Below are 444,065 nucleotides of genomic sequence, written 5' to 3'. Positions count from 1 at the left end.
ACCGCGACGCGCAGAAGATCAAGGGCGAGGGCGATGCCAGCGCGGCATCTGCCTACGCCGGCGCCTTCGGCCGCGATCCGCAGTTCGCACTGTTCTATCGCAGCCTGGACGCCTACAAGCAGAGCTTCAACAAGAAGAGCGACGTGATGGTGCTGGACCCTTCGTCGGACTTCTTCCGCGCGATGCAGGGGTCGGGCGCGGCCGCGGCTGCTCCTCGTCGATAACCGTGACTGCCCCCCGGCTTGCCACTTCGTGTGCTTCGCCACCCCCCGAGGGGGAGGCTCGGCCGCCTTGGGGCGGCCCGGCGGCGACCTAGGCGTGAGCGCAGAAACCTTCTGGAGCGCCCTCGCGCTCGTGCTGGTGATCGAAGGCCTCCTGCCCTTCTTTTCGCCGGGCAGCTGGCGGCGCGGCTTCAGCCAGCTCTTGCAGCTGCGCGACGGGCAGCTGCGCTTCTTCGGCCTGTGCAGCATCCTGCTGGGCCTCTTCCTGCTCTGGATTCTGGGGTGACCCGGGGCCGGTAGAATCCCGGTTTAACCACGCCCCCGATCCCCATGTCCGCCTGGGTCCTCCCGGATCACATTGCCGATGTGCTGCCTTCCGAGGCGCGCCACATCGAAGAACTTCGACGCCAGCTGCTCGATACCGCCCGTGGCTATGGCTACGAGCTGGTGATGCCGCCTCTGCTGGAGCACCTGGAATCCCTTCTTTCCGGCACCGGAGAGGCGCTCGACCTGCAGACCTTCAAGCTGGTCGACCAGCTGTCCGGGCGCAGCATGGGCCTGCGCGCCGACACCACGCCGCAGGTCGCGCGCATCGACGCGCACCTGCTCAACCGCCGCGGCGTGGCGCGGCTCTGCTACTGCGGCCCGGTGGTGCACACCCGGCCCGACCGCCCGCACGCGACGCGCGAGCCGCTCCAGTTCGGCGCCGAGATCTACGGCCATGCGGGGCTCGAAGCCGATACCGAGGTCCTGCGCCTCGGGCTCGATTGCCTGCACGCAGCCGGCGTGCAGGGCCCGGTCATCGTCGACCTGGCCGATGCGCGCATCGTGCGCGCGCTGTTCGCCGGCGTGCCGGTCGATGCGGCGGCCATCGCGCGCGTGCATGCGGCACTGGCGGCCAAGGACACGAGCACCCTGCGCGAACTCACGGAGGGCTTTCCGGCAGCGTCGCGCGAAGGTCTGCTCGCGCTCGTGCAGCTCTACGGCGATGCCGCGGTACTCGACGAGGCAGATCGCGTGCTCCCGGCCTCGGCCGGCGTGCGCACAGCGCTGTCGGACCTGAAGCAGCTGGCGAGCCGGCTCGACGGCGCCCGCGTCAGCTTCGACCTGGCCGACCTGCGCGGCTACGCCTACTACAGCGGCATGCGCTTCGGCATCTACACCGACGGCGCCAGCGACGCGCTGGTGCGCGGCGGCCGCTACGACGAGGTGGGCGCCGTGTTCGGCCGCAACCGCCCGGCGGTCGGCTTCAGCCTCGACGTTCGCGAGCTGGTCGGCGTGCTGCCGGCGCGGCCGCTGCGGGCCGCGATCCGCGCGCCCTGGAGCGATGCCGCGGGCCTCGGCAAGACCATCGCCGAACTGCGCAGCCAGGGCGAGACCGTGGTCTGCGTGCTGCCCGGCCACGAAAGCGAAATCGACGAATTCCACTGCGACCGCGAGCTCGTCGAGCGCGACGGGCAGTGGCGCGTGCAAGCCATCTGAATCTTCTTAAGCGGAACATCATGAGCGTTACCACCGGACGAAACGTGGTCGTCGTCGGCACCCAATGGGGCGACGAGGGCAAGGGCAAACTGGTCGACTGGCTGACCGAGAGCGCGCAGGGCGTCGTGCGCTTCCAGGGCGGCCACAACGCGGGCCACACGCTGGTCATCAACGGCGTCAAGACCGCGCTGCACCTGATCCCGAGCGGCATCATGCGCCCCGGCGTCAAGTGCTACATCGGCAACGGCGTGGTGCTCTCGGCGGCCAAGCTGTTCGAGGAGATCGAGGGGCTGGAAAAGGCCGGCGTCGAGGTGCGATCGCGCCTGCGCATCAGCGAAGCCTGCCCGCTGATCCTGCCTTTCCATGCGGCGCTCGACATCGCGCGCGAGACCTACCGCGAGAAGGGCGGCGTCGAGAAGATCGGCACCACCGGCCGCGGCATCGGCCCGGCCTACGAGGACAAGATCGCGCGCCGCGCGCTGCGCGTGCAGGACCTGAAGCATCCCGAGCGCTTCGCCGCCAAGCTGCGCGTGCTGCTCGACCTGCACAACCACGTGCTGACGCAAGTGCTGAGCGCGCCCGCGATCGAGTTCGATGCCGTCTACGACGAGGCGATGCGCCATGCCGAGCTGCTCAAGCCCATGATGGCCGACGTCTCGCGCGAGCTCAACGACGCGCACCGCGCCGGCGCCAACCTGCTGTTCGAAGGCGCGCAGGGCACCTTGCTCGACGTCGACCACGGCACCTATCCCTATGTGACCTCCAGCAACTGCGTGGCGGGCAATGCGGCCGCCGGCTCGGGCGTCGGTCCGGGCATGCTGCACTACGTGCTCGGGATCACCAAGGCCTACTGCACGCGCGTCGGCGGCGGGCCCTTCCCGACCGAGCTCGACTGGGCGACGCCGGGCACCGTCGGCTACCACCTGAGCACGGTCGGTGCCGAGAAGGGTGTGACCACCGGCCGAAGCCGCCGCTGCGGCTGGTTCGACGCGGCGCTGCTCAAGCGCTCGGCGCAGGTCAACGGCCTGAGCGGCCTGTGCATCACCAAGCTCGACGTGCTCGACGGCCTCGAGGAGTTGCAGCTGTGCACCGGCTACCAGCTCGACGGCGAGTACACCGACATCTTGCCGATGGGCGCCGACGAAATCGAGCGCTGCACGCCGGTCTACGAGAAGCTCGAGGGTTGGAGCGAGAGCACGGTGGGTATCACCCAGTACGACAAGCTGCCGGTCAACGCGAGGCTCTACCTGCAGCGCATCGAGCAGGTCACGGGCGTGCCGATCCACATGGTGTCGACCAGCCCGGACCGCGATCACACGATCATGATGCGCCACCCCTATCTCGCCGACTGAATGACGCACACCCCCAGGCTGCGCGCACGTCGTGTCGCTCCGCCAACCCCCTTGCAGGGGGCAACACCAGCGGGCCGGCAAAGCCGGTTCCGCGGTGTTTCCCGCGAAGACATCGAGACCCCTACCGAAGCAATGATGGAGAAGAGCGCATGTTGACCGAAGACGGCAAACACCTTTACGTGAGCTACGACGAGTACCACAACCTGATCGAGAAGCTCGCGATCAAGGTGCACCAGTCCGGCTGGGAGTTCGACACCATCCTGTGCCTGGCGCGCGGCGGCATGCGGCCGGGCGACGTGCTGTCGCGCATCTTCGACAAGCCGCTGGCGATCATGTCCACCAGCTCCTACCGCGCCGATGCCGGCACGATCCAGGGCCACCTGGACATCGCGCGCTACATCACCACGCCCAAGGGCGAGATCGCCGGCAAGGTGCTCTTGGTCGACGACCTCGCCGACTCGGGCTACACGCTGCATGCCGTGGTGGACATGCTCAGGACCAAGTACCCGCCGATCACCGAGCTGCGCAGCGCCGTGATCTGGACCAAGGCCTTGTCGACCTTCACGCCGGACTATTCGGTCGAGTTCCTGCAGACCAACCCATGGATCCATCAGCCTTTCGAAGGCTATGACTCGATGGGTGCGGAAAAGCTGCTGGAGAAGTGGTCCGTCTGACCGCTCAATCCGTTTTCAGCATCGCGGTGTAGCGCCGCTGCATCTCGTCGGTCGACACCTCCTCGATGCTGTGGCCGACGTTCCAGCGATGTCCGAAGGGATCGCGGAACGAGCCGGAGCGCTCGCCGTAGAACTGGTCCTGTATCGGGATCTCGAGCGTGGCGCCGGCCTTCAGCGCGCGCTCGATCACGGCGTCTGCATCGTCCACGTGCAGGTGGATGGTGACGGCGGTGGCGCCGATCGCCTTGGCGCCAAGGATGCCGTACTCCGGAAACTCGTCGCTGAGCATCAGCGTCGCGCCGTCGAAGTCGAGCTCGGCATGGCCGATGCGGCCGCTGGGCTCGGTCAGCCTGAACTTCTCGCGCGCGCCGAACACCTCGCCGTAGTAGGCGATCGCCGCCGCGGTGTCGTTCACGCAGAGGTAGGCAAACAGTTCGTGGGTGGCCATCGGAGTCTCCTGTGGGGTCTGGTCGCGATTCTGCGCATGCCGCACGCTACCCGTCTTGAAGGAAATTGACCTCAGGCCCGCACGTGATTCGGCGAAGCGGGCGCGGCTCGGGCATAGGCCTGCGGCGTCATGCCGGTGATCTCAAGGAAGTCGCGGTTGAAATGGGGCTGGTCACTGTAGCCGGCCTGCAGGGCGAGGTCGACCCAGGGCAGGGTGTGCGCGCCGGTCCATGCGGCCATCACGCGCTGAAAGCGCAGCACCCGTTCCAGGCGCTTGGGCGGGAGCCCGGCAGCGTCCCGGAACAGCGAGATGAAACGCCGGTGGCTGTAGCCGCTGGCTGCTACCAGTTCGCCGATGGGCGCGCCGCCGCCGAGCCGGGCCAGGGCCTGCGCGATGGCGGGGTGCATGGCTTGCGGGCGGGACCGCAGGCGCTCGGTCAGCAGGGCCTCGAAGACTTCCAGTTGCGCTTCGAGGGCGCCGGCCGCATGAATGCGTTCGAGGGCATGCGCGGCCGCTGTGCCCCAGAGCGCATCGAGCGGCGTGTGGCGTTCGGCCAGTTCATGAGCGGGCAGGCCGAACAGCGCGCGGGCCGCGCCGGGCCGCAGCTGCGCACCCACAGAATGCGTCGCGCCCGACACGTCGCGCGCGTAGAAGGCCGAACGCGCGCCGCCCACGATCGCATAGCCCACCGTGTAACCAGTGCGGTCCTCGGCATCGGCGAACAGCCGCAGCGGCGGGCCGGAGAGCCGGAACACCAGGTGCATGTCGCCGGTCGGCAGCACGTGTTCGCGCAGCGGCGTGTTCGACACCGTGGCGGCAGGCACCATCGCCCACATCGATCGGACGTAAGGCCGCAGCCAGGAGGCGGGAGCGCGCGTCAGCAGCATCGGGCCATTGTCCGGCACCCGGCTTTTCGCGTCGACTAGCATGGCGGCATGCGAAAGCCCATCACCGACCTGATCCACCATCCCTACACCCCGCCCGCGAAATTCGCCGCGCCCCAGCCCGGCGTGTTCAAGGCTTCCACCGTGTTCTTCGCCGACGTCGCGGCGATGCGCGCGCGCGACTGGAAGACCAAGGCCGGCTACACCTACGGCCTGCACGGCACGCCGACCACCTTCACGCTCGAGGAGCGGCTCGCCACGCTGGAAGGCGGCACCGAATGCCTGCTCGCGCCCAGCGGGCTGGCAGCCATCGCGCTGGTGGCCTTTGCCTTCCTGAAGACCGGCGACGAGGTGCTGATCCCCGACAACGCCTACGGCCCGAACAAGGCGCTGTGCAACGGCGAGCTGGCCAACTTCGGCATCACCCACAGGCTGTATGACGCGATGAATCCGGCCGACCTCGCGGCCAAGCTGTCGGATCGCACCAGGCTGGTCTGGGTCGAGGCCGCGGGTTCGGTCACGATGGAATTCCCGGACCTGCCGGCGCTCGTGGGCGCCTGCCGCGCGCGCGGCGTGATCACGGCGCTCGACAACACCTGGGGCGCCGGTCTCGCCTTTGCGCCCTTCGATTTCAACGGCAGCGGGCAGGGCGTCGACATCTCGGTCCAGGCGCTCACCAAGTACCCCAGCGGCGGCGGCGACGTGCTGATGGGCAGCGTCATCACCCGCGACGAGCGGCTGCACCGCGCGCTCAAGTTGAGCCACATGCGCATGGGCTTGGGCATCGGCGTCGGCGATGTCGAGACGCTGCTGCGTTCGCTGCCGAGCATCGGGCTGCGCTACCAGGCGCACGACCGCAGCGCGCGCGAACTCGCCATGTGGCTCGACGGCCGTGCAGAGATCGCGCAGGTGCTGCATCCGGCGCTCGAGGGCTCGCCGGGCCATGCGCACTGGCTGCGGCTGTGCGGCGCGAGCGACCTCGCGGCCGGCCTGTTCTCGGTGGTGTTCGATGCCCGCTACAGCGCCGAGCAGGTCGATCGTTTCTGTGACAGCCTGAAACTTTTTCGGCTTGGTTATTCCTGGGGCGGGCCGATCAGCCTGGTCGTGCCCTACGACATCGGCCTCATGCGCGATGCCAGCGTTGCGCGCTGGCCGCACAAGGGCACGCTGGTGCGCTTTTCAGTCGGGCTGGAGGACGTGGACGACCTGCGCGCCGACCTCGAACAGGCCCTCGCGGCCCTCTGAAGCGCGTCGGTTATCGCGTACAGTCGGACACGTGCAGTCATCGTGACTGCCTCGCCTCAAGGAGAAGCAGTGGCAACACCCAATTACGGCTACGAGAAGCGCCAGAAGGAGTTGGCCAAGAAAAAGAAGAAGGAAGACAAGCTGCGGGAAAAGGCCGCCCGCAAGCTCAGCCCGAGCAGCGAAGGCCTGGCCCAGGGCGATCCGGAAACCGACGTGGCCTCGCTGGAGCACGATCCGCCCACCATCCCGAATCTGCCGACCAAGAACGGCTGATCCGTTCGACCCGGATTCACGGTACCCACGAAAAAGCCGCCGCGGGCAGGGCCTGCGGCGGCTTTTTCCTTTTCAGGTCACATGCCGGCGAGCAGCTTGCGCAACGCCGGCCACACGTTGTCCAGCATGCGCGGCTGGGCCGCGGCCGTCGGATGGATGCGGTCGGCCTGGAACAGGCCCGCCGCGTCGGGGCCGTCCGCCACGCCCTTCAGCAGAAAAGGCACGAGCGCCGCCTTGGTGTTGCCCGCCACCTTGGTGAAGACCGCTTCGAAGCGCCGCGTGTAGTCACGGCCGTAGTTGGGAGGCACCTGGATGCCGACGATCAGCACCTGCGCGCCGGCGGCCTGCGCCGCCTTGGTCATCTGCGTCAGGTTGTCTTCGGTGCTGGTGAGCGGCAGGCCGCGCAGAGCGTCGTTGGCGCCCAATTCCAGCACCATGTGCGTCGGCTTGTGCTGCGCGAGCAGGCCCGCCAGCCGGGCGCGGCCGCCGGCCGTGGTGTCGCCGCTGATGCTGGCATTGATCACGGTCGCGGCGATCTTCTGTTCGGCCAGCCGCTTCTCCAGCAGCGGGACCCAGCCCTCGCCGCGCTTGAGGCCGTATTCGGCGGAAAGCGAGTCACCGACGACGAGAATCACGGGCTTCCTGCCGGCCGCGGGCTGGGCCTGGGCATGGAGCCATGACCCCGCACTGCCGGCGAGCGCACCGGTCAAGATAAAGTGACGTCGATTCACCACGCGAAACCTTTCAATGTCCAGTACCCGATCCGAAGCAATTGTTGCCGTCGAACATGTTTTCAAGTCTGTCACCGACTCCGCCGGCACGCTGGACATTCTGCAGGACATCGACTTCACGCTGGGCGCCCGGGAGACGGCCGCCATCGTCGGCGCTTCGGGCTCGGGCAAGAGCACGCTGCTGTCGATCGTCGCGGGCCTCGACACACCCACCCGCGGCACGGTGAGGCTCGCGGGCGAAGACCTGTTCGCGATCGACGAGGACGAGCGCGCCGCGCTGCGCGCCCGCAAGGTCGGCTTCGTGTTCCAGAGCTTCCAGCTGCTCGGCAACCTGAGCGCGCTCGAGAACGTGATGCTGCCGCTCGAACTGGCCGACCGCCGCGACGCACGAAAGGCCGCCACCGAGATGCTCGGCCGCGTCGGCCTCGGCCAGCGCCTGCGCCACTATCCCAAGGTACTTTCGGGCGGCGAGCAGCAGCGCGTGGCGCTGGCCCGCGCCTTCGTCGTGCAGCCGGCGCTGCTCCTGGCCGACGAGCCCACGGGCAGTCTCGACTTCGCGACCGGCGAGCAGGTGATGCGGCTGATGTTCGACCTCAACCGCGAGCTCGGCACCACGCTCGTGCTCGTCACCCACGACCGCGGCATCGCCGCGCAGTGCGAGCGCCGCATCACGATCGAGGCCGGACGCGTGGTCCCCGGGGACGAAAACGGGGTCTGAACCCGGCTCGATAATCCCCACATGTCTTCCCCCAAAGTGATCTTCGGCTTCCATGCCGTGGGCGTGCGCATCAAGACCGCGCCCAAATCGGTGATCGAGGTGCTGTTCGATGCCAGCCGGCGCGATGCGCGCATGCGGCAGTTCGTCGCCCGTGCTCAGGAGGCCGGCGTGCGGCTGGTCGAGGCCGACGGCCTGCGCCTGGCCAAGCTCAGCGGCAGCCATGGCCACCAGGGCGTCGCTGCGCGCGTGGAGCCGATCCCGCAGACCCACTCGCTCGACGAGCTGCTCGAAGGCCTCGAGACGGCCGGCACCGTGCCCTTGCTGCTCGTGCTCGACGGCGTCACCGACCCGCACAACCTGGGCGCCTGCCTGCGGGTGGCCGACGGCGCGGGCGCGCATGCGGTGATCGCCCCCAAGGACCATGCGGCCGGCATCAACGCCACCGTGGCCAAGGTGGCGAGCGGCGCGGCCGAGACGGTGCCGTACTTCATGGTGACCAACCTCGCGCGCACGCTGGGCGAACTCAAGGAACGCAACATCTGGTGCGTCGGCACCAGCGACGACGCGCCGGGCACGCTCTACCAGAGCGACCTGAAGCGCCCGCTCGCGCTGGTGCTGGGCGCCGAGGGCGAGGGCATGCGGCAGCTCACGCGCAAGACTTGCGACGAGCTGGTGAGCATTCCGATGGCCGGCGCGGTAGAGAGCCTCAATGTCTCGGTCGCGAGCGGGGTGTGCCTCTACGAAGCGATGCGGCAGCGCAGCCTCGCGGCTTAGGGCCTGTTCAGGCCCTAAAGGCTGACGAAGCCGGTGTTGCCGGTGTGGTCGCGGGAACTCCAGTCGTCGACCCAATCCCTGGCCTTGCGTTCCAAGGCGTCGCAGGCCTGCGCGTCGTCCTCAAAGCGGCCCGACAGCGCAACGCGGCACAGGTGGGCTCCTTCTCGCCACAGATCGGCATGTCCGGCCGTCTGACCATCGACCCCCAGGGCACTCAGGCAGACGCGAATCTCCCAGTCCGCATAGACGACGCGTTTGACTTCGCCGTCTTCATCCATGATTTCCTCGCTCAAGGTCTTTTTGTTCCGATGGCCGAATTGATCCATGCGGAAGCTTAAACCTTCCGCATGGGCCTACTTTGCACTGTGACCGCCGGGGGCGGTCCGAGCGCTCAGGCTACCTTGACGTCGATGCGCCGCGGCTGCGCCTGTTCCACCTTGGGGATGCGCAGCGTCAGTACGCCGTTGGCCAGCTCGGCCGAGACCTTCTCGGTGTCGAGCTCCTTGCTCAGCGTGAAGACGCGGTGGAAGCGCGCGAGGCCGACCTCGGCGTGGCTCGATTGCAGGCCTTCGGGGACGGCCAGGTCCGACTCGGCGTCGATGGTGAGCGTGTCGGACTCCACCTGGAGCCGCAGCTTGTCCTTGGAGACGCCGGGCAGATCGGCATAGAGCGTGATGCCGGTGCTGTCCTCCACCACGTCCACCGGCGGCGTGAGCGCCGCCTCGCCGTAGCCCGCCTTGTCCTTGCGGGCGAGGGTGTCAAGCTCGTTCATGGCAAGTGCTCCTTTCATTGGATGGCGATGCGACGGGGCTGCGCGGAAGCGCGCCGCTGGATCGTGATGTGCAAGATGCCGTCGCGGTACTTGGCGTCGACGGCGTCGGAGTCTGCGTCTTCCGGCAGCGTGAGAACGCGGCGGAAGCTGCCCGCAAAACGCTCGTGGATGTGCACGGTGGAAGGCGAGTCGTCTTCCGGCAGCAACGACTTGCGCTCGCCGGCAATGGTCAGCAAGCCACGGTCGAGCTGGACCTCGAGCGTGGCCGGATCAATGCCGGGGGCGAAGGCGTAGATTTCTACCGTTTGCGGCGTGCCGCCGACGTTCAGGGCCGGGAAACCGCCGCGGCCCAAACCTCGGATGCTTGGAGACAGATCGAAGGCCTGCTGCATTTCGCGTTGCAGGCGATCCATCTCGGCGAACAGATCGCGTGGGAACAGGGATCGATACATGGCGAAACCTCCATTTGGCTGAAGAGAAAAACGGAGCGCCGGAGACGCCTCCGGCGCTTCCGGTCAAGGAGGTAGGAGCGGCCCGCGCGGATTTCAAGAGCGGGGCAGCGCTAAAAAAAGCTCAGGAAGGATCCTTGCTGCGCGTGCGCCCCACGGCGGTGAAGATGCCGATGCCGAGCAGGATGAGCGCGCCGATGCCGATGTAGAGCGTCGGCACGCCGGCCACCGAGGCGCCCCAGGCCACACCGGCCAGGAAGATCAGAAAACCGATCAGGTAGAGCGCAAAGGACATGGTTCTCTCTCCGATGTTTGGATCGAACCAGTGTGTCCGGGGAATCGGCCAGGCACGGCGGCTGGTGCCGCCAATGCGTGTGGGAGGGTGCCTACCGCGCCGCGGTCTCGGCGCTCGCGGCGTCGAGCGCGGCGATGGTTTCGGCATCGAGCGCAAGGCTGGCCGCGGCCACCAACTCGTCGAGCTGCTTCTGCGAAGTGGCGCTCGCGATGGGTGCCGTGATGGAGGGGCGCGCGATCTGCCAGGCGATCGCGACCTGGCCCGGCGTCGCGCCATGCGCATTGGCCGCCGCATCGAGCGCGGCCAGGATGCGCAGGCCGCGCGGGTTGAGGTACTTCTTCGTGGTGTTCGCGCCGCGCGCGCTCTTGGCGGCGTCGGCCTCGCTGCGGTACTTGCCCGTGAGGAAACCGGCCGCGAGCGCGTAGAAGTTGATCACGCCGACGCCGCGTTCGAGGCACAGCGGTTCCAGCGCGTCCTCGAACACCGCGCGGTCGTAGAGGTTGTAGAGCGGCTGCAGGCTCTCGTAGCGCGGCAGGCCTTCGCGCTCGGCGACGTCGAGCGCGTCCGCCAGCCGCGGCGCGCTGTAGTTCGAGGCGCCGATGGCGCGCACCTTGCCGGCCTTGATCAGGTCGGCGAAGGCGCCGAGCGTGTCGGTCAGCGGTGTCTCGGCATCGTCGTCGTGCGACTGGTAGAGGTCGATGTGGTCGGTCTTGAGGCGCTTGAGCGACGCATCGACCGCCTCGTGGATGTAGGCCGGCGAAAGCCCTTTCTTGCCTTCGCCCATCGGCTTGCCGACCTTGGTCGCGAGCACCACGCGGTTGCGCTTGCCGGTCTGGCGCAGCCACTTGCCGATGATGGTTTCCGATTCGCCGCCGCTGTGGCCCGGCACCCAGCTCGAGTAGACGTCGGCGGTGTCGACGAAGTTGAAGCCGGCATCGAGCCAGGCATCGAGCAGCCGGAACGAGAGCGCCTCGTCGACAGTCCAGCCGAAGACGTTGCCGCCGAAGGCGAGCGGCGAGACCTGGAGGCCGGAGCGGCCGAGGGGGCGAAGTTGCATGGGATGCTTTCCTTGAAGACTCAGATGAAGCCCAGCGCGCCCAGCAGCGCCCCGGCACCGAGCAGCCAGAGCAGATGGATGCGGGTGCGCCAGACGATAAAGGCTGCCACGCCGGTCAGCAGCCAGAGGTGCCAGGCGGGCGCACCGCCGCCATGGTTACCGGCGGCGAGCACCCAGCCGGTCGCGATCAGCAGGCCCACCACCACCGGCGCCATGCCCTGCTTGAAGGCGCGCACCTCGCGCCGCGTGCGGTTGCGATGGCCCCAGCGCGTCGCGACGTAGGTCAGCGTGGTGCTCGGCAGCATGATGCCCACCATCGTGACCGCGAGTCCGAGCAGGCCGAGCCCCCAGGCCTGGGGCCCGGCGCCGATGCCGCCGCCGGCATTGAGGCCCACGTTCCACCCCATCAGCGCCACGAAGAGCACGTTGGGCCCCGGCGCGGCCTGCGCGATCGCGACCGAGGAGCTGAACTGCGCGTCGCTGAGCCAGCCGTGCTGGGCGACCAGGTAACGGTGCATGTCGGGCACGGTGGTGATGGCGCCGCTGATCGAGAGCAGCGAGAGCAGCAGGTACTGGCCGAAAAGGGCCAGCCAGTCGTGCCAGTGCATGGCAATGGTCATGCTTTGATCTTTTTCCAGGTCCACACGCAAGCCACGCCGCCCACCGCCAGCAGCACCCATCCGAGCGGAATGCGCGCGAACGCGATGGCAGCGAAGACCAGGGCCACGAAACCCAGGCAGGCGCCGAAGCCGAGCGGATGCCGGCGCAGCGCCGGGATCAGCTTGATGCCGGTGGCGGCGATCAGCCCGCCGGCCACCGCGCCCATGCCGCGCAAGGCGCCGGCGACCTGCGGGTTGCCGGCGTAGTGGGCGTAGAGCACGGCCAGCGCAAGGATCACGACCAGCGGCACGGTCAGCATGCCGGCCACCGCGGCCACGGCGCCGCGCAGGCCGAAGTAGCGGTCACCGATCATCAGCGCCAGGTTGATCACGTTCGGCCCCGGCAGCACCTGGGCGACTGCCCAGTCCTCGAGGAATTCGTCGGCCGTGAGCCAGCGCTTCTTCTCGACCATCTCGCGCTGCACGATCGCGAGCACGCCGCCGAAGCCCTGCAATGCGAGCCAGGTGAACGAAACGAAGAGGTCGCGGGTGGATCGGGGTTGCGGGCGGTCGGGTGCCGCCGCATCGGTAGGGGCCGGGTGCATCGCGCTCGATTATCGGGGCAGGTCGGGCGGGCCGTTTGCCGACACGCCGGCGCTGCGCATGCTGCGACACTCGCGCCATGCAGCCGCGCGAACTCTTCGATCTCTGCAAGCAGGCCCTCATGTCCTGGAAGGCCGACTACGCGCCGAGCATGGGCGCGGCACTGGCCTACTACACGGTGTTCTCGGTGGCGCCACTGCTGCTGATCGTGATCGCGGTGGCCGGCCTGGTGTTCGGCCAGGAAGCGGCGCGCGGCGAGATCATGACGCAGCTCTCGGGCCTCATGGGCGAGCAGGGCGCGCGGGCGGTGCAGGGCATGCTGGAGGCCGTCAACAAGCCGAAGGAAGGCATCGTCGCCACCGTGATCGGCATCGCCTTGCTGGTGATCGGCGCAACCACGGTGTTCGGCGAACTGCAGGATGCGCTCGACCGCATCTGGCGCGCCCCTGCGCGCGACGAGAGCGGCGGTCTCTTGAGCCTGCTGCGGGTGCGCCTGCTGTCCTTCGGCATGATCATGGGGATTGGCTTCCTGCTGATGGTGTCGCTGGTGGCCAGCGCGGCGCTGGCGGCGCTCAGCAAGTGGTGGGCACCGGTCTTCGGCGGCTGGGCGACGCTCGCGCAGGCGGTCAACTTCGTCTTCAGCTTCGCGATGGTGACGGTTGGCTTCGCGATGATCTACAAGATCATGCCGCGCGTGCGCGTGCAATGGCGCGACGTGTGGGTGGGCGCCGCGGTCACGGCGCTGCTGTTCACCGTGGGCAAGCACCTGATCGGCCTGTACATCGGCAAGAGCAGCGTGGCCTCGGGCTACGGCGCCGCGGGTTCGCTGGTGGTGGTGCTGGTGTGGGTCTACTACTCGGCGCAGATCTTCCTCTTGGGCGCCGAGTTCACCTGGGTCTACGCGCACAAGTACGGATCGCTGCGCGACGTCGCACGACCGGGCGCGCCTTCCTCGCCGACGCGCGCCTAGCCGGCGAAGCCGCCCTCGTCGAGGAACTTCTGCTCTTCGGGCGTGGTCTCGCGGCCCAGCGCCTTGTTGCGATGGGGAAAGTGGCCGAAGCGCGCAATGATGTCCCGGTGCAGCACCGCGTAGCGCTGCGTGTTGGCATCGAGCGCGGCATTCAGCTCGACCGAGCGTTCCTGGTCCTGGAGCGATTCGGAATGCATGAAGGGCAGGTAGAAGAAGGGCCGCAGCGCGGCTTCGACCTGCCGGTCCAGGCCGGCCTCGATCGCCGTACCCGCGATCGCGCGCGCCTTGCCGTCGGTGGCGAACATGTGGGCGCTGTTGCGCCACGCGTTGCGCGGGAACTGGTCGAGCAGCACCATGAGGGCGAGCGCGCCTTCGGCATCGGCTGCCCAGGCGTCGAGTGTGCCGGTGGCGGCGGCATGGTGGGCGGCTTCGAAGCGCGACTTGAATTCGGCGTCGAAGGCCTCGTCCTTGGCGAACCAGCGCTTCGGTCCTGCCTCGGTCCAGAAGGTCGCGACATCATGGGCTGTAGGCAGGGATTTCATGGGCCCGATGATGCCATCGGGTGCCCCGAAGTCGGGCTCGTGGCCGACACGCTGCGCGCCGGGCGCTGTCTATGCTGGGTGCTCTTGAAACTGACGGAGTTCGCAATGAACAGATATGGCACCCTCTTGCGCATGGCCCTCGTGGCTGGCGCCGCGACCGCGGTACTCGCGGGCTGCGGAATGATGTCGAAGTCCAACACGGCGAGCTTCAGCGGCAGCATGAATGCGGCCAGCCAGGTGCCCCCCAACATGACGCGCGGCAGCGGCCTGGCGGAGGCCTGGCTGAACAAGGACACCAATGTCCTCAAGTACAAGATCGTCTATACCGGCTTGAGCGGTCCGGCCACCGCGGCGCACTTCCACGGTCCGGCCGCCGCCGGCGACAATGCCGGCATCGTGCTGCCCTTCGCGAGTCCGGCCAGCCCGATCGAAGGCCAGGCCACGCTGACGCCGGCCCAGGCGGCCGACCTCATGGCCGGCAAGTGGTACGCCAACATCCACACGGCGGCCAATCCTGGCGGCGAAATCCGCGGGCAGATGCTGCCGAAGATGTAGCCCTGCGAGCCGCGGCGGCGGTGCGCATGGTGTCAAATTGATCCATGCCCGCCGCCAAAAAACCGAACTCGCATCCCTCCACCCCTCGCGTCGACATCACGACCGCCAAGAAAGCCCTGGTGCTCCAGGGCGGCGGCGCGCTGGGCGCCTACCAGGCCGGCGTGTACGCCGGCGTGTTCGAGAAGCACAAAGAGCTCGACTGGGTGGCCGGCGTGTCGATCGGCGCGGTCAATGCCGCGCTGATCGCCGGCAACGCGCCCGAGCTGCGCGTCGCCCGCCTGCGCGAGTTCTGGGATCTCGTCTCATCGGGCCCGGCCCAGCGCCTGCCGCCGGGCTGGGGTGACCGCGCGCTCTTCAACCAGTGGAGCGCCACCTCCGCCGCGGTATTCGGCGTGCCGGGCTTCTTCACGCCGCGCCGCAGCCCGGCGCTGCTGCTCGGCGGCGCGGCGCCGGTGCTGAGCTACTACGACACCGCGCCCTTGAAGTCCACGCTCGAGCGGCTGGTGGATTTCGACCGCCTCAACGACGACGAGATCCGCTTCAGCGTGGGCGCGGTCAACGTGCGCACCGGCAACTCGGTCTATTTCGACAACAAGAAGCAGCGCATCGGCCCCGAGCACATCATGGCCAGCGGCGCCTTGCCGCCCGGCTTCGCGCCGGTGCACATCGAGGGCGAGGACTACTGGGACGGCGGCATCGTTTCCAACACGCCCCTGCAGTACGTGCTCGACACGCATCCGCGCAGCGAGCCGTTGATGGTGCTGCAGGTCGATCTGTTCAGCGCCCGCGGCATCATGCCGCGCACGCTGGCCGAGACCCTGGAGCGGCAGAAGGACATCACCTATTCGAGCCGCACGCGCATGAACACCGACGCCATGGCCTCAAACATGAACCTGCAGCAGGCGGTGGCCGACCTGATCGCCAGGCTGCCCGCCGCGCTGCGCAAGGACGCCAGCGTCGCCGCCGTGTGCGCCCAGCTGACGCACCAGCCGATCGAGATCGTGCACCTGATCTACCGCGACAAGCCCTACGAGCTCGACTCCAAGGACTACGAGTTCTCGCGCGCCTCGGTCGACGAGCATTGGGAGTCCGGCCTGCGCGACATCTGCAACACGCTGGAGCATCCGGAATTGCTGCAGAGCGCTTCGCAGGTCAACGGCGTGACCACCTTCGACCTGGCCCAGCCCAGCGCGCCGCGCGTTCGCCATCCGATGCGGGTGCCGGCCATTCCGGCGGGTCGCTGAGGGCACTGGTCAGCTTCATTCAAGACTTCGGGCGCAGGCTGCGTCACAGGCACGCAGCTTGCACGCGCCATCCTCTCTTCACCGTTCATCCCAAGGAGATCCCATGCAACTCAAGGACAAGGTCGCTTTCATCACCGGTTCGGCCAGCGGCATCGGCAAGGAGATCGCCATCCTGTTCGCGCAGGAAGGCGCGAAGATCGTGATCGCCGACCTCAACAAGCAGGCGGCCGACGCCACCGCTGCCGAGCTCAAGGAGGCCGGCGCGCAGGCGATCGGCGTCGGCGTCGACGTCACCAGCGAAGAACAGGTCGATGCCGCCGTCGAGGAGGCCGCCAAGGCCTTCGGCGGCATCGACATCCTGATCAGCAATGCCGGCATCCAGATCGTGCATCCGGTCGAGGAGTTCAGCTTCGCCGACTGGAAGAAGATGCTGGCCATCCACCTCGACGGCGCCTTCCTCACCACCAAGGCCTGCCTCAAGCACATGTACGCGCAGGGCCGCGGCGGCAGCGTGATCTACATGGGCTCGGTGCATTCCAAGGAAGCCTCGCTGCTCAAGGCGCCCTACGTCACGGCCAAGCACGGCCTGATCGGGCTGGCCAAGACGGTCGCGAAGGAGGGGGCCAGGCACGGCGTGCGCGCCAACGTGATCTGCCCGGGCTTCGTGCGCACGCCGCTGGTCGAGAAGCAGATTCCCGAGCAGGCCAAGACGCTGGGCATCACCGAGGAGCAGGTGATCAAGAACGTGATGCTCAAGGAGACGGTGGATGGCGAGTTCACCACCATTGACGACGTGGCGCGCGTGGCGCTGATGTTCGCGGCCTTTCCGAGCAATGCGCTTACCGGGCAGTCGCTGGTCGTGAGCCACGGCTGGTTCATGCAGTGAGCTTGAGCTCCCAGGTCTCGCCGACCAGCTGCTGGCCGAAGCCTTCGTAGGGCTCGGACTTGACCAGCTTGAAGCCGCGCGCAGCGTAGATGCCGCGTGCGGCGCTCAGGCAGCTGTTGGTCCACAGCAGCATCTTCTTGTAGCCCCTGTGGCGGGCGAAGGCGATGCATTCGTCGGTGAGCCGGGCGCCCAGGCCCAGGCCGCGCGCCTGCGGCGTGAGGATCAGGAGCCGCAGCTGGGCGACGGTGGCCGATTTGCGCATCAGGAACACGGCGCCGACGCGCTCGCCGTCGAGCTCGGCGATCCAGCAGCGCTCCCATTCGGGCTGGAACTTGCGCAGGAACTGGCCTGCGATCTCGGCCACCAGCGCTTCGAATTCGCCGTTCCAGCCGTACTCGCGCGCATAGATCTCGCCATGCTGCTGCACCACCCAGCCGATGTCGCCGGGGCCCGGATCGCGCAGCACGGCGGTGCGGGGCTTGGCCGGCGCGTTGGCCGCGGGTTCGATCAGCGCCTGCACCGTGTGCATCGCATCGATCAACTGGCGTTGCTGCGGCGCCGACAGCGCCGAGAGCAGGGCGCGTGCCTCGTCGCGCGATTTCTGCTGCAGTGGCGCGAAGGCCGCATGGCCGGCCTCCGTGAGGCGCAGCAGGCTCTGGCGGGCATCCTTCGGATGCGTCTCGCGCGTGAGCCAGCCGGCGCTTTCGAAGCGGCGCAGGATGCGGCTCAGGTAGCCGCCGTCGAGCCCGAGGTCCTTGCCGATCTCGCTCGCCACCGCGCTCTCGCGGTGGGCAAGCTCGTAGAGCACGCGCACGTCGGTCAGCGACATCTCGCTGCCCAGGTAGGGGTCGAGGGCACCGATGCGGCGCGTATAGAAGCGGTTGAACTGGCGCACCGCCTTGACGGCGGCCACGTCGGAAAGAGAAGGTGTTTCGACGGACATGCTTGCTATTGTCAATTGAATAGTTGACTTGAGCAAGCATTGGCGGGGCTCGCCTTCGCGCCCCGCCAAGGCCTTTAGGGCGACAGACCCACCCCGAACCCGTAAAATCGCCGGTTGCCCGAAAACGGGCCACCGCGGCATGTCCAGCCGCCACCCCTTCCCCCGATGAACGCCCCTGTCGACGTCTCTTTCTTCCAGCGTGCTGCGAAGCCGCTGACCAGCTACCGCAAGTACTGGGCAGCCCGCTTCGGCACGGCGAAATTCCTGCCCACCTCGCGCGCGGAGATGGACGCGCTCGGCTGGGACAGCTGCGACATCGTCATCGTCACCGGAGACGCCTACGTCGACCATCCGAGCTTCGGCATGGCGGTGATCGGCCGGATGCTGGAGGCGCAGGGTTTCCGCGTCGGCATCATCGCCCAGCCCGACTGGCACAGCGCCGAGCCCTTCAAGGCGTTGGGCAAACCGAACCTGTTCTTCGGCGTGACCGCCGGCAACATGGATTCGATGATCAACCGCTACACGGCCGACCGCAAGATCCGCAGCGACGACGCCTACACGCCCGGCGACGTCGGCGGCGGCCGGCCCGACCGCGCGGCCATCGTCTATTCGCAGCGCTGCAAGGAAGCCTGGAACGAGGTGCCGATCGTGCTCGGCGGCATCGAAGGGTCGCTGCGCCGCATCGCCCATTACGACTACTGGCAGGACAAGGTGCGCCGATCCATCGTGGTGGACGCCAAGTGCGACCTGCTGCTCTACGGCAATGCCGAGCGCGCGATCGTCGAGATCGCGCACCGCCTGGCCGCGCGCGAGCCCGTGGCGCAGATCACGGACGTGCGCGGCACCGCCTTCGTGCGGCGTAATGGCGACGAGTCGGCCCGAGGCTGGTTCGAGATCGACTCGACCAGCGTCGATGAGCCTGGCCGCGTCGAAGCCCATGTGAACCCCTACCTGATGGTCTCGGAGCAGGCCAAGGCGAATGGCGCGACCTGTGCGAAGGAAGACGAGGCCGAGGCGGTGGCCGCTGCGGCGCAGGCGGCTGCCTCGGTCAACCCTGCCATCAAGCCGCTGAACTTCGTGCCCAACCCGGCCTTGCAGGGTCGCGGCAAGCTCAAGGTCCCGCCGCGCGACCGTTCGGTGATCCGCCTGCCTTCCTACGAGCAGGTGCGTGCCGACCCCGTGCTCTATGCCCACGCCAACCGCGTGTTGCACCTCGAGACCAACCCTGGCAATGCCCGGGCCCTGGTGCAGGCGCATGGCGAGGGCACGACCGCGCGCGACGTCTGGATCAACCCGCCGCCGATCCCGCTCACCACGGCAGAGATGGACCACGTGTTCGACCTGCCGTACGCGCGCAGCCCGCATCCGCGCTACGCCGACGAGCACGGCAGCCACGACGGCGCGACCAAGATCCCGGCCTGGGAAATGATCCGCTTCAGCGTGAACATCATGCGCGGCTGCTTCGGCGGCTGCACCTTCTGCTCGATCACCGAGCACGAGGGCCGCATCATCCAGAGCCGTTCGGAAGAATCGATCATCAAGGAGGTCGAGGCCATCCGCGACAGCGTGAAAGGCTTCACCGGCACCATCTCCGACCTCGGCGGGCCGACGGCCAACATGTACCGCATCGGCTGCAAGAGCCCCGAGATCGAATCGGCCTGCCGCAAGCCCAGCTGCGTGTACCCGGGCATCTGCCCGAACCTCAACACCAATCACGACCCGCTGATCAAGATCTATCGCCGCGCGCGTGCGCTGAAGGGCATCAAGAAGATCCTGATCGGTTCGGGGCTGCGCTACGACCTGGCCGTGCAGTCGCCCGAGTACGTGAAGGAACTGGTGCAGCACCATGTGGGTGGCTACCTGAAGATCGCGCCCGAGCACACCGAGCAGGGCCCGCTCACCAAGATGATGAAGCCCGGCATCGGCAGCTACGACAAGTTCAAGCAGATGTTCGAGAAGTTCAGCGCGGAGGCGGGCAAGAAGCAGTACCTGATTCCGTACTTCATCGCCGCGCATCCGGGCACCAGCGACGAGGACATGATGAACCTCGCGATCTGGCTCAAGAAGAACGGCTTTCGCGCCGACCAGGTGCAGACCTTCTATCCGTCGCCGATGGCCACCGCGACGACGATGTACCACACCAACAAGAATCCGCTGCGCAAGATCACCCGCGAGAGCGAGACGGTGGACATCGTGCGCGGCGACAAGCGCCGCCGCCTGCACAAGGCCTTTTTGCGCTACCACGATGCCAACAACTGGCCGCTGCTGCGCGAGGCGCTCAAGAAGATGGGCCGCGCCGACCTGATCGGCAACGGCAAGCACCACCTGATCCCGACCTATCAGCCGCTGACCGACGGCAGCTACCAGAGCGCGCGGCGCAAGAACTCGACCACGGTCGAGCTGAAGCCCGTGCAGCCCGTCAAGGGCCGCATCCTCACGCAGCACACCGGGCTGCCGCCGCGCGACAACGGCGCCGGGCGCGGCAAGCCGCTGCGCAAGAGCCGCTGAGCGCTGCGGCCTCTAAGCCTGTCTCTCGCGCACGCGGCGCAGGCGCGCCGGCAGCGGCTGAAAGCCGAGCCGTTGTATGGTGTCGGACATGAACAGCTTCTTGGCCGCTTCGTGTCGCTGCGTATCTCGCATGGTCCTGTGGCTCGCGCTGGGTGCCTGGGCGCTCGGCGCGCAGGCAATTACGCAAGAGGCCGGCTCGGCGCAGGCCCTGCGCGAGCTGCACCAGAAGCTGGCCGGCCAGCTCGCACGCAGCCCGCTGAAGCGGCCGATGCATCTGGAATCGGTGGAAACGGAGAACGGGCTCCAAGGCGATATCTATGCCGTCGTCGATCACCCGTTGGGCGAGGTGCGCGCCGCGCTCGGCAATGCGTCTCAGTGGTGCGAGATGCTGCTCCTGCACATCAACAACCGGCGTTGCCGCGTGGCCCGGCAGCCGGACGGCGACGTGCTCACGCTCAGCGTGGTGCGGCGCTACGACACGCCGGTGGAGCAGGCCTTCGAGCTCCCCTTCACCCATCGCACCGCCAGCACCACGCGCGACTACCTGGCGATCGATTTGTCCGCGGAAGCAGGGCCGCTCGGCACCAGCCGCTACCGCGTGATGCTCGAAGCCACGCCGCTCGGCGAGCGCCAGACCTTCCTGCACTTCGGCTACGCCTACGACCACAACATGATGGCGCGCTACGCCACCATGGCCTACCTCGCGACCTTCGGCAGCCACAAGGTGGGTTTCACCGTGGTCGGAAAGGCGCCGAACGGCCAGCCCGAATACATCCGCGGACTGCGCGGCCTGATGGAGCGCAACGCGATGCGCTACTTCCTCACCCTCGATGCCTACCTGGCCGGCCTCAAGGTGCCGGCAGCGAAGCGCTCGGAGAAGCGCTTGCATCGCTGGTTCGAAGCCATCGAGCAATATCCGGAGCAGCTGCACGAGATCGACCTCGCAACCTACCTCGCGCACAAGCACGAGGACCGGCAGCGCGACGCCGGCGCGGCGCGCTGACCAGACCCTGTTATCCGCTTAACGCAGCACCAGCACCGGCGTGTGCGAGTGCGTCAGCACGTGCAGCGTTTCGCTGCCCATCAGCAGGCGCTTGATGCCACGCCGTCCGTGCGATGCCATGACGATCAGATCGCAGCGGTAGTTGCGGGCGGCTTCGATGATGGCTTCCGAGACGAGCTCGGACTTCATGACGACCGCCTTGGTGCTCTCGACGCCCTTGGCCAGCGCCTTTTCCTTCACCTTATCGACCACGCGCTGCGCTTCGGCATCGGCTTGTTCCTGCAGGCGCGTGACTTCCATCTGGTTCAAGAGCAGCGAGCCCTCGAAATAGCCGGTGGGGTAGTGGTGCACCACCTTGACGGCAACCAGTTCGGCTTTCATCAGGATGGCCAGGTCGATCGCGCTGGTCACGGCTTGTTCCGAGAGCTCGGAACCGTCGGTGGCGACGAGTATGCGTTCATACATGGCGGTCTCCCGGGCGGGAGGGGCCCCGCCCCTGCTTGCAGGTTAATGCGCGGACCGGTGCCGAGCAAGGCATCCGGCGCGTTCTAGGCGGGCCAGCCTAGCGTTTCACCGCAGCGTCACAAAGCTTCGCCTTGATCCCCGGGGCTCGCGCACGGTGCGCGGGTCGAACCAGCAGGAACAAGAATGAACAAGCGATCGAGGATGGGGTGGCTGGCAGCGATGACTGCCGGCGTGGTGGCGACGGCATGCGGCGGCGGGGGAGGCGGGGGCGGGGGCGGTTTCGCGCCGTCGTCGGGCGGTGGAGATGCACCGCCTGCAGCCAAGAGCGTCACCGGCGTGTTCCTCGATTCCGCCGTCGAAGGCCTGGACTTCGTGGCGGGCTCGTCCGCCAAGGCAGTCACCTCCGCCAAGGGCGAATTCGTCTGCAAGGAAGGCGAGACGGTGCGCTTCAGCCTGGGTGCGCTCGTGCTCGGCAGCGCGCGACCTGCGGTGCCGCGATCACCCAGCTCACGCTGGCCAATCTGCAAGCCACCGCGGCCGGCGTGAAGGCCGACAAGGTGGTCAATCGCCTGTTCGCGCTGCAGAGCTTCGACGAGGACGGCGACCCCTCCAACGGCATCAAGATCACCGATGCGCTGAAGGCGGCGCTCACGGCCGGCTTGCTCGATTTCGACGCCGAGGCCAGCGCCTTCGACGCCAAGCTCGGCACGCTGCTCGCAGCTCTGCCCAGCCCGTACAGCACGCGCGTGATCGATGCCGGCCGCCGCCTGCTGGCGCGCGAACACTTCGAGAACACGCTGGCCGCCAACCTGGGCACGCCGGTGACCGAAGCTTCGACACAGACCAACGCGCTCGGCAGCATCGCGGTGAACGTCACGCGCCATCAGCTGCAGGCCGACAAGAAGTTCTACGTGCCCTACGAAGGCAGCAACGAGAAGACCCGCGCCGAGTTCGCGGACGGCTTCCTGCCGGCCTACGGTTCGGGCCTGGCCTTCAAGGGCACGGCGGCCGACGGCGCACTGGAGTTCTACGCCATCACCGACCGCGGCCCCAACGGCGACGGCCCGACGGCGCCCGTGCCCGGCGGCGGCGGCGCCACCAACATCAGCAAGGTGTTCCCGGCGCCGTCCTTTGCGCCGAGCTTCGGCGTGGTCACCGTCGGCAAGAACGGCGCGGTGCTGCAGTCGAGCACGCCGCTCAGGCTCGATGCCGCGCGCAAGCTCACCGGCCTGCCGCCGCAGTCGGGCGTGGGCTCCACCGGCGAGACGCCGCTGACCGAGAACTACGTGTTCGACGCCGCCAAGGCCGGCTTCGACGCCAACGGCCTCGACCCGGAGACGATGGTGCTCGACAAGGCCCGCAACGTGCTGTGGACCAGCGACGAGTACGGCCCCTTCATCGCGCGCATCAACATCGCCAGCGGCGTGGTCGAGAAGAAGTACGGCCCCGGTGCAGGCGCAGCGGATCTGCCCGCGGTGCTCTCGCAGCGGCGGCCCAACCGCGGCATGGAAGGCCTTGCGCTGGAGGCGGCCGGCGGCAAGCTGCACGGCTTCCTGCAAAGCCCCATCGATCCAAAGGACGGTGCCGGCAAGTCCATCAAGGCCAAGCCGCCGGGCGGCACCAACACCGACGTGCGCCACATCGCCAAGTTCGCGCGCTGGCTCGAGTTCGACCCGGCCACCGAGACCTCGAAGATGTACGCCTACCCGATCGACGGCAGCCAGTACGACAAGGATCGCACCGGCAACGCCAAGCTCGGCGACATGGTGAGCCTGGGCGGCGGCCGTTTCGTCGTGATCGAGCAGGGTGCGCGCAAGAGCGATGCCAAGGTGTTCAACAAGCTGATGCTGGTCGAGATTCCGGCCAACGCGGCCGACATCGCGGCGTTGGACCACAACCTCGAGATCAGCAGCATCACGCAGGCCGTGTCCGGCGCTGCCGACTGGTCCACCGTGGTCCCGATGAAGAAGACCGAGCTGCTCGACCTCAACGCGCTTGGCTGGCTGGCCGAGAAGGCCGAGGGCCTGACGCTGGTGGACGAGAACACGCTGGCGCTGGTGAACGACAACGACTTCGGCCTCGGCACCATGCTCCTGGACGCCAGCGGCCAGCGCGTGGCTGGCAGCATGGAAGACTGCACCGTGGACGCCGCCGGCGCGATCGTCAGCGGCTGCCCGGCGGGCGCGGTCGGTGCGCGCATCATGCGCGGCAGCGAGCTGGAGCGGCCGACGCGCATCTGGCTGCTGCGCTTCGAGCGCAAGCTCGGCGAGCTGCGGCCTCCGGCGCCCTGAAGCCCGGGCCTCGCGAAATTTAAGGTTTCGTGAGGGATTGCTTAAGCAATTCTTAGCGGCGCCGCGGGCCTCGGATTCCTAGACTTCTTTTCCAGCAGGCCGGTGCATGGTGCACCGGCCGCTCACCGAAAAGAAGGACACCCCATGAACATCGATCAGCGCGAGATGCGCAACGTCGCCCAGGCGGCCATGCCCCGCGTCGACCTCTACGCCGGCATCCACAAGGCGCTGCGCGCGCTGATGGCCGACACCCTGCTGGCCGTCGGGCGGATGGACAGCGACGATGCACTCGAACTGGCGCAGGTTGCGCAGCGCGTGATGCAGCTGCTCGACTTCTGCCGCTCGCACCTGCGGCACGAGAACGAGTTCGTGCATGCTGCCATGGAGGCTCGCGCACCCGGCGCCAGCGGCCAGATCGCCCACGAGCATGCCCAGCACGAGGAAGAGATCGCGGTGCTCGCGAACCAGACCGCCGCGCTGCTGCATGACAGCGCGGCGAACCGGGCGGCCGGCGCGCTCGCGCTGTACCGGGCGCTCTCGCTCTTCGTCGCCCACAACTTCGAGCACATGCACGTGGAGGAAACGGCGCACAACGCGGTGCTGTGGGCGCGCTACACCGATGCCGAGCTGATCGAGATCCACAACGCGCTGGTCGCATCGATCCCGCCCGATGAGATGATGTTCGTGCTGCGCTGGCTGGTGCCTTTCATGAACCCCGCCGAGCGTGCCACCATGCTGGCCGACATGCGCGCGCATGCGCCGGCGCCGGCCTTCGCGGCTGCACTCGACGTGGTGCGCCCGCACCTGAGCGAACGCGAATGGGCCAAGCTCGGCGCGAGCCTGGGCCTGCCTGCCGCCTAAGCAGGGATCTCTTCGAGCGCGACCGGCCGGTCCACGCGCAGGCGAAAGCGGCCGCGCCCGGTCTTCTCGATGCGGATGTGCGGGCAGTTCTCGACCAGGCGGCGCTGCAGCAGGACCAGGCGCGCCTCGAGGTTGTCCGAAAGGTCGGGCAGCCGGATGGCCGGGTCGAGCCGCAACTCGCGGTTGGTGAACTCCGAGCGGCCCTGCTGCGCGTGCTCGCGCAGCAGCTTGCCGAGGATGGCTCCGGCCACGCCCTTGATCAGGTAGCGCTCGCCGATGAAGACGCTGTTGTTGGCGAGGTAGTGCCGCACCGGGAAGGGCGGGCCGCTGGCCGAGGGCGCAGCCGCCGCCACGGGCTCCTCGGGCGCCGCGGGCTCGGCCACGGTGTGCAGCAGATCGAGCGCCGCGCCGAGGTGGCCCGCGATGGCGACCAGCGCATCCTCGTCCTCGAAGCCGAAGCGCATGTCGAGCGGGCTCTCGACGAACAGCACGCCGAGCAGCCGGCCGGTCGAGAGGATGGGCACGGCCAGCTGGCTGTGCGGCTCGGCCAGGCCCGGGAAGGGGATCTCGGTGTCGAGCGCGAGGCCAGGTTCGCTCTCGCGCATGCTGCTGCGCACGGCGTGGCTGTAGGCGGCCGCGTTCGTCATGTGGCCGATGCGCACCGGCGTGCGTTCGCGCGCGGCCACGCCGATGACGCCATGGCCCATCTCGATCTCGGAGCCGACGCCGGAGGTCGCGTAGCCGCAGCTCGCCACGGCATAGAGGCGCTGCGTCGCCGCGTCGAGCATCAGCACCATCGCGTGCCGGATGTCCAGGTGGTCGTTGAGCGCGGCCAGCGCGGCCTGCAGCAGCTCGTCGGTCGCGCTGCAGGCGGCCAGGCCTTCGGCCGCGCGCCGCACGCCGGCGAGCGGGCCCGGGCGCGGCGCTGCCGGCAGGCATTCGCCTTCCAGGCGCTCGACGGCCTCGACCTCGTAGATGTCGGAACCGAGCAGCCGGAACACGCCGGCCATGCCCGAGTGCGAGGCGATGCCCGCGAGCTGCGCCTTCATGCCCTCGAACAGCGGGCCCCCGGTTTCGGTGCGCAGGTAGCGCATCTGCAGTCGGTAGAAGCCGGCCGTGACCGGATCCATCACCAGCACGCTGCCGTGCGGATTGGCCAGGATGTTCCGGCGCGTCTTGTTGAAGAACTGGAAGGACAGCGCGACATGGCGCTCGTCCACGTAGTAGACCTGCGAGATGTAGGCCACGTTGGGGGTGCCGTCCTCGGCGCAGGTCGCCATCATGGCCGGGATCGCGCCCTCGAAGCAGGCGCGGATTGCGGGCAGCGAGGGCGCGATGCCTGCGGTCATGGCGCGGCGGACGAAGCGGGCAGGGCGCTGCCTGCGCGCGGGCCGGGCGTCTGGTCGAAGGCCTCGGTGGGGCAGAAACTCACGGCGACCACGTCGCCGAGTTCGCAGGCGAGCATCGCGCGCACGAAGACGGCGCCGTAGCCCACGCAGCCCACTTCGTGTTCCATCGAGGCCAGGTAGCGGCGCAGCACCGGCAGGTCGCTGTCGTCGGCAGCGCGAAGCCGCACCGCCTTGGCCTTGACTTGCACGGTGCGGTGACTCAGCGGCTCGCTGAACACCACGGCCACATGGCCGGTGGCAGCCAGGTCCTGCAGCAGCTGGCGCGATTGGGTGCGCGCGAGGTACACGGTGATCTCCGAGCCCTCGGCCGAGATGCCGGTGCCGACGGCGCGCATCAGGCTCGGGCGAAGCGCAGCGTCGCGCGAAGCCACGATGGCGGACACGCCCTTGCCGATCATCGCGATGCGATCGGGGCTCAGCAGCAGCGGTGGAGGGGCGGCGGTCATGAAAGGAGCTGGAGCGGGAAGAGGGGCATTGTGGTTCAAAGCGGCGCTTCGCCGCATGATTTGCGCGCGGGCATCGCTTTTGCTTGGAAGCGCCATGACCCTCACCACCTGCTCCACGCGCCGCGGCGCGCTTCAACTGCTGGCCGCCGGCGCCGCCTCGCTGGCGCTGCCGGCCTTTGCCCAGTGGCCCGACAAGCCGATCAAGATCATCGTGACCTTCCCGCCCGGCGGGTCGAGCGACATCCTGGCGCGCGTCATGGCCGAGCAGCTCGGCAAGAAGCTGGGCCAGCCCGTCGTGGTGGACAACAAGCCCGGCGCCGGCGGCACCATCGGCGGCGCGCTGGTGGCCGCGGCGCCGGCCGACGGCTACACCTTCATGCTCTCGAACACGACGCCGATCGCGCTCGGGCCCTTCACGCTGGAGAAGCAGCCCTACGATCCGCTGCAGGCCTTCACGCACGTCGCCTACCTGGGCTCGGCGCCGCTGGCGATCATGGCGAGCAAGCCCTCGGGCATCGCGAGCTATGCCGAGCTCGACGCGCGAGCGCGCAAGGATGGGCGGCTGGATTTCGGCTCGGGCGGTCCCGGATCGATCGGCCATATCCACGGCGAGCTGATCCGCAAGACGACAGGCGCCAACCTGGTGCACGTGCCCTACCGCGGCGGCGCGCCGATGACCACCGACCTGATCGCCAACGTGATCCCGGTCGGCATCGACGTCATCACCGCCTATGTGCCCTTCTTCAAGAGCGGCCAGCTGGTGCCGCTGGCAGTGACCGGCAGTGCGCGCTCGCCGCTCATGCCCGAGGTGCCGACGGTGGTGGAACTCGGCCAGCCCAAGCTGGTGCTCGAGAACTTCTTCGGGCTCAGCGGGCCGGCGAAGCTGCCCGCGGACATGGTCGCCAGGCTCAACACCGCCTGCAACGAGGTGCTGGTGATGCCCGAGGTGCAGAAGAAGCTCGTCGAGCTGGGCATCGGCGGCAAGCCCGAGAGCACGGCGCGCTTCGAGAGCTTCGTGAAGGAGCAGGTGGGCGTGCTCGGCCCGACGGTGAAAGGCGCGGGCATCAAGCTCTGAACAAGGGCCCTAGTCGGCCAGCGTGAGCAGCGGCACGTCGCGCTCGCCCGCCATCGCCTCCAGCTCGGCGCGCGTTCGCGTGCGCAGCCAGGCCGCGAGCGCTTCGCGGGTGCCTGGCGCCAGCATGTCGCGCGAGGCCACGCCGGCGGCTTCGCACAGGCGCGCGGCGAAATGCGGCTCCAGCGCAGCCACCGCCACGCGCCCATCGGCGCAGGGGTAGACGCGGTAGCCCGCATGCGCGCCGCCGACCGCGCCGGTGGGCCGGGTCAGGCCCCAGGTGCGCGGCAGCGCGAGCCAGTCGGCCGCGGCATTGAGCGCGACTTCGAGGTACGCGCCCGTCCCCGGCGCGGCGCGGGTATGGAGCAGGGCCTTCAGCACCGCCTCGCTCGCGAGCACGGCACCGCCCATGTCGGCATAGAGCGTGGGCGGCAGCTCGGTGCCGGTGACGAGGCCGCTTTCGGCCAGGTAGGTGAGGTCGTGGCCCGGCTCCTCGGCGCGCGCGCCGGGTGCGCCGACGATCGCCACCTGCGAGAGCGCCGGATGGCGCGCATGCAGCGCCGCCCAGCCCAGGCCCAGCTTGTCGAGGGCCGAAGGTCGAAACGAAGTCAGCAGCACATCGGTTTCTTCGAGCGTGCGATGCAGCTCTTCCTGGCCGGCCTCCGTCTTGAGGTCGGCAGTCCGGACGTCGACGCCCTCGTGCAGCGCGGCGTAGGCGGCCTTGTTGTAGTGGCCCATCGGGTCGCCCGTCGGCGGCTCGAACTTCACGCAGCTCGCGCCCATGGCACGGCAGCGCAGCAGCGCGGCGGGGCCCGGGAGGTTGAGCGCGAGGCTCAGCACGCGCACGCCGGCGAGCGGTGCGAAGGCGGGGGCAGGGGAAGTCGGCATGCTGGGTGTCCTCGGCGGGTGTCACCTTGGGAGCTTACCGGCTCGGGCCGGCCGCTCTACGATGCGGCTTGCACAGCCCTCAAACCCAAGACAAGGAGACCCACATGTACCAATCCGATCTCATGGCCGGCCGGCGCATTCTCGTGACCGGCGGCGGCACCGGCCTCGGCCGGGCGATGGCCGAGCGCTTCCTGGGCCTGGGCGCCGACGTTGCGATCTGCGGCCGGCGTCAGGCGGTGGTCGAGGAGACGGCGGCCGAATGGCGCACCCAGTTTCCGGGACGGCGCATCGATGCCTTCGGCGTCGACATTCGCAACGCGCAGAGCGTGGAAGAGATGGTCGAAGCCCTCTGGCAATCTGGCGGGCTGACCGGGCTCATCAACAACGCGGCCGGCAACTTCGTCGCGCCGACCGAGAGCCTGTCGCCGCGCGCCTTCGACGCGGTGGCCAACATCGTCTTCCATGGCAGCTTCTACGTCACGCAGGCGGTGGGCAAGCGCTGGATCGCCGAGGCCAAGGCAGGGCAGTGGAAGGCGGGCGACCCGTACCGCAGCGTCATGAGCATCATCGTGACCTGGGTCGACAACGGCAGCCCCTACGTCGTGCCTTCGGCGATGAGCAAGGCCGGCGTGGAGGTGATGACCAAGTCGCTCGCGATCGAATGGGCGCGCCACGGCATCCGGCTCAATGCCGTCGGACCGGGCGAGATCCCCACCGAGGGCATGAGCAAGCGCCTGAACCCGGGCGAGGAGCCCGGCGCGCGCAGCAAGGCCAACAACCCGATGGCGCGCACCGGCAAGATGAGCGAGCTGCAGAACCTCGCGGCCTTCCTGATGGCGCCGGGCCAGTGCGACTGGCTCACCGGCCAAAGCATCATGATGGACGGCGGCAACGCGCTGGCGACCGGCGGCAACTTCTACGAGCTGCGGCAGTGGAGCGATGCCGACTGGCAGGAGGCGCGCGAGCGCATCGAGGCGCAGAACCAGAAGGACAAGGCGCAAAGATAAGGCCCCCCGGCTTTTCACTCCGCTTCGCTGCGTGTAACTCCACCCCCCCGGGGGGGAGGCCCGGCCGCCTTGGGGCGGCCCGGCGGCGGCCGGATCAGTCCTTGGCGATGTCGGCCCCGCGTTCGGCCAGCAACTCGCGCAAGAATGAGCGGTGGCAATGCGCTTCGTCTTCGCAATAGCAGCCGATCGAGAACGCGCTCTGGTGCGACAGCGCGGCCAGCAGGTCGAGGCTGCGGCTGGCGTCGGCCTCGGCCATCTCGCTCTTGAACTTGCGGCCGAAGGCCGCCCACTGAGCCGGCGTTTCGGCGGCCTGAGCGATCTTCATGGTCTCGACCGAGGGCGCGAGATTCGGGTACCAGACGTCGTACCAGTTCTGCGAGGCGAACTCGGTCTTCGGCACGCCGCGCGGCGGGCGGCGCACGGTGCCGATGCGCAGGCCCTCGCCGGGTGCGCGTTCGGAGCCGAGGCGAACGATGCGGATGGCCATGGGCATTCCTCCTGGATGGACTGTACTGTTGGCTGCGCGACAGGCGCCATCATCGCCGGGCGCCGATACTTGCGTCGATCCAACCCGGAGACATCCAATGAACGACCGCATCGAATCGATCCGCCACGCCGATGGCGTGGTCGAACTCCAGCTCTCGCGCGCCGACAAGATGAACGCACTGGACCCCGCGATGTTCGATGCGCTGATCGATGCCGGCACGCGGCTTAGCGACGACACGCGCGTGCGCGCGGTGGTCCTTGCAGGCCGCGGCAAGGCCTTCTGCGCCGGGCTCGACATGCAGTCCTTCGAGCGCATGGGGCAGGGCGGCGCGAGCGGTGTCATCGGGTCAGGCGCCGCTGCGGACCTGCTCGCGCGCACGCACGGCATCGCCAACGCCGCGCAGCAGGTGGCGATGGTCTGGCGCGAAGTGCCGGTGCCGGTGATCGCCGCGGTGCACGGCGTGGCCTTCGGTGGCGGCCTTCAGGTCGCGCTGGGTGCCGATGTGCGGCTCGTCGCGCCCGACACCAAGCTGTCCGTGATGGAGATCAAGTGGGGCCTGGTGCCCGACATGGGTGGCATGGTGCTGATGCGCGAGCTGGCGCGGACCGACGTGGTGCGCGAGCTCACCTTCACCGGCCGCATCTTCTCGGGCGAGGAGGCGGTGGCGCTCGGCTTCGCGACGCGGGTGTCGGCCGATCCGCTGGCCGATGCCTTGCAGATGGCGCACGAGATCGCGCAGAAGAGTCCCGACGCGATCCGCGCCGGCAAGCGGCTCCTGAACGCGGCAATGGCGCACAGCGCCGCCGACCTGCTGCTGGCCGAATCGGTCGAGCAGAAGGCGCTGGTCGGCAGCGCCAACCAGACCGAGGCCGTGCGTGCCAACATCGAGCGGCGAGCGCCGCGCTTCGTGCCCGCGCCCTGAGCGGCTGCGTCAGAAGCCGTGGAAGCGCAGCCACTCGTCGGCGGGCGCCCGGTCGCTGACAAGCGCGTTCACCGGATGCTCGGGATCGCGGTGGCCGATGGACATGCCGCAGAACAGCATGCGTTCGGGCGGCAGTCGCAGCACGCTCGCGACCGTGTCCGGGTAGATGGCCCAGCACTCCTGGGGGCAGCTGTCGAGCCCTTCGCCGCGCAGCAGCAGCATGACGGTTTGCAGGTACATGCCGAGGTCCGACCATTGCGGCGGGCCCATCGAGCGATCGACCGAGCAGAACAGCGCGAGCGGCGCGCCGAAGAATCCGTAGTTGTTGGCAAACCAGCGCCGCCGCGCCGCCTTGTCCTCGCGCGGAATGCCGAGGCGCGCGTACATCGCCTCGCCGACCTGGAAGCGCCGCTCGCGCCAGGGCGAGCTCAGCTCTCTGGGATAGATGTCGTAAGCGGCGGGCTCCGTTTCGCCGGCAGCGAGCCGCGCCTGCATGCGCTGCCTGAGTTCGGCCAGCGCGTCCCCCGCGAGCACGTCGATGTGCCAGGGCTGCAGGTTGCCGCCGGAAGGCGCGCGAGCGGCGGCCGTCAGCACGCGGCGGATCGTCTCGCCGTCGACCGGCGTCGACAGAAAAGCCCGGATGGAATGGCGGCTCGCAACAGCTTCTTGAACGTGCATGGGATCGGCCCGCAGAAAAAATGGGCCAAGCCTATACGCTCCGCGTCGTCAGCGCTTGCCGGCGCCTACCGGCCTTTGCGGCGGGCCGGCAGTCAGGCATCGACGCGCGTTGCCTCCTGTATTCGCCTACAAGCCTGTCGCAGACCTGACGCCGCGAGCCGGCATACTCGCCGGGTGCCTATCATCCTGCTTCATCGTTTGGCAGAACACGATCTGCCGGTCGCCGTCAACCACGGTTCGGACGTCGATGCCGTGCGCGTGCTGAGCCTCGCGGGTCACGTCAAGGCGTCCATCCCCAAACCCGTGCGGACCTTGGACGGCTTCAACCAGCCGCCGGCCACTGTCATCGCCATCACCTCGCTGGGACTCAGCATGATCAAGCGCTTTCCGCGGCGCTAGCCGCCAAGTCGCCCTGATCCGCATGCTGACCGCGGCGTGATGGAGCACGGCGATCTCCGTCTCGCACGCCTGAGCGACCCCAGGGTTTGCCCGGATCACCGGTCCGGCGATTCGGACGGCATCTTCGCTCCGCATCCGGATCATCGGCAGAGCACCCGCCCCATCCTCAGCTCATCCCTCATGAAATCAACGGCTTAGCGTGCTTTGCGCGCCGCGCGCCGCGTGGCACATCGATTGCTCTGTACCAAGGCCGACCGCGTCGCCCGATGCGGATCCTGGCCATGACACAGGAGACAAACCGATGAGCACCATGGGTGACCTTGACCCCACGGAAACTGGCGAGTGGATCGACGCGCTTGGCGCGGTTCAACAACACCGCGGCAGCGAGCGCGCGAATTTTCTGTTGAATCGCCTCGTCGACGAGGGCCGCCGCGACGGCGTGTACGTGCCCCGTTCGCTGAACACGGCCTACAAGAACACGATCCCGCCCGAGAAGGAGGAAAAGTCTCCCGGCAACCGCGAGATCGAACACCGCCTGCGCTCCATCATCCGCTGGAACGCGATGGCGATCATCCTGCGCGCCAACAAGGACTCGTCCGAACTCGGCGGCCACATCGCGAGCTTCCAGTCGGCGGCCACGCTCTACGACATTGGCTTCGGCCATTTCTGGCATGCCGCCACCGACACGCATGGCGGCGACCTGCTCTTCATCCAGGGCCACAGCTCGCCCGGCATCTACGCGCGCGCTTTCCTCGAAGGCCGCCTGAGCGAGCAGCAGCTGCTCAACTACCGCCAGGAGGCCGATGGTGGCGGCATCCCGTCGTACCCGCACCCCTGGCTCATGCCCGACTTCTGGCAGTTCCCCACCGTCTCGATGGGCCTGGGCCCGCTGATGGCGATCTACCAGGCGCGCTTCCTCAAGTACCTGCACGGCCGCGGCCTCGCCGACACAGCGCCGCGCAAGGTCTGGGCCTTCATGGGCGACGGCGAGATGGACGAGCCCGAATCGCTCGGCGCCATCTCGCTCGCGGGCCGCGAGAGCCTGGACAACCTCGTGTTCGTCATCAACTGCAACCTGCAGCGCCTCGATGGCCCGGTGCGCGGCAACGGCAAGATCGTGCAGGAGCTCGAGAGCGTGTTCCGCGGCGCCGGCTGGAACGTCATCAAGGTGCTCTGGGGCAGCGGCTGGGACGCGCTGCTCGCCAAGGACAAGAGCGGCAAGCTGCTGCAGCGCATGGAAGAGTGCGTCGACGGCGAGTACCAGGACTTCAAGAGCAAGAGCGGCGCCTATGTGCGCGAGCATTTCTTCGGCAAGTACGACGAGACGAAGGCCCTGGTCGCCGACATGAGCGACGAGCAGATATGGGCGCTGACCCGCGGTGGCCACGACCCGGAGAAGGTGTTCGCCGCCTACGCCGCCGCAGTCAGGCACAAGGGCCAGCCCACGCTGATCCTGCCCAAGACGGTGAAGGGATACGGCATGGGCGAATCGGGCGAGGGCCAGATGATCGCGCACCAGGCCAAGAAGATGACGCAGGACGCGCTGCGCGGCTTCCGCGACCGCTTCCAGATCCCGGTGTCCGATGAAGAGCTGCCCAACGTGCCCTTCATCCAGCTCGCCGAAGACAGCCCCGAGATGAAGTACCTGCGCGAGCGCCGCGCCGCGCTCGGCGGCTACCTGCCGCAGCGCCGCCGCAAGTCGACCGCGCTCGAGATTCCGCCACTGGCCACCTTCGAGCGCCTGCTCAAGGACACCGGCGAGCGCGAGATCTCCACCACCATGGCCTTCGTGCAGATGCTCGGCACGCTGGTGCGGGACAAGGCCATCGGCAAGCACGTGGTGCCCATCGTGCCCGACGAGTCGCGCACCTTCGGCATGGAGGGCATGTTCCGCCAGCTCGGCATCTGGTCCTCGCTCGGCCAGCTCTACAAGCCGCAGGACGCCGACCAGCTCATGTACTACCGCGAGTCGAAGGACGGGCAGGTGCTGCAGGAAGGCATCAACGAGGGCGGCGCGATGTCCAGCTGGATCGTCGCGGCCACCTCGTACAGCACGAACAACGTGCCGATGATTCCGTTCTACATCTACTACTCGATGTTCGGCCTGCAGCGCGTGGGCGACCTGGCCTGGCTGGCCGGCGACATGCGTGCGCGCGGCTTCCTGCTCGGCGGCACCGCGGGGCGCACCACGCTCAACGGCGAGGGCCTGCAGCACGAGGACGGCCACAGCCACATCCTGGCCGGCACGATCCCGAACTGCGTCTCCTACGACCCGACCTTTGCCTACGAGGTGGTGGCCATCGTGCGCGACGGCATGCGGCGCATGTACGCCGAGCAGGAGGACGTGTACTACTACATCACCCTCATGAACGAGAACTACCCGCACCCCGGCATGCCCGAGGGCAGCGAGGCGGGCATTCTCAAGGGCCTCTACCAGTTGAGCGAGGGCGGCAAGACGCCGAAGAAAGGCCACCGCGTGCAGCTCATGGGCAGCGGCACCATCCTGCGCGAGGTGATGTTCGCGGCCGAGCTGCTCAAGAGCGACTTCGGCATCGCGGCCGACGTGTGGAGCGCCACCAGCTACAACGAGCTGCGCCGCGACGGCATGGCCGCCGAACGCTGGAGTCGCCTGCATCCCACCCAGCCCGCGCGCCGGAGCCATGTCGAGCAATGCCTCGACGGCCACGACGGCCCCGTCATCGCGGCCACCGACTACATGCGCAACTACGCCGACCAGGTGCGCGAGTACGTGCAGGCCGCGGGCCGGCGCTACACCGTGCTGGGCACCGACGGCTTCGGCCGCAGCGACTACCGCCGCAAGCTGCGCCGCTTCTTCGAGGTCGACCGCTGGCACGTGGTGGTGGCCGCGCTCAAGGCGCTGGCCGACGACGGCGTGATCAAGCACACCGTGGTGGCCGAGGCCATCGAGAAATACGGGCTCCAAGCCGAGCGCGCCGCCCCCTGGACCGTCTGAGGCAAGGCAGAACATGAGCAACGCAATCGACATCAAGGTTCCCGACATCGGTGACTTCAGCGACGTGCCCGTCATCGAGATCTTCGTGAAGCCCGGTGACACGGTGAAGGCCGAGGACCCGCTGGTTTCGCTCGAATCCGACAAGGCCACGATGGATGTGCCCGCCCCGCGCGGCGGCGTGGTCGAGTCCATTGCCGTGAAGCTGGGCGACAAGGTCAGCGAGGGCAGCGTCATCATGACGTTCAAGGCCGAGGGCGGCGCAGCTGCGCCCGCTCCCGCCGAAGCCGCCAAGCCCAGCGTGAGCGCCGCGCCGTCCGCCACCAGCGCGCCGGCCGGGGTGGCCGAGGTGCGCGTGCCCGACATCGGCGACTTCACGGACGTGCCCGTCATCGAGATCTTCGTGAAGGTCGGCGACACGGTGAAGGCCGAGGACCCGCTCGTCTCGCTCGAATCCGACAAGGCGACGATGGACGTGCCTGCGCCGCTGTCCGGCGTGGTGCAGGCCATCGGCATCAAGATCGGCGACAAGGTCAGCGAGGGCTCGGTGATCCTGACGCTGGCGACCGGCGAGGTGCCCGCAGCGTCCGCGGCAGCGGCACCGGCAGCGTCCGCCGCCGCGACGGCCGCACCTGCGGCTGCCGCTGCCGCGGCTGCCCAAGCGGTTGCGTCCACCGGCACCGCGATCGACGAGGCCACATTTGCGCTCGCCTATGCCGGTCCGGCCGTGCGCAAGCTCGCACGCGAACTCGGTGTGGACCTGGGCAAGCTCAAGGGCAGCGGCGAGCACGGCCGCATCGTGCGCGCGGACGTCGAGGCCTTCGCCAAGGGTGCTGCCGCAGCGCCAGCGCCCGGTAAGGCCGCAGCAGCCCCTGCAGGCGGTGGCGTCGGCGGCATCGACCTGCTGCCCTGGCCCAAGGTCGACTTTGCCAAGTTCGGCCCGACCGAGCGCAAGGAGCTGTCACGCATCAAGAAGATCAGCGCAGCGAACCTGCACCGCAACTGGGTCGTCATTCCGCACGTGACGACGCACGACGAGGCCGACATCACCGAGCTCGAACCCTTCCGCGTGCAGATGAACAAGGAGCTGGAAAAGTCGGGCGTGAAGATCAGCATGCTGCCCTTCATGATGAAGGCGGCAGTGGCCGCGCTGAAGAAGTTCCCGGAGTTCAACGCCAGCCTCGATGGCGATGCGCTGGTGCTCAAGAACTACTGGCACATCGGCTTCGCGGCCGACACGCCCAACGGCCTCATGGTGCCGGTGATCCGCGATGCCGATCGCAAGACCGTGCCCGAGATCGCGAAGGAGATGGGCGAGCTTGCCAAGCTCGCGCGCGACGGCAAGCTCAAGCCCGACCAGATGTCGGGCGGCACCTTCACCATCAGCTCGCTCGGCGGCATCGGCGGCATCTACTTCACGCCGATCATCAACGCGCCCGAAGTCGCCATCATGGGCGTGTGCAAGAGCTACTGGAAGCAGCACTCTTCCGACGGCAAGACCTACACCTCGCGCCTCACGCTGCCGCTTTCGCTGTCGTGGGACCACCGCGTGATCGACGGCGCCGCCGCTGCGCGCTTCAACGTCTATTTCGCCAACGTGCTCGCCGACCTGCGGCGCGTGCTGTTCTGAAGGAAGCTCCCAAATGGCACACATGGTGGAAGTCAAGGTCCCCGACATCGGCGAATTCAAGGATGTCGCGGTCATCGAGCTGCTGGTCAAGCCCGGTGAGGTCATCGCGGTCGATACCGGCCTGATCATGGTGGAGTCCGACAAGGCCTCGATGGAAATTCCGTCGAGCCATGCGGGTACGGTGAAGGAACTGAAGGTCGCGCTCGGCGACAAGGTGAGCGAAGGCTCGGTGATCCTGGTGGTGGAGGCATCGGCGGCCGCGCCTGCAGCGGCGCCGGCCGCCGCTGTCGCCGCGGCGGCTCCCGTTGCCGCCGCACCCGCGCCCACGGCCGGCAGCTACGCCGGCAAGGCCGACATCGAGTGCGAGGTGCTCGTGCTCGGCGCCGGCCCGGGTGGCTACTCGGCCGCCTTCCGCAGCGCGGACCTCGGCATGAAGACCGTGCTCGTGGAGCGCTACGCCACGCTCGGCGGCGTGTGCCTCAATGTTGGCTGCATTCCGTCGAAGGCACTGCTGCATACCGCAAGCGTGATGGACGAAGTCAAGTTGCTGGGCCACCACGGCATCAAGTACACCGCGCCCGAGGTCGACATCGACGCGCTGCGCGGCTTCAAGGACGGTGTCGTCAAGAAGCTCACCGGCGGCCTGGCCGGCATGGCGAAGGCGCGCAAGGTCGAGGTCGTCACCGGTGTCGGCAGCTTCCTCGATCCGCACCATGTCGAGGTGGTGGGCGAGGGCGGCGCGAAGAAGGTGGTGAAGTTCGCCAAGGCCATCATTGCCGCGGGCTCGCAGGCCGTGGAGCTGCCTTTCATGCCCGAGGACGAACGCGTCGTCGACTCCACCGGCGCGCTGCTGCTCAAGAGCATTCCGAAGCGCATGCTGGTGGTCGGCGGCGGCATCATCGGGCTGGAGATGGCCACGGTGTACTCGACGCTGGGCACGCGCGTCGACGTGGTCGAAATGCTCGACGGCCTGATGCAGGGCGCCGACCGCGACCTCGTCAAGGTGTGGGAGAAGTTCAACGCGCCGCGCTTCGACCGCGTCATGCTCAAGACGAAGACCGTCGGCGCCAAGGCCACCAAGGCTGGCATCGAGGTGAGCTTCGAAGGCGAGAAGGCGCCGAAGGAGGCCCAGGTCTACGACCTCGTGCTCGTGGCCGTGGGCCGTAGTCCCAACGGCAAGAAGATCGGCGCCGACAAGGCCGGCGTGGCCGTCACCGAGCGCGGCTTCGTCGACGTCGACAACCAGATGCGCACCAACGTGCCGCACATCTTCGCCATCGGCGACATCGTCGGCCAGCCCATGCTCGCGCACAAGGCCGTGCACGAGGCCCACGTGGCGGCCGAGGCGGCGCACGGCGAAGCGGCGTTCTTCGATGCGCGGCAGATCCCCTCGGTGGCCTTTACCGACCCCGAGGTGGCCTGGGCCGGCAAGACCGAGGAGCAGTGCAAGGCCGAGGGCCTGAAGGTCGGCAAGGCCGTGTTCCCCTGGGCGGCGTCGGGCCGCGCCATCGCCAACGGGCGCGACGAAGGCTTCACCAAGCTGCTGTTCGACGAGGCCACGCACCGCATCGTCGGCGGCGGCATCGTCGGCACGCATGCGGGCGACCTGATCAGCGAGCTGTGCCTGGCCATCGAGATGGGCTGCGAGCCCGGCGACATCGGCAAGACCATCCATCCGCATCCGACACTGGGCGAATCGATTGGCATGGCGGCCGAGCTGTTCGAGGGCGTCTGCACCGATCTGCCGCCGGTGAAGAAGAAGTAGGACGCGCTGCCATGCCAGTTCAACTTGCCTTCGAGGCACTCGGATCGGGGCCTCCCATGGTGATCCTGCACGGCCTGTTCGGCGCCGGCCGCAACTGGACGCAGATCGCCCAGTCGCTGGCCGCCGGCTACCGCGTCTACCTGCCCGATGCCCGCAACCACGGTGCTTCGCCGTGGGCCGAGACCATGTCGTACACCGACATGGCGCTCGACGTGCTGGCGCTCATCGAAAGAGAGCAGCTGGAGCGGCCGTTCGTCGTCGGCCACAGCATGGGCGGCAAGACCGCCATGGCCCTGGCGCTCGGCCACCCAAAAGCCATTGGCGGCGTCGCGGTGATCGACATCGCGCCCGAGTGCTATGCCGACCAGTTCGCCTCGCATGTGTCCGCCATGCGAGGCCTGGACACCGCTGCCGCGGCAAGCCGCCGGCGGATCAGCCAGGCGCTGCTGGACGGTCTGGGCGGCACCGCACCTGTGGACTTCATGATGCAGAACCTGCGGCGCCAGACCGAGCGTTTCGACTGGCGGCTCAATCTGATGGCGACGGCCTTGTGCATGCCGGACCTTTGCGGGTTCCCGGAACAGTTGCTGCGCGAACGCTACGACGGGCCGGCCCTGTTCTTCGCGGCGGCGGAGTCCGACTACGTGCGACCCGATTCGCTTCCACGCATCCAGGCGATGTTCCCCGGCGCGCAGCTGGAGCACATCCCCGAGGCCGGCCACTGGGTGCACGCGGATCAACCGGAAGCGCTGTTGTGCGGCCTGCACGGCTGGCTGGGCGACGCCTGCGCGCTCGCCTCGCGCTGATCAAGACACCCTCGGTACAGACAGACACACGGAGACAAAACCATGTCCGACAACCTGCGCGAAGCTGCCCTCGACTACCACCGCTTTCCCACGCCCGGCAAGATCTCGGTGAACCCGACCAAGCCGATGGCCACCCAGCGCGATCTTGCGCTCGCCTACTCGCCCGGCGTGGCCGACGCCTGCATGGAGATCGCGCGCGACCCGGCCGAGGCCATGAATCTCACCTCGCGCGCCAACCTGGTGGCGGTCATCACCAACGGCACGGCGGTGCTGGGACTCGGCAACATCGGCGCGCTGGCCGGCAAGCCGGTGATGGAAGGCAAGGCCTGCCTGTTCAAGAAGTTCGCCGGCATCGACGTCTTTGACATCGAGCTCGACGAGACCGACCCCGACGCGCTCATCGACACCATCGCGCGCATGGAGCCCACCTTCGGCGGCATCAACCTCGAAGACATCAAGGCGCCCGAGTGCTTCTACATCGAGCGGAAGCTGCGCGAGCGCATGAAGATCCCGGTTTTCCACGACGACCAGCACGGCACCGCCATCGTCGCGGCCGCCGCCATCCTCAACGCGCTCCGGCACGTGAACAAGGACATCCGCGAGGTGAAGCTGGTGGCCTCGGGCGCCGGTGCGGCGGCACTGGCCTGCCTCGACCTGATCGTGAGCCTCGGCCTGCCGCTGCACAACATCTACGTGTCCGACAGCGCGGGCGTGGTCTACACCGGCCGCAAGGAGCAGATGGACCCGAACAAGGCCCGCTATGCGCAGGACACCTCGGCGCGCAAGCTGGCCGACGTGATCGGCGGCGCCGACATCTTCCTCGGCCTGTCGGCCGGCGGCGTGCTCAAGCCGGAGATGGTGAAGGAGATGGCGCGCGATCCGATCATCCTCGCCATGGCCAACCCGACGCCGGAGATCCTGCCGGAAGACGCGCTGGCCGTGCGCCCCGACGCCATCCTCGGCACCGGCCGGTCGGACTATCCGAACCAGGTCAACAACGTGCTGTGTTTTCCGTTCATCTTCCGCGGTGCGCTCGACGTGGGCGCGACCACCATCAACGAGGAGATGAAGCTTGCCGCCGTGCGCGCCATCGCGGAGCTCGCGCATGCCGAGATTCCCGAAGTGGTGGCGCAGGCCTACGGCGCGCTCGGCCTGCGCTTCGGCCGCGACTACCTGATCCCCAAGCCCTTCGACCCGCGCCTGATCGAGGCGGTCGCGCCCGCGGTGGCGCAGGCCGCGGTCGACAGCGGCGTGGCGACACGGCCCATCGCCGACATGAAGGCCTACCGCCAGCGCCTGTCGCAGTTCGTCTACCAGTCGGGCAGCAGCATGCAGCCGCTGTTCGCAGCCGCCAAGCAGTCGCCCAAGCGCGTGGTCTACGCCGAGGGCGAGGACGAGCGCGTGCTGCGCGCCGCGCAGGTGGTGGTGGACGAAGGCCTGGCGCGGCCGCTGCTGCTGGGCCGCCCCGAGGTGATCGCCGAGCGCATCGCGCAGTACGGCCTGCGCCTTGCGCTGGGCACCGACTGCGAGGCCGTCGACCTGCTCGACCCCGCCGTGCACGGCGACGCCGCCGAGGCCTACTACCAGCTCAAGCGCCGCGACGGCGTCTCGCGCCTGGTGGCGCAGACCGAGATGCGCAGCCGCGGCACGCTGCTCGCGGCGATGCTGGTGCGCCAGGGCCGGGCCGACGCCATGCTGTGCGGCACGCTGGGCGGCTACGGCGATCACCTGCGCCATGTGCGCGACGTGATCGGCCTGCGCCCCGGCACCAAGACCATGGCCGCCATGCAGATGCTGATGCTGCCGGGACGCCAGCTCTTCATCTGCGACACGCACGTCAACCGCGACCCCGATGCGGCGCAGATCGCAGAGATCACATTGCTGGCGGCCGAAGAGGTGCGCCGCTTCGGCGTGACGCCGAGCGTGGCGCTGCTGTCGCACTCGAACTTCGGCGGCTCGGATGCGGCCTCGGCCGTGAAGATGCGCGAGGCGCTCGCGTTCATCAAGGCGAGCGATCCGCAGCTCGCGGTGGAAGGCGAGATGCGCGGCGACGCGGCGCTGTCCAAGTCGATCCTCGACCACGAGTTCCCGGACTCGGCGCTGGACACCGAAGCCAACGTGCTCATCATGCCCAACGTCGACGCGGCCAACATCTCCTACAACCTGCTGCGCATGGCGGCCGGCAGCGGCATCACGGTGGGAGGCATCCTGCTGGGCGCCGCGCGCTCGGTGCACATCCTCACGCCGTCGTCCACGGTGCGCCGCATCGTCAACATGACGGCGCTGGCGGTGGTCGATGCCAACTCGCACCGCGGCGCGTCCTGACGGCACGGCCATGAACGACATCGTGCTCCATGGCCCGCAGCGCGGCGCCGCCAAGACGCGCCGGATACCGATCCGCGTGGCCGAGGCAGGCCCGGCCCTGCCCAAGCCCGACTGGATCCGCGTGCGCGTCTCGCAGAGCGAGAGCTTCCGCGAGGTGAAGCGCACGCTGCGCGAGGCCAGCCTGCACACCGTGTGCGAAGAGGCCTCGTGCCCGAACATCGGCGAATGCTTCGGCAAGGGCACCGCCACCTTCATGGTGCTGGGCGACCTCTGCACGCGTCGCTGCCCTTTCTGCGACGTGGCCCACGGCCGTCCGCAGCCGCCCGATCCGCAGGAGGCGCAGCACCTGGCCGACACGGTCGCTCGGCTGCGCCTGAAGTACGTGGTGATCACCAGCGTCGACCGCGACGACCTGCGCGACGGCGGTGCGGCGCATTTCGCCGCCTGCATCCGCGCGGTGCGCAGGCAGTCGCCCGGCACGCAAATCGAGGTGCTCACGCCCGACTTCCGCGGCCGCGCCGAGGTTGCGCTCGACATCCTCGCGGCCGACCCGCCGGACGTGATGAACCACAACCTCGAGACCGTGCCGCGCCTGTACCGCCAGGCGCGACCCGGCGCCGACTACATGCACTCGCTTCGGCTGCTCCAGTCGTTCCGCGCGCGCTGCCCCGGCGTGCCCACCAAGTCGGGCCTGATGCTGGGCCTGGGCGAGACCGACGACGAAGTGCTGGAGGTGATGCGCGACCTGCGCCGCCATGGCGTCGACATGCTCACCGTCGGCCAGTACCTGCAGCCGCGCCCCGGCAACCTGCCGGTTGCGCGCTACGTCGCTCCGGCGCAATTCGAAACTCTTGCTCAGCAGGCGCACGCCATGGGCTTTGCCCATGCCGCCTGCGGACCGCTCGTGCGGTCGAGCTACCACGCCGACCGGCAGGCGCATGCCGCCGGCGTCTGAATTTTCTAGGAGACATTCGTGGACCACCAACCCGTATCCAAGCCCTTCTACAAGTCCCTGTACTTCCAGGTCATCACTGCGATCGTCATCGGCGTGCTGCTGGGCCATTTCTATCCACAGACCGGCGCGGCAATGAAGCCGCTGGGCGACGGCTTCATCAAGCTCATCAAGATGATCATCGCGCCGATCATCTTTTGCACGGTGGTGGTCGGCATCGCCGGCATGGAGGACATGAAGAAGGTCGGCAAGACCGGCGGCCTGGCGCTGCTGTACTTCGAGATCGTCAGCACCATTGCGCTGGTGGTGGGGCTGGTCATCATCAACGTCGTGCGGCCCGGCGCCGGCATGAACATCGACGTGAGCCAACTCGACACCAAGGCGATCGCCGCCTACACAGCGCCTGGACAGATGCAGGGCACGGTCGACTTCCTGCTGCATGTGATCCCGAGCACGGTGGTCGACGCGTTCGCCAAGGGCGAGATTCTCCAGGTGCTGCTGTTCGCCGTGATGTTCGGCTTCGCGCTGCACAAGTTCGGCGGTCGCGGTACGCTGGTGTTCGACTTCATCGAGAAGTTCTCCCACGTCCTGTTCGTCATCGTCGGCTACATCATGAAGGTGGCGCCGATCGGCGCTTTCGGCGCGATGGCATTCACGATCGGCAAGTACGGCGTCGGCTCGCTGCTGCAGCTCGGCCAGCTGATGGCGACCTTCTACGCCACGTGCCTGCTGTTCATCTTCGTCATTCTCGGCGGCATCGCGCGGGCGCACGGCTTCTCGATCTGGAAGTTCATCAAGTACATCAAGGAAGAGCTGCTGATCGTGCTGGGCACCTCCTCCAGCGAATCGGTGCTGCCGCGCATGATGGCCAAGCTCGAGAACCTGGGCGCCAAGAAGTCGGTGGTCGGCCTGGTCATCCCGACCGGCTACTCGTTCAACCTCGACGGCACCTCGATCTACCTGACGATGGCGGCCGTGTTCATCGCGCAGGCCACCAACACCGACATGACGGTGACGCAACAGATCACGCTGCTGCTGGTGCTGCTGCTGACGTCCAAGGGCGCGGCCGGCGTGACCGGCAGCGGCTTCATCGTGCTGGCCGCCACGCTGTCGGCAGTGGGGCACGTGCCGGTGGCGGGCCTGGCGCTGATCCTGGGCATCGACCGTTTCATGTCGGAAGCCCGCGCGCTGACCAACCTGATCGGCAACGGCGTCGCCACGGTGGTGGTCGCCAAGTGGACCAACGACCTGGACGCCGCCCGCATGAAGCGCATCCTGGACAACGAGACGCCGGCCGAGGCCGACGCGCCCGAGGCAGTGCTGGATCAGGTCGAAACCCACATGCCCGTGGCCCAGCCGCGCTGAAGCGACCACATGCCTGTACGGAGCAGCCAACCATGAACAGCCCCGTGCAGAGGCACCGAGTCGTCATCGTGGGCGGCGGCGCCGGCGGGCTGGAACTGGCCACGCGCCTCGGCGATACGCTGGGCAAGCGCGGCATGGCGGACATCACGCTGGTCGACAAGCACCGCACCCACGTGTGGAAGCCCAAGCTGCACGAGATCGCCGCGGGCAGCATGGACCTGAGCGCACACGAGGTCGACTACCTTGCGCAGGCGCACTGGCATCGTTTCCGCTTCCGGCTCGGCGAGCTCACCGGCATCGACCGCGAGCGGCGCGAGGTGCATGTGGCGCCCTACATGGACGACGAGGGCCGGCTGGTCACGCCGGCGCGCGCCTTCGGCTACGACACGCTGGTGGTCGCCATCGGCAGTCTCAGCAACGACTTCGGCACGCCCGGCGTGCGCGAGCATGCGCTGCGGCTCGAGTCGAAGGCGGACGCCCAGCGCTTTCACCAGCGCATGGTCAACGCCTGCATCCGCGCGCACGCGCAGACCGCGCCGCTCAGACCCGAGCAGCTGCACGTGGCGATCATCGGTGCCGGCGCCACCGGCGTGGAGCTGGCCGCCGAGCTGCATCGCACCACGCGCGAGGTCGTGGCTTACGGGCTCGATCGCGTGGATGCCGAGAAGGACATCCAGGTCAGCGTGATCGAGGCCGCCGACCGCGTCCTGCCCGCGCTGCCGCCGCGCATGTCGGCCGCCACCGAGGCGCTCCTGCGCAAGCTGGGCGTGGACGTGCACACCTCGGCCAAGGTGGCGGAGGTGCTGCCCGAGGGCGTGCGCCTGGCCGACGGCCGCACGCTGCCGGCCGAGCTGGTGGTGTGGGCCGCGGGCGTGAAGGCGGCCGATTTCATGAAGGACATCGCGGGACTCGAAACCAACCGCAGCAACCAGCTCGCGGTGCTGCCGACGCTGCAGACCACGCGCGATGCCGACATCTTCGCCATCGGCGACTGCGCGGCCTGCGACTGGCCCGAGGCCAACGACGGCAAGGGCGGCCTGGTGCCGCCGCGCGCGCAGGCGGCGCACCAGCAGGCCTCGCACGTCGCGGCGCAGATCCGCCGGCGCATGGGCGGAAAGGCGCTCAAGCCCTACCGCTACCGCGACTTCGGCTCGCTGGTGTCGCTCGGCGAATTCAGCACGGTCGGCAACATGATGGGCGGGCCCGTCGGCGGCAGCCTGATGATCGAAGGCCGCTTCGCGCGGCTCATGTACATGTCGCTCTACAAGATGCACGAGCTGGCGCTGCACGGCGTCATCAAGGTCTCGCTCGACACGCTCGCCCGCCTCATCACGCGGCGCACCGAACCCCACGTCAAGCTCCATTGAGCAGTCACGGCCATGACCCAACCCTCACCCGATCTCGATGCGACCTCGTGGTTGCAAGCCTGGCAGCAGGGCCTGTCGCAGGGGCACACGCAGTTCGGCACATTGATGCGCCATGCGCTGGAGGCGGCGCCGTTCGACGCACGCGGCAAGGCACAGATGGACTTCGCGCTGCGGCAGGTCGTCGATGCCATGAACCCGGCCAACAGCCTCGCCACCAACCCGGAGGCGATGCAGGCCGCGCTCGATTCCGGCGGCGCGAGCCTGCTCGAAGGCGCGCGCCTTTTCCTGGCGGACGTGGCGAAGGGCCGCATCTCGATGTCGGACGACGAGGCCTTCGAGGTCGGCCGCAACGTCGCGACCAGCCCCGGCAGCGTGGTGTTCGAGAACGAGTTGATGCAGCTCGTGCAGTACACGCCGTCCACGGCGAAGGTCCACAAGCGCCCGCTGGTCATCGTGCCGCCTTGCATCAACAAGTTCTACATCCTCGACCTGCAGCCGGGTAACTCGCTGGTTGCCTATGCGGTCGAACAGGGCCACACCGTCTTCCTGGTGTCGTGGCGCAATGTCTCGGCCGAGCAGGGCCATCTGGGCTGGGACGACTACGTCGAGCAAGGCGTGCTGCGGGCGCTCGATGTCGCGCGGAGCATCGCCCGTGCCGACAAGGTCAACACGCTGGGCTTCTGCATCGGCGGCACGCTGCTGGGCAGCGCGCTCGCCGTAGCCGCCGCGCGCGGTGAAACGCCGGCCGCCAGCGTCACGCTGCTGACCGCGATGCTCGATTTCTCGGACACCGGAGAACTGGGCCTGATGGTGGATGAGGCCATGGTGGCCGCGCGCGAAGCCACCATCGGCCGTGGCGGCCTGCTCAAGGGCCGCGAGCTCGCGACCGTGTTCGCCGCGCTGCGCGCCAACGACCTGATCTGGCCCTACGTGGTCAACGGCTACCTCAAGGGCCGCGCGCCGCCGGCTTTCGACCTGCTGTACTGGAACGGCGACGACACCAACCTGCCGGGGCCGATGTACTGCTGGTACCTGCGCAACACCTACCTGGAGAACAGGCTGCGCGTACCCGGCGGCACGGTGCAGTGCGGCGTGCCGGTGGATCTATCGCGCGTCGATGCGCCGGCCTTCGTCTACGCCTCGCGCGACGACCACATCGTGCCGTGGAAGACCGCCTATGCCGGCACGCAACTGCTCGGCGGCGACACGCGTTTCGTGCTCGGCGCCAGCGGCCACATCGCGGGCGTGATCAACCCGCCCGCGAAGAAGAAGCGCAACCACTGGGTCGGCGATCTCGCGTCGGACGCCGGTGCCTGGCTCGACGGCGCGCAAAGCATCGACGGCAGCTGGTGGCCCGCGTGGAGCGACTGGCTCGCCGCCCATGCTGGCGCGAAGGTCGCCGCCCGCCGCGCGTTGGGCAGCGCGGATTTTCCCGTGATCGAGCCCGCCCCCGGGCGCTATGTCAAAGCCAAGGCGGCCTGAAGCCGGGCCGTCGTCATTCCCTTCGCATCAACCCCCAAGGAGACTCTCATGTCAGACGATATCGTGATCGTGGCCGCGCAACGCACGGCGGTCGGCAAGTTCGGCGGCTCGCTCGCCGGCACGGCCGCGCCCGAGCTGGGCGCGCATGTGGTGAAGGGCCTGCTCGCCAAGGCCGGCGTGCCGGGCGATGCGGTGTCCGAGGTGATCATGGGCCAGGTGCTCGCGGCCGGCTCGGGCCAGAACCCCGCGCGCCAGACCGTGATCAAGGCCGGTTTGGCCGTCGGCGTGCCGGGCCTCACCATCAACAAGGTCTGCGGCTCGGGCCTGAAGGCCGTGATGCTGGCGGCGCAGGCCGTGAAGTGCGGCGACGCCGAGATCGTGGTGGCCGGCGGCCAGGAGAACATGAGCGCTGCGCCGCACGTGCTGCCCAATTCGCGCAACGGCCAGCGCATGGGCGACTGGAAGCTGGTCGACACCATGATCGTGGACGGCCTGTGGGACGTCTACAACCAGTACCACATGGGCACCACGGCCGAGAACGTGGCGAAGAAGTACGGCATTACGCGCGAGATGCAGGACGCGCTGGCGTTGGCCTCGCAGCAGAAGGCCGCGGCCGCGCAGGACGCGGGGCGCTTCGACGACGAGATCCTGCCCTTCAGCATTGCGCAGAAGAAGGGGGACCCCGTCGTCTTTGCGGCCGACGAGTTCGTGAACCGCAAGACCAACGCCGATGCGCTCGCCGGCCTGCGCCCGGCCTTCGACAAGACCGGCTCGGTGACGGCCGGCAATGCCTCGGGCCTGAACGATGGCGCGGCCGCGGTGCTGGTGATGTCGGCCTCGCGCGCCGCCGCACTGGGCCTGCAGCCGCTCGCGGTGATCCGCGCCTACGCGAGTGCAGGGCTGGACCCGTCGCTCATGGGCATGGGCCCGGTGCCCGCTTCGCAGCTGGCGCTGAAGAAGGCCGGCTGGAAGGCGCAGGACCTCGACCTGATGGAGATCAACGAAGCCTTCGCGGCGCAGGCCTGCGCGGTCAACCGCGAGATGGACTGGGACACCAGCCGCATCAACGTCAACGGCGGCGCCATCGCCATCGGCCACCCCATCGGCGCCTCGGGCTGCCGCGTGCTGGTGACGCTGCTGCACGAGATGCGCCGCCGCGGTGCCAACAAGGGCCTGGCCTCGCTGTGCATAGGCGGCGGCATGGGCGTGGCGCTGGCCGTCGAGCGCGCCTGACCGATTTTCTTAGTCACACAACGTACCAAGGAGAATGCAGATGAGCGAGAAGCAGCAACAAGTGGTCCTGGTCACCGGCGGCATGGGTGGCCTGGGCGAGACGATCTCCACCAAGATGGTCGATGCAGGCTACAAGCTCGCGGTGACCTATTCGCCGGGCAACAAGTCGCATGCCGAGTGGGTGGCGCAGATGGCGCAGCGCGGCTATGAGATTCTGGCCGTGCCCTGCGACGTGGCGGACTTCGACTCGTGCGCGCGCGCCGTGTCGGAGGTGCAGGAGCGGCTGGGCCCGGTCGACGTGCTGGTCAACAACGCCGGCATCACGCGCGACATGACCTTCAAGAAGATGGACCGCATCAACTGGGACGCGGTACTGCGCACCAACCTCGACAGCCTGTTCAACATGAGCAAGCAGGTGGCCGACGGCATGGTGGACCGCGGCTGGGGCCGCATCATCAACGTGTCCTCGGTGAATGGCTCGAAGGGCGCGTTCGGACAGACCAACTACTCGGCCGCCAAGGCCGGGGTGCATGGCTTCACCAAGGCGCTGGCGCTCGAGGTGGCGAAGAAGGGCGTCACCGTGAACACCATCTCGCCGGGCTACATCGGCACCAAGATGGTCACGGCCATTCCGAAGGAAGTACTCGACAGCAAGATCCTGCCGCACATCCCCGTGGGCCGTCTCGGCAAGCCCGAGGAGGTGGCGGGCCTGATCATCTACCTCGCCTCGGAAGAGGCGGCGTTCGTGACCGGCGCCAACATCGCCATCAATGGCGGCCAGCACATGCAATGAGCAAACGACCATGATCCTCAAAAACGGCATCGATCAGGTCGCACTGATCAAGAAGTTCTCCGAGGCCTCCGCCAAGCAGGGCGAGACCGTGCGCAAGGCGGTGCACGAGGCCACGCTCAAGGCGCTGCAGGGCCGCGAGCTCACGCTGGCGAACATCCGGCAGGTGTTGGGCACGGTCACCAGGACGGCCTCGGCCGGCGCGGCCGGCAGCAAGCTGCCCGCGCCCGATGTGGAAGGCCTGCTCGGCAAGGTCTTTGCCGGCATGGACGGCGCGCTGGAGCAGGCCGTGCTGGCCAACCAGCGCGCGCTGCAACAGCTGGTCGACCAGGGCGTGAGCCTGCGCGAGACGCAGCTCAAGAAGGCGCTCGCCGACATCGAGAAGATGGAGGAGACGCTGTTCGCCAGCGTGCGCAAGGCGGCGCCGGCCGACGGTCCGTGGAGCGGCGTCTTCCAGGCGATGCAGGGCAAGGGCACCGGCACCGGCGCGCGCGCCACGGCGGCGCTCGAGCAGCTCATGGAAGACACGCAGAAGAGCCTGCGCGACGGCCGCGCGATGGGCCTGCGCGCCTCGCAGGCGCTGATCGACAGCTACTCGGCGCTGGTGAGCGGCGTGCTCATCGGCATGTCGGAAGCCTTGAAGCAGGGCGGGGCGGCGAAGCGATGACCCAGGCCGGCGGCGGCCGCGCCGCCGCCGGCCCGAAAGGAACCTGATGGACGCCCTGATCCTCGCCCGCATGCAGTTCGCGGCCAACATCACCTTCCACATCCTGTTCCCCACGATCAGCATCGCACTGGGCTGGCTGCTGCTGTTCTTGCGCTGGCGCTGGCTGCGCACGCGCGGCGGCGGCAATGCACCGCTGGCGCAGGGCTGGCTCGACGCCTACCGCTTCTGGACCAAGGTGTTCGCGCTGACCTTCGCGCTCGGCGTGGTCAGCGGCATCACCATGAGCTTCCAGTTCGGCACCAACTGGCCGGGCTTCATGGAGCGCGTCGGCAACGTGGCGGGGCCGCTGCTGGGCTACGAGGTGCTCACCGCGTTCTTCCTGGAGGCGGGCTTTCTCGGCGTGATGCTGTTCGGCCATGGCAAGGTCGGCGAGCGCGTGCACCTGCTGTCAACCTTCATGGTGGCCTTCGGCACCACGCTATCGGCCTTCTGGATTCTTGCTCTCAACTCGTGGATGCAGACGCCCGCGGGCCACGAGGTCGTGAACGGCGAATTCCATGTCGCGAGCTGGCCGGCGGTGGTGTTCAACCCGTCGTTTCCGTACCGCTTCGTGCACATGCTGCTGGCCTCCGCGCTGACCTGCGCATTCCTGCTGATCGGCCTGTCGGCCTGGCAGGTGCTGCGCGGCGTGGGACAGCGCAGCGCGGCGCGCGTGATGCGGGTAGGGCTCACGCTGGCGGCGGTGCTGATTCCGGTGCAGATCGTCGTGGGCGACATGCACGGCCTCAACACGCTCAAGCACCAGCCCGCCAAGATTGCTGCCATGGAAGGCGTGTGGGAGACCGGGCGCGGCGTGCCGCTGCTGCTGTTCGCGATTCCCGACGCCGAGGCGCGCAGGAACCGCTTCGAGATCGCGGTGCCGAATGGCGCGAGCCTGATCCTCACGCACGAGGCCGACGGCGAGATCCGCGGCCTGAACGACTTTGCCGGCGCGCATCCGCCGCCGCTGCCGATGTTCTTCGCCTTCCGCATCATGGTCGGCATGGGCGTGCTGATGCTCGCGACCAGCTGGCTCGGCTGGTGGCTGTACCGCCGCGCACGCTGGCAACCGGCGCTGCTGCCGCGCGCGCTCCTGTGGCTGTTCGCGGGGATGACCTTCTCGGGCTGGATAGCCACGGTGGCGGGCTGGTACGTCACCGAGATCGGCCGCCAGCCCTACATCGTCTACGGGCTGGTGCGCACGGCCGACGTGGTGTCGAAGGTGCCGCCCGCGATGATCGGGCTCACGCTCGCGCTCTACATCGCGCTGTACCTCGCGCTCATCGTGGCGTACGTCGCGGTGCTCAAGTACATGGCCGAGAAGCCCGACGAGGTGCTGGCGACCGAGGCCGTCGAGCGGGCCGCGACGCCGCCGGGCGCGATCACCGCGATCACCGCGCCGATGGCCGAAGGAGGCCGCGCATGAGCTTCGACGCCGCGTTGCCGGTGATCTTCATGGTGCTGATGGGCGCGTCGATGCTGGTCTACGTGGTCAGCGACGGCTACGACCTTGGCGTGGGCATGCTCATGCACCGCGCGAGCGACGCCGAGAAGGACGTGATGGTCGCCTCCATCGGCCCGTTCTGGGATGCCAACGAGACCTGGCTGGTGCTGGGCGTGGGCATCCTGCTGGTTGCCTTCCCGAAGGCGCACGGCCTGGTGCTGGGCGAGCTCTACCTGCCGGTGGCGCTGATGCTCGTCGGCCTCACTTTGCGCGGCGTGGCCTTCGACTTCCGAGTGAAGGCGCGCGACAGCCACAAGCGCACCTGGGACCGGCTCTTCTTCGCGGGTTCCACCCTGGCCTCGGTGGCGCAGGGCTGGATGCTCGGGCGCTACATCAGCGGCTTCGGATCCGGCTGGAACTATCCCTTGTTCGCCGCCGCCATCGCCGTGGCGCTGCCGATGGCCTACGTGCTGATGGGCGCGGCCTGGCTCATCATGAAGACCGAGGGTGCGCTGCAGGAGCGCGCCGTGCAATGGGCACGCACCGCCTGGGCGCCGATGGTCGGCGGCATGCTGCTGATCTCGATGGCCACGCCCTGGATCAGCCCCGAGGTGCGCGAGCGCTGGTTCGCGCTGCCCGAGATCCTGGCGCTGGCCGCCATCCCGCTCATGACCGGCGCGGCGCTGCTCGCCGTGCGCGGCCTGCTGAACACGCGCATGGTGCGCGGGCCGGTGTGCTGGCTGCCCTTCGTGCTGCTGGTCATGGTGTTCGTACTCGGCTTCCTGGGGCTGGCCTACAGCATCTATCCCTACGTGGTGATCGGCCAGCTCACGATCTGGCAGGCGGCGAGCAGCGCACCGGCGCTCAAGGTAATCCTGGTGGGCGTGTGCATCTCGGTGCCGGCCATCGTGGGCTACACCGTATTCTCCTACCGGGTCTTCCGCGGCAAGACTGGCGAACTGCGCTATGCCTGAGCAGACTCTGGGCCTGAATGAAACCACCCGTGACACGCGCCACCGGGCAGCCACTGATGCGGCCCGCGCGGCCTTGTGCAATAACGGGTTCATGAATTCACGGGAGCCGGCCCGGCGCTTCGACTTGCCTTCCGACACTCAAAGACGCTGGCGCGGCCTGCCGCGCTGGTGCGGCGCGCTGGCGCTGGTGGCCCTGGCCGCCGTCGCCGGCCATAACCTCGCCATGCAGAACGGCCTGGCGCGGCTGCGCGAGGCGGCCGACCACCGGCTCGACATGCTCGCGACCGGGCTCGATGCCGACCTGGCCCGTTTCGAGTATCTGCCAGCGCTGCTGGAGATGACGCCCATCGTTCCGGCGCTGCTCGGCACGCCGTCGGACTCGAGGCTGCGCGACGCGGTCAACCGCTACCTCGACGGCGTCAACGCCACCGCGGGCGCGGAGATGCTCTATGTGCTCGACGCCGCCGGCACCTCGCTGGCGGCCTCCGACTGGGACCGGCCCGGCACCACCATCGGCCAGGACCTGTCGTTCCGGCCCTACGTGATCGATGCGCTGGGGCAGGGCAGGGGCCGCTTCTACGGCGTCGGCATCACCAGCCGCAAGCCCGGCTACTACCTCTCGTACGCCTTGCGCCACGACCAGCCCGCGCGCGGCGTGGTGGCCGTCAAGGTCAATCTCGAGGAGTCCGAGCGCGCCTGGCGCATGCTGCCAGGCAACGTGGCGCTGATCGACCAGCGCGGCGTGGTGATCCTCGCCACCCGCGAGGACCTGAAGTTCCGGCCGCTGTGGCCGCTCGACGCTTCGCAGCGCGCTGAGGTGCAGCGCTCGCGCCCCTACGGCGAGGCCGGCCTGCAGCCGCTGCAGTGGACGCAGAAAGAGGCGCTGGCGCGCAACGTGCAGGTCATCGCGCTCGACGGCGTGGATCAGCTCGCTTCGACGCGCGCGCTGCGCGGGGCGCCTTGGCAGCTGGTGGTGCTCGACGATCTGGCACCGGTGCGCGTCGGTGCACGTTACGCGGCCATCACAGCGAGCCTGGCGATGGCGGTGCTGCTGCTGATCGCCGTCACGCTGTGGCAGCGCCGCCGCGCCGTGCGGCAGAAGCTGGCCAACCAGGCCGCGCTGCAGGCGGCGCACGACTCCCTCGAGTCGACCGTGGTCGCGCGCACCGCCCAGCTGCGCGCGGCTCAGGGCGAGCTGGTGCATGCCGGCAAGATGGCGGCGCTGGGCCAGATGTCGGCCGGCGTGGTGCACGAGCTGAATCAGCCGCTCACGGCGATGCGCACCCTCTCGGAAAGCGCCGCCATCCTGCTCGACAAGAGCCGCTTCGATGACGTGCGCGGCAACCTGCAGCGCATCCGCGGCATGGTCGATCGCCTGGCGCGCCTGACCTCGCAGCTCAAGACCTTCGCGCACAAGAGCGAGCTGCCGCTCGCGCCGGTGCCGATGGCGCAGGTCGCGGCCGACGCGCAGGTCATCGTCGCCGAAGCCTCAAGGAAGAACGGCATCGTCATCGAGGTCGATGTGCAGCCCGCCACCCTGAGCGTCATGGCCGAAGAGGCCGCGTTGGGTAGCGTGCTCGTCAACCTGATGCGCAACGCCATCGACGCCATGCAGGCATCGCCGCGGCGCACACTGCGCCTGGAAGCGCGACCGCAGGACGGCCGCGTGATCCTGCGCGTGAGCGACACCGGGCCGGGCATTCCGCCCGACATCCTGCCGCGCCTGTTCGAGCCCTTCGTCACCAGCAAGCCGGCGGGCACCGGGCTGGGCCTGGGCCTCGTGATCTCGGCACAATTGGTGCGGGCCATGGACGGCACGCTGCGTGCCGCCAACCTGCCGGACGGCGGTGCCTGCTTCGTGGTCGACCTGCCGGCCGCCATCCGCACCATCCTTACCCCCACCCCACAGGAGTGATCAAAAAGTGAGCGAAGCCCCTGCCATCCGGGTGCTGCTGGTTGAGGACGACGAAGACGTCCGAATCAGCACGACCCAGGTGCTGACCCTGGCCGGTTTCGAGGTCGAATCCTTCGCGAGCGCCGAACGCGCGCGCGCGCAGATCGGTTTCGGCGTGCCCGCCATCGTGGTCTGCGACGTGCGCCTGCCGGGCCTGAGCGGCACCGAATGGCTGATCGAACTCCACAACGCCGACGCCGAGCTGCCCGTCATCCTGGTCACCGGCCACGGCCACATCGCGATGGCAGTGCAGGCCATGCGCGAGGGCGCCTACGACTTCATCGAGAAGCCTTTCAGCTCCGAGCGGCTGGTGGCCATCGTGCGCCACGCCATCGAGCGCCGGCAGCTCACGCTGCAGGTGCGCGCGCTGCGTGATGCGCTGGAGAACTGGCACGGCATCCAGGCAGTGCTGATCGGCCGCTCGGCGCAGATGCAGCAGGTGCGCCGCACCGTGATGACCTTGGCTGAGACCTCGGCCGACGTGCTGATCTACGGCGAAACCGGTACCGGCAAGGAGCTCGTCGCCCGCTGCCTGCACGAGCACAGCGAACGTCGGCGCCAGCATTTCGTGCCGCTCAACTGCGGCGGCCTGCCCGAGGCGCTGGCCGAGAGCGAGTTGTTCGGCCACGAGGCCGGCGCCTTCACCAGCGCCAACCGCGTGCGCGTGGGCAAGTTCGAATACGCCAACGGCGGCACGCTTTTTCTCGACGAGATCGAGAGCATGCCGATGGCGGTGCAGATCAAGCTGCTGCGTGCGTTGCAGGAGCGCTCCATCGAGCGCATCGGCTCCAACAAGGCCATTCCCTTCGATTGCCGCGTGGTGGCCGCGAGCAAGGACGACCTCAAGGATATGAGCGACCAGCAAAAGTTCAGGGCCGACCTGTACTACCGGCTCGGCGTTGCCTTCATCGAGCTGCCTCCGCTGCGCGAACGGCGCGAGGACATCCCTCTGCTGTTCGAGCATTTCACGCTGCTGGCGGCCGCGCGCTATGAGCGCGTCGCGCCGATCCTGAGCGGCGCGCAGGTGGCCGACCTGATGGCCTACGCCTGGCCCGGCAACGTGCGCGAGCTGCGTAACGTGGCCGACCGCTTCGTGCTTGGCCTGCTGGGCGAGCGCCTGACGCAGGCGCGCGGCAACGCCGAAGGCATGCCGGCCTTGCCGCGCGGACTGCCGCAGCAGGTCGAGTCCTTCGAGCGGGCGGTGATCGTCGAGGCGCTGCGCAAGCACCAGGGTGACCAGCCGGCCACCGCCAGCGCGCTGGCGATCGCGCGGCAGACGCTGCACGACAAGCTGCGCAAGCTCGGTATCACGGCGGAAGAATTCAAGTCTTAGTGCCTGGGCGTGCCTCGTTGCCCGGAACGGTCGAGAATGACGGCATGTTTTCCCTGTCCGTCGTCCAAAACGCAAGGCAGCGCGCCCTGGCAGACGGTGCACTGCAGCCGATCGAGACTCAGACCATCCTCCTCGACAGCGATGGCGTCCGGTTCGTCGTGCGCACGGTGTCGAGCCTCGCGCGCAAGGACAAGGCGCGCCATGTCGCGGCGGCCACGGATCCACTCGGCGACTACGACCGTTCTCTGTTCGTAGGTGACCTCGCGCCTTCGCACTACATTCTGCTGAACAAGTTCCAACTGCTTGCCGGCCATGTGCTGCTCGTCACGCGCCGCTTCGAACGCCAGGAGCGCCTCCTTACCGTTGAGGATTTCGCGGCGCTCATCGCCTGCCTGAGCGAGGTCGATGGACTCGGCTTCTACAACGGGGGCGTCGAAGCCGGGGCCAGCCAGCGGCATAAGCACCTGCAGCTTGTGCCGCTCCCGCTTACACGCGAAAGCCCGGACGAAGTGCCGATGGAGCGGGTGCTGGGCAGCGGTTCGCCGCTGCCGTTCAGGCATGCGTTCGCACGTCTGGCGCCGCAAGCGACGGCTCCCGAGTTGCATGCCCTCTATCGCGAGTTGCTTCATCGGTGCGGCATTTCCGCTGTCGCCGCCGAAGAGGGCGAAGTTCAGTCGGCACCTTACAACCTGCTGATTCGCCGAGGCTGGATGCTCGTCGTGCCGCGTTCGCGCGCGTGCTTCGAATCGATCTCCGTGAACGGGCTCGGCTTCGCTGGCTCATTGTTCTTGCGTTCGCAAGAGGAACTGGACCGCGTCCACGCAGTGGGACCAATGCAGGTGCTGCGCGCGGTGGCGATGCCGCAGGACGCGCCTCACGACGTATGACCCATCTGGACAACGTAAGCCCACCTTGCCAAACTGCCCCGCATGGCACTCCCCCACGCATCATCCGGTCAGGTCGTGAATCTCGGCGCGCTCGACGTGCAGGCGGCGGAGACCTGTGCACTCCTGAAGGCCGGCGACATCGAGATCATGTGGCTGGTGCTGCCGGCCGGCAAGCAGGTCCCGTCGCACGCCGTCTCGACGTCGATGACCTTGCAGTGCATGCGCGGAAGGGTCGAGGTGCAGTTCGACGGCAACGTGAAGCTGCTCGAGGCCGATCAGGTGATGTACCTCGCTGGCGGCGTGCCGCACGGCTTGCATGCGCTGGAAGACACCAGGCTGCTGATGACCATCGTGCTGCCGGCCAGCCGCACCGACTGAGTCGGAGCGTGGCGCCCCGTCCCGCGAGGCTCAGCTCACCTGAGCACGTAGCTCGCAAGCACGCTCTGCACCTCGTAGATGCTGAGCTTCTTGTTGAACTGCTTCTGGATCGGAGCGGCCGTCCCCGAGATCCATATCTTGAGCTCGGCATCGAGATCGAAGGTACCGGCGGTCTCGACGCTGAAGTGCGTGATGCTCTTGTAGGGAATGGAGTGGTATTCGACCTTGCTTCCCGTGATGCCTTGCTTGTCGACCAGGACGAAGCGCTTGTCGGTGAACACGAAGTAGTCGCGGATGAGCTGGTAGGCGTGCTCGACCACTTCCCCTTTCGCCAGGATCTGGCTGAACTCCTGCTGAATCTTTGCAGGGTCGATCTTGGCTGCGTTGCCAAGCATTCCATCAAGCAGTCCCAAGGTTGCTTCCTTCCAAACTTGTTGAATACACGCGACCGTCGCCGGTCTTTAAGAGCTGCGCGGTGCGGAGCCACCCTCTACGCAGACGGTCGAGTCTGATGCACGCTTCGCGATCCTATTCCAGAAGAACAACGAATCGTGGTCATCCCAAGAATCGGCCGTCGATTCGATCGCGCATTCCGTAATATCGCGTTGCCAAGGTCACGCCAGGCTGGCGAAACGCGGCGACGAAGGCGCTGTATAGGAATCCCACAGACAAGGGCGTTTGAATCGTCGCCCGAAGCCTCAGGCAGCAGAGCGCGCCATTCTCTGGAGTTCTTCGTAACGTCCTCGGGCGAGCTCGATGCCTTCTCGCCTTGACGACTCTCGCTGCTCATAGCGCCGTTGACCAGGCAGACGCCTCGTTCCTGCTTGCAACAGCACGGACAAGAGTTCGTCAAGCCGCTCCCTGAAGTGCGAAGGAAAAGCAATGCCCGTGATTCGCATCGAACTGTCCGCAGGCCGAACGCAGGAGCAAAAGCAGAAGGTTGCCGAGGAGATCACGCAATCGATGGTTGCTCACTGCGGCTGCAAACCGGAAACGGTCCACGTCGTGTTCGAGGACGTGAAGCCGTCGGATTGGGCGGTGGGCGGAAAGTTCTTGGGAGCGCCGGCGACCTGAGGTTCATCTGCGCGCTCTCGGATCAATCGTCCTGAAGCGCTCTTTGCGTGTGTTCGATGTGCTTCTCCAGCAGTTCGATGGCCAAGGGATTGTCACGAGCCACGCAAGCCTTGAGGATCTCGCGGTGTTCGGATGGGGGGACTTTCGTCCGGCCTTGTACGACTGCTGGGCGCGGAGGTGAATGCCGATCCCGCGCACGATCTCTTCGATCATTTTCAGAAGCCTGGGCCGCCCGCAGGCCCTGTACAAGCACAGATGAAACTCGAGGTTGAGCTCCGCCCACTCGAGAGGCGAGTCGCTTGCGTCGTACCTGGCCATGATCTCGCGCGCCGCCTTGTGGTCAGCTGTCTTCATCAGTGGGATCGCAAGCTTCAGAGCACGCGTTTCCAGGCCGATCCGGATGTCCAGGGTCTCAAGCAGTTCGGGGACGAACTGGGTCGCGACGATGGAGCCTTGGTGCGGGGTATGCTGAACAAGGCCTTCGGCCTGAAGCCGCTTCAAGGCCTCGCGAACGGGGATGCGACTGACACCGAAGCGCTTGGCCAGCGCCTCTTGTTTGAGCTGGACTCCTAAGCCGAGGGACCCGGTCAGAATCATGTCACGCGGTGCGCTCGTGACTGAATCTGCAGACAATAGAAGCACGCCATTCGCCGACTCGTCAGCCATCACAAGACCTCGTATCCAAACCTTCACGGGCCACTGTCTTACTTTCGAATCCAAAATTGGATCCGATCAACCTGGATGGTGCCCCTACCCATGCTGGACAAGGAAACCCTACTGCGCGCGATCGAGATGAAGCTCGATCTCTCCCTCCTGGAGAAGATGTTCGACCACCTTCCCAGCGTCCTGTTCTACGTCAAGGACCGGGAGGCACGGTACCTGGTGGTCAACAGTACCTTGCTGAACCACAGCGGCTGTAGGCGCAAGGAAGAGGTGGTCGGACTCACCTCGGACGACTTGTTCGGCTTCACCGGGCCGACCACACTCACGCAGGACCGAGAAGTGATCAGCACCGGCAAGCCCGTGGTCGACGTGCTGCGTCTTTTCTTCTCGGCGGATGGGCGCCGACAGTGGTGCCTCAGCTCGAAGTTTCCCTTGTCGGACAAGGCAGGGCAGGTCGTCGGGCTGGTCGGCGTGTCGCGCATACTTTCGCGTCCCGACGAAAAGCACGCAAGCTACAAGCGGCTACTCGACTTCCTGAAGATGCTGGAGGCCCCGGATCAACAGAACCTGCGGATCAGCGAGATTGCGGTGGCCGTGAACCTGTCAATGGATACGCTGGAGCGCTTGTGCAGGGAGGTGTTCGGCATGGCGCCCAAGCAGATCATGATGCGGATGCGGCTGGATCGCGCATGCCGCAAACTGGAGAACGGCCAGGACAGCATCACCGACATCGCGACAGAGTGTGGGTACACCGACCACAGCGCCTTTTCGAGGCAGTTCAAGGCTGCCACCATGTTCACCCCACAGCAGTACCGCGCTGCTGCGCGCGCGAAGTGACGGGGCATCGGGCGATCCTGAACAGCGGCTCTCCAAACCCCACCACGGCTCCATCCATCGCCAGCGGCTAGCCGACAAAGGAGGTCACGGTGACACCCTCGGCCTCCAACCGCATCCGGACGAGTCTCGTCATCTCGATGGCCCCGGCACTGTCGCCGTGGACGCAGATCGAGTCGGCGTTCAACGCAATAGGCTCGGCGCCCAGCACCGGCATCCTTCCGGTTTTCAGGTAGCCGATCAAGCGATCCGCGGCCTCCTTGGCGTCATGCAGCATGGCACCGGTCTGGCTGCGCGGCACCAGTTGGCCGTTGGGCAGGTACGCGCGATCGGCAAAGATCTCGGAGAACACCTGAACTTCTTGCTCACGCGCGGCGCGCTCGAGCTCCGTGCCGGATATGGCGAGTATCGCGAGCGTCGGGTCAACGGACTTCACCACGGAAACGATGGCCTTCGCCACCGTCATGTCAGCGGCCGCGAGATTGCCCAGCGCGCCATGCGGCTTGACGTAGCTCACTCGCGTGCCCGCCAATCGCGCCATTGCGGCGAGCGCGCCGACCTGCGCCACGACCATCCTGCCGATCTCGGCGGCTTGCATCGGAATCACGCGCCGGCCGAAACCTTCACGGTCCGCATAGCCGGGATGGGCCCCGACCTTGACGCCACGGTCTGCGGCCATGCGCAGCGTCCTGTACATGGTTTCCGCGTCGCCGGCATGACCGCCGCAGGCGATGTTGGCGCTGGTGACGCAGTCCAGGATGAGCGCGTCATCCCCCATGACCCAAGGCCCGTAGCCTTCCCCGAGATCGGAATTCAGATCGATCCGCATCCTTGCGTCCTTCACATCGAGTTGTTTCGTCAGCGCCGGAACCGCCGCTTTTCGTGTGTCAGCGAAAACACGTCGCCAGCCGTCACTTGCCGGGCAGATTCGTTGCACGCGTGAGGAGCGTGACGCCCGCGCCCGGCGCCGAGTCGTAGTAGGTGAAGCCCGTACGGTTGGCGCGGCGCCCGCGCATCAGCACCGGCAGGCCCGCGCCTTTGGCCTGCGCCTCGGCGGCATCGGCGTCCGCAACCTCGAAGCCGATGTGGAAGACACCTTCTCCCTTGCTGTCCAGGTGAAGGCGCTGGGGCGAGGGTTCATCGCCAGGCTCACACAGCTGGATCTGAACGTCGGGCAGGTTGCAGATCCTGTACTTGAGCGACAGGAAGCCGGCCTTGCTGGGAACCTCCAGCTCCTCATACTCGACCAGAGGCGGATATTCGACCCACGGGCCCACGCCGATGGACTCGTAGTAGGCTTGCGCCTTGTCGATGTCGTACACCACGATGCAGATGTGGTGAAACTTGTTGAACAAGGTCGACATGGGTTCAGTCCTTGACCGGTACGACATAGTTCAGCACGCGCCGGCCTCCGTCCACATACACGGTTTCCCCGGTCAGGTACGACGCATCGTCACTGGCGAGGAAGGCGACGACCGACGCGATTTCCGATGCCTGGCCGTAGCGGCCCAGCGGGGTTCGCGACAGGATCGCATGACGGCCCGCGCTGTTGACGAACGCCCCGGCCACCATGTCGGTCATGATCGTCCCGGGGCCGACGCCCACGACACGGATGCCATGGGGCGCAAACGCCACCGCCGCGGTGGAAGTTACCTGGTTCATGCCGCCCTTGGAGATGGCGTAGGGCGCCACGTTGGGGTTGGCCAGCCCGGAGTTGATCGACGACATGTTGATGATCACGCCGCCCTTGCCTTGGTTGATCATCTGGCGGCCTGCTGCCTGCGTCCCGTAGAAGGCGCCCTTGAGATTGACGTCCAGCACGCGATCCAGGAGTTCTTCGGTGACGTCCAGAAAATCAACCACCGGCGCAATGCCGGCGTTGTTCACCATGATGTCGACGGCGCCGAAGCGCTGGACGGCCGCCTCGACGAGCTGAACCACCTCGCTCTTCTTCGCAACGTCGGCGGGTAGCGCCAGAACGGCATCTGGCGTGCCGATCTCACCGGCCGTCTTGTGCAACTGGTCTACGTTGACGTCGGAGACGACCACTTTGGCCCCTTCGGCCAAGAGACGTTCGGCCGTCGCGCGCCCGATTCCGCGCGCAGCTCCTGTCACGACAGCAACTTTTCCTGCAAGCCTCATTTCGACTTCCTCTTAGTAGACGATGGATTCAAACAATGGTGTTGAACTGCGAATTCGGCCCCAGCCCAACGGGGTCATGTCGATGGACCGGAACTCTCCTGTTGTGACCAGTTCTGCAACACCTCGACCCACGGCTGGCGCATGCATGACCCCATGGCCGGAGAATCCGGTCGCCATGATGAGATTGCGGAGTTCATCGTGGGCGCCGACGACCCCGTTGTGGTCCAGCGTATTGACTTCATAGTGCCCCGCCCATGCACGGTGGAGCCGAAGTTCCTCCATGGCCGGAATACGGGTGGCAAGCAAGGGCCAGAAGAGTTCCTCGAAGAGCTCGTGATGCGGCTCGAAATCCCCATCGGCGTCCGCGTCCTTCTCGGCCGGTGGCTGGATGCCCCCGATGTAGCCGGCCCCTTCAGGACGAACCCAGATACCGCTTGAATCAAACAGCATCGGGAAGTTTTCCAGCCTGAACGGCGTCTTGAAGCAGAACACCGTGCGCTTCTTGGGCACAACAGGCAGCGCGATGCCCAGTGACGCGACCAACCGGCCGGATAGCGCGCCCGCCGCCAGAATGCAGAAATCGCAGGAGATCTTCCCTCCATTCGACAGCCCGATGCCGGCGACCCTGGCGTGATGCGTCTCCAACGTCTCGACCGCCGCCTGCACGTAGTGGACGCCGTGCTGGCGCGCCGATCGACGCACCGTGGACAGCAGGCTCCAGGCATCGAACCAGCCTTCGTGCTGCACGCCCAGCGTCCCGATGCCGACGCCGTCGAAACTGATTCCGGGAAAGCGCACGCCGAGTTCGTCGGGGTCCAGCGCGAGGATGCGTGCACCTTGGGCGCATTGCATCTCGGCAGCCGCCACCCGCTCGGCGATCTGATCGCTCTGCCCAAGGATCAGGTAGCCCTTTTCCTGGAATCCGATGTCCGCCTCATCTCCGAACACGGCCTTGATGTTGCGAAACATGTGAGCTCCGAACAGGCTCATCTGGATATTCGTGGGTGTCCCGAACTGTGTGCGTATCGAAGCGGCAGACAGGGCTGTCGAAGAGTACTGGTACGTCGGGTCTTTCTCCACGACAGTGATCGATCCCGCGAAGCCGGCCTGGCGCAGTGACCACGCACAGAAGCTGCCAATGATGCCGCCGCCGACAATAACGACGCGGCCTGAATTCGCTGATGGCATGACCGAGGGGAGCAAATGGATGAACAGCGAAATCAGGCCTGAGCCGGCCGCTGCCGTTGTGCGAAGTCTGACGCCGATTGCTCGAATGTCTGGCCGGCGCGCGGGTTCCACTGCACGCCAGACCGAGCGAGGACACCGGGCTTGAGTCGCTGCGACTTGTCGTAGTCGCTCCAAGGATGGAAGAAGAGCGGCTCGGTCCGGTCGATGCTGCGCAGGCGCTCGGCAAACGCGTCGAGGTAGGCCTGGCGTTCCGCTACCGACACGCGCGCAGGCATCCAGGCGGCAAAGGGTGGGAGCACGGTGAAGCCGGTGTAGCCCAGGATCCCGTTGTGGATGGGCCAGAGCACATGGTGAAGGTCGCCGTCGATGCCGTTGGCTTCGTAGAGGGTGGGCGCCGTCCCTGTTGTGATGCAAAGCATCGCCCGCTTGCCCTTGAGGTGCCCGGATTCGTACTTGCGCCCCGCGGAGTACGCGAAGCCTCGGCTGAAGACGCGGTCGATCCAGCCCTTGAGAATCGCGGGCATAGAGAACCACCAGACCGGGAAATGAAACAGCATGAAGTCGGCGGCTGCGACCTTGGCCTGCTCGGCCGCGACTTCTGCGCTGTATGCGTTGGTCGCGAATGCATGCTCCTGTTCCCTGGAGAGATCCAGGTAGTCGGGGTTTGCTCGCTCGCCTGCGAAGTCGGCAGGACCCAGGGCCGAATTCCAGCCCATGCGGTAGAGGTCACTGACGACGACCGTGTGGCCCTGGCGCTCCAACTCGCCAACAGCGAGGTCCTTGAGCGCTGCGTTGAAGGATGCCGGCTCGGGATGCGCAAATACGATCAGACAGTTCATGCCGGAAATTGTGCGGGCGGGGGATCGGTGCCGCTAGATGGTATGACGCAACCCGGCCGCGGTTTTCTGCATAGTCAAAACGTCGGCCGTTCTGCTGCCCAGGGCGGCATGCCGATGCCGATCCGTGATGGAGCAATCAGTAATAACTATTTCATGACTCCATCAATCAAATCTCAGAATGTCGACCGCAGGGGCACAGGCTCCTCCGTAAGTCAACCACTTCTGAAAGCCGTCATGAAACTTCTCGAGGCCATCACCGTCGTTGCCATCGTGGGGCTGCAGGCACTGGGCGCGGCGCATGCGCAGCCCAAGGACACCTTGCAGAAGATCAAGGAAACAGGCGTCATCAATCTCGGCGGACGAGAGGCATCGTTTCCGTTCTCGTACAAGCTGAGTTCGGACGACAACCCGGTCGGCTTCTCTGCCGACCTTTGCGTGAAGGTTGTCGACGCGGTGAAGGCCAAGCTGGGCATGCCGAACCTGAAGGTGCACTACACCATCGTCACGCCGACCAACCGGATCCCACTGGTGCAGAACGGCGCCGTGGACCTCGAGTGCAGCACGACGACGAACACCGTCGCCCGTGCGCAGCAGGTGGAGTTCGCCCCAACGCACTTCGTGGCCAGCGTGGCCGCCGCCGTCAAGAAGAGCTCGGGAATCAACAGCATGGCTCAACTCGAGGGAAAGACGGTGGCCACCGTCACCGGGAGCACCTCGATCCAGCTGCTTCGTGCTTACCGCAAGAACGAGAAGCTGGAGATCAACGAGATCTCAGGGAAGGACACGGCAGATGCGTTCCTGCTCCTTTCCTCCGACCGCGCGGCGGCCATGATCGTGGAAGACGTGCAGCTCGCGGGCTTGATCGCTCGAACGAACAATCCGGGTGAGTACAAAATTCTTGAAGAGCGTCTGCGAGAAGAGCCCTATGGGTTCATGTATCGCAAGGACGATCCGCAGTTCAAGGCGCTGGTTGATGCGACGCTCACTTCGCTCATGAAGAATGGAGAGATCAATGAGCTCTATGCGAAGTGGTTCACCCGTCCAGTGCCTCCGACTGGAGCGAACATCAACCTCCCGATGCCGAACGCCGTCAAGGAGGCCTACAGGAACCCGAACAACCGGGGCGTCTGAATCGGCAGCTCGGGCTATTCAGCGAGCTCAGGAGTCTTTAGCCCCGGCGGCCTTGCGAGAGGACGCCGAGACGGCGCCCAGTTTGGCGATGATGGTGTCGACGACCGGATTTGCACGCGCGCTGCTCCATGCGACGGCCGTGGTCACGACATTCAAGCGCTCCTTGAGGGGCCGGAAGACGACGTTCTCCGGCGCCAGGCGCTTGAAGGACGAATGCACCAGCGCGATGCCCTGGCCGCATCCGACGAAGGCGACCTGGGACGAGATCGAGCGGACCTCGTGGATCACGCGCGGCGAGAAGCCGTTCGCCAGGCAGGCAGCGACGAGGCTGTCGAAGTAGACCGGGCTGACCTGGCGGGAGAACATCACGAAGGCTTCCTGCGCGAGCGAGGCCAGGCGAATCCTCGGCAACTGCGCCAGCGCATGCGATTTGGGCAGGGCCACCGACAGCCGTTCCTGGGTGAGGGGCACCGACGCGATGTCCCCGCCCAAGTCCCCATCCAGCCGGGCGAAAGCCAGGTCGATGTCCCCGCTCTCCAGAAGGGGGATGGCATCCACGCTGTCGATCTCGCGCACGGACACCGTGAGCGAGGGGAGGTCGGCCTTCAATTGCTCGAGGAGTGCAGGCAGGACATCCACCATTGCCGAGCTGATGGCGCCGATGGTGAGCAGGCCTGTCTGCCCCGCGGCCGCCTCCTGCACGGCCAGTTCCAGCCGCTGCAGCTGCTCGGCGAACTTGCGCACCGCCGGCAGGATGGCCGCGCCCATCGGCGTGAGCTGGGCTCCTCGCCGTGAGCGCTCAAAGAGGCGCATCTTCAGCGACTGTTCGAGAACCTGGATCTGCTCGGTCAGAGGCGGTTGCGACATGCCCAGGCGCTTGGCGGCGCGGCTGAAGTTCTTCTCCTCGGCCACGATCAGGAACAGCCAGAGATGGCGGATGAGGCGGAAGTTGATCATGGCTGGGTCATAGGGTGATCGTATGGATGGGTTCCGAGATTCGGAATTTACAGATGAATTGCATCGGACGAAAGTGGAGCTCCGATTGCTTCACACCGCTATTTCATGACGCCTCCCTGCCTGCTTGTTCGCTTGGCCGCGCTGGACACGAACACTGTCTCCGACGCGCTCGATTTCCTTCAACTGCCCGGCGCCACCTATGGACTGCGTCCGCTGTGGGCCTGTCCCAAGATCGTGGGCCGCGCCAGCACCATCCAGCTCGGCCCGAAGACCGACGCCAAGCCCACCGTGCACTTGATCTCCCCCGTCATCGCGGAGGTCACGAGCAACGAACGGGTGCTGGTCATCGCCGGCGGCGTCGACGGGATCTCCTGCTGGGGTGACATCCTGGCGAACGCCGCCGTGGCGCGGAACATCCGCGGCTCGGTGATCGACGGCCTGAGCCGCGACATCGAAGGCAGCGAATCCATCGGCTATCCCGTCTATGGCCGTGGCGTGACCATGATCAGTGCGCGCAACCGGGTTGTGCAGGTCGATTCCGGCAAGCCGGTGCAGATGGCCGGCGTCACGGTGAATCAGGACGACTACGTGATCGCGGATCGCTGCGGCACCGTGTTCGTGCCGGCGGCGCGCATCAAGGAAGTCCTCGACCTGGGCGAGCGCATCTCGCGCCGCCAGGACGCCATGGTGCAGGCGGTACGCGCCGGCCGCTCGGTCGCCGAAGTTATGCACGACAAGGAATTCGAAGCCATCAACCAAGGAGCCGGCAAATGAACGCACAAGACAAGGAACTCGTCAGTCTCTTCGAGGGATTGGATACCCCAGGCGTCTCGGACGCGATGGACAAGCTGGGCTTGCCGGGCCAGTGCCTGGGCATTGCGCCGCTGGACAACTACAAGCAGGTCGTCATCGGACCCGCCTTCACCGTCAAGTACGTCCCGGCCGCCACGCCCGCCGGGACGGTCGGCGACTTCATCGACGACGTGGCCGAAGGCGACGTGATCGTGATCGACAACGACGGGCGCACCGATTGCACCGTGTGGGGCGACATCATGACCCAGTACGCCGGCATTCGAAAGATCGGCGCCACCGTGATCGACGGCGTGTGCCGCGACGTTTCCAAGGCGCTGGGCGACGGCTATCCGCTGTTCACCAGGGGGCGCTTCATGCGCACGGGCAAGGACCGGGTCGAGGTCGAGTCGGTCAATACGCCGGTATCGATCGGCACGGCCCGGGTCGTGGCGCGCGACATCGTCGTGGCCGATGCGAACGGCGTGGTGGTCGTGCCTCGCGGCCGCGCGCGCGAGGTGGCCGAGCTGGCACGCAAGATCGAAGGGGTGGAAGCCGAGATTCGCGCGCAGATCGCGCAGGGGAAGACCCTCGGCCAGGCGCGCCAGGCGCTGGGCTACCACACGCTGCAGAGGAAGGGCTGATGAGCGCCGCTGCATCCGGCTCGCGGCGCCTGAACACCCACCTCGAGAGCGCGCAGCCTTCCGCCACCTACCGCGTGATGGATCGCGTGGCGGCGCGCCGCGCGGCCGGTGCCAGTGTGATCTCGCTGTCCGCAGGCGAGCCGGATTTCGACACGCCCGAACACCTGCGCGAAGCGGGCATCGCCGCGATCCGCGCCGGCCACACGCGCTACACGCAGGTCGCAGGCCTGCGCTCCTTGCGCGAAGCCATTGCGACGAAGTTCCGGCGCGAGAACGGCCTGGACGTGGGGTGGCAGGACACGCTGGCGTGCAGCGGCGGCAAGCAGGTGATCTACAACGCCCTGGCCGCGACCCTCAACGTAGGCGACGAGGTCATCGTGCCTGCGCCTTACTGGGTGAGCTATCCGGAGATGGTCCAGCTCTGCGGCGCGAAGGCAGTCATTGTCCCTTGCGGCAGCGAGACGGGGTTCAAGCTCACGCCGCAGAAGCTCGCGGACGCGATCACGCCGCGGACGCGGTGGGTGATCCTGAATTCACCTTCCAACCCGACCGGTGCGGTCTACACCCGGTTGGAACTGCTGGCACTGGCCACCGTGCTGCTGGCCTGTCCTCATGTGCTGGTGCTGTCGGACGACATCTACGAGCACCTGATCTTCGACGGCGCCGCTTTCCACACCATCGCGCAAGTCGAGCCTCGGCTGCGCGAGCGCACCCTGACGATGAACGGGGTGTCCAAGGCCTATGCGATGACGGGCTGGCGCATCGGCTTCGGCGCGGGCCCGAGATGGCTGCTCGATGCCATGGAGAAGCTCCAGGGCCAGCAGACCTCGGGAGCGTGCAGCATCTCACAGCATGCGGCGGTGGCCGCCCTGACCGGGCCCCGGGACTTCATCGACAGCAGCCGCGCGGTGTTCCAGAAACGGCGCGACATGATGGTGAGGCTGCTGAACGACACGCCAGGCCTCGGCTGTGAAGTGCCCGCAGGCGCCTTCTACGCCTTCGCTTCATGCGAGGGCCTGATCGGCAAGACAACGCCTGCAGGCACGGTGCTGCACACGGACGAGGACGTTGCGATGGCCCTGCTGGATGGGGCCGGCGTGGCCGTCGTCCATGGCAGTGCGTTCGGCCTGGGGCCGTACATCCGCATTGCCTATGCCCTGGATGACGCGTCGCTGCGAAAGGCGTGCGAGGCCATACAAGGTTTTTGCCGATCGCTGCTGGAGAAGCGCTCCAGTGCCAATGTTGAGTGACCACCATGAGCCAGAAAACAAGTCAGCAACTTCTCGATACCTTGCGTCAACTCGGCGCAGCGACCGTTTACGAGGCCCAAGGGGCCAAAGGCGCCCTCGACAGCGGCATGAAGCCGATCGATCCGACTGTGCGCCTGGCCGGCCCGGCCTTCACCGTCGATTGCCGACCGGCAGACAACCTGATGCTGCACTACGCGGTGCAAAAGGCACAACCAGGCGACGTGCTCGTGGTCGACGCCAAGGGCTTCATGGAAGCGGGGCCCTGGGGCGATGTCCTGACCATCCAGGCGATGAAGGTCGGCATCGCCGGCCTGGTCATCAACGGCTGCGTGCGCGATGCCAATCTCATCATCGAGCTCGGCTTTCCCGTGTTCTGCCGCGGGCTGTCGATCAAGGGCACTGCCAAGAATCAGCCCGGCAGAGTCAACGTGCCCGTCAGCATCGGCGACGTGATGATCCACCCCGGAGACATCATCGTCGGCGACCGCGACGGCCTCGCGGTGGTGCCGCAGGGCGAGGTGGAGTCGACCACCGCGGCCAGTCTGGCGCGCGAAGAGAAGGAAGCGACGCAGCGCGAGGCCATCGCGCAAGGGCGCTTCACCTCGGACCTGCTCGGCCTCACGGACACACTGCGCCGACTCGGGCTGACTTGAGCGCGCTCGACGCGAGTACAGTGACCGGCGTGACGCTGGACTGACGTATGCTTCCCGATCCGAACGATGCCGTGCTCGATGCCGAAGCCTTACTTCGGCTGGCGAGCGAGCACGTGTCGAACAAGGGCTGCGCGCGTTGCGCTGCACTTCGCTGCCCTGGCTGGGAGGCTCTCTCGGCAACCGCGGATGAAAGCAGTCTGCGTCGGGTCGGTTCTCTTCGCCCGCCTGGCGACCAGGAGCCCACGCTGGACGAGTACCACCCGAACGGCACCAGCTACTGGTCGCCCCAGGCGCCGATCGCGCCCGCTTTTCATCCTTACAACCGCTGCGAGCTCTGGGCCTGCGTCGGGTGCGGCCGGCCCTTCCTGCGCTACACCGAGTACGGCGGCTACTACGTGGAGCCTCGCATCCGGGAGCTGCGGATGGAGCTCATCGCTTCTGTCTGATCGGACGACACCGGCCCGGCAGCTCATCAGCCACATGAGGACGCGCGGCGGGACTGGTCTGCAGAGCGACGAATCGACAGAGGCGTCGGGCGTCAGGCGCCGAGCCAGTGGCCCTCCAGCCATGTGCCGGAGTCGATCGCGCGCCGCGCTTCCCTGACCAGCAGGTCCACCGCACAGCGCACATGCCGTCCCGTCGCACGGTCGGCGGGAAGGGCGAGCACGATGGTGCGGGCGATCGGCGGATCGGCCAGGGGCGCACCCGACAGCTTGCCGCTGCGGAGGTCCTCGGCCACCGCGATCGGCGGAAGGATGGTCAGGCCGTGGCCGCCGAGGACCAGGCTGCGCTGCACGCTCAGTGCGTTGGTCTCTGCGCAGATGTCCAGCGTGACATTGGCGACCGCGCACGCATGCTCCACCAGTGCCCGGATTCCATGCGGCGCGCTGGGAAGCACCACCTTCATTCCAGCCAGCTTGGCCAGGGACACCGGTTTGTTCTTGCGCAGCTTGGCTTCCTTCGGGCCGATCACCCACAGGGACTCTTCGATCAGCGGCGTCGTTTGGACTTCGGCCGAGCGTGCGGCGCCGTACAGCAGGGCCGCATCCACCTCGCCGGATTCGAGCCAACGCAGGAGCGTGCCTGCGTAACCCATCGCGATGCGGACGCGGACGCCCGGGTATTCGGCTGCCATGGCCGCGACGAGCGGACTGGACAGCATGTCGATGGTGCTGGGCAAGAGGCCCAGGGTGACCAGGCCGCTCACGCCGTTGCCGCTGCCTCCGATCTCCGCGCGGGCACGCTCGAGTTCCAGCATCGCCCGGCGCGCATAGCCCACCAGCGACTGGCCGGCCGGCGTCAGCGCCATGCCGTGCCGGCCACGGTCGAAAAGGGGCGTTCCGATGTCTTCCTCGAGAAGCCGCAGTTGGCGCGAGACCGCGGGTTGCACGAGATGCAGGACGTCGGCGGCCCGCGTGACGTTGCCGGTCTCTGCCACGGTGAGAAAGGCGCGCAGCTGCTTGAAGTCCATGGATGAATCTCGAATTGCAAATCGTGATGATGGAATGCCGAAATTCTATTTCTCAGCAGGATAGATCAAAAACTATGATTCCTGCACCCCGGTACTACCCAAGGCTCCACACGGCTATGAATCACACACCCGCACCGGCCCCTGCGTGGCAGGAGGCCATCTTCAAGGTTCTCAAGGAGAGCGGCGTGCGCCAGATTGCGTACGTGCCCGACGCGGGTCACTCGCATGTGATCCGCAGCGCCATTGCCGATCCCGACATCGAGGATGTCGTGTTGACGACCGAGGAAGAGGGCGTGGCCGTGGTGAGCGGCGCCTGGCTGGGCGGCCAGCGCGCGGTGCTGCTCATGCAAAGCAGCGGCGTCGGCAACTGCGTGAACATGTTCTCGCTGCTGCAGGCGGCCGACTTCCCGTTCTTCACGCTCGTCACCATGCGCGGCGAGTACGCCGAGTTCAACCCGTGGCAAGGCCCCATGGGCAAGGCCACGCAGGCGGCGCTGGAGCTGATGGGCATCCATGTGCTGCGGGTGTCGGATCCGGAAGAAGCGGGAGAGATCGTCAGCGCGGGCTTCGACGCCGCCTTCGAGGCGGGCGAGAAGGTGGCCGTGCTGCTGGGCCAGAACCTCATCGGTCGCAAGAAGTGGGAGCGCAAGCAATGAACCAGATCGCATCGAGGCCGCGCGCCGATCGCCGCGAGTTCGTCGCCAAGCTGCTGTCGCAAGTGCCCGAGGCGCTGGTGGTGACGGGTCTGGGCTCCGCTGCTTACGACGTGTTCGCCGCCGGCGATCGTGACGAGAACTACTACCTGTGGGGTGCCATGGGCGGTTCGACCTCGCTCGCCCTGGGCCTGGCGCTGGCGCAGCCGCAGAGGTCGGTGGTGGTGATCACCGGCGACGGCGAGCAACTGATGGGCATCGGCAGCCTGGCGACCATCGCGACCAAGCAGCCCAGGAACCTCAGCATCGTCGTGCTGGACAACGGCCACTTCGGCGAGACCGGCATGCAGCGCAGCCACTCCAGCCTGGGCACGGATCTCGTTGCCGTGGCCAAGGGCTTCGGCATTGCCGATGCCTTCACGACCGACAGCCTGGAAGGTTGCGGCGAGGTCTCGCGGCGCATTCTGGCCCGTGACGGCGTGTCGTTCGCGCAGGTCTTCATCGAAGCCGATGAGCCGCCACGCGCACTGCCGCCGCGCGACGGACCGTTCATCAAGAACAGGTTCCGCGCCGCACTCGGGCTCAAGCCGTTCTGACAGCGGGCCCCAGCCCCTGCAACGAGAAGAGACGGTATGAAACGCTACCTGCTGCGCATCGGCGGCCAAGCCTGCGAACACCGCGGCGGCCAGTGGTTCGACACACAGAACCCTTACACCGGCGAAAGCTGGGCGCAGATTCCGCGCGGTGATGCGAGCGACGTGGATGCCGCCGTCCAGGCCGCCCACCAGGCGCTGACGCAAGGTCCCTGGGCCGAACTGACGGCAACCCAGCGCGGCGCCCTGATGCGCAAGCTCGCCGACCTGATCGCTCGCGATGCCGTCAAGCTCGCCACGACCGAGGTTCGCGACAACGGCAAGCTGCTGGCCGAGATGCAGGGGCAGCTCAACTACATCCCGCAGTGGTTCCATTACTACGGCGGTCTGGCCGACAAGGTGCAGGGCAGCACGCTGCCGCTCGACAAGAAAGGGTACTTCGCCTTCACCCGCCACGAGCCGGTCGGCGTGGTGGCGGCCATCACCCCCTGGAATTCGCCGCTGATGCTGCTGAGCTGGAAGATCGCTCCCGCCTTGGCCGCCGGCTGCACCGTGGTGGTCAAGCCCTCGGAGTTCACTTCGGCCTCCACGCTGGAGCTGGCGGAGCTGTTCGAGGAGGCGGGCTTTCCGGCGGGCGTGTTCAACGTGGTTACGGGTTTCGGTGCCGAGGTGGGCACGCCTCTTGTCGAGCACCCGCTGGTGAGCAAGATCAGTTTCACCGGCTCGGACAGCACGGGTCGCCTGATCAACGAGAAGGCGGGCCGCCACCTCAAGCACGCGGCGATGGAGTTGGGCGGAAAGTCGCCCAACGTGGTGTTCGAGGATGCGGACCTGGAACAGGCTGCCTTTGGCGCCATCTCGGGCATCTTTGCTGCGACGGGCCAGACCTGCATTGCGGGTTCCCGCCTGCTGGTGCAGGACAGCATCCACGACGCTTTCGTAGAGCGCCTGCTCGCGGTGGCACGCACGGCCCGCATGGGCGATCCGATGAGCCCGGACACCCAGGTGGGCCCGGTGACCACGCCGCCGCAGTACCGGAAGGTGCTGGAGTACATCGACATTGCCCGCAGCGAAGGCGCGACAGCCGTGCTGGGCGGCGAGAAGGGGAGCGCACCCGAGTGCGGCAAGGGCTGGTTCGTGCAGCCGACGATCTTCACCGGCGTGCGCAACGACATGCGCATTGCACAGGAGGAGGTGTTCGGCCCGGTGCTGTCGATCATTCGCTTCAAGGACGAAGCCGACGCGCTGCGCATCGCCAACGACGTGCGCTTCGGCCTGGCGGCAGCCGTCTGGACGAAGGACATCGGCCGCGCCATCCGCATGTCCGAGAAGCTGCAGGCTGGCACCGTGTGGGTCAACACCTACCGCGCCGTGAGCTTCATGGCGCCGTTCGGCGGCTACAAGGATTCCGGGCTGGGCCGCGAGAACGGCATCGATGCGATCCGCGAGTACCTGCAGACCAAATGCGTGTGGATCAACAGCGGCGCGGTCGCGGGCAACCCGTTCGTGATGCGCTGACACATTCGAATCAATAAGCGGAGACAAGAGCATGAGTCCATCGACGCTGTCACGGCGCGAGCTGATGAAGTGGGGTGTTGCCGCCACGCTGGGCACGCCCCTGCCGCACGCCTTCGCGCAGTCGGTTTTGCCGAAGGGACCGATCGCGCTGGTGGTTCCCTTTTCGGCCGGGGGTGCCACGGATGTCGTTTCCCGCCTGGTGGCGCAAAAGCTGTCGGAGCGCATCGCGCACAGCGTGGTCGTGGAGAACGTCGCCGGCGGTGGGGGCGCCATCGGCGCCGCCAAGGTGGCGAAGGCCGCCGCCGATGGCAGCATGCTGCTGATGGGCACGGTCGCGACACACGCGATCAATCCGCTTTCGACACCGCCGTCCCCCTACGATGCCCAGCGCGACTTCACGTCCATCTCGCTCGTCGCGACCGTCCCCAACGTCCTGCTGGTCAGCTCCTCCGTCAAGGCACAGAACGTGCGGGAGCTCATTGCCCTGATCAAGGCACAGCCGGGCAAGTTCAACTACGGCTCGTCGGGCGTGGGCACACCCCCGCACCTGTCAGGGGAGTTGTTCAAGTCCATGGCCGGCGTGGACATCGGTCACGTTCCCTACAAGGGCGGCGGGCCGGCCATGACCGACCTGGTCGGTGGCCACATTCCCATCTTGTTCGACGTCCTGACTGGGGCGGCATCGCACATCCGGGCCGGCTCGGCGCGTGCGCTGGCGGTGACCACCAGCAAGCGCTCGCCGTCCTTTCCGGACGTCCCGACCCTCGCCGAAGCGGGTCTTGCCGGCTATGAAACCTACACCTGGAACGCCGTCTTCGGGCCCGCAAAGCTGCCGCGCCCTCTGGTCGAACTGTTGAGCCGAGAACTGCAGGCGGTGGTGGCGATGCAAGACGTACAGGCGAAGCTGAAGGACCTGAGTGCAGTGCCGGTGGGATCGACGCCCGAAGTGCTGGATGCGCTGGTCAAGTCCGAGCTCGACAAATGGGGCGCGGTCATCAAGTCCATCGGCGGTCTCAAGAGGGAGTGAGCCATGTGTGCCATCACGCTGGAGAGAGCATGATGCTCAAGACCGCCGCTTTGCTCGAGCGATTCGCCGAGGTTGTCGGCCCGGCACGTGTGTTGACTGATCCGGGCGACACGCAACCGTATCAGCAGGACTGGCGCGGCCGATACCAGGGCGCGGCGCTCGCAGTCCTGATGCCCGGCAGTACGAGCGAGGTGGCGGAGCTCGTGAGAGCCTGCGCGAGCCTGGAGGTGGCGATCGTTCCGCAAGGCGGCAACACCGGCCTGACCGGCGGTGCCGTTGCGGGCGCCGACCGACCGGCCGTGATCCTCAACCTGTCGCGGATGAACCGGATCCGGGACATCGATGCAACCAACAACTCGCTGACGGCCGAGGCCGGCTGCATCCTGGCCCATGTGCGGGAGGCCGCCGATGAGCGCCAGCGCCAGTTCCCGCTGCTGCTGGGCAGCGTCGGCAGCTGCGAGATTGGTGGCCTGGTGTCGACCAATGCCGGAGGCACCGGCGTTCTGCGCTACGGCAACATGCGCGAGCTGGTGATGGGCCTCGAGGTGGTCCTGCCCGATGGCCGCGTATGGGACGGCCTGCGGGCGCTGCGCAAGGACAACGCCGGTTACGACCTGAAGCAGTTGTTCATCGGTGCCGAGGGCACGCTGGGCGTGGTGACGGCCGCGGTGCTGAAGCTTTTTCCCCGTCTCAATGTCTCCGCGACTGCCATGGTGGCGCTGACTGGCGTGCAGCAGGCGGTCGACCTTCTGCGCTTCATGCAGGAGCAAGTGGGCAACCGGATCGAGGCCTTCGAGATCATGTCGCGCCGGCAGATCGAGTTGGTCTTGCAGCACGGCCATGGCCTTCAGTCGCCGATGGAACTGGACAGCCCGTGGTTCGTCCTGATGGAGATCGCGGACAGCTCGCCGCAGTGGGACGCCGTCGCCGAGTTGGAGAAGACGCTCGAGACCGCCTTCGAGCGCGACCTGGTGACCAACGCGGTGGTTGCCACCGACGTGGGGAAGGCCAACCGCATCTGGGAGCTGCGGCATAACATTTCCGAAGCCAACAAGCGCGCGGGCTTCACCGTCTCGAACGACACCGCGGTGCCGGTCTCGAAGCTCCCGCGCTTCATCGATCTCGTGACCGAGCGCATCGAGGAGCAGGTGCCGGGCGCCACGGTGTGCCACGCCGGCCACATCGGCGACGGCAACATCCACGTCATCGCGGTGCTCTCACGTTCGGTTTACGGCACGCCTGAGCAATGCGAAGCGGCGGCTGCGAGCGTCAACCTGATCGTGCACGCGGCGAGTGTGGAACTCGGGGGCAGCATCAGCGCTGAACATGGCATCGGCAGGATGCACGTGGAGCGCCTGGAGCGATTCAAGCCGGCCATCGACCTGCAGATGATGCGGATGGTGAAGTCAGCATTCGACCCGTCGAACCTGATGAATCCGGGGAAGATCCTCCGGGCCAATACCTTCGAAGCGTAAACCGGCAGCGTGATCGATGTGATCCGACAGAGCGCGGGAGCACGCCGCTTGGAACGATAGGTTTGACATATGGAAAGGTTCCAGCAAACGGAATTTACAGAGCGAAAGTAGGGCACGACAGTGTCGCGACTCGTGCGGCGCGATCAAGCGCTTCAGCCCATCGCAACACCAAGGAAAGACATGTCGACACACGATGAAATCGCAAAGGAGACCGTGACATTGCACGTGCAGGGCGTCGAGCTCGAAGTAGCCACGGTGCACCGAGCAGGCGAACTGGCACCGATCGTGTTCCTGCATGGATTCGGCTCGACCAAAGAGGACTACGTCGACATCGTCCGTCACCCGGCGTTCGCGGGACGTCCGTTCATCGCGTACGACGCTCCAGGCTGTGGAGCCACACGCTGCGGCGATCTATCGAAGGTTTCGATCCCTTTCCTCGTGGCAACCGCGAGGGCGGTGCTCGAGCGCTTCGGGATCAGCAGTTTCCACCTCGTCGGGCATTCGATGGGAGGTCTGACAGCGCTCATGCTGGCTCATGAACAGTCGCATCGTCTGTTGAGCTTTGTGGACATCGAGGGCAATGTGGCCCCCGAGGACTGCTTTCTGAGCCGGCAGGTGGTCGACTATCCAGCGGACACTGCGGATGCCTTCTTCGAAGACTTCATCGAGCGGACTTGGCGCTCGCCCTTCTATTCGAGTGCGCTCTATGCGTCGAGTCTGCGTCACAAGGTGCGGGTGGAGGCGGTGCGCGGCATCTTCACGTCCATGGTCGAGTTGTCGGACCATGGTGACCTGATGACGAAATTTCTTGTCCATGCCGTTCCCACGGATGTTCATGTATGGTGAGCAGAACGCGTCCCTGTCGTACCTGCCGCATCTGCGCGCCAATGGCGTCAAGCTGGCAGAGATCTCCCGCAGCGGACATTTCCCGATGTACTCGAACCCTGTCGAGATGTGGGAGCGATTAGCCGGCTTTCTCACACCAGCATCGGCTGGATGAGGCCTTGCTCGGTGCTCGGCACCGACCCATGCGCCAGCGCGGCGCAGCAGCGTATCGACGCAGGACAAGCTGGCCGTAGTGCTGGTCCCATGTCGCCCCTCAAGGAGCGGCGCCACGTTCATTTGCATTCATAGCTGTTGGCCACCGCGAGCGAGCCGCTGCCCGAATAGCTCGCCTTCTGCGGATACAAACACAAGGGCATGCCCACGCTGCCATCGGAGGAGGCCAAGTTGATCCGCGTTGGCGCAACACCGTTCTCGACCCAGTTTCGAAGCGCGGCGAACAACTCGTCGCGTCCTCCCGCGGGCTGCGGCAGCGGCACCCGCCGGGCCGCTAGGTTGGCGCCGGTCGCGGAATCGATGGACGCGCTGCTCGCGAAAGTGCTGTCGTGCGCCAGGCCGGGGATGAGGAAGAGACGATTGAACTTCTGCACCTCGGCGTTGCCGCCCATCGCGGCGGAGACGCGGGTGAAGTAGTTGATCGAACCCTGCGGCATGATCTTGTCGTCGGCCAGGCCGTGGTAGGACAGGATCTTGGTGCCGGCGTCGCGCGCCCCGGCCAGGTTCGGATCGTCGGTGTTGATGGAGCTGAACTGCGGCTGCAAGACGATGCCCTGCGCATAAGCATTCGCGAGGCCTGCATAGTCCAGCGCCTTCCACTTGCTCGTGCCGTTGCCACTCGCGTTGGTGAAGCTGGGTCCGGCATAGCTCGGATCCTGGAGTTCCAGCGCCACCTGGTCGGTCGCGATCGGGAACGGGTTGCTGCCGGCGAGCGACACGGCCAGGTTGGTGCCGCGCGTCAGGCCCCACCACAGGTGATCCGCGCTGCCGAGGGCCGTGCCGCTGCCGTTGTCGCCGGCCGGGTCCGGCGTACTGCCGCTCGCCGTCTGGCCGTACCAGATCTGGTTGATCACGCGGGCTTCCGCCAGACTCACGCAGGACGCGCTGGTGCTCGCGCCGGTCACGCCGTTGCCGGCGACGCCCGCGCACAACACATCGGCATCCTTGGTCGGGTCGTAGCGGCACTGCAGCGGGTCGAGCAGGAAGCCCAGGCCCAGGGTGTCGCAGGCCTTGACGGCCGCGCCGCTCGCGAAGTTCAGCTTCGCCGCGGCCATCGGCGCGCCGAGCTCGCGCTGCATCGCCACCTGCGGGTACAGCTCTGCGGTGATGAACTTGCTCCAGTTGAAAGCCGGCGCGCCGGCCAGGATGCCGTTGAAGTCCGCCGGGTACTTCTGCGCGATCTTGTAGCCCTGGCGTCCGCCGGTGGAGAACCCGTCCCAGTAGGCATAGGCCTGCGCCTCGCCGTAGTAGGCCTTCACCAGCGCCTTGGTCTTGACCGCCATCTCGTGCATGCTGCGCTCGGCGAAGTCCTGCCACAGCACGGTGTTGATGGTGCCGTCGGGGTTCATGGCGAAGGAGCCGTTGTTCAGCAGTGCGTGGCCATGGTCGGAGGCGCTGATCGCGTAGCCGGCGTTGAGCGCCGGGATGAACTGGGCGCGCGAGCCGATCTGCGTGGTGTCGGCATGGACGCCGCCGGCCCAGCCGCCGCTGCCGAAGGCGCGGACGATCCTGTTCCAGGCGCTCGGCTTGGGCAGCCAGACCTCGATGCCGATGCCGGTGGAGGTCGAGGGTGCGCCGGCGGGACCGGGGTTGCCGGGGCCCACCAGCAGCTTGACCAAGCAGGTGTCGATGCCGGCCACGGGCGGTGGGGGCGTGGCGGGCGTGCTGGCGAGCTTCAGGGCGTCGCCCGCCTTGAAGGCTTGGACCAGCGTGACGGTGGTGTTCGCGTCCGGCTTGAAGGCGGTCTTCATGCTGTCGTCGCAGCTCAGCGTCGCGGCTTGCTGCGGCGGAGCAGGGGGCGTGAAGCGGATGCCGCCGCCACCTCCGCCGCAGCCGGCGAGTGCGGCGAGCAGGCCGAGTGCGGCCCACGGCGCGGGGCGCTTCTTCGTGCGCGCGTCGTTCTTCATCGTGTTGTCTCCTTGTCGTGGGTCTGTCGGTTCAGTCGGCGAGCAGCCAGCGCAGCTCGGGCTCGAGCCGGCGCCATTCGATGCCGGACGCCATGTGCCCGTAGGGGCTGTCCAGCTCGAGATGGCGGTGCACGCCGCGCGTGCGCTGCAAGAGCAAGCGCACCTGTGGATCGGGCGGGAAGATCGCGTCGGTGGTGCAGACGACGAACAGCAGCCGGGCGCGGATCTCCGCCATGCGCGCGCGCACGTCGAAGCGCTCGGCCGCGCCGGCCAGCACCACCATGCTGTGCGGATCGAAACGCGCAGCCCATTCGCGGGCCGGCCGCTCGAGCGCGGCCTGGCGCTCCTTCGGATCGGGCATGCGGTCCTCGTAGAGCCGCTCCAGGCCATAGGAGCGCAGCGTCTGCAGGCGCATCTGGAGCAGGTCCTGGTACATGCCGCCGTGCTCGTAGTAGCGGCCGCCATGCCACTGCGGGCTTTCGGTGAACCGGGCGCGCACGGAAGCGGCGCTCAGGCCCGGCGGATGCGTCAGACCCGACATCAGCACGCCGATGGCGTCGACCATGTCGGGGTGGTCGAGCGCCCACTGCAGCGCCTGCCAGCCGCCATAGGAGGGCCCGACCACCGCCTTCAGGCGCCTGACGCCGAGCTGCGCGAGCAGGCGATGCTGGACGCCGACGATGTCGCCCAGTGTGATCGCGGGGAAATCGCCGCCCCATGGGCGGCCGGTCGCCGGGTCGATGCTGGCCGGTCCGGTGGTGCCGAAGGCGGAGCCCAGCATGTTCGAGCAGACGGTGAAGAAGCGCTCGGTGTCCAGCGGGCGCCCCGGAGCGAGCAGCGGCGCCCAGGACCCTTCCGCGGTCAGGTGGCCCGGCGACAGCATGGAGGGACCGCTGGTGTAGCCATGTGTCACCAGCACGGCGTTGCGGCCGTCGGGCGCCAGTGTGCCGTGCGTGACGTAGCCGACGTCCACGGTGGGCAGCACCCGGCCTGACTCCAGTTCGAAGGAGCCGATCGATAGCGTGTGGTTCATGTCAGTCGGGTCGGATGCCTGCGGTCTTGATGACGGCGGCCCACTTGTCGGTCTCGCTGCGCACGAAGGCGGCGTACTGGGACGGCGCGGAGCCGACCACCTGTGCGCCGATCGCCTCCTGCCTGGCTCGGAAGGGACCTTGCAAGACCGTCAGCGCCGCGGCGTGCAGGCGCTGTACCACCGCCTCGGGCGTGCCGCGCGGCGCGGAGAGGCCGGCCCATGCGGTCGCCTCGAAGCCGGGGAAGCCGGACTCGGCCACCGTCGGCACTTCGGCCAGCTGCGCGTTGCGCGCGCTGCCGCTGATCGCCAGCGCGACCAGCCGGCCGCTGCGCACATAGGGCATCACGGCGTCCTGGTTGAGGAACATCAGGTCGACCTGGCCCCCTAGCAGGTCATTGAGCGCCGGCGCACCGCCGCGGTAGGGAATGTGGACCAGGGAAACGCCCGCGCGCTGTTTCAGCATCTCCATCGCGAGGTGGCCGGACGAGCCGTTGCCCGCGCTCGCGTAGCTCAGCTTGCCGGGCTGCGCCTTGGCGAGCGACAGCAGCGCCTTCAGGGACCCGGCAACACCGGGCCGCGCCACCAGGACATTGGCGCCGGAGACCACCTGGGTGACGTGCACGAAGTCGCGATTGATGTCGAGGGCCTGCCGGGGCAACAAGGTCTGGTTCGTCGCGTTGCCGATCCAGGACAGCATGAGGGTGTGGCCGTCCGGCGCCGCGCGCGCCACGGCATCGGCGGCGATGGTGCCGCCCGCGCCCGGCTTGTTGTCGACGATGACGGACTGGCCGAGCACCTTCGCCATGTCCTCCGCCAGCATCCGCGCGACCGCGTCCGAGGGACCACCCGCCGGGGCAGCGACCACGAGCTGGATGGGACGCGTGGGGAAATCCGCGGCCTGCGCGTGCATCGACAGGCCGGCGCCGGCCATCAGGACCGCGCCGGCGACGAGGATTCCGCGGCGCCGGATGCCGCAAGAGGTCGTGCAGCTCACTCTGTCTCCTTTGTTCTGCAGGCGCATCTTGCAGAGTCCGGGCGGCGGCGCCCAATTAATAGTGGGTGGGAGGTATTAGACTGGGCGATACCTTGGAACAGTCCGCCTCCGTCCTCGTCAACCGGCTGCTCGCACGCGGAAAGTTCCGCCATGTGCAGGTGCTGCTGAAGCTCGCGGAGCTGGGCAGCGTGCAGCGCACGGCCGATGCGATCGGCACCACGCAGTCCTCGGTGACGCAGATGCTGGGCTACCTCGAGCAGCTGCTGGACATCCGGCTCTTCGACCGGCATGCCCGCGGGGTCCGGCCCACGCCGGCCTGCGCCGATCTGCTGCCGGTGGCGCGGCAGGTGTTGCTGGGGGTGACGGAAAGCGCCGAGATCGTCACCGCCCGGCGCAGCGCCGGCCGCGGCAGCGTCCGGCTCATTGCCTCCGCGGCAGCCGTCAACGGGCTGCTGGTGGAAGCGATCCCGCAATTCAACGAGCGCTGGCCGGACATCCGGGTGCATCTGCGCGAGGCCGAGAACGATGACCAGCTCCTGGCGATCACCAGAGGTGAGGTCGACCTTGTCGCCTGCCGCCAGCGCATGGTCAATCCCGAAGGGTGGCAGTTCCATCCTCTGGTGCAGGATCGCTTCGCCGTGGTGTGCTCGGTGAATCATCGCCTGGCCCATGCCAAGCGCGTGAGTTGGAAGAGCCTCGGCGGGGAGACTTGGCTGTTGGCGCCGGCAGGATCCGCGGCAAGGGAGCAATTCGACGCACTCGCGGAGCGCTTCTCCGGCACGCCGAAGACCCATCCGCTGGTCACGCGTTCGGACAGCATGATGGCGTGGCTCTTGCGGCAAGGCGATCTGCTCGCGTTGCTGCCGCTGAGCTTTGTGCGGCCTCATCTGCTTGCACGCGAACTCGCCGAGATCCGGGTCAGCAGCGACATCCCGATGGAACCCCTCGGCTTGTTGAAGCCGTCGGTCGGCGCGAGCGAGGCCAGCGCAAGCCTGTGCGACTTCCTGGCCCGATTGTTCGAAGTCACTCCAGAGATGCGCGAGCAGGTTGGAGCCAGTGGCCAACATCTGCGTCAACCGAAGTCTTCACGAGACTAAGTCTTTTTTGAGCTGAGGGTGCAGCGGCTGGACTCACCCGAATAACACATATGCGCGGTGCATCGATCGCGCGGTCTCGAGTTCGATCACACTGATCTCAGCCGTTGTCGATCAAGCACGTCGTGCAGCTAGGCGGCCAGGAGACATGCATGCAAGCGTACAACCGTCGCACCGTACTGGCCGCCTTGGGCTCTTGCGGCCTGCTCGCAGTCACGCCCCGGCCGGCTGCACAGACGGCATGGCCGAGCAAGCCCATCACACTCATCGTCCCGTTCGCCGCCGGCGTTTCGCCTGACGTGGTCGCGCGCCTGCTGGCGGACAGAATGGGGCAGGCGCTGGGGCAGCCGATCATCGTCGACAACCGCGCTGGTGCTTCCGGGATCATCGGTGCGGAACTCGCAGCAAAGGCGCCCGCGGACGGATACGCGCTATTCCTTGCCGTCGAATCCATCCTGGGCGTTCTGCCTCACATCTACGCCAAGCTGAGGTACGACCCGTTCAGAGATTTCGTGCCTGTGACCCAGGTTGCGTACGGTCCTTTCTACCTGGTCACCGCGCCCGATCAGCCGTTCACGACGCTGGCGGCGATGCTGGAGCGGGCGAAGGCACAGCCTGACTTCCTGACCTACGGCTCCCTCGGTGTGGGTTCGGGCGCGCACATGCGCATGGTGATGCTCAGCAGCATGACGGGTGTGAGCCTGTTGCACGTGCCGTACAAGAGCAGCCCGCTTCCGGATGTGATGAGCAGGAACATCGCCATGGCTTTCGAGCCGGCGACGACGGCCATTCCCCTGGTCAGGAGCGGAAAGCTGCGCGCACTCGCCGTCACGAGCGCTACGCGTCAGGCGGCGCTGCCGGACGTGCCCGCCGTCGCCGAGATCGTGCCCAACTTCGACAACGATGGCTGGATGGCATTGGTTGCGCCTGCAGGCACGCCACCCGCCGTCATCGACCGGCTGAATGCCGAAGCCGTGAAGGCGCTGAAGGCCCCTGAGGTGCGATCCCGCATTGCCGACCTCGGTCTGCAGGCCGTCGGCAGCACTGCCGGGCAGTGCTCGGCGCTCATCAAGTCGGAGTTCGACAAGTGGGGCAAGATTGCCCGGCAATACCAAATTCGTGCGGACTGAGAATGCCATGAGCCCGATAGGTGACGTACTGCGCCTGGATCCCCGCCTGGACGCGCTGGTGGACAGCGATGCGCAGGTCGAGAAGATCCTCAAGGATCAGGCCGCGTTCTTCGAAGGGCCGGTGTGGGTGCGAACGCCGAGCGGAGGACACCTGATCTTCACGGACATCGCCAGCGATGCCATCCTCGCACTGGACTGCCGCACGGGCCTGCGCATCATTGCCGACTCATTCTTCGATTCTTCGCCGGTATCCTGCGTTCGCGAGATCGACCTTGGTTCCCGGCGCGTGCAGCTCAAGGGGCCGGACGGCTTGGCGCTGGACCGGCAGGGGCGCATCCTCTATTGCGGTTACGGACCGCGGCACGTGGGCCGACTGGAGCCGGACGGCCGGCGGACCGTGTTGGCAGAGTCCTTCGAGGGCCGCCGGCTCAATACCCCCAATGATCTGGTCGTCAGGAGCGACGGCACGGTGTACTTCACCGACTCTTCTGCGGAAATGCGGGAACCCAAGGACGGCCGCTATCGTGGCGTTGCCACTTCCGCCGTGTACCGCATCGCGCAGGGAGGTTTGCAGATGCTGCACGGGGACTTCGACGCGGCCAACGGACTGGTGTTCTCTCCAGACGAGCGGTACCTCTACGTCAACGACACCCGCCGGAAGCTGATCTGGCGCTTCGACGCCGGGCGCGATGGTCCGCTGGGGCGCCGCGACCTGTTCGCCGACATGAATTCCGACGCTTCCCCCGGCGTGCCGGATGGAATGAAGGTGGACATGCACGGCAATGTCTATTGCACCGGGCCACGCGGCCTTTGGGTGATCGCTCCTGACGGAACTCATCTGGGGGTCATCCAGACACGCGAGCGACTGACCAATCTTGCCTTCGGCGGTGCCGAGGGCGACACGCTGTACATGACGGGGCCTTCCTACTTGTGGTGCATCCAGCTGAAGGTCAGAGGGGCCTCGCTGCCAAGCCGGTAGGCGGGCCTCGGCGCACCCAGCCAGCACCTTCCAACCAGGAGCAAATCATCAAACACCACATCCTCATCATCGGATCCACCGGGCTTGTCGGGGCCGCGGCCGTGGAACACTTCAGCAGGATCCAGGACTGGCAGGTGACGGCGGTCGCCCGCCGCACCTTGCCGTTTCCCGACTCCGTTCGACAGCTGCAGATCGACCTCACTGACAAGTCCGCCTGCGTGGAAGGCCTGAGTGCCGTGCGCGGGGTCACCCACGTCCTCTACACCGCGCTCTATGAAAAGCCGAACCTCGTCGCGAGCTGGAGGGACGAGGAGCAGATGGCAACCAATCTTTCGATGCTGAGGAACGTGCTCGATGTGCTCGATCGCGCGGCCCCCGAGCTGCGGCACATCACGCTGCTGCAAGGCGCCAAGGCCTACGGGCTGCACCTCGGGCCTACGCCGGTCCCATGCAAGGAGAGGGCGCCGCGGCATCCTCACAAGAACTTCTACTGGCTGCAGGAAGACCTGCTGCGCGAGCGCAAGGCTCATCGGGGGTGGACTTTCTCCATCCTTCGTCCTCAGCTCGTGCTCGGGACGGTGGCCGGCACGCCGATGAACATCGTGCTGGCCATCGGCGCCTTTGCCGCGATCCAGCGCGAGCTCGGCAGGCCTCTGTGCTTCCCGGGCGGCGCGTACGGTGTGTACGGCGCGAGCGATTCGCGCCTCATTGCCAAGGCCGCCGAATTCGTGGGTACGCACGAGATCTGCGGCGGGGAAACCTACAACATCGTCAACGGCGACGTGTTCGCCTGGAAGGACATCTGGCCGGGCATCGCGCGCCATTTCGGCATTGAGGCGGGCGAGCCTCGACCGCTCTGCCTTGCGGACGCGATGCCCCGGCACGAGGAGGTCTGGGAGCGGATCGTCACGCGACACGCCCTGAAGCAGACCTCGCTGGCCAAGCTGCTGGACAGATCCTGGCAGTTCGCGGACCGGGCCTTCGGCTACGGGTTCGAGTACCCGCCCCATTCCGTGCTGGACGGTCTGAAGCTCAGAAGCCATGGATTCAACGAGTTCCTCGATACGGAGGACGCCATCGCCTACTGGCTGCGCCGGCTGCAGGAAGAACAGGTCCTGCCGCATTGAAGCCCGCCTGCGGGCAAGAAGGAGACGCTAACCATGAGACCTCATTTCCGCATGAACCGGCGCTCGGCCATGATCGCGATCGGCGCCGCCGTGGTCGGCGCTCCAAAGGCGATCCGGGCCCAGAGTCCATGGCCGAGTCGACCGCTTCGCATCGTCGTTCCCTTCGCCGCCGGCAATTCGGTCGACGTGGTCGCGCGGCTTCTTGGAGACCAGCTCTCCGTCGCGCTGAAGCAGCCGGTGGTGATCGACAACCGGGTCGGGGCAGCGGGGATCATCGGCACGGACAACGTGGCAAAGAGTCCGGCCGACGGCTACTCGTTGTTGCTCGGGGTCGATGCGCTGATGGCAGTCATGCCCCACATCAACAGCAAGACGCCTTACGACCCTTTCAAGGACTTCCTGCCCGTCACGCAGCTCACGAGCGTGCCCTTCTACCTGATCACGCCGCCCACGCGGCCCTACGACTCGCTGCAGCAGCTGATCGCTGCAGCGAAAGACAAGCCGGGCTCCATCACTTATGCGTCCTACGGCATCGGGTCCGCCACGCACATTCGCATGGAGTACCTGAACAACCTGGCCGGCACCACCATGCGGCACATCCCTTACAGGACCTCACCGCTGCCGGAGATGATGGGCGGCCTCGTCGAGATCGGCTTCGAGGCAGCAACCACGACCATTCCGCTTGTTCGCTCGAGGAAGATGAAGGCACTGGCGACCACCAGCGTCAAGCGTTCCGCGGTACTGCCGGAGGTACCCACGGTGAGCGAGACCCTCGCGGGCTATGAGGCGGACGGCTGGCATGCGCTCTTCGTGCCAGCCGGCACGCCGGGCGAGATCGTGGCGAGGCTGAACGCGGAGGCCGTGCGGATCATGCACAGCACCGAAATGAAGGCCCGGCTTTCTGACCTCGGCCTGGAATGCATCGGCAGTGCCATGCAGGACTTCCGCCGCTTTCATCAATCCGAGTACCTCAAGTGGGGAAAGATCGCCAAGGAGAACGACATCCGCTTCGAGTGAGCTGCCCAGCCGAGCACGCAATCCTTCACCTTCTCCAGCATTCCCATGAACATCGTTTTCCTCGACCGCGCCACGATTTCGCCCCAGACCGTGCTCAGAAAGCCCGACTTTGCCCATCACCTGCAGATCCACGATCGGACCTCGCAGGACCAGCTCGCCGAGCGCCTGGCCGAGGCCGATATCGTGATCGTCAACAAGGTGAAACTGGACGCCCGATCGATCGCGGCCGCGCCGCGCCTGCGGTTGATCGCAGTGGCCGCGACCGGCACCGACAACATCGATCTGGTCGCTTGTGCCAGGCGCGGGATCGCCGTCGGCAACATCCGCAACTACGCGGTTCACACCGTTCCCGAGCACACCTTCGCACTGATCTTCGCCCTGCGTCGCAGCATCTGCGCCTACCGGGATGCCGTCCGCGCCGGCCGCTGGCAGGAGGCAGGGCAGTTCTGCTTCTTCGATCATCCGATCCGGGATCTCGCCGGATCGACGCTGGGCATCGTCGGTGACGGTGTGCTGGGCCAGGCGGTCGCGGCCGTGGGGCGGGCCTTGGGGATGGACGTCCTGTTCGCTGCCTACAAGGGGCGCGCGGACATGGGCCCGCTGTACACGCCCTTTGAGCAGGTGCTCGAACGCTCCGACGTCCTCACGCTGCATTGCCCACTGATGCCGAGCACGCGCAACATGATTGGTGCCGACGAGTTCCGGCGCATGACTCGCCAGCCCTTGCTGATCAACACGGCGCGCGGCGGGCTCGTCGACGAAAGCGCCGTCGGCTCCGCACTGGACGCCGGGCAGATCAGCGGCGCTGCCTTCGACGTCGTCAGCGTCGAGCCGCCTCCGCCCGACCATCCGTTCACGGCGTTGCTGGACCGGCCGAACTTCCTGCTGACTCCGCACGTGGCCTGGGCGAGCGACGAGGCGGTGCAGGGCCTTGCCGATCAGCTCATCGACAACATCGAGGCTTTTGCCAAAGGCACGCCGGTGAACCTCGTGCAGGCCGAGCAAGGGTCATAGCGGTGGCGACGCCGGGCTGGCTCGGCCTTTCCCAACCGGGCCCGGCGTGTCTCATGGCGAGTGACGCGACAGGAGCGCTGTCATCCGGCCCGCAGACCGGCATACAGACAACGCTCATACCGGCCGACCAATGCAAGCACGCTTGGATCGAGGAAGGGCAGGCTCTGCGCGAACGCGACGGCTGCGAGACCTGCGTCGAAGTCAATCCAGAAGAAGGTGTTGGCGATGCCGGCCCACGAGATGCTGTTCGCCGACCGGCCGCCCGGTTGTGCCTCCGGATGGAGCAGGCCGAAATGGCTCCACTTCTTTGTGTCGGGCGACATGACAAGATCGCTGCTGCGCTCCGGCGCGCAGGTGGGAAGGTCGCGTACCTCGAGCAATCCGATCTGGTTGCGGCGGGCCTCGGCGACGGTCTGCGGCTGCAGCACCTCCTGCGTGCTGCCCTGCGCCGCACGCAGGATGGACTGAAGAAGCCGCAGCACGTCCCGAGGCGTGGCGTACAGTCCCGCTCCCCCGGCATCGAAGTCGCGATCCGGATTCGCTGCGTTCGGCGCGCTTGCGAGCGAGCCGCCCGCTTGACGGGCGTACAGGGCAGCCCGGATCGCATCGGCCCGGGGCGCGAATCCAGTCGAATGCATCTGGAGGGGCTCGAACACATGGGTCCGCAGGTACTCGCCGAGGCTGCAGCCGGCGATGCGCTCCACCAGCAGACCTGCCCAGTCCATCCCTATGCCGTAGTTCCACATGTCCCCGGGCTGGAAGAGCAGCGGCCGCTCCAGCGAGCGCCGCAGCCCGCTGCGCGCGGCGGGCAGGTTCTGCAGCAGCACATGTTCTGCGAGAGGCCGGCTCCATGTCTCGTACCCGAACCCCGCGGTGTGCGTCATGAGGTGCTGCACCGTGACGCGTGTCGTGGCGGGCACGAGCCCGACCTCCGTCAGGACCTCGAGATCGCGGAAGAAGGGCAGGTAGTCGGCGGCCTCGTCCTCGAACCGCAGCCGTTTGCGCTCGACGAGCTGCAACACCGCCACGGCAGTCGCGAGCTTGGTGATGGAGGCGATCCAGAAGGTGGTGTCCAGCGACATCCTTTCCGACGAGCCGAAGGCGATATGCCCCAGAGATGCGAGGTCGAGCAACGCATTCGGCCCGGCAGCTGCGCACACGATGCCCGGCAACCCGCTCTCAAGCAGTGCCGGCCGCAGTTGTTCCTCGAACCCGTTCACAGCTGCTCCTCTTGGCTTGTTGCGAGCGAACGGCAAACGCCCTCCATCACGGCCGCGGTCCACACCATCTGCTCGGGCGAGATGGGGTAGGGCCGTTCGAGCTCGATTGCCTGCGCGAACGCGTCCAGCTCCAGGCGGAGTGCATCGACCTTTGCCAATTGCCGGCGCTGCGGTGGCTGCCCGGCGCGGTACAACACCATCTCCTCGTCGTTGAGGATCTCCAGCGAAGCATCGCTGCCGAAGAGGTGCATGCGCCAGAAGCGGGGTGTCGTCTGCACCATGGACAGGGTGGCGGATACGCCGTTGGCGAAGGAGAGGAACACGTTGCACGCGTCCTCCGGCGGTGTTCTTGCTTCCATGCCGGAGACCCTGGCGGCGACGCTGTCCGGCCTCCCGAGCAGGGAGATCGCGAGGTCCAGGAGGTGAATACCGGTGCCTGTCATTCCCGCCGCGGGGGATTCCGCGGCCTCGGAGCGCCAGGCGGCGAAGCTCTTGCGGGCACTTTCATTGCTCGAGTTGGCCTCGAGATGGAGCACCTGGCCCAGCAGCCCTCGGCCGAGCGCGTCTTGCAGGTAGGCGATCGCAGGCATGAACCGGCGGTTGTGACCCACCGCGAGCGTCACGCCGGCCGCGGCGCACGCGTCCACGCATTGCCGGGCGCCGTCGCGCGTGAGGGAGAGCGGCTTCTCGCAGAAGACGGCCTTGCCGGCGCGTGCGGCGGCAACGACCTGCTCGACGTGCAGGGAGTGCGGCGTGGCCACCACGATCGCCTGGATCGAGGGATCGCAGAGGACTTCCGAATAGCTCGAGCTGAGCGCCACGCCGAGCTGCTCGGCGACGGCGGTGCGCTTGGCGAGGTCCGGAACGACTGCCTTCACGAAGCGAAGGCGCTCGCTCTTGCCCTGGACTGCCGAGACCAGCGCCTGGCCCCACCAGCCGAGCCCCAGGATAGCGGCATCAACCATGTTGGATCTCCTGGGTGCGTAGCTGCTCCACGATGCCTTCCAGCGCGCCGGCGCAGTGGATCATCTGCTCGGCTGTGACGGGATAGGGTGCAAGACCGCTGCAGCTGCGCGCGAAGGCCTCCAGCTCGCCGCGCAGCGTGTCGGTTTCATCGAACTGGGTGATGAGGGGCGCTGCGTCACGGCGGTACAGGCGAAGCTCCGTGTCGCCGCGGGCCTCGACCGAGCCTTCGAGACCGAACACGTGGATTCGCCAGAAGCGCGGGGTCGGCCGGATCGTGGTCAGCACCCCGGAGACGCCATCGCCGAACTCCAGCAGGACGCTGAGTGCATCACGCGCAGCCTGCCCTGCGGCCGAGTGTGCTCGGTACTGGACTCGAACCACGTCCGCCTTCCCGAACAGCGCCGTCATGATGTCCAGCGCGTGGATGCCCGTGCCGGTCATTCCCGCGCCGGGGCTTTCCAGCGGGGAAGCCCTCCACGCGCCGAAGTCGGAGCGGGTCGTGTTCTCGTTGCTCCAGTGCCCTTCGATGTGCAGAAGCTTGCCGAGCTCGCCGCTCCTGACGGTCTCGATCAAGCTCCTCACGTTGGGCGCGAATCGCCTGTTGTGGCCGACGGCCAGCGTGACGCCGTGCTTCGAGCAGGCAGCGATCGCGCGTTGCGCATCGGCGGCGGTGAGCGCCAGCGGCTTCTCGCAGAACACCTGCTTGCCTGCGGCCGCCGCGAGTTCCACCTGCTTGGGATGGAGCGAGTGCGGCGTGGCGATGACGACGCCGTCGATGCGGCTGTTGCGCACGAGGGTTTCGAAGGAGTCGGTGAGCTCGAGGCCCAGCTCCTTGGCGACATCGGCCCGCTTGGCGGGATCGGACACGGCGGCGGCGACAAAGCGCACCGCGTCGCTTTTCCCGTGCACGGACCGGACCAGGCGCTGGCCCCACCAGCCCAGGCCGGCAATGCCCAGCAGCATCGGCTTCAATGGATATGCCCCTGCTTGAGAACGCGGCGCATCAGGTCCGGCGAGAAGTCGGAGGCGTCGCAGAGCTCGAGCGTGCGCCGCTCCTTGGCGGCGATGCGTTCGACCGCCTCCGGCAGGCGCTTGACGCAGTCGCGCGGAACGACGACGGCGCCATGGTGGTCCGCGTGAACGATGTCGTCATGGCGCACATCCATGCCGAGCACCGAGACGGGCTCGCCGAAGCTGACCAGATGGACGTGCGCATGGCTCGGGCCGAGGCAGCCGCCCAGCATCTTGAAGCCGGGTGCCCAGGCTTCCGTGTCGCGGAAGGAGCCGTTGGTGACGCAGCCGCGAGCCCCCAGCCGGAGGTGAACCTTGGAGTGCACTTCGCCCCAGAAGGCGCCGGCGCCGGGCTGGTCGTCCAGGTCCTGCAGGACCACGATGGTCGGGAGTTCCTTGGCGTGCACGTAGTCGTACCAGTCGAAGCGGTCTGCCGCCGGCTGGGCAGGCCTGCTGCGCGCGCGAATCGTGCCGACGCGCGCCACGCCGATCATTGGCTGGAACGGGCCGTCCACGGGCACGCCCGGCCGCGTCGTGTAGGCGGTGAGCGGCACTTCCGGCATCAGCAGCTCCAAGGCGTTGCAGATGGTCGGCGTATCCCAGGACGCAAGCAGGTCGAGGTCGTCGAGGTTGAAGAGGGCGGTGCTATCGGCCATGTGAGCTCCTTGTTTCGCGATGGTGCGGTTCGTACGGTGCGGTTTGAGGTCGGTCGCTCAGGTGGCCAGCGCATTCTCTTCCGCCACCACCGTGGCGTGCCAGATCAGCGGACCTCCGGCGTCGTGGCCCGTGACGATCGTGAGCATGAGGGCCTCGGTGTCCGCGTCGTTGCGAAAGCCGCGCATCGCGCCGCCCTCGACCGACACGCAATCCCTCGGCTGCGCGGAGATGGCATGCTCCTGCGCGTCGGCGTCGATCCAGTAGATGGTCATGGCCCCTTCGACGGGAATGAACACCTCCTGTGTGGGATGCGAATGCATGCGCGATCCGCCGCCGGGCGGGATCCTGACCCAGTTCATGACGTACCGGTGGTCGCCGGAGATGGCCGGAGGAAGCGGGTTCTCCGACGAGCCGCGGCCGATCAGCTTCAGGTTCTCCTTCGCGCCACCTGGCAGCCGAGTGTCGAGAAAACCGGCCTTGTTGCCCTTGAGCTCTGCGAATCGTGCAACCTGAACCTTCGTCATGTTTCGCTCCTTGTTATAAGAATGCACGGGCATCGCCGCTGCCGTCTATTGGGGCGATGCTTCCTGGGCCAGCTTGCCGTCGGCGTCCAGGTACACGCCCGTCTTCGCCGCACGTTCGAGCACGGACGGATGCCAGCGCACGCTGCCGCCGCCCGAGGCGCCTCCGTCCACGATGGCGAGCATCAGGACGGCACGGTCGGAGTCGTTGCGAAAGCCGCGCATCAGCCCCTCGGGGATCGAGACGCAGTCGAACTGCTGCAGCAGGGTCTCCTGCTCGCCGGTCTCGCCCCAGTAGATGGTCAATGGACCGTCGACCGGGATGAACAGCTCGGCACCCGAGCCCGGGTGATCGTGCAGATTCGAACCCCCGCCGGGCGGAATCAGCACCCAGCTCATGTTGATGTTGTGCGCTGCGGCGATCGCCGGTCGCATGTCCGGGTTCTCGAAGATGCCTTTGCCTGCCGCGACCAGCTTGAAGTTCTGCTTCTGTCCGCCCGGCAGGCGTGAATCGACGAACGCTGTCGTGGTGCCGGAAAGCTCGCGGTAGCGCGCGATCCTCTGTTCCAACTGTTCCTTGCTGACGGAAGTTGCTTGCTGCATGGTGTGGCTCTGAACTGCGGTATCGAAATTGTGGGCGCTGCTTTTCAGCGCAGCGACAGTCCGGAGCATTTCACTTATTCGCGAATGATTCATGCGGCGCAGGCATAAGACTCATGCGCTTCGAACGGATTCGGTCACGCGGGACCGGCGCAGAATCGGGCCGACGGCAATGGTGCGCGAAGCATTGCCGGGCATCGGGTGATGCCCAGAACAATGGAGACACAGCGATGAAACACCTGATTCGCTTCATTCTTGCCCTGTGGATCGGGGTGGCATCGGCCGCTGCTGCCGAGGCAAACTACCCCGACAAGCCCATCACGATGGTCGTGTCATTCCCGGCCGGCGGCGGCGCCGACGCGGCGGGCCGCTTGCTGGCCCGGCACCTCGAGCGCAAGCTCGGCCAGCCGGTGGTGGTCGTGAACCGTCCCGGTGCCGGCGGCGAGATCGGCTTTGCCGCAATCGCTCGCGCCAAGCCGGACGGGTACACCATCGGGGTTGTGACGGCGCCCAATGTCGTCGTCCTGCCGATCCAGCGCGCCGCTCAGTACAAGCTCGCGGATCTCCAGCCGATCGCCAACCTCGTGGAGGATGTGGGGGTCTTCTTTGTCCGCAAGGATCACCGCTTCCAGACCATCAAGGACCTGGTCGCCGAAGCGAAGAGCAAGCCGGACAGCATCAATCTCGCCACGACGGGCAACGGGGGGCTGCCGCATTTCGCTTTGCTCTCACTCCAGAAGAACGCCGGAGTGAAGCTGATGCCAGTGCCGTACTCGGGAACGGTTCCGATCCGGCAAGCAGTGCTCGCAGGGGATGTCGATGTCGGTTTCATCACGATCGCAGATGCCGCTTCCGACCTCGACGGGGGCCTGGTGCGCTCCCTCGGCCAAGCCGCGGAGCATCGCTCACCGACCGCGGTGCAGATGCCGACGCTGCGCGAGCAGGGCGTGGACGTGGTCATCAGCGCGCTGCGGGGCGTCGCAGCGCCCGCGCGAACCCCGGCGCCGGTGGTGCGCGTTCTGGCCGAGGCAATGGAGGCCATCGTGCGCAGCCCGGAGTTCCAGAAGGAAGCCGCCGCCCAGAAGTTGCCGCTGCGGTACATGGGGCCGCAGGATTTCAGGAGTGAACTGGAGCGGCTGGACCGCGACTATCGGGCTCTCTGGCGTGTCTCGCCCTGGGAGAACTAGGAAATTGGGGCATAGCGCTATCATGCCGTGCCCGCACGAGGAGCTTGCACGGCGATGGCGAACGGTTCCGGTCAAAGCAGAACGAGGCAACAGAACGCGAGGAAGATCACGGAGCGAGCCCAGCTGATCGCCGGGATCGAGCTGATCCTCGCGATCGAGCGATCGGGGTCGATCAGTGAAGCAGCCGCGAGCCTGGGACTGTCGCAGCCCGCCGCCTCGAGGCAACTGTTCGCCTTGGAGGAGATGGTCGGCGTTCCATTGTTCAAGCGAACCACGCGATCCATCTCCACCAGCGATGCAGGCCATCTGCTCGTGGATACCGGCAAGGACATGCTGCGTGCGGCCGACCTGTTGCTGGATCAGCTGCGCCAGTCGAATTCCAGTCCCCGCGTGCTGAAGGTGACGACCGGCCCCATGTTCGGCAAGCAACATATCCTGCCGCACCTCCAGTCCTTCCGGGACGCGAACCCGGGCGTGGAGATCCGGCTTACGCTGACCGACGAGAAGGTCGATCTCGTGCGTGACGAGGTGGACCTGCTGCTTCACATCGGGCACCTGCCGGATCGACGCCTGGTGGCGGCGAAGATCGCAAAACAGCGCCGAATCCTCTGTGCTTCTCCGAGCTACGAATCCAAGCGCGGCAAGATCCAGAGTCCCGAGGACCTGGCCAGGCATCCGTGCCTCATTCATACCCGCCTGGCCCCGACGGGCATCTGGCACAGCTGGTCCGGCAGGAACATGCGCACCATCCGGGTCGCCGGGCCGCTGGCAGCGAACAGCTCGGACATCCTCGCGGAGGCTGCGGCGAGCGGCATGGGCGTGACGCTGCTGGCCAGTTGGGCCGTGCAGGCCGACCTGCGCAGCGGCAAGCTGGTCGAACTGCTGCCGCAATGGCGCATCGACAGTGACATGGAGCCGCGCGACATCAGCTTCGTCTGGATTCCCGAGCTGTCGAAGTCGAAGCAGTTGCGAAGTTTCGTCGCTTACTTCACGCAGAAGTTCGGTAGGCCGCCCTACTGGGACTCGTGAGGGGCCGCAGCCGGTACCAGGGCACACGCATAGGTGTTATGTCGGAAATGGCACTGCTTCGATCGCCGGCGTTCGCATACTGGCAGCGTATCCCGCCTGGAGTCGAAGGAGACAAAAATGCTGCGCAGCCTGCTCACCAGCCTGGCACTCGCCCTTGCGGCAGCGGCCTGGCCGGCCCACGCCACCTATCCGGATCGCCCCGTCACGCTCATCGTTCCGTTCGCGCCGGGAGGAGGCGCGGACGCGATGGGCCGCGCCATCGGCCTGTACCTGGAAAAGCGCCTGAAGCAGCCGGTGGTGGTTGCCAATCGCCCCGGTGCCGGCGGACAGATCGGGTTCACCGCCATCGCCAAGGCGAAGCCTGATGGTTACACGATCGGCATCATCACCGCGCCGAACGTGGTGGTGTTTCCGCTGCAGCGCCCCACACAGTACAAGCTGTCCGAATTCGCGCTCATCGCGAACCTGGTCGAGGACGACGGCATGTTCTTCGTGCGGAAGGAGAGCCCTTTCAAGTCGATGCCCGACGTCGTGGCTTATGCCAAGGCGAATCCCGGCAAGGTGACGGTGGGAACGACAGGTGAGGGCAGCTTGCCGCACCTGACGATGCTCGCACTCGAACAAAAGGCGGGCATTCAATTGACGGCGGTTCACTACGCCGGTGCAGCGCCGACTCGGATGGGCATCCTGGCCGGTGACCTCGATATGGCTTACGTCACGGCGGTGGACGGTGCAGGAGATCTGCGCGCTGGGATGGTCCGCGCCCTGGGCGTCACAGCCCGCAAGCGCCTGAACTCGATACCGACCGCGCCAACGCTTGTCGAACAAGGGTATGACGTGGTGACCAGTGCATCGCGCGGCCTGGCTGCGCCTGCCGGCACGCCGGAGGACGTTCTCAAGCTGCTGCGCAGCGCCGTTGCCGACGCCTCGAAGGATCCTGCATTCGTCGAAATCGCCCACAAGCAAGGCATGCCCCTTCACTACATGGACCACGAGACGTTCGCGAAAGACCTCTTGCGGCAGCAGCAGGAATACAGTGTTGTCTGGAAGGAGCGCGCGTCCAAGTAGCTGGCGTGTGCGGCCGGGTCCAGCGTTGCCTTGGTGCGCGTCCTTTCAGGCAGCGACCGGCTTGGTCGCTCGACAGGCCAAGGAAGGCTCTAGTCAGCGATCCTCAAGATCGGAAGACGCAACACAATCGCTGATGTTAGAAACATCAACTGGTTGCACGTCAGAGCCCGCCGCTGTTCTCCCTGATGTCCGTGCAGCCGCTGTGCCTGTCGTCGATGAGGAAGGAGCACCCGCCGAGGACTGAGGAATGGATTTGACAGGAGAGGAGCTTTCCCCATCTCCCCCACCTCCACATCCACTTGTGAAAATAGCGACACATAACATGACGGCCTGCAACCAGTTCTTTCGAAAGATCATCGTTTCGACCTCTTTCACAATGGGTGAACAGAACATCTGAATACCTCTCATCTATTCAATGTCGATTGCCAACCCTGTTCACTGCGCAGCAGTGCTGGTCGGCGACGAAGAAGGTGGCGCAGTCGAGCCAACACTCGCATCATCTTTAGGTCCATCCAGGGACCGAAGATATTCGACCAGTGCATCCGAATCTGCAGGCGACAAGCTCGATGCATTTCTATTTCCATGACCGGAGACGATCAGATCCTTTGTCGTTGCCTTCTGGCCATTGTGGAAACTGGACGCATTGCTCCAGATCCCATGCAAAGTTGGCGTGTCGAACCCTGCACCGGCGAGTTTCTTGCCACCACCTTTTCCCGAGCTGGGTTGAATAGTCCCTACATCGTGCCGTTGTCCATCACGCATAGCGAGATCGGAATGGCAAGTGATGCACTGCAGGTCGCCGAATAGTTTCTTACCTTGCAGGGCCGTCACGCTCAAAGCTCCATCGGCGTTGCGTACCGGACTGCGCATGTACTTGTCGAGCGAAGCAAGGTATGCAGCCAAATCGTCCAACTCGGGGCTCTTTCCGGCCTTCCGTGCTCCCAACGGGTCGGCCGTGACCTCGAAGTCCGCTTTAGTCATGAAGCCCGCCCCCCCGAATTCCCGACGAATGTCGTTCTCGAAGTCCTGGACTTCATCGAAGTTGGCACTCCAATGCAGATTGCCATGGCCCAGTCCGGCACGCCCTAGCAGAGAAATGGTGCGGCGCATGCCTTCACCGCGCTGAGTGAAGTCCCATACCATCCCGTCATCTCCGCCATCCACATGACAACTCGCGCATGAGATGTAGCTTTCGTTGGACATGCGGATGTCGCTGGCGTTGTAGAAGAGCTTCTTGCCGCGCAGCACGGATGCCTTCAACGGCTCGGTCGCGACTGTTGAAACGTAGTGAAGCAACGGAGCGTCAGCGTTCTTACCGGAGTAGATCGTGCTCACGTCATACGCAGATACCGAACGATCGAGGAAATTGTTGGTGAACAACAACTTGCGCTCAGCATCGATGTACAAGCCATGCGGCGTACTCCGCATCCGAGTGATCTGAGCCCCCCGACTACCGCTGTAGGCATCGGCGACCGTTACCGTATTTCCCTCCATCTGGGCAACGAAAACGAAGTCGCCCAATGGCGAGAAGACTGCCGCTCTCGACGGCGGCTGATTGTCGAAGTCGATCTGACTGGCGGGGAGGTCTTCACCCTTGGCAAGGTCCACCTGATTGAGCACGGAGCGCACCGTTTTATCGTGATCCAGCTTCCGGCCGTCTCGGCACTGGCCGCGCAGAATATTGTCTTTCTTAGAAGGCAAGACCGCGCGCAAGCCATCTGGCGAGATCACGACCTGATGCAGGTAGTTGGGAACACCGCGCGCACCTGCTTCGGTATCAACGGTGGTGGTATCGACCCGCAGCACAATCGTGCGTCGAGTATTCATCCCGGCCAGATCGACCTCGTACAGTTCACCCCCGGTCCGTTTTGACTTGAAGCGCGTGACATAGGCCGTTCTGGCGTCCCCCGTCACAGCGATGCCGCGGCCGCCGCCGGGTGGTAGATCGAGGGAGCTGCGCCTCTCACCTGTTGTCGGATCAAAGCTGATGAGCTTGGACTTGCTCTCCAATGTCAGCAACCCCATTACGCCGCCCGGCGCGAATACCACGCTATGCGGCCCGCTGCCGTAGTCCAACGCGACGGTAGTTGAAACTGCACCGGTCACCGCATCCAGTGCGACCAGCTTGTCTTCGCCCTGAACCGCCACCCAGACGCGTCCATCCGGCCCCACAGCCACAGTACGCGGCTCCTCCCCGACGCGGGTCTCCCACTTCTTGACGAGCTTCCGGGGATCTCGCGCATCCACCGCCGCCACTGTTCCGCTGTCGGAATTGACGCTGTAGATGTAGGCTCCACGGCCCGTGATGTTCGTGCTGTGCACGGGTGCATTGGCAGTCAAAGGAGCAGTCACAGCCAACACGAAACTGTACCGAACTTCCACCCCATCACTCTGTTTAACGGTCAAGATCACGCTGTAGTGTCCGGGCCGATTGAACAAGCGCGTGTACTTCGGATCGCTGGAGAACGGCGTACTTTTCCCATCGTCGAAGCGCCAGCTGTACTGCGCACCCTTGCCCCCCATCAACGGAGGATCGAACGCCACTTCATTGCCATAGAGCACGGGTTTCATCCCCAATTGTCCGATCACGACCTGCTCGTTCATCTTCTTGACCTCGTCGTCGGTCAGCACCCGGGCGTAGACACGCACATCAGCGAGCTCACCCTTGAACCAGTCCGGACTGTCTTGAAGTTGACCTAGAAACTTGAACTTGTTCTGCAGCCCCATCGCACCCTTGACGCCACTTCCGGTGAACTTGGTACCGTCGACAAACATGGTCATCGCGCCGGAGCTGGAATCGCGTGTCATGATCACGTGATGCCACTTGCCGTCATTGATCGGTGAACCCGACTTGACACCCGGATTGGTCTGCGAGTGGTTACCCACCGTCAGCCTCAGCTCGCCCTTGCTGTCGATCCAACCCCAGAAAGCATCATTGTCGGCAGCCGCCTGGTCGCGCCCGAAGATGCCCGGCGCCAGCCATTGGCTGTCGACTCCTTTCTGCGAGGTCTTCATGTAAAAGCTCACCGAGGCGGTTCCACCGAGGGTTGTGGCCGCAGAGTCGCTTTGCAGCGGGATGCCGCCGGCGCGCGAACTGAAATCCATACCATTGCGTCCATAGACATCCTCACCACTCGTGGGGATGCCGTTGTTCTTGCCAATGGTGTCGTCCAAACTCCCATTGAGCGGCCAGTGGTTGACCATCCCTGCATCGACCGCACTGCGAGTCGTAAAACTGAAGGTGTAGTCTTCCACCAAGGCGTTCCCGGCATAGTCCTTCAACCCGCCTTTCCTGAGTACCACCTCGTAGGTCGTTTCCAGCTTGAGCGGCTCCCTGGGCGAGAAGTTGATGATGCCGAGCTGGGCACTGTAGAAGCCTTCTATCGCCGGGCTATTCCCGACAGAGGGATTGGCTGGTTTGACACGGACAATGAAGTTTTGAGCGTTTACGGTCTCGGGCCGGATGTTGTCAGTCAGCGCGATGCCGATACGCGTAGTCAGCGCTGTGTTCTTCTCGTCGGCACGTGGCGAGATCTGACGTACCTTTGGCGCTGTCGTATCGGGGCCGGTCGCATGCGGCACGAAGCCGCTACCGTTGCCATGGTCGTTGCCGACATACACCAGGTTCCCCAGGAAAGTCACCTGGCCATGGTCTGAGTGGTCTCGCTCCGTCTTGTCCTCGAACAGGCTTCCAGAACCAACCTCCTTGTAGTTCTTGGGGTCGCGGACATCGATCTTGTGAATATAGTGTTGCGCTCCCTGCATCACGTAGTCGTCCTGCGTAGCGCAATACAACTGCTGATTGATGACCAGCGCGCTGTTCTCGAGAGCGATGTTGTTGCGATCACTGATATCAAGGGTGTGCATCTTGGCGCCGTCGTTGCGCATGGAGCCATGGACCTTGACGCCATCGAAGCAGGTTGCGTAGTAGAAGGGCAGCGCCCCTTTCGTAGCGAGCAGCCGGGGATTCAGCGGGTCGGAGATGTCCAGGCTGGATATGCCCTTGTCGGTCGCCTCCATGGAAGTGATCACCATGTGATTGCCCATGGTGAAGATCGGCCCCACATTGAAGCTTCCCAGTTCGCTCGTAGGTACAGGATTGGGACGGCCTTGGCCTCGATCGGCGTACTTGGGATTGGCCGGATCACTCGCATCGATGATGTGGATCCCATCGTCCGATGACGCGACATACACATAGGGTGCCTGCCACCAGAGTTGCCAGCTCACATCGAAGTAGTCCCCGGCATTCACGCCCTTGAGTTCGAGGCGCTTGGTCGGCTTGATATCTTCGATGTCCGTGAAATCCCAGAACTCGATGCCCTTGATGCTCGGGACGACGACGTACACCTTGCCCTTGATGGTCGAGGTGCCGATCGCGTGCGACTCCCGGAACTGGCTGGTCTTACCCTCGGGTTCATAGATCTTCTTCTTCAGCTTGATCTTCTGCGGGTCCGAGACGTCATACACCAGAAATCCCCCTGGCCCACCCCCGCTGTCAGGCGTGAACATGGTGACGAAGTAGCCATTGAGCATCAGGCCCACGTTGGTGCCAAAACGCTTTGCCGTCTTGTACTTGTTGGGCACATCTCCGCCTTCACCATCCCGGACCATGTAAAGCGGCTTGAACAGCTCCTCCTTCTTGAAGGAGGGGTTGCCAAGACCAGGCCCCTGGGGGATCTGGGGAGAGGCCCGGTCGAGCTGATTGGCGAGATCAGTGAAGGCTGTCAGTGCGCCAGACGCCATGTTGGCGACCGTCGTCACCGGATTCGTGCCGGTGATGCCGGCATGGGTCAGCAGGCTTACAAACACCAGCAGGATCACCAAGGTCAACTGTCGGATCTTCATTCTTGCCCCATTTCTTCTTGCGCCGTTGACACCCGTTCTTCAATCAACTTCGTCTCGATCAACTGCGCGCGGTCGAGAATGATCATTGCCTTCTCGAGCCGGCTTTTCGCCTCTGAGCAAAGCGGCCAGCGCTACCTTGCTTTCAGGTTCACTCTTGGGACACGCCGCCCGATTCGTAGATGTCCCAGGCCGCCTCGGCGCTCGCGCCGCGGTGGATCATGGCCATCAGCGCACTGACCACCGCTGACGGATTGGCGTGCTGGTACACGTTGCGTCCATAGACCATGCCGACGGCGCCCTGGTCCATCAGCACGCGCGAACGCGCGAACACCTGCCGCAGGTCTTCGCGCCCGCCGCCGCGCACGAGCACGGGGCAGCGCGCGGCCTGCACCACGCGGTGGAAATCCGGGGGGTCGCTGGTCGGGTCGGCCTTGACGATGTCGGCGCCCATCTCGCGCGCGAGGCGCACCAGCGTGACGATCTTCTCGGCGTCGCCGTCGACCATGTAGCCGCCCTGGTCGCTGTGCGGGCGCATCACCAGCGGCTCGATCATCAGCGGCATGCCGTAGCGGTCGCAGTCGGCGCGCACGCGCGCAATGTTCTGTACGCACTGGCGGAACAGTTCGGGCTCGTTCGGCAGCATGAACAGGTTGACGACCACGCAGGCCGCGTCGCGCTGGATGGCTGGCAGCACCGGGTCTTTCTCGTTCTGCAGCACGGCCCACATCACGCGGTGCGCGGTGGCGTTGTAGGGGTTGCCCATGTCCAGCCGCATCACGAGCGCGGGTTTGTTGCTTCCCGGGCGGTCCTGCAGCAGGTCGGCCTGGCCGTAGTTGAGCTGGATCGCATCGGGCGCGGCGGCCACGAGCTTGTCCATGACCTGGGGCATGTCCTGCAGGCCGTTGAGGAACGAGGGCTCGTTGCACACCCCGTGGTCGAGTGCGATGTCCAGGCAGCGGCCGTTGTTCAGCAGCCGGTTGAGCCGCGCGTCTTTGTCCTTCGACATGTGGAAAGAACTCCTTGTTGGCAGAAATGAAGTGAGGAGGGTGTCAGGCGAGCGCGACCAGGTGGCGCTTCGCCGCGGCGTCGATCAGGCGCAGGGCGTCGTCGCCCAGTTCGACCGAGCCGGCGCCGGCGTTTTCAATCGCCTGCTGGCGCACGCGCGCGCCGCACAGGGCCACCGAGACGGTGCCGCGCGCGATGGTCCAGGCGATCATCAGCTGGCCGAACGAGCAGCCGAGCCGCGCGCGCAGCGGGTCGAGCTGCTCGAAGAAGGCCTTGAGCTTGGAGCGGTTGGCCTCGTTGAAGCGCGGGTTGGTCGCGCGCTGGTCGTCGCCCTTGAACTCGCGTTCGGGATCGATGGGGCCGGCGAGCAAACCAAGCGCCAGCGACGAGTAGCCCAGCACCGCAACGTTGTGCTCGCTGCACAGCGGTGCCAGCGTGGTCTCGATCTCGCGGTCGATCAGGCTGTAGCGCTCCTGCGCCGCATCGATCGGGCCGTAGCGCAGGTACTCGGCTAGCGTTTCGGGGCTCACGTTGCTGACGCCGATGGCGCGGATCTTTCCCTGCTTCTTGAGCTCGAGCATCGCGTCCATGGTTTCGGCCACGGGCGTGGTGCTGTCCTGCCAGTGCGTGATGTAGAGGTCGATGTAGTCGGTCTGCAGCCGCTTCAGGCTTTCTTCGGCTTCATGGGAGATCGATTCGCGGCCGAGGTAGCGGTACACCGGGTGGCCGTCTTCCTCGAAGAAGTGCGTTCCCTTCTGGGTGTGCCAGACCAGGCCGCACTTGGTCGCGATCACGGCCCCGTGGCGGCGCCCCTTGAGCGCGGTGCCAACGACGCTTTCGGAGCGGCCGAGGCCGTAGGCCGGCGCGGCGTCGATCAGGTTCACGCCCGCGTCCAGCGAAGCCTGGATCGCATTGACGGCGGCCGCGTTGTCGCCGCCGCCCCACATCCATCCGCCCATGGCCCAGGTGCCCAGTCCGATGGCCGAGCATTCGATGCCGGAAGGACCCAGCGTTGTCTTCTTCATCGCGTTGTCTTTCTCGTGTTCAGGAGGTGGTCGATGGTCACGGCGGCGAGCAGGATCAGGCCCTTGATGACGTCCTGCCAGTAGGGCGACACGTCGAGTAGGATCAGCGAGCTGGTCACCACCGACAGCAGTGCGAGGCCGAGCACCGCGCCCAGCACCGTGCCGGAGCCGCCCTTGAGACTGGCGCCGCCGATCACCGCGGCGGCAATCACGTTGAGCTCCATGCCCATGCCGAAGGTCGGCGTGGCGGCGCCGAAGCGGGCCGTGTAGATCACGCCGGCCAGCCCTGCCGATGCCGAGCACAGCACCGTGACCCAGAACTTCACGCGTCCGACGCGGATGCCCGAGTACAGCGCGGCCTTCTCGTTGCTGCCCGTGTAGAACACCCGGCGCAGCAGCGTCGAGCGGCGCAGCACGAAGTCGCTCACCACCACGATCAAGAGGAAGATCAGGATTACCGCCGGAATGCCGAAGAGCGTGCCCTGCCCGATGAACTTGAACTCGCCCGGCAGCGAGAACAGCGATTGCGGCGTGCCCTGCGTGAGCGCGAGGCACAGCCCGCGCACGATCACCATGAAGGCCAGCGAGGCGATGAAGTGATTGAGCCCGATGCGCGTCACGCAGCCGCCGATCATGGCGCCGATCAGCCCGCTCGCGCCGATGGCCACCAGGCTCGCGACCCATGGGTCGACGCCCATCAGGAAGAGCTTGCCCGTCACCACCATCGCGAAGCAGACCACCGAGCCGACCGAGAGGTCGATCCCGCCGACGATCAGCAGGATCGTCATGCCGACCACCACGATGCCTTCGATGGAGAAGGACAGCAGCATCGCGCGCACGTTGTCCCAGGTGAGGAAGTAGGGCGATGCGAAGCTCATCGCCACGCACAGCACCGCGATGATCAGAAGAAGCCCTGCTTCGCGCATGCTCGTCAGTTTGTGCGGTAGCTTCACCGGGTCTCCTGTGCGACGGGGTTGGACGCCGGCCAATGCCGTGCCCCCCGCGCCGAGTCTCGATGGAAAGTTCATGCCATCTCCTGTTCGCAGAGTCCGGAGGCGAGCCGCAGCAGGGCTTCCTCCGTCATTTCGTTCGGTTCCAATTCGCCCGCCAGCTCGCCGTCGCGGATCACCAGGGCCCGGTCGCACAACCCGATGATCTCGGGCAGCTCCGAAGAGATCACGATGACGCCCACGCCCTGGTTCGCGAGCTCGCGCAGGATGTGGTGGATCTCGGACTTGGCGCCGACATCGACGCCGCGTGTCGGCTCGTCCATCAGCAGCACCACCGGCTTGGTGGCGAGCAGCTTTGCGATTGCCACCTTCTGCTGGTTGCCGCCCGAGAGGCTCGACACCTCGATGGCGACGCCGTCCGATTTGAGGTTCAGCTTCGCGCCGAGCTCGCGGGCCAGCCGGTGTTCGGCCGAGCGCAGCAGCAGCCCCCAGCCGGAGCTGACGCGCCGCAGCGCCATCGACGACACGTTCTGCGCGATCGGAAGGTCGAGGAACACGCCGGCTTCCTTGCGGTCTTCGCTCAGGTAGGCGATGCCTTCGCACAGCGCGTCGCTGTACTTGCGGATCGTGAGCGCCTTGCCGCACAGGCGCACCGTGCCGCGTTTCGCGAGGCGCAGGCCGCACACGGTTTCGGCCAGCTCGCTGCGTCCGGCGCCCATCAGCCCGGCGATGCCGAGGATCTCGCCGCGCTTCAGCGCGAAGGAGACGCCGTGCACACGCTCGCCGTCGGCGATGTCGGTCACTTCGAGCACGGGCTCGGAGGACCCGGTGGCGGTCTGCTTGGGCGGGTAGTAGTTGCCGAGGTCGCGCCCGACCATGCGGCGGACCAGTTCGTCTGGCGTCATGCCGGCCAGCGGGCCGCAGTGCACGTTGCGCCCGTCGCGCAGCACGGTGACGCGGTCGCCGTGCGTGAGGATCTCGGCCATGCGATGGCTGATGTAGATGATGCCGATGCCCTGCGCCTTGAGGTCGTGCAGCACGCGGAAGAGCGCAGCCGACTCGTTGTCGGTCAGCGCGGCCGTGGGCTCGTCGAGGATCAGCACCTTGCAGTCCAGCGTGAGCGCCTTGGCGATCTCCACCAGTTGCTGGCTCGAGATGCTCAGGTCGCGCACCAGTGCGCCGGGGTCGATGTCCTGCCCCAGCCGCCGCAGCGCCTTGACGGCCCGCTCGTTGAAGCTGGCGTAGTTCATCCACGCCTGCTTGCCGGCGTTGATCTCCGGCATGAAGATGTTCTCGGCCACGGTCGCGTCGGCGCACAGGGCGATCTCCTGGTGCACCAGGCCGATGCCCAGGCGCATCGCATGCGCCGGGCCGTCGATCACGACCTTCTCGCCGTTCAGGACGATGTCGCCTTCGTCGGGGCGGTGGATGCCGTCGATGATGTTCATCAACGTCGACTTGCCCGCGCCGTTCTCGCCGCACAGGGCGTGGATCTCGCCGGCCTGCAGCGAGAAGTCCACGCCCGAGAGCGCGCGCGAGGCGCCGAAGCGCTTGCTGATGCCGCGAAGTTCGAGCAGCGAAGAAGAGCCCGCAGCGCTCACTCGCCGATTCCCTTGGTGCCGCGGCGCGCGAGGTACTTGCCCCAGTAGAAGTCGTCCGCGTTCGCCTTGCTGACCACGGCGAGGCCGTTGTCCAGGAAGGGCACCGACATCGGGTTGGCGCCGTTGCGCTTGGCGTCATTCATCGGATCGATGAGCGACGGGTTCTTCGCCAGGAACAACATCATCATCCCCATGTAGCCCTGCATGCCCTGGTTCGGGTTGATGGAGCCGAACACGTCGCCCGACTTGATCATGTCGAGGATCTTGGCGTTGACGTCGCAGCACATCACCTTGATGTTCTTCTTGGTCTCGACCTTGGCCTGCGCCGCGCCGAGTGCCGAGTTGGCTTCGGGCATGAACAGCGCACCCAGGTTCGGATTGGCCTGCGCCAGGCTCAGCACCGCCTGGTAGGCCTTGTTCGGGTCCTGGTTGCTGGCGGCGCGGCCGACCAGCTTCATGCCCGGGTGCTTGGTCGTCATGCGGTTCACGAAGGCCGCGATGCGGCGGTCGTGGTTGTCCTGGCCCGGGTTCTCCAGCACTGCGTATTCGCCCTTGCCGTTGAGCGAGGTCGCGATGGCGTCGGCCGCCTGCGTGCCCTCGCGATCGTTGTCCGAGGTGACGAAGGACGTGCGCTTCGAGTTCGGCGAGTCGGCCGCGAAGGTGACGACTGGGATGCCCATCGCCGCGGCGCGGTTGATCGGCTCGATGAACGGATCGGGGTTCATCGGGTGCAGCAGGATGCCCGCGGGCTTGCGTGCCAGCTCCTGCTCGAACGATGCCAGCTGCTTGTTGACGTCGTACTCCGGCGTGCCGGTGTAGCGGGTGCGAACGCCCAGCGTGCGGCCGAGCTGTTTCATCATTTCGTAGACCGGAAACCAGTACTCGACGCCCGACACCATCACGTTCATCACGTAGACGTCGCTGGCATTGCCGCGCAGGCCGGCGCCCGCCGCGGGGGCTGCGGATTGCTGTTGCGCGAATGCGCTGGCGCCGGCCAGGCCGATACCGGCGGCAGCTGCGGACCTCAGGAAATTACGCCTCATTCTTTGTCTCCTTACGTTGGCTGGAAGAGCTTGCGACCTGCTGTTCAAGCAGATCTTTGGGATCTCGGTGTCACAATTGCTGTTATGACAGGCAAGAATGTACACTTGGCCCGTTTATCTCGATAACTAGGGGAAACGCTACTGGAGATGAGTTTTGTTCCGCAAAGCTGTTATGACATGAAGCCAAACATACTGATCATTGACATGGGCTCGCGCAGCGCTGAAAGCGCTGGCACCGGAGGCTGGCAGTGGCCGCACGCTGGCGACATCCGGCCTCGCAGTGCCGCGTTCGCGTTGGCCCCGCCGGCGAATGCGAGGTGGGTGCGCAAGCGATCCACGCCGCCCGGTCGGCCCTTTGCTCGCGCCGTGTGACCAGATCGCGCCGGACGCGGCCAACGCGGCGGCGCACACGGATTTTTGTCTTGCCCTCAACGAACTGGTCGACCGCATGTCGCCCACGTTCACCTACCTATCTGGCGAAATCCAATGAAGCATTCCGATCTGCCCTTCGAGCGCCCGGCGTCTCTGTCTGGCCGGCATTTCTCGACAGTGATAGTCGGCGCGGGCATCAACGGCGTGGGCGTGTTCCGCGACTTGTCTCTCCAGGGCGTAACCTGCCTGATCGTGGACAAAGGAGACTTCGGCGCCGGCGCAAGCGGTGCACCGTCCCGCATGATCCACGGCGGTTTGCGCTATCTGGAGAGCGGCGACTTGGCGCTGGTGGCGGAATCCACCCGCGAGCGCAACCTGTTGTTGCGCAACGCGCCTCATCTGGTTCAACCGCTTAAGACGGTCGTGCCCCTGGCGAGCCGGTTTGGCGGCTTGTTGAGCAGCGCGCTCAGATTTGCCGGCATGAAGCAGGCGCCGCGCACGCGAGGCCTGTTTGCTGTTGCGTTCAGTTTGCGTCTGTACGACTTGCTGGGGCGACGGCAGCGCGTCATGCCGGGACACCGGATCGACCATGTGCAGCCCCAGGATCGCACCTTGTTCCGCTCGACCGTGCGATGGCTTGCGACCTACTTCGATGCCTGGATTAGACATCCCGAGTGGCTCATTCTTGAATTGATCGCAGATAGCCACCGCGACCAACCTCAGTCCAGAGCTACGAACTACTGTCGGCTCGTGGGCTGCGAGGGAAAGTCCTTGACGCTGTGCGACGAGCTGACCGGCGAACGGGTACGGGTCAGCGCCGATACGGTGGTCAACGCCGCGGGAGCCTGGCACGACCATAGCGCGGCCGCGCTGGGTGGCGCGGGCTCGCGCGTGACGGGCACCAAAGGCTCTCACCTGGTACTCAAACATCCCGCGCTGCGCGATGCACTCGACGGCCGAATGGCCTATTTGGAGGCGGCGGATGGCAGGGTATGCATCGTCTATCCCTTTCTCGACCGGGTGCTTGTGGGGTCCATCGACATACCGGTGGATGACCCGGATCAGGTCGTCACCGAACCGGACATCGACCATCTGCTTGGCGTTCTGCGCGAACGTTTTCCGCGCTTGAGCTTCGATCACGATGATGTGGTGTACACCTTTGTCGGCGTGCGCCCCCTGGCTCGCTCCGGCGCCGACAAGCCCGGGCGGATCTCGCGCGAACACTCGGTGCTCGTCGATCCGTCAAGTGCGACGCGCGCGATCCCCATGGTTCGCCTCGTCGGCGGAAAGTGGACGACGTTCAGGTCACTTGCACAAGAGGCGACGGACGAGCTCCTGCGGCTGCTCGGGCGCCCCCGGATCGGGTCGACCGAGGAATTGCCCATCGGCGGCGGGGCCGAATGGCCTACCGATCCGCTGCAAGCAGATCGCTTTGTCGAATGGACGATGGCGGTTTCCGGTGTGAGCCGCCGGCGGGCTTCGGAGCTCACGACCCGCTATGGCTCAAAGGCGCTTGTGCTGGCTGAGCGCTTCGCCGCGAATGGCGATCTGCCGCTGCGACACGCGCCCCACTACTCGGCTTCTGAGATCCGCTACCTTTGCCTTGAAACGGGCGTGGTCCACCTGTCCGATCTGGTGATCCGCAGAACGCTGCTGGCCATACGCGGGGAAGTCACCGATGGCATGCTCGCCGAGATCGCCGATCTCGCCGCCCAAGCACTGGATTGGGACGCGATCCGTCGAAACGAAGAACTGCGGACCTGCGGGACCACCTTGCGAGATCGGCACGGCGTTCGGCTGGCCGCAGAACACTCTCCATCCCGAATCGACGGACGAAGCACCCTGGACCCGCGCACCAGCATTCGCCGAAATCTGCCATGAACAACCCGACTGGCTGTTTGCCGCACTCGATCGCAACTCCCCATCCCCGCTGCGGACCCAGTTCAGGGATGCCGTTCGCGTCCAGATTCTGGGCGGCGAATTGGAGATCGGTGCCAAACTCCCGTCCGAGGCCGAGCTCGGCGAGCAATATGGCATCTCGCGCATCGTCGCGAGAGAGGCGCTGGCTGCTCTGGTCCGAAGCGGCTCGATGTACAAGATCAAAGGCCGTGGGGTCCTTGTAAATCGGCCCGCGAGCGCGACGAGGATTCGTGTCGACCGTTCCGGTTTCGCCGACGAGATGTGGAGCGCAAGGGGCGCTCGGTGCGCACTCAGGTGTTAAGCCAAGAACTGCGTTTGCCGCACGAAGACGAAGCGCGTCACTGAGACTGACCGAAGGGATGCAGGGGTTGCATAGTGCCTGCGCAGTGTCGATGGCGAGCTGTGATTGCTTGTGGAAACGGTCGTGCCTGCGGGCCAGGCGCCCAGCCTGCACCGCATCCGGTTGGAAGCTCGATCCCTCTACGACGTGCTGCGACGGCAGTACGGGCTTCGCATTGTTCGGGCCGAACGGTGGATCGATGCCGCGGTGCCTGACGCATCAACCTGCGCCCTTTTGAATCTGCCCGAACCCGAGGCCCTGCTGCGCACTCGCACCATAGCCCTTTGCACATCGTCGCGGGAGAACGCTTCACTCACGCGCATCCGCCCGAACCCACCCGGCCGCCTTTTCTGCCATCATCAAAGTCGGGCTGTTGGTGTTGCCGCTGGTGATGGTCGGCATCGCGCCGGCGTCGACAACGCGCAATCCGGCGATCACGCCACCGCGTCCGTCGCGCACGCGCAGCCGCGAATCCAGCACCGCCATCGGATCGCTGTCAGCGCCCATCTTGGTGGTGCCGACGGGATGGAAGATCGTGGTCGCGATGTCGCCGGCCAGCCGCGCCAGCTCTTCATCGCTCTGGTACTGCGTGCCGGGCTTCCATTCCTCGGGCTGATACTTTGCGAGTGCAGGCTGGGCCGCAATCCGGCGCGTCACGCGAAGCGAGTCGGCCGCCACCTTGCGGTCTTCGTCGGTGCTCAGGTAGTTCGGGGCGATGGCCGGCGCATCCTGGTAGCGATTGCTCTTGATGCGCACCGTGCCTCGGCTGGTGGGGTTGAGGTTGCACACGCTCGCGGTGAAGGCCGGAAAACTGTGCAGCGGCTCGCCGAAGGCGTCGAGCGAGAGCGGCTGCACGTGGAACTCAAGGTTCGGGTGCTCATGCGCGGGCGAGCTGCGCGTGAACGCGCCCAGCTGCGACGGCGCCATGCTCATGGGGCCGCTGCGCTTCGTCAGGTACTCCAGGCCGATCCTTGCCTTGCCGAGCATCGACGAGGCCAGCACGTTGAGCGTCGGTGCGCCGTTGATTTTGAACACGGCGCGGATCTGCAAATGGTCCTGCAGGTTGGCGCCCACGCCCGGCAGGTCGGCCAGCACCGGGATGCCATGCTGCAGCAGCAGGTCGGCCGGGCCGATGCCCGAGAGTTGCAAGACTTGCGGCGAGCCGATGCTGCCGCCGCAAAGCACCACTTCCTGCGTGGCCTGCACAGTGACCATCTCGTGGCCGTCCCACACCTGCACGCCGGTGCAGCGCTGGCTGCCATCAATCTGTGTTTCGACGATGAGCTTCGTCATATGGGCATTGACCCACATCTCGAAGTTGGGCCGGCCGTAGCAGGTGGGCCGCAGGAAGGCCTTGGCCGTGTTCCAGCGCCAGCCGTCATTCTGGTTGACCTGGAAGTAGCCCACGCCTTCGTTGCTGCCGCGGTTGAAGTCGCTGGAGTGGGGGATGCCCGCTTCCTGCGCAGCAAGCGCGAAGGCGTCGAGGATGTCCCAGCGCAGCCGCTGCTTCTCGACCCGCCATTCGCCGCCCGCGCCGTGCAGTTCGTCGGCGCCGAGGTAGTAGTCCTCGTGCTGCTTGAAGGCCGGCAGCACGTTCTGCCAGCGCCATTCGTCGTCGCCTGTGAGCGCAGCCCATTGGTCGTAGTCGCGCGCCTGGCCACGCATGTAGATCATGCCGTTGATGCTGGAGCAGCCGCCCAGCGTCTTGCCACGCGGGTAACGCAGCGTGCGGCCGTTGAGACCGACATCGGGCTCGGTGGTGTAGAGCCAGTCGGTGCGCGGGTTGCCGATGCAGTACAGGTAGCCGACCGGAATGTGGATCCAGTGGTAGTCGTCCTTGCGGCCGGCCTCGATCAGGAGCACGCGGCATTGCTTGTCGGCTGAGAGGCGATTGGCCATCAGCGCGCCGGCGGTGCCGGCGCCGATGACGATGTATTCGAATGAGGAACTCTTGATCTCGTTGCTCACAATAGGCTGTCTCCGGCCAGACTTCGCGCGTGCGCAAAACCTTGCTGCGCATCACTGGCCTTAAATTTTCAGTCTCGCTAGACCGGTGAAGGAAGACTCACTCGACGCCCGACACCATGACGTTCATCACGTAGACGTCGCTGGCATTGCCGCGCAGGCCGGCGCCCGCCGCGGGGGCTGCGGATTGCTGTTGCGCGAATGCGCTGGCGCCGGCCAGGCCGATACCGGCGGCGGCTGCGGACCTCAGGAAACTACGCCTCATTCTTTGTCTCCTTACGTTGGCTGGAAGAGCTTGCGACCTGCTTTTCGAGCAGGTCCTTGGGACTTCGAAGTCACTGTCGATGTTATGACAGGATAGAATGTACGCTCGGCCCGTTTGTCTCGATAACTAGAGCAAACGCTACTGGCGACGCGCTTTTATTCCGCGAAGCTGTTATGACATGAAGCCAAACATACTGATCGGCATCGACATGGGCTCGAGCAGCCTGAAAGCGCTGGCCCTCGAAGCCGGAAGCGGCCGAACGGTCGCCTTGTCCCGAATGCCCTTGCCGCACGACCGGCTGCCCGGAGGCGGCTGCGAGGTGGGCGCCGCAGCGATTCGCGCCGCGCTGACCCACGTGCTGCGCGATGTTGCCCACCAGCTCGGCCCGCGCACGGCCGAGGTTCGCGCCATGGCATGCACCGGCCACGGCGCCGGCCTCTATGCGCTCGATGCCAGCAACGAACTCGTGGGTGGCCGAGCCGTCGCATCGACCGACCAGCGCGCCGATGCCCGTGCGCGCGCCCTGTCGGCGAGCCGCGGTGCGCGGCTGTTCGAGGACGTGGGCTGCGGCCCGTGGCCCGGGCAGCCGACGGTGATCGCCGCCGAGCTGCTGGGCGCCGGTGCCGTGCGGCGCGGCGACCTGCGCCGCCTGCTGTTCGCCAAGGACTACCTCGGCTTCCTGCTGACCGGCGAGATCGCCACCGATGCCAGCGATGCGAGCACCGCCGGCCTGGTGTCGCTGGCCACCGGCGGCTGGTCGCAGGCGGCCTTCGATGCCTCGGGCCTTGCGGACCTCGGGCCGCGCACCTTCGGCCCCATCGTGCCGAGCGGCACCGTGATCGGAAAGCTATTGCCCTGCGAGGCTGCGCTGTGCGGATTGCCTGCGGGCATTCCCGTCGCGATGGGCGCCATCGACCTGCTCGCCTCGATGACCGCGATCTGCGCGGAAGGCCGCGGCCGCGCGGTGTCGGTCTTCGGCACATGGTGCGTGAACGCGGTCATCGGGCCGGTGATCGAGCCCAAGCCCGCTGTCGCTGCCATCGTGAACTTCGGCCGCAAGAACGAGCGGCTCTACATGGAGAACAGCCCCTCATCGATGGCCAACATCGCCTGGCTGGCCGGCGTGCTCGCGCTGCCCGATGCGCGCGCGGTCGTCGACCTTGCCATGACGGTGCCGCTGGGCGCCAACGGTCTGCGCTTCCTGCCTTTCATCAATGGCGGCGGGGGCGTGACAGCGGGCTTCGTGGGCCTCAAGAGCCATCACACGCGCTCGGACATGGCACGCGCCGTGGTCGATGCCGTGACGGCGCAGCATGCGCGGCACACGGCGCGCCTCGCGGCGGGCGGCCTCGCCGTTTCGGCATCGACGGTGCTGGGCGGCGGGGCGAGCGATGCGCGCCTCGTGCGCCTGCTCGCCGCCTTTCTGGGGCGACCGCTCGAGCGCTGCGCCGACGACGAGACCGGCGCACGCGGCGCCGCGCTCTATGCCGCCATGTCGCAGGGCCTCGACGACGCAGCGCACGGCAGTGCCTTGCTCGCGCCCTGCGACGTCATCGAACCCGATGCAAGGGACGCACGCGCCCATGCGGATTTCAACGCCGATTTCAACGAACTGATCGACAGCATGTCACCTGTCTTCACCCACATCGCGGGCGGTGCGCAATGAGCGCATGGCAACTGCCCTTCGTGCGCCCGGCCTCTTTGTCGGGCCGCCATTTCTCGACGGTGATCGTCGGCGCCGGCATCAACGGCGTCGGCGTATTCCGAGACCTCTCGCTGCAGCGCGTAGACTGCCTGATCGTCGACAAGGGCGACTTCGGCGCCGGCGCCAGCAGCGCGCCCTCGCGCATGATCCATGGTGGCCTGCGCTACCTGGAGAACGGCAGCTTCTCGCTCGTGGCCGAAGCCACCCGCGAGCGCAACCTGCTGCTGCGCAATGCGCCGCACCTGGTGCGCCCGCTCAAGACCGTCGTGCCGCTCGCCAACTTCTTCGGCGGCCTGATGAGCAGCGCGCTCAAGTTCTTCGGTCGCACGCCGCCGCAGCGCACACGCGGCCTGCTGGCCGTGGCGCTGGGCCTGCGGCTCTATGACCTGCTGGGGCGCCGCCAGCGCGTGATGCCGGGGCACCGGATCAGCCGCGTGGCCTCGACGGACCGCAGCCTGTTCCGCGCGGCGATACGCTGGACCGCGACCTTCTTCGATGCGTGGATCAGCCACCCCGAATGGCTCATCCTCGAGTTGATCGCCGATGCCTGCCGCGACCAGCCGCGCTCCGCGGCCGCGAACTACTGCCGCGTGGTGGGCTGCGCGGGCAACATCCTCACGCTGCGCGACGAGATCACCGGCGCGCACGTGCGCGTCACCGCCGACACCGTCGTGAACGCCACGGGTGCCTGGCTCGACCGCAGTGCAGCGGTGCTCGGTGGTGCTGGCCCGCGCGTGATGGGCACGAAGGGCTCGCACCTCGTGCTCGACCATCCGGCGCTGCGCGATGCGCTCGACGGCCGCATGGCCTACTTCGAGGCGGTGGACGGGCGGGTGTGCGTCGTCTACCCGTTCTTCGATCGCGTGCTCGTGGGCTCCACCGACATCCCGATCGAAGACCCGGACCAGATCGTCACCGAGCCCGCCGAAGTCGACTATCTGATCGATGTGCTGCGCGATGTTTTTCCGAACATGGCCTTCGGGCGCGACGACGTGGTCTACACATTTGTCGGCGTGCGGCCGCTCGCGCGTTCGGATGCCGACAAGCCAGGGCAGGTCTCGCGCGACCATTCGGTGGTCGTCGACCTGCCGAACGCGACACGCGACATTCCCATCGTCGGTCTCGTGGGCGGCAAGTGGACCACTTTCCGTTCGCTGGCCGAAGAAGCGACCACCGAAGTGCTGCAGCAGTTGGGTCGCTCGCGCACGGCCTCGACCGAGCTGCTGCCCATCGGTGGTGGCGCGGATCTGCCCGCCGATGCGCCGGCAACCGAACGCTTCATCGAACGGATGATGGCCGCCTCCGGCATGGGCCGCACGCGCGCGCTGAATCTGCTGAGCCGCTATGGCTCGAAGGCGCTTCCGCTGGCACAGCGCCTTGCGGCGTCGGGTGACGTGCCGCTGCGACACGCGCCCGATTACTCGGCCGCTGAACTGTCCTACCTGTGTCTCGAAACCGGTGTGGTGCATCTCGACGACCTCGTGATTCGCCGCACGCTGCTGGCCATCCGAGGCCTTGTCACCGATGCCGCGCTCGCCGAGATCGCCGGCGTCGCGGCGGAAGCGCTGGGCTGGGATACAGTGCGCGCGCACAACGAACTGTGTGCCTGCGCGACCGCTCTGCGGGAGCGCCATGGCGTTCGACTCCAGGCGGTGGCTCCCGACGCGGAACCCTCCTTCGATGCATCATTGATGATCAGCTCAGCCTTCGGCCAATCTTAAAGTGAACAGTTCCAACGACATGTCGAGCGTGCTCGACCGCACATCCGAATCACCGCTGTGGGCGCAGTTCCGCGACGCGATCCGCCTGCAGATCCTGCAGGGCGTCCTGCCCATAGGCGCCAAGCTGCCTTCCGAGGCGGAGCTCGGCGACCAGTTCGGTATTTCGCGCATCGTGGTGCGCGAAGCCCTGGCCGACCTGGTGCGCAACAACCTGATCTACAAGATCAAGGGCCGCGGCGCCTTCGTGTCGGCGCGCGAACGGGACGAGGATTTCGTCTCGACCGTGCTGGGCTTCTCCGACGAAATGGAACGCAAGGGCCGCTCGGTGCGCACGCAGATCCTCACGCAGGAGCTGCGCGCGCCCACCGAGCAGGAGGCCACCGCTCTGGGCCTCACCGGAGACGACGCGCAGGTCGTTGCGCTCAAGCGCTTGCGCAGTGTCGATGGCGAGCTGCGCCTGCTGGTCGAGACGGTGGTGCCGGCGGACCTGGCACCGGGGCTGCACCGCACGCGGCTGGACGATCGCTCGCTCTACGACGTGTTGCGCCGGCAGTACGGCCTGCGCCTGGTGCGTGCCGAACGCTGGATCGATGCGGTGCTGCCCGATGCGGCGACCTGCGAACTGCTCGCCCTGTCGCAGCCCGAGCCGCTGCTGCGCATCGAGTCGATTGCCTACGGTGCGAACGGCCGGCCGCTGGAGCACTACCGCGCGCTGCACCGCTGCAAGACGAGCCGCCTGCACGTGCAGACGACGGCCTGACATGGCCACGGCATCGAGAAACTCGCGCTTGCGCGTCTTTCTCGTCGACAGGTTCAGGCACAGATGAAATCCTGAACTCGCCCGATGTCATCGAGCGGCTTGAGAAGCAGACCATCGCCCCGCTAGGCGGCACACCAGCCGACATGGGCAAGGTCTTTGAAGCGGAACTGCGTTTCTGGAAAGACGCCGCAAAGGCGGCGAAGGTTCCGCCGAGTCAGCAACCTCGAATTCAGGAAGGAGACATCATGAGGATCCGCGCTTCTGTCAAACGGCTCGTCGACTACAACGTTGGGATGTGCGTCAAGAGGGATGGCAGGCATGAAGGACTCCAAGGTGATCGTGGCAACCAACAAGGACGAAGAGGCGTCGATCGTCAGCGTGGCCGATTGCGGCCTGGTTGCCGACCTTTTCACGGCCGTGCAGGAACCGGTCAAGACGTTTTTGCGGCGCCCGAGGCGGCGCGCAACGACTTTGTCTGATAGTTTCAAGTCATAACTATTGGCGCGCGGCCGCTGCATTCGCCGCAGATCCTGGACATGGCGAGGGCTGTCATGAAGGCATGGACGGAAGATCTTGTTACGGGCATCAGTCGCGCGCATGGCGTGGACGACCTGTTCGCCCAAATCTGCAAAAGCGCCAGGAGTCTTGGCTTTGAGCGCTGCGCATACGGCTTGCGACGGCCCTCGCCTTTTACGCGGCCAAGAATATTCCTGCTGAACGACTATGACCCGCGTTGGCGTCGTCGCTACGAGGAGGCCGGCTACCTTGCGGTCGATCCCACGGTGCTTCACGCAACCAGGAGCCTGACGCCAATCGTGTGGTCCGATGCGCTCTTCTGCGAGACGCCGGCGCTATGGGCCGAAGCGAGATCCTTTGGCCTGTGCGTCGGCTGGGCGCAATCGTGCTTCGACGCGGACGGTTCGGTGGGGTTGCTGTCCTTGTCGAGATCACACGAACGGCTGACGGAGAAGGAGCTCCGCGCGAAGGACCTGCCTCTGCGTTGGCTGGTAAACGTCGCGCAGATAGCGCTTTCTTCCGCGCTCACGGCCATCGCGTCTGGCGAGCCTCCTCGCTTGACCCGGCGCGAGAGGGAGGTCATGCAGTGGACGGCAGACGGAAAGACTTCCCTCGAGGTCGGGGACATCCTTGGCATCTCGGTCGACACGGTCAACTTCCACGTCAATAACGTGCTCGTGAAGCTCGGGACCGCGAACAAGACCGCCGCTGTTGCACGCCTGGCCGTGCGCTTGTTTCACTGAATTCACCTATGCGTCCCTCTTGGTCGAACTGGCGTCCGACTGTTGAGAGTGCAACGCTCGCCTCCCGCTGCCCGGGATGTCGGTGTATATCCAGCAGGCAAAGACCTGCTGTTCGCCGACGAGCCGCGGCGCTGCCGCGCGGCTTGCACTGATGCGATATCGCCGCAGAAGACGTTCGATCCCGAGTGGAGAAACCGTGATGAGTCGGCCCACCCCGGCGCCGGCGGCCGCCGACATTGCGGCCCGCAGCAAAGCCACCGCCAATGGCGACGAGTATCGACCATCTGCGTGCGGATCGATCGAATCGAGATCCACCGCAGCGAATCTCGACAACTCCCAGATGTCCGGAGATCGCGGGACTTCCGCGTCCCCCATCAGCTCGGGAAAGACCTCGCCGAGCAGGTACGGCCGTTCGGTCGGCAGCAGCCGTGCCGTGCCAACCAGCGTGATAGCGTCGCGCAGCGCTACCAGATAAAGGGTGTCGGGCCGATCGAACTGGTCGTATTCCATTCCTTCGGGCGAAGGTAGCGGCCAGCCCAGGCGCTCGACAAAGACTTTGTGCCGGTAGCGCGCCATCCGGGCCATCAGTTCGGCGCCTAAGCTGATGGGCGTGCCCGCCAGAATTTCCACTTTCTGATCCCGTTGAATGTCATGAGGCCATTCCAGCGGAGCGCGCCGACGTTCGAAACTACGTGATCTGGTAGGTTGCCAACCGGCGGCGGGTTTGACCGGTACCGCACCCGATTTGCGCGGGATGCAAGGCTCCCGGGAGGGACGTACGGCGGCCCACCCTTGCGTCGCATGCAAGCGTTGAAAGCGCACTCAATGCGGGAAATGATCGGCGCACCCAATCAACCCAGGTAGCCTTCCTTGCGAGCGACTCTTTCTCTCCTCAGCATCTTGCGCAGCACGCTGGCTGCCTTTGTTCTTGTTGCGATGGCCACCGGCTCCGGCGCGCAAACTGCCGCCAAGCCGGAGCCTGTTCGCGACAAGTGGCCGACCAAGCCCTTGCGCATCATCGTGGGCTTCGGTGGCGGGTCTTCGCCGGACCTGGTCGCCCGAACGCTGGCCGAGCCGCTGTCCCGAGCGCTGGGGCAGCCCGTGATTGTGGAGAACCACCCTGGCGCGAGCGGGAACATTGCCGCCAACCTGGTGGCCAAGGCCACGGACCTGCACACGATCGGCATGCTGATCAACGGCAACATGACGATTGCCAAGCTGGTGACGCCTTCCACTCCCTACGATCCGCTCACGGACCTCGCCCCCATCAGCCTGATCTGCACCGCGCCGCTGCTGCTGACGGCGCCCGTCGATGCGCCGGGGCGGGACGCGCGCGACTTCTTCGCCGCTGCGCGCACTGCAGGCAACCGCTGGAGCTACGGCACGCCAGGCATCGGCACGGTGGGTCATCTGGCCATGGAACTGCTCAAGACCCGTTCGGGCATCGCGCCGATCCACGTGCCCTACCAGGGCAACCCGCAGGTCATCAACGGACTGATCGGACGCGACATCCAGCTCGCACTGCTTCCGCCTGGCCTGGGCGCGGCTCAGGTTCATGCCGGCAAGCTGCGCGCCATCGGCGTGACCTCGGCGACCCGCAGTGCGCTGGTGCCGGAATTCCCGAGCCTCGAAGAGGCGGGTATCCACGGTTTCCAGATCGAGATCTGGACCGCCGCGGCCGCGCCGGCCACGCTGCCCAAACCCATCATTGCCCGGCTGTCGGCGCTGCTCAGCGAGATCACGCGATCTCCCGAGGTAAGGCAGAAGCTGTTCCAGCAGGGCTACCAGGCCGTTGGCACGACAGCCGAAGGCTTGGCCAGCCGAATCAAATCGGACACGGACCTCTTGAGCGGCATCATCGTGGCGCAGGGTGTGAGGGCGGAATGAACGACTCGGCTCCACCCACGACTGCGTCCCAGTCCACCGGTGATCCCAACGAGGTCCTCGCATCGCTGCGCGCCGAACTCGATCGGATCGACAACATGCTGCTGGCCGCCATTCGCGACCGCCTCGCGTGTTGCCGCCAGATCGGACTCCACAAGAAGCACACCGGGATACCCATGATGCAGCCTGGACGTATCGGGGTCGTCCAGCAGCGCGCATCGTTGTTCGCCGAGCAGCACGGGCTCAACGGGGAGTTCCTGCGGCAGCTCTACGAGCTCACCATCGAGGAGGCATGTCGGCTCGAAGACGCCATCATTCAGTCCGACGGCAGCGATCCGGACCAAGGCATCGTTGTTGCCGTGAAGCAGAGCTGAGGTGGGTTGAGCGCCACCGTCTTGTCTCCGGACTCGTATTCGACCATTCGAGTGGCAGGTGTCGTGTGTCTTGGCCGGCGCCAGGTGAGGGCCACGCTGCAGTGGAGGCAGATGCCATGAGAAGAAAGTCCCCGGCGTCGCCGCTCCCGACGACGAGAAAAACAAGCGTACCAATTGCACTGCCACCCCAGCGCGGCATCCCCGCGTCCACCCGCAGCAAGTCTGCCGCGCGACTGGGCGAGCAGATCAGGGCGCTGCGCGTTGCCTCCGGTGCCTCGGGGGGAGAGCTCGCACGCAACTGCGGCATCTCCCGTTCGATGCTCTCTCGCGTTGAGCGTGGCCTGGTGTCTCCATCTGTCGAAACGCTGGATCGCATCGCCCACGGGCTGGACATTCCGCTCTCGCGCTTCTTCTGCGAGCCGGGGAGCCACCCGGACATGTCGTTCGTGCCGGCCGGCCAGGGCATCGTCATCGAGCGCCTCGGCGCCGGGACGGACTGCCGCCACGCGTTGCTGGGCCACGTGCTGTCAGGCAATCTGCTCGTGGAGCCTCATTTCGTCACGCTGCTGCCGGACGCGCAGCCGCACCCCGGTACTCAACACGCTGGCTTGAAGTTCCTGTACATGATGTCCGGGCGCGTGCGCTACCGGTACGGCACCAGGCTGCTCGAACTTGGCCAGGGCGACGCCTTGCTCTTCGAGGCGAGCGCGCTCCATGGCGTCGACGCAATCATCGAGGCACCGGCATGCTACCTGGCGATCGTCCTGACCCTTCGCAACTAGACTGCCGCAGCACCGCTTCAAATTCATGTCCACCTTCGTCACCCTGGGTCCGCCGAACAGCAACCATGATTTCGTGCTGCGGCGCTATCTGAGGGCGCACGGCCTGCTGGACCTTGAGCGCATTCGCATCGAGCTTGTCGATGACTTCCACCAAGGTGCCCGGATGTTGATCGATGGTCGCGCGGACTTCATGTTGCAGTGCGCCGCGCACCCGTCGACGGCTGAGATCACCGGGGCTTTCCGGCGGCAGGTGTTCGTGGTCGACGCGTTCATCTCGCGCAGCAGGCCCATGTCGCTACTAATGGCGCAGGATCACGACGCTGGGCAGTTGCCGCGCCGCGTAGGGCTACAGCCCGCCACGCGAGAATATGCCGACCTGTCCCGGTGGTCGGAGGCCGTGCTTGAACCTACGGTCACGGCCGTGGGCGAGGGCCTGCTGGCGAAGGAGTACGAGGCCGGCATTGCGTTCTCTTCGCTGCTCGAAGAGTACCCAGGGAGATTCCAGGTCCTGGAGGACGCCGGTGCCATCTGCGATGCGTGGGTGGTGTTCGGGACAGCGGCCGTGGATAGGGGCAAAGCTGTAGTGTGGACGGACAGCCCGCCGGCACTTCGATCGGATGCTACGAACAGGTCCCGCCATGACCGTCATGCCTTGACAAACCAGTCCTCATAGAAGCGGTCGTTCAACGTTTGAGTTCAGCGGCTGCCGTAGGCAGTCCGCTGGAACCTATCTGGTTCTCACCACCAAGTGCAACAAGGCGGTTGCTGACTAGCGAGCAAGCTCAGCAGGTTCACGCTGTGAGCCAGTGAGGGCCGAGGATGGGCGGCATCCAACCAGGAGATGCGCCATGCCGATGAACCGAGTGCAGTTCCAGAAGGGGCTGTCGTTGCCGGAGTTCATGGACCGCTACGGGACCGAGCAGCAATGCGAGCAGGCGCTGGTCGCTGCCCCGCTGGCCCGGCGGGTTCGTCTGCCCGGTTTGCGGCGTGATGCAGTCGCGCACCTCGTTGCGCCGCGAGGGCCGGCTGTACTGGCAGTGCGCCGGCTGCCAGTACCAGTGCAGCGTGACCAGCGGCACCGTCTTCGAGGCCACCAAGCTGCCCCTGACGCGCTGGTTCCTGGCGAAGCAACTGCTCACGCAGGCCAAGAACAACGTGTCGGCGCTGGAACTGACCAGGCAGCTCGGCGTGAGCTATCGCGCCGCGGACAGTGTCGGTGCCCATTGACAAGCCCGCAGGCCCTCGAACAAGATTCCGGGCGCCTGTCGTGGCGTCGAGGAGGAGTTGAAGATGCACGCGGCGAACCCTGCACGCGGCCCTCGGCCGTTCCTGCGCCTGCTGGCGCGGCTGGCATTGGGCATTGCGGCGCTCGGCGCTGCGCTGGTCGCGTCGGCTGCGCCGAAGGCCAAGACGTCTTACGACTACTACCTCACCGGCAATCCGGCCGATGCGGCCTCGTCGCAGCCGCCGCGCTCGCCGTCGACGCTGCTGATGGGTGGTGGCCCCGACGTCGACGCGGCGTTCCGCTGGATGATCGACAAGGCCGGCGGCGGCGACTTCGTCGTTATCCGCGCGACCGGCGCCGACGGCTACAACCAATACGTCTACGTAATGGGGGGCGTCGATTCGGTCGAGTCGCTCGTGATCCCTTCGGTCGAAGCGGCCAACGACCCCTTCGTGGTCGACCGGGTGCGCAAGGCCGAAGCCTTGTTCATCGCAGGCGGCGACCAGAGCGACTACATCGAGTTCTGGAAGGGCACCGCGCTCGACGACGCGATCCGGGACCTGGTCCGCCGCAACGTGCCGATCGGCGGCACCAGCGCCGGGCTGGCGGTGCTGGGGCAGTTCGACTTCGCCGCACTGAAAGGCACGGTCACCTCGGCCAACGCATTGGCCAACCCCTACAACCGCCGCATGACGCTCGACCGCGAGTTCCTGACCGCCGCCGCGATGACCGGCGTCATCACCGACTCGCATTTCGACGAGCGCGACCGCATGGGGCGGCTGCTCGCCTTCCTGGCGCGCCTCACCAACCCCAGCGACGGCTGGATCGGCGTCGATGCGGCGCGCGGCATCGGGGTCGATCCATCGACCGCGGTGGCGATCGACAAGGGCGTCGCGACCCGGTTGGCCGACCGCGACGCGCAAGGCGTCGACCTCGGCGGATCGGTGTACTTCCTGCGGCCGTCGATCGCGCCGACGGTGTGCGAGCCGCGGCAGCCGCTGACCTTTCGCAACGTGCTGGTCGAGCGGCTGTCGGGCGCGGGGTCGTTCCACGTCAAGAACTGGACCGGCGCAGGCGGCGCGACGACGCGCTACGACCTGTCAGCCGAAGCCGGCGTGCTGATCTCTTCGCAGCCGGGGGGCGGGATCTACTGATGGGCCGATGCCTTGGCAGCCGCCCCGGGCCGGTCGTTCAGAGCTGCCCAGCCGCTGCCATCTGGTCGCTGATCTGGATGAGTTCGTCCACGCTGGCCTGCGCGTTCTCCAACAGCTCCAGCATCGGCAGCAGCGCCTGGCCGTGGCTGGCCATCCAGCGCGTCACGGCAGCACGGTTGTTGCGGTGCGAAACCCTCAAGGCGGTCTTGTTTGCCTTACGATCCATCCGTGCGATTCGACCTCACCACGCTAAAGCTCTTCGTCAGCGCGATCGAGCACGGCAGCATCGCAAAAGCCGCAGAGCACGAGCACATCGTCGCTTCGGCGGCGAGCAAACGCATCGGTGACCTCGAGGCCGGGCTCGGAGTCGCGCTACTCGTACGCCAGCACGCGGGAGTCGTCCCGACCGCTGCGGGCGAAGCGCTCGCCCGCCAGGCGCGCGAGGTCATCAAGACGCTCGACCGAATACCCGATGCGCTCAGCACCCTTGCTGCAGACGATCAGCCCGATTTGCGGATGTTGGGGAATCAGACCGCGGTTGTCGTCGTGGCCGCGGATCTCGCGAGCTACATCGCGCAGCGGCCCGCGGTGAAGATTCGTCTTGAAGAAGGCCGGAGTCTGCAGATCATTGAGGAGGTCGCGCAAGGGAGTGCCGACGTCGGCATCATCGGCCACTTTCAGCCCATCGACCGGATGCGCGTCGTTCCTTATCGCAGCATTCCTCTCATGCTGGTCATGCCGGTTTCGCATCCGCTTGCCAGCCGCGGGGCGATCTCTTTCGCGGAAGCGCTCGAGTTCGATCTCATCACGCTGGTGCAAGGCACCGCACTCCGCGGCTGGGCGCTGGCAGCGGCAGCCCGCATGGCGCGCAAGCCGAAGTTCACCATGCAGGTCCAGAGTTACGAGGCGATGCGCGCGATGGTGCGGGCGGGTCTCGGTATCGCGGTGATGCCCGCGCCAAACATTCTGCCGTACGAGGATCTCCTGCAGGTGCGCGCGCTGCCGCTCACCGACGATTGGGCGTGCATGCAACTCTACCTGGTGTGCGCCCCGCGCCCGGCCGCCGCCCCTGCGATCGAGGAACTCCTCGCGCATCTCGCTGCGGGTTGAGCCATCGCGGCCCGCGACGGCCGGCGTTCCGAAAGGTCAGTTGCGAATGAAGCCGGGCGCGTCCAAGCTTGGACGTATAGCCATCAACCGGGAGTGCAGCAATGCTCCCCCTCATCATCGGTGTTTTGGCGGCCTTGGCAGTCGTCGCCTTCGCTGAGAGAGAAAGGAATCCCCAGTGAACAACATGGTATCCCGGCCGAAATCCGAGTACGACGCGAAGTTCCGGGCCGATCTGGACAAGTTCGTGCAGGTGACCGGCTGGACGCTGCAACAGAAGGTCGCGCTCGCGTGCCGCATCCTCGATCGCGATGGGCACGAGTCCGCGCTCGCGGGCCAGGTTTCGGCGCGCGGGGAGAAGCCCGGCACCTACTGGACGCTCCGCTTCGGGCTGGGCTTCGACGAGGCGCGCGAGAGCAACATCCTGCTGATCGACGACGACTTGAACGTCCTCGCTGGCGAGGGCATGGCCAACCCCGCGAATCGATTCCATCTTTGGATCTATCGCGCCCGTGCCGAGACCAACGCGATCGTGCACACCCATCCGCCGCACGCTTCGGCGCTGTCGATGATCGCGGAGGAACTCATCGTGTCGCACATGGACACCTGCGTGCTCTACGAGAACTGCGCTTATCTCCCCGAGTGGCCGGGCGTGCCGATCGGCGACGAGGAGGGCGAGATGATCTCGACCGCGCTGGGCGACAAGCAGGCGGTGCTGCTCGCGCACCACGGCCTGCTGACTGCGGCGACGACCATCGAGGACGCGGCGGTGCTTGCGTTCTACGTCGAGCGCGCGGCGAAGCTGCAACTTATGGCGCGAGCGGTGGGGCCTATCAAGCGGGTGAAGCCGGAACTCGCACGCGAGGCGCGTAGCTATCGGGGCAGTCCCAAGTACATCGCTGCGACGTTCAATTACCTCGCGCGGCGCGTGCTGCGCGAGACGCCGGACTGCCTGAGCTGACGCAACCAAGGGAGACGATATGACACACCCTTCAATGCACCGAATTTGCGCGGCACTGCTCGCGCTTGCAGCCGCGACGGCGTCGGCGCAGACCTACCCGAACAAGATGATTCGCATCATCGTGCCGTACCCGCCGGGCGGCGGCGCCGACATCACCGCGCGGCCAATCGCCCAGATGCTCAGCGAACGCTGGGGCCAGCCGGTCGTCATCGAGAACCACGGCGGGGCGAGCGGCATGATAGGCGCGGACATGGTCGCCAAGGCGCCGCCCGACGGCTATACCCTCTTGGTCAGCGCCTCGGCGGAAGTCGCGCTCAATGTTGCGCTCTTCCCGAAGATGCCGTACGACCCGGTCAGGGATTTCGCGCCGATCACGCTGGCGACGGTGACCCCCATGGCGCTCGTCGTGCATTCGTCGGTGCCCATCACATCGTTGAAGGAATACATCGCGATCGCAAGGGCGAAGCCCGGATCGATGACGTTCGGTTCGGTCGGCTCCGGTACCCCCCACCACTTCGCCGGCGAGTGGCTGAAGATGCAGACCATGATCGACATCGTGCACGTGCCGTACAAGGGCTCCGGCCCGTTGATCAACGATTTGCTCGGCGGGCATTCACCAAGCGGTTTTGCCACGCTGCTGCCGGCGATGCAGCATGTGAAGAGCGGCAAGTTGCGCGCCCTGGCGGTGACGACGCAAAAGCGGGTGCCGCTGTTGCCGGACGTGCCAGCGCTCGCCGAAACGCTGCCCGGATTCGACATCAGCCAGTGGAACGCCGTGTGGGCGCCGGCCGCGACGCCGAAGGACGTGCTCGACAAGCTGAGCGCGGAAATCACGCGCATCGTGCAGTCGCCCGACTACAAGGCGCGCATGTCGGAGCAGGGCAGCGAGGCCATCGGCAATTCGCCATCGGAGCTCGCGTCCTTTCAAAGGGCGGAAATCGACAAATATCGCATGATCGCGGAGCAGGCGAACATCAAGGTCGACAAGTAAAAGACAGGAAAGTCCAACTCCAAAGGAGAACGCAATGCGCACGACTCCTTGGCTGATGACTGCAATACTTGGACTGCTGCTGACGGGCTGTGCGGGCATCAGTACCGCCCCCACAGCGGAAGCGCGACAGGCTTTGGCTCCAACCGGCAAGCTTCGCGTTGGGCTCTTGCTTGACAGTCCCACACACGTGATCAAGGATCCCGCGTCGGGTGAGATGAAAGGGATCGGATTCGACCTCGGAAAGGAGTTGGCCCGGCGCATGGGGGTTCCGTTTGATCCGGTCCTGTACCCATCAATCCCCGCCCTCCTCGACAGCGGAAAGTCCGGCGCTTGGGACGTCACCTTCATTGGGTTTACCCTTGGGCGCGCGAAGGATTTCGATTTCGCCAAGACGCACCTGGAAGTCGAATTCGGCTACCTCGTCCCAGCCGGTTCTTCCATCTCAACGATGGCCGATGTGGATCGCCCCGGAATTCGAGTTGCCCTGCAGGAGAGGTCCGGCCCGGATGTCTTCTTCTCCCCCCTACTGAAAAATGTTGTGGTGGTCCGGGCATCAAGCAACCCTGCCACATTGGATCTGCTGAAAACCGGGAGAGCGGACGTCATGGGCAGCATCAAGCCAATCCTGTTCGAATTGTCGAATCAGTTGCCCGGTTCTCGGGTTCTCGACGGTCGGCCTGGTATCGATCCGCACGCTATGGCGATGCCGAAGGGACGGGACCTCGGTGTGGCTTACGCGCGCAAATTTGTCGAGAGCGCGAAGTCCGAGGGGCTGGTCAAGGCGGCGATCGAGAGGGTCGGAATGCGCGGCGCCCTTGTGACCACGACGCAGTAACGCTCTCTAGAGTGTAGTGCGCTCGAAGTCATGGAACGTATTTCTCTCGGCATACTCGAAGCGCCCAGGAGGCTGGAGCGATGCGAGTTGCCGGGAAGATCGATGCACGCAACCAGGCCTGCCGATGAAGGCCGGGCGCGCCGGCACCCGCACGCACGACTACAAGCGCCACGGCACGACCGCGCTGTTCGCGGCGCTGAACACGCTGGACGGCACCGTGATCTCGATGTGCGAGCCCAGGCATCGGCACGAAGAGTGGCTGAAGTTCCTGCGGCTCATCGACCGCAAGCCAGCCAAGCATCTGACGCTGCACCTGATCGTGGACAACTACGGCACGCATGCCCACCCGGCCGTGCAGGCGTGGCTGGCCAAGCACCCACGGTTCGTCATGCACTTCACGCCCACCGGCGTCGTGGCTGAAGGCCGGAACCAGCTCCCGACACACCCCTACAACAAGGGTGCCAGCCGTTCGGCATCTGCCCCTTTCCATCGCATCGCTCACCACCAGGATGGCGCAAGCGTCGGTGCCGCGTTGAGCTCATCGACAGTGGTGGCGCTGATGAACTCTACTTTGCGGGTCCACCTCCAGTTCTCGCGAGGCAGCGTTAAGGTAGACGGAGTGCGAAATGGGTTGACTGACGACCGACGACTTGCGTCGCGGCGTGCGGGAGGCGAACGACTGCTTTGGACGGAGATGGCACACCGCTCCGGGTCGAGGACAGCAGCTCGATCGTGACCGCGCGAACGACTCCAATCAGTCTCTAGCGGACCGCCAAGTCGGCGCCCCCGGGCGACTGCAAACAGTCTAGAGCGCTCGTTGAAGCTGGCTCTGACGGCCCCACAAGCCCAGATCGCCGAAGTTCGCCGAGGCCCACGGCCCTTGAGATAACCACCGACATCCGCGAAGCAACTGGCTGTCACATCGACGTGGCCACCATCACTCACGAGCACCAGGACCGTGTCAACGCGGCCGAAAGGCGGAGGCGGGCCACTCAGCGGGAACGACTGCCGCGTAGCGCCAGGAGGCCGCCGGCACTGATCAGCACGATGCCGATGCCCGACGCCGCATCGGGCGTCTCGTCCCACCCGAGGTAGCCCATCAGAAGCGCCCAGAGCAGGATGCTGTAGCGAAATGGCGCGACGACCGAGAGATCGACGTCGCGGCAGGCGGCGATCAGCGCGTAGTTACCCAGCGCCGCGCACAGGGCGGCCAGCGCGAGACCCAGCGTTTGCGCGGGCTGCAGCGGTTGCCAGGTCTCCCGCAGGCCGAGCGCGAAACCGCCAGCGCACGAGGCCACCGTCGCCGCGAGGGTGATGAGGACCGAAGGAACACCCGAGGGCATGGCGCGCGTGGCCAGGTCCCTTGCCGCCAGGCCGGCAGCGCAGGCGAGAGAGAACACGATGCCCCAGTTCGCCACGCTCGCCTGCGAGAAGGGTCTGGCGATCAGCAGCACGCCGGCCAAACCGGTCACTGTCGCGAAGATGCGACCGGCTTGCGGCGCCTCCCATCCGAGCGCCATCGCGCACACGGCAATCAGCAAGGGCGACACCATCATGATGGCCGTGACGATGGATAGCGGAGTCAGCGAGAGAGCGGCGACGGAGGCCATGGCGGTCGCCACCTCCAGCACCGATCGGACGGCGACCATCGGCTGCAGCAGTTGCCGCCATCGCGGCAGCATGCCGGCGCGACGGGCGAGCACCAGGACCATCGCCGTGGCAAACAGGCCGCGGACGGCCAGCACCTGCCCATGCGGGTGGTGCGCCAGCGTGAATTTCAGGCAGGCGTCGTTGAGCACGTAGCACGCCATCGCCCCGAGCATCAGGAAGACGCCGCGGCGATTGGCGGAAGGGTCAGCCATTGCTGTCGTGCGGCGTTGGATCCCCGGCACTGCGAGAAGCGCGCGTGCCCGGCGCGCCGGCCTCTTGCAGCACATCCTGCTGGGCCCGCGCCTTCAGGACGATCTCCTCGACTTCGGCGTCCGGATCGGACATTGCGATGATGGCGCCGCCGGAGCCGATCGAGACGCGGCCGTTCGCACTCACGATGGTGCGGATCACGATGTTGAGCTTCGCGCTGCCGTTCAGCGACAGAAAGCCGATGCTGCCGGAGTAGATGCCCCGTGGCGACCCTTCGATCTCGTCGAGGATCCTCATCGTCCGGATCTTGGGCGCCCCGGTCATGGAGCCGCCGGGGAAGGCGGCGTGGACGCAGTCGATCGCACTCACGTCGTACCGCAACTGGCCCCGGATGGTGCTGACCAGCTGGTGGACCGTCGCGAAGGTCTCGATCTGGAACAGGCGCGGCACGTGCACGCTGCCAACCTTGCAGACCCGGTTGAGATCATTGCGCAGGAGGTCGACGATCATGAGGTTCTCGGCGCGGCTTTTTTCGTCGCTGGCGAGGGTTGCCGCGATGGCGGCGTCCTCCTGCGGCGTCGCGCCGCGGCGCGCGGTGCCTTTGATCGGCCTGGACTCGACCGTGCCGTCCGGCTCGATGTTCAGGAACAGTTCGGGCGAGGCGCACAGGACCGCCAGGCCGGGCGTTTTCAGGAAGGCGGCGTAAGGCGCCGGATTGCGCTTGCGCAGCGTGCAATAGACGTCCAGGGCGTCGATCTGGCCGGCGCCCTCCAGCTGGTTGGTCAGGCAGACTTCGTAGGTCTCGCCATCGAGGATGTTCTCCTGGCATCTCGCGATGCGGCGTCGGTAGTCGGGCAGATCGATGCGCCATGCGAGCGCGTCCGCAATTCGGGAAGCGCCGTCAGGTGGTGCAGCGTCCGATGGCACCGGATTGGAGAGGGTCCTTTGCATTTCATTCATCCAGGCCTCGCTGGCCAGGGAATGCGGTTCACGATCGACGCAGACGATCCAGGTCTGTTGCTCGCCGTGATCGATAGCGACAAAGCGACGAACCCGCATCCACAGCGCGTCCGGCGTGGACGCGTCGTGGGCGTGGTTGCCGCCCAGTTCGCCCTTGAGCTCGTAGCCGAAATAGCCCACGTAGCCGCCGGCAAAGTCGAAGGGCAATGACGCTCCGCCAGGCGGCACAACGTTGGTTTCCTGCTTGAGGAAATCGAAGATGCTCTGGATGCGCGTTTCGATGTGCGCTTCGTGGTGGATATCGATCTGCCTGTCACGCGACCGGTAGGTGATCACCTGCGCGTCCGGTCCGCCCGCATCGCCCATGTACGAATAGCGCGCGTTCTGGCCGTCCGCGTCGCTGCTGTCCAGCCAGAAGGCGGCCGCGCTGCCGGCGAAGCGGTGGCGGAATAGCGCTTCGGCGTCTGGATAGCTTTCAAGGCATCGCGCGCGAATGATCAGCGTGTCGTCCTGCTGCAGCGGCATGCCGTGTCCAAGTTGAGGCCACCTGGGCGATGCCGAGGGGCCGTGGACGGCAACTGCGCGGGCTTGCCACTGCTCGGTGAGTTCCCTGAAGTTGCGCAGCAGGCGCGCCCCGTACTCGGTGCAGATCGATTCCGGATGGAACTGCACGCCCCACCAGGGTTTCGACGTATGCCGCAGGGCCATCAGGGTGCCGTCGAAGGTCCACGCCAGCGGCTCGAGCTGCTCGGGCAGCCCGGTCACTGCCAGCGAGTGGTATCGGACTGCATCGAACTGTTCCGGGATTCCCCGGAACAAGCCGCTTCCGGAGTGGCGGACGCGGTCGAGGCGTCCATGCATCGGCCGTATGGCGCGGGCCACGTTCGCACCGCAGAAGTGGGCCATGGCCTGGTGCCCGAGGCAGACACCCAGTACCGGTACCCTGGCGTGCCGGAGCACGTCGGCCGAGACCCCCAGGTCCGAAGGGCGTTGCGGTCTTCCGGGCCCCGGCGAGATGACGATGTTGTCGAACTCGAGTTCGGCGATCTGGGGCCACGACATTTCATCGTTCGTGATGACGCGCGGCGGCTGCGCGTTGGTCGCGGCGAGGTACTGGTAGAGGTTGTGGGTGAACGAATCGTAGTTGTCGATCAGCAGTGTGCGCATCGTGGATCCCTTTGCACTTTAGGCGTGCGGATCCATCGTTGACGACGCGCAGAGTTGTGCCAACTACCAGAACAGGTAGGCATGCTTGAAGGTTGAGCACCTGGTACCACTTGGGCGCGCAGATCGCTCCTGCTCACAGGATTCTTGTCCGGATGACTCTGTGAATGTCGGTGCGAAGGTCCGCTTCTATGTCCGGAGAGCTTCCAACCATGGGGCGTACTTGGCGCCGGTCAGTTCGAAGACGAGCCGCAGCGCACACGATGCACGCGATAGACCGTGCGCCCCTCCTCAGGCGCTGCGGGAGCTACGGCTCAGGAACCGACGGTTTGCCAGTCTCTGCGTATGTTGGGGTGGGGAACCGTGGCCCGGATCTAACTTTCGCGTATCTGAAATACGCAAAGGTCAGTTCTTCTTGAGAAGGAGTCAAGGCGGTGACCTGGCTCACTGCATCCGGGTGATGATCTCCAGCGCCTTGATGCGCCTTTCGGGCGTGAGCGCGTGAAAGGCAAGTAGCATGGCGGCCGTGTCGTCGTCAACCGCGTAGAAGTAGGCCACCGGCACGTCGAGCACTGCGGCCAGTCTTTCCACGGTCAACCAAAGCGCTGGCGGGGCCGCGGCCCGGTCTTGACCTCTTCAGCTGAGCCCCCGGCCCAGCGACTTCAGCCCACTACGGTGCCTTGCCTGTTCTCTTCCTGTGCTGATCTAGGTCCTTGAAAAATTCCGATGGCTGAATGCCGAGCGCAGTGATGATTTTCAGTATGTTGATCAGGGCGAGGTTGTGTTCGCCACGTTCGATACCGCCCATATAGCTGCGGTCGATCCCGCATGCGTCACCGAACGCCTCTTGCGAATAGCCAAGTTTCTTCCGGCGGCGACGAACAGCCTCCCCAAAAAGCAGCAGCTCGGGCACTTTCTGCTTGCCGGTTGAGGTGGGTTTGACCATTCATGGATGGTCAATTTAAATGGCATTAAGCTCCACGGTATAAGATTGGACGGGATATAGTTACCATTCGAGAACGACATTCGCGCCCTCCAGTCCGGGAAGGAATTCACATGAAGAGGGATTGTCGATGCCATGAGCGCGGAATGTGGATCAGCAGAGGTGCACGAGGGCAGGGATGAGGACGCTCCGCATCTCGGTCAGAAAGACATGCCATGAGAAAATTGCTCACTGCTTCGCCGTTCCCGACGGCAAGAAAGCCCAAGATACCCGTTGCGCTGTCGCACCCGCGCGGCCGTCCCGCAACGCCTGCCCGCAGCGAGTCCACCTCGCGCCTGGGCGAGCAGATCAAGGCCCTGCGCGTCGCCTGCGGCGCCTCTGGCGGTGAACTCGCCCGCCGCTGCGGCATCTCCAGCTCGCTGCTCTCGCGTGTCGAGCGCGGCCTGGTGTCCCCATCGGTGGAGACGCTCAACCGCATCGCCCAGGGGCTCGATGTTCCGCTTTCCCGCTTCTTCTCCGACCAGAGAAGCCGCACGGACCTGTCCTTCGTGCCGGCAGGCCACGGGATCATGGTCGAGCGCATCGGCGCCGTGGCGGACTACCGCTACGAGCTGTTGGGCCACCTGCTGTCGGGCAACTTGTTCGTGGAGCCCTATCTGGTCACGCTGCAGCCTCAGGCGCGGCCTTACACCAGCTTCCAGCATCCGGGCCTGAAGTTCCTGTACCTGATGTCCGGGAGCGTGAACTACCGCTACGGCGGCAAGCTGCTCAAGCTCGGCCGTGGCGACGCGCTGCTGTTTGACGCGAGCGCGCTGCACGGGGTCGAGGCGATCATCGAAGCGCCGGTGAGCTATCTGGCGATCGTCTTTTCGTTGCGCGACTAGACCGCAACGCAGTCCCAGCCATAACCCCAGTCTCAGCCCTCCAGCCCTCCAGCCCTCCAGCCCTCAGCCAGCGGCGGCGGCCATGGCGATGGGCAAGTGACGCTTGCAGAAGAACTATGAAACCGGCATTGCGGCGTTCGAGCAGCAGCGCCTAAACCACGATTGCGGGCCGGAACGGCGCGACCACGGACAGAGTGGCACGGGGGCCGCGGAACAGTCAACTCCCAGAACTGGTGGGTGAGCGAAGGCACGCGCTCGGATAGGCTCTTCGAGGGGCGATCAATATGTTGCGTTGGTACGCGACGGCAGGAGCAAGACGTCCAATGAATGATCAGTCGAGGCGAAAGTCAACATGAAAAGACCCACGGGGGAGACGCAGATGATCGACCTTCGCCATTTGCGCCATTTCACTTCCGTCGCCAAGGGGTTGAACTGGGTACGGCCTGGACTCTCCGAGGTATGACCTCGGGGTCCGAAAGCCGCATGAATGCTGCTTGAAGGGGTAGGACCATGCCGAGCATCGTGTCCATCAAGTTCAACGCTGAAGAGGCCGAGGTGCTGCAGCGTGCCCATGCGGCCTCGGGCATCGCCGGCCTGAGCTCGCACATCAAGCAGGTCTACTTCGACGCCCTCACGCTCAACGTCGGCGTGCTCCAGGAGATTCGATCCGAGCTCGAACGCATCGGCGCCGAGGTCGAGCGGCTGCGCGATAGCGATGGTGGAAAGACCGATCCGGACTTGCTGCTGGGCATCCTCTGCGGCCTGTACGTCATGGTTCGCAAGTCGGTCAGTGAAAGCATCCGTGCCCAGGCTGACCAGGTGCTGGACGTCACGGCGATCGAAGGCTTCCTGAAGGGCAGGTGATGTTCGTCAGCCATCGCAGCCCCGACAACGCCCTGCGATCCTTGCTCGCGCTCGGTGTGTTCGCCGCCATCCTGGCGGGCTGGGTCGCTGGCGTCGCGCTCTACTACCGGCTACCCGCATCGATGTTTGCACGGGGTCTCTGGTATGCGGCCAAGGAGACGCCCGGCATTCCAGCGCTCTGGATCGGGCCGATCGCGGGCCTGATTCTCGGCGTGCTGGTCTTCGCCGTCTGTGCGAATCGCTACGTCAATCACTTCGGCGGCGCGGCCTTCGTGACGAGACTGAGGGGGCCCAGGATGGTGAGCCAGACGCTGCTCGCCGCGCAGACCAGGAAGGGCAGGGGGCAACTGCGTTTTGCCGGGATTCCCATTCCTGCGGAAGTGGAGAACACCCAGTTCTTCGTGGGCGGTTCGACCGGCACGGGCAAGAGTGTGTGCATCAGCGACTACATCGAAAGCGCGGTGGCGCGTCAGGACCGCATCATCTGTGTCGATCCCGACGGCGCATCCATGCGCTACTTCTACGCCGCTGGCGACGCGATCCTGAATCCGTTCGACAAGCGCAGCCAGGGCTGGAGCATCTTCAACGAGATCCGGACCAGCTTCGACTGCGAGCAGTACGCGATCAGCCTGATCCCGCGCAGCCCGTCCACGGAGCAGGAGACGTGGAACAGCATGGGCCGCACGATCGTGAGCGAGACCCTGACGGTGTTGCTGCGGCAGGGAGCGGGCACCACGGAGCGCCTGGTCTACTGGCTCACGACGGCCAGCAATGACGACCTCAAGGCGCTGCTGGCGGGAACGCCGGCCGCCGGCTGCTTCCACGGAGCGCCGGACACCCTGGCCAGCATCCGGACCGTGCTGACCCAGTACATCACGCCGCACAAGTACCTGCCCTCGGGCGACTTCTCGTTCCGGGATTGGCTCGACGCGGGCCGGGGAGGCCTGTGGATCACCTGGCGTGAGGACATGCTGCAGGCGTTGAAGCCATTGATCTCTTGCTGGGTGGACGTGACCTGCGCCAGCGTGCTGTCGATGCCGGAGGATCCGGACCGGCGCATGCACCTGGTCTGCGACGAACTCGACTCACTGGAGAAGCTGAACTACATCATCGACGCCGCGACCAAGGGACGGAAGAAGGGCCTGCGCATCATGCCGGGGGTGCAGTCGCTGGCGCAACTCAACGACATCTACGGCAGGGACGACGCGCTGACGTTGCGCAACTGCTTTCGAAGCGCCTTCCTGTGCGGCATCGGCGAACTCGACACCTACACCGCCGAGGAGTTCTCTCGCGGGCTCGGCGAACATACCGTGCTGCGCCGGGCGCCCAGCGTGTCGGTCGGCAGTGCAGGCGGGAAGGGCACCCTTTCGCATCGCCAGGACACCGAGCGCCTGGTGTCGCCGGCCGAGTTCCACCTGCTCCCCAATCTCACGGGCTACCTGAAGCTGGCGGGCAACTATCCCATCGCACGCGTGACCATGAGGTACAAGCCACGCCTGGTGGTTGCGGCGCCGATGGTCATGGCGGACGGCTTTCATGATCGGCCACAGGAAGAAAACCTGCTGTTCTCAGCCGCGGCCGATGCTGCGCCCGCCACGCCCGCAGCAGTGGCCGCCGCGGCCAGTGCCTGACGCTGGAGCGCCGGCGGATGCTGTCCTTCAAGTTCGTGACCAGCGCCTCCGGCGCAGCCCACTACCTCGAAACCTCCGACGACTACTGCGGCAAGGAGGGCCATCGCGGCGACTGGATCGGTCAGGGGGTGATCGATCTCGGGCTGGACGGCATCCACGCCGTCGATCGCGAGACCTTCCAGAACCTGCTCGACGGCCAGTTGCCCAACGGGAAGCGCGTCCGACTCAGCCAGACCAAGGGCAGCAAGGACCGCAAGGGCATCGACTTCACCTTCAGTGCGCCCAAATCGGTCAGCATCCAGGCGCTCGTGAAGGGTGACCCGCGGATCATCGACGCGCACGACGCGGCCGTGAAAAAGAGTCTCGACCTGCTGCAGGAGTTCGCTGCCACCCGCAAAAAGCAAGCCGGCCTGTCGTATCGGGAGCGCACCGGCAAGCTCGTGACGGCGACGTTCCGCCATGAGCTGTCGCGCGCGCAGGATCCGCAACTGCACACGCATGCCATCGTCATGAACCTGACACGCCGTTCGGATGGCGAATGGCGGGCCCTCTCGAACGAGGACATGCTCAGGAACGTGAAGGTGGTGGGCGCCTTCTACCGAGCGACGCTGGCGGCCGAGCTGAGGGCGCTGGGTTTCGAGTTGCGCGAGACCCGAAAGGGCGGCTGGGAGCTGGCGCACATTTCCGATCCGGCTATCCGGCTTTTCAGTCAGCGTAGCCAGGAGATCGAGCGGCTGCTCGCGGCACGCGGTCAGGATCGGGAAAGCGCCACCACCGCCCAGAAACAGATCGTCACGCTGGCCACGCGCCGCAAGAAGACCGAGAGCGACCGTGCCTGGCTGCGCGCGCACTGGCTGCAGACCGCACGCGAGGCCGGCATCGAGCTGGATGTCCAGAGTGGGCTCGGGCAGACGATCCAGCGAAGAGTCGGCAAGCTGGGCGACGCCATCGTCGAGAAGCTGACCGGCAAGGGGGCCAGCGCGACAGCAGCCAATGACGCGATCGATTTCGCGATCGCGCACCTGGCGGAGCGGCAGGGCATCTTCACCCGGGGCGAACTGCTCGAGGTGGCCTATGGCCGCGCCGCAACGCGCACCAGCACCACTGCGGTCGAAGCGGCGCTGAACTCGGCGCAATCGGATGGGCGTCTGCTGCCCGAGCTGCCGCTGTACCAGACGGCGCGCTCGCTGAACATCAGCGCCTCGGAGCTGCTGAAGGATCCTCGCGCGGGCCGCTTCAAGGGACATGACGACTCGGAGAAGCTGACCCGCTCTTCATGGATCGCCCTGACGATGGCGGTGCGCGGCCAGGCCCAGCAGCAGGCGCAGGCCAGCGTCGACGCGGCCATCCGGCGTGGTGCGCTCGTCTCGGCCGAGCCGCGCTTCACGACGCCCGAAGCCCGCCGCAGCGAGATCCGCATCCTGGCCATCGAGAAAGCCGGGCGCGGCGCCGTGCCCGCCGTGGCATCTGCTGAGGCGGCGGCCGGCATGCTGGCATCGAGCGACCTGAATGCCGGCCAGCGTGATGCGGTGTCGATGGTGCTGACCGCGCGCGATCGCTTCGTCGGCATCCAGGGCCTGGCAGGGACCGGCAAGAGCCACATGCTGCGCAAGGCCGTCGAAGGGATCAAGGCCGAGACCGGCAAGCTGTCGGGCAAGCTCGGCTACCGGGTGATCGGGCTGGCGCCCTACGCGTCGCAGAACCAGGCGCTGGCTGCGCTGGGTATGGAGTCGCAGACGCTCGCCTCCTTCCTTGCCCGAACCAGTCAGCATCGAGCGCTCGATCGCCGTTCGATCGTGCTGCTGGACGAAGCTGGCGTCGTGCCGGCGCACCAGCTCGAAAAGCTCATGGCCATCGTCGAGAAGCACGATGCGCGGCTGATCCTGGCGGGCGATCGCAAGCAGACCCACGCGGTGGAGGCCGGCAAGCCTTTCGAGCAGCTGCAGGACGCCGGCATGACCAGGGCCTACCTGACCGAGATCAAGCGCCAGAAGAACGAGGCGATTCGTGCGGCGGTGGTCCACGCGGCGAACAGCGAGGTTCCCGCCGCCGTGTCGGTGCTCCAGCACACGGTAGTGGAGGTCAAGCAGGACGCCCGGCGCTATATGCGCATTGCGCAGGCCTATGTGCAGCTCCCGGCGTCCGAGCGACTCGAAACCCTGATCGTCGCCGGGACCAACGAGGCACGCCGGGCGATCAATGCGCTGGTGCGCGAGGGGCTGTCACTTCCGAACGGTGAAAAGGTGGGAGTCTTGAACAACGTCGACATGACGCGCGCCGAACTCAAGTCAGCGCAGAGCTACGAGGCCGGCCAGATCGTCGTGCCGCAGCGCAGCTACGGCAGCGATCTCGTCAAGGGCGAGCAGCTCAGCGTCGTGAGCCACGACATCCGGCGCAACCTGCTCACCGTGGAGCGGGAAGGGGGCCGGCGCTTCGCCTTCAACCCCGGTCGGCAGTCCATGCTGCGCTTGTACGAGAAGGAGAACGTGGATCTGGCGCCGGGCGACTGGGTGCGTGTGAGCGCGAATGACAAGGCCCTGGGCATCTGCAATGGCGAGCGCTACCAGGTGGCGGCCGTCGATGCGACGCATGTGACGCTCAAAGGCGGTCGCCTGGGCATCAGGATCGATCGCCGGCGGCCCATGCACCTGCAGCACGGCTATGCCAGCACGATCCACTCTGCGCAGGGTCTCACCAGGAACCGGGTGCTGGTCGACGCCAACACGAAAAGCCTGACCAGCAACCGGGCGGTGTTCTACGTGGCCATCTCGCGGCCGCGCAACGACATCACGCTGTTCACCGACGACGCGTCGACGCTCGCCGCGGCAATGAGCCGGGAGCCGAAGAAGTTCGCGGCACTGGAATTGCGCGATGCGCGCAACGAGCAGATGGTCCTGAAAACCAGGATAGACCGTGCCGCCAGGCTCAAGCTTGCCGCTCAGGTCAGGATGCGCCCGCCGCCTGCACGGCCGGCAGCGGCGGCGCTCGGGGTCGCTCACCAGAGGTGAGGTGGCCGTAGCTGGTCGCCACGCGGTGTCGGTCCCGGCGGGACCCTCGTGCACTGCCCGTTCGACCGCGCGACGGAAAAGCCCTATCGGGAAACCGGGGCTCGAGGGGATTCCAAGCCATCGCTCTCGAGCGCCGCAATGATGAACTCGATCTGCGCGGGCTTTTCGAACACCCTGAAGTTGTACTGGCTCGACGCCGCGGCGACCTCCGCCGTGTTGATGCTGCCGTCGCGCAGGCGCCCGCTGAGCAGGGCGATGGCGCCGTGAACAGCCTGCTCGCGGATCTTTGCCACGACCGGCAAGGCATTGCCGCCGCGCACTTTCCAGTCGAGGATGTAGCCGTCGAACGGCGAGCGCTGGATCTCTGCGATCAATGCATTCGCGGCGCTGAAACCCACCGGCTCGTAGCCTTTCTCACGCAGCGCGGCGCAGATCGTCTGCGTGACTTCCTTGTCGTCGTCCAGTACCGCGATGCGGGCAGGCGGGCCGATCGTCTGGTCGATTTCGAAGCGGGCAATCTGCCGGGTCCTGGACGATTTGGGTACCGAGTCTGCAGGAACGACCTTGTAGGCGCCGGCGCTTTCCACGGCCACAAAGGCGGCGTTGCCGAGCTCATCGCCATCGGCAAACCAGACGCGGCACGGGGCCCGGACCTCTCCCACCTGCAACGTCGCTCTCGTCGCTCCCTTGGCACGTCCGCCGCCGAGCATCTCCGGAAGCGACTCCCCGAACTTTTCCGCGAGGGTCTGCAACTCGTCGATGGTCCAGGCAGCCGTGCTGTGAACGCGACGGTGCGCAGCAGCGCGCGAGAGATTGAAGAACTCGCCGACGAATGTGGATTGCCTGTGCTTGGGGATGCCGTGGCGGTCGAGCAGGGCGCGAACGGCCTGAGCGGCTTGCGACGGTGGTTCGTCTTCGTCGGGGGGCGGACTGGATGTCATCTACTCTGGCCTTATCCAAATGTAAGTTTGCGTCACGCGCAACTACAAATCATCTTTTGTATCGTAAGACGATACATAATACGCCACGCCAGACAGCACTGACTAGTTTTCCATCCGTTGACGATCAAAAAATGCTCGCTACGACCATGCAAAGCCACTCCACCGCGACGTTGTGCGATGGTCTACGGCTTGCGCCCTTCCTTGCAAGCGGTACGCGTGGCAATGCAGGAGCGGCGCAATGGTAGCGATCGCTGCGTTGCTCGATCAATGTGCTCCGCAGGTCTCGCCGGTGCTGATGCAGGCGCTCGTGCGTGCCGAGTCGGCCTGGCAGCCCCTGGCGATCGGCATGGACAAGGCGCACGGTTCGGTGAAGCAGCCGGCGAACTTGGAGGAGGCCGTCGCAACGGCCAAGGCCCTGGATGCCGCTGGCCGCAAGTTCTCGGTCGGACTGGCGCAGATTCACGCGAGCAACGTGTCGCTGTACAGGCTGACCTGGCAGCAGGCCTTCGATCCGTGCCAGAACCTCGCTGTGGGCCAGAAGATCCTCTGGAACTCTTACCACCGTGCCGTGGCCTCCGGCTATTCCGGCATGGCAGCGATATGGGCGGCGCTGCGCGGCTACAACTCCGGCGGCGTGGACCGGGCGATCAGCGATGCGTACTGCAACCGGATCTTCGCGTACATGAGCAGTGCGCCGCCCTCGGTGCATTTCGGCGCCGGTGCCCTGGCCGCCCGGCCCGCAGTCTCGGCCCCGCGCGCGGCGGTGAACGTCGCTGCGCTGCCGGCGGACGAAACCAAGAGCAAGCCCACCCTTGCCGGCGAGTCGCTCGACATCTTCGAAAAGGCCGGCAGCCGCCCGGGCTTCTGACCCTCTACCTGCGCAGTCAAACACCGACCACTTCACCTCGGGAGGATTCCATGCTTGTCCAGTTCACCATGCCGCTCCACAGGATTGATCTCGCCAAGGCTCGCCGCGCGGCCGGTTGGGCGCGCATGGCATGCGTTGCGGGCGCGCTCGCAGCAGCTGGCGATCCCGTCATGGCCCAAAGCCTGAAGCAGGCCGGCGTCAACATCTTCAACGTCATCTACGGCGTTGTCGGAGTGATCGGCGCCATCGCCTGCCTGCTCACGCTGCTGAATTGGGTGACCGGCAACTGGCTCGGCCGCGACGATCCGAAGAAGATCTTCTTCCAGGCGCTGCTGGGAACGGCGCTGGCCTTCGGTATCGTGGCGATCATCCAGTTCGTCAAGGACATGGTGGGCGGATCGGCCTCGGGCATCTCGAACCTTTGAGCGCCATGATGGAGGCCGGTCAACGCCACGAGGAGCCGGCGCTCGAGCGCGCCGTGATCTACCGCGGGCCGCAGGCACCGGTGCTGCAGGCCTACGTGCCGCTGTCCGTGTTCGGCGCCGAATGCATGCTCCTGCTGCTGTGCACGCGCCTGTTCGGGTTCTGGACCCTCCTGCTGCTGCCGCTGCATCTGGTCCTGGTTCTCAAGACCAACGACAACCCGTTCTGGGTACGGGACCTGGTGGCGAGCTACCGGCACCGCTGGTTCGCCCTGAACAAGAACAGTCACGGCCGCGGCGTGGTCAGCTTCAGCCCGCACCTGAATCGGAGCGAGGTGCAGTGATGTCTGCCGTGCCCAGCACCAAGGCCGAGCGCAGTGTCGCCAGCTGCCTGCCGTACTCGCAGCAGATCGACGACCACACCGTCATCACCTACGAGGGCGACCTCACGCAGACGATTTCGGTGCAGGGCCTGTCGTTCGAGACCCTCGGCCACAGGGAGCTGGACAACCTCAATCAGCAATGGTTCTCCGCGATCAACAACATCGCGCGCAGCCCGAACGTGGCGCTGTGGACGCATCTGGAGCGCCGGCGCGTGCGCTACGACTTCTCTGACATCCGCTACGACAACAGCCTTTCCGCGGAGTTCGCCCGGCAGTACGCGCGCAAGTTCGAGGGCGAGCAGCACTTCACCAACCAGCTGTTCGTCTCGCCGGTGTATCGCCTTGCCGGCAACCGGGCGGACCGCACCAGCATCCGGTTGTCGAAGCGTTCGAGCGAGGCCATGACCGAGCTGCGATTGCGGGCGCGCGACGAGCTGTCCAAGCTGTCCGCGCAACTGATGGCGAGCCTGAAGCGCTACCACCCGCGGCAGCTCGGGACCTACGACCTCGACGGGCGGCTGTGCTCGCGCACCGCCGGGTTCTATGGCCGGCTGCTGAACAACACCGACCGGAACATCGGGCTCGGGGCGTACGCGTTGAGCCAGAGCCTGCAGGCCGCGGCGCTGAACTTCGGCGCCGAGACGGTGGAGATCGAGGGCGCGGCCGGCTCCCGGTTTGCCGCCATCCTCACGCTGGTGGCCCCGTACCGGGCCGAGCAGCTCGATGCCAAGGTCTTCGAAGGCCTGCTGTCCTCGTCCTTCGAGTTCGTTCTCAGTCAGTCGGTGACGGTGATGGCCTTCGACAAGGCCGATGCCCTGCTCAAGACCCAGTACAACAAGATCAAGTCCACCAGCGACAACGAGGAGCAGCTCAAGGAGGTCGCCGCGGCGCGCACCCAGCTGCAGGCCGGCAAGTTCTCGATGTTCGAGCACGAGCTGATCCTGGTGGTCTATGGCGACTCCATCAAGGAACTCAACCAGAACGTCAATGCCGCCGTGACCCTGCTCGACCAGAAGAGCATGAACACCTCGCGCGAGCGCGGTGGGGCGCTGATCTGCACCTACTTCAGCACGCTGCCGGGCAACTTCAATTACGGACGCATCCGGGCGATGCCGATCAGCAGCAAGAACTTCTCCAAGTTCTTCCCGATGCACAACCATCCCAGGGGCAACGCGCAGGGCAGCCAGTGGGGTGCGCCGATTGCGCTGCTGAAGACCGCAGCGGGTGGGCCTTACTTCTTCAACTACCACGTGAGCCGCAACCGGCTGATGGAGCAAGGCATCCGGCTCGACTACGACGACGAGCCGGTGGCGCGGCGCGGCTCGGAGGAAGACCAGGGCGGGGCGGCCAACGACGCCGCCGGTGACGCGCGAGCCCGGGTCCACCGCAAGGAGCTGGGAAACTACAAGATCATTGGGCGTTCGGGCGGCGGCAAGACGGTGTTGAAACTCGCGCTGCGCCTGCTCGCAAGGAAGCAAGAGATGGCGAGCGGCCGGCCGCTGAAGATCTTCAGCTTCGACAAGGACTACGGCGAGGAGATCTGCATCCGCGCCATGGGCGGGCGGTACTTCCGGATCACCGGCGGCGAGCCGACAGGCATGAACCCGTTCTCCATGCCCCCGACCCCGGAGAACATCTCCGTGATCCTGAGCATCATGAGCTGGAACGCGCAGTTCGATGGCAAGTATGTCATGACGCACAAGGACGAAGAGGATCTGCTGCGCAGCATCCGGCAGGTCTACGAACTCGAGCCCAAGCATCGCCGCTACGCCCGAGTGCGCGATTCCCTGCCTACCCATCGCGAGAGCAGCCTCTACAACGCGCTGGGTCGCTGGTGCGACGGCGGTGCCTTTTCGTGGGTCCTGGACAACGAGACCGACCGGTTCGATCTGAGCGGCGCCGACACCTTCGGCTTCGACATGACCAACTTCCTCGACATCGAGGAGGCGAGAACGCCGATCCTTCGATACCTCACGCACAAGATCGCGCAACAGGCGTCCGGCGCGCCGCACATCATCGACATCGCCGAGGCCTGGCGGGCGCTGAAGGATCCGCTGATGCAGAGCTTCATCGAGAACAAGGGCAAGACGATCCGCAAGGAAGACGGCGTGATCGGCCTGGACACCCAGGAGCCCAGCGACATCAGCCGCTCGCCGCTCGGCAGCACGCTGCTGTCGCAGTTCCCGACCCAGCTGCTCCTTCCCAACGGCGAGGCCGAGCAGGCCGACTACATCGACGGCCTGAAGCTTACGCCGCGCGAGTTCCACCTGATCAAGCACACCGAGGAGAACTCGGGCCAGTTCCTGCTCAAGAAGGGCGCCGAGTCGGTGCTGGTCAGGATGGACCTGAGCGGCATGGACGACATGCTGGCCGTGCTGTCCGCGAGCCTCGACAACGTCGAGGTCATGCACGCAGCGATCGCCGAGGGGGGTCCCGAGCCGGCCGCCTGGCTGCCCCTGTTTCTGAAAAGGAGAGTGTGATGAAGCGGTTCATGTGCGCTAGGCGCTTCTTTCTCGGACTCGTGGCGAGCGCTGGCCTGGCCAGCGGCGCCAACGCCCAGATCCCGGTGACGGTCACGAGCGACATCCCGGCGACGATGAACCAGATCGAGACGATCATGAAGTGGACCGAGCAGCTGCGCTCGATGAGCGACCAGCTCGACCAGATGAAGCAGGTCTACGGGACGCTGCAGGGAATGCGCAACCTGGGCAGCCTCATGAACAACGACCTGCTGACGCAGTACCTTCCACAGGACTACGTTGGCGCGGTGCGGTCGCTCAAGAACGGCAGCGGGTCGTTCGCCGGCATCTCGGGGTCGCTGAACGACATCATGCGAGCCAACCAGCTGCGATCGTGCGCGGAGCTCAACAGCGATCCCACCATGCGTTCTTCCTGCAACCAGCAGTGGCAGCAACTGGCACTACAGAAGCAGATCGGCGACATGGGTTACCGCAAGGCTGCCGAGAACATCCGCAACCTGCAGACCTTTGTCGGTTCGATCAACGCGTCGACGGACGTGAAGGCGATCAACGAAGTGCAGGCGCGCATCCAGGTGGAAACCGTGCGGATGCAGAACGAGCAGATCAAACTTTCGACCATCCAGGCGATGGAAGAGGCGGACCGCCGGCTCCAGCAGCAGTCGGCGATCGACAACTTCAATGCTGGCATGACCCGTGGGGCGGCTGGCGGCATCAGGTTCTAAGACCATGAAACACGGCTTTCTCGAAGTCGCGGCGATCGCCGTGGTAATTCTCATCACTGCTTGCACCAAGCAGGATGCGGTTGAGGTCCCGAAATTCGACCCGAAGCACGTCGCCGTAGAGGCGGACAAAGGAAATCTCGGGCCTCTCAAGGATCTGAACGCCGCTTGTAGCGCCGAGGTTGAGAAGAGCGGCAAGAGGGGTTCCGCATGTAACGCTCAAGACGAGGTCGGCGCACTGCGCAAGCCATTGAAGCTGCAGTTCTGATCATTGAAATGAAACCATGGCCGACAACATCATCGGCGACATCTACGCCAAATTCGACGGAGCGCTGAGCGGCTTTTACGAGGGTGCTGCAGCTGGCATCTCCGGATACGTGATCCCCATCGCCTGGGTGCTACTCGGCATCTGCATGTTGATCTGGTGCTACCTGATCATCGAGGGCAAGGTTGCGGTGCCGATCACTGATTGGTTGCTGAAATTTGTCGGCTTCATGGTGGTGCTGTACATCATGGGAAACGGGTATCTCAGCTGGGTAGCCAGACCCATCTTCGATCTTCCGTCCGCTCTAACGACCGCGCTGAGCAACAGCGCGACCAATGCGCCTGATTTGCTTGGGCAAGTCAACGAGAAGGTTGTCGATCTTGTCTCCGCCATGTTCGCAGCAGGCAGCAACCTCGTTAAAGAACTTGCCATCGGTCCTGCGATTGCGCTATTCCTGATGGGCGCCCTAGTCATCGTGGCGACATACCTTTTGCTCGCCGTCGCGTTGTTCGCGATCATCTTTTCGAAGCTGGGCCTGAGCATGGTCCTCGCTGTCGGGCCGTTCTTCGTGCTCGCGCTCATTCTTCCGCAAACGAGGAACTACTTCTACTCGTGGCTGAACACGTCGCTCTATTTTGTTTTCTATCACGTGTTCACGGCGCTGTTCATCTTCATGTTTATCGGGATCGTGAACAGCTACGTGGGGACGCTGAACAACACGCTTGGCGGTACAGGCGGAGGGGGCGGCGTGCTGAGTATGGTCGCCAATCTTCTTGGCGTGCGTGGCTCGGGCCTCAACGTAGCGGCCATCACTATCCCGATCCTACTTATCTCGTTAGCGATGTTCTTCATGTTCCTGCAGATTCCGACTATGTGCGCATCGCTCACAGCCGGAAGTGGTGGCTCGTTCAGTGCGGGACTCACGAACTTGATTCACGGACGGTCGCTGCTGAGCCGCTCGAGCTCCAGGTGAGGATGGTGATATGAAGCATCTGCCAAAGCTGTTCTTGTTCGCCGTGGTCGTCAGCCTCCTCGGTTGCGGCGCGCCCAAGCCGCCCGGCTGGCCGGTAGGTGAGGAGCGGCCCATCAACGCGCCGCAGAGCACGAAGGCAGCCAGGTGACCGACAAGCAGACCTACTTCTCGCAGGCGCTGGACTGGGATACCCAGCAGCGCCTCGATCTGGAGCGTCGCGCCTCACGCAACGCCAGGATCGCCTGGGCCTGCGGCATCCTGTGCGCCTTGAGTGTGCTCAGCATCAGCGTGCTGCTTCCACTCAAGCAATTCGTCCCCGCCATCATCCGCGTCGACAACGCCACCGGTGCCTACGACGTCCAGGCGCCCGGTGAGACAGTGACAGTGGGCCGCGACCGCGATCAGAAGATCGTTCAATCGGATGTCGCTCGCTATGTGCTTGCGCGGGAGGGCTTCACGCGCGGCGAGGCCGAGGCCAACTACAAGACGGCCTACCTGATGTCCTGCGGACCGGTGCGCACCGATTGGGAGAACTACTTCAATCCCGAGATCAACGCGCAGTCGCCGGTCAAGACGATGACGCCGACCGATTCCGAGCGCGCCGAGATCCAGAGCGTCACATTCCTGCCGACCGACCAGGACGATCTGCGCGTGGCGCAGGTGCGCTTCGACAAAACCGTGACGCGCGGCGTCGCGCCGTCTGTGCGCACGCGCTACATCTCGACTCTCACGGTGCGGTACGACAAGGCCAACATCCCGTCCCAAATCAAGGACCTGCACGTCAATGCCTTTGGCTTCTGCGCGGTGAACTACCGGCGTGACCAGGAGGGCGTGCCGCAGGTGCTCGGCGCACCGGCAGCGCCCGGGTCGATGGGGCCAGCTCCTGTCTCGCCGACATCTAATGCGATCACGCCGGCCAATGTCGGCATGCCGCAGGCCGCAACCAGATGAACCACTGTGCGTGTGCGCTCCTTGCGCTGCTGCTGTCGGCCGGATTCGTCCGCGCCGAGATCGGCACCGTGCCGTCGGCGGGCGATGCGCGGATCCAGACCGTGAAGTTCACCGGCGACAACATCATCCGCATCGCAGCTGCCGAAGGGGTGGTCACCACGATCGAGCTCAGCAAGAAGGAGGAGATCAAGGACTTCGCGATGGGCGACCGCGATGCCTGGCATGCGGCCGTCAACGGCAACCTGTTCGTGCTCAAGCCCAAGGACGTCAGGGCGGACACCAATCTGACCATCTTCACGAATCGGCGCTCGTACCTGTTCCAGCTCAAGACCACCAGCCGCACGTCGCGCAGCGTCGCGTACTGGGTGCGGCTGCAGTACCCCGAGCAGGACGCCAGCACACCTGAGGCTATCGCGCTGGCGAAACAGGAGGCCGAGCGCAGGCAGATGAATTCGGACTTCAAGGAGTCCTCGCGTGAAGGAACGCTCAACTACGACTACTGGATCGTGGGGCCGCAGGAGCTGCAGCCCCTGTCCATGCACGACAACGGCCGACAGACCTTCATGCTGTTTTCTGCTGCCAACCCGCTGCCCGCGGCGTTCGTCATCGAACCCGACGGGACCGAGAGCCTGGTCGACTACCACGTCGAGGAGGACACCATGGTGCTGCACCGCGTGGTGCAGCGCGTCATCCTGCGCCGCGGCGCGCTGGTGGCGGGCATCACCAACCGCTCGCCGAGCCTGCCGATCCAGTCATCGCCGACCGGCACCGCCAGCGGCAGGGTCCAGCGCGCAATCCGGGAACCGGGAGGCTAGCGATGTTCGAGCAGAAAAGGGAAACACCGGTTGCCGAGGAAGAGCGCGAGGGCCTGGTCGAGCGCAAGCGCGCCGTCGCGCCCGGGCAGAAGCTGATCCTGGTGGCGACGTCGACCGTGGCGGCGCTGCTGATCCTCTTCGGGATCGCCAGCAAGAACAACTACTTCGGCCTCTTCGGGGCGCAGGCAGCATCGAAGAATGACCCCAAGACCGATGCGCGGCCGCTTGCCGCGCCCGAGGTCAAGGTCCCGCTGGCGCTCGGTTCGGTGGCCGCTCCGCCGACGTACGTGGAATGCCCCGGCGGCCTGCGTCTTCCGGTCGGCCTGAACTGCCCCGAGCTCGAAAAGAAACCCGACACCGGCCAGCCCGCCGCCCAGGGCGGCAGGACGGAGGAGGATCGTGTCCGCGAGCGCCGCCGCAAGAGCGCGATCAACCTTGCCGCGACGCAGCCGGTGTCGGCTGCTGCGGCGCAGCTGGGTGCTGTAGTGACGACGGCGTCTGGCCTGCCCGGCGCCTCGACGCCGCAAGGCGGCACGAATGCCCTGGCGAGCGCACTGTCCGCCACGATCACGCCGGGCACCAGCGCGACCATCAACCGCAACCCGTCGATGACGCTGGCCAAGGGCACGCTGCCGGACTGCACCCTGCTGACGGCGATCCTGACCGACCAGCCGGGGTTCCTCAAATGCATCCTCAGCGCTACGGTGATGTCGATGGATGGGAAGGTGGTGCTGATGGAAGCGGGCACGACCATGGAAGGCGAGTACAGCCAGGGGCTGCAGGCCGGCCAGCAGACGATCTTCACCCTCTGGTCGCGTGCGGTGACGCCGAGCTTCGTGTCGGTGCAGCTCAATTCGCCCGGTACCGATGCGCTGGGCCGCGCAGGCACCTCCGGCTATGTCGACAACAAGTGGTTCGAGCGCTTTGCCGGGGCGGTGTTCTTTTCGCTGTTCGAGGATGCCAAGCAGAGCTACATCGCCCGGGACGACGCGAGCGCCTCGCGATTAGCGGGCGCTACCTACGGCGATACATACAACATCGGCACGCAGGGTTCGCTCTCGCAGCTGAACAACACGGGCAGCACGACCAAGTCGATCGTCGAGGAGATGCTCAAACAGGGCAGCCAGCTGCGGCCGAGCCTGTACAAGAACCAGGGCGAGGTCATCAAGATCTTCGTGGCGCGGGACGTCGACTTCTCGACGGTCTACGAGTTGCGCCCGGCCGCATCGGTGAACTGAGGAGCGCGGTCATGGGCGCATCCGACAAGTACGTTTCGATCCTGGCGCACCTGCGTGCATTCCAAGGCTGGCTGGCCGATCCGAGCGTCAACGAGGTGGCGGTAAACGCGCCGGGCACCGTGCAGCTGTGGAAGCGCGGCGTGTGGGAGCAGGTCGAGGCGCCCGCGATCAGCTTCGAGTACCTTCAGGCGCTGGGCAACTTCCTGGCGAACATCTCGCAGAAGCCCTTCGACGAGGGCGACCCGATCTTGTCTGCCTACCTGCCAGGTGGCGAGCGCATCGAGATGACGATGCCGCCGACCGCGGCGCGCGGGATGATCTACCTCAACCTGCGCAAGCACACGAGCCAGTCCTTCGAGCTGGGCCAGTTTGTCGAGCAGCGCTACTTCCAGCGCACGCGGCATGTGCACTCGGCATCGCTGTCGGATGACGAGCGTGCGCGACTGCTCGTTCATCTCGAGCCGGCACAGGTCGAGCTATGGGATCTGGCCAGGGCGGGTGACTGGTCGGCATTCTTCGCACGGGCGGTGAGAGAACATCAGAACCTGATCGTTTCCGGTGCCACCGGCAGCGGCAAGACCTCCTTTATCCGTGCCCTCATCGAGTTGATCCCGGCCTGGGAGCGACTCATCACCGTCGAGGACACGCCGGAGATGCCGCTGCGCAATCATCCGAACTCGCAGGCGCTCTTTTATCGGCGGGATTCGCATGCCGGCGAGCGTGTGGTGGGTGCCACGGCCAAACAGGTACTGCAGGCCGTGATGCGCAAGACGCCCAACCGCGTGCTGCTCGCCGAACTGCGCGGTGATGAGACCTTCTACTACGTGCAGAACGTTCTCAACTCGGGGCACCCGGGCGGCATCACGACCGTTCATGCGAACTCGCCACAGGAGGCGTTCGTTCGGATCGCGCTGCTGATCAAGGCGTCCGACGAGGGACGCAGCCTGGCTCTTCAGGAGATCATGCGGCTGCTGCACACGCTGGTGCATGTCGTCGTGCAGTTGGTGTTCGATCGCGAGCTGGGGCGGCACGTCCCGGCCGTCTACTACGACCCGATGCATGCGCTATCCGTCGTGGGCTAGATGATCCGGCAACAGTAGGAGATGGACATGAATCATGTGCAACTGATCGGACGTCTTGGCCGGGATGCGGAGCGGGCCGGCTCGGCCGAGGATGTCCTTGCGATTCTTAACCTGGCGACCAACGAACGCTGGACGGACAAGGCCGGCCAGGACGTCGAGCACACCGAGTGGCATCGGCTGGTCTGCAAAGGCCGGCTGGCCCAGTGGGCTCTGTCCACGCTGGGAAAGGGAGCCGAGGTGTTTGTCGAGGGCCGGTTGCGATCAACACGCTGGACCGGGCGCGATGGCAGCCAACGACGCGGCTTTGAAATTCTGGTGGACGAGTTGAAGGTGATCAGTGATGCGCCGCGAAGAGATCGCGTGGTACTGGCAGCGAAGGGCTTGTCGTCGATTGAGAAGCTGCTCAGGGATCGCGCCAGCGGCAGGAGGCGCGATGTGTCCCTCGCCGACTTGTCGGGGATGCTCGGAAGTGTGCGCGAGTCTCTTGAGCAAGAGGCAGCGGACGCGCGTTTGTGACCGACACGCTTGGCCTGCCCCAGGCGTCTAAAGTCATACCGAGCGTGGACAGCGCATCATGACCTGGATGGGTATTCCGGCGCATCGTGACCGCCCGTTCCGGGCCATCGTGACCGGGCATTCCGGTCGAACGCGCAGGTACATGCCGCCGCCGTCGGCGTAACGCTCGCCGATCGCGGCACCCTTGTGCTTCACCTGCCTCATGAACGTGTCTGTCAGCATCGCCGCGCCTGGGCTTGTCGGTACCGCGTGTCGGTACCTGATGTCGGGACCAGCGCAGGTACCTGCAAAAGTACCGACAAAGTACCGACATGGCATGCTATGCCGCGGATTGGCTTGCGGCAAAGAAAAACCCGCTTTCCCTCGAAGAGATGCGGGTTCGGAGACTGATTGTGAATTTCGAGAACGTTTGGCGCTGATTTCGGCAATGGACGGCGCTGCTTTTCAGGTTCGCCGCTTCGACAGAACCTAATTTCCGGCATGACGTGTCACTGTTTCGCACCTTTCCGGCAATTCGTGTCGCGTCTTGGAAGAGGGCGCCTGTCGTTCTTCCCCGATGAGGCACCGTATCGCGGTGCGGGTTGTGCGACGCGAATGGACACCGCTGGATGCTGGGTGTACGGAAAGGCAGACGCCTCCAGGGAATGTCACCCCCCAAAGCGGGGATGCGGATTCATTTGTACGAGCACAACATGAAGCTTCCTGGGGTCTGCTGACTCCGCTCCATGTCACAGTGCAAAGTGATCGACTCGCGCAGGGAGAAGCCTACGGGGCCGGCTACACGATCATTTCCGCCATCATCACTTCACGGGACCAGGTCGTTCCGCGTGTCGTAGGGCATCTCCGGGAACAGTCCCGGCACCAGCGTGTGAGGCATGAACATCACGCCCGGCGCGCTGCCGGAGATTTCGCGACCTGATCCTTGCCGATCGTTCTGGTCGCGCCCGACTTGTTCTCGACGACGAACGGCTGTTCGAAAGCCTGCCCCTGGCGATCGGCAAGATTGTGGGTGGGCCATCGGATCCCAAGGGCTGCCCGCGGTGGACGGCACGATGATGCGCACCGGCTTCGCGGGTCAGGCAGGCGTCTCGGTTCGTCCGATCCCTGCGGTTCGTGCGATGACGAGGGAGTCATCTCCGTTCCGCATCGCAGCAGATCAGCGTTCGCCGCGATCGAGCACCCAGGGCATCTTTTCCCACAGTGAGCACTTGTGGAACTCTGCAAACTGTGCGACAGGCGAGGCTTGGCTCCGTCCGCCCGGCCGCAGCGACATCAACGATCCGTCCGCGATCAATCGGGGCCACGCCGCCTGGCCGGGAACCTCCGGGTTGAAGTTTCTGGCGAAAGCGGCCCAGTAGCGGGTCATCTCCTTCGACAACTGCCATTGCGCTTCGGTAAACCGTGAGGAGGAGAGCTGCATGTGAGGCGAATCGGCCCACGTGAACGGAGTATCAAGACCATGTGACGCGCGAAACTCATAGCCGGGCGGCGTCGAGGGTGCCGGTGGGTTTGGATCCTCGAACTGGTAATAGAAAGTGGGCGTTTGCCGCGCGAGATGTCTCGCCAGCGCCAGGTTGGTGCAGCCGCCGAGACCGCGCATTCCGCTGTCGGTAATGAAGTCGCCGATGACGTAGGGCAGCGCGTACTGACCCGAGTATTTGTCCGCTGGATACGCTGCCAGCAACGCTGGGGCACGGTCAGCCCCGACGAGCCGGGTTACCCAGGCCGCGTACGCCTGGGCCGTGAAGTTGGCGAAAGCCGTGCCGGAACTACGACCTTCTTCGCGCGTGCTGCCCAGCAATACAGGCACCGCCCGCCATTCGCCTGCCGCGATCGCGTCGATCGCAGGCTTGCGGTGGAAGCCTTTGGGATCGACATGTGGATTCCAGGCGCCGCCGGCAGTCACCAACTCGCCGGCGCTCTTGGAGCGCAAGCAGGTCACGACATTCCCCGGGTTCGCGCATCCAAGCTTGGCTGCAAAGGCTGCCGCGCGCGCCTCCGACTCCGCGACCGTGTCGACGTCCCGCAAGCAATCATCACTGGAAATAATCGCCGCATGAAGAAGCCCAGCGGTACCAGGGTTGACAAGGAGCGCGCAAACATTGGTTGCTCCCGACGAGGTTCCTCCCAACGTAACCTTGTTGGGATTGCCGCCGAATGCGCCGATGTTGCGTTGAACCCATTCGAGCGCTGCTTTGATGTCGAGCAATGCATAGTTCCCCGCCAGGCGATCCTTGGCCTGCTGGGCGAGCGCGGGATGATTCAAGAAGCCGAGTGATCCGAGGCGGTGATTGATGGCAACAACCACAACCCGGTTTTCTGCCGCCATGCGAGCACCTTCGATCTGGACTGCGCCGCCGACCGTATTGGCCCCGCCGTGAACATACACAAGTACGGGGAGCGATGCGCCCGAAGCAGTGCCTGCGGGACGATAGAGGTTGAGATAAAGGCAGTCCTCGTTCTCCGTTCGACCGATGACCGGGGAACCACCCGTCTGCGGGCAACTAGGTCCCACGACCGTCCCGTCTCGTACGCCCTGCCAGGAAGCGGCTCTTTCGGGCGGGGCCCAACGCAGACTTCCCATTGGCGGCGCCGCGAAAGGCAGTCCGAGGAACACCTCCGCGTTTCCGTTTGCAAGGCCTTTGACGCTGCCGTTCTCGGTCGTTACCGTTGTTGCGGTCGAGCGGCCTGCGTCGGCTGCGACCCCGGCCGTGTACGCGCAGCCAATCTGTGCAAGGGCCGCGGCGCTCATGGCAATCCAGAGAGCTAGCGAGAATGGACGATGGTTCATGATGGACTCATGGTTCGTGAATTAAAAGCCCGGCGCTTTCATTCATCTCGCGGCAAGCGGCATGCTACGCCGCCGAAAAGCGAATCGGGTCTTTCGGGGTTGGCAGCGTGGTGCTCGGCGACAGTGCCCTTGAGGTGGTTAACGCCGCGAGCCGGGCACCGCGGCCGAAGTCGCGCAAGCACGCGGCGCGCACGGTGACGGCCAATGAGCGGACGCGCGAGCGATTGATGTTGAAGGGGTACTCGGTCGCGGCGCGACCGAGGGCCCGGTGCCGTAGAGCTGGCAGCAATCGACACCCGTGCGAGCCTCGATCTCGGCGGCCACTTGGCGAGGCCCCTGGGAGCAGGGTACGGTGCCGTTGATGACCGGCAGCGTGCGCTGCAGGACGACAGGCATGATCCCGCGGGTACCGCACCAAGTCGGTGTGGTGCTGTGGGTCACACCTGTTCGCTGGCCAGCGCTACTTTGCAGAAGCGACGCCCTCCTCATTGGCAACTAAAGCTGTTCGCGCTTTCGAGGTCGGTCGCACCGGCCTTCAGGCGTGCGACTTGCGGATAGGGGCAGAGCGGCCGGGTACGCGCGGGCGACCAACTGGACGGTATGTCAGCGTTGGCAGCGCCGGCGGCATTGCCCGGGCCGCGCACCGTGGCAACCACCGAGTCAGGCGCCCGGCCTTTTTCCACCCAGTCGACCAGCGGCGTAAGCATGTCGAACTGGTCCGCGGCGGGGCCACCGGCGCAGTGGCCCATGCCGGGCACCCGGAAGAAACGCGCAAAGTCAGCGGCATTGCCATTGTTGGCGCTGCGCAGGTTCTCGTACCAGGTCGTGGTGTCATCGACCGAGAAGATGGGATCGCTGACGCCGTGATAGACCATCACCTTGGCGCCACGGTTTTTCAGGGTGCTCAGGTTGCTCGGCTGCACAGGCAGCATGAAGGACAGCGCGGACTCGAGGTAGGTGCTGCTGGTCGCCGCGATGGAAGCAAGCATGCTGTCGATCGATGTGGACGCCACGAAAGCCGGACCGTTGAAGCTTGCCGGATCGGCCGGCGGCGTGCTCCAGACCATGCCAACGGCGCCAGCGTCCAACCCCGCTGGCGCATTGAATTCCCATTGGGCGATGCCACTGCCCGAAAGGCCCGCGTCGAACGGGAAGCTGGAATAGAACTTGTTGCCCTTGCTGTCGGTTGCGCCGGAGAAAATGGGCGCGATGGCCGTCTTTTGTTCGGCCGACAGGCAGCTGCCGTCCCGCGCGCCGCTGCAGGTGGGCACGTCGCGGTTGAAGTCGAAGGCCTGCTGGCAGGCGGCCACGTCCTGGACCATACCGTCAGTCGCGCCGTCGAGCGCGTCGCACTTGGCAAGCACGGCCTTGGCGACCGTGGCGCGTTCCGCCGCGGTGAAGGCCGTGCTTAGGTCTGCCGGATCGGTCGCCACTTTCGCGTACTGCTTGGCGCCGAAGATATTGGCTGTGGCCGCCAGCGGCAGACGGTAACCCGGCGCGCCGGCCAGAAAGCCGTCGTACTGATCGGGCAGGCGGGTCGTGGCCACGAAGGTGTGGCGCCCCCCGTTGGAGCAGCCACCGAAGTAGGACCGGTCCGGCCCTTTGCCGTAGGCCGAGGCGATCAGCGATTTGGCCATGGGCGTGAGCTTAACCGCCGCGTTGTAACCGTAATCCAGCCGGGCCTGGGCGTCGATGCCAAAAGTGGGCCCCAGCGAGCCGATGTGGCCGGCGTCGGAGCTGATGACGGCAAAGCCCATCTTCAGTGGGTTGGTGAAGGCCGGTGCGCTGCCGCCGATCGCCCCGGTGGCCGTGCCAACGCTACCGTCCAGGCCGCCGTTGGCCTGGTAGAAGAAGCGGCCGTTCCAGTCATTGGGCATGCGCATCTCGAAGCCGATGGCGTAGCTCTTGCCGTCCTGCGGGCTGGTGCGGCGATACATCTCGCCTTTCACCTGGCAGTGCGCGCCCACGGGGCTGCCCGCCACCGTCAGCGTGCCCGCGACCACCGGAGTGGCCGAGGTGACGGTGGTATTGGGAAACGAGAACTTGCTGGCCAGATCGGCACAGGCGCCGAGTGGCGCGCCTGAGGCCGCGGCCAGCTGAGGCAGCGACGCGCTGCCGCTGGCCGCGGGCAGCAGGGGCAGCCCGTCGCTGCCACCGCCGCCGCAGCCGGCGATCAGGGCCGCACAGGCGGCGGCAATCCAATGGGGCGCCGTCCCGGCGGGGCGGGCAGGACAGTGGCCATTCGGAATCTTCGTCATGGGTTTCTCCGTGCGCCCGTCAAGACCGGCGAGGTGTAGTGAATGAAAGAGTCATACGTTGAAGGCTTGGCCAGCTACGGCGGCCCCGAGCCATGCGTGCACGCTCGTCGGGGACCGCCAGCCAGGAAGCAGTCGCTGCTCCGGTGGACGGGCCCCAGCCTCCGTGCCAAGGGCGGGAGAGGATGTCTGGTCATCGATGTCTCCGAACTTTGTTGAGGTCCCACAGGCACCGCGATGACGTTTTGGACCACGCACTTGACGGTGGGTCGGTCGCGCGCCGCACAGCCCGATCGCCCGTTGGATCAGATCTACTTATTGTTAATGTACTTAATGATCATGATTTGCGAACACTAGTGGTTTCCCGAGCAGTCTCACACTAAAGTGAGTAAGTAGATTTACGATCAGGCGACCCAAACCTGTCCTCACCGACCCAGTCGGTAGACTCGACGCGATGAAGACCGAAGAGACCCTCACGCCGCAGGGCGCCCTCACAGAGGGAGGCATGCATGACCTGTTGGGATACCAACTGGCCCAGGCCGCGATCCTTACCAGCGAGGCCTTCACTCGCACGGTCGGCGAGCCGCTTGGCCTGCGGAAGGTCGAGTTCACCATCCTGCAGCTCGTCCGAGCAAACACACCGGTGACCGCCGCCCGCGTCGCCAAGTCACTGGCGGTGACAACCCCCGGCGTCAAGGTGTGGCTTGACCAGCTGGAGCAACGCGGACTCATCGCGCGCGAGCGCGGCTCCGTGGATCGACGCACCCAGGATCTGCGTATCACCCGTAAAGGTGATGCGCTCGTCTCAAGGGCCCTCACGACACTGCTCGAGGCCGATCGAGAGATCGTGAGGGACCTGACCGAGGCAGAGCGGCTCATGCTCCTCCAATTGCTGCAAAAGGTCGCTCACAGGCGCAAGGGATGAGAGCTGACGGACGCGGGTGAGGACGCCGCAGCCGAGTTGCTTCAGCCGCACGCGCACGCCGCGACCTGCCGCATCGCGCAGTGCACGGAGGAACTGGTGCCCGATCTCGTCGTCGGCGACAAGGTAGTACTGCGCGTCGATCGAAGCCTGCGCTCGCCATGCCAGGTCGATGCGCGCGTTGAAGGCCGCCTCGCCCGAGGGCAGCAGGCGAAAGCCCGAGAGCTGAGGCTCGCTCGCCGGCAGCGTCGCTGTCGCTGCGCGCCAGGACCGTGTCAGACTCGTCAGCGACCGCGAACTGAGGCAGCGCGGGCTGGTGCGCCGGCAGGCTCGTGCAGCCGGCGAGCAGAGCGAGAACGCAGGCGAGCGAGCGCGACAGCAGCAAGTCAAACGGGTATTGGAGCGACTTGATCCGCATCCATCGACAACTCCCAATTTGGCCTGCCCGCAGTGCAGGCTGTTGTTCCGCTCGAGAAGTCTTACGACGATGCCCATCCAGGCGGCCTCAAGCAGGCATCTGCATCCGCTTGCGCAAGCTCTTGTCGAACGCCGACGTCGGCACGAACCGTCTGAGCAGACTGACCGTTGTGGCGTCACGACCAGCCGTGTACCGCAGGCGCGGCTTCGCGGCGGTGGCGGCGGTGACGACTGTCCCGGCCACCACTTCCGGCGGGTCGGCTTTCGCTACCTCATTGCGCAACACGGCTTCGGCGTTCGCTCGTCCCACTGCGTAGTGCTCGCTCTTCTGGTCGGCTGTCAGCGCGTTGCTCTCGAAGGTGGTGCGGGTGTAGCCAGGTTCGACGAGAACGACCCTGATCCCGCAGACTCTGACCTCGTGGTCCAGCGCCTGCGAATAGCCTTCCACCGCGTGTTTGCTGGATGAATACAGCCCCATGAAAGGCGAGGGAATCAGGCCCATCACCGAGCTGATGTTGACGATGCGTCCTGACCGCCGCTGGCGCATCAACGGCAGGACCGCCTTTGTCATGCGGATCACGCCGAAAAGATTGACGTCGAAGATTGACTTAGCCTGTTCGAGCGAAGACTCCTCCGTAGCCCCCACCAACCCGACTCCTGCGTTGTTGACCAGGAGATCGATGCGGCCGGCCTTGGCCAGCACCTCGCGCACCGCGGCGTCGACCTCCAGGTCGTTAGTCACATCGCATGCCACATAGTCGATGCCGGGCATCTTCGTCGCCGGAAGCTTCCGGTAGGTCCCGAACACTCGGTACCCCGCGGCGTGAAGCGCGCCGGCGGTCGCTGCACCAATGCCTGCCGTCGCCCCGGTGACGATCGCCACGGGCCGCTGTTGCTGTTTCTGATTTGTTGACATTGCTATCTCACTTTCCATTTGAATTTGACCGTACGGGGAACGCTGAGGCGTGCTCTGAACGCCGAATCGAGATGTCTGGCGAACTTGCGAATGACCGAACTCGGCCGCTAAGGCGGCCTCTGTATCAGCCCTTCAAGAACGAACTCGAAGTGCTGGCTGAACAGCTCGGGAAAGCTTGTCAGAGAGTCAGGCGCTACATGAGGACTGATTGCGTGTCGATGCAAGCACATGACGATGAGCGGAGAAACCAATGCATACACCACGACGTCCGGATCCACACGACGGAATTCGCCGCGAGCAATGCCTCGCAAAACAAGCCGGGACACGAGGCGACGCACCGGCTCGATCAGATCGCGCGACCACAAGTCCGCCAGTTCCGGGAAGCTGCGTACCTCCGTGCAGACCAGTTTCAGTATTCCGCCTGCATCCCCTTCCATGAGCGCCGATCGCCAGGCCGTCAGGGCGTCCCGTAGCAACTCGCCGCTTGCCACGTCGTCCTCGGCCTCACGCTCCCCGATGCCGACATGAGATGCGAAGCCGTCCGCAATCAGCCTCTTGAGCAGGTCATCCTTGCTCGCGAAGTAGAGGTACAGCGTTGCCTTGGAAACGCCGGCGCGTGCGGCGATGTCTTCTGCCCTCGACCCGGCGAAGCCTTTCTCGACAAACAGCGCGAGTGCCGCGTCCAAGAGCTCTCGAGGCCGTGCCTCTTTGCGGCGGCGACCCGTGGCGTTGGCGCGACCGTGCATCGGACCCATCCCGGTCCTCAGGCGACGGCCGTCGCGGGTGCCGTCGTCGGCCCCATGGCGGAACTTTCACGCCGGACGCGGAACCAGGCGGCGTACAGCGCCGGCACGAAGACGAGGGTGAGCGCCGTGGCCACGACGAGGCCGCCCATGATCGAGATGGCCATCGGTCCCCAGAAGACGCTGTGCGTGAGCGGGATCATGGCCAGCACCGCGGCGGCGGCGGTCAGCACCACGGGGCGTGAGCGTCGCACCGTCGCATCGACGATGGCGGCCCAAGGCGCAACGCCGCGCGCGATGTCCTGGTCGATCTGGTCGACCAGGATGATCGAGTTGCGCATGATCATCCCGCTCAGCGCGATCACGCCCAGCAGCGCGACGAAGCCGAATGGCGCCTGGAAGAGCAGCAGCGCCGGCACCACCCCGATAAGCGCCAGCGGTGCCGTCATGAACACCATGAACAGGCGTGAAAAGCTCTGCAACTGGATCATCAGCAGCGTCAACATCACCGCGAACATCGCCGGGAACACCGCGAACAGCGCTTCGTTGGCCTTGTCGCTCTCCTCGATCGCGCCGCCTTCCTCGATGCGGTAACCCGCGGGCAAGCTGTCGACGATGGGTTGCAGCGACGGGCGGATCTGCGCCGTGGCGTAAGGACCCTGCACGCCGTCGACGACGTCACTGCGCACGGTGAGCACCATGTCGCGGTTGCGTCGCCACAGCACTGGCTCTTCGAAGCTCGGCTCCACGCGGGCCAACTGCGACAGCGGAACGGTCACGCCGCTGCGCGTGAACACTTGCAGGTCGCTCAGTTGACCGATGCTCTTGCGCTCCTCAGGTGTCGCTCGCACGACCACGTCGACGAGCTCTTCGCCGCGACGGATCTGTGTCACGGGCGCGCCGTCCAGCGCGGTCTGCACCAGGCCTTGGATGTCGGCCGTGGACAGGCCCAGCAGCCGTGCCTTGTCCTGATCGACGTGGACCTGCATCGAGCGGACCTGCTCGTTCCAGTCCAGCTGCGTGTCGCGCACCAGCGCGTTCTGGCGCACCGTGTCGCGCACCCGATACGCGATCTCCCGCACCTGCGCCTTGTCGGGGCCGATAACGCGGAACTGGACTGGGAAGCCCACCGGCGGGCCGAACTCCAGGCGTTGAACGCGCGCCTGGACGTCGGGCAGAGCCTCGTCCTTGTCGAAGAGCTCCATCAGCCGTGCGCGGACGCGTTCGCGCTGTTCAATGCCCGCCGTCTTGATGACGAACTGTGCGAACCCCGGATTGGGGAGTTCCGGCTGGATCGAAAGATAGAAGCGCGGCGTGCCGGCGCCGGTGTAGGCGGTGAAGAATTCGATGTCAGGGTCCTTCGCCAGTCGCGCTTCGAGCAGCTTCACCTGGCGCTCGGTGGCGGCGAACGACGCCCCCTCGCGCAGTCGCAGGTCCACCAGGAGTTCCGGCCGCGATGCGGTGGGGAAGAACTGCTGCTGCACCGTTAGCATGCCGGCTCCGGCGATCGCGAAGACCAGCACCGTGATGCCCAGCACCCAGGCCCGGTGCTGCACCGCCCAATCGATGACGGCACGCAGCCGGTGGTAAACGGGCCGGTCGTAGACGTCATGGTGCGTGCCGGCGGCCAGGTTCTTTGGCAACAGAAGCACGCCTAGGTACGGCGTGAAGATCACGGCCACCAGCCACGACAGGATCAGCGCCACCCCGACGACCCAGAAGATGCCGCCCGCGTACTGGCCGGCGATCGACTTGGCGAAACCCACCGGCATGAAGCCGGCGGCCGTGACCAGCGTGCCGGTCAGCATCGGAAACGCCGTGGACGTGTAGGCATAGGTGGCCGCGTGCAACCGGTCCCAGCCTTCCTCGAGCTTCACCACCATCATCTCCACCGCGATGATGGCGTCGTCGACCAACAAGCCCAGCGCGATGATCAGCGCGCCCAGCGAGATGCGGTCCAGGGCCCAGCCGGCCGCGTACATGACGGCCGCCACCAGCCCGAGCACCAGCGGTACCGAAGCGGCCACCACGATGCCGGTGCGCCAGCCCAGGAACAGGAAGGACACGGCGAGCACGATGGCCAGCGCCTCCAGGAACGAGCGCTCGAACTCCCAGACCGATTCCTCCACCACGCGCGGCTGGTCGGCGTACTGCTGGATCTCCACGCCCGCCGGCAGTTCCTGCCGCACCTGCGCCATCCGCTGTTCGAGCGCGTGCCCGAAGTCCAGCACATTGCCGTTGGCCTGCATCGTCACGCCGATGGCCAGCACCGGAACGCCGTTGTGTCGGATGGACATGCTGGGCGGATCCTCGTAACCGGCGCGCACGGTCGCGATGTCCGCCAGCCGCAGCAGCTGGCCGCCGACTTCGAGCGTGACGTTGGCGACGTCCGCGGTGCTGCGCAACCCGCCGTCCACCCGCACCTGCACACGGTCGTGGGTGGCATCGGCCGAGCCGGCCGGGATCACCAGGTTCTGCCGCGCCAGCGCGTCGAACACCGCGGTCGGCGCGATGCCCAACGCGGCCAGCCGCCGCGTCGACAGCTCCACGTACACGCGCTCGGCCTGCTTGCCCAGCACGTCGACCTTGGCGGCGCCGGGCACGGCCTGGATGCGCCGCTTCACGTCTTCGGTGACCGCCAACAGCTCGGCCATCGAGAGCTCGGGCGCGCTCAGCGCGTAGAGCACGCTGTAGCGGTCGTTGTACTCGTCGTTGAAGAAGGGCCCGCGCACGCCCTCGGGGAGCTCCTGCCGCATGTCGCCGATCTTCTTGCGCACCTGGTACCAGGCGTTGTCCAGGTCCGCCTTGCTGCTGCCGCCCTTCATCCACAGCGTGATGCCGCCGTAGCCCTGGCGCGCGAAGCTGCGCACGTATTCAAAGTGCTCCAGCTCCTGCAGCCGGCGCTCGATGCGGTTGAGCACCTGGTCCTGCACGTCCTGCGCGGTGGCGCCGGGCCACACGACGATGGCCGTCATCTGCGGCACGTCGAAGTTGGGGTCCTCGAGGCGGCCCAGCCGGCTAAAGGACATGACGCCGACGATGAGCGTCGCGATGATCAGGAACAGCACCATCGGCTGGTGCGTGACGGCCCATTCCGAGAGGTTGAAGCGTTTCATGAGCTGCTCTTGGCGACTGTGGCGGTCGGTGCGGCTTCGGGTGCGGCTTCGGGTGCGCGCTCGATAGCGCGCACGGCGGTGGCCGCGTCAAGCTTCTGGGCCCCGACGCTCACGACCCGACTACCGACAGCGAGGCCCGTGACACGCACCGAGGCGTCGCCGTTCGACACCACCTCGACAGGGGCGAAGACGAGGCCAGAGCCCTTGTCATTCAGCACCCAGACGCCTGCCGGTCCGCTGCCCTTCACCAGTGCAGTGACTGGAAGCACCGCGGTCGCAGAGCCGGCGGACGGTCCCGACAGGTTCAACTGCATGGTGCTGCCCAGAGGCAGGGCGGCAACCTGGGCGCGCGACTCCGGGGCCGCAGCGTAGCGCACGCGAAAGGTCCGGCCCTGCGCGCTGGCCAGTGGAGACACCTCACGCAGCACCAGCCGCAGCGACGACTTCGTGTCGTCCCACGGCGTGGCCGTGGCGGCTAGAGTGCGGACACGGCCCACCCAGTCCTCCGGAAGGTCGGCGACGATCTCGCGCTCGCCTTCTCGGGCCAGCGACAGCACCGCCTGGCCTTCGGCCACCACCTGGCCACGCTCGAAGCGCAGCGCGGTGATCACGCCGGCATACGGCGCCACGAGCGTTGTGTAGCCGTCCCGATTGCGCGCCAAGTCGAGCTGGCGGCGCGCCTGCTCGAGCCGGGCCGCGGCAGCGTCGGCGCGCGCTTTCTGGCGCTCGTGGTCGGCAGCGCCCACCGAGCCATCGGCCAACAGCCGCCGCAAGCGCGCCTCGTCGGACGCGGCTTGCTGCGCGTCCACGGATGCCGCCTGCACCTGGTCGGCGGCGGCGCTCACGGCCAGCCGAAGGTCGGCCGGATCGAGCCGCGCCAGCACCTGGCCGGCTTTCACGACGTCGCCCACGTCGACCAGCCGCTCGACCACCTTGCCGCCTGTGCGGAATCCCAGTTCGGTCTCGACACGGGCCCGGACGACCGAGTTGAACGTGCGGATCTGCGCGGATGAGGCCTGCGTCACGGTGGTCACGAAGACCGGCTTGACGACGGCGGCGGGGGCGGGCGGTTCGTTGCAGCCGGCCAGCAGCGCGCTGGCGGCGACAACAGTGGCGAGCGATACGGCGGAAAGGGGCCTGTTCACTGGGGTGTCCTTGCGGTAAGAGGAGTTGGGGCAGTGCCGAGCTGCGCAGGGGCGAGTCCACCGCCCAGCGCCTTGTAGAGCTGCACGTCGGCCAGCACGCGCTGAAGCCGGCTGTCCGACAGCGCGAGTTCGCTGGCGAACACCGAGCGTTGCACGTCGAGCAGCACCAGCAGGTCGACCTGACCTTCGTGATGCAGCGAGCTGGCGCGCTGCAGCGAGCGGCGGCGGTGGTCGACGGTGCGTTCGAGCGCGGCGTGGCGTTGGGACTCCTGCGTGCGCACGAGCAGGCTGTCCTCGACCTCCTGCACGGCCACCAGCACCGACTTTTGCCAGGCCAGCAGCGCTTCCTCGGCCCGCGCCGATTGCGCGCGAATGCCGGCGTCGATGCGGCCGGCATTGAATACCGGCGCGGCAAAGGCCAGCGCGACGCTCGAGAAGTGCACCGGCGCGAGATCGAGCGCGTTCAGCCGCAGATCCTGGCGGCCGAGCAGGGCGCTCAGGAAGAGCTTGGGCCACCACTGGGCGCGTGCCTCGGCGCCGCGCAGCGCCTCGGCCGCCACGCGCGCCTCGGCAGCGATCAGGTCGGGCCGGCGCCTCAGCAGTTCGCTCGGCTGGCCGGTGCCGATCTCGCGCGCCGCAGGCCACGCAAAGCCGGCGTTCTCGTCGACGACGCGGGTCGACGGGCTGCGTCCGAGCAGCACGGCCAGCCGCGTCTGCGAGACGCCGGCCAGAGTGCGCAACGGGGGTACCTGCGCGTCGAGGGCGTCGGCCTCGGCCCGCGCACGGTCCAGGTCGAAAGCGCTGGCCTCGCCTTCGCGCAGGCGGCTCTCGACCCGGGCGGCGGTCTCGCGCTGGGACGCCGCCAGCGCGTGCACGATGCGCAGCCGCTCCTCGGCGCCGCGCAGCACGAAGTACTGCCGCGCGACCTCGCTGGCCACCAGCAGCCGCGCACCTTCCACACCGGCGGCTGCGCCGGCCGCGTCGGCCTGCGCCGCGTCGCGCGCTGCACGCACGCCACCGGCGAGGTCGAGCTCCCAGGCGACATCGACTCCGACGCGCAGCGCACGGGTGTCGGGCATGCCTTGCTTGACGGGCTCGGGCAACCCGCTTTCGCTGCGGGATGCGGAAGCCTGCACGCCCACCGTGGGCCACAGACGCGAGCCCTGCGCATCGGCACCCGCGCGAGCTTGAGCGACACGCTGCAGCGCGATCGCGACGTCCTGGTTGGCAGCCAAGGCCTCGTTGACCAGCCGCGCCAGCGTCGGGTCGCCGTAGCCGTCCCACCAGGCGCCATCGAGGGCGTGGGCGGCCGCGGCAGCCGGTCCGGCCTGCGTGAATGCGGCGGCCAGCGGCACCGAAGGCCCCGGGGGCTGCACGGGCGCTACCGAGCAGGCCGAGAGGAGCGCCAGCGCCGCGGCGGCGGGAACGACGCGGGCCAGTCGGGCAGGAGGGATGAGAGGTTTCATATACTGTACGTCCTGGTCCACTAATTGTAGTGGGCTATACTGGACTGTCAAGTACATAAAAGTAGACGATGCCCAACACCAAGGACGATGTCGCTCCCCCGCCGCGTCGCGGCCGGCCGCGCGACCCCGAGCGCGTGCGGCGCATCATGGAAGCGGCGCACGGCCACTTCAATGCGCACGGTCTGGAGCGGGCCAGCGTCGACGCCATAGCCGCAGACGCCGGCGTCTCGAAGATGACCATCTACAGCCACTTCGGGTCGAAGGAAGGGCTGTTCGAGGCGGCGATTCGCGATCGCACAGACCGAGTGATGGGCGGGGTCGCAAGCGTCGAAGCGCTGGACCCGACGCAGCCTCACAAGGCGCTGCTGTCCGTCGGAGAGCAGTTCCTCGCGCTGGCGCGCGAAGAGGGCGTGCTGGGCCAGTTTCGCTTGATCTATGGAGCCGCCGCGGTGCAGCGCGAGGCGTGCTTGGTGTTTTACAGGCAGGGTCCCGAGAGGTTGATCGATGACCTGGCGGTTTATCTGCGCCGCGCCGATGCGGCCGGCGCGCTGAACATCCGGCACCCGCGCCAAGCTGCGGACTTGTTCCTGTCGATGTTCCTCGGCGACGGCCACATCCGGGGGCTCATGATGCTCGACATGCCCGATGCGCGTGAGAACAGGGTGCTGCTGCGGGAAGCGGTGCGGGTGTTCATCGCGGGCTACGCGAAAACAACGTGACGTGCCCTTTCTGACGAGGCACGGCCGCGGCTCGACGTTCAGCCCTTGCCGTCGGTCGTGAGGTCTGCCGTTTCCGGTTCTTCTCCTGCATGAAGTCGATGAACGTTCGCGGCTTGCCCGGCATTGGAGCGCGGTGCGGGTAGTACAGGTTAAACGTGTCGGCCGGCGCACAGTGCCGGTCCAACAGCGCCAGCAACTCGCCGCGCCGTATGGCCTCCTCGGCAAACTGGCGAAACACGAACGCCAGTCCGACGTCCTGACGCGCGGCTTCGAGGACGCAGCGCATGTCGCTGTGACACGGTCAGCTCGTCCAGGAAGTAATCGTGTGCAAGAAGCCGTTGGCTGAGAAGCGCTTTGGAGCGCTCAGCCGCGTGCGCGCAAATGGCGCATTGGAAGAATCTCGTAGCATGCACCGCCTGCTTTCACCATGGGATCCTGGGAGGTCAAGGCCGTGATTTCTTGATCGTCGCCGATTTGATAGAGCGACATGCCCCACCCGCCGGCCGGATCGTCTACCGGACCGTGCGCAATGACAAGGCCTTTGTCGAGAAGATCGTTGAGGAACGCGCCATGCCGCTTCATCAGGTCACCTTCGTCTGGCGTCATCGTCGTAAGAAAGTCCGAGCGCGGGGGCAGGAACTTGCACAGGTAGTACTTCATGAGGATTTCCTTTGCGGCACCATGGTGCCGAACGTTGACTATTGATCTTTCATCCAGCGCCAACTTCCCTTTGCGCCGCACCAGCGACGCCGCCGTTACTCGGCCTCAATTCTTTGCGCAGAATCTTTCCTACTGCGGATTTGGGCAAAGCCTCCAGGAACGTAATGTGGCGCGGCACCTTGTAGGCCGCGAGGAGCCTGCGGCAGTGCGCTTGCAATTGCTCGGCCTGCAAACCCGGCGCGCGGCCGACTACAAACAGGTGGGGCGCCTCTGCCGTGCGCTCGTCCGGCACCCCGACGCATGCGCATTCGAGCACGTCCGGGTGCATGGCGACGACACCCTCGATCTCGTTGGGATAGACGTTGAAGCCGGAGACCAGGATCATGTCTTTCTTGCGGTCGACGATGTACATCAAGCCTTGCGCATCCATCGTGACCACATCGCCGGTGCGAAACCAGCCGTCGTGCGTGAATGACATGCGTGTCTCGTCCTCGCGGTTCCAGTAACCCGCGAAGAGCTGCGGGCCCTTGATCAGCAACTCACCGGGCGTGCCGAGCGGAACCGGCTCGCCCGCATCGTTAACGATCAGAACGTCGGTGGAGGGTACCGGCGCACCGATCGTGCCGTTGCGGCCAGGCGCATTGAAGGTAACACTGGGCGATGTTTCAGTGAGCCCATAGGCCTCGGTGATGGGCGGGCCGCCGGCCTCTACCCACTTGGCGGCAACGGCCGCCTGGATCGAGGCGCCGGCGCCGATGACCACGTTGCAGCGGGAGAAGTCGATGCCGCTCAGCTCGGGCAATGTCACCATTGCATTGAACATCGTGTTCACGCCGATCAGCATGTCGAAGGGAGCCCGCTTTAGTTCTGCGCAAAGCGCCTGGGTGTCGCGCGGATTGACCACCAGGCGGTTATGGGCGCCACTTGCAAGGGCAGTCAATGTCATGCCGAGCGGAAAGATGTGATAGAGCGGCAGTGGCGTCACGATCTCGAACTTGTCGATGTCGAGTGCCAGTCCCAGCCACGACCGCATCTGCAGCGAGCTGGCCAGCACGCCGCGATGCGTCAGGCACGCACCCTTGGAAACGCCCGTAGTGCCGCCGGTGTACTGCAGGAAGGCCAGGTCGGAGGGGCGGACATGCTCGCCGGCGAAGTCGGCGTCTGCCAGCGAGGAGGTGGCGTCGCGCAAGCTGACGACTTGGGGACCAGGGCTCGCAGCCGCTGCATCCAACTCGCCGGCCGTCGCGAACAGTGTCTGCTTCACCTCTCGCATCGGCACGGTCAAGACATACCGAAGCTGTGTCTGATCGAGAACCTCGTTGACGAGACCCATGAACGACTCGGCAGCCACCAGTGCGGACGCCCCTGAATCGGCCAGCTGGTACGCCAGCTCGCGCGCCGTGTAGAGCGGATTCATGGTCACCCCCACCATGCCCGCGCGCAGGATGGCCGCCAATGCCACGGGGTAAATGAGGTTGTTGTGCAGCAGGAGGGCCACCCTGTCGCCCCGCTTGAGCCCGGACGCTTGCAGGGACCGCGCGAGCAGCGCCGACGCATGCTCCACCTGGGCGAAAGTCAGCGATTCGCCAGCGCAGGTCACGGCCGTCCTGGCGGCGTACCTCGTGAACGCGCGTTCCAACAAGGTGACGAGGGTTTCACGTTCGTCAAGGATGACGTCGTGGGGAAGCCCTGCCGGGTAGGAGGCATGCCAGAGTCGGTGTTCCATGTGATTTCCCTCGTGTTGCCGGGACTCAGGACAGGGCTTCGCGAACGAATTCCATTCGGTCCTGTCCAAAAAACATCTGATCGCCGACGAAGAGCGTGGGCGCGCCGAATACGCCCCGCTCGATCGCTTCTTGCGTCGTGGCCTTCAGCGCGGCCTTGGTCTCGGGATCCTGCGTCAGACGCTCGATCTCGGCTGGATCAAATCCGCCTTCGGTCAGGATGCGGGCCGTGAGTTGCGCGTCGTTCAGGTTGAGCGCGTCGATCCAGAGCGCCTTGAACACGCAGCCGAGCAGCTGCTGCAGCTGCTCGGGGCGACGTAGCTGAATTCCGGTGACCGCGCGCATGAGGAACAGCGTGATGATCGGAAAGTGCGGATTTCCCTTGAAGGGAACGCCGTATCGCCGCGCGTGGCGCTCGTAGTCCATCTGCGTATACCGCCCCTTGACGGGGATCGTGGCCGGCGAGGCATTGCCGGTGGCCTGGTAGACGCCGCCGAGCAGCATCGGTCGGTAGACGAGGTCGGCGCCATGGCTGGCGCACAAGCCCGGCAACTGCGTCCACGCCAGGTAGGACGACGGGCTGCCGACGTCGAAGAAAAAATCAACTGACTTGCGCATTCAATGCTTCCTTTGAGTAAACGGACGTTTGATGAACGAAAGCTATGTGATTGTGCGACTCCCGTCAACAGGGGTTTCACTGCGCACCGCTTTTATTGACAAACGATCGTTAAGTTATTAACGTGCGCTGACTTAGCGGACGTTTTAGTAAACGATCGTAATTACAAAATCCGGAGACAACATGCTGGCATCAATGCAGAACCACCCGCTCCTGATCTCATCGCTAGTCACCTTCGCGGAGCGCCACCATCGGGACGGAGAGATCGTGTCGCGCCGAGTGGAGGGAGACCTTCACCGCTGCACGTGGCGCGACGTGGCTGCTCGTTCGCGTCAGGTTGCCCGGGCGTTGGACGCGCAGGGCCTGCAGTTCTCCGACCGCGTCGCGACTCTGGCCTGGAACGGGTACCGGCACCTCGAGCTGTACTTCGGTGTGTCCGGCTCCGGTCGGGTGCTGCACACCATCAACCCGAAGCTGCCCGCCGAGCAGCTCATCTGGATCGCCAACCATGCAGAGGACCGGGTCCTGTGCTTCGATGTGAGCTTTCTGCCGCTGGTGCAGGCGATTCATTCGAAGTGCTCGACGATCCTGCACTACGTCGCATTGTGCGACGACGCCCACCTGCCGGCAGACAGCGGCCTGCCTGGTCTGGTCAGCTACGAGAGCTGGATCGGCCGGCAGCCGGCCGACTACGAGTGGCCGGTATTCGACGAGAACTCGGCGTCCAGCATGTGCTACACGAGCGGAACCACGGGCAAGCCCAAGGCGGCTGTCTACAGTCACCGCTCCACGATCCTGCACGCCTATGCCGTGGCACTTCCTGACGGATTCAACCTGTCGGCCACCGACAGCGTCCTTCCGGTGGTTCCGATGTTCCACGTCAATGCCTGGGGCATTCCCTACAGCGCTGCGCTGACCGGCTGCAAGCTGGTGCTTCCCGGGCCGGCCATGGACGGCAAGTCGATCCACGACATGATCGAGAACGAGCAGGTCACTTGCGCCGCCGGTGTTCCCACGATCTGGCAGATGCTGCTGGCGCACGTGACCTCCGGCGATCTGCGCTTCTCGACGCTGAACCGAACGGTCATCGGCGGAGCCGCGTGCTCGGGGGCGATGCTCGAGCGTTTCCACCACCTGGGGGTGGACGTCCTGCATGCCTGGGGAATGACGGAAACAAGCCCTTGCGGCACGCTCGGCGCGTTGAAACGCAAACACCTGGCGCTGCCGGCGGAAGAGCGCGCACGCGTTCGCCTCAAGCAGGGGCGCAGCGCTTATGGCGTCGACATGCGCGTCGTCGGGTCGGACGGGGAAGAGATCGCGTGGGACGGCAAGACCTTCGGCGACCTGCAGGTCAAGGGACACTGGGTCATCCAGGAGTACTTCAAGGGGGAGGGCGGCGACCCGCTGGACGGCGACGGCTGGTTCCGCACGGGGGACGTGGCGACGATCGACGAAGACGGCTACCTGCAGATCACCGATCGCACCAAGGACGTGATCAAGTCGGGCGGTGAGTGGATCAGCTCGATCGCGATCGAGAACATCGCGATGTCGCATCCTGCGGTCCACATGGCCGCCTGCATCGGGGTCCCGCATCCCAAGTGGGACGAGCGCCCGATCATCGTGGTCGTCAAGCGGCCCGGCATGGAGGTCGCGGCGGCGAACCTGATCGGGTTCTACGAGGACAAGGTCGCCAAGTGGCAGCGTCCCGACGACGTGATCTTCGTCGACGCCATCCCGCTCGGAGCGACGGGCAAGATGCTCAAGAACAAGCTGCGCGAGATGCTGCGGGACTACGTGCTGCCGGTGTCAGCGTAGCGACCAAGCGATATTTCACACCACTGGAGCCCTGCCATGAACCAAGACATCTTCATCTGTTCCCCGGTCCGAACCGCCATCGCAAGCTTCGGCGGCTCATTCAAGGGAACGCCCGCCGCGGCGCTGGGTGCGCACGCCATTGCGGCCGCCGTTCGTCGCGCGGGCCTCGACCCGGCCCGCGTCGACGCCGTTGTCATGGGCAACGTGGTGCAGGCCGGCAATGGCATGAACGTTGCGCGGCAGGCAGCGGTCCTTGCCCGCCTGCCGGTGAGCGTGCCGGCGATGACCGTGAACCGCGTCTGCGGCTCGGGCGCCCAGGCTGTGGCGACGGCCTATGCGGAGATCGCCGCCGGGCTGGCCCGCGTCGCGGTCGCAGGCGGCATGGAGAACATGGATCGGGCGCCGTACCTGCTGCCCGGCATGCGGTTCGGCACGCGCATGGGCCACGCGGAAACCATCGATGCGCTCCTGACCGACGGCCTTCAAGACGCCTTCTCCGGCAAGCACTCCGGCTGGCACACCGAAGACCTCGTGGCCAAGTTCGAGATCCGCCGCGAGGCCCAGGACGCGTTCGCGGCGCAGAGCCAGCAGCGCTTCGTGAGCGCGCAGGCAGCCGGGCACTTCCAGGACGAGATCGAGCCATTCGCGTTCGACACGCCGAAGAGCCGCTCGAGCTTTGCTGCCGACGAATCGCCGCGGCCGGACACGACCGCCGAGACGCTGGCCCGGCTCAAGCCGGCATTTCGTCCGGACGGGACGATCACGGCGGGCAACGCGCCCGGCATCAACGCCGGTGCCGCCGCGATGATCGTGTGCGATGCGGCTGCCGCCCGTGACCTGCGCCTCGAGCCCATGCTGGCAATCCGCGGCGTCGGCGTTGCTGCGGTCGAGCCCGGGTTCTTCGGCCTCGGCCCGCTGCCGGCGATCCGGCAGGCGCTGGACCGTGCCGGGTGGAAGGTGGGTGACGTCGATCGATTCGAGGTCAACGAGGCTTTTGCGGCGATCGCGATGGCCGTGCGCGACGAACTGAAGATCGACCCTGACAAGTTCAATGTCGACGGCGGCGCGATTGCGCACGGGCATCCGATTGGCGCAACGGGGGCGATCCTCGTCACCAAGGTCGCACATGCCTTGAAGCGGACCGGCGAGAAGCGGGCGGTCGTTTCGCTGTGTATCGGTGGGGGTCAGGGCATCGCGCTGTGCGTGGAGCGGGCCTGAAGCAATCGTGTGAGCGCATCGTGATGACCCGGAAAAGCTGCGCGGTCGATCCTGTTGGCCACGCTATGACTGCTAACGACCAAGCCTCGCGTCCTGTTGCGCGGTGGGCACTGCAGTTCCCCTCGCTGCACGCCGACGGCGGCCTCTATGTCTTCCCCTGCGACGAACGGGGCAACGTGCCGCTCGACGACCTCGGCCGGCGCGCCCTGTTGGAGTACCTGTTCGCCCGGCACATGGTGGGCCGGACGCTCGCACGGCCGCGCGTGGTCGCCATCGCGGAACACTGAGCGACCGGAGGCACCGTCGTCGACGCCTTCTTGTAGGGCCTTATGGCACGGATTCAACAGTACCCACGACAGCGCCGGGCTTTGCCGCGGCCAGGCGCACGGGCACGAACTTGTGCAACGGCGTGTCTGCGATCGGGTCGCGGTGCGCCGCGTCGGTGAGCCAGTTCAGCGCCGGTCCGCGAAGCACGCGCCGGCCCGTCTCGTCCGGATGTGACTGGCCATAGCCGTGGGGAAGGATGACATGGCCGCGGCGCATCGAATCGGTGGCATGTACGCGAACCACGAGGCTGGCGTACCGGCTCTCCACCACCACACAACCCTGGTCCGCGACGCCGAGTTCCGCCAGGTCCTGTGGGTGGATGTACATGGCGCCGTCGGGGTCGGCACGCTTGGCGGCCGGGTCGCGCAGGATCTGGTTCGCGTTCTGCAGGCGCCGTTGCCCGGCCGAGAGCACGAAAGGAAGCTCGGGCGGCGGCATGAGTGAAGCCGGCTCGAGCCGGCGCATCCATTCGAGCATGCGCGGGACGGCGAGCCGCACCTTTCTGTCGGCATGCTCGACGAGGCTCCAGGTCTCGTCCGAGAGGCTGAACATCGCGCTCGAGCGCGACTCGACCACAGTACGGAACAGCAGTTCGGCGAGTACGGAAGCGGGTTGCGCCACGGGATTGACGCCGAGGGCCTGCGCGACCGCATCGCGGCGCTTCTTCGCAACCTCGTGGCAGTAGATCCACAGCGGCGCCGCCGCAGCGGTGCCGCCAGGCAAAGTGCGCCCAAGCGTCAGGTACAGCAGGTGGGGCGCGAGCCTCCTCATCCGTGGGTCAGCCGCCATCGTGGCGGCGAACGCCTTGCCGAAGGTGAGCGGATCGGAGGCCTTGCTTGCGAGCTCTTCGATCAGCTCCTCGGGCGGAAGCAGTCGCATCGCCCGCGCAAGACGCAGGTAGATCTCCGGCTCGGGCAGGGTGCCGGGCAGCGCCGGCAGCACCGGCGCGCGCACGTGGAAATAGTTCGCCGGGGCGTCGAAAGTGAAGAGGGTGAACTCGCACTTCTCGAACACCGAGGCGGCCGGCAGCACGTAGTCCGAGACGGCCGCAGTCTCCGTGAAGGCCACGTCGACCGTCACCAGGAGGTCGAGCTCGCGCAGCGCCTGCTTCAACGTCGCCGTGCCCGCCACGGTGTTGACCGGATTCGTGCTGTCCACCCAAAGCACCCGGATGCGCTCGGGATGGTCGGCGAGGATCGCCTCGGCCATGCGGTTGGGCGAGAGAAAGCCGCAGATCAGTTCGGCCCCCGTTGACGCATGCTGCACGCCCGGTGAGTTGCCGAGAAAGGGGCCCAGCCAGTCGTGCAGCCAGTTGGTGCCGCGGCGACCGAAGTTCCCGGTCATCAGGATCAGCAGCTTCTCGAAATAGGCGTTGAGGGTCGAGTTCAGGCCCTGTTGGACGCCCAGTTCGACGCGCACCACCATCGCGCGGGCTTCGATCACCATCTGCACCAAGCACTCGAAGTCGTCGGCAGTAACATCTGCGGCGGCCAACCACTGCGCGATGGGTATCGATGCCAAGGCGGCCTTCACCTCGTCGACGCCCAGCGCGTGGGTGACGAGGAACTCCTCGTCGAAAGCGCGCCTGCGATGCAGTTCCGCCAGCAAGGCGCCCATGAGGAACGCATCGCTGCCAGGCCGAATTGCGAGGTGAAGGTCTGCAGCCTCGGCGCTCTCGGTGCGCCGCGGGTCGATCACGATCAGCTTGCGCGCCGGATCCTTGCGGATCTCGTTGAGGTGCTCGCGTGCATTGACGAAGCCGTGCGCAATCTTCGGATTCGTGCCGATGAGCAGCAGCAGGTCGCAGTGATGCACGTCCTCGGCAGTCCGGCACGCCTGGGAGCCGAACATATGGCCGTTCAGCCAAGCGTCGCCGGTCTTCTCCTGCGCCCAGGTGTGGAAAACGGTCCGGCAGCCCAGCGCTCGCAGGAACGTGCTGCTATAGAAGCCGCCCGCATGGTTGCCCTGGCCGCCCGAACCGCCGAGCGCGATGCAGCGGCCGCCGTGCGCCGCGACGGCGCTGCCCAGGCGCTCGGCGATCTCCTGGATGGCGGTCTCCCACGAGATCGGTTCGTGCGTGCCATCCGCACTGCGACGCAATGGTGTGGTCAGCCTGTCCCCGTGGTGAACGTAGTTCGGAATCGACTGCGCCTTGTTGCACAGGTAACCGCGCGTGCGAGGGTTGTCACGATCGCCGCGCACGCGCACGATGCGGGCCCCCGTGCCCGTGCCCTCGACGCCCAGCTCGAGACCGCAGTTGATGTAGCAGAGATTGCAGGCCGACTTGTGCCACGTCGGCTCCTGTGCGGGGTGGTCCATCCGATGCTCCCGACCTACGCGACCTCGAACAGCCCGGCGGCCCCCATGCAGGCGCCGATGCACATTGTTATGACGACGTAACGTGCGCTGCGCCGCTTGCCTTCGATCAGCGCATGTCCGACGAGGCGCGCGCCCGTCATGCCGTAGCGGCGCCCAATGGAAGATGCCGCACCCGTTGACATTGAGCAGTTCGGGATAGCTGATGACGCCGGTGTGCTTGTCGGCCACACCCATCGTCGTGGGGATCGGCACGATCTCCGCATCGGGGGCATCAGGCCTGAAGCGCACTGCCGATCGATGGTCTGGCCCGGCACGGTGAATGGCAGGCCGCCTGCAAGTGCGGAGAGTCGGCCCAGGTTCATGCCCGCCGTGCCACCGGCCATCGCAGTGCCGACGACGTCTTCGACCTCCTGCGAATCAATTTGCGCGCACTGCACCGCGTGTTGGACGACATGGCCCATGAGGCTGGGCGACTTGATGTTGTTCAGCGATCCGCGGAAGGCCTGGCCAATGCCGGTACGTGCGGTGGAAACGATGACAGCTTCTCTCATGGGGGTGCTCCGGATTGATCGGTGGCGGCCAGTAACAAAACGGTCGTTTATCAAACGAATCCTATGTTACGATCGAAGCCCTGTCAACAGGAATTCGGAGAGTTGCCTCATGCGCTATCCCAGCTCCCACAAGGAGGAAACCCGCAAGAAGCTCTTGGTCAGCGCCCGCGCCATCGCGAAAAAGGGCGGGTTTGGCACCACCGGAGTCGACGAACTCATGGCCAGCATCGGCCTGACAGGAGGCGCCTTCTACGGCCATTTCCCGAGCAAGGAGGCCCTGTTCGGCGAGGTTGTCGCTGCGGAAATCGCCAACAGCGGTGAAATGCTGGCGGGCGACGAGAACTCGCCGCCGGATCACGTGGCGCAACGTTTGCGCAGCTACCTGAGTTCCTACCACGCGCTGCATCCCGAAACTGGCTGTGCGCTTCCGGCCCTGGGCCCGGAAATCGCCCGCGCCGATCCGGGGGTGAAGGCCACCGTGGAGCACGGCCTGAAGCAGTTGCAGAAGAGCTGGGCGAGCCGTATCGGCAATCCTGACGCTGCGTGGGCACTCATCGCGCAATGCGTCGGCGCACTGGTGCTCGCGCGCTGCGTGGAATCGGAACGCACCCGCAAGGACATCCTCGCGTCGAGCCGGCGGTTCATCGACGAGACGCACGCACTGGATCCGGCACCCGCGTCGCGACGCAAGCGCGTAGCGCAATGAAGCCCCCGATGGCCGCGGGCTCGGTCGAACTGGGTGTGGGGCACGACGCGCGCACCCGGACGATCCGCATCACCGGCACCGTCCGCACCCCGCAATGAACGCCGCGACGCAGCGCGTGCAAGTCACGCGTGAGGAGCTTCTCGACGACGCGTTCATGGCGAAGGTCTATGCACAGCTCCCCGCCGACGCGCGGCTGCGCACAGTCGAGGAGCTGGAAGCTTCGATTGACACCATTCTGTCGCAGCACGAGCGCGACGCGGCCGTTCTTGTCTTCGGCTACGGATCGCTGATGTGGAACCCCGCGCTGAATCATGCGGACGTGCGACCGGCGAAAGTCCACGGTTGGCACCGCAGCTTCTGCCTGCGTTCAATCATCGGGCGCGGCTCGCCGGAGCGGCCCGGACTGATGCTCGCGCTCGACCGTGGCGGCGCATGCCATGGCATGCTGCTGCAGATCGACGCACGCAAGGTGCGCGACGAATTGCGGGTGCTTTGGAGAAGGGAGATGCTCACCGAGATCTACGAGCCCCGATGGGTGACGGCGCACATCTGCAGCGCACCGGTGCGCGCGATCACGTTCACCGTCAATCGTTCGCATCCTCGTTACACCAAGGGACTGCCGATCCAGGAAATGGCGCGGATGATCAACACGGGAGCGGGCAGCCTGGGGACTTGCCGCGAGTACTTCGACGCCACGGTCCAAAAACTCGCGGCGCTGGGCATCCGCGACGCCGGGATGGAGCGCCTGCGTGCCGCGGCAGGCTGAAGCCCCATCTTGCGGTCAAGCCATCATCGCCGGCGCGCGCAGTTCCTTGCGAAGGATCTTGCCCACGGTCGATTTCGGCAGGGCCTCAAGAAGGGTGATGTGGCGAGGCACCTTGTAGGGCGCCAGGAGCTTGCGGCAGTGAGATTCGATCTGGTCCTCCTGCAGCCCCGGCGAGCGACGCACGACGAACAGGTGAGGGGCATCGCCGGAGCGCTCGTCGGGCACGCCGACGCATGCGCACTCCAGCACGTCCGGGTGCAGCGCGACCACGCCCTCGATCTCGTTCGGGTACACGTTGAACCCGGACACCAGGACCATGTCCTTCTTGCGGTCGACGATGGTCATCAGTCCCTGCGCATCCATCGTGACGACGTCGCCCGTCCGAAACCAGCCATCGCTGGTAAATGCCTTGCGCGTTTCTTCTTCGCGCTTCCAGTAGCCGGCGAACACCTGCGGTCCCTTGATGAGCAACTCACCGGGCGTGCCCTGCACAACCGGGTCGCCCGCGTCCTCCACGATCAGCACGTCGGTGGAGGGCACCGGCACGCCGATGGTGCCGTTGCAGCCTGGCGGATTTAAGGTGGCGCTGGGCGACGTCTCCGTGAGCCCATAGGGTTCAGTGATCGGCGGCCCGCCCACCGCCTCCCACTTGCGCGCGACCGCCGCCTGGATCGAGGCGCCGGCGCCGATGACCATGCCACAACGCGAGAAGTCGACCGATGACAGTTCGGGCATGTTCACCATGCCGTTGAACATGGTGTTAACGCCAATCAGCACGTCGAAGGGTGCCCGGCGCAGCTCGGCGCACAAGGCCTTGATGTCGCGCGGATTCATGACAAGCCGGTTGTGTCCGCCGCTCACCAGGGCCATCAGCGCCATGCCGAGCGGGAAGATGTGGTACAGGGGCGGCGTGACCAGCTCGAAGTTCTGGATTTCGAGGTTCAGTCGCAACCAGGACTGCATCTGCAACGCACTCACGAGGACGTTGCGATGCGTGAGGCAGGCGCCCTTTGACACGCCGGTCGTGCCGCCTGTGTATTGCAGGAACGCGAGATCGGAGGGGCGCACCTGTGCGGCGCTAAAGCCGGCATCCCGCACCGATGCGATGGCGGCGTGCAGAGGTACGAGATGCACATCGGGGCCGCGGGCCCGAACCGGCTGATCACCGGCGGGCGCGAGCAGCGATCGCTTAACGTCCTGCATCGGCACGGTGATGACGTGCCGAACTTCTGTCCGCTCGAAGACTTCGGCGACGAGTCCTGTGACAGATCGGTGACCACCAGCGCGGCGGCGCCGGAATCCGCCAACTGGTACTCCACCTCACGAACTGTGTAGAGCGGGTTCATCGTCACCCCCACGAAGCCTGCGCGCGCTATTGCGGCCAAGGCGACGGGATAAAGGAGGTGATTCGGCAGCAGCAGGGCCACGCGGTCGCCGGGCTGTAGGCCCGCCGCCTGGAGGAATGTCGCAAATCGAGCCGACGCATGTCCGAGCTCGGCGAACGTCAGTGATTCGCCGTTGCAAGTCACGGCCGTCCTGGCGGCGTGCTTCGCGAAAGCGCCTTCGAGCAGGGTGACGAGGGTGTCGTGCTCGCCGTACACAAGGTCGCGAGGCAGTCCTGTCGGGTAGGAAGCATGCCAAATTCTTTGATCCACGTTGTCCCCTTTTTGGGTTCGCTCAGGACAGCAGCGCTTCGCGCACGAAGTCCATGCGGTCCTGGCCGAAGAACATCTGGTCGCCGACGAAGAGCGTGGGCGCGCCGAACACGCCGCGCTCGACCGCTTCTTGCGTCGTTGCCTTCAGCGCGGCCTTGGTCTCGGGATCCTGCTCCAGCCGCTCGATGTCGGCGGGGTCAAACCCACCGCTCTTCAGGACGTCGGCCGTGAGCTGCGCGTCGTTCAGGTTGAGCGCGTCGATCCAGAGCGCCTTGAACACGCAGCCGAGCAGTTGCTGCAGCTGCTCGGGGCGGTGCAGTTGAATCCCGGTGACAGCTCGCATGAGGAACAGAGTGATGACGGGAAAGTGCGGATTGCCTTGGAACGGGACGCCACCGGCGCGCGTGGCGCTCGTAGTCCATCTGCGTATAGCGCCCCTTGACGGGGATGGTGGCCGGAGAGGCGTTGCCGGTGGCCTGGTAGACGCCGCCGAGCAGCATCGGCCGGTAGACGAGGTCGGCGCCATGGCTGGCGCACAAACCAGGCAACTGCGTCCAAGCCAGGTAGGACGACGGACTACCGACATCGAAGAAAAAATCAACTGACTTGCGCATTCAGAGCTCCTTTAAGTTAACGGACGTTTGGTAAACGAAAGCTATGTGATTAACGAACCCCCGTCAACGGGGTTTCACTGGGTTCTTCTTCGATTGACAAACGATCGTTCATTGATTAACGTGCGATGACGTAACGGACGTTTTTTAAAGGAGAACGCATGGACCAAACAGCCAACCACCGCGGTGTGGCTCTCGTCGTCGGCGCTGGTGACGCCACTGGCAGTGCCATTGGCGCGCGATTCGCCCGCGAGGGCTACGTCGCATGCCTCACGCGGCGATCGGCCGACAAGCTGGAGCCGGCCGTCGAACGCATCCGCGCGGCAGGCGGCCAGGCGTTCGGCTACGGCAGCGATGCACGCAAGGAGGACGACGTCGCCGCCCTCATCGACCAGATCGAGAAGGAGCGCGGCCCGATCGAGGTGATGGTGTTCAACATCGGTGCCAACGTGCCCAGCAGCATCCTGGAGGAGACCGGGCGCAAGTACATGAAGATCTGGGAGATGGCCGCCTTCAGCGCGTTCCTGAACGCTCGCGAGGTCGCCCGCAGGATGGTCGTGCGGGGCCGCGGCACGATTCTCTTCACCGGCGCGACGGCAGGCGTTCGCGGCTCGGCGAATTTCGCGGCCTTTGCCGGGGCCAAGCATGCGCTGCGCGCACTGGCCCAGAGCATGGCGCGCGAACTCGGCCCGCGTGGCATTCATGTGGCTCACATTGTGGTCGACGGAGCGATCGACACGGAGTTCATCCGCAGCAACTTCCCCGAACGCTATGCGCTCAAGGAGCAGGACGGCATCCTGAACCCCGAGCACATCGCGGAGAACTACTGGTACCTGCACACCCAGCCTCGAGACGCATGGACGTTCGAGATGGACCTGCGCCCCTACATGGAAACCTGGTGAAAGACACATGAAAACACGCATCACTGAACTCTTCGGCATCCGCCACCCGATCATCCAGGGCGGCATGCACTACGTCGGCTTTGCGGAGCTGGCCGCGGCCGTCTCCAATGCCGGTGGGCTCGGGCTCATCACGGGCCTGACGCAAAGAACCCCCGAGCTCCTGGCCAAGGAAATCCGCCGCTGCCGCGAAATGACGGACCAGCCCTTTGGCGTGAACCTCACGTTCCTGCCGACCTTGTCTTCCCCGCCATACCCCGAATACATTGCGGCGATTGCCGAAGGCGGCGTTCGCATCGTCGAGACTGCGGGGCGCAGTCCGGAGGCCTACATGCCGGCGCTCAAGAAGGCCGGCATCAAGGTCATCCACAAGTGCACCTCGGTGCGCCACGCGCTGAAGGCCGAAGCGATCGGATGCGATGCCGTGAGCGTGGATGGCTTCGAGTGCGGTGGCCACCCGGGCGAGGACGACATGCCCAACATGATCCTGCTGCCCCGGGCCGCCGAGGAGTTGAAGATTCCGTTTGTGGCCTCCGGCGGCATGGCCGACGCGCGCAGCCTGGTGGCGGCCCTGGCGCTGGGCGCTGAGGGCATGAACATGGGCACGCGCTTCGTGGCGACGCAGGAAGCGCCGATCCACCAGAACGTCAAGGACGCCATCGTGGCGGCCACCGAGCTCGACACGCGGCTCGTGATGCGCGGCCTGCGCAACACTGAGCGCGTGCTGACCAATTCATCGGTCGAGCAACTGATCCGGATCGAGAAGGAAAAAGGCGCCGATCTCAAGTTCGACGACATCATCGACCAGGTCGCGGGCGTCTACCCGCGCGTGATGCTGCAAGGCGAGATGGATGCGGGCGCCTGGAGCTGCGGCATGGTGGTCGGCCTGATCAACGACATTCCGACGGTGCAGGAGCTGATGGATCGCATCATGGAGGAGGCCGAGCAGCTGATCACACGGCGGCTCTCAGGGTTCCTGGAGCCTGCTCTGGTCTAGTGTCCTGTCTCACTGATACGTGTGCAAAGTCGGCGGAGCTTCTCAAGAATGGAGTCCGCGGTGGCTGTCCCCGCGGATTCGACCCGCTGTCCCAAACGGAGCAAAGAAAATCGTCATGAAGTCTCAAATTGCTTGCACGGCAGCCAGCCTGCTGCTCGGAGTCCTTTTATCCGCAACAACGCTTGCAGGTTCAGCATTTGCCCAATCGACTCCGTCATCCGCCGCCGCCAGCGGGTCGGCATCACCTTGGGACCAGCGGGTCAATGCAGATGCCATTCAGGCCGATGCCTGGTTCCAGAATTACAAGTTCCGAAACGGGGGGACGCTGGAGCGTGTGAAGATTCATTATGCGACCCTGGGTACGCCCCATCGAAACGCCAAAGGCGAGATCGACAATGCCGTCCTTGTGCTGCATTGGACCGGCGGAGACAGCCGGGCCCTTCTGAGCCCGACATTCACCCAGGCATTCTTCGATCCAGGCCGTCCGCTGGACGCCAAGCGCTACTATTTGATTTTTCCTGACAGCGTGGGCCATGGCCAATCGAGCAAGCCAAGCGACGGCCTGAAGACCAAATTTCCCGACTACGACTACGGCGACATCGTCGATCTCCAACACAAGCTGGTGACCGAGACGCTGGGCATCAAGCATCTCCACGCCATCCTTGGCATGTCCATGGGCGGCATGAATGCCTGGCAGTGGGCGCAAGCCTATCCCGACATGATGGACGGCGTCATGCCGGTGGTCTCGCTGCCGATCTCGGTCTCGGGCCGCAACCTCTTGTGGCGGCGCATGGTGATCGACGCAATCCGCTCCGATCCGGATTGGAAGGGCGGAGACTACACGCAAACGCCGCGCGGCTGGGCCAATGGCTTCAGGGTGCTGCGGATGATGATCGACAGCGCCCCAGCGCTTCAACAACAAATTCCCAATGGCGCGGCAGCGGACAAATTTCTGGCGACCACCCGCATACAGGCCGAGCAGGTCGACCCCAACGATATGCTTTACTCCCTGAAATCGTCATTGAACTACGATCCTGAACCTAGACTTTCGGAGATCAAGACGAAGGTTTTCGCACTGAATTTTTCAGACGATGAGTTCAATCCTGACGAGCTGCAGGTGCTTCAGAACACCGTGCCAAAGCTGAAACAGGGCCGTTACGTGGTTCAACCCGGAACGGCAAGGTCACCCGGCCATTTCACGATGACGATCCCCGCCCTTTGGGCTCAGCATGTCGGTAGTTTCATGCAGTGGGTCGGCGATATGCCCTCCCAGGCAAAGAACTAGCTAAGGAGACGCTGATTAATTGATCGATCCCGGCACGGCGTATGCATGCGTGAGAGGACCACGTTTGAGGGCATGACGGACATGAGCCAACGCAGTTTTGCCAGCGCCGAGTACGCATTGAAGAAGAAGCGTACTCGTCGCGAGAAGTTCTTGGCCGACATGGAGCGCGTTGTGCCTTGGGCGCGCTTGGTCGGCGTGATCGAGCCGCTGTATCCCACGAGCGGTCGTGTCGGCCGCCAGCCGATCGGCGTCCCCAGGATGCTGCGCATGTACTGCTTGCAGCAGTGGTACGGCCTGGCCGACGAGGCGCTGGAGGACGCGCTGTACGACAGCCAGGCGCTGCGCGACTTCGTTGGCATCGACCTGTCGCGCGAGTCGGTGCCCGACGCCACCACGCTGCTGAAGTTCAGGCGACTGCTGTTGGACAACGACCTCACCAAGGCCCTGTTCGAGGAGATCAACGCCCATCTTGCCGAGCAAGGTCTTCTGATGCGCGCGGGCACCATCGTGGACGCGACCATCATCGCGGCGCCCAGTTCGACCAAGAACGCGGGCAACACACGCGACCCCGAAATGCACCAGACCAAGAAGGGAAACCAATGGCACTTCGGGATGAAGGCCCATGTGGGCGTGGATGCCGGATCGGGTCTCGTGCATTCGCTGGTCGCCACGGCGGCCAACGTCAACGACGTGACGCAAGCCGGCGCGCTGCTGCACGGCGAGGAGACCGTGGCCTTCGGAGATGCGGGTTACCGGGGTGTCGACAAACGCGCAGAGGCGCGGGGCCCGAAGTGGCATGTCGCGATGCAGCCGGGCAAGCGTCGGCAACTGGACCCGACGCGCAAGTGGGCGCGCCTGCTTGAGAAGGCCGAGCAACTGAAGGCGAGCATCCGGGCCAAGGTCGAGCACCCGTTCCACGTGATCAAGAATCTGTTTCGTCACAAGAAGACCCGCTACAAGGGCCTCGCGAAGAACGAGGCGCAGCTGTTCAGCCTGTTCGGGCTGGCCAATCTGGTCATCGCCAAGAGGTCGCTCCTGCAAGACGCAGCCCGAGGTGCGTCTTGAACAACGAAAGTAGCCTCGAACGAGGCGCAAAACCTATGCGGCGAAGGCCGCGCACCGCGAAGTCGACGGATTCCTCGGCTGCATTCCTTCGTCATGTCCTCAACTCTGGCTGCGACGCTCATAGTTCAGCGTCTCCCTAACGTGCAGATGATTGCCTGCATCAGCATGCCGCATCCGAAATGGGATGAACGTCCGTTCGTCGTGGTGGTCAAACGGCCGGGCTCCAACGTCAGGCACGAAGAGGTGCTGCAGTCTACAAAAGCATGGCAGCGAGATGCCGCAGTTCAGGTCCATTGAAGTCCCCACGGCAGCAAAGAGCCCAGAGACATCGGGGCTCTTTGTCTTCTGAGGTTCCGGATCCTCCACTGCGATCCACTCCGCATCGCCCTTGGCATACAACCTGTCGAGTCCTGACGCCTAGCCGCCCCAGGCTTGCGGAATCCTGGCCCCTAGCCATTGCCCGAGTCTTGCATTCACCTCTACGGGCTTTTCCTGTGCCATCCAGTGTCCTGACTCGATCCGCTCGATGGCCAGATCGCGACAAAGCTTTTTCATCGGTTCGGTCAAAGGCGAATTCACACAGTCGCACGTATAGTCATATGCCGCTTCCAGAAATAGAACGGGCATGTCGAGATAGCCGTCATTCAACGCCTCGGAAGCATAGCGAGCGTTGGCTGCATGATTCATGTACAGGGAGTCCGTGCCGAAAAAGCTTGTTCGCTCATAGGCCGAGGCATAGGCATGCAGATCGTTCTCGGTGATGACTCGCTCATCACGGGGGACGTTTGGAGCGGTTCCCTTTCCACCGAACCAGCCTCCATCACGGCGAGTCTGAGACAAAGGCGCCGGCTTGCACTTCCCATCGGGATTGCCCGCGCGAAAAAGGGCCTTGAAAGTTCCTGCGACGTTTGCCTCCATCGCGCCCGTGGCCTTCGCGAAGTGCTCTTCGTAGAAGCGCTGGTACTCCCAGTTTCCGAACGGGTATTCGCTTTGCGGGTACAGATCGCGGTTGACCAGCCCGACCAACACATCAAGTCCACGCTCCAATGTCGCATAGGGCACGCACAGGTTTGCCGCCGCAAGGCAACGGTCCGGATGGTGGCTGGCAATGTTCCAGACGACCGACGCTCCCCAGTCGTGCCCCACCCAGATCGCCTTTTCCTTTCCGAGGGAATCAAGCAACTCGATCATGTCGGCAACAATTTCGCGCTGGGCATACGCGTCATGCGTGCTGTAGAGCGACGACCTTCCGTGGCCTCGCAAGTCCGGAGCAATCGCCCTGAAGCCGAGTGCACCGAAGACTGGAAGCTGATGGCGCCAGCTCAATGCAAGTTCAGGCCAGCCATGAACGAAGATGATTGGTGTCCCCCGGCTTGGGCCGCTTGCGAAATAGAAAGTACTGTTGCGTGCACTTCGGAACGTGTTCTCTGTGATCTGAAATAGCGACATCGGGGGCCCTATCGGAATATTGGCAGGACTTACTTGCAGCGGATGCACGATTCGGTGACGACGTGGGGCAGGCCGCCACCTCCTCGAGCACGACCTCGGCGCTTCAACGAGCATCCCTGGGTAGACGCGAAATGATTTCACAGCGTGCATTGGCCGTTACCCGACGCACTTTGATGCAGTGCAGGCCCATTGCATTGCTGTACGAACGTTAATCAAACGACTGTGCATTGTCAATCCCGGACGCGACATTCCGGGTGCGACAGCCCAAGCGGCGCGGGGCTTGGTACACGTCTGCGAGTACCACCGCGGTGGCGCGATACGCTTTGCCGCCAAAACCGCCGCCCTACGTCCTCGCCGCCGCAGGCTCGGTTCGGAAATGACTTGGCGGTCTCCCCGTCCACTTTCTGAACGCTTTCCGAAAGTTGGACGGATCCGAAAAGCCAACGCGCTCACAGATCTCTTCGACCGAGAGCGCGGTGCGCTCGAGATACTCCACGGCGAGCGTCCGGCGTACATCGTCGATGATCGATTGGTAGGACAGTCCCTCTGAAGCCAGTCTGCGGTTGAGCGTGCGCAGCGACATGCCAAGGTCTGCAGCAATCTCATCGATATTCGGGAAGCGACCCGGCTGGTTCACGAGAATGACTCTGATGGAGTCAGCGAGCTCCGACCCCGGGGGTTGCTCCGACAAGACCTGTTCGCAGAAGCGCTGGCAAACTTTGACCAGCACGGGGTTCGCGTTGGGCAAAGGCAAGCTCCAGGCCGATTCGGGAAAGTGCCACTCCATAGTCTCGGCTGCGAACTCGACCGGGCAGTTGAACATCTGCCTGTAGGTTCGCCAATGAGGCGGCGCTGGGTAAGGCAGCAGCATTCGCGAGGAAGGAAGCGGCGCCTCCAGTATGTGGCTGAGGAAGGCATGGTTCGAGCTGCGCCAGAACTCCGCAACGAATGGCAGGAGTTCGCCCAGCGACGCGGGGTCATGACTGCGCAACTTGATCGTCCCCCCTTCAACGCGTGAGGTGATCTGCAGCACAGGGCCCACTTGCCGAAGCTGTCGAAAACACAGGTCCATCGCATCCCCGAGTGTCTTGCTGCTGGCCAAGGCATAGCCCCAGACGCCGAAATCGCTGATGCGCTGCCGGGCCCCCGCGCGCAGCGCCACATCCGATCGCTTCGCGAGGCGCTGTGCGTTGCGATAGATGGCCAAACGCTGGTCCCGGGAGATCAGCATTGAATGGTCGTCGAACTGCTCGCTGAGCACCCCCGTTCGACTCAGCAAGGCGCGCGAAGACACGCCCTGACTCTCCATTTCTGCGACGAGTGCCTTCAAGCCGAAGACGCTGAGTTGCGGCGTGTTGCGATCCCCTGGGCGGTGGATGAAAGTCAGCTTGGGCAGTGCCATCGTGAAACCCCGCTTGTCGAAGGTGTGGCATTAGCCAACCTGCATATTGGCATTAAATCACCTTTTCCTTCTGATGTTGCGCTCAGAAAATCGCACCCAGAAAGGCGCGTTGCGGTGCCCGTTTTTCTTGAACTAACCAGGAGACCCCGATGAGTGAAGAAATTATTGTCGCGACAAAGCATGGCGATGTGACTGTGCTGACCATGAACTACCGTCCCTACAACTTGATGGGGCCTGCGCTGTTCAATCCGCTGATCGCGAAGATGCGCGACGCCGCTGCACAAGGCAGCCGCGCCATCGTTCTGCGCAGCGGCCTGCGGCACTACTGCGCGGGTGCGGACGTCACCCAGTTCGAAGCGCTTTTGGAGCAGGGCAAGAAGGACGGTAAGGCTGCGAGCGCACCGATGTGGAATCCGGTGGACGTACTGAATGCGTTCGAAAATTTGCCCGTGCCCATCGTGGCAAGCGTTCACGGCGCCTGCCTGGGCGGTGGGGTTGAACTCGCCCTGGCCTGTGATTACATCATCGCCGCCTCATCGGCCAAGTTTGGCTCAGTGGAAAGCGCATTGGGCCTGCACCCTCTGATGGGCGCCATCCAGCGCCAGGTTCAGCGGATCGGTGTGGCCCGCGCAAAGGAAATGTCGATGCTCGGGCGCCGGTACGACGCCGAGACGCTGGAGCGTTGGGGGCTGATCAACTTGGTCGTAGCGGACGAGAAGTTGGAGGAGTCCACCATGATGGTGGCCCAGGAGTTGGCCAACGGGCCGACGATTGCACATGCAGTGACCAAGCAGATTGCCCGGATCGCCGCCAATCAAGGTGTTGAAGCAGCCGACCTGGCGATGGCCGAGTTGCAAAAGCCGATATGGGCTTCGAACGACGTGAGGGTCGGACTCGAATCCTTCCTCAAGCAAGGCCCTGGCCTCGCAAATTTTGAGGGGCGCTGATCATGTCCGGACCCCTGCAAGGCCTCAAAGTCGTCGACTTCTCGCGCGTGCTGGCTGGGCCTCTGTGCGCCCGGACTCTGGCGGACCTTGGCGCCGAGGTGATCAAGATCGAGCCTCCTCGTCCCGACGTGTCTCGCCTCGCTTTTCCATTCGTCGACGGCATGTCCGGCTATTACGCCCAGCAGAACGTCGGCAAGCGCAACGTCAGCATCGACCTCAACGTCCACGGTTCTGTAGAGCTGGTCTTGAAGATGATCGACCAGGCAGACATCGTGGTCGAGAATTTTCGGGCTGGAACGCTCAAGTTCTTCGGGCTTGACTATGCATCTTTGGTAAAGCGCAATCCGCGTCTGATCTACGTGTCGATCTCGGGCTACGGTCAAGGCGGGCCTTGGGCGTCGCGCATGGCCTATGCGCCGACGGTACAAGCAGAAGCCGGCTTCACGCACAACACGCTGCGCCACTACGGAGACTCGCTGAGCCGCCTGCGGCCTGACCCGCTGTCGCACGCCGACGTTTACGCCGGCTTGCAAGCGACCATTGCCGTCCTGGCGGCCGTCAGGGGCAGAGAAGTCACCGGTCGCGGCCAATACATCGACGTTGCCATGGCGGCGGTCATGTTGGCCGTCAACGAGCGTGCGCACATCGACATGGCGGGCATCGACACGGGTGCTGAGCCAGGAATTTTGGGCGCCACCGAAGGGGCCTTCTTCGTCGGGCCGGGGGGCGAGCGCTTCCTGACGCCGCAGAGTCTCGTGGGCAGCGGAACGTTCCCGCAGTACCTTGGCGCGATGCGCCGCATCGACTTGGCGAGTGACCCCCGCTTCGCGACGGCACAAGCGCGAGCGGCGAACTACGACGCGCTCCATGCCATCGTGCAGGCGTGGGTGCTCACCTTTCGCGACATGGCCACGCTCGATGCACAGTTGGACGAAGCCAAAATTGCAATGGGCCAGATACGGACGACCGAGGAAATTGCGAATTCCGAATGGGCGGAGTACTGGGGTGCCGTGCAGGACGTGCCGGACCGCCGGGGGGGCTCTTACCGTTTACACGGCCGGCCCTGGCGCTTCTCGGAGGACAAGCTTCCCGCCCCCACGGCGCCTTCGTTTCGAGGTGAGGACAACGCGGAGGTTTTTGCGAGCTTGGGCATGAGCCAGGAAGCGATCAAGGCAGCGACCGCGGCGGGCATGCTGATAGAGCACGTGCCAGAAACCCCGGTGTTCGTCGCCCCGGCAACGACCGACGCACCAGCCGACCCCGTGAGTGCCTGATCGCCATGACTTTCGAAACCGATCACACGCACGATGCGAGCGTTCAAAGCTGGGTCACCAGCGCGAACGCGCCGAGCACCGAGTTTCCCATCCAGAACCTGCCGCTCGGCGTATTCAGCACGGCGGGTGCGAAAGAGCGCAGGATCGGTGTCGCTATCGGCGATCAGATCCTCGATCTGAGCGCCGCCTTGGATGGGGGGGTGCTGCCCGGCCTGGATGGCTTGCAGGCCGCGCTGCGCGGCAACAGTCTCAACTTGCTGATGTCGAGTGGACGCGCTGCAAGACAAGCGGTGCGGGATGCGGTTTTCACGCTGCTGCGCGCCGACAGCGGCCACGCGGCAGCGGCCAGTGCCTGCCTGGTGCCGATGCGCGACGCGCAGATGCACTTGCCGGCACAGATCGGCAATTTCACCGATTTCTTCACCTCCATCCACCACGTGCGGCGTACCGGCGAACTCATTCGACCCGAGATGCCCGTGGCCCCCAACTTTCGGCACATGCCTATTGCCTACCATGGCCGCGCCTCCACCGTGGTCGAAAGCGGCGTGCCTTGTATCCGGCCGCGAGGACAGCTTGGGGATCCACAAGGAGCAGCTCAGGTCTACGCGCCCTCACAACGCATGGACTTCGAACTGGAGGTGGGTTGCTTCGTTGGCCGGGAAAACGCCCTGGGTCAGCCCATTTCGATCGACGAGGCCGACGACCATATGTTCGGACTCTGCCTGGTCAATGACTGGTCGGCGCGCGACATCCAGATGTGGGAGAGCTATCCCTTGGGGCCGTTCCTCGCCAAGAGCTTCATGACGACGGCGTCACCGTGGGTGGTGACGCTGGAAGCGCTGGCGCCGTACCGCGTGCCAGCGCCGACGCGCGACGCGGGCGAAACGCCGGTACCGGCGGCGCTCACGTCGGCCAGGCATGCGGCCCAGGGTGGCATCTCGATCTCGCTACAGGTTCTGCTGCAGACCGCGGCGATGCAAAAAAGCGGCATGGCCCCGGTCGTGATTTCGCAGCCGCAGTTCAGCGACCAGTACTGGACGCTCACGCAGATGCTCACCCACCACGCCAGCAACGGATGCAGCCTGCGCACGGGCGACTTGTTGTCCAGTGGAACCGTCTCGGGCCCGGAGCGCAAGGACTCGGGATGCCTGATCGAGTTCAATGCCGGGGGTAAGCAGGCCCTGTCGTTGCCCTCGGGTGAAACGCGTCTTTTCCTCGAGGACGGCGACACTGTGTGGCTGCGCGGCGTGTGCGAGCGGGATGGCTACAAGCCGATCGGGTTCGGCGAGTGCAAGGCTCAAATTGTGGGGGATGCGGGATGACGCCGCAAAAAGTGACCGTCGAAGTCAACGGAGTTCCGGTGAGTGCGGAGATCGAGTCGCGCGAATTGCTGGTGCATTTCCTGCGGGACCACGCGGGCATGACGGGCACGCACATCGGCTGCGATACCTCGCAATGCGGAGCTTGCACTGTGCAGATCGACGGCAACACGGCCAAGTCCTGTACGGTGCTGGCGGTTCAGGCGCAAGGCCACCGCGTCACAACCATCGAGGGGCTGGGCACCCCGAAAAAGATGACGCCGCTGCAACAGGCCTTCGCCGAGATGCACGGGCTCCAATGCGGTTTTTGCACGCCGGGCATGGTCTTCGCGGGGCAGGCGCTGCTGGACCGGGTTCCCAATCCGACCGAAGAGCAGGTGCGTGAAGCCTTGCACGGCAATCTGTGCCGCTGCACCGGCTACCAAAACATAGTCAATGCAGTCATGCTGGCTGCCACCCGAGCAGGTGACACAGGCCACGCTTCTGGCAAGCAGAAGGAGCTCGCGCAATGACCAGGCTCGATGACATTGAACCTGTCAACCATATCGGACAATCCGTCACCCGACGCGAAGACCCGCCTCTTCTGACCGGCCGCGGCCGATTCACCGACGATATCGCGATCAAGGGCCTGACCTGCGCCATGGTGCTGCGTTCGCCCCACGGCCATGCGCTGATCAAGTCGATCGACATCTCTGCCGCCGCGTCCATGCCCGGTGTGGTGGGCATCCTGACCTATGAAGACCTGCGTGGCAAGGTCGGCGACATCCGCCCCAACTGGGTTGTGGGCGGCTCCCTCGTCCCAGCCCACCCCCCGCTGGCCGACGGTCGCGTGCGCTACGTCGGCGAATCGGTCGCGCTCGTTGTGGCCAATACGCGCCAGCAAGCTGCCGATGCGCTGGAAGCCATCTTCGTCGACTATGAAGTGCTGCCTGCGGTGGTGGACGAAGAAGCGGCCCTGCAGGAAGGCGCGCCGCAGTTGCATGACAATGTGCCGGGCAACCTCATCACTGTTTTCAGGGGCGGCGGCGGCGACTACGCCGCAGCGGCAGCGGCAGCGGACCATCTGGTTCGGGTGCGGCTGGTCAACAACCGGTTGATCCCCAGTCCGATCGAGCCGCGGGCCGTGCGAGCCGTCTACGACACGACCACTGAGAAGCTGACTTTCTACCTGCCGACGCAGGTGCCTCACATGTCCAGGCGCTGGTTGGCCGAAACCTTGGGCTGGCCCGAGCACAGGATTCACCTGATCGCGCCCGACATTGGTGGGGGCTTCGGCGCGAAGATGCACTTCTACGCCGAGGAAATTCTGGTCGCGTTCGCCGCAAAACACTTCGAGCGGCCGGTCGGCTGGACCGAGACGCGCAGTGAAGCGCACATGGCCACCACGCACGGCCGCGCACACATCGAGAACGTGGAAGCCGCGGTCACGAAAGACGGCCGGGTGCTGGGCATCAAGATGCGTTCGTTCGCCAACCTGGGTGCCTACCTGTCGAACATGGCAACCGGCATCCCGACGGTCAATACGGTGTCATTCGCCTGCGGCAACTACGACATCCCCGCATTGGATGCGCAGATGCGGCTGGTGACGACCAACACCACGCCGGTGGACGCCTACCGCGGCGCCGGCCGCCCCGAAGCCGCTTACCTCATCGAGCGGACCATGGACGCGGTCGCTGCCAAACTCGGCATCGATCCGGTCGAACTGCGTCGGATCAACCTGATCCGCAAACATCAGTTTCCCTACCGGCCCTACGGACACCCGCTGTTCGTGTGGGACACCGGCAACTACGAGGGTGCCCTCGAGGCCGCGGTCAAGGAGATTGACTACAACGGATGGCGCGAGAAGCAGGCCGCCCTGCGGGCGCAGGGGCGCTATGTCGGCGTTGCCGTCACCTGCTACATGGAACTGGTCGGCGTCGGCAGTTCGGCCGCGATGAAGATGGTTGGGTTCAATCGCGGCGGTTGGGAAAGCGCACTACTGCGGGTCCACTCCGACGGCAAGGTCACGCTGTTCTCGGGGTCCATGCCACAAGGCCATGGGCACGCGACAAGCTACGCGCAGATCGTAGGCAGCGTGCTGCAGTTGCCGATGGACGATATTGACGTCGTCCAGGGCGATACGGACCGTGTGCCCTTCGGCCATGGCACGTTCAACTCGCGCTCCATGGTCGTGGGCGGCACCGCAGCTCACAATGCGGCTCAAAAAGTGCTTGCCAAGGCCAAGCTCATCGCCGCCACCATGCTGGACTCGACGCCGGAACACCTCAACTATACGGGCGGAACGTTCAGCGTCGCGGGCGAGACAAAAGCGCGCAGCGTCGGCTTCGGCCAGGTCGCGCGCATGGCGTACGTCAGCTCCAATCTTCCGCTGGGCATGGAGCCGGGCCTGGAAGAAACCGTGTTCTACCAGTCCGAAAAAATGGTGGCGCCATTCGGCAGCCACGCGGCAGTCGTCGAGGTCGACATCGAGACGGGCGAGGTGAAGATTCTTGACTATGTCGCCGTGGACGATGTGGGCAATCTCATCAATCCCATGCTGTGCCATGGACAGATGCACGGCGGCATCGCCCAGGGCATTGGCCAGGCCCTGTACGAGGGCGTCGAATACGACGAGACCGGGCAGCTCCTGACCGGTTCACTGCTCGATTACGCCGTGCCTAAAAGCGATCAGGTCCCGACGATGCGAACCAGCTTCCAGGTGACCCCAACCCCGGTGAATCCGCTGGGTGTCAAGGGCATCGGCGAAGCCGGCTGTGTCGGCGCACCGCCGGTCATCGTCAGTGCGGTGTGCGATGCGCTCAAGAGCTTCGGCATCACCCACATCGACATGCCGTTGACGCCACCCAAGGTGTGGCGTGCCGTCCGTGCCGCAAAAACCGCCGGGAAAGAGGAGTTGACCCAATGATCCCGAGTGCATTTGAGTACATCCGACCCCGCAGTTTGTCCGAGGCACTTGCCCAACTTACCCACGGCGGCGACGGTGCAAAGTTGATGAGTGGCGGCCACTCGCTGCTGCCAATGATGAAACTGCGCCTGGCAGCGCCCGGGACCCTGATCGACATCGCCGAACTGCCTGAGCTTCAAGGCATCATGATCGGCGCAAGCGAGATTGTCATCGGCGCGGCGACAACCCACGCCCAGCTTGAATATCACGCTGAACTGGCGGAGGCATTGCCGCTTCTTGCGAGCATCGCCGGCCTGATCGCGGACCCGACCGTGCGCAATCGCGGCACCATTGGCGGCTCGCTGGCGCACGCCGATCCTTCGGCCGATTGGCCGGCGGCGATGTTGGCACTGGACGCGACGATCGAAGTCGTCGGGCCCAAAGGCGAGCGTTCGATTCCCGCCGCTTCGTTCTTCAAGGGACTGTTCGAAACTGACTTGCGGCCCGATGAGATCGTTGTGCGTATGCGCATCCCGGCCGGGTCTAGCCGGCGCGGTGCTTACCGCAAATTTCGCCATCCAGCCTCGGGTTATGCCGTCGTCGGTGTGGCGGTGGTTCTGGCGTATGAGGCCAATCGCTGCAGTGGCGGACGGATTGCGGTGACTGGTTTTTCGGCCCATGCATTCCGTGCGAATGCCGCCGAAACCGCGTTGGCCGGATATGCCGGCCAGCCCGACCAAACGGAGCGCCTGATCGACCTGGCGTTCACGGGCGCGTCACCGCTGGAAGACCGCTTCGCCGACGCCGACTATCGCACTCAACTGGGGCGCACGATGCTTCGCCGCGCGCTCACCGATGTGATGTCCTCCGTTTGATCAGTACGGTAACTAGGAGACAACGATGATTGCGAGACCAATGACCAGAAGCAATTTTCTTTCATGGGGGAGGAACGCCCTGATTGGACTGGGAGCTGCCGCGCTGTTGACGGCCCAAGGTCCTGCGGCAGCCGCAACCCAGGAGGATCGGGTGAGCATGCGGCCTTTGACGGTGGAGCACATCCGCATCAGTTCAAAAAGGTCGTTTGACGAAGTGAAGACTGCGCTTGAATCGCGGGTCCGCTTTGTCCAGGTCGATCTGCTGATTCCATACTTGCAAAAAGGAGACATGGCCGGTGCGCGGGCCGAACTGGAGCGGCTGGCAGCGCCTGCCGGATTGTCGATCCTGTACTCGCTGAATCACGGCGCTGCGCTGGCCATGGACGGAGGCCCCCGCAAGGCCGTTGGATACGGCATTGGCAATGTCCTGACCGCCGTCTCGATGAACAAGCACAACGTGGCCGCAGGTCTCTACGCACCGATCCGTGTGATTCTGTACGAGGGCGCCGACGGTACCGCAGTGTTCGAGTACGACAGGCCTTCTTCAATGTTTGGACTGTTGGGCAATGCCTCTATCGACAGCGTGGCTGCTCGGCTGGACGTCGCGCTGAAGGAACTGCTGATGGACGTCGGCAAGTAGCGTTTTACTCACTCACCTTTTTGGAGCCCTCGGGCTTGAACGCATGGAACTTGTTGGCGAAAGACTGATACCGGCATCGATCTTGGCGACCTGGCAATCGCTGAACGACGCTGAGTTTCTCAAGTCCTGCATTGCCGGCTGCGAGTCGCTGGATTGGACGCAGCCCGACACGCTGGCGGCCTTGCTGGTCGCGCGTATCGGACCCATCAGCGCCCGCTTCAAAGGCACGTTGAAATTGAGCAACATGCTGCCGCCGCACAGTTATGTGGTGTCCTTCGAAGGACAGGGCGGCATTGCCGGCTTTGGCAAGGGATCGGCAGAGGTGTCGCTCACGGAAGAGGGCGCTCAGACGCTTCTGCGCTACTCGGCCCGAGCCCAGGTGGGTGGCCGCTTGGCGCAGGTCGGGTCGCGCCTTGTCGATGCCGCCGCGTCCAAGATTACCGAGGATTTCTTTTCAGCATTCGAAGACCGGTTGCGGCTGGTAGCGGTGGAACCGACGGGCGTGCCTCCGCATGCCGCACCCGGAAAGACGCCCGCTTCGGCGACATCGCGCCAGGTCGGAGCCGCCACGCCGAAGACCACCGAGGCTCGCTTGCACCCTGCAAAGGTCGAAGCGACCTTGGATCAGCCCACCGTCCTCGGCAAGGTCGCCGCGTCGGCGAACTCGCGCCCAACCGTTGCTGGCACGCCGATGAAACTGCGTGGAGAAAGACTGGTCCCCGCACCGCTGTTTGCAACTTTCAATGCGCTGAACAATGCCGATTCGCTCAAGTCTTGCATTTTTGGATGCGAATCATTGGATCAGGTGCGGGTGGACAACCTGACGACCGTGCTGGCTCTGGGCATCGGACCTGTCAAGGCGCGTATGAGAGGAACGCTCCAAGTGAGGGACCTCGATATTCCAAGCAGCTATGTGCTCGCATTCGAGGGACCCGGCGGAACCAAGGGTGCGGCCAACATCTCGCTGATCGAAGAGGGCAGGAAGACACGCGTGCGCTATGTGCTCGAGGCTCGAATCCGCGGCCCCCTGAGCTTGGTCGGATCAACCTTGATCGAGGTCGTCTCAGCGATCCTCGTCAAGCTTTTCTTTTCGGCTTTCGAGGCCCAGTTGCGATCTGCGCCGGCGAATCGGTCCGCGGTTCAGAGCAAGACCGGGTTCTCGGTCAAGTAAATGGTGGTGGGCTTTGTTGGCCGCGAGCACCACCGCAGCCGCTTTTGCCATGTGGGCTTAGTTGACCATGAAAGCGAAGCGATCTCGCGTGACACCTTTCTAGACGAGCTTGGTACGAGTAATTAAAACCGGAGACGACGATGCAAAGAAACCAAACCTTCCCGACGCCATCTGACGCTGAAACCCTTAAAACAGGAGACAAGCTTTTGAAGAAAGTTCTTTTCCAGCTGGCCTTCGCGTTCGCACTGCTTGTGCCTGCATTGAGTGCATCGGCTCAAACCTACCCGAGCAAGCTCGTCACCATCCGCGTGCCGTTCCCCGCCGGCGGGCCTGCGGATGCCGGGTTCCGCCAGCTGCAGCCCGGGCTTCAGGCGCAACTCGGCCAAACGGTTGTCGTCGATAACCTGCCGGGTGCAGGTGGTTCCATTGGCGTGATGAAGGTGCTCAGCCTGCCCGCCGACGGGTACAACGTCGTGGGACACACGGCGTCGGACCTGATCCTGGCTCCCTTGGCCCTCGCCACCGCGAAGTACGATCCGGGTCAGCTGCGGCTGGTCTCGCCAATGCTGAGCACGGATTTCGTGCTTGTCAGCTCTCCGCGCTTCTCGTTCAAAGGCGTAGACGACCTGTTGGTCTATGCGCAGCAGCCGGGCAACAAGGAACTCTCGATCGCCCACTGGGGACGTGGATCGACGACGCACATCGCCGGCGCCGATTTCCAGAATCGCGGAAATGTGCGCTTCCTCGAGGTTCCTTACAAGGGCGTTGCGCCCATCATCCCCGATTTGATTGGCGGGCAAGTGGACCTGACTTTCCTGCCCCTCGCGGGTCCGACGATGGGCCTGATCAAGAGCGGCAAGGTCATCCCAATCGGGGTATCGGCCGCGAAGCGCGTCGCAGACTTGCCGGACGTGCCGACCCTCAACGAGGGCAAGGTGATCAAGGGATTCGAGCACCAGATCTGGACTGGTGTTTTTGTCGATCGCAAAGTGGGCAACGCCGAAGTGATCAAGCTGGCTCAGGCGATCAATGCGGTCACCAGGTTGCCGGAGTTCGCCAAGTTCGCGGCCGACCAAGCTGGCCGTACTTTCGATCCGATGACGCCGGCGCAGGCTGACGAGTATTTCAAAGCTGAAACCAAACGCCTGACGGACATCGCGCGGCTGATCAAGCTTCAGCCCGAGTAAATAGCGCGCGCGGCGCGGAGAGATCGAACACCATGGCCGTTAAAGACGTTCATTACTACGAGCCATCCAAGGGCCACGGCCTGAGCCACAACCCGCTCAATGCGCTTATCGCGCCGCGGCCGATCGGTTGGATCTCGTCACGAGACGCGCAGGGGTGCGTCAATCTCGCGCCCTATAGTTTCTTCAACGCATTCAACTACGATCCGCCCATCATCGGATTTTCCTCGATCGCCTGGAAAGACAGCGTGCAAAACGCGTCCGAAACGCGCGAGTTCGTCTGGAACCTGGTGACCCGTGAGCTGGGCGACAAGATGAACCAGACCTCAGCCCCGCATCCGCACGGTGTGGACGAATTCCCGCTGGCCGGCCTCACGGCCGTGCCGGGTCGGATGGTCAATGTCCCGCGCGTGGCAGAGAGCCGGGCCGCCATGGAGTGCAAGGTCGTCGACATCGTTCAGCTTCGAAATACCGCTGACGAGAAGGTGGGGGGCTGGCTGGTCCTGGGCGAGGTGGTGGCTGTCTTCATCGACAAGTTGCTCCTCAAGGATGGCGTCTACCAGACAGCGCACGCGTATCCGATCATGCGTTCCGGCGGGTTGAATGACTACGTCCAGGTGACCCCCGAAACGGTCTTTCAGATCAACCGGCTTACCGGCGCCAGCAGCCCGTCCAGTCATGGCACCAGTTGATCACGACAACACGCGTTGCCAAGGCGATGCCCATGCCGGGTTTGATGCAAAGGCAACCGCTCTTGATTTCGTCGCGGATCGTGTCGCGGCGGGTCGAAGGCGACATTCATCGATACACCTCGAAGGACGTCACCACCCGGGCGCCCCAGCTTGCGAATGCACTGGAGGACCGGATGGCTCGCGCTAACCCACCTGAACTTAGGAAATGCAAATGATCGTTGTACTAGCCAGACTCAAAATCGTGCCCGGAACTTCCGAGCAATTTCTGCAGACAGCAGGACAGTTGGTCCAGGCCTCTTGCAAGGAAGCCGGAGTTATCGGGTACGAGTTGCTTTCGGAAGGTGAAAACCGTTTTGCCTTTCTCGAACGATACAAGGACGCGGATGCCGCGGCCGCCCATCTCAAGACGGATCACTACCGCACACTGGGCCGGCAGCTGGGCCCGTACATCGATGGCAAACCCGAAGTCTTGAAGATGACACCGGCCTCCTGAGGCAACAAGGGCCGTTCGGAAGCATTCGATGTGGGCGGCAAGACCGCCCACATCCCTGCCGGTTCGCGTGGACTCGGTCTGCCGATGGCTGAGACCCAGGGCGAACAAGGCGCCCATCGATTTCACGGGTAGCTCGAACACCGGTGCCACGTGATCGAGACGCAGAGCGATGCCCGACCGTTGCGTTCACACCAGGTATCGTTGCACGGCTTCTTCGTTGAACTCCATTCCCGACCCCGGCCGTTCGCTTGTGTAGGCCATCCCATCGCGCACGTCGAGCGGTTCCTTCAGGATCGGGTTCCACCAATCCATGTATTCGAGCCAATGCGCGGTCGGCGTAGCGCAAAGTAGATGGGCGCTGACTTCCGGCCAGAAATGGTTGGAAAGCGCCACGCCATAGAGCTGGCCCAGTGCGGCAATTTGTTGCCAACCGGTGACCCCGCCGCATCGCATGGCGTCGGGCATGGCCAGGCCGCGCACACCCGCGTCGAAAGCATGGCGGAAACCGAGAGCCCCCAACCAGTTCTCGCCAGATTGCAACGGTGTGGTGGTGGCCGCTGCCAACTGCACGAGCCCAGCGTAGTCGTGGGCAACGATGGGCTCTTCAATCCAGGCGAGGCCTTCGCCCTCCAGGGCGCGCAGGCGCCTCGCCGCGTCGCTGGTACTAAGCGACTGGTTGTAGTCGACCATGATGGCTGCGTCCGGGCCCATCGCCGAGCGCATGGCGCGCACGACGGCCAAGTCTTCCGCGACGGTCGGATAACCGATCTTCGCCTTGACCGCCTTGAAGCCTTTGCGCGCCCACTTCTCGGCGGACTGGCCGCTGCCCAGCACGCCCTCGTAGCTGACGCCCGCATAGGCCTGGACCGGTCGCGGCGATGATCCGAGCATGGCGGACAGGGGTAGCTCGTGTGCGCGAGCGAAAGCGTCCCATACCGCCATGTCGATCCCGGCCAGGGCCATCCCGACCAAGCCTTCGGTGCCGAGCATCCGGAAGTGCCCATGCAGCCTGCTCGAGAGATCGGCGGGCGCCAGGGGCTGGCCGACGGCGACCGATTCGAGATTGCGCATCAGCTCGGCCAACGGCTTCTGTGCGGCGAGCCCGTAGCTGAAGAGGATGCTATGGCCTTGTACTCCGGCGTCCGTGTTGATGGTCAGGAGCACGAGGGGCGACACCCCGACCGTGCCGGAGGCAGTGCGCAGGGGCTCGGGCATGGGAACGATGGCGCAGCGGACCTGGAACGAGGTGATTTTCATTTGGTGATCTCGAAAATTGGTTCAGGCGGCCACCCGCGCCGTTGTTGCCGGTGGCGCAGAGGCGGCCTCGAATTCGGCCAGCAGCGCCTGCCGGGCGATCTCCGCTTCAGCCATGCTGCGCTCCTTCACGTGGCCATAGCCGCGGATGCGCTGCGGCAGTTGGGCCAACTGGATGGCGATCTCCAGGTTGTGTGCGCGCAGTTCGCTTTCCAGGCGCTGCAACAGCACCTCGTAGTTGGCGATCAGCTCGCGTTCGGCACGGCGCTCGGCGGTGTAGCCGAACAGGTCGAATGGCGTGCCGCGCACAAATCGAAGTCGAGCCAGCACGCGCATCGCAGGCAGGATCCAGGGGCCGTATTCGCTTTTCTTCAATTGCCCGGTCAGCGGGTCGCGGCGCGACAGCAGGGGCGGGGCCAGGTTGAAGCGCAGGCGCTGCGGACCCTCGAATTGTGCGGCGAGCGCGGCCTGGAACTCCGGCGCCGCGTGCAGGCGCGCCACCTCGTACTCGTCCTTATAGGCCATCAGCTTGGCCAGGTTTTCGGCGACTGCCAGCGACAGCCGCTGGCTGCCGGGCGCCAGCGCGGCCTCGGCTTGCGCGATTTTTTCGACCAGTGCGCGGTAGCGCCGCGCGTAGTCGGCGGTCTGGTAGCGCGTGAGCAGTTCGGTGCGGTGCGCCAGCACCTCCTGCAGCCCTTGCGGCAGCTTCGGCGCGGGCGGCGAAATACCGGCCGAGGCCGCCTCGACCGCGGCGCGGTTCGTGACCCAGAGGCGGCCCAGGCGCAGCGCGCGACGATTGGACTCGACCTGCACGCCATTGAGCTCCAGCGCCCGCTCGATGGCCGCCACGCCCACCGGCAGCCAGCCCTTCTGCGCCGCCACACCCAGCAGGAACGTGTTGGCCGCCACCGCATCGCCACACAGCGCGGTGGCGAGGCCGGTCGCATCGACATAGTCCACATGCTCGGGGCGTACCACGCCCGCGACCTTGCGCTGGAGCATGGACACCTCGACGCGATGGTCAGGGTTCCTGGTGAAAACCGCGCTCGGCGGCACGCGGTCGTTGCCGAGGAAACGGCTGCGTTCCATGTCCAGCGTGCGTGACGCCTCGTCCGCCAGACCGGCGAGCATGTCGAAGGCCAGCATCAGGTCGGCTTCGCGCAGCCCGATGCGCTGGCTGGCGATGCCCGAGGGCGCCGCCGCGACGCGCAGGTGGCTGAAGACCGTCCCGTTCTTCTGAGCCACGCCGGTCATGTCGTAAACCGAGGCGGCCTTGTGTTCCAGGTGCGCCGCCATGGCCAGCACCGCGCTGACCGTGATCACGCCGGTGCCACCGATACCGGCCACCATGACGGAAAAGCCATCGGCAACGGGCCGCACCGGCGGCACGGGGATGTTCTGCAGCAACGCCTCGGGTATGTCGCCCTGCGCCGGCCGGCGCAGGCTGCCCGAGCTGACCGTGACGAATGACGGGCAAAAGCCCTCTGCGCAGCGATAGTCCTTGTTGCACGAGGACTGGTTGATGGCGCGCTTGCGGCCCAGGGCGGTTTCCACGGGTTCGATGCTGATGCACCCGGATTGCGCCGAGCAGTCCCCGCAGCCCTCGCACACGGCCTGATTGATGAACAGCCGCTTGGGCGGATCGACCATGACCTTGCGCTTGCGCCGGCGGCGCTTCTCCGCGGCACAGGTCTGTTCGTAGATGAGTACGGTGCAGCCCGCCACTTCGCGCAGTTCGCGCTGCACCGCATCGAGATCGTTGCGGTGACGTATCGTCACCTCTTTGGGCATGGAGGCATCGGACCGGTGCAGATCCGGATTGTCCGACACCAGCACCACCTGCTTCACGCCCTCGCCCAGCACCTGGCGGGCCACCCGGCTGACCGAAATAGGCCCATCCACGGGCTGGCCGCCAGTCATGGCCACGGCGTCGTTGTAGAGGATCTTGTAGGTGATGTTGGCTTTGCTGGCGACCGCGCCGCGCAGCGCCAGCAGGCCGGAGTGGTAGTAGGTGCCATCCCCGAGGTTCTGGAACACATGGCGTGTCTTGGTGAAATGGTGCAGTCCGCCCCAGTTCATGCCTTCGCCGCCCATCTGCGTGGACAGCAGGGTGCGCGCCTTGTAGAACATCGCCATGCTGTGACAGCCGATGCCCGCCAATGCGAAGCTGCCTTCGGGCACGTTGGTGGACGTGTTGTGCGGGCAACCCGAGCAAAAGTAGGGAGGGCGGCTGTCCTGGGGCGTCGCCAGTGAGATGACGCCGCTGCGGCGAGGGGCCAGCAGCGCAATGCGCGCCTCCAGCGCTGCATCGGCCAGGCCCGCCGTGCGAAGGCGCGCGGCGATCGCCAGCGCGAGGTCCAGCGGTTCGAGTTGCTTCTCGAGGGTGACCAGCGGCGAACCATGCTCGTCGTTTTTGCCGACGATGCGCGGGCGCGCCGCCTCGTTGTACAGCACGGCGGCGGCCTGCCGCTCGACGAAGGCGGCCTTTTCCTCGATGAAGAACAGTTCGGCCTTGCCGGCAGCAAATTCCTTGAGCCCGAGCGGCTCCAGCGGCCACACCATGCCGACCTTGTACAGCGCCAAGCCCAGCGTGCGAGCCCGCGCGTCGTCGATGCCCAGATAGGACAGCGCCTGGCGCGTGTCCTGGTAGGCCTTGCCGGCTGAAACCAGCCCGAACCGCGCGCTCTCGTCGCCCATCGTGCATTGGTCGATGCGGTTGGCGCGCGCAAAGCGCAGCACCAGCGGCAACCGGTGATGCATTAGGATGGTTTCGTCGCGCGCCGGCGCAAATGCGCCACGGTAATGCACGCCCTCGGGCGGCAACAGATCGGCCGGGTCGGGCAGGGCGATGTGCTGCGCCTGCGGGTCGATGTCAACCGTGGCCGTCTGCTCGATGGTCTCGTTGACCACCTTGAGGCTGGCCCAGCAGCCGGCGTAGCGCGACAGCGCAAAGCCCAGCAAACCGAACCGCACGATGTCCTCGACGTTGGAGGGATACAGCACCGGGATCGAGTTGGCGGCCATCGCCTGCTCGCTTTGGTGCGCGACCGTTGATGACTTGCCGGGGTGATCGTCGCCGAACACGGCCAACACGCCGCCGCGCGGATGCGTGCCGGTGTAATTGGCGTGCTTGAAGGGGTCTCCGGAGCGATCGACGCCGGGCCCCTTGCCGTACCACATGGCGAACACACCATCGACGTTGGCGGGACCCAGCGCGTCCAGCTGCTGCGTACCCCACACCGCTGTCGCGGCCAGGTCCTCGTTGACGCCCGGATCGAAAACAATGCCCGCCTCCTTCAGGCGCCGCGCCGCCGCCCACAGTGCCTGGTCGAAGGTGCCCAGCGGCGAACCGCGATAGCCGCTGATATAGCCGCCGGTGGACATGCCAGCGCGGCGGTCGCGTTCGCGCTGCAGCAGCAGCACGGCGATCAATGCCTGCGCGCCGGTCAGGAATGCCGAGCCCTGCGCCAGATTGAAGCGCTCGTCCAGGCTGGCGAGCGATCGCAGCGCGCCGGCTTCGACCGGGGCTCGGGCGAGATCGATGATGTCGGGCGTAGGGCTCATCGTGCGGACGCTGCCGCGCGCTGGGCCTCGTAGACCTGCAGATTGCAGTAAGCGGTCTGCAGCAGGGGCACCGCTGTGCCCACGAGCTTGGCTTGCGCAATCAGGTCCCCCAGGATGGCCTGTGACTCCAGGCGGGGTGTGCCCGCCATCATGTCGCGCGCCATCGACGCAGCCCAGGGCGAGGCCGGGTCCAGCAGGACGCGCTCGACCATGCCGACCGACGCCGGGCTCGGCGGGTGGCCGGACAGGGTCGCGACGCGCGTCACTTCCTCGATCGACTGCCGGATCACTGCCTCCCCGCCCGCGGCGCGCAGTATCTCGCTGACACTCGCGCGCATCAGGCTGGTCGCCGTGGCCCCGGACGCGAGCATCACCCACTTCTCCCACAACTCCTGCTCGATGTCGGCAGACAGCCTGCGCATGCCGGGCGTGCGCGCGATCAATTCGTGAAAGCGCTGTGCAACGGGCTCTTGCGACGCAGCACGCGCGCCGAGGACAAACACGTCGTTAGGCCCAAAGTGCTGGATCGCGCCGTCGGGCATCAGCATGGTGGCGATGTAAGCAATGCCGCCGAGCACCTTTTCGCGGCCGAAGCGCTGGTCCAGCCGCTTGTAGGCTTCCATGCCGTTGATGACCGGCAGCACCAGCGCGCCCGCTGCCACTGCGGGGGCGATCGTGTCCATTGCCTCGTCGAGTTCGAAAGCCTTGCAGGTCAAGAGCACGACATCTGCCTGCGCCGCAGCCTCCGCCAGTTCGCCGCGGCTGAGCGTCGCAACGGGCAGGCTCATGTCGCTCAAGGCGCTGCGCGCGACCAGCCCATGCTCGCGCAGTTGAGCACGACGCCGCTCGCGCACCAGGAAACGCACTTGCGCGCCGGCCTGTTGCAGGCGGGCCCCGTAATAGCCGCCGGTCGCACCGGCTCCCAACACCAGAATTTGCATGGAGATGTCCCTCTGTTTACTGCGCTTGCAAGTTGATCGACTTGGCCACGGCGCGCATCTTGGCGGCCTCGTCCCTGAAGAAGTTGGCCGCCTGTACCGTGTCCAGGGGCCCCAAGACCCGCGAGCTGTTTTCGCGCACGAAGCGCAGGAATTCAGGCTTTCCCAGCGCCTCGGCGCTGGCACGGTTCAGGCGCGCCACTTCGGCATCCGGAACCCGCGTTGGGACAAACAGGCCGCTCCAGACTGAGTGGCTGAACGACTTGAGGAAACTGCCCTCGCTCAAGGTGGGAACGTCGGGCAGGTCGGGGTTGCGCTGTTCGCTCGCAATGCCGATCGCCTTCACCTTGCCGGACTTCAGCAATCCGACCACAGGACCGGCGAGGGGAAGGAACGCCAGGTCAATCTGGCCGCCCACCAGGTCGGGCACCATCGAGGCAGTGCCTTTGTAGGGCACCGCCATCAGCTTTGCGCCGATACGCGCCTCGAAGTCGGCAGCCGCAATGTGGGATGAGGAGCCGTAACCGATGTTGCCGATGGAGAGTTCCTGGTTGCCGGGCTTGCGCACGTAGGCCACGAGTTCATCGACGTTCTTGAACGAATGCTTGGACGCGCTCAGCAAAATGAAGTCCGTCGTGCCCAGGGGCGCGACCAGCTTGAACGACTCCGGCGAGTATTTCGCCGTAGCGATGCTCAACGGTGCCAGGATCAGGTCGGGTCCGCTCGTGCCTAGGACCACAGCGTTGTCGGGCGCCGCCGAAGCCACGTTCATCGCGCCCAGCGCGCCGCCCAGGCCCGGCAGGTTTTCGACGACGACGGTCTGCCCCAAGCCATCCTGCAAGGCCGGCTGTATCTGCCGGAAAGTCACGTCCACTGCGCCACCGGCAGGCCAGGCTACTCGAATAGTGAGGGGCTTGCCGCTCGCGTTTTGTGCGTTCGCGGCGGGAAGAAAAAACGAAGCGGCGACCGCCGCGGCCAACAGGATTTTTTTCATCGCATTGCTTTTTTTGATGGGCCGAACGTGGCGCGCTACTGCGGCTGCAGATTGGTCTGCCGCGCGAGATCGCCATATTTCAGAATCTCGGCGTTGTAGAAATCGTCGGATTCCTTGGCGGACATCGCCAAGGTGATGACCCCGCCTTCGCTGGCGAACTTCTGAAATTCGGGGCTCAGCACAGCCTCGGTCACCGCCTTGTTCAGGCGTTGCACGATGGCATCCGGCGTGGCTCGCGGCACCAGCAGGCCGATCCATTGCCGGTGGAGGACTGGCCGCTCGGGGTGGGCTTCGGATAGCGTGGGCACATCGGGCAGCACGGGGTTGCGCTTGGCCGCGGCAATGCCGATAGCGATCAGCTTCTTTTGCTGAACCATCGCCACGGTGGCCATGCCCAGGGGGATGAACCCGATGTCCACATGGCCACCGAGCAAATCCTGGACGAGCGGCGCCATTCCCTTGTACGGTATGCCTGCCGCCTTGAGGCCGCTGGCCGCTTTCATGTCGTCGCCTGCGAGCTGCGAGCTCGACCCCGGGCCCTGATGGGCCAGCGACAGGCCGTTTGGCAACGTCTTGCTGTAGTCCACCAGTTCGGCCAGGGTATGGGCCGTCATCGAAGGCCGCGCCACCAGCAGCATGTCGCTCAATCCCAGTGCCGCCGCCATCCGGAACTGGTTGGGTCTGTACTGGGCCGATGCCATTGCCAGCGGGGTCAGGATAACGTCGTTGGTGTGCCCCGCCACGACATAGCCGTCAGCCGGTGCCTTGAGGACATTGACTGCACCGATCGCTCCGCCGGCGCCGGACAGGTTCTCGACCATCAATGGCTGGCCCAACTCGGCCTGCATCCTGGGCAGGATCTGTCGGATGAAGACGTCGGCAGTCCCGCCCGCAGGAAAGGCCACCCGGATCGTTACCGGTTTGGTCGGATAAGCCTGCGCCCATGAATTCGAGCTGATGGCTGCGGCGGCGATGAACGCCCCCAGCAAGATCGATCGTTTGATGCTGTGCATGAAGATTGTCTCCGTTCTTGTTGGGCACCCGCCATCACCTTTCAGAAGCGGTGGGCGTACTTGGCTATCGCGCTCTCGTTCCATTCGATCCCGCTGCCGGGTCGGTCGGGGATGTGGACTTGGCCGTTGCGGACCTCGAAGGGCTCTGCCAGGATCAGATCGGCCCAATCGCACCACTCCAGCCAGTGCGCGGTTTCCGTCACCCGCATCAGGTGTGCCGAGAACTCGGGGTATAGGTGGGTGGACACTGGCACCCCCTTGGCTGCCGCGATTCCGGCGGCGCGCATCCAGCCGGTGACGCCGCCGATCCGCATCAGGTCGGGCATAACGAAGTCCGTGGCGTCCAGTTCGAGTGCGATCTGCAGGTCGCGCGGACCCCAGAAGTTCTCGCCGACCTGGATCGGCGTCGATAGCCGGCGGCGCAACTGCGCCAATCCCGAGAGGTTGTCGCATGCGATCGGCTCCTCCATCCAGTAGAGCCCTTCGCCGTCCAGCGCACGGCAGCGCGCAATGGCTTCGTCCATGGTGTGGGCCTGGCTGAAATCGGCCATGAGTTGCAGCGATGCGCCGCCAGCGCGCCGGGCGGCCGCGATGGACGCAAGATCCTGCGCCAGGCTGTCGCGTCCCAGCCGAATCTTCAGGGCGGTGAAGTCCCCTTGCGCGATGAGCTCCTCCGTCTCGCGCGCCACCTCCGAAGGATCGATCAGCCACAGGCCGTTGCTGTTGTATGCCTTGACCGGACCCACGCTGCCGCCCAGGTAGCGGGCCAGCGGCAACTGCGCCGCCTTGGACAGCGCGTCCCACAACGCCATGTCGAGGCCGGCGATCGCCGCCAGCGTGACGCCTTCCAGCCCGATTGGCCACAGGCTTTGGCGAGCTTGGCGGAACAGGTCGACCGGATTGGCTGGCTTGCCCTTGAAGCGTTCAACCAGGTCGTGGATGAGGGGCGCGATGTATCGCACGCTGTTGGGCAGGTAGGGCTGCAGGTAGCTGCGTCCCACCACGCCTCCCTGCATGTGCAGGTCGATCAGGATGATGGTCCAGGCCGGCGGGGACATGCTCTTGAGCACCGGAGTGCGCTTGAGTGGCACCAGCACGGCGCGCACGTTGACAGACTCGATGGTCAGGGGAGGATGCATGGCAACCACCGCGTTCAGCCCAGGGTGCCCGTGAAGGCGCCGCCGTCGAGCAGCAGGTTCTGCCCGGTCATGAATCCTGCATTGGCACCGCACAGAAAAGCGCAGGCCTGGCCGAATTCCTCGATCGTTCCAAAGCGCCCGGCCGGTACCTGCTGCAGCATGGCGTCGCGTGCTTCGTCCGCGGTCTTGCCGCTGCGCTTGCCCAGCACGGCGAAGCCCATGAGGATGCGGTCGGTCGCGTGGAAGCCAGGCAGCAGGCCGTTGATCGTCACGTTGTGCTTCACGATCTGCCGTGACAGCCCGGCGACGAAGCCGGTCAGCCCCAGGCGCGCACCATTGCTGAGTCCGAGAAAATCAATGGGTGACTTGACGGCGCTCGAGGTGATGTTGACGATGCGCCCGAACTTGCGGCCGATCATGCCGTCCACTGTGGCGCGGATCAGTTCGATCGGTGCCAGCATGTTGGCGTCCAGGGCGGCGATCCACGCGTCGCGGTCCCATTCCCTGAAGTCGCCCGGTGGGGGGCCGCCCGCATTGTTGACCAGAATGTCGGGCGCCGGCATCGCCGCAAGCACAGCTCGGCGGCCCTCGGGCGTTGCGATGTCGGCGGCCACGGTCTTTACCGTCGCGCCGGTGCTGCTGCGGATTTCGTGCGCCGTGCTCTCCAGCGCGTCCACGCCGCGCGCGGTGATCAGCAGTTCCACGCCTTCGCTCGCGAGCGCCAGGGCGCAGCCTTTGCCGAGCCCCTTGCTTGCGCCGCAGACAATGGCGCGCTTTCCTTTGATCCCCAAATCCATTGCTCGCTCCTTGGTGTTGACAAGGCACCCACGCGAACATGACGGTGTGCCTTGTGTCGCCAAATTCTGTAGCGGGCGTTGCGGGTCGACGAGGTCCGGTCGCGCCAGACGGGGGTTCGTTTGCGCCATGCGGCCTTGTCCTCGGGCTGCACGGTCCTGGCCTGGCGTGGCGCTCAGGCGGCTCCGGCGCGGTAGTCGCTCGGCACTTTTCCGGTCCAGCGCCTGAAGGCCTTGCGGAAGTTGGTTGCTTCAGTAAAGCCCACCCGCTCGGCGATGTCGACGACAGGAAGCTTCGAATTGCTGAGATAGCCGATCGCCAGCTCTTTGCGCGTCTGATCGACCACACTCTTGAATGTCACGCCCTGGTCCGCCAGACGCCGGTGCAGTGTGCGCACCGACATACCCAGCCGCTCGGCCAGCCGCGCAACCGACACCATGCAGCGGGCATCGTCAAGGCACGCGCTGCGGACCCGTCCCGCCAACCCGCCGGCCTGGTAGCCGCCGTACGCGGCGGCGACACACAACCGCCTGCACAGCTCGTGGGTGATTGAATTGGCGCCCGGGCAAGCTGCATCCAGGATCGCAGCGTCGAAATGCCATTCGAGTACTTCGGCGTCGAACTCGGCCGTGCAACCGAAGACCTGCGCGTAGGACCGCCAGTGCGCTGGAGCCGGGTAATTGCAGACGAGGCGCCGGGCCGGCAAGGGCACCTCGAGCACGCGCTGAAACAGGGAGTTGAGCGAGCTGCGCCAGAACTCCGCCACGAAGGGAAGGACGGCGCCAAAGCGCTCGGCGGGCGCACAAGCCAGGATAGCCACGTCGCCCAGAACGCGCAGCGTGGGCTGCAGGAACGGCATGGCAGGCTGCATGTGCGTGATTCCAAATTCAAGTCCGTCCCGGAACGTGGCGCTGCTGGCCATTGCGAAGCCGAAGATGCCGAAGTCGCCAATGCGTTGGCGTGCCCCGGCACGCAGCGCCACATCGGACTCGGGCGATAGCTTTTGCGCATTGGCAAAGACCGCCATTCGTTGGGCCGGCGACATCGGGGCGTATGCGTTGTCGATATCGTCGGGCTCCAGCCCTGTGCGTGCGAAGAGGTCGGATAGGGGGACTCCCTCGCATCGCAGCTGTGCCGCCAGCGCCGAAAAACCCAGCATGGCGGCGCTGGGTGCAACGGTCTTGAGGCTTATGGCGTTCAGCGTCATGGCAACGATGCTGTAGCGCCGCCGCTAGAAAAGGTCGAGCGTCGGCGCCATCAATGCGGACGACCCCGCTCGAATTTCGCCGCAGAGTGCCGCCGTCTGCGGCAACAGCCGCCGGTAGTAGTAGCGGGCCGTGGCAATCTTCGACGCGTAGATCGGGTCGGTCGATTCGGATTGCTTTGCCGCAACCTCCGCCATGCGTGCCCAGGTCCATGCGAGGGCCAAATGCCCGACCAAGCGCAGATAAGGCACAGCGGCGGCCCCGGCCGCATCCGGGTCAGTCGCGGACGTAGCTACGAGCTCGCTGGTGAGTTGCCTCACTTCAGCGACCAATCCCGCCAGCGGCTCCGCGAACTCGCGCATCACCTCGCGCGGGCCGCAGGTTTCGGCGAATGCACCCACCATGTCCAGGAAGGTGCCCATCTGCCGGCCCTGGTCGGCCAGCACCTTGCGTCCGAGCAGGTCCATGGCCTGTACGCCGTTCGTGCCCTCGTACAGCCCCACGATGCGCACATCCCGCAGGTGCTGCTCGACGCCGTTTTCGCGGATGTAGCCGTGCCCGCCGAACACCTGCATCGCGAGCAGCGTGCACTCCACCGCGAGGTCGCTGGACAGCGCCTTCACGAGTGGGGTCAGGAGGCCCAGCAGGTCTGCCGTCTCATTGCGTTTGGCGGGATCGGGATGGTGGCGCTGCACGTCGCTCAGCTGCGAGGTCCACAGCGCCAGCGCGCGCGCGCCTTCGATGTTCGCTTTCTGCGTGAGCAGCATGCGGCGCACGTCGGCATGCCCGATGATCGGGTCGGCCACTTCGCCGGACGATCTCGCCCCGCTGGCGCGACCCTGCAGGCGCTCCTTCGCATAGGCCAAGGCCTTCTGGTAGGCCGCTTCCATCAGGCCGATGGCAATCATGCCGACGAGCACACGCATGTGGTTCATCTGCACGAACATGCCCGCCAGCCCCTTGTTGGGCGCGCCCAGCAGCCAGCCCGTCGCGTCGTCGAAATTGATGGTGCAGGTCGAGTTTCCGTGGATGCCCAGCTTGTGCTCGATGGAGCCGCAGACCACGGCATTGCGTGCCCCGGCAGCGCCGCTTGCATCTGGCAGGAATTTCGGAACGATGAAAAGAGAAATGCCCTTCACACCAGGCGGCGAGTCCGGCATGCGCGCGAGCACCAGGTGCATGATGTTGTCGGTCAGGTCCTGCTCGCCGCCCGAGATGAAGATCTTGCTGCCGGTGATGCCGTAGCTGCCATCGGCCCGCGCCACGGCGCGGGTTCGCATCAGGCCCAGGTCGGTGCCCGCGTTCGGCTCGGTCAGGCACATCGTGCCGGCCCACTCGCCCGAGGCGATCTTCGGCAGATAGAGCGCCTTCTGTTCCTCCGATCCATTGGCCGCCACGTTCACGTACGTCGCGTGCGACATGCCGGGATAGGACGACCACGCCATGTTCGCGCCGCCGAAGACTTCATAGACCGCATTGGCCACGACCGAAGGAAAGCCCTGCCCCCCGAACTCGGGGCTGCACGCCAGTCCGGGCCAGCCATTCTTCGTGAACTCGTCGTAGGCTTTCTTGAAGCCCGGCGGCGTCTGCACCACGCCGGCCGAGGGCATGCTGCAACCGTGCTCGTCTCCGGGCGCGTTGAGCGGCGCAATCACCTCGGAGGCGAATTGGCCGGCTGCGGCGAGCACCTGGTCGATGGTCTCGGCGTCGAGCTCCGGCTGGCCGCAGGCCTCCAGCATGGCCGGCACCTGGAGCAGCTCGTGCAATACGAATTGGATGTCCCGCATCGGGCTCTGGTAGCTCATGGTGATATTCCTTCCTTGCCTCACGCCACTTCGAACAGGCCCGCGGCGCCCATGCCGCCGCCGATGCACATCGTCACGACGACGAAGCGCGCGCCGCGCCGCTTGCCTTCGATGAGCGCATGCCCCACCAGCCGCGAGCCGGTCATGCCGTAGGGATGTCCGATCGTGATGCCGCCGCCGTTGACGTTCAGCTTTTCCGGATCGATGCCCAGGCGGTCGCGCGAATACAGCACCTGGCAGGCAAAGGCCTCGTTCAATTCCCACAGGCCGATGTCGCTCACCTTGAGGCCGTGGGTCTTCAGCAGCTTGGGCACGGCCAGGACCGGGCCGATGCCCATTTCCTCGGGCGCGAGGCCGGCCACCGCGATGCCGCGGTACGTGCCCAGGGCCTTGAGCCCGCGGCGCTCGGCGACCGTCCGCTCCACGAGCACGCAGGCCGATGCGCCATCCGAGAGCTGACTCGAATTGCCCGCGGTGATGACGCCGCCTTCGATGACCGGCTTGAGCATGGAAAGGCCTTCGAGCGTGGTGTCGGGGCGATTGCCTTCATCGCGGTCCAGCGTGACGTCGCGGTAGCTGATCGCGCCCGTCTGCTTGTCGGCCACGGCCATGCTCGCGGTGATCGGCACGATCTCGTCATCGAACAGGTGGCGCTCCTGCGCCAGGGCCGTGCGGCGTTGTGCTTCCGCGGAATACGCATCCTGCGCCTCGCGCGAGATGCCGTACTTCTTCGCCACGATCTCGGCCGTGTTGAGCATCGGGATGTAGGCGTGCTGCACGCGCGCAACGAGCAGCGGGTCGGCCTCTTCGCCCACCCACTTGACGAACGGGTTTTGCACGGCAGAGATGTTCTCCTGGCCTCCGCCCACGGTCACGTCCATGCCGTCGACGATGATCTGCTTGGCCGCCGTTGCGATGGCCATCAGGCCGGAGGCGCATTGCCGGTCCATCGTCTGTCCCGGCACCGACTGCGGCAGTCCCGCCGCAAGCGCCGCGAGGCGTCCGATGTTCATGCCCGCGGTGCCGGCGGCCATCGCGCTGCCGATGACCACATCCTCCACTTCCCCGGGATTGATGCCCGCCCGCTGGACGGCGTACTGGATCGCGTGGCCCATCAGGGTGGGCGACTTGATGTTGTTCAATGCGCCGCGAAACGCGCGGCCGATGCCCGTGCGTGCGGTGGAAACGATGACGGCTTCTCTCATGGTCAGACTCCGAGGGGTTCAGTAAACAGGTTGGCGTATCGGCTCGCCTCGACGCGGCGATTCAGGCGCAGCGCGGGCGTGAGTTCTTCGTCGCCTTGATGCAGCGAGCGCGGGATGACGCGAATGGTGACGCTCCTCGTCGAGAGAGAGCCGCGCCGCCGGATGCCCGCCCTCCGCAGGCACGACGATCGCATCGGCGATGTAGGCACTGAGCCGGAAGGCATCTTCCGCAATCTCCGGGCTGATGGATTCGCCGCGTGTTCCGATGGCCCGCGCGCGCACGCGGCCGTGTTCGTTGACACGCCCAAGAACTGGGGGCGGCCGACGGTCCTGCGCATGATCTTCGCTTCCAGCAAGAAGCAGAGCGCGGCCGAGATGCACAGCACGGCGACGAAGCTGAGCGCGACGAGCCCGTAGATTGCTCCGCTCGAGATGCCTTGCGCGATCAGCTGGGTCAGTTGCGTCATCAGATCATCCGCTTGGAGTTAAATAACGATCGTTTGTTAAACGGTAGTGAACTATAGGTTTGCAATGGGTCACCGTCAACATGGCGGCGGGCGTTCTCAGCAGGGGGAAACCCTCGGGCACCGTCAGATTTTTCTGATGAAAATGAATCCGTTTACCAAACGAGCGAAATGCTATGATGGGGTTCCTACGAACTGCAGAGGTCCACGCATGCGCTATTCGGCAACCCACAAAGAGGAAACTCGCAATAAGCTGCTCGCGAATGCTCGTGCCATCGCCAAAAAAGGTGGTTTCGAGACCACTGGGATCGATGACCTGATGGCGGGAATCGGCCTGACCGGAGGCGCTTTCTATGGACATTTCCCCTCCAAGGAAGCGTTATTTTCCGAACTTGTTGAGCACGAAATTTCGAATAGCGCCGACATGCTGGCCGGGGACCGGGACTCGCCGCCCGATCACGTGGCGAAACGATTGCGTAGCTATCTGAGTTCGTATCACGCCCTCCACCCCGAAACCGGGTGCGTCTTGCCAGCGCTTGGACCCGAGATCGCAAGGGCAGGGCCTGAGGTGCGTGCGGCGGTCGAGGTGGGCTTGAAGCGCTTGCAGAAGAGCTGGAGTTCGCGCATAGGCGACCCGGATGCGGCATGGGCACTGATTGCCCAGTGTGTTGGCGCGTTGGTTCTGTCTCGCGCAGTTGAATCCGAGCGCACCCGCAAAGAGATCCTGGCTTCCAGCCGTCGCTTCATCGACCAAACGCATGCATTGGACAAGCTTCCCGCGAAGCCCTCCAAGGTATCCTGACCGCCGCGCGGCTGACATTGCCCTGCGCGCCACTTCTGCACGTGCGCTGATGCACACACCACCTGCACATCAGGCGTACGCGGTTGGTTTCGCCGGGCTTCAGCAATCAGCGTGCACCGACGCCAAAACACATCAGCTCGCTCGCCTCATCAGACAGCACTATGACGCGGAACTCGGCAAGGTTGGTCTTAGAACGACGCAGTATCGGTTGTTGATGGAGGTCAAGGCGCATGGGCCTGTGCGCCCTTGTGATCTCGCCGAGACCCTGTCGCTCTCCCCGTCAACGTTGACGCGCAATCTCAAGCCACTCGTCTCCGCGGGCTGGGTGGGCCTTGGGCCAGGTATCGACGGGCGCACACGCAGCGTGTGCATCACCGCTGCGGGGCGGCGGAAGTGTGCCGAGGGTTTACCTCACTGGTCCATGGCGGAGGCCAGAGTGCATCAGTTGATGGGAGACCAAAATGTGAGCGCATTGCATGCACTCATTGGGGAATGTTTGAGAAGCATGTCAGCAGCGGAATGAATGGTCTCCAATCCCACAGACAGCGTTTGCGTCTTCGTCAAATTTAGATTGCCGTCCATCGTTGCGCTGGGAGATGACTGCAACCGCTCAGAGGCCAGCCTGGTTGGCGAGGGCTCCGGTGGTGGCAGCGCATCGCTCGAGATGTTCAACGCGCGACTGAGCATCAGGATGGCGACACGGCGTTCATATCTACAAGCTGATAGGTACGCCCGGGCAACTCGAAGCTCTCGCTCCAGCGGCCGAACGATAAGGGGTTTGATCGCGATGTGACGCGTGAACTGCTTTTCCGGTCCGCGCACGACCGTGTGCATGCCGATCTCACGGGTGCGGGTCTCTCCGATTTGTCGCTGGCGATCATTCTCAACACGAACGACTGGAACATGCGCGCCGAACGTTCAGGCGCGCGCGGCCTGATTCTCAAAGCGCGCCGGGATAGGCATGTGGGGAGACCCGTTGCTGCACTGTAGAAGGTTTCGGCTACGGAAACGTGGTATGTCCCGATCGTATGACTGCCGATGTCGAATTTGGCGCAAGACTTGATCTGCAGGTTCTCGAGATGAGACCCGCAAGCGTCTTGCTCCAACCTTTTTCGCGACAAGATATGCCGGAATCGACAACTGATGTGAACTTCGATAATGCTTGGCGGTGATTCCGGCAAAGGATGTCACGGCTTCGACGGCAATTCGAGCACGCTAGCCTCAAGTTCTGGCATCTCTTGTCGTTACTTCGCAGTTTTCCGGCATTGCGTGTCACATGTTGAGAGTAGAGGAGGGCAGACCTCAACCTGAACCATGAGCGCATCGGCTTATATCGTGATGCCGAAGCGGGACGGCTGACCGGTTATCTCCGCCGTGGTGGGCGCGCAGCGGCGCGTATGAGTATGGACTGCTTCAGACTGCGTTGCGGCCATCCTGCTCGCAGCGTCAGCCGCGTCTCAGGCAGTTATCTCCCTCAAGTGTCTTTCCCGCATCCAGCGCCTCTTTCACCCGTCTGGCGTCATCCTGTTCGGCTTGAGATGGGTGGCATGCTCGGCTGGACAGCCCCGACGACGCCCGAAGCCCTCGCCGCCAATTCCTTGACTGTCGCTCTGAGCAGATCCATGTCCTTCCGGAATCGATCTGCCGGGCCAGCGACAGTGAGCGATGCGATGCACTCTCCATTGCCGTCGAATACGGGCGCAATCACGGACCCGACCCCAGCGATAGGGGTATCGATGGAACTGCACACACCTTCAGTCCGGATCTTTGCCATCTCGCGCGTGATCGAGGCCCTCGCGATCCCGGCCGGCATCTTGATCTTGAACTGCACCGAGGCCATGTACGCGTCCCGGAACCCCTTGTCGGCAAATGCGAGCAGCAACCAGCCGGTCGGGCTCGCATACAGCGGCCGAACCGTACCGACGGGTACTTGCAGGCGAACCGGATGCGGGCTATTGACAAGTTCGACAAACGCCACGGCCTCGGCCTCACGGTTGAGCACGCCGAGCAAAACGGTCTCGCCGGTGCGTTCAACGAGTTCTTCCATGAAAGGCCGGATCATCTTCGGGAAGTTCCATGCGGACATCACGCTCGCCGAGAGGCGGATGATCGAGGGGCCGATGCGATAGCTGCCCTCACTGTGGATCAGGTAGCCTTCGGCCACGAGGGGGCGCAGCAGATTCAGCAGGCTGCTTTTCGGCGCTGCCAGCGTTGCGCTCAACTCGGCGAGCGACATCCCGTTCTGCGTCAGCGACAACACGTCGAACAATCCCAACAGGCGCGTCAGGGAACGCGGGCCGGTGGTGTCGCGTTCAGGGTCTTCCGCGGGCAGCGGCGCCGATCTCGCCTGTCTTGTCATTCGAATCCTTCGCCCATTCAGGGATGCTGAATCGCCATTTTACCGGGGCACCCCCCTACCGACTCTGGCGATTCATCGACAGGCGATTGACGAAGGTCGCGGCACGCGCTGCGCGATCTCTTCAGAGTTTCAATGCGTCACGCACGGCCTCGGCGATCGTCAGGATCGCGTCTTCGTCGCGTGTTGCCGGGTTGAACAGACGGTTGTGGCAGATCGCCACGGCGAGCTGCGCATCAGGATCGGCCCAGCCGATGGAGCCGCCCTGGCCGGGATGGCAGATCGCGCGCGGGTTCTTCGCCGAACACACTGGTGGATGTTCGCCGCCGAACCAGTAACCCCCGATCGTGATCGGGATCGGGAAGCCGAACATCACCGGATCGGGCTCGTCGCTGTGCGCACGCGGCGTGTTCAGCGTGGCCACCAGGCCTTCCGAGAGCAGCCGCACCCCGTCGAGCTCGCCGCCGCCAGCCAACATGGCCCAGAAACGCGCTTCGCTGCGTGCGGTGAAGATGCCGCCCACCCCGGCCACCTCGGCGCGGCGCACCTCGGGTCGCTCGAACACCGCCGGTCCCAGCGCGACCGCGGGCGGCATCGAGGCGAGATAGAGCGGCGGCAAGTGCTCGGCCGGGAGCGGCCGCATCGCGTCGAACTGCCGCGCGATCCGCGGCTCGACAGCATCGGGGATACCGATCCAGAGGTCCGGCGCGCCGAGCGGCGCAGCGATCTCCTCGCGCACGAAGCGGGCGAGCGAGCGATGGTCCGGGTCGGCACGGCGCACCAGTTCACCGAGGATCCATCCGAAGGTCATTGACAGGTACATGGTCTTCGCGCCGGGCTCCGCCAGCGGCGTGAGCTCGGCAATCGCGCGGGTCATCCAGGGCCAGTCGCACAAGCGCTCCGGGGTCATCCCCTCCGGCATCTGCGGAATGCCGGCGCGATGCGTCAGCACGTCGCGCAGCGTGGTTCTGCCTTTGCCGTGGGCGGCGTACTCCGGCCACCATGTCGTCACGGGTGCGTCGTAGTCGAGCCGGCCGCGATCGACCAGCATGTGCACTGCCGTCGCGGCGACGGCCTTGGTGACCGAGTAGACGTTGAAGAGCGTCTCGCCGTCGACGGGGCGGCCGTTTGCCGGATCGGCCAGGCCGCCCCACGCATCCACCACCAGGCGGCCGCGATGGTAGGCGGCCACCTGAATGCCGATCTCGCGGCCGCTGGCGATCGCGTCATCGATGGCGCGTTGCACCGGAGGGTTGGCGTCGAGCATGGGCGGGGTCAAGCGGGTCTCCTTTCGAGGTGGGCTGCACGGGTCGCTGTGGCAGCGGCGACCTGGGCGCGCAGCGGGGCCTTCGATCGAAAAAGAAGCCTCGAAGCTCTTGTTGAGGTCCCACCAGTTGGTTTATATTGTAGAACGACGTTCAAATAGATGACGTCGCTTTTTCACGAACTCGAGAGCCCTGGGCCCGGGTCGACAAAGGAGCAAGGCATGGTTCAAGGAGTAGCGCAAGACGCCGATGCGGCACTGCTGGCAGGCCGGTGCGCGATCGTGGCCATGCCGGGTCTGGCCCTCGGTGGGGCGCTGGCCCGCGGGCTGCGGCGGCATGGCGCGCGCGTCGTCGAGATCGACGCCGCGCCCGGCTCGCGCGCCGACGCGGAGGCCGCCCTCGGGGATGCCACGCGCGAGGCCGGCGGCGCAGACCTCGTCGTGCATGCGGGCGCCACGCCTGCGGCGCTGGCGTCGCGCCCGCTCGAGGCGCTTTCTGCCGAGCAATGGCACTCCGCCGTGCATCGCAGCATGCTCACGAGCCTGTACTTCCTGCAGGCGGTCCATCGCCAGCAGCGCGAGGCGGGCGGGGCGACGGTCGTCGTCGGCCCTTCGACGGCGCTGGTCGGTGCGGCCGGCCTCGTCGCGCTGATCACGCTGGCCGAAGCGCAGCGCACGCTGGTCAAGTCGGCGGCGCGGCAATGGGGCCGGCACGGCATGCGGCTCAACTGGGTCGGCGTCGAGGCGCAGCGCTACGCGCCCTCGCTGGCAGAGGCCGCGCTGCCGCCGACGCCGGAGCTCGGTCCGCCGCCGCCCGCGCTCGGCCGCGTGCCCGAGGCGGAAGCCGAGGTGGCCGACGTGATCGCATGGCTCGGCAGCGATGGCGCGCGCGGCGTGTCGGGCGCGAGCTTCAACCTCGACGGCGGCGACTGGATGGTGCCATGAGCGCCGCCCGGCCGCCCGAAGGCGCTCGCACCGCAGCCGAAGGCGAAGGTACTCCAATGAGCAATGCAAGCGCAACGACGACGACAACCGGCGCGGGCCTGCTGCAGGGCCGCGTCGCCTTCGTGACCGGCGCCGGCGCCGGCATCGGCCGCGGCATCGCGCTGGCGCTCGCCGCCGCGGGCGCGCGGGTGGCCGTGACCGGGCGCCGGGGGGTGACCTGCGACGACACCGTCGCGCTGATTGCCGCCGAGGGCGGCACTGCTTTCGCGCTGGAGGCAGATGTCGGCGACGCCGCGGCGGTGAACCGTGCGGTCGAAGCAACCGTCGCCCGTTGGGGGCGGCTCGACATCCTGGTGCAGAACGCGAACGCGGGCGCAGACTCGGCGCATCCGATCGCGCTCGAAGAGGTCACGGAAGAAGACTGGCTGCGACAGGCCCGCGTCGCCTGGGACGGCAACCTGCATTGCGCCCAGGCCGCGTTGCCGCACCTGCGGGCCAGCGGGAGCGGCCGCTTCATCGTGCTCGGCTCGGCCTTCGGGCTGCATGGCGCGGCGATGAATCCGGTGTATTCGGCGTTGAAGGGCGGCGACCGCGGCTTCGTCAAGTCGCTGGCGCGCGAGTGGGGGCCCTACGGCATCACCGTGAATGCGATCGAGCCCGCCGCTGCCACCGAGCCGACCCAGGTGTTCTTCGCCCAGAACCCCGCGGTCCGCGACGCCTACCTCCGCATGTTCCCGCTCGGCCGCATGGGCGCGCCGCGCGAGGACATCGGCCGCGCCGTCGTGGCGCTGTGCAGCGACCTGATGGGCTACGTCAGCGGGCAGAACCTGCCCGTCGACGGCGGCCTGTACACCGCATTGTGAGGACAGCCATGACGGGACGCGTGCAAGGAAAAGTGGCGCTGGTGACCGGCGCGGGCGGCGGCATCGGCGCGGCCTGCGCGATGGCGCTGGCGCGTGAAGGCGCCGCGGTCGCGGTCGGCGACATCGACCTGGCCGCCGCCGAGCGCCAGGTCGCAGCGATCGAGGTGGAGGGCGGCCGGGCGATCGCACTGCAGGTCGATCTCGGCGACGAGGCCTCGGTGCTCGCGATGGTCGAAGCCACCGTCTCCCGGCTCGGCGGCCTCGACATCCTGCACAACAACGCGGCCGACACACGGCTCTCGTCGACGCGCGACCGGCCGGTTGCCACCGTCGAGACCGAGGTCTGGGACGCGATCCTGCGCGTCAACCTGCGCGGCACGATGCTCGCTTGCCGGGCGGCCATCCCGCACCTGCGCCGGCGCGGCGGCGGCTCGATCGTCAACACCAGCTCGAATGCGGCGCTCGCCGGCGCGCTCTCGCACAGCGCCTACAGCGCGTCCAAGGCCGCAATCAACTCGCTGACGCAGAGCGTCGCGACGCAGCACGGCAAGGAAGGCATCCGCTGCAACGCGATCTCGCCGGGGCTGATCGTCACGCCGTCGACCAGGGACAGCTATGCCGCCTCTGGCGTCGGAGAGATCATGCTGCGCCACCATCTGACGCCGCGGCTCGGGCGGCCCGAGGACATCGCGGCCGCCGTGGTCTTCCTCGCCTCCGACGAGGCCGGCTTCATCACCGGCCAGGTGATCTGCGTCGACGGCGGTTCGCTGGCGCACCAGCCTTACGTCGCGGACTTCGCAGAGCGCGAGGCAGCATCGTGAGCGATCTGGCGCAGCGTCTGGCCCGCGTCGAGGCTGAGCTGGCGATCGGGCAACTGCCCGCGCGCTACGCCGTCGCGGTCGACTCACGCAATGTCGATGCCCTGGTCGCGCTCTTCGCCGCCGATGTGGACTGCGGCCGCTGGGGCATCGGACGCGAGGCCTTGAAGCGCTACTACGCGAGCCGGCATGTGCTCACGGGCTTCTACCGCTCGGTCCACCTGGTGTGCGGCCAGACGATCGAGCTGATCGACGCCGATCACGCGAGCGGCACGGTCTACTGCCGTGCCGGACACGAAGACAAGGACCACTGGATCGAGATGTCCATCTGCTATTTCGACCGCTATGTCCGCAGCGAAGGCGTCTGGTGCTTCGAGCGCCGCGACGAGAAGCACTGGTACTCGACCGACTGGCAGCAGCGCCCCAACCGCGGCGAGGGCGCGGGCTTCCAGAATTGGCCCGGCAAGTACGAAGGCCCGAAGTTCGCGCCGAGCCTGCCGCATGCCTGGCCGAGCTGGGCGGCCTACTGGGAGGCGCAGGGGGACGTTGCCCGACGCGCGGTGACCCATGCACCCTGATCTCGCATTCACGAGGAACTGACGCATGCGCAGGGCTGCCATCGTCTCCCCTTTGCGCACCGCCGTCGGCGCCTTCGGCGGCAGCCTGAAGCCGCTGCCCGCCGACCAGCTCGCCAGCGCCGTCCTGAAGGCGCTGGTCGCCCGCAGCGGCATCGACCCGGAGCGCATCGACGAGGTCGTGATGGCCCAGTCCTACGCCAACAGCGAGGCGCCTTGCCTCGGCCGCTATGCCGCGCTCGATGCCGGCTTGCCGGTCGCGGTGCCGGGCATGACCCTGGACCGGCGCTGCGGCTCCGGGCTGCAGGCCGTGATCGATGCGGCGATGCAGGTGCAGACCGGCGCGGCCGATGTCGTCGTGGCCGCCGGCGTCGAGAGCATGAGCAATATCGAGTACTACAGCACCGACCTGCGCTGGGGCGCGCGCGCCGGCTCGGTCACGATGCACGACCGCCTGCAGCGCGGTCGCGAGCGCTCGCAGCCCGAACACCGCTTCGGCTACATCTCCGGCATGCCCGAGACCGCCGAGAACCTGGCGGGTGACTACGGCATCTCGCGCGAGGCCGCCGATGCCTTCGCGATGCGCAGCCATCAGCGCGCCGCCGCGGCCTGGCGCGAAGGCCGCTTCGCGCACGAGGTGGTGAGCGTCGCCGTGCCGGCGAAGAAGGGCGAGGCGTTGCACTTCGCGCGCGACGAAGGCATCCGTGCCGAGACCACGATGGAGACGCTGGCGAAGCTGAAGCCCGTGCTGAAGGGCGGCACCGTGACCGCCGGCAACGCGAGCCAGCAGAACGATGCGGCCGCCGCCTGCCTGGTCGTCGCCGAGGACAAGCTGGCCGAACTGAAGCTCGAGCCGATGGCCTGGGTGCGCGGGTGGGCCGCCGCCGGCTGCGAGCCGTCGCGCATGGGCATCGGCCCCGTGCCCGCGGTGAAGAAGCTGCTGGCGCGCACCGGCCTGTCGTTCGACCGGCTCGATCTCGTCGAGCTGAACGAGGCCTTTGCGGCACAGGTGCTGGCGGTGCTGAAGGGCTGGGAATGGAACGATGCCGACCGGCTCAACGTCAATGGTGGCGGCATCTCGCTCGGACACCCGATCGGCGCGACCGGCGTGCGCATCCTCGCGACGATGCTGCACGAGCTGGAACGGCGCCAGGGCCGCTATGCGCTGGAGACGATGTGCGTCGGCGGCGGGCAGGGGCTGGCCGCGCTCTTCGAGCGGGCCGGGTCGTAGTGAACCTCACGGGTCGTACCGCATTGACAGCGCCAACTCGACGCGTTTATATTTCAGAACGTCATTCGATTATTGATACCTGATGCCCGCGAGGCAGCTCGCGTCCGGTGCAGCCAGAACCAGGAGAGACACACAGTGGATACCGCCGTGAAGCCCAAGGTGCGCGTGGACTACGTTCCGGCCGAGCACTACATCTCGCGCGAGATCGTGCAGCTCGAGAAGCGCCTGCTGTGGCCCAAGGTGTGGCAGCTCGCCTGCCGCCTCGAGGAGATCCCCTTTCCGGGCGACTACGTCACCTACGACATCAACGACGAGTCGGTCATCGTCGTGCGCCAGACGCCGGACACGATCCGCGCCTTCTACAACGTGTGCCAGCACCGCGGGCGGCGCCTGACCGAAGGCTGCGGGTCGGCCGCCAGGCTGCAGTGCCGCTTCCACGGGTGGCAATGGAGCCTGGACGGCAAGGTCATCCGCATCGTCGATCGCGACGACTGGCAGGGCTGTCCCGACATGAGCGACGAGGACTTCTCGCTGCCGGAAATCAAGGTCGACACCTGGGCCGGCTTCGTCTTCGTCAATTTCGATCCGGCCTGCGAGCCGCTCGCCCGGCACCTGGCGCCGGTGCCGGAATACACCGACTGCTACGAGTTCGAGAAGATGCGCTACCGCTGGTACAAGTCGGTGCGCCTGCCCTGCAACTGGAAGGTCGCGCTGGAAGCCTTCAGCGAGGGCTACCACGTCTTCGGCACGCACCCGCAGCTGCTCGATTGCCAGGGCGACGACGTGACGCGCAGCTTCACCTTCGGCAGGCACGGCATGTTCGGCTACCCGGCGCCGGCGCGGCTGCCGGGCGCGCCGTCGCCGCGCACCGGACGGCCGGTCCCGGACGACGTGCGCCCCGGCATCGTCAAGTTCTTCGCCGACCTGGAGGACCAGCTCAAGGCGATCACCACCCAGCGCGACCTCGATGCCGCCAGGCGCATCCTCACCGAGTGCTCGCCCGACACGCCGCACCTCGAGCTGCTGATGAAGGTGGGCCAGTTCCAGGCCGAGGCCGCGATCGCCGAAGGGGCAGGCTGGCCGAACATCACGGGCGAGCAGATCTACAAGGCCGGGACCGACTGGCACGTGTTCCCGAACATGATCTTCCTGATGTCGCCCGACGGCATGCTCTTCTACCGCGCCCGGCCGGACGGCGACAACCCCGACTCCTGCTTCTACGACATCTGCTCGATCGCGCGCTACGCGCCGGGCGCCGAGCCGAAGCTCGAGCGCGAGTTCTATTGGGGCGCGGACGACTGGAAGACCGACACCGTCGAGCGCTTCGGCCTGATCCTGTCGCAGGACTTCGCCAACATGACCGAAGTGCAGAAGGGCATGAAGTCCCAGGCCTTCCGAGGCGCGCGCACGAACCCGCTGCAGGAGTCCGCGATCTCGAACTTCCACCGCGCGCTGCGCGAGATCCTGTTCGACGAGACGAGCAGGGCCTGAGGACACGATGTCGACCAACGGAACCTGGGACGAGGCCTTCGACTTCGTCATCGTCGGCAGCGGCGGCGGCTCGATGTGCGCCGCGCTGGCGGCCAAGCAGCTGGGCAAGCGCGCCTTGATCGTCGAGAAGCAGCCGCTGATCGGCGGCTCGACCGGTTTTTCCGGCGGCGTCTGGTGGGTGCCGAACAATCCGGTGATGAAACGCGCCGGCGTGGCCGACAGTGCCGAGCGCGCGCGGCAGTACCTCGATGCGGCCGTCACCTACCAAGGCCCGGGCACCAGCCCCGCGCGGCGCGATGCCTTTCTGCGCAACGGCCCGAGGATGGTCGAATTCCTCGAAGGCCAGGGCATGAAGTTCGTCTATGCCGACGGCTGGTCCGACTACTACGACGAGCTGCCCGGCGGCGAGCCGCGCGGCCGCTCGCTCCTGGCCGAGCTTTTCGACACGCGCGAGCTGGGCGAATGGGAGTCGAAGCTGTCGCGCTACAAGGGCTTCAGCCTGCCGCTGCCGACCGATCAGTTCCCGTCGCTGATGCTGGCCAAGCGCACCTGGGGCGGCAAGAAGACCGCGCTGTCGATGGTCGGACGCATGCTGAAGGCCAAGCTGACCGGCCGGCGGCTCGCCGGCGCGGGCGCGGCGATCCAGGGCCGGATGCTGCAGATCGCGCTGCGCGAGCAGCTGACGATCTGGACCGATTCGGCCCTTGCGCAATTCGTGCTCGATGGCGATCGCGTCGTCGGCGTTGCGGTGCAGCGCGACGGCAGGCTGGTGCGCGTGCAGGCGCGCGATGGCGTGCTGATGAACGTCGGCGGCTTCTCGCGCAGCGCGGCGATGCGCCAGCGCTTCCAGCCCCAGCCGAATTCGGCCACCTGGACCAATGCCAACCCCGGCGACACCGGCGAGGCGATCGAATGGGCGATGGCGCTCGGCGCGGCGGTGGACTGCATGGACGAAGCCTGGTGGGTCGTGACCTCGCTCGCGCCGGACGGCCAGCCGCCGAAGCCCGGCGGCTATGCGGCCGACGGCACGCCGCTGCCCTTCATGCACCACCTGGACCTGTCGCTGCCGTACTCGATGATGGTCGACCAGCTCGGCGAGCGCTTCTGCGACGAGGCCGGCGCCTACATGGAGATCGGCCAGCGCATGTACCAGCGCCAGCGCGAGACCGGAAAGGCCGTGCCGAGCTGGGTCATCATGGACAGCCGCCAGCGCGCCTACTACCCCTGGGGAACCGCGCAGCCCGGCCAAGTGCCCGAGGAGTGGTTGAAGAGCGGCTACATGGTGAAGGCCGAGTCGATCGACGAGCTGGTGAAGAAGACCGGCATCGACGGGGCAGGGCTGGCGCGGACCCTCGAGCGCTTCAACGGCTTCTGCCGCAGCGGCGTCGACAGCGATTTCGGCCGCGGCTCGCGCGCCTTCGATCGTTGCCATGGCGACCCGACCGTGACGCCGAATCCCAACCTCGGCGCGATCGAGAAAGCGCCGTTCTACGCGGTGCGCATGTACCCCGGTGACGTCGGCACGGCCGGCGGCGTGGTCACCGACGAGCATGCGCGGGTGCTGCGGGAGGACGGCTCGGTCATCCACGGGCTCTATGCCACCGGCAACTGCACCGCCTCGGTGGTCGGGCGCTGCTATCCCGGCGCGGGCGCGAGCATCGGCGCCTCCTTCACCTTCGGCTACATCGCCGCGCACCACGCACTGGGCGCACCCCTGCAATGACATCGACCAGGACGAATCCATGACACCAGACACGCGCATCGACCAGGCCATCCTGGTCGACATCTACCGCCGCATGGCCCTGATCCAGCGCAGCGACGATCGCTTCCGCGCGGTCATCAAGGCCGGCAAGATCGTCGCGCCGTACTACTCGCCACGCGGGCAGGAAGCGATTCCCGCCGCGGTGTCGGTGAACCTCACGAACGAGGACACGATCTGCACGATCTACCGCGGCATCCACGACATGCTCGCCAAGGGCGTGCCGTCGAAGCTGCTGTGGGCGGAGATTGCCGGCAAGGCGACCGGTACCTGCAAGGGAAAGGGCGGCCCGATGCACATCACGCACCCGGAGTCCGGCGTGATGGTGACGACCGGGATCGTCGGCAGCAGCATGCCGATCGCCAACGGACTGGCGCTGGCGGCGCAGATCCGAGGGCAGAAGCATGTGTCCGTCGCGTATTTCGGCGATGGCGCGTCGAACATCGGCGCCTTCCACGAGGCATTGAACATGGCGGCGGTCTGGAAGCTGCCGGTGATCTTCGTCTGCCAGAACAACGGCTATGGCGAGCACACGCGCTACGAGCTGGCCACCTCCGCGAAGCAGATCTCCGACCGCGCCGCGGGCTACCAGATGCCCGGCGTCACGATCGACGGCAACGACCCGCTGGCGGTGTATGCGGCGGCGCGCGAGGCCGTCAGTCGCGCGCGCGCCGGCGAGGGCCCGACCCTGATCGAAGCCAAGACCTTCCGCTTCCAGGGCCACGTGTTCGGCGACGCGGACGCCTACATGGCGCCGGGCGAGAAGGAGGCTGCGATGGCGAGGGACCCGGTGCCGCGCTTCCGCAGCTGGCTGATCGAAGGAGGCGTGGCCGAATCCGAGCTGGCGGCGCTCGAGTCGGCGATCGATCGCGAGATCGACGAGGCCGTGGCTTTCGCGCTGGAAAGCCCGGTGCCGGACTTGTCCGAACTGCAGCGGGATGTGCTGGCCGAGGAGGTTGCGCAATGAATACGACAAGCACCGTGCTCGACAAGGTCAAGCCGATGAACACGATCCAGGCCGTCAACCTGGCGCTAGACGAAGCAATGGGCCTGGACCCGAACGTCATCCTGCTCGGCGAGGACATTGCCGACGGCCAGGAGGGCGGCATCGTCGGCGTGACCAAGGGGCTCTCGACCAAGTACGGCACCTCGCGCGTGCGCTCCACGCCGATTTCCGAGCAGGCGATCATCGGCGCGGCGATCGGCGCGTCGATCGTCGGCATGCGGCCGGTGGCGGAGATCATGCTGATGAACTTCACCGCGGTGGCGATGGACATGATCGTCAACCACGCGGCCAAGCTGCGCTACATGTCGGGCGGGCAGACGCATGTGCCGATCACGATCCGCACGATGACCGGCGCCGGCTTCGGCACCGGCGGCCAGCATGCCGACTACCTCGAGGCCTGGTTCGCGCACACCGCCGGCATGAAGGTGGTGGCGCCGTCGTCGCCGGCCGATGCCTACGGCTTGATGCTGTCGTGCATCTTCGACGAAGACCCTTGCCTCTTCATCGAGAACATGCCGAGCTACTGGACGCCCGGCGCGCCGCCGCAGCTCGGCCAGCGCATTCCGCTCGGCAAGGCGAAGGTGCTGCGCGAAGGCCGCGACGTGACGGTGATCAGCTACAGCCGCATGGTGCAGGACTGCGCGGCGGTCGCGGACAAGCTGGCGAAGGAAGGCGTGGGGGTCGAGCTGATCGACCTGCGCACGATCTCGCCGCTGGACGAGGCCACCTTGCTGAGCTCGGTCGCGAAGACGCGGCGCGCGGTGGTCGTGCATGAAGCGGTGCGCCGTTTCGGCGTGGGCGCCGAGATCGCCGCGCTGCTGCACGAGCACCTGTTCAGCGCGCTGAAGGCGCCGGTGCAGCGCGTCGGCGCGAACCACTCGCCGGTGCCGTTCTCCAAGACGCTGGAGGCAGCCCACGTGCCGCAGCCCGCGGCGATCGAGGCGGCGATCCGCAAGACGCTGGACTGAAGCGCGAACATCCCTACGACGAGGACATCCCCGTGGCCACCCAGGTTCTGCTTCCCAAGATCGGCTTTTCCATGAACGAGGCGACGCTCGCCGAATGGATGGTCGCCGACGGCGCCGCCGTCACCGAAGGCCAGCCGCTGTACGCGCTGGAAAGCGACAAGTCCGTGCAGGAGGTCGAGTCGCCCGCGACCGGCACGCTGAAGATCGTGGCCCGCGTCGGCGAGGTCTACGAGGTCGGCGCGCTGCTGGCCGAGATCGCATGATCGGCGCCGACCTTCCGGCGTGGCCGGTGGTCGACTTCGCAGCCTTCGGCGAGGTCGAGCTCAGGCCGCTTTCGCGCATCCAGGGCCTGACCGCCGGGTTCCTGGCTCGCAACTGGCTGAGCATTCCGCACGTCACGCACCAGGACGACGCGGACATCACCGCGGTCGAAGCGCTGCGTGCGACGCTGGCGCCCCGGCCGAGCGCGCTGGCCTTCTTCGCGAAGGCGCTGGTGTCGGGCCTGAAGGCCTTCCCGCAGTTCAACGGGTCGCTGGACGCGAGCGGCAGGAACCTCGTGCTGAAGAAGTACTTCCACATCGGCATCGCGATCGACACGCCGCGCGGGCTCGTGGTCGGCGTGGTGCGCGACTGCGACCGCAAGCCGCTCGCCGACATTGCGGCCGACATCTCGGCCCTGTCCGCCAAGGCCCGGGGCCGCGGGCTGCCGATGAGCGACATGGAGGGCGGCTGCATCTCGATCAGCTCGCTCGGCGGCATCGGCGGCACCGGCTTCACCCCGATCGTCAACGCGCCCGAGCTCGCGATCCTCGGCATCGCCAAGGCCGAATGGAAACCTCGTCGCGGATCGGACGACGCGATCGAATGGCGGCTGAAGGTCCCGCTCTCGCTGAGCTACGACCACCGCGTGATCAACGGCGCCGACGCGGCGCGCTTCCTGCGGCATCTGGACGAGGTACTCGCCGAGCCGAAGCAGCTGCTCGCCTGAGGAAGTCCTGCAAGCCGCTCGTCATCGCGCATCCTCCAGAATCAGATCGGCCGCGCGCCATGCCATCGCCATCACCGGACCGTTGGTGTTGCCGGCGGGCATGGTCGGCGCGATCGACAGGTCCATCACGCGCAGCGCCTCGACGCCGCGCACCTTGAGCAGCGGATCGACGACGCTGCGCTCGTCGCCGCCCATGCGGCAGGTGCCGCAGGCGTGGTAGCCGCTCTGGCCGCCGCTGCGGAAGGCGTCCAGGATCTGTTCGTCGCTCTGCACCGCCGGGCCCGGTCGAGTCTCCGCTGTGATCCATGCCGCCAGGCTCGGTTGTTCCGCGACGCGGCGCATGAAGCGCATCGAGGCGATCGCGATGCGGCGGTCTTCCTCCTCGGCGAGGTAGTTGGGGTCGACCTCGGGCGGCACGTCCGGGTCGGGCGAGACGATGCGCAGATGACCCTGGCTGCGCGGGCGCAGCCCGTAGCTGAAGAGCTGCATGCCGGGGAAGTCTTCCATCGCCATGCCGCCCGCCGCGAAATCGAGCGAGAAGGGGCACATCATCAGCTGCGCGTCGGGCCGCGCGGCCCCGGGCAACGATCGGTAGAAGCCGCCGACCGGATACGAGCCCGTCGCCATCACGCCGCTGCGCGTCGACAGGTACCTGGTCGCATGGAGCCCGAGGCGCCAGCCGCTGAACTCGCGGTTCTGGGAATGGCGCCAGTCGGCGAGCCGCCACTGCGCCATGTACAGCAGGTGCTCGCGCAGGTGGAGCCCGACGGCCAGGTTGTGCGCCACCGCCCGGATTCCCAGGGAGCGAAGATGCTCGCCGTCACCGACGCCGGAGAGCTGCAGCAGGCGCGGCGATTGGAGCGCACCGGCGCAGAGGATGACCTCGCGCGTCGCGTCGAAACGCCGTGCGCGGCCATCGACCACTGCCTCGACGCCGACGGCCCGCCGGCCTTCGAACAGCACGCGGCGGACCCGCGTGTCGGTGAGCACTGTCAGGTTGGGGCGCGATCGCACCGGGGTCAGGAAGGCGGCGGCGGCGCTCTGCCGCACCCCATCGCGGATCGTGTAGCTCAGGTAGGCGATGCCTTCGTGATCGAGACGATTGAGGTCGTCGCGGCGCTCGAGGCCCAGGCGCGCACAGGCGGCGATCGTTGCTTCTGCCAGCTCGGTGCGCTCGCCGTGCGGCGTCACCTTCAGCGGCCCGCCGGCGCCGCGCAGGTCGTCGGCGCCGAGTGCGTGGTCTTCGATCGCCTTGAAGCTCTTCGCGATTTCGGCCCAGCCCCAGCCGGCGGCGCCCTGCGAGGCCCACTCGTCGTAGTCCGCGGGATGGCCGCGCATGTAGACCATGCCGTTGATCGCGCTCGATCCGCCGAGCATCTTCCCGCGCGCCCAGACCTCCTGCCGGCTGCCGTTGCCGGCGTGGGGCGCCACAGGGATGTAGTCGGCATGCTTCGGGTCCGCTAGCAGCTTGCCGAAGCCCTTGGGCATGGCGATCAGGGGGCTGTGGTCCTCGGGCCCGGCCTCGATCAGCAGCACCCGGTGGCCGGGGTTCTCGCTGAGGCGGTTGGCCAGCACGCAGCCGGCCGAGCCGGCGCCGACGATGAGGTAGGTCGCGTCGGTCACTGCAGCGCTCAGTCGAAGCGCACGTGGATGTGCTTGGGCACGCGCATCATCGTGCCCTGGATCCGCGGTGGCGGCATGTCGGGATCGAGGCGCAGGTTCGGCAGATGGTCGAGGATCGCATTCAGCGCCCGCGCCATCTCGACGCGCGCGAGGTGCTGGCCGATGCACACATGGGGCCCGAACGCAAACGCGAAATGGCGCTGTTTCTTGCGGAAGATGTCGAAGCGGTCCGGGTTCTCGAAGCGCGAGGGATCGCGGTTCGCCGAGCCCGAAGCCACTGAAAGGCAGGCGCCTGCCGGCAGCTTCACCCCGCAGAGTTCGGTGTCGACCGAGGGTGTGCGTGTCGCGATCAGCACAGGGCCGTCCCAGCGCAAGGCTTCCTCGATCGCCTGCGGAATCAGCGAGCGGTCCTTGCGCACCGCCTCGAGCTGGTCCGGATGGGTCAGCAGGCCGGTCAGCAGGATGCTCGTGCCTCGGTAGGTGGTGTCGCCGCCTGCATTGACGAGCTGCCGCAGGAAGGAGATCAGGATCTCTTCGGGCAGGTGCTCGCCGTCGACTTCGGCATGTGACAGCAGGCTCACGAGGTCATCGCCCGGGTCCGCGCGCCGCTCCTGCGACAGGGCCTTGAAATACACGCCCAGCTTGTGCGACGCCTCGGTGCCGTGGGCCACGTCATACGACACCACCGTCTGCGCGATCGCCAGCTTGTGGAAGATGCCGACGTCCTCCGGCGGCAGGTCCAGCTGCCTGTAGATGATCTGGAACGGGTAGTGGTGGGTGAACTCCTGCACCAGATCGGCTCGGCCGCGGCCGCTGAACTTCTCCATCAGCGACGCCACGACGGGATCGACCAGCGTCTCGCCCCACTTCGATACCGTGTTCGGCAGGAACGCCTTCTGGAAGATCTTGCGATAGCGCGGATGGTCCGGCGCATCCATCGTGCTCACGCTCTGGCCGAACGAGATGCCCAGGTTGCGCGCGTAGATGCCGTTCGAGTAGGTCTGCGGATCCAGGAAGACGCTCTCGACCGCGTCGTAGCCGAGCACCAGGTACGCCGGCAGAACCGCCATCGTCACGTCCGGATGCAGGCCCAGCGCGCTCCGGTAGTCGAAGGCATGCACCGGCCCTTGTTCGCGCCACCGGGCAAGCTGCGGGTAGGGATCGTCGTGCTCGCCGAACGCGGCGTCATCGGAGACGAAGGGGTCGTAGGCCGGGTCGTCAAAGTCCTGGATGCGGGGGATGGCGCCCATGGTGATCCTTGTCGATATCGGCGGCATTGATATTGCAGAACGATGTTCAACTATACGACTTGGTTTTCTACGTACGCGAGCAACTGCTCTCGGGTTTTCCCGGATCATGACGGATTAACTTCAGAATAGTATTCACAAAATAGAACGACTGTCATGCGGATAGTCGCACGGTGTTGATGGGGTCGCCGGCGCAGGGGTCGCCTGAGGAGACTGAAATGCTCAGTGGTCTGAAAGTGTTGGCAATCGGCTCGGCAGTGGGTGTGTTCGGCTCGCTCGGCTATCTGAAGTCGGACGCGTCCGATGAAGCGCGCGCCGCGGCCCCCTCGAAGGCCGAGGTCTGCCGGGCGGGCGGCAGCAACCTGCCGGCTGCGACGGCCCAGGAGTGCTACCGGGAGATGGTTCGTGCCTACGGCCACCTGGGAGGCTCGATCGGCCAGGTCTTCGCGGCGTCGCGCCGCTGAGGTCGGCGCCTCGCCGACCGCGCCCGGGCCGGCGCGCACCGCGCGGCGAGCCTGAGCCGGAATTCGCTTCGGATGCCCTGCGATGCCATCGTGCGATGGCTTGTACAGGCGCGTCTGCCCCTGATGGAATTGCCCTGCGGCCGCCCGTGGCGTCGGGCTGCACCGGCATGTGAAGGCATGCTGCAAAGGGTTTGCAATGTTCTTAAAGTAGACTATCATTCGACTATACGAACAGCGAGGTGAGTCTTATGAACAGCCTGCAAATCGATTCGAATGGCACGTTGACCGAACTCGTCGCATTCAAGTGGCTGATGGCCGGGCGCGGCTGGTGGGTGGATGTGCCGCGCTTCTGGCGCGACGCGGCCTACGCACGCGAGTGCGCCCAGAAGGGCGCCGAAAGCGGTCTGGAGCTGCTCGCGCGCAGCAGCGCCGCCTTGCTGGCGCAGGTGCCGCGACCGACACTCCAGGGGACCTGATCCTCACTTCACTGCCATGTCCAGAAAGCCCTTCTCGCACATTCGCGTTCTCGATCTGTCGCGCGTCATCGCCGGCCCGCTGGCCGCGCAGATGCTCGGCGATCTCGGTGCCGAGGTGATCAAGGTCGAGCGCCCCGGCGCGGGCGACGATGCGCGCAGGATGGGCCCGCCGTTCCTGAAGGACCGCGACGGCCGCGACACGCACGAGACGCCGATCATCCTGGGCAGCAACCGCAACAAGAAGTCGATCACGCTCGACCTCGCCCAGCCCGAGGGCCAGGGGCTGGCGCGCCGGCTGGCCGCGATGTCGGACGTGCTGGTCGAGAACTTCAAGGTCGGCGACCTGAAGCGCTACGGCCTGGACCAGGCAAGCCTGCGCGAGCTCAATCCGCGCCTCGTCTATTGCTCGGTGACCGGCTTCGGCCAGACCGGGCCCTATGCGCCGCGCCCCGGCTACGACTCGATCTTCCAGGCCATGGGGGGCCTCATGAGCGTGACCGGCTATCCGGACGAGGAGGGCGGTGCGCCGGTCAAGACCGGCCCTTCGATCGCCGACTTCGTGGCCGGGCAGTTCGCCGCGATCGGCGTGATCACGGCCCTTTACGAGCGCGATGCGAACCGCGAGGCCAGCGGCGGCCGCGGCCAGCACGTCGATGTCGCGCTCTTCGACTCGCTGGTGGCTTCGCTGTCGCACTACGCGGCGCAGTACCTGGCGACCGGCGAGGTGCCGGTGCGGCGCGGCACGCAGGGCAGCGGCGGCTTGCCGTCGCAGGTCTTCCCGTGCGCCGATGGCGGCGTGATGGTGGTGTGCGGCAATGACGAGCAATACCGTCGCTTCTGCAGCGCGCTCGATCACCCCGAGCTCGCCGACGACCCGCGCTTCGCGACCAACCCGCTGCGCGTGGGCAACCGCAAGCCGCTCGCCGCCACCTTCGATGCGATCACGCGCCGCTGGCGCCAGGCCGACCTGCTCGCCGCGATGGAAGCGGCCGGCGTACCGGCGGGGCCGATCCGCGATCTCAAGCAGGTGTTCGACGATCCGCAGGCGCAGCACCGCGGCCTGGCCGCGGAGGTACCGCATCCACTGGCCGGCAGTGTCAGGATCTGCACCAATCCGATCAAGTTCTCGGACACGCCGATCACCGACTACACCGCGCCGCCGACGCTGGGCCAGCACAACGACGAGATCTACCGCGGCCTGCTCGGCCTGGCCGCCGAGGAGATCGAACGCTTGAAGTCGAAGGGAATCGTGTGAGCGGCGAGCGCGATGCGCTGGTCGTCATCGGTGCCGGACATGCCGGCACCGAGCTCGCGGTGCAGGCGCGCGAGGCCGGATGGCAGGGCCGCATCCAGCTGGTCGGCGACGAGACCGCGCTGCCCTACCACCGGCCGCCGCTGTCGAAGGCCTACCTGGCCGGCACCGCGACGCTCGACTCGTTGCACCTGAAGGCGCGCGCCACGCTCGAGAAGGCCGGCGTCGAGCTGGTGCAGGGCCGGCGCGTGCAGACCGTGGACCGAGCGGACCGGCGCGTCGCGTTCGAGGACGGCTCCTCGATCGGCTATGCGCGGCTCGCGCTGGCCACCGGTGGGCGCCCCCGTCCGCTGCCGCCGGCGATCGCGGGCGCGGCCATTGGCGCCGACAACTTCCACTACCTGCGCACGCTCGCCGACGTCGATCGCATCCGCCGGCACTTCGAGCCCGGTGCGCGCGTCACGATCGTCGGCGGCGGCTACATCGGCCTCGAGGTGGCCGCGGTGGCGGTGAAGGCCGGGCTGAAGGTCACCGTGCTGGAGGCGGCCGACCGCGTGCTCGCGCGGGTGACCGCGCCGCGCGTGTCGTCCTTCTACGAGCAGGTGCACCGCGAAGCCGGCGTCGACCTGCGCGTCGGCGTGCAGGTCGACGGCTTCGCGCTCGATGCGGCGCGCCGCAGGGTCACCGGCGTGCATTGCGCCGACGGCGAGCGCCTGGCCTGCGACCTGGTGATCGTCGGCATCGGCCTGGTGCCCAATACCGAGCTCGCCGCCGCCGCCGGCCTTGCGGTCGACGACGGCATCCGCATCGACGCCTGCGCACGCACCAGCGACCCGCAGGTCGTCGCGGCCGGCGATTGCACGCGCTTCGACAGCGCGCTGTATGGCCGCTGCGTGCGGCTCGAGTCGGTGCCGAATGCGCTCGAACAGGCGCGCTCCGCAGCGGCGGCGCTGCTCGGGCATGAGCGGCCGTTCGAGAGCGCGCCGTGGTTCTGGTCCGACCAGTACGACCTGAAGCTGAAGATGGTCGGCCTGTCGCAGGGCCATGACCAGTTCCTGTTGCGCGGCTCGGTCGAGCAGCGCTCGTTCTCGGCCTTCTACCTGAAGGGCGAACGCGTGATCGCGGTCGACACCGTGAATCGCCCGGCCGAGTTCATGCTGGCCAGGCGCATCGTCGGCGAACGCATGGCCATCCCGCCCGAGCGGCTGGTCGACGACGGCGCGCCGCTGAAGAGCCTGCTTGCGGAAGCCTTGCCCCAATAAGGAGAAAACCACCGTGCCCCGTTTCACGATCATCGAGCACACCGGTGCCGAGCACCAGGTCGACGCCGAAGTCGGCCAGTCGGTCATGCAGGGCGCCATCGACGCCCTGGTGCCCGGCATCCTCGCCGACTGCGGCGGCTCTTGCAGCTGCGCTACCTGTCACTGCTACGTCGACGAAATCTGGATGTCCAGGCTGCCGCCGCCGGAATCCACCGAGCGCGACATGCTCGAGTGCGTGCTCGAGCAGCGCGAGACGAGCCGCCTGTCGTGCCAGTTGCGCGTCACGCCCGCGATCGAGGGCCTCGTGATCCGCCTGCCCGCATCGCAAGTCTGAAGCACCCCAATTCGAGCCGTGCCGCGACCGCGCGGAGTGGCATCCCATCCCCGGAGAACCTGATGACGACCACCACCACTTCTGCTGCACCGCTCTTCAAGGGCCCGATCTTCGACGGCGACACCCATCTCTACGAAACCCCCGATTCCTTCAGCCGCTACCTGCCCGAACAGTTCAGGAAGGATTGGAGCTACGAGTGGAAGGTCGGCGCCGACGGCGAATACGCGATGTACGTGGGCCAGCGCAAGGTCGAGATCAGTGCCGGCTATTACTCCGAGGACGGCCGCGTGCCGCCGCCGGGCAAGCTGCACGAGTGGCTGCGCGCGCAGAAGGAGGGCAAGGAGAACGTCGACATGCGCGTGCCGATGACCGAAGACATGTATGCCCGCGACGCCCGCCTCGCGAAGATGGACGAGTTCGGCGTCGAAGGCTGCTTCCTCTACTGCGGCAACATGGTCGCGTCGATCAGCTACCTCGACGAGCCGAAGGCCGCGGCGGCGGTGATGCATGCCTACAACCGCTGGATGCTCGACGACTGGGGCTTCAACTACAAGGACCGCATCTACTCCGCGCCGCTGGTCTCGCTCGACGACCTGGATGCGGCCTGCGCCGAGGCCGAATGGGCCATCAGGAACGGCACGCGCCTGTTCCTGATGCCGATGGGGCCCTTCGGCGGCAAGCCGCCGGCGCATCCTGACTTCGACCGCTTCTGGTCCATCCTCAACGAAGCGCACTGCCGCGTGGTCTATCACGTGTCGGAGGCGATCTACATGAAGGACCACATGGCGGTGTGGGGCGAGCCGGTGCAGCAGTCGCGCCAGCGCCAGACTGCCTTCGTCTGGATGCACGGCTACAGCGAGCGGCCGGTGGTGGAGACGATCTCGTCGCTGATCTTCTGGAACTTCTTCGCGCGCTTCCCCAACCTGCGCGTACTGTCGGCCGAGAACGGCGCCGAGTGGGTGCCGACCATGCTGATCAAGATGGACAAGTGCCGCGGCATGGCGAAGAACGGTTACTGGCCGGGCGGGCAGCTGAAGGAGCGGCCGAGCCGGATCTTCCAGCGCCATGTCAGCGTGGTGGCCTATCCGGAGGACGACCTGAAGACGATCGTCGACCAGGTCGGTTCGCACGAGTGGATGATCATGGGCTCGGACTACCCGCATGCCGAAGGCGTGCCGGCGCCGCGCGACTTCGCCGACGAGGCCTGCAAGCAGCTCGGTGCCGAGCAGACGCAGGGCGTGATGCATGACAACGGCCGGCGCTTCCTCGCGCCGGTGGTGTGAAGCATGAAGACCAAGGTGAGTGCGCTGCTCGGCAGCCGGCTTCCCGTCGTGCAGAGCGGCATGCGCTGGGCCTCGCGCGCCGAGCTGGTCTCCGCGGTCTCGAACGCCGGCGCCTTCGGCATCCTGTCGGCGCACACGCAGCCGGATGCCGAGGCGCTGCGCCGCGAGATCGAGCGCACCCGTTCGATGACCGATCGGCCCTTCGGCGTCAACCTGACGCTGCTGCCGGGCGCCAGCGGCGTTGACGTCGATGGCTACGTGCGGGTGGTCTGCGAAGAGCGCATTCCGGTCGTCGAGACGGCCGGCGGCAGCCCGGCCCGGTATCTCGATGCGCTGAAGGATGCCGGCGTCAAGGTGATGCACAAGGCCACCAGCGTGCGCCATGCGCTGAAGGCCGAGTCGCTCGGCGTCGATGCGGTGATCATCGACGGCTTCGAATGCGCCGGCCACCCGGGCGCTGACGACGTGCCGGGCCTGGTGCTGATCCCGGCCGCGGCGCGGGCGCTGAAGATCCCGGTGCTGGCCGCCGGCGGCATTGCCGACGGGCGCGGCCTGGTCGCGGCCCTGGCGCTGGGCGCCGAGGGCGTCTGCATGGGCACGCGCTTCCTGTTGACGCGCGAGTCGCCCCTGCACCCGCAGGTCAAGGCGCGCATGCTCGCCGCGTCTGAAACCGACACCACGCTGGTCGGCCGCCGCTTCGGTGACAGCATCCGCGTGCTGAAGAACCGCACGGCCGCCGAAGCGCTCGCCCTCGAGGCGCAGCCGGCGACGACGCACGGGGACCTCCTACCGCTGATCGGCGCGCCGCGCTGGATGCAGGCGATGGAAAGCGGCGCCGCGGACGATGCGGCGCTGCCGATCGGCCAGTGCGTCGGCCTGATCGACGATCTGCCCAGCTGCGCCGAGCTGGTCGAGCGCATGCTGGTGGAGGCGCGCGCCGCGATCGAGCAGCGTCTGCCGGCGCTGCTGGGCGCCGCCTAGGCCCAGGCCATGAACGATCCATCCGATCCATCCGCGCCCATCGATGTCGCGCCCTTGTTCGAACCGATCGCGATCCGCGGCCTCCAGCTCGCCAACCGCATCGTGATGGCGCCGATGACGCGCAACTTCTCGCCCGGCGGCGTGCCGGGCGAGGACGTCGCTGCCTACTACCGCCGCCGTGCCGAGGGCGGCACCGGCTTGCTGATCACCGAGGGCGTGGGCATCGATCATCCCGCGGCGCTCGGGGATGCGGGCCTCGGCGAAAGCAACCTGCCGCATCTCCATGGCGAGGCGGCGCTCGCCGGCTGGAAGCGCGTCGTCGATGCGGTGCATGCCGCCGGCGGCCGGATCGTGCCGCAGCTCTGGCACCAGGGCGTGATGCGCGAACCCGGGACCGGCCCGCATCCGGAGGCCGCGTCGCTGCGTCCATCGGGTCTCTGGGGCCCGGCGGGCCGCATGACCTCGATTGACCCGGCATACGCCGAACGCGTGCAGGCGCCGACACGGCCAATGACCGAGCGCGAGATCCAGGACGTGATCGATGCCTACGCGCGCAGCGCCCGTCACGCGCGCGAGGCCGGTTTCGACGGCATCGCGATCCACGGTGCGCACGGCTACCTGATCGACACCTTTCTGTGGGACGAGACGAACCGCCGCAGCGACGCCTGGGGCGGCGAGCGGCGCGCCCGGGCGCGCTTCGCCGCCGAAGTGGTGCGCGCGATCCGGCGCGAGGTGGGCGAGTCGTTGCCGATCTTCTTCCGCTTCTCGCAGTGGAAGCAGCAGGATTTCAAGGCCCGCCTCGCTTCGACGCCGCAGGAGCTCGAGGAGGTGCTCGGCCCGATTGCCGATGCCGGCGTCGACGTGTTCGACGGCAGCGTGCGCTATTTCGACCGCGCCGAGTTCGAGGGCTCGCCGCTGAACCTGTCGGGCTGGGCCAGGAAGCTCACCGGCAAGCTCGCGATGGCGATCGGCGGCATCGGGCTGGACCGCGGCTTCTACGATTCGAAGCGCGACGGCCGTGCCGGCGGGTCCGACAATGTCGCGCTGCTGATGAAGCGATTCGAGCGCGGCGAGTTCGATCTGGTCGCGGTCGGTCGCGCGCTCTTGAACGAACCGAGATGGACCGAGAAGCTGCGTCACGGGCACGCGTTGCCGGCCTTCGACGAGCAGCGGATGAAGGAGCTGTACTGATGAGTGAGGCCATCACCTGGGCGCTCGCCGACGCCGGCGTGCTGACCCTGACGATCGACCGCCCCGAGGTCAGGAACGCGATCGACACCGCCGGGCAGAACCTGCTGGTGCGCCGGCTGGTCGATGCAGCGCGCCATCCGCGCGTGAAGGTCGTCGTGCTGACCGGCGCCGGCGCGGCCTTCTGCACCGGTGCCGACGTGCGTTCGATGGGCGCGCCGGACCCCGACGACGCGATCGCGCAGGAGTTCGGCCAGACCGAGCTCTGGCAGGCGCACGAGGCGCGGGTCGACCGCCTGCGGCGCCTCGCCGAAGCCTCGTTCCTGCTGCACGACATGGGCAAGCCGACGATCGCGAAGCTGCGTGGGCCGGCGGCCGGGCTCGGCTTCTCGCTCGCCCTCGCGTGCGATTTCCGCATCGCCGCCGACAATGCCTTCTTCGTCTCGAGCTTCGCGAAGATCGGCACGCCGGGCGACTACGGCGGCAGCTACTTCCTCACGCAACTCGTCGGCCCCTCGAAGGCAAAGGAGATCTACATGCTCTGCGACCGTGTCGGCGCCGCCGAGGCGCTGGCGCTGGGCATGGTCAACCGCGTCCTGCCCGACGCCGAACTCGATGCCGCGACCGACGCGTTCGCACTGCGGCTGGCGAACGGGCCGGCGCTCGCCTGGCGGGCGATCAAGGAGAACGTCCACGCCGCCGCGCACCAGACGCTGCAGCAGGTGCTCGACCTCGAGGCGCGCAACATGATCCGCTGCCGCCTGAGCGAGGACTGCAAGGAGGCGCTCGCGGCCTTCCAGCAGAAGCGCGAGCCGCGCTTCGAAGGGCGGTGATGCGATGAGCAAAGCCGTCGATCGCCCCGACGACATGGTGCCGCTCGCGCGCGAGGGTGCGGTCGCGGTGCTGACGCTGAACTTCCCGGCGCGCCGCAACGCCTACTGCCTGCAGATGCGCACCCAGCTTCGCGAGCGGCTAGAAGCGGCGATGGCCGATGCCGAGGTGCGCGCGATCGTGCTCACCGGCGCCGGCGGACACTTCTGCGCCGGCGGCGACATCAGCGAGATGGAAGCGCGCACGCTGCTCGAGAACCGCGAGCGCTGGCAGCTGGTGAGCGCGCTGATCCGGCTCATCGCACTGGGGCCGAAGCCGGTGGTTGCGGCAGTCGAGGGCTCGGCGATGGGCGCGGGCCTGTCGATCGCCTCGCTCGCCGATCATGTGGTCGCTGCGCGAGACGCGAAGTTCGGTGCCGCGTTCGTCAAGGTGGGCCTGATGCCGGACATGGGCGCGCTGTGGAGCCTGCAGCACCGGGTCGGTCGTGCGAAGGCCCGCGAGATCCTCGGCCTCGCGCGGGTGTTCGACGGCGCCGAGGCGCACCGGATCGGCCTGGCCAACGAGCTCGCCGAGTCCGGCGGGGCGCTGCCGCAAGCGCTTGCGGTGGCGCACGAATACGCGGCGCTGCCGCCGGTGGCGAACGCGCTGCTGAAGAACGCGCTGGCGCAAGGCGTGGACAGTCTCGATGCGGCGATCCGCAGCGAGGTGGAGTTCCAGGCCGCGGCCATGGCCAGTGCCGACCATGCCGAGGCGGTGCGTGCGTTCCTGGAGAAACGCGCGCCGCGCTTCGAAGGCCGGTAGTTGGAACATCTCGTCACTTACTGAAGACCGCGACCATGACCCGGGTGCGCTCCGAGCATTTGCGTGACGGCGGCGTGCTGCAGCTCGTGCTCGAGCATGCGCCGGTGAACAGCCTCTCGCACCCGATGCGGCTCGCGCTGTGGCAGGCGCTGGAGGCGGCGGATGCCGATGCTACGGTGCGGGCGATCGTGATCGGCGGCGCCGGCCGCGGCTTCTCGGCCGGCGGCGACTATGCCGAGCTGCACTCGCCGTTGCAGCGACAGTGGCCGGCCCTGTCGGCCCACCTGTTCCCGCGCATCGAGGCGTGCACGAAGCCGGTGATCGCGGCAATCCACGGCTTCGCGGTCGGCGGCGGCTTCGAGCTCGCGCTCGCTTGCCACTACCGCATCGCACAGCGCGACGCGCGCATCGCGCTGCCCGAGCTGAAGCACGGCGTCGTGCCGCCGAGCGGGTCGCAGCGCCTGCCGCGTGCGGTCGGCGTGAGGCGCGCGCTCGCGCTGATCCTCGCGGCCGAGCCGGTGCGCGCCGATCGCTACGCCGAGACGCCCTTGTTCGCTCGCTTGTGCGATGCCGACCCGCTGGCTGCCGCCCGCGCGTTCGCCGCGGCGCTGGAGCCGGGCCGGCCGCCGGCGTCGGCGCTGCTGCGCCACCGGCCGCTCGAGCGCACCGGCGCGGCCGAGGCGATTGCCGCGTGTCGCGCCAGACTGGCCGCTGCAGCCGTGCCAAGGCAAGCCGCTTTGCGTTGCATCGACGTCGTCGAATGGGCTGTACGCGCCGCGGACTTCGACGGCGGGCTCGCGGCTGCGAAACAGATCCACGACGAGCTCTCCGCCCGCGCTGGCGCGGGCAGCGCCTGAGCTCGGTTGATATTGATAAACATATCAAGCGGAATGGGCCTGCGGATTCGGGCCTGTCACGGAGCGCGTCCCCACGTCATCAAGCTCGGGTAAACCCGGTTGCGGCTGGAAGTGGCGCCATCGAAGATTCACCAAGATAATAAAAAACAGAACGATGTAAACATAGTTGAACGCTTCGCCAGCAACGATCGAAGGAGATCCTGAGATGGCAAATTGGCTCATTACCGGCGTCTCGAGCGGCTTCGGCCTCGAGCTCGCCCGGGCCGCGCTCGCGCGCGGCGACACCGTCGTCGGCACTGTGCGCCAGCCTGTGCAGGCCGATCGCTTCGAGCAACTCGCGCCCGGCCGCGCCCATGCGCTGCTGCTCGATGTGACGCGGATCGAGGCGGTTGAACCGGCCGTGCAGAAAGCCCTGAAGCTCGCCGGCACGATTGACGTGCTGGTCAACAACGCCGGCTACGGCCTGTTCGGCGCGATCGAGGAAGTGTCCGATGCCGAAGGGCGGCAGGTGATGGACACCAACCTGTTCGGCCCGCTCGCGGTCGTGCGTGCGCTGCTGCCGCACCTGCGCGAGCGGCGCGCCGGGCACATCTTCAATGTCGCGTCGGTTGCCGGCGTGATCGGCTTTCCCGCCTGCGGCCTGTATGCCGCCTCGAAGTTCGCGCTGGAAGGCGCGACCGAGGCGCTGGCGACCGAGCTGGCGTCCTTCGGCATTCGCGTGACGATCGTCGAGCCGGGCGGCTTCCGCACGCAGTTCGCCGGCGGCTCGCAGCGCCAGGCGGCGCTCCGGATCGACGCCTACGCCGGCACGCCTGCGCACAAGGCGCGCGACCACATCGGCCACTACCACGGCCACGAGCCGGGCGACCCGGCCAAGGCGGCGGCCGCGATCATCCAGGCGCTGGAGGCGCCGCAGCCGCCGCTGCGGCTGGTGCTCGGTGCCGACGCGGTCGGCATGCTGCGCGGGGCCTACGAAGCGAGGATGAAGCAGCTCGCCGAGTGGGAGAGCGTGTCGGTCGCCACGGCCATCGAGCCAGGCCGGTGAGGAGGGCAGCATGACACCGATCCGCCAGCAACTGGTCGACATGATCCTCGACCCGAACCTCGCCTACGACCTGCCGACCTCCGACGTCGAGGCACTGCAGCTTCGGGCGGCGCAGGAGCTGTTCGAGGAGCGCAAGGCGCAGATCCCGCTGCTCGCGCGCCGCGCCGAGGACGCCGGCATCGAGCGCATCGGCAAGCTGGAAGACCTGGTTCCTCTGCTGTTCGCGCACACGGTCTACAAGTCCTACCCGCCGTCCTTCGTCGAGAAGGCGCAGTGGGGCCGCATGCTGCAGTGGCTGAACACGCTGTCGGTGGCCGACACCACCGGCGTGGACGTCGACGGCGTGAAGGACGTCGACGACTGGCTCGCGCGCCTGTGGGAGGCCGGCCACCGGGTGCTTGCGACCAGCGGTTCGTCTGGCAAGTGCTCGTTCCTGAACCACACGGTGGGCGACAACGACCTGAAGAGGCGGCACTTCAAGTACTCGGTCGGCTGGCCGTACGTGCGCGCGAATGCGGATCGCACGGTGTTCTGGCTCGGCCCGTCCAGGGGCACGAGCAGCGCGACCGAGGCCGCCCAGTTCAACTTCGAGAACTTCGGCACGCCGGGGCAGACCTTCGCGCTGACCGACCAGCCGCTGCGGATCGCCGATGTCAGCCGGATGGCGGCGATGCGCAAGAAGATGGCCGACGGCAGCGCGACGCCCGACGAGATCGCCGCCTTCGAGCAGGAGGCCGCGCGCAAGGGCGCCGAAGGGCGCGAGGGCTTGCTGAAGCTGCTCGACACGATCCTCGACCGCCGCGCGGAGCCGATGCTGATCTCGGGCATGTGGGCGCAGTACATGGCGCTGATCGCCCGCGCACGCGAACGCGGCATCGGCGACGGCGCGTTCCATCCCGACACCGTGGTCAACGCCGGCGGCGGCATCAAGGGCGTGCCCTTGCCGCCGGATTACAAGGAGCAGGTCGACCGCTTCTTCGGCCAGGTCGTGCGCCCGGGCAACTACGGCATGACCGAGCTCGCGCAGGTGATGCCGCGCTGCGAGGCCGGGCGCTACCACCGCGCGCCGGCGCTGATCTGGCTGATCGTCGATCGCGATGGCGAGCGCCTGTTGACGGCGCGGGACGGCGAGGATGGCGTGGTCGAGGGCCGCTTCGCCTTCCTCGACCTGCTCTACGAAGGACGCTGGGGCGGGCTCATCACCGGCGACAAGGTGAGCGCCGACCTGAAGCCGCGCTGCCCCTGCGGCCGCCGCGGGCCGACGCTGTTCGACAACATCACGCGCTTCGCGCAGCCGGGCGAGGACGACCACATCGGCTGTGCCGGCACCATCGACGCCTATGTCCGGGGAGCGATCGCTGCATGAACACGACCACCACCATAGCGAGTGCCGCGGTCCCCGTATGCCACGTCGTGAAGGGCAGCGTCGTCACCGGAGCGGCCCGCGAGTACGGCAGCCCGCAGGCGCGCTTCGCGACCCCGGCGCTGGACCTGAACGCGCTGGTGTGGACGCGCCGCGAGCCCGGCCCCGCCTTCGACACGCCGCTGGCCGAGATCATCGACCTGCTCGTGGCGACCGGCGAGCGGCTGAAGCACGACCCCGACGGGCTGCTCGCCGAGGCGCTCGAGTTCAGCATGAGGACGAGCCCGCTGCCGCGCGACGTGCTGCAGCGCTCCTATGCCGGCCTCGGCCGTCTGTTCGACCGCCGCAGCATGCTGTTCCAGGTCGAGCAGGAGCTCGGCGGCACCGATGTGCTGGACGGCTGGCGCGTCATCGCCGACACGCCCAGCGGGCGCACCCACCGGATGCGCGCGTTCCCGCCGCGGCTGATCCACGTGATCGCCGGCAACGCGCCGGGCGTGGCCGCGATGTCGGTGGTGCGGGGCGCGCTGACGAAGGGCGTGCACCTGATCAAGCTGCCTTCCAACGATCTCTTCACGGCCACCGCGATCCTGCGCACGATGGCGGCGGTCGCGCCCGGCCATCCGCTGGTGCGCTCGTTCTCGGCCGCCTACTGGCGCGGCGGCGACGCCCAGGTCGAGAGCCTGTTGTTCCGGCCGCAGTTCTTCGACAAGGTGGTGGCCTGGGGCGGCGAGAGCACGATCCGCAGCGTCAAGCAATACATCGGCCCGGGCTTCGAGCTGGTGGCCTTCGATCCGAAGACCTCGATCTCGCTGATCGGCCGCGAGGCCTTCGCTTCCGACGCCGTGCTGGCCGAGGTGGCCGAGCGCGCCGCGACCGACGCGACGATCATGAACCAGCAGGCCTGCGCGTCGAGCCGGGTGCAGTTCGTCGAGGGCTCGGTCCAGGAGGTCGATCGCTATTGCGCGCTGCTGCAGGCGCGGCTGGGCGTGCAGCGCGAGACCTGCTCGGCGCTCGGCAGCCCGCTGTCGGCCGAGCTGCGCGACGAGATCGACGGCCTGCGCGGCATGGAGCCGCATTACCGCGTCTGGGGCGGCTACGAGGGCCGCGGGCTCGTGATCCGCTCGGAAGAGCAGGTCGACTTTCATCCGGACGGCCGCGTCGTCAACGTAGTGCCGGTGACGAGCCTCACCTCGGCGGTGGGCTGCGCCAACGTCGCGACGCAGACCGTCGGCGTCTACCCGCCCGAGCGCAAGGCCGAGTTGCGCGATGCGCTCGCTGCGGCCGGCGTGCAGCGCATCGTCGAGCTCGGCAAGGCGGTGGCCTTCGAGGCGGGCATCTCGCACGACGGCTTCCTGCCGCTGAACCGCTTCGTGCGCTGGGTCAACGACGAAGGCTGAGCGGTCGCGCGGCGCCTTCGCTGATATCGTGAAAGATATCAACGAGCAGGCATACCGATGACCGAACCAAACACCTGGAGCAGATCCTCATGGGCCGAGTTGCTGAAGCAGAAGCGCACCGCGGCGGGCTGGTCGCAACGCGAGCTGGCGCGGCGCGCGGGCGTGCATCAGCCGCAGATCGTGCGCGCCGAACGGGCCGACGACCTGCAGCTTTCGGTGCTCGCGCGCATCGCGGCGCCGCTGGGCCTGGCGCCGGCGTTGGCGCCCGTGGCGCCGGCGGCGGAGGACGACGACGTCGTGCAGCCCAACCTGGAGAGCTGGCGCCGTGCCTGGCCGCAGGTCGATCCCCAGGTGTTCGCGGTCCTGGCGCGGCTGACGCGCCTCGGGCATCACATCGAGCGCAGCATCGCGTCGCTGGCCGCTGCGCAAGGACTGAATTCCGGCGAGGTGATGGTGCTGGGCGCGCTGCGACGCACGGGGCCGCCCTTCGAGAGCACGCCCACCGGGCTGAAGGAGCGGCTGTGGATCTCGCTGCCGGGCCTGAAGAAGCGGCTCGACCGGCTGGTCGCGCGCGGACTGGTGGAACGGGTCGACAACCCGCTCGACCGGCGCGGGCAGATGGTCCGCATGACGGCGCGCGGTGACCAGACGCTGGACCGCTTGATGACGCACCCGGCACCGGTCTTCAAGGCGGTGCGGGCGTTGCCGGAAGACGAGCGCCGGGGGCTGTCGAACAGCCTGAGGCGCCTGCTGCAGCAGTTGGAGGGCGGCGTCGAGGGCCCCTTCGACGGGCCGGCTTAGACCTTCCGATCCATCGCTTTCTGCGACGGTTGCCGGAAGCAGGTGACAAGGGCCCCGGAGACGTGGCGCGAGGAGACATTCGTGAAGCTCGATCCCCCAAAGCCAGCCGAGAACCGCCGCTGGCTGCTGATCCTCGCCGTGCTGGTGTTCGCCGAGGTGAACAGCTCCTTCGAGGTCGGCATGATGTACGGCGCCCTGGCCACGCTGATGCGCGAGTTCGGCGATCCGGTCGGCGTCGGCTGGCTGATCACGGCCTTCCTGCTCGTCGGCGCGGTCTCGGCCGGCTTGAGCTCGCGTCTGGGCGATCTGTACGGCCGGCGCAGGCTGCTGATCCTCACGCTGGTGTTCGCGATGGCCGGCTCGTTGATCGGTGCCTTCGCCACCAGCCTGCCGTGGCTGATCGCCGGGCGCGCGGTGCAGGGCATGTCGGCGGCGCTGCTGCCGCTCACCATCGGGCTGGTCCGCGAGCACCTGCCGAAGGAGCGCGTGCCGGTGGGCATCGGCTGGGTCGCGGCGATGGCGAGCTTCACGGCCGGCGCGGGCATCCTGCTCGGGGGCTGGCTGGTCGATCATGCCGGCTGGCGCTGGATCTTCTGGTTCTCGGTCGCCCAGACGGCGCTGTCGATCGTGGCGGTCGCGTGGCTGCTGCCGCCCTCGGTGCGGCGTGCCGTGGTGGGGCGCCTCGACCTGCTCGGCGGCGTGCTCTTCGCGCCCGGCGTCGCGCTGCTGCTGTGGGCCGTCACGCGCATGAAGGGCAGCGGGCCGGCCGATCCGGTCACGCTCGGGCTGATCGCGGCCGGCCTGCTAGCGATCGCGGTCTGGGTGCGCCACGAATGGCGCCACCCGCAGCCCATGATCGACGTGCGCCGCTTCGCCGAACGCCAGACCGGGCTGGCGATGGGACTGATGGCGCTGTTCGGCCTCGGCACGGCGCAACTGATGCTCGTGATCCTGCTGCTCGCGCAGCAGCCGGCGTGGACCGGCATCGGCCTCGGCCTCACGGCCACGCTGGCCGCGTTGATCAAGGTGCCCGCCAGCGTTGCGGGACTGTTCGGAGCGCCCTGGAGCGGGCATGTCGCGGCCCGGCATGGCGCGCGGCGCGCGGCGCTGATCGGCAGCGCCGTCATCTGCGCCGGCTGGGTGGCCGTGCTGCTGCATCACGACGCCGTGTGGCTGCTGGTCGCGGTCGCGTTCCTGATCACCCTCGGCGGCTCGATCCTCTATGCGGCGATCCCGAACCTGATCGTCGAGGTCGCGCCACCCGATCGCACCAGCGAGATCAACGGCATGTCGCACGTCGTGCGCACCGTGGGCACCGCGATCGGCACGCAGCTCGCGACCTTGCTGCTGGCCAGCTCGACGGTGACCGATGCGACCCGGGGCTCCGGTACGCATCCAAGCCCGGGCGCCTATCTGCTCACCTTCGCCTTCGTCATCGCCTGCGCCGGCGCCGGCGTGCTGCTCGCCATGGCCTTGCCGCGCCGACACCGCGCGGGGGCGCCGTTGCCGCTGCCGTTGCAGGTGCCGGGCCGATCGGGATCACCGGGTAACTACTGATAGTCGTTGGTTGACGTGCCAGTGGTCCTGTGCAACGATATGAACACTGTTCGAGTATTGGCATGACGCAACGTCCAACGCAAGGCGGCGCGACACGCCGGCCCGGCCGGTTCCCCATTCGTACAAAACTGGAGACTCGATGAACAAAGACCGAGGGATTCGCCGCCGCACTCCGCGCGGCGAACGCGCCTTGAAGGCGGCCTGCATCAGCGCGGCAGTGGCCATGGCCGCGCCTGCGGCCGCCTTCCAGATCGACACCGGCTCGCCCGACCTGGAGCTGACGCTCGACACCACGCTGCGATACAACGCGGCGATGCGTACCGGCGAACGTGATCTCCGGCTCGTCAACTCGCCGGCGGTGGACGAGGGCAACTGGCTGTTCGGCAAGAACGACACGGCACTGTCGCGCTTCGATGTCTACACCGAGTTCGACCTGAACTATAAGAAGAACATGGGCTTGCGCCTCAGCGCGGCAGGCTGGTACGACAACAATTTCCCCGACAGGAGCCGCAGCGACCCGCGCTTCGCGACCGTTCCGAACTATGCGCGGAACGAGTTCACGCCCTACATCGACCGCTATTACAAGGGCCCGTCCGCCGAGTTCATGGATGCCTTCGCCTGGGGCAACCTCGACATCGGCGGCACCTCGCTGAACCTGAAGGCCGGCCGCTTCGCCTGGCTGCCCGGCGAATTCCTGTTCGGCAACGGCGGCAGCGTGTCCTACTCGATGGCGCCCAACGACGGCCGCAAGTCGGACCTGAGCCCGGGTGCCTCGGCCAAGGAAACGGCATTGCCGATCGGCCAGGTCGGCGCCACCTGGCAGCTCAACAACCAGTTCTCGCTGATGGGCCAGTACACGGCTGAATTCCGCTCCTCGCGCATTTCCGAAGGCGGCACTTTCTGGCAGGTCAACGACACCGCGCTCGAAGGCCCGCCGTTCATTTCCAACCCGGCCGTGCGGCGCGGCGAGTCGTTCCAGGGCGACAAGGGCGATGTGGCGCTGGGCCTGAAGTGGTCGCCGGAGAAGCTCGAGGGCGACGCTTTCGGCCTCTGGCTGCGCCGCTTCGACGACAAGACACCGAGCTGGCTGAGCCAGATCGCGGTCGGTCCCAACGGCTCGCGCATCGGCCGTGCCGTCTACGCGAAGGACATCGAGCTGATCGGCCTGACCTACAACACCTTGCTCGGCGGTTGGGGCACCGGTATCGAGCTGAACTACCGACGCAAGATGCCGTTGAACGTGCGCAGCGGTTTCGCGTTCGGCACCTTCCCCGGCCTCATCAACGACCCCGGAATGGAAGGCCCGCGCGGCAACACGGTCCACTTCCTGATGAGCGGCGTTTCCACCATCAACAAGAACGCGCTCTTCGACTCGGGTTCGATCGCGCTGCAGTTCGATGCCATGCACCTGCAGAAGATCACCAGCGGCGCGAATCTCTACAACGGCGAGGGCGGCAACCCCGCCTGCACCAACAACCTGGTGCTGCGCGGCTGCTCGACGCGCAACGCCGCCAGCATCGCCTTGTCGTTCACGCCGACGTGGCAGCAGGTCTTCCCGAGCGTCGACATCTCGGCGCCCTTGTTCGTGACCTACGGCCTGTCGGGCAATGCCGCCGCAGTCGGCGCCGGCGTCACGCCCAAGGGGTCGTGGCTGATCCGTCCGGGCATCCGGATCGAGTACCTGGCCGGCAAGTACAAGCATCAGTTCGACCTGGCCTACACCGCACGCGGGGGCAAGACCGGCAACCTTGCCACCGGCCCCGGCGCAGCGCCGTTCTTCGCCTCCGGCCTGGCGAACTTCCGCGATCGCAACTACGTGAGCTTCACCTACCAGACCGCGTTCTGAGCACTTTGGAAGGAATCGAGATGAACATTCGACACATTGCAACCGCCGCGCTGTGCCTCGGCATCGGCGCGAGCTTCGTTCCCGCAGCCAACGCCGAGGACGGCGATCGCCTGCCCTGGGGCGCCTTGAAGGCGGCCAGCAAGGACGGCAGCATTCCGGCCTGGGACGGCGGCCTTCCGGCCAGCACCAGTCCGCCGGGCTTCAAGAAGGACTCGGGCTTCTGGGTCGACCCCTATGCCGCCGACAAGCCGCTCTACACCGTGACCGCGGCCAACATGGCGCAGCACGCCGACAAGCTCTCCGAGGCGACGAAGGAACTGCTGAAGCGCTACCCGAGCTTCCGCATCGATGTCTACCCGACACGCCGGCCGGCCAACTACTCGGCGTGGTACGTCGAGAACACCCGCAAGAACGCCGCCGGCCGCTGCAAGGCGATCGAGGACGGCGAAGCGGTGACCGGCTGCTTCGGCGGCATGCCCTTCCCGGCTCCCAAGACCGGGCAGGAGGGGATGTGGAACCTGATACTGACGAACAAGGGCGCGTCTTCGTGGACCTACGGCCAGGCCTGGTACGTGGATGGCGGCGGCAACAAGGTCATGACGGCCGAGGTGAACAACCGCAACCAGAACGACTACTTCAACCCGAAGCTGAGCGCCGAGGAGTTCTACGCCAAGGGCGGCCAGTACCTCATGAACAACAACATCTACACCGCACCGGCGCGGATCACCGGTGAAGGCAACCTGCAGCGCAAGTTCATCAATCCGGTGGCGCAGCCCGACAAGACCTGGGCCTACACGCCGGGCCAGCGCCGCGTGCGGCTGTCGCCGGACGCGAGCTACGACTTTCCGGTCGCCACCGCCGCCGGGGCCATGCTGTACGACGAGATCTACGCGTTCTCGGGCCGGCTCGACCGCTTCGAGTGGAAGCTGGGCGGCACCAAGGAGATGCTGATCCCGTACAACGCCTACAAGTACCTGGCCTCCAAGCCCGACGACATCCTGATGAAGGGGCACCCGAACCCGGACGCGATGCGCTGGGAGCTGCACCGCGTCACCGTGATCGACGCCACGCTCAAGCCCGGTGCGCGCCACGTGGCCGCGAAGCGCCGCTTCTATCTCGACGAGGACATCCCCGGCGCGGTGGTGGTCGACGCCTGGGATGCCACCGGCAAGCTCTCGCGCGGCATCCTGAATCCGACGGTCTGGGCCTACGACAAGCAGGCAATGGTGCAGGGCGGCACCTTCTACTTCGACTTCGGCACCGGGGCCTGGTACAACTCCTCGATCCTCGGGGGCTACAAGGGCCTGTTCGTGGACATCGACACGGTCGATGCCGACGCGTTCTACAGCCCCGAAGGCCTGGCACGCCGGACCCAGCGCTGAGTGCACGCGAGAGTGGCCCAGGGTGCCTTGTCCTCCGCTCGTGCCATGCCGCAGCTGAGAGCCCTCGCGACGATCGCGGCCTGCCTTTGGGCGTCGATCGTGGTCGCCGCGGCGGCCGGGCCGCCCGCACCCGCTGCTTTCGTCGATCCGCTGGATGCGCCGGCGCGCATGACGCCGCGTTCGCTTCGCGCGCCGGCCTATGCGCTGGCGGTGGTCGATGCCGAGCATGTCGTCGCGGTCGGCCCGCGCGGCCACATCCTGCGCTCCGCCGACCGCGGCAAGACCTGGGAGCAGCGTCCCGCGCCGGTCAGCACCGACCTGCTCGCGGTGCAGTTTCCGTCCTCGACACAGGGCTGGGCGGTGGGCCACGACGGCGTGGTGCTGCGCAGCACCGACGGTGGGCTGAACTGGCGCCGCGTGCTCGACGGCCGCAGTCTCGGAGCGATGATGGTCTCGTACTACGACAAGAAGGGCGCTGCTGGCGATCCGACGGTTGCGCGGGCGCGCGACGAGGCGAAGCGCATGGCCGAGGAGGGGCCGACCCGGCCCTTCCTCGCGGTGCACTTTCGCGACGAGCGCGAAGGCTGGGTGGTCGGCCAGTTCAACCTGATCCTGCACACGGCCGACGGCGGCGCGACCTGGGAGCCGTGGCTCGACCGCACCGATAACCGCGACGGCTATTCGCTGCATGCCATCCGCCAGGCCGGCGACCAGGTGGTGATCGTCGGCGAGCTCGGCCTGGTCATGCGCCTGGACGCGGCAGCCGGACGCTTCGTGCGCATCGAAACGCCGTATCCCGGCACCTGGTTCGGCATGGCGGCCTCGAAGGACGCGATCGTCGCACTCGGCCTGCGCGGCACGGCCTGGCGCTCGACCGACGCAGGCGCGAGCTGGAAGGCGCTCGCGACCGGCACCCACGCGGCCCTCAACAGTGGCGTGCTCCTGCCCGATGGACGGCTGGTGCTGGTGACGCAGGCGGGCGAGGTGCTGATCGGCGCCGGGCTCGGCGCCAGCTTCGTGCCGATGGCGCCGATGCCGGGCCTGGGCGCGGCCTTCGACGTGGTCTCGATGGAAACGGACTGGCTGCTCGTCGCCGGCCCGTCCGGCGTGCAGCGGCTGGCGATGGCGCCGGCGGCGAGGTGATACATGAACATCAGCAGCGAGACCTTCGAGGTCATCCCCGATCCCTCCCGCTTCGACCCGCGCTCCGGCAATGCGCTCGAACGGCTCATCTTCAATCACCGCCGGGTGATCCTCATCGTCTTCGCGCTGGTGTCGATCTTCCTCGGCTGGCGGTCCACGCAGCTGACGATCAACGCCAACTTCGAGCGGATGATCCCGCGCTCGCATCCGTACATCCAGAACTACCTCGACAACAAGACCGAGCTGCGCGGGCTGGGCAACCAGCTTCGGGTGGTGGTCGAGAACACGCAGGGCGACATCTACGACCCCGAGTACCTGAAGTTCCTCGCGTCGATCAACGATGCGCTCTACATCATGCCGGGCGTCGACCGGCCGTGGCTCAAGTCCCTGTGGACGCCGGTGCTGCGATGGGGCGAGGTGACGGAGGAGGGCATGCGCGGCGGCCCGGTGATGCCCGAGCGCTTCGACGGCTCGCCGGCCAAGATAGAGGCGCTGAAGGCCAACATCGCACGCTCGGGCGCAGCCGGCCGCATCATCAGCGACGACCAGCGTTCGTCGATGATCGTCGTGCCGCTGCTGGACCGCTATGCCGACAGCGGCGAGCCGATCAACTACCTGAAGCTGTCGCGCGCCCTTGAGGAGCAGGTGCGCGCCAAGGGCACGGGCAAGTTCCGCGTCTACATCGTCGGCTTCGGCAAGCTCGTCGGCGACCTGATCGAGGGCCTCGCGACGGTGATCTCCTACTTCGCGATCTCGGTCGCGATCGCGGCGCTGTTCGTGTTCCTCTACACCCGATGCCTGCGCAGCACCGTGGTGCTGGTCGTCACCGCGGTGGTCGGCGTGATGTGGCTGATGGGCCTGCTGCAGATCCTCGGCTACGAGCTCGATCCGTATTCGATCCTGGTGCCCTTCCTGCTGTTCGCGATAGGCCTGTCGCACGGCGCGCAGAAGATGAACGGCATCATGCAGGACGTGGGGCGCGGCACGCACAAGTACGTCGCCGCGCGCTACACCTTCCGCCGCCTGTTCCTGGCCGGCCTGACGGCGCTGCTGACCAACGTGGTCGGCTTCATGGTGCTGATCATCATCGACATCCCGGTGATCCGCGACCTGGCGGTGATGACCAGCATCGGCGTCACCGGGCTGATCTTCACGAAGCTGGTGCTGATTCCGGTGCTGCTGTCATACACCGGCGTCAGCCCCAAGGCCGCGCAGCGCTCGTTGAATGCCGACGCGGCCGAGCAGACCGGGCGCTCCGCGATGGGCCGCGTGTGGACCGCGCTGGAGCGGCTGACGGAGCGGCGCTTCGCGCTCGTCGCGATCGTGGCGGCGGCGCTGCTGGGGGCCGGCGCGCTGAGCCTGCGCACGGGGCTGAAGATCGGCGACCTCGACGAAGGCGCGCCGGAGCTGCGCCGCGATTCGCGCTACAACCTCGACAACGCCTACATCGCGCGCCACTACGGCCTGTCGAGCGACCAGTTCGCGGTCATCGTGAAGACGCCGAAGAGTGCGTGCGACCGCTACGAGGGCCTGGTCGAGGCCGAACGCCTCGGCTGGGAGCTCGAGCATGTGCAGGGCGTGAAGGCGGTGACCTCCTTCGCCGAGCAGACCAAGCGCGGGGTCGCCGCGTCGAGCGAGGGCTATTTCAAGTGGAACACGCTGGCGCGAGACCCGCGCATCCTCGGCCCGGCGGCCAACCGCGTGATCCAGGACAACCCGGACGCGATGAACCCGAACTGCTCGCTGTTCGCCGTCACGGCCTACCTGAGCGACCACCGCGCCGACACGCTCGACCGCGTGCTGAAGGCGGTGGAGGGCTTCGCCGCGACGCACAGCCGGCCCGGCGCGGAGTTCCTGCCCGCGGCCGGCCCGGCCGGCATCGAGGCGGTGACCAACATCGTCGTGCGCCAGTCGTTCTACATCATGCACGTGGTGCTCTACATCGCGGTGACCCTGCTGTGCTTCATCACCTTCCGCTCGTGGCGCGCGGTGGTGGTGGCGCTGGTGCCGCTCATGATCACGTCGATCCTGTGCGAGGCGATCATGGTGTTGATGGGCATCGGCGTGAAGGTCGCGACGCTGCCGGTCATCGCGCTCGGCGTGGGCGTCGGCGTCGACTATGCGCTGTACCTGCTGTCGGTGCAGCTCGCGGTGCAGCGTCGCGGCGGCAGCCTGCGCGAGGCCTACAAGCACTCGCTCGAATTCACCGGCAAGGTCGTCGCGCTGATCGGCGTGACGATGGCCGCCGGCGTCGTGACCTGGGCCTGGTCGCCGATCAAGTTCCAGGCCGACATGGGCATCCTGCTGACCTTCATGTTTCTGTGGAACATGATCGGCGCGCTGGTGCTGATTCCGGCGCTGTCGCACTTCCTGCTGCGCGATGTGAAGCAGCGGGGCACGACCGTCTTGCCCGCGGCCACCGCGGCGCACGCGTGAGCTCATCGGGGGCGCTGCCCGTCGGCGGCGCCGGCCGCGGCCATTCGATCGTCGTTGCGCTGGTGTTCGCGGAGATCATCAGCTCGTTCGAGGTCAGCATGATCTACGCGGCCCTGCCGACACTGATGCGCGACTTCGGCGATCCGGCCGGCGTGGGCTGGCTCATCACTGCCTACCTGCTGGTCGGATCGGTCTCGGCGGGCCTGTCGTCGCGGCTGGGCGACCTGTTCGGGCGCAAGCGCCTGGTGCTCGCGATGCTGGCGTGCTCGGCGTGCGGATCGCTGGTCAGCGCCCTGTCGAGCGGGCTGCCGGGATTGATCTGCGGCCGCGCGCTGCAGGGAATGTCGGCGGCCTTGCTGCCGCTGGCCATCGGCATCGTGCGCGAGCGCCTGCAGGCCGAGCGCGTGCCGGTGGCGGTCGGCTGGCTCACCGCGATGGCGACCTTCAGCGCCGGCGCCGGGCTGCTGCTCGGCGGGCTGCTGGTCGACCACGCCGGCTGGCGCACCATGTTCTGGTTCGGTGCGGTGCACGGCATCGTGGCGATGGTGCTGGTCGCGCGCTGGGTGCCGGCGTCGGCGGCCGCCGCTGGCGGCGCGCGGATCGACTGGATCGGCGGCATGCTCTACGCCCCTGCGGTGGCCGCGCTGCTGTGGGCCGTGTCGCGGCTGAGGGCGCACGGGCTCGGCGACGTCGCGACGCTGGCCGCGCTGGCCGGCGGCGTGCTGCTGCTGGCCGCGTGGTGGCGCCACGAGTGGCGGCACCCGCAGCCGATGATCGACGTGCGCCGCATCGCGACGCGCGAGGTCGGCCTGCCGATCGGCCTGATGTTCCTGTTCGGGCTCGGCACTTCGCAGACCATGCTGGTGCTGATGGGCCTCGCGCAGCAGCCGCCGTGGACCGGCATCGGCCTGGGCCTGAGCGCGACGATGGCCGGCCTGCTGAAGCTGCCGTCGAACTTCATGGGCCTGTTCGGCGCGCCGTGGGGCGGCCACCTCGCGGCGCGGAACGGCGCCCGCAGCGCTGCGCGGCTCGGCAGCCTGATGATCCTGGCCGGCTGGATCGGGCTGACCGCGCTGCACTCCACCGCCTGGATGCTCGTGGGGTGGGTGATGCTGGCCTCGCTCGGCGGGGCGATGCTGATGTCGGCGGTGCCGAACCTGCTGGTGGAGGTGGTGCCCGCCGAGCGCACCAGCGAGTTCGTCGGCTTGTCGCAGGTGGTGCGCACGCTCGGCACCGCGATCGGCACGCAGGCCGCCAGCGTGCTGCTCGCGCTGGCGGTGGTGCGCGGCGAGACGCAGCCGCATGCGGCCTATCCGAGCGCCGACGCCTACCTCTGGACGATGACGGCGATCACGGGTGCGTGCCTCCTGTGCGCGCTGGTCGCCTGGGCGCTGCCGCCGCGGCCGGCGCGGCCGGCGCATGCGGCCGCGCAGGGCGCTGCCGGCATCGGCGTGTCGGCACGGCGCGGCGCCTGATCGGGGGCCTTGCCCCGGCTCAGCGCAGCCGCTCCCGCAACTCGTCCTTGCGTACCTTCCCCGACGCGGTCCGCGGCAGCTCGCCGACGACGTGCAAGCCCTCGGGCGTCTTCTGGCGCGCGACGCGGGCGGCCGCGAAATGGCGCCGTACTGCGTCCAGGTCCAGCGAGGCGCCATCGGCGAGCACGACGAAGGCGCACACCTTCTCGCCGTAGCGCGCGTCGGGCTGCGCCACCACGGCGGCGTCGCGCACCGAAGGGTGCGTGGCCAGCACGCGCTCCACCTCCTGCGACGAGATGTTCTCGCCGCCGCGGATCACGATGTCCTTCTTGCGGTCGGTGATCGTCAGGCAGTTCGCGGCGTCCAGCCGGCCGATGTCGCCGGTGCGGAACCAGCCGTCGGCGCTGCGGGCATGCGCGTCGAGCGACGCGTCGGTGTAGCCGACGAAGAGCTCGGGTCCGCGTGTCAGGATCTCGCCCTCCTGGCCGTGCGCAAGCTCGCGCTCCCGGTCGTCTACGATGCGCACTTCGCTGCCGGGCTGCAGGCGGCCGTCGGTGCCGGCGCGCTGCGCGAGCGGCATCTCGCGCCAGCCGAGGCTGACGGTGGAGTGCTCGGTGAGGCCGTACGAGCGGCTCGCGGCGATGCCGGCGCGCGCGGCCGCCTCGACATGGTCGGGCGTCACGCCGGTGCCGCCGAGCCCGTAGGCGACGAGCGACGAGAGGTCGCGGCCGGCGCGCCGCGCCGCATCGAGCAGGCCCTGCAGGTGAAACGGCGTGCCGCCGGACAGCCGCACGCGGTGGCGCTCGATCAGCTCGGCCGCGACGGCCGCGTCCCAGCGATCGACGAACACCATCTCGGTGGCGGTGACGAAGGGCCGCAGCAGGAAATTGAAGCCGGCGATGTGGCCAGCCGGAAAGGGGGTGAAGTAGGGCCCGTTGCCGCCGGGCTGCGCGGCGGTGGCGGGGGCGTCGTCGATGAACGGGATCTGCCACTCGGCGCCGACCGTCTGGTGCGTGTGCTTCACGCCCTTGGGCGCGGCAGTGGTGCCGGAGGTGTACAGGAGCAGGCAGGTGTCCTGCGGCGCGATGCACTCGGCGGCAGCTGTCGAGGCATCGGCTTCGGCGGCCTGCTGCAGCGCCTGCCAGGTGATGCCGCCGCGCGGCGCCCGCTCGCCGAGCACCAGCACCTGTTCCAGGTCGGGCAGCGCGCCGAGCGCCTCCACGCGTTCCAGGAAATCGATGCCGCGCCATCGCTCTGGCACCTCAAGCAGGCGTGCGCGCGACTGGCGCAAGATGAAGCCGACCTCGGCCGGCCCATAGATGTGCACGATCGGCACCAGCACCGCACCGATCTCGAATGCGGCGAGGTACAGCACCGCGGTCTCGTGCCGGGTCGGCATCTGCACCGCGATCGCGTCGCCGGCCTTCAGCCCGATCGCGCGCAATCCGCGGGCGAGCCGGCGGCCGGCCTGCAGCAGGCCGGAGGTCGTCATCGCGATGTGACCCGCCTCGGTGTAGAAGTGCAGGCGCGTCAGCGGCCGCGCCATCACGGCCCGTGCCAGCAGGCGGCTGAGCGGCACCTGCGGCAGCGGCGCTTCAGGAGGCACTAGCTCACCTGGAAGCCGCCGTCCACCGCGAGCAGTTGGCCGGTGACCAGCCGCGACGCCGGACTGGCGAAGAACAGCGCCGCCATCGCGATATCTTCCGGGTCGCCCATCTTGCCGAGCGGGATGCGGCCCGGCCCCATGATCGGCCCTTTGATGTCGACGCCATCGCTGCTGGCGGCCTTGGCGCCGGGCGTCAGCGTGCCGCCGGGCAGCACGGCGTTGACGCGGATGCCGTCGGCGGCGAACTCCAGCGCGGTGGTCTTGGTGAGGCTGTTCACGCCGGCCTTCGACGCGTTGTAAGTGGCGTTGTGATAGACGACCGCCTGCATCGACGACACCGACGAGATGTTGACGATCGCGCCGCCGTTCCCCTGCGCCTGCATGCGCCTGATCGCCTCGCGCAGGCACAGGAAGGTGCCGCGCAGGTTCACCGCGTGCAGCTTGTCCCAGAACGCGGCGTCGACCTCGAGGAAGGGCTTCTTCGGAAAGATCCCCGCGTTGTTGACGAGCACGTCGAGGCTGCCGAACTCGGCGATCGCGCGGTCGAGCATCGCGGCGACCTGCGTGTCCTGCGACACGTCGGCCGTCGCCGCGATGGCTTGGCCGCCGGCCGCGCGGATGCCCGCTGCGGTGGTTTCGGCGCCGTCGGCCTGGATGTCGGCGACGACGACCTTGGCACCGGCGCGCGCGAACAGCTCGGCGATCGCCTGGCCGATGCCGCTGCCGGCCCCGGTGACGACGGCGGTCTTGCCGGCGAGGCTCAGCGGGCCTGCGGCGAGGGTGGAGTCAGACATGTTGCTTCCTTTTCATTTCTTGCGCATCGCTTCCCATTGCGCGTCGTTCCAGTCCTGCATTGCGCGGAAGGTCGGGCCGCCGGCGCCCTGCATCCAGCGCCCGCCATCCATGACGATCAGGTCGCCGGTCATGTAGCCCGAGCCGTCGGCCGCGAGGTAGGCATACAGGTCGCACAGCTCGCGGTGCTCGCCGAGACGCCGCAGCGGCACGCCGCGCTCCTGCGCTTCGACCTGGCTGCCGGGCGGAAAGAGCTGCTCCCAGGCACCGGGTGTCGGGAACAGCCCCGGCGCCACGCAATTCAGGCGGATGCCCTGGGGGCCCCATTCGACCGCGAGGCTGCGCGTCATCGCGAGCACGCCGGCCTTGGCCGCCGCCGACGGCGCGGTGAAGGCCTGGCCGGTGATCACCGGCGCCGAGACGGTGCTAATCACGTTGCCCGGGTGGCCGGCCTCGATCCAGCGCCGGCCGGCGGCGATCGTGCAGTAGAAGCTGCCGTGCAGCACGATGCCGAGCACCGCGTCGACGGCGCGCGCCGAGAGCCGCTCGCTGCGCGCAATGAAGTTGGCCGCGGCGTTGTTGACCAGCACGTCGAGCGCACCGCTCTGCCAGATGTGCTCCATCATCGCCTCGACCTGTTCGGCATCGCGCACGTCGCAAGTGAGCGTGTCGACGCGCGCACCGGGCAGCTCGGCGCGGAACTCTTCGGCGGTGGCGTCGAGCACCTGGAGCCGACGGCCGCAGATCACCAGGTGCGCGCCGAGTTCGAGATAGTGGCGCCCGATGCTCTTGCCGAGCCCGGTGCCGCCGCCGGTGATGAGGATCTTCTTGCCCGCGAGCAGGTCGTTGCGAAACATGGTGCTCACCTGCCGGCGAACTTTGCCGTGCGCTTCTCGGCGAAGGACTTGCGGCCCTCGGCGGCGTCCTCGGTGCCGTACAGGAAGGTGTTCTTCGCGGTGGCATGCGTCGCCGCGTGCATCCAGCCCTGCCCGAGCGCCAGGCGCGCGTTCTCGATCGTGGACTGCACCGCGAGCGGCGCCTGTTCGGCCACGCGCTGCGCATAGGCGAGGGCGCGCTCGAACTGCTCGCCGGCGGGCACGACTTCCTGCACCAGGCCGAGCCGCAGCGCCTCGGCGCTGTCGAACTCGTCGCCGGTCAATAGCCACTTCATCGCGTTGCCCCAGCCGGCGCGTTCGATGAAGCGGAAGGAGCCGCCGTAGCCGGGCATGATGCCGCGCTTCACCTCGAGTTGCGAGAAGCGGCAGTTGTCGGCGGCGAACACGACATCGGCGGCGAGCATCAACTCGATCGCGATGGTGAAGCAGATGCCCTGCATCGCCGCGACCACCGGCTTCGTGCGATAGGGCTCGCGCAGCTGGCCCGGGTCGACCAGGTTCAGCGGCACGTAGGGCGAGCCGGCCTTGCGGTACTCGGCCATCAGCGGCAGGTCTACGCCGCCGCTGAAATGGTCTCCCTTCGCATACAGCAGGCCGACGAACAGGTCCGGCGCGTTCTCCAGCAGCGTGTAGGCCTCGCCGAGCTCGCGGAACATGCGCGGCGTGAAGCCGTTGCGCTTCTCGACGCGGTCCACGCCCATCAGCAGGATCGGCCCGCGCCGCTCGACGACGATCCGGCCCTCGGGGTGGCGTTCGGTGGCAGCTTCGGTCACAGCAGTTCTCCGTAGCGTTCGACGTGGTGTTCCGAGTTGCCCCAGGTCATGTCGATCGCGGTCAGTCGTTTGAAATAGTGGCCTGAGGCCAGCTCGTCGGTCATGCCCATGCCGCCATGAAGCTGGGTGGCCTGCTGGCCGACGTAGCGCCCGGAGCGTCCGGCCATCGCCTTCGCCGCCGAGGCAGCACGGCGGCGCAACGCGCGCTCCGGCGACTCGACGTGTGCCGCGGCCATCAGCGCCAACGCGCGCGCCTGCTCCACGGCGATGCGCATGTCCGCGGCGCGATGCTGCAGCGCCTGGAAGCTGCCGATCGGCACGCCGAACTGCCTGCGCGTCGAGAGGTGTTCGCAGCTCAGCTCGGTGAGCTTCGCCATCGCGCCAACCGCCTCGGCGGCGAGTGCCGCCAGGCCCTGGTCGGTCGCCCAGTCGGCCAGTTCCAGGCCCTGGCCGGGCTCGCCGATCACGCAGGCGTCGTCGACTGCGGCGCCCTGGAGGCGGATCTCGGCGGCGCGCTGGCCGTCGATGGTCGTGTAGCCGTCGATCGCGACGCCGGATGCCCTGGCGTCGACCAGCATCAGCGCCAGGCCCTGGCCGGTGTCGGCAGTGACGATCAGCCAGTCGGCGCTGTCGCCGTGCGGCACCACGGCCTTCGCGCCGTCGAGCTGCCACCCGCCGTCGCGGCGCACCGCGCGCGCGTGCACCTTGTCCAGGTCCCAGCGCGCCTGCGGCTCGAGCGCGGCGAGCGCGAAGCGCAGCCGGCCCTCGGCGATCGGCCCGAGGAAACGATCCTTCTGCGCCTCGCTGCCGAAGGCGGCGAGAAGGCGCGGCGCGATCACGGCGCTGGCGACATAGGGCTCGATCACGAGGCCGCGGCCGAGGCCTTCCATCACGATCAGGGTCTCGACCGCGCCGGCGCCGATGCCGCCGAAAGCCTCGGGCACGTTCAGCGCGAACAGGCCGAGCTCGGCCATCTGCCGCGCCAGCGCACCGCTCGGACCCTCGGCCAGGCGCCTGCGGCGCGCCTCGAAGCCGTATTCGTTCTGCACGAAGCGCGCCATCGTGTCGGCGAGCATCTGCTGCTCTTCGTTCAGCGTGAAGTCCATGGTGGGGCTAAGCGGGCTGCAGCAGGCTACAGCGGGATGAGGGATTTGCCGATCAGCCCGCGCTGGATCTCGTTGGTGCCGCCGTAGATCGCGACCTTGCGCAGGTCGAGGTACTGGCCGGCGAGGGCGTTGAGCTCTGCGCCGGCCGGCGTCGGCCCGTCGTAGCCGAATTCGAGCGCGGCCTCGACCAGCGGCAGCGCGTAAGGGCCCGCGCATTCCATCAGCAGCTCGCCGAGCTCGCCCTGGATCTCCGAGCCGCGCACCTTCAGCATCGACGGCTCCGCGCCGAGGCCGAGGCCGGCGCGCTCGAGCGAGATGAGCCGCGCCAGCGCCCATTCGTGCGCCAGCACCTCGATCTCGATCCTGGCGATCTTGTCGCGAAAGCGCGGGTCCTCGATCAGCGGCCGGTCGTGCCTGGCCTGCGTGCGCGCCAGCTCCTTCAGCCGGCGCAGCAGCCGCTTGCACATGCCGAGGCCCGCGATGGCGGTGCGCTCATGGCCGAGCAGGTACTTCGCGATCGACCAGCCCTCGTTCTCGGCACCGACCCGGTTCTCGACCGGCACGCGCACGCCATCGAGGAAGACTTCGTTCACGTCGTGTCCGCCGTCCAGCGTGCGAATCGGGCGCACCGTGATGCCGGGCGTATCCATCGGGATCAGCAGCAGCGAGATGCCGCGCTGCGGCTTCGCGTCGGCCGAGGTGCGCACCAGCGCGAACATCCAATTGGCCCATTGCGCGAACGAGGTCCAGGTCTTCTGGCCGTTCACGACGTAGTGCTCGCCGTCGCGTTCGGCGCGCGTCTTCAGCGAGGCGAGGTCGGAGCCGGCGCTCGGCTCCGAATAGCCCTGGCACCACCAGTCGTCCATCGACACGATGCGCGGCAGGAAGCGCGCCTTCTGCGCGTCGCTGCCGAACTTCATCAGCACCGGCCCGATCATCGCGAGACCGAACGGCATCTGGCGCGGTGCGCCGGCGGTGAAGCATTCCTCGTCGAAGATGTTGCGCTGCACGGCGTTCCAGCCGCAGCCGCCGTGCTCGACCGGCCAGCCGGGCGCGCCCCAGACGCGGCCGGCGAGGATGCGCTGCCAGCGCACGTAGTCCTCGCGCGGCACGCGCAGGAAGCCCAGCACCTTCTGCCGGATGTCCCCGGGCAGGTGCGCGGCGACGAAGTCCCGCACCTCGGCACGGAAGGCTGCGTCTTCGGGCGATTCGTGGAGGTTCATCGTCCCTTGAAGCGCGGCTTGCGCTTTTCCTTGAATGCGAGCTTGCCTTCCTGGAAGTCCTCGCTGAGGTTGGTCTGCATCATGTCGGCGCTGTCGGCGATCAGCGCCTCGTGCAGCGTCTGGAACGGCAGCTCCCAGAGCTGGCGCTTGATCATCCGCAGCGACAGCGGCGAGCACGATTCGGCCAGCTCCTTCGCATAGGCATAGGTTGCCTCGGCGAGGGCCTCGCGCGGATGGATCCTGTTCACGAGACCGAGCCGCAGCGCTTCCTCGCCGCGCACCTTGCGCGCCGACAGGAGCAGGTCGAGCGCATTGGCATGGCCGACCGCGTTGCGCAGGGCCCAGGCCATGCCGTATTCGGACGCCAGGCCGAGGCGCGCGAAGGCGGTGGTCAGCACCGCATCGTCGGCCGCGAAGCGCATGTCGGCGTAGAGCGCATGCACCAGGCCGAGGCCGGCGGTGGCGCCGTTGAGCATCGCGATGACCGGCTTGGCGAGCGCGGGGAAGTAGGCGGCGCGGCTCTGATAGTCCGGGCGGCGGCTGAAGTCATAGGCACGCGGCAGCTTGTTCAGCAGCGAGCGCGGGAAGGCGCTTTCGTCGCCGGCCGACTTGAAGCCGGTAACGTCGCCGCCGGCGCAGAAGGCGCGGCCGGCGCCGGTCAGCACGATCACGCGCACCGCGTCGTCGCCCTCGGCCGCGTGCGTCGCGTGCCAGACCTCCTCGGCCATCACGTCGGTCCAGGCGTTCAGGGCCTCGGGGCGGTTCAGCGTGATGGTGGCGATCGCGTCGCGCACCTCGTACAGGATCTGTTCGTAGGCCATGGCTTCAGCGCGTGATGTTGGCTATATCTTCGGCACTGTAGCCAAACCAGCCGAGCACTTCGTCGTTGTGCTCGCCGAGCTGCGGCGGCGGCAGGTGGATGCCGCCGGGCGTGCCGGAGAACTGCGTCGGCACGGCGGTCGTCACCATCGGCCCCTCGGTCGGATGCCGGTAGCGATGGAAGAAGCCGACCTCGTTCAGGTAGGCGTCCGACAGCATGTCCTCGAAGCGCGCGACCGGCCCGTTCGGCACGTCGATCGCGTCGAGCAGCTCGTGCCACTGCGCGGTGGATCTCGTCTTCATCTGCTCCGAGACCATGCCGTAGACGCGGTCGATGTTCTTCATGCGACCTTCGTGCGTCGCGAAGACGGGATCGGTCAGCAGCTCGGGGCGGCCTAGCGTCGGCAGCAGCCGCTTCCATTGCTCGTCGTTGACGGCCAGCACGCAGATGTGGCCGTCGCTCGTCTCGTAGGGGCGGCGATGCTCGGAGAGCAGGCGCACGTAGCCGACGCCGCCGCCCATCGGCGGGTCGAAAGCGCCGCCGTACAGGTGTTCCTGCAGATTGAAGGCGACGATGGTCTCGAGCATCGGCACGCGCACCATCTGGCCGAGGCCTGTGCGCTCGCGTGCGTACAGCGCCATCGCGACGCCGGAGGCCAGCATGTAGCCGCAGAACTTGTCGACGATCACGGTGGGCAGGTAGCGCGCCTGGCCAACCGAGCGCAGCATCAGGTCGGCGATGCCGGCCTCGCCCTGCACCACGTCGTCGAAGGCCGGGTCATTCTCGCGCGGGCCGCCGGGCATGTAGCCGCAGCCGTAGCCGTAGACGATGCGCGGGTTGCGCGCGGCAATGTCCTCGTACGCGACGCCCAGGCGCTTGGCCGCCGCGGGACGCATGCTGTGGATGAACACATCCGCGCTCTCGACCATGCGCAACAGGGCATCGCGTGCCTCGGGCCGCTTCAGGTTCAGCGTCACGCTGCGCTTGTTGCGGTTCATGTTCAGGTGCATCGCCGCCATGTTGGGGTTGCGCGATGGGCCGTTCTGGCGGTTCGGGTCGCCTTCGGGCGTCTCGACCTTGATGACGTCGGCGCCCATGTCGCCGAGGATCATCGTCGCGACCGGGCCGAGCACGTTGACCGTCAGGTCGATCACGCGCACGCCGGTGAGAGGGCCGGCGCTGGTGGCCAGCTTGGCGTGCAGGGGCTCGCCGGCCGGCGCCGGATCCGGCTGCACCTCGGGCCGCATGTAGCCCTGCAGCACCGGCGGTTTCATGTGCGCACCTCGGCGCGCGCCTTGAGCATGCGCAGAGGCGTGTACTCCATCACGACCGTGCCGTCTGCCTTCACGACGCGGTTGCGCGTGCGGACGAGGCCGCGCCCGGGCCGGCTCTCGGAGCGGCGCGCTTCGATCACCTCGCATTCGACGTGGATCGTGTCGCCGGCGAAGGTCGGCCCCTTCACGTCGAGCTGCATGCCGAGGAAGGCGAGGCCGGTGCCCTGCATCGTGGCCTGCGCGAGCAGCCCCTCGGCGAAGCAGAACACCATCGAGCCGGGCGCCAGGCGCCCCGCGAAGCCGGCGACGCCGTGCAGGAACTCGAGATTGGTGAACAGCACCTCGGTCATCCCGATCTTGTCGATGAAGCCCACGATGTCGGCCTCGGTGACCGTGCGCCCCACGGTCTTGAACTGACGCCCCAACGGCAGGTCCTCGAAGCAGAAACCGAGTCCGACTGTTTCCATGTGTGCCTTTGAGCGCAAGAAATTTGCGCTTCCATTGTTGAACGATGTTCGATAATATAAATGCCGAATCGAGATGCCGTCAACCCGATGACCCCCTCGAAAACCCGCCCGTGCCACTGAATCCGAATCGAAGGAGACCCGATTGGAGACCGACAGCCGCTATGCGCGCTACACGCGCCTGAAGTTCGACCGACCGCATCCGCGCGTGCTGCGCGTGACGCTGGATTCGCCGCTGAAGATGGGCGCGATGGATGCCGCGATGCATCGCGAGGCCTCGCAGATCTGGGCCGACGTCGATGCGGACGACAGCGTCTCGGCGGTGATCGTCACCGGCAGCGGCAAGACCTTCTCCGCCGGAGGCGACCTGCACCATGAACGCAAGGTGTGCGAGGACTACGCGCTGCGCATGCAGGCGATGAAGGAGTCGCGCGACCTGGTGCTGGGGATGATCAACTGCCGCAAGCCGATCGTCGGCGCGGCGCGCGGCTGGGCGGTCGGCGCCGGCCTGGCGCTCTTGATTCTTGCGGACGTGTCGATCGCGTCGCGCGACGCGAAGTTCTCCGACGGCCACCTGAAGATCGGTGTCGCGGCCGGCGACCACGCGGCGATCATCTGGCCGCTCCTGTGCGGCATGGCCAAGGCGAAGTACTACCTGATGACGGCGGAGACCTTCACCGGCGAGGAAGCCGAGCGGATGAACCTGATCTCGATGGCGCTGGCCGACGAGGAGGTGGAAGCCAAGGCGGTCGAAGTCGCCTCGCGCCTCGCCGAGAGCGCGCCGGCCGCGGTGCGCTGGACCAAGCAGACGCTGAACCACTGGCTGCGCCAGGCGGCGCCGATCTTCGACGCGTCGCTGGCGCTCGAGTTCATCGGCTTCGCCGGGCCCGAGGGCATGGAGGGCATCGATGCCTTCCTCGGCAAGCGCTCGCCGAAGTTCAGTCCGGACACGCCGGTGTAGGAGGCCTGATGCTCCAGACCATCGGCGAGCTGCTGGAACGCAACGCCCGCTTCCATCCGGAGCGCGAGGCGCTGGTGTGCGAGGGCCGGCGGCTGACCCATCGCCAGTTGCTCAAGCGCGCGAAGCGCCTGGCCGACGGCCTGCACCGGCTGGGCCTCGGGCGGCAGGACCGGGTCGCGGTCTTGTCGATGAACAACGCCGAGTACATCGAGCTGCTGGCCGCCGGCGACTGGGCCGGCTACATCGTCGCGACGGTGAACTTCCGCCTCGCCGCGGCCGAGATCGAATGGCTGCTCGGCGATGCGACGCCGCGCGTGCTGGTGTTCGAGGCGCAGTACGCCGAGCTGGTCGGCGCGCTGCGCCCGCGCCTCGCGACGATCGAAGCCTACGTGTGCATCGGCGGGCGTGCGCCGGATTGGGCGCGAGACTACGAGGCCGTGATCGCGGAGGGCGCTCCCGACGGGCCGCCGTTCCGCTCGCAGCCGCTGGATTACGGGCCGCTGGTCTATACCAGCGGCACCACCGGCCGGCCGAAGGGCGCGCTGCGTGCCCAGTGGCGCTGGGTGCGCACGGCCGACGCCGGCGCGCGCATGAGCGAGCTGGACTCCGACTCGCGCATGCTGCTGACGACGCCGGCATTCCACGTCGGCGTGATCGGTTACGCGCTGCAGGTCCGGTGGTGCGCCGGCACGCTGGTGCTGCATCGCGGCTTCGATGCGGCGAGCGTGATCCGCACGATCCAGCAGGAGCGCATCACCTTCACCTTCGTGGTTGCGGCGATGCTGCAGGCGATCCTCGATTCGCCGGCGATCGGCGATGCGGACCTGTCGAGCCTGCACAACGTCGTGGCCGCCGCGGCGCCGGTGCCGGTGCCGTTGCTGCGGCGCGCGTTCGAGCGCATCGGCCCGGTGTTCTCGGTGCAGTACGGCGCGACCGAAACCGCCGGCTGCGGCATGTACCGCCATGAGCTGAAGCCATACGGCGACGCGCGCGACGTGAAGCGCATCGCGTCGGTCGGCCACCCGGGGCAGGGCACGCGGATCCGCATCGTCGGCGATGACGGTGGGGACTGTCCGGCCGGTACCGCGGGCGAAGTCTGGACCTTCACCGACGAGCGCATGGACGGCTACTGGAACAACACCGCCGCGACGCTCGAGGCGCTGCGCGACGGCTGGTATCGCACCGGCGATGTGGGCTATCTGGACCAGGACGGCTACCTGTTCCTGGTCGACCGCAAGAAGGACATGATCATCTCGGGCGGCGAGAACATCTACAGCCGCGAGGTCGAGGAAGCGGTGCAGGCCTATCCGGGCATCGTCGAGTGCGCGGTGATCGGCGTGCCCGATCCGAAGTGGGGCGAGGCGGTGAAGGCCTACGTGGTCTGCGCGAGTGGCGCGAGCGCGCCGGAAGCCGAGGTGATCGCCCATTGCAAGCGCCTGATCGCGAGCTACAAGTGCCCGAAGCGTGTCGAGGCGATCGGCGAGCTGCCCCGGGTGCCGAGCGGCAAGGTGAACAAGGTGGCGCTGCGCGAGCTCGCCAGGAATTCGCAATGAGCGCCATCATGTTCGAGACCGAAGTCGCCGATCGCATCGCGACCGTCACGCTGTGCCGTGCGCCGGTGAATGCGCTGAGCGAGGAATGGGGCGATGCCTTCGACGCGCTGCTCGACCAGCTGGGCACGCGCGACGACTGGACGGTGCTGCATCTGCGCAGCAGCCAGAAGGTGTTCGCGGCCGGCGCCGATCTGGCGCAGATCGATGGCTGGGCCGGTGAAGGCCGGGCGGGGCCGCGGCTGGCGCTCTACATCGAGCGGCTGCAGGCGGTGTTCGGCCGGGTCGCGAGCTTGCCGCAGGTCACGCTGGCGGAGATCGGCGGTGCCGCGCTCGGCGGCGGACTCGAGCTGGCGCTCTGCTGCGACCTGCGCATCGCCGCGCACGAAGCCAAGCTCGGGCTGCCCGAAGTCGGCCTCGGCCTGATCCCCGGCCTCGGCGGCACGCAGCGGATGACGCGGCTCGTGGGCGCCGGTGTCGCGAGCCGGTTGATCCTCGGCGCCGAGGTACTGGACGGCTCGGCCGCGAAGGCGCTCGGCCTGGTGCAGTGGGCGGTGCCGAGGGCCGAGATCGCCGACGAGGCGCTGCAGCTGTCGCGGCGCGTCGCCGCGCTGCCGCCGCCGGCATTGCGCGTCGCCAAACAGTTGATCGCGGCGGCCGGCGCGTCGGCCACCACCGGCTACGCGCTCGAACGCGAGCTCGGCGGAGCATTGCTCGAGACGCCGGAAGCGCGCGAACGCATCACGGCCTTCCTGCAGCGCAGCGCCAGGCCCACTACCCCAACCCCATTGCCTTGAACCCTGGAGACCGATTCATGACCGAGACCCCCGACACCTCGTGGCGTGCCGTTACCGACCTGGCCGGCAAGAGCGTCGTCATCACCGGCTGCGCCTCCGGCATCGGACGCGCCGCCGCGCTGCAATTCGCCAGTGCCGGCGCCACCGTCTACGCCGGCGACAGGAACGTGGCCGATGGCGAGGCGACCATTGCGCAGATCCGCGCCGGCGGCGGTTGCGGCGAGTTCATCGAGCTGGACCTGGGCGATGCAGCGACCATCGACGCCTTCGTCGACGCCGCCGTGGCGCAGATCGGCGGCGCGCCGGACATCATCGCCAACGTCGCCGGCCTCGACCGCGTGATGCCCTTCCTCGAGAACACGCCCGAGGTGTGGGACCTGCTCGCGCAGGTCAACTACATCGGCCCGGTGCGCATGATCCACCGCTTCCTGCCGCACATGATCGAGCGGCGCCAAGGCAAGATCGTGATGGTGGCGAGCGACGCCGGCCGCGTCGGCAGCATGGGCGAGACCTTCTATGCCGGCACCAAGGGCGCGGTGATCGCGTTCACCAAGTCGCTGGCGCGCGAGACGGCGCGCTCGGGCATCACCTGCAACTGCGTCGCCCCGGGGCCGACCGACACGCCGCTGTTCAACGGCACGATTCCCGAGGGCAAGCTGCGCGACGCGCTGATCAAGGCGATTCCGCTGAAGCGGCTGGCGCAGCCGATCGAGATCGCGCACACCATCGTCTATCTCTCGACGCCGGCCACCGACTTCATGACCGGCCAGGTGGTCTCCGTCAGCGGCGGCCTGACCATGCATGGCTGACAAGCGAGGACCCCGATGAACCCCGAGAAGGAATTCTTCGAGCACCTGGCTTCCGGGCGCTTCATGATCCAGAAGAGCCGCAGCACCGGCGGCTATGTGTACTACCCGCGCATGGCCGAGCCGGGCACCGGCGCGACCGACCTCGAGTGGGTCGAGGCCTCGGGCCGCGCCACCGTCTACTCGACGACGGTGATCCGCGGCAAGCCGCCGGCACCGAACGCCAACCTCGCGCTGATCGATCTCGCCGAGGGCCCGCGCATGATGAGCCGCGTCGACGGCATCGCGCCCGAGGCGGTGAAGATCGGCATGGCGGTGCGCGCCAGGATCATCATTGAAGAAGACCATCCGCTGGTCGTCTTCGAACCGGTGGGGGCCTGAGCGATGCAGGAACGCTTTCCCCGCGGCCGGACCGCGATCGTCGGCGCCGCCACCTTCGGCTGCGGCGCTTCGCCGGGCTACAGCGCGATGGAGCTGGCGCACCAGGCGAGCGTGCTGGCGCTGGCGCAGGCCGGATTGAAGCCGTCGGACGTCGATGGCCTGTTCGTCGTCGTCATGGACGACTCGCTCTCCGGCCTCACGTTCGCCGAGACGCTCGGCATTCATCCGCGATTCCTCGACAACAACCGCACCGGCGGCTCGTCGTTCCAGGTGCATGCGATGCTCGCAGCGCTGGCGCTCGACGCCGGGTTGTGCGACGTGGCGCTGATCGCCTACGGCAGCAACCAGCGCAGCAGCACGGGCAAGCTCCTGCAATCGTCACGGCCCTCGCCGTGGGAGTCGCCGTACAAGCCGCTGCGCCCGATCTCCTCGTATGCGCTCGCCGCGGCACGCCACATGCACCAATACGGAACGACCAAGGAGCAGCTCGGCGCCGTCGCCGTGGCCGCGCGCCAATGGGCTGCGTTGAACCCCGAGGCTTTCGTGCGCGAGCCGCTGACGATGGACGACTACCTGAAGGCGCGCCTGGTCGCCGACCCCTTCGGCGTGCGCGACTGCTGCCTCGTGACCGACGGCGCGGCCGCGGTGGTGATGACGCGCGCGGACCGTGCGCGGGACCTGTGCCGACGGCCGGTGTATCTGCTCGGCGGCGCGCAATCCACCACGCACCGCGAGATCGCGAGCATGCCGGACCTGACCGTCACCGGGCTCGCCGAGGCCGGCCCGCGCGCCTATGCCCAGGCCGGCGTCGGCCCGAAGGACATCGATGTCGTCGAGCTGTACGACGCGTTCACGATCAACCCGATCCTGTTCCTCGAGGATCTCGGCTTCTGCGAGAAGGGCGAAGGCGGCCGTTATGTCGAAGGCGGCCGCATCGCGCCGGGCGGGGAACTGGCGGTCAACACCAACGGCGGCGGCCTGTCCTGCGTGCACCCGGGCATGTATGGCCTGTTCACGATCGTCGAGGCGGCGCGCCAGCTCGCGGGCGATGCCGGCGAGCGGCAGGTGCCGGGCGCGAAGCTCGCGATCGCGCAGGGCAACGGCGGCGAGCTGTCGCACCAGGCGCTCGTGCTCCTCGGCAGCGAAGACACGCTCTAGGCATCGGAATCGGAAATGCTCGACTACGAAATTTGCAAGAACTGGACCTTTCCCGACATCGTGCACCGCTACAGCGAGCGCGACACGATGCTGTACGCGCTGGGCCTGGGCTACGGCCACGATCCGATGGATCGCGGCGCACTGCGCTTCGTCTACGAGAAGGAGCTGCAGGCGGTCCCGACCATGGCCGCAGTGATGGGCTCGCCCGGCATCTGGTGGCGCGACCCCAAGACAGGCGCCGATGCCGTCAAGCTGGTGCACGGCGAGCAGGACGTGCGGCTGCTGCGCCCGCTGCCGGCCAAGGGCTGCGTGATCGCGCGCAACCGCGTCGTCTCGCTGACCGACAAGGGCGTCGGCAAGGGGGCGGTCGCGGTGGTGCTGCGCACGCTGGTCGACGAGGCCAGCGGCGACACGGTGGCCGAGAGCCGCAATGTGACCTTCCTGCGCGGCGACGGCGGCTTCAGCGCCCACGGCGGCAGGAGCGATCCCGGCCCCGAGCCGCTGCCTGCGGTGCCGGAGCGCGCCGCCGATTTCGAGCTGAGCTACGCCACGCGGCCCGAGTCGGCGCTGATCTACCGCCTGAGCGGCGACGTGAACCCGCTGCATGCCGATCCCGACGTGGCGGCCAAGGCCGGCTTCGACCGCCCGATCCTGCACGGGTTGTGCACCTACGGCATGGCCGCGCGCGCGGTGATCGAGCAGGTGCTCGACCACGATGCGGCGCGGCTCAAGCGCCTGGCGCTGCGCTTCACCTCGCCGGTCTGGCCGGGCGAGGCCGTGCGCTACGAAATCTGGCGCGACGGCGCGACCTTGCTGCGCTTGCGCGCCAGCGTCGATGCGCGCAAGACCGTGGTGCTGAACAACGGCGTCGTCGAGCTCGCTTGAAACCGTTGGGATGCTGACGATGCAGGACAAGGTGGTGATCGTGACCGGCGCGTTCGGCGCGCTGGGCCAGGCGGTGGTGCGCACGCTGGCGGGGCAGGGGACGCGGCTGGCGCTGCTCGATGCGTCGCCGGTCGCGCCGGCCGAATTCGCGCAGGCGTTCGAAGCGTCGCACCTCCTGCTGCCCGGCACAGACCTGTCGCGATTCGACGCGGCGCGGGCGGCGGTTGCGCGCGTGGCCGAGCGCTTCGGTGGTGTCGATGCACTGGTCAACATCGCCGGCGGCTTCAGCTGGGAGACGATCGCAGACGGCGACCCGGCCACCTGGGACCGCATGCACACGATCAACCTGAAGACGGCGCTCCACGCCTGCAAGGCGGCGTTGCCGCACCTGCTGGAACGAGCGGGCCGGGTCGTCAACATCGGCGCCGGGGCCGCGGGCAAGGCGGCTGCGGGAATGGGCGCCTATGCGGCCTCCAAGGCCGGCGTGCTGCGCCTCACCGAGGCGCTGTCCGATGAAACCAAGGATCGCGGCATGACCGTCAACGCGATCCTGCCGGGCATCATCGACACGCCGGCCAACCGCAAGGACATGCCCGATGCCGACACCTCGCGCTGGGTGACGCCGCAGGCGATCGCCGAGGTGGTGGGGTTCCTGCTGTCGGATGCGGCGCGCGCGGTGACCGGGGTCGGGCTGCCGGTGACGGGACGGCTCTAGGAGTCTGGGCCGCGGGCCTTCAGGCGGACGACGCTGTCTCCATACGGCTCGTCGCGGTTCTTCAGCGCCTGCTTCAGCCCGCCCGACGCCATGTCGGCCTTGAACTGCGTGCGCCGCGGCCCGTTGGCCAGGTGCGCGCGCGCGTCGAGCTCGGCGGTGAGCCGCTGCAGCGTGCGCACATGCATCAGCTCCATGCCGAGGTTGACCACCCGCTTGTGCGCGGCGAGCAGGTCGACGTCGGTCAGCGCGATGCGGCGCGCGAGTTCCGCGACCTCGGTCTCGAGCCGGTCGGCCGGCACGGCCTCCATCACCAGGCCGAGCCGCGCCGCATCGAGCCCGGTGATGCAGTCACCGGTGAACATCAGCCGCTTGGCCCATTGCGGACCGGCATGCGCGAGCCAGAACTGCGTCGGCGGCGTGCCGTTCGCGCGTGTCGCCGGAAAGCCGATGCGCGCGTCCTCGGCCGCCAGCACCAGGTCGCACAGGAAGGCGAGGTCGGTGCCGCCGGCCAGGCAGTTGCCGTGGATCTTCGCGATCACCGGCTTGTGCAGGTCGAAGATGCGCATGCGCTGCTCGAGCGTGCGTTCGAGCGCCCAGCAGTCGTCGTCGAAGCCGCTGCGCTGGCTGCGGTACAGCGCCGGGTCGTAGGGCATGTTCTCGGGTGCGACGCCGGCGTAGGCGCCGGCCAGGTCATAGCCGGCGCAGAAGTCGCGCCCAGCGCCGTCGATAACTACCACGTTCACGTCGCGCCGGTCGTCGGCTTCGAGCAGCGCCTGCTCGAGCTCGCTGAGCATGGTGTCGGACAGCGCGTTGCGCTTGTCCGGCCGGTTCAGCGTGATGCGCGCCACCCGCTCGTCGACGCTGAAAAGAATGGTGTCGCTGCTCTTCAGCCACTTGTTCATGACTTGTCTCCTGTCAGGGCCGCCGTCGCATCGTCCTCGGCCGCGATCATTTCCAGGGCGGCGAGCGCCGCCACTTCGCCGACGCCGCCGTCCACCGGCAGGCAGGCACCGGTGATGAAGCGAGCCTCTTCGCTTGCGAGGAACAGCGCGGCGGCAGCGACATCCCACGCGTCGCCTTCGATGCCCAGCGGTGCGATGCGGCGGCGGCGCTCGCGGCCGGCGGCGTCGATGAACTGCTCGACCAGCGGGGTGAACAGATGGCCCGGCGCGATCGTGTTCGCGCGCACGCCGTCGCGGCCGTACATCACCGCGAGCTCGCGCGAGAACGCCACGACGGCAGCCTTCGACGGCCCATAGGCCGCGCCGCCGTGGGCACGCAGGCCGGCGGTGGACGCGATGTTGACCACGTTGCCGCGCGAGGCGACCAGATGCGTGATCGCCTGCTGCGTCATCAGCACCGCGCTCTTCAGATTGACGTCGAGCACGCGCTGCCACAGCCCGTCGGGCAGCGCCTCGAGGCGGCCGCCGCCGCCACCGAGGCCGACGTTGTTCACCAGCACGTCGAGGCGGCCGTAGCGTTCGAGCGTCGCCGCGACGACGCGGCGGCAGCCGTCCACCTCGGTGACGTCGGCGGCGCAGACGAAGGCGTCGCCACCGTCGCCGGCGATCATGCGGCGCGTGATCTCGGCGCGCTCTGCGTCCAGGTCCACCAGCGCGACGCGCGCGCCTTCGCGCGCAAAAACATAGGCCATCGCCTTGCCCGTCCCGACGCCATCGCCCTGCGAGCCGGCGCCGGTGACGATCGCGACCTTGCCGGCCAGTCGCTGCAAGTGGCGGGAAGGTCGTGGCATGGTGCTAGGGCCTGTTAACGCCATGCAAGGGGTCGCGTTGCCCCGCAAAGGGGCTGGATGCAAGGCGCCCGCGCGCAGCAAGGCTTTTCGCCTTGCAAGCGCGGGCAACGCCGCAGACGGCCCCTTTGCGGGGCAACCCTTCGGGAAGCTTGCCACAGCCCGCCCCTCGGCGTTGCGCTCCTTGTGCGTGCGCATGCACGCACGGCGTCGCGCGCCTTGATGGGCGGGCTGTGGCGAGCTTCGCGACCCCTTGCATGGCGTTAACAGGCCCTAGTGGATCGGGCGCATGATCGTCGCGCGCCCGTCCCGGGCCGCGAGGATCACTTCGTCGCCGACGTGAAAGTGCTTGCCGACGTCGGCCAACGGGACCTGCTTGCCGTCGAGGCCGCGGCAATAGGTCGCCTCGTCGATGATGAAACGCCCGCCGCGCCCGTCATCGCCTTCGAGGACGACCATCTGCGGCTCGACAGCGATGAGGCGGCCGACCATCGGCGGGTTCTCGTTCGCGCCCATCACGCGGATGTCCATCGACAGGCGAAAGCGGTCGGAATGGTTCGCGAGGCCGGTGTGCGGCGTGTTCAGGTCCATCAGCAGCACGTCGCCCGGCCGGTAGGTGGCGCGGCGCCAGCGGCCGGCCGGCACTGCGCCGTCGGGAATCGGATAGAGCGGCGGCTGCTTGGTGTCGTGCAGGATCGGTCCGCGGTGCAGGCCTTCGCCGAGGATCAGGCCGCCGACTTGGTCATCGATCTCGGCGAGCGGGATCCAGCAGATCCGGAATGGAATGCCCTTGTTGTAGAAGCCGTCCTGGTGCACGAAGTCGAGGCGCGAACGCGCGCGGTCGGCGGCTGGCGGCGTGGCACGGTATTCGACGGTTGGGATCCAGAAGGGCTCGTCCTCCAGCAGGCGCCGGAAGAAGGCGTGGATCGCCGGCTCGCGCACGAAGGGCTGCCAGGCCTTGCGTTTCGACAGCGGATCCATCCGGAAGGGGAAGCCCTCGAGGCTCGCGCCGGTGTGGCGGGCCTGGGGGTCCGCCGGGTCGGCCACGCCGTACTCGCCGAGCAGTTGCATGTAGACGGCGCGCAGGCGCGCGACCGCGCCGTGGTCCAGCACATCGCGGAAGAACCAGTAGCCCTTGCGCTCCCAGGCGGCATCGAGTGCGGCACGGTCGCCCAGCAGGTGGTTCGAGGTCTCCAGCTCGCGTGCGTCGGGCGAGGTGAGGGGCCCTCTCGCCAGAGATTCCGTAGCTTGCATATTGTGGAACAATGTTCGTAAAATAGAACGGAGTTCACTGTATGCGATGACCCGGGCGTCCCACCAAGCGGGTTTACCCGAATCCTCGCCGCAAGCGCATACCCAACCACCCGGAGACCCATTCGATGAGCAGCGAAGACGACCAAAGCCCCAACTACCGGCGGGGCGTGAACCTCGTGCGCGAGATGCTCGGAGAGGTCTTCCTCGACGGGATGCTTTCGGCGGCGAGCTCCGGAGGCTTCGCGGCGGACGCCGCGACGATCGCGCTCGAGTCGGCGTTCGGCGCCGTCTGGTCGCGCCCGGGCCTGGAGCGCAAGGAGCGCAGCCTCGTCACGATCGGCATCCTCGTCGGCATGGGCAAGCCCAACGAGCTGAAGAACCACGTGCGCGCGGCGCTGAACAACGGCCTGACGGTGACCGAGCTGCAGGAGGCGCTGATCCAGGCGATTCCGTACTGCGGCTTTCCGTGCGTGGCCGAAGCGCTGGAGGCGACGGTGGCCGTGCTGCGCGAGCGCGGGCTGGTCGGCGACGACGTGAAGACGGCGAAGGATCGCGGGATGCTTTAGGGGGCGCTCAGAGCAGTGCGATCTTGCGGCGCGGGGCGTATCGGTCTCATGTCGTTTCCTCCCCGATGACCTGGCACTGCGCGGTGGCCTGTGCGATGCGCTGCCCCTGGCTCCAGATATAGCAGTTGGCGAACACGACGCGCCGCCCGGCGCGCACGACATCGACCTGGGCTTCCACCCAGGCGCCGGGTGCCGCGTTGCCGATCAGGTTGACCGAGAGGTTGGTCGTCAGCATCTTCGGTCTCGGCTCGCGCGCATGCTTGGCGGCCCAGACGATCGCGGTATCGGCCAGCATGCAGATCATGCCGCCGTGCATCATTGCGCCGCGGTTGCGATGCTTGTCCTCGACTCGCAGGCCGACGATGTGGATGGCGTCGCGCCGTGCCACGTACAACGGCCCGACCAGCTCGTGGAACGGGCCGAAGGCCGGCATGGGCTCGAAGCCGGCCGGGATGTCCGTCGAAGAATGGTTCATCGATTGCCGAAGCGCGGAGCGCGCTTCTCGAAGTAGGCCTGGCGCTTCTCCGCGGCGTCTTCGGTGGCCTGGGCCTGGAACACCGCGCGCGATTCGATCTCGCACGCCGCCTCCAGGCTCGCGACGCCCTGGTTCAGCCACAACGATTGCTTGGTGAGCCAGACGCCGAGCGGCACGTTGGCACAGATCGCCACGGCGAGCTCGCGCGCTTCTGCCAGCAGACGTTCGTCCGGCACCACGCGCAGCGCCAGGCCGATGCGCGCCGCCTCATCGGCCAGCACCGGGCGCGCCGTCAGCAGGATCTCTGCGGCGCGCTGGGTGCCGACCGCACGCGGCAGCATCCAGCTCATGCCGAGCTCGTGTCCGGTGCCGGCGTTGTGGATCGAGTTGACGAACTTGGCCGATTGCGCGGCGAGGCACAGGTCGGCCGCCAGCGCGAACGCGAAGCCAATGCCCGCCGCAGCGCCGTTCACCGCGGCGATCACCGGCTGCGGCAACTGGCGCATCAAGAGTGGGATCTGCGCGATGCGCGTGATCGAGTGCTTCGCCACATAGGGCTTGCCGAGCGCCGGGTCGACCCACGGCGCCGGTCCGGGCGAGCGTAGGTCATGGCCGGCGCAGAACGCGCGACCGGCGCCGGTGACGATCAGCACGCGCGTGCCGGCGTCGTGCCGAAGTGCCTCGAGTTGCGCGATCAGCGCCTCGTACATCGGGAAGCTGAAGGCGTTCAGTGCATCGGGCCGGTTCAGCGTCAGCGTGGCGATGCCGTCGTCGGAGCGTTCGTAGAGGAGGTCGGTCATGGCGCGTTTGGCTTGTCTCTGCTGTTCGGATTGTAGTACGATGTTCAAAAAACATGACTATGCCGTCGCATCGACGGCCCTGCTTCAGGAGACGCATTCCATGCACCAGCGCGATCCCTGGTTCGACGCACCGATCCGTCCGGTGCGGCTCGGCCCGAGCGCCTGCGAGGTGGCGCACGATTCGGACGGCAACATTCGAATGCGCCTCGCCGAGCCCCTGCAGCGCTATCCGAGGCGCTACACCGACCGGCTGGTCCAGTGGGCCCTCGAACGGCCGGAGCACGTGTTCCTCGCGCGCCGACCGCCGCACGGTCCGCAGACCGGCGCCTGGGAGACCCTGTCCTTCGCCGACACGCTGCGCAAGGTGAGGGCGATCGGCCAGTCGCTGCTGGACCGCGGCCTCGGCGCCGAGAGGCCGGTGATGATCCTGTCGGAGAACGACTTCGACAACCAGCTGCTGGCGCTGGCCTGCACGCACGTCGGCATTCCGTACGTGCCGGTGACGCCGGCGTACTCGCTGCTGTCGCAGGACCACGCGAAGCTGAAGCTCCTGAACGAGCGCGTGCGCCCCGGGCTGGTCTATGCGTCCAGCGCCGCGGCCTACGGGCGTGCCGCGCGCGAGGCCTTCCCCGAGTCGGAGTTCGTCGCCAGCGAGGACAGCGGCGGCGCCACGCCGTTCTCCATGCTGCAGGGCGCCGCGCCGGGGAACGCAGTCGACGCAGCCTACGATGCGATCCGGCCCGAGCAGGTGGCCAAGCTGATGTTCACCTCCGGCACCACCGGCGAGCCGAAGGGCGTGATGCTGACGCAGCGCATGCTCTGCAGCAACCGCCAGCAGGTCGTGCAGGCGATGCCCTTCCTGCTCGACGAGCCGCCGGTGCTGGTCGACTGGCTGCCGTGGCACCACACCTTCGGCGGCACCAACAACCTCGGCATCGCGCTGTACTGCGGCGGGTCTTACTACCTGGACCCCGGCAAGCCGATGGCCGAGGCGGTGCAGCCCAGCGTCGACGCGTTGCGCGAGGTATCGCCGACGATCTACTACAACACGCCGGGGGGCCTGGCCGCCTTGCTGCCGCACCTGCGTGACGACGTGCAGCTGCGCGCGCGCTTCTACGAGCGGCTGCAGCTGCTGTATTACGGCGGTGCCGTGCTGCCTGCGCACATCTGGGCCGGTCTCGACGAAGTGGCGGTGAAGCACTGCGGCGAGAGGGTGCTGATCGTCTCGGGCATCGGCTCCACCGAATGCGGGCCGGTGCCGCTGACGACGGGCTGGGATCCGCGCCGCGAGGCGATCGTCGGCCTGCCGGTGGCCGGCGTCGAGCTGAAGCTCGCACCGGTGAACGACAAGCTCGAGCTGCGCGTGCGCGGCGACTGCGTGACGCCCGGCTACTGGAACGATGCCGAGCGCAGCGCTGCTGCCTTCGACGACGAAGGCTACTTCTGCCTCGGCGACGCGGCGAGCTTCGTCGACCCCGCGCATCCCGAGCGCGGGCTGCGCTTCGATGGCCGGATCGCCGAGAACTTCAAGCTCTCCAGCGGCACCTGGGTCCATGCGGGGCCGCTGCGCTCCACCGCGCTGGCTGGGCTCTCGCCGCTCGTGCAGGACCTGGTCATCGCCGGCAGCGGCGAGGACCATGTCGGCGCGCTGGTGTTCCCCGATCTGGCGGCGTGCCGTGCGCTCGACGCGGCTCTCGCGGCCGATGCGCCGGCGAGCGAGGTCGTCGCGAGCCCGCTCGTTCGAGCGGCCTTCCAGCAGCGGCTGGATGCGCTGGCGGGCGGCGCCACCGGCAGCTCGAACCGCGTGCTGCGCATCGTCGTCGAGACCGAGCCGGCCACGCTCGACAGCGGCGAGATGACCGCCAAGGCCTCGCTCAGTCCGGTCGTGGTGCTGCGCCGCCGCGCCGCCGCGGTGGCCGAGCTGTTCATGGATCCGCCGCCCGCGCGCGTGCTCTGCGCACGCGACGAAGCATTGACAGTCCGTTGCATGGCGTTAAACTAAACGAACAACGTTCGTATATTTGACCAACAAGGAACGACACTGTCCATGCGCTTCGAGTTTTCTCCCGAGGACGAGGCCTTCAGGCTGGAGGTTCGCGCGTTCTTTCGCGACAACCTGCCGCGGCCGATGGCGCGCCGCTTCTACATCGGCGCGCATCCGCCGGCGCGCGACGACGTGCGGGCGTTCCAGAAGCTGATGCACGGCCGCGGCTGGGGCGCGCCGCACTGGCCGGTCGAATGGGGCGGCACCGACTGGAGTCCGCTTCGCAAGCACCTGTTCATGCAGGAGCTGTACGACGCCGACGGGCTCGACTACAGCTGGCAGGGGCTGCACATGGTCGCGCCGGTGATGCTCGCGTTTGCGTCGCAGGCGCAGAAGCGGCGCTTCCTGCCGCCGATGCTGGCCGGCGACGAGTTCTGGACCCAGGGCTTTTCCGAGCCCAACGCCGGCTCGGACCTCGCGAGCCTGAAGACGCGGGCCGAGCGGGTCGGCGACGACTACGTCGTCAACGGCCAGAAGATCTGGACCAGCGATGCCTCCATGGCCGAGTGGGGCTTCTTCCTGGTGCGCACCGACCCCGACGTGAAGCCGCAGCGCGGCATCTCGTTCCTGCTGATCAGGATGGACACGCCGGGCCTGACGGTGCGGCCGATCGTCTCGATCGAAGGCGGCCTCGGGCTCAACGAGGTGTTCCTCGACAACGTGCGGGTTCCCTGCGAGAACCTGGTCGGCGAGGCGGGCATGGGCTGGACCTATGCCAAGTACCTGCTCGGCAAGGAGCGCACCGCGAGCGCCTTCCTCTACTTCAACAAGCGCGAGCTCGAGAAGGCGCGCGAGATCGCCACGGTGCAGCGCGTGAATGGCCAGCGCCTGATCGAGCGCCCCGAGTTCGCGCGCAAGCTCGCGCGCGTCGAGGTCGAGCTGCTCGCGCTCGAATACTCGGTGCTGCGCGTGCTGTCGCAGGAGAAGAACCGCCACAACCTCGACGCGGTGGTGTCGGCGCTGAAGCTGCGCGGCTCGGCGCTGCAGCAGCGCGTGACCGAACTGCAGGTGGAAGCGCTGGGCCTGCATGCGCTGCGCCAGTGGGGTCACGGCGAAGGCGAAGCGATCGATAGCGACGAGGCGCTGCGCTGGCCGCCGCAGGTGCCCGGCCGCACCGCGCAGGCGCTGATTACGCGCGCGTCGACGATCTACGGCGGATCGCAGGAGATCCAGAAGAACATCATCGCCAAGCTCGCCTTCGGGCTGTAGGCAGGACGCAGGCAGGAACGGGTAAATGGACTTCAACCTGAGCGAAGAGCAGCAGATGCTGCGCGATGCCGCGAACCGCTACGTGCGCGAGCAGTACGGCTTCGAGGCGCGGCGCCGGCTGCAGGCGGCCGGCAGCGCATCGACGCCGCACTGGGCGCAGTACGCCGAGATGGGCTGGCTCGGCCTCGGCATCCCGGAGGCCTTCGGCGGCCTGGGCTGCAGCTTCGTCGAGACAGCCCTGGTGGCCGAGGAGCTCGGCCGCGCGCTGGCGCTCGAGCCCTTCATCGGCTGCGCGGTGCTGGCGGCCCGACTGGTCGAGACCGCCGATGCGCCGGTGTTCGCGGCGCATCGGCGCGTCGAGCTGCTCGAAGCCATCGCCGGCGGTGCGCTGCAGATCGCGCTCGCGCACAGCGAGCCGGCCAGCCGCTACGAGCTGGACGCGGCGTCGACCACGGCGCGCGCCGAGGGCGAAGGTTTCGTGATCGAGGGCACCAAGCTGATGATCCCGGGCGCACTCGGCGCGGACCATTTCATCGTGTCGGCGCGAGTCGCCGACGAAGGGCTCGCGCTGTTCTTGGTTGACAGGAGCGCGGCCACGCTGCACGGCTATCCGCTGATCGACGGCACGCTGGCCGCCGACCTGGAGCTGCGCTCGGTCTTCGTTGCCGCCGACGCGCGCCTCACGGCGCCCGGGGCCGGCCTCGCGACACTCGAAGAGGCGCTCGATCGCGCCGCACTCGCGCAGGTGGCCGAGGCGCTGGGCTGCATGGAGGCGGTGCTCGAGACGAGCAGCGAGTACCTGAAGACGCGCCAGCAGTTCGGCCAGCCGATCGGCCGCTTCCAGGCGCTGCAGCACCGGATGTCGGAGATGTTCGTCGAGGTCCAGGAGACGCGATCGATCCTGTACCGCGGCATCGCCAGCCTCGATGGCGCGCCGGCGGCGCGGCGGCAGGCGGTCTCGGCCGCGAAGGTGCTGCTGGCATCGTCCGCCCGCTTCGTCGGCGGGCAGGGCATCCAGTTGCACGGCGGCATCGGGCTCACCGACGAGTACCCGATCGGCCATTACTACAAGCGGTTGTTGGCGCTGACGACGCTGTACGGCGACGGCGACTGGCACCTCGGGCGTTTCGTCGAGGCGCAACTGGAGACGGCATCGTGAACCTCGACCATTACCGCAGCCTCGCTCTGCGCCGCGACGGGCGCGTGCTTCATGTGGCCTTCAACCGCCCGGAGGCGCTGAACGCGTTCGACACCGCGATGCACGACGAGCTCGAGCGCCTGTTCGGCGAACTGCCTCGCGACGATGCGACGCACGTCGTCGTGCTGACCGGCGCCGGCAAGGCCTTCAGCGCCGGCGGCGACGTCGAGCAGATGCAGCGCCTGATCGACCGCCCGTCGCTGATGGTGCCGGATGCGACGATGGCCAAGCGCCTCGTGATGGGGCTGCTCGACGTGCCGCAGCCGGTGATCGCCAAGGTGAATGGCGCCGCGATGGGCCTGGGCGCGACGCTGGCGCTGTTCTGCGACACCATCTTCGCCGCCAATCACGCGAAGATCGCCGATCCGCACGTGAAGGTCGGCTTCGTCGCTGGCGACGGCGGCGCGGTCATCTGGCCGCAGCTCGTCGGCTATGCGCGAGCCAAGCAATACCTGCTGACCGGCGACGCAATCACCGGCGAGGAGGCGGCCGCGATCGGGCTCGTCAACTTCGCCTTGCCGGCCGAGGAACTGGATGCGGCCGTCGACGCCTGGGCCCAGCGCCTGGCCGGCGGCGCGCGGCGCGCGATCCAGTGGACCAAGGCCACGATCAACATCGGGCTCAAGCAGATCGCCGCTTCGGTGATGGACGCCGGCATGGCCTACGAGTTGCTGTCGAACCAGACGCGCGACCACGCCGAAGCCGTCGCTGCCTTCCGCGGCAAGCGCACGCCCGATTTCAGCGGCGACTAGACATCGAACTCAAGGAGCAAGCGGATGGGCATGATTCAAGACAAGGTCGTGGTGGTGACCGGCGCCGGTGCCGGCATCGGGCGCGACTTCGCGAAGGCGTTCGCCGCGCACGGCGCGAAGGTGGTGGTCAACGACCTCGCGCGCGACAAGCAAAGCGGCCAGGCGCTGGCCGAATCGGTGGTCGCCGAGATCAGGGAATCGGGCGGGCAGGCGGTGGCGGCGGTGGAGAGCGTGGCCGAGTGGGATTCGGCTCACAAGATCGTGCAGGCCGCGCTCGACAGCTTCGGCCGCATCGACTGCATCGTCAACAACGCCGGCATCGTGCGCGACCGCTTCATCTTCAACATGAGCAAGGAGGAGTGGCAGGCCGTCATCGACGTGCACCTGAACGGCTCCTTCTACATGACGCGCGCGGCGGCGCCGCATTTCAAGAGCCAGGAGAGCGGCAGCTACGTGCACATGACCTCGACCTCGGGGCTGATCGGCAACCTCGGCCAGGGCAACTACTCGGCCGCAAAGATGGGCATCGTGGGCCTGTCGAAGTCGATCGCGCTCGACATGGCGCGGTTCAAGGTCCGGTCCAACTGCATCGCGCCGTGGGCGTGGACGGCGATGACGGCCGGCATCCCGGCCGACACGCCGGAGGAGAAGGCGCGCGTGGAAAAGCTGAAGAAGATGGAGAGCGCCAAGATCGCTCCCCTCGCGGTGTACCTCGCCAGCGACCGCGCCGAGAAGGTCTCGGGGCAGATCTTCGGTGTGCGCGCCAACGAGATCTATTTCTTCAGCCAGATCCGCATGATCCGCTCGATGCACCGCGGCGGCGGCTGGACGCCCGAGATGATCGCCGACGAGGCGATGCCGGCCTTCGAGGCCAGCTTCTTCGACAACGTGCCGTCGATGAAGCTGACGCCGTGGGATCCGGTGTGAGGAGGATCCGGGCATGAAGGCATTGGTCGCAGTCAAGCGCGTGATCGACTACAACGTCAAGGCACGCGTCAAGTCCGATGGCACCGGCGTCGATCTGGCCGGGGTCAAGATGTCGATGAACCCCTTCGACGAGATCGCGGTGGAGGAGGCCGTCCGCCTGAAGGAGGCGGGGGTCGTCACCGAGGTCGTTGTCGCGAGCATCGGCGTGCCGGCCTGCCAGGAAAGCTTGCGCACCGCGATGGCGCTGGGCGCCGATCGCGGCATCCTGGTCGAGACCTCGGACGCGCTTGAGCCGCTGCACGTCGCCAAGCTGCTGAAGGCGCTGGTCGACAAGGAGCAGCCGCAGCTGGTCTTCCTCGGCAAGCAGGCGATCGACGACGACGCCGGGCAGACCGGCCAGATGCTCGCCGCGCTGCTGCGCCGGCCGCAGGCGACCTTCGCATCGAAGGTGGTCGTCGGCGGCGACGGCGTCGAAGTCACGCGCGAGGTCGACGGCGGGCTCGAGACGCTGGCGCTGAAACTGCCGGCGGTCGTCACGGTCGACCTGCGCCTGAATTCACCGCGCTACGCGACCCTGCCGAACATCATGAAGGCGAAGAAGAAGCCGCTCGAGACGATCGCCGCATCGACGCTCGGCGTCGACCTCGCGCCGCGCACGCAGGTGCTGAAGGTCAGCGAGCCGAGGCAGCGGGCCGGCGGCGTCAAGGTGGGCGATGTGGCGACGCTGATCGCCAGGCTGAAGTCCGAAGCAAAGGTACTCTGAGATGGCGATCCTGATCCTCGCGGAACATGAGCACGGCGCGATCAAGGGCGCCACCCGGGCGGCCGTGACGGCCGCGACGCAGATCGGCGGCGAGGTGCACCTGCTCGTCGCCGGCCACCATTGCGACGGTGCGGCCCGGGAGGCCGCGGCGATCGCCGGCGTCTCGAAAGTGCTGGTGGCCGATGCCGCCGCCTATGCGCATCCGCTCGCTGAAAGCCTCGCGGAGCTGGTCGCGGCGCTGGCGCGCGACTACAGCCATGTGCTCGCCGGCGCCACCTCGGCCGGCAAGAACGTGATGCCGCGCGTGGCCGCCTTGCTCGACGTGGCGCAGATCTCCGACATCACCGAAGTGATCGCGCCGGACACCTTCGTGCGTCCGATCTATGCAGGCAATGCAATGGCCACCGTGAAGGCGCTGGATGCGATCAAGGTCCTCACCGTGCGCGGCGCGGCCTTCGACGCGGCAGGCAGCGGCGGTGCGGCGACGCTCGTGCCGGTGCCGGCCGGGCCGGCCAGCGAAACGTCGCGCTTCGTCGGCCAGGCGCTGACGGTCTCCGAGCGGCCCGAGCTGACCGCGGCGCGCATGGTCGTCTCCGGCGGCCGCGGCATGGGAAGCAGCGAGAACTTCCATCTGCTCGACCGGCTGGCCGACAAGCTCGGGGCCGCGGTGGGCGCGTCGCGCGCCGCCGTCGACGCCGGCTATGCGCCGAACGACTGCCAGGTGGGCCAGACCGGCAAGATCGTCGCGCCGCAGCTGTATGTCGCGGTCGGCATCTCGGGGGCGATCCAGCATCTGGCGGGCATGAAGGACAGCAGGGTCATCGTCGCGATCAACAAGGATCCGGAGGCGCCGATCTTCGGCGTGGCGGATTACGGCCTCGTGGCCGACCTGTTCCAGGCCGTCCCCGAGCTGACCGGGGCGCTGTAGAGGCTGCGATGGAACCGAGCTCGGGTAGCATTGCCAGCCTGACGGGCCCGACCGAACTGAGCGGCCCGTCCAGCCTGCACGGGGATTCAATGGCCACCAAGAAAATCGTCGAAGACAACAACACAAGCCTGCCCGCGGATCGCGATGTCACCGGCCCACGCTCGCTCACGCGACTGCTCGGCCTGTTCGACGTGTTGTCGATGACGCCCGACGGCATGTCGCTGGCCGAGCTCAACGTCACGCTGGAGTCCCCGAAAAGCAGCCTGCTGAACCTGCTGCGCCCGCTGGTCGCGGAGGGCTACCTGATCCACAGCGCCGGTCAGTACCGGCTGGGGCCTTCGATCTTCCGGCTGGCCGCGAGCGTGATGTCGGCCTGGAATTTCCCGAAGATGATCCGGCCGTTCATGGAGGAGCTCTGCCAGCGCACCGGCGAATCCGTGCTGCTGGGTGTGCTGAACCGCGATGCAGAGGTGCTGACCTACGTCGAGATCATCGACAGCCCGCACCCGGTGCGCTACCAAATTCCGGTGGGGACCACGCGGCCGCTCTATGCCAGCTCCGCCGGGCGGCTGCTGCTCGCCTATACCGAGAAGCGTTGGCGCGATGCCTACCTGTCGTCGGTGCAGTTCAAGGTCAGGACGGCGATTCCGCTCACGCGCGCGTCGCTCTCGCGCGAGCTCGACCGGATCCGCGCCGAAGGCGTGTCGACCTCGGTGGACAATTACATGGTCGGGCTGGCCGCCGTGGCCGCGCCGGTGTTCGACGGTGACGGCAACTGTGTCGCCTCGCTGAACATTGCCGGACCGTCGGATCGCTTCCGCAACGAGCTCGATCAGCTGAAGGCCGCGGTCAAGGAAGTCGCGGCGAAGGCGTCTGGCGTGGTCGGCGGCATCGAGGCGCGAGCGGCCTAGCTCATTGCGCCTGCGGCCGCCACCCGCCGCAGATGGTGTGCGGTGTCGCCGAACAGCATCTCGATCACCGACAGCCGCCGGAAGTAGTGTCCGGCCTGGCATTCCTCGGTCATGCCGATGCCGCCGTGCAGCTGGATCGCCTCCTGCCCGACGAAGCGCGCGCTCTTGTTGATCTGCACCTTGGCGGCGGAGATCGCGCGGCCGCGCGCTGCGGGGTCGGGCTCGCCGCACATCATCGCTGCATAGAAGGCCATGCTGCGCGCCTGCTCGACGGCGACCAGCATGTCTACCGCACGGTGCTGCAGCGCCTGGAAGCTGCCGATGGCGACGCCGAACTGCTTGCGCACCTTCAGGTACTCGACGGTGATCTCGTGCACCCGCTCCATCGCGCCGACCGCTTCGGCGCACAGCGCGGCCGTGGCGGTATCGATCGCGTGCTCGATCAGCGGCAGTGCGGCGCCCTCGGGGCCGAGCAAGGCGTCGGCACCCACGTGCGCTGCATCGAAGCAGATGTCGGCGGCGCGCTGGTGGTCCTGCGTGCGGTAGCCGCGGCGCGTGACGCCGGCGGCGCCCGGGTCGACGAGAAACAGCGACACGCCGTCGCACTCGCGCGAGTCGCCGTTTGTGCGGGCCGAGACGATCAGCAGGTCGGCGCTGTCGCCGGCCAGCACGAACCGTTTCGTGCCGCAGAGCCGCCAGCCGTCGCCCTCGCGCTCGGCCCGCGTCGCCACGTCGGCCAGGTCGTAGCGCGACTGGGCTTCGGCAGAGGCGAAGGCCAGCGTGCGCTCGCCGGCGACGATCGCGCCCACCTGCGCATCCCGCTGCGCGGCCGAGCCGGCCTGGCGCAGCAAGGCGCCACACAGCACCACTGTCGGGAGGTAGGGCTCGAGCGCGAGCGCACGGCCGAGGGCCTGCATCACGATCAGGGTCTCGACGGGGCCGCCGCCGAGGCCGCCGTCGCCTTCGGCGAAGGGCAGGCCGAGCAGGCCCATCTCGGCATAGCGTGACCACAACTCGCGGCTGTAGCCGGCGGGCTCGTCGCGGCAGGCGAGGCGCTGTTCGAAGCCGCAGCGTTCGGCCAAAAGCCGCTGCAGGCTGTCCTGCAGCATGCGCTGCTCATCGGTGAGGTCGAAATCCATGGTTGGTCAGAGCCCGAGCACGGTCTTGGCGAGGATGTTGCGCTGGATCTCGTTCGAGCCGCCGACGATCGACACGTGCCGCGCCCAGTAGTGGTTGGCGGCGATCGTGAGCGCCCAGTCGTCGGCCTCCTCGGCCGCGTCAGGCCGGCCGGCGACGAAGCCGGGGTCGAACTCCAGCGCATGCAGTCCCGCAACCTCCAGCAGCAGCTCGGCCGCCGCCTGTTGCAGCTGCGAGCCCTTCATCTTCAGGATCGAGGACTTGGGGTCGGGCTTGCCGTTGGGGCGCTTGGCCGTTTCGGCGATCAGCCGCATCTGCGTGATCTCGAGCGCCTTCAGCTCGACCTCAATCTCGGCGACGCGCTCCTGGAAGCGCTCGTCCTCGATCAGCGGCCGGCCGCCCTGCAGCACCTGCGCGGCCAGCTGCCTGGCGCGGCGCACCCGGAACTTCGAGACGCCCACGCGGGCAATGCCGCTGCGCTCGTGACCGAGCAGGTACTTGGCGTAGTCCCAGCCCTTGTTCTCTTCGCCGACGCGGTTCGCCACCGGGATCCGCACGTTGTCGAGGAACATCTCGTTGGTCTCGTGGTGTCCGTCGATCGTCACGATCGGCCGCACCGAGACGCCCGGCGAACGCATGTCCATCAGCAGGTAGGTGATGCCCTGCTGCTTCTTCGCTGCCGGGTCGGTGCGCACAAGCAGGAAGCACCAGTCGGCATGGTGCGCGGTCGAGGTCCACAGCTTCTGGCCGTTGACGAGGTAGTGGTCGCCGTCGCGGACCGCGCTGGTGCGCAGTGCCGCCAGGTCCGAGCCCGCACCCGGCTCCGAGAAGCCCTGGCAGAACCAATAGTCCATGCGCGCGATGCGGGGCAGGAAGCGGCGCTTCTGTTCCTCGCTGCCGAAGGCAATCAGCGTCGGCCCGATCATGTTCATGTTGAAGGAGATCGGCTCGGGCGCCGGTGCCATCGCGAGCTCTTCCTTGAAGATGTACTGCCTGACCGCGTCCCAGCCGGTGCCGCCCCATTCGGGCGCCCACGACGGCGTGGCCCAGCCACGGTCGTGCAGGATGCGCACCCAGCGCTTCATCTCGTCCTTGCCGATGCGCTGGCCGAGCTCGCACTTGCGGCGGATCTCGGGCGGCAGCGCCGTCGCGAAGAAGGCGCGCACCTCGTCGCGGAAGGCGAGTTCTTCGTCGGTGTAGCGGAGGTCCATGGGGTGTCCAGGTCAACAGACCCTAATCAATGACGCCGTCGCGTCGCAGTGCCGCGATCTTGTCCTGGGAGAACCAGCGCGACAAGGCCCGGTCGGTGTTCCCCGGCGTGACCGGCTGCGGCGGCGTCGGAATGGCGGGCGTGCTGCGCGAGAAGCGCGGCGCAGACGCGGACTGCACGATGCCGTCGATCTCGACCAGGCTGCCGCGCGCCTTCAGGTGCGGATGCCGCGCTGCCTCGGCGAAGCTCAGCACCGGCGACACGCAGGCGTCGGTCTGCTCGAGGCGCGCCGCCCAGTCGTCGCGCGTGCGCTTCTTGAACGTGGCGGCGAGCAGCTCTTTGGCGGGCTTCCAGTGCTCGCGCGACATCTGCGGGCCGAGCTTCGAGGCGTCGATCTCAAGCCGGGCGAGCAGCTCGGCGAAGAACTTCTCCTCGATCGGCCCGACAGCGATCCAGCGGCCGTCGGCGCACTCGTAGCAGTCATAGAAATGCGAGCCGCCGTCGGTCGGGTTGCCGCCGCGGCCTTCGCGCCAGATGCCGCCGGCGACCATGCCGTGGAAGGTCGTCGCCAGGTGCACGGCGCCGTCGACGACCGCTGCGTCGACGACCTGGCCCTGGCCGGTGCGGCGCGCGTCCAGGATCGCGGCGAGCAGGCCGACGGCCATGTACAGCGATCCGCCCGCATAGTCGCCGAGCAGGTTCAGCGGGATCGACGGCGGCTGGCCTTCGCGGCCAATCGCCTCCAGGATGCCGGTGATGGCGAGGTAGTTGATGTCGTGCCCCGCCACCTGCGCCAGCGGCCCGCTCTGACCCCAGCCGGTCAGGCGCCCGTAGGCCAGGCGCGGATTGCGCGCGAGGCAGACGTCGGGCCCCAGGCCGAGGCGCTCGGTGACGCCGGGGCGGAAGCCTTCGATCAGCGCATCAGCCTGCTCGACCAGCCCGAGCACGGCCTCCACCGCGGCCGCTTGCTTCAGGTCGAGCGCGATCGACCCGCGGTTGCGCAGCAGCGTGTTGAACTTGAGCGGCCGCTCGAGCCCCAGCTTCACAGGCTGCTTGCGGTCGACGCGGATCACGGTGGCGCCGAGGTCGGCAAGCAGCATTGCGCACATCGGGCCCGGGCCGATGCCAGCCAGCTCGACGACCTTCAGGCCGGCCAGCGGTCCCGTCATCGGCCGGCCTTCCCGAGGAGGCTGTTGGCGATGATGTTGCGCTGGATCTGGTTCGTCCCTTCGATGATCTGCACCACCTTCGCATCGCGGAAGTAGCGGTTGATCGGGTACTCGGCCGACACGCCGGCGGCGCCGAAGAGCTGCACCGCATCAGTGGCGACCTTCATCGCGACATCGGACGCGACGCACTTGGCCATCGCCGCCATCGGCGCCAGCGCCCGACCTGTGACGCCGGCGTCGACCATGGCGGCGGTGCGGTAGACCAGCTGGCGCGCCGCTTCGGTCTGCATCACCATGTCGGCGAGCATCCAGCGCACGCCCTGGAAGTCGCTGATCGCCTGGCCGAAGGCGCGCCGCTCCTGGATGTATCGGACGGCATGGTCGATCGCGCCTTGCGCGATGCCGACGGCACGCGCCGCGACGATCGGGCGGCTGGTGTTGAGCGCCTCCATCGCGACCTTGAAGCCTTCGCCGCCCTCGGGGCCGAGGCGGCTCTCCGCCGGAATCCGCGCCTGGTCGAAGAAGAGCGGGCACGACGGCACGCCGCGGGCGCCCATCTTGTCTTCCTTGCGGCCCACCGTCAGACCGGGCGTGCCGCGATCGACGATGAACAGGTTGATGCCGAGCGGCTGCCCGGCTTCGTCCTGCGTCTTCGCGGCGACCAGGATGAAGTCGGCGATGTCGGCGTTGGTGCACCAGATCTTCGCACCGTTTAACACATAGCCGTCGGCCGTGCGGCGCGCGGTGGTCTTGATGCCGGAGACGTCGGAACCGCTCTGTGGCTCGGTCAGCGACAGAGCGCCGCGCAGCTCGCCGCTTGCCAGGCCCGGCAGCAGGCGCTGCTTTTGCGCCTCGGTGCCGCCGGCAAGGATCGCGCCGAACGGCGTCCACTGCACGACGAGCAGGTAGCCGGTGTTGTAGCACACGCGCCCGAATTCCTCGACCGCGACGCAGGCCGACAGCGTGCTGCCGGTGCCGCCGTATTCGGCGGGGAAGGGCAGCGCGAACAGGCCCAGCCCCTTGAGCAGCTCGAACATGTCGTGCGGGTACTCGGCCGTGCGATCGATCTCGTCGGCGCGCGGCGCCACCTTGTCGCGCGCCAAGCGCCGGATCAGGTCCTGGATGGCCTTCTGGTCGTCGCTCAGGTCGTAGCTTGTGGAGGACACTGGTCGGTCTAATATATGAACATAGTGCGTAATTCTGAACGTCCGACAGAAAGACGTCAAGAAGCGTGACGAATGAAACACCTTGCCTAGGGTGTGTACCAATATCAGAACATCGAGCGAAAATTAGAATACATAACTGTATTTGAAGGAGACATTCATGCAAGCGTTGAGCCGTGAAGAGAAGCGCGAGGTCACTAAGGCCCGCCTGCGCAGATCCGCCACCAGGGCGTTCGCCGACCAGGGCGTCGGTGCGGCGTCTGTAGATGGCATCAGTCAGGCCGCGGGCCTGAGCCGGGGTGCCTTCTATGCGAACTACACCACCAAGGAAGACATGCTGCTCGAGCTGATGAGCGAATGGCTCGAACGCGAAGCCACCGAGTGGGGCAGGGTGGTCGCCGAGGCGCAGGACGCGGAGGCCGTGCTGCAAGGGTTCCTGGCGCGCTTCCGACGTTCCCGACGGGACGGCGACGGTGGTTTGCTGTGGATCGAGCTGACCTTGCATGCCGAGCGCAATCCGGACTTCGCCGTCCACTATCACGCCTTCATCACCGCCCACCACCGGCACGTCGCACGCGTCTTCGCGGCCATGTTCGAGAAGGCCGGCAAGGAGCCGCCGGCTGCGCCCGAAGCGCTCGCCGCGGCGGCCCTGTCTTTCGGCGCTTCGTTGGCGCTGCAGAGCGGCCACGGCGCGCAGCGCGGCAACCCCGCCTACGCCGGCGACATGTTCCTGCTCTACCTGCGCGGGCTGCTGGCGATCGCCGGCCCGGCACGCGCATCCCGCCCCACGAGCCGCAGGGCCCGCACTTCGCCCAAGAGGTCCCCGACATGAGTCATTCCGTTGCCGACCGAATCCCGCCGCACGTGCCCGCCGCGCTGGTGCACGAGTTCGACCTGTACAACGTCGAGGTCGCCGATGGCGACTATCACGCCGCGCTGAAGCGCCTGCACGATCCCGGCATCCCCGACATCTTCTGGACGCCGAAGAATGGCGGGCACTGGGTTGCGACGCGCGGGGAGGATATCTACGAGATCTTCAAGGATGCGGAGCGCTTCACCTCGCAGAAGCTCGTGGTGCCCGCCGAGCGCAACACGCACAGGATGCCTCCGATCTTTCTCGATCCGCCGGAGCACACGAAGTACCGCACGCTGCTGTCCCCGCTGCTGTCGCCGAAGGCGGTGTCGGCCCTCGCGGGGCGCGCGCGCGAGCAGGCGATCGAGCTGATCGAGGGCTTCTATCCGCGCGGTCGCTGCGAGTTCGTCGGCGAGTTCGCCCAGCACCTGCCCATCGGCATATTCATGCGCATGGTCGACCTGCCGGTCGAAGACCGCGAAAAACTGCTGGCCTGGGCCGATCAGCAGGTGCGCCCGAGCAGTGAAGCCGAGCGCGAGCAGAGCTACATGAACATCTTCGGCTATGCCGCGCAGAAGGTGAAGGAGCGGCGGGAGAACCCCGGCCCGGACGCGATCAGCCAGCTGACCAAGGCGCAGGTCGACGGGCGGCCGATCACCGACGAGGAGGTGATCCCCATGGTGGCGCTGGTGTTGATCGGCGGCCTGGACACCGTGGCCTCGGCGATGGGCTTCGCGGCGCGCTTCCTGGCCACCAGCCCGGCGCACCGCAGGGAGCTCATCGAACACCCGGATCGCATCCCGGCGGCGGTGGAGGAACTGCTGCGCCGCTTCCCGGTCGTCAATCAAGGCCGCATGGTGCGCGAGGACATGCAGTACAAGGGCGTCGAGATGAAGGCCGGCGACATGGTCGTGATGCCGACGACGCTGCACGGCGTGGACGATCGCCAGTTCGACGATCCGATGGCGGTGAACTTCCAGCGCCGCACGCCGATCCATTCGACCTTCGGCAACGGCGCGCATCGTTGCCCGGGCTCGCTGCTGGCACGTACCGAGATAAAGATCTTCCTCGAGGAATGGCTGAAGCGCATTCCCGACTTCCAGATCGAGCCGGGCAGGGAATGCGGCGTGCGCGCCGGCGTCAACGCCACGCTTTTCGAGCTGCCGCTGATCTGGGAGGTGCGCGCGCGGTGAACACGAAGAAATGGCAGTGCTTCTTCTGCGCGCATGTCTACGACGAGGCTCTCGGCGATCCCGACCACGACATCGCGCCCGGCACCGCGTGGGCCGACGTGCCGGATGACTGGTGCTGCCCGGATTGCGGCGCGACGAAGAGCGATTTCGCGCCGGTCGAGGAGTGAAGACCCCAGTGACCCCACGAAGTACCGGCACCAGAATCATGAATATCAGGTGATGGCCATGGTCTCTGCAACGCTGTTTCGTGCTTTGGGCTCCCTGCTCATGGTCGCTTTGGCGCTCGGGTTCTCCGTTTCGTCGCGCGCGCAGGACTACCCCCGCGCCAGGCCGATACACCTGGTGGTGCCCTTTCCCGCAGGCGGAGCGACGGACGTGCTCGGCCGGCTCGTGGGGCAGGAACTCGGCAGGGTGCTGGACCAGGTCGTGATCGTCGAGAACAAGGCCGGGGCAGCCGGCTCGATAGGGACCGACCATGTCGCGAAGTCAGCGCCCGACGGCTACACCGTCTGCTTCTGCACCACCGGCCCGCAGGTGATACAGCCGCACCTGATGAAGCAAGGCTTCGATCCGCGCAAGGACCTCATGCCCGTGATCCATGTTCACAACGTTCCCAACGTGCTGGTGGCGCGCACCACGCTCGCGGCGAACACGGTGCCCGAGCTGGTACAGCTGGCGCGGAGCAAGCCGGGCCAGATCAGCTACGGGACCACGGGGCAGGGCGGTCCGCAGCACCTGGCGGGCGAATACTTCCAGAAGCTGGCGGGTATCCGCTTGAGTCACGTGCCCTACAAGGGCGAGAACCCGGCGTTCACCGACCTCATGGCGGGTCACGTCGATCTGGCGTTCGGCTCGATCGCGGTGGCCGAGCCGCTGATCCGGGCCGGCAGGATCAAGCCGGTCGCCGTGACCGGCAAGCGGCGCTCGCCCTCGCTTGCGGATGTGCCGACGGTGGCCGAGCAGGGCTACCCGGACTACGAGGCGTACACCTTCGTGGGGCTGAACGTGCCGGCGGGTACGCCGGTGCCGGTCATCGACAAGCTGAACCGGGCCACCAATGAGGTGCTGGCCGACCACCGAGTCCGCGAGAAGATGCTGGCGCTGGCGGTGGAGCGCGTCGGCGGCACGTCGAAGGCGTATGCCGCATTCCTGGCCGCCGAGTACGAGAAGATGGGGCGCCTCATCGAAGACGGCCGGATCGTCCTGAAGGAATGAATCTGGGTCGCACCTCAATCCGACCGGCGCGTTCGCCAGAACCTTGTCGATGCTGGTGGGCACTCTTGTGAACTAACTGTTGATTGCTGCGCGCAACCGTTCACGCCAGCGAGACCGCGTGCCACGTCAGAATCAACCAATGACTGAACCCGGCGACCTTTCCGACGCTGATCTGCGTGAGCGCGCTCTCGCTTGGCGCGAGCAGGCCCTCCAGGGTGCGCTACACGCAGGGGGCTACGCACATGAATACGAGACCGAGATTCGTCGCCGCGCACGACCGTTGACGACATCGAGCGCAGAGTTGGACGGAACAGATTCGCACGGCGACGGCAAGGCGCACCATCAATGAGCCGAGGGTGTTGCGCGTCTCGTCGTCGGATCACATCGTCGACACGATGCGCGAGAACACGCGCCGGCTGAACGCGACCGAGGAGGCCGAGAACCGCACCGTCGCGGCACTTGAGGCAATCCGCCAGGATGCGCAGGCGAGCAAGGCGGACAACGCGAAGATGCTGTGGTGGGCGCGCGCCGCCGGCATCGCTGGGATCGTCGCGGCGGTCCTGACAGTCGCGGTGCCTTGTGGACGAAGTAGTGCCAACGCCGATTCAGCCCAACAGGCGCGGCTTCAAGCCGGCCTACTACCGCGCAGAGCGGCTATAGCGCGTCGCGATGAAGGGCCTCGTGCACCGGATGTACGAATACGAGCAGGCGGTCGGCAAGCTGTCGCAGCGCGCGATCGTCCTGGCCGCGCAGCGCGGCATGACCGTGTCGCAGGCCGCGTACCGCGCCGTTCGCAAGGAATGCCGCACGCAGCTCACGACCCTGCGCGGCTGGTCCGGCGTACGCAACAAGGCGACCGGGCACTATGACGAGGACACAGCGGATCAGGTGCGAATGCTCGACACAATCGATATCGACGATGTCATGGCGGTCTTCAACGCCTCGATGCGCATCAATCGCGAATTCTTGGCCCTGCTCAAGGATGCGGGCCGGGGCGGCCCCGGGCCGCAGACGGCCTTCGGCGCGCCCCCTGTCGCAATCCGGTACGGCCCCGGCCTCGCTGCCTGGCTGACGGGCTAGGCCGCGCGCTGCCTCGGCATCGCGCTGGCCTTCGCCGGCCGCGTCGCCGTCGCGTGCCGGGGTGGCCTTTAGGTAGGTCCCGCCGAACGGTTCAAGTACAGCCGAAAGGGGCTAACAGCGTGTGGAGGTGGCCGGGGCACGCTTGCACCGCGACCCGTCGGCACCTGCAGACAAAGCTGGAAATGGCCAAAGGTGGACACGGGCTGGAATGAAAAAGGGTGTTGCTACCGATTTAGTAGCGGAACCCTTTGTGCCTATGCGGCTTGTAGTGCCTCCTCGACCCGGGCTCAAACCAGGGACCGACGGATTAATAGGCCGGGGCTCGATCAACTGCCTGCCATTTTTCCGGCATATCGTGTCGCCGCTTTTTCCGGCATATCTTGTCATTCCGGCCAAGTTATTCCGGAATCCACACTGATTGAAGCCTGATGAAACTGGCTGATGGCCTGCCCGGAGGGGATCGAACCCCCGACAACCTGCTTAGAAGGCAGGTGCTCTATCCAACTGAGCTACGGGCAGATGGGGGCCGATTTTACGGTGGCGTCCCCGGCGTCGGCGCCGGACGACAAGGGCTCTGGCCTTTGCCTGAGGCCGGGGCGTGTCGCGAAGAGCGAATGTGGAAGCTCCTCATGGAGTTCAATATGAGCAACGACGCCACCCAACCCGCTTCGTCACGCCACCCGATCCTCGACGAGGAACCCGAGATCGGCTTCGAAGAATCGATCCCTTCGGACGGCAAGGACCCGGTGGGCGAAAAGATGATCGATGAACTCGATCAGGCCAAACCCGATCGGACCGAGCCCAAGAAGGAACCGCCGCCCGAACCGATGCCGGAGCAGTTGCCTGTGAGCTGAGGCGGAAGAAAGAAAGTTGGTCGGGGCGAAAGGATTCGAACCTTCGACCCTCTGGTCCCAAACCAGATGCGCTACCAGGCTGCGCTACGCCCCGACGAAGCCTGCGATTCTAGCCTGTGCGAAGCAGGTCTTTCTCAGCGCTTCGCGTATTGCGTCTTGCCAAAGAGGATTTCGCGCTCCTTGTCGCCGGTGATCGGCGTGCGCAGCTCGGCCAGCACCTTGACGCCGCGCTGCACCGCGGGCCGGGCAGCGATGCCCTCGAACCACTTCTTCAGGTGTGGGAACTCGGTGAGCACGATGCCCTGGTTCTCCCAGCTGCGCAGCCACGGGAAGATGGCGATGTCGGCGATCGAGTAGGTTTCGCCGGCGATGAATCGGTGGCTGGCCAGCTGCTTGTCGATCACGCCGTAGAGGCGCCGCGCCTCGTTGCTGTAGCGGTTGATGGCGTAGGCGATCTTCTCGGGCGCGTACATGCGGAAGTGATGCGCCTGGCCCAGCATCGGGCCGACGCCGCCCATCTGGAACATGAGCCACTGCAGCACCTCGTAGCGCGCGCGCTCGCCTTCGGGAAGAAACTCGCCGGTCTTGCCGGCCAGGTAGACCAGGATCGCGCCGGATTCGAACAGCGAGATCGGCTTGCCGTCCGGGCCCTCGGGATCGGTGATGGCCGGGATCTTGTTGTTGGGGCTGATCTTGAGAAAGCCGGCTTCGAACTGGTCGCCCTTGCCGATGTTGACCGGGTGCGCGCGGTAGGGGAGGCCGCACTCCTCCAACATGATGTGAATCTTGTGGCCATTGGGCGTGGGCCAGGAATAAACGTCGATGGGAGCTTGAGACATGGACTGCGTTCCAGAGGAAAGAGACAGGGCCGGCCAGCATAGCGGCCGGTGGCTTTTCCTGCAGAACGCGGCCTGTTCCGGCCTCAGGCGGCCACGGCGCTCGGTGCCAGGTGCTTGTGGATCAGCGCGACCACGGCAGCGCCTTCGCCGATCGCGCCGCCCACGCGCTTGACCGAACCGGAGCGCACGTCCCCCACGGCGAACACGCCGGCGACGCTGGTTTCCAGCGCAGCCGCGGGCCTGGCTGGAAATCCCCCGCGCGCCGCTTCCCCGGTCAACACGAAGCCATGCTTGTCGACCGAGACGCCGCAGCCCTCGAGCCAGTCCGTTTCCGGCACCGCGCCGATGAAGAGGAAGATATTGCGCGTCGGGCACTGCTCTTCGTCGCCGGTGCGACGGCAGCGCCAGGTGGCCCCGTTCAATCCCGAGGCCGGGTCGCCGTGCAGGCTCACCAGCTCGGTATGCGGATGCAGCTCGATGTTGGGCGTGGCCTCGATGCGGTCGATCAGGTAGCGCGACATGGTGGCTGCGAGCGAAGGGCCGCGCACCAGCACATTGACCTTGGCGGCATGCTGCGACAGGAACACCGCGGCCTGGCCGGCCGAATTGCCGCCGCCGACCAGTGCCACCTCCTGCTGTGCGCACAGCTTGGCCTCCAGCGCCGAGGCCCAGAACCAGATGCCGCGGCCTTCGAATTCGGCCAGGCGCGGCACCTCGGGGCGGCGGTAGCGCGCGCCGCTGGCGATCACGACGGTTCGGGAACGCAGGCGCCGGCCATCGGTGAGCTGGACCGTGAGCTCTCCCTTGGTATCGGCTTCGCTGCAGTCCATGGAGGCGACCTCGGCCGGGATCAGCATCTCGACGCCGAATTTCTGCGCCTGAACGAAGGCGCGGCCGGCGAGCGCGCCGCCGGAGATGCCGGTCGGAAAGCCCAGGTAGTTCTCGATGCGCGCGCTCGCGCCCGCCTGGCCGCCGAAGGAACGGCAATCGACCACGATCACGCGCAAGCCTTCGGATGCGGCGTAGACGGCGGTCGCGAGGCCGGCGGGGCCGGCGCCGACCACCACCACGTCGAAAAGCTCGTCGTGGTCGATGGTGTCGACCATGCCGAGGCAGCGCGCGAGTGCGTTGTCGGTCGGATTGACCACGACGGCACCGTCGGGACAGACCACGAGCAGTTCCGCCTCGCCGTACTGTTCGAGCAGTGCCGCCGCATCCGCGTCCTGCGTCGCGTCGACCACGTTGTAGGGATGGCCGTTGCGGCGCAGGAAGTTCTGCAGCCGCAGCAGCGCGGGCGACTGCGGCGGTCCGATCAGCACCGGCCCGCTGCTGCCCGATTCGATCAGGGCCACCCGGCGCAGGATCATCGCGCGGACCAGCCGTTCCCCGAGGTCGGCCTCGGCGATGATCAGCGCGCGCAGCTGCTCGGGCGGCACCAGCAGAGTCTCTACATCGTCCTCGGCGTGGCCGTCAACCAGGGCAGGGCGGCCGGAGAGTTGCGCGATCTCCGCCAGAAACTGACCCGGGCCCTGGCGTTCGATGGGCACCACGCGCCCGAGCCCGTCGCGCTGGGTGATCGCCACGATGCCGCGCAGCACGACGAACATCCCCGGGCCGGGCTCGCCGGCCCGGAAGAGGCAGTCCCCGCGCGCGTAGTGCCGCACGCTGCCGAAGCGCCTGATGCGCTCGATGCAGGCGGCGCCCAGCACGGGAAACATCTGATGACGGCGGGTCTCGACCTCGACCCTGACTTGGACTTCGGCGGCCATGAAAGAACTCCAGTTGGCGAAACGTCGGGATTAGACGCCGAAAGCAGGCGCCAATGGTTGCAAGTCACGCAACTGCCATCGGATTGACACGCGTGTTTCACCGCTGTCTCACAGACTCCGTGCGCAGAAAGGGTCTCGCATGAAAGAACTGCCCACGCCGACGTTTCCGTTCTCGCAGCTGGGACTGCGCGCCGCCCTGTGGCCGGCGCCGAACCCGGCCCGCGCACCGGCTTCGATTCCTGCAGTACCGGCTGCGGCAACCCCTGCCGCCGCCACCGAAGCCGGCGGCATCAGCGTGACCTGGGCGCGGCACCAGGACGACGTCCGCGCGGCCCAGCGCCTGCGCTACGAGGTGTTTGCGGGCGAGATGGGTGCCCGCCTCACGACCCCGCTGGAAGGCCACGACATCGACCTGTTCGACGACTTCTGCGAGCACCTGCTGGTGCGCGAGCTGGCGACGAACCAGGTGATCGGCACCTACCGCGTGCTGACGCCGGCCCAGGCCCGGCGCATCGGCAGCACCTACAGCGACACCGAATTCGATCTGACGCGGCTGCGCGACCTGCGCGAACGCATGGTCGAGCTGGGCCGCAGCTGCGTCCATGCGGACCATCGCCAGGGCGGCGTGATCCTCGCGCTCTGGGGTGCGCTGGCCGGTTTCATGAACAGCAACAAGCTCGACACCATGATCGGCTGCGCCAGCATCCCGATGTGGCACAACGGCGTGACCAGCGGCGATGCGGCGGCCAGCATCTGGCGCCAGCTCTCGGCCACCCATATGGCACCGATCCAGTACCACGTGCAGCCGCGGCTGCCGTTGCCGGTGCATCGGCTCGACGGCGAACTCCAGATCGAGCCGCCTGCGCTGATCAAGGGCTATCTGCGGCTCGGCGCCAAGGTTCTGGGCCCGCCGGCCTGGGATCCGGACTTCAATACCGCCGACCTTCCGATGCTGATGCGCATCGAGGACCTGCCGGCGCGCTATCGAAAGCACTTCCTGGGCAATTAAGACAGCACGGGAATGTCGTCATACAGTTGTCATGCAACTGTCACAACGGCGGTTGACACTGTCATGATTCCGTCTGCATACACTCCCGTGCCGGTTTCTCCAGAATTATTTTCCTTGTCGCCAGCCCTTTCCGACAGCGCGCCTGTCGCCGCTGAGCCGTCGCTGAGGCTGCTCGACCGCGACCACAGCATCCTGGCCTTCAACGAGCGGGTGCTCGACTGGGCCTATCGGCCCGAGGTGCCGCTGATCGAGCGCCTGCGCTACCTGTGCATCGTGTCGTCCAACCTCGACGAATTCTTCGAGGTCCGGACGGCGCCGCACCTGATCGCCAATGCCGCGGGCGACCACAAGGGCAACTACACCGTGGAGTCCTTCGAGCGCTTGGCCGAGGTGGCGCATGCGCTGGTGGGGCGGCAGTACGCGCTCTACAACGACGAGCTGATCCCCACCTTCGCGGCCCAGGGCATCCACATCATTTCGCACGGCGAGCGCAACCCGGCGCAGCGCAAATGGGTGCACGACTACTATGAGCGCGAAGTCCAGCCGCTCTTGATTCCGGTGGGGCTGGATCCTGCGCATCCTTTTCCCCAGGTTGCGAACAAGTCGCTCAACTTCATCGTTCGCCTCTCCGGCAAGGACGCCTTCGGCCGCGAGAACCCGATCGCCATCGTCAAGGTCCCGCGCGTGCTGCCGCGCCTGATCCGCATGCCGGCCAAGGTGTCGGGCGGCAAGACGCTGTTCGTCGCGCTGTCGAGCATCGTGCGGGCCCACCTGTCCAGCATGTTTCCGGGGCGCGAGGTGGGCGAGTTCTCGCAGTTCCGCGTGACGCGGCACTCCGACCTGGCGGTGGACGAGGAAGACGTCAAGAACCTGCGCACGGCGCTGCGCCAGGGCCTGCAGCATCGCCACTACGGGCAGGCCGTCCGGCTCGAGGTCTCGGCCAGTTGCGCCGAGTCGCTGGCGAGCTTTCTGCTGGCCCAGTTCAACCTGCCGCCGCAGGCGCTGTACCGCGTGCGCGGCCCGGTCAACCTGGCCCGGCTGACGCAGCTGATCGACCTGCTGGAGGAGCCGCAGCTGCGCTTTCCGCCTTACCAGGCGTCCTACCCGGTGATGCTGACGCCGGGGCAGTCCTTCTTCGAGCGGCTGCAGCAGGGCGATGCCCTGATCCACCAGCCTTTCGAGAGCTTCGACGGCGTGCTGGCCTTCCTGCGCGAAGCGGTGCAGGACCCGCAGGTGCTCGCCATCAAGCAGACCATCTACCGCACCGGCACCGATTCCGAGCTCATGGACCTGCTGCGCGAGGCAGTTCGCCGCGGCAAGGAGGTCACGGTGGTGGTGGAGCTCAAGGCGCGTTTCGACGAGGAGGCCAACATCAACTGGGCCGAGATGCTCGAATCGATCGGCGCCCAGGTCGTCTATGGGGTGGTCGGCCTGAAGACGCACGCCAAGATGCTGCTGGTGACGCGCCGCGAGGGCAAGCAGATGCGCCGCTACGGCCATCTGTCGACCGGCAACTACAACCCGCGCACGGCCAAGCTCTACACCGACATCAGCCACCTGACCGCCGACCCCTTGCTGACCGCCGACATGGAGGCGGTGTTCGTGCACATGGCCAGCCAGAGCCGGCTGCCCAAGCTCCATCGCATGTGGATGGCACCCTTCGACCTGCACCGCAACATGATCGCCCGGGTCGATGCGCTCGCTGCCGCGGCGGCCGCCGGCGAGCCTGCACGCATCGTTGCCAAGATGAACGCGCTGACCGACGAGGCCCTGATCGCCGCGCTGGTGAACGCCGGCCAAAAGGGCGTGAAGATCGACCTGATCGTGCGCGGCGCCTGCACCTTGCCGGCGCGCGTGCCGGGCTTGACCGACAACATCCGCGTGCGCTCGGTGATCGGACGCTTCCTCGAGCATTCGCGCGTCTTCTATTTCCGCCGGGGCGAGGACGAATCCCTGTACCTATCGAGCGCCGACTGGATGAACCGCAACATGCTGCGCCGCATCGAGCTGGCCTGGCCGGTGACCGATCCGGCGCTGCGCCAGCGGCTCATCGACGAATGCCTGGTGGCTTACCTGCACGACGGGCGGGATGCCTGGGATCTCGGCGCCGACGGCGCCTATCGCCGCGTCGATCTGCAGCCGGGCGCGGATGGCGCCGTCGTTCGCACCGTCGAGGCCCATGGCGCGCAGACCGCGCTGATGGTCCGCTACGCATCGCGAGGTCGCAGCCGCGCTGCCTCTCGGGAATGACGCAACAAGCCATGGATCTGATTTTCTGGCGCCATGCCGAGGCCGAGGACTGGACCGAGGGCTGCGACGACCTGCAGCGCTCGCTGACCCAGCGCGGCGAGAAACAGGCCAAGCGCATGGCGGCCTGGCTCGATCGGCAACTACCCGAGGGCACGCGCATCGTCTGCAGCCCGGCACGCCGCAGCGAGCAGACCGCGCTGGCACTGGGACGCAAGTACAAGCTGCGCAGCGAACTCGCGCCCGACACCACGGCGGATGCACTGCTGGCAGCGGCCGGATGGCCCAACGGCAAGTCGGTGGTGCTGCTGATCGGGCACCAGCCCTCGCTCGGCGAAGCCATCTCGCTGCTGCTTGGCCTCAAGCAGGACAGCTGCCCGGTGCGCAAGGGTGCCGTCTGGTGGATCCGCACCCGCGAGCGCGACGGCGACGTGCAGACCGTGGTTGTCACGGTGCAGTCGCCCGAACTGCTCTAGGCGTCAGCAGCCCTGCAGCTCGAGCCGCCAGGCGGCCTTCTGCCAGGCCAGCACTTCCTCGCGCAGCAGGTGCGCGGATTGGGGGTAGGTCTCGGACCAGCCCGCACGGCACGCGATGGTGAAAAGCCGGCTGTCCGTTCGCGCCAGGCGCAGGGCCTCGAGGTCAGGATCGCGTCGCGCATGGCACAGGATGACGGCCAGGCGCAGCGCCAGCAGTTGCGCGACGAAGGTCTCGTCGTTCAGAGAGGCTTCGATCTTGCGCAGCTTGCCGCGATGACCGAGCACCAGCTGGCTCAGCCAGTGCATCTCGTTCACCGCGAAGCCCGGCGCGTCGGCGTTGTCGAGGATGTAGGCACCGTGCTTGTGGTACTCGCTGTGCGAAATCTGGGCCCCGATCTCGTGCAGCTGGGCGGCCCAGCCGATCTTGCGCAGTGCCCGTCCGGCGCGGCTCGTGGTACTGCCGCCGCGCGCGGCCGGCTCGAGCTGCAGGAACAGCGCAGCGGCGGTCTCGCTGACGCGCCGGACCTGCGGGGCGTCGATCGCGAACCGGCTGGCCAGGCGCGCCACGGTGCTGGCGCGCAGATCGGCGACGCTCTCGTCGCGCTCGAGCAGCTCGTAGAGCACGCCATGGCGCAGGGCGCCCTGGGCCACCTTCATTTCCTCGATCTCGAGCAGGTCGAACACGGCGCGCAGCACGCTGACGCCGCCGCCGATCACGGCCTTGCGGTCCTCCCGCATGCCTTCGATGCGCAGGCGATCGGCGTTGCCGGCCTTGAGCAACCGGTCGACCAGCCAATCGAGCCCGTCGCGCGTGATCAGCCCCGGCTCGCCGCCGGCGGCCGCGAGCACATCGCCCACCGCGCCGATGGTCCCCGAGGCGCCGTAGGCCACGTCCCAGCGGTCCGGCACGTAGGTGGCGAGCGCGTCGTCCAGCACCGCCTTGGCGGCGGTCTCGGCCGCCTTGAAGGCTGCGGTCGTGAACTGGCCTTCGGGGAAATGCTTCATCGACCATGCGACGCTGCCGACCCGGTACGACTCCATCACCTCGGCCTTCAGGCCTTGGCCGATGATCATCTCGGTGGAGCGGCCGCCGATGTCCACCACCAGGCGGCGCTCCCGGTTCGAGGCGTCGGTGTGGGGCACCAGGTGCGCCACGCCTTGATAGATCAGGCGGGCCTCTTCGCGGCCCGTGATGACATCGATGCCGAAGCCCAGAATGGTGCGCGCCCGCAGCAGGAATTCTTCGCGGTTGCGGGCTTCGCGCAGGGTCTGGGTGGCCACCGCGCGAACTTGCGAGCGCTTGAAGCCCGCCAGCCGCTCGCCGAAGCGGGCCAGCGCGTCCCAGCCGCGCTGCATCGCCTCCGGCGTGAGGTTGCGGGCGCTGTCGAGGCCGTTGCCTTGGCGAACGGTTTCCTTCAGGTACTCGGCGCGGTGGATCTGGCCGTGGTCGACCTGGCCGATCTCGAGCCTGAAGCTGTTCGACCCGAGATCGACCGCAGCGAGGCGGGTTCCGTTTTGCATGTTGAGGAGGAGATGGCGGGCCCCGATCGTAGCGTTTCGGCCGGCGCTGCCGCGCCAAGAGGGTGCTGCAACGAGCGCTCAAGGCTAGGCGTGGCGCATGACGATTGTGTGACAGCGTCACAGAGCGCGGGCCCCTGTGATGGGCGATTTCCCTCTGGAAAAGGGTGTCACACCGGTGTCACACAAGCTTCCTAGAGTCCCTGCCAAGCCCCCTGGAAGGGGTCCTCTGCACATCCAAAAGGAAGCTTCATGAAGATGACGTTCAAGTTTGCTGCCGCCGGCCTCGTGGCCGCGGCCCTGGCCCATGCTCCCGCTTTTGCACAAGAAGCCACCGGCGCCGGCGCAAGCTTCCCGGCCCCGCTGTACTCGAAGTGGGCCTCGGATTTCAACAAGGCCACCGGTGCCAAGATCAACTACCAGTCGGTCGGTTCCGGCGCCGGCATCAAGCAGATCGATGCCAAGACGGTCGATTTCGGCGCTTCCGACATGCCGCTGACCGACGACGACCTGAAGGCCAAGGGCCTGGTGCAGTTCCCCACCGTGATCGGTGGCGTGATTCCGGTGGTCAACATCCAGGGCATCAAGCCCGGCGAGCTCAAGCTCAACGGCCAGGTTCTCGGCGACATCTACCTCGGCAAGATCACCAAGTGGAACGATCCCGCCATCAAGGCGCTGAACGGCTCGCTGGCGCTGCCTGATGCGGCCATCGCACCGGTGCGCCGCGCCGACGGCTCGGGCACCACCTTCCTGTTCACCAACTACCTGAGCAAGGCCAACCCCGACTGGAAGGCCAAGGTCGGCGACGGCACGGCCGTCAACTGGCCCATCGGCGCGGGCGGCAAGGGCAACGAGGGCGTTGCGCAGTTCGTCAGCAAGCTGCCCAACTCGATCGGCTACGTCGAGTACGCCTACGTCAAGCAGAACAAGATGACGTACGCCCAGATGCAGAATGCCTCCGGCAGCTTTGTTTCGCCGGACGATGACGCCTTCAAGGCCGCCGCTGCCGGCGCCGACTGGTCCAAGACCTTCTACCAGGTGCTGACCAACCAGCCCGGCAAGGACGCTTGGCCGATCACCGGCGCGACCTTCATCCTGATGCACAAGTCGCAGGACAAGCCGGCGCAGGCCACGACCACGCTCAAGTTCTTCGACTGGGCCTACAAGAACGGCGACAAGACTGCCGGCGACCTCGACTACGTTCCGATGCCTGACAAGGTGAAGGGCGTGATCGCGACCGCCTGGGGCGAGATCAAGGACGCGTCGGGCAAGCCCGTCGCCTTCAAGTAAAGCGGACCGGCGCGTATGAGCACTCCGCTCGAGCACGCGCCGCTTTCGGAGCGACCTGTGTCATCCACTTTTCCCGCTGCTTCCACCTCGCTCGAGCTTCCGGCCGAGCGTGACCGTGCGACCTCGAGCCCGCCGCCGGCCAAGAGGCCGCGTACCGGCGCCGCCACCGATCGCCTTTTCGGCTGGGCCGCCAAGGGTGCCGCGCTGCTGACCCTGGCGATGCTGATCGGCATCCTGCTGTCGCTGCTGGCCGGCGCCTGGCCCGCCATCTCGAAGTTCGGCTTGGGTTTCCTTACCAGCAGCGTGTGGGACCCGGTGCAGAACGAGTACGGCGGCTTGGTGATGATCTACGGCACGCTGGCCACCTCGCTGATCGCACTCGTGATCGCGGTGCCGGTGAGTTTCGGCATCGCGCTCTTCCTGACCGAGATGTCGCCGGCCTGGCTGAAGCGGCCGCTCGGCACAGCCATCGAGCTGCTGGCAGCCGTGCCCTCGATCGTCTACGGCATGTGGGGCTTGCTGGTGTTCGGGCCGATCCTGTCGACCTTCGTGCAGCAGCCGCTGCAGAAACTGTTCGACGGGGTTCCTTACCTCGGCGCGCTGGTGTCCGGCCCGCCTGTGGGCATCGGTATCCTGTCGGCCGGCATCATCCTCGCGATCATGATCATCCCGTTCATCGCCTCGGTGATGCGCGACGTGTTCGAAGTGACGCCGCCGCTGCTCAAGGAGTCGGCCTATGGCCTCGGCTCCACGACCTGGGAGGTGGTCTCCAAGGTGGTGCTGCCCTACACCAAGGCCGGCGTCATCGGCGGCATCATGCTCGGCCTCGGCCGGGCGCTGGGCGAAACGATGGCCGTTACCTTCGTGATCGGCAATACGAACCAGCTCAACTCGCTCTCGGTCTTCGAAGCCGCCAACAGCATCACTTCGGTGCTGGCCAACGAATTCGCCGAAGCCGGCGAGGGCCTGCACCAGGCTTCTCTGATGTACCTGGGCCTTGTGCTGTTCTTCATCACCTTCGTGGTGCTGTCGCTGTCCAAGATCCTGCTGCAGCAGATGAAGAAGAGCGAAGGAACCAAGTCATGAGCACCGCCGAACGCCTGCTGAGCGCCAAGGCGCTCGACGAAACGCGGGCGGCGAAGTTCGCCAGCCGCAAGCGCGTCAACTTCATCGCGCTCACGCTGTCACTCGCCGCGATGGCCTTCGGCGTGTTCTGGCTGATCTGGATCCTCTGGGAAACGCTGCGCCTGGGCGTGGGCGGCCTGGCGCTGGCCACCTTCACCGAAATGACGCCGCCGCCGAATGAATCGGGCGGCATTGCCAACGCGATCTTCGGCTCGCTCGTGATGGTGGCCCTCGCCACCTTCGTGGGCACGCCGATCGGCATCATGGCCGGCATCCACCTGGCCGAGTACAACCCCAAGAGCTGGCTCTCGAACGTCGTCCGCTTCGTCAATGACATCTTGCTGTCGGCGCCGTCGATCGTGATCGGCCTGTTCGTCTATGCGGTGGTGGTGGCGCGCTTCAAGTCCTTCTCGGGCCTGGCCGGCGCGCTGTCGCTGGCGCTGATCGTGATCCCGGTCGTGATCCGCACCACCGAGAACATGCTGCAGCTGATCCCGGCCGGCCTGCGCGAAGCGGCCTATGCGCTGGGCACGCCGAAATGGAAGGTCATCCTGAGCATCACGCTGCGCGCCGCACGCGCCGGGGTGGTCACGGGCGTCCTGCTGGCGGTGGCGCGCATCGCGGGCGAAACCGCCCCGCTCCTGTTCACCGCGCTCAGCAACCAGTTCTGGACCTCGGACGTGACGCAGCCGATGGCCAGCCTGCCGGTGACCATCTTCAAGTTCGCGATGAGCCCGTACGAGAACTGGCAGCAACTGGCCTGGGCCGGCGTGTTCCTGATCACCGTTGCAGTGCTCGGCCTCAATATCCTCGCGCGGATCCTGACGCGCAACAAACTCTGAACATCATGCCAACCACCATCGCTGCACAGCCGTCGCGCGCCAAGATCTCGGTCAAGGATCTGAACTTCTATTACGGCAAGTTCCATGCGCTCAAGAGCATCAACCTCGAGATTCCCGAGAACAAGGTGACGGCCTTCATCGGGCCGTCGGGCTGCGGCAAGTCGACCTTGCTGCGCACCTTCAACCGCATGTTCGAGCTCTATCCGGAGCAGCGCGCCGAGGGGGTCATCGCGCTGGACGGGGAGAACCTGCTGACCTCCAAGCAGGACGTGGCGCTGATCCGCGCCAAGGTCGGCATGGTGTTCCAGAAGCCGACGCCGTTCCCGATGTCGATCTACGACAACATCGCCTTCGGCGTGAAGCTGTTCGAGAACCTGAGCGCCTCCGAGATGGACGACCGCGTCGAATGGGCGCTCAAGAAGGCCGCGCTCTGGACCGAGGTGCGCGACAAGCTGCAGCAAAGCGGCTCGGGCCTCTCCGGCGGCCAGCAGCAGCGCCTGTGCATTGCGCGCGGCATCGCGATCAAGCCCGAGGTGCTGCTGCTCGACGAACCCTGCTCCGCGCTCGATCCGATCTCCACGGCGAAAATCGAGGAGTTGATCGCCGAGCTGAAAAGCGAGTACACCGTCGTTATCGTGACCCACAACATGCAACAGGCGGCGCGCTGCAGCGACTACACCGCCTACATGTACCTCGGCGACCTGATCGAATTCGGCGCGACGGAAGAGCTGTTCTTCAAGCCGAAGCGCAAGGAAACCGAGGACTACATCACCGGCCGTTTCGGTTAAACGTTACGGTTAAAGGAAGCACCATGACGGAAAAACATCTCTCCAGCCAGTTCGACAGCGAACTCAACGCCGTCTCCTCGCGCGTGATGGAGCTCGGCGGCATGGTCGAGTCCCAGATCCATCAGGCCGTCTATTCGCTGTCGCAGTTCGATTCCGAGGCGGCCGACCGCGTGATGGAAACCGAGCACCGCGTCAACGCGATGGAAATCGAGATCGACCGCGAGCTGTCCTCGATCATCGCGCGGCGCCAGCCGACGGCGCGCGATCTGCGCCTCTTGATCGCGATCTCGAAGACCACCGCCAACCTGGAGCGCGTGGGCGACGAGGCCAACAAGATCGCGCGCATGGTCAAGTCGATCATCGAAAGCGGTTCGGCGCGCGCCCTGCCTTCCACCGAGCTGCGCATCGCAGCCGATCTGGCCTCGGGCCTGCTGCGCAAGGCGCTCGACGCCTTCGCGCGCCTGGACACGGCCGCGGCGCTGTCGATCCTGAAGGACGACGACCTGATCGACAAGGAGTTCGACGGCTTCGTGCGCAAGCTGGTCACCTACATGATGGAAGACCCGCGCACCATCTCGGCCAGCCTCGACCTGCTGTTCCTGGCCAAGGCGATCGAGCGCATCGGCGATCACGCGAAGAACATCGCCGAGTTCATCATCTACATCGTCAAGGGCGCCGACGTGCGGCACACTTCGATGCAGGAAATCGAATCGGCTCTTCAATAGGCCTGCACTTCAATCAATGAAGAAACCCCGCGTCCTGATTGTCGAAGACGAGTCCTCGATCGCCGAGCTGATCGCCGTCAACCTGCGCCACAACGGCTTCGAGCCGATCTGGGCGGAGGATGGCGCGGCAGCGCAGCGCGAGCTCGATGCCTTCCTGCCTGACCTGGTGCTGCTCGACTGGATGCTGCCGGGCCAGAGCGGCCTGCAGCTGGCGCGCCAGTGGCGCAAGGACCCGCGCACCAAGTCGATGCCGATCCTCATGCTGACCGCGCGCGGCGACGAGCCCGACAAGGTGGCCGGGCTCGACGCCGGCGCCGACGACTACATCACCAAGCCCTTCTCGACGCAGGAGATGCTGGCCCGCATTCGTGCCGTGCTGCGCCGCCGTGCGCCCGAGGCCGTCACCGAGCGCGTCGAGATCGGCGAACTCGTGCTCGACACCGCGACGCACCGCGTGACATGGCAGGGCACGCTGCTGAAGGTGGGCCCGACCGAATTCAAGCTGCTCGGCTACCTGATGCAGCATGCCGAGCGCGTGCACAGCCGCGCGCAGCTGCTGGACAAGGTGTGGGGCGATCATGTCTACATCGAAGAGCGGACGGTCGACGTGCACGTGAAGCGCCTGCGCGAATCGCTCGGCCCGGCCGCGCCGATGGTCGAGACCGTGCGCGGCGCGGGCTATCGCCTGACGGCCCAAGCGACGGTCTGAGGGCGCGCTGGGCCAGGGCCCGGCGGGATAATGGGCCGGAATGCCGTTTCGTATCGCAACTTTTCTGATGGCCTCCTTGATCGGGGGCACTGCTGCCGCGGTGCCTTTCGGCTGGCGCTTTTTGTGGTTGGGCGCATGGCTCGGGGCGGTGCTGTGGCTCGTACTCGACGCCTGGCGCGCGCAGCAGCTGTTGGATGTGCTGCGCAACGATGCGACGGGCCTGCCGTCGCGCGGCCCCGGCGTCTGGGGCGAGCTGGCCGAACGCATCCGCAAGCTGCTGCGCACGCGGGAGCAGCAGGCCCGGCAGGCCGAAGACCGTCTGCAGGAGTTTCTGGCCGCGATCCAGGCTTCTCCTAACGGCGTGGTGCTGCTCGACGAACAGGGGCGCATCGAATGGTGCAACCAGACGGCCGCCGGGCAGTTCGGCATCGACGCCGATCGCGACCTGCTGCAGCACCTCGCGAACCTGGTGCGCGATCCGGCGTTCGTGGCCTATCTCGCCTCCTGGAACTACAGCCGCGACGTGGTGATCGACGCGCCGTCGCAAGTCGGAATGCATCGCGGCCATCCGGTCCGACTGTCGGTGCAGGTCCATCCCTATGCCGGCAATCGCCGCATGCTGCTCACGCGCGACATCACCTCGCTGGAGCAGGCTGAGGCCATGCGGCGCGATTTCGTCGCCAACGTCTCGCACGAGATCCGCACGCCGCTCACCGTGCTCGCCGGCTTCGTCGAGACCTTGCAGAACCTGCCGCTCGACGCCGAGGAGCGCGCCCGCTATCTGGCGCTCATGGGCCAGCAGTCGCACCGCATGGAGACGCTGGTCAACGACCTGCTGACCCTGTCGCGCCTCGAAGGCAGCGCGGCGCCGCCGGCCACCCGCTGGACCCGCGTGCGGGCGCTGATGGCGCAGTGCGAGGACGAGGGCCGGGGCCTGTCGAGCCGGCTGGCATCGCAGGGCCATCGCCTGTCCTTCTCGGTGGAGGTCGATTCCGAGATCGCCGGCGCCCCGACCGAGCTGCAGAGCGCGATGTCGAACCTGCTGAGCAATGCCATCCGTTACACGCCCGGCGGCGGCGAGGTGGCGGTGAGCTGGCGCCTCTTGCCCGACGGCCGGGGCGAATACGCGGTGCGCGACAGCGGGCCGGGGATCGCGGCCGAGCACATTCCGCGGCTGACCGAGCGCTTCTACCGCATCGATCGCAGCCGCTCGCGCGAAACCGGCGGCACCGGGCTCGGCCTGGCGATCGTGAAGCACGTCGCGCAGCGCCATGGTGCCGAGCTGCGCATCGAGAGCGCGGTGGGCAAGGGCTCGCGCTTCGCGCTCGTGTTCCCGGTCACGCGCCTGCGGCAGGCGGCCGCGCTCAGCGCCGTCGCCTGAGCGTCGATCCGAGCAGCGCGAGAAACAGCGCCGCGGTGAGCGCCAGGGCCAGCGCGCTCATGAACCAGAACGCCAGCGGCGACTGCATGGCCGGCCAGGGCCCGATGCCGCGATAGGCCAGCAGATAACTGCCGCCGAGCCCCACGCCCCAGAGCAGCGCGCAGTAGAGGACCAGCGGCATCACCGTGACCCGGTAGCAGCGCAGTACGAAGACGCACAGCGTCTGCAGCGCATCCACGAAATGGTAAGCCGCCGTGGCCAGCAGCAGCGTGGCGCCGAGCGCCACCACGGCGGGATTGCCGGAATAGACCTCGGACAATTGCCATCGCAGCGTTGCCATGGCCATTGCGAACAGCAGCGCGCAGACAACTGTCAGCTCGAAGCCTTTGACGCATGCGCGGCGCGCCAGCGCGGCGTCGCCGGCGCCGAGCCAAAAGCTCACGCGTGCGCTGGTGGCGATGGCGAGCGACAGGGGCACCATGTAGGCGACGGCCGTGAGATTCGACGCAATCTGGTGGGCCGCCGATGCGGCCGTGCCCAGGCGCGCGATGAACAGCGCCATCAGCGTGAAGGAGGTCACCTCGACCAGCACCGCCAGTCCAGCCGGGATGCCGAGCCGGGCGAACTGGCCGATCTGGCGCCAGTCGGGCGCCTCGATGCGCCGCCAGAAGCGGTACTCGCGGTAAAGGGGCTGGCTGCGCAGCAGCCAGATCGCGCAGGCGAGCATCGCCCAGTTCACCACCAGCGTGGCCCAGCCGCAGCCCACCAGGCCCATCGCAGGCCAGCCGGCGCCGCCGAAGGTGAACCAGATCGACAGCGGCAGCTTCAGGCACAGCGAGCCCAGCTGCAGCCAAGTCACGAGCTGGGGCTTGCCCAGGCTCTGGTTCAGCGTGCTGAACAGGCGAAACAGCAGTGCCGGGGGCAGGGCGAAGGCGAGTACGCACAGGTAGGCTTCGACGTCGGCGCGCATGGCCAGCGGCACCTCGGCCCAGCGCAGCAGCGGTGTCGGGTACAGCAGCACCGCCATGCCGAGCACGATCGCGAGGCCGCACAGGTAGAGCGACTGCCGCACCGAGCGGCCGACCTCGGCCGTGCGCTGCGCGCCGTGCAGCTCGGCCCACACCGGAAGCAGGGCCTGCAGCATGCCGATCAGCGAGACGAAGACGCTGATGAAGATCGCCGAGCCCACCGAGAGCGCCGCCAGCGCGCCTTCGGCATAGCGGCCGGCGACGATGGTGTCGGTGACGCCGAAAGCCATCACCGCCAGCTGGCCGACCAGCACGGTTGCGGCGTGCCGTGCGATCACCCGCCGTTCGCTCGTCAAGGATTGATTCTTTGGTAGAGCAGCAGGTCGTCGCTCGCGCTGGTCGGGCGGCGCAGCGTGCCGATGAAGCGCCAGCCTTCGAGGTTCACGATCTTGTGCAGGCGCCCGATCGCCTCCGGGCTCGCCAGCAGCCAGGGGCAGGTCTGGGACCCGGTCAGCGGCTGCAGGTTGAACTGGCCGTGATGGCGCAGCGCCGCGATGTGGGGCCGGCTCAGCGCGATCTCGGAGACGCATACCGGCTGGCCGACCCGTTCCGAAATGGCGCGCACCTGGGGCACATAGCTGCGCGCGTAGTCGAGCACCGGCAGCCACAGCGTCATCAGCAGCATCCAGCACAGCGCCGCGCCGCCGCCCGGCAGTACCAGCGTCTTCCAGAGTGCCGCCCGATGCCGGCCGGTACGCCAGCGCACGAGCCAGGCCCATGCCAGCGTCGCGGCCAGTGCGAACACGAAGGCGACCGCCGAGAACTCGGGCACGAAGCCGGGCGCCAGTTTCGCCACGTTGGCTGCCGTCTTGGAGGGCACGCCGGTCTGCATCGCGACCCAGATCACCCAGATGATGATCGCCGAGCCGCTGAAGAAAAGCAGCGTGAACCAGTCGATCAGCGCCGCGACGCTGCGCCTGAAGGTCGGCAGTGCAAAGGCCGCCAGCGTCGCGAAGGCGGGCAAGGCCAGCAGCAGCGAGCGCTCGGAAAAACTGGTGGTCCAGGTCGCGGCCAGCGGCACCAGCGCAAACCACAAGGGCAGCGCGACATGGCGAGCCGTAAGCTGCCGGCGCCAGCGCCACAGCGTCCACAGCGCGAGCGGCCAGGCCGGCCAGGTGAACCACAGCAGCAGCTTGGCCTGGCTGCGCAGCTCGCCGAAGACGCTGGTTCCGGGCTGACTCCCTGGCAGTTCGATCTTCCATTGCAGAAGGCCCAGCCAGGCGGCCAGCAGCCCGGCCAACACCGTGGCGCCAAAGATCGACGCGATCGCGCCGGTGGAATACGTGGGCTCGTCGTCCGGCGTGGTCTCCGGGCCACGTCGGCGTTCGGCGGCGAGCAAGACCACGCAGCCGATGCCCAGCGCCAGCCCGACGGTCGGCCCGCCGCCCAGGGTCATGCCGACGCTGCCGATCACCAGCGCGATCAGGGGGCCGACACGGCGGTAGGGCAGCGCTGCGACGCCATAGAACAGGTGCGAGGTGAAGAAAAGCTGGGCCAGCGCAGGCGTGGTTTCATGCCCCAGCTGGGCGAGCCCGAGGCAGGCGATCAGCGCCAGCAGCGCACCGTCCGCGATGGCGCGCGCGTAGTCGGTGGGACGCGCCTCGCCGCCGAAGGCAAAGGCCACCGGCTGCGCCTGCGTCGTGCGGGCGAGGTAGTAGACCGCATACCAGGTCGCCGTGAAAGTGCCCCAGAGCAGGAGGGCGAAGGCGATGCGCACTGCAAGGTCGGGATGCACCCATGACGGTGCGATCTTGATCGCCCAGGCGCCGATCCAGTAGGGGATCAGGGCGGGCGTCTCGGGCCGCATCCCGAGCAGCATCGGGTCGAACCAGCGCGCCAGGCCCTCGGTGCTGCGCGCCAGTTCGGCCATGTAGCCAAAGGCGGCGATGTCGGCGCTCTTCCAGGGTCCGCGACCCAGCAGGCCGGGCATCAGGTAGGCCGCGCACAGCAGCAGCAGCGCAAGGCGCGGCAGGCGGCGCACGGCGCTCTGTGCAACGATCGCTGGCGTCGGCTGGTTCAACGGAGGGTGAAGTGGTTGGAAGGAAAGAAAAAGGGCAGCGCGGTAAACCGGGCTGCCCTCGACCTGGAAGTGCCTGCCTTACTTGGAGGCGGCGCCGGTGGTCTTGCCGAAGCGGTTGCGGAACTTCTCGACGCGGCCGCCCATGTTGTCGACCGACTTCTGCGTGCCGGTGTAGAAGGGGTGCGATTCGCTCGAGGTGTCGAGCTTGAAGAGAGGCAATTCGCGACCGTCCTTGGTCTTGCCCATTTCCTTGGTGTTCGCGCACGAACGGGTCACGAACTCGAAGCCGTTCGACAGGTCGACGAACAGAATTTCGCGGTAGTTCGGGTGAATGCCTTCTTTCATGATCTTTCCTTTGGTCGATGCGAGAGCCACGTGAAGTTCCGTTAAGAGCTCGGAAACTCCCCCGGCACGGCGCCGGGCTGCACTTTTCGCTAAGCCCGCAATTATCGCATACTGGGCGTCCATAGTGCCAGACCCCTTTCCCCCATGAATTCCCGCCCCTTGCGCGCCGGCCTCGTCGGCTTTGGCTTCGCCGGCCAGACCTTTCATGCACCGGTTCTGTCGGCCGTTCCGGGCCTCCAGCTGGGCGCGGTGGCCAGTTCCCAGCCGCACAAGGTCCATGCCGACTGGCCCGGCGTCGACGTGGTGCCCGACGTGGCGGCCTTGCTGGGCCGCGCCGACATCGACCTGGTGGTGATCGCCGCGCCCAATGCGCAGCACCACCCGCTGGCCAGGGCGGCGCTTGCCGCGGGCAAGCATGTGGTGGTCGACAAGCCCTTCACGCTCGATGCGGCCCAGGCCCGCGAGCTGGCAGAACTGGCGCAGCGCAAGGGCCGCTTGCTGTCCGTCTACCAGAACCGCCGCTTCGATTCGGACTTCCTGACGCTGCAGGGGCTGCTTGCGAGCGGCGAGCTGGGCCGGCCGGTCTACTTCGAGTCGCACTTCGACCGCTTCCGGCCTCAGGTGCGCGAGCGCTGGCGCGAACAGCCGGTGCCGGGGGCGGGCCTGTGGGTGGATCTCGGTTCTCACCTGGTCGATCAAGCGGTTCGGCTCTTCGGCCGGCCCGACACGCTGCAACTCGACACCGCGGCGCTGCGCGACGGGGCGCTGGTCGAGGACTATTTCCATGCGGTGCTGCGCTACGAGAGCGGCGCGCCCGCGCCCTTGCGCGTCGTGCTGCACGCGACCACGCTGGCGGCCCATGCGGCGCCGCGCTACATCGTGCACGGTACGCGCGCCAGCTATGTCAAACGGGGGGTAGATCCGCAGGAGGATGCATTGCGAATCGGCGGACGTCCGGGCGGCGAAGGGTGGGGCGCAGATGCGCTCGTCGGCGAGCTCACCGTGCCGGCCGATGACGGCCATGCCATGACGCGCAAGGTACCGGCGCTGCCTGGAAACTATGTCGCCTACTACGCCGCGGTGCGCGACGCGATTCTGGGTCAGGGCCCGAACCCGGTGCCGCCGGAGCAGGCGGTCGAGCTCATGGAACTGCTCGACCTGGGCCGCCAGAGCGCCGCCGAAGGACGGGCCCTGGCGGTGGGCTGAAGGGGATCAGCCGCCGCGACGCATCATGTCGAAGAACTCGACATTCGTTTTCGTCGCCTTCATGTTCTTCAGCATGAGCTCCATCGCCTCGATCTCGTCCATGTTGTACATGAGCTGGCGCAGGATGCGGGTCTTCTGCAGGATTTCGGGCGGCAGCAGCAGTTCTTCGCGGCGGGTGCCGCTGCGGTTGAGCTGGATCGAGGGAAACACGCGCTTCTCGTAGAGGCGGCGGTCCAGGTGGATTTCGGAGTTGCCGGTGCCCTTGAACTCTTCGAAGATCACTTCGTCCATGCGGCTGCCGGTATCGATCAGCGCGGTGCCGATGATGGTGAGCGAGCCGCCTTCCTCCACGTTGCGCGCGGCGCCGAGGAAGCGCTTGGGACGCTGCAGCGCGTTGGAGTCCACGCCGCCGGTCAGCACCTTGCCCGACGAGGGCACGACGTTGTTGTAGGCGCGGGCGAGGCGGGTGATCGAGTCGAGCAGGATCACCACGTCCTTCTTGAGTTCGACCAGGCGCTTGGCGCGCTCGATCACCATCTCGGCCACGTGCACATGGCGCGCAGCGGGCTCGTCGAAGGTCGAGGCGATGACCTCGCCCTTCACGGTGCGCTGCATCTCGGTCACTTCCTCGGGCCGCTCGTCGACGAGCAGCACCATCATGTGGACCTCGGGATAGTTGGCGCTGATCGCATGCGCGATGTGCTGCATCATGACCGTCTTGCCGCTCTTGGGCGGCGCCACCAGCAGCGCGCGCTGGCCTTTGCCGATCGGCGCAATGATGTCGATGATGCGGCCGGTGATGTTCTCTTCGCCCTTGAAGCCGTCGCGCTCGAGCCGCATCAGTTCCTTGGGGAACAGCGGCGTGAGGTTCTCGAACATCACCTTGTGCTTGTTCTGCTCGGGCAAGCCGTCGTTGACCTTGTCGAGCTTGGTCAGCGCGAAGTAGCGTTCGCCGTCCTTGGGCGTGCGCACCTCGCCTTCGATCATGTCGCCGGTGTGCAGGTTGAAGCGGCGCACCTGGCTCGGCGAGATGTAGATGTCGTCGGTGCTGGCGGTGAAGCTGGTGTCGGGGCTGCGCAGAAAGCCGAAGCCGTCGGGCAGGATCTCGAGCACGCCGTCGGCGAAAACCTGTTCGCCGGCCTTCGCGCGCTTCTTGATGATCGCGAACATCAGCTCCTGCTTGCGCATGCGGCCGACGTTTTCGATCTCAAGCGCTTCGGCCTGCTTGAGGACTTCGGACACGTGGAGTGCCTTGAGTTCGTTTAAGTGCATGGAATGACCCCGTGCGGGGAAATCTTGTCGGAAAGAACCAGGGGGGAGGTTTGAGGAGAGGCGAGAGATGCCTCACAAACCGGGGAACTCGAACCGGGTGCCTGGAAGGGCCGGTGATCTGCGAGGATTATGACAGGAAAAACGAGGCTGCCGGCGCATTGCGCGCAGGCAGCCGGGAATCAACGCTCAGGCGAGCTGCTGGTCGATGAAGGCGGTGAGCTGAGCCTTGCTCATCGCGCCGACCTTGGTCGCGGCCAGCTGGCCGTCCTTGAACAGCATCAGCGTGGGGATGCCGCGGATGCCGAACTTGGCGGGGATGTCGCGGTTCTCGTCCACGTTCATCTTGGCGACCTGCAGCTTGCCTTCGTAGGTGTTGGAGACCTCGTCGAGGATGGGCGCGATCATCTTGCAGGGGCCGCACCATTCGGCCCAGTAGTCCACCAGCACGGGCTTGCCGGACTTGAGCACGTCGGCTTCGAAAGAAGAGTCGGAGATGTGTTTGATGAGTTCGCTGGCCATGAGTGTGTCCTTCTGCGCTGAAAGTTTCGGTGCAGCTAAAGTGCGGGTCATTGTGACAGAAACCAAGTGCCGGCGTGGTCGGCGCGGACGCTATGGCCTCGATAGCCAAAGCCCTACACCAACATCCGATGCAGTCCTCTGAGCGCCACCCCGCGCACGTGCTTTGGTGCGACCCGGCCGATGGCCTCGTCGGCCGGATCGCGCGCATGCTGGCCGAGCGCGGATTGCATGCCGCGCGCACCGTGGTGCTGGTGCCCTACGCGCAATTGATGCAGGTGGCGCGCGCCATGTGGGCCGCGTGCGGCACGCCGGGCTTCGCACCGCGCTTCGAGACCACGCGCAACTGGGCGCGCAGCGCCGGGGGCTTCGTGCCCGCCGTGGACGACATCGCCTTCGACATGGCGCGCGACCTGCTCACGGCGCAGTCGCTGCTGTCCCGCGCGGGCTTTGCGGCATCGCGCATCGCGCTGGCGGGCCGACTGGTCGAGATCGCGCTGCAGCTCGCGCCGCTGGCCGCGGCCGAACATCCGGACGAACGCGCGGCCTGGGCCCAGCGCGTGCGCGGCGCCATCGATGCCGGCAGGGGCTCGGAGTGGTTCGACATCGAGAGCGCGTTGAACGGCATCGCGCTCGCCTGGGCTGCCAGCTCCGGTTATGCGACCGACGTGCTGCTGGGCGGCGGCGCGCTGGCCCAGGTCGACCAGTTGATCGTGCTCGACGGCCTGCAAAGCGATCCGCTCACGAACAAGCTCGCGGCGCTGTTCGGCGAGTCTGTGCTGCACCTTCCGCTCGCGACGCTGGATGCGCCCGCATGCACCGCGGCTCTCCATCGCGCGGCCGACCCCGAAGACGAGGCCCAGCGCGCTGCGGCCTGCGTGCTGCGCCACCTGGCCGAGGGGCGCGCGCCCGTGGCGCTGGTAGCCACCGACCGTGCGCTCACGCGCCGCATCAGCGCCCAGCTGGCCGCGCAGGGGGTAGCGCCGCGCGATGAAACCGGCTGGAAGCTCTCGACCACGCGCGCGGCTGCCACCCTGATGAGCGCTCTGCGCGCCTGCGCCCACGATGCCTCCAGCGACCAGGTGCTCGATTGGCTCAAGAGCGCCAGCGTCCTCGACGGCCGTTCGGTCCGGGCGCTGGAGGCGCGTCTGCGCGATCGCGGCATGCGTGATTGGCACAGCTGGTGCGCCTTCGTTGCGGCGAGCGAGAAGCCGCAGGACCTGGGCCTGCTGCCTTTCACCAACGACGTCGAAGCCCAACGCGCGGCGCTGGCCCGCACCCGACCGCTTGCCGAATGGCTCGCCTCCACGCGCGCGCTGCTCGAAGCCGGCGGCCAGTGGGCCGCGCTGCATGGCGACGTGGTCGGCATCGAAGTCATCGCGGCGCTCTATCTGGATGCCGACGAAGGGGAGATTCGCGGTGCGCGCTGCACCCTGGCAGAGTTCACCGCCTGGGTGCGCGACGTGCTCGAAGCCGCCAGCGTGCGCCTGCCGTCCGACGCGGATTCGCCGCAGGTTGTGGTCCTGCCGTTGCACCAGTTGCTGGGCCGCGCCTTCGGTGCCGTCGTGGTGCCGGGTTGCGACGACCAGCGCCTGCCCGCGTCGCCCGAGCCGCCGGGCGACTGGAATCCGGCGCAGCGCCTCGCGCTCGCGCTGTCGTCGCGCGAAGCGCTGGAGGCCGCCCAGCGCGCCGCGTGGGCCATTGCATTGCGTGCGCCGTACTGCGATCTGCTGTGGCGGCAGTTCGATGCCAGCGGCGAACCCGTGCGCCCCAGCGCGCTCGTGCAGATGCTGCATCTCGACCAGTCGGCGGCCGACGCCGATGACCCGCGCACGCCGGTGCAAGTGGCCGCGCGACCGACACCGCGGCCGCAGCCGCACGGCGATGCGCTCGTGCCCGCCACGCTGTCGTCGACGGCTTACGAGGATCTGCGCCGCTGCCCCTACCGTTTCTTTGCGCTGCGCCAGCTCGGCCTGCGCAGCAGCGACGAACTCGATGCGGAAGTCGACAAGCGCGATTTCGGCAACTGGTTGCACGCAGTGCTGGGCCATTTCCATGAGGCCTTGAAAGAAGCGCCGACCGCCGAGCTGCCCGCCAGGCTCGCGCTGATGGCCCTCGCGGAGCAGGAGGCGACGCGCGAATTCGGCCTCTCGGAGGCCGAGTTCCTTCCTTTCGCCGCGGCCTGGCCTGCGGTGCGCGACGGCTACCTGGCCTGGCTGGCCGGGCACGAGGCCGGCGAAGGCGCCGTGTTCGTCGAGGCCGAGCCGTGGAAGGAGGTTCCGTTGGGCAGCGTGAAACTGGTCGGCCGCCTCGACCGCGTCGATGCCACGCCCGATGGGCGGGCCTTCGTGATCGACTACAAGACCGAGTCCGTCGACAAGACAAGGGATCGCGTCAAGGACCCGATCGAAGACACCCAGCTCGCCTTCTACGCCGCGCTCTTCCCCGACGACAGCCTGCGTGCCGCCTACGTCAACGTCGGCGAAAAAGCCTCCGGCACGCGCACCGTCGAGCAGACCGACGTGATCGCCGCGCGCGACGCGCTGGTGACCGGCGTGATGGACGACCTCGCACGCATCGGCCGCGGCGCCGCATTGCCCGCGCTCGGCGAAGGCACGGTCTGCGAACACTGCACGGCGCGCGGCCTGTGCCGCAAGGATTTCTGGGAGCTGGCGGGATGAGCATTGCCGCCTACGAACACAACGGCGCCCCCGTTGCGCGCGAACGTTTCTACGCGATCGCCTGCGACCCGCGCCGCTCGGTTGCGGTAGAGGCGTGCGCCGGCGCCGGCAAGACCTGGATGCTGGTATCGCGCATCCTGCGCGCCCTGCTAGAGGAAGGAGAGGGCGCCTGCGCGCCGCACGAGATCCTCGCGATCACCTTCACGAAGAAGGCGGCCGGCGAGATGCGCGAGCGGCTGGACCAATGGTTGGAGGCCTTTGCCGAATGTCCGCTGGAACAACTCGTGCCCGAGCTCGTGATGCGCGGCATGGACCGCGCGGCTGCCGAAGCCGGCGCACCGCGGCTCCAGGGGCTCTACCGCGAGCTGCTGTCGAGCGGCCGGCCGGTGCAGTTCCGCACCTTCCATGCCTGGTTCGCCGGCCTGTTGCGCAGCGCTCCGGTGGCGGTGCTCGAACGACTCCGGCTGCCGGCCAACTACCAGCTGCTCGAAGACGATGCCGAGGCGCGCGCGCGCGTTTGGCGCCCCTTCTTCTCGGCCGTGGCGGCGAACGCCGAGGCCTCCGCCGACTACCGCGCGCTGGTTGCGACGCACGGCCGTTCGCAGACCGCCAAGGCGCTCGACGATGCGCTCACGCGGCGCGTCGAATTCGCATTGGCCGACGCGCATCACGCGGTCGACGAGGCCGTGGTGCCGATGGGCGTGATGTATCCGGCGTTCGAGAGCACCGATTCGCCCGACGAGGTTCTGCTTCACGACCCGGCCTCTCGCAGCACACTGATGGCGGCTGCCCGCGCGCTGGGCCGCGCGAGCGCGCCGACCTTTTCGCAGAAGGGCGTCGAGCTCGAACAGGCGCTGACCGAGGGCCGCGCCGCAGGCGTGCTCTACACGCTGCTCACCCACAAGGGCGAACCGCGCAAGTTCAGCGAGAAGCTCGCGGGCCTGGCGGAGGTGCGTGCGGCGCAGGAGCGCGCGCTGCAGTACTGCGCCGCACGGGCCCAGCACGCCGCCTGGCTGTACCAGCAGCGCATGGCACGGCTGACGCGGCTTCTGATCCGCTGCTTTGCCGAGGTCAAGGCCGCGCACGGCTGGGTCGACATGAACGACGTCGAGCAGGCCGCTCATCTGCTGCTCGGCAACTCGGAACTCTGGGGCTGGGTGCAGGAGCGCCTCGATGCGCGCGTGCGTCATCTGCTCGTCGACGAATTCCAGGACACCAATCCGCTGCAGTGGCAGGCGCTCCATGGCTGGCTCGGCAGCTATGCGGGGGCCGGCGGGCGGCGTCCCGGCGTGTTCATCGTCGGCGATCCGAAGCAGAGCATCTACCGTTTTCGCCGCGCCGAGCCGCAGGTGTTCATCGCGGCCAAGCAGTTCGTCCAGCAGGGCCTCGGCGGCGATCTGCTCAACTGCGACCACACGCACCGCAATGCGCAGGCTGTGGTCGGCCTGGTCAACGCGGTGATGACGGACGCGCAGCAGGCCGGCGAGTTCGGCGGCTTCCGCGACCACACGACCGAATCGCGCGTGTCCGGCGTGGTGCGCAAGCTGCCGCCGATCGCGCGGGACGCGGTGGCTTCCGCCGATGAGGGCAACGGCCTCGACGAGCATGGCGCGCTGCAGTGGCGCGATAGCCTCGACACCCCGCGCGTGCTGCCGGAAGAGCGGCTGCTGCAGAAGGAATGCCAGCAGGCGGCCCGCTGGATCGCCGAGCGCATCGCGGGCGGGCTCGCACCCAGCAGCATCATGGTGCTGGCGCGCCGCCGCAGCCGGCTGGCCGTGCTGCAGGACGAACTGCGCAAGCTGCACATCGCGGTGCAGCAGCCCGAGAAGAACGAGCTCAACGACGCGCCCGAGGTGCAGGACATGGTGGCGTTGCTCGATGCGCTGGTCTCTCCGGACCACGACCTCTCGCTCGCACGCGCGCTGAAATCGCCGCTGTGGAGCATCGACGACGACGCCTTGGTGCAGCTGGCGCTGCGCCAGCGCGCCCGGCCCGCGAGCTGGTTCGAGCTGCTTCAGGCGCCCGACCTGCCCGAGCCGCTGGCCGGCATCGGTCCGCGCCTGCGGCAATGGCAGCAGTGGCTGGCCGCATTGCCGCCGCACGATGCGCTGAGCGCGATCTACCACGATGCCGACGTGCTGGCCAGGTTCGCAGCTGCTGCACCGGCCGCATTGCGCGCCGGGGTGCTGAGCAATCTGCGCGGCCTGGTGGCTGCATCGCTCGAACTCGACGGCGCGCGCTTCGCGACGCCCTATGCGCTGGTGCGCGCGCTGCGCGCCGGCGGTTTGCGTGCACCGTCGATCGCTGCGGCCGATGCGGTGCAGCTTCTCACGGTCCATGGCGCCAAGGGGCTTGAAGCCGAGCTCGTGCTGCTGCTCGACACCGACGCGGCCAGCCAGCGCGCGCAGACCATGGGCGTGCTCGTGAAATGGCCGGGCCATGCCGCGGCGCCCGAGCGCTTCGTGTTCGTCGCAAGCGAAAAGAATCCGCCGGCCTGCAGCGTGGACGACCTTGCAGAAGAGCAGGCTGCCCGGCACCGCGAGGAGATCAACGCGCTCTACGTGGCGACCACGCGGGCGCGAACCGAGCTCGCGCTGTCGGCCGTGACGGCAGCGCGGCCGAATGCCCAGAGCTGGTGGGCGCGCCTGGAGTCACGTTGCGAGCCGATCGCCGACGTGTCGGGCGCAGTGCCCGTCGCTGCTCCGCGCGCGCCCGCCAGTTTCGGCATGCTGAAGCTGCCTGCGCTGCCAACTGCAATGGCCGAGCGCACGCCATCCATCGAGCCCATGGTGCCGGCCGCCGACACGCGCGCCTCGGCGTTCGGCCAGGCCATGCACCGCCTGCTCGAATGGTCCCAGCCCGGCGCGCCGCTGCCGTCGGCGCATGTGCGCGCCGCGGGCCGCGAGTTCGGACTCGACGCCGCCGCTGCGCGTGCTGCGGCCACGATGGCGCAACGCATTCGTTCGGGCGCGGGCGCCTGGGCCTGGGACCCCGCGGCGCTCGACTGGCATGGCAACGAAATCACGCTGATCCACGGCGGGGAAACGCTGCGCATTGATCGCCTGGTGCAGCATCGCGAAAGCGGCACCTGGTGGGTGCTCGATTACAAATCCGCTGCCCGCCCGGAGCACGACGCTGCGCTGATCGCGCAGCTGCAGCGCTACCGCGAAGCGGTGCAGGGCGCCTATCCCGGCGAGACCGTGCGTGCGGCCTTCCTCACCGGGCAGGGCGAACTGGTGACCCTCGAATGACGCAAGAAGAAAAGAAGGTCGCCGTCGTCGGTGGCGGCCCGGCCGGGCTGATGGCGGCCGAAGTGCTGAGCGCGCAGGGCGTGGAAGTGCATCTCTACGACGCCATGCCCTCGGTCGGACGCAAGTTCCTGCTTGCGGGGCGCGGCGGCCTGAACCTCACGCACTCCGAGCCCTTCGACAGTTTTGCCGGCCGCTTCGGCGAGCGCCGCGCGCAGATCGAGCCGCTGCTGCGCAGCTTCGGCCCCGAACAGCTGCGCGAATGGGTCCACGGGCTGGGCATCGAAACCTTCGTCGGTACCTCGGGGCGCGTGTTTCCCACCGACATGAAGGCCGCGCCCTTGCTGCGCGCGTGGATGCATCGCCTGCGCGCGGCCGGCGTGCGTTTCCACATGCGCCATCGCTGGCTGGGCTGGCCCGACGCGGCGTCGCCGTCGACCGCGCTGCGCTTCGCGACGCCAGCCGGCGAGGTCGAGGTGCAGGCCGATGCCGTGGTGCTGGCGCTCGGTGGTGCCAGCTGGTCTCGACTCGGCTCCGACGGCGCCTGGGTGCCGTGGATCAGCGAGCGCGGCGTGGCGGTGGCGCCGCTCGCGCCGGCCAATTGCGGCTTCGATGCCGTCTGGACCGCGCATTTCGCCGAGCGCTTTGCCGGCATGCCGTTCAAGTCGGTCGCGATCGCCTTCACCGATGCCCGCGGCCGCCGCTTTGCGCGCAAGGGCGAATTCGTCGCGACCGCCACCGGCGTCGAAGGCAGCCTGGTTTACGCGGCCTGCGCGTTGCTGCGCGACGAGATCGCAGCGCAGGGCAGCGCCACCTTGCTGCTCGACCTACTGCCCGATCGCAGTGCCGAGCAGGTGCGCACCGCCGTGCTGCATCCGCGCGGAGCGCGTTCGCTCGCCAGCCATCTGAAGAGCCGGCTCGGTCTCGAGGGCATCAAGACCGGTGTGCTCCACGAAGTGCTCACGCGCGAGCAGATGCATTCGCCCGAGAAGCTGGCCGAGACGATCAAGGCGGTGCCGCTTCGTCTGCTTGCGACCAGACCGATCGATGAAGCGATCAGCACGGCGGGCGGCGTGCGCTTCGACGCGCTCGATGCCCACCTGATGGGCAGCGCGCTCCCCGGCGTGTTCTTCGCGGGCGAGATGCTCGACTGGGAAGCGCCGACCGGCGGCTACCTGCTCACTGCCTCGATGGCCAGCGGCGTGACGGCGGCGCGCGGCGTGATGTCGTACCGGAATACGAAACTGAACACTTCCGATTGACGTGCATTTGTTTGCAGGGCCGCGGACAATGCCACGCTCCTTGAACCTGACAAAAAGAACATGTACCCGCAGGTCGACATTCAAAAAATCAGAGAGAGATATTTCAACTACAGCGTGAGCATCGGCAAGTCCGACAAGCGTTATGCCCGGCAGGGCCTGCGGTCGATCGCGGAATGCCTGCACGATGCGGCGACCGCGCTGGGTCACCACTTCCCGATTGCGGCCCTCAGCTACGAGGGGCGCGCGCTGGGCTGCTATCACGTCGCGAACATGGAGCACAAGACGGTGGCGCTCGCCGACACGCTTCTTGCCAAGCTCGCGCGGGCGGAAACCGCCGCCTGAGGGCGATGCGGTTTCCTTGGATGTGAGGTTGACGAGCCTTACCCCCGGCACTGACTACGCAGTTAGGGCTGCTTGGTTCCCCACCTGACCCGGTTGGCCACTTCACCATGCGGGGAGGCCCGTCAACCGAGGATTGTAGGCCAGGGCCCGTTACCCCCATGAATCACCAAACCATCAGCGAAGTCTCGAGCGCTGCGTCGGCGTAGTAGAGACGCACGCCGACCAGGTAGTGGCGGCCCTTCTGCAGGCGCATGCTGACGCGCGCATTGAGGTCGGTGCCGCTGTCGTCGTTGCCGGCGATCTGCACGTTGCCGGCCGGCGTGACCTCGAACAGCACCAGCACCGTGTCGGAGGTGCCGAAGGTGCCGATGCTGTAGGTGCGCGTGCGAGTCGGTACGAGTTCGAAGTTGCGGGTTTCGCCGGCCTTGAGTTTGAGCAGTTGCGAGAGCCCGACCTTGAGTGCCGACACCGCCGGGGCCCTGACGCCGGGGTAGGTCTCCACCACCCAGGCCTTGTCGTCATAGGACAAGCCGCCCTTGGGCACGAGCCCGGCCTGGTACTGCGCCGGCGCATCGATGAGCCCGGGCTCGAACTGGTATTCCATGACCGAGTCCGGATCCCAGGTCGTGCCCTTGACCTCGGCCTGCGGGATCTTGCGCAGGATGTTCCACTCGATCTGCGACTCCTGCCAGAAGTTCGGCGGGCCCTGGAAATAGTCGATCACTGCCTGGCGGTTCCAGGTGATGCCGGCATGGGGGTTCTGATGTTCATGCTCGAGACCGAGCGTGTGGCCGATTTCGTGCAGCGCCGTGTCCTGGCCATAGGGGGTGGTGAGCGGCCAGCCGAAATTCATCGTGCGCTGCAGCGGGTCGCGAATGCCGAGCACATCGCGGCCGACGTAGGACCAGGAGCCGTCCTGCGCATCGAAGCCGATGCGCACCGTCGCGTCTTCCGGCGCCTCGACGCGCCGAAAGGCGATGCCGATGCCAAGCTTGGCCCAGGCCTCGAAGGACTCCTCGACCACCCCCGTGTCCTCGTTGCTGCCCTGCCATGCGGCGGGCACTGCGTCGCCGCGTTTGAAACAGTAGTAGGTGAGTTGCGTGCCGTTCACCCATTTCTTGCTCGAAGCGATGATGGCGGAGGCGCGGCCCGCGGAGACGCTGCTGTCGAACTGCCGCGGCGCCTGCACCGGCTGGACGCAGTAGCGGCGAAGCCCGGCATCGCCGGACTGTGCTTTCCTGGCCGCGGCAGTGCGCGCGGCCTTGTGGGTCGCAGTGTGCATGTCGGTCTCCTCGAAGGGCCGTTTCATGCTATGCGCGGAACCGCGAAAATCTATAAGTAAAAAGGCCTATGCCTGGTCGGGCGGAGGCCTCCGGTGGGGCCCCTAAAATGCGTCGATGGCCTATCTCGTGCTCGCTCGCAAACACCGCCCCAAGACTTTCAGCGAGATGGTGGGCCAGGAACATGTCGTTCAGGCGCTCGAAAACGCGCTGACCTCGCAGCGGCTGCACCACGCCTATTTGTTCACCGGCACTCGCGGCGTCGGCAAGACCACCGTTTCGCGCATCCTGGCCAAATCGCTCAACTGCCAGGGCCCGGACGGGCAGGGTGGCATCACCGCCACGCCCTGCGGCGTATGCCAGGCCTGCAAGGACATCGACACCGGCCGCTTCGTCGACTACACCGAGCTCGACGCGGCCTCGAACCGGGGCGTCGACGAGGTCCAGGCCCTGCTGGAGCAGGCGGTCTACAAGCCGGTGCAGGGACGCTTCAAGGTCTTCATGATCGACGAGGTGCACATGCTCACCGGCCATGCGTTCAACGCGATGCTGAAAACGCTGGAAGAGCCGCCGGAATACCTCAAGTTCGTGCTGGCCACCACCGACCCGCAGAAGGTGCCGGTCACCGTGCTGTCGCGCTGCCTGCAGTTCAACCTGCGGCCGATGGCGCCCGAAACCGTGTTCGAGCATCTCACGCGCGTGCTGCAGACCGAGACCGTGCCGGCCGAACCGCATGCGCTGCGCCTGATCGCGCGCGCCGCCCGCGGCTCGATGCGCGACGCGCTTTCGCTGACCGATCAGGCCATCGCTTTCGGCAACGGCGAACTGCTGGAGACCGGCGTGCGCCAGATGCTTGGCAGCGTCGACCGCGGCCACGTGTTCCGCCTGATCGAGGCGCTGGCGCAGGGCGACGGCAAGACGGTGGTCGACACCGCCGAGGCGCTGCGCCGCGACGGCATGTCGGCCGCGTCCACGCTCGAAGAAATGACCGCCGTGCTGCAGGCCATGGCCGTGCTGCAGGCCGTGCCTTCGCGCGCAGAAAGCAACGATGCGACGGATCCCGACGCGGCCGAGACCGCGCGCCTGGCGGCATTGATGCCCGCCGACGAAACGCAGCTGCTCTACAGCCTCTGCCTGCACGGCCGCGGCGAACTGGGCCTGGCGCCCGATGAGTACGCAGCGCTCACGATGGTGTTGCTGCGGCTCCTGGCCTTCAAGCCCACCGGCGCGGCCGGCGCGGAAAAAAAAACTCTGAATGAAGCGCCGCGCGCCGCGGCGCCCGCGCCTCGCGCGCCGCCCGTCGAGGCGGTACGCCCTGCGGTGGCTGCGGTCGTGGCGACTGCCGGCCCTGTCGCGCCGCCCGGCCAGCGGCTGCCGGTGCGGGACGAACCCTCGCTCTCTGCAACGGCTGCCTCCAGGCCGGCGGCCGCTGCCGATCCGGCACCTGCGGCGAAGGTCATGGCCATGCAGGTGCGGGTGCAGCCGCCGCCCGGCGCACGCGAAGCACCGCGCGAAAGCGAATCGGCGCCGATCGTGCCCAGCGAGGAGGGCGACTTCTGGCATGCGACCGTGACGCAGATGGTCGCGGCCGAGGCGATCACCGCGCTTGCGCGCGAACTCGCGCTGCAGTCGCAGCTGGTGGCGCGCGATGTCGACCAGTGGCTGCTGCGCGTCGAGCGCGAATCGCTCAACCAGACGAGCAGCCGGGAGAAGCTGCAGGCTGCGCTCGCGGCGCTGGGTCACAGCGTGAAAATCGCGATCGAGATCGGCGCCGTGGTCGACAGCCCCGCACGCCGCAACAAGCAGGCGGCCGACGAGCGCCAGCGCGTGGCCGAGGAAGCGATCCGCAACGACCCCGAGATTCAGTCGATGATGCGCGACTGGGACGCGAGAATCGTCCCGGGTACGCTCAAGCCCGCCTGAAGCTTTCTTTTTTTCATCCAACTTTCGACAGGACCAACGATGTTCAACAAAGGACAACTGGCCGGCCTCATGAAGCAGGCGCAGGCAATGCAGGACAACCTCAAGAAGGCGCAGGAAGAACTGGCCACCATCGAGGTCGAGGGCGAATCGGGCGCAGGGCTGGTGAAGGTCGTGATGACCTGCAAGCACGACGTCAAGCGCATCACCATCGACCCGAGCCTGCTGGCCGACGACAAGGACATGCTCGAAGACCTGGTGGCCGCGGCCTTCAATGCCGCGGTCCGCAAGGCCGAGGAGACCAGCGAGCAGAAGATGGGCAAGCTCACGGCCGGCATGCCGGGCCTGCCCCCCGGCATGAAGCTGCCCTTCTAGGATTGAATGGCCGATTCCAGTTCGCTCGAGGCGCTGGTCGAAGCGTTGCGCCGCCTGCCCGGCGTCGGCGCCAAGTCGGCTTCGCGCATGGCCTTTCACATGCTGCAGCACGACCGCGAGGGCACGCAACTGCTCGCGCGCGCCCTGCAGCAGGCGGCCACCCATGTGCGTCATTGCGAACGCTGCAACACCTTCACCGAGGCGCCGGTCTGCAGCGTGTGCCTCGACACGCGCCGCGATGCCAGCAAGCTGTGCGTGGTGGAGACGCCGGCCGACCAGGCCGCACTCGAGCGCACGGGCGCGTTTCGCGGCTATTACTTCGTGCTGATGGGCAAGCTCAGTCCGCTCGACGGTATCGGGCCGAAGGACATCGGCCTGGCGCGGCTGTTCGAGCGCGCGCTCGACGGTACGGTGAGCGAGGTGATCCTCGCCACCAACTTCACCGCCGAGGGCGAGGCCACGGCGCACGTGATCGGCGAAGAGCTCAGGCAACGCGGCCTGACGGTGACGAGGCTCGCGCGCGGCGTGCCGGCCGGCAGCGAACTCGAGTACGTCGACCTCGGCACCATCGCCCACGCGCTGGTCGACAGGAGATGAACCCACCCTCGTTGACGCTGGCGTACTGGTGCTTGCTGGTCGCGGTGGCCTTGCCCTATGCCGCGGCCTACATCGCCAAGATCGGGAGCTTCAGGCGGCGCGACAACGAGACGCCGCGCGAATGGGCCGCGCGCCAGAGCGGCTGGCGCGCGCGCGCCATGGGCGCGCAGTCCAACAGCTTCGAGGGCCTTCCCTTTTTCATCGGCGCGGTGATCATCGCCCATCAACTCGGTGCGGCGCGGGCGCAGTTGGACCTGCTGGCTATCGCCTATGTGATGCTGCGCATCGCCTATATCGCGCTCTACATCGCAGGCATCGGTACGGCGCGCAGTGCGGTCTGGGCACTCGCGTTTCTGGTCAACATCGCGATCGTGTTCGCCGGCCGCTAGCGGCTTCGTGTTTACGTGAAAACCCGCACGGGGATGTTCCCGATGCAGGCGCTGGGGGGCGCCCCTAAGCTCGATTCGATTCCGAAAGAAACCAAAAGGCCGCGGGTTCACTTCATGCTCAATCGCCGTACCTTCACCGCCGCCGCCACTCTGGGTGCTGCCTCCATCGCGACGCCGCTGGTCCACGCGCAGGCCAAGCTGGAAAAGTCGAAGATCTCCATCGCCGTCGGCGGCAAGGCCGCCTTCTACTACCTCCCGCTCACCATCTCCGAACAGCTCGGCTACTTCAAGGCCGAAGGCCTCGATGTCGAGATTTCCGATTTCGCCGGCGGCGCGCGTGCGCTGCAGGCGGTGGTGGGCGGCTCGGCCGATGTGTGCTCGGGTGCCTACGAACACACCATTAACCTGCAGGCGAAGAACCAGTTCTTCCAGTCCTTCGTGCTGCAGGGCCGCGCGCCGCAGATCGCGATCGGCGTGTCGACCAAGAACATGGCGAACTACATGACCATCGCCGACCTCAAGGGCAAGAAGATCGGTGTCTCGGCGCCTGGCTCGTCCACCAACATGGTGGCCAACCTCGTGCTGTCGCGCGGCGGTCTGAAGGCCAGCGACGTGAGCTTCATCGGCGTGGGCGTCGCGGCCGGCGCGCTGACGGCGCTGCGCTCCGGCCAGATCGACGCCATCAGCAACACCGACCCGGTGATGACGATGCTCGAACAGAAGGGCGACGTGAAGATCATCAGCGACACGCGCACGCTGAAGGGAACGCAGGAGGTCTTCGGCGGCCCGATGCCGGCCGGCTGCCTCTATGCGCCGACGGAATTCATCCAGAAGCATCCCAACACCTGCCAGGCGCTCGCCAATGCCATCGTGCACGGGCTCAAGTGGCTGCAGACCGCGGGGCCGGGCGACATCATCAAGACCGTGCCCGAAACCTACCTGCTCGGCGATCGCGCGCTGTACTTGGCGTCGTTCGACAAGGTGCGCGAGGCCATCGCCATAGACGGACTGATACCGGCCGAGGGGCCGAAGACCGCGCTCGGTGCCATCGCAAGCTTCGACCCGACCGTGAAGGCCGACAAGATCGACCTCGCGAAGACATACACCAACGATTTTGCGCGGCGCGCGAAGGACAGGTTCAAAGCCTGACCCGAGCGTTCTGCAACCCGGCTTCGGCCGGGTTTTTTTGTTTCCACCCCATGTCCAGCTACGCGCTCGAACTCCTCGACATCAGCTGCACCTTCCGCTCGAAGGACGAGCACGGCCAGCGCTACACCGCTGTCGCCGGCACGACGCTGCGCGTCCGTGAGGGCGAGTTCGTCTCGGTGGTCGGTCCCACGGGTTGCGGCAAGTCGACCTTGCTCAACGTCGGTGCGGGCCTGCTCGAACCGTCCTCGGGCACGATCAAGGTGTTCGGCCAGCCGCTCGCGGGCATCAATGCGCGGGCCGGCTACATGTTCCAGACCGAGGCGCTCATGCCGTGGCGCAGCACGCTTGCCAACGTGATGGTGGGCCTGCAGTACCGCGGCGTGCCGGATGCGGAGGCGAGGGCGCAGGCCGAGCAATGGCTCACTCGGGTCGGCCTCACCGGCTTCGGCGATCGCTATCCGCACCAGCTCTCCGGCGGCATGCGCAAGCGCACGGCGCTCGCGCAGGTGCTGGCGCTGGACCCGGACATCATCCTGATGGACGAACCCTTCAGCGCGCTCGACGTCCAGACGCGGCAGCTGATGGAGAACGAGGTGCTCGAGCTCTGGGCCGCCCCGAGCGCCGGGCGCCGGGCCACCCCAAGGCCGGTGCTCACCCCCTCGGGGGGTGGGCGCGAAGCGCCCGAGGGCCCACAAGGACGAAAAGCGGTGCTCTTCATCACCCACGACCTCGATGAAGCGATCGCGATGAGCGACCGCGTGGTGGTGCTCTCGGCCGGGCCGGCCACGCACCCGATCGGCGAGTTCGCGATCGACCTTCCGCGCCCGCGCGACGTGGCCGAGGTGCGCACCCATCCGCGCTTCGTCGAACTGCACACCCAGATCTGGAACGTGCTGCGCGACGAGGTGCTCAAGGGCTATGCGCAGCAACTGAGGAAGGCGGCCTGAATGAGTTTCAGGCCCCATGAAGGCAATGCGCGCTTCTGGCAGATGGCGCTGCTGATCGTGCTGCTGCTGCTATGGCACCTGCTCTCGCGCGACCAGCAGTTCGCTTTCTTCCTCGGCGAACCGATCAAGGTCGCGGGCCGGGTGTGGAGCTGGTTCCTGCCTTTCGCCGTGCCGCCGAACCTGCTGTTTCCCGACGGGCTGCCGGGCAATGCCGACATCTACCGGCACCTCGGCACCACGCTGCTCGAGACCGTGCTGGCCTTCGGTATCGGCACGCTGCTGGGGCTGGCCTGCGGGCTCTGGCTGGCGCTGGCGCCGACCGCAAGCCTGATCCTCGACCCCTACATCAAGGCCGCGAACTCGATGCCGCGCGTGATCCTGGCGCCGATCTTCGCGCTGTGGTTCGGCCTGGGCATCTGGAGCAAGGTGGCGCTCGCGGTCACGCTGGTGTTCTTCATCGTGTTCTTCAACGTCTACCAGGGCGTGCGCGAAGTGAGCCCGGTGGTGCTGGCCAACGCGCGCATGCTGGGCGCCAACCAGCGGCAGCTGCTGCGCACGGTGTACCTGCCGAGCGCGACCAGCTGGGTGTTCTCAAGCCTGCACACCTCGGTGGGGCTGGCTTTCGTCGGTGCGGTGGTGGGCGAGTACCTGGGTTCGGCGCGCGGCGTCGGCTACCTGATCCTGCAGGCCGAAGGCACTTTCGACGTCAACACCGTCTTCGCCGGCATCGTGGTGTTGACGGCGTTCGCGCTGGCGCTCGACGGCATCGTCGGCATCATCGAAACGCGCCTCATGAAATGGCAGCCGCGCAGCGGCGAGACCGAGAAGCTCTGACTCAGCGCTTCTTCTTCGAAGGCGCGCCGCCGCGCTTCTCGCGCACGATCTTGGGCGAAGAAGCCGTCTTCGCCGCGGGCGCGGCCTTGCCGGCACTGGTCTTGACCACGCCGCCGCCGCGTTTGCTGGTCACGATCACCGTGCTGGAGCGGGCGCCCCGGCCCACGCGTTCGGCGGCCGCGGCCTTCACCGGCAGGTAGACCACGACCTGGACGCCGCGCTGGAAGGCGTGGCTGGTCTTCACGTCGTTCCATTCGGCGACGCTGGCCGGGCTGAGGCGGTAGCGGCGCGCGATGCTTGCGACGCTGTCGCTGCGTCCGGCCTTCACGAGCGTGCGGCGCGTGACGATCTCGGGCTGGAAGCTCAGGTGGCCGGTGTCGGCCACCGCTGCATTGACGTCTTCCTGGACGCGCGCGCCGCGCGGCACGATCAGCGTCGAGCCGACCTTGATGAGCATGCGCGGCGGCACGCTGTTGATCGCGCGCAGGTCGGACTCGCTCATGCCGGCGCGCTGGGCGGCATCGGCCACCGTCATCGTCGAGGGCACGGTCCAGGCGGTCCAGCTCGCGTACTGCCCCTGGGTGTAGGCCTCGAAGTTGCGCTGGAACACGGCGGCGTTGTCCCAGGGCAGCAGGATCTCCGGCGTGCCGGCGGCCAGCAGCAACGGCTTGTGCGCGGAGGGGTTGAGCGCGCGGAAGTCCTCGATCTTCACGTCGGCGAGCTTGGCCGCCAGGGCCACATCGAGGTCGCGCTTGAGCGTGACGGTCTGGAAGTAAGGGTGGTTGGCGATCAGCGGCAGGTCGGCGTTGAAGCGCTCCGGGTTGGCGACGATGTTCTTGACCGCCTGCAGCTTCGGCACGTAGAGCCGGGTCTCGGCCGGCATCGACAGGTCGGTGTAGCCGGTGGGCAGGCCGGCGCGCTTGTTCTTGGCGATGGCGCGGCCGACGCTGCCTTCGCCCCAGTTGTAGGCCGCGAGCGCCAGATGCCAGTCGCCGAACATGCCGTAGAGCTTCTGCAGGTAGTCGAGCGCCGCACGGGTGGAGGCGAGCACGTCGCGCCGGTCGTCGCGGAAGATGTTCTGCTTCAGGTCGAAGTCGGTGCCGGTGGCGGGCATGAACTGCCACATGCCTGCGGCCTTGGCGCTGGAGATCGCTTGCGGGTTGAAGGCGCTTTCGATGTAGGGCAGCAGCGCGAGCTCGGTCGGCATGTCGCGGCGTTCCAGCTCTTCGACGATGTGGAAGATGTAGCGGCTCGAGCGCTCGGTCATGCGCTGCATGTAGTCGGGCCGGGTCGCATACCACTGCTCGCGGTCCGTGACCAGGTCACCCTGCAGGTCCGGCATCTTGAAGCCGCGGCGGATACGTTCCCACATGTCGGCCGGCGGCGAGAGCGTGACGACGGAGCGCGACTTGGTGTCGCCCGAGGTGATGGGCGTGAGCGGTCCGCCGGGATAAACCGGCGCCGCCGCGGGGGCGCTGGAAGCAGTGGGCGAGGCAGGGGAAGCGGAAGAGGAGGAACTCGTGCCGGTGGTGCTCGCGCAGCCTGCGAGAAACAGGGAGCCTGCGAGGCAGGCAGCAACGATAAATTTCATCGGAAGTCGTTTTTCCATTGGCGCAGTGCGGCGAACACGTCGGCTTCCGCGGCTTGCGCGGAGAGGCCGGCATGAGCGTGGACCGCTCGGAGGACAGTGGCTTCGCGGCTGCGAAGAAAGGGATTGACCAGGCGCTCGGTGGCGAGCTGCGAGGGCAGCGTCGGTTCACCGCGTGCGCGCAATGCCTCGCAATGCGCGGTGTACTGAGTCAGATCGGCGTTGCCGGGTTCCACGGTCTGCGCGAATCGAAGGTTAGCAAGTGTGTATTCGTGGCCGCAGCACACGCGGGTGTTGCCGGGCAGCGCGGCCAGCGCGTCGAGCGAGGCCAGCATCTGCGCGGCCGTGCCTTCGAACAGGCGGCCGCAGCCGGCGGAGAACAGCGTGTCGCCGCAGAAGAGCAAGGGCGCGAGCTCGCCGGCGACTGCGTTGTGCGCATCGGCCGGCATGAAGAAGGCGATGTGGCCGGCGGTGTGGCCCGGGATGTCGATCACTTCGAAGCGAAGGCCCAGCACCTCGGCACCGTCGCCTTGCGAGAGTCGCGTGAAGGGCTCGGGAATCGTCTCGCGCGCCGGACCGAAGACCTGCGCGCCGGTGGCCGCGTGCAGCGCTGCGACGCCGCCGGTGTGATCGGGGTGGTGGTGCGTGACTAGAATCGCGGCCAGCTGCAGATTGCCGCGCGCCAGTGCTTCGAACACCGGCGCGGCATCCCCCGGGTCCACCACGATCGCGTTGCGACCGTCCTGCAGCATCCAGATGTAGTTGTCGGCGAAGGCGGGCAGCGGAACGAGGGTCATGAGCGGTCAAATTATAGGTTTGCATGATTGGTTCGCGACCGCCCCCGGCCGCTACCTGCTGGCCTGGGAGCAGGCCCAGTTCGACCAGGCCGTGGCCGATGTGTTCGGCTACCACGCGCTGCAGCTGGGGCTGGCCGAGGTCGCCGGGCTGCGCGCCAACCGCATGCCGCATCGCTGGCTGGCGCTGGACGATCCCGCGCTGGCGGCGCAGAGCGCGCTGGTCACCGACTTCACGGCGCTGCCTTTTTCGGCCAACAGCCTCGATCTGGTCGTGTTGCCGCATGCGCTCGAACTCAGCCACGACCCTCATGCGACGCTGCGCGAGGTCGAGCGCGTGCTGGTGCCCGAAGGCCGCGTCGTCATCTGCGGTCTCAATCCGGCCAGCCTCTGGGGCATGCGGCAGCGCCGCGCGCATCTTTACCGGCGCCTCGGCTTCGGCGAGCTGTTCCTGCCCGAGTCCGGCGACTTCATCGGCTATCGGCGCATGCGCGACTGGCTGCGCTTGCTGAGCTTCGAGGTCGAGTCGGGCAACTTCGGCATCTACCGCCCGGCGGTGCGCAGCGAGGCCTGGCTGGAGCGCTGCCGCTGGTTCGACACGGCCGGCGAGCGCTGGTGGCCGATCTTCGGCGCGGTCTATTTTCTGGTCGCGGTCAAGCGGGTGCGCGGCATGCGGGTCTTGAGCGCCGACTGGCGGCGCGCGGCCCAGCGCGCCAGCGCGCCGGTGCCGATCGCGGGCAAGGTGCATCGCGACGCAGTCACCGATCACAACGAGGAAGTCTTTTTTTGAACGAAGTACAGATCTACACCGACGGCGCCTGCAAGGGCAATCCCGGTCCCGGCGGCTGGGGCGCATGGCTCAAGTCGGGTGCTACCGAGAAGGAACTCTTCGGCGGCGAGCTCAACACCACCAACAACCGCATGGAACTCAAGGCCGTGATCGAAGGCCTGCGCGCGCTCAAGCGCCCCTGCAAGGTCGTGCTCTACCTCGACAGCCAGTACGTGCGCATGGGCATCACCGAATGGATCCGCGGCTGGAAGGCCAAGGGCTGGCGCACCTCGACCAACCAGCCGGTGAAGAACGTCGAACTCTGGCAGGAGTTGGACAAGCTGGTGGCGGAGGGCGGCCACCAGATCGAGTGGCGCTGGGTCAAGGGGCACTCGGGCGACCCGGGCAACGAGCGCGCCGACATGCTGGCCAACAAGGGCGTGGAGCGGGCGCTGGGGCGGATCTAGAGAGGGCCGGGCAGGGTGTTGATGCGCTCGGGCTCGTCCAGTGCTTCGCCCATCCGCGCCCGGAACAGCAGCTCGTCGGTGATGCGCAGGCGACGGCTGAGCTCGCGGCCGATGTTCATCTGGATCAACGCGAATTGCTCCGCATCGTGCTCGAACAGGCGCAGCAGATTGTCCGGTGTGATCCGGATCGCGCTGCAGTCCTCGTCGGCGCGCACCGAAGCGCTGCGAGGGAACAGATCGAGGAGCGCCATCTCGCCGAAGCAGTCGCCCTGGCCGAGGCGGCGCAGCAGCAGCTGACGGCCCTGCCAGCTTTTCGAGATCGTCACGCGGCCGCTTTCGAGCACGTACATGCCGTCGGCCAGATCGCCCTCGCGGCAGAAGAAGTCGCCGGCGGCGACCCGGATCACGGGCGCGGGCTCCAGCAGGAATTCGATGGCCTCCGCGCCGATGGCGCCGAAGATCGGCATCTGCTGCATCAATTCGATTCGCGCTGCGAGCATGCGCATCTCCCGCGCGGACTAGCCCACGCCGTCGAACATCATCACGTCGACCGCGTCGCCCGCGGCCACGCTGGCTTGCTCATGGTGCAGCACCACCAGGCCGTTGGCTTCGACCATCGAGCTGAGCACGCCCGAGCCCTGGTTGCCGGCGATGCGGACCTCGGGCAGCGATCCCGGCACCGCCTCCACGCGGCCGCGCTGGTACTCGGTGCGGCCCGGTTTCTTGCGGATCGCGGCCACGCTCCTGGCGCGCAGCATGGGCGGCGGCGCGCAGCCCGCAGCGTGGCAGCCCATCATCCGCAGCAGGGCCGGACGCACGAAGGCGAGGAAGGTGACCATCACGGCAACCGGATTGCCCGGTAGGCCGAACAGCACGGCCGTGCCCTCGGCTTCGCCTTGCTTGGGGATCAGACCGACCGCCATCGGCCGGCCGGGCCGCATCGCGACGCGCCAGAAGGCCATGTCGCCCAGCTGCTGCATCACGGCGCGCGTGTGGTCGGCCTCGCCGACGCTGACGCCGCCGCTGGTGATGATCGCGTCGGCCTCGCGCGCGGCGCGGCGCAGCGTGTCGGCCAGCGCCGCGGGATCGTCGCGCACCAGGCCCAGGTCGATCACTTCGCAACCCAGCCGCGTGAGCAGGCCGAACACGGTGTAGCGGTTGCTGTCGTAGACCGCGCCTTCGCGCGGCAGCTCGCCCAAGCTCAGGATCTCGTCGCCGGTGGAGAAGTAGGCCACGCGCAGGCGCCGCAGCACCGGCACCATCGGCAATCCGAGGCTGGCGACCATGCCGAGCGCAGCGGGCGAGAGGCGCTCGCCGCGTTGCAATGCGGCCTGGCCCTGCATCAGATCCTCGCCGGCCAGGCGGCGGTTGTCGCCGCGGCGCAGCACCTTGGCCGGGAAGCGGACCTGGTCGCCCTCGACGAAACAGAACTCCTGCGGGATCACGGTGTCGAGGCCCGCGGGCATCATGGCGCCGGTCATGATCTTGACAGCGTCGCCCAGGCCGAGCGTGCCGCGCCAGGCGGCGCCGGCCAGCGCCGTGCCGACCACGCGCAGCTTCACCGAGGCATCGCTCGATGCGTCGGCATGGAGCAGCGCGCCGTCGAAGGCGAAGCCGTCCATCGCCGAGTTGTCGTGCGGCGGCACGCTGACGGGCGAGATGATGTCCTCGGCCAGCACCCGGCCGAGCGCGTCGCGCAGTGCGATGCGCTCGCTCTGCGTGACGACGGCCGGTTCGGCGAGGCGAGCCAGGAAGGCCTGCACCGCATCGACGCCCAGGGCTTTCGGGTCGTAGCCGGCCAGGGCAGCGGCGATCTCGGCGATGCGGCTCATCGGTTTTCGAGCGCGTGCAGCTCGGTCAAGGTGTTGGCGTTGAAGAACGCGTCGGGCGCGTCGCCGGGCCGGTCGAAGGGCACCAGCACCGTTCGGTGCTGCGCGGTCCACTTGTCGATCTTGCGGCCGCCGTCCTGGGTGAAGCGCACCAGGCTTTCAAGCAGCGTGGCGCGCAGCAGGCAGAACACGGGCTGCGGGCGCAGCGCCGATGCACCATCGGACTCGGCGGCCATTTCGGGCGCGCTCACCATGGCGATCTCGGCCTGGTCGGCCAGCAAGGCCTCGCCCAATCGGCTCGCCAGGTCGAGCGGAAACAGCGGTGTGTCGCAGGGCACGGTCAGCAGATAGGGCGTTTCGCAGCGTTCCAGCCCGGTCAGGAAGCCGGCCAGCGGCCCGGCGTAGTCGGCCAGGCCGTCGGGCCAGACCGGTGCGCCGAAGGATTCGTAGGCCGACAGGTTGCGGTTGGCATTGACCATCAACTCGCCGACCTGCATGCCGAGGCGCATCAGCGCATGCATCGCGAGCGGCGTGCCGTTGAAGTTCTGCAGGCCCTTGTCGACGCCGCCCATGCGCGAGCCGCGCCCGCCGGCGAGCACGAGGCCGGTGATCTCGCTGGCGGCAATGGTGGCGAGCGCGCTCATCCGCCGATGTAGCTCATCTCGACGCGGCGCGGCGCGGCCGCATCGGTGTCGGGCCCGCGCAATGCGCGCAGTTCGGAGTAGCGGTCGGTGCGCCCTTGCCAGATGTGGCCGATGGCGGAGGCGATCTGCGCATCGTCGGCATCGCCGCGCAGGAGCGGGCGCAGGTCGTGCCCGCTGCTGGCGAACAGGCACAGGTAGAGCTTGCCTTCGGTCGACAGGCGCGCGCGGCTGCAGTCGTGGCAGAAGGCCTGGGTCACGCTGCTGATGACTCCGATTTCGCCGCCGCCGTCGCGATAGGCCCAGCGCTGCGCGGTTTCGCCGGGCGCGCTGGCTTCGAGCGGCGCGAGCGGGAATTCCTCGGCGATGCGTGCCACCACCTCGGCCGAGGGCAGCACCTCGTCCATGCGCCAGCCGTTGGTGGCGCCGACGTCCATGTATTCGATGAAGCGCAGCACCACGCCGGTGCCGCGGAAGCGGCGCGCCATCGGCAGGATTTCCTGCTCGTTGGTGCCGCGCTTGACGACCATGTTGACCTTGATCGGGCCGAGGCCCGCGGCATGGGCCGCATCGATGCCCGCGAGCACCTGGGCCACCGGAAAGCCGACGTCGTTCATGCTGCGGAACACCGTGTCGTCGAGGCCGTCGAGGCTCACGGTCACGCGATTGAGGCCGGCGGCTTTCAGCGCTTCGGCCTTGCGCGCCAGCAGCGAGCCGTTGGTGGTCAGCGTGAGGTCCAGCGGCGCGCCCTGCGGGGTGCGAATGGCGGCCAGCTGCTCCACCAGCACTTCCAGGTTCTTGCGCAGCAGCGGCTCGCCGCCGGTGAGCCGGATCTTGTGCACGCCATGCGTCGCGAAGATGCGCGCCAACCGCGTGATCTCCTCGAAGCTCAGGAGGGCGCTGTGGGGCAGGTACTGGTAGTCCTTGTCGAACACTTCCTTCGGCATGCAGTAGCTGCAGCGGAAGTTGCAGCGGTCGGTGACGCTGATGCGCAGGTCGGTGAGCGGGCGCGAAAGGCGGTCGAGCAGCACGCCGGTGGCCGGCACGGCGCGCTCCGGTGCCGCCACGCGGCGGGCGCGGCCGATCTCGGAGACGTGGACGACGTGGTTCTTCATGGGAAGGGCAATTTAACGCATAGCCCGGCCGGACGCCTTTTCAAGGCTACTTGACCACGGCGGCGTAGATCATGTTGCGCAGCAGGCTGCGGTAGTGCACCCGGTGCTTGGGCGATTGCAGCATGAGCACCACGAACATCTGGTTCTCGGGGTCCACCCACATGTAGGTGCCGCCGGCGCCGCCCCAGTTGAACTCGCCGGCGGCGGCCGGGTAGGGTGCTTCGCCGTCGCTGCGGCGCACCGCGAAGCCCAGGCCGAAGCCGTAGCCCGAACCCGGCAGGTAGAGCGGCCCGGGCGCGATGCCGGCGCCGCCGTTGGCATGGTCCGACACCATGAGGCCCAGCGTGCGCGGGCCCAGATAGCGCTTGCCGTCGAGCGTGCCGCCGTTCAGCAGCATCTGCAGGAAGCGCGCGTAGTCGGCTGCTGTCGACACCATGCCGCCGCCGCCCGATTCGGCCTTCTGCACGACGCGCGGGTCGCTGAACTCGGCGCCGACGCCGAAGCTGCGGTCGCTCGCCAACGGTTCCGCGATGCGCTGCTGGCGCGGCGCTTCGCTCACGTAGAAGCTGGTGTCCTTCATGCCGAGCGGATCGAGCAGGCGGGCTTTTTCGAACTGGTAGAGCGTCTGGCCCGACACCACCTCGACCACGCGGCCCAGGATGTCGGTCGAGTAGCTGTAGTCCCAGGTGGTGCCGGGCTGATAGGCCAGCGGCAGCTTGGCCAGACGCTGCGAGAACTCCGCATTGCTCGGATCGCCGGCATGCAGGTTGGCCGCGTTGTAGGCCTGCTTGACCAGCCCGGGCCCGAAGAAGCCGTAGGTCAGGCCCGAGGTGTGGCGCATCAGGTCGTACACCGTGATCGGCCGGCGTGCCGGCACGGTCTCGAGCACCGGCTTGCCGTCGCTGCCCGGCTTCTCGACGCCGACCGTCATGTTGGCGAACTCGGGCAGGTACATCGCGACCGGGTCGTCGAGCTTCATGCGCCCGTCTTCGACCAGCATCATCGCGGCGACCGTCGTGATGGGCTTGCTCATCGAGTAGATGCGGAAGATGCCGTCGCGCGGCATCGGGGTGCCGGCGGCCGGGTCGAGCCGGCCGATGGGCTCGAACCAAGCGACCTTGCCGCCCCGCGCCACCAGCAATACGGCGCCGGGGATCTTGTTGGCCGCCACGTCTGCTTTGAGCACGTCGGTGAGCATCTGCAGGCGCTCGCTGGAGAGCCCGACGCGCTCGGGGCTGGTGGTCGGCAGCGATTGCGCGGCGGCCAGCAGCGGCCCCGCGAAGAAGAGGCCGGCCGCGATGTGGCGCAGGCAGCGCTTGAATGGCTTCATCATTCTTGTCTCCTCGTTGTGGATGGGATTCGTTCGGGCGGTCTGCGCCGCCTTTTCCCTAGACGCAGCGCGCGCCGTCGACCTCGATGCAGACGCCGCTGATGAAGGACGCCTCGTCGCTGGCCAGGTAGAGCGCCGCATTGGCCACGTCGAGCGCGGTCGAGAAGCGGCCGAGCGGGATGGTGGCGCGGAACTTGGCCTTGCGCTCCTCGGTGATTGGCCCGCCGGCGAACTCGGCGGCCAGGCCGGTGTCGGGGTTGAACACCGGGTTGATGCAGTTCACGCGGATGTTGTCGGGGCCGAATTCGGCGGCGAGCGACTTGCTGGTGGTGATGACCGCGCCTTTCGAGCCGTTGTACCAGGTGAGGCCCGGACGCGGCCGCACGCCGGCGGTGGAGGCGATGTTGATGAAGGAGCCGCCGCCGTTGGCGCGCAACGCCGGCACGGCATGCACGGTCGACAGGTAGATGCTCTTTACATTGACCGCGTAGCAGCGGTCGAACTCGTCCTCGCTCACTTCGAGTGCCGGGCGGTTGCGGTGCGTCCAGCCAGCGTTGTTGACCATCACGTCGAGCTTGCCGTGGCGCTGGACCGCGGCCTCGACCAGCGCCTTGACTTCGGCCGACTTGGTGACGTCGGCGGCGAAGAAAGAGGCCCGGCCGCCGGCGCGCAGGATGGCTTCGACCACCTGTTCGCCGAGTGCGGCATTGATGTCGTTGACGACGACCTGCGCGCCTTCGGCCGCCAGCCGCTTTGCGATGCCTTCGCCGATGCCGCCGCCGGCGCCGGTCACGATGATGGATTTGTCCTTGACGCGCATTCGGTATGTCTCCGGGGAAATAGGAACGCGCAAGTGTAGGCACCTCCTCGCCGGCGGCGCTCTATCGCCGGGATTGAAATTCCTGAAGCATGAACCAGATGAGAATTATTATCATTTTCTCATGGACAACAGCTCATCCCTTGCCAGCGCTGCCAAGCGCCCCGTGCTGCCGCTGCGGCAGTTGGTCGGAATCTCGATCGTGCTGGCCGGCGTGCTGGTGCTGGGTGTGCAGTTCTGGCAGTTCGTGGCCAGTCGCCCGGTGGTGCTGCAGGCCTTGACCGGCGGCTCGGTGGCCGCGCTCGCGACCGCGCTGGGCACCTTGCCCATCCTGTTTTCGCAGCGTCTGTCGGATCGCGCGCAGGACACGCTGTTCGGTTTCGGCGCTGGCGTGATGCTGGCGGCCAGCGCCTTCTCGTTGATCATCCCCGGCATTGCCGCCGCGCGCGCCGCGGGTGCGGATGCGTGGGGTGCCGGCGGCATCGTCGGCGGCGCGATCCTGCTCGGCGCGCTCGCGCTGCTGGTGCTGGACCGCGTGCTGCCGCACGAGCATTTCATCAAGGGCGTGGAGGGACAGAACGCACGCGTGCTCCGCCGCACCTGGTTGTTCGTGTTCGCAATTGCGCTGCACAACCTGCCCGAAGGCCTGGCGATCGGCGTCGGCTTCGCAGGCGGGGATGCGCTGCGCGGCAGCGCGCTGGCGACCGGCATCGCGATCCAGGACGTGCCCGAAGGCCTGGTGGTTGCGGTGGCGCTGCTGGCTGCGGGCTACCGGCGGCCTTTCGCGGTCGGGCTCGGCATGGCGTCCGGCCTGGTCGAGCCGGTGGGTGCCGTGCTCGGTGCAGCGATCGTGAGCGGGTCGGCCGCCTTGCTACCCTGGGGATTGGGTTTTGCCGCCGGCGCGATGCTGTTCGTGATCAGCCACGAGATCATTCCCGAGTCCCACCGCAAGGGCCACGAGGCCTTTGCGACGGGCGGGTTGATGGTGGGCTTCGTGCTGATGATGCTGCTGGACACTGCCCTCGGCTGATGGTGATCAGCCGTGGCGCACGGCGACGGTCTTCAGCGTGGTGAAGCCATAGAGCGCTTCGAAGCCCTTCTCGCGGCCATAGCCCGAGGACTTGACGCCGCCGAAGGGCAGTTCGACACCGCCGCCCGCGCCATAGTTGTTGATGAACACCTGGCCGCTCTTCACGCGCTTGGCCATGCGGAACTGGCGCGCGCCGTTCTCAGTCCAGATGCCGGCGACCAGGCCGAACTGCGTGGCGTTGGCGAGCGCCACGGCCTCGTCCTCGTCGCTGAACGCCATCGCGGCCAGCACCGGGCCGAAGACTTCTTCCTGCGCCAAGCGATGCCCCACCGGCACGTCGCGCAGCAGGGTCGGCGCCTGGTAGAAGCCGGTTTCCGGCGCCTCGTCGACCACCACGCCCTGCGCCACCATCGGAATGCCGGCGTGCTGGGCATCGGACAGAAAGTCCCAGACGCGCTGCTGCTGCGTCTGGCGGATCAACGGGCCGACGTCAAGGTCCATCGCGGCGGGGCCGACGCGCAGCGCCTCGAAGGCATGGCCGAGCCGCTCGAGCAGCGGCTCGTAGATCTCTCGCTCGATCAGCACGCGCGAGCCGGCCGAGCAGGTCTGGCCGGCGTTTTGCACGATCGCGTTGATCAGCACCGGAATGGCGGCGCCCAGGTCGGCGTCGGCGAAAATGATCTGCGGGCTCTTGCCGCCGAGCTCGAGCGTGACCGGGCAGTGGCGCTCGGCCGCGACCTGCTGGATCAGCGTGCCCACTTTCGGGCTGCCGGTGAAGCTGATGTGGTCGATGCCCTCGTGGCGCGCCAGCGCATCACCGACCTCGTGGCCGTAGCCGGTCACGATGTTGATCGCGCCAGGCGGGAAACCGACCTCCGCCGCGAGTTGCGCGACGCGGATCAGCGACAGGCAGGCGTCTTCCGAGGGCTTGACCACGCAGACGTTGCCTGCGGCCAGCGCGCCGCCGACGCTGCGGCCGAAGATCTGCATCGGGTAGTTCCACGGAATGATGTGGCCGGTGACGCCGTGCGGTTCGCGCCAGGTGAAGACGCTGTAGCCCTCCTGATAGGGGATGGTCTCGCCGTGCAGCTTGTCGCAGGCGCCGGCGTAGAACTCGAAGTAGCGCACCAGCGCCAGGGCATCGGCACGCGCCTGCTTGACCGGCTTGCCGCAATCGCGTTGTTCGATGAGCGCCAGTTCGTCGGCGTGCGCGGCGATTCTCTGGGAGAGCAGGTAGAGCAGCCGGCCGCGGTCGGCCGCGCTCTTCTTGTGCCAGTGGGTCTCGAAGCAATGACGCCCGGCGCGCACGGCGGCATCGATGTCGGCTGCATTGCCGCGCTGCAGTTCGTCGAAGGTCTGGCCGTCGGAGGGGTCGATCACCGGCAGGGTGCGGCCGGAGGAGGAAGCGATGTTTTGGTTGCCGATGTAATGGAGTTGCATGGCCGAAATTGTGCGCGAAAGCGGCCGGCCGCCGCCCGGAGCACCCGCTAGCGGCTGGCGGTCGACTTCGGCAGCGCCTTCAGGGCATTGAGCATGCGCTCCACGTGCTTGTCGGGATTGAGGTTCTGGTAGTAGTAGGCCACGGTGCCGTTCGGCGAGATCACGTAGGAAAGCCGGTTGGCGAAATCCGGGCGCGTCTGCATCAGCGCATCGAAACCCTGGATCACCGTCTTGGACTGGTCGGAGGCGACCGGGAATTTGCTCTGGCACTGTTTGACCGAGAAGTCCTTCAACGTGTCGACGTCGTCGGCCGAGACGCCGATCACCGTGGCGCCCACCGCCTCGAACTGGCCAATCGCCTCGGCGAAAGCGTGCGCCTCGATGTTGCAGTCCGTGGTGCCGGCCGCCGGGAAGAAATAAACCACCACCGGCCCTTTGGCCAGTGCGTCGGCCAGCGAGTAGCGGAAGGTCTTGCCGCCCAGCGCCGCAGTGGCCGTGAACTTGGGCACCGGGTCGCCGATGTCGAGAGCGGCGAAGGCTGGAGAAAGTGCGAGGCTTGCGAGCGCAGATGCGGCGATACGCGCGAGAATCCATCGGGTCATGATGTAACTCCGGGAGGGGGCATGGCGAATTCTAGAACCCGGACGCGTTGCGCGGCAGAGGTGAAACCGGCAGGCGTGCGCTGCCGTATTAATAACAGACAAAGAGGGGAAAGATCATGAACGCACTGGTCCATCTGCTGCGCATCGCGCTGCTGTGCGCGCTGGCCGCTGGGCTCGGCGCCTGCGGCTCGCTGCCACCGGCCAGGGAGCGGCCTGCGGAGCATTCGGCGCCGGCAGATCCGACGACCACGCTGGCCAAGATCGTCGCCGCATCCACGCCGCCGGACGAACATTCCGGTTTTCGCCTGATGCCGCTCGGCGTGTACTCGCTCGATGCACGCATCCAGCTCGCACAGCGCGCCGAGCGCTCGCTGGTGGTGCAGTACTACCAGCTCGAGAACGATGCCGTCGGCCGGCTGTTGATGCGCTCGCTGCGCGAGGCCGCGGCGCGCGGCGTCAAGGTGCGCGTGCTGGTGGACGACCTCTACACGGCCAAGAGCCAGTACCTGCTGCTGGCGCTTTCGCAGACACCCAACGTCGACGTGCGGCTCTTCAATCCCTTCTGCTGCGGCCGCGACGGTTTCCTTTCGCGTTTCGTCGCCTCGCCGCACGAGATCTACCGGCTCAACCACCGCATGCACAACAAGCTCTTCATCGCCGACGGCGTGATGGCGGTGGTGGGCGGGCGCAACATCGCCGACGAGTACTTCGTGCTCAGCGAGGCGCAGAACTTCATCGACATGGACGCGGTGGTGGTGGGCAAGGTGCTGCCGCAGCTCGAATCCATCTTCGATGCCTACTGGAACAGCGAGCAGGTCTGGCCGATCGAGGACATCGTGCGCGTTGAGGGCGGCCGAACGCCGGGCGTGGAGGACTTCGACGCCTGGGTCGGCATGGCCGCGCCGCCGCCCAAGATCGTGCTGCCGCCCGCCGACATCCTCGGCTACGGGCCGATCGCCGAAGAGCTCGACGGCGGCCGCATGGGCCTGCTGTGGGGCTGGGCCAATGCGGTGGCGGATCCGCCCACCAAGCCCACCACCATGACAGCCGACGAAGCCCTGGCCAACAGCGTCACGATGCGCATGTGGACCATCCTGCTGGGCGCCAAGAACGAGGTGCAGATGACCTCGCCCTATCTGGTGCCGGGCGACAAGGGCATGGCGGCCTTCGAGGACCTGGCCCAGCGCAAGGTCAAGGTCGTGCTCTTGACCAACTCGCTGGCCGCCAACGACGAGCCGCTGGTCCACACGGGCTATGTGCGCTACCGGCAACGGCTGCTGAGATCGGGCGCCGACCTTTATGAGCTGAGCCCCGAACGCACCACCGCGAGCAAGCGCTTCGGCTCCTTCGGCACTTCGCTGGGACGCCTGCACGCCAAGACCGCGGCCATCGACCGCACCCGCCTCCTCATCGGCTCGGCCAACCTGGACCCGCGCTCGGCCACCCAGAACACGGAGATGGGGGTGCTGATCGACAGTCCGCAGCTCGCGCGCGAGCTGCTGCGCGTGATCAACGTCAGCAGGGTGCAGAACTCCTACCGCCTGCGCCTGGCCAAGGACACCGGCGCCGTCGAGTGGCTCACCACCGACGGCGAGAAGGAGATGGTCCTCACCTCCGAGCCGGAGGCGACCTTCTTCCAGCGCTTCTACAACAGGCTGATCGCGCCGATCGTGCCGGAAATGCTCCTGTAGCCTCGCGCGTGGCCGCCACCTTCCAATCCTTGTCCGTCCTGCAGGTCATGCTGTGGGGCGTGGCCTTCTTCGGCAGCATCTACCTGCTCTTCGGTGCCGCCAACTGGCTGCTGACGCGCAGGCTATTGCCCGCGCTGGGCATCGGCCGCGAACTCGACCCGCGGCCGGTGCCGCCTGGACAGCTGCGCCGGGAGCTCGCGCAGTCGGCCGTGTCGGTGCTGGTCTTCGGCATCGGCATGGTGTTCCCATGGGGATTCCTGCAACTGGGGTGGGCGCGGCTCGATGCGAACCCGAGCGGACTGCAGGTCGCACTGGAGATCCTCTCGCTGGCGGTCTGGAACGACGTGCATTTCTGGCTCAACCACCGTCTGCTGCACACCCGGCTCCTGCGGCGCTTCCATGGCCCGCACCATCGCTCGGTCGTGACCACACCCTTTGCCACCTACAGCTTTCATCCGCTCGAGGCGCTGCTGCTGGGCAACGTGATCCTGCCACCGATGCTGGTGCACGACTTCAGCTTCTGGGCGCTGGCCTCGGTGCCGTTGTTCAGCCTGTTCTTCAACAACGTCGGGCATTCGAACTACGACTTCTTTCCGAAGGTCTCGTACAACCACTGGTTCGCCGCCAGCCGCCGGCATCATCTGCACCACACCTGCCACAGCGGCAACTACGGCTTCCAGTTCACCTTCATGGACCGGCTGTTTCGCACACGCATCGCGGCCGACGCGGCCGAGCCGCAGCTGCGCGCGTATCGCGAGCAAGAGAGAAACCGTGGCGCCGCGGCCTGATCGTCCAGCGCGCCTGCCGCGCCTGCGCCATTGGCGCGACTGGCAGAGCCTGGCCTACCTTGCCGCACTGCCTGCGCTGGCGGCCTGGCAATGGGTGCACGGCTTCCACTGGCTGCCGTATGGCGCGATGCTGTTCCTCACGCTCGGGGTCAGCGTGATCCATCACAACCATGCGCACCTGCGTCTGTGGCGCGGCCGCCGGGCGAACCGCTTCACCGATTGCTGGCTGACGCTGCTGCAGGGCCATCCGACCTTCGTGTTCTGGCCGGCGCACGTGGCCAATCACCATCGCCACCGGCACGGGCCGAAGGACGCCGCGCGCACCTACCGCTTCGGTGGCGACACCAATCACCTGCTGGGCTACCTCCTGCATCCGCTGCAGGCCGTGGCCGTGCTCTACCCGGTGTTCGTGGCCTGGCTGGGCCGGCTGCGGCGCCACTGGCCGGGCGCGTGGCGCTACTGCATGGCGCAGTATGTGCTTTGGCTCGGCAGCTGGACCGCGCTGCTGGCGCTCGATTGGCAGAAGGCAGTGCTGTTTGTCATCCTGCCGCAGTTGCATGGCCTGCACTGGCTGCTGGCCACCAACTACCTTCAGCATGCGCATGCGGACGGCCGGCCGCGCCCGGAAGGTGCTTCGCTCGATTACGCGCGCAACTTCGAAGGACTGATCAATCCGCTCCTGTTCAACATCGGCCTGCACACGGCGCATCACGAGAACTCGAAGGTGCACTGGTCGGCGCTTTCACGGCTGCACCGCGAGCACTACCGTGCGCGCGTCGACCCTGCGCTCAACGAGCGCGGCCTCCTCGTGTACATGGGGCGCGTGTTCGTCCTGGGTGCGCTCGTGCCGCGCTTTCGCAGTCGCTCGCTGATGTCTCCGAATTCCAATCCACAGTCCTGATCCATGCCCGTTTCCTTCCAGCGTGTCTATCTCGAAAGTGCCGGCTACTTCATGCCCGGCGCGCCCGTGTCCAACGAACGCATGGATGCCTACATCGCGCCGCTCAACCGGATGTCGGAGCGCATCAAGCGGCGCATCCTGGCCGAGAACGGCATCCGCGAGCGCTACTACGCGATCGACGCCGAGGGCCGCACGGTGCACACCAACGCGCAGCTCGCGTCGGGTGCGATCCGCCACTGCCTGCAGCAAGGTGCGGCCGAGATCTCGCGCGTGTCGCTGCTGGCCAGCGGCTCCTCGGGCGGCGATGCGCTGATGCCGGGCTTCGCCAACATGATCCAGGGCGAGCTCGCGGCACCGCCGATGGAAACGCTCTCGGTGCACGGCATCTGTGCGGCCGGCGTGTCGGCGATCCAGTCGGCGGCGCAGGGCGTGGAGCTCGGCGCGCATCGCTCGGCGCTGGCGGTGGCGAGCGAGATGCCTTCGCGCCTGTTCAAGCGCTCGCGCTTCGCGGCGCGCGGATACGACACCGATTTCGACTCGCACTTCCTGCGCTGGATGCTGTCCGATGGTGCCGGTGCGTTGCTGCTGTCCGATGGTGCGCCGGCGCTGGCCGGCGCGCCGGGCCTGCGCCTGCGCCTCAAGTGGATCCACCAGCGCGCTTTCTCGGGCGACTACCCCGTGTGCATGCAGCTGGGCTTGACCGAGGATCGCTCGCGCGGGCACCTGGACTTCGGCTCCTGGGGCGAGGCCGAGGCCGCGGGCGCCTTGTCGCTCAGGCAGGACATCCGGCTTCTGCCGCACCTGTTCGACATCGGCATCCACGAATACGCAGGGCTGGTGCGCGAGGGCTGGCTCGACCCGGCGCGGGTCGACCATTTCCTGTGCCATTACTCATCGGAGAAGTTCATTCCCGTGGTCGACGGCCTGATGCACAAGGCCGGCCTCGCCATTCCGCGCGAGCGCTGGTACAGCAATCTGGCCTGGCGCGGCAACACCGGCGCGGCCTCGATCATGATCATGCTGGCCGAATTCCTGCAGACCAAGACTCTGAAACCCGGCGAGCAGATCTTCTGCTACGTGCCCGAGTCGGGCCGCTTCATGGCGGCGTACATGCTGTTCGAGGTCGAAGAGGCCGGCGCCGCTGCTGCCGCTGCGCCTGCGCCGGTTCGCGCGGAGGCGGCGGCCGAGGCGCCGACTGAGGTCATTGCGCCGCCGCACGACCCGGCCGCGGCGCCCGAGGGCCTGGGCGAACTGCTCACCGAGCTGGCCGCGATCTGGCACGACTACCGTTCGCGCGTCTGGCGCACGCCGCTGGTGCGGCAGATCCGCGAGCGCCGCTTCGCGCTCGCCGACTACTTGAACTGGATGGAGAACTGGATTCCCCAGGTGCGCGAGGGCAGCAAGTGGATGCGCGAAGGCGCCGCCTCGCTGGCCGAGCCCTACCAGGCGCTGGCGGCGCTGATCGGCGTGCATGCTGGCGAGGAGCAGGACGACTTCATGATCCTGTTCAACGACTACCGCAAGGCGGGCGGCAGCATCGCAGTCATCGATGCCCTGCGACGCAACCCGGGCGGTGAAGCGCTCAACGCCTACCTGCATGGCCTGGCCGCGACGCGCAACCCGATCGGGCTTTTGGGCGCGATCTACATCATCGAAGGCACCGGGCAGCGCATCGTGCCGGCGCTGCTGCCGCTGATCAAGCCCGGGCTGAAGCTGCCGCCCGAGGCCTTCCGCTTCCTCGAGTATCACGGCCACAACGACGAGAATCACCTCAATCGCTGGCTGGCCGCGGTCGAGATGGCGATGGCGCTCGATGGCGAGGGCAGGGCCGCGCGCCAGATCGTCGACACCGCGCGCCACACCGCGGCGCTCTACCGGATGCAGTTCGAGCACGTCACGGAACGAATGCAAGCATGAGCACAACTCCGGACTTCCTGGCGCAGCAGCACGATCTGCGCGACCCGAGCCCCTGGCTCGCCCTCTACCTCGACCAGAGCACGCCGCTGCCCGACAAGGTGAAGGCGGCCTGGCTCGCCGATTCGAGTTCGGCCTCGCGCCAGTACCTGCTGCCGTTTTTGCGGCCGCTGGCGCGCGCCGCCATCGTGCTGTTCCAGGTGATCAAGGTGTTCGTGCCGCGCAAGTGGGCGCATTCGCGGTTGCTGCACCGCCTGCTGGCGTGGGGCCTCCAACGCTTCGTCTCGCCCGAGGCGAATTGGCTGATCCTGCGGCACTTCCACCTGGGTTCGCAGGTGCTGGCCTTCATCGGCGCCAATTCGCCGGTGCCGGTCGCTACCGCGCCGCTGGAGCCGGCCGACATCGACGCGCTGAAGGAGGACATGTTCCTGCAGCACGACCTGAACCTCTTCAATTTCGTGATCCGGCTCAACCAGGCGCTGCGCGCGCAGGGTCTCCAGTTGCGCAAGGCAGAGCAGGTCGATTTCTCGATGATCCGCGAGCCCGCCTTGCAAATCGAAGACATGCCGCACGGCAGGCTCAATTTTCTCGACCTGCAAAGCGCGATCGAGCTGTTCACGCCGCTCTATCAGCTCATGCTGACCGACAACGACTTCTGGCGCGCTGCCAATTCGCTTCAGCTCGACGAAACCATCGGCATCTACGCCGCCACCGTGCTGGATGCGCCCGAGCACCTGATCCTGGTGAACAACAAGCACCCGCTGGTGCCGCTGTCGACCCTGCGCGCGGGGCACCGGCTGGTGATCCACGGCCTGTCCACCGAGATGCTGCACAGCCTCCTGATGAAGTTCCGGGATGCGCGCGCCGCCGCACCCTTGTAATCCGGCGTCCGTGCCCCAGATGCGAGCCATGAACGCTACCAAGACTCCGTCGCCCAAGACCGATCTGGCGGTGACGCACGTGCTGGCCCAGCTCCTCGAGCGGCTCGAGCACAGCGCCGTGCCGGTGGGTGCCGAGCAGTACCGGTCGGTCGTGATGCACCTGGTGGACGAGTTCCGCGAGGTCGAGGCCGGCACCGGCCTCGGGCAGTTGCTGGACGCCTATCCGGCCGCCGCCGAGGTGTACGAAAACCTCAACTATCAGCATGCCGGCCTGTGCCGCTCCGGGCTGGATGCCTCGCTGGCCGCCGAACTGGCTGCCAAGGACGCCATCACGCGCGCCATGCGCCATGCCGAACCCGACGCGACCCATGGCCAAGGCTGACGTCAAGACCGCCGTCGTGGCAGACGGCCTGCGCTACAAGGCCAAGGCGCCGGGCTCCCCGTTTCGCGCCTCGGCTTCGTTCAGCGGCGCGACCATGTCCTGCTTCATGTGCGGCAAGCACCGCGTGCGCTCCCAGATGCGGACCCGGCAGCTGCTGGGCAAGTCGCAAACCGTCTGCGCGCCCTCGTGCAAGGCGCTCGACGAGTTGATCGATCGTGACAGCGTTGCGACGTAGTTGACGAATTCGATTTGCCTCTGCAAATCGGCTACCAAAGCGGCGAATTTCGATCTACAGTTGGAAACAATTGATGCAATTATTTGCCTCAATACCAAAGTTCTAATTGATGGTCGATCAAATGATCCCGCTTAAAACCATTGCCTTCTATTGGTCGGAGCGCGTATGAGCAGGCCGCCCCGCCACGTCATCATGCAGGTCGTCAAGCGCTCGGGTGGCGCCACGCACCACGTCGAATTCAGCATGGACGACAACTTCGCCGATCGCCTGCGGCAGCTGCGCTCGCTGGTGCCGCCCCTCAACGCCCTCAACAAGCAGCGCGATCTCGTGATCGACAAGGTGCGCGTTCGCCTGCCCACCGCCGTATGGCGCTGCGGCGGCGACATCGACAGCCAGGTCGACGGCTCCTGCATCGTCATTGCCGCGGAAGGCTTCTTCAATTGCGGCGGCAAGGACCGCAAGACCAAGGAAAAACTGGTCACCTACACCTTCCCGATCGCACGCCTGATCGAATTGCATGCCGAGCGGCCTGCCGGCGAAACCTTCTACATCCGCGACGGCATCTTCACCAACGACGAGCCCGCCAACTCCGCGGCCGGCCGCTGGGTGGCCTCGCTGCACGAGCTGGAAGAGATGCGCATGCCGGATGCGCCGTCCGACTTCGACACGCTCCAGGGCGTGCCGCTGCGCACCGAGCAAGGCGCGCTGCCGACGCACGGCATCAGCCTGAACTGAGCGGCGCGTCGCGCGCAGCCGGCGCGCGTCGCGTACCCCTTACCGAAGCTTCACTTCAACCCGCCGCGCTTCGGCCGGCGGCCCGTCGGCCTGCGTTTGCGCGGGCTTGGCAAGCTCCACCTTGTCGTCGGCCACGCCGGCCAGCCTGAGCGCGGCGCCCACTGCCAGGGCACGCTGCTTGGCGAGCTCGGCATTCTTTTCGGCATCACCGCTGGCGTCGTGGTAGCCGCTCACGAGCACGCGGCCGCCGCTTTGAACCGCCTTGACGATATCGGCCAGCGCGGCGCTCGAGCCTGCGGGCACCTCGGCGCTGGCGGTGGCGAAATAGAACTTGACCACGCCGTTGTCGGTCTTGATCGAGGCGCCCATGTCACCCGAGGCCGCCGGTGCCGTTGCGGGCGCCGGCGCAGGCGCGGTGATCGGAGCAGGCGCTGCAGCGGGCGTTGTCATCGCGGCCGCGTCGCCGGTATGGAACTTGACCACCAGCGGCACGATCAAGAGCGCCACGATGTTGATGATCTTGATCAGCGGGTTCACCGCCGGCCCGGCCGTGTCCTTGTAGGGGTCGCCCACGGTGTCGCCGGTGACGGCGGCCTTGTGCGCCTCGGAGCCCTTGCCGCCGTGGTTGCCGTCCTCGATGTACTTCTTGGCGTTGTCCCAGGCGCCGCCGCCGGTGCACATCGAGATGGCGACGAACAGGCCGGTGACGATGGTGCCCATCAGCAGACCGCCCAGCGCCTTCGGCCCCAGCAGCAGGCCGACCACGATCGGCACCACCACGGGCAGCAGGCTCGGGATCATCATTTCCTTGATGGCCGCACCAGTCAGCATGCTCACGGCACGGCCGTACTCGGGCTTGCCGGTGCCTTCCATGATGCCGGGGATCTCACGGAACTGCCTGCGCACTTCCTCGACCACCGAACCGGCCGCGCGGCCCACAGCCTCCATCGCCATGGCGCCGAAGAGATAGGGGATCAGGCCGCCGATGAAGAGGCCCACGATCACCATCGGGTCGCTCAGGTTGAAGCTGATGGCCTGCCCGTAGCTCTCGAGCTTGTGGGTGTAGTCGGCGAACAGCACCAGCGCGGCCAGGCCGGCCGAGCCGATCGCGTAGCCCTTGGTCACGGCCTTGGTGGTGTTGCCCACGGCGTCCAGCGGGTCGGTGATGTCGCGCACGCTGGCCGGCATTTCCGACATCTCGGCGATGCCGCCGGCGTTGTCGGTGATCGGGCCGTAGGCGTCGAGCGCGACCACGATGCCGGCCATGCTGAGCATGGCAGTGGCCGCCACTGCGATGCCGTAGAGGCCCGCGAGCCAGTAGGACGCCATGATCGCGATGCAGACGCAGATCACCGGCCAGGCGGTGGAGCGCATCGACACGCCAAGGCCCGCGATGATGTTGGTGCCGTGCCCGGTGGTCGAAGCCTGTGCGATGTGGCGTACCGGCGAGTACTGCGTGCCGGTATAGAACTCTGTGATCCACACCAGTGCGGCCGTGAGTGCCAGGCCGACGAAGCAGGCGCCGAAGAGCTTGAGCTGGCTGCCCGAGGCCGCGATCGCGTTGTCGGGGATGAGCCATTGCGTCACGAACCAGAACGCGATCAGCGACAGGCCGCCCGCCACCGCCAGCCCCTTGTAGAGCGCCGGCATCACGTTGACCATGCCCGGCGAGGCCTTGACGAAGAAGCAGCCGATGATCGACGCGATGATCGATACGCCGCCGAGCGCCAGCGGGTACAGCACGGCGTTGATCGGCGCCGCCGCCACCATCAGCGCGCCCAGCACCATGGTCGCGATCAGCGTCACTGCATAGGTCTCGAACAGGTCGGCCGCCATGCCGGCGCAGTCGCCGACGTTGTCGCCCACGTTGTCGGCGATCACCGCCGGGTTGCGCGGGTCGTCCTCCGGAATGCCGGCCTCGACCTTGCCCACCAGGTCGGCGCCGACGTCGGCGCCCTTGGTGAAGATGCCGCCGCCCAGCCGCGCGAAGATCGAGATCAGCGAGGAGCCGAAGGCGAAGCCGATCAGCGGGTTGAGCAGGTTGGCGAGGTTCTTGTCCGGCGTCAGGTTGCCGTTGCCCACGAGGAACCAGTAGAAGATCGTGACGCCCAGCAGGCCCAGCCCCACCACCAGCATGCCGGTGATGGCGCCGCCGCGGAAGGCGACGTCGAGCGCCGGGCCGATGCCCTGGGTCGCGGCCTGCGCGGTGCGCACGTTGGCGCGCACCGAGACGTTCATGCCGATGAAGCCGCAGGCGCCCGAGAGCAGCGCGCCGACCACGAAGCCGGCCGCGGTGGTCGCATCGAGGAAGATCCCGATCAGGATCGCGAGCACGATGCCGACTACGGCGATCGTGCGGTACTGCTTGGCCAGGTAGGCCGCGGCGCCGGTCTGGATCGCGGCCGCGATCTCCTGCATTCGGGCGTTGCCCGGGTCTTTCGAAAGAATCCAGCTGCGCGCCCAGAAACCATAGCCCACGGCCACGAGGCCGCAGACGATGGCGAGGACGAGAGGGGTGTTGCCGATCATGCCTTGCTTCTCCATTCGTACGTTGTGACTTGTGGAGACGAAAGCACTTAGCCCTGCGCGCAACGCGTACGGGTCAGTGCTTCCGCCGCGTTGCTTCCTCGAAGCCCCGATGCCTTGCAAAAAGCCGGGGCCGATTGGCCAACGCGGCCAATTTACAGGCAAATGCCGGGTTTCGTGCGACCGGGCCGTGACTCGGAAAGTAAACTTCGGGTTTGTCCGCATCCCGCGAACACTTTCAACTACTCCAGACAGATCTATGTCCCTCGGCCAAGTTTCCCCCGGCAAAGACGCCCCCGAAGCCTTCAACGTCGTCATCGAAATCCCGATGAACGCCGACCCGATCAAGTACGAAGTCGACAAGGAATCGGGTGCGATCTTCGTCGACCGCTTCATGACGACCGCGATGCACTACCCGACCAACTACGGCTACGTGCCGCAGACGCTCTCGGGCGACGGCGATCCGGTCGACGTGCTGGTCATCACCCCCTGGGCGCTGGTGCCGGGCGTGGTGGTGCCGTGCCGGCCGATCGGCATCCTGATGATGGAAGACGAGGCCGGCGTCGACGGCAAGGTGCTCGCCGTGCCCACCGACAAGGTGCTGCCGATCTACAGCCACTGGAAGAAGGTCGAAGATGTGAACCCGATGCGCCTGAAGGCCATCACGCACTTCTTCGAGCACTACAAGGACCTGGAAGCCGGCAAGTGGGTCAAGGTGCTGGGCTGGGAAGGCATCGATGCCGCCAAGAAGGAAATCGTGGACGGCATCGCCAACTACAAGAAGTAGAAGCGGGCAGGACCGCCGCTCATTCGGCGGCGATCCCCGCGCGGTGGGCCAGTGCGCGATAGCGCGAGATCTCCGATTCCATCAGGCTCCGGAAAGGGGCGGCACCGATCATCACGGGCTCCATGCCCTGTGCGCGCAGCTGGTCCTGCATGGCCTTGTCTGCCATCGTGGCGCTGACCTCGGCCGCCAGTCTCTGGATCACCGGTGCCGGCGTGCCGGCCGGCGCGGCCAATCCGTACCAGCCGTCGAAAGTGGCCTCGGGCATCTTGAGCTCGGCCATGGTGGGTACGTCCGGCAGCATGCTGGAACGTGTTGTGCCCACGATGGCCAGCGCGCGCAGCTTGCCAGAACGCACATGCGGCGCGACCGCTGCCACGGTGTCGATGCCCATCTCGATCTCGCCGCCGATCAATGCGATCGTGCTCTGGCTGCTGCCCTTGTAGGGCACGTCCTGGAGCTTCACGCCCGCCGCCATCGCGAACAACTCGCCAGCCAGATGCGGGGCGGAGCCGCTGCCGAAGGTGGCGTAGCGGATGTCCCGGGGTTTGGCTTTGGCCGCAGCTACGAGGGCCGAGACGCTGTGCCAGGGCGAGGCCGCGTTGACCACCAGCACCAGCGGCGCCTTCGCGACGATCGCCACCGGCGCCAGGTCCTTCAGCGGGTTGTAGGGCAGTCGCGCACGCAGCGCTGCATTCACGCTGTAGGTGGAAGAGCCCGAGACCAGCAGCGTGTAGCCGTCGGGTTGCGCCTTGGCGACCGCATCGGCGCCGATGACGGTTGCCGCGCCGGGCTTGTTGTCGACGACGACCGGCTGGCCGAGCCGCTCGGCCAGCTTCTGGCCCAGGGCGCGCGCTACGATGTCGGTGCCGCCGCCGGGCGGAAAGGGCACGACCAGCTTGATGGTCTTGGCAGGCCAGGCATCCGCGGCCTGCACGAGGCCGGAAGCGGCGGTGAAGGCGATGGCGACGAGGAGGTGAGCGAGTTGCTTCATGCGGCTTTCTGGTGGGAAGTTGCAGCGAGCGATCCGGCCTGCCAGGGCGTGTTCGCGGCGGCATCGCCGAGATCCCAGTACAGGCCGGCCATGATCTGCAGGCCCTCGCGGGCCAGCGGCGCCAGCAGGTGTTCGTTGGGCGCGTGCTGCGCGCAGGCCGGGTAGGAGTGCGGCACCCACAAGGTCGGCAGGCCCAGCAGGTCGGCAAAGACATCGTTGGGCAAGGAGCCGGCGAGGTTCGGCAGAAGGTTGGGGCGCTGGCCCGTGCTCTCTTCGATGGAGCGCTGAGCCCAGCCGACCCAGGGGTTGGCGAGGTCCAGACGGGTCGCGGCCCCTTCGAGCGTGACCTGCACCTCGACCTGTCCGAACCCGTGTGCGTCGAGATGCGCGCGCACGATCGACGCAAGCTGCTGCCAGGGCGTGCCCACCACGAAGCGCAGCTGGCAATGCGCCACCGCTTCGCCCGGGATCGCATTGACCGGCCGCTGCGGCGAGCCCGCGCCGAGCGCGAGCACCTCGATGGTGTTCCAGGCCATCAGCCGCTCGGCCGGGCTCAGGCCGGGCTCGCCCCAGCCGGCATCCAGCGCCGGGTCGTCCGCGCCGCCGCCAATTTCGATGGCCGCCAGGGCTTCGTGCACCGAATCCGGGATGCTTCGCGGCCGCAGTGCGTCGACCAGGATGCGGCCCTTGGCATCCACCAGCGTCGCCACCGCATGGCTCAGCACCGTGGCCGGGTTGGCGAGCACGCCGCCCCAGTTGCCGGAGTGATAGCCGCGCGGCCGGGCGCGCAGCCGCAGGCTGAAATTGACCGCGCCGCGCGAACCGAGGAACAGCGTCGGCCGCCGGGCGCTCACGCGCGGTCCGTCGCAGGCGATCAGCAGATCGGCGCGCAGCTTGTCGGCCTGCTGCCTGCAGACCTCATGCAGGCCGGGCGACGCGGCTTCCTCGCCCATCTCGAGCAGCAGCGTCACGTTGTAGCCGAGCCGGCCGCCGCGCGCGTGCACCACCTGTGCGAGCGCGCCGAGGTTGATGGTGTGCTGCCCCTTGTTGTCGGCCGTGCCGCGGCCGTACCAGCGCTCGCCTTCGATCGTCAGGGTCCATGGCGTGAGGCCCTCGCGCCATTGCGCCTCCTGGCCGCTGACGACGTCGCCGTGGCCGTAGGTCAGCACGGTGGGGAGCTCCGCGCCCTCGATGCGGCGCGCGATCAGGAAGGGTCCGCCGCCGGGGATGGGGTTGTCGATCACATCGCAGGCGAAGCCGAGCCGTTCCAGCGGCGCACTCATCTCCTCGCGCAGGTAGGCGCCGAGCGCGGGCGTCGCGGCCCCGGTGTCGCTCTCGGTGCGGAAGGCAATGCGTCGACGCAGGTCGGCCAGGAAGCGCCCGTCGTCGAAATAGGCGGCGGCAGCAGAGAGACATTCGTAGCGTTGCATGGTCGTGGGTGCGTGTGATGGCGATGATGCAAGTAAAAGGCCTGATCGCCATTGCGTGAACCACCGAATTGGCAAGCTACCATTGCCTTCAAGGCAACGCTCGCGAACACGCCAATGACACCCTCGGTCCTCAGCATCCCGATGCGCTACTTCATGGAGGTGGCGCTGCACGGGTCGGTCAGCCAGGCGGCAGCGCGGCTTTATGTCGCGTCTTCCGCCGTGAGCCGGCAGATCGCGAAGCTCGAGGATTCGCTGGGGACCGTGCTGTTCGAGCGCAAGGCGCGCGGCATGGCGCTCACGCAGGCCGGCGAGCGCCTGGCCGCTCATCTGCGAACGACGCTGGCGGACACCGAGCAGGTGGTCGAGCAGGTGCGCGGCATCGGCGGCCGGGAGGCGGGCCGCGTCCGCGTCGCATGTACCGAGGGGTTCGCCGTGGGCTTCATGCCCGAGGTGATGGCCCGCTTTCGTGCGGCGCATGCGCAAAGTCAACTGCAACTCCACGTGGGCGCGCCCGACGAAGTCAGCGCCTTGCTGGGCCGCGGCGAAGCCGACATCGCGCTCAAGTATGCGGTCGCGCCGGAAAGGGGGTTCCGCATCGAGCACTCGGCGCCCGCGCCGGTGTACGCGCTGATGTCCCCGGATCATCCGCTGGCGCGCCAGCGCGCCGTCAGCGTGGCCGAGGTGGTGCGCCATCCGCTCGCCGTGGGCAGCAAGGGCGTCACCGCGCGGCAGTTGTTCGACCTGAGTTGCAGCGTGCAGGGGTTGAGCTACGAGCCCGCCTTCGTCAGCAATTTCTCATCGGTCCTGCTGCCGCTGGTGCGCACGCCCGATATCGTCCTTTCCGGCCATCTCACGGCCGTTCACCTGATCGAGAACGGCACGCTGGTTGCGCGGCCCTTCGTGGAGCCGCAGATGCAGCAGCGCCGCCTGCAGGTGCTGTCGCTCGACGGCCGCACGTTGTCGCCGCTCGCGCGGGCGCTCGTGCAGCAGCTGGTCGCGGCCATCGCCAGCGGCGGCAGGCGCAGGCTGGGCCGGGCGCGCAAGGTGTCTGCATAGGGGTCAGTGGCGGGGCCCTTATTCGGCGTGGCGAAACGGACTGCGTTCGCCGAGATGGTCGATGTAGTTCTCGATGCCTTCGCCCTCGCGCTCGAGAAAGCGCTCGACGGCATCGGCGAACGCCGGATGGGCAAGCCAGTGCGCGCTGGTGGTCTTCACGGGCATCAGCGCGCGCGCCATCTTGTGTTCGCCCTGCGCCCCGCCTTCGAAGCGCTGCACGCCGTGTTCGATGCACCAGGCGAGGGGCTGGTAGTAGCAGGCCTCGAAGTGCAGGCAATCCACGCGCTCGAGCGCGCCCCAGTAGCGGCCGTAGGCGACCGAGGCATCGTCCGAAAGCGCGATCAAGCTGCTGGCGATGGCCTGGCCCCCGCGCTCGGCGACGAAGAGCAGCCAGGCTTCGGGCAGCTTCGTGGCCATGCGGTGGAAGAAGTCGCGGCTCAGGTAGGGCGGGTTGCCGTGCTCGCGGTAGGTGCGGGCATAGCAGCGGTAGAAGAAGTCCCAGTCGGCGTCGCCGATGTCGGCGCCGCGCGACCAGCGGAAGCTCACGCCGGCATCGTGCACCTTGCGGCGCTCCTGCCGGATCTTCTTGCGCTTGTCGTGCGAGAGGCTGGCGAGGAAGGCGTCGAAATCCTTCCAGCCGGTTTCGCCGCCGGGCCGCCCCAAGGCGGAACGCGCCCCCTCGGGGCGCAGCGAGGACACGCCAGTGCCGAGCGTGGGGGTTATGTTGTTCCAGTGGAACTGGACGGTGTGCCGGAGCATCAGGCCCGCATCGGCGCAGGCGGCGATGTCCTCGTCGGCGGCGAACAACAGGTGCAGCGACGAGAGCTCCTCTTCCTTGCACCAAGCCACGAGTGCCTGCACCAGCAGGGCGCGGCTGCCGGCGTCGCGCGCGAGCAGGCGCGCACCCGGCACCGGCGTGAAGGGCACGGCAACGACCGCCTTCGGATAGTAGGCCAGCCCGTGCTGCTCATAGGCATTGGCCCATGCCCAGTCGAACACGTACTCGCCGTAGGAATGCGCTTTGATGTAGAGCGGGCAGGCGGCCGCCAGCTGCCGTCCGCGCCAAAGCGTGACGAAGCGCGGCGTCCAGCCGCTGCGGGCCGAGGCACTGGCGCTCTGGTGCAAGGCGTCCAGGTAGGCATGGCGCATGAAGGGGGAGGGCGCGGCCTGCGTGGCCAGCAAGTCGTCCCAGGCCGCGGCATCGATCTCGGATGCCGCGCCGTGAATGCGGATGACAGGGTTGGTCAAAGGAGCCTCGTCAACGCTTGCGTGTGCCTAGGGTTTCGGCAATGTAGATGCCGCCAAGCACCAGGGCCAGCGCCACCGCGTGATAGGTCGACAGCGCCTCGCCCAGCACGAGGACGGCCAGCAGCGGCCCGAAGATCGGCACCAGGTTGAGGAAGACGCCGGCCCGCGCGGGACCGATCAGGCCGACTACGTGGATGAAGCTGATCTGCGAAATGAAGGAGGGCAGAAGTCCGATGAAGAGGATCAGCGCCACGCCCTTCGGCGTCGGCATGAAGAAGTCGCCCATCGCGATTTCTGCCGCGACCAGCGGCACCGAGACGAGGCAGGCCACTGCCGCCGTGGCGGCGAAGAACACGATGGCCGGCACTTGCGGGCGGCGGCGCAGGCCAAGCGCGTAGCCGGCATAGAGCAGGCTGGCGATGATCATCCAGACGTCGCCGATGTTGAAGGCCAGGTCCGCGAGCAAGGCCAGTTGGCCGCGCGAAGCCACCACGGCGATGCCCGCGATGGTGAGCACCACGCCTGCGAGCTGCAGCCAGCTGATCCGGGTACGGAAGAAGAACAGGCTGCCCACCAGCACGAGCACCGGGATGGTGCCTTGGATGATCGCGATGTTGATCGCCGTCGTGTGATGGGCGGCGGCGTAGAACAGCGCATTGAAACCGGTGAAACCCGCCGTGCCCATGAGGGTGATGTAGCGCCACGAGGGCAGCAGGCTGCGCCAGTGGGCCGCGATCTGGCGGCGCGAACTGAGGCCCAGCGCGATGCAGCAGACGATCCAGCGCGAGAAGGTCAGCATCATGGGCGACACCTCGCCCACCGCGAGCCGGGCGGCCACCGCGTTGGCGCCCCAGATCAGCGTGGTGAATACCAGCAGCGGGTAGGCTTGGCCCTGGAGCCAGGGAAGGAAGGAGCCGAAAAAGCCGGCGGAAGAACCTGAGCGCATCGAGCGCCGAGCGTATCAGTCCCAGTCGCCGGGCGTGGAATGCGTTCGACAAGCCATGGCTTCCGAAGGCGAATGACATAATTTCGCAGCGGGTGGCCTCGCCGGCAACTCGCGAAGACGGCCGATGCGACGGCATCCTGGCACGCTACATGCAGGACGCCGAGAGCATCGACGAGATCGTCGCTGCGGGTTACGGATTGGCGCTACCCTACCAGCAAGTTCAACGAAACCGCCGGAAGAGAGACCGTATGAAGCAAATCACCGCCATCGTCAAACCGTTCAAGCTCGACGACGTGCGCGAGGCCCTGGCCGAGGTTGGCGTCACCGGGCTCACCGTGACCGAGGTCAAGGGCTTCGGCCGACAGAAGGGGCACACCGAGCTCTACCGTGGTGCGGAGTACGTGGTCGACTTCCTGCCGAAGATGAAGGTCGAAGTGGTGGTCAACGAGGCCGATGTCGAACGTTGTGTCGACGCAATCGTGAGCGCCGCCCGCACGGGCAAGATCGGCGACGGCAAGATCTTCGTGACCAATGTGGAGCGCGTGGTACGCATCCGCACCGGCGAAGAGGACGAAGCCGCCGTCTAGGGCGCTCAGAGCATCTCGGCGAGCTTGTCGCCACGCGGATGGCGGCCCGCTTCCTCGACCAGGGCTTCGAGCAGGGCCGGGGCTTCGCCGCCCGCTCGTATCAACCCCATCTGCCATTCGCCCATGAAGCCCTCGCGCACGCTGTGGGCAAGAAATTCGAGCAGGCCGGCGTAATAGCCCGCAACGTTCAGGATGCCGACCGGCTTGTCGTGGTAGCCGAGCTGGCGCCAAGTCCAGATCTCGAACAGTTCCTCGAAAGTGCCGATGCCGCCCGGCAGGGCGATGAAGGCGTCGGCGCGTTCGCCCATCATGGCCTTGCGCTCGTGCATGGTGTCGACGACGTGCAGCTCGTCGCACAGTGGGTTGGCGAGCTCCTTGTCGACCAGGGCCTTCGGAATGATGCCCACCACCCGGCCGCCCGCCGTGCGCGTGGCCTCCGCCACCGTGCCCATCAGGCCGGTGCGGCCGCCGCCATAGACCAGTTGGCCGCCGCGTTCGCCGATCCAGCGGCCGACCGCCTGGGCCACGGCCGCGAACTCGGTCCGCTCGCCGGGGCGCGAGCCGCAATAAACACAAATCGAGAAACGAGGAGTCATCCCCCGATCATGCCGCGATCGGATGACGCTCAGCTTGCATTCAGGTCGCGAAACGTTGCCACAACGCGGCCGCCCAGACGCCGCAGCACAGGACGATCGACAGCAGCACCGCGGCGCTGCCCAGGTCCTTGGCGTTCTTGGAAAAGGAGTGCCATTCCGGGCCCACGCGGTTGATGGCGGCTTCGATGCCGGTGTTGAGCAGCTCGACGATCAGCACCAGGATCACGGTCGCGGCAAGCAGCGACACCTCGACCCAGCTGTGGCCGACCCAGAACGCAGCCGGCAGCATGACGATGGCGCACAGGACTTCCTGGCGAAACGCGGCTTCGCCCCAGCCGGCGCGGAAGCCGTCGAGCGAGATCAGGGTGGCATGCCAGATGCGGTCCAGGCCGCGTCGCGACTTCTGCGGATTGACGGGGTCGTTGATGTTGGCGCTCATCTGCGGCTGAGAGGCTTGGAGGAAATCAGGCGGGTACCGGCCCAGGCATCGTGCCAGAACTGGCGCTCGGGGTGGAAGCGCGCGAGCAAGGCCCAGACGATAACCCAGCCGAAGATCAGTACGGAAGATTCGCCGCCGCCGAGGTCGAAGGGCGCGATGGCGGCGAGCGGCGGCAGGAACCAGACCCAGCTCAAGAGGTAGCGCAGCAGCGCGCGGCCCTGCGTGAGCGGTCGGCCGAGCCGGTCCACCACGCGGATGCCCCAGGTTTTCATGGCCAGCGTCTGGCCTTTGGACCAGAACCACACGAAATAGACGCCGAACACGACGAACAGGAAGGCCTGCAGCAGGTGCCGGCGCGAATCCATCGCATCACGCATCTGGCCGAGGGTGCTGAACAGCCAGCCGGCGACGAACACGACGGCGAAGAGCAGCATGCCCTCGTAGAGCCAGCAGGCCATGCGGCGCCACAGGCTGGGCGCGATCAGGGCGGTGGGTGCGATCGGTGCCGGTGTTTCGGCGAGAAGCGGTCGGCCGGGGCCGGACCCCTCGGGAGAACTGGAAGCCATCGACACCTTGAGTCAGGGCGCGGAGGAAGGTTGCTCGGAGACGCGCACCGGCGGCGCGGCAGAGGCGGATGTTTCGGCCGAGGGCGTCGAGGAAGGAGGCGGGATCTGGGCTTCGGCCGAAACGGGCGGAAAGGCAGGAGCCGCAGCTGGAGCGGGCGCCGGGGCCACGAGCTGCGGACGTACGGGCAACGGCGTGGACGGCGCCAGCTGGATTCGCGGCGTGTGTTGGCCGTCGGGCGCGACTGCGGGAAACGGCGCGAGCTTCTGGGGCGGCACCGGCCGGAACGTCGCGGCGGCGCCCGGCCGGGGCGTGGCGCGCTCGGCCAGCTTGCGTTTTTCTTCCTCGCTGAGCGCCTGATAGGCCTCCCACTTCGCCTTTCGCTCGTCGACCGGAACCTGCTTGACCTCGGCGAAATTGAACCTTGCCTGCGTTCGCTGGTGGTTGCTCAGTGCGGCCCATTCGATCATGCGGCTGTGCAGAATCTCCTGGTCGGCGGGTGGCAGCGCGGCGTAGTTGCGCGACAAGGCCAGCCATTTGCGCTTGTGGGGCTCGGTCAGGCCGTCCCAGTGGGGCGCCAGCGGCGCCAGGGCGCGCTGCTGGCGAGCGGTGAGGTCGCGCCACAGCGGCTTGGAGACGACTTGTTTCGCCGCCGGTACCGAGGCCGCCGGCGGTGCTTCCTTGACCTGCGCCTTGACTGGGAGCGCAGCGAAGCCCGAGGCCGCGAGCAGCAAGGCGGCGCCCACCCAGGCGACTGCGCCCGACGGGATCGGGCGCAGCAGGAGGAGCGCTTTCGCGCAGGAGAGAGGGCGATACGGCATGCGGGGCAGGCGATCAGCGCTCGGACGGGGCCTCGGTCTTCAGAAACTGGGCAAAACCGGGGTCCGTGTAAGCGGCGGGTGGCAGATCGTCGGTCAGCAGGGCCGAATCGAGCTCTGCCAACTCGTTGGCACGGTTGTCGTCTTGCATCGCGCTGATGACCAGGAGGCCCGCCACGAGGGCGATCAGCGGGACGACCGAGCCGATGCGCGTCCACCAGCCGGCCCCGAGCGTCGCCGTGCCGCCATTAGCCACGACCGCCGGTGCCGTACGGAGCTGCCGCACCACTTTGCGGCGCCCAACGGCCTGCACGCGGGCGGCGCGCAGGCGTTCACCGATTTCGTGCGGCAGTTCGAGATTGCCGGCCGAAAGCCGACCGGCCACCCGGCGACCGAATTCCTCCTCGGCCGCTTCAGGGGTGTGCGAAAACGTTGTACTCATAGCGAAATTCCCTTGGCCTTGAGCGCCTTGCTCAAGGCGTGCACAGCACGCGAACAGTGGGTCTTGACGCTGCCTTCGGAACAGCCCATGGCGGCGGCTGTCTCGGCGACGTCCATTTCTTCCCAGTAACGCATCAGGAAGGCCTCACGTTGACGACCCGGCAAAGCGGCGATTTGTTCCTCGATCGCATGAAAAATCTGTGCCCGCCGGGTGGTGTCCTCCGCGCTCTCGCTTTCCCGGGAGTCCGTCGGCATCACGAAGTGTTCGAGCAGGTCGAAGTCGCCGTTGTCGTCCACCGCCTCGAAATCGCTCAGGTTGGAGAACAGCGCCCGGCGGGTTTTCTGGCGGCGGAACCAGTCCAGGGTGCAGTTCGAGAGGATGCGCTGGAACAGGAGCGGCAACTCGTTGGGCGGCTTGTCGCCATAGTGCTCGGCCAGCTTCATCATGCTGTCCTGCACGATGTCGAGCGCCGCTTCCTCATCCCGCACGTGGTAGACCGAGCGCTTGAAAGCACGGCGTTCGACGCTTTTCAGGAAATCGGAGAGTTCTTGTTCTGTGGCCAAAGAGAGTCTGGCGCCGGGAAGGCGCCGCGTGGGGATGTGTCTCGGGGACGCGTGAGGTTTTTGTCGCCGCGGATTATGCCTGCGCCCCTGTGGCAGCCATGCGTCGCGCGGGGACCGCCAGTCCGGTGTCATAATCCGCGCTGCAAGTCAAAAGGCAAACGGGTCACGGTCCGGCGGTACGACAAGTCCGCCCATGGCTTTGGCCTCAAGTTTCGACGCGGCTTCACAAGAGCTTGCGAAGGAGCACCCAAGGTTTTTCGTTCCCGAAAAAACGCAAAGGTTCATCATGGAAATCTCGAAGGCGGAACTCGCTTCCGCAGCAGCCGTCACCGGCAGTCAAACGCAGGAACTCATGGGCGCCGAAGTGCTGGTCAAGGCACTGCAGGCCGAAGGCGTGAAGTACGTCTGGGGCTATCCCGGCGGCGCGGTTCTCTACATTTACGACGCGTTCTACAAACAGGACACGATCCAGCACGTGCTGGTGCGCCACGAGCAGGCCGCAGTCCACGCCGCCGACGGCTACGCACGCGCGACCGGCGACGTCGGCGTGGCGCTGGTGACCTCGGGGCCCGGCTTGACCAATGCGGTCACGGGTATTGCGACTGCTTACATGGACAGCATCCCGATGGTGATCATCTCGGGCCAGGTGCCGACGGCGGCGATCGGGCTCGACGCATTCCAGGAATGCGACACCGTGGGCATCACGCGGCCGATCGTCAAGCACAACTTCCTCGTCAAGGATCCCAAGGATCTGGCCATGACGATGAAAAAGGCCTTCCACATCGCGCGCAGCGGCCGTCCCGGCCCGGTGGTGGTGGATGTGCCGAAGGACGTGTCCTTCAAGAAGGTCAGCTACAACGGCTACCCCGACAAGGTCGAGATGCGCTCCTACAACCCGGTGCGCAAAGGCCATGGCGGCCAGATCCGCAAAGCGCTGCAGTTGCTGCTGAACGCCAAGCGACCCTACATCTACACCGGCGGCGGCGTGCTGCTCGGCAACGCCACGAACGAGCTGCGCACGCTGGTCGACATGCTCGGCTACCCGGTCACCAATACGCTGATGGGGCTCGGCGCCTATCCGGCCAGCGACCGCAAATTCCTCGGCATGCTGGGCATGCACGGCACCATCGAGGCCAACAACGCGATGCAGAACTGCGACGTGCTGCTGGCCGTCGGTGCGCGCTTCGACGACCGCGTGATCGGCAATCCGAAGCACTTCGCTCAGAACGAACGCAAGATCATCCACATCGACATCGACCCGTCGAGCATCTCGAAGCGCGTCCGGGTCGACATCCCGATCGTCGGCGACGTGAAGGATGTGCTGAGCGAGCTGATCTCGATGATCAAGGAGAGCAACACCAAGCCCGACGCGGCGGCGCTCTCCGGCTGGTGGGACACCATCGAGGGCTGGCGCAGCAAGGACTGCCTCAAGTACGACCGCGGCAACAAGGACGTGATCAAGCCGCAGTACGTGGTCGAGACCCTCTGGAACATGACCAAGGACGCCGACACGTACATCACCTCGGACGTCGGCCAGCACCAGATGTGGGCCGCCCAGTACTACCGCTTCGACGAGCCGCGGCGCTGGATCAATTCGGGCGGCCTGGGCACCATGGGCGTGGGCATCCCCTACGCGATGGGCATCAAGCTCGCCAAACCCGAGTCGGAAGTGTTCTGCATCACGGGCGAAGGCTCGGTGCAGATGTGCATCCAGGAACTCTCGACCTGCCTGCAGTACAACACGCCGATCAAGATCTGCTCGCTCAACAACCGCTATCTCGGCATGGTGCGGCAATGGCAGGAGATCGAGTATTCGGGCCGCTACAGCCACAGCTACATGGATGCGCTGCCCAATTTCGTCAAACTGGCCGAGGCCTACGGCCACGTCGGCATGCTGATCGAACGCCCGCAGGACGTGGAGCCCGCGCTGCGCGAGGCGCGCAAGCTCAAGGACCGCACCGTGTTCATGGATTTCCGCACCGACCCCACCGAGAACGTGTTCCCGATGGTCAAGGCCGGCATGGGCATCACCGAGATGCTCCTCGGTTCGGAAGACCTGTAAACAGACGATAAGCCGATCCGCGATGCGGACCGGCCCTTCATTAACTTTTTCGGATCAATCTATTGTCCGTCGAGCCTGCGCATTACCGTGTGCGGGGGAGGGCGGCGAAAAGAGGAGTCCTGCTGACATGAAACACATCATTGCCGTGCTGCTCGAAAACGAGCCCGGTGCACTCTCCCGCGTCGTGGGCCTGTTCTCGGCCCGTGGCTACAACATTGAATCGCTGACCGTCGCGCCCACTGAAGACGCGAGCCTGTCGCGCATGACCATCGTCACGGCCGGTTCCGACGACGTGATCGAGCAGATCACCAAGCACCTGAACCGCCTGATCGAAGTCGTCAAGGTCGTCGACCTGACCGAAGGCGCCTACACCGAGCGCGAGCTCATGATGGTGAAGGTGCGCGCGGTCGGCAAGGAGCGCGAAGAGATGATGCGCATGGCGGAAATCTTCCGCGGCCGCATCATCGACGTAACCGACAAGAGCTACACCATCGAGCTCACCGGCGACCACGGCAAGAACGACGCCTTTCTCGAGGCCATCGACCGCGGCGCCATTCTCGAAACCGTTCGCACCGGCGCCAGCGGCATCGGCCGCGGTGAACGCGTCCTGCGCGTCTGACACAAAGCCCGTTTCACATCCCACCGAATCTACGAAGGAGCAACCATCATGAAGGTCTATTACGACAAGGACGCCGATCTGAGCCTCATCAAGGGCAAGACGGTCGCGATCATCGGCTACGGCAGCCAGGGTCATGCGCACGCGCAGAACCTCAACGACAGCGGCGTGAAGGTCGTCGTCGGCCTGCGCAAGGGCGGCGCTTCCTGGCCCAAGGTCGAGAAGGCCGGCCTCAAGGTCGCCGAAGTGGCGGACGCCGTGAAGTCGGCCGACGTGGTCATGATCCTCTTGCCCGACGAGCAGATCGCCAACGTCTACAAGAACGACGTCGCTCCGAACATCAAGCAGGGCGCTTCGCTCGTGTTCGCGCACGGCTTCAACGTGCACTACGGCTTCGTGCAGCCGCGCGCCGACCTCGACGTCTGGATGGTCGCCCCCAAGGCCCCCGGCCACACCGTGCGCAGCACCTACACGCAGGGCGGCGGCGTGCCGCACCTGATCGCGGTGCACGCCGACAGGACCGGCAAGGCGCGCGATCTGGCCCTGTCCTACGCCACCGCCAACGGTGGCGGCAAGGCCGGCATCATCGAAACCAACTTCCGCGAAGAGACCGAGACCGATCTGTTCGGCGAACAGGCCGTGCTCTGCGGCGGTACCGTCGAGTTGATCAAGGCCGGTTTCGAGACGCTGGTGGAAGCCGGCTACGCGCCCGAGATGGCCTACTTCGAGTGCCTGCACGAGCTGAAGCTGATCGTCGACCTGATCTATGAAGGCGGCATCGCCAACATGAACTACTCGATCTCGAACAACGCCGAGTACGGCGAGTACGTGACGGGTCCGCGCATCGTGACCGACGAAACCAAGAAGGTCATGAAGCAGGTCTTGAAGGACATCCAGACCGGCGAATACGCCAAGAGCTTCGTGCTGGAGAACGCGGGCGGTGCGCCCACGCTGATCAGCCGCCGTCGCCTGAATTCCGAGCATCAAATCGAGGTGGTCGGCGAGAAGCTGCGCGCGATGATGCCCTGGATCAAGAAGAACAAGCTGGTCGACCAGACCCGCAACTGATCCGGCTTTCGCCTCGACAAGGGCCACCCGCGCGGTGGCCCTTTTTCTTTGATGCCGCGCGAGCGGCTGAACTACACTGCCACCGATCCATGCATGACGACACGCTCCCCGACGAAGTTGCGCCGCGCAAGCGCCGCAAGGGCATCTACATCCTGCCGAACCTGTTCACGCTGGCGGCGCTTTTCGGCGGCTTCTATTCGGTGGTGATGGCCATGAATGCGCGCTTCGATCTCGCGGCGCTCGGTGTGTTCGCCGCCATGATCCTTGACAGCCTCGACGGCCGCGTCGCGCGCATGACCAACACCCAGAGCGCCTTCGGCGAACAGATGGATTCGCTGTCCGACATGGTGTCCTTCGGCGCCGCGCCGGCCTTGATCGCCTACGAATGGTCGCTCAAGGGCCTCGGCCGCTGGGGCTGGATCGCGGCATTCGTCTACTGCGCCTGCGCGGCCTTGCGCTTGGCGCGTTTCAACGTCAACACCGGCGTGGTCGACAAGCGCTGGTTCCAGGGCTTGCCCTCGCCGGCGGCGGCGGCCTTGGTGGCCGGCTTCATCTGGCTCATGACCGACTGGGGCAAGCGCGGCGGCGAGGTGCTGTATCTCTCCTGGCATCAGATCACCTGGATCACCTTCGGCTTCACGCTCTATGCGGGCCTGTCGATGGTGACCAACGCGCCGTTCTACAGCTTCAAGGACATCCAGGTGAAGAAGAGCGTGCCATTTGCCGTGATCGTGCTGATCGCGCTCGCCATCGCAGTCGTCAATATCCATCCGCCGACGGTGCTGTTCGGCATCTTCGTGGCCTACGGATTGAGTGGCTACGCGGTCTATGGCTGGCGCAAAGCCAAGGGCCAGCATGTGAGCGTGATCAGCACCTCGACCGACGAGCCCGACGAGCGCGGCCTGCACAAGTGATTCGGGCTGTGCTACATTCCCCGCTCCCATGAACAAGATTTCGCTGGCCCTACTACTGATCCCCTACGGGCGGAGTCGGTAGCGCACGCGCAAATCCCTGACCACGGCCCGTTCGCACCAGCAACGGGCCGTTTGTTTTGGGGTTGCTGGTTGATCCTCCAACCAAGCGAGAAATACCAGATGTTGAAGCAACCCGACCGCAAGTACCGCGCCTTTGCACCCATCGGCCTCAAGGACCGCACCTGGCCCGATGCCGTGCTGACCCAGGCTCCGATCTGGCTGTCGACCGACCTGCGCGACGGTAACCAGGCGCTGGTGGAGCCGATGGACATCGCTCGCAAGATGCGCATGTTCGAGATGCTGGTGGCGATCGGGTTCAAGGAGATCGAGGTCGGCTTTCCTTCGGCCTCGCAGGTCGAGTTCGATTTCGTGCGCAAGCTGATCGAGGAAGACCGCATTCCCGACGATGTGACGATCCAGGTGCTCACGCAGGCTCGCGACCACCTGATCGAGCGCACCTTCGAATCGCTGCAAGGCGCACCGCGCGCGATCGTGCACCTCTACAACGCCGTGGCGCCGGTCATGCGTCGCGTGGTGCTCGGCATGGACGAAGACCAGATCGTCGAGCTGGCGACCACGCATGCGCGCATGTTCAACGAGCTCGCCGCCAAGCAGCCGGCGACCGAGTGGACCTTCCAGTACTCGCCGGAAATGTTCTCCGGCACCGAACTCGCTTTCTCCAAGCGGGTGGTGGATGCGGTCACCGAAGTCTGGGCGCCGACGCCCGAGCGCAAGTGCATCGTCAACCTGCCGTCGACGGTCGAGCATTCGACGCCGAACATCTTCGCGGACATGATCGAATGGATGCACCGCCACCTCGCACGCCGCGATGCGATCGTGCTGTCGGTGCATCCGCACAACGACCGCGGCACGGGCACAGCGGCCGGCGAGTTCGCGCTGATGGGGGGAGCAGACCGGATCGAAGGCTGCCTGTTCGGCAACGGCGAGCGCACCGGCAATCTCGACCTGGTGAACGTGGCGCTCAACCTCTACACGCAAGGCGTATCGCCCGGACTCGACTTCTCGAACATCGACGAGATCCGCACGGCCGTCGAGCATTGCAATCAATTGCCGGTGCATCCGCGCCATCCGTACGTGGGCGATCTGGTCTACACCTCCTTCTCCGGTTCGCATCAGGATGCCATCAGGAAGGCCTTCGCCGCGCGCAAGGACGGCGACATCTGGGACATGCCTTACCTGCCGATCGATCCCAAGGACGTGGGCCGCAGCTACGAGGCCGTGATCCGCGTCAACAGCCAGTCGGGCAAGGGCGGCATCGCCTACCTGCTCGAAAGCGAGTACGGGCTTGAACTGCCGCGTCGCCTGCAGATGGAGTTCAGCCAGGCCGTCCAGCGCGTGATGGACGTTGCCGGAAAGGAGCTCACGGCGGCCGACCTCTGGCAGCTGTTCGAGCGCGAATACCGCATCCAGGGCGAGACGGGCCCGCAGCACCGCGTGCTCGAAGAGCATGGCGAGGGTGCCGACGCGTCCGTGGTGCTGCGCGCCGACCTGCCGTGGGAGGGTGAAACTCGAAAGATCGAAGGCCGCGGCAACGGGCCCATCGATGCCTTCATCCATGCTTTGGCCGGCGCCACCGGGCACTCGATCCGCGTGATCGACTATCACCAGCATGCGATCGGCGCCGGGGCCGATGCGCAGGCGGTGGCCTATCTCGAACTGCGGGTCGACGAGGCGCAGACCCTGTTCGGCGTCGGCATGGACGCGAACATCATCTCGGCTTCGCTCAAGGCGATCGTTTCGGGCCTCGAGCGGGCCCGGGCACGGGGCGCACGCAGCGCACAATCCATGGCTGAAGCCGCCTGACAAGAAGGAGATCCACGATGGCCGACAAACTCATCATTTTCGACACCACCTTGCGCGACGGCGAGCAGTCGCCGGGTGCCTCGATGACCAAGGACGAAAAGCTGCGCATCGCGCGCCAGCTCGAGCGCCTGCGGGTCGACGTCATCGAGGCGGGCTTTCCGGCCAGTTCGAACGGTGATTTCGAAGCCGTGATGGCGATCGCCAACGCGATCAAGGAGTCGACGGTGTGCGGCCTGTCGCGAGCCAACGACCGCGACATCTCGCGCGCGGCCGAAGCCTTGAAGGGCGCGGCCAGCGGCCGCATCCACACCTTCATCGCGACCTCGCCGCTGCACATGGAGAAGAAGCTGCGCATGTCGCCCGACGAAGTGTTCGAGCAGGCCAAGCTTGCCGTGCGTTTCGCGCGCAACCTGGTGGGCGACGTCGAGTTCAGCCCGGAGGACGGCTACCGCAGCGACGTCGACTTCCTGTGCCGCGTGCTGGAAGCCGTCATCCACGAGGGCGCGACCACCATCAACGTGCCCGACACCGTCGGCTACGCGGTGCCGGAGCTCTACGGCAACTTCATCAAGACACTGCGCGAACGCATCCCGAACAGCGACAAGGCCGTCTGGTCCGTGCACTGCCACAACGACCTGGGCATGGCGGTCGCCAACTCGCTGGCGGGCGTGAAGATCGGCGGCGCGCGGCAGGTCGAGTGCACCATCAACGGCCTTGGCGAGCGTGCCGGCAACTGCTCGCTCGAAGAGATCGTGATGGCCGTGAAGACACGAAAGGACTACTTCGGCCTCGATCTCGGCATCGACACCCGACACATCTTGGCCGCCAGCCGCATGGTCAGCCAGACCACCGGTTTCGTGGTGCAGCCCAACAAGGCGGTGGTAGGCGCCAATGCCTTCGCCCACGCATCGGGCATCCACCAGGATGGCGTGCTCAAGGCGCGCGACACTTACGAGATCATGCGCGCCGAGGATGTGGGCTGGACCGCCAACAAGATCGTGCTCGGCAAGCTGAGCGGCCGCAACGCCTTCAAGCAGCGCCTGCAGGAGCTCGGCGTAACGATGGAGAGCGAGGCCGACATCAACGCCGCGTTCGCGCACTTCAAAGAACTCGCCGATCGAAAAAGTGAAATATTTGACGAAGATATCCTTGCACTTGTAAGCGCCGAGGAGCATTCGCACGTTGCGGAGCAGTTTAGTTTTGTATCCTTGTCGCAGCACAGCGAAACCGGCGAGCGGCCCCAGGCGCGAATCGTTTTCACGGTGCATGGCAAGGAGGTCACGAGCGAGTCGGATGGCAATGGCCCGGTTGATGCTTCGCTGAAGGCCATCGAGGCCCACGTGAAGAGCGGGGCGGAGATGGTGCTGTATTCGGTCAATGCCATCAGCGGATCGACGGAGAGTCAGGGCGAAGTCACGGTGCGTTTGCAGAATGCGGGCCGGGTCGTCAATGGCGTGGGGGCCGATCCGGACATCGTGGTGGCATCGGCCAAGGCTTATTTGAGTGCGCTCAACAAGTTACAGAGCCAAGCTGAGAGAGTGGCGGCACAAGGTTAGTTCTTGCGACGGATCCTTTGGTTCTAATGAAGAAAGGGATGCAAGTAACTGATATTGCGTGCCTTTTTTGATTTGGATACACTGCGGTTTCTATTCGTCCCGCTGGAGAGTTTTTGATGCCCGAAGCCCGTTCCTGCCGAGTTTCCAGCCAGCGGTTTCTTCCTGCATTCCGCCTCATCGCCGTCGCGCTCTGCGCCACGGCGTTTTTGCTGCCCGCAGCAGAGGCAGCCAAGAAGCCGCCGGCAGGCAAGAAGGTCCAGCAGGTGAGTGCCGACAGCAAGCGCAGCAGCGCCAAGTCGGCATCGAAACACAGCGTCAAGGATGACGACAAGGCCGACCGCGTCGTGAGCGGCGGGCGCAACGTGGTGGCTTCGATCCGCAAGCGGGGCGGCAAGACGGTGGTGGCGGTGCAGCGGCGGTCGGTGGTGCGTGTGGTCGAGGCGCGGCAGTCTTTCGGCCAGCTGGCCGGCCTGCACAGCACCGAAGATGCGCTCGACCTGAAATCCAGCGTCGCGCTGGTGATCGACCAAGACACGCGCGAAGTGCTCTTCAGCAAGAACGACCACGCAGTGCTGCCCATCGCTTCGCTGACCAAGCTCATGACGGGGTTGATCATCAGCGAGGCGCGCCTTCCTTCCGACGAACTGATCACCATCAGCCAGGATGACGTCGACACCGAAAAAGGAAGCCGCTCACGCCTGACGGTCGGCACCACGCTGCCGCGCGGCGAACTTCTGCACCTGGCATTGATGTCGAGCGAAAACCGCGCGGCGCACGCGCTCGGGCGCACCTATCCGGGCGGCCTCGCCACCTTCGTGAGCGTCATGAACGCCAAGGCCAAGATGCTCGGCATGAAGGACACGCGCTACGTCGAGCCCACCGGGCTCTCGAGCCGCAATCAGTCGAGTGCGCAAGACCTGGCCCTGCTGGTCAATGCCGCCTATGCCGACGCCACGGTGCGCCAGCTCTCCACCTCGCCCGAGTACCAGGTCGAAGTCGGCAGCCGCGTGCTGCAGTACAACACCACGAATCGCCTGGTCAAGAATCCGGACTGGGACATCGGCGTGCAGAAGACCGGCTACATCTCGGAAGCCGGCCAATGCCTCGTGATGCAGACCAAGATCGCCGGGCGCAAGCTGATCATGGTGTTCCTCGACTCGGCCGGCAAGTTCGGCCGCATCGGCGATGCCGAGCGCGTTCGCCGCTGGGTCGAAGCCACCCACAACATGGTGAATCCGGCTGCGCAGCAGCAGCAGGCCGTCGCAACGCACGTTGCGGGCTGAGCCGCGCCGGCCTGGCGATCAGGCCGAAGCGGGCGTGTTCGCGTTGTAGCCGAGCGCGCTCGAGATTTCGTTGGCGGTGGCCTGCAGTTTCGGCAGCCACCCGTCGTCGAGCCGGTCTGCCGGCGCCGAGATCGACAACCCCGCAACCAGCTTGCCCTGATCGTCGTAGATGCCTGCGGCCATGCAGCGCACGCCGAGCTCGAGCTCCTCGTTGTCGCGGGCGATGCCGTACTGGCGCGCCTTGGAAAGTTCGCGCTCCAGCGCCGGCAGCTGCGTGATGCTGTTGCGCGTGTGGCCGGCCAGGCCGGTTCGCGTGGCGTAGCTGCGCACCCGCTGGGGTTCGTCGAGCGCGAGGAACAGCTTGCCGGTGGAAGTCAGGTGCAGCGGCGCCCGGCCGCCGATGGCGCGCACCACCTGCATGCCCGAGCGCTCGCTGTAGGCGCGCTCTATATAGACGATCTCGTCACCCTGCCGCATGCTGAGGTTCACCGGCTGCTGCGTGAGCTTGTGCAGTTCCCGCATCGGCGCCATCGCGGCATCGCGCACGTTGAGCCGACCCTTGACCAGGTTCCCGAGCTCCAGCAGGCGCATGCCGAGCCGGTAGCTGCCGGCCTCCGGCCGGTCGACGAAGCGGCCGACCGCCAGGTCGTTCAGGATGCGATGGGTGGTGGACGGGTGCAAGCCCGTCTTCTCGCTGATTTCCTTCAGAGAGATGGCTTCTTCCCGGGATGCCAAGACGTCGATCAGCGCGAACATGCGCTCGATCACTTGGATGACGGGCACGGCAGGAACGTCTGATTGGTGTTTTCTCATGGGCAACGCGGTGTGGAACCGGCTGCCATTTTACTTGGTGAAATGGGTCGGCGCTTGCCAGCGGCCGTCGATCAGCACTTCATGCGGGGCAAAACGGGCCTTGTAGTTCATCTTGGCGCTGCCCTCGATCCAGTAGCCGAGATAGACGTGGGCGAGGCCCAGCTTGCGGGCCTGCTCGATCTGCCACAGCACGCTGTAGTTGCCGTAGCCCGCGCCCGCCTCGGGCTCGTAGAAGGTGTAGACCGCAGAGATTCCGTCGTTCAGCACGTCGAGGATCGACACCATCTTCAAGGCGCCCGCGCTGCCGTCCGGCCGGGTTTCGCGAAACTCCACCAGCCGCGAGTTGACCCTGCTTTGCAGCAGGAACTGGGTGTACTGGTCGATGCTGTCGTGATCCATGCCGCCGCCGGCATGGCGGCCGTTCTGGTAGCGCAGGTAGAGCTGGTAGTGCTCGGGCACGAAGCAGAGCTTGAGCACGCGGGCCTGCAGATCGGCATGGCGTGCCAAGGCACGGCGCTGGCTGCGATTGGGCTTGAACTCGCTCGCCAGTACGCGCAGCGGTATGCAGGCGCTGCAGCCGTCGCAATGCGGCCTGTAGGTGAACATTCCGCTGCGCCGGAAGCCGGCGAGCACCAGGTCCGAGTACGCGTCGTTGTGGATCAGGTGGCTCGGCGTCGCGACCTGCGAGCGCGCCTGCCTGTCCGGCAGGTAGCTGCACGGATAGGGCGCTGTCGCGTAGAACTGCAGCGTGTGGAGCGGGAGATCCTTGAGGTGCGTCACGTCGTGAAGGAAAGTCGCGCAGGCAGGAGTTCGGACCAGTATACGGGCTCGAAACGCCACGCCGGGCCTGCTTGCAGGCGTGCGTCGGCCACATGCGACAGGAAACGTTCGCGCGGCACCTCGTGTGCGCCCAGGCTGGCCAGGTGGCCCGTGTTCTGCTGGCAATCGATCATCGCGATCCCGTGCCGCCGGCAGAACGAGACCAGGGCCGCCAGCGCGATCTTGGAAGCGTCGGGCCGGCGGGCGAACATCGATTCGCCGAAGACTGCGCGGCCGATTGCCACGCAGTACAGGCCGCCCGCGAGTTCGCCGTCGATCCAGGTTTCGACGCTGTGCGCATGGCCGGCGCGGTGCAGATCCGTGTAGGCGCGCACCATCTCGGGCAGGATCCAGGTGCCGGTCTGGCCGACTCGCGGCGCCTGCGAGCAGGCATCGATCACCGTCTCAAAACGGTGGTCGATGCGGATTTCGCAGCCCGCGGTGGCGCGGAAACGCTCCAGCGTCTTGCGCAGCGAACGGTGGAGCCTGAAGCCGGCGGTTTCGAGCACCATTCGCGGATCCGGGCTCCACCAGAGGATCGGCTGGCCCTCGCTGAACCACGGGAAGATGCCGTTGGCGTAGGCGTGAAGGAGGCTGGCGACATCGAGCCCGCCACCTGCGGCCAGAAGGCCGGGCACGGGGTCGGATTCGCCCCAGGCCGAATCGGCATCGGGCAGGGGGTCACCAGGGGCAAGCCAGGGCAGTTGCATGGTCGAAGGTATACACGGCTTCCGCAGACGCGTTGTCGTCGCAAGCCGAATTTGCCTGAAGCCCCTATAGTCGTTCCCGCATTCGCAGCCATCGCTCAAAGCAAAAAGGACCACGGTGAGCACAGAAACCAATCCCATGCGCTTCGGCAGCGGCCAAGCCGTTCGACGACTCGAAGATGAAAGCCTCCTGGCCGGCGCCGGGCGTTTCACCGACGACGTCACGCTACCGAATCAGACCTTTCTGGCCTTCGTCCGTTCCCCGTATCCGCACGCGCGGCTGGCGTCGGTCGACACCGCGTCGGCCGCCGCCATGCCAGGCGTGCTGCGCATCCTCACCGGTGCGGAGCTGCACGGCGCCGGCGTCAAGCCCCTGCCGGGCGCCGCGGGCTTCACGCGCGCCGACGGCACCGACTGCGCGGCGCCGCCGCGGCATGTGCTGGCGCTCGACCGGGTTCGTTTCGTCGGCGAGCCGGTCGCTGCCGTGATCGCTGAAACCGCGCGCGAGGCGCGCGATGCGGCCGAGGCGGTGATGGTCGACTACGAAGCGCTGCCGATGGTGGTCGACCTCGCCGGCGCGACGGCGGATGGCGCGCCCCTGGTTTGGGACGAGGCCACCGGCAACATCGCCGCCGAGATGCGCCACGGCAGCAGGGAAGCGACGAGCGCCGCCTTCGCCAAGGCCAGCCACGTGGTCGCGCTCGACGTCGTCAACCAGCGGGTGGTCGCGCTCACGATCGAGCCGCGCTCGGTGCTGGCCGATTTCGACGCCGCCTCGGAACGGATCACCCTGCGCATGAGCACCCAGATGCCCTCGGGCGTGCGCAATTCGGTCTGCGACGCGATCGGCCTGCCCAAGGAGCAGGTGCGCGTGGTGGTGGGCGATGTCGGCGGCGGCTTTGGCATGAAGACCAGCGCCTATCCGGAAGACATCGTCGTGGCCTTTGCCGCGCGCGCGGTGCGGCGGCCGGTGAAGTGGGTGGCCGACCGCAGCGAGGAATTCCTTTCGAGCTGGCATGGCCGCGACATCGAGGCCCATGCGGAGCTGGCGCTCGACGCCAGGGGCAAGATTCTCGGGCTGCGCATCAGGACCCTGGCCAACGTCGGCGCCTACGCGGGCGGCACCGGCGTCGTGATCCAGCTCCTGATCGGCCCCTGGGTGCAGACCAGCGTCTACGACATCCAGACCATCGACTTCCATTTCCATGCGGTGCTGACCCATACCGCGCCGACGGGCGCCTACCGGGGCGCCGGCCGGCCGGAGGCGATCTACACCATCGAGCGGCTGATGGACGAGGCCGCGCGCCAGACCGGCATCGACCGCATCGAGCTGCGCCGGCGCAACTTCATCCAGCCGGCGCAGATGCCCTACACGAACCCGATGCAGCAGACCTACGACACCGGCAAGTTCGAGTCGGTGATGGACCAGGCGCTGAAGCTGGCCGATTGGCAGGGATTCGATGCGCGCGCGGCGCAGTCCAAGCGCCAGGGCCGGTTGCGCGGGCTCGGCATCGCCACCTTCCTCGAATGGACCGGCGGCAACGTGTTCGAGGAGCGCGTGACGGTCTCGGTGCAGGCCGACGGCGTCATCGAGGTGTTCTCCGCCGTCAACGCCATGGGGCAGGGCATCGCGACCACGCTGGCGCAACTGGCGGTCGATGCCTTCGGCGTGCCGATCGAGAAAGTGCGCATCGTGCTGGGCGACACCGACCGCGGCGACGGCTTCGGCAGCGCCGGCTCGCGTTCGCTCTTCACCGGCGGCTCGGCCGTTCGCGTCGGTGCCGAGCGCACCATCGACAAGGCGAAGGCGCTTGCCGCGCAGGAGCTCGAAGTCGCGCCTGCCGACCTCAGCTACGCGGCCGGCGTTTTCAAGGTCGCCGGCACCGATCTGCAGCTCGACCTGTTCACCCTGGCCGGACGCCAGCCGGATCGGCAGATCTTCGTCGACTCCACCAGCGCCGTCGCCGGCCCGACCTGGCCCAACGGCTGCCACATCTGCGAGGTCGAGATCGACCCGCCCACCGGCGATGTGAGCGTGCTGGCCTATGCCTCGGTCAACGACGTCGGCCGCGTGGTCAACCCGATGATCGTTCGCGGCCAGCTCGAAGGCGGCGCCGTGCAGGGCATCGGCCAGGCGCTGTGCGAGCGCGTGGTCTACGACATCGAAACCGGCCAGCCGCTGACCGGCAGCCTGATGGACTACGCCGCGCCGCGAGCCGACATCATCGCCTCGATGTTCAAGACCGAGATGGACCAGAGCACGCCCTGCCTCAACAACCCGCTGGGCGTGAAGGGCGTGGGCGAGCTGGGCACCATCGGCGCCACGCCGGCAGTCGTCAATGCCGTGGCCGATGCGCTCGCGCGCAACGGCATGGCCGGGCTCACGCCTCGCCTGGACATGCCGCTCACGCCCGCGCGCATGTGGGCGCTCATGCAGCCGGGGCCCTGAAACGCTTCAGAACTCTTCCAGCGGCAGCCCCACGTAGTTCTCCGCCAGCGAGGTCGAGGCGGCGCGCGAGTGCACCAGGTAGTCGAGCTCGGCCTCCTGGATCTTCTGGCCGAACTCCCCGGTTTCCGGGAAGCGGTGCATCAGCGAGGTGAACCACCACGAGAAGCGCTCGGCCTTCCAGACCCGGCGCAGGCACAGGTCGGAGTAGCGGTCGAGCGCCGAGGCGCTGCGTTCGCGGTAGAAGATCTCGAAGGCGCGCGACAGGTAGCCAACGTCGGCCGTCGCCAGGTTCAGGCCCTTGGCGCCGGTCGGCGGCACGATATGGGCCGCGTCGCCGGCCAGGAACAGGCTGCCGAAGCGCATCGGTTCGGCCACGAAGCTGCGCAGCGGCGCGATGCTTTTTTCGAGCGAAGAGCCGGTCACGAGCCGCTCGCGCGCTTCGGGGTCGAGGCGCAGGCGCAGCTCGTTCCAGAACGCCTCGTCGCTCCAGTTCTCCACGCGCTCCTCGACCGGCACCTGCACGTAGTAGCGGCTGCGCGTGGCGCTGCGCATGCTGCACAGCGCGAAGCCGCGCGGCGTGTTGGCGTAGATCAGCTCGTGCGATAGCGGCGGCACATCGGCGAGCACGCCGAGCCAGCCGAAGGGATAGACCTTTTCGTAGGTGTGGATCGCCTGGGCCGGCACGCTGGCGCGGCTCACGCCGTGGTAGCCGTCGCAGCCGGCGATGAAGTCGCACTCGATCTCGTGCGTGGCACCGTCCTTCTCGTAGCGCACGCGGGGCTTCCCGGTGTCGAAGTCATGCAGGCTGACTGGCGAGGCGCCGTAGATGGTGGTCAGGCCCTCTGCCTCGCGCGCATTCATCAGATCGTGGGTCACCTCGGTCTGGCCATAGACCGTGACCTGCTTGCCGCCGGTCAGGCCATGCATGTCGATGCGATGGCGCGCGCCCTTGAACAGCAGCTCGATGCCTTCGTGCGGCAGGCCCTCGGCCTTGGCGCGCGCGTCGACGCCGGCGCGCTGGAGCAAGTCCATCGTGATCTGCTCCAGCACGCCGGCCCGGATGCGGCCCAGCACGTAGTCGCCGGTCTGGCGCTCGATGATGATGTTGTCGATGCCGGCCTTGTAGAGCAGCTGGCCGAGCAAGAGGCCGGCCGGGCCCGCGCCGATGATGGCGACCTGTGTGCGCATGCGTGTCTCCTGATTGCTTGGCCTCAAGCGTAGGACGATGCGGACTCCCCGGCTCGCCGCGATGCCATCCTCTGTGCGATGATGAGGCGGCCTGCGCGATGATCGCGCAACACTTCGCGCCCATGACCATAGCCAAACCCGACTTCATCGAGGGCATCGCCAAGGGCATGGCCGTGCTCGAGAGTTTCGACACCGAGCGCCAGCGCCTCAATGCCACGCTGGCAGCCGAGCGCGCCGGCCTGACGCGGGCCGCGGCCCGGCGCCACCTGCTGACGCTTGCGCACCTCGGCTACCTCGAAACCGACGGCAGCTATTTCTGGATGGCGCCGAAGGTGCTGCGCTTCTCGGGCAGCTACCTCGCGTCGTCGCGGCTGCCGCGCGCGCTGCAGCCCACGCTCAACCGGCTCGCGGCGCAGACGGGCGAATCCTTCTCGGCCGTGGTGCTCGATGGCGAAGAGGTGGTCATCATCGCGCGCAGCGGCAGCTATGGCACGCCGACCCGCGTGCTGGCCTATGGCCTCCACCTCGGGGCGCGCCTCCCGGCCCATGCGACATCGACCGGCCGCGTGCTGCTCGCCGGCATGAGCGCGGCGCAGCTCACGCAATGGCTCAAGGGCCGCAACCTGCCGCGCCTCACGCCGCGCACCATCACCCAGGCGCGCGTGCTGCGCCAGCGCATCGCGCAGGTGCGCAAGGACGATTTCTGCTTTGCCAGCGAGGAACACGAGCTCGGCGTGCAGGCGCTGGCGGTGCCGTTGCGCGACATGCAGGGCCACACGGTGGCGGCGCTCAACGTCGTGCTGTCGGGCACGCGCCACTCCGAAGAGGCGCTGCGCCGCGACATGCTGCCGCTGTTGTTCGAGGCGGCGCGCGAGGTCAGGGCGCTTCTGTGAACGCGCTTGAACTTCGCCGCCGCTACGATCTCGAACCGCCTTTGTGCGGATGAACGACGATGCGACTGCTGCTGCTCGAAGACGACGTGATGATCGGCGAGGCCGTGCTGGACCTGCTGCGCGCCGAGAACTACGCGGTCGACTGGGTCAAGGACGGCGACGCTGCCGACACCGCACTGCGCACGCAGCAGTACGACCTGGTGCTGCTCGACCTCGGCGTGCCGCGCCGCGACGGCCTCGAGGTGCTGCGTTCGCTGCGCGTCCGCAAGCAGCGCATGCCGGTGTTGATCGCCACGGCGCGCGATTCGGTGCAGCAGCGCATCGAGGGCCTGGATGCCGGCGCCGACGACTACGTGCTGAAGCCCTACGACCTCGACGAGCTTTTGGCGCGCATCCGGGCCTTGCTGCGCCGCGCATCGGGGCGGGCCGAGCCGGTCTACGAGCACCTGGGTGTCAGCATCAATCCGTCGACGCGCGAAGTCGCCGTGGGCGGCCAGCCGGTGGTGCTGTCGGCGCGCGAATGGGCGGTGCTCGAACCGCTGATCGCGCGGCCGGGCATGGTGCTCTCGCGCGCGCAGCTCGAAGAAAAGCTCTACGGCTGGAAGGACGAGATCAGCAGCAACGCGGTCGAGGTCTATGTGCACGGGCTGCGCAAGAAGCTCGGCGCCGATCTCATTCGCAATGTGCGGGGGGTGGGCTACATGGTGCCCAAGGAATGAAGTCCTTACGCGCGCGTCTTTTGTGGTTCCTATTGGCTGCCATCGTGCTTGCAGCAGGAACGCAGGCCTTCGTGGCCTATCGCACGGTGCTCAAGGAAGCCGACGAGATCTTCGACTACCACATGCAGCAGATGGCGTTCTCGCTGCGCGCGGGCCTGCCGCCCAGTGCGGCCGTGGGCGGGCTCGGCGGCGGCGAGGAGAACTTCGAATTCGTCGTGCAGATATGGACGGCCGACGGCGTGCGCATCTTCGAATCGGCCGCGCGTGCCGCACTGCCGCAGCGCGCGGTGCTGGGTTTCTCGAACGTGCAGGCGCGCGGCACCACCTACAGGGTGTTCTCGATCCAGAGCGCCGGGCTGGTGATCCAGGTGGCGCAGGACATGGCGGCGCGCCGCACCATGGCGGGAACGCTCGCGCTGCGCACCGTCGGGCCGATCGCGCTGGCGGCGCCGTTGCTGATGCTGGTGGTGTGGTGGGTGGTGAGCCGCTCGCTGGCGCCGGTGGCGCGCGTGCGCAGCCAGGTTGCCTCCCGGCAGGCTGACGACCTCTCGCCGGTCAGCGAAAGCGGCCTGCCCGAGGAGGTACGCCCGCTGGTGCACGAACTCAACCTGCTGTTCGATCGCGTGCGCCGGGCCTTCGAGGCGCAGAAGCATTTCGTGGCCGATGCGGCGCACGAGCTGCGCTCGCCGCTCGCGGCCTTGAAGCTGCAGGTGCAGAGCCTGCAGCGCGCGCCCGACGATGCCGCGCGCGAGCTCGCCGTCGGCCGGCTGGCAGCCGGCATCGACCGCGCGACGCGGCTGGTCGAACAGATGCTGGCGCTGGCGCGGCACGAAGCCAGCGCCGCCGCCGGCGCCAGCGCGGAGCCGGTGGACCTGCAGGAGGTCGCGCGGCTCGCGATCTCCGATGCCATTGCCGCCGCCCAGGCACGCCGGATCGACATCGGCATGGCGCGCGCGGATGCGGCCGAGGTACACGGCCAGGCCGAGGCCTTGCGCACGCTGCTGCGCAACCTGCTCGACAACGCCGTGAAGTACACGCCCGAGGGCGGCCGCGTCGACGTCGGCATCGCGGCGTCGGCCGAGGGGGTGGAGCTCAGCGTGGAAGACAGCGGCCCGGGCCTGCCGGCCGAGGAGCGCTCGCGCGTGCTCGACCGCTTCTATCGCTCGGGCGAGCCGCAGGCGGCGGGCAGCGGTCTCGGGCTGGCGATCGTGAAGTCGATCGCCGACCTGCATGGCGCGACGCTGGCTATCGATGGCTCCGGCAGCCTGGGTGGCCTGCGGGTGAGCGTGCGTTTTCCCAGAACTGTTTAAGGCGGGCTTAAGCGAGCGGACCGACATTCCTTTCATCGTGTTTCCAACTGACACCTCGAAAGGAACTTCAATGAATGTCCGTCTGAACTCGCCCCGCGCGCTCGTTCTCGCCCTGTCGGCCGCGGGCGTCATCGGCGCCGTCGGCGCGGGCGCCTACACCAGTGCCAATGCCGTGAACACGCCGGCGCCCGCCGTGGCCGCGCCGATGGTCACCATGCCCGACTTCTCGACCATCACCACGCGCAACGGTCCCGCCGTCGTCAACATCAGCGTGACCGGCACCATGAAGACTTCGATGGAGGGTGTGGCCGGCATCCCCGGCATGGGTCCCGACGATCCGATGTTCGAGTTCTTTCGCCGCTTCCAGGGCCAGATGGGCCCACGCGGCAAACAGCCGCAGCAGCGCGAGATGCCGGTGCGCGGACAGGGTTCGGGCTTCATCGTGAGCGCCGACGGCGTCATCCTGACCAACGCCCACGTGGTGAAGGACGCGAAGGAAGTGACGGTCAAGCTGACCGATCGCCGCGAGTTCCGCGCCAAGGTGCTGGGCTCCGACGAGAAGACCGACATCGCGGTGCTCAAGATCGACGCGAAGAACCTGCCGACCCTGTCGCTGGGCAACACCAAGGAGCTGAAGCCGGGCGAATGGGTGCTTGCGATCGGCTCGCCCTTCGGTTTTGAGAACACCGTGACGGCAGGCGTGGTGAGCGCCAAGGGCCGCTCGCTGCCCGACGACAGCTACGTGCCTTTCATCCAGACCGACGTGGCCATCAACCCCGGCAACTCGGGCGGGCCGCTGATCAACACGCGCGGCGAGGTGGTGGGCATCAACTCGCAGATCTACAGCCGCAGCGGCGGCTATCAGGGCGTGTCCTTCGCGATCCCGATCGACGTCGCGATCCAGGTAAAGGACCAGATCGTCGCCACCGGCCGCGCCAGCCATGCGCGGCTGGGCGTCGCGGTGCAGGAGGTGAACCAGACCTTCGCCGACTCCTTCAAGCTCGACAAGCCCGAGGGTGCGCTGGTGTCGAACGTGGAGAAGGGCGGCCCGGCCGACCAGGCCGGCCTGCGCTCCGGCGACGTGATCCGCAAGGTCGACGGCGACCCGATCGTCGCCTCCGGCGACCTGCCGGCCGTGATCGGCCAGAAGAAGCCCGGCACCAAGGTCACGCTCGATGTCTGGCGCCAGGGCGCACGCCAGGAGCTCAGCGCCAGGCTGGGCGATGCGAGTGAAAAGGCGAGCACGGTGGCGAAGAACGACGAGCGCGCCGGCGGCGGCAAGCTCGGTCTCGCGCTCAGACCGCTGCAGCCGCAGGAGAAGCGCGAGGCCGCGGTCGAGACCGGCCTCCTGATCGAGGATGCGGGCGGCGCGGCGGCGCTCGCCGGCGTGCAGGCGGGCGACGTGCTGCTGGCCATCAACGGCACGCCCGCAAAGAGCGTCGAGCAGGTGCGCGAGGTGGTGAACAAGGCCGACAAGTCGATCGCGCTGCTCATCCAGCGCGATGGCGATCGGATCTTCGTGCCCGTGCGCATCGGCTGATGGAAGTCACAGCGGCCGCTGCGGCGTTGGCGAAGGCGCGTCACATGGAGCACACATCGTGCAAAAGTGCCTTTGTGGATGATTAACCGGCTGTAACAATTCACCCAAACAAGCTGAATAAGAGGTTTCCCTATGGTGCTTCGCGATCTCGCCCTGACTGTGCTCGAACTCGAGCCCTATGAATTTCATTGGGTTCTGATGGAGGCAGTGCAGGCGGATTCGGAGGAGTGCCTGGTGTACCGGCCCGTCGACTCCTCGACCCAGGGCCTGCCCGATTATTCGGAGGCGCTCATTCAGGGCGCCTCGGCACTGCGCGTACTGCAAGGGCTCGCACCCTTCGGCCGTCCCATGGCGCCGGTGGGCCTCGGAGAAGGCGTGCCGGAGCCGTCCGCCGCAGCCGCATCGACGATGGATGCGGATTCCTGCATGCTCACCACCGGTCACTCGATGCTGTAAGCCTGGCAGGCCAGGCACAGCAGATCCGTCTATCTATCGAATCTGCGTACCGAAGTGCAGCGCGGTGATCGCGATCACCTTGGCCGCGTGCGCGCGGATCGTTCCCTGCTGCGAGACGCCGCGCAAGACCAGCAAGGGCTGCGCAGGCCCGCTCACGGGCTTCGAGGAATGCCCGTTCTCGCCGGACGCCGCAAAGGAGGCGCGGCATCGGGCTGCGAACTTGAGCAGTGATGGCATGGCCTCGAAGGTAGCTGCTGCGGCGCCATCGGCCAATCCGCCGAAGGTCGCATCGTTGCCTGTCCAGGCGGCATAGGTCGGAAGCGGCGTCGAATGACGTCATCCATTCTTTTGCGTCGATCGGTCGTCGGCGAAGCAGGCGCGCAAGCTCGCATACAGCGCCTTGAAGCGTGCATGGCGCGCGGCATGGACACCGGCCTTCGTTCCGGCCGGCTCGAAACGCTGCCGCACCGCCGGCCGCAGGCACACCCGGGCTTGCGTGCCGCCGTCCGCCAGCCAGGCAAGCCGGGCCGCACCGAGCGCGCCGCCGGCTTCGCTGCCTTCGCATAGCGCAAGAGGTAGTTCGAGGATGTCGGCCAGCAGCTGGGCCCACCAGGCGCTGCGCGCGCCGCCGCCGACCAGCACCAGATCGCCGGCCGGCCGGGCCAGCGTGTCCAGACCGTCCCGCAGGCCGAAGCTCACTCCTTCCACCACGGCATAGGCGATGTCGGCCGGCCCGTGCGCATGCGTCAGGCCGAAGAGCACGCCCTGCGCATTCGCGTCGTTGTGCGGCGAGCGTTCGCCTGAGAGATAGGGCAGGAACAGCGGCGCGCGGCGGCGCGCTTCGGCATCGAGCGTGGCAGCCGCGGCAAGCAGCGTCGCCTCGTTGCCCAGGCCGAAGCTGCGCGCGGCCCAGCTCACGGCGCTGGAGGCCGACAGCATCACCGACATCTGGTGCCAGCGCCCGGGCAGCGCGTGGCAGAAGGCATGCACGGCGGCCTCGGGCTTGGGCTCGAAGCGCTCGCCGCAGACGAAGATCACGCCCGAGGTGCCGAGCGAGACGAAGCCCTCGCCGGCATCGACGAGGCCCATGCCGACCGCGCTGGCTGCGTTGTCGCCGGCCCCGCCCGCGATCGCGACCTCGGGCGCCAGGCCCCAGCGTCGCGCGAGCTCGGGCTTGAGCCGCCCCGCGGTGGCGCTGCCTTCCACAAGCCGCGGCATCTGCGCGCGCGTGAGGCCGCAGGCGGCGAGCAGTTCGTCGGACCAGTCGCGCGCGCCCACGTCCAGCCACAGCGTGCCCGACGCATCCGACATGTCGCTGGCGAGTTCGCCGCTCAGCCTGTAGCGCAACCAGTCCTTGGGAAGCAGCACGCAGGCGATGCGTGCGAATAGCTCCGGTTCGTGCTCGCGCATCCACAGCAGCTTGGGGGCGGTGAAGCCCGGCATGGCGAGGTTGCCGGCGATCGCGGCGAGGCGCGGCACGCGCGCCGTCAACGCGTCGCACTGGGCGGCGCTGCGGCCGTCGTTCCAGAGGATGGCGGGGCGCAGCACCCGGCCTTGCGTATCCATCGCCACGGCGCCGTGCATCTGGCCCGACAGGCCGATCGCACGCACGGCCGACAAGGCGGCAGCGTGATGGCGCTGCAGTTCGGCCATGACGGCTTCCAATGCCTCCCACCATTGCGAAGGCGATTGCTCCGACCACAGCGGCGCCGGCCGGCTGACGCTGAGCGGGGCTCGTGCCAGCGCGACGATGCGGTGATCGTCGGCCAGCAGCAGCGCCTTCAGCTCGGAGGTGCCGAGATCGAGTCCGAGGTACAAGTGCGGGTCCTCACGCGCCGCCGCCGAAGCGATGGTCGCTCTGGCGCCGGAATTCGGTCGGCGTCATGCCCTTGATCTCCAGGAAGCGGCGGTTGAAGTTGGCGACGTTGTTGAAGCCGACCTGATAGCAGATGTCGGTCACGTAGTGATCGGTCTGCATCAGCAGGTGGCAGGCGCTGTTGATGCGCACGCGGTTCACGAAATCGGTGAAGCTGTTGCCGGTCGAGCGCTTGAAGAAGCGGCTGAAGCGGCTTTCGCTCATGCCCAGCTCGGCGGCGATGTCGGCCATCACGATCGGCTCGGCCAGGTTGGCGGTGATGCGGTTGACGATGACGTTGATCTGGTCGACCTCGGCATCGCCTTCCACGCCCTGCATCTGGACGTTGGAGAGAAGGCGGTAGTCGGTGCACTGGGCGAGGTCGGCCAGGTAGTTGCAGAAGAGGGCGAATCGGCGCAGGCCGCGCGCCGCCTTGACGGCATCCCAGTGTGCCAGAGCGCGTTCCGCGAAGCCGAAGAATTCGATGCCGTGGCGGGCGCGTTCGAGCAGCTGAAGCACCTCGCGCAGCTCAGGAATTTCCACGGCCGCGCGTTCGATCGGCTCATGCCGGAACTGGATCACGCGGTCGCGCCCGGCGGCGCCGCCCACCGGCACATCGAGCGAAATCCAGTTGTGCGGCAGCCGCGGCCCGCACAGCACCAGGTGGCCGGGCTCGAAGGGCCCGATCCAGTCGCCGATGAAGGCCTTGCCCGAGGTCTCGGTGATCAGGTGCAGCTCGTATTCTTCGTGGAAGTGCCAGCGCACCAGCGGGCTCGGAAAGCCGTGCGCCAGGCAACGCACCAGGCCAGTTTCTTCGGGCGCCTCGTAGCCGAGCGAGGGTGAACGCGTGATGTCGCGCTCGAGCTCGGGCTCCCGGTGGCGGGGGAGGTGGCGGTGGCGCACCGATGTCATGGCCGTGTCCTCGTCAGCTCATGACGTTACCACCGTCGACATTGAGCGTCTGCGCGGTGATGTACCGCGCCTCGTCGCTGGCCAGGAACACGGCGGCGCCGGCAATGTCGTCCGGCGTGCCCATGCGCCCGAGTGGCACCTCGAGGCCGACCTGGCGCTTCTTCTCGCCGGGCTGGCGCCCCTCGTACTTCGCGAACAGCGCATCGACATGGCTCCACATCGGCGTGTCGACCACACCGGGCGCGATGGCATTGACGCGGATGCCGTGCGGCGCCATCGCGAGCGCTGCGCTCTGCGTGTAGCTGATGACGGCGGCCTTGGTCGCGCAATAGTGCGAGACCAGCGCTTCGCCGCGGCGGCCGGCCTGCGAGGCCATGTTGATGACGGAGGCACCGGCCGTGCCGGCATCGACCATGTGCTGCAGCACGCGCTGCATCACGAAGAACATGCCCTTCACGTTGACCGCGAACAGGTGGTCGAAGGAGGCCTCGTCGCTCTCCAGCAGCGGCGCCATGTCGAAGACGGCGGCGTTGTTGACCAGGGTGTGGACCGGCCCGTTTGCGGCTTGCGCCGGATCGAGCAGGTGCGCGACCGCGTTCGTGTCGGTCACGTCCGCCGGCAGGTAGACCACGCGCGTCGAATGGGTCCGCTGGAGCAGCGCCACGCCGTCGGAAGGCGCGGGCGAGCGGTCGACCAGCGTGCAGCGTGCACCCTCGGCCAGGCAGGCCTCGGCGATCGCCAGGCCGATGCCGCCGCCGGCGCCGGTCACCAGCACGTGGCGCTGTGCGAGGCGGTCCGTCATGGTCTTACTCCTTCGACGAGTGTTCGAACGCGCGCGCCGGCTTCGCGCACGGCCTGCGTGAGGCGCGTGTCGCCCGCGATATCGCCCCAGAGGCCGGCATCGGCACAGAGCGCTGCAACCGGATCGACCGCGTCGCAGATCGCGTGCGCGGTGGCCTCGTCCATGCCCTGGTCCTGGTACGTGTAGGGCAGGGTGCCCTGATGCCAGCGCCGCAGGAAAGCCAGGAACAGGGCCGGCAGCATCGCCACGCTGGCGATGCGCTCGCCCTGCGCCAGGCGTTCGCGCACGGTCGGCGCGATGAAGCCCGGGATCTTCGAGAAGCCGTCCATCGCCACGCGCTGGTTGGTGTCGCGGATGGCCGGGTTGCCGAAGCGCTCGAGCACCAGGTCGCGGTAGGCCGGCAGGTCGACCGGGCTGGCGTGTCCAGGTGCGTTCAGGCAGGGGATGACGTCGTCCGTCACGTAGTCGTAGGCCATCTGCCGGATCAGCGGGTCCTGCGTGCCTTCGTGGATGAACTCCAGCCCGACCAGCGTTCCGGCCCAGGCGATACAGCTGTGGCTTGCATTGAGGATCCGGATCTTGGCCTCTTCGTAGGGCAGCACCGAATCGACCAACTGCACGCCGACGCGCGCCCAGTCGGGCCGCCCGTTCGCGAAGTCGTCCTCGATCACCCACTGGATGAAGCTCTCGCCCATGACAGGTGCGGCATCGTTCCAGCCGGTCGCGGCCTGCACGCGTTCGCGCAGCTCGGGCGGCGGCCGCGGCGTGATGCGGTCGACCATCGCGTTGGGGCAGGTCGTGTGCGTGCGCACCCAGCCGAGCAGATCCTGTTCGCCGGCCTGCTCGATGAATTCCAGCAGCCCCTTGCGAAAGCGCTCGCCGTTGTGGCGCAGGTTGTCGCAGTTGAGCAGCGTCACCGGCCCTGCGCCGGCCGCGCGGCGCGCACGCAGGATCGCGCAGACCGCGCCGTAGATCGTGCTGCCGGCTTCGCCGCGCTTCGCGCGTGCGAGGTCTTCGGCGAGTTCGGTGGACGTGAAATCGAGCCGGTCCTGCGGATCGAGGTAGTAGCCCGCTTCGGTCACGGTGAAGGAGATCACGCGCGTGCGCGCATCGGCGCCGCGCGCGATCACTGTGTCGAGCGCTGGGTCGTGGTCCAGCACCTCGCGAATCGATTCAATGCGCTGGTAGCGGTATTCGCCCGCGGGCGACACGGTCTCCAGCGTGTAGCAGCCGCCCTGCGCGCGCAGGGCGGCGAGCACCTCGGCCATGTCGGGCCGCAGGTTGGCACCGGCGATGGACCAGCGCGTGTCGCCGGCCTCGATCAGCTGCTGCAGGTAGACCGCCTGGTGTGCACGATGGAAGGAGCCGAGCCCGAGGTGAAGCACCACGAATTCGGATGGAGTGGAAGATGGCATGGCGTGATGGAACTCAGGCGGCAACGGTGCGGCCTTCACGGTTGAAGAAATGCAGCACCGAGGGATCGAGCTCGACGCTCACCACGTCGCCGGCCTGCAGCTCCGTGCGCTCGTTCTGCCGTGCGACCAGCGGCACGCCGCCGACTTCGACGTGGATCAGGGTGTCGGCGCCGAGGGCCTCGATCAGCTCGACCTTGCCCGGCGCGCCGGCGCCGTGGTCGCGGTGCACGCGCAGGCCCTCGGGCCGCACGCCGAGGAAGCCGTCGCTCGGCAGCCGCCCGCCCGTCTGCGCCGAGAAGCTCGGGATCGCGCGCGCATCCACCATGTTCATCGAAGGCATGCCGATGAACTGCGCCACGAACTGGTTGGCCGGGCGGTCGTAGAGCTCCATCGGCGTGCCGACCTGCTCGATCAGGCCGTCGCGCAGCACCACCACGCGGTCCGCCAGCGTCATGGCCTCGACCTGGTCGTGCGTGACGTAGATGCTGGTGGCGCCCAGCGCGCGATGCAGCTTGTGGATCTCGACGCGCGTGTTGCCGCGCAGTGCCGCATCGAGGTTGGAGAGCGGTTCGTCGAACAGGAACACCTTGGGCGCCCGCACGATGGCGCGCCCGATTGCCACCCGCTGCCGCTGGCCGCCGGAGAGCTCCTTCGGCGTGCGCGCGAGGTACTGCGTGAGGTTGAGCGTCTTGGCCGCGTGGTCGACCTTGGTCTTGATCGTGTCCTTGGCCACGTTCGCGAGCTTGAGCGCGAAGGACATGTTGTCGTACACGCTCATGTGCGGATAGAGAGCGTAGCTTTGGAACACCATCGCCAGGTCGCGCTTGCCCGAGGGGATGTGTGTGATGTCCTTGCCGTCGAGCATGAGCTGGCCGCTGGTGATGGGTTCGAGTCCGGCGATCAGCCGCAGCAGCGTCGACTTGCCGCAGCCTGAGGGACCGACGAAGACGATGAACTCGCCCTTGTCGATTTCCAGGTTTACGCCCTTGATGATGTGGGCGTCGCCGAAGCTTTTCTGGATGTTGTCGAGTTGGAGGTATGCCATGGAATGTCTCCGTTCCTTACTTGACGGCGCCGAAGGTCAGGCCCTGCACCAGTTGCTTTTGGCAGAACCAGCCGAAGACCACGATCGGCGCGATGGCCATCAGCGAAGCGGCCGAGAGCTTGGCCCAGAAGAGTCCTTCGGGGCTCGAATAGGAAGCGATGAGGACGGCGAGCGTGCCGGCCTTGGCGGAACTGAGGTTGAGCGCCCAGAAGGCTTCGTTCCAGCTCAGCACCAGGCACAGCAGTCCGGTGGAGGCGAGGCCGCCGACCGAGAGCGGCAGCACCACGTGGCGGAACTCGGTCCAGAGATTGGCGCCGTCCATGCGTGCGGCCTCGAGGATCTCGTGCGGGATGTCCTTGTAGCTGCTGTAGAGCATCCAGACCATGATCGGCAGGTTGGACAGCGTGAAGACGATCGTGAGTGCCGTCAGCGAGTCCAGCAGGCCGGCGGTCTGCGCGATCACGTAGATCGGCACCAGCGCGCCCACGGCCGGCATCATCTTGGTCGACAGCATCCACATCAGGATGTCGCGCGTGCGCTTGGTGCGGAAGAAGGCCATCGAGTAGGCGGCCGGCGCGGCGATCAAGAGGCCGATGATGGTGGAGCCGAGGCTGGTGATCAGCGAGTTGCGCGCGAACAGCACGTAGTCGCTGCGCCGCTGCACCTCTTCGAAGTTGCCGAGCGTGGGCTCGAACACGAAGAGCGGCGGCACGGCGATCGCCTGCAGCTCGGTCTTGAATGCGGTCAGCACCAGCCAGCCCAATGGAAAGAACAGCAGCAGCGTGACCACCCACGCACCGGCGGCGCGCAAGGAAGTGAACAGAAAAGTGGGTTGCATGCCGTGGCCCTCAGTCGAGGCTCTTGCCGATGATGCGGATCAGGAAGGCCGCCACGATGTTGGCCAGCACCACCGCGAAGAGCGCACCCGCCGAAGCCACGCCGACGTCGAAGTTCATCAGCGACTGCTTGAAGATCAGGTAGGTGAGGTTGGTGCTTTCGTTGCCGGGGCCGCCGTTGGTCGTGATGGCGATCTCGGCGAAGACCGAGAGCAGGAAGATCATCTCGATCATGATCACCACCGCCATCGGCCGCGCCAGGTGGGGCAGGATGAGGTAGTAGAAGCGCTGGAACGCGCCGGCCCCGTCCATGCGGGCCGCTTCCATCTGCTCGCGGTCGAGCGACTGCAGCGAGGTGATGAAGATCAGGCAGGCGAAAGGCAGCCACTGCCAGGCCACCATGATGATCACCGACAGCAGCGGCACGTCGGTCATCCAGTCGATGGGCTCGGCGCCGAAGGCGCGCCACACGTCGGCCAGCACGCCGTAGATGGGATTCATCATCATGTGCTTCCACAGCAGCGCATTGACTGCCGGCATGACGAAGAAGGGCGAGATCAGCAGCACGCGCACGATGCCGCGGCCCGGGAAGGGCTCGTTCACCAGCAGCGCCAGCAGCACGCCGAAGACGACGGTGATCACGATCACGCTGCCGATCAGGTTCAGGGTGTTCGCAACGGAGGCCCAGAAGTCCGGGTCGGTGACGAAGTAGTGGAAGTTTTCCAGGCCCGCGAACGGATGATCGCCGGGCTGCATCAGGTTGTAGGTGACGAACGAGAAGTAGATCGTCATCGCCAGCGGCACGATCATCCAGAGAATGAGCGTGACCACGGCCGGCGCCATCAGCGCCCGGGGGAGGAATCGGTTCATCTTAGGGCCACAAGGTCTTTAGCTTCGTGAACTGCCGCGGAACCGGCTTTGCCGGTCCGCAGGCAGTGCCCCCTGCAAGGGGGTGGCGAAGCGACATGAAGTGCGCGCAGCCTGGGGGTTTACTTGTAATACCCGCCCTTTTTCATCTCGCGTTCGGCCGCCGTCTGCGAGGTCTTGAGCGCCTGGTCGACCGTGACCTTGCCCGACAGTGCCGCGCTCATCTGCTGGCCCACCGCCACGCCGATGGCCTGGAACTCGGGGATGGCCGCGTACTGCACGCCGGCGTAGGGCGATTTGGGCAGCGTGCTGTCGGTCAGGTTGGCCGTGTCGATGGCCTTCTTCTCGGACTCGGCGAACTTGGCGACCTTCTGGAACTCGGGATTCGCATAGGTCGACTTGCGCGTGCCCGTGGGCACGGTGGCCCAGCCGTGTTCCTTGGCCACCAGCTTGATGTAGTCCTTGGAGGTCGCCCACTTGACGAAGGTCTGCGCCGCTTCGGCCTTGGTCGAACTGGCGGGGATCGCCAGGTTCCACGACCACAGCCAGTTGGCGCCCTTGGGCGTGACCGCGACCGGCGCCTGCGCGAAGGCCACCTTGTCGGCCACCTTCGACTGCTTCGGGTCGCTGATGAAGGAGGCCGCTATGGTCGCGTCCACCCACATGCCGCACTTGCCTTCGTTGAAGAGCGCAAGGTTCTCGTTGAAGCTGTTGGCCGAGGCCCCCGGCGGGCCGTAGGCCTTCATGATGTCGACGTAGAAGGTGATCGCGTCCTTCCAGGGCTTGGTGTCGATCTGCGGCTTCCAGCTCATGTCGAACCACTGGCCGCCGTGGGTGTTGACCAGGGTCGTGAGGAAGGCCATGTTGTCGCCCCAGCCCGGCTTGCCGCGCAGGCACATGCCGTAGACGCCGGCCTTCGGGTCGTGGATCTTGCCCGCGAGTTCCTTGACCTGCGCCCAGGTGGGCTGCTCGGGCATCTTGAATCCGACCTTGTCGGCCAGGTCCTTGCGGTACATGAGCATCGAGCTCTCGCCGTAGAAGGGCGCGGCGTAGAGCTTGCCCTGGTGCGACAGTCCGTCGCGGATGGCGGGCAGGAGGTCGTCGGCGTCGTAGGCGGCGTCGGTCGCGATCGGCTGCAGCCAGCCCTTCTTGGACCAGATCGGCGCTTCATAGAGGCCGATGGTCATGACGTCGAACTGGCCGCCCTTGGTCGCGATGTCGGTCGTGACGCGCTGGCGCAGCGTGCCTTCCTCCAGCGTGACCCATTTGAGCTTGATGTCGGGGTTGGCCTTCTCGAAGAAGGGTGTGAGCTTCTGCATCTCGATCATGTGGCCGTTGTTCACGGTGGCGATGACCAGTTCGGTCGCGGCGTGGGCGAGGCCGGCGCCCGCGAGCGCGAGCACCAGGCCCGCCTTCAGAAAACGCTTCATGTGATGTCTCCTTGTGGTCGGCGACGAGGCGATCGCCGTGCCCGGATTCTGGAGACTCTTGCTTGCGGAATTGGTACTCGCCAAGCCGATTTCGATACTTGGATGCACTGATTGATCAGTGACTTCCCTAATTTGGGCAAATAGGGATGGATGCGGCGTTCGAGCGAGTGCTAAGGATCGACGATGCCCTCGGCTTGGTCCTGCAGCGCTTTCTTCCCCTTGGGGGTGATGGCCAGCACCTGCGCCGGCTTGTGGCTCTCGCCGCAGGGCAGCGTTTCGGCGGGCGGAATGAAGGCGCTGACGAGTTCGGCGGCGCGCAGCACGCGCAGCTTGTCGATGTCGGCCGGTGCGTAGACCGTGTAGGGCAGCTTCTGGTCTGCGATGTGCCGAAGAAGTTCCATCGGCATGGGGTCTCCTTTCGGGCGACGGAGAACTGTCAATTCTGCGCAATCGGACGGCCGGTGCAAGGCCTCAGGACATCTCGGCCGTCGTCCGACTGTCCGCCCATTTCATGGCTTGCTGTTCCGCGTGCCGCAGCGCTTCCGCTTCGGTTCTACAGAGGTCGGTGTCGCCGAGCAGGACAACCGTTTTTTCGCTCGGCCATCCCAGCTGTCGGATGAGCACCGGTCGAAACTGCGCGGGCTTCTCCTTCTCCGCGGTACAGAGAAAGTGATAGCCCCGATAGACGAACACGACGCTCCTTGGCATGGCGCGCTCCGCGCGGCAGATTTCCCACCTCTTACTTCCCGAGATAGTTGCGCACCGCCTGCGCCGAAGTGCCGGCAGCGGCGACGGCCGCCCGGAGCTGGGCCTCGGTGACTCCCAGTTCCTTGGTCCAGTACCGAAGCTCGTGGGTCTCGTTGACGTTCACGCGCGACCGGTCCTGCGGGCCGCGATTGCTCAAGTCATCTGCCATTTGCGCGTCTCCTGAGTCTGTGTGTGGCCTCAGTGTCGCGCGGCGCGCGTTGGCGAGCGCCGGACGTGGCCGCGATCAAGTGCGGGAATCCGGCTGACATCCGGCGCGGCCGGAACAGTTCAAACTCGCCCCCTTTGGGCCGGCAGGACGGAATGCACATCGTGTGCCTTTATTTGGGGCAAAAGAAGGCGCTCGACACGGTAGTGAGACACCATCGTGACTGTCCGATCGCAACACGCAATCGCTACAAAGGATCTGTACCACCATGGCTCTGCCGAACATTGCGCAAGTACGCAAAATTGCCTCATACAAGCCGATGGCTTTCCGGCCGGCGCACGCGCCGCGCCCGTTTCGCCGCGGCGACCTGGCGCTGGTGCTGGGTGGCGGCGATCCGTCGCTCGTCGGGCAGATGGTGGTCGTCTGCATGTCCGACCGCGGCAACGATGGCCGCGACCCGGAGATCGCAGTCCGTTTCACCCGCGGCAGCAGCGGCCATGTGCGCGCGAGCAGCCTTCAGTTGATCGCTGCGGTGGATGCGCACGAGTACGGGCCGGCTTGCGACGATCTTCTCAACTTCATCGCGGGCTGTGGGCCCGTGGGACTGGCGGATTTGCAGTAGCAGCCAGCGGCTGCCACAACGTTCGAGCATCAGCCGGGTCGACTCGCGGATCTCAAGTCTCGAATCGCGGCCGCTTCCAGGTGCTCGCGCGCCCAAGTCGCCATCGACTTGCGCGCGGCCGCGGCGGCCTCTGCGAACAGCGCTTTTTCACGAGCGCTCACTGGCACCTGAAACATCGCGAAATTCCGCCGCTCGGATGAAGTGTTGGTGGTGTTCTTCATCGGCGCAAGCAAGGCCCATGGACCATGGCCCGCCACGATCTGTAGGAAGCAACCACACCCAACGCGCGGCGATTTTCCATTCGCGAAAGAGAAAGGCCCTGCTACCGATTGGATAGCAGGGCCTTTGTGCCTATGCGGCTTGTAGTGGCTCCTCGACCTGGGCTCGAACCAGGGACCTACGGATTAACAGACCCGCCGAGGACTCCGCGAGGCACCATCGTACACACAATCACGCGTTCAAGGATCGCAATTGGCGCCGGACTTTCATCTCCCGCCGCAAACGTAGTCCGCGGGTCGAGACGTGGAATAAAGCCCCCTTGCAGCCCCGTTCAGCCAATTCCAATACAAGCATCGGCAGGACCCCTCCAGGACCCCCATGACCCCATCGAAGTCGACACCCGAGGGCCCCTGAACACCTCAAGGACGGCCGCCGAACCAGGTCAACGGCGTCGGCGGAGGACTCGACCAGCGCGCTGCAGTGTGTACTTCTGGCTCATTTTTGGTGGCAGCAAACCAAGGCAGAATGAACAGGAACAACAACGAGGACGGAGATGCCAGTGCGCTTTGTCAAAGGAAAGCAATGGCCGGTTTTCTGTTGTTCGGACCAAGCGTTGTTGCGCAGCGACGCTCTCGATCGCAAATGCTCCGTGACGCTCTGCGGCGATGCGACGCATCCCGTACTTGATCTCACCCGCTCTCAAGCCCGTCGATCGCGTCCATCCATCCTCCAACGCAAGGGACGGTGGGTCTCGCGTCCAGGCACGACCCGACCGCAGGCTCCCGTTCGGGGTGACCATGGCTTGCTCGGCGCAAGCGCTATGCGCGCACGCCTTTTCCGTTTGAGCGAACTGCACAACGCACCCTCAATGCACGACGGCGCGGTGAGCACCGAAAGCCGTCGCGCATGATGCCGATCGCATTCTTCCAACCCGGGCCAAGCGGAGATGTCTCATGCGCGTTGCTTATCGCCTTGCCTTCACCACGGCGTCGATGCTCTGGTCTCTGCTTTCGACGGGTGAGGGCGAGGCCGCGACGCTGTATTTCGATGCGGCTGGCGGAACCGGGAACTGGGACGAAGTCACGACCGCGGCCTGGGGCACGCTCCCGGGCGGTCCCTACACCCTCACTTGGACCGGGGGCCTGGGTACCGATGCGGTCTTCGAGGGCACCGGCGGCATCGTCAACATCCAGGCGACGGCGCCGGCTGCAGTCAATTCGCTGACCTTCGGCTCCAGCGGCGGGCAGGCCTACACGGTCAGCGGCGCCGGGCTGAACCTGGCGGCCGCGGCCGCGGTCACGACGAACACCAGCGCGACCATCGCTTCGGTCGTCTCGGGGGCCGGAAGCTCGTTCACCAAGAGGGGCGCTGGAACGCTCAGCCTGACCGGCACCAACACCTACACGGGCGCCACCGCCGTGGAGGCCGGCACGCTGTCGGTCGGCAACGGCGGCACGGCCGGTTCCATTGCCGGCGGTTCCGCCGTCAGCGTCGCTTCCGGCGCGACCATGACCTGGAACAACAACAACTTCACCGGCGGCAGGACCATCGCCAATTCGATCAGCGGCGCCGGCAACGTCCTCCTGCAGGGCCAGAACGACATCGGCGCCTTGCAGACCTCCGTCTACACGATGTCGGGCAACAACGCGGGGTTCACGGGTACCTGGCAATTGAACCGCGCCATCATGTGGAACAACACCAGCCCGTCCCAGCTGGGCGCGTCCTCCACCGTGGAGATCCAGGACCGGGGCACGCTCGCCCTCAACGGCGGCACCTATGCCAACAACATCGTGGTGCAGCAGAACGCCGGCTGGCATCACAACGTCGGCGGCCATGTGGTGCTGGGCGCGATACGGCTGGAGGGCACCAACGTGCTCAACGGCAACATCACCCTCAACAACACCAACCACATCGTGCTCGGCGACAACACGGGCGCCAATTCGACGGTGGGCGGGTATGCCACCGGCGACCACACCTTCAACGGCGTGCTCTCGGGCGTGGGCGATTTCTCGATGAGCCGCTACACCGCGTGGAATGGCGGCAGCCTCGCGGTCGTCAACATCCGGCTGGCCGGCTCGAGCAACAACACCTACACCGGCACCACCGTGGTCGACGGTCAGGGCGCACTGGCCAGCCTGTGGCTGCAGAAGACCGGCGGCGCGGTGGCGATCGCGGGCGGCACCACGGTGCAATTCGGCAACGGCACGGGCGGACAGGCCAACCTGCGCATGGGCGGCAACGAGCAATTCGGGACCGCCAACGGCGGGGTGCTGATGACTTGGGTCACCTCCGCCGGCAACTGGGGCCGCTTCGATCTCAAGGGCACCACCCAGACCGTTGCGGGCCTGAGCAGCACCACGGCCAACGCCTCCATGGTCGTCCAGAACCAGGGTATCGACGCCATCGATCCCGGGACGAACGCCACCTTGACCCTCAACGGTTCCGGGACCTACGCGGCCTATGGCTACATGCGGGACCAGGACAACGGCGGCACCACCCGCAAGCTGAACGTCGTCAAGAACGGCAGCGGGTATCAAGCCATCGGCAACCAGGCGGCCGGTTCGATCAGCTACACCGGGACCACCACCGTCAACGGCGGGACCCTGGCGCACGACACGACCCTGTCATCCGCCACTACCTGGAGCTCGGCCGTGACGGTGAACGCGGGCGCCACCTTCGCCACGACCGGAATCCAGGCCAACCAGGGCGCGGCGGGCGGCACGATCACCTTGAACAATGGCGGTACGCTCACCCATGCCACCACGGCAGCGAACGCGTGGAAAGTCTGGTCGGGAGTCCTGACTGTCAACGGCGCGGGCAACACGGTCAACGTCAACAACACCAACACCACGAACAACAACTTGTTCTTCGATGCCGGCATCGCGGGCTCCGGCAACCTAACGGTGAACACGACCGGCGGCGGCAACAACGGCATCGTGTTTCGCACCGCGGCCGGCTCCTATGCCGGCAACATCACGCTCGACAGCGGCACCACCTTCATCAACGGCGGGGCCGGGCGCGCCCTTCAGAGCGCGACGGTGAATCTCCAGAACGGCGCCAGACTCACGTCCTTCGCCAACTGGGCTGCGTCCGGGACCAACGACGCCTATTTCGGCGTCATCAACGGCGCGGCCGGCACCAACCTCAACACGCAGTCGGTGTTCCATGTCGGCACGAGCAACGGCAACGGCACCTATTCGGGCGACATCACGGGCGTGGGCTCTATCAACAAGCTCGGCGCCGGCACCCAAATTTTGAACGGCGCCACCACCGGCACCAGCGGCTGGCTGATGGCCTCCAAGGGCACGCTGGAACTGGCGTCCGGCTTCTCGAAGACCACCAACGACCTGCTGTACGTCGGCGCCTTCGACCAGGCCAGGTACAACGACGGCGGCGCGGCCGGTACCGGCACCATGCGCTTCACCGGCGGCAATTTCACGTCCACTGCGGCGAACAGCTATGTGCTGCATATGGGCAACTTGGCCGGCAATTCCGGCATCCTGCAAATGGACAGCGGCAGCATCACCGGTTCGGCCAGCTCCGGCGCGCTCATCGGCCAGAACGCCGCCAGCACGCTGAACCAGACGGGCGGCAGCATCACGCTCGGCAACCAGGGCATTGTTGTCGCCAATTTTTCCGGCGCCAGCGGGTCCACCGCGAATTTCAGCGGCGGCACCTTCAGCGCCACCAGCGCGTGGTTCAACGGCGTGCGCGGCAGCGCGACCACCACCATCAGCGGCACGGCCGGTGTTTCCGTTGGCTCCTTCAACTTCGGGCATCCCGGCGGCACCGCCGCTGCCAGCAGCCTCCATCTGACCGGCGGCGTCCTGACCTCGACCAATGGCATGGTCTATGGCCTCGGAACCCACACCGTCAACCTGAACGGCGGAACGCTGCGCGCCGGCTCCAGCGCCTTCGCCTGGGCCCACAACGCCAACGTGACGGCCACCATCGGGGCCTCGAATATCACCTTCGATAGCCAGGCCTTCAACGCGAGCACTGCGCAGGTGCTGGGCGGTGTCGGCGGGATCACCAAGACGGGTTCGGGGACCTGGGCGCTCACCGGGACCAATACCTACACCGGCCCGACCACCGTGCGTGCCGGGACCTTGCGGGCCGGCGCCGCCGCGGGCGGGCAGGCCTTCGGCAACCTGTCTGCCGTGCGCCTGGCCGATGCGGCAGGCGCCACCCTCGACCTCAACAACTTCAGCCAGCGCATCGGCTCGCTGGCCGGCGGCGGCGCAGCCGGGGGCAATGTGACGCTGGGTTCCGCCACCCTCACCACCGGCGGCGACAACACCAGCACGAGCTTCGGCGGCGCCATCAACGGCACCGGCGGCCTGGTCAAGACCGGCGGCGGCACGCAAACCCTCACGGGCACCAGCACCTACACCGGCGCGACCGCGGTCAATGCCGGCCGCCTGCGCGTCAACGGTTCGCTCGCCAACACGGCGGTCGGCGTCGCGAGTGGCGCAACGCTTGAAGGCACCGGCAGCATCGCCGGAGCCGTCACCATCAACGCCGGCGGCACGCTGGGCCCCGGCAATTCGCCGGGAGCGATCACGCTCGGCTCGCTGACGCTGAACTCAAGTTCGCTGCTGGCCTACGAATACGGAGCACCCAACGTGGTCGGCGGTCCCGTGAACGACCTCACCAACGTCACCGGCAACCTCACGCTTGGCGGGACCTTGAACGTCACCGATGCCGGCGACTTTGCCGCCATGCCAGGCAGCTACCGGGTGTTCAACTACGGCGGCACGCTCACCGGCAACGCCGCCAGCCTGGCGCTGGGCAGCACGCCGGGCTACGGCCCCGGCGACCTGGCCGTGCAGACGGTCATCCTGCAGCAGGTCAACCTGATCGCTTCGCAGCCCGGCCTGCCGGTGACCTTCTGGGACGGCACCCAGCTTGCGAACAATGGCGCGATCGAGGGCGGCACCTCGACCTGGAACAACGTCAGGAGCAACTGGACCAACACCACGGGCTCCATCAACCAGCGATGGATCCCGGGCATGGCGATCTTCACCGGCGCTGCCGGCACAGTGACGCTGGGGGAGAACGTCGAGGCGAAGGCGATGCAGTTCTCTACCGACGGCTACGTCGTCGACGGCGCCGGCAACACGATCGGCCTGCTGGGCATGCCCAGCGGCGCGCCGTCGCTGGTGCGCGTCGATCCCGGCGTGACCGCCACGATCGCCGCGGCCCTCGTCGGCAGCGGCGGGCTGCAGAAGGCCGACATCGGAACCCTGGTCCTCTCGGGGGCCAATACCTACACGGGCGAGACCCGGGTGAGCAGCGGCACGCTTCGAGCGGGTGCGGCCAATACCTTGAGCGTTGCGTCCGCCCATGGCGTGGCTCTGGGCGCGACGCTCGACCTGGCGGGCTTCGACCAGACCCTGTCTTCGCTCACCAACAGCGGCACGATCTCGCTGCTGGGCTCGGCGCCGGGCACCACGCTAACCGTCACCGGTCCCTACGTAGGCAACAACGGCACGCTGCGCCTGGGCGCCCTGCTCGATGCCAGAGGCCCGTCGGACCGCCTGGTGCTCGATGGCCCGGCGGCCAGCGCCAGCGGCCGGACGACCCTCCAGATCACCAACCTGGGCGGGCTCGGCGGCCAGACCATCGGCAACGGCATCGAAGTGGTCGGCGCGCGCAACGGCGCCACCACGACGGCACAAGGCAGCAAGGACGCGTTCTCGCTGGCCGGTTCTCACGTGGATGCAGGCGCCTTCGAGTACCGCCTCTACGCGGCCGATGCGGGCGGCGCGGGCGAGAGCTGGTATCTGCGCTCCGAGTTGTCGAACCCCTTGAACCCTGGAGCGCCGGGCATTCCCACTTACCGCGCCGAGGTTCCGCTTTTCGCTGCCGCGCCGGCGCTGATGCGCCAAGCGGATATGGGCATGCTGGCCAACCTGCATCAGCGCGTCGGCGACGACGAGGTCAAGGGCGCCGGCACGGCCGACGGCCGCCGCGACCGTCGCGCCTGGGGCCGGCTCCTCTCCATCGATCCGGAGCTGCGCCAGTCCGGTACGGCAGGTGCTACGAGCCAGGGGCACCTGAGCGGCTTCCAGGCCGGAACCGACCTGTTCGCCGGCGCCGGCTGGCGTGCTGGCCTCTACGTCGGGCAACTCGACGGCGACGCCAGGACCAGCGGCTTTGCCCGCGGCGAATGGGGGCCAGTCGGCAGCAACGACCTGCGCAGCCGGTATCTCGGCGCGTATGGCACCTGGACCGGCGAATCGGGGCTGTACACCGATGTTGTGCTGCAGGGCGGGCGGCATCGCTACACGGTCCGGCCGCTGGGCAATGCTTCGTCATCCGGCGAGGGTTCAAGCCTTGCGGCCTCCCTCGAGCTTGGAAAGCCCTTCGCGCTGGGCGACAGCGGCTGGAAGATCGAGCCGCAGGTCCAGCTCGTGCGCCAGCACATGAAGGTAGACGACACCGCGATCTCCGGCGCCCTCGTGCAGCAGGACCTCCATGACGGCTGGATCGTGCGCGCCGGCGTGCGCATCAAGGGCGAGCTGCGAACTTCCATCTGGACGCTCCAGCCCTATGGGCGCTTCAATGTCTATCGGGCATCGAACGGCAAGGACATCACGCGCTTCATCGGTCCGGCAGCGGCCACCGACATCGCGGCCAGGACCGGCTACACCTCGACCGAACTGGCGGGCGGCTTCACCGTCGCACTGAGCCCGGCGACCAGCGTGTACGGCGAAATCGGCAAGCTGTTCGCGTCGGGCACATACAAGGTCAGGAGCGGGGTGCAGGGTTCCGCAGGGGTGAGTGTGCGGTGGTGAACCCTGGGGGCTGGGAGCCCTGGCCCGCTGTCGTGCAGCGGAGGAGTTGATCGCCCGAGGTCCAGAGGCTGAGCGGATCCTGCTACCCCCCGAGCGCTTCAGAGAAAGAAGGGCGCGGGCCCATTGCTTCGCCGCGGTCAGCGCGGGGGGCAGGGCAGAATGCCGCCCAGCAGCCGCAAACGGCTGTGGCCCGTTGTCGTCTTCAGCGGGGCGGCCCGATGGCGCTGCAGCGTAGCTTTCGGCGTAGCTTTCGGTCGAGGCGCTAGTTTTCCTCTCTGACACACTGCGAGTCGTGTGGGGGGCTTCTGCAGTTCAGCGCGCGAACGGGGCGCCATCGAGTCGATGTTCGCAAGCGTCCTGATGGATGGCGAAGTACTGGATATTTGGCGATTGCCAAATAGGCGCCCAACAAATGAAAAAGCCCGCTATCAATATGACAGCGGGCTTTCCATTTGCCTTGCGGCTTGTAGTGGCTCCTCGACCTGGGCTCGAACCAGGGACCTACGGATTAACAGTCCGGCGCTCTACCGACTGAGCTATCGAGGAACAAGCCTCAAATTATAGCGTGGTTTTCGAGGCCTTCCGGCCGGGCTCGGATTCGTGATTCGCGACTTCATTGGCGCGTACCGGCCTCGACGGCGGCCATCAGACGAGCCGCGGCGGCCTCGGGCTCCGGGTCGGCCACCAGGGCGCGCACCACTGCGACCGAGCCGACGCCGGTGGCAAGCACTTCGGGCAGGCGCGCTTCGTCGATGCCGCCGATGCCCACCTGCGAATAGCCGCGCAGCAGGTGCGCATAGGCGCCGAGCCGCGCCGCGCCCTGCGGTGCGGTCGCCATCTGCTTCAAGGTGGTAGGGTACACCGCGCCCATCGCGATGTAGCTCGGGCTCACGGCATCGGCGCGCAGCATTTCTGCGTAGCCATGGGTGCTGACGCCCAGACGCAGGCCGGAGGCGCGAATCGTCTGCAGCTCCTGCGGCGTCAGCGCGTCCAGGTCTTCCTGGCCCAGGTGCAGGCCGTAGGCCTTGGCCGCGATGGCGGCGCGCCAGTGGTCGTTGATGAAGAGCAGGGCGCCGGTGCCGCGCACCGCTTCGACGGACGCGTGTACTTCACGCGCGATGGCTTCCGTGTCGTCGGATTTGAAGCGCAGTTGTACCGTCGGCACGCCGGCGCGCGCCATGCGGCCGACCCAGGCGGCGTCGGGCAGCACCGCGTAGAGACCCAGCTTCTGGGGACAGGGTGGGAAGGCATTGCGGCGTTCGGTAGGCGGAAAGGGCAGCATGCCGAAGTCCGCCGGCAGTTCGGGCCAGGCATGCGCATCGAAGCTGCCCGTGCGCTGCGTTTGCGCCCGCCAGGCGCGGGCCAGGCATTCGGCATCGACCTCGATGAAGCCGAGTGCGGCGCAGGCCGTCTTGGCGCCGCGATAGACGGCGTCGTCGGACGAGAAGGACGCGGGCGCTTGGGCCGTCTCGCCGAAGCGCGGCGCATGCGCCGCGACGATGGCCTGCGCGATGTTTTGGGGGGCGGTGGTGTTGCTCATGACGGGGTCACTGCGATGCAGCGTGGTGCCAGAACGGCGTGCCGAGCACCGGCGTGCTCGGCTGTGCCGATTCCTGTGCGGCCATCGCGCCCGCAAGGTGGGCGCTGCGGCCGGCCTGCACCGCATCGGCGAAGGCGCCGGCCATCGCGACCGGATCCTGCGCGAGCGCGACGGCGGTGTTGAGCAGCACGCCGTCGTAGCCCCATTCCATCACCTGGCAGGCATGCGAGGGCAGCCCGAGGCCGGCATCGACCAGCAGCGGCACGCTGAGCCGCTCGCGCAGCACCTGCAAGGCATAGGGATTGACGGGCCCGCGGCCGGTGCCGATCGGCGCGGCCCAGGGCATCACGGCCTGGCAGCCGACGTCGACCAGCCGCCGGCACAGCACCAGGTCTTCAGTGCAGTAGGGCAGGACGTGGAAGCCGTCGCGGATCAGCTGCGATGCGGCATCGACCAGATTCAGCGTGTCGGGCTGCAGCGTGTAGTCGTCGCCGATGAGCTCGAGCTTGATCCACGGCGTGTCGAAGAGCTCGCGCGCCATCTGCGCGGTCGCGACCGCCTCCTGCACGCTGTGGCAGCCGGCCGTATTGGGCAGCACGGGCACTTGGAGCCGCCGCAGCAGCTCCCAGAAGCCGTTGTCGCTGCCGGCGCCGTTCGGCGTGGCCGTCTGGCGGCGCAGCGAAGCGGTCAGCATCGCCGGCTGCGCGCGCCGCACGGCCGCTTCGAGCACGTCGGGCGAGGGGTAGCGCGAGGTGCCGAGCAGCATCCGGCTCTGGAAGGCCTGGCCGTAGAGCACCAGCGGGTCGTGGGATGGGGTTGTGGTCATGGCTTTACCTCAGCCGCCTGTCACGGGGCGGATCACTTCGATGCGGTCATCGGGTTGCAAGGCGTGCGACGCGTAGTTCGAACGCGGCACGAACTGGCGATTCACCGCGGCGGCGAAGGGCGGCGTCGCGTGGATGAGGGCCAGCGCGTCGGCCAGCGTCGCGCCGCTCGGCAGCGTCTGCGGTGTGTCGTTGATCAGGATGTTCATGGCAAGACGGTTTCCAGGCTGGGCGCCAGATCGAAACGGCTCGCGAGCGCGGAATGGCCGGTGGCGAGCAGTTCCATCGCGACGTCAAGGATGGCCGGCGCGATCATGAACCCGTGGCGGTACAGGCCGTTGATTTGCATCACGCCGGGTCGCGGCTGACGGAAGGCCGGCAGATTGTCGGGCAGGGTCGGCCGGCATTGGGTCGCGATCTCGAGGATGCGTGCTTCGGCAAAACCGCTGTGCACCGAATAGGCGGCGCTCAGCAGTTCGAGCGTGGAACGCACGCTGGCCGGCGACATGTCGTCGGACTCGATCTCGGTGCCGCCGATCACGAATACCTGCCCGGGCTTGGGTGCGATGTAGAGCGGGTAGCGCGGATGCACCAGCCGCGTCGGTCGCTGCAGCGCGACTTCGGGGGCATGCACCCGGATGACTTCGCCGCGCACGCCGCGCAGGGCGCCCCACTGCGGGCGGGCGCCGAGGCCGCGGCAGTCGATGACGCGTTCGGGCTGGCCGGTTCCTCCGGCGTCGAAGTCGTCGATGCTGCGCGGTGCCTGCCAATGCAGTTGCACGTTGGGCATGGCCTGCAGCGTGGCGAGCAGTGCGGCGAGCAGTCCGCGGTTGTCGAGCTGGCCTTCTTCCGGCAGCAGCAGGCCGTGCGCGAAGCGCTGGCCCAGTGCGGGCTCCAAGGCGGCGATGCCGGCCGCATCGAGCGACTTCATTGCAGGCAGTTCGGGCACCAGTTCGCCGGTGTGCGCCAGCATGCGCGCCAGCCGCGCGGCTTCGGGCGCATCCTGGCGGTGCCACAGCACCAGTGTGCCTGCGCGCTGGAAGAACACGGGCGCCGCCAGCGATTCGAGCAGCACCGGCCAGCGGTTGAGTGCGTAGTGGCCCATGCGCACGACCGAGGGTGGTGCGATCGCAGATTCGGCCAGCGGCGCCAGCATGGCGGCTGCGACGCGCGCGGCCGCGCCGTCGGCCTCAGGCCCGCCGGCGTCGAAGACCTCGACCTTGCAGCCGGCCTGGGCCAGCGTCACCGCGAGCAGGCGGCCCATGAGCCCGGCGCCGAGGATGACGGCGGAGCGGAAAGGAAGGGTGGCAGCGTTCATCGGCAGATCATTCGGTAAGCTTGCTGGCATGACCCAAGCATTCTCTCGTTACGCCCGCGTGCTCTCGATCGCCGGTTCCGACAGCGGCGGCGGCGCCGGCATCCAGGCCGATTTGAAGACCTTCTGCGCGCTCGGCTGCTACGGCATGACGGCCATCACCGCGCTCACCGCGCAGAACACGCTGGGCGTGTCGGGCATCCATGGCGTGCCGCCGGCTTTTCTCAAGGCGCAGATCCAGGCGGTGATCGAAGACATCGGCGTCGACGCGGTCAAGCTCGGCATGCTGCATGCGCCCGAGGTGGTGGAGGTGGTGGCCTGGGCCATCGATCACTACAGGCTTTCCAAGGTGGTGCTCGACCCGGTGATGGTCGCCACCAGCGGCGACCGGCTGATCGCCGAAGAAACCGTGCAGGTGCTGGTGCGCGAGCTGTTCCCGCGCGCCACCGTGGTCACGCCCAACCTCGACGAGGCGGCCCTGCTGATCGGCCATGCCATCGACGGCGTCGACGCGCTCGACGATGCCGCGAGCGAACTGCTCGCGCTGGGCGCGCACGCGGTGTTGCTCAAGGGCGGCCACCTGCCGGGAGACGATGTCGTCGATCTGCTGGCGGAGGCGAGCGGCGAGCGGCTGAGGCTGTCTTCCGAACGCATTGCGAGCCGCAACCTGCACGGCACGGGCTGCACGCTGTCCTCGGCCATCGCTGCACACCTCGCGCTGGGCTACGAACTGGCCGATGCCGTGGAGCGCGCGCGCGGCTATGTCGTGGCCGCCCTGGCGGCCGGTGCGGATGTGAAGATCGGTGCCGGCCACGGTCCGCTCAACCACGGCTTTGCGCCAGTGCCGATGGTCCGTCTGCCGTCGCCGGGCGCGTGATCCATGCCAGCACGAAGGTGAGGGCCAGCGTCGGCAGCGCCGACCCGAACTGAGGCGCCCATCTGGCGCAGGCGTGGTAGATGGCGATACCCGCGATCCAGATCAGCGCCGCGACCCAGTCGATCTTGCGCGCGCCCACCGCGACCGCTGCGCCGCCCGTACCCAGCCGTCCGAGGATCACGCCGTAGAGCGGCACGAACACCGAGCTCAGGAGCAGCAGGAAGGGCTCGAGCGAATGCATCGGCAGCACCAGTGCGAAGGCGATGCACGCGACCGCGAGCCACAGGCCCCAGCGCCGCACGCTCCAGCGCGGCTGCAGGCTGTGGGCCGAGACCGAGCCCGAATAGACGTCGCCATACGCGTTGTCGAGTTCGTCGATCAGGATCAGGCCCAGCGCGACCAGGCCGCCCTGCGCCAGCAGCAGCGCCGCCACGAGGTTGGTGCCGGGTTCCGCCACGCTCACCACCATCACGCCGAGCGCGTAGCACCAGATGTTGGCGAGCGCGTAGCCGACCCAGGTGCCGCCGAAGGCGCCGCCGAGCCCGCCCGCGCTGCGCCTGCCGTGCCGCGCGTAGTCGGCCACCAGCGGCAGCCACGAAACCGGCATCGCGATTACCAGGTCGAGCGCGCTGAACATGCCCGTGCTGCCGTTGCCCGGGCGCGACCAGAAGGCCTCCAGGCCCTTGGCCTGAAGCTGCGTCGCGAATTGCCAGCTCAGCCAGAGCAGCGAGAGCACCACCAGCGGCAGCCCGAAGCGGCTCACGAAGCGCCGCACCAGCTTGACCATCGAGCCGGCCAGCAGCGCGAGCAGCACCGCGCCCCACAGCAGCGTGGTCAGCACTGTGCCCAGCGTGCCCTCCAGCGACCAGCCGAAGGCCTGCTTGCCGATGGCTTGCGTGCCCTCGCGCATGATCACGATCTCGAAGGTGGTCCAGCCGATCAGTTGCACGATGTTCAGCACCACCGGCAGGCGCGCGAAGGCGCTGCCGTAGGTGGCGTGCATCAGGCCCGCGCTGGCCAGCCCGCTTTCGCAGCCGAGGCGGGCGGTCCAGGCCAGCAGGCCGGCGCCGATCAACGACCCCAGCACGATCGCGATCGCCGCCTCGCGCGTGCCGACCGCCGGCACCAGGTAGGCGCCGACCTGCATCACCAGCAGGCCGACGCCGAGGCTGAACCACAGGGCCATGTGGTCGTGCCAGTGGAAGACGCGGTTGACGTCGCCGAGTGGCGTCAGCGCCTCGTTGGATTCAGGTGTTGTTGCCATCCATTTGCTCCATTGCAAAGTGTTTGGCAGGTGGGCGAGGCCACGGCGGCAAGACCGGCACGCGAGAAAACGTGGCGGTCGCCGGACCAGCTTCCCTGCGCGAGGATTACCTCAGTCAGGTTCAAAGGGACTCTCTCAGCCAAGCTGCAACAGGCGTTGCGAGCCGGCACCCCTAGCGTTGCTTCAGGCTGGCGAAGCAGTTCGGATTGTAGAGCCGTGCGCCGGCCGAGTGCGACACGGCGACGTGAAGTCGCCGCGGACCGGGCGGCGCCTCAGTGGTCGATGGCGGCCGACAGTTGCCTCGCGCCCGAGTGGTCGTGGCGAATGAGCGGCAGGACGAAGCGGCGCGCGAGCTGCTGAAGCGTCCAGAACGCGGCAGCGATCCCGCCGGCCAGCAGCAGGCCGGCAGCGATGTCCAGCGGGAAATGCACGCCCACGTAGATGCGCGCCCAGCCCGTGAGGACCGCGATCGCCACGACCGCCAGCCCGGTCTTCCGAAGCGACGCCCGCAGGCAGAACAGCAGCCCGATGGTGAACATCACCGAGGCGTGCGCACTCGGCAGCGAGCCGCGCGCGCCATGGTCGATGTGCGCCGGGCTCAGGCCCACCATGAAGGGGCGCGGCATCGCGATGGCGTCCGCCAGCGCGTGGGCCAGCATGGCCGCCGCGGCCGCGGCGACCAGCGTCACCATCGCATAGACCCGCTGCGAGGGCCGGCGCCAGGCGACCCAGCCCATGAGGGCGGCGCAAAGCCAGGACGCGCCCTCGGCCACGATGGATGCGAGCCACATGATTTCGGCATTCGGGGTGTGGCCAGCGCCAATGGCCTGGAACAGTGCGGTGTTCAACGCGAGCATGCCCGGCATCGTATGGCGGTCTCGTGTCGAACGCGTGAATGCGGCGTTCAGCCTTCGTTCAGGGTGGTTGCTTTGTTCTTCAGCCCACGCCGAGCAGCTGGTGCAGCCGCGTGCTGGTGGTGGTGTACTGCAGCGGCACGGCCTTGCCCGGAAACACGATCGCGGTGGCGGCCCAGGCCGCCAGCGTCGCCTCGTGGAAACCGCAGACGATCAGCTTCTTCTTGCCCGGATAGGTATTGATGTCGCCGACCGCGAACACGCCGGCCTCGTGCGTCTGGAAGCGCTCGGTGTCGACCGGCACCTGCTTGCGCACGAGATCGAGGCCCCAGTCGGCCATGGGGCCGAGCCGCGGCGAGATGCCGAGGCAGGCGATGAGGGCGTCGAGCGGCAGCGTCACGGTCCGGGCGTCGGGCGTGGTGATCTGCAGCACCTGGCCGTCGAAAGCCGCGGGCTGGCCCACGGCGAAGTTCAGTGCGCCCTCGGCCGCCAGTGCGCGCATGCGGGCCACGAGCGCGTCGTCGGCCTGGAAGCCGTCGCGCCGGTGCAGCAACGTGACCTGGCGGGCCTTGCCGATCAGCGCGAGGGCGGTGGCCAGCGCGGCATCGTCGCCGCCATTGACCACCACGGCCTGGCCGTCGAAGCGCTCCAGCGCCTCGGGGTGATAGAAAAGCTTGGTGCCTTCAAAGCGCTGGATGCCTTCGAGCGCGATGCGCTTGGCGACGAAAGCGCCGACGCCGGCGGCGATGAAGACCGTCTTCGCAAGGAAGGTGGTGCCGGCGGTGGTGCCCAGCAGCAGGCGCTGATCGGCCTGGCGCTCGAGCGTCGCGACCTGCTGCTCGAAATGGAACTGCGGCTTGAGGGGTGCCACCTGTTGCAGCAGCGATTCCGCCAGGCCGCGCCCGCTGGTCGCCGGGACGCCCGGAATGTCGTAGATCGGCTTGTCGCCGTAGAGCTGCACGCACTGGCCGCCCGCGGAGGGCAGCGCATCGACGATGTGGCAGGGAATTTCGAGCAGGCCCAGCTGAAAGGCCTGGAACAGGCCGACCGGGCCGGCGCCGATGACCAGCGCCTCGGTCTCGATGGGTGCCGGCGTCGTGCTCAGCGGACCAACTCCCCGATCTTGTCAGCCTTGTCTTTCCACTCCTCGGCATCGGGCAGCGCGGGCTTGCGCTTGGTGATGCTCTTCCAGCCGTCGGCCACGGCGAGCTCGGCGTTGAGCTTGATGAAGGCGATCTGGTTGGCCGGCAGGTCTTCCTCGGCGTAGATCGCGTTGACCGGGCACTCGGGAATGCAGACCGCGCAGTCGATGCATTCGTCAGGGTCGATCACCAGCATGTTCGGCCCTTCGCGGAAGCAGTCCACGGGACATACGTCGACGCAATCGGTGTATTTGCAGCGGATGCAGGATTCGGAGACGACGTGAGTCATGTTCTTGGCTGGCGGGGAATGATCGGGTAAACGGCGAATTTTAGGCTTTTGCGAGAGCGGGCCTTACCAGCACGGCGGCCGAGGTCTTGTGGGAGGCGGTATCGACCAGCACCAGCGAACCCAGCGCACGCGATTGCGTGAAGGGCAGCACGGCCAGCGGCTGCTGCAGCGAGAGCACCACGTCGCCGATCGCATTGGCTTCGAGCCGGTCGGCCGGTTCGGAGTCGAGCGTCGTGATGTTCACTCGATCGACGATGCGCGCCACCTTCGCCTTGACCCAGCGATGGCCCTGCAGCGCCCAGTAGACGCGGCCCGCGACCAGCGGCTCGTCGTCGAGCCACGCGATGGTGGCGGTGATCTCGCGCGCGGGCTCGAAGGCGTCCGGCGCCAGCAGCCAGTCGCCGCGCGAGACGTCGAGCTCGCGGTCGAGCACGATGCCGGCGCTGTGGCCCGCGTGCACCGTCTTCGGCTGGCGCGTGTGGCTCAGCACCTGCGCGACGGTCGCCGTCTGGTTGCTCGGCAGCACCGTGACGCGCTGGCCCGGCTCCACATGCCCGCTGGCCACGCGGCCCCAGAACACGCGGCGGCCTCGGGAAGTGTCGGCCGAGGCCGAGAACTTCTCGACCCACTGCACCGGGAAGGCGAAGGGCACGGCTTCGTCTTGCTGGGTGACAGGCAGTTCCTCGAGCAGCTCGATCAGGCTCGGGCCTTCGTAGCCGCACCAGTTGCCGTGGCGCGAGGCCACGTTCCAGCCCTTGAGCGCCGAGATCGGCACGGTGGCGGCGACCTGCACGCCTGCAGCCTCGGCAAAGTCCGCGAGCGCGCCCGAGATGCGTTCGAAGGCGAGATCGGCATCGGCGATCGCATCGAGCTTGTTGACCGCGAAAACGATCGACTGCACGCGCAGCAGGTGGCACAAGAGCGTGTGGCGGCGCGTCTGCGGCAGCAGCTCGCGCCGCACCACTTCGCCGTCTTCTACCTCAGCGGCCCAGGCCAGCTTGGTGGCATCGACCAGCACCACGGCAGCATCGGCGCTCGATGCGGCCGTGACCATGTTGCGCGTGTACTGCTCGTGGCCCGGCGCGTCGCCGATGATGAACTTGCGCCGTGCGGTCGAGAAGTAGCGGTAGGCGACGTCGATCGTGATGCCCTGTTCGCGCTCGGCCGACAGGCCGTCGGTCAGGAGCGCCAGGTCGGTCTCGCCGCCGCGCTGTACGCCGGCCAACTGGTCCTGCAGCACGGTCTTGCTGTCGACCAGGAGCCGCCCGATCAACGTGCTCTTGCCGTCGTCGACGCTGCCGCAGGTGATGAAGCGCAAGGCCGTGCCGGTGTCGCCGTGGATCGCTGCCGCTTCGGCGGCGGGGGTGGAGGTGCTCGCACTCATCAGAAGTAACCGTCTTTCTTGCGCTTCTCCATCGAAGCCTCGGATGTCTTGTCGTCCATGCGCGTGGCGCCGCGCTCGCTGACTTCGGCTGCCAGCGTTTCCACCACCACGTCGGCGGCGTCGGCTGCCAGGCTGTCGACCGGGCAGGTGCAGGTGATGTCGCCCACGGTGCGGAAGCGCACGTCGCGCACCTCCACCTTCTCGCCGTCGCGCGGCGGCGTGAGTTCGGTCACCGGTACCAGCAGGCCGCGGCGCTCGACCACTTCGCGCTGGTGCGTGTAGTAGATCGAGGGCAGGGCGACGTGCTCGCGCTCGATGTACTGCCAGACGTCGAGTTCGGTCCAGTTCGAGATCGGGAACACGCGGAAGTGTTCGCCGGGCGCCAGGCGGGTGTTGAACAGGGTCCAGAGTTCGGGCCGCTGGTCCTTGGGCTGCCATTGGCCGAAGGCGTCGCGATGCGAAAAGATGCGCTCCTTGGCGCGGGCCTTTTCTTCGTCGCGGCGCGCGCCGCCGATCAGCGCATCGAAGCGGAATTCCTCGATCGCCTCCAGCAGCGTGACCGACTGGTGCACGTTGCGCGATTCGCCCGGATGGGCGAGGCGCACGGTGCCGCGCGCCATCGAGTCTTCGACGCTGCGCACGATCAGCTCGGCGCCGAGTTCCTGCGCGCGGTGGTCGCGGAAGGCCGTCACTTCGGGGAAGTTGTGGCCGGTGTCGATCATCAAGAGCGGGTAGGGAATGCGGCCGGCGCCGAAGGCTTTCTCGGCGCACTTCAGCAGCACCAGCGAATCCTTGCCACCCGAGAACAGCAGCGTCGGGCGCTCGAAGGAGGCGGCGACTTCACGCAGGATGAAGATGGTTTCTTCTTCCAGCGCGTCGAGCTGCGTGTTGGACAGGCGCGCGGGCAGGTGCGTGCCTTGCAGCAGCAGGTCGTATTCGGTGCGGGCGTTCATGAGGAGTATTCGGAGATCAGAAAATGAGGTTCAGGCAATGGCGCGAATCGGAATGACCGACGACACGGCGCCGTCGACATGCAGGCCGCATTCCTTGGCGCTTTCCTGCTCCCACCACCAGCGGCCCGAGCGGAAGTCTTCGCCCAGGGTCACGGCGCGGGTGCATGGCGCGCAGCCGATGCTGGGATAGAACTGGTCGTGCAGCGGGTTGTAGGGCACCTGGTGTGTGGCGATGTAGTGCCAGACGTCGCCCCAGGTCCAGTTCGCCAGCGGATTGATCTTGACGCGCTCCGCCTGCTCTTCGATGAGCTCGACCTCGGCCCGCGCGCCGGACTGCTCGCGCCGCAGGCCCGTGATCCAGCCGCGCTTGCCCGCGAGCGCGCGCTCCAGCGGCTCCATCTTGCGGATATGGCAGCAGGACTTGCGCAGCTCCAGGCTGCGGTACATCGCTTCCTCGCCGTTCTCGGCCACGAAAGCGGCCGCCGCTTCCGCGACGGGGCGATAGATCTCGACCTCGCGGCCGTAGTGGGTCTGCAGGCGTTCGAGCAGTTCGAGCGTCTCGGCATGCAGCTTGCCCGTTTCGAGCACGAAGATGCCGGACTGCACCTGAAAGCGGTGCAGCAGGTCGGTCACCACCATGTCCTCGGCGCCCAGGCTGGAGGCCTGCGTGATCGGCGCGAACTCCTGCGCCGCACCGCGCAGCAGCGCCACGCTTTCGGCGAGCTTGGTCTCGAAATCGGCGGAGGGCTTGGCGTAGAGCGAGATGGCGTTCATGGCGTTCAGGCCGTTTCGCGCTTGAAAAGAGGCGTGGTCTGCACCGCGTCGCCTTGGTAGAAGGCGGAGAAGCGGTCGAACTGGCGCTGCGCGGCGGAGGCGTCGACGCCTTCCCTGAGCACGGCGCTGGAGAAACCGGTGCGTTCCATCTGCACCAGCTGGTCGATCAGCACGTCGCCGGTGGCGCGGATGTCGCCCTTGAAGCCGAGGCGGCGACGCAGCAGGAAGGCCTGGCTGTAGGCGCGGCCATCGGTGAACTTCGGGAAGTTCAGGTCGATGCGGTCGACGTCGTCGAGGCAGACCTCGATGGCCAGCGGGTCGGCGTCGTTGGGCAGTTGCAGCACGTTCGGCTCGCCGTCGTCCACGTGTTCTTCCGCTGAAAGGATGCGCAGCGTCTTGTTCATGCCGCCTCCTCCACCTTGAAGCGCGCACCGTTGGCCGCGGCCTTGAAAGGCTCGATGCCGACGCGGCGCAGCGCGTCGATGAAGCTCTCGCCGCGTCCATCGATCACAAGGCGCGTATCGCGGTAGGTGTTGAGCACGGCCTCGATCACGTCCGGCACTTCGGCCGCCGAGAACGAGGGGCCAACCACCTTGCCGGGCTGCGCCGCGCCCGACAGCGCCGAACCGTCGGAGCCGCCCAAGGTGACCTGGTACCACTCCTTGCCGTCCTTGTCGACGCCGAGGATGCCGATGTGGCCGCTGTGGTGGTGGCCGCAGGAGTTGATGCAGCCGCTGATGTGCAGGTCGATCTCGCCCAGGTCGTCGAGCTCGTCGAGATCCTGGTAGCGCTCGGTGATGGCCTCGGCGATCGGGATCGAGCGTGCGTTGGCCAGCGCGCAGAAGTCGCCGCCGGGGCAGGCGATCATGTCGGTCAAGAGGTGCACGTTGGCGCTGGCGAAGCCGGCCTCGCGGGCACTGAGCCACAGCGCGTGCAGGTCTTCGGCATGGACCCAGGGCAGGAGCAGGTTCTGGTCGTGCGTGACGCGCGCCTCGCCGGCGCTGAAGCGGTCGGCCAGCCGTGCGGCGGTATCGAGCTGGTCGGCCGAGGCGTCGCCGGGCGCCTGCCCGATGCGCTTGAACGAGAGCGTGACCGCGCGCAGGGCCGGGTTCTGGTGCGGCGCCACGTTGCGCTGCAGCCAGCGCGCGAACATCACGTCGTCGGCCGCCTGCGCGCACAGCTCGGCATCGGTCTCTTCGGCGCTCTGGAACACGCGGGTCGCGAGCGTGGGCGGCACGAAGGAGGCGGCCACGCGGTCGTACTCGGCCTGCGTGATGGTGTGCGGCGCGCCGTCGTGCTCGAGGATCTGCTTGTACTCGGCCTCGACATCGTCGATGTAGCGCTGGCCTTCGGCCTTCACGAGGATCTTGATGCGCGCCTTGTAGATGTTGTCGCGCCGGCCGTAGCGGTTGTAGACCCGCACCACGGCCTCGAGGTAGTTCATGATCTGGTTCCACGGCAGGAACTCGCGCAGCACGGTGCCGATGATCGGCGTGCGGCCCATGCCGCCGCCCACCTGCACGCGGAAGCCGAGCTCGCCGGCCTCGTTCTTCACGAGCTTGAGGCCCACGTCGTGCCAGCCGGTTGCGGCGCGGTCTTCGGCCGCGCCGGTGATCGCGATCTTGAACTTGCGCGGCAGGAAGGCGAACTCCGGATGCAGCGTGCTCCACTGCCGCATGATCTCCGCGAAGGGCCGCGGATCGGCCACCTCGTCGATCGCGACGCCGGCACGCTCGTCGCTCGTGATGTTGCGGATGCAGTTGCCGCTGGTCTGGATGCCGTGCATGTCGACCGAGGCCAGCAGGTCCATCACGTCGGCCGACTTGGCCAGCGGGATCCAGTTGTACTGCACGTTCTGGCGCGTTGTGAAGTGGCCGTAGTGCGTGGGCAGCTTGTGCGTGCCGAGCTTGCCCTGTGTCTTCAGCGCAGTCTTGTAGACCTCGGCTTCGGGCTCGTCGTACTCGCGCGCGATGCGGGCCAGCACGCGCAGCTGGGCGCTGGAGAGTTCGCCGTAGGGCACCGCGACGCGCAGCATCGGCGCGTAGCGCTGCACGTACCAGCCGTTCTGCAGCCGAAGCGGCCGGAATTCGTCTTCGGAGAGCTTGCCGGTCTGCCAGCGCTCCAGCTGGTCGCGGAATTGCGCGGCGCGCTGGTGCACGAACTGGCGGTCGAAATCTGTGTATTGGTACATCGTGTGTCAGTTGCTGGAAGGCGGTGCGTCCACGGCCCGTCAACGCGAGCCGGGGAATGTAAAAGCGCGCCTTATGGAAACAAACTATTTTTTGGTTCGCGCCTTATGCGGATATGCTTATTCGCCAGTCCCCATGCGGGTTGCCGGGCGATGCGTTGCTTATTCGGGATAAGGCCGGCGGCGGCTGCCGCGCGTCGAACACCGGTCGATTCTAGGAAGGCCGGCGGCGTCTTGCCCGGCGCTCACTGAGTGGCCGTGATGCCGCCGTCGACAAGGGGCGGGCTACGGAGCAGCCGGATTTCTCTTTTGCTCTTCGAGAAGTTGCTGCCGGCGCACCGCGGTGCATTGTGCGTGCGCCCTGAACTCTGCTTTCTCGCATTGGGCGGCCATGCATCGGGCTGCCACGACGAAGTTCATGCCCGAGCATGCCTGGCCGGGCGCGGTGGCGGCCGCGCTGCGCGGAGCTTTGACGGACTTCGCCTGTGCCGGCTCGCTTGTCGCCCGGACCGGATCCGGCGCTTTCGTTGGCGCGAGTTGCACCTTTTCGGTCTGTGGTTCCGTGACCATGGCAGGCGCTTCGGCCGTGGCGGCGGGCGAGGCAGCACGTTGTTCGGTCTGCGCCGAAGGGTCCGTGCGAACGGGATGCACCTGTGCCTTGCCCGCCGTGTAGAGATACCAGCCGCCGGCACCCGCCACCAGCCAGCCCGCGGCCCCCACGATCAACGCGACGCTGAGGGCAGCAATGCTGACCCACATCCCCTTGGAAAAAGTTTGCGCTGCCTCGGCAACTGCAGGGGCCGCGCCAACGGCAGCAGGCCCCTGCGACTGCTCGGCTCTCCGCATGAAACCGAACAGGGAATTCGCGGCGCTGGCGCGCGGCGCGTCAGCGCTGGCGAACGCAGTGGGAAGCGTGCCGATGCATTCGATGCAGAACTTGGCGGCAGATCGATTCTTTGTCTTGCATTGGGGGCAGATCAGGGCCATTGCTAAAGGCCCTCAGTGCGCAGTCGCATCGTCGCGTGCTGCTTGTGGAAGCTGCGCCGCGACGAGATTCCTCTGCGCTGCCATGATGAGCGTCGCACGATAGACCGATCGGCTGGCTGATTTCGTCAGCTCAATCAGCGTCTTCCATTCGTGCTCCAGTTCGTCAGGCGCGGCGTCGACACGCGGCGTTCGCATCAAGGAGCGGCTGGCATCCAGCAGCGCAGCGGCCGAGTTGAGACAGATGTGAAGGCTGGACTGCGCGGGACTCGCGCGACTGCCCTCCGCGAGCAGCAGCCGCTCCACGGCGGCCAGGGCACTTTCGAGAAGGGCGAGATCGGCACTCGAATGGGTCATGTCGCGAGGTTCGCAGACAGCAGCCCGATTCGAGGCGCGAAAACTTCACACTTTTAAGCAATGTTTGCTTTAGATGTACATCGAGCGTCTAAGACGCCGTCCCGCGCCCGGCATCCAGCAGGTCCTGGATGTCTTCGAGGCCGCGCCCGCGCGTCTCGATGCCGCTCCTGATCAACATCAGCGCCGCGACCGCCATCGGCACCGCAATCAGCAAGGCCGAGGCGGTGAAGTGGCCGAACACGCCCAGCACGCCGAAGCCCGCGCCCAGGATGCCGCCGAACTTGGAGCTGGCCGCGATCACGCCCGAGCCCGTGCCGCGCAGGTGCACCGGGTAGATCTCGGCGGCATAGGGGATGAGCATCGCGATCACGCCGCTCGAGCTCACGAGCAGCAGGGCGGTGGTGAGCACCATCGCCAAGGTCGACTGCACCTGCGCCAGGCCAAGGCCGAAGAACACCAGCAGCGTCGCGGTCGTGAGTGCGATGAACAGCACCAGCGCCTTGATGCTGCTCCAGCGGTGGTAGAGCCAGATCACGATCGCGATGCCGGGCAGCGCCAGCAGCGCCGAGCGCGCGAGCAGGGCGCTCGCGGCCGTGGCGTCCATGCCCATGCTGCCGAGGTTGGTCGGCAGCCACAGCAGAAAGCCGAAGTTCACCAGGCCCCAGGCCACGCCGCAGACGATCAGGCCCCAGGTGATGCGCGCATGGCTGCCGCGCAGCAGCTGCGCGATGCCGCCGGCCGGTGGCTCCTGCTCGGCGACGACCACGGCCGCCTGCGCATTCGCTGCCGTCGCTGCGCCCGTGCCGGCGAAGCGCGCCAGCACCGCGCGAGCCTCGTTGTCGAGCCCGGCGTTCGAAAGAAAGCGCGGCGATTCCGGGATGTAGCGGCCCAGGAAGATGATCACCAGGCCGGTCGGCAAACCCAGCAGCCACAGCGCGCGCCAGCTGAATTCCGGCACCAGCAGCGCGGCCGAGCCGGCCGCGAGCAGATAGCCGGCCGAGGTGCCGACGCCGCCCAGCGCCACCAGCAGCCAGCCGCGGTGCGCGGCGGGCACGGTTTCCGCCATCAGCGTGAAGGTGATCGGCAGCAGGCCGCCGGCCGAGGCGCCCATCAGGAAGCACATGGCAAGGTTCCAGCCGAAGGCCGGCATCGCGCCGCAGATCGCGGTGCCGATGAACATCAGCGCCGACAGCAGGATGGCCGCGCGCCGGCCGAAGATGTCGGCCAGCCGGCCCCACACCACCGAACCCACTGTCGTGCCCGTGAGCGCCACCAGCGCCAGCACGCCGGCAGTCTGCTTGCTGATCTCGTACTCGGTGGTCATGCCCGGCATCACGAAGCCCAGCGTGGCGGGCTTCAGCACGTCGACCGCCAGCGCGATCACCAGCACGATCACCAGCTTCCAGTGTTCGCCGTTCAGCGGCACGCCGTCGGCGACATGGAACTGCAGGTGGCTGTCGCCGTGCAGGCTCTTGTGCATCTGCGCGATGCGCGGCATCAGGCCGTACATGGCCAAGAGCACGCCAAGCGGGATCATCGCCATGCCGGTCAGCATGGTGGCGTCCATCTCCATGCCGACCATCTGGTAGCCCGTGTGCCGGCCCATCATGAACATCGGCACGTGCGCGAGCACGCCGCCGATGATGGCGATGCAACCGGCCCAGAACGCGATCGGGTGGTGGAAGGAGAAGTTCTGGCTTTTCATGCGAATGCTTCTGGGCGAGGCATGTTACCCAAGCCCGAAGCACTGCCGCCGCCCGCAAGGCGGCTCGCGTTGCTACAACACGAAGTGCGCCACCGTGACGTAATGGCTCGCGGTGCCGGCCAGCACGAACAGATGCCAGGTGCCGTGCGCATGGCGCCAGCCGAGGGGGTTGCGGTAGAAGATCGTGCCGGCCGAGTACAGCACGGCGCCGGCCATCAGCCAGGCGAGGCCGGTGCTGTCGAGCCGCGCGATCAATGGCACGGCGGCGATCACGCCGAGCCAGCCCATCCCCAGGTAGAGTGCCAGCGAGGGCGCAGGCGGGTTGCCGGGCCGCAGCTCGCGGGCGATGCCGAACAGCGCCGCGCTCCAGGCCGCGATCAGCAGCGCCCAGCCCCAGGCGCCCTGCAGCGTGACCAGGGCGAAGGGCGTATAGCTGCCGGCGATCAGCAGGTAGATCGCACAGTGGTCGACGCGTTGCCAGAACAGCTTCATGCGGCCGCGCGTGCTGTGGAACAGGACCGATGCCGCGTAGAGCGTCACCATCGACAGCGCGAACACCAGCGCGCTCGCCGTCTTGGCCGGGTCGTTGACCGGCATCGTCTTGGCCAGCAGCAGGGCGGAGCCGGCCGTGGCCAGCATCAGCCCGAGCAGATGGCTGTATCCGTTGAAGCGTTCGCCCTGGTACATGGTGGTCACCCTGAATTGATGTGTCGTCGAGTGGGCCGCGACTTTGCTGCGCCGTCATGACATCAGACGCCGATCGGCGGCCTTGCGCATCCACCGTTGGATTTAGGCGTTGGCCGTAGCGCATGCGCGGGATCGCCGGAAGGCCTACCGCCGCGCGGGCCGCCGCCATAGGATCGAATCCACAAGGAGACACCCATGCCCACCTTCAACACCGTTCTGATCGACAAGGACCCGCAGCACCCGCGCATCGCGCGCCTCGTGCTCAACCGGCCCGAGAAGCTCAATGCCATCGGCAACACCACGCCGGCGGACATCCGCCACGCGGTCGAGTGGGCGCAAGCCGAGGACGAGGTGCACGTGATCGTGGTCGAAGGCGCGGGCCGCGCCTTCTGCGCCGGCTACGACCTGGGCGAATACGCCGAGGGCAAGCCACACGACGGCACGGCCGACCATCCCTGCAGGCAGGAGAAGACGCCGTGGGACCCGATGCTCGACTACGCCGCGATGAAGGGCAACACCGAGGACTTCATGTCGCTCTGGCGCTGCACCAAGCCCACCATCGCCAAGGTGCACGGCTACGCGGTGGCCGGCGGCAGCGACATCGCGTTGTGCTGCGACCTGCTGGTGATGGCCGAGGACGCGAAGATCGGCTACATGCCCACGCGCGTCTGGGGCTGCCCGACGACCGCGATGTGGACCTACCGGCTGGGCGCGCTGCGCGCCAAGCAGCTCATGTTCACCGGCGACACCATCGACGGCACGCAGGCCGCCGAATGGGGCCTCGCCAACTTCGCGGTGCCGGCCGAAGAGCTCGACGCGGCCACGCTGAAGCTGGCAGAGCGCATCGCCGGCGTGCCGCGCTCGCACCTGATGATGCACAAGCTGGTGGTCAACCAGGTCTGGCTCTCGATGGGGCTGGAGCAGAGCCAGATGTTCGCCACCGTGTTCGACGGCATCACGCGCCACAACCCCGAAGGCATGTGGTTCCGCCGCCAGGCCGAGGTCGAGGGCTTCAAGAGTGCGGTTGCATGGCGCGACAGCGGCCGACCGATTCCTGAAGGCGACGAGGCGCGCGCCCTGGTGGCCGAACTCGAGGCCCGGGCCGCTTCAGCCCCGCAGCGCTGAGACCGCCTGCCCGGCCAGCACCACGCCGAGCACCAGCATCACCAGGCCCACGAGCGCATCGAGCCAGCGCCAGGCCACCGGCTTCGCGAACAGCGGTGCCAAGAGCCGCGCACCGGCGCCGAGCCCCGCGAACCAGCTCGCGCTGGCCAGCGCGGTGCCCGCCACGAAGGCGCCCTTGCCGAGGCCGGCCTGCTGCGCGCCGACGGCGCCGACCAGGAGCAGCGTGTCGACGTACACGTGCGGATTGAGCAGCGTGAAGGCGGCGGTCTGCGTCATCACGCGGCGCAGCGAGTTCCGGCCCGCACCGCCCGCGGCCGCATGCAGCGCAGCCGGGCGCAGCGCACGCCGCCAGGCGAAGGCGGCATAGACCAGCAGGAACAGCGCGCCGCCGACGGTGAGCGCCGGCGCCACGAGCGGCAGGCGGTCGAGCACCTGGCCCATGCCGACCACGCCGACGGCGACCAGCACCGTGTCGGCCAGCGCGCAGAACAGGATCACCGGCCACACATGCTCGCGCCGCAGGCCCTGGCGCAGCACGAAGGCGTTCTGTGCGCCGATGGCGACGATCAGGCCCAGGGTCAGGCCGAAGCCGGTGGCGAATGCGGGGAAGGCGAAGGGGGTCATGCGCCGATGATTGGCGCTGCGGCAGAATCAGTCCAGTTAACTTTTCTGCGGCTGCATTAGGAATACTTCATTGCTCGACTACCTGTCCCTGGCCGCCGTTGCGCAGGTGGTGCGCGAAGGCAGCTTCGAACGGGCGGCGCGCGCGCTGCACGTGACGCCGTCGGCGGTGTCGCAACGCGTCAAGCTGCTCGAAGATCGATTGGGCCTTGCGCTGATCGTGCGCGGCTCGCCCTGCGTGGCGACCGAGGCGGGTGCCTGGCTGTGCCGGCATGTAGAGCAGGTTGGCATGCTCGAGCGCGATCTGCAGCGCGCCATGCCTGCGCTCGGCACGCTCGACGCCGGCGATCAGCGCGTCACCTTGCGCGTGGCGGTCAACGCCGACAGCCTGGACACCTGGTTCGTCCCCGCGATCGCGGCCTTCAGCGCGAGCGAGCCGGCGCTGCTCGACCTGAGCCTCGACGACCAGGAGCACACGGCCGAGTGGCTGCGCACCGGCGCCGTGCTGGCCGCCGTGACCGCCAGCGCCAAGCCCGGCCAGGGCTGCCGCAGCGTGCCGCTCGGCCACATGCGCTACTTCGCCACCGCGAGCCCGGCCTTCAAGAAGAAGCACTTCGCGGACGGCGTGACCGCGCAGGCGTTGGCCGCGGCACCGAGCCTGGTTTTCAACCGCAAGGACAAGCTGCAGGCGCAATGGCTGCGGGCGGCCTGCGGCAAGCCGGTCGAAACGCCGCGGCACTGGCTGCCTTCGCCGCAGGCCTTCGTGGCGGCCTGCGTCGCGGGCATCGGATGGGGCACGAACCCGGCGAGCCTGGTCGAAGCGCAGCTGCGCGACGGCTCGCTGGTCGAGCTGGTGCCAGGCGTGGACCTGCGGGTGCCGCTCTACTGGCATCACGTGCGCCTGAAGATCCCGATGCTCGACCGTCTCACCAAGGCGGTGGTGGCAGCGGCGCAGACCGGGCTGGAGCCGCTCAGGGCCACCAGTGACGCACGGTGACCGCGATCACGCGCGCCGCATGGCGCCGGATGTCCGTGTGCGGTGAGGGCGCGGGGTTCGAAAGCGGGCGCCGCGAGGTCGGCGTGATCAGGAAGAGACGAGGGACTTGCCGGGGAGCAGGGCTCGGAAGATGAGGGAATGACATGGCCGGGCGCCTTGGGTTTTTCTTGGAGGGCGCTCCATGTTATCTGTATAAAAACACAGTGTCATGACACGCTCCTGCCAAAGTCGAACTTCAGCCCGCGGTGCGCTTCACCTGAACCGTCGCTTCCAGGCCTTCATAGGCTTCCGCCTTGCCATACCAGCTGCCGCTGATCGGCGCGGCCTGCGACGGGTCGCGCGCCACGCCGACGCGGATCAGCTGGCCGCTGCCCATCAGAAGGTTGTTGGTGGGATCGAAAGCGACCCAGCCGGCGCCGGGCAGGTAGGCATGCAGCCAGGCATGCGTCGATCCGGCGCCGGAGACGGATGAGCCCGGCTCGACGCTGCCGGTGTCGAGCGCGGCATCGTAGATATAGCCCGAGACGAAGCGCGTGGCCACGCCGAGCCGGCGCGCGGCCTCCATCATGAGCAGTGCGTAGTCGCGGCAGCTGCCGCTGCCCAGCGCCAGCGTTTCCAGCGGCGTCTGCGTGCCTTCCTCGTCGCGGGCCGCGTAGGTCAGGCTCCGGCCGATGTGCGCATTCATGCGCGTGAGCACCTCGCGCGTGCTGTTGGGCTTGTCGGTGTGGAGAAACTGGTGGGCCCAGCGGATCAGCGTGCCTTCGGGATCGTCGTGGTGCGGGCGCAGATAGTGTTCGAGGTCGAGCCGTTCCTGCACCGAATAGGCGAAGGGCAGGTACTCGGCGGCCGGTTCCAGCGGCAGTTCGTTCATCGGCGCCGGCACGTGCTCGATGGTGAAGGCGCAGACGATGCGCAACTCGGTCGCCTCGCCCATCGGCTGCACCAGCGCCACCGAATTGGAGTGCGGGTCCTGGATCATGCGCACGTAGGCCTCGGGGCTGACCTGCAGGTCGGTGGCCAGCACGCGCAGGTCGTGGCTGTCGCGCGGCCTGAACATCACGCGATGCAGGCCGAAGCTCACCGGCTGGTTGTAGCGGTAGATCGTGGTGTGGGTGATGTCGTAGCGGATGGGCATGGCGAATTGTCTACCGTGTATGAGGTAGACACCGTCCGTTTGGAGGGCGCTTTCCGCCGAACGACACATTGTGAAGTCGAAGCGCGTCCCTAGACTGCACAGCGAAGGGGGTCCTATGGAAAAGGATTCCAAGTCCGGGCTGGGCGGTCTTTCAGGCAACGGCCTCATCGCGGTGATGCTGCTGCTCGCGGGTGCGCTGTTCGTGCGCGAGGCACCGCTCGAAACCACCCGTCTGCCGGCCGGCGAACCGCGCTTCGCGCAGCATTTCTCGCTGCAGGATGTCGACGCGCGGCTCTGGCAGGATCCCTTCGGCGCGGTCGCCAAGGGCCGGGTGGAGGCCAGGAAGAACGACGCGAAAAGGGCGGAGGCGGACGACGCGCGGCGCACCGCCGCCGACCTGGCCCGGGAGATCCGGTCCAGGCAGCCGGTGGAGATCCTCGCGGTCATGCTGCCGGGCGGACCCTACTCGGAGAACGTGGAAAGTCGCAGGCGAGGACGCTATGCGGTGCTAGCAGGCCTCAACGCAAGCCGGCTCTCGCCCGTCGATACCGAACATCTGGGCTACTTCTTTCCGCCGCCGGTTCGTCCCGGTCCGTACGCGAGATCGCAGGAGCCCATACCTTACGAGTGGTTCGAACCCACACTGGATGCGCGCGGGAACAACGATGATCTTCGGCGCGTGCTCGTCATGTGGCTTCGGAGCGAGGCTTTCGACAATGCACCGTTCGCGCGGATGGCGGAACTGGCGCGGCCCTTTCTCGAATCCGGCGCGAGCTGGCGCGTCATTGGACCGAACGGTTCGGACGGGCTCAAGGCCATGATCGACGAAGCGGCGAAGGCCAGCCTCAAGGGCAAGGTGCCCGCGCCGCCGATGCGCTTCTATTCGCCGTACGCGACCGTGCCCGACGATGTCCTGCTCCCGGACGCCGAGTCGAGCCTTGCCGACTTCTTCGAGTCAAGGGGCGCGCTGCTGGTGCGCACCATCGGCAACGACGGAGGTCTCGCCACCAGGCTGATCGATGAACTGGAGCTGCGCGGCCTGAGGCCGCTCACGATCGAGGCGCTGGGGCCGGACCGCGGCGAATCGGATCCGCCCCCGACGCTGACGGCGGAGCAAGAGGTGGAGGCCTACCGGAAAGCCTGCCGTCCGAGCGACGGGGAGAAGCCGGACCCTGCGCCGAGCCATGTCGCCGTGGTGGCCGAGTGGGACACCTTGTACGGCCGCAGCCTGCGGCGCGAATTCCGGCCCGCGGCGAACGAGCGCGGTTTCTGCATCAACTCTTTCAACTATGTGCGCGGACTCGATGGCCAACTGCCTGCGGGCGGCCAGGGCGCGTCGGATTCCGCCAGCGGCGGCAAGCAGGCGCCAGGCGACAAGGATGCGACCCGTCGCAAGGACGGTACCTTCATCGAGCGCGCCGAAGGCCAGAGCCAGTTCGACTACCTGCGCCGTCTCGCCGTGCAGATGCGCGAGAAGGACCGACGCGTACGTGCCGCCAGTGCCGACGGCATGGGTCTGCGCGCGATCGGCGTGTTGGGCAACGATGTGCACGACAAGCTGCTGGTGCTGCAGGCGCTCAAGCCGGAGTTTCCGAACGCCATCTTCTTCACCACCGATCTGGATGCGCGCTTCCTGCATCCGCGCGAGCAGGCCTGGACACGCAACCTCATCGTCGCCTCCAACTTCGGCCTGCGCCTCCGGGACGAGCTGCAAGGCGGCGCACCGCCGTTTCGCGACAGCTACCAGGTGTCCACCTTCCTGACGACACGGATCGCCATGGACGACGCGCGGCATCCCACGCGGCCGTTATCGCAGGCGGCCGTTGGCCGGTGGTTCAAGACACCGCGGATCTTCGAGATCGGCCGCACCGAGGCCTTCGAGTTCTACGGTCGTCCGGCGAACGAGGGCCCGCAGAAGGCCACATCGAATCCGTGCCGGGGCGAGGGCTGGACCGCATGCGAAGACGTCCATCCGCCCGCATCGGCCCGCTATCCGATGCCGCGGGAGGCCACGCTGGTCCTGATCGCGAGCCTTCTCGTGCTCGCCCTGTGGGCGCCCGCGCTCTTCATCAGCCTCGGCGCACGGCGCTTCCTGGGGCGCTTCGTCGCCCGCGCACCTGACGGCTCCGCGCTGCTCGCGCGCTATGCGGCACTGGCGGTGCTTGTCGTGCTGCTGCAGCTCGAGCTGCCGCTCTGGCTGGCCGCCCACTGGCAGCCCTTTGCCGAGTGGCTCACGCGCGAAGGCAAGCCGCTGACTGCGTTCGAAGGCATCAGTCTCTGGCCGACGGAAGCCATTCGCGTGCTCAATCTGGTGCTGTGCCTGTACCTGCTCTTCCGGGGCTGGGGCGCGCTCACGCGCAACCTCGACGAGATCACGCGCGAATTCCACCTGGGCCGCACGCGCCGCGAACTGATTGCCGAGCAGCGCGAGGCCCAGGCGCGGCTGCGCTGGTGGCAGAAGCTGGCCCAGGTGTTCTCGATGCGCTTCGTGCCCGCCGCCAGCCGCTCAAAGCAGGCCGCGCACGGCATGTTGGCACCCGCGCTCGACTTCTGGAAGCGCTACGTGGCGCAGAACAGGCTCAGCGCGCGGCTGTTGCGCACCACGGCCTATGTGGCCGCGGCGCTGCCATGGAGCTACCTGATCGTGCTGGCCTTCGACGAAGAGCGCTCCGTGCCGTACCGCGGCGATCTGTCCCTCGCGGTGCACGACGGCCTGCGCATTCCGTCGCTGGTGGCGATGTACTTCCTGGTGTTCTTCGTCGTCGATGCGACCGCCTTCTGCGTCGGCTTCGTGCGCGGCCTGCGCGAGCAGGCGGCGAACTGGCCCGAAGCCACGCTGGATCTGTTCGAGGCGCAGACCGGCATCCCGCGGGCCCACCTGGACAACTGGGTCGACCTGCAGTTCATCGCGCTGCGCACGCGCAGCGTCACGCACCTCATCTACTACCCCTTCATCGTGATTTCGCTGCTGCTGCTCTCGAGGAGCGCGGTGTTCGACCGGTGGACCATGCCGGTGAGCACCATCGTCCTGTCCGTCGGCGGGGCGGTCGTCGCGCTGGGCTGCGCGCTGGCGCTGCGCCTTGCCGCCGAGGCCTCGCGCCGGCATGCGCTCGACCTGGTCAAGGACGCGCTGATGCGGGCGAACGCCAAGGCGCCGGCCGCGCCCGGCGAGGCCACACCCAAGCAGCTCGAACTGCTGCAGTCGCGCATCGAGAGCTTGCGCATGGGCGCCTTCGCCCCGTTCTGGCAGCAGCCGCTGGTCAAGGCGGTGCTGCTGCCTTTCGCCACGCTGGGCGGCTCGACGCTGTTGGACTATCTGGCGCTGGCGAACATCTGAGCGCTGGAACGCTGCGCATCCAGGGCCCGCGCTTGCGATGCCGAAAGCGGCAAGGGCTCGCCGTGCCACTGTGCCGCAAGCAGTTCGGCACACAGCGCGGCGAATGTGAGGCCGCGCGAGCCCATCGCGGTGCAGAGCCACACGCCCTGCGACGATGCCGGGTCGAGTGGGCCGACCAGCGGCCGGCGGTCGCCCGACGCACAGCGCACGCCGGCCCATGCCTTCGCGTCGCCGCGCTCGAACGCCGACGAGAGCTGCAGCGCAGCATCGGGATGGAGCCTGGCGAGCCGCTCGCGGTTCGATTCGGTGTCGGCGCCGCGTGGCGCGGCATCGCTGCTGTCGCGGTCGAAGGTGGCGCCCGTGAGCCAGAGCGCGCCATCGGCGTCGGGTACATGCGCAATGAGATGGCCGTCGCCGTTGATCGGCACGCGAGGCAGCCGCGTGCCGTCGTCCATGCGCCCCCAGGCGACTTGGCCGCGCACGGGCTGCAGCGCCAGCGCGGGCGCGAACGCACGGCTTTCGAAGCCGGCGGCGATGACCACGCGTTCGGCTTCGGCCAGCAGGGCGCCTTGGGCGTCGTGCAGCGTCCAGCAGGCGAGCCCGGGTTGCGGTGCTTCGATGCGTGCCACGCGCCGTCCGGTGGCGAGTTCGATGGCGGGCTGCGCCAGCCAGGCCTGAGCCAGCCGCGCCGGCCGCACCCAGCCGCCGCGCGCATGCCAGAGTGCAGGCGCATCGGCCGGCAGTCCGGTTTCGCGAATCTGCGCGGCCGAGGCGTGCCACGATTCATTGGGGCCTTCGGCCGTCCAGTCGGCGGGCAGGCGATCCTGGCCCGCGGCGCGCCGTTCGAGGACGCCGCAGGCCCGCCAATCCCTGCCTTCCGCCAGCAGCGCCTCGAGCTGCTGCCACGTGGCTCGCACGCCGGCGCGGGTCAGGCGCGACAGCAGCGCGTCGTCGGGTGACACATGCGGCGCGAGCACGCCGACGGGCAGGCCCGAGGCCCCGGCCGACGGGCGATCGCCGGCATCCAGCACCGTGACCTGCCAGCCGCGCCGCGCCAGGCTGGCTGCCACGGCTGCACCGGCCAGTCCCGCACCGATCACCGCGCAGCGCCCCGGCGCCGCGATGGGCGCGGGCAGCGGCGCGCGGCGCCGAATCTGCCAGGCCGGCTCGAACACGCCCTGCAGGCAATCGCGCTTGGGCGGCAGGCCGGGCGCCCTGCGGAGCTGGAAGCCGCGCTGCGCCAGCGCGTCGCGCACCGTCCGCGCGATGGTCCAGCTCGCGATGCGGGTGCCGCGCCGCGCAAAACGTGCCACGGCCTTGAGTGTCTCGGGCGACCACATCTGCGGATTGCGCTCGGGGCTGAAGCCGTCCAGAAAGATGCTGTCGGCCTCGAAGTGCTGCTGCGTGCGCAGCATGGCCTGCACATCGCCGATGCACAGCGTGAGCAGCACGCGGCCTTCGTCGAAGACCAGTCGATGGAAGCCGGGCAACAGGCCCCACCACTGCGCCCCCAGTGCGGCGGCCAGCGGGGCAAGTTCCGGATAGGCCGCGGCGGCGCGCAGCAGATCGTCGCGCGACACCGGGTGCGCTTCGACCGAGACGAAATGCAGCAGGCGCGGGCGCTGAGGATCGGCTCGCCAAGCCTGCCAGGCTGTCAGAAAAGAGAGGCCGAGGCCAAAGCCGGTTTCGAGAATCCGCCATTGCGGGTGCCCGGCCCAGGCCTCAGGCAAGCCGCAGCCGGCCAGAAACACATGCCGGGCCTGCGCCAGCGCGCCGCTTTCGGAGTGGTAGATATCGCCAAAGCGCGCGCTCTGCGGCACGCCGTCGGCCCGCCAATCGACCGGCTCGGTCATGGCGCGGGCAGGCGATCAGTTCGTCGGGGGAACGTAGCCCTGCGCGACGTCAGCGCCCTCGCCGAAGAAGTGCTTCTCCATCTGGCGCGCCAGGTACTGGCGGGCACGGGCATCGGCCAGGTTCAGCCGGTTCTCGTTGACCAGCATGGTCTGCTGCTTGAGCCAGGCGGCCCAGGCTTCCTTGCTGACGTTCTCCCACAGGCGTTTGCCGAGTTCACCGGGGTAGGGCGGGAAATCGAGCCCTTCGGCCTCTTTGCCGAGCTTGATGCACTGGACCATGCGTGCCATTTGGATTGCCTTCGTGTGGGTTGCTTAGTTGATTTCGCTATTTAGAACTGAGAACTCGGTCGTTCCAGTTTCTTTATGCGCTCTTCAGAATTCGCAGCTTCACTGTTATGCCCTCCTGAGCACAAGACCATGAGCTTTCGCCGCGACTTTATCAAGCTTTCCCTAGGCGCCGCCGCTGCCGCCAGCATCGCCCTGACGGCATTGCCGTCGTTCGCGCAAAGCGTGACCTTGCTCAACGTGTCCTACGACCCGACGCGCGAGCTCTACGTCGACTACAACAAGGCCTTCGCCAAGTACTGGAAGGGCAAGACCGGACAGGACGTGAGCATCAAGCAGTCGCACGGCGGCTCCGGCAAGCAGGCGCGCTCGATCATCGACGGCATCGACGCCGACGTCGCCACGCTGGCGCTGGCCGGCGATACCGACGCGCTGGTCAAGCATGGCGGCCTGGTCAAGGCCGACTGGCAGAAGCGCCTGCCGCACAACTCGGCACCGTACACCTCGACCATCGTCTTCCTCGTGAAGAAGGGCAACCCCAAGGGACTGAAGGACTGGGACGACCTGGCCAAGCCCGGCGTGCAGGTGATCACGCCCAACCCCAAGACTTCGGGCGGCGCGCGCTGGAACTACCTGGCCGCATGGGAGTTCGCCAAGCGCAAGTACGGCGGCGACGCCAAGGCCCGCGAGTTCGTCGGCAGCCTCTACAAGAACGTGCCGGTGCTCGACACGGGTGCGCGCGGCTCGACAATCACCTTCGTGCAGCGCGGCGTGGGCGACGTGCTGCTGGCCTGGGAGAACGAGGCCTTCCTGGCGCTGAAGGAATTCGGCCCCGACAAGTTCGACATCGTCGTGCCCTCGGTCAGCATCCTGGCCGAGCCCACGGTGACGGTGGTCGACAAGGTGGTCGACAAGAAGGGCACGCGCGCCGTGGCCGAGGAATACCTCAAGTACCTCTACTCCGACGAAGGGCAGGACATCGCCGGCCGCAACTACTACCGCCCGACCTCCGACAAGGCCAAGGCCAAGTACGAGAAGCAGTTCCCCAAGCTCACGCTGTTCACCATCGACCAGGCCTTCGGCGGCTGGGCCAAGGCGGACAAGGAGCACTTCGCGGACGGTGGCTCCTTCGACCAGATCTACACGGCGAAGCAGAAGTAACCAGCTCGCCCCCAGGCTCCCCGCACTTCGTGTCGGTACGCCAACCCCCTACCGGGGGCGGGCCCGGCCGCTTCGGGCGGCCGGGCGCGGCGGCCCCCTGAAAAAGAACCACCTTCGAACGAAAGCAATCGTGACTGTTCTCCTGATTGCCGGCAGCCCGTCGGCGCCTTCGCGCTCGGCCGTGCTGCTCGATGCGGTGGCCGCGCGGCTCGCGCTGCGCGACGTGCCGGCCGATCGTCTCGCGATCCGCGAGCTGGCAGCACATGCGCTGCTGCTGGGCGAGGCTTCGCATCCCACCGTGCAGCATGCGGTCGAACAGGTGCGGCGCGCCGACGTGATCGTGATCGCGACGCCTGTCTACAAGGCGGCCTACAGCGGCGTGCTCAAGGTCTTTCTGGATCTGCTGCCGCAGTCCGCGCTCAAGGGCAAGACGGTGCTGCCGCTGGCCACCGGCGGCAGCCCGCACCACATGCTGGCGCTCGACTACGCGCTGCGGCCCGTGCTGCAGTCGCTCGCGGCACGGCACATCCTGCCCGGCGTGTATGCGACCGACGGCCAGGTCACGCTGCAGCCCGAGGGCGCGTACCAGCTGCAGCAGGAGCTCGCCCAGCGGCTCGACGATGCGGTGGAGACGCTGGCGAGCGAAGGGCTCAAGCTGCCCGCCACCAGCGGCTTCGAGCCGGTGCCCTTCTCGCGCGTGCGATGTAGCGTCTGAGCCCGGGCCGGCCGGCCCGGCGCGAGAGCGCCACCACCTTCTTTTTCCACATTGGTTTTTCGCCGCCGGCGCGCGGCGCGGGACAACTCACGCCTGAAAGACATCCGCCATGAACCCTGTCAGCACCGAAGACCTTGCCATCGATGCGCCGCCGCGTCCGCTGTGGCGCGCGCTGCGCGACCTCGCCATCAGCGTGGTCGTGGTCGCCGCCATTGCGCTGATCGTCGGCTTCATTACCGCCACCTGAGCCGCTGGCTCCATCCATCGAAAGCATCACCATGACATTGCATTCATCGAAGCGCCGCCAACTGGTCCAGGGCGCCGCGGCCGCGATCGCCTTGCCTTCGCTGGCGGCACTTGCCCAGGCGCCGGCGCGGCAGTTGCGCATCGGCCATCAGAAAGGCGTGCTGAGCCTGCTGAAGGGCCGCGGCACGTTGGAGAAGCGGCTGGCGCCGCTCAAGGTCTCGCTCAAGTGGACCGAGTTCACGGCCGGGCCGGTGCAGCTTGAGGCGCTCAACGTCGGCTCGATCGACTTCGGCGACGTCGGCGAAGCGCCGCCGATCTTCGCGCAGGCCGCGGGTGCGCCGCTGGCCTATGTGGCGGCGACCGTGCCGCGCCCGCAATCGGAAGCGGTGCTGGTGCCCAAGGGATCGGCGATCCGTTCGGTGGCCGACCTCAAGGGTAAAAAGGTCGCACTCAACAAGGGCAGCAACGTCCACTACTTCCTGGTCAAGCTGCTGGAGAAGCACGGCCTTGGCTACGGCGACGTGAACCTCGCCTTCCTGCCGCCCTCGGATGCGCGCGCCGCCTTCGAGAAGGGTTCGATCGACGCCTGGGTGATCTGGGACCCGTTCCTGGCCGCGGCGGAGAAGACGCTCGAAGCCAAGGTGCTCGCCGACGCCACGGATGTGGTGGGCAACCGCGCCTACTACTTCTCCTCGCTCGGCTATGCAGAGAAGAACGCCGACGTGATCCGGATCCTGACCGAGGAGATCGACCGGGTCGAGCAATGGGGCCAGACCAACAAGAGCGCGTTCGCGGCCGAGCTTTCGCAGCTGTGGGGCATTCCGCAGCCGGTGGTCGACGTCGTGGTGGGGCGCGCGAACTACGGCACGAGGCCGATCACCAAGGCGGTCCTGGCGGAGCAGCAGAAGATCGCCGACACCTTTTTCTCGCTCGGGTTGATCCCCAAGAAGATCAACGTGCTCGATGCAGCGGCCGCCGGTATTGCCTGACAGCGCGCTGTTGCGGCTTCGCGCAGTGCGGGTGCTTCGGACCACGGCACTGGCGTGGGGCCTGCGGCGCTTTCTCTTCGCCATCTGATCGAGATCACACCATGCAAGTCTTCTGGTTTCTTCCCACCCACGGCGACAGCCGCTACCTCGGCACCACCGAGGGCGCGCGCCCGGTCGACCTGGCCTATCTGCAGCAGGTTGCCGGCGCGGCCGACCAGCTCGGCTACGAGGGCGTGCTGATCCCCACCGGCCGCTCCTGCGAGGACCCGTGGGTGATCGCGGCCAGCCTGGTCGGCGCGACGCGGCAACTCAAGTTTCTGGTCGCGGTGCGGCCCGGGCTGCACCAGCCCAGCCTGGCCGCGCGCATGGCCGCGACCTTCGACCGGCTCTCGGGCGGGCGCGTGCTCGTGAACCTGGTGACCGGCGGCGATCAGTCCGAGCTCGAGGGCGACGGCGTCTTTCTCGACCATGCAGCGCGCTACGAGCAGTCGGCCGAGTTCATCCGCATCTGGCGCGAGATCATCGCGCGCAGTCATGAAGGCCAGAGCTTCGACTACGAAGGCAAGCATCTGAGCGTGAAGGGCGCGAAGCTGCTGTACCCGCCGACGCAGAAGCCTTATCCGCCGGTGTGGTTCGGCGGCTCCTCGGCGGCGGCGCACGAGCTCGCGGCGGAACAGGTCGATACCTACCTGACCTGGGGCGAGCCGCCGGCCGAAGTCGCGAAGAAGATTGCCGACATCCGCGAGCGCGCCGCACGCAAGGGCCGCACGGTGAAGTTCGGCATCCGCCTGCACGTGATCGTGCGCGAGACCGCGGACGCGGCGTGGAAAGCCGCCGAAGAACTGATCAGCCGCGTCGACGACGACACCGTGATCCGCGCCCAGGCCGCCTTCGCACGCATGGACTCCGAAGGCCAGCGCCGCATGGCCGCCTTGCACGCTGGTGGTGCCAGGCGCACGCGGGCCGAGCTCGAGATCTCGCCCAACCTCTGGGCCGGCGTGGGTCTGGTGCGCGGCGGCGCCGGCACGGCGCTGGTGGGCGATGCGAAGACGGTGGCGGCGCGCATCGAGGAGTACGCGGCGCTGGGCCTCGACAACTTCATCCTCTCGGGCTACCCGCACCTCGAAGAGTCCTACCGCTTCGCCGAGCTGGTGTTCCCGCTCTTGCCGCGCAAGCGGCGCCCGAGCCTGCCGGGCGGGGCGCTGACCGGTCCCTTCGGCGAGGTCGTCGCCAATCTCGATGCGCCTTCGCGCCTCGTTTCGCAAAGCTGATCAAGGCAAAGGACTCTCTTCATGACTGAACAAGTGCAGCCATTGCCGGTCGCGGCACCTTCGCTGGGCTCGGCGCAAGCCTTCGGGCTCGGGGTCGCCAAGCGCCTCGTGCCCTGGCTCGTGCCCGTGGGGTTGATCGTCGCGTGGCAGATCGCCTCGTCGCTCGGCTGGCTCTCCACCCGCGTGCTGCCGGCGCCGATCGACGTGGTCAAGGCCGCGTGGGCGCTGGCCGTCTCGGGCGAACTGTGGACCCACGTGAAGGTGAGCGCCGGCCGGGCCTTGTCGGGCCTGGCCATCGGCGGCGGGCTCGGCCTTGCGCTGGGCCTGCTCACCGGCTCGGTCAAGTTCTTCGAGACCCTGCTCGATTCCACCATCCAGATGGTGCGCAACATCCCGGCGCTGGCGCTCATTCCGCTGGTGATCCTCTGGTTCGGCATCGACGAATCGGCCAAGCTGTTCCTGATCTCGGTGTCGGTGTTCTTTCCGATCTATCTCAACACCTTCCACGGCATCCGCAACGTGGACCCGCAGCTGATCGAGATGGGCCGCACCTACGGGCTCTCGCGCTGGCAGCTCTACAAGGAGGTGATCCTGCCCGGTGCGCTGTCCTCGATCCTGGTGGGCCTGCGCTTCTCGCTCGGCCTCATGTGGGTGATCCTGATCGTGGCCGAAACCATCTCGGCACAGGCCGGCATCGGCTATCTCACGATGAACGCGCGCGAGTTCCTGCAGACCGACATCGTGCTGGTGGGCATCCTGCTCTATGCGTTGCTCGGCAAGCTGGCCGACGTGTTCGCCCGCGGGCTGGAGCGCTGGTGGCTGCGCTGGCATCCGGGCTACCAGGCGGCGAAATGAAGGAGGAGGGCGAGATGACTTCTCTCACTCGGCGCGCCGCGCTCGGCGCATTGGCTTCACTGGCCGGTGGCATGGCCTATGCGCAAGGCGCGGCCCCGTCCACGATCCGCATCGGCTACCAGAAGTCGTCGACGCTGACCGTGGTGCTCAAGACCCAGGGCACGCTGGAGCGGCAGCTCGCGCCGCTGGGCGTCAAGATCAGCTGGCACGAGTTCACCAGCGGCCTGCCGTTGCTCGAAGCGCTCAATCTCGACAACCTCGACTTCAGCGCCGACGTGGCCGACACCGTGCCGGTGTTCGCGCAGGCCGCGGGCGCGAAGCTGACCTTCGTCGCGCAGGAGGCGCCGTCTCCGGCCGCGCAGGCGATCGTCGTGCGGGCCGATTCGCCCATCCAGTCGGTGGCCGATCTCAAGGGCAGGAAGGTCGGCTTTGCCAAGGCGGCCGGCGTGCACTACCTGCTGATCGCCGCGCTCGACAAGGCCGGCCTCTCGTTCAAGGACATCGAGCCCGCGTACCTCACGCCGGCCGACGGCCGAGCCGCTTTCGAGCGCGGTGCGATCGATGCCTGGGTCGTGTGGGACCCGTTCCTCTCCGCGGCGCAGCGCCAGTCGAAGCTGCGCGTGCTGGCGGACGGCACCGGCATCGCGTCGTACCAGCGCTACTACCTGGCCGGAACGCCGTTCGCGAACGCGCGTCCCGACGTGCTGCGCGTGCTCTACGGCGAACTGCACAAGGCCGGCCTCTGGGTCAAGCAGAAGCCCGCGGAAGCGGCCGCCCTGCTGGCGCCAGTGTGGGGGCTCGATACCGCCACGGTCGAGCATGCCAATGCGCGGCGCAGCTACGCGGTGCGTCCGGTGGTGGTTGGCGGCCTGGCCGAGCAGCAGCGCATCGCCGATGCCTTCTTCGCCGAGAAGCTCCTGCCCAAGAAACTCAATGCGCTCGACGTGGCGCTGTTCAACCCCGGAGTCTGAAAAAACATGAGCGCCATCCTCCAGCAAGGCTTTGCCGGCGTGCGGCTCGAAGCGCGCGGTCTCCACAAGCGCTACGGCACGCGCGAGGTGCTGCGCAACACGCAGCTCACGATCGAGCCGGGCCAGTTCATCGCCATCGTGGGCCGCAGCGGCTGCGGCAAGAGCACGCTGCTGCGCCTGATCGCGGGCCTCGAGGAAGCCTCCGAAGGCGGCCTCTACACCGACGGCAAGCCCGTCGACGGGCTGCACGACGACACGCGGATCATGTTCCAGGAGGCGCGCCTCCTGCCGTGGCGCCGCGTGCTCGAGAACGTCACGCTGGGCCTGCCGACGGCGGCGCGCGTGCGCGGCGACGAAGTGCTCGCGCAGGTCGGCCTGGCCGACCGCAAGGCCGAGTGGCCGGCGCGCCTGTCGGGCGGGCAGCGCCAGCGGGTCTCGCTGGCGCGTGCGCTGGTGCATCACCCTCGGCTGCTGCTGCTCGACGAGCCGCTGGGCGCGCTCGATGCGCTGACGCGCATCGAGATGCATCGCCTGATCGAGAACCTGTGGCAGCGTCACCGCTTCACCGCCCTGCTGGTCACGCACGACGTGCAGGAAGCCGTGGCGCTGGCCGACCGCGTGATCCTGATCGAGGACGGCCGCATCGCGCTGGACGAAAACATCGCGCTCGCGCGGCCGCGCTCGCAGGGCGATCCGGCTTTCGCGGCGATCGAGAAACGCATCCTCGACCGCGTGCTGCAGAAACCCGATGGCGAGCCGGCCAACGACACGCGCTGGGCCGACGGGCCGGCGCACGTCCTGCGCTGGGCGGTCTGATCTTCTTCTTCCTTCTTTTTCAACAGGAGTCCCTCCATGTCCATCCAAGCCATCAACGTCCGCAACCAGTTCAAGGGCAAGGTCCGCGAGATCATCCGCGGCGACGTCGTCTCCGAAGTCGACGTCGAGACCGCCTGGGGCATCGTGACCTCGGTCATCACCACGCGCTCGGTCGACGAGCTGCAGCTCAAGCCCGGCTCCGACGTGGTCGCGCTGGTGAAATCGACCGAAGTGTCCATCGCCAAGCTCTAAACCCTTCCGACGCCGCGTTTGCTCCCGATGCCGCAACAATGTGCGGAAACAAGGAGCAAGCCATGGCCGGATTCGATGTAAGTGAAATCGTCAGCGCGCTGCACGAGGTGCGCGACGAATGGCGCGATTCCCAGAAGCGTTCGCGCGAACCGGGCAGTCGCGAGTTCCCCTCGCGTGATGCGCTGGCCGGCATCGTCGAATCGCTGAAAGGCGCGCTGTTCCCGATGCGGCTTGGGCCGCCCGACTTGCGGCACGAGAGCGAGGACTTCTACGTCGGCCACACGCTGGACTCGTCCCTGCAGTCGCTGTTGACGCAGGCCCGGCTGGAGCTGCGCTACAACGCGCGACACCAGCCGCGCGATGCGGCCGAGATCGATGCGGAGGCGGAGGAGGCGGTGCGCGCTTTCGCAGCCGCGCTGCCCGGCATTCGCCGCCTGCTCGACGGCGACGTGATCGCCGCCTACCAGGGCGACCCGGCCGCGCGCAGCGTCGACGAGGTGTTGCTGTGTTACCCCGGCATCCTGGCGATGATCCATCACCGCCTCGCGCACCAGCTCTACGACCTGGGCCTGCCGCTCTTGGCACGCATCGTGGCCGAGCTCGCGCACGGACAGACCGGCATCGACATCCATCCGGGCGCGCAGATCGACGCCGGCTTCTTCATCGACCACGGCACGGGCGTCGTGATCGGCGAGACCACGGTGATCGGCAAGCGCGTGCGCCTCTACCAGGCCGTGACGCTGGGTGCCAAGCGCTTTCCGACCGATGTCGACGGCAACCTGCAGAAGGGCCTGCCGCGCCATCCGATCGTGGAAGACGACGTGGTGATCTATGCCGGCGCCACCATCCTGGGCCGCGTGACCTTGGGCAAGGGCGCGACCATCGGGGGCAACGTCTGGATCATCGACGACGTGCCGGCCGGCGCCAGCGTGACGCAGGCGAGCCTGCAGAACGCGCCGCAGCACCGGCTGCCGTGATTGGGCTTTTCCGGAAAAGGTCATAGGCGCTTCGGATAATTCCTGGCGCTTCCCGTCAACCCCGTTCAAAAGGAGTTTTCATGAGCCAGACCCGAATCGCCGTCATCGTCGGCAGCCTGCGCAAGGATTCGTTCAACCGCAAGCTCGCACTCGCGATCGCGCACCTCGCACCCTCGGACTTCAATTTCGAGCACCTGCGCATCGACGACCTGCCGCTCTACAACCAGGACGACGACGGCAACCAGGCGCCCGCGGTCAAGCGGCTCAAATCGGAAATCGCCGCGTCGCAAGGCCTCTTGTTCGTGACCCCGGAATACAACCGCTCGTTGCCCGGCGTGCTCAAGAATGCGATCGACAATGCCTCGCGGCCCTACGGCCAGAGCGCCTGGGCCGGCAAGCCGGCCGGCGTGATCGGCGTGTCGGTCGGCGCCATCGGCACCGCGGTCGCGCAGCAGCACTTGCGCAACGTGCTGGCCTACCTCGACGTGCCCACGCTGGGCCAGCCCGAAGCCTTCCTCCAGAACAAGGAAGGCCTGTTCGACGACAAGGGCCACATCGCCGAGGGCGGCACCAAGAAGTTTCTGCAGACCTGGGTCGACAAATACGTGGCCTGGATCAAGAGCCACGCATAGGTCTTCTGCAATGCCTCAGGCGGCGAGGGCGGCGACGTCCTGATTGGCGGCTTCGCCCGCCACGGTGGAGATGTCGGCGCGGGCGGCGCCGAGTGCGGCCGCCTTCGGCGCTTCGCCCATGGCCAGACCTTCGGCGCGCACGAAGCGCACGTCGGTGACGCCGAGGAAGCCCAGGACCACCTTGAGGTAGCTTTCCTGGTGCTCCATCGCCTGGCCGCCTTCGCTGGTCGAGTAGATGCCGCCGCGGGTGATGGCGACGATCACCGTCTTGCCGCCGGCCAGGCCCACAGGTCCCTTCTCGGTGTACTTGAAGGTGCGGCCGACTTGCGCGATGCGGTCGATCCAGGCCTTGAGCTGGCTCGGGATCGAGAAGTTGTAGAACGGCGCGCCGATCACGACCACGTCGGCCGCGAGAAACTGGCTCACCAGCTTTTCGGAGACGGCGTTCTCGTTGCGCTGGCGTTCGGTGAATTCGGTGCCTGCCGGCGCCCGGAAGCCCAGGGAGTGGGCATCGAGGTGGCTGGGGGCGGAAACCGCCAGGTCCAGGTAGTCGACTTCGGTGCCCGCGTGGTTGCGGCGCCATTCGGCCACCACTTCGGCCGTCAATTGACGCGAGACGGAGTTGTCGCCCAGGACGCTGGAATCGATGTGCAGCAGTTTCATGATCTATCGCTCTCTTTCGATGTTGGCGCCGGCACGGAAGCGGTCGGCATGGGAGATAGTCTATTTTTGAGTCGACTGATTGATAAGTCGGCAAAATTGACACAGATCGTCCTGGTGGTAGGACAATCGTGGCCATGCAAGATCTCAACGACATGGTTTTCTTTGCCGAGGTGGCCGAGCGGGGCGGCTTTGCGGCGGCAGGCCGCGCGCTGGGCGTGCCGAAGTCGCGGCTGTCGCGCCGCGTGGCGGATCTCGAGGCGCGGCTGGGTGTGCAACTGCTTCAGCGCAGCACGCGGCGGCTCTCGCTGACGCCGGCCGGTGAGCTCTACCTGCGGCACAGCATCGCGATGCGCGACGCCGCCGAGGCGGCGGCCGAAGCCATCGCGCAGGTGCAGACCGAGCCGCGCGGCGTGGTGCGCATCAGCTGTCCGATCACGCTGGCGCAGAGCGGCATCGGGGTGCTGGTGGCGCAGTTCATCCTCCGCTATCCGGCGGTGCAGATCGAGATGCGCATCCTGAATCGGGCCGTCGACCTGATCGAGGAGGGCATCGACCTGGCGCTGCGCGTACGGCCGGTCATCGAGGACAGCACGACGCTGGTGGCCAAGCAGTTCGCCACTGCCCGGGGCGTGCTGGTGGCCAGCCCGGACCAGCTCCGGCGCCAGGGCCCGGTACGGACGGTGGATGAGCTGGGGCGCCTGGACACGGTCTCCCAGTCGGCCGCCGACGGGCGGGCCAGCTGGTGCCTGGAAGGCCCCGGCGGGGCGATGCACACGATGCAGCACACGCCGCGCTACCTGGCGGATGACCTGCTGACGCTGAAATTCGCGGTGGTGGAAGGCGTCGGCGCCAGCATGCTGCCCGACTACATGTGCAAGGAAGATCTCGAAGCGGGCCGCCTGGTCGAGGTGCTGCCCGGCTGGGGGCCGCCGCCGGGCATCCTGCATGCGGTCTTTCCTTCGCGCCGGGCGCTGGTGCCGGCGATTCGCCACTTGATCGACTTCTTCGCCGAGCACATCGGCGCCGGGGGCTTCAGGCTCACAGTGTGAGAAGGGCCTTATTCATCAAACGCCATATCGAAACAAGTAGATATTCGTTTGTCATCGAAGCGATGCTTTGCAGAATCGGCGCTCCCATCCATCCTCGGAGCGACCATGGCGACCCTGCGACTCGGCGATACGGCCCCCAACTTCACGCCGTCCGACCGTACCTGCGCCTGACGCCGCAGCCCAACAGATAAGCGCTGCGTGACGAAGCCGACCATCATCATCGTTCCGGGCTGGCGCGACTCCGGCCCCGGCCACTGGCAAAGCCTGTGGGCGGAACGCATGCAGGGCGCGGTGCGGGTGCTGCAGGACGACTGGGTGACGCCGAAGCGCACAGCCTGGGTGGCCGCGCTCGAGAAGCTCGTGCTGGAAAGCCCGGGCCCGGTGGTGATCGCCGCGCACAGCCTGGGTTGCATCACGACCACGCACCTGTCCGAGACGGCGGCCGCGCGTATCCACGGGGCCCTGCTGGTGGCGCCGGCCGACCCGGAGCGCCGCGCCGTGCTGTCGGATTTCGCGCCCGTGCCCTACGCCAGGCTGCCGTACCGCAGCATCCTGGTGGCCAGCAGCAACGACCCTTATTGCCCGGTGCGCCTGGCCGGCGCCTATGCCCGCGCCTGGGGCAGCGAATTCGTTCGCATGCAGAATGCCGGCCACATCAACATCGATTCGGGGCATGGCGACTGGCCTTTGGGCCTGGCTCTGCTCCAATCGCTGACGGACGAGCCCACGCCCCTGATGGCCGGCCGTCCCCAACTCGAAGCAAGACCATGACCTCCAGAACCATCAAGACGATCCTCGGCGCCCTGGCGCTCGCCGCTGCCGGCGCGACCTCGGCCCAGACCCTGCTCAACGTGTCCTATGACGTGGCGCGCGAGTTCTACAAGGACTACAACGCCGCATTCGTGGCGAACTACAAGAAGACCACGGGCAAGGAGGTCAAGATCGACCAGTCGCACGCCGGCTCCAGCGCACAGGCGCGTGCCGTGGCCGACGGGCTGGAGGCCGACGTGGTGACGATGAACACCAGCACCGACATCGAGTTCCTCGCCAACGCCGGCGTGGTCGCCAAGGACTGGGCCAAGCGCTTCCCGAACAATGCGGCACCCACCACGTCCACCATGCTGTTCCTGACGCGCAACGGCAACCCGAAGGGCATCAAGGACTGGGACGATCTCGTCAAGCCCGGCACCCAGGTCGTGATCGTGAACCCCAAGACCGGCGGCAACGGCCGCTATGCCTACCTGGCCGCCTGGGGCTACGTGAAGAAGAAGGGCGGCAGCGACGCGCAAGCGGCCGAGTTCGTCGGCAAGCTGTTCAAGAACGTGCCCATTCTCGCGCGCGGCGGCCGCGATGCGACCACCGCCTTCCTGCAGCGCAACATCGGCGACGCGCTGATCACCTTCGAATCGGAAGTGGTCTCCATCGACCGCGAGTTCGGCGCCGGCAAGGTCGATGCGGTGTACCCCTCGATCAGTATCCTGGCCGAGAACCCGGTGGCCGTGGTCGAGCGCACGGTGGTGAAGAAGGGCACCGGCGAACTGGCCAAGGCCTACCTCGACTACCTCTATTCGGACGAAGCGCAGGAAATCGCGGCCAAGCACGCGCTGCGCCCGCGCTCCGATGCGGTGCTCAAGAAGTACGCGGCGACCTTCAAGCCGCTGCAGCTCTTCACCGTGCAGGAGCTGTTCGGCAGCCTCAGCGAAGCGCAGAAGGTGCACTTCAACGACGGCGGGCAATTCGACAAGCTCTATACGCCCGGCGGCAAATAAATGAGCGCCGCGCCGAACCGCTTCAAGCAAGCGAAAGCCCCCTCGGGGGGCAGCGATGACACGTTAGTGCAGAGCGTGGGGGCACGATGAGCGGTGCCATCTCTTCGGCGCTGCCGTCCGCGGCGGCGCCGCTTGCGCGTGCAGGGAACACGGGCGCCTCGCGGCGCGTGCTGCCGGGCTTTCACATCACGCTCGGCTTCTCGATCCTGTACCTGAGCCTGATCGTCCTGATCCCGTTGTCGGCGCTGGTCTTCAAGACCTTCACCCTGAGTTGGGAGCAGTTCTGGGTGGCGGTGACCGCGCCGCGCGTGATGGCCTCGTACCGGCTCACCTTCGGCGCCTCGCTGATCGCCGCGCTGGTCAACCTGGTGTTCGGTCTGCTCGTGGCCTGGGTGCTGGTGCGCTACAAGTTTCCCGGCAAGCGCATTGTCGATGCGCTCGTCGATCTGCCTTTCGCGCTGCCCACGGCCGTCGCCGGCATTTCGCTGACCGCGCTGCTCGCCGGCAACGGCTGGATCGGCCAGTTCCTCGAACCGATGGGCATCAAGCTGGCCTTCACGCCGGCCGGCGTGGTGATCGCGCTGATCTTCATCGGGCTGCCTTTCGTGGTGCGAACGGTGCAGCCGGTGCTGGAAGACACCGAGAAGGAACTCGAAGAGGCCGCGACCAGCCTCGGCGCGACACGGCTGCAGACCTTCACCAAGGTGATCCTGCCTTCGATCACGCCGGCGCTCCTGACCGGCTTCGCGATGGCCTTCGCGCGCGCGATCGGCGAGTACGGCTCGGTGATCTTCATCGCCGGCAACATGCCGATGATTTCCGAGATCACGCCGCTGATCATCATCGGCAAGCTGGAGCAGTACGACTTCGCGGGCGCCACCGCGGTCGCGCTGGTGATGCTGGTCATTTCGTTCCTGCTGCTGCTGGTCATCAACGGCCTGCAGGCCTGGCAGCGCCGCAGGGGGGCATCGGCATGAGCGCGGCTTCATCGAGAACGATTCGCCGCGCGCAGGCCGGCACCACCGAATCGGCCTGGGTGCGCTGGACCCTGATCGGCCTGGCGCTGGCCTTCATGTTCCTGTTCCTCGTGCTGCCGCTGGCCGCGGTGGCGACCGAGGCGCTGCGCAAGGGCATCAACGCCTACATCGAAGCGCTCAAGGAACCCGATGCCTGGAGCGCGATCCGCCTCACCCTGATCACGGCCGCGATCGCGGTGCCGATGAACCTGGTGTTCGGCGTGGCGGCCGCATGGGCCATCGCCAAGTTCGAGTTCCGCGGCAAGGCCTTTCTCACCACGCTGGTCGATTTGCCTTTTGCGGTCTCGCCGGTGGTCGCCGGCCTGATCTACGTGCTGATCTTCGGCGCGCAGGGCTGGTTCGGCCCGTGGCTCGCGGCACACGACGTCAAGGTCATCTTCGCGGTGCCCGGCATTGTGCTGGCCACCGTGTTCGTGACCTTTCCCTTCATCGCACGCGAACTCATTCCGCTGATGCAGGCGCAAGGCACCGACGAAGAGCAAGCCGCCATCGTGCTCGGCGCGACGGGCTGGCAGACCTTCTGGCGCGTGACGCTGCCCAACATCAAGTGGGGGCTGCTCTACGGCGTGATCCTTTGCAACGCGCGCGCCATGGGCGAGTTCGGCGCGGTGTCGGTGGTGTCGGGCCACATCCGCGGCCAGACCAACACCATGCCGCTGCACGTCGAAGTGCTCTACAACGAGTACCAGTCGGTCGCCGCCTTCGCGGTGGCCTCGCTGCTGGCCATCCTGGCGCTGGTCACGCTGGTGATCAAGTCGGTCATCGAATGGCGCCACGAACGCGAAATGAAGGCCATCGCCGAACTGCCGCCGGAACGGCCGCAACCCGCCGTCGCGGCCTGAGGAGAAAAGATCATGAGCATTGAAATCCGCAACGTCAGCAAACGCTTCGGCGACTTCCACGCCCTGCGCGACGTGAGCCTCGACGTCGATTCGGGCGAACTGGTCGCGCTGCTGGGCCCCTCGGGCTGCGGCAAGACCACCTTGCTGCGCATCATCGCGGGGCTGGAGACCGCCGATACCGGCAGCATCCTCTTTGCCGGCGAAGACACGACCGACGTGCATGTGCGCGAGCGCCAGGTCGGCTTCGTGTTCCAGCATTACGCGCTGTTCCGCCACATGACGGTGTTCGAGAACGTGGCCTTCGGCCTGCGCGTCAAGCCGCGCGGACTGCGCCCGAGCGAAACGCAGATCAAGACCAAGGTGCACGACCTGCTCAAGCTGGTGCAGCTCGACTGGCTGGCCGACCGCTATCCGTCGCAGCTCTCGGGCGGCCAGCGCCAGCGCATCGCGCTGGCCCGCGCGCTCGCGGTGGAGCCCAAGGTGCTGCTGCTCGACGAACCCTTCGGCGCACTCGACGCCAAGGTGCGCAAGGAGCTGCGCCGCTGGCTGCGCCGGCTGCACGACGAACTGCACGTCACCAGCATCTTCGTCACCCACGACCAGGAAGAAGCGCTCGAAGTGGCCGACCGCGTGGTGCTGATGAACAGCGGCCGCGTCGAGCAGGTCGGATCGCCGCAAGATGTGTGGGACCACCCGGCGAGCCCCTTCGTCTACGGCTTTCTCGGCGACGTCAACCTGTTCCACGGCCGCGCGCACGAGGGCGAGGTGCATGTCGAAGGCCTGCGCATCGATTCGCCCGAGCACCGCGAGCTGCGCAACGGCAGGGCGCTGGCCTATGTGCGGCCGCACGACCTCGACATCGAACGCTACACCCCGGGCGCCACCGGCATCGTCGCGACCTTGAGCCGCGCCATCGTGGTCGGCCCGATCGCGCGGCTGGAACTCGAACCGGTGGAATCGAATCCAGACAATCCTGGCTCCGGAACCATCATCGAGGCGCAACTCCCTGCGCAACAGTTCCGGGACCTGGCCCTTGCGGAAGGCGACACCGTCGTCGCCAGGCCGCGCAAGGCCAGGGTATTTGTCGAAGATTGGGTTTCTCCGTGATCGATTGGTATTTCGGCGCACCGCGCCGCGCTCTCGCGCTGATCTGCGCCGCCTGCGTGGCGATGCTCGCCTTCGGGCTCTACCTGCAGCACGTGGTCGGCCTCGAGCCGTGCCCGATGTGCATCGTGCAGCGCTATGCGCTGGTGCTGGTGGCGGTCTTCGCGGGGCTCGCGGCCGCCAGCCGCAGCCGGGGCCTGCAGCTCACGGGCGCGCTGCTGGGCCTGGTGATGGCGGTCGGCGGCGCCTACACGGCCGCGCGCCAGAGCTGGCTGCAGTGGCATCCGCCGGAGGTCGTGTCCTGCGGGCGCGACCTCTACGGGATGATCGAGACCTTCCCGCTCAAGCGCGCGCTGCCGATGATCTTCCGCGGCGGCGGCGACTGCACGCAGATCGACTGGACCTTCCTGGGCCTGTCGATCGCGAACTGGTCCTTCATCGCGTTCACGGTCTTCGGGCTGCTGCTGCTGGTGCTGCTGTTTCGCCGCAGCGCTCAGAGCGGCAGCGTGTCGAAGGCTGCGTAAGAGGTCGCGAGCCAGCTCTTGACGCGCTGGCGCTCCAGCAGCCCGAGCGCGTGCTGGCCGTCGCGGTCGTTGACCGCCTTCCAGAAGCTGGTGTTGCGCCCATCGATCTTGCGCATGCTGGCGTCGTGCAGGCGCGGCAGCGCGATGACGCGCGCGCCGTGCGTGGTTGCCTTGCTGAGCGATTGCGAACCGAGCAGCAGGCCGAAGTCGCTGCCGCGGCCGTAGTTCTGCACCACGATGTAGTTCGGCCGGTTGCTGAAGGTGTCGACCAGCGCGCCGAGCAGGTCGCTCGAGTCCTTGCCGTCATCGAGCACGTGCCAGAAGTTGACGGTCACGCCGAGCTCGGCGAACACGTCGAACAGATCGGACTCCTTGATCCAGCGCGCCAGCGGCGCCAGCGTTTGCGCTGCGAGATCGACGATCACGCTCTGCTGCGGATTCGTCTCGAAGCCGTTCACGACCGTGTCGAGGCCTTCGTAGCTGTCCACCACCACCGGCGAGGCGAAGCCCTCGTAGAAGCGGGTGAAGGAGCTGTGCGAGCGATCGGTGTCGAAGCCGACGAAAGGCCGGCTGTGATCGATGAAGTACTGCGCCAAGACCCGTGCCGTGACGGATTTGCCGACACCGCCCTTTTCGCCGCCGATGAAATTGAGGGAGCTCATGAGGTTCCTGGGGATGGAGAAGTGCGAAGCATTCTAGGGGTCGTCGGGAGGGCGAGAGGGTTGGCTTATGGTTGACCGTGTGCTTGCACAATAAAATATGCAATCAATGATATGAGCACTATATTGGGCAAATCAGCTTGACCTTGGCAGCGAACATGCTCAATATGATATGCATATATAATTTTTGCTCAATGAGTTGAACATGACGACTCTTGCCGAAGTCGGCAGCTTCCTGCGCCAGGCTCGAAAGGATCGCGCCATGACGGCCTCCGAACTCGCCCTGAAAGCAGGTGTCTCCAGAAACACCTTGGGTGCTCTGGAAGCGGGGCGGGGGAACGTGGAACTGAACACCTTGCTCGCCTTGCTCAAGAGCCTGGGCCTCGAACTCCAGTTCGTTCCGCAGGTGGTCGCGGACCTGACCCGGGCCGGCAGCGATACCAAATCCACCAGCCTGCAGGATGAAGTGAGCAGCTTGATGCCGAAACCGGCGAGGCGCGGCAGATGAGCGTCGTACGCTCGCTGCGGATCCGGCTGGGAAGAACGAACGTCGGATCGCTCTTCGGGCTCGACGACGGGCGGGTGTATTTCAGATTCGACGACGAATATGCGAAGAACCCGGCACGGCCGGTGCTGTCGCAGCTCTATGTCGTCGCGCCTGCGACCTCGGGCAGCGCCGAAAGAGTGGCCCAGGCGATCGCCGAAGCCGAAGCGGCCACGGTGGCTCAGCTGCTGGACCCGGCCCTGGACGTCAACCGCGGCGACGGCAATTTCGGGTTGCCGCCTTTCTTCCAGAATTTGCTTCCGGAAGGGCCGCTGCGCAAGCAATTGGTCGGCGACCTGGGCCTGGACGCGAATGACGAACTCGGTTTGCTGGCAGCCTGCGGCGGCGATCTGCCCGGCGACGTCTGGGCGAACGCCGAAACGCTCGACGAGGTCGCGCTCGGCCGGTTGATCGGCCAGAGCCGGGACAGCTACGAAATGAGCTCCGGGCAGGTGCCCACCCCCCAGCAGACCTCGATTTCGGGTGTGCAGCCGAAGGTGGCGCTGGTTCTGGGCGGCCCCGGGCGCTACGTGATGCGGTCCAAGCAATCGGACGAGCAGCATTTCATCGGCAAGCTGCCGACGGGCGAATACGACCGGCTTCCGCAAGTGGAGTACAGCTCGCTGACGCTGGCCGCTGCCGCCGGCGTGAACATCTGCGAATTCCGGCTGGAGCCCTTGTCCGCCATCGCCGACCAGTTGCCCTATGCGCTGCAAAAGGACGAGCGAAGTTTCCTGCTGGTCTCCAGGTTCGACCGCGACGTCGATACCGAAACCAGGCGCCTGCACATGGAGGACTTCGCCCAGGTCACGGGGACACCGTCGGAATACAAGTATTCGGGTACCTACGCGGCCATCGGCCTCCTGCTCAAGCGGCGCTCGGCCAAGGGCGAAGCCGACGTGGCGGAGCTGCTGCGCCGCATCAAGGTCTCGGAGCTGCTGGGCAACTACGACGCGCATCTGAAGAACTTCAGCCTCGTGTACTCGCCCGGGCAAACGAAGCCCGAGCTGTCCAAGGCCTATGACATCGTCGCCTACGGCGTGTACCTCAGCGGCTCGGGACATGGGCTGCCATTCTTTCCAAACCAGACGCAGCGCACGCTGCTCACGCCCAAGACGCTGCGCGAGCTCGGAAACGCCTGGGACATCCCTGAAAAGCAACTGCGCGAGGTCGTCGCAAGCTGCGTCGAACAGGCGATGAAGACCTGGCCGAGCCTGTTGAAGGCGTTGCCGCTGTCTGCCGCACACCGAACGCGGCTGGCCGAATACATCCAGACCAACCCCAGCGTTGCGTCATGGCGCAAGCGGCATCCGGACGCCGAGTGGTTCGACTAGAAGCTCACTATCGCTGGATCATCGAGAAGAAGGGCACCAGACTGCCGAGCAGCCAGTTCTGGCTGAAGTCGAGCGCGGCACGGCGGTACTTCTCGTCGGCCTGTGCGGCCATCAGATCGAGCCGCGCAACCACCTTCGAAAGCTCGCGATCGACCACCAGGTTGCGGCCGCGATCGCTGATCTCGGTGGCCAGCAGCAGGGGCTGGCCCTCGGGATTCGTCTTGGAGCTGATGAGCCAGAGCGAGATCTCGACGTTGCGCGCGGCGCGGTAGCTGTTTTCCGCGTTCACCGCGTCGAGCATGCTCTGCTCCCAGGTGCCGCCATTGGCCTGCTTGAGCATCGATGCCCATCCGACCACCAGCGCGGCCACGCGGTCGCCTTCGTAAGCCTTGGGTTTGGTTTCGAAAGCCAGCCGGATCGCATCGATGCCGGTGGCGCCTTGCAGGCCCGGCAGGGGACTTTCCTGCGAGATCGCGTCCCAGGTGCGCTGGATGGCGTCTTCCGCGCTCGCGGCCCATTTGCGCCATTCGCGCGGATTGCGGCGGTAGAGCGAGAGCTGCACGCGCCGGATCGACTGCAGGTTGTCGCGCAGCGCCAGGTTGGCGATGCGGTTGGCGCCGGACTGGAGCCACTCGTTGCCGGCATAGGGTTCGGCGCGCTCGGTCGTGCCGCAGGCGGCCAGGCCCATCAAGGCCACGGTGCTGCCCAGCAGCCATACACGAAGCCCGGCGCGGGGGGAAACGGGGAAATCGCTCATGGCTCGCACGTTATCATCGTCGCCTCGGGTGGCCGCCGGTCCTCGAGCTTCGGGCCGGCAAATTTCTCCTTGCAAATCAACACCTTGGCAAATAACCAGGCTTAAGGCCGACCAGTCGTGCGTCTCAATTCCATCAAGCTCTCCGGCTTCAAGTCCTTCGCCGAACCCACCAACTTCCTGCTGCCCGGCCAACTGGTGGGCGTCGTCGGCCCCAACGGCTGCGGCAAGTCGAACATCATGGATGCGGTGCGCTGGGTGCTCGGCGAATCGCGCGCCTCCGAACTGCGCGGCGAGTCGATGCAGGACGTGATCTTCAACGGCACCACCACGCGCAAGCAGGCCAGCCGTTCGAGCGTGGAACTGGTGTTCGACAACGCCGACCATCGCGCCGGCGGCCAGTGGGCGCAGTTCACCGAGATCGCGGTCAAGCGGGTGCTGACGCGCGACGGCAATTCGAGCTACTACATCAACAACCAGGCGGTGCGCCGGCGCGACGTGCAGGACGTGTTCCTCGGCACCGGCCTCGGCCCGCGCGCCTACGCGATCATCGGCCAGGGCACGATCAGCCGCATCATCGAATCCAAGCCCGAAGAGCTGCGGCTCTTTCTCGAAGAGGCCGCCGGCGTCTCCAAGTACAAGGAGCGCCGCCGCGAGACCGAGAACCGGCTCGGCGATACGCGCGAGAACCTCACGCGGGTCGAAGACATCCTGCGCGAACTCAACAGCAACCTCGAGAAGCTCGAGAAGCAGGCCGAAGTCGCCGCACGCTACAACACGCTGCAAGGCGACGCCACGCGCAAGCAGCATCAACTGTGGTTCCTGAAGCGCAGCGAGAGCGAAGCCGATCAGGCCAAGGTCAAGGCCGACGCGGAAAAGGCGATCAACGACCTCGAATCGCGCTTGGCCGATCTGCGCCACATCGAGGCCGAGCTGGAAACCGTGCGCCAGGCGCACTACGCGGCCGGCGACCAGGTCAACCAGGCGCAGGGCAAGCTGTACGAAGCCAGCGCGGAGGTCGGCCGGCTCGAAGGCGAGATCCGCTTCGTGGTCGAGGGCCGCCAGCGGGTGGAGCAGCGGC

At 66.9% G+C, this 444,065-nt stretch carries 422 protein-coding genes, 3 tRNA genes, 1 other RNA gene, 11 pseudogenes and 1 riboswitch (2 of these 438 running past the window's edge); of the genes and pseudogenes, 257 read left to right on the top strand and 180 right to left on the bottom strand.

Annotated features, from left to right (window positions below; genetic code table 11):
- The 5 genes from hflC to ACSQ9A_RS16905 form a co-directional block, all read left to right on the top strand.
- Positions 1 to 224: the final stretch of a protease modulator HflC gene (gene hflC, locus ACSQ9A_RS16925; protein ID WP_436304477.1), read on the top strand. Its footprint begins 676 nt before the window's first position; 224 of the gene's 900 nt are visible here — the last part of the coding sequence; its start codon lies off the left edge, out of view; its stop codon occupies positions 222 to 224.
- A 94-nt stretch (positions 225 to 318) separates the two neighbouring features.
- Positions 319 to 507 (top strand): DUF2065 domain-containing protein, encoded by a 189-nt coding sequence (locus ACSQ9A_RS16920; RefSeq protein ID WP_093108272.1) that lies wholly within the window; start codon positions 319 to 321, stop codon positions 505 to 507.
- Between the two features lie 44 nt (positions 508 to 551).
- Positions 552 to 1,703, top strand: coding sequence for an ATP phosphoribosyltransferase regulatory subunit (locus ACSQ9A_RS16915; RefSeq protein WP_436304476.1), 1,152 nt, complete (start codon positions 552 to 554; stop codon positions 1,701 to 1,703).
- 20 nt (positions 1,704 to 1,723) lie between these two features.
- Positions 1,724 to 3,055: an adenylosuccinate synthase gene (locus ACSQ9A_RS16910; RefSeq protein WP_214697900.1), complete on the top strand. Its 1,332-nt coding sequence runs from the start codon at positions 1,724 to 1,726 to the stop codon at positions 3,053 to 3,055.
- A gap of 149 nt (positions 3,056 to 3,204) precedes the next feature.
- Entirely contained in the window at positions 3,205 to 3,729 is a 525-nt protein-coding gene (locus ACSQ9A_RS16905; RefSeq protein ID WP_436304475.1) for a phosphoribosyltransferase, read from the top strand.
- A gap of 4 nt (positions 3,730 to 3,733) precedes the next feature.
- Here the strand turns inward: ACSQ9A_RS16905 and ACSQ9A_RS16900 are convergent, their stop codons facing one another.
- Together ACSQ9A_RS16900 and ACSQ9A_RS16895 are read right to left on the bottom strand one after the other, a co-directional pair.
- Positions 3,734 to 4,177 carry a VOC family protein gene (locus ACSQ9A_RS16900; RefSeq protein ID WP_436304474.1) on the bottom strand — a complete coding sequence of 148 codons (444 nt, stop codon included), beginning with the start codon at positions 4,175 to 4,177 and terminating at the stop codon, positions 3,734 to 3,736.
- Between the two features lie 71 nt (positions 4,178 to 4,248).
- On the bottom strand, positions 4,249 to 5,064 hold the full coding sequence (locus ACSQ9A_RS16895) for a helix-turn-helix domain-containing protein (protein ID WP_436304473.1): 816 nt from the start codon (positions 5,062 to 5,064) through the stop codon (positions 4,249 to 4,251).
- A gap of 48 nt (positions 5,065 to 5,112) precedes the next feature.
- Here ACSQ9A_RS16895 and ACSQ9A_RS16890 point away from each other — a divergent pair, with 48 nt between their 5' ends.
- Complete coding sequence (locus ACSQ9A_RS16890) at positions 5,113 to 6,306, top strand: PLP-dependent transferase (RefSeq protein ID WP_436304472.1); 1,194 nt, start codon at positions 5,113 to 5,115, stop codon at positions 6,304 to 6,306.
- 69 nt (positions 6,307 to 6,375) lie between these two features.
- The gene (locus ACSQ9A_RS16885; protein ID WP_093108061.1) at positions 6,376 to 6,579 is read left to right on the top strand and encodes a hypothetical protein; all 204 of its coding nucleotides are present in this window, start codon (positions 6,376 to 6,378) and stop codon (positions 6,577 to 6,579) included.
- A 77-nt stretch (positions 6,580 to 6,656) separates the two neighbouring features.
- On the opposite strand, the gene ACSQ9A_RS16880 is transcribed toward ACSQ9A_RS16885, so the two are convergent.
- Positions 6,657 to 7,310, bottom strand: coding sequence for an arylesterase (locus tag ACSQ9A_RS16880; RefSeq protein WP_436304471.1), 654 nt, complete (start codon positions 7,308 to 7,310; stop codon positions 6,657 to 6,659).
- A 16-nt stretch (positions 7,311 to 7,326) separates the two neighbouring features.
- Between ACSQ9A_RS16880 and ACSQ9A_RS16875 the strand changes: the two genes are divergently transcribed.
- Positions 7,327 to 8,028: an ABC transporter ATP-binding protein gene (locus ACSQ9A_RS16875; RefSeq protein WP_436304470.1), complete on the top strand. Its 702-nt coding sequence runs from the start codon at positions 7,327 to 7,329 to the stop codon at positions 8,026 to 8,028.
- Positions 8,029 to 8,049: 21 nt separating this feature from the next.
- Entirely contained in the window at positions 8,050 to 8,802 is a 753-nt protein-coding gene (gene rlmB / locus ACSQ9A_RS16870; protein WP_436304469.1) for a 23S rRNA (guanosine(2251)-2'-O)-methyltransferase RlmB, read from the top strand.
- 14 nt (positions 8,803 to 8,816) lie between these two features.
- Here the strand turns inward: rlmB and ACSQ9A_RS16865 are convergent, their stop codons facing one another.
- The 7 genes from ACSQ9A_RS16865 to ACSQ9A_RS16835 form a co-directional block, all read right to left on the bottom strand.
- Positions 8,817 to 9,128, bottom strand: coding sequence for a hypothetical protein (locus ACSQ9A_RS16865; RefSeq protein ID WP_436304468.1), 312 nt, complete (start codon positions 9,126 to 9,128; stop codon positions 8,817 to 8,819).
- A 65-nt stretch (positions 9,129 to 9,193) separates the two neighbouring features.
- A complete protein-coding gene (locus tag ACSQ9A_RS16860) occupies positions 9,194 to 9,574 on the bottom strand; it encodes an Hsp20/alpha crystallin family protein (RefSeq protein WP_436304467.1) in 381 nt (126 codons plus the stop codon).
- 14 nt (positions 9,575 to 9,588) lie between these two features.
- Entirely contained in the window at positions 9,589 to 10,026 is a 438-nt protein-coding gene (locus ACSQ9A_RS16855) for an Hsp20/alpha crystallin family protein (RefSeq protein WP_436304466.1), read from the bottom strand.
- A gap of 121 nt (positions 10,027 to 10,147) precedes the next feature.
- On the bottom strand, positions 10,148 to 10,318 hold the full coding sequence (locus ACSQ9A_RS16850; RefSeq protein ID WP_139191699.1) for a SoxR reducing system RseC family protein: 171 nt from the start codon (positions 10,316 to 10,318) through the stop codon (positions 10,148 to 10,150).
- Positions 10,319 to 10,409: 91 nt separating this feature from the next.
- Entirely contained in the window at positions 10,410 to 11,375 is a 966-nt protein-coding gene (locus tag ACSQ9A_RS16845) for an aldo/keto reductase (protein ID WP_436304465.1), read from the bottom strand.
- A 20-nt stretch (positions 11,376 to 11,395) separates the two neighbouring features.
- Complete coding sequence (locus ACSQ9A_RS16840; protein ID WP_436304464.1) at positions 11,396 to 11,995, bottom strand: chromate transporter; 600 nt, start codon at positions 11,993 to 11,995, stop codon at positions 11,396 to 11,398.
- Entirely contained in the window at positions 11,992 to 12,579 is a 588-nt protein-coding gene (locus ACSQ9A_RS16835) for a chromate transporter (RefSeq protein WP_436304463.1), read from the bottom strand. Before ACSQ9A_RS16835 ends, ACSQ9A_RS16840 begins: the two co-directional genes overlap by 4 nt.
- A 77-nt stretch (positions 12,580 to 12,656) precedes the next feature.
- On the opposite strand from ACSQ9A_RS16835, the gene ACSQ9A_RS16830 reads away from it, so the two are divergent.
- Positions 12,657 to 13,547: a YihY/virulence factor BrkB family protein gene (locus ACSQ9A_RS16830; protein WP_436304462.1), complete on the top strand. Its 891-nt coding sequence runs from the start codon at positions 12,657 to 12,659 to the stop codon at positions 13,545 to 13,547.
- Here ACSQ9A_RS16830 and ACSQ9A_RS16825 read toward each other — a convergent pair.
- Positions 13,544 to 14,089: a DUF924 family protein gene (locus ACSQ9A_RS16825; protein ID WP_436304461.1), complete on the bottom strand. Its 546-nt coding sequence runs from the start codon at positions 14,087 to 14,089 to the stop codon at positions 13,544 to 13,546. The two genes, ACSQ9A_RS16830 and ACSQ9A_RS16825, sit on opposite strands and share 4 nt — an antisense overlap.
- Before the next feature lie 105 nt (positions 14,090 to 14,194).
- Between ACSQ9A_RS16825 and ACSQ9A_RS16820 the strand changes: the two genes are divergently transcribed.
- From ACSQ9A_RS16820 to ACSQ9A_RS16810, 3 genes are all read left to right on the top strand, one after another.
- A complete protein-coding gene (locus ACSQ9A_RS16820; RefSeq protein WP_436304460.1) occupies positions 14,195 to 14,644 on the top strand; it encodes a CHRD domain-containing protein in 450 nt (149 codons plus the stop codon).
- A gap of 44 nt (positions 14,645 to 14,688) precedes the next feature.
- The gene (locus ACSQ9A_RS16815; protein WP_436304459.1) at positions 14,689 to 15,888 is read left to right on the top strand and encodes a patatin-like phospholipase family protein; all 1,200 of its coding nucleotides are present in this window, start codon (positions 14,689 to 14,691) and stop codon (positions 15,886 to 15,888) included.
- Positions 15,889 to 15,991: 103 nt separating this feature from the next.
- Positions 15,992 to 16,774, top strand: a complete 783-nt coding sequence (locus tag ACSQ9A_RS16810) for a 3-hydroxybutyrate dehydrogenase (RefSeq protein WP_436304458.1) — start codon at positions 15,992 to 15,994, stop codon at positions 16,772 to 16,774.
- Here ACSQ9A_RS16810 and ACSQ9A_RS16805 read toward each other — a convergent pair.
- On the bottom strand, positions 16,764 to 17,717 hold the full coding sequence (locus ACSQ9A_RS16805; protein ID WP_436304457.1) for a bifunctional helix-turn-helix transcriptional regulator/GNAT family N-acetyltransferase: 954 nt from the start codon (positions 17,715 to 17,717) through the stop codon (positions 16,764 to 16,766). The two genes, ACSQ9A_RS16810 and ACSQ9A_RS16805, sit on opposite strands and share 11 nt — an antisense overlap.
- 165 nt (positions 17,718 to 17,882) lie before the next feature.
- Here ACSQ9A_RS16805 and ACSQ9A_RS16800 point away from each other — a divergent pair, with 165 nt between their 5' ends.
- Both ACSQ9A_RS16800 and ACSQ9A_RS16795 read left to right on the top strand, forming a co-directional pair.
- Positions 17,883 to 20,225 (top strand): YgiQ family radical SAM protein, encoded by a 2,343-nt coding sequence (locus ACSQ9A_RS16800; protein WP_436304456.1) that lies wholly within the window; start codon positions 17,883 to 17,885, stop codon positions 20,223 to 20,225.
- A gap of 88 nt (positions 20,226 to 20,313) precedes the next feature.
- Positions 20,314 to 21,228: a hypothetical protein gene (locus ACSQ9A_RS16795; RefSeq protein ID WP_436304455.1), complete on the top strand. Its 915-nt coding sequence runs from the start codon at positions 20,314 to 20,316 to the stop codon at positions 21,226 to 21,228.
- Between the two features lie 18 nt (positions 21,229 to 21,246).
- Here the strand turns inward: ACSQ9A_RS16795 and ACSQ9A_RS16790 are convergent, their stop codons facing one another.
- Positions 21,247 to 21,693: a universal stress protein gene (locus tag ACSQ9A_RS16790; RefSeq protein ID WP_436304454.1), complete on the bottom strand. Its 447-nt coding sequence runs from the start codon at positions 21,691 to 21,693 to the stop codon at positions 21,247 to 21,249.
- 183 nt (positions 21,694 to 21,876) lie between these two features.
- Between ACSQ9A_RS16790 and ACSQ9A_RS16785 the strand changes: the two genes are divergently transcribed.
- The 3 genes from ACSQ9A_RS16785 (at position 21,877) to ACSQ9A_RS16775 (ending at position 24,845) form a co-directional block, all read left to right on the top strand.
- Complete coding sequence (locus ACSQ9A_RS16785; protein ID WP_436304453.1) at positions 21,877 to 22,239, top strand: hypothetical protein; 363 nt, start codon at positions 21,877 to 21,879, stop codon at positions 22,237 to 22,239.
- Positions 22,236 to 23,984 carry an esterase-like activity of phytase family protein gene (locus tag ACSQ9A_RS16780; RefSeq protein ID WP_436304452.1) on the top strand — a complete coding sequence of 583 codons (1,749 nt, stop codon included), beginning with the start codon at positions 22,236 to 22,238 and terminating at the stop codon, positions 23,982 to 23,984. Before ACSQ9A_RS16785 ends, ACSQ9A_RS16780 begins: the two co-directional genes overlap by 4 nt.
- A 144-nt stretch (positions 23,985 to 24,128) precedes the next feature.
- Positions 24,129 to 24,845 carry a hemerythrin domain-containing protein gene (locus ACSQ9A_RS16775; RefSeq protein WP_436304451.1) on the top strand — a complete coding sequence of 239 codons (717 nt, stop codon included), beginning with the start codon at positions 24,129 to 24,131 and terminating at the stop codon, positions 24,843 to 24,845.
- On the opposite strand, the gene ACSQ9A_RS16770 is transcribed toward ACSQ9A_RS16775, so the two are convergent.
- Both ACSQ9A_RS16770 and ACSQ9A_RS16765 read right to left on the bottom strand, forming a co-directional pair.
- Positions 24,842 to 26,194 carry a GAF domain-containing protein gene (locus tag ACSQ9A_RS16770; RefSeq protein WP_436304450.1) on the bottom strand — a complete coding sequence of 451 codons (1,353 nt, stop codon included), beginning with the start codon at positions 26,192 to 26,194 and terminating at the stop codon, positions 24,842 to 24,844. The two genes, ACSQ9A_RS16775 and ACSQ9A_RS16770, sit on opposite strands and share 4 nt — an antisense overlap.
- Positions 26,191 to 26,700 carry a hypothetical protein gene (locus ACSQ9A_RS16765; RefSeq protein ID WP_436292771.1) on the bottom strand — a complete coding sequence of 170 codons (510 nt, stop codon included), beginning with the start codon at positions 26,698 to 26,700 and terminating at the stop codon, positions 26,191 to 26,193. The genes ACSQ9A_RS16770 and ACSQ9A_RS16765 overlap by 4 nt, the downstream gene beginning before the upstream one ends.
- Positions 26,701 to 26,794: 94 nt before the next feature.
- Here ACSQ9A_RS16765 and ACSQ9A_RS16760 point away from each other — a divergent pair, with 94 nt between their 5' ends.
- A complete protein-coding gene (locus tag ACSQ9A_RS16760) occupies positions 26,795 to 27,775 on the top strand; it encodes a Bug family tripartite tricarboxylate transporter substrate binding protein (RefSeq protein WP_436304449.1) in 981 nt (326 codons plus the stop codon).
- A gap of 9 nt (positions 27,776 to 27,784) precedes the next feature.
- Here the strand turns inward: ACSQ9A_RS16760 and ACSQ9A_RS16755 are convergent, their stop codons facing one another.
- On the bottom strand, positions 27,785 to 28,660 hold the full coding sequence (locus ACSQ9A_RS16755; protein WP_436304448.1) for a CoA transferase: 876 nt from the start codon (positions 28,658 to 28,660) through the stop codon (positions 27,785 to 27,787).
- Positions 28,661 to 28,764: 104 nt separating this feature from the next.
- On the opposite strand from ACSQ9A_RS16755, the gene ACSQ9A_RS16750 reads away from it, so the two are divergent.
- Positions 28,765 to 29,667, top strand: coding sequence for an SDR family oxidoreductase (locus ACSQ9A_RS16750; protein WP_093108013.1), 903 nt, complete (start codon positions 28,765 to 28,767; stop codon positions 29,665 to 29,667).
- 94 nt (positions 29,668 to 29,761) lie between these two features.
- Here the strand turns inward: ACSQ9A_RS16750 and ACSQ9A_RS16745 are convergent, their stop codons facing one another.
- The gene (locus ACSQ9A_RS16745; RefSeq protein WP_436304447.1) at positions 29,762 to 30,154 is read right to left on the bottom strand and encodes a DUF488 domain-containing protein; all 393 of its coding nucleotides are present in this window, start codon (positions 30,152 to 30,154) and stop codon (positions 29,762 to 29,764) included.
- A gap of 97 nt (positions 30,155 to 30,251) precedes the next feature.
- On the opposite strand from ACSQ9A_RS16745, the gene ACSQ9A_RS16740 reads away from it, so the two are divergent.
- Positions 30,252 to 31,076 (top strand): crotonase/enoyl-CoA hydratase family protein, encoded by an 825-nt coding sequence (locus ACSQ9A_RS16740; protein ID WP_436304446.1) that lies wholly within the window; start codon positions 30,252 to 30,254, stop codon positions 31,074 to 31,076.
- A gap of 9 nt (positions 31,077 to 31,085) precedes the next feature.
- Here ACSQ9A_RS16740 and ACSQ9A_RS16735 read toward each other — a convergent pair whose 3' ends face one another.
- A complete protein-coding gene (locus tag ACSQ9A_RS16735; protein ID WP_436304445.1) occupies positions 31,086 to 31,754 on the bottom strand; it encodes a nitroreductase in 669 nt (222 codons plus the stop codon).
- 198 nt (positions 31,755 to 31,952) lie between these two features.
- On the opposite strand from ACSQ9A_RS16735, the gene ACSQ9A_RS16730 reads away from it, so the two are divergent.
- From ACSQ9A_RS16730 to ACSQ9A_RS16640, 19 genes are all read left to right on the top strand, one after another.
- Positions 31,953 to 32,153 carry a hypothetical protein gene (locus ACSQ9A_RS16730; RefSeq protein ID WP_436304444.1) on the top strand — a complete coding sequence of 67 codons (201 nt, stop codon included), beginning with the start codon at positions 31,953 to 31,955 and terminating at the stop codon, positions 32,151 to 32,153.
- Positions 32,154 to 32,454: 301 nt separating this feature from the next.
- Complete coding sequence (gene aceE / locus ACSQ9A_RS16725; protein WP_436304443.1) at positions 32,455 to 35,127, top strand: pyruvate dehydrogenase (acetyl-transferring), homodimeric type; 2,673 nt, start codon at positions 32,455 to 32,457, stop codon at positions 35,125 to 35,127.
- 13 nt (positions 35,128 to 35,140) lie between these two features.
- Positions 35,141 to 36,754: a dihydrolipoyllysine-residue acetyltransferase gene (aceF, locus tag ACSQ9A_RS16720; RefSeq protein ID WP_436304442.1), complete on the top strand. Its 1,614-nt coding sequence runs from the start codon at positions 35,141 to 35,143 to the stop codon at positions 36,752 to 36,754.
- 13 nt (positions 36,755 to 36,767) lie between these two features.
- Entirely contained in the window at positions 36,768 to 38,519 is a 1,752-nt protein-coding gene (gene lpdA / locus ACSQ9A_RS16715) for a dihydrolipoyl dehydrogenase (RefSeq protein WP_436304441.1), read from the top strand.
- A gap of 11 nt (positions 38,520 to 38,530) precedes the next feature.
- Positions 38,531 to 39,325, top strand: coding sequence for an alpha/beta fold hydrolase (locus ACSQ9A_RS16710; protein WP_436304440.1), 795 nt, complete (start codon positions 38,531 to 38,533; stop codon positions 39,323 to 39,325).
- 42 nt (positions 39,326 to 39,367) lie between these two features.
- Entirely contained in the window at positions 39,368 to 41,650 is a 2,283-nt protein-coding gene (locus ACSQ9A_RS16705; protein WP_436304439.1) for an NADP-dependent malic enzyme, read from the top strand.
- Positions 41,651 to 41,660: 10 nt separating this feature from the next.
- On the top strand, positions 41,661 to 42,605 hold the full coding sequence (lipA, locus tag ACSQ9A_RS16700) for a lipoyl synthase (protein WP_436306311.1): 945 nt from the start codon (positions 41,661 to 41,663) through the stop codon (positions 42,603 to 42,605).
- A gap of 18 nt (positions 42,606 to 42,623) precedes the next feature.
- Positions 42,624 to 43,967 (top strand): dicarboxylate/amino acid:cation symporter, encoded by a 1,344-nt coding sequence (locus ACSQ9A_RS16695; RefSeq protein WP_436304438.1) that lies wholly within the window; start codon positions 42,624 to 42,626, stop codon positions 43,965 to 43,967.
- Between the two features lie 32 nt (positions 43,968 to 43,999).
- The gene (locus ACSQ9A_RS16690; protein ID WP_436304437.1) at positions 44,000 to 45,334 is read left to right on the top strand and encodes an NAD(P)/FAD-dependent oxidoreductase; all 1,335 of its coding nucleotides are present in this window, start codon (positions 44,000 to 44,002) and stop codon (positions 45,332 to 45,334) included.
- A gap of 12 nt (positions 45,335 to 45,346) precedes the next feature.
- Positions 45,347 to 46,816 carry a PHA/PHB synthase family protein gene (locus ACSQ9A_RS16685; RefSeq protein ID WP_436304436.1) on the top strand — a complete coding sequence of 490 codons (1,470 nt, stop codon included), beginning with the start codon at positions 45,347 to 45,349 and terminating at the stop codon, positions 46,814 to 46,816.
- Positions 46,817 to 46,864: 48 nt separating this feature from the next.
- The gene (locus ACSQ9A_RS16680) at positions 46,865 to 48,049 is read left to right on the top strand and encodes an acetyl-CoA C-acetyltransferase (RefSeq protein WP_436296302.1); all 1,185 of its coding nucleotides are present in this window, start codon (positions 46,865 to 46,867) and stop codon (positions 48,047 to 48,049) included.
- A gap of 40 nt (positions 48,050 to 48,089) precedes the next feature.
- Positions 48,090 to 48,842: an acetoacetyl-CoA reductase gene (phbB, locus tag ACSQ9A_RS16675; RefSeq protein WP_214699133.1), complete on the top strand. Its 753-nt coding sequence runs from the start codon at positions 48,090 to 48,092 to the stop codon at positions 48,840 to 48,842.
- Positions 48,843 to 48,852: 10 nt separating this feature from the next.
- Entirely contained in the window at positions 48,853 to 49,506 is a 654-nt protein-coding gene (locus ACSQ9A_RS16670; RefSeq protein WP_436292786.1) for a DUF6781 family protein, read from the top strand.
- Between the two features lie 46 nt (positions 49,507 to 49,552).
- Positions 49,553 to 50,971 carry a cytochrome ubiquinol oxidase subunit I gene (locus tag ACSQ9A_RS16665; protein WP_436304435.1) on the top strand — a complete coding sequence of 473 codons (1,419 nt, stop codon included), beginning with the start codon at positions 49,553 to 49,555 and terminating at the stop codon, positions 50,969 to 50,971.
- Positions 50,968 to 51,963, top strand: a complete 996-nt coding sequence (locus ACSQ9A_RS16660) for a cytochrome d ubiquinol oxidase subunit II (protein ID WP_093107978.1) — start codon at positions 50,968 to 50,970, stop codon at positions 51,961 to 51,963. The genes ACSQ9A_RS16665 and ACSQ9A_RS16660 overlap by 4 nt, the downstream gene beginning before the upstream one ends.
- A gap of 91 nt (positions 51,964 to 52,054) precedes the next feature.
- Positions 52,055 to 53,878 carry a sensor histidine kinase gene (locus ACSQ9A_RS16655; RefSeq protein WP_436304434.1) on the top strand — a complete coding sequence of 608 codons (1,824 nt, stop codon included), beginning with the start codon at positions 52,055 to 52,057 and terminating at the stop codon, positions 53,876 to 53,878.
- Between the two features lie 7 nt (positions 53,879 to 53,885).
- Positions 53,886 to 55,250 (top strand): sigma-54-dependent transcriptional regulator, encoded by a 1,365-nt coding sequence (locus ACSQ9A_RS16650; protein WP_436304433.1) that lies wholly within the window; start codon positions 53,886 to 53,888, stop codon positions 55,248 to 55,250.
- A gap of 44 nt (positions 55,251 to 55,294) precedes the next feature.
- Positions 55,295 to 56,137 (top strand): ATP adenylyltransferase family protein, encoded by an 843-nt coding sequence (locus ACSQ9A_RS16645; protein ID WP_436304432.1) that lies wholly within the window; start codon positions 55,295 to 55,297, stop codon positions 56,135 to 56,137.
- 42 nt (positions 56,138 to 56,179) lie between these two features.
- Positions 56,180 to 56,515 (top strand): cupin domain-containing protein, encoded by a 336-nt coding sequence (locus tag ACSQ9A_RS16640; RefSeq protein ID WP_093107970.1) that lies wholly within the window; start codon positions 56,180 to 56,182, stop codon positions 56,513 to 56,515.
- Positions 56,516 to 56,550: 35 nt separating this feature from the next.
- Here ACSQ9A_RS16640 and ACSQ9A_RS16635 read toward each other — a convergent pair whose 3' ends face one another.
- Positions 56,551 to 56,928 carry a PH domain-containing protein gene (locus ACSQ9A_RS16635; RefSeq protein WP_093107968.1) on the bottom strand — a complete coding sequence of 126 codons (378 nt, stop codon included), beginning with the start codon at positions 56,926 to 56,928 and terminating at the stop codon, positions 56,551 to 56,553.
- Positions 56,929 to 57,397: 469 nt separating this feature from the next.
- Here ACSQ9A_RS16635 and ACSQ9A_RS16630 point away from each other — a divergent pair, with 469 nt between their 5' ends.
- The gene (locus ACSQ9A_RS16630) at positions 57,398 to 57,589 is read left to right on the top strand and encodes a tautomerase family protein (protein WP_436304431.1); all 192 of its coding nucleotides are present in this window, start codon (positions 57,398 to 57,400) and stop codon (positions 57,587 to 57,589) included.
- A 3-nt stretch (positions 57,590 to 57,592) separates the two neighbouring features.
- Here the strand turns inward: ACSQ9A_RS16630 and ACSQ9A_RS16625 are convergent, their stop codons facing one another.
- The gene (locus ACSQ9A_RS16625; protein WP_436304430.1) at positions 57,593 to 58,255 is read right to left on the bottom strand and encodes a GntR family transcriptional regulator; all 663 of its coding nucleotides are present in this window, start codon (positions 58,253 to 58,255) and stop codon (positions 57,593 to 57,595) included.
- A 90-nt stretch (positions 58,256 to 58,345) separates the two neighbouring features.
- Between ACSQ9A_RS16625 and ACSQ9A_RS16620 the strand changes: the two genes are divergently transcribed.
- Complete coding sequence (locus tag ACSQ9A_RS16620) at positions 58,346 to 59,089, top strand: helix-turn-helix domain-containing protein (protein ID WP_436304429.1); 744 nt, start codon at positions 58,346 to 58,348, stop codon at positions 59,087 to 59,089.
- A gap of 67 nt (positions 59,090 to 59,156) precedes the next feature.
- Here ACSQ9A_RS16620 and ACSQ9A_RS16615 read toward each other — a convergent pair whose 3' ends face one another.
- The 5 genes from ACSQ9A_RS16615 to ACSQ9A_RS16595 all read right to left on the bottom strand — a co-directional run bounded on the left by ACSQ9A_RS16615 (position 59,157) and on the right by ACSQ9A_RS16595 (position 63,255).
- The gene (locus tag ACSQ9A_RS16615) at positions 59,157 to 59,915 is read right to left on the bottom strand and encodes a LamB/YcsF family protein (protein WP_436304428.1); all 759 of its coding nucleotides are present in this window, start codon (positions 59,913 to 59,915) and stop codon (positions 59,157 to 59,159) included.
- Between the two features lie 82 nt (positions 59,916 to 59,997).
- Entirely contained in the window at positions 59,998 to 60,450 is a 453-nt protein-coding gene (locus ACSQ9A_RS16610; protein ID WP_436304427.1) for a VOC family protein, read from the bottom strand.
- Positions 60,451 to 60,454: 4 nt separating this feature from the next.
- A complete protein-coding gene (locus ACSQ9A_RS16605) occupies positions 60,455 to 61,228 on the bottom strand; it encodes an SDR family NAD(P)-dependent oxidoreductase (protein WP_436304426.1) in 774 nt (257 codons plus the stop codon).
- A 12-nt stretch (positions 61,229 to 61,240) separates the two neighbouring features.
- A complete protein-coding gene (locus tag ACSQ9A_RS16600) occupies positions 61,241 to 62,416 on the bottom strand; it encodes an NAD(P)/FAD-dependent oxidoreductase (RefSeq protein WP_436304425.1) in 1,176 nt (391 codons plus the stop codon).
- A gap of 32 nt (positions 62,417 to 62,448) precedes the next feature.
- Complete coding sequence (locus ACSQ9A_RS16595) at positions 62,449 to 63,255, bottom strand: NAD(P)H-dependent oxidoreductase (protein ID WP_436304424.1); 807 nt, start codon at positions 63,253 to 63,255, stop codon at positions 62,449 to 62,451.
- Between the two features lie 234 nt (positions 63,256 to 63,489).
- Here ACSQ9A_RS16595 and ACSQ9A_RS16590 point away from each other — a divergent pair, with 234 nt between their 5' ends.
- Positions 63,490 to 64,386 (top strand): amino acid ABC transporter substrate-binding protein, encoded by an 897-nt coding sequence (locus ACSQ9A_RS16590; protein WP_436306310.1) that lies wholly within the window; start codon positions 63,490 to 63,492, stop codon positions 64,384 to 64,386.
- 27 nt (positions 64,387 to 64,413) lie between these two features.
- Here the strand turns inward: ACSQ9A_RS16590 and ACSQ9A_RS16585 are convergent, their stop codons facing one another.
- Positions 64,414 to 65,343, bottom strand: coding sequence for a LysR family transcriptional regulator (locus ACSQ9A_RS16585; RefSeq protein WP_436304423.1), 930 nt, complete (start codon positions 65,341 to 65,343; stop codon positions 64,414 to 64,416).
- 105 nt (positions 65,344 to 65,448) lie between these two features.
- On the opposite strand from ACSQ9A_RS16585, the gene ACSQ9A_RS16580 reads away from it, so the two are divergent.
- Genes ACSQ9A_RS16580 through ACSQ9A_RS16560 form a run of 5 tightly spaced genes read left to right on the top strand, consistent with a single transcriptional unit; the run spans position 65,449 to position 69,125 of the window.
- On the top strand, positions 65,449 to 66,117 hold the full coding sequence (locus tag ACSQ9A_RS16580; RefSeq protein ID WP_436304422.1) for an RraA family protein: 669 nt from the start codon (positions 65,449 to 65,451) through the stop codon (positions 66,115 to 66,117).
- On the top strand, positions 66,114 to 66,776 hold the full coding sequence (locus tag ACSQ9A_RS16575; RefSeq protein ID WP_436304421.1) for an RraA family protein: 663 nt from the start codon (positions 66,114 to 66,116) through the stop codon (positions 66,774 to 66,776). Before ACSQ9A_RS16580 ends, ACSQ9A_RS16575 begins: the two co-directional genes overlap by 4 nt.
- Entirely contained in the window at positions 66,776 to 68,026 is a 1,251-nt protein-coding gene (locus ACSQ9A_RS16570; RefSeq protein ID WP_436304420.1) for a pyridoxal phosphate-dependent aminotransferase, read from the top strand. The genes ACSQ9A_RS16575 and ACSQ9A_RS16570 overlap by 1 nt, the downstream gene beginning before the upstream one ends.
- 5 nt (positions 68,027 to 68,031) lie before the next feature.
- Entirely contained in the window at positions 68,032 to 68,679 is a 648-nt protein-coding gene (locus ACSQ9A_RS16565; protein WP_436304419.1) for a 4-carboxy-4-hydroxy-2-oxoadipate aldolase/oxaloacetate decarboxylase, read from the top strand.
- Positions 68,680 to 68,726: 47 nt separating this feature from the next.
- A complete protein-coding gene (locus tag ACSQ9A_RS16560) occupies positions 68,727 to 69,125 on the top strand; it encodes a hypothetical protein (protein WP_436304418.1) in 399 nt (132 codons plus the stop codon).
- Positions 69,126 to 69,217: 92 nt separating this feature from the next.
- Here ACSQ9A_RS16560 and ACSQ9A_RS16555 read toward each other — a convergent pair whose 3' ends face one another.
- The gene (locus ACSQ9A_RS16555) at positions 69,218 to 70,150 is read right to left on the bottom strand and encodes a LysR family transcriptional regulator (protein ID WP_436304417.1); all 933 of its coding nucleotides are present in this window, start codon (positions 70,148 to 70,150) and stop codon (positions 69,218 to 69,220) included.
- A gap of 116 nt (positions 70,151 to 70,266) precedes the next feature.
- Here ACSQ9A_RS16555 and ACSQ9A_RS16550 point away from each other — a divergent pair, with 116 nt between their 5' ends.
- The 6 genes and pseudogenes from ACSQ9A_RS16550 to ACSQ9A_RS16525 all read left to right on the top strand — a co-directional run bounded on the left by ACSQ9A_RS16550 (position 70,267) and on the right by ACSQ9A_RS16525 (position 76,416).
- The gene (locus ACSQ9A_RS16550) at positions 70,267 to 70,806 is read left to right on the top strand and encodes a phosphonopyruvate decarboxylase (protein WP_436304416.1); all 540 of its coding nucleotides are present in this window, start codon (positions 70,267 to 70,269) and stop codon (positions 70,804 to 70,806) included.
- A complete protein-coding gene (locus ACSQ9A_RS16545; RefSeq protein WP_436304415.1) occupies positions 70,803 to 71,399 on the top strand; it encodes a thiamine pyrophosphate-dependent enzyme in 597 nt (198 codons plus the stop codon). The genes ACSQ9A_RS16550 and ACSQ9A_RS16545 overlap by 4 nt, the downstream gene beginning before the upstream one ends.
- Positions 71,400 to 71,435: 36 nt before the next feature.
- Complete coding sequence (locus ACSQ9A_RS16540) at positions 71,436 to 72,914, top strand: aldehyde dehydrogenase (RefSeq protein ID WP_436304414.1); 1,479 nt, start codon at positions 71,436 to 71,438, stop codon at positions 72,912 to 72,914.
- A gap of 31 nt (positions 72,915 to 72,945) precedes the next feature.
- Positions 72,946 to 73,941, top strand: a complete 996-nt coding sequence (locus ACSQ9A_RS16535) for a Bug family tripartite tricarboxylate transporter substrate binding protein (RefSeq protein WP_436304413.1) — start codon at positions 72,946 to 72,948, stop codon at positions 73,939 to 73,941.
- Positions 73,942 to 73,973: 32 nt separating this feature from the next.
- On the top strand, positions 73,974 to 75,416 hold the full coding sequence (locus tag ACSQ9A_RS16530) for an FAD-binding oxidoreductase (RefSeq protein ID WP_436304412.1): 1,443 nt from the start codon (positions 73,974 to 73,976) through the stop codon (positions 75,414 to 75,416).
- A 180-nt stretch (positions 75,417 to 75,596) separates the two neighbouring features.
- A pseudogene (locus ACSQ9A_RS16525) lies at positions 75,597 to 76,416 on the top strand (alpha/beta fold hydrolase).
- 118 nt (positions 76,417 to 76,534) lie between these two features.
- Here the strand turns inward: ACSQ9A_RS16525 and ACSQ9A_RS16520 are convergent.
- From ACSQ9A_RS16520 to ACSQ9A_RS16510, 3 genes are read right to left on the bottom strand one after another with little or no spacing between them, the layout of a single operon-like run.
- Positions 76,535 to 78,382 carry a tannase/feruloyl esterase family alpha/beta hydrolase gene (locus ACSQ9A_RS16520; RefSeq protein WP_436304411.1) on the bottom strand — a complete coding sequence of 616 codons (1,848 nt, stop codon included), beginning with the start codon at positions 78,380 to 78,382 and terminating at the stop codon, positions 76,535 to 76,537.
- A gap of 31 nt (positions 78,383 to 78,413) precedes the next feature.
- Complete coding sequence (locus ACSQ9A_RS16515) at positions 78,414 to 79,415, bottom strand: alpha/beta fold hydrolase (protein WP_436304410.1); 1,002 nt, start codon at positions 79,413 to 79,415, stop codon at positions 78,414 to 78,416.
- A gap of 1 nt (position 79,416) precedes the next feature.
- A complete protein-coding gene (locus tag ACSQ9A_RS16510) occupies positions 79,417 to 80,409 on the bottom strand; it encodes a Bug family tripartite tricarboxylate transporter substrate binding protein (RefSeq protein WP_436304409.1) in 993 nt (330 codons plus the stop codon).
- Between the two features lie 92 nt (positions 80,410 to 80,501).
- On the opposite strand from ACSQ9A_RS16510, the gene ACSQ9A_RS16505 reads away from it, so the two are divergent.
- The 6 genes from ACSQ9A_RS16505 (at position 80,502) to ACSQ9A_RS16480 (ending at position 86,770) form a co-directional block, all read left to right on the top strand.
- Entirely contained in the window at positions 80,502 to 81,506 is a 1,005-nt protein-coding gene (locus ACSQ9A_RS16505) for a LysR family transcriptional regulator (RefSeq protein ID WP_436304408.1), read from the top strand.
- A 149-nt stretch (positions 81,507 to 81,655) separates the two neighbouring features.
- Positions 81,656 to 82,633 carry a Bug family tripartite tricarboxylate transporter substrate binding protein gene (locus ACSQ9A_RS16500; RefSeq protein ID WP_436304407.1) on the top strand — a complete coding sequence of 326 codons (978 nt, stop codon included), beginning with the start codon at positions 81,656 to 81,658 and terminating at the stop codon, positions 82,631 to 82,633.
- Positions 82,602 to 83,612: an SMP-30/gluconolactonase/LRE family protein gene (locus ACSQ9A_RS16495; RefSeq protein WP_436304406.1), complete on the top strand. Its 1,011-nt coding sequence runs from the start codon at positions 82,602 to 82,604 to the stop codon at positions 83,610 to 83,612. Before ACSQ9A_RS16500 ends, ACSQ9A_RS16495 begins: the two co-directional genes overlap by 32 nt.
- On the top strand, positions 83,564 to 84,739 hold the full coding sequence (locus ACSQ9A_RS16490) for an SDR family oxidoreductase (protein ID WP_436304405.1): 1,176 nt from the start codon (positions 83,564 to 83,566) through the stop codon (positions 84,737 to 84,739). The genes ACSQ9A_RS16495 and ACSQ9A_RS16490 overlap by 49 nt, the downstream gene beginning before the upstream one ends.
- A 33-nt stretch (positions 84,740 to 84,772) precedes the next feature.
- Positions 84,773 to 85,756: a Bug family tripartite tricarboxylate transporter substrate binding protein gene (locus ACSQ9A_RS16485; RefSeq protein WP_436304404.1), complete on the top strand. Its 984-nt coding sequence runs from the start codon at positions 84,773 to 84,775 to the stop codon at positions 85,754 to 85,756.
- A gap of 45 nt (positions 85,757 to 85,801) precedes the next feature.
- Positions 85,802 to 86,770, top strand: a complete 969-nt coding sequence (locus ACSQ9A_RS16480) for a D-2-hydroxyacid dehydrogenase (protein WP_436304403.1) — start codon at positions 85,802 to 85,804, stop codon at positions 86,768 to 86,770.
- Between the two features lie 80 nt (positions 86,771 to 86,850).
- Here ACSQ9A_RS16480 and ACSQ9A_RS16475 read toward each other — a convergent pair whose 3' ends face one another.
- The 6 genes from ACSQ9A_RS16475 to ACSQ9A_RS16450 are packed head-to-tail and all read right to left on the bottom strand — an operon-like array spanning position 86,851 to position 91,748.
- Positions 86,851 to 87,990 carry a serine hydrolase domain-containing protein gene (locus ACSQ9A_RS16475; protein ID WP_436304402.1) on the bottom strand — a complete coding sequence of 380 codons (1,140 nt, stop codon included), beginning with the start codon at positions 87,988 to 87,990 and terminating at the stop codon, positions 86,851 to 86,853.
- Positions 87,987 to 88,955 (bottom strand): Gfo/Idh/MocA family protein, encoded by a 969-nt coding sequence (locus ACSQ9A_RS16470; RefSeq protein ID WP_436304401.1) that lies wholly within the window; start codon positions 88,953 to 88,955, stop codon positions 87,987 to 87,989. The genes ACSQ9A_RS16475 and ACSQ9A_RS16470 overlap by 4 nt, the downstream gene beginning before the upstream one ends.
- Positions 88,948 to 89,919: a Gfo/Idh/MocA family protein gene (locus ACSQ9A_RS16465; protein WP_436306309.1), complete on the bottom strand. Its 972-nt coding sequence runs from the start codon at positions 89,917 to 89,919 to the stop codon at positions 88,948 to 88,950. Before ACSQ9A_RS16465 ends, ACSQ9A_RS16470 begins: the two co-directional genes overlap by 8 nt.
- 5 nt (positions 89,920 to 89,924) lie before the next feature.
- The gene (locus ACSQ9A_RS16460) at positions 89,925 to 90,623 is read right to left on the bottom strand and encodes an RraA family protein (protein ID WP_436304400.1); all 699 of its coding nucleotides are present in this window, start codon (positions 90,621 to 90,623) and stop codon (positions 89,925 to 89,927) included.
- 57 nt (positions 90,624 to 90,680) lie between these two features.
- On the bottom strand, positions 90,681 to 91,148 hold the full coding sequence (locus tag ACSQ9A_RS16455; protein ID WP_436304399.1) for a cupin domain-containing protein: 468 nt from the start codon (positions 91,146 to 91,148) through the stop codon (positions 90,681 to 90,683).
- Between the two features lie 45 nt (positions 91,149 to 91,193).
- Positions 91,194 to 91,748, bottom strand: a complete 555-nt coding sequence (locus tag ACSQ9A_RS16450) for a cupin domain-containing protein (RefSeq protein ID WP_436304398.1) — start codon at positions 91,746 to 91,748, stop codon at positions 91,194 to 91,196.
- 227 nt (positions 91,749 to 91,975) lie between these two features.
- On the opposite strand from ACSQ9A_RS16450, the gene ACSQ9A_RS16445 reads away from it, so the two are divergent.
- From ACSQ9A_RS16445 to ACSQ9A_RS16435, 3 genes are all read left to right on the top strand, one after another.
- Positions 91,976 to 92,932, top strand: a complete 957-nt coding sequence (locus tag ACSQ9A_RS16445; protein WP_436304397.1) for a tripartite tricarboxylate transporter substrate binding protein — start codon at positions 91,976 to 91,978, stop codon at positions 92,930 to 92,932.
- Positions 92,933 to 92,986: 54 nt separating this feature from the next.
- Complete coding sequence (locus ACSQ9A_RS16440) at positions 92,987 to 93,961, top strand: LysR family transcriptional regulator (RefSeq protein ID WP_436304396.1); 975 nt, start codon at positions 92,987 to 92,989, stop codon at positions 93,959 to 93,961.
- A 117-nt stretch (positions 93,962 to 94,078) separates the two neighbouring features.
- Positions 94,079 to 95,029 carry a tripartite tricarboxylate transporter substrate binding protein gene (locus ACSQ9A_RS16435; RefSeq protein ID WP_436304395.1) on the top strand — a complete coding sequence of 317 codons (951 nt, stop codon included), beginning with the start codon at positions 94,079 to 94,081 and terminating at the stop codon, positions 95,027 to 95,029.
- Positions 95,030 to 95,464: 435 nt separating this feature from the next.
- Here the strand turns inward: ACSQ9A_RS16435 and ACSQ9A_RS16430 are convergent, their stop codons facing one another.
- The 6 genes from ACSQ9A_RS16430 to ACSQ9A_RS16405 form a co-directional block, all read right to left on the bottom strand.
- A complete protein-coding gene (locus ACSQ9A_RS16430) occupies positions 95,465 to 99,874 on the bottom strand; it encodes a LamG-like jellyroll fold domain-containing protein (protein WP_436304394.1) in 4,410 nt (1,469 codons plus the stop codon).
- Between the two features lie 148 nt (positions 99,875 to 100,022).
- Positions 100,023 to 100,880, bottom strand: coding sequence for a class I fructose-bisphosphate aldolase (locus ACSQ9A_RS16425; protein WP_436304393.1), 858 nt, complete (start codon positions 100,878 to 100,880; stop codon positions 100,023 to 100,025).
- Positions 100,881 to 100,923: 43 nt separating this feature from the next.
- A complete protein-coding gene (locus tag ACSQ9A_RS16420; RefSeq protein ID WP_436304392.1) occupies positions 100,924 to 101,904 on the bottom strand; it encodes an aldo/keto reductase in 981 nt (326 codons plus the stop codon).
- Entirely contained in the window at positions 101,901 to 102,932 is a 1,032-nt protein-coding gene (locus ACSQ9A_RS16415; protein WP_436304391.1) for an ABC transporter permease, read from the bottom strand. The genes ACSQ9A_RS16420 and ACSQ9A_RS16415 overlap by 4 nt, the downstream gene beginning before the upstream one ends.
- Positions 102,929 to 104,455, bottom strand: a complete 1,527-nt coding sequence (locus ACSQ9A_RS16410) for a sugar ABC transporter ATP-binding protein (RefSeq protein ID WP_436304390.1) — start codon at positions 104,453 to 104,455, stop codon at positions 102,929 to 102,931. The genes ACSQ9A_RS16415 and ACSQ9A_RS16410 overlap by 4 nt, the downstream gene beginning before the upstream one ends.
- Positions 104,452 to 105,498: a substrate-binding domain-containing protein gene (locus ACSQ9A_RS16405; RefSeq protein WP_436292798.1), complete on the bottom strand. Its 1,047-nt coding sequence runs from the start codon at positions 105,496 to 105,498 to the stop codon at positions 104,452 to 104,454. The genes ACSQ9A_RS16410 and ACSQ9A_RS16405 overlap by 4 nt, the downstream gene beginning before the upstream one ends.
- Before the next feature lie 486 nt (positions 105,499 to 105,984).
- On the opposite strand from ACSQ9A_RS16405, the gene ACSQ9A_RS16400 reads away from it, so the two are divergent.
- From ACSQ9A_RS16400 to ACSQ9A_RS16390, 3 genes and pseudogenes are all read left to right on the top strand, one after another.
- Positions 105,985 to 107,751: a glycerol-3-phosphate dehydrogenase/oxidase gene (locus tag ACSQ9A_RS16400; RefSeq protein ID WP_436304389.1), complete on the top strand. Its 1,767-nt coding sequence runs from the start codon at positions 105,985 to 105,987 to the stop codon at positions 107,749 to 107,751.
- A 100-nt stretch (positions 107,752 to 107,851) separates the two neighbouring features.
- Complete coding sequence (locus ACSQ9A_RS16395) at positions 107,852 to 108,091, top strand: GntR family transcriptional regulator (RefSeq protein ID WP_436304388.1); 240 nt, start codon at positions 107,852 to 107,854, stop codon at positions 108,089 to 108,091.
- Between the two features lie 111 nt (positions 108,092 to 108,202).
- A pseudogene (locus ACSQ9A_RS16390) lies at positions 108,203 to 108,355 on the top strand (UTRA domain-containing protein); the annotation flags it as partial.
- An 84-nt stretch (positions 108,356 to 108,439) separates the two neighbouring features.
- On the opposite strand, the gene ACSQ9A_RS16385 reads toward ACSQ9A_RS16390, so the two are convergent.
- The gene (locus tag ACSQ9A_RS16385) at positions 108,440 to 110,098 is read right to left on the bottom strand and encodes a GMC family oxidoreductase (RefSeq protein ID WP_436304387.1); all 1,659 of its coding nucleotides are present in this window, start codon (positions 110,096 to 110,098) and stop codon (positions 108,440 to 108,442) included.
- A 100-nt stretch (positions 110,099 to 110,198) separates the two neighbouring features.
- A pseudogene (locus ACSQ9A_RS16380) lies at positions 110,199 to 110,360 on the bottom strand (substrate-binding domain-containing protein); the annotation flags it as partial.
- A 178-nt stretch (positions 110,361 to 110,538) separates the two neighbouring features.
- On the opposite strand from ACSQ9A_RS16380, the gene ACSQ9A_RS16375 reads away from it, so the two are divergent.
- The 5 genes and pseudogenes from ACSQ9A_RS16375 to ACSQ9A_RS16355 all read left to right on the top strand — a co-directional run bounded on the left by ACSQ9A_RS16375 (position 110,539) and on the right by ACSQ9A_RS16355 (position 115,805).
- Complete coding sequence (locus tag ACSQ9A_RS16375; protein ID WP_436304386.1) at positions 110,539 to 112,026, top strand: FGGY family carbohydrate kinase; 1,488 nt, start codon at positions 110,539 to 110,541, stop codon at positions 112,024 to 112,026.
- Entirely contained in the window at positions 112,023 to 113,786 is a 1,764-nt protein-coding gene (locus ACSQ9A_RS16370; RefSeq protein ID WP_436304385.1) for a glycerol-3-phosphate dehydrogenase/oxidase, read from the top strand. The genes ACSQ9A_RS16375 and ACSQ9A_RS16370 overlap by 4 nt, the downstream gene beginning before the upstream one ends.
- Before the next feature lie 19 nt (positions 113,787 to 113,805).
- Positions 113,806 to 114,546, top strand: a complete 741-nt coding sequence (locus tag ACSQ9A_RS16365) for a GntR family transcriptional regulator (protein ID WP_436306308.1) — start codon at positions 113,806 to 113,808, stop codon at positions 114,544 to 114,546.
- 297 nt (positions 114,547 to 114,843) lie between these two features.
- Positions 114,844 to 115,041: pseudogene (locus ACSQ9A_RS16360) on the top strand (hypothetical protein); the annotation flags it as partial.
- A 56-nt stretch (positions 115,042 to 115,097) separates the two neighbouring features.
- The gene (locus ACSQ9A_RS16355; protein WP_436304384.1) at positions 115,098 to 115,805 is read left to right on the top strand and encodes an autoinducer binding domain-containing protein; all 708 of its coding nucleotides are present in this window, start codon (positions 115,098 to 115,100) and stop codon (positions 115,803 to 115,805) included.
- A 6-nt stretch (positions 115,806 to 115,811) separates the two neighbouring features.
- Here ACSQ9A_RS16355 and ACSQ9A_RS16350 read toward each other — a convergent pair whose 3' ends face one another.
- Complete coding sequence (locus ACSQ9A_RS16350; protein WP_436304383.1) at positions 115,812 to 116,435, bottom strand: acyl-homoserine-lactone synthase; 624 nt, start codon at positions 116,433 to 116,435, stop codon at positions 115,812 to 115,814.
- Positions 116,436 to 116,741: 306 nt separating this feature from the next.
- Between ACSQ9A_RS16350 and ACSQ9A_RS16345 the strand changes: the two genes are divergently transcribed.
- The 6 genes and pseudogenes from ACSQ9A_RS16345 (at position 116,742) to ACSQ9A_RS16320 (ending at position 121,224) form a co-directional block, all read left to right on the top strand.
- The gene (locus ACSQ9A_RS16345; protein ID WP_436306307.1) at positions 116,742 to 117,692 is read left to right on the top strand and encodes a Bug family tripartite tricarboxylate transporter substrate binding protein; all 951 of its coding nucleotides are present in this window, start codon (positions 116,742 to 116,744) and stop codon (positions 117,690 to 117,692) included.
- Complete coding sequence (locus ACSQ9A_RS16340) at positions 117,689 to 118,063, top strand: chorismate mutase (RefSeq protein WP_436304382.1); 375 nt, start codon at positions 117,689 to 117,691, stop codon at positions 118,061 to 118,063. Before ACSQ9A_RS16345 ends, ACSQ9A_RS16340 begins: the two co-directional genes overlap by 4 nt.
- A 233-nt stretch (positions 118,064 to 118,296) precedes the next feature.
- Positions 118,297 to 118,845, top strand: a complete 549-nt coding sequence (locus ACSQ9A_RS16335) for a helix-turn-helix domain-containing protein (protein ID WP_436306306.1) — start codon at positions 118,297 to 118,299, stop codon at positions 118,843 to 118,845.
- 25 nt (positions 118,846 to 118,870) lie between these two features.
- The gene (locus ACSQ9A_RS16330; RefSeq protein ID WP_436304381.1) at positions 118,871 to 119,518 is read left to right on the top strand and encodes a hypothetical protein; all 648 of its coding nucleotides are present in this window, start codon (positions 118,871 to 118,873) and stop codon (positions 119,516 to 119,518) included.
- A gap of 175 nt (positions 119,519 to 119,693) precedes the next feature.
- Positions 119,694 to 120,051 (top strand): annotated as a pseudogene (locus tag ACSQ9A_RS16325) (transposase); the annotation flags it as partial.
- 84 nt (positions 120,052 to 120,135) lie between these two features.
- Positions 120,136 to 121,224: a cyanophycinase gene (locus ACSQ9A_RS16320; protein ID WP_436304380.1), complete on the top strand. Its 1,089-nt coding sequence runs from the start codon at positions 120,136 to 120,138 to the stop codon at positions 121,222 to 121,224.
- Positions 121,225 to 121,300: 76 nt separating this feature from the next.
- Here ACSQ9A_RS16320 and ACSQ9A_RS16315 read toward each other — a convergent pair.
- Positions 121,301 to 121,450 (bottom strand): annotated as a pseudogene (locus tag ACSQ9A_RS16315) (IS256 family transposase); the annotation flags it as partial.
- A gap of 2 nt (positions 121,451 to 121,452) precedes the next feature.
- On the opposite strand from ACSQ9A_RS16315, the gene ACSQ9A_RS16310 reads away from it, so the two are divergent.
- The 5 genes and pseudogenes from ACSQ9A_RS16310 to ACSQ9A_RS16290 form a co-directional block, all read left to right on the top strand.
- Entirely contained in the window at positions 121,453 to 122,334 is an 882-nt protein-coding gene (locus ACSQ9A_RS16310; RefSeq protein WP_436304379.1) for a LysR family transcriptional regulator, read from the top strand.
- Positions 122,335 to 122,509: 175 nt separating this feature from the next.
- Complete coding sequence (locus tag ACSQ9A_RS16305; RefSeq protein ID WP_436304378.1) at positions 122,510 to 123,292, top strand: aldolase; 783 nt, start codon at positions 122,510 to 122,512, stop codon at positions 123,290 to 123,292.
- 106 nt (positions 123,293 to 123,398) lie between these two features.
- On the top strand, positions 123,399 to 124,283 hold the full coding sequence (locus tag ACSQ9A_RS16300; protein ID WP_436304377.1) for a Bug family tripartite tricarboxylate transporter substrate binding protein: 885 nt from the start codon (positions 123,399 to 123,401) through the stop codon (positions 124,281 to 124,283).
- 34 nt (positions 124,284 to 124,317) lie between these two features.
- Positions 124,318 to 125,118, top strand: a complete 801-nt coding sequence (locus tag ACSQ9A_RS16295) for a transporter substrate-binding domain-containing protein (protein WP_436304376.1) — start codon at positions 124,318 to 124,320, stop codon at positions 125,116 to 125,118.
- Positions 125,119 to 125,224: 106 nt separating this feature from the next.
- Positions 125,225 to 125,524 (top strand): annotated as a pseudogene (locus ACSQ9A_RS16290) (transposase); the annotation flags it as partial.
- 586 nt (positions 125,525 to 126,110) lie between these two features.
- On the opposite strand, the gene ACSQ9A_RS16285 reads toward ACSQ9A_RS16290, so the two are convergent.
- The 4 genes from ACSQ9A_RS16285 to ACSQ9A_RS16270 all read right to left on the bottom strand — a co-directional run bounded on the left by ACSQ9A_RS16285 (position 126,111) and on the right by ACSQ9A_RS16270 (position 130,048).
- The gene (locus tag ACSQ9A_RS16285) at positions 126,111 to 126,980 is read right to left on the bottom strand and encodes a DMT family transporter (RefSeq protein ID WP_436304375.1); all 870 of its coding nucleotides are present in this window, start codon (positions 126,978 to 126,980) and stop codon (positions 126,111 to 126,113) included.
- Positions 126,973 to 129,105: an aminodeoxychorismate synthase component I gene (gene pabB / locus ACSQ9A_RS16280; protein WP_436304374.1), complete on the bottom strand. Its 2,133-nt coding sequence runs from the start codon at positions 129,103 to 129,105 to the stop codon at positions 126,973 to 126,975. Before pabB ends, ACSQ9A_RS16285 begins: the two co-directional genes overlap by 8 nt.
- Positions 129,106 to 129,546: 441 nt before the next feature.
- Positions 129,547 to 129,693 carry a hypothetical protein gene (locus tag ACSQ9A_RS16275; protein WP_436304373.1) on the bottom strand — a complete coding sequence of 49 codons (147 nt, stop codon included), beginning with the start codon at positions 129,691 to 129,693 and terminating at the stop codon, positions 129,547 to 129,549.
- A gap of 79 nt (positions 129,694 to 129,772) precedes the next feature.
- The gene (locus tag ACSQ9A_RS16270; RefSeq protein ID WP_436304372.1) at positions 129,773 to 130,048 is read right to left on the bottom strand and encodes a helix-turn-helix domain-containing protein; all 276 of its coding nucleotides are present in this window, start codon (positions 130,046 to 130,048) and stop codon (positions 129,773 to 129,775) included.
- A gap of 332 nt (positions 130,049 to 130,380) precedes the next feature.
- Between ACSQ9A_RS16270 and ACSQ9A_RS16265 the strand changes: the two genes are divergently transcribed.
- The 4 genes from ACSQ9A_RS16265 to mobF all read left to right on the top strand — a co-directional run bounded on the left by ACSQ9A_RS16265 (position 130,381) and on the right by mobF (position 136,432).
- The gene (locus ACSQ9A_RS16265) at positions 130,381 to 130,929 is read left to right on the top strand and encodes a helix-turn-helix domain-containing protein (RefSeq protein ID WP_436292852.1); all 549 of its coding nucleotides are present in this window, start codon (positions 130,381 to 130,383) and stop codon (positions 130,927 to 130,929) included.
- 510 nt (positions 130,930 to 131,439) lie between these two features.
- Entirely contained in the window at positions 131,440 to 131,793 is a 354-nt protein-coding gene (locus tag ACSQ9A_RS16260) for a hypothetical protein (RefSeq protein WP_436304371.1), read from the top strand.
- Entirely contained in the window at positions 131,793 to 133,424 is a 1,632-nt protein-coding gene (locus ACSQ9A_RS16255; RefSeq protein WP_436304370.1) for a type IV secretion system DNA-binding domain-containing protein, read from the top strand. The genes ACSQ9A_RS16260 and ACSQ9A_RS16255 overlap by 1 nt, the downstream gene beginning before the upstream one ends.
- Positions 133,425 to 133,441: 17 nt before the next feature.
- On the top strand, positions 133,442 to 136,432 hold the full coding sequence (mobF, locus tag ACSQ9A_RS16250) for a MobF family relaxase (protein WP_436304369.1): 2,991 nt from the start codon (positions 133,442 to 133,444) through the stop codon (positions 136,430 to 136,432).
- Between the two features lie 83 nt (positions 136,433 to 136,515).
- Here mobF and ACSQ9A_RS16245 read toward each other — a convergent pair whose 3' ends face one another.
- Positions 136,516 to 137,373 (bottom strand): helix-turn-helix domain-containing protein, encoded by an 858-nt coding sequence (locus ACSQ9A_RS16245; RefSeq protein WP_436304368.1) that lies wholly within the window; start codon positions 137,371 to 137,373, stop codon positions 136,516 to 136,518.
- Positions 137,374 to 137,611: 238 nt separating this feature from the next.
- Between ACSQ9A_RS16245 and ACSQ9A_RS16240 the strand changes: the two genes are divergently transcribed.
- Genes ACSQ9A_RS16240 through ACSQ9A_RS16180 form a run of 13 tightly spaced genes read left to right on the top strand, consistent with a single transcriptional unit; the run spans position 137,612 to position 148,085 of the window.
- Positions 137,612 to 138,241 (top strand): lytic transglycosylase domain-containing protein, encoded by a 630-nt coding sequence (locus tag ACSQ9A_RS16240; RefSeq protein WP_436304367.1) that lies wholly within the window; start codon positions 137,612 to 137,614, stop codon positions 138,239 to 138,241.
- Positions 138,242 to 138,291: 50 nt separating this feature from the next.
- Positions 138,292 to 138,666 (top strand): hypothetical protein, encoded by a 375-nt coding sequence (locus tag ACSQ9A_RS16235; RefSeq protein WP_436304366.1) that lies wholly within the window; start codon positions 138,292 to 138,294, stop codon positions 138,664 to 138,666.
- Complete coding sequence (locus ACSQ9A_RS16230) at positions 138,663 to 139,007, top strand: hypothetical protein (RefSeq protein ID WP_436304365.1); 345 nt, start codon at positions 138,663 to 138,665, stop codon at positions 139,005 to 139,007. The genes ACSQ9A_RS16235 and ACSQ9A_RS16230 overlap by 4 nt, the downstream gene beginning before the upstream one ends.
- Positions 139,007 to 141,526 carry a conjugal transfer protein TrbE gene (locus ACSQ9A_RS16225; protein WP_436304364.1) on the top strand — a complete coding sequence of 840 codons (2,520 nt, stop codon included), beginning with the start codon at positions 139,007 to 139,009 and terminating at the stop codon, positions 141,524 to 141,526. The genes ACSQ9A_RS16230 and ACSQ9A_RS16225 overlap by 1 nt, the downstream gene beginning before the upstream one ends.
- Positions 141,526 to 142,248: a P-type DNA transfer protein VirB5 gene (gene virB5 / locus ACSQ9A_RS16220; protein WP_436304363.1), complete on the top strand. Its 723-nt coding sequence runs from the start codon at positions 141,526 to 141,528 to the stop codon at positions 142,246 to 142,248. The genes ACSQ9A_RS16225 and virB5 overlap by 1 nt, the downstream gene beginning before the upstream one ends.
- A gap of 4 nt (positions 142,249 to 142,252) precedes the next feature.
- Positions 142,253 to 142,513 carry a hypothetical protein gene (locus ACSQ9A_RS16215; protein ID WP_436304362.1) on the top strand — a complete coding sequence of 87 codons (261 nt, stop codon included), beginning with the start codon at positions 142,253 to 142,255 and terminating at the stop codon, positions 142,511 to 142,513.
- 16 nt (positions 142,514 to 142,529) lie between these two features.
- A complete protein-coding gene (locus ACSQ9A_RS16210) occupies positions 142,530 to 143,483 on the top strand; it encodes a type IV secretion system protein (protein WP_436304361.1) in 954 nt (317 codons plus the stop codon).
- 10 nt (positions 143,484 to 143,493) lie between these two features.
- Entirely contained in the window at positions 143,494 to 143,631 is a 138-nt protein-coding gene (locus tag ACSQ9A_RS16205; protein ID WP_436304360.1) for a hypothetical protein, read from the top strand.
- On the top strand, positions 143,628 to 144,434 hold the full coding sequence (locus tag ACSQ9A_RS16200) for a virB8 family protein (protein ID WP_436304359.1): 807 nt from the start codon (positions 143,628 to 143,630) through the stop codon (positions 144,432 to 144,434). The genes ACSQ9A_RS16205 and ACSQ9A_RS16200 overlap by 4 nt, the downstream gene beginning before the upstream one ends.
- The gene (locus tag ACSQ9A_RS16195) at positions 144,431 to 145,249 is read left to right on the top strand and encodes a TrbG/VirB9 family P-type conjugative transfer protein (RefSeq protein ID WP_436304358.1); all 819 of its coding nucleotides are present in this window, start codon (positions 144,431 to 144,433) and stop codon (positions 145,247 to 145,249) included. The genes ACSQ9A_RS16200 and ACSQ9A_RS16195 overlap by 4 nt, the downstream gene beginning before the upstream one ends.
- A gap of 2 nt (positions 145,250 to 145,251) precedes the next feature.
- The gene (locus tag ACSQ9A_RS16190; protein WP_436304357.1) at positions 145,252 to 146,487 is read left to right on the top strand and encodes a TrbI/VirB10 family protein; all 1,236 of its coding nucleotides are present in this window, start codon (positions 145,252 to 145,254) and stop codon (positions 146,485 to 146,487) included.
- Positions 146,488 to 146,498: 11 nt separating this feature from the next.
- A complete protein-coding gene (gene virB11, locus ACSQ9A_RS16185; RefSeq protein ID WP_436304356.1) occupies positions 146,499 to 147,569 on the top strand; it encodes a P-type DNA transfer ATPase VirB11 in 1,071 nt (356 codons plus the stop codon).
- A 27-nt stretch (positions 147,570 to 147,596) separates the two neighbouring features.
- The gene (locus ACSQ9A_RS16180; RefSeq protein ID WP_436304355.1) at positions 147,597 to 148,085 is read left to right on the top strand and encodes a single-stranded DNA-binding protein; all 489 of its coding nucleotides are present in this window, start codon (positions 147,597 to 147,599) and stop codon (positions 148,083 to 148,085) included.
- Positions 148,086 to 149,241: 1,156 nt separating this feature from the next.
- On the opposite strand, the gene ACSQ9A_RS16175 is transcribed toward ACSQ9A_RS16180, so the two are convergent.
- The gene (locus ACSQ9A_RS16175; protein WP_436304354.1) at positions 149,242 to 150,876 is read right to left on the bottom strand and encodes a carboxylesterase/lipase family protein; all 1,635 of its coding nucleotides are present in this window, start codon (positions 150,874 to 150,876) and stop codon (positions 149,242 to 149,244) included.
- 485 nt (positions 150,877 to 151,361) lie between these two features.
- Complete coding sequence (locus ACSQ9A_RS16170) at positions 151,362 to 153,134, bottom strand: tannase/feruloyl esterase family alpha/beta hydrolase (protein WP_436304353.1); 1,773 nt, start codon at positions 153,132 to 153,134, stop codon at positions 151,362 to 151,364.
- Between the two features lie 451 nt (positions 153,135 to 153,585).
- On the opposite strand from ACSQ9A_RS16170, the gene ACSQ9A_RS16165 reads away from it, so the two are divergent.
- Positions 153,586 to 154,056 carry a MarR family winged helix-turn-helix transcriptional regulator gene (locus tag ACSQ9A_RS16165; protein ID WP_436304352.1) on the top strand — a complete coding sequence of 157 codons (471 nt, stop codon included), beginning with the start codon at positions 153,586 to 153,588 and terminating at the stop codon, positions 154,054 to 154,056.
- A 502-nt stretch (positions 154,057 to 154,558) separates the two neighbouring features.
- Here the strand turns inward: ACSQ9A_RS16165 and ACSQ9A_RS16160 are convergent.
- From ACSQ9A_RS16160 to ACSQ9A_RS16140, 5 genes are all read right to left on the bottom strand, one after another.
- Positions 154,559 to 155,386, bottom strand: coding sequence for an oxidoreductase (locus ACSQ9A_RS16160; RefSeq protein WP_436304351.1), 828 nt, complete (start codon positions 155,384 to 155,386; stop codon positions 154,559 to 154,561).
- 107 nt (positions 155,387 to 155,493) lie between these two features.
- A complete protein-coding gene (locus ACSQ9A_RS16155) occupies positions 155,494 to 156,072 on the bottom strand; it encodes a TetR/AcrR family transcriptional regulator (protein WP_436304350.1) in 579 nt (192 codons plus the stop codon).
- Positions 156,073 to 156,149: 77 nt separating this feature from the next.
- Complete coding sequence (locus ACSQ9A_RS16150) at positions 156,150 to 159,245, bottom strand: efflux RND transporter permease subunit (protein WP_436304349.1); 3,096 nt, start codon at positions 159,243 to 159,245, stop codon at positions 156,150 to 156,152.
- Entirely contained in the window at positions 159,242 to 160,390 is a 1,149-nt protein-coding gene (locus tag ACSQ9A_RS16145) for an efflux RND transporter periplasmic adaptor subunit (protein ID WP_436304348.1), read from the bottom strand. The genes ACSQ9A_RS16150 and ACSQ9A_RS16145 overlap by 4 nt, the downstream gene beginning before the upstream one ends.
- Positions 160,387 to 161,856: an efflux transporter outer membrane subunit gene (locus tag ACSQ9A_RS16140; protein WP_436304347.1), complete on the bottom strand. Its 1,470-nt coding sequence runs from the start codon at positions 161,854 to 161,856 to the stop codon at positions 160,387 to 160,389. The genes ACSQ9A_RS16145 and ACSQ9A_RS16140 overlap by 4 nt, the downstream gene beginning before the upstream one ends.
- 68 nt (positions 161,857 to 161,924) lie before the next feature.
- Here ACSQ9A_RS16140 and ACSQ9A_RS16135 point away from each other — a divergent pair, with 68 nt between their 5' ends.
- On the top strand, positions 161,925 to 162,575 hold the full coding sequence (locus ACSQ9A_RS16135; protein WP_436304346.1) for a TetR/AcrR family transcriptional regulator: 651 nt from the start codon (positions 161,925 to 161,927) through the stop codon (positions 162,573 to 162,575).
- On the opposite strand, the gene ACSQ9A_RS16130 is transcribed toward ACSQ9A_RS16135, so the two are convergent.
- From ACSQ9A_RS16130 to ACSQ9A_RS16115, 4 genes are all read right to left on the bottom strand, one after another.
- A complete protein-coding gene (locus ACSQ9A_RS16130) occupies positions 162,547 to 162,861 on the bottom strand; it encodes a LysR substrate-binding domain-containing protein (RefSeq protein ID WP_436304345.1) in 315 nt (104 codons plus the stop codon). The genes ACSQ9A_RS16135 and ACSQ9A_RS16130 overlap by 29 nt on opposite strands.
- A gap of 77 nt (positions 162,862 to 162,938) precedes the next feature.
- Positions 162,939 to 163,235, bottom strand: a complete 297-nt coding sequence (locus tag ACSQ9A_RS16125) for a YciI family protein (protein ID WP_436304344.1) — start codon at positions 163,233 to 163,235, stop codon at positions 162,939 to 162,941.
- A gap of 49 nt (positions 163,236 to 163,284) precedes the next feature.
- Positions 163,285 to 164,961 (bottom strand): AMP-binding protein, encoded by a 1,677-nt coding sequence (locus tag ACSQ9A_RS16120; protein WP_436304343.1) that lies wholly within the window; start codon positions 164,959 to 164,961, stop codon positions 163,285 to 163,287.
- A 25-nt stretch (positions 164,962 to 164,986) separates the two neighbouring features.
- A complete protein-coding gene (locus ACSQ9A_RS16115) occupies positions 164,987 to 165,577 on the bottom strand; it encodes a 2-hydroxychromene-2-carboxylate isomerase (RefSeq protein ID WP_436304342.1) in 591 nt (196 codons plus the stop codon).
- A gap of 181 nt (positions 165,578 to 165,758) precedes the next feature.
- On the opposite strand from ACSQ9A_RS16115, the gene ACSQ9A_RS16110 reads away from it, so the two are divergent.
- The 3 genes from ACSQ9A_RS16110 to ACSQ9A_RS16100 all read left to right on the top strand — a co-directional run bounded on the left by ACSQ9A_RS16110 (position 165,759) and on the right by ACSQ9A_RS16100 (position 168,895).
- On the top strand, positions 165,759 to 167,390 hold the full coding sequence (locus ACSQ9A_RS16110) for a 3-(methylthio)propionyl-CoA ligase (protein WP_436304341.1): 1,632 nt from the start codon (positions 165,759 to 165,761) through the stop codon (positions 167,388 to 167,390).
- Between the two features lie 36 nt (positions 167,391 to 167,426).
- Positions 167,427 to 168,608, top strand: a complete 1,182-nt coding sequence (locus tag ACSQ9A_RS16105) for a thiolase family protein (protein WP_436304340.1) — start codon at positions 167,427 to 167,429, stop codon at positions 168,606 to 168,608.
- A 65-nt stretch (positions 168,609 to 168,673) separates the two neighbouring features.
- Positions 168,674 to 168,895 (top strand): hypothetical protein, encoded by a 222-nt coding sequence (locus tag ACSQ9A_RS16100; RefSeq protein ID WP_436304339.1) that lies wholly within the window; start codon positions 168,674 to 168,676, stop codon positions 168,893 to 168,895.
- Between the two features lie 40 nt (positions 168,896 to 168,935).
- On the opposite strand, the gene ACSQ9A_RS16095 is transcribed toward ACSQ9A_RS16100, so the two are convergent.
- The 3 genes and pseudogenes from ACSQ9A_RS16095 to ACSQ9A_RS16085 form a co-directional block, all read right to left on the bottom strand.
- Positions 168,936 to 171,254, bottom strand: a complete 2,319-nt coding sequence (locus ACSQ9A_RS16095) for a molybdopterin-dependent oxidoreductase (protein WP_436304338.1) — start codon at positions 171,252 to 171,254, stop codon at positions 168,936 to 168,938.
- Positions 171,255 to 171,268: 14 nt separating this feature from the next.
- Positions 171,269 to 171,427: pseudogene (locus tag ACSQ9A_RS16090) on the bottom strand (acetyl-CoA C-acyltransferase); the annotation flags it as partial.
- Positions 171,428 to 171,535: 108 nt separating this feature from the next.
- Positions 171,536 to 171,805: pseudogene (locus tag ACSQ9A_RS16085) on the bottom strand (acetyl-CoA C-acyltransferase); the annotation flags it as partial.
- Positions 171,806 to 171,914: 109 nt separating this feature from the next.
- Here ACSQ9A_RS16085 and ACSQ9A_RS16080 point away from each other — a divergent pair.
- Both ACSQ9A_RS16080 and ACSQ9A_RS16075 read left to right on the top strand, forming a co-directional pair.
- Positions 171,915 to 172,511: a TetR/AcrR family transcriptional regulator gene (locus tag ACSQ9A_RS16080; protein WP_436304337.1), complete on the top strand. Its 597-nt coding sequence runs from the start codon at positions 171,915 to 171,917 to the stop codon at positions 172,509 to 172,511.
- A gap of 94 nt (positions 172,512 to 172,605) precedes the next feature.
- Entirely contained in the window at positions 172,606 to 173,277 is a 672-nt protein-coding gene (locus tag ACSQ9A_RS16075) for a gamma-glutamylcyclotransferase (RefSeq protein ID WP_436304336.1), read from the top strand.
- A gap of 15 nt (positions 173,278 to 173,292) precedes the next feature.
- Here the strand turns inward: ACSQ9A_RS16075 and ACSQ9A_RS16070 are convergent, their stop codons facing one another.
- Positions 173,293 to 174,480, bottom strand: a complete 1,188-nt coding sequence (locus ACSQ9A_RS16070) for an AMP-binding protein (RefSeq protein WP_436304335.1) — start codon at positions 174,478 to 174,480, stop codon at positions 173,293 to 173,295.
- Between ACSQ9A_RS16070 and ACSQ9A_RS16065 the strand changes: the two genes are divergently transcribed.
- The gene (locus tag ACSQ9A_RS16065) at positions 174,406 to 174,612 is read left to right on the top strand and encodes a hypothetical protein (RefSeq protein ID WP_436306383.1); all 207 of its coding nucleotides are present in this window, start codon (positions 174,406 to 174,408) and stop codon (positions 174,610 to 174,612) included. The genes ACSQ9A_RS16070 and ACSQ9A_RS16065 overlap by 75 nt on opposite strands.
- A 41-nt stretch (positions 174,613 to 174,653) precedes the next feature.
- Here the strand turns inward: ACSQ9A_RS16065 and ACSQ9A_RS16060 are convergent.
- Together ACSQ9A_RS16060 and ACSQ9A_RS16055 are read right to left on the bottom strand one after the other, a co-directional pair.
- Positions 174,654 to 174,806 (bottom strand): annotated as a pseudogene (locus ACSQ9A_RS16060) (AMP-binding protein); the annotation flags it as partial.
- 148 nt (positions 174,807 to 174,954) lie between these two features.
- Positions 174,955 to 175,546 (bottom strand): annotated as a pseudogene (locus ACSQ9A_RS16055) (2-hydroxychromene-2-carboxylate isomerase).
- 158 nt (positions 175,547 to 175,704) lie between these two features.
- Between ACSQ9A_RS16055 and ACSQ9A_RS16050 the strand changes: the two are divergent.
- From ACSQ9A_RS16050 to ACSQ9A_RS16030, 5 genes are all read left to right on the top strand, one after another.
- The gene (locus ACSQ9A_RS16050) at positions 175,705 to 176,445 is read left to right on the top strand and encodes an SDR family oxidoreductase (protein ID WP_436304334.1); all 741 of its coding nucleotides are present in this window, start codon (positions 175,705 to 175,707) and stop codon (positions 176,443 to 176,445) included.
- A 7-nt stretch (positions 176,446 to 176,452) separates the two neighbouring features.
- The gene (locus ACSQ9A_RS16045) at positions 176,453 to 177,439 is read left to right on the top strand and encodes an NAD(P)H-dependent flavin oxidoreductase (protein WP_436304333.1); all 987 of its coding nucleotides are present in this window, start codon (positions 176,453 to 176,455) and stop codon (positions 177,437 to 177,439) included.
- A 115-nt stretch (positions 177,440 to 177,554) separates the two neighbouring features.
- Positions 177,555 to 178,724 carry an alpha/beta fold hydrolase gene (locus ACSQ9A_RS16040; RefSeq protein ID WP_436304332.1) on the top strand — a complete coding sequence of 390 codons (1,170 nt, stop codon included), beginning with the start codon at positions 177,555 to 177,557 and terminating at the stop codon, positions 178,722 to 178,724.
- A gap of 81 nt (positions 178,725 to 178,805) precedes the next feature.
- Positions 178,806 to 179,789 (top strand): IS5 family transposase, encoded by a 984-nt coding sequence (locus tag ACSQ9A_RS16035; protein WP_436304331.1) that lies wholly within the window; start codon positions 178,806 to 178,808, stop codon positions 179,787 to 179,789.
- A gap of 93 nt (positions 179,790 to 179,882) precedes the next feature.
- Complete coding sequence (locus tag ACSQ9A_RS16030) at positions 179,883 to 180,086, top strand: hypothetical protein (protein ID WP_436306382.1); 204 nt, start codon at positions 179,883 to 179,885, stop codon at positions 180,084 to 180,086.
- Positions 180,087 to 180,206: 120 nt separating this feature from the next.
- Here ACSQ9A_RS16030 and ACSQ9A_RS16025 read toward each other — a convergent pair whose 3' ends face one another.
- Together ACSQ9A_RS16025 and ACSQ9A_RS16020 are read right to left on the bottom strand one after the other, a co-directional pair.
- On the bottom strand, positions 180,207 to 181,238 hold the full coding sequence (locus tag ACSQ9A_RS16025; protein WP_436304330.1) for an alpha/beta fold hydrolase: 1,032 nt from the start codon (positions 181,236 to 181,238) through the stop codon (positions 180,207 to 180,209).
- A gap of 343 nt (positions 181,239 to 181,581) precedes the next feature.
- Positions 181,582 to 182,640, bottom strand: coding sequence for an AraC family transcriptional regulator (locus ACSQ9A_RS16020; RefSeq protein ID WP_436304329.1), 1,059 nt, complete (start codon positions 182,638 to 182,640; stop codon positions 181,582 to 181,584).
- A 149-nt stretch (positions 182,641 to 182,789) separates the two neighbouring features.
- Here ACSQ9A_RS16020 and ACSQ9A_RS16015 point away from each other — a divergent pair, with 149 nt between their 5' ends.
- From ACSQ9A_RS16015 to ACSQ9A_RS15965, 11 genes are all read left to right on the top strand, one after another.
- Entirely contained in the window at positions 182,790 to 183,587 is a 798-nt protein-coding gene (locus ACSQ9A_RS16015) for an enoyl-CoA hydratase/isomerase family protein (protein WP_436304328.1), read from the top strand.
- 2 nt (positions 183,588 to 183,589) lie between these two features.
- Positions 183,590 to 184,861, top strand: coding sequence for a CaiB/BaiF CoA transferase family protein (locus ACSQ9A_RS16010; RefSeq protein ID WP_436304327.1), 1,272 nt, complete (start codon positions 183,590 to 183,592; stop codon positions 184,859 to 184,861).
- 5 nt (positions 184,862 to 184,866) lie between these two features.
- Positions 184,867 to 186,183 carry a fumarylacetoacetase gene (gene fahA, locus ACSQ9A_RS16005; RefSeq protein WP_436304326.1) on the top strand — a complete coding sequence of 439 codons (1,317 nt, stop codon included), beginning with the start codon at positions 184,867 to 184,869 and terminating at the stop codon, positions 186,181 to 186,183.
- On the top strand, positions 186,180 to 186,692 hold the full coding sequence (locus ACSQ9A_RS16000; protein ID WP_436304325.1) for a (2Fe-2S)-binding protein: 513 nt from the start codon (positions 186,180 to 186,182) through the stop codon (positions 186,690 to 186,692). The genes fahA and ACSQ9A_RS16000 overlap by 4 nt, the downstream gene beginning before the upstream one ends.
- A complete protein-coding gene (locus tag ACSQ9A_RS15995) occupies positions 186,689 to 189,085 on the top strand; it encodes a xanthine dehydrogenase family protein molybdopterin-binding subunit (RefSeq protein ID WP_436304324.1) in 2,397 nt (798 codons plus the stop codon). The genes ACSQ9A_RS16000 and ACSQ9A_RS15995 overlap by 4 nt, the downstream gene beginning before the upstream one ends.
- Complete coding sequence (locus ACSQ9A_RS15990; protein ID WP_436304323.1) at positions 189,082 to 189,939, top strand: FAD binding domain-containing protein; 858 nt, start codon at positions 189,082 to 189,084, stop codon at positions 189,937 to 189,939. The genes ACSQ9A_RS15995 and ACSQ9A_RS15990 overlap by 4 nt, the downstream gene beginning before the upstream one ends.
- Positions 189,940 to 189,964: 25 nt before the next feature.
- Entirely contained in the window at positions 189,965 to 190,579 is a 615-nt protein-coding gene (locus ACSQ9A_RS15985) for a DUF302 domain-containing protein (protein WP_436304322.1), read from the top strand.
- Between the two features lie 43 nt (positions 190,580 to 190,622).
- Positions 190,623 to 191,750, top strand: coding sequence for a CoxG family protein (locus tag ACSQ9A_RS15980; protein WP_436304321.1), 1,128 nt, complete (start codon positions 190,623 to 190,625; stop codon positions 191,748 to 191,750).
- A 140-nt stretch (positions 191,751 to 191,890) separates the two neighbouring features.
- Entirely contained in the window at positions 191,891 to 192,937 is a 1,047-nt protein-coding gene (locus tag ACSQ9A_RS15975) for a Bug family tripartite tricarboxylate transporter substrate binding protein (protein ID WP_436304320.1), read from the top strand.
- A gap of 32 nt (positions 192,938 to 192,969) precedes the next feature.
- On the top strand, positions 192,970 to 193,626 hold the full coding sequence (locus ACSQ9A_RS15970; RefSeq protein ID WP_436304319.1) for a flavin reductase family protein: 657 nt from the start codon (positions 192,970 to 192,972) through the stop codon (positions 193,624 to 193,626).
- A 211-nt stretch (positions 193,627 to 193,837) separates the two neighbouring features.
- Entirely contained in the window at positions 193,838 to 194,119 is a 282-nt protein-coding gene (locus ACSQ9A_RS15965; RefSeq protein WP_436304318.1) for a putative quinol monooxygenase, read from the top strand.
- 186 nt (positions 194,120 to 194,305) lie between these two features.
- Here the strand turns inward: ACSQ9A_RS15965 and ACSQ9A_RS15960 are convergent, their stop codons facing one another.
- The 11 genes from ACSQ9A_RS15960 to ACSQ9A_RS15910 form a co-directional block, all read right to left on the bottom strand.
- Positions 194,306 to 195,376 (bottom strand): enolase C-terminal domain-like protein, encoded by a 1,071-nt coding sequence (locus ACSQ9A_RS15960; protein WP_436304317.1) that lies wholly within the window; start codon positions 195,374 to 195,376, stop codon positions 194,306 to 194,308.
- Positions 195,377 to 195,397: 21 nt separating this feature from the next.
- A complete protein-coding gene (locus tag ACSQ9A_RS15955; RefSeq protein ID WP_436304316.1) occupies positions 195,398 to 198,937 on the bottom strand; it encodes an indolepyruvate ferredoxin oxidoreductase family protein in 3,540 nt (1,179 codons plus the stop codon).
- Positions 198,934 to 199,878 carry a 2-dehydropantoate 2-reductase gene (locus ACSQ9A_RS15950; protein WP_436304315.1) on the bottom strand — a complete coding sequence of 315 codons (945 nt, stop codon included), beginning with the start codon at positions 199,876 to 199,878 and terminating at the stop codon, positions 198,934 to 198,936. The genes ACSQ9A_RS15955 and ACSQ9A_RS15950 overlap by 4 nt, the downstream gene beginning before the upstream one ends.
- A gap of 16 nt (positions 199,879 to 199,894) precedes the next feature.
- Positions 199,895 to 200,869, bottom strand: a complete 975-nt coding sequence (locus ACSQ9A_RS15945; RefSeq protein WP_436304314.1) for a Bug family tripartite tricarboxylate transporter substrate binding protein — start codon at positions 200,867 to 200,869, stop codon at positions 199,895 to 199,897.
- 35 nt (positions 200,870 to 200,904) lie between these two features.
- Complete coding sequence (locus tag ACSQ9A_RS15940; protein ID WP_436304313.1) at positions 200,905 to 201,882, bottom strand: tripartite tricarboxylate transporter substrate binding protein; 978 nt, start codon at positions 201,880 to 201,882, stop codon at positions 200,905 to 200,907.
- Positions 201,883 to 201,923: 41 nt separating this feature from the next.
- Positions 201,924 to 203,021, bottom strand: coding sequence for an enolase C-terminal domain-like protein (locus ACSQ9A_RS15935; RefSeq protein ID WP_436304312.1), 1,098 nt, complete (start codon positions 203,019 to 203,021; stop codon positions 201,924 to 201,926).
- Between the two features lie 14 nt (positions 203,022 to 203,035).
- Positions 203,036 to 203,818: an SDR family oxidoreductase gene (locus ACSQ9A_RS15930; protein ID WP_436306305.1), complete on the bottom strand. Its 783-nt coding sequence runs from the start codon at positions 203,816 to 203,818 to the stop codon at positions 203,036 to 203,038.
- Between the two features lie 173 nt (positions 203,819 to 203,991).
- Positions 203,992 to 205,023: an AraC family transcriptional regulator gene (locus tag ACSQ9A_RS15925; RefSeq protein ID WP_436304311.1), complete on the bottom strand. Its 1,032-nt coding sequence runs from the start codon at positions 205,021 to 205,023 to the stop codon at positions 203,992 to 203,994.
- A gap of 24 nt (positions 205,024 to 205,047) precedes the next feature.
- On the bottom strand, positions 205,048 to 206,826 hold the full coding sequence (locus ACSQ9A_RS15920) for an acyl-CoA dehydrogenase C-terminal domain-containing protein (RefSeq protein ID WP_436304310.1): 1,779 nt from the start codon (positions 206,824 to 206,826) through the stop codon (positions 205,048 to 205,050).
- A gap of 20 nt (positions 206,827 to 206,846) precedes the next feature.
- Positions 206,847 to 208,031, bottom strand: a complete 1,185-nt coding sequence (locus ACSQ9A_RS15915; RefSeq protein WP_436304309.1) for an acetyl-CoA C-acyltransferase — start codon at positions 208,029 to 208,031, stop codon at positions 206,847 to 206,849.
- Positions 208,032 to 208,033: 2 nt separating this feature from the next.
- Positions 208,034 to 208,498 (bottom strand): hypothetical protein, encoded by a 465-nt coding sequence (locus ACSQ9A_RS15910; RefSeq protein ID WP_436304308.1) that lies wholly within the window; start codon positions 208,496 to 208,498, stop codon positions 208,034 to 208,036.
- Between the two features lie 208 nt (positions 208,499 to 208,706).
- Between ACSQ9A_RS15910 and ACSQ9A_RS15905 the strand changes: the two genes are divergently transcribed.
- Together ACSQ9A_RS15905 and ACSQ9A_RS15900 are read left to right on the top strand one after the other, a co-directional pair.
- Positions 208,707 to 209,297: a TetR/AcrR family transcriptional regulator gene (locus ACSQ9A_RS15905; RefSeq protein ID WP_436304307.1), complete on the top strand. Its 591-nt coding sequence runs from the start codon at positions 208,707 to 208,709 to the stop codon at positions 209,295 to 209,297.
- Positions 209,254 to 209,820, top strand: a complete 567-nt coding sequence (locus tag ACSQ9A_RS15900) for a MarR family winged helix-turn-helix transcriptional regulator (RefSeq protein ID WP_436304306.1) — start codon at positions 209,254 to 209,256, stop codon at positions 209,818 to 209,820. Before ACSQ9A_RS15905 ends, ACSQ9A_RS15900 begins: the two co-directional genes overlap by 44 nt.
- Here ACSQ9A_RS15900 and ACSQ9A_RS15895 read toward each other — a convergent pair.
- On the bottom strand, positions 209,739 to 210,131 hold the full coding sequence (locus ACSQ9A_RS15895) for a hypothetical protein (RefSeq protein WP_436306381.1): 393 nt from the start codon (positions 210,129 to 210,131) through the stop codon (positions 209,739 to 209,741). The two genes, ACSQ9A_RS15900 and ACSQ9A_RS15895, sit on opposite strands and share 82 nt — an antisense overlap.
- Between ACSQ9A_RS15895 and ACSQ9A_RS15890 the strand changes: the two genes are divergently transcribed.
- Positions 210,087 to 210,287, top strand: a complete 201-nt coding sequence (locus ACSQ9A_RS15890) for a hypothetical protein (RefSeq protein ID WP_436304305.1) — start codon at positions 210,087 to 210,089, stop codon at positions 210,285 to 210,287. The two genes, ACSQ9A_RS15895 and ACSQ9A_RS15890, sit on opposite strands and share 45 nt — an antisense overlap.
- Positions 210,288 to 210,816: 529 nt before the next feature.
- Here ACSQ9A_RS15890 and ACSQ9A_RS15885 read toward each other — a convergent pair.
- Complete coding sequence (locus ACSQ9A_RS15885; protein WP_093103566.1) at positions 210,817 to 211,656, bottom strand: IclR family transcriptional regulator; 840 nt, start codon at positions 211,654 to 211,656, stop codon at positions 210,817 to 210,819.
- A 121-nt stretch (positions 211,657 to 211,777) separates the two neighbouring features.
- Positions 211,778 to 212,920 carry a serine hydrolase domain-containing protein gene (locus ACSQ9A_RS15880; protein WP_436304304.1) on the bottom strand — a complete coding sequence of 381 codons (1,143 nt, stop codon included), beginning with the start codon at positions 212,918 to 212,920 and terminating at the stop codon, positions 211,778 to 211,780.
- A gap of 219 nt (positions 212,921 to 213,139) precedes the next feature.
- Here ACSQ9A_RS15880 and ACSQ9A_RS15875 point away from each other — a divergent pair, with 219 nt between their 5' ends.
- From ACSQ9A_RS15875 to ACSQ9A_RS15825, 11 genes are all read left to right on the top strand, one after another.
- Positions 213,140 to 213,862: an SDR family oxidoreductase gene (locus ACSQ9A_RS15875; RefSeq protein WP_436304303.1), complete on the top strand. Its 723-nt coding sequence runs from the start codon at positions 213,140 to 213,142 to the stop codon at positions 213,860 to 213,862.
- 56 nt (positions 213,863 to 213,918) lie between these two features.
- The gene (locus ACSQ9A_RS15870) at positions 213,919 to 214,725 is read left to right on the top strand and encodes an SDR family NAD(P)-dependent oxidoreductase (RefSeq protein WP_436304302.1); all 807 of its coding nucleotides are present in this window, start codon (positions 213,919 to 213,921) and stop codon (positions 214,723 to 214,725) included.
- 8 nt (positions 214,726 to 214,733) lie between these two features.
- On the top strand, positions 214,734 to 215,546 hold the full coding sequence (locus ACSQ9A_RS15865; RefSeq protein ID WP_436304301.1) for an SDR family NAD(P)-dependent oxidoreductase: 813 nt from the start codon (positions 214,734 to 214,736) through the stop codon (positions 215,544 to 215,546).
- Complete coding sequence (locus ACSQ9A_RS15860) at positions 215,543 to 216,121, top strand: nuclear transport factor 2 family protein (protein ID WP_436304300.1); 579 nt, start codon at positions 215,543 to 215,545, stop codon at positions 216,119 to 216,121. Before ACSQ9A_RS15865 ends, ACSQ9A_RS15860 begins: the two co-directional genes overlap by 4 nt.
- 25 nt (positions 216,122 to 216,146) lie before the next feature.
- Positions 216,147 to 217,349, top strand: a complete 1,203-nt coding sequence (locus tag ACSQ9A_RS15855; RefSeq protein WP_436304299.1) for an acetyl-CoA C-acetyltransferase — start codon at positions 216,147 to 216,149, stop codon at positions 217,347 to 217,349.
- Positions 217,350 to 217,484: 135 nt separating this feature from the next.
- Positions 217,485 to 218,840 (top strand): aromatic ring-hydroxylating oxygenase subunit alpha, encoded by a 1,356-nt coding sequence (locus ACSQ9A_RS15850; RefSeq protein WP_436304298.1) that lies wholly within the window; start codon positions 217,485 to 217,487, stop codon positions 218,838 to 218,840.
- 7 nt (positions 218,841 to 218,847) lie between these two features.
- Positions 218,848 to 220,563, top strand: a complete 1,716-nt coding sequence (locus tag ACSQ9A_RS15845) for an FAD-binding protein (protein WP_436304297.1) — start codon at positions 218,848 to 218,850, stop codon at positions 220,561 to 220,563.
- 19 nt (positions 220,564 to 220,582) lie between these two features.
- Positions 220,583 to 221,566, top strand: a complete 984-nt coding sequence (locus tag ACSQ9A_RS15840; RefSeq protein ID WP_436304296.1) for a thiamine pyrophosphate-dependent dehydrogenase E1 component subunit alpha — start codon at positions 220,583 to 220,585, stop codon at positions 221,564 to 221,566.
- Complete coding sequence (locus tag ACSQ9A_RS15835) at positions 221,563 to 222,573, top strand: alpha-ketoacid dehydrogenase subunit beta (RefSeq protein WP_436304295.1); 1,011 nt, start codon at positions 221,563 to 221,565, stop codon at positions 222,571 to 222,573. Before ACSQ9A_RS15840 ends, ACSQ9A_RS15835 begins: the two co-directional genes overlap by 4 nt.
- Before the next feature lie 32 nt (positions 222,574 to 222,605).
- Positions 222,606 to 222,836, top strand: a complete 231-nt coding sequence (locus tag ACSQ9A_RS15830; RefSeq protein ID WP_093103551.1) for a biotin/lipoyl-containing protein — start codon at positions 222,606 to 222,608, stop codon at positions 222,834 to 222,836.
- Complete coding sequence (locus ACSQ9A_RS15825; RefSeq protein ID WP_093103549.1) at positions 222,833 to 223,561, top strand: 2-oxo acid dehydrogenase subunit E2; 729 nt, start codon at positions 222,833 to 222,835, stop codon at positions 223,559 to 223,561. The genes ACSQ9A_RS15830 and ACSQ9A_RS15825 overlap by 4 nt, the downstream gene beginning before the upstream one ends.
- A 21-nt stretch (positions 223,562 to 223,582) precedes the next feature.
- On the opposite strand, the gene ACSQ9A_RS15820 is transcribed toward ACSQ9A_RS15825, so the two are convergent.
- A complete protein-coding gene (locus ACSQ9A_RS15820; RefSeq protein ID WP_436295644.1) occupies positions 223,583 to 225,184 on the bottom strand; it encodes a GMC family oxidoreductase in 1,602 nt (533 codons plus the stop codon).
- Positions 225,185 to 225,192: 8 nt separating this feature from the next.
- Positions 225,193 to 226,434: a cytochrome P450 gene (locus tag ACSQ9A_RS15815; protein WP_436304294.1), complete on the bottom strand. Its 1,242-nt coding sequence runs from the start codon at positions 226,432 to 226,434 to the stop codon at positions 225,193 to 225,195.
- 215 nt (positions 226,435 to 226,649) lie between these two features.
- Here ACSQ9A_RS15815 and ACSQ9A_RS15810 point away from each other — a divergent pair, with 215 nt between their 5' ends.
- The 21 genes from ACSQ9A_RS15810 (at position 226,650) to ACSQ9A_RS15710 (ending at position 250,608) form a co-directional block, all read left to right on the top strand.
- Positions 226,650 to 226,895, top strand: coding sequence for a hypothetical protein (locus ACSQ9A_RS15810; RefSeq protein WP_436304293.1), 246 nt, complete (start codon positions 226,650 to 226,652; stop codon positions 226,893 to 226,895).
- Positions 226,896 to 227,143: 248 nt separating this feature from the next.
- Positions 227,144 to 227,371, top strand: a complete 228-nt coding sequence (locus ACSQ9A_RS15805) for a hypothetical protein (protein WP_093103542.1) — start codon at positions 227,144 to 227,146, stop codon at positions 227,369 to 227,371.
- 16 nt (positions 227,372 to 227,387) lie between these two features.
- Positions 227,388 to 228,626, top strand: a complete 1,239-nt coding sequence (locus ACSQ9A_RS15800; RefSeq protein WP_436295647.1) for a CaiB/BaiF CoA transferase family protein — start codon at positions 227,388 to 227,390, stop codon at positions 228,624 to 228,626.
- A complete protein-coding gene (locus ACSQ9A_RS15795) occupies positions 228,623 to 229,885 on the top strand; it encodes an NAD(P)/FAD-dependent oxidoreductase (RefSeq protein WP_436304292.1) in 1,263 nt (420 codons plus the stop codon). Before ACSQ9A_RS15800 ends, ACSQ9A_RS15795 begins: the two co-directional genes overlap by 4 nt.
- 13 nt (positions 229,886 to 229,898) lie before the next feature.
- Entirely contained in the window at positions 229,899 to 230,219 is a 321-nt protein-coding gene (locus ACSQ9A_RS15790; protein ID WP_436304291.1) for a 2Fe-2S iron-sulfur cluster-binding protein, read from the top strand.
- Positions 230,220 to 230,281: 62 nt separating this feature from the next.
- A complete protein-coding gene (locus tag ACSQ9A_RS15785) occupies positions 230,282 to 231,502 on the top strand; it encodes an amidohydrolase family protein (RefSeq protein ID WP_093103536.1) in 1,221 nt (406 codons plus the stop codon).
- A 3-nt stretch (positions 231,503 to 231,505) separates the two neighbouring features.
- Positions 231,506 to 232,483: an NAD(P)H-dependent flavin oxidoreductase gene (locus ACSQ9A_RS15780; RefSeq protein ID WP_436295650.1), complete on the top strand. Its 978-nt coding sequence runs from the start codon at positions 231,506 to 231,508 to the stop codon at positions 232,481 to 232,483.
- A 9-nt stretch (positions 232,484 to 232,492) separates the two neighbouring features.
- Positions 232,493 to 233,674 (top strand): NADH:flavin oxidoreductase, encoded by a 1,182-nt coding sequence (locus tag ACSQ9A_RS15775; RefSeq protein WP_436304290.1) that lies wholly within the window; start codon positions 232,493 to 232,495, stop codon positions 233,672 to 233,674.
- Positions 233,674 to 234,504 carry an enoyl-CoA hydratase gene (locus tag ACSQ9A_RS15770; protein ID WP_436304289.1) on the top strand — a complete coding sequence of 277 codons (831 nt, stop codon included), beginning with the start codon at positions 233,674 to 233,676 and terminating at the stop codon, positions 234,502 to 234,504. The genes ACSQ9A_RS15775 and ACSQ9A_RS15770 overlap by 1 nt, the downstream gene beginning before the upstream one ends.
- 4 nt (positions 234,505 to 234,508) lie before the next feature.
- Complete coding sequence (locus ACSQ9A_RS15765; RefSeq protein WP_436304288.1) at positions 234,509 to 235,303, top strand: enoyl-CoA hydratase/isomerase family protein; 795 nt, start codon at positions 234,509 to 234,511, stop codon at positions 235,301 to 235,303.
- A 35-nt stretch (positions 235,304 to 235,338) separates the two neighbouring features.
- The gene (locus tag ACSQ9A_RS15760) at positions 235,339 to 236,160 is read left to right on the top strand and encodes an enoyl-CoA hydratase/isomerase family protein (protein WP_436304287.1); all 822 of its coding nucleotides are present in this window, start codon (positions 235,339 to 235,341) and stop codon (positions 236,158 to 236,160) included.
- 205 nt (positions 236,161 to 236,365) lie between these two features.
- The gene (locus ACSQ9A_RS15755; protein ID WP_436304286.1) at positions 236,366 to 237,205 is read left to right on the top strand and encodes an oxidoreductase; all 840 of its coding nucleotides are present in this window, start codon (positions 236,366 to 236,368) and stop codon (positions 237,203 to 237,205) included.
- Between the two features lie 10 nt (positions 237,206 to 237,215).
- The gene (locus ACSQ9A_RS15750; RefSeq protein ID WP_436304285.1) at positions 237,216 to 238,571 is read left to right on the top strand and encodes a hypothetical protein; all 1,356 of its coding nucleotides are present in this window, start codon (positions 237,216 to 237,218) and stop codon (positions 238,569 to 238,571) included.
- The gene (locus ACSQ9A_RS15745; protein ID WP_436304284.1) at positions 238,568 to 239,968 is read left to right on the top strand and encodes an acyl-CoA reductase; all 1,401 of its coding nucleotides are present in this window, start codon (positions 238,568 to 238,570) and stop codon (positions 239,966 to 239,968) included. Before ACSQ9A_RS15750 ends, ACSQ9A_RS15745 begins: the two co-directional genes overlap by 4 nt.
- A gap of 57 nt (positions 239,969 to 240,025) precedes the next feature.
- Positions 240,026 to 240,769: a MarR family transcriptional regulator gene (locus tag ACSQ9A_RS15740; protein ID WP_436295502.1), complete on the top strand. Its 744-nt coding sequence runs from the start codon at positions 240,026 to 240,028 to the stop codon at positions 240,767 to 240,769.
- Positions 240,770 to 240,850: 81 nt separating this feature from the next.
- Complete coding sequence (locus ACSQ9A_RS15735) at positions 240,851 to 242,326, top strand: MFS transporter (protein ID WP_436295501.1); 1,476 nt, start codon at positions 240,851 to 240,853, stop codon at positions 242,324 to 242,326.
- Between the two features lie 139 nt (positions 242,327 to 242,465).
- A complete protein-coding gene (locus ACSQ9A_RS15730; RefSeq protein WP_436304283.1) occupies positions 242,466 to 244,172 on the top strand; it encodes a DUF1302 domain-containing protein in 1,707 nt (568 codons plus the stop codon).
- Positions 244,173 to 244,192: 20 nt separating this feature from the next.
- Positions 244,193 to 245,554 (top strand): DUF1329 domain-containing protein, encoded by a 1,362-nt coding sequence (locus ACSQ9A_RS15725; protein WP_436304282.1) that lies wholly within the window; start codon positions 244,193 to 244,195, stop codon positions 245,552 to 245,554.
- A 45-nt stretch (positions 245,555 to 245,599) separates the two neighbouring features.
- A complete protein-coding gene (locus tag ACSQ9A_RS15720; RefSeq protein WP_436304281.1) occupies positions 245,600 to 246,697 on the top strand; it encodes a YCF48-related protein in 1,098 nt (365 codons plus the stop codon).
- A gap of 3 nt (positions 246,698 to 246,700) precedes the next feature.
- The gene (locus ACSQ9A_RS15715) at positions 246,701 to 249,133 is read left to right on the top strand and encodes an efflux RND transporter permease subunit (protein WP_436304280.1); all 2,433 of its coding nucleotides are present in this window, start codon (positions 246,701 to 246,703) and stop codon (positions 249,131 to 249,133) included.
- Positions 249,130 to 250,608 (top strand): MFS transporter, encoded by a 1,479-nt coding sequence (locus tag ACSQ9A_RS15710; protein WP_436304279.1) that lies wholly within the window; start codon positions 249,130 to 249,132, stop codon positions 250,606 to 250,608. The genes ACSQ9A_RS15715 and ACSQ9A_RS15710 overlap by 4 nt, the downstream gene beginning before the upstream one ends.
- Before the next feature lie 19 nt (positions 250,609 to 250,627).
- On the opposite strand, the gene ACSQ9A_RS15705 is transcribed toward ACSQ9A_RS15710, so the two are convergent.
- Genes ACSQ9A_RS15705 through ACSQ9A_RS15665 form a run of 9 tightly spaced genes read right to left on the bottom strand, consistent with a single transcriptional unit; the run spans position 250,628 to position 259,565 of the window.
- Positions 250,628 to 252,214, bottom strand: a complete 1,587-nt coding sequence (locus tag ACSQ9A_RS15705) for an AMP-binding protein (protein ID WP_436304278.1) — start codon at positions 252,212 to 252,214, stop codon at positions 250,628 to 250,630.
- Complete coding sequence (locus ACSQ9A_RS15700) at positions 252,214 to 253,008, bottom strand: SDR family NAD(P)-dependent oxidoreductase (RefSeq protein WP_436295494.1); 795 nt, start codon at positions 253,006 to 253,008, stop codon at positions 252,214 to 252,216. The genes ACSQ9A_RS15705 and ACSQ9A_RS15700 overlap by 1 nt, the downstream gene beginning before the upstream one ends.
- A gap of 12 nt (positions 253,009 to 253,020) precedes the next feature.
- Positions 253,021 to 253,863: an SDR family oxidoreductase gene (locus ACSQ9A_RS15695; protein WP_436304277.1), complete on the bottom strand. Its 843-nt coding sequence runs from the start codon at positions 253,861 to 253,863 to the stop codon at positions 253,021 to 253,023.
- Positions 253,864 to 253,868: 5 nt separating this feature from the next.
- Complete coding sequence (locus ACSQ9A_RS15690; RefSeq protein ID WP_436304276.1) at positions 253,869 to 254,675, bottom strand: crotonase/enoyl-CoA hydratase family protein; 807 nt, start codon at positions 254,673 to 254,675, stop codon at positions 253,869 to 253,871.
- Complete coding sequence (locus tag ACSQ9A_RS15685) at positions 254,672 to 255,781, bottom strand: acyl-CoA dehydrogenase family protein (RefSeq protein WP_436304275.1); 1,110 nt, start codon at positions 255,779 to 255,781, stop codon at positions 254,672 to 254,674. The genes ACSQ9A_RS15690 and ACSQ9A_RS15685 overlap by 4 nt, the downstream gene beginning before the upstream one ends.
- 26 nt (positions 255,782 to 255,807) lie before the next feature.
- The gene (locus tag ACSQ9A_RS15680; RefSeq protein ID WP_436304274.1) at positions 255,808 to 257,004 is read right to left on the bottom strand and encodes an acyl-CoA dehydrogenase family protein; all 1,197 of its coding nucleotides are present in this window, start codon (positions 257,002 to 257,004) and stop codon (positions 255,808 to 255,810) included.
- Entirely contained in the window at positions 257,001 to 257,825 is an 825-nt protein-coding gene (locus tag ACSQ9A_RS15675) for an enoyl-CoA hydratase (protein WP_436304273.1), read from the bottom strand. The genes ACSQ9A_RS15680 and ACSQ9A_RS15675 overlap by 4 nt, the downstream gene beginning before the upstream one ends.
- Before the next feature lie 4 nt (positions 257,826 to 257,829).
- The gene (locus tag ACSQ9A_RS15670) at positions 257,830 to 259,098 is read right to left on the bottom strand and encodes a CaiB/BaiF CoA transferase family protein (protein ID WP_436304272.1); all 1,269 of its coding nucleotides are present in this window, start codon (positions 259,096 to 259,098) and stop codon (positions 257,830 to 257,832) included.
- Positions 259,095 to 259,565, bottom strand: coding sequence for a MaoC family dehydratase (locus tag ACSQ9A_RS15665; protein WP_093103506.1), 471 nt, complete (start codon positions 259,563 to 259,565; stop codon positions 259,095 to 259,097). Before ACSQ9A_RS15665 ends, ACSQ9A_RS15670 begins: the two co-directional genes overlap by 4 nt.
- Before the next feature lie 142 nt (positions 259,566 to 259,707).
- On the opposite strand from ACSQ9A_RS15665, the gene ACSQ9A_RS15660 reads away from it, so the two are divergent.
- From ACSQ9A_RS15660 to ACSQ9A_RS15625, 8 genes are read left to right on the top strand one after another with little or no spacing between them, the layout of a single operon-like run.
- On the top strand, positions 259,708 to 260,523 hold the full coding sequence (locus tag ACSQ9A_RS15660; protein ID WP_436295487.1) for an enoyl-CoA hydratase/isomerase family protein: 816 nt from the start codon (positions 259,708 to 259,710) through the stop codon (positions 260,521 to 260,523).
- Between the two features lie 8 nt (positions 260,524 to 260,531).
- Positions 260,532 to 262,076 carry an AMP-binding protein gene (locus ACSQ9A_RS15655; protein WP_436304271.1) on the top strand — a complete coding sequence of 515 codons (1,545 nt, stop codon included), beginning with the start codon at positions 260,532 to 260,534 and terminating at the stop codon, positions 262,074 to 262,076.
- The gene (locus ACSQ9A_RS15650; RefSeq protein ID WP_436295485.1) at positions 262,073 to 262,870 is read left to right on the top strand and encodes an enoyl-CoA hydratase/isomerase family protein; all 798 of its coding nucleotides are present in this window, start codon (positions 262,073 to 262,075) and stop codon (positions 262,868 to 262,870) included. Before ACSQ9A_RS15655 ends, ACSQ9A_RS15650 begins: the two co-directional genes overlap by 4 nt.
- Before the next feature lie 17 nt (positions 262,871 to 262,887).
- Entirely contained in the window at positions 262,888 to 263,679 is a 792-nt protein-coding gene (locus ACSQ9A_RS15645; protein WP_436304270.1) for an SDR family NAD(P)-dependent oxidoreductase, read from the top strand.
- Between the two features lie 15 nt (positions 263,680 to 263,694).
- Complete coding sequence (locus ACSQ9A_RS15640; RefSeq protein WP_436295483.1) at positions 263,695 to 264,057, top strand: Zn-ribbon domain-containing OB-fold protein; 363 nt, start codon at positions 263,695 to 263,697, stop codon at positions 264,055 to 264,057.
- 3 nt (positions 264,058 to 264,060) lie between these two features.
- Positions 264,061 to 265,215: a thiolase gene (locus ACSQ9A_RS15635; RefSeq protein ID WP_436304269.1), complete on the top strand. Its 1,155-nt coding sequence runs from the start codon at positions 264,061 to 264,063 to the stop codon at positions 265,213 to 265,215.
- 15 nt (positions 265,216 to 265,230) lie between these two features.
- Entirely contained in the window at positions 265,231 to 266,100 is an 870-nt protein-coding gene (locus tag ACSQ9A_RS15630; RefSeq protein ID WP_436304268.1) for a MaoC/PaaZ C-terminal domain-containing protein, read from the top strand.
- 10 nt (positions 266,101 to 266,110) lie between these two features.
- On the top strand, positions 266,111 to 266,815 hold the full coding sequence (locus ACSQ9A_RS15625) for an SDR family NAD(P)-dependent oxidoreductase (protein WP_436295479.1): 705 nt from the start codon (positions 266,111 to 266,113) through the stop codon (positions 266,813 to 266,815).
- Here the strand turns inward: ACSQ9A_RS15625 and ACSQ9A_RS15620 are convergent.
- The 3 genes from ACSQ9A_RS15620 to ACSQ9A_RS15610 all read right to left on the bottom strand — a co-directional run bounded on the left by ACSQ9A_RS15620 (position 266,812) and on the right by ACSQ9A_RS15610 (position 269,819).
- Positions 266,812 to 267,717: a crotonase/enoyl-CoA hydratase family protein gene (locus ACSQ9A_RS15620; RefSeq protein WP_436304267.1), complete on the bottom strand. Its 906-nt coding sequence runs from the start codon at positions 267,715 to 267,717 to the stop codon at positions 266,812 to 266,814. The two genes, ACSQ9A_RS15625 and ACSQ9A_RS15620, sit on opposite strands and share 4 nt — an antisense overlap.
- Positions 267,714 to 268,568 (bottom strand): SDR family NAD(P)-dependent oxidoreductase, encoded by an 855-nt coding sequence (locus ACSQ9A_RS15615; protein ID WP_436304266.1) that lies wholly within the window; start codon positions 268,566 to 268,568, stop codon positions 267,714 to 267,716. The genes ACSQ9A_RS15620 and ACSQ9A_RS15615 overlap by 4 nt, the downstream gene beginning before the upstream one ends.
- Positions 268,569 to 268,838: 270 nt before the next feature.
- On the bottom strand, positions 268,839 to 269,819 hold the full coding sequence (locus tag ACSQ9A_RS15610) for a phytanoyl-CoA dioxygenase family protein (protein ID WP_436304265.1): 981 nt from the start codon (positions 269,817 to 269,819) through the stop codon (positions 268,839 to 268,841).
- Positions 269,820 to 269,944: 125 nt separating this feature from the next.
- Between ACSQ9A_RS15610 and ACSQ9A_RS15605 the strand changes: the two genes are divergently transcribed.
- The gene (locus ACSQ9A_RS15605) at positions 269,945 to 270,385 is read left to right on the top strand and encodes a carboxymuconolactone decarboxylase family protein (protein WP_436304264.1); all 441 of its coding nucleotides are present in this window, start codon (positions 269,945 to 269,947) and stop codon (positions 270,383 to 270,385) included.
- Positions 270,386 to 270,431: 46 nt separating this feature from the next.
- Here ACSQ9A_RS15605 and ACSQ9A_RS15600 read toward each other — a convergent pair whose 3' ends face one another.
- Positions 270,432 to 270,860, bottom strand: coding sequence for a PaaI family thioesterase (locus tag ACSQ9A_RS15600; protein WP_436304263.1), 429 nt, complete (start codon positions 270,858 to 270,860; stop codon positions 270,432 to 270,434).
- The gene (locus ACSQ9A_RS15595; protein ID WP_436295473.1) at positions 270,857 to 271,660 is read right to left on the bottom strand and encodes an enoyl-CoA hydratase/isomerase family protein; all 804 of its coding nucleotides are present in this window, start codon (positions 271,658 to 271,660) and stop codon (positions 270,857 to 270,859) included. The genes ACSQ9A_RS15600 and ACSQ9A_RS15595 overlap by 4 nt, the downstream gene beginning before the upstream one ends.
- 40 nt (positions 271,661 to 271,700) lie before the next feature.
- Here ACSQ9A_RS15595 and ACSQ9A_RS15590 point away from each other — a divergent pair, with 40 nt between their 5' ends.
- The 8 genes from ACSQ9A_RS15590 to ACSQ9A_RS15555 all read left to right on the top strand — a co-directional run bounded on the left by ACSQ9A_RS15590 (position 271,701) and on the right by ACSQ9A_RS15555 (position 280,392).
- Complete coding sequence (locus tag ACSQ9A_RS15590) at positions 271,701 to 273,662, top strand: feruloyl-CoA synthase (protein WP_436304262.1); 1,962 nt, start codon at positions 271,701 to 271,703, stop codon at positions 273,660 to 273,662.
- Positions 273,663 to 273,707: 45 nt separating this feature from the next.
- On the top strand, positions 273,708 to 274,913 hold the full coding sequence (locus ACSQ9A_RS15585) for an acyl-CoA dehydrogenase family protein (protein ID WP_436304261.1): 1,206 nt from the start codon (positions 273,708 to 273,710) through the stop codon (positions 274,911 to 274,913).
- 25 nt (positions 274,914 to 274,938) lie between these two features.
- A complete protein-coding gene (locus tag ACSQ9A_RS15580) occupies positions 274,939 to 276,072 on the top strand; it encodes an acyl-CoA dehydrogenase family protein (protein WP_436304260.1) in 1,134 nt (377 codons plus the stop codon).
- On the top strand, positions 276,069 to 276,863 hold the full coding sequence (locus ACSQ9A_RS15575; RefSeq protein ID WP_436304259.1) for an enoyl-CoA hydratase/isomerase family protein: 795 nt from the start codon (positions 276,069 to 276,071) through the stop codon (positions 276,861 to 276,863). The genes ACSQ9A_RS15580 and ACSQ9A_RS15575 overlap by 4 nt, the downstream gene beginning before the upstream one ends.
- 24 nt (positions 276,864 to 276,887) lie before the next feature.
- Complete coding sequence (locus ACSQ9A_RS15570; protein WP_436304258.1) at positions 276,888 to 277,790, top strand: SDR family NAD(P)-dependent oxidoreductase; 903 nt, start codon at positions 276,888 to 276,890, stop codon at positions 277,788 to 277,790.
- A 13-nt stretch (positions 277,791 to 277,803) separates the two neighbouring features.
- Positions 277,804 to 278,553: an electron transfer flavoprotein subunit beta/FixA family protein gene (locus ACSQ9A_RS15565; RefSeq protein WP_436295467.1), complete on the top strand. Its 750-nt coding sequence runs from the start codon at positions 277,804 to 277,806 to the stop codon at positions 278,551 to 278,553.
- A 1-nt stretch (position 278,554) separates the two neighbouring features.
- Positions 278,555 to 279,481 (top strand): electron transfer flavoprotein subunit alpha/FixB family protein, encoded by a 927-nt coding sequence (locus ACSQ9A_RS15560; protein WP_436304257.1) that lies wholly within the window; start codon positions 278,555 to 278,557, stop codon positions 279,479 to 279,481.
- 89 nt (positions 279,482 to 279,570) lie between these two features.
- Positions 279,571 to 280,392: an IclR family transcriptional regulator gene (locus ACSQ9A_RS15555; RefSeq protein WP_436295465.1), complete on the top strand. Its 822-nt coding sequence runs from the start codon at positions 279,571 to 279,573 to the stop codon at positions 280,390 to 280,392.
- On the opposite strand, the gene ACSQ9A_RS15550 is transcribed toward ACSQ9A_RS15555, so the two are convergent.
- From ACSQ9A_RS15550 to ACSQ9A_RS15535, 4 genes are read right to left on the bottom strand one after another with little or no spacing between them, the layout of a single operon-like run.
- On the bottom strand, positions 280,389 to 281,531 hold the full coding sequence (locus tag ACSQ9A_RS15550; RefSeq protein ID WP_093103478.1) for an acyl-CoA dehydrogenase family protein: 1,143 nt from the start codon (positions 281,529 to 281,531) through the stop codon (positions 280,389 to 280,391). The genes ACSQ9A_RS15555 and ACSQ9A_RS15550 overlap by 4 nt on opposite strands.
- 6 nt (positions 281,532 to 281,537) lie before the next feature.
- A complete protein-coding gene (locus ACSQ9A_RS15545; protein ID WP_436295464.1) occupies positions 281,538 to 282,740 on the bottom strand; it encodes an acyl-CoA dehydrogenase family protein in 1,203 nt (400 codons plus the stop codon).
- A gap of 22 nt (positions 282,741 to 282,762) precedes the next feature.
- Entirely contained in the window at positions 282,763 to 283,908 is a 1,146-nt protein-coding gene (locus ACSQ9A_RS15540; RefSeq protein WP_436304256.1) for a CaiB/BaiF CoA transferase family protein, read from the bottom strand.
- On the bottom strand, positions 283,905 to 285,074 hold the full coding sequence (locus ACSQ9A_RS15535) for an acyl-CoA dehydrogenase family protein (RefSeq protein ID WP_436304255.1): 1,170 nt from the start codon (positions 285,072 to 285,074) through the stop codon (positions 283,905 to 283,907). The genes ACSQ9A_RS15540 and ACSQ9A_RS15535 overlap by 4 nt, the downstream gene beginning before the upstream one ends.
- Positions 285,075 to 285,231: 157 nt before the next feature.
- On the opposite strand from ACSQ9A_RS15535, the gene ACSQ9A_RS15530 reads away from it, so the two are divergent.
- From ACSQ9A_RS15530 to ACSQ9A_RS15515, 4 genes are read left to right on the top strand one after another with little or no spacing between them, the layout of a single operon-like run.
- Positions 285,232 to 285,903 carry a TetR/AcrR family transcriptional regulator gene (locus ACSQ9A_RS15530; RefSeq protein ID WP_436304254.1) on the top strand — a complete coding sequence of 224 codons (672 nt, stop codon included), beginning with the start codon at positions 285,232 to 285,234 and terminating at the stop codon, positions 285,901 to 285,903.
- The gene (locus tag ACSQ9A_RS15525) at positions 285,900 to 287,117 is read left to right on the top strand and encodes a cytochrome P450 (RefSeq protein WP_436304253.1); all 1,218 of its coding nucleotides are present in this window, start codon (positions 285,900 to 285,902) and stop codon (positions 287,115 to 287,117) included. Before ACSQ9A_RS15530 ends, ACSQ9A_RS15525 begins: the two co-directional genes overlap by 4 nt.
- On the top strand, positions 287,114 to 287,284 hold the full coding sequence (locus tag ACSQ9A_RS15520) for a rubredoxin (protein ID WP_244503761.1): 171 nt from the start codon (positions 287,114 to 287,116) through the stop codon (positions 287,282 to 287,284). Before ACSQ9A_RS15525 ends, ACSQ9A_RS15520 begins: the two co-directional genes overlap by 4 nt.
- Before the next feature lie 58 nt (positions 287,285 to 287,342).
- Complete coding sequence (locus ACSQ9A_RS15515) at positions 287,343 to 288,332, top strand: Bug family tripartite tricarboxylate transporter substrate binding protein (protein ID WP_436304252.1); 990 nt, start codon at positions 287,343 to 287,345, stop codon at positions 288,330 to 288,332.
- A gap of 379 nt (positions 288,333 to 288,711) precedes the next feature.
- On the opposite strand, the gene ACSQ9A_RS15510 is transcribed toward ACSQ9A_RS15515, so the two are convergent.
- On the bottom strand, positions 288,712 to 288,870 hold the full coding sequence (locus tag ACSQ9A_RS15510; protein WP_436304251.1) for a hypothetical protein: 159 nt from the start codon (positions 288,868 to 288,870) through the stop codon (positions 288,712 to 288,714).
- Between the two features lie 131 nt (positions 288,871 to 289,001).
- On the opposite strand from ACSQ9A_RS15510, the gene ACSQ9A_RS15505 reads away from it, so the two are divergent.
- Entirely contained in the window at positions 289,002 to 289,412 is a 411-nt protein-coding gene (locus ACSQ9A_RS15505) for a hypothetical protein (RefSeq protein WP_436295456.1), read from the top strand.
- 442 nt (positions 289,413 to 289,854) lie between these two features.
- On the opposite strand, the gene ACSQ9A_RS15500 is transcribed toward ACSQ9A_RS15505, so the two are convergent.
- Positions 289,855 to 289,931 (bottom strand) — tRNA-Arg (locus ACSQ9A_RS15500).
- A 122-nt stretch (positions 289,932 to 290,053) separates the two neighbouring features.
- On the opposite strand from ACSQ9A_RS15500, the gene ACSQ9A_RS15495 reads away from it, so the two are divergent.
- Positions 290,054 to 290,266: a hypothetical protein gene (locus ACSQ9A_RS15495; RefSeq protein ID WP_436304250.1), complete on the top strand. Its 213-nt coding sequence runs from the start codon at positions 290,054 to 290,056 to the stop codon at positions 290,264 to 290,266.
- A 17-nt stretch (positions 290,267 to 290,283) separates the two neighbouring features.
- Here ACSQ9A_RS15495 and ACSQ9A_RS15490 read toward each other — a convergent pair.
- The 3 genes from ACSQ9A_RS15490 to ACSQ9A_RS15480 all read right to left on the bottom strand — a co-directional run bounded on the left by ACSQ9A_RS15490 (position 290,284) and on the right by ACSQ9A_RS15480 (position 292,874).
- A tRNA-Pro gene (locus tag ACSQ9A_RS15490) sits at positions 290,284 to 290,360 on the bottom strand.
- A 40-nt stretch (positions 290,361 to 290,400) separates the two neighbouring features.
- The gene (locus ACSQ9A_RS15485) at positions 290,401 to 291,105 is read right to left on the bottom strand and encodes a glutathione binding-like protein (RefSeq protein ID WP_436304249.1); all 705 of its coding nucleotides are present in this window, start codon (positions 291,103 to 291,105) and stop codon (positions 290,401 to 290,403) included.
- Positions 291,106 to 291,188: 83 nt separating this feature from the next.
- A complete protein-coding gene (locus ACSQ9A_RS15480; protein ID WP_436304248.1) occupies positions 291,189 to 292,874 on the bottom strand; it encodes an FAD-dependent oxidoreductase in 1,686 nt (561 codons plus the stop codon).
- Between the two features lie 139 nt (positions 292,875 to 293,013).
- Between ACSQ9A_RS15480 and ACSQ9A_RS15475 the strand changes: the two genes are divergently transcribed.
- The 3 genes from ACSQ9A_RS15475 to ACSQ9A_RS15465 are packed head-to-tail and all read left to right on the top strand — an operon-like array spanning position 293,014 to position 296,606.
- A complete protein-coding gene (locus ACSQ9A_RS15475; protein WP_436304247.1) occupies positions 293,014 to 293,883 on the top strand; it encodes a GNAT family N-acetyltransferase in 870 nt (289 codons plus the stop codon).
- A 12-nt stretch (positions 293,884 to 293,895) separates the two neighbouring features.
- On the top strand, positions 293,896 to 296,133 hold the full coding sequence (gene ppk1, locus ACSQ9A_RS15470; protein WP_436304246.1) for a polyphosphate kinase 1: 2,238 nt from the start codon (positions 293,896 to 293,898) through the stop codon (positions 296,131 to 296,133).
- An 11-nt stretch (positions 296,134 to 296,144) separates the two neighbouring features.
- On the top strand, positions 296,145 to 296,606 hold the full coding sequence (locus ACSQ9A_RS15465) for a SixA phosphatase family protein (protein ID WP_436304245.1): 462 nt from the start codon (positions 296,145 to 296,147) through the stop codon (positions 296,604 to 296,606).
- Positions 296,607 to 296,609: 3 nt separating this feature from the next.
- Here the strand turns inward: ACSQ9A_RS15465 and ACSQ9A_RS15460 are convergent, their stop codons facing one another.
- On the bottom strand, positions 296,610 to 298,127 hold the full coding sequence (locus ACSQ9A_RS15460; RefSeq protein WP_436304244.1) for a Ppx/GppA phosphatase family protein: 1,518 nt from the start codon (positions 298,125 to 298,127) through the stop codon (positions 296,610 to 296,612).
- A 249-nt stretch (positions 298,128 to 298,376) separates the two neighbouring features.
- Here ACSQ9A_RS15460 and pstS point away from each other — a divergent pair, with 249 nt between their 5' ends.
- The 7 genes from pstS to phoR are packed head-to-tail and all read left to right on the top strand — an operon-like array spanning position 298,377 to position 304,984.
- The gene (gene pstS / locus ACSQ9A_RS15455; RefSeq protein WP_436290194.1) at positions 298,377 to 299,414 is read left to right on the top strand and encodes a phosphate ABC transporter substrate-binding protein PstS; all 1,038 of its coding nucleotides are present in this window, start codon (positions 298,377 to 298,379) and stop codon (positions 299,412 to 299,414) included.
- A 15-nt stretch (positions 299,415 to 299,429) separates the two neighbouring features.
- Complete coding sequence (gene pstC, locus ACSQ9A_RS15450; RefSeq protein WP_093108886.1) at positions 299,430 to 300,500, top strand: phosphate ABC transporter permease subunit PstC; 1,071 nt, start codon at positions 299,430 to 299,432, stop codon at positions 300,498 to 300,500.
- On the top strand, positions 300,497 to 301,381 hold the full coding sequence (pstA, locus tag ACSQ9A_RS15445) for a phosphate ABC transporter permease PstA (RefSeq protein ID WP_093108885.1): 885 nt from the start codon (positions 300,497 to 300,499) through the stop codon (positions 301,379 to 301,381). Before pstC ends, pstA begins: the two co-directional genes overlap by 4 nt.
- Before the next feature lie 5 nt (positions 301,382 to 301,386).
- A complete protein-coding gene (pstB, locus tag ACSQ9A_RS15440) occupies positions 301,387 to 302,169 on the top strand; it encodes a phosphate ABC transporter ATP-binding protein PstB (protein ID WP_093108884.1) in 783 nt (260 codons plus the stop codon).
- A gap of 23 nt (positions 302,170 to 302,192) precedes the next feature.
- Positions 302,193 to 302,894 (top strand): phosphate signaling complex protein PhoU, encoded by a 702-nt coding sequence (gene phoU, locus ACSQ9A_RS15435; RefSeq protein WP_093108883.1) that lies wholly within the window; start codon positions 302,193 to 302,195, stop codon positions 302,892 to 302,894.
- Positions 302,895 to 302,910: 16 nt separating this feature from the next.
- The gene (gene phoB, locus ACSQ9A_RS15430) at positions 302,911 to 303,603 is read left to right on the top strand and encodes a phosphate regulon transcriptional regulator PhoB (RefSeq protein ID WP_214702839.1); all 693 of its coding nucleotides are present in this window, start codon (positions 302,911 to 302,913) and stop codon (positions 303,601 to 303,603) included.
- 40 nt (positions 303,604 to 303,643) lie between these two features.
- The gene (gene phoR, locus ACSQ9A_RS15425; protein ID WP_436304243.1) at positions 303,644 to 304,984 is read left to right on the top strand and encodes a phosphate regulon sensor histidine kinase PhoR; all 1,341 of its coding nucleotides are present in this window, start codon (positions 303,644 to 303,646) and stop codon (positions 304,982 to 304,984) included.
- Here phoR and ACSQ9A_RS15420 read toward each other — a convergent pair.
- The 3 genes from ACSQ9A_RS15420 to ACSQ9A_RS15410 form a co-directional block, all read right to left on the bottom strand.
- Positions 304,968 to 306,308, bottom strand: coding sequence for an MATE family efflux transporter (locus tag ACSQ9A_RS15420; RefSeq protein WP_436304242.1), 1,341 nt, complete (start codon positions 306,306 to 306,308; stop codon positions 304,968 to 304,970). The genes phoR and ACSQ9A_RS15420 overlap by 17 nt on opposite strands.
- Positions 306,305 to 308,032, bottom strand: coding sequence for a hypothetical protein (locus ACSQ9A_RS15415; protein ID WP_436304241.1), 1,728 nt, complete (start codon positions 308,030 to 308,032; stop codon positions 306,305 to 306,307). Before ACSQ9A_RS15415 ends, ACSQ9A_RS15420 begins: the two co-directional genes overlap by 4 nt.
- 78 nt (positions 308,033 to 308,110) lie before the next feature.
- Entirely contained in the window at positions 308,111 to 308,377 is a 267-nt protein-coding gene (locus tag ACSQ9A_RS15410; RefSeq protein ID WP_436290198.1) for a type B 50S ribosomal protein L31, read from the bottom strand.
- A 144-nt stretch (positions 308,378 to 308,521) separates the two neighbouring features.
- On the opposite strand from ACSQ9A_RS15410, the gene ACSQ9A_RS15405 reads away from it, so the two are divergent.
- Complete coding sequence (locus tag ACSQ9A_RS15405; protein WP_436290199.1) at positions 308,522 to 309,583, top strand: oxidoreductase; 1,062 nt, start codon at positions 308,522 to 308,524, stop codon at positions 309,581 to 309,583.
- A 6-nt stretch (positions 309,584 to 309,589) separates the two neighbouring features.
- Here ACSQ9A_RS15405 and rho read toward each other — a convergent pair whose 3' ends face one another.
- Together rho and trxA are read right to left on the bottom strand one after the other, a co-directional pair.
- Positions 309,590 to 310,855 carry a transcription termination factor Rho gene (rho, locus tag ACSQ9A_RS15400; RefSeq protein WP_093108876.1) on the bottom strand — a complete coding sequence of 422 codons (1,266 nt, stop codon included), beginning with the start codon at positions 310,853 to 310,855 and terminating at the stop codon, positions 309,590 to 309,592.
- A 186-nt stretch (positions 310,856 to 311,041) separates the two neighbouring features.
- A complete protein-coding gene (gene trxA / locus ACSQ9A_RS15395) occupies positions 311,042 to 311,374 on the bottom strand; it encodes a thioredoxin TrxA (protein WP_436304240.1) in 333 nt (110 codons plus the stop codon).
- Between the two features lie 128 nt (positions 311,375 to 311,502).
- Between trxA and ACSQ9A_RS15390 the strand changes: the two genes are divergently transcribed.
- From ACSQ9A_RS15390 to ACSQ9A_RS15375, 4 genes are read left to right on the top strand one after another with little or no spacing between them, the layout of a single operon-like run.
- On the top strand, positions 311,503 to 314,052 hold the full coding sequence (locus ACSQ9A_RS15390) for a PD-(D/E)XK nuclease family protein (RefSeq protein ID WP_436304239.1): 2,550 nt from the start codon (positions 311,503 to 311,505) through the stop codon (positions 314,050 to 314,052).
- A complete protein-coding gene (locus ACSQ9A_RS15385) occupies positions 314,049 to 317,303 on the top strand; it encodes a UvrD-helicase domain-containing protein (RefSeq protein ID WP_436304238.1) in 3,255 nt (1,084 codons plus the stop codon). Before ACSQ9A_RS15390 ends, ACSQ9A_RS15385 begins: the two co-directional genes overlap by 4 nt.
- Positions 317,300 to 318,562: a TIGR03862 family flavoprotein gene (locus ACSQ9A_RS15380; RefSeq protein ID WP_436304237.1), complete on the top strand. Its 1,263-nt coding sequence runs from the start codon at positions 317,300 to 317,302 to the stop codon at positions 318,560 to 318,562. The genes ACSQ9A_RS15385 and ACSQ9A_RS15380 overlap by 4 nt, the downstream gene beginning before the upstream one ends.
- A 60-nt stretch (positions 318,563 to 318,622) precedes the next feature.
- Positions 318,623 to 318,904, top strand: coding sequence for a hypothetical protein (locus ACSQ9A_RS15375; protein WP_436290204.1), 282 nt, complete (start codon positions 318,623 to 318,625; stop codon positions 318,902 to 318,904).
- Between the two features lie 27 nt (positions 318,905 to 318,931).
- On the opposite strand, the gene ffs is transcribed toward ACSQ9A_RS15375, so the two are convergent.
- An RNA gene (gene ffs, locus ACSQ9A_RS15370) (signal recognition particle sRNA small type) lies at positions 318,932 to 319,028 on the bottom strand.
- A 39-nt stretch (positions 319,029 to 319,067) separates the two neighbouring features.
- Entirely contained in the window at positions 319,068 to 320,186 is a 1,119-nt protein-coding gene (locus tag ACSQ9A_RS15365) for a M12 family metallopeptidase (protein WP_436304236.1), read from the bottom strand.
- A gap of 115 nt (positions 320,187 to 320,301) precedes the next feature.
- Between ACSQ9A_RS15365 and dnaX the strand changes: the two genes are divergently transcribed.
- The 7 genes from dnaX (at position 320,302) to ACSQ9A_RS15330 (ending at position 326,395) form a co-directional block, all read left to right on the top strand.
- Entirely contained in the window at positions 320,302 to 322,107 is a 1,806-nt protein-coding gene (gene dnaX / locus ACSQ9A_RS15360; protein ID WP_436304235.1) for a DNA polymerase III subunit gamma/tau, read from the top strand.
- Between the two features lie 39 nt (positions 322,108 to 322,146).
- Positions 322,147 to 322,479 (top strand): YbaB/EbfC family nucleoid-associated protein, encoded by a 333-nt coding sequence (locus ACSQ9A_RS15355; protein ID WP_012747441.1) that lies wholly within the window; start codon positions 322,147 to 322,149, stop codon positions 322,477 to 322,479.
- A gap of 6 nt (positions 322,480 to 322,485) precedes the next feature.
- Entirely contained in the window at positions 322,486 to 323,076 is a 591-nt protein-coding gene (gene recR, locus ACSQ9A_RS15350; protein WP_093108868.1) for a recombination mediator RecR, read from the top strand.
- Positions 323,073 to 323,465 carry an MAPEG family protein gene (locus ACSQ9A_RS15345; RefSeq protein ID WP_436304234.1) on the top strand — a complete coding sequence of 131 codons (393 nt, stop codon included), beginning with the start codon at positions 323,073 to 323,075 and terminating at the stop codon, positions 323,463 to 323,465. The genes recR and ACSQ9A_RS15345 overlap by 4 nt, the downstream gene beginning before the upstream one ends.
- Positions 323,466 to 323,579: 114 nt before the next feature.
- Entirely contained in the window at positions 323,580 to 324,614 is a 1,035-nt protein-coding gene (locus ACSQ9A_RS15340; RefSeq protein WP_436304233.1) for an ABC transporter substrate-binding protein, read from the top strand.
- A gap of 50 nt (positions 324,615 to 324,664) precedes the next feature.
- A complete protein-coding gene (locus ACSQ9A_RS15335; RefSeq protein ID WP_436304232.1) occupies positions 324,665 to 325,561 on the top strand; it encodes an ABC transporter ATP-binding protein in 897 nt (298 codons plus the stop codon).
- The gene (locus tag ACSQ9A_RS15330; RefSeq protein ID WP_093108864.1) at positions 325,562 to 326,395 is read left to right on the top strand and encodes an ABC transporter permease; all 834 of its coding nucleotides are present in this window, start codon (positions 325,562 to 325,564) and stop codon (positions 326,393 to 326,395) included.
- 1 nt (position 326,396) lies between these two features.
- Here the strand turns inward: ACSQ9A_RS15330 and ACSQ9A_RS15325 are convergent, their stop codons facing one another.
- Complete coding sequence (locus ACSQ9A_RS15325) at positions 326,397 to 327,986, bottom strand: transglycosylase SLT domain-containing protein (RefSeq protein WP_436304231.1); 1,590 nt, start codon at positions 327,984 to 327,986, stop codon at positions 326,397 to 326,399.
- Positions 327,983 to 328,780, bottom strand: coding sequence for a hydroxyacylglutathione hydrolase (gene gloB, locus ACSQ9A_RS15320; protein WP_436304230.1), 798 nt, complete (start codon positions 328,778 to 328,780; stop codon positions 327,983 to 327,985). Before gloB ends, ACSQ9A_RS15325 begins: the two co-directional genes overlap by 4 nt.
- On the opposite strand from gloB, the gene ACSQ9A_RS15315 reads away from it, so the two are divergent.
- Complete coding sequence (locus tag ACSQ9A_RS15315; protein ID WP_244503932.1) at positions 328,779 to 329,567, top strand: class I SAM-dependent methyltransferase; 789 nt, start codon at positions 328,779 to 328,781, stop codon at positions 329,565 to 329,567. The genes gloB and ACSQ9A_RS15315 overlap by 2 nt on opposite strands.
- Entirely contained in the window at positions 329,564 to 330,013 is a 450-nt protein-coding gene (gene rnhA / locus ACSQ9A_RS15310) for a ribonuclease HI (protein ID WP_436290210.1), read from the top strand. The genes ACSQ9A_RS15315 and rnhA overlap by 4 nt, the downstream gene beginning before the upstream one ends.
- Here the strand turns inward: rnhA and ACSQ9A_RS15305 are convergent.
- From ACSQ9A_RS15305 to ACSQ9A_RS15280, 6 genes are read right to left on the bottom strand one after another with little or no spacing between them, the layout of a single operon-like run.
- Complete coding sequence (locus tag ACSQ9A_RS15305) at positions 330,010 to 330,513, bottom strand: Crp/Fnr family transcriptional regulator (RefSeq protein ID WP_436304229.1); 504 nt, start codon at positions 330,511 to 330,513, stop codon at positions 330,010 to 330,012. The two genes, rnhA and ACSQ9A_RS15305, sit on opposite strands and share 4 nt — an antisense overlap.
- 18 nt (positions 330,514 to 330,531) lie before the next feature.
- Positions 330,532 to 331,845 carry a molybdopterin molybdotransferase MoeA gene (gene moeA, locus ACSQ9A_RS15300; RefSeq protein ID WP_436304228.1) on the bottom strand — a complete coding sequence of 438 codons (1,314 nt, stop codon included), beginning with the start codon at positions 331,843 to 331,845 and terminating at the stop codon, positions 330,532 to 330,534.
- Positions 331,842 to 332,486, bottom strand: coding sequence for a molybdenum cofactor guanylyltransferase MobA (mobA, locus tag ACSQ9A_RS15295; RefSeq protein ID WP_436290213.1), 645 nt, complete (start codon positions 332,484 to 332,486; stop codon positions 331,842 to 331,844). The genes moeA and mobA overlap by 4 nt, the downstream gene beginning before the upstream one ends.
- Complete coding sequence (gene moaA, locus ACSQ9A_RS15290) at positions 332,483 to 333,598, bottom strand: GTP 3',8-cyclase MoaA (protein WP_436304227.1); 1,116 nt, start codon at positions 333,596 to 333,598, stop codon at positions 332,483 to 332,485. The genes mobA and moaA overlap by 4 nt, the downstream gene beginning before the upstream one ends.
- A gap of 46 nt (positions 333,599 to 333,644) precedes the next feature.
- The gene (locus tag ACSQ9A_RS15285) at positions 333,645 to 334,928 is read right to left on the bottom strand and encodes a serine hydrolase domain-containing protein (protein ID WP_436306304.1); all 1,284 of its coding nucleotides are present in this window, start codon (positions 334,926 to 334,928) and stop codon (positions 333,645 to 333,647) included.
- Between the two features lie 58 nt (positions 334,929 to 334,986).
- Positions 334,987 to 335,748: an SDR family oxidoreductase gene (locus tag ACSQ9A_RS15280; RefSeq protein ID WP_093108856.1), complete on the bottom strand. Its 762-nt coding sequence runs from the start codon at positions 335,746 to 335,748 to the stop codon at positions 334,987 to 334,989.
- Positions 335,749 to 335,869: 121 nt separating this feature from the next.
- Between ACSQ9A_RS15280 and ACSQ9A_RS15275 the strand changes: the two genes are divergently transcribed.
- Complete coding sequence (locus ACSQ9A_RS15275; RefSeq protein ID WP_436304226.1) at positions 335,870 to 336,775, top strand: ZIP family metal transporter; 906 nt, start codon at positions 335,870 to 335,872, stop codon at positions 336,773 to 336,775.
- A 6-nt stretch (positions 336,776 to 336,781) separates the two neighbouring features.
- Here ACSQ9A_RS15275 and ACSQ9A_RS15270 read toward each other — a convergent pair whose 3' ends face one another.
- Entirely contained in the window at positions 336,782 to 338,215 is a 1,434-nt protein-coding gene (locus tag ACSQ9A_RS15270; protein WP_436290216.1) for an aldehyde dehydrogenase family protein, read from the bottom strand.
- A 47-nt stretch (positions 338,216 to 338,262) separates the two neighbouring features.
- The gene (locus ACSQ9A_RS15265) at positions 338,263 to 338,817 is read right to left on the bottom strand and encodes a peroxiredoxin (protein WP_436304225.1); all 555 of its coding nucleotides are present in this window, start codon (positions 338,815 to 338,817) and stop codon (positions 338,263 to 338,265) included.
- Between the two features lie 116 nt (positions 338,818 to 338,933).
- On the opposite strand from ACSQ9A_RS15265, the gene ACSQ9A_RS15260 reads away from it, so the two are divergent.
- The 8 genes from ACSQ9A_RS15260 to ACSQ9A_RS15225 all read left to right on the top strand — a co-directional run bounded on the left by ACSQ9A_RS15260 (position 338,934) and on the right by ACSQ9A_RS15225 (position 346,344).
- Positions 338,934 to 340,508 (top strand): phospholipase D family protein, encoded by a 1,575-nt coding sequence (locus ACSQ9A_RS15260; RefSeq protein WP_436304224.1) that lies wholly within the window; start codon positions 338,934 to 338,936, stop codon positions 340,506 to 340,508.
- Between the two features lie 47 nt (positions 340,509 to 340,555).
- On the top strand, positions 340,556 to 341,296 hold the full coding sequence (locus ACSQ9A_RS15255) for a sterol desaturase family protein (protein ID WP_436306303.1): 741 nt from the start codon (positions 340,556 to 340,558) through the stop codon (positions 341,294 to 341,296).
- Positions 341,280 to 342,197 carry a fatty acid desaturase gene (locus ACSQ9A_RS15250; protein ID WP_436304223.1) on the top strand — a complete coding sequence of 306 codons (918 nt, stop codon included), beginning with the start codon at positions 341,280 to 341,282 and terminating at the stop codon, positions 342,195 to 342,197. Before ACSQ9A_RS15255 ends, ACSQ9A_RS15250 begins: the two co-directional genes overlap by 17 nt.
- 3 nt (positions 342,198 to 342,200) lie before the next feature.
- The gene (locus ACSQ9A_RS15245; protein ID WP_436304222.1) at positions 342,201 to 344,114 is read left to right on the top strand and encodes an iron-containing redox enzyme family protein; all 1,914 of its coding nucleotides are present in this window, start codon (positions 342,201 to 342,203) and stop codon (positions 344,112 to 344,114) included.
- A complete protein-coding gene (locus ACSQ9A_RS15240) occupies positions 344,111 to 344,992 on the top strand; it encodes a DUF6999 family protein (protein ID WP_436304221.1) in 882 nt (293 codons plus the stop codon). Before ACSQ9A_RS15245 ends, ACSQ9A_RS15240 begins: the two co-directional genes overlap by 4 nt.
- Before the next feature lie 19 nt (positions 344,993 to 345,011).
- Positions 345,012 to 345,374 (top strand): hypothetical protein, encoded by a 363-nt coding sequence (locus ACSQ9A_RS15235; protein WP_436306302.1) that lies wholly within the window; start codon positions 345,012 to 345,014, stop codon positions 345,372 to 345,374.
- A complete protein-coding gene (locus ACSQ9A_RS15230) occupies positions 345,361 to 345,609 on the top strand; it encodes a hypothetical protein (protein WP_093108846.1) in 249 nt (82 codons plus the stop codon). The genes ACSQ9A_RS15235 and ACSQ9A_RS15230 overlap by 14 nt, the downstream gene beginning before the upstream one ends.
- Positions 345,610 to 345,774: 165 nt before the next feature.
- A complete protein-coding gene (locus ACSQ9A_RS15225) occupies positions 345,775 to 346,344 on the top strand; it encodes a hypothetical protein (protein ID WP_093108845.1) in 570 nt (189 codons plus the stop codon).
- Positions 346,345 to 346,383: 39 nt separating this feature from the next.
- On the opposite strand, the gene ACSQ9A_RS15220 is transcribed toward ACSQ9A_RS15225, so the two are convergent.
- Positions 346,384 to 348,873 carry a sodium-translocating pyrophosphatase gene (locus ACSQ9A_RS15220; protein WP_436304220.1) on the bottom strand — a complete coding sequence of 830 codons (2,490 nt, stop codon included), beginning with the start codon at positions 348,871 to 348,873 and terminating at the stop codon, positions 346,384 to 346,386.
- A gap of 256 nt (positions 348,874 to 349,129) precedes the next feature.
- Between ACSQ9A_RS15220 and ppa the strand changes: the two genes are divergently transcribed.
- Positions 349,130 to 349,657, top strand: coding sequence for an inorganic diphosphatase (gene ppa / locus ACSQ9A_RS15215; RefSeq protein ID WP_214686775.1), 528 nt, complete (start codon positions 349,130 to 349,132; stop codon positions 349,655 to 349,657).
- A 19-nt stretch (positions 349,658 to 349,676) separates the two neighbouring features.
- On the opposite strand, the gene ACSQ9A_RS15210 is transcribed toward ppa, so the two are convergent.
- Both ACSQ9A_RS15210 and ACSQ9A_RS15205 read right to left on the bottom strand, forming a co-directional pair.
- The gene (locus ACSQ9A_RS15210) at positions 349,677 to 350,648 is read right to left on the bottom strand and encodes a Bug family tripartite tricarboxylate transporter substrate binding protein (RefSeq protein ID WP_436304219.1); all 972 of its coding nucleotides are present in this window, start codon (positions 350,646 to 350,648) and stop codon (positions 349,677 to 349,679) included.
- Positions 350,645 to 352,078 carry a M20 family metallopeptidase gene (locus tag ACSQ9A_RS15205; protein ID WP_436304218.1) on the bottom strand — a complete coding sequence of 478 codons (1,434 nt, stop codon included), beginning with the start codon at positions 352,076 to 352,078 and terminating at the stop codon, positions 350,645 to 350,647. The genes ACSQ9A_RS15210 and ACSQ9A_RS15205 overlap by 4 nt, the downstream gene beginning before the upstream one ends.
- Before the next feature lie 114 nt (positions 352,079 to 352,192).
- Here ACSQ9A_RS15205 and ACSQ9A_RS15200 point away from each other — a divergent pair, with 114 nt between their 5' ends.
- Positions 352,193 to 353,134, top strand: coding sequence for a LysR family transcriptional regulator (locus tag ACSQ9A_RS15200; protein ID WP_436304217.1), 942 nt, complete (start codon positions 352,193 to 352,195; stop codon positions 353,132 to 353,134).
- 18 nt (positions 353,135 to 353,152) lie between these two features.
- Here the strand turns inward: ACSQ9A_RS15200 and ACSQ9A_RS15195 are convergent, their stop codons facing one another.
- On the bottom strand, positions 353,153 to 354,382 hold the full coding sequence (locus ACSQ9A_RS15195; RefSeq protein WP_436304216.1) for a GNAT family N-acetyltransferase: 1,230 nt from the start codon (positions 354,380 to 354,382) through the stop codon (positions 353,153 to 353,155).
- 10 nt (positions 354,383 to 354,392) lie between these two features.
- Positions 354,393 to 355,328 carry a DMT family transporter gene (locus ACSQ9A_RS15190; protein WP_436304215.1) on the bottom strand — a complete coding sequence of 312 codons (936 nt, stop codon included), beginning with the start codon at positions 355,326 to 355,328 and terminating at the stop codon, positions 354,393 to 354,395.
- A gap of 248 nt (positions 355,329 to 355,576) precedes the next feature.
- On the opposite strand from ACSQ9A_RS15190, the gene ACSQ9A_RS15185 reads away from it, so the two are divergent.
- Complete coding sequence (locus ACSQ9A_RS15185) at positions 355,577 to 355,915, top strand: P-II family nitrogen regulator (protein WP_126835134.1); 339 nt, start codon at positions 355,577 to 355,579, stop codon at positions 355,913 to 355,915.
- Positions 355,916 to 355,920: 5 nt separating this feature from the next.
- On the opposite strand, the gene ACSQ9A_RS15180 is transcribed toward ACSQ9A_RS15185, so the two are convergent.
- From ACSQ9A_RS15180 to ACSQ9A_RS15155, 6 genes are all read right to left on the bottom strand, one after another.
- Positions 355,921 to 356,511 (bottom strand): TIGR00730 family Rossman fold protein, encoded by a 591-nt coding sequence (locus ACSQ9A_RS15180; protein ID WP_093108836.1) that lies wholly within the window; start codon positions 356,509 to 356,511, stop codon positions 355,921 to 355,923.
- A 40-nt stretch (positions 356,512 to 356,551) separates the two neighbouring features.
- Complete coding sequence (locus ACSQ9A_RS15175; RefSeq protein WP_093108835.1) at positions 356,552 to 356,950, bottom strand: diacylglycerol kinase; 399 nt, start codon at positions 356,948 to 356,950, stop codon at positions 356,552 to 356,554.
- Positions 356,947 to 357,408 (bottom strand): RDD family protein, encoded by a 462-nt coding sequence (locus ACSQ9A_RS15170; protein ID WP_436306301.1) that lies wholly within the window; start codon positions 357,406 to 357,408, stop codon positions 356,947 to 356,949. The genes ACSQ9A_RS15175 and ACSQ9A_RS15170 overlap by 4 nt, the downstream gene beginning before the upstream one ends.
- 120 nt (positions 357,409 to 357,528) lie before the next feature.
- Positions 357,529 to 358,335, bottom strand: coding sequence for a DUF3106 domain-containing protein (locus ACSQ9A_RS15165; protein WP_436304214.1), 807 nt, complete (start codon positions 358,333 to 358,335; stop codon positions 357,529 to 357,531).
- Between the two features lie 13 nt (positions 358,336 to 358,348).
- Positions 358,349 to 358,774, bottom strand: a complete 426-nt coding sequence (locus ACSQ9A_RS15160; RefSeq protein WP_436304213.1) for a DUF3619 family protein — start codon at positions 358,772 to 358,774, stop codon at positions 358,349 to 358,351.
- Positions 358,771 to 359,337, bottom strand: coding sequence for an RNA polymerase sigma factor (locus tag ACSQ9A_RS15155; protein WP_093108831.1), 567 nt, complete (start codon positions 359,335 to 359,337; stop codon positions 358,771 to 358,773). Before ACSQ9A_RS15155 ends, ACSQ9A_RS15160 begins: the two co-directional genes overlap by 4 nt.
- 286 nt (positions 359,338 to 359,623) lie before the next feature.
- Here ACSQ9A_RS15155 and ACSQ9A_RS15150 point away from each other — a divergent pair, with 286 nt between their 5' ends.
- The 7 genes from ACSQ9A_RS15150 to ACSQ9A_RS15120 all read left to right on the top strand — a co-directional run bounded on the left by ACSQ9A_RS15150 (position 359,624) and on the right by ACSQ9A_RS15120 (position 368,720).
- Positions 359,624 to 361,399 (top strand): acetolactate synthase 3 catalytic subunit, encoded by a 1,776-nt coding sequence (locus ACSQ9A_RS15150; RefSeq protein ID WP_093108830.1) that lies wholly within the window; start codon positions 359,624 to 359,626, stop codon positions 361,397 to 361,399.
- Positions 361,400 to 361,526: 127 nt separating this feature from the next.
- Positions 361,527 to 362,018: an acetolactate synthase small subunit gene (gene ilvN / locus ACSQ9A_RS15145; RefSeq protein WP_093108829.1), complete on the top strand. Its 492-nt coding sequence runs from the start codon at positions 361,527 to 361,529 to the stop codon at positions 362,016 to 362,018.
- A 48-nt stretch (positions 362,019 to 362,066) separates the two neighbouring features.
- Positions 362,067 to 363,083 (top strand): ketol-acid reductoisomerase, encoded by a 1,017-nt coding sequence (gene ilvC / locus ACSQ9A_RS15140; protein WP_093108828.1) that lies wholly within the window; start codon positions 362,067 to 362,069, stop codon positions 363,081 to 363,083.
- An 89-nt stretch (positions 363,084 to 363,172) separates the two neighbouring features.
- Positions 363,173 to 363,997, top strand: a complete 825-nt coding sequence (gene pssA / locus ACSQ9A_RS15135; protein ID WP_093108827.1) for a CDP-diacylglycerol--serine O-phosphatidyltransferase — start codon at positions 363,173 to 363,175, stop codon at positions 363,995 to 363,997.
- Positions 363,998 to 364,177: 180 nt separating this feature from the next.
- Complete coding sequence (gene leuA / locus ACSQ9A_RS15130; protein WP_436304212.1) at positions 364,178 to 365,881, top strand: 2-isopropylmalate synthase; 1,704 nt, start codon at positions 364,178 to 364,180, stop codon at positions 365,879 to 365,881.
- 17 nt (positions 365,882 to 365,898) lie between these two features.
- The gene (locus ACSQ9A_RS15125; protein ID WP_093108825.1) at positions 365,899 to 367,437 is read left to right on the top strand and encodes a 2-isopropylmalate synthase; all 1,539 of its coding nucleotides are present in this window, start codon (positions 365,899 to 365,901) and stop codon (positions 367,435 to 367,437) included.
- A gap of 116 nt (positions 367,438 to 367,553) precedes the next feature.
- Positions 367,554 to 368,720 carry a serine hydrolase gene (locus tag ACSQ9A_RS15120; RefSeq protein WP_436304211.1) on the top strand — a complete coding sequence of 389 codons (1,167 nt, stop codon included), beginning with the start codon at positions 367,554 to 367,556 and terminating at the stop codon, positions 368,718 to 368,720.
- 18 nt (positions 368,721 to 368,738) lie between these two features.
- Here the strand turns inward: ACSQ9A_RS15120 and ACSQ9A_RS15115 are convergent, their stop codons facing one another.
- From ACSQ9A_RS15115 to aat, 3 genes are read right to left on the bottom strand one after another with little or no spacing between them, the layout of a single operon-like run.
- Positions 368,739 to 369,533 (bottom strand): IclR family transcriptional regulator, encoded by a 795-nt coding sequence (locus tag ACSQ9A_RS15115; RefSeq protein ID WP_436304210.1) that lies wholly within the window; start codon positions 369,531 to 369,533, stop codon positions 368,739 to 368,741.
- A 30-nt stretch (positions 369,534 to 369,563) separates the two neighbouring features.
- Complete coding sequence (locus ACSQ9A_RS15110; protein WP_436304209.1) at positions 369,564 to 370,313, bottom strand: arginyltransferase; 750 nt, start codon at positions 370,311 to 370,313, stop codon at positions 369,564 to 369,566.
- A complete protein-coding gene (gene aat / locus ACSQ9A_RS15105; RefSeq protein ID WP_436304208.1) occupies positions 370,310 to 371,062 on the bottom strand; it encodes a leucyl/phenylalanyl-tRNA--protein transferase in 753 nt (250 codons plus the stop codon). The genes ACSQ9A_RS15110 and aat overlap by 4 nt, the downstream gene beginning before the upstream one ends.
- Positions 371,063 to 371,177: 115 nt before the next feature.
- On the opposite strand from aat, the gene ACSQ9A_RS15100 reads away from it, so the two are divergent.
- Complete coding sequence (locus tag ACSQ9A_RS15100) at positions 371,178 to 373,508, top strand: xanthine dehydrogenase family protein molybdopterin-binding subunit (protein WP_436304207.1); 2,331 nt, start codon at positions 371,178 to 371,180, stop codon at positions 373,506 to 373,508.
- A gap of 6 nt (positions 373,509 to 373,514) precedes the next feature.
- Here ACSQ9A_RS15100 and pobA read toward each other — a convergent pair whose 3' ends face one another.
- Positions 373,515 to 374,696, bottom strand: coding sequence for a 4-hydroxybenzoate 3-monooxygenase (pobA, locus tag ACSQ9A_RS15095; RefSeq protein ID WP_436304206.1), 1,182 nt, complete (start codon positions 374,694 to 374,696; stop codon positions 373,515 to 373,517).
- Between the two features lie 122 nt (positions 374,697 to 374,818).
- Here pobA and ACSQ9A_RS15090 point away from each other — a divergent pair, with 122 nt between their 5' ends.
- The 5 genes from ACSQ9A_RS15090 to ACSQ9A_RS15070 all read left to right on the top strand — a co-directional run bounded on the left by ACSQ9A_RS15090 (position 374,819) and on the right by ACSQ9A_RS15070 (position 379,614).
- Complete coding sequence (locus ACSQ9A_RS15090) at positions 374,819 to 375,589, top strand: IclR family transcriptional regulator domain-containing protein (protein WP_093108818.1); 771 nt, start codon at positions 374,819 to 374,821, stop codon at positions 375,587 to 375,589.
- 59 nt (positions 375,590 to 375,648) lie between these two features.
- Positions 375,649 to 376,308, top strand: a complete 660-nt coding sequence (locus ACSQ9A_RS15085) for a response regulator (protein ID WP_436304205.1) — start codon at positions 375,649 to 375,651, stop codon at positions 376,306 to 376,308.
- Positions 376,305 to 377,618, top strand: a complete 1,314-nt coding sequence (locus ACSQ9A_RS15080) for an ATP-binding protein (RefSeq protein ID WP_436304204.1) — start codon at positions 376,305 to 376,307, stop codon at positions 377,616 to 377,618. Before ACSQ9A_RS15085 ends, ACSQ9A_RS15080 begins: the two co-directional genes overlap by 4 nt.
- Positions 377,619 to 377,688: 70 nt before the next feature.
- Complete coding sequence (locus ACSQ9A_RS15075; RefSeq protein WP_436304203.1) at positions 377,689 to 379,158, top strand: Do family serine endopeptidase; 1,470 nt, start codon at positions 377,689 to 377,691, stop codon at positions 379,156 to 379,158.
- A gap of 132 nt (positions 379,159 to 379,290) precedes the next feature.
- Entirely contained in the window at positions 379,291 to 379,614 is a 324-nt protein-coding gene (locus tag ACSQ9A_RS15070; protein ID WP_436304202.1) for a hypothetical protein, read from the top strand.
- Between the two features lie 33 nt (positions 379,615 to 379,647).
- Here ACSQ9A_RS15070 and ACSQ9A_RS15065 read toward each other — a convergent pair whose 3' ends face one another.
- The 12 genes from ACSQ9A_RS15065 to ACSQ9A_RS15010 all read right to left on the bottom strand — a co-directional run bounded on the left by ACSQ9A_RS15065 (position 379,648) and on the right by ACSQ9A_RS15010 (position 389,692).
- Entirely contained in the window at positions 379,648 to 379,851 is a 204-nt protein-coding gene (locus ACSQ9A_RS15065; RefSeq protein ID WP_436304201.1) for a hypothetical protein, read from the bottom strand.
- A 99-nt stretch (positions 379,852 to 379,950) separates the two neighbouring features.
- Positions 379,951 to 381,432, bottom strand: a complete 1,482-nt coding sequence (xylB, locus tag ACSQ9A_RS15060) for a xylulokinase (RefSeq protein WP_436304200.1) — start codon at positions 381,430 to 381,432, stop codon at positions 379,951 to 379,953.
- A gap of 10 nt (positions 381,433 to 381,442) precedes the next feature.
- Positions 381,443 to 382,381, bottom strand: coding sequence for an AraC family transcriptional regulator (locus ACSQ9A_RS15055; RefSeq protein ID WP_436304199.1), 939 nt, complete (start codon positions 382,379 to 382,381; stop codon positions 381,443 to 381,445).
- Positions 382,382 to 382,394: 13 nt separating this feature from the next.
- On the bottom strand, positions 382,395 to 383,183 hold the full coding sequence (locus tag ACSQ9A_RS15050) for an L-iditol 2-dehydrogenase (RefSeq protein WP_436304198.1): 789 nt from the start codon (positions 383,181 to 383,183) through the stop codon (positions 382,395 to 382,397).
- A complete protein-coding gene (gene dalD / locus ACSQ9A_RS15045; RefSeq protein ID WP_436304197.1) occupies positions 383,180 to 384,598 on the bottom strand; it encodes a D-arabinitol 4-dehydrogenase in 1,419 nt (472 codons plus the stop codon). Before dalD ends, ACSQ9A_RS15050 begins: the two co-directional genes overlap by 4 nt.
- Positions 384,599 to 384,611: 13 nt before the next feature.
- Positions 384,612 to 385,643, bottom strand: a complete 1,032-nt coding sequence (locus ACSQ9A_RS15040; RefSeq protein ID WP_436304196.1) for an ABC transporter ATP-binding protein — start codon at positions 385,641 to 385,643, stop codon at positions 384,612 to 384,614.
- Positions 385,644 to 385,659: 16 nt separating this feature from the next.
- Positions 385,660 to 386,481: a carbohydrate ABC transporter permease gene (locus ACSQ9A_RS15035; protein WP_436304195.1), complete on the bottom strand. Its 822-nt coding sequence runs from the start codon at positions 386,479 to 386,481 to the stop codon at positions 385,660 to 385,662.
- A 10-nt stretch (positions 386,482 to 386,491) separates the two neighbouring features.
- Complete coding sequence (locus ACSQ9A_RS15030; protein WP_436304194.1) at positions 386,492 to 387,349, bottom strand: carbohydrate ABC transporter permease; 858 nt, start codon at positions 387,347 to 387,349, stop codon at positions 386,492 to 386,494.
- Between the two features lie 119 nt (positions 387,350 to 387,468).
- A complete protein-coding gene (locus tag ACSQ9A_RS15025; RefSeq protein WP_436304193.1) occupies positions 387,469 to 388,776 on the bottom strand; it encodes an ABC transporter substrate-binding protein in 1,308 nt (435 codons plus the stop codon).
- A 170-nt stretch (positions 388,777 to 388,946) separates the two neighbouring features.
- On the bottom strand, positions 388,947 to 389,183 hold the full coding sequence (locus ACSQ9A_RS15020) for a hypothetical protein (RefSeq protein ID WP_093108806.1): 237 nt from the start codon (positions 389,181 to 389,183) through the stop codon (positions 388,947 to 388,949).
- A 64-nt stretch (positions 389,184 to 389,247) separates the two neighbouring features.
- Entirely contained in the window at positions 389,248 to 389,469 is a 222-nt protein-coding gene (locus ACSQ9A_RS15015) for a hypothetical protein (RefSeq protein WP_436304192.1), read from the bottom strand.
- Positions 389,470 to 389,515: 46 nt separating this feature from the next.
- Positions 389,516 to 389,692 (bottom strand): DUF3606 domain-containing protein, encoded by a 177-nt coding sequence (locus ACSQ9A_RS15010; protein WP_093108804.1) that lies wholly within the window; start codon positions 389,690 to 389,692, stop codon positions 389,516 to 389,518.
- A gap of 265 nt (positions 389,693 to 389,957) precedes the next feature.
- Between ACSQ9A_RS15010 and ACSQ9A_RS15005 the strand changes: the two genes are divergently transcribed.
- A complete protein-coding gene (locus tag ACSQ9A_RS15005; RefSeq protein WP_436304191.1) occupies positions 389,958 to 390,311 on the top strand; it encodes a hypothetical protein in 354 nt (117 codons plus the stop codon).
- A gap of 29 nt (positions 390,312 to 390,340) precedes the next feature.
- Here ACSQ9A_RS15005 and ACSQ9A_RS15000 read toward each other — a convergent pair whose 3' ends face one another.
- Entirely contained in the window at positions 390,341 to 390,532 is a 192-nt protein-coding gene (locus tag ACSQ9A_RS15000; protein ID WP_436304190.1) for a hypothetical protein, read from the bottom strand.
- A gap of 951 nt (positions 390,533 to 391,483) precedes the next feature.
- On the opposite strand from ACSQ9A_RS15000, the gene ACSQ9A_RS14995 reads away from it, so the two are divergent.
- Complete coding sequence (locus ACSQ9A_RS14995; protein ID WP_436304189.1) at positions 391,484 to 397,330, top strand: autotransporter outer membrane beta-barrel domain-containing protein; 5,847 nt, start codon at positions 391,484 to 391,486, stop codon at positions 397,328 to 397,330.
- Between the two features lie 470 nt (positions 397,331 to 397,800).
- On the opposite strand, the gene ACSQ9A_RS14990 is transcribed toward ACSQ9A_RS14995, so the two are convergent.
- From ACSQ9A_RS14990 to ACSQ9A_RS14970, 5 genes are all read right to left on the bottom strand, one after another.
- A tRNA-Asn gene (locus tag ACSQ9A_RS14990) sits at positions 397,801 to 397,876 on the bottom strand.
- Between the two features lie 67 nt (positions 397,877 to 397,943).
- Positions 397,944 to 398,870, bottom strand: coding sequence for a thiamine phosphate synthase (locus ACSQ9A_RS14985; RefSeq protein ID WP_436304188.1), 927 nt, complete (start codon positions 398,868 to 398,870; stop codon positions 397,944 to 397,946).
- A 7-nt stretch (positions 398,871 to 398,877) separates the two neighbouring features.
- Positions 398,878 to 399,696: a thiazole synthase gene (locus ACSQ9A_RS14980; RefSeq protein WP_093108801.1), complete on the bottom strand. Its 819-nt coding sequence runs from the start codon at positions 399,694 to 399,696 to the stop codon at positions 398,878 to 398,880.
- A gap of 9 nt (positions 399,697 to 399,705) precedes the next feature.
- Positions 399,706 to 399,903, bottom strand: coding sequence for a sulfur carrier protein ThiS (gene thiS / locus ACSQ9A_RS14975; protein ID WP_093108800.1), 198 nt, complete (start codon positions 399,901 to 399,903; stop codon positions 399,706 to 399,708).
- Positions 399,900 to 401,012: an FAD-dependent oxidoreductase gene (locus ACSQ9A_RS14970; protein WP_436304187.1), complete on the bottom strand. Its 1,113-nt coding sequence runs from the start codon at positions 401,010 to 401,012 to the stop codon at positions 399,900 to 399,902. The genes thiS and ACSQ9A_RS14970 overlap by 4 nt, the downstream gene beginning before the upstream one ends.
- 28 nt (positions 401,013 to 401,040) lie before the next feature.
- Here ACSQ9A_RS14970 and thiD point away from each other — a divergent pair, with 28 nt between their 5' ends.
- Positions 401,041 to 401,886: a bifunctional hydroxymethylpyrimidine kinase/phosphomethylpyrimidine kinase gene (gene thiD, locus ACSQ9A_RS14965; RefSeq protein WP_436304186.1), complete on the top strand. Its 846-nt coding sequence runs from the start codon at positions 401,041 to 401,043 to the stop codon at positions 401,884 to 401,886.
- Here the strand turns inward: thiD and ACSQ9A_RS14960 are convergent.
- The 13 genes from ACSQ9A_RS14960 to trhA form a co-directional block, all read right to left on the bottom strand.
- A complete protein-coding gene (locus ACSQ9A_RS14960; protein WP_436304185.1) occupies positions 401,831 to 403,150 on the bottom strand; it encodes a purine-cytosine permease family protein in 1,320 nt (439 codons plus the stop codon). The genes thiD and ACSQ9A_RS14960 overlap by 56 nt on opposite strands.
- 75 nt (positions 403,151 to 403,225) lie before the next feature.
- Positions 403,226 to 403,334, bottom strand: a riboswitch (TPP riboswitch).
- A gap of 88 nt (positions 403,335 to 403,422) precedes the next feature.
- Positions 403,423 to 404,007, bottom strand: coding sequence for a phosphatase PAP2 family protein (locus tag ACSQ9A_RS14955; protein WP_436304184.1), 585 nt, complete (start codon positions 404,005 to 404,007; stop codon positions 403,423 to 403,425).
- A 79-nt stretch (positions 404,008 to 404,086) separates the two neighbouring features.
- Positions 404,087 to 405,109, bottom strand: a complete 1,023-nt coding sequence (locus ACSQ9A_RS14950; protein ID WP_436306300.1) for an NAD(P)/FAD-dependent oxidoreductase — start codon at positions 405,107 to 405,109, stop codon at positions 404,087 to 404,089.
- Positions 405,106 to 405,435, bottom strand: a complete 330-nt coding sequence (fdxA, locus tag ACSQ9A_RS14945; protein ID WP_436304183.1) for a ferredoxin FdxA — start codon at positions 405,433 to 405,435, stop codon at positions 405,106 to 405,108. The genes ACSQ9A_RS14950 and fdxA overlap by 4 nt, the downstream gene beginning before the upstream one ends.
- Positions 405,436 to 405,475: 40 nt before the next feature.
- Entirely contained in the window at positions 405,476 to 406,819 is a 1,344-nt protein-coding gene (locus ACSQ9A_RS14940; RefSeq protein ID WP_436290254.1) for a sulfate adenylyltransferase subunit 1, read from the bottom strand.
- Entirely contained in the window at positions 406,819 to 407,772 is a 954-nt protein-coding gene (gene cysD, locus ACSQ9A_RS14935) for a sulfate adenylyltransferase subunit CysD (RefSeq protein WP_093108792.1), read from the bottom strand. The genes ACSQ9A_RS14940 and cysD overlap by 1 nt, the downstream gene beginning before the upstream one ends.
- A gap of 30 nt (positions 407,773 to 407,802) precedes the next feature.
- Entirely contained in the window at positions 407,803 to 408,546 is a 744-nt protein-coding gene (locus ACSQ9A_RS14930) for a phosphoadenylyl-sulfate reductase (protein ID WP_436296208.1), read from the bottom strand.
- A 5-nt stretch (positions 408,547 to 408,551) separates the two neighbouring features.
- Positions 408,552 to 408,950, bottom strand: a complete 399-nt coding sequence (locus ACSQ9A_RS14925) for a DUF934 domain-containing protein (RefSeq protein WP_436304182.1) — start codon at positions 408,948 to 408,950, stop codon at positions 408,552 to 408,554.
- On the bottom strand, positions 408,947 to 410,737 hold the full coding sequence (locus ACSQ9A_RS14920; protein ID WP_436304181.1) for a nitrite/sulfite reductase: 1,791 nt from the start codon (positions 410,735 to 410,737) through the stop codon (positions 408,947 to 408,949). The genes ACSQ9A_RS14925 and ACSQ9A_RS14920 overlap by 4 nt, the downstream gene beginning before the upstream one ends.
- Positions 410,738 to 411,019: 282 nt before the next feature.
- Positions 411,020 to 411,721, bottom strand: coding sequence for a hypothetical protein (locus ACSQ9A_RS14915; protein WP_436304180.1), 702 nt, complete (start codon positions 411,719 to 411,721; stop codon positions 411,020 to 411,022).
- A gap of 12 nt (positions 411,722 to 411,733) precedes the next feature.
- A complete protein-coding gene (locus ACSQ9A_RS14910) occupies positions 411,734 to 412,075 on the bottom strand; it encodes a hypothetical protein (protein WP_093108787.1) in 342 nt (113 codons plus the stop codon).
- An 88-nt stretch (positions 412,076 to 412,163) separates the two neighbouring features.
- Positions 412,164 to 413,780, bottom strand: a complete 1,617-nt coding sequence (locus ACSQ9A_RS14905; RefSeq protein ID WP_436304179.1) for an MFS transporter — start codon at positions 413,778 to 413,780, stop codon at positions 412,164 to 412,166.
- A gap of 72 nt (positions 413,781 to 413,852) precedes the next feature.
- A complete protein-coding gene (trhA, locus tag ACSQ9A_RS14900) occupies positions 413,853 to 414,467 on the bottom strand; it encodes a PAQR family membrane homeostasis protein TrhA (protein WP_093108785.1) in 615 nt (204 codons plus the stop codon).
- Between the two features lie 195 nt (positions 414,468 to 414,662).
- Between trhA and ACSQ9A_RS14895 the strand changes: the two genes are divergently transcribed.
- Complete coding sequence (locus tag ACSQ9A_RS14895) at positions 414,663 to 415,592, top strand: crotonase/enoyl-CoA hydratase family protein (RefSeq protein ID WP_436304178.1); 930 nt, start codon at positions 414,663 to 414,665, stop codon at positions 415,590 to 415,592.
- Here the strand turns inward: ACSQ9A_RS14895 and ACSQ9A_RS14890 are convergent.
- Positions 415,575 to 416,216, bottom strand: a complete 642-nt coding sequence (locus ACSQ9A_RS14890) for a LysE/ArgO family amino acid transporter (protein WP_093108783.1) — start codon at positions 416,214 to 416,216, stop codon at positions 415,575 to 415,577. The two genes, ACSQ9A_RS14895 and ACSQ9A_RS14890, sit on opposite strands and share 18 nt — an antisense overlap.
- Before the next feature lie 70 nt (positions 416,217 to 416,286).
- On the opposite strand from ACSQ9A_RS14890, the gene ACSQ9A_RS14885 reads away from it, so the two are divergent.
- Positions 416,287 to 417,210: a LysR family transcriptional regulator ArgP gene (locus tag ACSQ9A_RS14885; protein ID WP_436304177.1), complete on the top strand. Its 924-nt coding sequence runs from the start codon at positions 416,287 to 416,289 to the stop codon at positions 417,208 to 417,210.
- Positions 417,211 to 417,445: 235 nt separating this feature from the next.
- Here ACSQ9A_RS14885 and ACSQ9A_RS14880 read toward each other — a convergent pair whose 3' ends face one another.
- Positions 417,446 to 418,345, bottom strand: coding sequence for a transglutaminase family protein (locus ACSQ9A_RS14880; RefSeq protein WP_093108781.1), 900 nt, complete (start codon positions 418,343 to 418,345; stop codon positions 417,446 to 417,448).
- A 115-nt stretch (positions 418,346 to 418,460) separates the two neighbouring features.
- On the opposite strand from ACSQ9A_RS14880, the gene ACSQ9A_RS14875 reads away from it, so the two are divergent.
- The gene (locus ACSQ9A_RS14875) at positions 418,461 to 421,682 is read left to right on the top strand and encodes a hypothetical protein (RefSeq protein ID WP_436304176.1); all 3,222 of its coding nucleotides are present in this window, start codon (positions 418,461 to 418,463) and stop codon (positions 421,680 to 421,682) included.
- Here the strand turns inward: ACSQ9A_RS14875 and mnmC are convergent.
- Both mnmC and ACSQ9A_RS14865 read right to left on the bottom strand, forming a co-directional pair.
- A complete protein-coding gene (gene mnmC / locus ACSQ9A_RS14870) occupies positions 421,658 to 423,535 on the bottom strand; it encodes an FAD-dependent 5-carboxymethylaminomethyl-2-thiouridine(34) oxidoreductase MnmC (RefSeq protein WP_436304175.1) in 1,878 nt (625 codons plus the stop codon). The two genes, ACSQ9A_RS14875 and mnmC, sit on opposite strands and share 25 nt — an antisense overlap.
- Before the next feature lie 15 nt (positions 423,536 to 423,550).
- Positions 423,551 to 423,823, bottom strand: coding sequence for an oxidative damage protection protein (locus ACSQ9A_RS14865; protein WP_093108778.1), 273 nt, complete (start codon positions 423,821 to 423,823; stop codon positions 423,551 to 423,553).
- Positions 423,824 to 423,952: 129 nt separating this feature from the next.
- On the opposite strand from ACSQ9A_RS14865, the gene ACSQ9A_RS14860 reads away from it, so the two are divergent.
- The 11 genes from ACSQ9A_RS14860 to ACSQ9A_RS14810 all read left to right on the top strand — a co-directional run bounded on the left by ACSQ9A_RS14860 (position 423,953) and on the right by ACSQ9A_RS14810 (position 432,705).
- Positions 423,953 to 424,981 carry a sulfate ABC transporter substrate-binding protein gene (locus ACSQ9A_RS14860; protein ID WP_436290265.1) on the top strand — a complete coding sequence of 343 codons (1,029 nt, stop codon included), beginning with the start codon at positions 423,953 to 423,955 and terminating at the stop codon, positions 424,979 to 424,981.
- A gap of 130 nt (positions 424,982 to 425,111) precedes the next feature.
- Positions 425,112 to 425,696, top strand: a complete 585-nt coding sequence (gene ssuE / locus ACSQ9A_RS14855) for an NADPH-dependent FMN reductase (RefSeq protein WP_093108776.1) — start codon at positions 425,112 to 425,114, stop codon at positions 425,694 to 425,696.
- A 109-nt stretch (positions 425,697 to 425,805) separates the two neighbouring features.
- Complete coding sequence (locus tag ACSQ9A_RS14850; protein ID WP_436304174.1) at positions 425,806 to 425,943, top strand: hypothetical protein; 138 nt, start codon at positions 425,806 to 425,808, stop codon at positions 425,941 to 425,943.
- A gap of 31 nt (positions 425,944 to 425,974) precedes the next feature.
- Positions 425,975 to 426,931 carry a sulfonate ABC transporter substrate-binding protein gene (locus tag ACSQ9A_RS14845; protein WP_436304173.1) on the top strand — a complete coding sequence of 319 codons (957 nt, stop codon included), beginning with the start codon at positions 425,975 to 425,977 and terminating at the stop codon, positions 426,929 to 426,931.
- A 101-nt stretch (positions 426,932 to 427,032) separates the two neighbouring features.
- The gene (gene ssuD, locus ACSQ9A_RS14840; protein ID WP_436304172.1) at positions 427,033 to 428,202 is read left to right on the top strand and encodes an FMNH2-dependent alkanesulfonate monooxygenase; all 1,170 of its coding nucleotides are present in this window, start codon (positions 427,033 to 427,035) and stop codon (positions 428,200 to 428,202) included.
- 21 nt (positions 428,203 to 428,223) lie between these two features.
- Complete coding sequence (gene ssuC / locus ACSQ9A_RS14835; RefSeq protein ID WP_436304171.1) at positions 428,224 to 429,057, top strand: aliphatic sulfonate ABC transporter permease SsuC; 834 nt, start codon at positions 428,224 to 428,226, stop codon at positions 429,055 to 429,057.
- A 14-nt stretch (positions 429,058 to 429,071) separates the two neighbouring features.
- Complete coding sequence (locus tag ACSQ9A_RS14830; protein WP_436304170.1) at positions 429,072 to 430,028, top strand: aliphatic sulfonate ABC transporter substrate-binding protein; 957 nt, start codon at positions 429,072 to 429,074, stop codon at positions 430,026 to 430,028.
- A 6-nt stretch (positions 430,029 to 430,034) separates the two neighbouring features.
- Complete coding sequence (locus tag ACSQ9A_RS14825) at positions 430,035 to 430,844, top strand: ATP-binding cassette domain-containing protein (RefSeq protein ID WP_436304169.1); 810 nt, start codon at positions 430,035 to 430,037, stop codon at positions 430,842 to 430,844.
- 36 nt (positions 430,845 to 430,880) lie between these two features.
- Positions 430,881 to 431,096 (top strand): TOBE domain-containing protein, encoded by a 216-nt coding sequence (locus ACSQ9A_RS14820; RefSeq protein ID WP_028250350.1) that lies wholly within the window; start codon positions 430,881 to 430,883, stop codon positions 431,094 to 431,096.
- A gap of 62 nt (positions 431,097 to 431,158) precedes the next feature.
- Positions 431,159 to 432,073: a serine O-acetyltransferase EpsC gene (epsC, locus tag ACSQ9A_RS14815; RefSeq protein ID WP_436304168.1), complete on the top strand. Its 915-nt coding sequence runs from the start codon at positions 431,159 to 431,161 to the stop codon at positions 432,071 to 432,073.
- A gap of 80 nt (positions 432,074 to 432,153) precedes the next feature.
- Entirely contained in the window at positions 432,154 to 432,705 is a 552-nt protein-coding gene (locus ACSQ9A_RS14810; RefSeq protein ID WP_436304167.1) for an NADPH-dependent FMN reductase, read from the top strand.
- A 15-nt stretch (positions 432,706 to 432,720) separates the two neighbouring features.
- On the opposite strand, the gene ACSQ9A_RS14805 is transcribed toward ACSQ9A_RS14810, so the two are convergent.
- Positions 432,721 to 433,368: an FMN-dependent NADH-azoreductase gene (locus tag ACSQ9A_RS14805; RefSeq protein WP_436304166.1), complete on the bottom strand. Its 648-nt coding sequence runs from the start codon at positions 433,366 to 433,368 to the stop codon at positions 432,721 to 432,723.
- Between the two features lie 134 nt (positions 433,369 to 433,502).
- Here ACSQ9A_RS14805 and ACSQ9A_RS14800 point away from each other — a divergent pair, with 134 nt between their 5' ends.
- The 7 genes from ACSQ9A_RS14800 (at position 433,503) to ACSQ9A_RS14770 (ending at position 439,693) form a co-directional block, all read left to right on the top strand.
- The gene (locus ACSQ9A_RS14800; RefSeq protein ID WP_436304165.1) at positions 433,503 to 434,417 is read left to right on the top strand and encodes a LysR family transcriptional regulator; all 915 of its coding nucleotides are present in this window, start codon (positions 433,503 to 433,505) and stop codon (positions 434,415 to 434,417) included.
- Between the two features lie 198 nt (positions 434,418 to 434,615).
- Positions 434,616 to 435,188: an RBBP9/YdeN family alpha/beta hydrolase gene (locus ACSQ9A_RS14795; RefSeq protein ID WP_436304164.1), complete on the top strand. Its 573-nt coding sequence runs from the start codon at positions 434,616 to 434,618 to the stop codon at positions 435,186 to 435,188.
- Positions 435,185 to 436,186 carry a sulfate ABC transporter substrate-binding protein gene (locus ACSQ9A_RS14790; protein ID WP_436304163.1) on the top strand — a complete coding sequence of 334 codons (1,002 nt, stop codon included), beginning with the start codon at positions 435,185 to 435,187 and terminating at the stop codon, positions 436,184 to 436,186. Before ACSQ9A_RS14795 ends, ACSQ9A_RS14790 begins: the two co-directional genes overlap by 4 nt.
- A gap of 86 nt (positions 436,187 to 436,272) precedes the next feature.
- The gene (gene cysT, locus ACSQ9A_RS14785) at positions 436,273 to 437,163 is read left to right on the top strand and encodes a sulfate ABC transporter permease subunit CysT (protein ID WP_093108765.1); all 891 of its coding nucleotides are present in this window, start codon (positions 436,273 to 436,275) and stop codon (positions 437,161 to 437,163) included.
- Positions 437,160 to 438,065: a sulfate ABC transporter permease subunit CysW gene (gene cysW, locus ACSQ9A_RS14780; protein WP_093108764.1), complete on the top strand. Its 906-nt coding sequence runs from the start codon at positions 437,160 to 437,162 to the stop codon at positions 438,063 to 438,065. The genes cysT and cysW overlap by 4 nt, the downstream gene beginning before the upstream one ends.
- Before the next feature lie 12 nt (positions 438,066 to 438,077).
- Positions 438,078 to 439,172, top strand: a complete 1,095-nt coding sequence (locus ACSQ9A_RS14775) for a sulfate/molybdate ABC transporter ATP-binding protein (protein WP_093108763.1) — start codon at positions 438,078 to 438,080, stop codon at positions 439,170 to 439,172.
- Positions 439,169 to 439,693, top strand: a complete 525-nt coding sequence (locus ACSQ9A_RS14770) for a disulfide bond formation protein B (RefSeq protein WP_093108762.1) — start codon at positions 439,169 to 439,171, stop codon at positions 439,691 to 439,693. Before ACSQ9A_RS14775 ends, ACSQ9A_RS14770 begins: the two co-directional genes overlap by 4 nt.
- On the opposite strand, the gene ACSQ9A_RS14765 is transcribed toward ACSQ9A_RS14770, so the two are convergent.
- Positions 439,663 to 440,355 (bottom strand): mobilization protein, encoded by a 693-nt coding sequence (locus tag ACSQ9A_RS14765; protein WP_436304162.1) that lies wholly within the window; start codon positions 440,353 to 440,355, stop codon positions 439,663 to 439,665. The genes ACSQ9A_RS14770 and ACSQ9A_RS14765 overlap by 31 nt on opposite strands.
- A gap of 202 nt (positions 440,356 to 440,557) precedes the next feature.
- Between ACSQ9A_RS14765 and ACSQ9A_RS14760 the strand changes: the two genes are divergently transcribed.
- Positions 440,558 to 440,860: a helix-turn-helix transcriptional regulator gene (locus ACSQ9A_RS14760; protein ID WP_093108760.1), complete on the top strand. Its 303-nt coding sequence runs from the start codon at positions 440,558 to 440,560 to the stop codon at positions 440,858 to 440,860.
- A complete protein-coding gene (locus ACSQ9A_RS14755) occupies positions 440,857 to 442,230 on the top strand; it encodes a type II toxin-antitoxin system HipA family toxin (protein WP_436304161.1) in 1,374 nt (457 codons plus the stop codon). The genes ACSQ9A_RS14760 and ACSQ9A_RS14755 overlap by 4 nt, the downstream gene beginning before the upstream one ends.
- A 7-nt stretch (positions 442,231 to 442,237) precedes the next feature.
- On the opposite strand, the gene ACSQ9A_RS14750 is transcribed toward ACSQ9A_RS14755, so the two are convergent.
- A complete protein-coding gene (locus tag ACSQ9A_RS14750) occupies positions 442,238 to 442,987 on the bottom strand; it encodes a hypothetical protein (RefSeq protein ID WP_093108758.1) in 750 nt (249 codons plus the stop codon).
- Positions 442,988 to 443,104: 117 nt separating this feature from the next.
- On the opposite strand from ACSQ9A_RS14750, the gene smc reads away from it, so the two are divergent.
- Positions 443,105 to 444,065, top strand: partial view of a chromosome segregation protein SMC gene (smc, locus tag ACSQ9A_RS14745; protein ID WP_436304160.1) — the start only. It continues 2,555 nt past the right edge of the window; only the first 961 of its 3,516 coding nucleotides appear in the window; the start codon lies at positions 443,105 to 443,107; its stop codon lies off the right edge, out of view.

It is taken from the genome of Variovorax sp. LjRoot290, assembly GCF_964253985.1.
Lineage (GTDB): Bacteria > Pseudomonadota > Gammaproteobacteria > Burkholderiales > Burkholderiaceae_C > Variovorax.
The sequence above is the reverse complement of the archived record's forward strand: the minus strand, read 5'-3'. Positions and strand labels throughout refer to the sequence as shown.

Coding starts and splice junctions, on each gene's coding strand:
- ACSQ9A_RS16915 (WP_436304476.1), top strand. CDS start 552: ATGTCCGCCTGGGTCCTCCCGGATCACATTGCCGATGTGCTGCCTTCC.
- ACSQ9A_RS16910 (WP_214697900.1), top strand. CDS start 1,724: ATGAGCGTTACCACCGGACGAAACGTGGTCGTCGTCGGCACCCAATGG.
- ACSQ9A_RS16905 (WP_436304475.1), top strand. CDS start 3,205: ATGTTGACCGAAGACGGCAAACACCTTTACGTGAGCTACGACGAGTAC.
- ACSQ9A_RS16900 (WP_436304474.1), bottom strand. CDS start 4,177: ATGGCCACCCACGAACTGTTTGCCTACCTCTGCGTGAACGACACCGCG.
- ACSQ9A_RS16895 (WP_436304473.1), bottom strand. CDS start 5,064: ATGCTGCTGACGCGCGCTCCCGCCTCCTGGCTGCGGCCTTACGTCCGA.
- ACSQ9A_RS16890 (WP_436304472.1), top strand. CDS start 5,113: ATGCGAAAGCCCATCACCGACCTGATCCACCATCCCTACACCCCGCCC.
- ACSQ9A_RS16875 (WP_436304470.1), top strand. CDS start 7,327: ATGTCCAGTACCCGATCCGAAGCAATTGTTGCCGTCGAACATGTTTTC.
- rlmB (WP_436304469.1), top strand. CDS start 8,050: ATGTCTTCCCCCAAAGTGATCTTCGGCTTCCATGCCGTGGGCGTGCGC.
- ACSQ9A_RS16865 (WP_436304468.1), bottom strand. CDS start 9,128: ATGGATCAATTCGGCCATCGGAACAAAAAGACCTTGAGCGAGGAAATC.
- ACSQ9A_RS16860 (WP_436304467.1), bottom strand. CDS start 9,574: ATGAACGAGCTTGACACCCTCGCCCGCAAGGACAAGGCGGGCTACGGC.
- ACSQ9A_RS16855 (WP_436304466.1), bottom strand. CDS start 10,026: ATGTATCGATCCCTGTTCCCACGCGATCTGTTCGCCGAGATGGATCGC.
- ACSQ9A_RS16850 (WP_139191699.1), bottom strand. CDS start 10,318: ATGTCCTTTGCGCTCTACCTGATCGGTTTTCTGATCTTCCTGGCCGGT.
- ACSQ9A_RS16845 (WP_436304465.1), bottom strand. CDS start 11,375: ATGCAACTTCGCCCCCTCGGCCGCTCCGGCCTCCAGGTCTCGCCGCTC.
- ACSQ9A_RS16840 (WP_436304464.1), bottom strand. CDS start 11,995: ATGACCATTGCCATGCACTGGCACGACTGGCTGGCCCTTTTCGGCCAG.
- ACSQ9A_RS16835 (WP_436304463.1), bottom strand. CDS start 12,579: ATGCACCCGGCCCCTACCGATGCGGCGGCACCCGACCGCCCGCAACCC.
- ACSQ9A_RS16830 (WP_436304462.1), top strand. CDS start 12,657: ATGCAGCCGCGCGAACTCTTCGATCTCTGCAAGCAGGCCCTCATGTCC.
- ACSQ9A_RS16825 (WP_436304461.1), bottom strand. CDS start 14,089: ATGAAATCCCTGCCTACAGCCCATGATGTCGCGACCTTCTGGACCGAG.
- ACSQ9A_RS16820 (WP_436304460.1), top strand. CDS start 14,195: ATGAACAGATATGGCACCCTCTTGCGCATGGCCCTCGTGGCTGGCGCC.
- ACSQ9A_RS16815 (WP_436304459.1), top strand. CDS start 14,689: ATGCCCGCCGCCAAAAAACCGAACTCGCATCCCTCCACCCCTCGCGTC.
- ACSQ9A_RS16810 (WP_436304458.1), top strand. CDS start 15,992: ATGCAACTCAAGGACAAGGTCGCTTTCATCACCGGTTCGGCCAGCGGC.
- ACSQ9A_RS16805 (WP_436304457.1), bottom strand. CDS start 17,717: ATGTCCGTCGAAACACCTTCTCTTTCCGACGTGGCCGCCGTCAAGGCG.
- ACSQ9A_RS16800 (WP_436304456.1), top strand. CDS start 17,883: ATGAACGCCCCTGTCGACGTCTCTTTCTTCCAGCGTGCTGCGAAGCCG.
- ACSQ9A_RS16795 (WP_436304455.1), top strand. CDS start 20,314: ATGAACAGCTTCTTGGCCGCTTCGTGTCGCTGCGTATCTCGCATGGTC.
- ACSQ9A_RS16790 (WP_436304454.1), bottom strand. CDS start 21,693: ATGTATGAACGCATACTCGTCGCCACCGACGGTTCCGAGCTCTCGGAA.
- ACSQ9A_RS16785 (WP_436304453.1), top strand. CDS start 21,877: ATGAACAAGCGATCGAGGATGGGGTGGCTGGCAGCGATGACTGCCGGC.
- ACSQ9A_RS16775 (WP_436304451.1), top strand. CDS start 24,129: ATGAACATCGATCAGCGCGAGATGCGCAACGTCGCCCAGGCGGCCATG.
- ACSQ9A_RS16770 (WP_436304450.1), bottom strand. CDS start 26,194: ATGACCGCAGGCATCGCGCCCTCGCTGCCCGCAATCCGCGCCTGCTTC.
- ACSQ9A_RS16765 (WP_436292771.1), bottom strand. CDS start 26,700: ATGACCGCCGCCCCTCCACCGCTGCTGCTGAGCCCCGATCGCATCGCG.
- ACSQ9A_RS16760 (WP_436304449.1), top strand. CDS start 26,795: ATGACCCTCACCACCTGCTCCACGCGCCGCGGCGCGCTTCAACTGCTG.
- ACSQ9A_RS16755 (WP_436304448.1), bottom strand. CDS start 28,660: ATGCCGACTTCCCCTGCCCCCGCCTTCGCACCGCTCGCCGGCGTGCGC.
- ACSQ9A_RS16750 (WP_093108013.1), top strand. CDS start 28,765: ATGTACCAATCCGATCTCATGGCCGGCCGGCGCATTCTCGTGACCGGC.
- ACSQ9A_RS16745 (WP_436304447.1), bottom strand. CDS start 30,154: ATGGCCATCCGCATCGTTCGCCTCGGCTCCGAACGCGCACCCGGCGAG.
- ACSQ9A_RS16740 (WP_436304446.1), top strand. CDS start 30,252: ATGAACGACCGCATCGAATCGATCCGCCACGCCGATGGCGTGGTCGAA.
- ACSQ9A_RS16735 (WP_436304445.1), bottom strand. CDS start 31,754: ATGCACGTTCAAGAAGCTGTTGCGAGCCGCCATTCCATCCGGGCTTTT.
- aceE (WP_436304443.1), top strand. CDS start 32,455: ATGAGCACCATGGGTGACCTTGACCCCACGGAAACTGGCGAGTGGATC.
- aceF (WP_436304442.1), top strand. CDS start 35,141: ATGAGCAACGCAATCGACATCAAGGTTCCCGACATCGGTGACTTCAGC.
- lpdA (WP_436304441.1), top strand. CDS start 36,768: ATGGCACACATGGTGGAAGTCAAGGTCCCCGACATCGGCGAATTCAAG.
- ACSQ9A_RS16710 (WP_436304440.1), top strand. CDS start 38,531: ATGCCAGTTCAACTTGCCTTCGAGGCACTCGGATCGGGGCCTCCCATG.
- ACSQ9A_RS16705 (WP_436304439.1), top strand. CDS start 39,368: ATGTCCGACAACCTGCGCGAAGCTGCCCTCGACTACCACCGCTTTCCC.
- lipA (WP_436306311.1), top strand. CDS start 41,661: ATGAACGACATCGTGCTCCATGGCCCGCAGCGCGGCGCCGCCAAGACG.
- ACSQ9A_RS16690 (WP_436304437.1), top strand. CDS start 44,000: ATGAACAGCCCCGTGCAGAGGCACCGAGTCGTCATCGTGGGCGGCGGC.
- ACSQ9A_RS16685 (WP_436304436.1), top strand. CDS start 45,347: ATGACCCAACCCTCACCCGATCTCGATGCGACCTCGTGGTTGCAAGCC.
- ACSQ9A_RS16680 (WP_436296302.1), top strand. CDS start 46,865: ATGTCAGACGATATCGTGATCGTGGCCGCGCAACGCACGGCGGTCGGC.
- phbB (WP_214699133.1), top strand. CDS start 48,090: ATGAGCGAGAAGCAGCAACAAGTGGTCCTGGTCACCGGCGGCATGGGT.
- ACSQ9A_RS16670 (WP_436292786.1), top strand. CDS start 48,853: ATGATCCTCAAAAACGGCATCGATCAGGTCGCACTGATCAAGAAGTTC.
- ACSQ9A_RS16665 (WP_436304435.1), top strand. CDS start 49,553: ATGGACGCCCTGATCCTCGCCCGCATGCAGTTCGCGGCCAACATCACC.
- ACSQ9A_RS16660 (WP_093107978.1), top strand. CDS start 50,968: ATGAGCTTCGACGCCGCGTTGCCGGTGATCTTCATGGTGCTGATGGGC.
- ACSQ9A_RS16655 (WP_436304434.1), top strand. CDS start 52,055: ATGAATTCACGGGAGCCGGCCCGGCGCTTCGACTTGCCTTCCGACACT.
- ACSQ9A_RS16645 (WP_436304432.1), top strand. CDS start 55,295: ATGTTTTCCCTGTCCGTCGTCCAAAACGCAAGGCAGCGCGCCCTGGCA.
- ACSQ9A_RS16640 (WP_093107970.1), top strand. CDS start 56,180: ATGGCACTCCCCCACGCATCATCCGGTCAGGTCGTGAATCTCGGCGCG.
- ACSQ9A_RS16630 (WP_436304431.1), top strand. CDS start 57,398: ATGCCCGTGATTCGCATCGAACTGTCCGCAGGCCGAACGCAGGAGCAA.
- ACSQ9A_RS16625 (WP_436304430.1), bottom strand. CDS start 58,255: ATGGCTGACGAGTCGGCGAATGGCGTGCTTCTATTGTCTGCAGATTCA.
- ACSQ9A_RS16620 (WP_436304429.1), top strand. CDS start 58,346: ATGCTGGACAAGGAAACCCTACTGCGCGCGATCGAGATGAAGCTCGAT.
- ACSQ9A_RS16615 (WP_436304428.1), bottom strand. CDS start 59,915: ATGCGGATCGATCTGAATTCCGATCTCGGGGAAGGCTACGGGCCTTGG.
- ACSQ9A_RS16610 (WP_436304427.1), bottom strand. CDS start 60,450: ATGTCGACCTTGTTCAACAAGTTTCACCACATCTGCATCGTGGTGTAC.
- ACSQ9A_RS16605 (WP_436304426.1), bottom strand. CDS start 61,228: ATGAGGCTTGCAGGAAAAGTTGCTGTCGTGACAGGAGCTGCGCGCGGA.
- ACSQ9A_RS16600 (WP_436304425.1), bottom strand. CDS start 62,416: ATGCCATCAGCGAATTCAGGCCGCGTCGTTATTGTCGGCGGCGGCATC.
- ACSQ9A_RS16595 (WP_436304424.1), bottom strand. CDS start 63,255: ATGAACTGTCTGATCGTATTTGCGCATCCCGAGCCGGCATCCTTCAAC.
- ACSQ9A_RS16590 (WP_436306310.1), top strand. CDS start 63,490: ATGAAACTTCTCGAGGCCATCACCGTCGTTGCCATCGTGGGGCTGCAG.
- ACSQ9A_RS16585 (WP_436304423.1), bottom strand. CDS start 65,343: ATGATCAACTTCCGCCTCATCCGCCATCTCTGGCTGTTCCTGATCGTG.
- ACSQ9A_RS16580 (WP_436304422.1), top strand. CDS start 65,449: ATGACGCCTCCCTGCCTGCTTGTTCGCTTGGCCGCGCTGGACACGAAC.
- ACSQ9A_RS16575 (WP_436304421.1), top strand. CDS start 66,114: ATGAACGCACAAGACAAGGAACTCGTCAGTCTCTTCGAGGGATTGGAT.
- ACSQ9A_RS16570 (WP_436304420.1), top strand. CDS start 66,776: ATGAGCGCCGCTGCATCCGGCTCGCGGCGCCTGAACACCCACCTCGAG.
- ACSQ9A_RS16565 (WP_436304419.1), top strand. CDS start 68,032: ATGAGCCAGAAAACAAGTCAGCAACTTCTCGATACCTTGCGTCAACTC.
- ACSQ9A_RS16560 (WP_436304418.1), top strand. CDS start 68,727: ATGCTTCCCGATCCGAACGATGCCGTGCTCGATGCCGAAGCCTTACTT.
- ACSQ9A_RS16555 (WP_436304417.1), bottom strand. CDS start 70,150: ATGGACTTCAAGCAGCTGCGCGCCTTTCTCACCGTGGCAGAGACCGGC.
- ACSQ9A_RS16550 (WP_436304416.1), top strand. CDS start 70,267: ATGAATCACACACCCGCACCGGCCCCTGCGTGGCAGGAGGCCATCTTC.
- ACSQ9A_RS16545 (WP_436304415.1), top strand. CDS start 70,803: ATGAACCAGATCGCATCGAGGCCGCGCGCCGATCGCCGCGAGTTCGTC.
- ACSQ9A_RS16540 (WP_436304414.1), top strand. CDS start 71,436: ATGAAACGCTACCTGCTGCGCATCGGCGGCCAAGCCTGCGAACACCGC.
- ACSQ9A_RS16535 (WP_436304413.1), top strand. CDS start 72,946: ATGAGTCCATCGACGCTGTCACGGCGCGAGCTGATGAAGTGGGGTGTT.
- ACSQ9A_RS16530 (WP_436304412.1), top strand. CDS start 73,974: ATGCTCAAGACCGCCGCTTTGCTCGAGCGATTCGCCGAGGTTGTCGGC.
- ACSQ9A_RS16520 (WP_436304411.1), bottom strand. CDS start 78,382: ATGAAGAACGACGCGCGCACGAAGAAGCGCCCCGCGCCGTGGGCCGCA.
- ACSQ9A_RS16515 (WP_436304410.1), bottom strand. CDS start 79,415: ATGAACCACACGCTATCGATCGGCTCCTTCGAACTGGAGTCAGGCCGG.
- ACSQ9A_RS16500 (WP_436304407.1), top strand. CDS start 81,656: ATGCAAGCGTACAACCGTCGCACCGTACTGGCCGCCTTGGGCTCTTGC.
- ACSQ9A_RS16485 (WP_436304404.1), top strand. CDS start 84,773: ATGAGACCTCATTTCCGCATGAACCGGCGCTCGGCCATGATCGCGATC.
- ACSQ9A_RS16480 (WP_436304403.1), top strand. CDS start 85,802: ATGAACATCGTTTTCCTCGACCGCGCCACGATTTCGCCCCAGACCGTG.
- ACSQ9A_RS16470 (WP_436304401.1), bottom strand. CDS start 88,955: ATGGTTGATGCCGCTATCCTGGGGCTCGGCTGGTGGGGCCAGGCGCTG.
- ACSQ9A_RS16465 (WP_436306309.1), bottom strand. CDS start 89,919: ATGCTGCTGGGCATTGCCGGCCTGGGCTGGTGGGGCCAGCGCCTGGTC.
- ACSQ9A_RS16460 (WP_436304400.1), bottom strand. CDS start 90,623: ATGGCCGATAGCACCGCCCTCTTCAACCTCGACGACCTCGACCTGCTT.
- ACSQ9A_RS16455 (WP_436304399.1), bottom strand. CDS start 91,148: ATGACGAAGGTTCAGGTTGCACGATTCGCAGAGCTCAAGGGCAACAAG.
- ACSQ9A_RS16450 (WP_436304398.1), bottom strand. CDS start 91,748: ATGCAGCAAGCAACTTCCGTCAGCAAGGAACAGTTGGAACAGAGGATC.
- ACSQ9A_RS16445 (WP_436304397.1), top strand. CDS start 91,976: ATGAAACACCTGATTCGCTTCATTCTTGCCCTGTGGATCGGGGTGGCA.
- ACSQ9A_RS16440 (WP_436304396.1), top strand. CDS start 92,987: ATGGCGAACGGTTCCGGTCAAAGCAGAACGAGGCAACAGAACGCGAGG.
- ACSQ9A_RS16435 (WP_436304395.1), top strand. CDS start 94,079: ATGCTGCGCAGCCTGCTCACCAGCCTGGCACTCGCCCTTGCGGCAGCG.
- ACSQ9A_RS16430 (WP_436304394.1), bottom strand. CDS start 99,874: ATGAAGATCCGACAGTTGACCTTGGTGATCCTGCTGGTGTTTGTAAGC.
- ACSQ9A_RS16425 (WP_436304393.1), bottom strand. CDS start 100,880: ATGTCGAAGGACAAAGACGCGCGGCTCAACCGGCTGCTGAACAACGGC.
- ACSQ9A_RS16420 (WP_436304392.1), bottom strand. CDS start 101,904: ATGAAGAAGACAACGCTGGGTCCTTCCGGCATCGAATGCTCGGCCATC.
- ACSQ9A_RS16415 (WP_436304391.1), bottom strand. CDS start 102,932: ATGAACTTTCCATCGAGACTCGGCGCGGGGGGCACGGCATTGGCCGGC.
- ACSQ9A_RS16405 (WP_436292798.1), bottom strand. CDS start 105,498: ATGAGGCGTAATTTCCTGAGGTCCGCAGCTGCCGCCGGTATCGGCCTG.
- ACSQ9A_RS16400 (WP_436304389.1), top strand. CDS start 105,985: ATGAAGCATTCCGATCTGCCCTTCGAGCGCCCGGCGTCTCTGTCTGGC.
- ACSQ9A_RS16375 (WP_436304386.1), top strand. CDS start 110,539: ATGAAGCCAAACATACTGATCGGCATCGACATGGGCTCGAGCAGCCTG.
- ACSQ9A_RS16370 (WP_436304385.1), top strand. CDS start 112,023: ATGAGCGCATGGCAACTGCCCTTCGTGCGCCCGGCCTCTTTGTCGGGC.
- ACSQ9A_RS16365 (WP_436306308.1), top strand. CDS start 113,806: ATGTCGAGCGTGCTCGACCGCACATCCGAATCACCGCTGTGGGCGCAG.
- ACSQ9A_RS16355 (WP_436304384.1), top strand. CDS start 115,098: ATGAAGGCATGGACGGAAGATCTTGTTACGGGCATCAGTCGCGCGCAT.
- ACSQ9A_RS16345 (WP_436306307.1), top strand. CDS start 116,742: ATGGCCACCGGCTCCGGCGCGCAAACTGCCGCCAAGCCGGAGCCTGTT.
- ACSQ9A_RS16340 (WP_436304382.1), top strand. CDS start 117,689: ATGAACGACTCGGCTCCACCCACGACTGCGTCCCAGTCCACCGGTGAT.
- ACSQ9A_RS16330 (WP_436304381.1), top strand. CDS start 118,871: ATGTCCACCTTCGTCACCCTGGGTCCGCCGAACAGCAACCATGATTTC.
- ACSQ9A_RS16320 (WP_436304380.1), top strand. CDS start 120,136: ATGCACGCGGCGAACCCTGCACGCGGCCCTCGGCCGTTCCTGCGCCTG.
- ACSQ9A_RS16300 (WP_436304377.1), top strand. CDS start 123,399: ATGATTCGCATCATCGTGCCGTACCCGCCGGGCGGCGGCGCCGACATC.
- ACSQ9A_RS16295 (WP_436304376.1), top strand. CDS start 124,318: ATGCGCACGACTCCTTGGCTGATGACTGCAATACTTGGACTGCTGCTG.
- ACSQ9A_RS16285 (WP_436304375.1), bottom strand. CDS start 126,980: ATGGCTGACCCTTCCGCCAATCGCCGCGGCGTCTTCCTGATGCTCGGG.
- pabB (WP_436304374.1), bottom strand. CDS start 129,105: ATGCGCACACTGCTGATCGACAACTACGATTCGTTCACCCACAACCTC.
- ACSQ9A_RS16270 (WP_436304372.1), bottom strand. CDS start 130,048: ATGGTCAAACCCACCTCAACCGGCAAGCAGAAAGTGCCCGAGCTGCTG.
- ACSQ9A_RS16260 (WP_436304371.1), top strand. CDS start 131,440: ATGCCGAGCATCGTGTCCATCAAGTTCAACGCTGAAGAGGCCGAGGTG.
- ACSQ9A_RS16255 (WP_436304370.1), top strand. CDS start 131,793: ATGTTCGTCAGCCATCGCAGCCCCGACAACGCCCTGCGATCCTTGCTC.
- mobF (WP_436304369.1), top strand. CDS start 133,442: ATGCTGTCCTTCAAGTTCGTGACCAGCGCCTCCGGCGCAGCCCACTAC.
- ACSQ9A_RS16245 (WP_436304368.1), bottom strand. CDS start 137,373: ATGACATCCAGTCCGCCCCCCGACGAAGACGAACCACCGTCGCAAGCC.
- ACSQ9A_RS16240 (WP_436304367.1), top strand. CDS start 137,612: ATGGTAGCGATCGCTGCGTTGCTCGATCAATGTGCTCCGCAGGTCTCG.
- ACSQ9A_RS16235 (WP_436304366.1), top strand. CDS start 138,292: ATGCTTGTCCAGTTCACCATGCCGCTCCACAGGATTGATCTCGCCAAG.
- ACSQ9A_RS16225 (WP_436304364.1), top strand. CDS start 139,007: ATGTCTGCCGTGCCCAGCACCAAGGCCGAGCGCAGTGTCGCCAGCTGC.
- virB5 (WP_436304363.1), top strand. CDS start 141,526: ATGAAGCGGTTCATGTGCGCTAGGCGCTTCTTTCTCGGACTCGTGGCG.
- ACSQ9A_RS16215 (WP_436304362.1), top strand. CDS start 142,253: ATGAAACACGGCTTTCTCGAAGTCGCGGCGATCGCCGTGGTAATTCTC.
- ACSQ9A_RS16210 (WP_436304361.1), top strand. CDS start 142,530: ATGGCCGACAACATCATCGGCGACATCTACGCCAAATTCGACGGAGCG.
- ACSQ9A_RS16205 (WP_436304360.1), top strand. CDS start 143,494: ATGAAGCATCTGCCAAAGCTGTTCTTGTTCGCCGTGGTCGTCAGCCTC.
- ACSQ9A_RS16195 (WP_436304358.1), top strand. CDS start 144,431: ATGAACCACTGTGCGTGTGCGCTCCTTGCGCTGCTGCTGTCGGCCGGA.
- ACSQ9A_RS16190 (WP_436304357.1), top strand. CDS start 145,252: ATGTTCGAGCAGAAAAGGGAAACACCGGTTGCCGAGGAAGAGCGCGAG.
- virB11 (WP_436304356.1), top strand. CDS start 146,499: ATGGGCGCATCCGACAAGTACGTTTCGATCCTGGCGCACCTGCGTGCA.
- ACSQ9A_RS16180 (WP_436304355.1), top strand. CDS start 147,597: ATGAATCATGTGCAACTGATCGGACGTCTTGGCCGGGATGCGGAGCGG.
- ACSQ9A_RS16175 (WP_436304354.1), bottom strand. CDS start 150,876: ATGAACCATCGTCCATTCTCGCTAGCTCTCTGGATTGCCATGAGCGCC.
- ACSQ9A_RS16170 (WP_436304353.1), bottom strand. CDS start 153,134: ATGACGAAGATTCCGAATGGCCACTGTCCTGCCCGCCCCGCCGGGACG.
- ACSQ9A_RS16165 (WP_436304352.1), top strand. CDS start 153,586: ATGAAGACCGAAGAGACCCTCACGCCGCAGGGCGCCCTCACAGAGGGA.
- ACSQ9A_RS16160 (WP_436304351.1), bottom strand. CDS start 155,386: ATGTCAACAAATCAGAAACAGCAACAGCGGCCCGTGGCGATCGTCACC.
- ACSQ9A_RS16150 (WP_436304349.1), bottom strand. CDS start 159,245: ATGAAACGCTTCAACCTCTCGGAATGGGCCGTCACGCACCAGCCGATG.
- ACSQ9A_RS16140 (WP_436304347.1), bottom strand. CDS start 161,856: ATGAAACCTCTCATCCCTCCTGCCCGACTGGCCCGCGTCGTTCCCGCC.
- ACSQ9A_RS16135 (WP_436304346.1), top strand. CDS start 161,925: ATGCCCAACACCAAGGACGATGTCGCTCCCCCGCCGCGTCGCGGCCGG.
- ACSQ9A_RS16130 (WP_436304345.1), bottom strand. CDS start 162,861: ATGCGCTGCGTCCTCGAAGCCGCGCGTCAGGACGTCGGACTGGCGTTC.
- ACSQ9A_RS16125 (WP_436304344.1), bottom strand. CDS start 163,235: ATGAAGTACTACCTGTGCAAGTTCCTGCCCCCGCGCTCGGACTTTCTT.
- ACSQ9A_RS16120 (WP_436304343.1), bottom strand. CDS start 164,961: ATGGAACACCGACTCTGGCATGCCTCCTACCCGGCAGGGCTTCCCCAC.
- ACSQ9A_RS16115 (WP_436304342.1), bottom strand. CDS start 165,577: ATGCGCAAGTCAGTTGATTTTTTCTTCGACGTCGGCAGCCCGTCGTCC.
- ACSQ9A_RS16110 (WP_436304341.1), top strand. CDS start 165,759: ATGCTGGCATCAATGCAGAACCACCCGCTCCTGATCTCATCGCTAGTC.
- ACSQ9A_RS16105 (WP_436304340.1), top strand. CDS start 167,427: ATGAACCAAGACATCTTCATCTGTTCCCCGGTCCGAACCGCCATCGCA.
- ACSQ9A_RS16100 (WP_436304339.1), top strand. CDS start 168,674: ATGACTGCTAACGACCAAGCCTCGCGTCCTGTTGCGCGGTGGGCACTG.
- ACSQ9A_RS16095 (WP_436304338.1), bottom strand. CDS start 171,254: ATGGACCACCCCGCACAGGAGCCGACGTGGCACAAGTCGGCCTGCAAT.
- ACSQ9A_RS16080 (WP_436304337.1), top strand. CDS start 171,915: ATGCGCTATCCCAGCTCCCACAAGGAGGAAACCCGCAAGAAGCTCTTG.
- ACSQ9A_RS16075 (WP_436304336.1), top strand. CDS start 172,606: ATGAACGCCGCGACGCAGCGCGTGCAAGTCACGCGTGAGGAGCTTCTC.
- ACSQ9A_RS16065 (WP_436306383.1), top strand. CDS start 174,406: ATGCACATCGGGGCCGCGGGCCCGAACCGGCTGATCACCGGCGGGCGC.
- ACSQ9A_RS16070 (WP_436304335.1), bottom strand. CDS start 174,480: ATGCAGGACGTTAAGCGATCGCTGCTCGCGCCCGCCGGTGATCAGCCG.
- ACSQ9A_RS16050 (WP_436304334.1), top strand. CDS start 175,705: ATGGACCAAACAGCCAACCACCGCGGTGTGGCTCTCGTCGTCGGCGCT.
- ACSQ9A_RS16045 (WP_436304333.1), top strand. CDS start 176,453: ATGAAAACACGCATCACTGAACTCTTCGGCATCCGCCACCCGATCATC.
- ACSQ9A_RS16040 (WP_436304332.1), top strand. CDS start 177,555: ATGAAGTCTCAAATTGCTTGCACGGCAGCCAGCCTGCTGCTCGGAGTC.
- ACSQ9A_RS16035 (WP_436304331.1), top strand. CDS start 178,806: ATGAGCCAACGCAGTTTTGCCAGCGCCGAGTACGCATTGAAGAAGAAG.
- ACSQ9A_RS16030 (WP_436306382.1), top strand. CDS start 179,883: ATGTCCTCAACTCTGGCTGCGACGCTCATAGTTCAGCGTCTCCCTAAC.
- ACSQ9A_RS16025 (WP_436304330.1), bottom strand. CDS start 181,238: ATGTCGCTATTTCAGATCACAGAGAACACGTTCCGAAGTGCACGCAAC.
- ACSQ9A_RS16020 (WP_436304329.1), bottom strand. CDS start 182,640: ATGGCACTGCCCAAGCTGACTTTCATCCACCGCCCAGGGGATCGCAAC.
- ACSQ9A_RS16015 (WP_436304328.1), top strand. CDS start 182,790: ATGAGTGAAGAAATTATTGTCGCGACAAAGCATGGCGATGTGACTGTG.
- ACSQ9A_RS16010 (WP_436304327.1), top strand. CDS start 183,590: ATGTCCGGACCCCTGCAAGGCCTCAAAGTCGTCGACTTCTCGCGCGTG.
- fahA (WP_436304326.1), top strand. CDS start 184,867: ATGACTTTCGAAACCGATCACACGCACGATGCGAGCGTTCAAAGCTGG.
- ACSQ9A_RS16000 (WP_436304325.1), top strand. CDS start 186,180: ATGACGCCGCAAAAAGTGACCGTCGAAGTCAACGGAGTTCCGGTGAGT.
- ACSQ9A_RS15995 (WP_436304324.1), top strand. CDS start 186,689: ATGACCAGGCTCGATGACATTGAACCTGTCAACCATATCGGACAATCC.
- ACSQ9A_RS15990 (WP_436304323.1), top strand. CDS start 189,082: ATGATCCCGAGTGCATTTGAGTACATCCGACCCCGCAGTTTGTCCGAG.
- ACSQ9A_RS15985 (WP_436304322.1), top strand. CDS start 189,965: ATGATTGCGAGACCAATGACCAGAAGCAATTTTCTTTCATGGGGGAGG.
- ACSQ9A_RS15980 (WP_436304321.1), top strand. CDS start 190,623: ATGGAACTTGTTGGCGAAAGACTGATACCGGCATCGATCTTGGCGACC.
- ACSQ9A_RS15975 (WP_436304320.1), top strand. CDS start 191,891: ATGCAAAGAAACCAAACCTTCCCGACGCCATCTGACGCTGAAACCCTT.
- ACSQ9A_RS15970 (WP_436304319.1), top strand. CDS start 192,970: ATGGCCGTTAAAGACGTTCATTACTACGAGCCATCCAAGGGCCACGGC.
- ACSQ9A_RS15965 (WP_436304318.1), top strand. CDS start 193,838: ATGATCGTTGTACTAGCCAGACTCAAAATCGTGCCCGGAACTTCCGAG.
- ACSQ9A_RS15960 (WP_436304317.1), bottom strand. CDS start 195,376: ATGAAAATCACCTCGTTCCAGGTCCGCTGCGCCATCGTTCCCATGCCC.
- ACSQ9A_RS15955 (WP_436304316.1), bottom strand. CDS start 198,937: ATGAGCCCTACGCCCGACATCATCGATCTCGCCCGAGCCCCGGTCGAA.
- ACSQ9A_RS15950 (WP_436304315.1), bottom strand. CDS start 199,878: ATGCAAATTCTGGTGTTGGGAGCCGGTGCGACCGGCGGCTATTACGGG.
- ACSQ9A_RS15945 (WP_436304314.1), bottom strand. CDS start 200,869: ATGAAAAAAATCCTGTTGGCCGCGGCGGTCGCCGCTTCGTTTTTTCTT.
- ACSQ9A_RS15940 (WP_436304313.1), bottom strand. CDS start 201,882: ATGCACAGCATCAAACGATCGATCTTGCTGGGGGCGTTCATCGCCGCC.
- ACSQ9A_RS15935 (WP_436304312.1), bottom strand. CDS start 203,021: ATGCATCCTCCCCTGACCATCGAGTCTGTCAACGTGCGCGCCGTGCTG.
- ACSQ9A_RS15930 (WP_436306305.1), bottom strand. CDS start 203,818: ATGGATTTGGGGATCAAAGGAAAGCGCGCCATTGTCTGCGGCGCAAGC.
- ACSQ9A_RS15925 (WP_436304311.1), bottom strand. CDS start 205,023: ATGACGCTGAACGCCATAAGCCTCAAGACCGTTGCACCCAGCGCCGCC.
- ACSQ9A_RS15920 (WP_436304310.1), bottom strand. CDS start 206,826: ATGAGCTACCAGAGCCCGATGCGGGACATCCAATTCGTATTGCACGAG.
- ACSQ9A_RS15915 (WP_436304309.1), bottom strand. CDS start 208,031: ATGAGAGAAGCCGTCATCGTTTCCACCGCACGCACGGGCATCGGCCGC.
- ACSQ9A_RS15910 (WP_436304308.1), bottom strand. CDS start 208,498: ATGACGCAACTGACCCAGCTGATCGCGCAAGGCATCTCGAGCGGAGCA.
- ACSQ9A_RS15905 (WP_436304307.1), top strand. CDS start 208,707: ATGCGCTATTCGGCAACCCACAAAGAGGAAACTCGCAATAAGCTGCTC.
- ACSQ9A_RS15900 (WP_436304306.1), top strand. CDS start 209,254: ATGCATTGGACAAGCTTCCCGCGAAGCCCTCCAAGGTATCCTGACCGC.
- ACSQ9A_RS15895 (WP_436306381.1), bottom strand. CDS start 210,131: ATGCACACGGTCGTGCGCGGACCGGAAAAGCAGTTCACGCGTCACATC.
- ACSQ9A_RS15885 (WP_093103566.1), bottom strand. CDS start 211,656: ATGACAAGACAGGCGAGATCGGCGCCGCTGCCCGCGGAAGACCCTGAA.
- ACSQ9A_RS15880 (WP_436304304.1), bottom strand. CDS start 212,920: ATGCTCGACGCCAACCCTCCGGTGCAACGCGCCATCGATGACGCGATC.
- ACSQ9A_RS15875 (WP_436304303.1), top strand. CDS start 213,140: ATGGTTCAAGGAGTAGCGCAAGACGCCGATGCGGCACTGCTGGCAGGC.
- ACSQ9A_RS15870 (WP_436304302.1), top strand. CDS start 213,919: ATGAGCAATGCAAGCGCAACGACGACGACAACCGGCGCGGGCCTGCTG.
- ACSQ9A_RS15865 (WP_436304301.1), top strand. CDS start 214,734: ATGACGGGACGCGTGCAAGGAAAAGTGGCGCTGGTGACCGGCGCGGGC.
- ACSQ9A_RS15855 (WP_436304299.1), top strand. CDS start 216,147: ATGCGCAGGGCTGCCATCGTCTCCCCTTTGCGCACCGCCGTCGGCGCC.
- ACSQ9A_RS15845 (WP_436304297.1), top strand. CDS start 218,848: ATGTCGACCAACGGAACCTGGGACGAGGCCTTCGACTTCGTCATCGTC.
- ACSQ9A_RS15840 (WP_436304296.1), top strand. CDS start 220,583: ATGACACCAGACACGCGCATCGACCAGGCCATCCTGGTCGACATCTAC.
- ACSQ9A_RS15835 (WP_436304295.1), top strand. CDS start 221,563: ATGAATACGACAAGCACCGTGCTCGACAAGGTCAAGCCGATGAACACG.
- ACSQ9A_RS15825 (WP_093103549.1), top strand. CDS start 222,833: ATGATCGGCGCCGACCTTCCGGCGTGGCCGGTGGTCGACTTCGCAGCC.
- ACSQ9A_RS15815 (WP_436304294.1), bottom strand. CDS start 226,434: ATGGGCGCCATCCCCCGCATCCAGGACTTTGACGACCCGGCCTACGAC.
- ACSQ9A_RS15810 (WP_436304293.1), top strand. CDS start 226,650: ATGCTCAGTGGTCTGAAAGTGTTGGCAATCGGCTCGGCAGTGGGTGTG.
- ACSQ9A_RS15805 (WP_093103542.1), top strand. CDS start 227,144: ATGAACAGCCTGCAAATCGATTCGAATGGCACGTTGACCGAACTCGTC.
- ACSQ9A_RS15800 (WP_436295647.1), top strand. CDS start 227,388: ATGTCCAGAAAGCCCTTCTCGCACATTCGCGTTCTCGATCTGTCGCGC.
- ACSQ9A_RS15785 (WP_093103536.1), top strand. CDS start 230,282: ATGACGACCACCACCACTTCTGCTGCACCGCTCTTCAAGGGCCCGATC.
- ACSQ9A_RS15780 (WP_436295650.1), top strand. CDS start 231,506: ATGAAGACCAAGGTGAGTGCGCTGCTCGGCAGCCGGCTTCCCGTCGTG.
- ACSQ9A_RS15775 (WP_436304290.1), top strand. CDS start 232,493: ATGAACGATCCATCCGATCCATCCGCGCCCATCGATGTCGCGCCCTTG.
- ACSQ9A_RS15770 (WP_436304289.1), top strand. CDS start 233,674: ATGAGTGAGGCCATCACCTGGGCGCTCGCCGACGCCGGCGTGCTGACC.
- ACSQ9A_RS15765 (WP_436304288.1), top strand. CDS start 234,509: ATGAGCAAAGCCGTCGATCGCCCCGACGACATGGTGCCGCTCGCGCGC.
- ACSQ9A_RS15760 (WP_436304287.1), top strand. CDS start 235,339: ATGACCCGGGTGCGCTCCGAGCATTTGCGTGACGGCGGCGTGCTGCAG.
- ACSQ9A_RS15755 (WP_436304286.1), top strand. CDS start 236,366: ATGGCAAATTGGCTCATTACCGGCGTCTCGAGCGGCTTCGGCCTCGAG.
- ACSQ9A_RS15750 (WP_436304285.1), top strand. CDS start 237,216: ATGACACCGATCCGCCAGCAACTGGTCGACATGATCCTCGACCCGAAC.
- ACSQ9A_RS15745 (WP_436304284.1), top strand. CDS start 238,568: ATGAACACGACCACCACCATAGCGAGTGCCGCGGTCCCCGTATGCCAC.
- ACSQ9A_RS15740 (WP_436295502.1), top strand. CDS start 240,026: ATGACCGAACCAAACACCTGGAGCAGATCCTCATGGGCCGAGTTGCTG.
- ACSQ9A_RS15730 (WP_436304283.1), top strand. CDS start 242,466: ATGAACAAAGACCGAGGGATTCGCCGCCGCACTCCGCGCGGCGAACGC.
- ACSQ9A_RS15725 (WP_436304282.1), top strand. CDS start 244,193: ATGAACATTCGACACATTGCAACCGCCGCGCTGTGCCTCGGCATCGGC.
- ACSQ9A_RS15720 (WP_436304281.1), top strand. CDS start 245,600: ATGCCGCAGCTGAGAGCCCTCGCGACGATCGCGGCCTGCCTTTGGGCG.
- ACSQ9A_RS15715 (WP_436304280.1), top strand. CDS start 246,701: ATGAACATCAGCAGCGAGACCTTCGAGGTCATCCCCGATCCCTCCCGC.
- ACSQ9A_RS15700 (WP_436295494.1), bottom strand. CDS start 253,008: ATGTCTGACTCCACCCTCGCCGCAGGCCCGCTGAGCCTCGCCGGCAAG.
- ACSQ9A_RS15695 (WP_436304277.1), bottom strand. CDS start 253,863: ATGTTTCGCAACGACCTGCTCGCGGGCAAGAAGATCCTCATCACCGGC.
- ACSQ9A_RS15685 (WP_436304275.1), bottom strand. CDS start 255,781: ATGGACTTCACGCTGAACGAAGAGCAGCAGATGCTCGCCGACACGATG.
- ACSQ9A_RS15680 (WP_436304274.1), bottom strand. CDS start 257,004: ATGAACCTCCACGAATCGCCCGAAGACGCAGCCTTCCGTGCCGAGGTG.
- ACSQ9A_RS15675 (WP_436304273.1), bottom strand. CDS start 257,825: ATGGCCTACGAACAGATCCTGTACGAGGTGCGCGACGCGATCGCCACC.
- ACSQ9A_RS15670 (WP_436304272.1), bottom strand. CDS start 259,098: ATGAAACCGCCGGTGCTGCAGGGCTACATGCGGCCCGAGGTGCAGCCG.
- ACSQ9A_RS15665 (WP_093103506.1), bottom strand. CDS start 259,565: ATGGAAACAGTCGGACTCGGTTTCTGCTTCGAGGACCTGCCGTTGGGG.
- ACSQ9A_RS15655 (WP_436304271.1), top strand. CDS start 260,532: ATGCTCCAGACCATCGGCGAGCTGCTGGAACGCAACGCCCGCTTCCAT.
- ACSQ9A_RS15650 (WP_436295485.1), top strand. CDS start 262,073: ATGAGCGCCATCATGTTCGAGACCGAAGTCGCCGATCGCATCGCGACC.
- ACSQ9A_RS15645 (WP_436304270.1), top strand. CDS start 262,888: ATGACCGAGACCCCCGACACCTCGTGGCGTGCCGTTACCGACCTGGCC.
- ACSQ9A_RS15640 (WP_436295483.1), top strand. CDS start 263,695: ATGAACCCCGAGAAGGAATTCTTCGAGCACCTGGCTTCCGGGCGCTTC.
- ACSQ9A_RS15635 (WP_436304269.1), top strand. CDS start 264,061: ATGCAGGAACGCTTTCCCCGCGGCCGGACCGCGATCGTCGGCGCCGCC.
- ACSQ9A_RS15630 (WP_436304268.1), top strand. CDS start 265,231: ATGCTCGACTACGAAATTTGCAAGAACTGGACCTTTCCCGACATCGTG.
- ACSQ9A_RS15625 (WP_436295479.1), top strand. CDS start 266,111: ATGCTGACGATGCAGGACAAGGTGGTGATCGTGACCGGCGCGTTCGGC.
- ACSQ9A_RS15620 (WP_436304267.1), bottom strand. CDS start 267,717: ATGAACAAGTGGCTGAAGAGCAGCGACACCATTCTTTTCAGCGTCGAC.
- ACSQ9A_RS15615 (WP_436304266.1), bottom strand. CDS start 268,568: ATGCCACGACCTTCCCGCCACTTGCAGCGACTGGCCGGCAAGGTCGCG.
- ACSQ9A_RS15610 (WP_436304265.1), bottom strand. CDS start 269,819: ATGCAAGCTACGGAATCTCTGGCGAGAGGGCCCCTCACCTCGCCCGAC.
- ACSQ9A_RS15605 (WP_436304264.1), top strand. CDS start 269,945: ATGAGCAGCGAAGACGACCAAAGCCCCAACTACCGGCGGGGCGTGAAC.
- ACSQ9A_RS15600 (WP_436304263.1), bottom strand. CDS start 270,860: ATGAACCATTCTTCGACGGACATCCCGGCCGGCTTCGAGCCCATGCCG.
- ACSQ9A_RS15595 (WP_436295473.1), bottom strand. CDS start 271,660: ATGACCGACCTCCTCTACGAACGCTCCGACGACGGCATCGCCACGCTG.
- ACSQ9A_RS15590 (WP_436304262.1), top strand. CDS start 271,701: ATGTTCAAAAAACATGACTATGCCGTCGCATCGACGGCCCTGCTTCAG.
- ACSQ9A_RS15585 (WP_436304261.1), top strand. CDS start 273,708: ATGCGCTTCGAGTTTTCTCCCGAGGACGAGGCCTTCAGGCTGGAGGTT.
- ACSQ9A_RS15580 (WP_436304260.1), top strand. CDS start 274,939: ATGGACTTCAACCTGAGCGAAGAGCAGCAGATGCTGCGCGATGCCGCG.
- ACSQ9A_RS15570 (WP_436304258.1), top strand. CDS start 276,888: ATGGGCATGATTCAAGACAAGGTCGTGGTGGTGACCGGCGCCGGTGCC.
- ACSQ9A_RS15565 (WP_436295467.1), top strand. CDS start 277,804: ATGAAGGCATTGGTCGCAGTCAAGCGCGTGATCGACTACAACGTCAAG.
- ACSQ9A_RS15560 (WP_436304257.1), top strand. CDS start 278,555: ATGGCGATCCTGATCCTCGCGGAACATGAGCACGGCGCGATCAAGGGC.
- ACSQ9A_RS15555 (WP_436295465.1), top strand. CDS start 279,571: ATGGCCACCAAGAAAATCGTCGAAGACAACAACACAAGCCTGCCCGCG.
- ACSQ9A_RS15550 (WP_093103478.1), bottom strand. CDS start 281,531: ATGGATTTCGACCTCACCGATGAGCAGCGCATGCTGCAGGACAGCCTG.
- ACSQ9A_RS15545 (WP_436295464.1), bottom strand. CDS start 282,740: ATGGACCTCCGCTACACCGACGAAGAACTCGCCTTCCGCGACGAGGTG.
- ACSQ9A_RS15540 (WP_436304256.1), bottom strand. CDS start 283,908: ATGACGGGACCGCTGGCCGGCCTGAAGGTCGTCGAGCTGGCTGGCATC.
- ACSQ9A_RS15530 (WP_436304254.1), top strand. CDS start 285,232: ATGCAAGCGTTGAGCCGTGAAGAGAAGCGCGAGGTCACTAAGGCCCGC.
- ACSQ9A_RS15525 (WP_436304253.1), top strand. CDS start 285,900: ATGAGTCATTCCGTTGCCGACCGAATCCCGCCGCACGTGCCCGCCGCG.
- ACSQ9A_RS15515 (WP_436304252.1), top strand. CDS start 287,343: ATGGTCTCTGCAACGCTGTTTCGTGCTTTGGGCTCCCTGCTCATGGTC.
- ACSQ9A_RS15510 (WP_436304251.1), bottom strand. CDS start 288,870: ATGCCGGCGGCGCGCGCCCACCACAGCATCTTCGCGTTGTCCGCCTTG.
- ACSQ9A_RS15505 (WP_436295456.1), top strand. CDS start 289,002: ATGAAGGGCCTCGTGCACCGGATGTACGAATACGAGCAGGCGGTCGGC.
- ACSQ9A_RS15495 (WP_436304250.1), top strand. CDS start 290,054: ATGAGCAACGACGCCACCCAACCCGCTTCGTCACGCCACCCGATCCTC.
- ACSQ9A_RS15485 (WP_436304249.1), bottom strand. CDS start 291,105: ATGTCTCAAGCTCCCATCGACGTTTATTCCTGGCCCACGCCCAATGGC.
- ACSQ9A_RS15480 (WP_436304248.1), bottom strand. CDS start 292,874: ATGGCCGCCGAAGTCCAAGTCAGGGTCGAGGTCGAGACCCGCCGTCAT.
- ACSQ9A_RS15475 (WP_436304247.1), top strand. CDS start 293,014: ATGAAAGAACTGCCCACGCCGACGTTTCCGTTCTCGCAGCTGGGACTG.
- ppk1 (WP_436304246.1), top strand. CDS start 293,896: ATGTCGTCATACAGTTGTCATGCAACTGTCACAACGGCGGTTGACACT.
- ACSQ9A_RS15465 (WP_436304245.1), top strand. CDS start 296,145: ATGGATCTGATTTTCTGGCGCCATGCCGAGGCCGAGGACTGGACCGAG.
- ACSQ9A_RS15460 (WP_436304244.1), bottom strand. CDS start 298,127: ATGCAAAACGGAACCCGCCTCGCTGCGGTCGATCTCGGGTCGAACAGC.
- pstS (WP_436290194.1), top strand. CDS start 298,377: ATGAAGATGACGTTCAAGTTTGCTGCCGCCGGCCTCGTGGCCGCGGCC.
- pstC (WP_093108886.1), top strand. CDS start 299,430: ATGAGCACTCCGCTCGAGCACGCGCCGCTTTCGGAGCGACCTGTGTCA.
- pstA (WP_093108885.1), top strand. CDS start 300,497: ATGAGCACCGCCGAACGCCTGCTGAGCGCCAAGGCGCTCGACGAAACG.
- pstB (WP_093108884.1), top strand. CDS start 301,387: ATGCCAACCACCATCGCTGCACAGCCGTCGCGCGCCAAGATCTCGGTC.
- phoU (WP_093108883.1), top strand. CDS start 302,193: ATGACGGAAAAACATCTCTCCAGCCAGTTCGACAGCGAACTCAACGCC.
- phoB (WP_214702839.1), top strand. CDS start 302,911: ATGAAGAAACCCCGCGTCCTGATTGTCGAAGACGAGTCCTCGATCGCC.
- phoR (WP_436304243.1), top strand. CDS start 303,644: ATGCCGTTTCGTATCGCAACTTTTCTGATGGCCTCCTTGATCGGGGGC.
- ACSQ9A_RS15410 (WP_436290198.1), bottom strand. CDS start 308,377: ATGAAAGAAGGCATTCACCCGAACTACCGCGAAATTCTGTTCGTCGAC.
- ACSQ9A_RS15405 (WP_436290199.1), top strand. CDS start 308,522: ATGAATTCCCGCCCCTTGCGCGCCGGCCTCGTCGGCTTTGGCTTCGCC.
- rho (WP_093108876.1), bottom strand. CDS start 310,855: ATGCACTTAAACGAACTCAAGGCACTCCACGTGTCCGAAGTCCTCAAG.
- trxA (WP_436304240.1), bottom strand. CDS start 311,374: ATGGCCAGCGAACTCATCAAACACATCTCCGACTCTTCTTTCGAAGCC.
- ACSQ9A_RS15390 (WP_436304239.1), top strand. CDS start 311,503: ATGCAGTCCTCTGAGCGCCACCCCGCGCACGTGCTTTGGTGCGACCCG.
- ACSQ9A_RS15385 (WP_436304238.1), top strand. CDS start 314,049: ATGAGCATTGCCGCCTACGAACACAACGGCGCCCCCGTTGCGCGCGAA.
- ACSQ9A_RS15380 (WP_436304237.1), top strand. CDS start 317,300: ATGACGCAAGAAGAAAAGAAGGTCGCCGTCGTCGGTGGCGGCCCGGCC.
- ACSQ9A_RS15375 (WP_436290204.1), top strand. CDS start 318,623: ATGTACCCGCAGGTCGACATTCAAAAAATCAGAGAGAGATATTTCAAC.
- ACSQ9A_RS15365 (WP_436304236.1), bottom strand. CDS start 320,186: ATGCACACTGCGACCCACAAGGCCGCGCGCACTGCCGCGGCCAGGAAA.
- dnaX (WP_436304235.1), top strand. CDS start 320,302: ATGGCCTATCTCGTGCTCGCTCGCAAACACCGCCCCAAGACTTTCAGC.
- ACSQ9A_RS15355 (WP_012747441.1), top strand. CDS start 322,147: ATGTTCAACAAAGGACAACTGGCCGGCCTCATGAAGCAGGCGCAGGCA.
- recR (WP_093108868.1), top strand. CDS start 322,486: ATGGCCGATTCCAGTTCGCTCGAGGCGCTGGTCGAAGCGTTGCGCCGC.
- ACSQ9A_RS15345 (WP_436304234.1), top strand. CDS start 323,073: ATGAACCCACCCTCGTTGACGCTGGCGTACTGGTGCTTGCTGGTCGCG.
- ACSQ9A_RS15340 (WP_436304233.1), top strand. CDS start 323,580: ATGCTCAATCGCCGTACCTTCACCGCCGCCGCCACTCTGGGTGCTGCC.
- ACSQ9A_RS15335 (WP_436304232.1), top strand. CDS start 324,665: ATGTCCAGCTACGCGCTCGAACTCCTCGACATCAGCTGCACCTTCCGC.
- ACSQ9A_RS15330 (WP_093108864.1), top strand. CDS start 325,562: ATGAGTTTCAGGCCCCATGAAGGCAATGCGCGCTTCTGGCAGATGGCG.
- ACSQ9A_RS15325 (WP_436304231.1), bottom strand. CDS start 327,986: ATGAAATTTATCGTTGCTGCCTGCCTCGCAGGCTCCCTGTTTCTCGCA.
- ACSQ9A_RS15315 (WP_244503932.1), top strand. CDS start 328,779: ATGAGCGGTCAAATTATAGGTTTGCATGATTGGTTCGCGACCGCCCCC.
- gloB (WP_436304230.1), bottom strand. CDS start 328,780: ATGACCCTCGTTCCGCTGCCCGCCTTCGCCGACAACTACATCTGGATG.
- ACSQ9A_RS15305 (WP_436304229.1), bottom strand. CDS start 330,513: ATGCTCGCAGCGCGAATCGAATTGATGCAGCAGATGCCGATCTTCGGC.
- moeA (WP_436304228.1), bottom strand. CDS start 331,845: ATGAGCCGCATCGCCGAGATCGCCGCTGCCCTGGCCGGCTACGACCCG.
- mobA (WP_436290213.1), bottom strand. CDS start 332,486: ATGAGCGCGCTCGCCACCATTGCCGCCAGCGAGATCACCGGCCTCGTG.
- moaA (WP_436304227.1), bottom strand. CDS start 333,598: ATGAAGAACCACGTCGTCCACGTCTCCGAGATCGGCCGCGCCCGCCGC.
- ACSQ9A_RS15285 (WP_436306304.1), bottom strand. CDS start 334,928: ATGAAGCCATTCAAGCGCTGCCTGCGCCACATCGCGGCCGGCCTCTTC.
- ACSQ9A_RS15280 (WP_093108856.1), bottom strand. CDS start 335,748: ATGCGCGTCAAGGACAAATCCATCATCGTGACCGGCGCCGGCGGCGGC.
- ACSQ9A_RS15275 (WP_436304226.1), top strand. CDS start 335,870: ATGGACAACAGCTCATCCCTTGCCAGCGCTGCCAAGCGCCCCGTGCTG.
- ACSQ9A_RS15270 (WP_436290216.1), bottom strand. CDS start 338,215: ATGCAACTCCATTACATCGGCAACCAAAACATCGCTTCCTCCTCCGGC.
- ACSQ9A_RS15265 (WP_436304225.1), bottom strand. CDS start 338,817: ATGACCCGATGGATTCTCGCGCGTATCGCCGCATCTGCGCTCGCAAGC.
- ACSQ9A_RS15260 (WP_436304224.1), top strand. CDS start 338,934: ATGAACGCACTGGTCCATCTGCTGCGCATCGCGCTGCTGTGCGCGCTG.
- ACSQ9A_RS15255 (WP_436306303.1), top strand. CDS start 340,556: ATGCTGTGGGGCGTGGCCTTCTTCGGCAGCATCTACCTGCTCTTCGGT.
- ACSQ9A_RS15245 (WP_436304222.1), top strand. CDS start 342,201: ATGCCCGTTTCCTTCCAGCGTGTCTATCTCGAAAGTGCCGGCTACTTC.
- ACSQ9A_RS15240 (WP_436304221.1), top strand. CDS start 344,111: ATGAGCACAACTCCGGACTTCCTGGCGCAGCAGCACGATCTGCGCGAC.
- ACSQ9A_RS15235 (WP_436306302.1), top strand. CDS start 345,012: ATGCGAGCCATGAACGCTACCAAGACTCCGTCGCCCAAGACCGATCTG.
- ACSQ9A_RS15230 (WP_093108846.1), top strand. CDS start 345,361: ATGGCCAAGGCTGACGTCAAGACCGCCGTCGTGGCAGACGGCCTGCGC.
- ACSQ9A_RS15225 (WP_093108845.1), top strand. CDS start 345,775: ATGAGCAGGCCGCCCCGCCACGTCATCATGCAGGTCGTCAAGCGCTCG.
- ACSQ9A_RS15220 (WP_436304220.1), bottom strand. CDS start 348,873: ATGATCGGCAACACCCCTCTCGTCCTCGCCATCGTCTGCGGCCTCGTG.
- ppa (WP_214686775.1), top strand. CDS start 349,130: ATGTCCCTCGGCCAAGTTTCCCCCGGCAAAGACGCCCCCGAAGCCTTC.
- ACSQ9A_RS15210 (WP_436304219.1), bottom strand. CDS start 350,648: ATGAAGCAACTCGCTCACCTCCTCGTCGCCATCGCCTTCACCGCCGCT.
- ACSQ9A_RS15205 (WP_436304218.1), bottom strand. CDS start 352,078: ATGCAACGCTACGAATGTCTCTCTGCTGCCGCCGCCTATTTCGACGAC.
- ACSQ9A_RS15200 (WP_436304217.1), top strand. CDS start 352,193: ATGACACCCTCGGTCCTCAGCATCCCGATGCGCTACTTCATGGAGGTG.
- ACSQ9A_RS15190 (WP_436304215.1), bottom strand. CDS start 355,328: ATGCGCTCAGGTTCTTCCGCCGGCTTTTTCGGCTCCTTCCTTCCCTGG.
- ACSQ9A_RS15185 (WP_126835134.1), top strand. CDS start 355,577: ATGAAGCAAATCACCGCCATCGTCAAACCGTTCAAGCTCGACGACGTG.
- ACSQ9A_RS15180 (WP_093108836.1), bottom strand. CDS start 356,511: ATGACTCCTCGTTTCTCGATTTGTGTTTATTGCGGCTCGCGCCCCGGC.
- ACSQ9A_RS15175 (WP_093108835.1), bottom strand. CDS start 356,950: ATGAGCGCCAACATCAACGACCCCGTCAATCCGCAGAAGTCGCGACGC.
- ACSQ9A_RS15170 (WP_436306301.1), bottom strand. CDS start 357,408: ATGGCCTGCTGGCTCTACGAGGGCATGCTGCTCTTCGCCGTCGTGTTC.
- ACSQ9A_RS15165 (WP_436304214.1), bottom strand. CDS start 358,335: ATGCCGTATCGCCCTCTCTCCTGCGCGAAAGCGCTCCTCCTGCTGCGC.
- ACSQ9A_RS15160 (WP_436304213.1), bottom strand. CDS start 358,774: ATGAGTACAACGTTTTCGCACACCCCTGAAGCGGCCGAGGAGGAATTC.
- ACSQ9A_RS15150 (WP_093108830.1), top strand. CDS start 359,624: ATGGAAATCTCGAAGGCGGAACTCGCTTCCGCAGCAGCCGTCACCGGC.
- ilvN (WP_093108829.1), top strand. CDS start 361,527: ATGAAACACATCATTGCCGTGCTGCTCGAAAACGAGCCCGGTGCACTC.
- ilvC (WP_093108828.1), top strand. CDS start 362,067: ATGAAGGTCTATTACGACAAGGACGCCGATCTGAGCCTCATCAAGGGC.
- pssA (WP_093108827.1), top strand. CDS start 363,173: ATGCATGACGACACGCTCCCCGACGAAGTTGCGCCGCGCAAGCGCCGC.
- leuA (WP_436304212.1), top strand. CDS start 364,178: ATGTTGAAGCAACCCGACCGCAAGTACCGCGCCTTTGCACCCATCGGC.
- ACSQ9A_RS15125 (WP_093108825.1), top strand. CDS start 365,899: ATGGCCGACAAACTCATCATTTTCGACACCACCTTGCGCGACGGCGAG.
- ACSQ9A_RS15120 (WP_436304211.1), top strand. CDS start 367,554: ATGCCCGAAGCCCGTTCCTGCCGAGTTTCCAGCCAGCGGTTTCTTCCT.
- ACSQ9A_RS15115 (WP_436304210.1), bottom strand. CDS start 369,533: ATGAGAAAACACCAATCAGACGTTCCTGCCGTGCCCGTCATCCAAGTG.
- aat (WP_436304208.1), bottom strand. CDS start 371,062: ATGCAACTGCCCTGGCTTGCCCCTGGTGACCCCCTGCCCGATGCCGAT.
- pobA (WP_436304206.1), bottom strand. CDS start 374,696: ATGCGCACACAGGTCGCCATCATCGGCGCGGGCCCGGCCGGCCTCTTG.
- ACSQ9A_RS15090 (WP_093108818.1), top strand. CDS start 374,819: ATGACCATAGCCAAACCCGACTTCATCGAGGGCATCGCCAAGGGCATG.
- ACSQ9A_RS15085 (WP_436304205.1), top strand. CDS start 375,649: ATGCGACTGCTGCTGCTCGAAGACGACGTGATGATCGGCGAGGCCGTG.
- ACSQ9A_RS15080 (WP_436304204.1), top strand. CDS start 376,305: ATGAAGTCCTTACGCGCGCGTCTTTTGTGGTTCCTATTGGCTGCCATC.
- ACSQ9A_RS15075 (WP_436304203.1), top strand. CDS start 377,689: ATGAATGTCCGTCTGAACTCGCCCCGCGCGCTCGTTCTCGCCCTGTCG.
- ACSQ9A_RS15070 (WP_436304202.1), top strand. CDS start 379,291: ATGGTGCTTCGCGATCTCGCCCTGACTGTGCTCGAACTCGAGCCCTAT.
- ACSQ9A_RS15065 (WP_436304201.1), bottom strand. CDS start 379,851: ATGCCATCACTGCTCAAGTTCGCAGCCCGATGCCGCGCCTCCTTTGCG.
- ACSQ9A_RS15055 (WP_436304199.1), bottom strand. CDS start 382,381: ATGACATCGGTGCGCCACCGCCACCTCCCCCGCCACCGGGAGCCCGAG.
- ACSQ9A_RS15050 (WP_436304198.1), bottom strand. CDS start 383,183: ATGACGGACCGCCTCGCACAGCGCCACGTGCTGGTGACCGGCGCCGGC.
- dalD (WP_436304197.1), bottom strand. CDS start 384,598: ATGCCATCTTCCACTCCATCCGAATTCGTGGTGCTTCACCTCGGGCTC.
- ACSQ9A_RS15040 (WP_436304196.1), bottom strand. CDS start 385,643: ATGGCATACCTCCAACTCGACAACATCCAGAAAAGCTTCGGCGACGCC.
- ACSQ9A_RS15035 (WP_436304195.1), bottom strand. CDS start 386,481: ATGCAACCCACTTTTCTGTTCACTTCCTTGCGCGCCGCCGGTGCGTGG.
- ACSQ9A_RS15030 (WP_436304194.1), bottom strand. CDS start 387,349: ATGAACCGATTCCTCCCCCGGGCGCTGATGGCGCCGGCCGTGGTCACG.
- ACSQ9A_RS15025 (WP_436304193.1), bottom strand. CDS start 388,776: ATGAAGCGTTTTCTGAAGGCGGGCCTGGTGCTCGCGCTCGCGGGCGCC.
- ACSQ9A_RS15020 (WP_093108806.1), bottom strand. CDS start 389,183: ATGCCGATGGAACTTCTTCGGCACATCGCAGACCAGAAGCTGCCCTAC.
- ACSQ9A_RS15010 (WP_093108804.1), bottom strand. CDS start 389,692: ATGGCAGATGACTTGAGCAATCGCGGCCCGCAGGACCGGTCGCGCGTG.
- ACSQ9A_RS15005 (WP_436304191.1), top strand. CDS start 389,958: ATGGCTCTGCCGAACATTGCGCAAGTACGCAAAATTGCCTCATACAAG.
- ACSQ9A_RS15000 (WP_436304190.1), bottom strand. CDS start 390,532: ATGAAGAACACCACCAACACTTCATCCGAGCGGCGGAATTTCGCGATG.
- ACSQ9A_RS14995 (WP_436304189.1), top strand. CDS start 391,484: ATGCGCGTTGCTTATCGCCTTGCCTTCACCACGGCGTCGATGCTCTGG.
- ACSQ9A_RS14985 (WP_436304188.1), bottom strand. CDS start 398,870: ATGAGCAACACCACCGCCCCCCAAAACATCGCGCAGGCCATCGTCGCG.
- ACSQ9A_RS14980 (WP_093108801.1), bottom strand. CDS start 399,696: ATGACCACAACCCCATCCCACGACCCGCTGGTGCTCTACGGCCAGGCC.
- thiS (WP_093108800.1), bottom strand. CDS start 399,903: ATGAACATCCTGATCAACGACACACCGCAGACGCTGCCGAGCGGCGCG.
- ACSQ9A_RS14970 (WP_436304187.1), bottom strand. CDS start 401,012: ATGAACGCTGCCACCCTTCCTTTCCGCTCCGCCGTCATCCTCGGCGCC.
- thiD (WP_436304186.1), top strand. CDS start 401,041: ATGACCCAAGCATTCTCTCGTTACGCCCGCGTGCTCTCGATCGCCGGT.
- ACSQ9A_RS14960 (WP_436304185.1), bottom strand. CDS start 403,150: ATGGCAACAACACCTGAATCCAACGAGGCGCTGACGCCACTCGGCGAC.
- ACSQ9A_RS14955 (WP_436304184.1), bottom strand. CDS start 404,007: ATGCTCGCGTTGAACACCGCACTGTTCCAGGCCATTGGCGCTGGCCAC.
- fdxA (WP_436304183.1), bottom strand. CDS start 405,435: ATGACTCACGTCGTCTCCGAATCCTGCATCCGCTGCAAATACACCGAT.
- ACSQ9A_RS14940 (WP_436290254.1), bottom strand. CDS start 406,819: ATGAGTGCGAGCACCTCCACCCCCGCCGCCGAAGCGGCAGCGATCCAC.
- cysD (WP_093108792.1), bottom strand. CDS start 407,772: ATGAACGCCCGCACCGAATACGACCTGCTGCTGCAAGGCACGCACCTG.
- ACSQ9A_RS14930 (WP_436296208.1), bottom strand. CDS start 408,546: ATGAACGCCATCTCGCTCTACGCCAAGCCCTCCGCCGATTTCGAGACC.
- ACSQ9A_RS14925 (WP_436304182.1), bottom strand. CDS start 408,950: ATGAACAAGACGCTGCGCATCCTTTCAGCGGAAGAACACGTGGACGAC.
- ACSQ9A_RS14920 (WP_436304181.1), bottom strand. CDS start 410,737: ATGTACCAATACACAGATTTCGACCGCCAGTTCGTGCACCAGCGCGCC.
- ACSQ9A_RS14915 (WP_436304180.1), bottom strand. CDS start 411,721: ATGGCCCTGATCTGCCCCCAATGCAAGACAAAGAATCGATCTGCCGCC.
- ACSQ9A_RS14910 (WP_093108787.1), bottom strand. CDS start 412,075: ATGACCCATTCGAGTGCCGATCTCGCCCTTCTCGAAAGTGCCCTGGCC.
- ACSQ9A_RS14905 (WP_436304179.1), bottom strand. CDS start 413,780: ATGAAAAGCCAGAACTTCTCCTTCCACCACCCGATCGCGTTCTGGGCC.
- trhA (WP_093108785.1), bottom strand. CDS start 414,467: ATGTACCAGGGCGAACGCTTCAACGGATACAGCCATCTGCTCGGGCTG.
- ACSQ9A_RS14895 (WP_436304178.1), top strand. CDS start 414,663: ATGCCCACCTTCAACACCGTTCTGATCGACAAGGACCCGCAGCACCCG.
- ACSQ9A_RS14890 (WP_093108783.1), bottom strand. CDS start 416,216: ATGACCCCCTTCGCCTTCCCCGCATTCGCCACCGGCTTCGGCCTGACC.
- ACSQ9A_RS14880 (WP_093108781.1), bottom strand. CDS start 418,345: ATGCCCATCCGCTACGACATCACCCACACCACGATCTACCGCTACAAC.
- ACSQ9A_RS14875 (WP_436304176.1), top strand. CDS start 418,461: ATGGAAAAGGATTCCAAGTCCGGGCTGGGCGGTCTTTCAGGCAACGGC.
- mnmC (WP_436304175.1), bottom strand. CDS start 423,535: ATGACCGAGCCGGTCGATTGGCGGGCCGACGGCGTGCCGCAGAGCGCG.
- ACSQ9A_RS14865 (WP_093108778.1), bottom strand. CDS start 423,823: ATGGCACGCATGGTCCAGTGCATCAAGCTCGGCAAAGAGGCCGAAGGG.
- ACSQ9A_RS14860 (WP_436290265.1), top strand. CDS start 423,953: ATGAGCTTTCGCCGCGACTTTATCAAGCTTTCCCTAGGCGCCGCCGCT.
- ACSQ9A_RS14850 (WP_436304174.1), top strand. CDS start 425,806: ATGAACCCTGTCAGCACCGAAGACCTTGCCATCGATGCGCCGCCGCGT.
- ACSQ9A_RS14845 (WP_436304173.1), top strand. CDS start 425,975: ATGACATTGCATTCATCGAAGCGCCGCCAACTGGTCCAGGGCGCCGCG.
- ssuD (WP_436304172.1), top strand. CDS start 427,033: ATGCAAGTCTTCTGGTTTCTTCCCACCCACGGCGACAGCCGCTACCTC.
- ssuC (WP_436304171.1), top strand. CDS start 428,224: ATGACTGAACAAGTGCAGCCATTGCCGGTCGCGGCACCTTCGCTGGGC.
- ACSQ9A_RS14830 (WP_436304170.1), top strand. CDS start 429,072: ATGACTTCTCTCACTCGGCGCGCCGCGCTCGGCGCATTGGCTTCACTG.
- ACSQ9A_RS14825 (WP_436304169.1), top strand. CDS start 430,035: ATGAGCGCCATCCTCCAGCAAGGCTTTGCCGGCGTGCGGCTCGAAGCG.
- ACSQ9A_RS14820 (WP_028250350.1), top strand. CDS start 430,881: ATGTCCATCCAAGCCATCAACGTCCGCAACCAGTTCAAGGGCAAGGTC.
- epsC (WP_436304168.1), top strand. CDS start 431,159: ATGGCCGGATTCGATGTAAGTGAAATCGTCAGCGCGCTGCACGAGGTG.
- ACSQ9A_RS14810 (WP_436304167.1), top strand. CDS start 432,154: ATGAGCCAGACCCGAATCGCCGTCATCGTCGGCAGCCTGCGCAAGGAT.
- ACSQ9A_RS14805 (WP_436304166.1), bottom strand. CDS start 433,368: ATGAAACTGCTGCACATCGATTCCAGCGTCCTGGGCGACAACTCCGTC.
- ACSQ9A_RS14800 (WP_436304165.1), top strand. CDS start 433,503: ATGCAAGATCTCAACGACATGGTTTTCTTTGCCGAGGTGGCCGAGCGG.
- ACSQ9A_RS14790 (WP_436304163.1), top strand. CDS start 435,185: ATGACCTCCAGAACCATCAAGACGATCCTCGGCGCCCTGGCGCTCGCC.
- cysT (WP_093108765.1), top strand. CDS start 436,273: ATGAGCGGTGCCATCTCTTCGGCGCTGCCGTCCGCGGCGGCGCCGCTT.
- cysW (WP_093108764.1), top strand. CDS start 437,160: ATGAGCGCGGCTTCATCGAGAACGATTCGCCGCGCGCAGGCCGGCACC.
- ACSQ9A_RS14775 (WP_093108763.1), top strand. CDS start 438,078: ATGAGCATTGAAATCCGCAACGTCAGCAAACGCTTCGGCGACTTCCAC.
- ACSQ9A_RS14765 (WP_436304162.1), bottom strand. CDS start 440,355: ATGAGCTCCCTCAATTTCATCGGCGGCGAAAAGGGCGGTGTCGGCAAA.
- ACSQ9A_RS14760 (WP_093108760.1), top strand. CDS start 440,558: ATGACGACTCTTGCCGAAGTCGGCAGCTTCCTGCGCCAGGCTCGAAAG.
- ACSQ9A_RS14755 (WP_436304161.1), top strand. CDS start 440,857: ATGAGCGTCGTACGCTCGCTGCGGATCCGGCTGGGAAGAACGAACGTC.
- ACSQ9A_RS14750 (WP_093108758.1), bottom strand. CDS start 442,987: ATGAGCGATTTCCCCGTTTCCCCCCGCGCCGGGCTTCGTGTATGGCTG.